Source organism: Streptomyces sp. NPDC008079, from assembly GCF_042957385.1.
Lineage (GTDB): Bacteria > Actinomycetota > Actinomycetes > Streptomycetales > Streptomycetaceae > Actinacidiphila.
In genome coordinates this window covers 459,175-920,547 of record NZ_JBIBIC010000001.1, presented here as the reverse complement: position 1 = coordinate 920,547, position 461,373 = coordinate 459,175, and the positions used below count along the sequence as shown (strand labels likewise).

At 70.7% G+C, this 461,373-nt stretch carries 395 protein-coding genes, 6 tRNA genes, 17 pseudogenes, 4 CRISPR repeat arrays and 1 riboswitch (2 of these 423 cut by a window edge); of the genes and pseudogenes, 218 read left to right on the top strand and 200 right to left on the bottom strand.

The genetic code is table 11. From position 1 onward, the window contains the following. The 3 genes from ACFZAM_RS03990 to ACFZAM_RS03980 all read left to right on the top strand — a co-directional run. A protein-coding gene (locus ACFZAM_RS03990) for a deaminase (protein ID WP_391042476.1) crosses the window boundary here: on the top strand, window positions 1–216 show its final stretch. Its footprint begins 291 nt before the window's first position; only the last 216 of its 507 coding nucleotides appear in the window; its start codon lies beyond the left edge, outside the window; its stop codon occupies window positions 214–216. Window positions 217–1,358: 1,142 nt separating this feature from the next. Beyond that, the gene (locus ACFZAM_RS03985; protein ID WP_391042474.1) at window positions 1,359–4,739 is read left to right on the top strand and encodes a HEAT repeat domain-containing protein; all 3,381 of its coding nucleotides are present in this window, start codon (window positions 1,359–1,361) and stop codon (window positions 4,737–4,739) included. Between the two features lie 214 nt (window positions 4,740–4,953). Further along, on the top strand, window positions 4,954–5,400 hold the full coding sequence (locus tag ACFZAM_RS03980) for a hypothetical protein (protein ID WP_391042473.1): 447 nt from the start codon (window positions 4,954–4,956) through the stop codon (window positions 5,398–5,400). Window positions 5,401–5,450: 50 nt separating this feature from the next. Beyond that, window positions 5,451–5,838: direct repeats of the CRISPR family, unit length 29 nt; unit sequence GGGTCCATCCCCGCGGGTGCGGGGAGCAG. A gap of 85 nt (window positions 5,839–5,923) precedes the next feature. Here ACFZAM_RS03980 and ACFZAM_RS03975 read toward each other — a convergent pair. The 4 genes from ACFZAM_RS03975 to ACFZAM_RS03960 form a co-directional block, all read right to left on the bottom strand. Then, a complete protein-coding gene (locus tag ACFZAM_RS03975) occupies window positions 5,924–6,388 on the bottom strand; it encodes a hypothetical protein (RefSeq protein ID WP_391043537.1) in 465 nt (154 codons plus the stop codon). Window positions 6,389–6,457: 69 nt separating this feature from the next. Then, a complete protein-coding gene (locus ACFZAM_RS03970) occupies window positions 6,458–7,216 on the bottom strand; it encodes an HAD-IA family hydrolase (protein ID WP_391042471.1) in 759 nt (252 codons plus the stop codon). A 125-nt stretch (window positions 7,217–7,341) separates the two neighbouring features. Next, window positions 7,342–8,298 (bottom strand): transcriptional regulator, encoded by a 957-nt coding sequence (locus tag ACFZAM_RS03965; RefSeq protein WP_391042469.1) that lies wholly within the window; start codon window positions 8,296–8,298, stop codon window positions 7,342–7,344. An 85-nt stretch (window positions 8,299–8,383) separates the two neighbouring features. Further along, entirely contained in the window at window positions 8,384–8,620 is a 237-nt protein-coding gene (locus tag ACFZAM_RS03960; RefSeq protein ID WP_391042467.1) for a hypothetical protein, read from the bottom strand. 200 nt (window positions 8,621–8,820) lie between these two features. On the opposite strand from ACFZAM_RS03960, the gene ACFZAM_RS03955 reads away from it, so the two are divergent. The 9 genes and pseudogenes from ACFZAM_RS03955 to ACFZAM_RS03915 all read left to right on the top strand — a co-directional run bounded on the left by ACFZAM_RS03955 (window position 8,821) and on the right by ACFZAM_RS03915 (window position 19,791). Further along, window positions 8,821–9,360, top strand: a complete 540-nt coding sequence (locus ACFZAM_RS03955; RefSeq protein WP_391042465.1) for an ATP-binding protein — start codon at window positions 8,821–8,823, stop codon at window positions 9,358–9,360. 65 nt (window positions 9,361–9,425) lie between these two features. Further along, window positions 9,426–9,785 carry a hypothetical protein gene (locus ACFZAM_RS03950; protein ID WP_391042463.1) on the top strand — a complete coding sequence of 120 codons (360 nt, stop codon included), beginning with the start codon at window positions 9,426–9,428 and terminating at the stop codon, window positions 9,783–9,785. Between the two features lie 82 nt (window positions 9,786–9,867). Then, window positions 9,868–10,488 carry a DUF6907 domain-containing protein gene (locus ACFZAM_RS03945; protein ID WP_391042461.1) on the top strand — a complete coding sequence of 207 codons (621 nt, stop codon included), beginning with the start codon at window positions 9,868–9,870 and terminating at the stop codon, window positions 10,486–10,488. A gap of 78 nt (window positions 10,489–10,566) precedes the next feature. After that, the gene (locus ACFZAM_RS03940; protein ID WP_355335922.1) at window positions 10,567–10,746 is read left to right on the top strand and encodes an FxLD family lanthipeptide; all 180 of its coding nucleotides are present in this window, start codon (window positions 10,567–10,569) and stop codon (window positions 10,744–10,746) included. 212 nt (window positions 10,747–10,958) lie between these two features. After that, a pseudogene (locus tag ACFZAM_RS03935) lies at window positions 10,959–13,897 on the top strand (lantibiotic dehydratase). Continuing rightward, window positions 13,894–15,168, top strand: a complete 1,275-nt coding sequence (locus ACFZAM_RS03930) for a lanthionine synthetase LanC family protein (protein WP_391042459.1) — start codon at window positions 13,894–13,896, stop codon at window positions 15,166–15,168. The pseudogene ACFZAM_RS03935 and the gene ACFZAM_RS03930 overlap by 4 nt, the downstream one beginning before the upstream one ends. 30 nt (window positions 15,169–15,198) lie before the next feature. Next, a complete protein-coding gene (fxlM, locus tag ACFZAM_RS03925; protein ID WP_391042458.1) occupies window positions 15,199–17,277 on the top strand; it encodes a methyltransferase, FxLD system in 2,079 nt (692 codons plus the stop codon). 85 nt (window positions 17,278–17,362) lie between these two features. After that, window positions 17,363–18,445, top strand: a complete 1,083-nt coding sequence (locus tag ACFZAM_RS03920; RefSeq protein WP_391042456.1) for a hypothetical protein — start codon at window positions 17,363–17,365, stop codon at window positions 18,443–18,445. A 191-nt stretch (window positions 18,446–18,636) separates the two neighbouring features. Beyond that, window positions 18,637–19,791 (top strand): hypothetical protein, encoded by a 1,155-nt coding sequence (locus ACFZAM_RS03915; protein WP_391043535.1) that lies wholly within the window; start codon window positions 18,637–18,639, stop codon window positions 19,789–19,791. A gap of 48 nt (window positions 19,792–19,839) precedes the next feature. Here the strand turns inward: ACFZAM_RS03915 and ACFZAM_RS03910 are convergent, their stop codons facing one another. Both ACFZAM_RS03910 and ACFZAM_RS03905 read right to left on the bottom strand, forming a co-directional pair. Then, a complete protein-coding gene (locus ACFZAM_RS03910; RefSeq protein ID WP_391042454.1) occupies window positions 19,840–21,015 on the bottom strand; it encodes an ImmA/IrrE family metallo-endopeptidase in 1,176 nt (391 codons plus the stop codon). Next, window positions 20,984–21,613 (bottom strand): hypothetical protein, encoded by a 630-nt coding sequence (locus ACFZAM_RS03905; RefSeq protein ID WP_391042453.1) that lies wholly within the window; start codon window positions 21,611–21,613, stop codon window positions 20,984–20,986. Before ACFZAM_RS03905 ends, ACFZAM_RS03910 begins: the two co-directional genes overlap by 32 nt. A gap of 362 nt (window positions 21,614–21,975) precedes the next feature. On the opposite strand from ACFZAM_RS03905, the gene ACFZAM_RS03900 reads away from it, so the two are divergent. After that, a complete protein-coding gene (locus tag ACFZAM_RS03900) occupies window positions 21,976–23,544 on the top strand; it encodes a restriction endonuclease (protein WP_391042452.1) in 1,569 nt (522 codons plus the stop codon). A gap of 672 nt (window positions 23,545–24,216) precedes the next feature. On the opposite strand, the gene ACFZAM_RS03895 is transcribed toward ACFZAM_RS03900, so the two are convergent. Continuing rightward, a complete protein-coding gene (locus tag ACFZAM_RS03895) occupies window positions 24,217–24,468 on the bottom strand; it encodes a hypothetical protein (RefSeq protein WP_391042450.1) in 252 nt (83 codons plus the stop codon). 257 nt (window positions 24,469–24,725) lie between these two features. Continuing rightward, window positions 24,726–26,207 carry a P-loop ATPase, Sll1717 family gene (locus tag ACFZAM_RS03890; protein ID WP_391042449.1) on the bottom strand — a complete coding sequence of 494 codons (1,482 nt, stop codon included), beginning with the start codon at window positions 26,205–26,207 and terminating at the stop codon, window positions 24,726–24,728. A 204-nt stretch (window positions 26,208–26,411) separates the two neighbouring features. Here ACFZAM_RS03890 and ACFZAM_RS03885 point away from each other — a divergent pair, with 204 nt between their 5' ends. Beyond that, window positions 26,412–26,696 (top strand): helix-turn-helix domain-containing protein, encoded by a 285-nt coding sequence (locus tag ACFZAM_RS03885; RefSeq protein ID WP_391042448.1) that lies wholly within the window; start codon window positions 26,412–26,414, stop codon window positions 26,694–26,696. A 210-nt stretch (window positions 26,697–26,906) separates the two neighbouring features. Here the strand turns inward: ACFZAM_RS03885 and ACFZAM_RS03880 are convergent. Then, window positions 26,907–27,167 (bottom strand): annotated as a pseudogene (locus tag ACFZAM_RS03880) (hypothetical protein); the annotation flags it as partial. Window positions 27,168–27,526: 359 nt separating this feature from the next. On the opposite strand from ACFZAM_RS03880, the gene ACFZAM_RS03875 reads away from it, so the two are divergent. After that, a complete protein-coding gene (locus ACFZAM_RS03875; protein WP_391042446.1) occupies window positions 27,527–28,036 on the top strand; it encodes an HAD domain-containing protein in 510 nt (169 codons plus the stop codon). 144 nt (window positions 28,037–28,180) lie between these two features. Then, window positions 28,181–29,536, top strand: a complete 1,356-nt coding sequence (locus ACFZAM_RS03870) for a hypothetical protein (protein ID WP_391042445.1) — start codon at window positions 28,181–28,183, stop codon at window positions 29,534–29,536. A 246-nt stretch (window positions 29,537–29,782) separates the two neighbouring features. On the opposite strand, the gene ACFZAM_RS03865 is transcribed toward ACFZAM_RS03870, so the two are convergent. Both ACFZAM_RS03865 and ACFZAM_RS03860 read right to left on the bottom strand, forming a co-directional pair. Further along, window positions 29,783–29,989, bottom strand: coding sequence for a hypothetical protein (locus ACFZAM_RS03865; RefSeq protein WP_391042443.1), 207 nt, complete (start codon window positions 29,987–29,989; stop codon window positions 29,783–29,785). Window positions 29,990–30,138: 149 nt separating this feature from the next. Next, window positions 30,139–30,786, bottom strand: a complete 648-nt coding sequence (locus ACFZAM_RS03860; RefSeq protein WP_355335901.1) for a response regulator transcription factor — start codon at window positions 30,784–30,786, stop codon at window positions 30,139–30,141. Between the two features lie 447 nt (window positions 30,787–31,233). Between ACFZAM_RS03860 and ACFZAM_RS03855 the strand changes: the two genes are divergently transcribed. Then, on the top strand, window positions 31,234–31,536 hold the full coding sequence (locus ACFZAM_RS03855; protein ID WP_355335899.1) for a trypco2 family protein: 303 nt from the start codon (window positions 31,234–31,236) through the stop codon (window positions 31,534–31,536). Window positions 31,537–32,081: 545 nt separating this feature from the next. Then, window positions 32,082–34,667, top strand: a complete 2,586-nt coding sequence (locus ACFZAM_RS03850; RefSeq protein WP_391042441.1) for a hypothetical protein — start codon at window positions 32,082–32,084, stop codon at window positions 34,665–34,667. A gap of 45 nt (window positions 34,668–34,712) precedes the next feature. Here the strand turns inward: ACFZAM_RS03850 and ACFZAM_RS03845 are convergent, their stop codons facing one another. From ACFZAM_RS03845 to ACFZAM_RS03835, 3 genes and pseudogenes are all read right to left on the bottom strand, one after another. Continuing rightward, window positions 34,713–36,410, bottom strand: coding sequence for a protein kinase (locus ACFZAM_RS03845; protein WP_391042439.1), 1,698 nt, complete (start codon window positions 36,408–36,410; stop codon window positions 34,713–34,715). Between the two features lie 367 nt (window positions 36,411–36,777). After that, on the bottom strand, window positions 36,778–37,527 hold the full coding sequence (locus ACFZAM_RS03840) for an NPP1 family protein (RefSeq protein ID WP_391042437.1): 750 nt from the start codon (window positions 37,525–37,527) through the stop codon (window positions 36,778–36,780). A 252-nt stretch (window positions 37,528–37,779) separates the two neighbouring features. Continuing rightward, a pseudogene (locus ACFZAM_RS03835) lies at window positions 37,780–37,893 on the bottom strand (IS5/IS1182 family transposase); the annotation flags it as partial. 33 nt (window positions 37,894–37,926) lie between these two features. On the opposite strand from ACFZAM_RS03835, the gene ACFZAM_RS03830 reads away from it, so the two are divergent. Further along, window positions 37,927–38,265, top strand: a complete 339-nt coding sequence (locus tag ACFZAM_RS03830) for a hypothetical protein (RefSeq protein WP_391043599.1) — start codon at window positions 37,927–37,929, stop codon at window positions 38,263–38,265. Between the two features lie 52 nt (window positions 38,266–38,317). Here ACFZAM_RS03830 and ACFZAM_RS03825 read toward each other — a convergent pair whose 3' ends face one another. Together ACFZAM_RS03825 and ACFZAM_RS03820 are read right to left on the bottom strand one after the other, a co-directional pair. After that, complete coding sequence (locus ACFZAM_RS03825; protein WP_391042436.1) at window positions 38,318–38,809, bottom strand: hypothetical protein; 492 nt, start codon at window positions 38,807–38,809, stop codon at window positions 38,318–38,320. Between the two features lie 11 nt (window positions 38,810–38,820). Continuing rightward, the gene (locus ACFZAM_RS03820; protein WP_391042434.1) at window positions 38,821–39,285 is read right to left on the bottom strand and encodes a hypothetical protein; all 465 of its coding nucleotides are present in this window, start codon (window positions 39,283–39,285) and stop codon (window positions 38,821–38,823) included. An 18-nt stretch (window positions 39,286–39,303) separates the two neighbouring features. Here ACFZAM_RS03820 and ACFZAM_RS03815 point away from each other — a divergent pair, with 18 nt between their 5' ends. From ACFZAM_RS03815 to ACFZAM_RS03805, 3 genes are all read left to right on the top strand, one after another. Continuing rightward, window positions 39,304–39,510 (top strand): hypothetical protein, encoded by a 207-nt coding sequence (locus tag ACFZAM_RS03815; RefSeq protein WP_391042433.1) that lies wholly within the window; start codon window positions 39,304–39,306, stop codon window positions 39,508–39,510. Beyond that, window positions 39,489–39,887, top strand: coding sequence for a hypothetical protein (locus ACFZAM_RS03810; RefSeq protein WP_391042431.1), 399 nt, complete (start codon window positions 39,489–39,491; stop codon window positions 39,885–39,887). The genes ACFZAM_RS03815 and ACFZAM_RS03810 overlap by 22 nt, the downstream gene beginning before the upstream one ends. 679 nt (window positions 39,888–40,566) lie before the next feature. Next, on the top strand, window positions 40,567–41,049 hold the full coding sequence (locus ACFZAM_RS03805) for a DUF4440 domain-containing protein (RefSeq protein WP_391042429.1): 483 nt from the start codon (window positions 40,567–40,569) through the stop codon (window positions 41,047–41,049). A gap of 302 nt (window positions 41,050–41,351) precedes the next feature. On the opposite strand, the gene ACFZAM_RS03800 is transcribed toward ACFZAM_RS03805, so the two are convergent. After that, window positions 41,352–41,780, bottom strand: coding sequence for a MarR family transcriptional regulator (locus ACFZAM_RS03800; RefSeq protein WP_391042427.1), 429 nt, complete (start codon window positions 41,778–41,780; stop codon window positions 41,352–41,354). A gap of 119 nt (window positions 41,781–41,899) precedes the next feature. On the opposite strand from ACFZAM_RS03800, the gene ACFZAM_RS03795 reads away from it, so the two are divergent. The 4 genes and pseudogenes from ACFZAM_RS03795 to ACFZAM_RS03780 all read left to right on the top strand — a co-directional run bounded on the left by ACFZAM_RS03795 (window position 41,900) and on the right by ACFZAM_RS03780 (window position 45,469). Continuing rightward, a complete protein-coding gene (locus ACFZAM_RS03795; RefSeq protein WP_391042425.1) occupies window positions 41,900–42,031 on the top strand; it encodes a hypothetical protein in 132 nt (43 codons plus the stop codon). Window positions 42,032–42,193: 162 nt separating this feature from the next. Next, window positions 42,194–42,877: pseudogene (locus ACFZAM_RS03790) on the top strand (nuclear transport factor 2 family protein); the annotation flags it as partial. Between the two features lie 173 nt (window positions 42,878–43,050). Then, the gene (locus ACFZAM_RS03785) at window positions 43,051–44,115 is read left to right on the top strand and encodes a hypothetical protein (protein WP_391042423.1); all 1,065 of its coding nucleotides are present in this window, start codon (window positions 43,051–43,053) and stop codon (window positions 44,113–44,115) included. A 169-nt stretch (window positions 44,116–44,284) separates the two neighbouring features. Then, window positions 44,285–45,469 carry an FG-GAP-like repeat-containing protein gene (locus tag ACFZAM_RS03780; RefSeq protein WP_391042422.1) on the top strand — a complete coding sequence of 395 codons (1,185 nt, stop codon included), beginning with the start codon at window positions 44,285–44,287 and terminating at the stop codon, window positions 45,467–45,469. A gap of 420 nt (window positions 45,470–45,889) precedes the next feature. Here ACFZAM_RS03780 and ACFZAM_RS03775 read toward each other — a convergent pair whose 3' ends face one another. From ACFZAM_RS03775 to ACFZAM_RS03765, 3 genes and pseudogenes are all read right to left on the bottom strand, one after another. After that, window positions 45,890–46,273 (bottom strand): Rid family hydrolase, encoded by a 384-nt coding sequence (locus tag ACFZAM_RS03775; RefSeq protein ID WP_391042420.1) that lies wholly within the window; start codon window positions 46,271–46,273, stop codon window positions 45,890–45,892. Further along, window positions 46,270–47,397, bottom strand: a complete 1,128-nt coding sequence (locus ACFZAM_RS03770; RefSeq protein ID WP_355335835.1) for an enolase C-terminal domain-like protein — start codon at window positions 47,395–47,397, stop codon at window positions 46,270–46,272. Before ACFZAM_RS03770 ends, ACFZAM_RS03775 begins: the two co-directional genes overlap by 4 nt. 139 nt (window positions 47,398–47,536) lie before the next feature. Next, window positions 47,537–48,295: pseudogene (locus ACFZAM_RS03765) on the bottom strand (creatininase family protein); the annotation flags it as partial. Between the two features lie 41 nt (window positions 48,296–48,336). Between ACFZAM_RS03765 and ACFZAM_RS03760 the strand changes: the two are divergent. Beyond that, window positions 48,337–49,308, top strand: coding sequence for an ROK family protein (locus tag ACFZAM_RS03760; protein WP_355335832.1), 972 nt, complete (start codon window positions 48,337–48,339; stop codon window positions 49,306–49,308). Window positions 49,309–49,382: 74 nt separating this feature from the next. On the opposite strand, the gene ACFZAM_RS03755 is transcribed toward ACFZAM_RS03760, so the two are convergent. The 5 genes from ACFZAM_RS03755 to ACFZAM_RS03735 are packed head-to-tail and all read right to left on the bottom strand — an operon-like array spanning window position 49,383 to window position 54,595. Then, window positions 49,383–50,207, bottom strand: a complete 825-nt coding sequence (locus tag ACFZAM_RS03755) for an ATP-binding cassette domain-containing protein (protein WP_391042418.1) — start codon at window positions 50,205–50,207, stop codon at window positions 49,383–49,385. After that, window positions 50,204–51,118, bottom strand: a complete 915-nt coding sequence (locus ACFZAM_RS03750; RefSeq protein ID WP_391042416.1) for an ATP-binding cassette domain-containing protein — start codon at window positions 51,116–51,118, stop codon at window positions 50,204–50,206. Before ACFZAM_RS03750 ends, ACFZAM_RS03755 begins: the two co-directional genes overlap by 4 nt. After that, the gene (locus tag ACFZAM_RS03745) at window positions 51,115–52,023 is read right to left on the bottom strand and encodes an ABC transporter permease subunit (protein WP_391042415.1); all 909 of its coding nucleotides are present in this window, start codon (window positions 52,021–52,023) and stop codon (window positions 51,115–51,117) included. Before ACFZAM_RS03745 ends, ACFZAM_RS03750 begins: the two co-directional genes overlap by 4 nt. Continuing rightward, the gene (locus ACFZAM_RS03740; RefSeq protein ID WP_391042414.1) at window positions 52,020–53,024 is read right to left on the bottom strand and encodes an ABC transporter permease subunit; all 1,005 of its coding nucleotides are present in this window, start codon (window positions 53,022–53,024) and stop codon (window positions 52,020–52,022) included. The genes ACFZAM_RS03745 and ACFZAM_RS03740 overlap by 4 nt, the downstream gene beginning before the upstream one ends. Beyond that, entirely contained in the window at window positions 53,021–54,595 is a 1,575-nt protein-coding gene (locus ACFZAM_RS03735) for an ABC transporter substrate-binding protein (protein WP_355335818.1), read from the bottom strand. The genes ACFZAM_RS03740 and ACFZAM_RS03735 overlap by 4 nt, the downstream gene beginning before the upstream one ends. Window positions 54,596–54,649: 54 nt before the next feature. On the opposite strand from ACFZAM_RS03735, the gene ACFZAM_RS03730 reads away from it, so the two are divergent. The 13 genes from ACFZAM_RS03730 (at window position 54,650) to ACFZAM_RS03670 (ending at window position 69,228) form a co-directional block, all read left to right on the top strand. Next, entirely contained in the window at window positions 54,650–55,570 is a 921-nt protein-coding gene (locus ACFZAM_RS03730; protein ID WP_355335815.1) for an IclR family transcriptional regulator, read from the top strand. A gap of 104 nt (window positions 55,571–55,674) precedes the next feature. Beyond that, window positions 55,675–56,685 (top strand): serine hydrolase, encoded by a 1,011-nt coding sequence (locus tag ACFZAM_RS03725; protein ID WP_391043532.1) that lies wholly within the window; start codon window positions 55,675–55,677, stop codon window positions 56,683–56,685. Window positions 56,686–56,806: 121 nt separating this feature from the next. Further along, window positions 56,807–57,322, top strand: a complete 516-nt coding sequence (locus ACFZAM_RS03720; protein ID WP_391042411.1) for a hypothetical protein — start codon at window positions 56,807–56,809, stop codon at window positions 57,320–57,322. A gap of 99 nt (window positions 57,323–57,421) precedes the next feature. After that, window positions 57,422–57,991, top strand: a complete 570-nt coding sequence (locus ACFZAM_RS03715) for a SigE family RNA polymerase sigma factor (protein ID WP_391043530.1) — start codon at window positions 57,422–57,424, stop codon at window positions 57,989–57,991. After that, window positions 57,988–58,491 carry a PASTA domain-containing protein gene (locus tag ACFZAM_RS03710; protein ID WP_355335804.1) on the top strand — a complete coding sequence of 168 codons (504 nt, stop codon included), beginning with the start codon at window positions 57,988–57,990 and terminating at the stop codon, window positions 58,489–58,491. The genes ACFZAM_RS03715 and ACFZAM_RS03710 overlap by 4 nt, the downstream gene beginning before the upstream one ends. A 236-nt stretch (window positions 58,492–58,727) precedes the next feature. After that, a complete protein-coding gene (locus ACFZAM_RS03705; protein ID WP_391042408.1) occupies window positions 58,728–63,317 on the top strand; it encodes a DUF6531 domain-containing protein in 4,590 nt (1,529 codons plus the stop codon). 13 nt (window positions 63,318–63,330) lie between these two features. Continuing rightward, a complete protein-coding gene (locus ACFZAM_RS03700; protein ID WP_355336448.1) occupies window positions 63,331–63,678 on the top strand; it encodes a hypothetical protein in 348 nt (115 codons plus the stop codon). Window positions 63,679–64,140: 462 nt separating this feature from the next. Beyond that, the gene (locus tag ACFZAM_RS03695) at window positions 64,141–65,940 is read left to right on the top strand and encodes a choice-of-anchor P family protein (protein ID WP_391042406.1); all 1,800 of its coding nucleotides are present in this window, start codon (window positions 64,141–64,143) and stop codon (window positions 65,938–65,940) included. A 193-nt stretch (window positions 65,941–66,133) separates the two neighbouring features. Further along, complete coding sequence (locus tag ACFZAM_RS03690) at window positions 66,134–66,778, top strand: dihydrofolate reductase family protein (RefSeq protein WP_391042404.1); 645 nt, start codon at window positions 66,134–66,136, stop codon at window positions 66,776–66,778. A 123-nt stretch (window positions 66,779–66,901) separates the two neighbouring features. Further along, complete coding sequence (locus tag ACFZAM_RS03685; protein ID WP_355336451.1) at window positions 66,902–67,273, top strand: sortase-dependent protein; 372 nt, start codon at window positions 66,902–66,904, stop codon at window positions 67,271–67,273. A 56-nt stretch (window positions 67,274–67,329) separates the two neighbouring features. Further along, window positions 67,330–68,016: a class F sortase gene (locus tag ACFZAM_RS03680; RefSeq protein ID WP_391042402.1), complete on the top strand. Its 687-nt coding sequence runs from the start codon at window positions 67,330–67,332 to the stop codon at window positions 68,014–68,016. Between the two features lie 245 nt (window positions 68,017–68,261). Next, window positions 68,262–68,753, top strand: coding sequence for a sigma-70 family RNA polymerase sigma factor (locus ACFZAM_RS03675; protein WP_391042400.1), 492 nt, complete (start codon window positions 68,262–68,264; stop codon window positions 68,751–68,753). Further along, window positions 68,737–69,228: a hypothetical protein gene (locus ACFZAM_RS03670; RefSeq protein WP_391042398.1), complete on the top strand. Its 492-nt coding sequence runs from the start codon at window positions 68,737–68,739 to the stop codon at window positions 69,226–69,228. Before ACFZAM_RS03675 ends, ACFZAM_RS03670 begins: the two co-directional genes overlap by 17 nt. Before the next feature lie 98 nt (window positions 69,229–69,326). On the opposite strand, the gene ACFZAM_RS03665 is transcribed toward ACFZAM_RS03670, so the two are convergent. Further along, window positions 69,327–76,304 carry a glycoside hydrolase domain-containing protein gene (locus ACFZAM_RS03665; protein ID WP_391042396.1) on the bottom strand — a complete coding sequence of 2,326 codons (6,978 nt, stop codon included), beginning with the start codon at window positions 76,302–76,304 and terminating at the stop codon, window positions 69,327–69,329. 464 nt (window positions 76,305–76,768) lie between these two features. On the opposite strand from ACFZAM_RS03665, the gene ACFZAM_RS03660 reads away from it, so the two are divergent. Next, window positions 76,769–77,659, top strand: a complete 891-nt coding sequence (locus tag ACFZAM_RS03660; RefSeq protein WP_355336455.1) for a serine hydrolase — start codon at window positions 76,769–76,771, stop codon at window positions 77,657–77,659. A gap of 138 nt (window positions 77,660–77,797) precedes the next feature. Here the strand turns inward: ACFZAM_RS03660 and ACFZAM_RS03655 are convergent, their stop codons facing one another. Further along, window positions 77,798–80,062: a YncE family protein gene (locus ACFZAM_RS03655; RefSeq protein ID WP_391042394.1), complete on the bottom strand. Its 2,265-nt coding sequence runs from the start codon at window positions 80,060–80,062 to the stop codon at window positions 77,798–77,800. A 342-nt stretch (window positions 80,063–80,404) separates the two neighbouring features. Next, entirely contained in the window at window positions 80,405–80,998 is a 594-nt protein-coding gene (locus tag ACFZAM_RS03650; protein WP_355336457.1) for a snapalysin family zinc-dependent metalloprotease, read from the bottom strand. 444 nt (window positions 80,999–81,442) lie between these two features. Here ACFZAM_RS03650 and ACFZAM_RS03645 point away from each other — a divergent pair, with 444 nt between their 5' ends. Beyond that, complete coding sequence (locus tag ACFZAM_RS03645) at window positions 81,443–82,045, top strand: nitroreductase family protein (protein ID WP_355336458.1); 603 nt, start codon at window positions 81,443–81,445, stop codon at window positions 82,043–82,045. Window positions 82,046–82,139: 94 nt separating this feature from the next. Here the strand turns inward: ACFZAM_RS03645 and ACFZAM_RS03640 are convergent, their stop codons facing one another. From ACFZAM_RS03640 to ACFZAM_RS03620, 5 genes are all read right to left on the bottom strand, one after another. Then, window positions 82,140–84,842, bottom strand: a complete 2,703-nt coding sequence (locus tag ACFZAM_RS03640) for a PA14 domain-containing protein (protein ID WP_391042391.1) — start codon at window positions 84,840–84,842, stop codon at window positions 82,140–82,142. Between the two features lie 433 nt (window positions 84,843–85,275). Then, window positions 85,276–87,855 (bottom strand): aminopeptidase N, encoded by a 2,580-nt coding sequence (gene pepN, locus ACFZAM_RS03635; RefSeq protein WP_391042389.1) that lies wholly within the window; start codon window positions 87,853–87,855, stop codon window positions 85,276–85,278. 184 nt (window positions 87,856–88,039) lie between these two features. Next, window positions 88,040–88,609, bottom strand: a complete 570-nt coding sequence (locus ACFZAM_RS03630) for a DUF664 domain-containing protein (protein ID WP_391043528.1) — start codon at window positions 88,607–88,609, stop codon at window positions 88,040–88,042. Window positions 88,610–88,752: 143 nt separating this feature from the next. After that, on the bottom strand, window positions 88,753–92,772 hold the full coding sequence (locus tag ACFZAM_RS03625) for a hypothetical protein (protein ID WP_391042387.1): 4,020 nt from the start codon (window positions 92,770–92,772) through the stop codon (window positions 88,753–88,755). After that, window positions 92,769–93,350, bottom strand: coding sequence for a hypothetical protein (locus ACFZAM_RS03620; protein WP_391042385.1), 582 nt, complete (start codon window positions 93,348–93,350; stop codon window positions 92,769–92,771). Before ACFZAM_RS03620 ends, ACFZAM_RS03625 begins: the two co-directional genes overlap by 4 nt. Window positions 93,351–93,452: 102 nt before the next feature. Here ACFZAM_RS03620 and ACFZAM_RS03615 point away from each other — a divergent pair, with 102 nt between their 5' ends. After that, window positions 93,453–94,034 carry a tetratricopeptide repeat protein gene (locus ACFZAM_RS03615; RefSeq protein ID WP_391042383.1) on the top strand — a complete coding sequence of 194 codons (582 nt, stop codon included), beginning with the start codon at window positions 93,453–93,455 and terminating at the stop codon, window positions 94,032–94,034. Between the two features lie 83 nt (window positions 94,035–94,117). On the opposite strand, the gene ACFZAM_RS03610 is transcribed toward ACFZAM_RS03615, so the two are convergent. Then, window positions 94,118–95,245 carry a M20/M25/M40 family metallo-hydrolase gene (locus ACFZAM_RS03610; protein WP_391042381.1) on the bottom strand — a complete coding sequence of 376 codons (1,128 nt, stop codon included), beginning with the start codon at window positions 95,243–95,245 and terminating at the stop codon, window positions 94,118–94,120. Window positions 95,246–95,362: 117 nt separating this feature from the next. On the opposite strand from ACFZAM_RS03610, the pseudogene ACFZAM_RS03605 reads away from it, so the two are divergent. Further along, window positions 95,363–96,304 (top strand): annotated as a pseudogene (locus ACFZAM_RS03605) (LysR family transcriptional regulator); the annotation flags it as partial. Between the two features lie 159 nt (window positions 96,305–96,463). Here ACFZAM_RS03605 and ACFZAM_RS03600 read toward each other — a convergent pair. Further along, window positions 96,464–96,832 (bottom strand): annotated as a pseudogene (locus tag ACFZAM_RS03600) (isocitrate lyase/phosphoenolpyruvate mutase family protein); the annotation flags it as partial. Window positions 96,833–96,922: 90 nt separating this feature from the next. Here ACFZAM_RS03600 and ACFZAM_RS03595 point away from each other — a divergent pair. From ACFZAM_RS03595 to ACFZAM_RS03585, 3 genes are read left to right on the top strand one after another with little or no spacing between them, the layout of a single operon-like run. Further along, window positions 96,923–97,342: a hypothetical protein gene (locus ACFZAM_RS03595; protein ID WP_391042380.1), complete on the top strand. Its 420-nt coding sequence runs from the start codon at window positions 96,923–96,925 to the stop codon at window positions 97,340–97,342. A gap of 6 nt (window positions 97,343–97,348) precedes the next feature. Next, entirely contained in the window at window positions 97,349–98,968 is a 1,620-nt protein-coding gene (locus ACFZAM_RS03590) for a hypothetical protein (RefSeq protein WP_391042379.1), read from the top strand. A 5-nt stretch (window positions 98,969–98,973) separates the two neighbouring features. Next, the gene (locus tag ACFZAM_RS03585; RefSeq protein WP_355336466.1) at window positions 98,974–99,675 is read left to right on the top strand and encodes a nucleotide-binding protein; all 702 of its coding nucleotides are present in this window, start codon (window positions 98,974–98,976) and stop codon (window positions 99,673–99,675) included. A 104-nt stretch (window positions 99,676–99,779) separates the two neighbouring features. Here the strand turns inward: ACFZAM_RS03585 and ACFZAM_RS03580 are convergent, their stop codons facing one another. Then, window positions 99,780–100,610, bottom strand: a complete 831-nt coding sequence (locus ACFZAM_RS03580; protein ID WP_391042378.1) for a macro domain-containing protein — start codon at window positions 100,608–100,610, stop codon at window positions 99,780–99,782. 322 nt (window positions 100,611–100,932) lie between these two features. Here ACFZAM_RS03580 and ACFZAM_RS03575 point away from each other — a divergent pair, with 322 nt between their 5' ends. Then, window positions 100,933–102,399 (top strand): macro domain-containing protein, encoded by a 1,467-nt coding sequence (locus tag ACFZAM_RS03575; RefSeq protein WP_391042377.1) that lies wholly within the window; start codon window positions 100,933–100,935, stop codon window positions 102,397–102,399. A 347-nt stretch (window positions 102,400–102,746) separates the two neighbouring features. Here the strand turns inward: ACFZAM_RS03575 and ACFZAM_RS03570 are convergent, their stop codons facing one another. From ACFZAM_RS03570 to ACFZAM_RS03560, 3 genes are read right to left on the bottom strand one after another with little or no spacing between them, the layout of a single operon-like run. Further along, the gene (locus ACFZAM_RS03570) at window positions 102,747–103,127 is read right to left on the bottom strand and encodes a roadblock/LC7 domain-containing protein (RefSeq protein WP_355336469.1); all 381 of its coding nucleotides are present in this window, start codon (window positions 103,125–103,127) and stop codon (window positions 102,747–102,749) included. 37 nt (window positions 103,128–103,164) lie between these two features. Continuing rightward, a complete protein-coding gene (locus ACFZAM_RS03565; RefSeq protein ID WP_391042375.1) occupies window positions 103,165–104,256 on the bottom strand; it encodes a hypothetical protein in 1,092 nt (363 codons plus the stop codon). Next, window positions 104,253–104,672 (bottom strand): hypothetical protein, encoded by a 420-nt coding sequence (locus ACFZAM_RS03560; protein WP_391042374.1) that lies wholly within the window; start codon window positions 104,670–104,672, stop codon window positions 104,253–104,255. Before ACFZAM_RS03560 ends, ACFZAM_RS03565 begins: the two co-directional genes overlap by 4 nt. A gap of 124 nt (window positions 104,673–104,796) precedes the next feature. Here ACFZAM_RS03560 and ACFZAM_RS03555 point away from each other — a divergent pair, with 124 nt between their 5' ends. Continuing rightward, window positions 104,797–105,162 carry a hypothetical protein gene (locus tag ACFZAM_RS03555; protein ID WP_355336472.1) on the top strand — a complete coding sequence of 122 codons (366 nt, stop codon included), beginning with the start codon at window positions 104,797–104,799 and terminating at the stop codon, window positions 105,160–105,162. Between the two features lie 512 nt (window positions 105,163–105,674). Here the strand turns inward: ACFZAM_RS03555 and ACFZAM_RS03550 are convergent. After that, complete coding sequence (locus ACFZAM_RS03550) at window positions 105,675–108,902, bottom strand: family 78 glycoside hydrolase catalytic domain (RefSeq protein ID WP_391042372.1); 3,228 nt, start codon at window positions 108,900–108,902, stop codon at window positions 105,675–105,677. A gap of 223 nt (window positions 108,903–109,125) precedes the next feature. Between ACFZAM_RS03550 and ACFZAM_RS03545 the strand changes: the two are divergent. Further along, window positions 109,126–109,564: pseudogene (locus ACFZAM_RS03545) on the top strand (hypothetical protein). 39 nt (window positions 109,565–109,603) lie between these two features. On the opposite strand, the gene ACFZAM_RS03540 reads toward ACFZAM_RS03545, so the two are convergent. From ACFZAM_RS03540 to ACFZAM_RS03505, 8 genes are all read right to left on the bottom strand, one after another. Next, the gene (locus tag ACFZAM_RS03540; protein WP_391042370.1) at window positions 109,604–110,536 is read right to left on the bottom strand and encodes a hypothetical protein; all 933 of its coding nucleotides are present in this window, start codon (window positions 110,534–110,536) and stop codon (window positions 109,604–109,606) included. Next, complete coding sequence (locus ACFZAM_RS03535) at window positions 110,533–112,674, bottom strand: hypothetical protein (protein WP_391042368.1); 2,142 nt, start codon at window positions 112,672–112,674, stop codon at window positions 110,533–110,535. The genes ACFZAM_RS03540 and ACFZAM_RS03535 overlap by 4 nt, the downstream gene beginning before the upstream one ends. Next, window positions 112,671–113,609 carry a hypothetical protein gene (locus ACFZAM_RS03530; protein WP_391042366.1) on the bottom strand — a complete coding sequence of 313 codons (939 nt, stop codon included), beginning with the start codon at window positions 113,607–113,609 and terminating at the stop codon, window positions 112,671–112,673. Before ACFZAM_RS03530 ends, ACFZAM_RS03535 begins: the two co-directional genes overlap by 4 nt. 180 nt (window positions 113,610–113,789) lie before the next feature. After that, window positions 113,790–114,464 carry a cyclic nucleotide-binding domain-containing protein gene (locus ACFZAM_RS03525; RefSeq protein WP_391042365.1) on the bottom strand — a complete coding sequence of 225 codons (675 nt, stop codon included), beginning with the start codon at window positions 114,462–114,464 and terminating at the stop codon, window positions 113,790–113,792. A gap of 130 nt (window positions 114,465–114,594) precedes the next feature. Then, on the bottom strand, window positions 114,595–116,043 hold the full coding sequence (locus ACFZAM_RS03520; protein ID WP_391043525.1) for an oxygenase MpaB family protein: 1,449 nt from the start codon (window positions 116,041–116,043) through the stop codon (window positions 114,595–114,597). Between the two features lie 404 nt (window positions 116,044–116,447). Further along, the gene (gene uppS, locus ACFZAM_RS03515; protein ID WP_391043522.1) at window positions 116,448–117,170 is read right to left on the bottom strand and encodes a polyprenyl diphosphate synthase; all 723 of its coding nucleotides are present in this window, start codon (window positions 117,168–117,170) and stop codon (window positions 116,448–116,450) included. Window positions 117,171–117,613: 443 nt separating this feature from the next. Then, on the bottom strand, window positions 117,614–118,123 hold the full coding sequence (locus ACFZAM_RS03510; protein WP_355336475.1) for a signal peptidase II: 510 nt from the start codon (window positions 118,121–118,123) through the stop codon (window positions 117,614–117,616). A 167-nt stretch (window positions 118,124–118,290) separates the two neighbouring features. After that, the gene (locus tag ACFZAM_RS03505; protein ID WP_391042364.1) at window positions 118,291–119,091 is read right to left on the bottom strand and encodes a VOC family protein; all 801 of its coding nucleotides are present in this window, start codon (window positions 119,089–119,091) and stop codon (window positions 118,291–118,293) included. A gap of 235 nt (window positions 119,092–119,326) precedes the next feature. Between ACFZAM_RS03505 and ACFZAM_RS03500 the strand changes: the two genes are divergently transcribed. Beyond that, window positions 119,327–119,773 carry a universal stress protein gene (locus ACFZAM_RS03500; protein WP_355336477.1) on the top strand — a complete coding sequence of 149 codons (447 nt, stop codon included), beginning with the start codon at window positions 119,327–119,329 and terminating at the stop codon, window positions 119,771–119,773. Window positions 119,774–120,486: 713 nt separating this feature from the next. Here ACFZAM_RS03500 and ACFZAM_RS03495 read toward each other — a convergent pair. Continuing rightward, window positions 120,487–120,759: a helix-turn-helix transcriptional regulator gene (locus tag ACFZAM_RS03495; RefSeq protein WP_355336478.1), complete on the bottom strand. Its 273-nt coding sequence runs from the start codon at window positions 120,757–120,759 to the stop codon at window positions 120,487–120,489. A 165-nt stretch (window positions 120,760–120,924) separates the two neighbouring features. On the opposite strand from ACFZAM_RS03495, the gene ACFZAM_RS03490 reads away from it, so the two are divergent. Next, on the top strand, window positions 120,925–121,407 hold the full coding sequence (locus tag ACFZAM_RS03490) for a helix-turn-helix transcriptional regulator (protein ID WP_355336479.1): 483 nt from the start codon (window positions 120,925–120,927) through the stop codon (window positions 121,405–121,407). A gap of 23 nt (window positions 121,408–121,430) precedes the next feature. On the opposite strand, the gene ACFZAM_RS03485 is transcribed toward ACFZAM_RS03490, so the two are convergent. Continuing rightward, on the bottom strand, window positions 121,431–121,994 hold the full coding sequence (locus ACFZAM_RS03485; RefSeq protein ID WP_391043520.1) for a TetR family transcriptional regulator: 564 nt from the start codon (window positions 121,992–121,994) through the stop codon (window positions 121,431–121,433). A 117-nt stretch (window positions 121,995–122,111) separates the two neighbouring features. Between ACFZAM_RS03485 and ACFZAM_RS03480 the strand changes: the two genes are divergently transcribed. From ACFZAM_RS03480 to ACFZAM_RS03470, 3 genes are all read left to right on the top strand, one after another. Then, window positions 122,112–123,329 (top strand): zinc-binding dehydrogenase, encoded by a 1,218-nt coding sequence (locus ACFZAM_RS03480; RefSeq protein WP_391042362.1) that lies wholly within the window; start codon window positions 122,112–122,114, stop codon window positions 123,327–123,329. 108 nt (window positions 123,330–123,437) lie between these two features. Beyond that, window positions 123,438–123,827, top strand: coding sequence for an MmcQ/YjbR family DNA-binding protein (locus ACFZAM_RS03475; RefSeq protein ID WP_355336481.1), 390 nt, complete (start codon window positions 123,438–123,440; stop codon window positions 123,825–123,827). 313 nt (window positions 123,828–124,140) lie between these two features. Then, the gene (locus tag ACFZAM_RS03470; RefSeq protein WP_391042360.1) at window positions 124,141–124,962 is read left to right on the top strand and encodes a helix-turn-helix domain-containing protein; all 822 of its coding nucleotides are present in this window, start codon (window positions 124,141–124,143) and stop codon (window positions 124,960–124,962) included. Between the two features lie 339 nt (window positions 124,963–125,301). On the opposite strand, the gene ACFZAM_RS03465 is transcribed toward ACFZAM_RS03470, so the two are convergent. Then, window positions 125,302–129,936, bottom strand: coding sequence for a hypothetical protein (locus ACFZAM_RS03465; protein WP_391042358.1), 4,635 nt, complete (start codon window positions 129,934–129,936; stop codon window positions 125,302–125,304). A gap of 249 nt (window positions 129,937–130,185) precedes the next feature. Between ACFZAM_RS03465 and ACFZAM_RS03460 the strand changes: the two genes are divergently transcribed. After that, window positions 130,186–132,063, top strand: a complete 1,878-nt coding sequence (locus ACFZAM_RS03460; protein WP_391042357.1) for a discoidin domain-containing protein — start codon at window positions 130,186–130,188, stop codon at window positions 132,061–132,063. Between the two features lie 151 nt (window positions 132,064–132,214). Here the strand turns inward: ACFZAM_RS03460 and ACFZAM_RS03455 are convergent, their stop codons facing one another. The 4 genes from ACFZAM_RS03455 to ACFZAM_RS03440 all read right to left on the bottom strand — a co-directional run bounded on the left by ACFZAM_RS03455 (window position 132,215) and on the right by ACFZAM_RS03440 (window position 137,774). Further along, window positions 132,215–133,405 carry a glycosyl hydrolase gene (locus ACFZAM_RS03455; protein WP_391042355.1) on the bottom strand — a complete coding sequence of 397 codons (1,191 nt, stop codon included), beginning with the start codon at window positions 133,403–133,405 and terminating at the stop codon, window positions 132,215–132,217. A 148-nt stretch (window positions 133,406–133,553) separates the two neighbouring features. Continuing rightward, entirely contained in the window at window positions 133,554–135,188 is a 1,635-nt protein-coding gene (locus tag ACFZAM_RS03450; RefSeq protein WP_391042353.1) for a glycosyltransferase family 39 protein, read from the bottom strand. Then, entirely contained in the window at window positions 135,185–136,462 is a 1,278-nt protein-coding gene (locus tag ACFZAM_RS03445) for a glycosyl hydrolase (RefSeq protein WP_391042351.1), read from the bottom strand. Before ACFZAM_RS03445 ends, ACFZAM_RS03450 begins: the two co-directional genes overlap by 4 nt. Beyond that, a complete protein-coding gene (locus ACFZAM_RS03440; protein ID WP_391042350.1) occupies window positions 136,455–137,774 on the bottom strand; it encodes a glycosyltransferase in 1,320 nt (439 codons plus the stop codon). Before ACFZAM_RS03440 ends, ACFZAM_RS03445 begins: the two co-directional genes overlap by 8 nt. Before the next feature lie 543 nt (window positions 137,775–138,317). Here ACFZAM_RS03440 and ACFZAM_RS03435 point away from each other — a divergent pair. Together ACFZAM_RS03435 and ACFZAM_RS03430 are read left to right on the top strand one after the other, a co-directional pair. Next, window positions 138,318–139,415, top strand: a complete 1,098-nt coding sequence (locus ACFZAM_RS03435) for a glycosyl hydrolase (protein WP_391042348.1) — start codon at window positions 138,318–138,320, stop codon at window positions 139,413–139,415. Between the two features lie 79 nt (window positions 139,416–139,494). Beyond that, on the top strand, window positions 139,495–140,529 hold the full coding sequence (locus ACFZAM_RS03430) for a hypothetical protein (RefSeq protein ID WP_391042347.1): 1,035 nt from the start codon (window positions 139,495–139,497) through the stop codon (window positions 140,527–140,529). 68 nt (window positions 140,530–140,597) lie between these two features. On the opposite strand, the gene ACFZAM_RS03425 is transcribed toward ACFZAM_RS03430, so the two are convergent. Next, on the bottom strand, window positions 140,598–141,014 hold the full coding sequence (locus ACFZAM_RS03425; protein WP_355336490.1) for a MarR family winged helix-turn-helix transcriptional regulator: 417 nt from the start codon (window positions 141,012–141,014) through the stop codon (window positions 140,598–140,600). A 63-nt stretch (window positions 141,015–141,077) separates the two neighbouring features. Between ACFZAM_RS03425 and ACFZAM_RS03420 the strand changes: the two genes are divergently transcribed. Beyond that, window positions 141,078–141,851, top strand: a complete 774-nt coding sequence (locus ACFZAM_RS03420; protein WP_391042345.1) for an alpha/beta fold hydrolase — start codon at window positions 141,078–141,080, stop codon at window positions 141,849–141,851. A 98-nt stretch (window positions 141,852–141,949) separates the two neighbouring features. Here the strand turns inward: ACFZAM_RS03420 and ACFZAM_RS03415 are convergent, their stop codons facing one another. Next, window positions 141,950–142,834 (bottom strand): sigma-70 family RNA polymerase sigma factor, encoded by an 885-nt coding sequence (locus tag ACFZAM_RS03415; RefSeq protein WP_391042343.1) that lies wholly within the window; start codon window positions 142,832–142,834, stop codon window positions 141,950–141,952. 246 nt (window positions 142,835–143,080) lie between these two features. On the opposite strand from ACFZAM_RS03415, the gene ACFZAM_RS03410 reads away from it, so the two are divergent. The 4 genes from ACFZAM_RS03410 to ACFZAM_RS03395 all read left to right on the top strand — a co-directional run bounded on the left by ACFZAM_RS03410 (window position 143,081) and on the right by ACFZAM_RS03395 (window position 145,835). Further along, complete coding sequence (locus ACFZAM_RS03410) at window positions 143,081–143,878, top strand: ferritin-like domain-containing protein (RefSeq protein ID WP_355336493.1); 798 nt, start codon at window positions 143,081–143,083, stop codon at window positions 143,876–143,878. Then, complete coding sequence (locus ACFZAM_RS03405) at window positions 143,875–144,717, top strand: ferritin-like domain-containing protein (RefSeq protein ID WP_355336494.1); 843 nt, start codon at window positions 143,875–143,877, stop codon at window positions 144,715–144,717. The genes ACFZAM_RS03410 and ACFZAM_RS03405 overlap by 4 nt, the downstream gene beginning before the upstream one ends. Window positions 144,718–144,844: 127 nt before the next feature. Next, window positions 144,845–145,294, top strand: coding sequence for a cupredoxin domain-containing protein (locus tag ACFZAM_RS03400; protein ID WP_355336495.1), 450 nt, complete (start codon window positions 144,845–144,847; stop codon window positions 145,292–145,294). Window positions 145,295–145,379: 85 nt separating this feature from the next. Next, window positions 145,380–145,835: a hypothetical protein gene (locus ACFZAM_RS03395; RefSeq protein WP_391042341.1), complete on the top strand. Its 456-nt coding sequence runs from the start codon at window positions 145,380–145,382 to the stop codon at window positions 145,833–145,835. Between the two features lie 99 nt (window positions 145,836–145,934). Here the strand turns inward: ACFZAM_RS03395 and ACFZAM_RS03390 are convergent, their stop codons facing one another. The 5 genes from ACFZAM_RS03390 to ACFZAM_RS03370 all read right to left on the bottom strand — a co-directional run bounded on the left by ACFZAM_RS03390 (window position 145,935) and on the right by ACFZAM_RS03370 (window position 148,857). Then, a complete protein-coding gene (locus ACFZAM_RS03390) occupies window positions 145,935–146,345 on the bottom strand; it encodes a rodlin (RefSeq protein ID WP_355336497.1) in 411 nt (136 codons plus the stop codon). Between the two features lie 155 nt (window positions 146,346–146,500). Then, window positions 146,501–146,866: a hypothetical protein gene (locus ACFZAM_RS03385; RefSeq protein WP_355336498.1), complete on the bottom strand. Its 366-nt coding sequence runs from the start codon at window positions 146,864–146,866 to the stop codon at window positions 146,501–146,503. Window positions 146,867–147,010: 144 nt separating this feature from the next. Beyond that, on the bottom strand, window positions 147,011–147,778 hold the full coding sequence (locus ACFZAM_RS03380; RefSeq protein WP_391042339.1) for a chaplin family protein: 768 nt from the start codon (window positions 147,776–147,778) through the stop codon (window positions 147,011–147,013). A 163-nt stretch (window positions 147,779–147,941) separates the two neighbouring features. Continuing rightward, complete coding sequence (locus ACFZAM_RS03375; protein WP_355336751.1) at window positions 147,942–148,175, bottom strand: chaplin; 234 nt, start codon at window positions 148,173–148,175, stop codon at window positions 147,942–147,944. A 271-nt stretch (window positions 148,176–148,446) separates the two neighbouring features. Beyond that, on the bottom strand, window positions 148,447–148,857 hold the full coding sequence (locus ACFZAM_RS03370; protein ID WP_355336500.1) for a rodlin: 411 nt from the start codon (window positions 148,855–148,857) through the stop codon (window positions 148,447–148,449). Between the two features lie 440 nt (window positions 148,858–149,297). On the opposite strand from ACFZAM_RS03370, the gene ACFZAM_RS03365 reads away from it, so the two are divergent. The 8 genes and pseudogenes from ACFZAM_RS03365 (at window position 149,298) to ACFZAM_RS03330 (ending at window position 160,540) form a co-directional block, all read left to right on the top strand. Continuing rightward, complete coding sequence (locus ACFZAM_RS03365) at window positions 149,298–150,473, top strand: glycosyltransferase (RefSeq protein WP_391042336.1); 1,176 nt, start codon at window positions 149,298–149,300, stop codon at window positions 150,471–150,473. 332 nt (window positions 150,474–150,805) lie between these two features. Next, window positions 150,806–152,722 (top strand): exopolysaccharide biosynthesis polyprenyl glycosylphosphotransferase, encoded by a 1,917-nt coding sequence (locus tag ACFZAM_RS03360; protein WP_391042335.1) that lies wholly within the window; start codon window positions 150,806–150,808, stop codon window positions 152,720–152,722. A gap of 3 nt (window positions 152,723–152,725) precedes the next feature. Continuing rightward, complete coding sequence (locus ACFZAM_RS03355; protein ID WP_391042333.1) at window positions 152,726–154,165, top strand: O-antigen ligase family protein; 1,440 nt, start codon at window positions 152,726–152,728, stop codon at window positions 154,163–154,165. Further along, window positions 154,162–156,096 carry a lipid II flippase MurJ gene (murJ, locus tag ACFZAM_RS03350; protein WP_391042331.1) on the top strand — a complete coding sequence of 645 codons (1,935 nt, stop codon included), beginning with the start codon at window positions 154,162–154,164 and terminating at the stop codon, window positions 156,094–156,096. Before ACFZAM_RS03355 ends, murJ (ACFZAM_RS03350) begins: the two co-directional genes overlap by 4 nt. Before the next feature lie 286 nt (window positions 156,097–156,382). Then, window positions 156,383–157,066: pseudogene (locus ACFZAM_RS03345) on the top strand (polysaccharide deacetylase family protein); the annotation flags it as partial. A 176-nt stretch (window positions 157,067–157,242) separates the two neighbouring features. Continuing rightward, complete coding sequence (locus ACFZAM_RS03340) at window positions 157,243–158,397, top strand: glycosyltransferase (RefSeq protein WP_391042329.1); 1,155 nt, start codon at window positions 157,243–157,245, stop codon at window positions 158,395–158,397. Between the two features lie 8 nt (window positions 158,398–158,405). Continuing rightward, a complete protein-coding gene (locus ACFZAM_RS03335; RefSeq protein ID WP_355336506.1) occupies window positions 158,406–159,107 on the top strand; it encodes a lipopolysaccharide biosynthesis protein in 702 nt (233 codons plus the stop codon). A gap of 335 nt (window positions 159,108–159,442) precedes the next feature. Next, window positions 159,443–160,540, top strand: a complete 1,098-nt coding sequence (locus ACFZAM_RS03330; protein ID WP_391042328.1) for a GNAT family N-acetyltransferase — start codon at window positions 159,443–159,445, stop codon at window positions 160,538–160,540. 12 nt (window positions 160,541–160,552) lie between these two features. On the opposite strand, the gene ACFZAM_RS03325 is transcribed toward ACFZAM_RS03330, so the two are convergent. Next, a complete protein-coding gene (locus tag ACFZAM_RS03325) occupies window positions 160,553–162,601 on the bottom strand; it encodes a glycosyl hydrolase (protein WP_391042326.1) in 2,049 nt (682 codons plus the stop codon). Between the two features lie 330 nt (window positions 162,602–162,931). Between ACFZAM_RS03325 and ACFZAM_RS03320 the strand changes: the two genes are divergently transcribed. Together ACFZAM_RS03320 and ACFZAM_RS03315 are read left to right on the top strand one after the other, a co-directional pair. Continuing rightward, on the top strand, window positions 162,932–163,405 hold the full coding sequence (locus tag ACFZAM_RS03320; RefSeq protein WP_391042324.1) for a tyrosinase family oxidase copper chaperone: 474 nt from the start codon (window positions 162,932–162,934) through the stop codon (window positions 163,403–163,405). Window positions 163,406–163,507: 102 nt separating this feature from the next. Continuing rightward, window positions 163,508–164,377 (top strand): tyrosinase family protein, encoded by an 870-nt coding sequence (locus tag ACFZAM_RS03315; RefSeq protein WP_355336509.1) that lies wholly within the window; start codon window positions 163,508–163,510, stop codon window positions 164,375–164,377. 99 nt (window positions 164,378–164,476) lie between these two features. Here ACFZAM_RS03315 and ACFZAM_RS03310 read toward each other — a convergent pair whose 3' ends face one another. Continuing rightward, the gene (locus ACFZAM_RS03310; RefSeq protein ID WP_188284466.1) at window positions 164,477–164,740 is read right to left on the bottom strand and encodes a chaplin; all 264 of its coding nucleotides are present in this window, start codon (window positions 164,738–164,740) and stop codon (window positions 164,477–164,479) included. 242 nt (window positions 164,741–164,982) lie between these two features. Further along, a complete protein-coding gene (locus ACFZAM_RS03305) occupies window positions 164,983–165,735 on the bottom strand; it encodes a hypothetical protein (RefSeq protein ID WP_391042323.1) in 753 nt (250 codons plus the stop codon). A gap of 288 nt (window positions 165,736–166,023) precedes the next feature. Between ACFZAM_RS03305 and ACFZAM_RS03300 the strand changes: the two genes are divergently transcribed. After that, entirely contained in the window at window positions 166,024–166,527 is a 504-nt protein-coding gene (locus ACFZAM_RS03300) for a DUF5949 family protein (RefSeq protein WP_355336511.1), read from the top strand. A 124-nt stretch (window positions 166,528–166,651) separates the two neighbouring features. On the opposite strand, the gene ACFZAM_RS03295 is transcribed toward ACFZAM_RS03300, so the two are convergent. Beyond that, window positions 166,652–166,924 (bottom strand): hypothetical protein, encoded by a 273-nt coding sequence (locus ACFZAM_RS03295; protein WP_188284469.1) that lies wholly within the window; start codon window positions 166,922–166,924, stop codon window positions 166,652–166,654. A 254-nt stretch (window positions 166,925–167,178) separates the two neighbouring features. On the opposite strand from ACFZAM_RS03295, the gene ACFZAM_RS03290 reads away from it, so the two are divergent. After that, window positions 167,179–168,261, top strand: a complete 1,083-nt coding sequence (locus ACFZAM_RS03290; protein WP_391042321.1) for a hypothetical protein — start codon at window positions 167,179–167,181, stop codon at window positions 168,259–168,261. Here ACFZAM_RS03290 and ACFZAM_RS03285 read toward each other — a convergent pair. The 3 genes and pseudogenes from ACFZAM_RS03285 to ACFZAM_RS03275 form a co-directional block, all read right to left on the bottom strand. Further along, window positions 168,249–168,830 (bottom strand): hypothetical protein, encoded by a 582-nt coding sequence (locus tag ACFZAM_RS03285; RefSeq protein WP_391042319.1) that lies wholly within the window; start codon window positions 168,828–168,830, stop codon window positions 168,249–168,251. The two genes, ACFZAM_RS03290 and ACFZAM_RS03285, sit on opposite strands and share 13 nt — an antisense overlap. A 168-nt stretch (window positions 168,831–168,998) precedes the next feature. Then, window positions 168,999–169,391, bottom strand: a pseudogene (locus tag ACFZAM_RS03280) (DUF1992 domain-containing protein); the annotation flags it as partial. A gap of 48 nt (window positions 169,392–169,439) precedes the next feature. Further along, a complete protein-coding gene (locus tag ACFZAM_RS03275; RefSeq protein ID WP_355336514.1) occupies window positions 169,440–171,110 on the bottom strand; it encodes a SpoIIE family protein phosphatase in 1,671 nt (556 codons plus the stop codon). Window positions 171,111–171,333: 223 nt separating this feature from the next. Here ACFZAM_RS03275 and pip point away from each other — a divergent pair, with 223 nt between their 5' ends. Then, on the top strand, window positions 171,334–172,359 hold the full coding sequence (gene pip, locus ACFZAM_RS03270; RefSeq protein ID WP_391042318.1) for a prolyl aminopeptidase: 1,026 nt from the start codon (window positions 171,334–171,336) through the stop codon (window positions 172,357–172,359). 12 nt (window positions 172,360–172,371) lie between these two features. Here the strand turns inward: pip and ACFZAM_RS03265 are convergent, their stop codons facing one another. The 3 genes from ACFZAM_RS03265 to ACFZAM_RS03255 are packed head-to-tail and all read right to left on the bottom strand — an operon-like array spanning window position 172,372 to window position 174,085. Continuing rightward, a complete protein-coding gene (locus ACFZAM_RS03265; RefSeq protein WP_355336516.1) occupies window positions 172,372–172,806 on the bottom strand; it encodes a DUF5994 family protein in 435 nt (144 codons plus the stop codon). Continuing rightward, window positions 172,803–173,510, bottom strand: coding sequence for a hypothetical protein (locus ACFZAM_RS03260; protein ID WP_391042317.1), 708 nt, complete (start codon window positions 173,508–173,510; stop codon window positions 172,803–172,805). Before ACFZAM_RS03260 ends, ACFZAM_RS03265 begins: the two co-directional genes overlap by 4 nt. Further along, on the bottom strand, window positions 173,510–174,085 hold the full coding sequence (locus ACFZAM_RS03255; protein WP_355336518.1) for a DUF5994 family protein: 576 nt from the start codon (window positions 174,083–174,085) through the stop codon (window positions 173,510–173,512). The genes ACFZAM_RS03260 and ACFZAM_RS03255 overlap by 1 nt, the downstream gene beginning before the upstream one ends. A 216-nt stretch (window positions 174,086–174,301) precedes the next feature. Between ACFZAM_RS03255 and ACFZAM_RS03250 the strand changes: the two genes are divergently transcribed. Beyond that, window positions 174,302–174,823, top strand: coding sequence for a GNAT family N-acetyltransferase (locus tag ACFZAM_RS03250; protein ID WP_355336519.1), 522 nt, complete (start codon window positions 174,302–174,304; stop codon window positions 174,821–174,823). A 30-nt stretch (window positions 174,824–174,853) separates the two neighbouring features. On the opposite strand, the gene ACFZAM_RS03245 is transcribed toward ACFZAM_RS03250, so the two are convergent. Continuing rightward, window positions 174,854–176,581 (bottom strand): helicase HerA-like domain-containing protein, encoded by a 1,728-nt coding sequence (locus ACFZAM_RS03245; RefSeq protein ID WP_391042314.1) that lies wholly within the window; start codon window positions 176,579–176,581, stop codon window positions 174,854–174,856. Window positions 176,582–176,678: 97 nt separating this feature from the next. On the opposite strand from ACFZAM_RS03245, the gene ACFZAM_RS03240 reads away from it, so the two are divergent. Together ACFZAM_RS03240 and ACFZAM_RS03235 are read left to right on the top strand one after the other, a co-directional pair. Beyond that, window positions 176,679–176,975 (top strand): type II toxin-antitoxin system VapB family antitoxin, encoded by a 297-nt coding sequence (locus ACFZAM_RS03240; protein WP_188284476.1) that lies wholly within the window; start codon window positions 176,679–176,681, stop codon window positions 176,973–176,975. Between the two features lie 21 nt (window positions 176,976–176,996). Next, a complete protein-coding gene (locus ACFZAM_RS03235) occupies window positions 176,997–177,716 on the top strand; it encodes a LytR C-terminal domain-containing protein (RefSeq protein WP_391042312.1) in 720 nt (239 codons plus the stop codon). A gap of 232 nt (window positions 177,717–177,948) precedes the next feature. Here the strand turns inward: ACFZAM_RS03235 and upp are convergent, their stop codons facing one another. After that, entirely contained in the window at window positions 177,949–178,584 is a 636-nt protein-coding gene (gene upp / locus ACFZAM_RS03230) for a uracil phosphoribosyltransferase (protein WP_355336522.1), read from the bottom strand. Between the two features lie 169 nt (window positions 178,585–178,753). Here upp and ACFZAM_RS03225 point away from each other — a divergent pair, with 169 nt between their 5' ends. The 4 genes from ACFZAM_RS03225 to ACFZAM_RS03210 all read left to right on the top strand — a co-directional run bounded on the left by ACFZAM_RS03225 (window position 178,754) and on the right by ACFZAM_RS03210 (window position 180,482). Then, window positions 178,754–179,083 (top strand): hypothetical protein, encoded by a 330-nt coding sequence (locus ACFZAM_RS03225; protein WP_391042310.1) that lies wholly within the window; start codon window positions 178,754–178,756, stop codon window positions 179,081–179,083. Window positions 179,084–179,354: 271 nt separating this feature from the next. Next, window positions 179,355–179,894 carry a hypothetical protein gene (locus tag ACFZAM_RS03220; RefSeq protein WP_355336524.1) on the top strand — a complete coding sequence of 180 codons (540 nt, stop codon included), beginning with the start codon at window positions 179,355–179,357 and terminating at the stop codon, window positions 179,892–179,894. A gap of 32 nt (window positions 179,895–179,926) precedes the next feature. After that, window positions 179,927–180,361 (top strand): nucleoside deaminase, encoded by a 435-nt coding sequence (locus ACFZAM_RS03215; protein ID WP_355336525.1) that lies wholly within the window; start codon window positions 179,927–179,929, stop codon window positions 180,359–180,361. Window positions 180,362–180,392: 31 nt separating this feature from the next. Beyond that, window positions 180,393–180,482: transfer RNA gene (locus tag ACFZAM_RS03210), tRNA-Ser, on the top strand. Between the two features lie 93 nt (window positions 180,483–180,575). On the opposite strand, the gene ACFZAM_RS03205 is transcribed toward ACFZAM_RS03210, so the two are convergent. Next, on the bottom strand, window positions 180,576–181,181 hold the full coding sequence (locus ACFZAM_RS03205; protein WP_391042308.1) for a Uma2 family endonuclease: 606 nt from the start codon (window positions 181,179–181,181) through the stop codon (window positions 180,576–180,578). A gap of 267 nt (window positions 181,182–181,448) precedes the next feature. On the opposite strand from ACFZAM_RS03205, the pseudogene ACFZAM_RS03200 reads away from it, so the two are divergent. The 4 genes and pseudogenes from ACFZAM_RS03200 to ACFZAM_RS03185 form a co-directional block, all read left to right on the top strand. Next, window positions 181,449–181,859, top strand: a pseudogene (locus ACFZAM_RS03200) (transposase); the annotation flags it as partial. A gap of 29 nt (window positions 181,860–181,888) precedes the next feature. Beyond that, window positions 181,889–182,218 (top strand): hypothetical protein, encoded by a 330-nt coding sequence (locus tag ACFZAM_RS03195; RefSeq protein ID WP_391042306.1) that lies wholly within the window; start codon window positions 181,889–181,891, stop codon window positions 182,216–182,218. Between the two features lie 158 nt (window positions 182,219–182,376). Continuing rightward, window positions 182,377–182,619 (top strand): hypothetical protein, encoded by a 243-nt coding sequence (locus ACFZAM_RS03190; RefSeq protein WP_391042304.1) that lies wholly within the window; start codon window positions 182,377–182,379, stop codon window positions 182,617–182,619. Window positions 182,620–182,622: 3 nt separating this feature from the next. After that, window positions 182,623–183,231, top strand: coding sequence for a histone deacetylase (locus ACFZAM_RS03185; protein ID WP_391042303.1), 609 nt, complete (start codon window positions 182,623–182,625; stop codon window positions 183,229–183,231). Here ACFZAM_RS03185 and ACFZAM_RS03180 read toward each other — a convergent pair. Then, on the bottom strand, window positions 183,206–184,345 hold the full coding sequence (locus ACFZAM_RS03180) for a Fic family protein (protein WP_355336530.1): 1,140 nt from the start codon (window positions 184,343–184,345) through the stop codon (window positions 183,206–183,208). The two genes, ACFZAM_RS03185 and ACFZAM_RS03180, sit on opposite strands and share 26 nt — an antisense overlap. Before the next feature lie 267 nt (window positions 184,346–184,612). Between ACFZAM_RS03180 and ACFZAM_RS03175 the strand changes: the two genes are divergently transcribed. From ACFZAM_RS03175 to ACFZAM_RS03150, 6 genes are all read left to right on the top strand, one after another. Further along, on the top strand, window positions 184,613–186,610 hold the full coding sequence (locus ACFZAM_RS03175; RefSeq protein ID WP_391042302.1) for an alkaline phosphatase family protein: 1,998 nt from the start codon (window positions 184,613–184,615) through the stop codon (window positions 186,608–186,610). Window positions 186,611–186,862: 252 nt separating this feature from the next. Beyond that, window positions 186,863–187,027 (top strand): hypothetical protein, encoded by a 165-nt coding sequence (locus tag ACFZAM_RS03170; RefSeq protein ID WP_188284483.1) that lies wholly within the window; start codon window positions 186,863–186,865, stop codon window positions 187,025–187,027. Window positions 187,028–187,110: 83 nt separating this feature from the next. Next, window positions 187,111–187,404, top strand: a complete 294-nt coding sequence (locus ACFZAM_RS03165; protein WP_355336532.1) for a Dabb family protein — start codon at window positions 187,111–187,113, stop codon at window positions 187,402–187,404. A 256-nt stretch (window positions 187,405–187,660) separates the two neighbouring features. Beyond that, a complete protein-coding gene (locus ACFZAM_RS03160) occupies window positions 187,661–188,482 on the top strand; it encodes a SigB/SigF/SigG family RNA polymerase sigma factor (protein WP_391042301.1) in 822 nt (273 codons plus the stop codon). Between the two features lie 167 nt (window positions 188,483–188,649). Continuing rightward, window positions 188,650–189,492 carry an RNA polymerase sigma factor SigF gene (locus ACFZAM_RS03155; protein ID WP_093712083.1) on the top strand — a complete coding sequence of 281 codons (843 nt, stop codon included), beginning with the start codon at window positions 188,650–188,652 and terminating at the stop codon, window positions 189,490–189,492. A 53-nt stretch (window positions 189,493–189,545) separates the two neighbouring features. Next, the gene (locus tag ACFZAM_RS03150; RefSeq protein WP_391042299.1) at window positions 189,546–190,346 is read left to right on the top strand and encodes a hypothetical protein; all 801 of its coding nucleotides are present in this window, start codon (window positions 189,546–189,548) and stop codon (window positions 190,344–190,346) included. Between the two features lie 200 nt (window positions 190,347–190,546). Here ACFZAM_RS03150 and ACFZAM_RS03145 read toward each other — a convergent pair whose 3' ends face one another. Continuing rightward, window positions 190,547–190,732, bottom strand: a complete 186-nt coding sequence (locus ACFZAM_RS03145; RefSeq protein ID WP_355336534.1) for a hypothetical protein — start codon at window positions 190,730–190,732, stop codon at window positions 190,547–190,549. A 263-nt stretch (window positions 190,733–190,995) separates the two neighbouring features. Between ACFZAM_RS03145 and ACFZAM_RS03140 the strand changes: the two genes are divergently transcribed. From ACFZAM_RS03140 to ACFZAM_RS03130, 3 genes and pseudogenes are all read left to right on the top strand, one after another. Continuing rightward, entirely contained in the window at window positions 190,996–191,478 is a 483-nt protein-coding gene (locus tag ACFZAM_RS03140; RefSeq protein WP_355336535.1) for a MarR family winged helix-turn-helix transcriptional regulator, read from the top strand. 12 nt (window positions 191,479–191,490) lie between these two features. Next, window positions 191,491–193,176: pseudogene (locus tag ACFZAM_RS03135) on the top strand (MDR family MFS transporter); the annotation flags it as partial. 303 nt (window positions 193,177–193,479) lie between these two features. Further along, window positions 193,480–193,941, top strand: coding sequence for a TIGR03618 family F420-dependent PPOX class oxidoreductase (locus ACFZAM_RS03130; protein WP_391042297.1), 462 nt, complete (start codon window positions 193,480–193,482; stop codon window positions 193,939–193,941). 58 nt (window positions 193,942–193,999) lie between these two features. Here ACFZAM_RS03130 and ACFZAM_RS03125 read toward each other — a convergent pair whose 3' ends face one another. From ACFZAM_RS03125 to ACFZAM_RS03080, 10 genes and pseudogenes are all read right to left on the bottom strand, one after another. Beyond that, window positions 194,000–195,229, bottom strand: coding sequence for an FtsX-like permease family protein (locus tag ACFZAM_RS03125; RefSeq protein WP_391042295.1), 1,230 nt, complete (start codon window positions 195,227–195,229; stop codon window positions 194,000–194,002). A gap of 164 nt (window positions 195,230–195,393) precedes the next feature. Further along, window positions 195,394–196,068 (bottom strand): annotated as a pseudogene (locus ACFZAM_RS03120) (ABC transporter ATP-binding protein); the annotation flags it as partial. 95 nt (window positions 196,069–196,163) lie between these two features. Then, the gene (locus tag ACFZAM_RS03115) at window positions 196,164–197,234 is read right to left on the bottom strand and encodes a peptidoglycan-binding protein (RefSeq protein ID WP_391042293.1); all 1,071 of its coding nucleotides are present in this window, start codon (window positions 197,232–197,234) and stop codon (window positions 196,164–196,166) included. Further along, window positions 197,227–197,751, bottom strand: coding sequence for a hypothetical protein (locus tag ACFZAM_RS03110; protein WP_355336538.1), 525 nt, complete (start codon window positions 197,749–197,751; stop codon window positions 197,227–197,229). The genes ACFZAM_RS03115 and ACFZAM_RS03110 overlap by 8 nt, the downstream gene beginning before the upstream one ends. A gap of 90 nt (window positions 197,752–197,841) precedes the next feature. Beyond that, a complete protein-coding gene (locus ACFZAM_RS03105; protein ID WP_391042291.1) occupies window positions 197,842–199,089 on the bottom strand; it encodes an ATP-binding protein in 1,248 nt (415 codons plus the stop codon). Then, a complete protein-coding gene (locus ACFZAM_RS03100) occupies window positions 199,086–199,778 on the bottom strand; it encodes a response regulator transcription factor (protein WP_355336540.1) in 693 nt (230 codons plus the stop codon). Before ACFZAM_RS03100 ends, ACFZAM_RS03105 begins: the two co-directional genes overlap by 4 nt. 269 nt (window positions 199,779–200,047) lie before the next feature. After that, the gene (locus tag ACFZAM_RS03095; protein ID WP_391042288.1) at window positions 200,048–202,258 is read right to left on the bottom strand and encodes a glycosyltransferase family 39 protein; all 2,211 of its coding nucleotides are present in this window, start codon (window positions 202,256–202,258) and stop codon (window positions 200,048–200,050) included. Continuing rightward, complete coding sequence (locus ACFZAM_RS03090) at window positions 202,255–203,742, bottom strand: glycosyltransferase (protein WP_391042287.1); 1,488 nt, start codon at window positions 203,740–203,742, stop codon at window positions 202,255–202,257. The genes ACFZAM_RS03095 and ACFZAM_RS03090 overlap by 4 nt, the downstream gene beginning before the upstream one ends. Window positions 203,743–203,767: 25 nt before the next feature. After that, window positions 203,768–205,384: an ATP-binding protein gene (locus tag ACFZAM_RS03085; RefSeq protein ID WP_391042285.1), complete on the bottom strand. Its 1,617-nt coding sequence runs from the start codon at window positions 205,382–205,384 to the stop codon at window positions 203,768–203,770. 20 nt (window positions 205,385–205,404) lie between these two features. Then, window positions 205,405–206,181: a response regulator transcription factor gene (locus ACFZAM_RS03080; RefSeq protein WP_355336754.1), complete on the bottom strand. Its 777-nt coding sequence runs from the start codon at window positions 206,179–206,181 to the stop codon at window positions 205,405–205,407. A 379-nt stretch (window positions 206,182–206,560) separates the two neighbouring features. Between ACFZAM_RS03080 and ACFZAM_RS03075 the strand changes: the two genes are divergently transcribed. After that, a complete protein-coding gene (locus tag ACFZAM_RS03075; protein ID WP_391042283.1) occupies window positions 206,561–207,547 on the top strand; it encodes an MEDS domain-containing protein in 987 nt (328 codons plus the stop codon). Here the strand turns inward: ACFZAM_RS03075 and ACFZAM_RS03070 are convergent. The 3 genes from ACFZAM_RS03070 to ACFZAM_RS03060 all read right to left on the bottom strand — a co-directional run bounded on the left by ACFZAM_RS03070 (window position 207,507) and on the right by ACFZAM_RS03060 (window position 209,766). After that, window positions 207,507–207,992: a cytidine deaminase gene (locus tag ACFZAM_RS03070; RefSeq protein ID WP_391042281.1), complete on the bottom strand. Its 486-nt coding sequence runs from the start codon at window positions 207,990–207,992 to the stop codon at window positions 207,507–207,509. The two genes, ACFZAM_RS03075 and ACFZAM_RS03070, sit on opposite strands and share 41 nt — an antisense overlap. Window positions 207,993–208,399: 407 nt before the next feature. Continuing rightward, entirely contained in the window at window positions 208,400–209,140 is a 741-nt protein-coding gene (locus ACFZAM_RS03065; RefSeq protein WP_391042279.1) for a class F sortase, read from the bottom strand. A gap of 212 nt (window positions 209,141–209,352) precedes the next feature. Continuing rightward, window positions 209,353–209,766 carry a hypothetical protein gene (locus ACFZAM_RS03060; RefSeq protein ID WP_355336547.1) on the bottom strand — a complete coding sequence of 138 codons (414 nt, stop codon included), beginning with the start codon at window positions 209,764–209,766 and terminating at the stop codon, window positions 209,353–209,355. A 305-nt stretch (window positions 209,767–210,071) separates the two neighbouring features. Here ACFZAM_RS03060 and ACFZAM_RS03055 point away from each other — a divergent pair, with 305 nt between their 5' ends. Beyond that, window positions 210,072–210,359: a hypothetical protein gene (locus ACFZAM_RS03055; protein WP_391042277.1), complete on the top strand. Its 288-nt coding sequence runs from the start codon at window positions 210,072–210,074 to the stop codon at window positions 210,357–210,359. After that, a complete protein-coding gene (locus ACFZAM_RS03050; RefSeq protein WP_391042276.1) occupies window positions 210,356–210,547 on the top strand; it encodes a hypothetical protein in 192 nt (63 codons plus the stop codon). The genes ACFZAM_RS03055 and ACFZAM_RS03050 overlap by 4 nt, the downstream gene beginning before the upstream one ends. Here the strand turns inward: ACFZAM_RS03050 and ACFZAM_RS03045 are convergent. Further along, window positions 210,516–210,797: a hypothetical protein gene (locus ACFZAM_RS03045; protein WP_355336548.1), complete on the bottom strand. Its 282-nt coding sequence runs from the start codon at window positions 210,795–210,797 to the stop codon at window positions 210,516–210,518. The genes ACFZAM_RS03050 and ACFZAM_RS03045 overlap by 32 nt on opposite strands. A 385-nt stretch (window positions 210,798–211,182) precedes the next feature. Between ACFZAM_RS03045 and ACFZAM_RS03040 the strand changes: the two genes are divergently transcribed. Further along, entirely contained in the window at window positions 211,183–211,386 is a 204-nt protein-coding gene (locus ACFZAM_RS03040; protein WP_391042274.1) for a hypothetical protein, read from the top strand. A gap of 80 nt (window positions 211,387–211,466) precedes the next feature. On the opposite strand, the gene ACFZAM_RS03035 is transcribed toward ACFZAM_RS03040, so the two are convergent. Together ACFZAM_RS03035 and ACFZAM_RS03030 are read right to left on the bottom strand one after the other, a co-directional pair. Then, window positions 211,467–211,539, bottom strand: a tRNA-Arg gene (locus ACFZAM_RS03035). A 416-nt stretch (window positions 211,540–211,955) separates the two neighbouring features. After that, window positions 211,956–212,165, bottom strand: a complete 210-nt coding sequence (locus ACFZAM_RS03030; RefSeq protein ID WP_391042272.1) for a helix-turn-helix domain-containing protein — start codon at window positions 212,163–212,165, stop codon at window positions 211,956–211,958. Window positions 212,166–212,727: 562 nt separating this feature from the next. On the opposite strand from ACFZAM_RS03030, the gene ACFZAM_RS03025 reads away from it, so the two are divergent. The 11 genes from ACFZAM_RS03025 to ACFZAM_RS02975 all read left to right on the top strand — a co-directional run bounded on the left by ACFZAM_RS03025 (window position 212,728) and on the right by ACFZAM_RS02975 (window position 220,371). After that, window positions 212,728–213,105: a hypothetical protein gene (locus ACFZAM_RS03025; protein ID WP_391042270.1), complete on the top strand. Its 378-nt coding sequence runs from the start codon at window positions 212,728–212,730 to the stop codon at window positions 213,103–213,105. Between the two features lie 103 nt (window positions 213,106–213,208). Beyond that, on the top strand, window positions 213,209–214,429 hold the full coding sequence (locus ACFZAM_RS03020; protein ID WP_391042268.1) for a hypothetical protein: 1,221 nt from the start codon (window positions 213,209–213,211) through the stop codon (window positions 214,427–214,429). Continuing rightward, on the top strand, window positions 214,426–214,884 hold the full coding sequence (locus ACFZAM_RS03015; RefSeq protein ID WP_391042266.1) for a hypothetical protein: 459 nt from the start codon (window positions 214,426–214,428) through the stop codon (window positions 214,882–214,884). Before ACFZAM_RS03020 ends, ACFZAM_RS03015 begins: the two co-directional genes overlap by 4 nt. Further along, a complete protein-coding gene (locus tag ACFZAM_RS03010; protein WP_391042264.1) occupies window positions 214,881–215,273 on the top strand; it encodes a DUF6907 domain-containing protein in 393 nt (130 codons plus the stop codon). The genes ACFZAM_RS03015 and ACFZAM_RS03010 overlap by 4 nt, the downstream gene beginning before the upstream one ends. Continuing rightward, a complete protein-coding gene (locus tag ACFZAM_RS03005) occupies window positions 215,270–215,458 on the top strand; it encodes a hypothetical protein (protein ID WP_391042262.1) in 189 nt (62 codons plus the stop codon). The genes ACFZAM_RS03010 and ACFZAM_RS03005 overlap by 4 nt, the downstream gene beginning before the upstream one ends. Further along, window positions 215,455–216,717 carry a hypothetical protein gene (locus tag ACFZAM_RS03000; protein ID WP_391042260.1) on the top strand — a complete coding sequence of 421 codons (1,263 nt, stop codon included), beginning with the start codon at window positions 215,455–215,457 and terminating at the stop codon, window positions 216,715–216,717. The genes ACFZAM_RS03005 and ACFZAM_RS03000 overlap by 4 nt, the downstream gene beginning before the upstream one ends. Next, window positions 216,714–217,025: a hypothetical protein gene (locus ACFZAM_RS02995; RefSeq protein WP_391042258.1), complete on the top strand. Its 312-nt coding sequence runs from the start codon at window positions 216,714–216,716 to the stop codon at window positions 217,023–217,025. Before ACFZAM_RS03000 ends, ACFZAM_RS02995 begins: the two co-directional genes overlap by 4 nt. Continuing rightward, window positions 217,022–217,192, top strand: coding sequence for a hypothetical protein (locus tag ACFZAM_RS02990; RefSeq protein WP_391042257.1), 171 nt, complete (start codon window positions 217,022–217,024; stop codon window positions 217,190–217,192). The genes ACFZAM_RS02995 and ACFZAM_RS02990 overlap by 4 nt, the downstream gene beginning before the upstream one ends. A gap of 85 nt (window positions 217,193–217,277) precedes the next feature. Then, window positions 217,278–219,383: a cell division protein FtsK gene (locus ACFZAM_RS02985; protein WP_391042255.1), complete on the top strand. Its 2,106-nt coding sequence runs from the start codon at window positions 217,278–217,280 to the stop codon at window positions 219,381–219,383. 138 nt (window positions 219,384–219,521) lie between these two features. After that, window positions 219,522–219,677, top strand: coding sequence for a hypothetical protein (locus ACFZAM_RS02980; protein WP_391042253.1), 156 nt, complete (start codon window positions 219,522–219,524; stop codon window positions 219,675–219,677). A 331-nt stretch (window positions 219,678–220,008) separates the two neighbouring features. Further along, window positions 220,009–220,371, top strand: a complete 363-nt coding sequence (locus ACFZAM_RS02975; RefSeq protein ID WP_391042251.1) for a hypothetical protein — start codon at window positions 220,009–220,011, stop codon at window positions 220,369–220,371. Window positions 220,372–220,812: 441 nt separating this feature from the next. Here ACFZAM_RS02975 and ACFZAM_RS02970 read toward each other — a convergent pair whose 3' ends face one another. The 7 genes from ACFZAM_RS02970 to ACFZAM_RS02940 all read right to left on the bottom strand — a co-directional run bounded on the left by ACFZAM_RS02970 (window position 220,813) and on the right by ACFZAM_RS02940 (window position 224,009). Beyond that, window positions 220,813–220,983 carry a hypothetical protein gene (locus ACFZAM_RS02970; protein WP_391042250.1) on the bottom strand — a complete coding sequence of 57 codons (171 nt, stop codon included), beginning with the start codon at window positions 220,981–220,983 and terminating at the stop codon, window positions 220,813–220,815. Beyond that, the gene (locus ACFZAM_RS02965) at window positions 220,980–221,210 is read right to left on the bottom strand and encodes a hypothetical protein (protein ID WP_391042248.1); all 231 of its coding nucleotides are present in this window, start codon (window positions 221,208–221,210) and stop codon (window positions 220,980–220,982) included. The genes ACFZAM_RS02970 and ACFZAM_RS02965 overlap by 4 nt, the downstream gene beginning before the upstream one ends. Window positions 221,211–221,316: 106 nt before the next feature. Next, window positions 221,317–222,159 carry a Scr1 family TA system antitoxin-like transcriptional regulator gene (locus ACFZAM_RS02960; protein ID WP_391042247.1) on the bottom strand — a complete coding sequence of 281 codons (843 nt, stop codon included), beginning with the start codon at window positions 222,157–222,159 and terminating at the stop codon, window positions 221,317–221,319. Next, entirely contained in the window at window positions 222,156–222,692 is a 537-nt protein-coding gene (locus ACFZAM_RS02955; RefSeq protein WP_391042245.1) for a DUF6879 family protein, read from the bottom strand. The genes ACFZAM_RS02960 and ACFZAM_RS02955 overlap by 4 nt, the downstream gene beginning before the upstream one ends. A 5-nt stretch (window positions 222,693–222,697) precedes the next feature. Then, a complete protein-coding gene (locus ACFZAM_RS02950) occupies window positions 222,698–222,907 on the bottom strand; it encodes a hypothetical protein (RefSeq protein WP_391042243.1) in 210 nt (69 codons plus the stop codon). A gap of 155 nt (window positions 222,908–223,062) precedes the next feature. Continuing rightward, on the bottom strand, window positions 223,063–223,476 hold the full coding sequence (locus tag ACFZAM_RS02945; RefSeq protein ID WP_391042241.1) for a hypothetical protein: 414 nt from the start codon (window positions 223,474–223,476) through the stop codon (window positions 223,063–223,065). After that, a complete protein-coding gene (locus ACFZAM_RS02940; RefSeq protein ID WP_391042239.1) occupies window positions 223,473–224,009 on the bottom strand; it encodes a hypothetical protein in 537 nt (178 codons plus the stop codon). The genes ACFZAM_RS02945 and ACFZAM_RS02940 overlap by 4 nt, the downstream gene beginning before the upstream one ends. A 204-nt stretch (window positions 224,010–224,213) precedes the next feature. Between ACFZAM_RS02940 and ACFZAM_RS02935 the strand changes: the two genes are divergently transcribed. Continuing rightward, entirely contained in the window at window positions 224,214–224,798 is a 585-nt protein-coding gene (locus tag ACFZAM_RS02935; protein WP_391042238.1) for a hypothetical protein, read from the top strand. A gap of 234 nt (window positions 224,799–225,032) precedes the next feature. Here ACFZAM_RS02935 and ACFZAM_RS02930 read toward each other — a convergent pair whose 3' ends face one another. After that, window positions 225,033–225,191, bottom strand: coding sequence for a hypothetical protein (locus ACFZAM_RS02930; protein WP_391042236.1), 159 nt, complete (start codon window positions 225,189–225,191; stop codon window positions 225,033–225,035). Continuing rightward, on the bottom strand, window positions 225,188–225,640 hold the full coding sequence (locus tag ACFZAM_RS02925) for a hypothetical protein (protein ID WP_391042234.1): 453 nt from the start codon (window positions 225,638–225,640) through the stop codon (window positions 225,188–225,190). The genes ACFZAM_RS02930 and ACFZAM_RS02925 overlap by 4 nt, the downstream gene beginning before the upstream one ends. A gap of 191 nt (window positions 225,641–225,831) precedes the next feature. Between ACFZAM_RS02925 and ACFZAM_RS02920 the strand changes: the two genes are divergently transcribed. From ACFZAM_RS02920 to ACFZAM_RS02910, 3 genes are all read left to right on the top strand, one after another. Then, complete coding sequence (locus ACFZAM_RS02920; protein ID WP_391042232.1) at window positions 225,832–226,191, top strand: DNA-binding protein; 360 nt, start codon at window positions 225,832–225,834, stop codon at window positions 226,189–226,191. 176 nt (window positions 226,192–226,367) lie between these two features. After that, on the top strand, window positions 226,368–227,447 hold the full coding sequence (locus ACFZAM_RS02915; protein ID WP_391042230.1) for a hypothetical protein: 1,080 nt from the start codon (window positions 226,368–226,370) through the stop codon (window positions 227,445–227,447). After that, entirely contained in the window at window positions 227,444–227,890 is a 447-nt protein-coding gene (locus ACFZAM_RS02910) for a hypothetical protein (protein WP_391042229.1), read from the top strand. The genes ACFZAM_RS02915 and ACFZAM_RS02910 overlap by 4 nt, the downstream gene beginning before the upstream one ends. Before the next feature lie 130 nt (window positions 227,891–228,020). Here ACFZAM_RS02910 and ACFZAM_RS02905 read toward each other — a convergent pair whose 3' ends face one another. The 11 genes from ACFZAM_RS02905 to ACFZAM_RS02855 form a co-directional block, all read right to left on the bottom strand. Beyond that, window positions 228,021–228,713, bottom strand: a complete 693-nt coding sequence (locus tag ACFZAM_RS02905; protein ID WP_391042227.1) for a hypothetical protein — start codon at window positions 228,711–228,713, stop codon at window positions 228,021–228,023. Between the two features lie 77 nt (window positions 228,714–228,790). Beyond that, window positions 228,791–229,114: a hypothetical protein gene (locus tag ACFZAM_RS02900; protein ID WP_391042225.1), complete on the bottom strand. Its 324-nt coding sequence runs from the start codon at window positions 229,112–229,114 to the stop codon at window positions 228,791–228,793. Next, on the bottom strand, window positions 229,099–229,368 hold the full coding sequence (locus tag ACFZAM_RS02895; protein ID WP_391042224.1) for a hypothetical protein: 270 nt from the start codon (window positions 229,366–229,368) through the stop codon (window positions 229,099–229,101). Before ACFZAM_RS02895 ends, ACFZAM_RS02900 begins: the two co-directional genes overlap by 16 nt. A 77-nt stretch (window positions 229,369–229,445) precedes the next feature. Beyond that, on the bottom strand, window positions 229,446–229,772 hold the full coding sequence (locus tag ACFZAM_RS02890) for a LysR family transcriptional regulator (protein WP_391042222.1): 327 nt from the start codon (window positions 229,770–229,772) through the stop codon (window positions 229,446–229,448). A 208-nt stretch (window positions 229,773–229,980) separates the two neighbouring features. Then, the gene (locus ACFZAM_RS02885; protein ID WP_391042220.1) at window positions 229,981–230,232 is read right to left on the bottom strand and encodes a hypothetical protein; all 252 of its coding nucleotides are present in this window, start codon (window positions 230,230–230,232) and stop codon (window positions 229,981–229,983) included. 34 nt (window positions 230,233–230,266) lie between these two features. Next, window positions 230,267–233,152, bottom strand: coding sequence for a DUF3987 domain-containing protein (locus ACFZAM_RS02880; protein ID WP_391042218.1), 2,886 nt, complete (start codon window positions 233,150–233,152; stop codon window positions 230,267–230,269). Continuing rightward, on the bottom strand, window positions 233,149–233,457 hold the full coding sequence (locus ACFZAM_RS02875; protein ID WP_391042217.1) for a hypothetical protein: 309 nt from the start codon (window positions 233,455–233,457) through the stop codon (window positions 233,149–233,151). Before ACFZAM_RS02875 ends, ACFZAM_RS02880 begins: the two co-directional genes overlap by 4 nt. Window positions 233,458–233,537: 80 nt before the next feature. Beyond that, window positions 233,538–233,867: a hypothetical protein gene (locus ACFZAM_RS02870; protein WP_391042215.1), complete on the bottom strand. Its 330-nt coding sequence runs from the start codon at window positions 233,865–233,867 to the stop codon at window positions 233,538–233,540. After that, window positions 233,864–234,304: a hypothetical protein gene (locus ACFZAM_RS02865; RefSeq protein ID WP_391042213.1), complete on the bottom strand. Its 441-nt coding sequence runs from the start codon at window positions 234,302–234,304 to the stop codon at window positions 233,864–233,866. The genes ACFZAM_RS02870 and ACFZAM_RS02865 overlap by 4 nt, the downstream gene beginning before the upstream one ends. A gap of 191 nt (window positions 234,305–234,495) precedes the next feature. Then, window positions 234,496–234,846 (bottom strand): DNA-binding protein, encoded by a 351-nt coding sequence (locus ACFZAM_RS02860; protein ID WP_391042212.1) that lies wholly within the window; start codon window positions 234,844–234,846, stop codon window positions 234,496–234,498. After that, a complete protein-coding gene (locus tag ACFZAM_RS02855; RefSeq protein ID WP_391042211.1) occupies window positions 234,846–235,073 on the bottom strand; it encodes a helix-turn-helix domain-containing protein in 228 nt (75 codons plus the stop codon). The genes ACFZAM_RS02860 and ACFZAM_RS02855 overlap by 1 nt, the downstream gene beginning before the upstream one ends. 91 nt (window positions 235,074–235,164) lie before the next feature. Between ACFZAM_RS02855 and ACFZAM_RS02850 the strand changes: the two genes are divergently transcribed. Both ACFZAM_RS02850 and ACFZAM_RS02845 read left to right on the top strand, forming a co-directional pair. After that, window positions 235,165–235,995 (top strand): helix-turn-helix domain-containing protein, encoded by an 831-nt coding sequence (locus ACFZAM_RS02850; RefSeq protein WP_391042209.1) that lies wholly within the window; start codon window positions 235,165–235,167, stop codon window positions 235,993–235,995. Further along, on the top strand, window positions 235,992–237,506 hold the full coding sequence (locus ACFZAM_RS02845; RefSeq protein ID WP_391042207.1) for a tyrosine-type recombinase/integrase: 1,515 nt from the start codon (window positions 235,992–235,994) through the stop codon (window positions 237,504–237,506). The genes ACFZAM_RS02850 and ACFZAM_RS02845 overlap by 4 nt, the downstream gene beginning before the upstream one ends. A 57-nt stretch (window positions 237,507–237,563) precedes the next feature. Here ACFZAM_RS02845 and ACFZAM_RS02840 read toward each other — a convergent pair. After that, window positions 237,564–237,657 (bottom strand) — tRNA-Ser (locus ACFZAM_RS02840). A gap of 180 nt (window positions 237,658–237,837) precedes the next feature. On the opposite strand from ACFZAM_RS02840, the gene ACFZAM_RS02835 reads away from it, so the two are divergent. Beyond that, a complete protein-coding gene (locus ACFZAM_RS02835) occupies window positions 237,838–238,437 on the top strand; it encodes an SSI family serine proteinase inhibitor (RefSeq protein WP_391042205.1) in 600 nt (199 codons plus the stop codon). Window positions 238,438–238,723: 286 nt separating this feature from the next. Further along, on the top strand, window positions 238,724–242,746 hold the full coding sequence (locus ACFZAM_RS02830) for a PAS domain-containing protein (RefSeq protein WP_391042203.1): 4,023 nt from the start codon (window positions 238,724–238,726) through the stop codon (window positions 242,744–242,746). A gap of 502 nt (window positions 242,747–243,248) precedes the next feature. Here the strand turns inward: ACFZAM_RS02830 and ACFZAM_RS02825 are convergent. From ACFZAM_RS02825 to ACFZAM_RS02810, 4 genes are all read right to left on the bottom strand, one after another. Then, window positions 243,249–245,162, bottom strand: coding sequence for a hypothetical protein (locus ACFZAM_RS02825; protein ID WP_391042201.1), 1,914 nt, complete (start codon window positions 245,160–245,162; stop codon window positions 243,249–243,251). Window positions 245,163–245,412: 250 nt separating this feature from the next. Then, on the bottom strand, window positions 245,413–247,062 hold the full coding sequence (locus ACFZAM_RS02820) for a long-chain fatty acid--CoA ligase (RefSeq protein ID WP_355336553.1): 1,650 nt from the start codon (window positions 247,060–247,062) through the stop codon (window positions 245,413–245,415). Window positions 247,063–247,265: 203 nt separating this feature from the next. Further along, complete coding sequence (locus ACFZAM_RS02815) at window positions 247,266–247,790, bottom strand: SigE family RNA polymerase sigma factor (RefSeq protein WP_391042198.1); 525 nt, start codon at window positions 247,788–247,790, stop codon at window positions 247,266–247,268. Window positions 247,791–248,348: 558 nt separating this feature from the next. Next, on the bottom strand, window positions 248,349–249,494 hold the full coding sequence (locus ACFZAM_RS02810; RefSeq protein WP_391042196.1) for a glycoside hydrolase domain-containing protein: 1,146 nt from the start codon (window positions 249,492–249,494) through the stop codon (window positions 248,349–248,351). Between the two features lie 376 nt (window positions 249,495–249,870). On the opposite strand from ACFZAM_RS02810, the gene ACFZAM_RS02805 reads away from it, so the two are divergent. Further along, window positions 249,871–250,170 (top strand): hypothetical protein, encoded by a 300-nt coding sequence (locus ACFZAM_RS02805; protein WP_355336556.1) that lies wholly within the window; start codon window positions 249,871–249,873, stop codon window positions 250,168–250,170. Between the two features lie 145 nt (window positions 250,171–250,315). Here the strand turns inward: ACFZAM_RS02805 and ACFZAM_RS02800 are convergent, their stop codons facing one another. From ACFZAM_RS02800 to ACFZAM_RS02770, 7 genes and pseudogenes are all read right to left on the bottom strand, one after another. Then, window positions 250,316–251,509, bottom strand: coding sequence for a lipid-transfer protein (locus ACFZAM_RS02800; RefSeq protein ID WP_391042191.1), 1,194 nt, complete (start codon window positions 251,507–251,509; stop codon window positions 250,316–250,318). Beyond that, window positions 251,506–251,907, bottom strand: coding sequence for a MaoC/PaaZ C-terminal domain-containing protein (locus tag ACFZAM_RS02795; protein ID WP_391042189.1), 402 nt, complete (start codon window positions 251,905–251,907; stop codon window positions 251,506–251,508). The genes ACFZAM_RS02800 and ACFZAM_RS02795 overlap by 4 nt, the downstream gene beginning before the upstream one ends. Beyond that, on the bottom strand, window positions 251,904–252,956 hold the full coding sequence (locus tag ACFZAM_RS02790; RefSeq protein ID WP_391042187.1) for an OB-fold domain-containing protein: 1,053 nt from the start codon (window positions 252,954–252,956) through the stop codon (window positions 251,904–251,906). Before ACFZAM_RS02790 ends, ACFZAM_RS02795 begins: the two co-directional genes overlap by 4 nt. 90 nt (window positions 252,957–253,046) lie before the next feature. After that, complete coding sequence (locus ACFZAM_RS02785) at window positions 253,047–254,210, bottom strand: PfkB family carbohydrate kinase (RefSeq protein WP_391042185.1); 1,164 nt, start codon at window positions 254,208–254,210, stop codon at window positions 253,047–253,049. A 148-nt stretch (window positions 254,211–254,358) separates the two neighbouring features. Continuing rightward, window positions 254,359–254,664 carry a hypothetical protein gene (locus tag ACFZAM_RS02780; RefSeq protein WP_188281503.1) on the bottom strand — a complete coding sequence of 102 codons (306 nt, stop codon included), beginning with the start codon at window positions 254,662–254,664 and terminating at the stop codon, window positions 254,359–254,361. Window positions 254,665–255,209: 545 nt separating this feature from the next. Beyond that, window positions 255,210–255,789: a CRISPR direct-repeat array (repeat unit 29 nt; unit sequence GGGAACAGCCCCGCGGGCGCGGGGAGCAG). 363 nt (window positions 255,790–256,152) lie between these two features. Next, window positions 256,153–256,431, bottom strand: a pseudogene (locus ACFZAM_RS02775) (hypothetical protein); the annotation flags it as partial. 186 nt (window positions 256,432–256,617) lie between these two features. Further along, the gene (locus ACFZAM_RS02770) at window positions 256,618–257,406 is read right to left on the bottom strand and encodes a UTRA domain-containing protein (RefSeq protein ID WP_391042182.1); all 789 of its coding nucleotides are present in this window, start codon (window positions 257,404–257,406) and stop codon (window positions 256,618–256,620) included. 106 nt (window positions 257,407–257,512) lie between these two features. Here ACFZAM_RS02770 and ACFZAM_RS02765 point away from each other — a divergent pair, with 106 nt between their 5' ends. The 3 genes from ACFZAM_RS02765 to ACFZAM_RS02755 are packed head-to-tail and all read left to right on the top strand — an operon-like array spanning window position 257,513 to window position 258,625. Continuing rightward, complete coding sequence (locus tag ACFZAM_RS02765) at window positions 257,513–257,920, top strand: NUDIX domain-containing protein (RefSeq protein ID WP_391043515.1); 408 nt, start codon at window positions 257,513–257,515, stop codon at window positions 257,918–257,920. 46 nt (window positions 257,921–257,966) lie between these two features. Then, the gene (locus ACFZAM_RS02760; protein ID WP_391042180.1) at window positions 257,967–258,380 is read left to right on the top strand and encodes an ATP-binding protein; all 414 of its coding nucleotides are present in this window, start codon (window positions 257,967–257,969) and stop codon (window positions 258,378–258,380) included. Then, window positions 258,377–258,625, top strand: coding sequence for a hypothetical protein (locus ACFZAM_RS02755; protein WP_391042178.1), 249 nt, complete (start codon window positions 258,377–258,379; stop codon window positions 258,623–258,625). Before ACFZAM_RS02760 ends, ACFZAM_RS02755 begins: the two co-directional genes overlap by 4 nt. A 249-nt stretch (window positions 258,626–258,874) precedes the next feature. Then, a CRISPR array of direct repeats spans window positions 258,875–260,001; the repeat unit is 29 nt; unit sequence GGGAACAGCCCCGCGGGCGCGGGGAGCAC. A 142-nt stretch (window positions 260,002–260,143) separates the two neighbouring features. Here ACFZAM_RS02755 and cas2e read toward each other — a convergent pair. From cas2e to casA, 7 genes are all read right to left on the bottom strand, one after another. Then, window positions 260,144–260,512 carry a type I-E CRISPR-associated endoribonuclease Cas2e gene (cas2e, locus tag ACFZAM_RS02750; protein WP_391042176.1) on the bottom strand — a complete coding sequence of 123 codons (369 nt, stop codon included), beginning with the start codon at window positions 260,510–260,512 and terminating at the stop codon, window positions 260,144–260,146. A gap of 10 nt (window positions 260,513–260,522) precedes the next feature. Beyond that, window positions 260,523–261,476: a type I-E CRISPR-associated endonuclease Cas1e gene (gene cas1e / locus ACFZAM_RS02745; RefSeq protein WP_391042174.1), complete on the bottom strand. Its 954-nt coding sequence runs from the start codon at window positions 261,474–261,476 to the stop codon at window positions 260,523–260,525. Window positions 261,477–261,479: 3 nt separating this feature from the next. Next, complete coding sequence (cas6e, locus tag ACFZAM_RS02740) at window positions 261,480–262,181, bottom strand: type I-E CRISPR-associated protein Cas6/Cse3/CasE (RefSeq protein WP_355336563.1); 702 nt, start codon at window positions 262,179–262,181, stop codon at window positions 261,480–261,482. Continuing rightward, the gene (cas5e, locus tag ACFZAM_RS02735; protein WP_391042172.1) at window positions 262,181–262,876 is read right to left on the bottom strand and encodes a type I-E CRISPR-associated protein Cas5/CasD; all 696 of its coding nucleotides are present in this window, start codon (window positions 262,874–262,876) and stop codon (window positions 262,181–262,183) included. The genes cas6e and cas5e overlap by 1 nt, the downstream gene beginning before the upstream one ends. Next, window positions 262,873–264,105, bottom strand: coding sequence for a type I-E CRISPR-associated protein Cas7/Cse4/CasC (gene cas7e / locus ACFZAM_RS02730; RefSeq protein ID WP_391042170.1), 1,233 nt, complete (start codon window positions 264,103–264,105; stop codon window positions 262,873–262,875). Before cas7e ends, cas5e begins: the two co-directional genes overlap by 4 nt. 93 nt (window positions 264,106–264,198) lie before the next feature. Further along, window positions 264,199–264,900, bottom strand: coding sequence for a type I-E CRISPR-associated protein Cse2/CasB (gene casB / locus ACFZAM_RS02725; RefSeq protein WP_391042168.1), 702 nt, complete (start codon window positions 264,898–264,900; stop codon window positions 264,199–264,201). Continuing rightward, window positions 264,900–269,588 carry a type I-E CRISPR-associated protein Cse1/CasA gene (gene casA / locus ACFZAM_RS02720; RefSeq protein WP_391043513.1) on the bottom strand — a complete coding sequence of 1,563 codons (4,689 nt, stop codon included), beginning with the start codon at window positions 269,586–269,588 and terminating at the stop codon, window positions 264,900–264,902. Before casA ends, casB begins: the two co-directional genes overlap by 1 nt. 663 nt (window positions 269,589–270,251) lie before the next feature. Continuing rightward, window positions 270,252–272,904: a CRISPR direct-repeat array (repeat unit 29 nt; unit sequence GGGAACAGCCCCGCGCGGGCGGGGAGCAG). A gap of 306 nt (window positions 272,905–273,210) precedes the next feature. Here casA and ACFZAM_RS02715 point away from each other — a divergent pair. Then, entirely contained in the window at window positions 273,211–274,080 is an 870-nt protein-coding gene (locus ACFZAM_RS02715) for a hypothetical protein (RefSeq protein ID WP_391042166.1), read from the top strand. Between the two features lie 511 nt (window positions 274,081–274,591). Here the strand turns inward: ACFZAM_RS02715 and ACFZAM_RS02710 are convergent. After that, window positions 274,592–278,386 (bottom strand): NACHT domain-containing protein, encoded by a 3,795-nt coding sequence (locus ACFZAM_RS02710; RefSeq protein ID WP_391042164.1) that lies wholly within the window; start codon window positions 278,384–278,386, stop codon window positions 274,592–274,594. A 609-nt stretch (window positions 278,387–278,995) separates the two neighbouring features. Next, window positions 278,996–279,562 carry a hypothetical protein gene (locus ACFZAM_RS02705; protein ID WP_391042162.1) on the bottom strand — a complete coding sequence of 189 codons (567 nt, stop codon included), beginning with the start codon at window positions 279,560–279,562 and terminating at the stop codon, window positions 278,996–278,998. A gap of 189 nt (window positions 279,563–279,751) precedes the next feature. Here ACFZAM_RS02705 and ACFZAM_RS02700 point away from each other — a divergent pair, with 189 nt between their 5' ends. Next, window positions 279,752–280,987, top strand: a complete 1,236-nt coding sequence (locus ACFZAM_RS02700; RefSeq protein WP_391042160.1) for an amidohydrolase family protein — start codon at window positions 279,752–279,754, stop codon at window positions 280,985–280,987. An 85-nt stretch (window positions 280,988–281,072) separates the two neighbouring features. After that, on the top strand, window positions 281,073–281,996 hold the full coding sequence (locus tag ACFZAM_RS02695; protein ID WP_355336571.1) for an FkbM family methyltransferase: 924 nt from the start codon (window positions 281,073–281,075) through the stop codon (window positions 281,994–281,996). A gap of 63 nt (window positions 281,997–282,059) precedes the next feature. On the opposite strand, the gene ACFZAM_RS02690 is transcribed toward ACFZAM_RS02695, so the two are convergent. From ACFZAM_RS02690 to ACFZAM_RS02675, 4 genes are all read right to left on the bottom strand, one after another. Beyond that, window positions 282,060–282,584 (bottom strand): DUF6907 domain-containing protein, encoded by a 525-nt coding sequence (locus ACFZAM_RS02690; protein WP_355336572.1) that lies wholly within the window; start codon window positions 282,582–282,584, stop codon window positions 282,060–282,062. Between the two features lie 13 nt (window positions 282,585–282,597). Next, window positions 282,598–283,029, bottom strand: coding sequence for an ATP-binding protein (locus ACFZAM_RS02685; RefSeq protein WP_391042157.1), 432 nt, complete (start codon window positions 283,027–283,029; stop codon window positions 282,598–282,600). Next, window positions 283,026–283,778 carry a GntR family transcriptional regulator gene (locus ACFZAM_RS02680; protein WP_391042156.1) on the bottom strand — a complete coding sequence of 251 codons (753 nt, stop codon included), beginning with the start codon at window positions 283,776–283,778 and terminating at the stop codon, window positions 283,026–283,028. The genes ACFZAM_RS02685 and ACFZAM_RS02680 overlap by 4 nt, the downstream gene beginning before the upstream one ends. Window positions 283,779–284,090: 312 nt before the next feature. Further along, complete coding sequence (locus ACFZAM_RS02675) at window positions 284,091–284,351, bottom strand: hypothetical protein (protein WP_391042154.1); 261 nt, start codon at window positions 284,349–284,351, stop codon at window positions 284,091–284,093. A gap of 78 nt (window positions 284,352–284,429) precedes the next feature. On the opposite strand from ACFZAM_RS02675, the gene ACFZAM_RS02670 reads away from it, so the two are divergent. Together ACFZAM_RS02670 and ACFZAM_RS02665 are read left to right on the top strand one after the other, a co-directional pair. Continuing rightward, entirely contained in the window at window positions 284,430–285,185 is a 756-nt protein-coding gene (locus ACFZAM_RS02670) for a UTRA domain-containing protein (RefSeq protein WP_391042152.1), read from the top strand. A 383-nt stretch (window positions 285,186–285,568) separates the two neighbouring features. After that, complete coding sequence (locus tag ACFZAM_RS02665) at window positions 285,569–286,981, top strand: hypothetical protein (RefSeq protein ID WP_391042150.1); 1,413 nt, start codon at window positions 285,569–285,571, stop codon at window positions 286,979–286,981. Between the two features lie 26 nt (window positions 286,982–287,007). On the opposite strand, the gene ACFZAM_RS02660 is transcribed toward ACFZAM_RS02665, so the two are convergent. Continuing rightward, on the bottom strand, window positions 287,008–287,766 hold the full coding sequence (locus ACFZAM_RS02660; RefSeq protein ID WP_391042149.1) for a glycosyltransferase: 759 nt from the start codon (window positions 287,764–287,766) through the stop codon (window positions 287,008–287,010). After that, window positions 287,763–288,551 (bottom strand): GntR family transcriptional regulator, encoded by a 789-nt coding sequence (locus ACFZAM_RS02655; RefSeq protein ID WP_355336579.1) that lies wholly within the window; start codon window positions 288,549–288,551, stop codon window positions 287,763–287,765. The genes ACFZAM_RS02660 and ACFZAM_RS02655 overlap by 4 nt, the downstream gene beginning before the upstream one ends. Window positions 288,552–288,920: 369 nt before the next feature. Here ACFZAM_RS02655 and ACFZAM_RS02650 point away from each other — a divergent pair, with 369 nt between their 5' ends. The 10 genes and pseudogenes from ACFZAM_RS02650 to ACFZAM_RS02605 all read left to right on the top strand — a co-directional run bounded on the left by ACFZAM_RS02650 (window position 288,921) and on the right by ACFZAM_RS02605 (window position 296,315). Continuing rightward, on the top strand, window positions 288,921–289,208 hold the full coding sequence (locus ACFZAM_RS02650; RefSeq protein ID WP_391042146.1) for a hypothetical protein: 288 nt from the start codon (window positions 288,921–288,923) through the stop codon (window positions 289,206–289,208). Beyond that, a complete protein-coding gene (locus ACFZAM_RS02645) occupies window positions 289,205–290,383 on the top strand; it encodes a hypothetical protein (RefSeq protein ID WP_391042145.1) in 1,179 nt (392 codons plus the stop codon). The genes ACFZAM_RS02650 and ACFZAM_RS02645 overlap by 4 nt, the downstream gene beginning before the upstream one ends. Window positions 290,384–290,481: 98 nt before the next feature. After that, the gene (locus ACFZAM_RS02640) at window positions 290,482–292,578 is read left to right on the top strand and encodes a cell division protein FtsK (RefSeq protein ID WP_391042143.1); all 2,097 of its coding nucleotides are present in this window, start codon (window positions 290,482–290,484) and stop codon (window positions 292,576–292,578) included. Between the two features lie 131 nt (window positions 292,579–292,709). Further along, window positions 292,710–292,961, top strand: a complete 252-nt coding sequence (locus ACFZAM_RS02635; RefSeq protein WP_391042142.1) for a hypothetical protein — start codon at window positions 292,710–292,712, stop codon at window positions 292,959–292,961. Next, window positions 292,961–293,155: a hypothetical protein gene (locus ACFZAM_RS02630; protein ID WP_391042140.1), complete on the top strand. Its 195-nt coding sequence runs from the start codon at window positions 292,961–292,963 to the stop codon at window positions 293,153–293,155. Before ACFZAM_RS02635 ends, ACFZAM_RS02630 begins: the two co-directional genes overlap by 1 nt. Before the next feature lie 31 nt (window positions 293,156–293,186). Next, entirely contained in the window at window positions 293,187–293,429 is a 243-nt protein-coding gene (locus ACFZAM_RS02625) for a hypothetical protein (RefSeq protein WP_391042138.1), read from the top strand. Between the two features lie 106 nt (window positions 293,430–293,535). Then, window positions 293,536–294,153 (top strand): hypothetical protein, encoded by a 618-nt coding sequence (locus ACFZAM_RS02620; protein WP_391042136.1) that lies wholly within the window; start codon window positions 293,536–293,538, stop codon window positions 294,151–294,153. A gap of 2 nt (window positions 294,154–294,155) precedes the next feature. Beyond that, window positions 294,156–294,464, top strand: a complete 309-nt coding sequence (locus tag ACFZAM_RS02615) for a DUF6303 family protein (protein ID WP_355336585.1) — start codon at window positions 294,156–294,158, stop codon at window positions 294,462–294,464. 165 nt (window positions 294,465–294,629) lie between these two features. Beyond that, window positions 294,630–294,800 (top strand): annotated as a pseudogene (locus ACFZAM_RS02610) (helix-turn-helix transcriptional regulator); the annotation flags it as partial. 63 nt (window positions 294,801–294,863) lie between these two features. After that, on the top strand, window positions 294,864–296,315 hold the full coding sequence (locus ACFZAM_RS02605; protein ID WP_391042135.1) for a site-specific integrase: 1,452 nt from the start codon (window positions 294,864–294,866) through the stop codon (window positions 296,313–296,315). Between the two features lie 141 nt (window positions 296,316–296,456). Here ACFZAM_RS02605 and ACFZAM_RS02600 read toward each other — a convergent pair. Together ACFZAM_RS02600 and ACFZAM_RS02595 are read right to left on the bottom strand one after the other, a co-directional pair. Beyond that, window positions 296,457–296,543: transfer RNA gene (locus ACFZAM_RS02600), tRNA-Ser, on the bottom strand. A gap of 36 nt (window positions 296,544–296,579) precedes the next feature. Next, entirely contained in the window at window positions 296,580–298,391 is a 1,812-nt protein-coding gene (locus ACFZAM_RS02595; RefSeq protein WP_391042133.1) for a trypsin-like peptidase domain-containing protein, read from the bottom strand. A gap of 189 nt (window positions 298,392–298,580) precedes the next feature. On the opposite strand from ACFZAM_RS02595, the gene ACFZAM_RS02590 reads away from it, so the two are divergent. From ACFZAM_RS02590 to ACFZAM_RS02580, 3 genes are all read left to right on the top strand, one after another. Continuing rightward, window positions 298,581–299,498 carry a glycerophosphodiester phosphodiesterase family protein gene (locus ACFZAM_RS02590; protein ID WP_391042132.1) on the top strand — a complete coding sequence of 306 codons (918 nt, stop codon included), beginning with the start codon at window positions 298,581–298,583 and terminating at the stop codon, window positions 299,496–299,498. A gap of 228 nt (window positions 299,499–299,726) precedes the next feature. Beyond that, window positions 299,727–300,581: an ATP-binding protein gene (locus tag ACFZAM_RS02585; protein WP_391042130.1), complete on the top strand. Its 855-nt coding sequence runs from the start codon at window positions 299,727–299,729 to the stop codon at window positions 300,579–300,581. Window positions 300,582–300,770: 189 nt separating this feature from the next. Next, a complete protein-coding gene (locus ACFZAM_RS02580; protein WP_188281531.1) occupies window positions 300,771–301,733 on the top strand; it encodes a DUF5926 family protein in 963 nt (320 codons plus the stop codon). A gap of 948 nt (window positions 301,734–302,681) precedes the next feature. Here ACFZAM_RS02580 and ACFZAM_RS02575 read toward each other — a convergent pair. Next, window positions 302,682–302,951: a hypothetical protein gene (locus tag ACFZAM_RS02575; protein ID WP_391042128.1), complete on the bottom strand. Its 270-nt coding sequence runs from the start codon at window positions 302,949–302,951 to the stop codon at window positions 302,682–302,684. A gap of 209 nt (window positions 302,952–303,160) precedes the next feature. Further along, window positions 303,161–303,874, bottom strand: a complete 714-nt coding sequence (locus tag ACFZAM_RS02570; protein WP_355336591.1) for a bifunctional DNA primase/polymerase — start codon at window positions 303,872–303,874, stop codon at window positions 303,161–303,163. A 603-nt stretch (window positions 303,875–304,477) separates the two neighbouring features. Here ACFZAM_RS02570 and ACFZAM_RS02565 point away from each other — a divergent pair. Beyond that, window positions 304,478–306,256 (top strand): SpoIIE family protein phosphatase, encoded by a 1,779-nt coding sequence (locus tag ACFZAM_RS02565; protein WP_391042126.1) that lies wholly within the window; start codon window positions 304,478–304,480, stop codon window positions 306,254–306,256. 452 nt (window positions 306,257–306,708) lie between these two features. Continuing rightward, complete coding sequence (locus ACFZAM_RS02560) at window positions 306,709–308,121, top strand: aminopeptidase P family protein (protein ID WP_355336757.1); 1,413 nt, start codon at window positions 306,709–306,711, stop codon at window positions 308,119–308,121. A 142-nt stretch (window positions 308,122–308,263) separates the two neighbouring features. Here the strand turns inward: ACFZAM_RS02560 and ACFZAM_RS02555 are convergent, their stop codons facing one another. Continuing rightward, window positions 308,264–308,707, bottom strand: a complete 444-nt coding sequence (locus ACFZAM_RS02555) for an ATP-binding protein (RefSeq protein WP_391042124.1) — start codon at window positions 308,705–308,707, stop codon at window positions 308,264–308,266. 205 nt (window positions 308,708–308,912) lie between these two features. Between ACFZAM_RS02555 and ACFZAM_RS02550 the strand changes: the two genes are divergently transcribed. The 9 genes from ACFZAM_RS02550 (at window position 308,913) to ACFZAM_RS02510 (ending at window position 319,834) form a co-directional block, all read left to right on the top strand. After that, window positions 308,913–309,779 carry a hypothetical protein gene (locus tag ACFZAM_RS02550; RefSeq protein ID WP_391042123.1) on the top strand — a complete coding sequence of 289 codons (867 nt, stop codon included), beginning with the start codon at window positions 308,913–308,915 and terminating at the stop codon, window positions 309,777–309,779. Window positions 309,780–310,076: 297 nt separating this feature from the next. Continuing rightward, entirely contained in the window at window positions 310,077–310,826 is a 750-nt protein-coding gene (locus ACFZAM_RS02545; RefSeq protein ID WP_391042121.1) for a DUF1775 domain-containing protein, read from the top strand. 310 nt (window positions 310,827–311,136) lie between these two features. Beyond that, the gene (locus ACFZAM_RS02540; RefSeq protein ID WP_391042120.1) at window positions 311,137–311,901 is read left to right on the top strand and encodes an SCO family protein; all 765 of its coding nucleotides are present in this window, start codon (window positions 311,137–311,139) and stop codon (window positions 311,899–311,901) included. Next, on the top strand, window positions 311,898–312,446 hold the full coding sequence (locus ACFZAM_RS02535; protein ID WP_391042118.1) for a copper chaperone PCu(A)C: 549 nt from the start codon (window positions 311,898–311,900) through the stop codon (window positions 312,444–312,446). Before ACFZAM_RS02540 ends, ACFZAM_RS02535 begins: the two co-directional genes overlap by 4 nt. Before the next feature lie 68 nt (window positions 312,447–312,514). Continuing rightward, a complete protein-coding gene (locus tag ACFZAM_RS02530) occupies window positions 312,515–314,557 on the top strand; it encodes a copper resistance protein CopC (RefSeq protein WP_391042116.1) in 2,043 nt (680 codons plus the stop codon). Between the two features lie 41 nt (window positions 314,558–314,598). Further along, complete coding sequence (gene efeB, locus ACFZAM_RS02525; protein WP_391043509.1) at window positions 314,599–315,918, top strand: iron uptake transporter deferrochelatase/peroxidase subunit; 1,320 nt, start codon at window positions 314,599–314,601, stop codon at window positions 315,916–315,918. 79 nt (window positions 315,919–315,997) lie between these two features. Then, complete coding sequence (gene pheA / locus ACFZAM_RS02520) at window positions 315,998–316,927, top strand: prephenate dehydratase (RefSeq protein WP_355336599.1); 930 nt, start codon at window positions 315,998–316,000, stop codon at window positions 316,925–316,927. Between the two features lie 658 nt (window positions 316,928–317,585). Continuing rightward, window positions 317,586–318,872 (top strand): serine--tRNA ligase, encoded by a 1,287-nt coding sequence (serS, locus tag ACFZAM_RS02515; protein ID WP_355336600.1) that lies wholly within the window; start codon window positions 317,586–317,588, stop codon window positions 318,870–318,872. Between the two features lie 176 nt (window positions 318,873–319,048). Next, a complete protein-coding gene (locus ACFZAM_RS02510; RefSeq protein WP_391043506.1) occupies window positions 319,049–319,834 on the top strand; it encodes an HAD-IIB family hydrolase in 786 nt (261 codons plus the stop codon). Between the two features lie 99 nt (window positions 319,835–319,933). Here ACFZAM_RS02510 and ACFZAM_RS02505 read toward each other — a convergent pair whose 3' ends face one another. From ACFZAM_RS02505 to ACFZAM_RS02485, 5 genes are all read right to left on the bottom strand, one after another. Continuing rightward, complete coding sequence (locus tag ACFZAM_RS02505; RefSeq protein ID WP_355336601.1) at window positions 319,934–320,614, bottom strand: rhomboid-like protein; 681 nt, start codon at window positions 320,612–320,614, stop codon at window positions 319,934–319,936. 198 nt (window positions 320,615–320,812) lie between these two features. Then, window positions 320,813–321,532: an ABC transporter permease subunit gene (locus tag ACFZAM_RS02500; protein ID WP_355336760.1), complete on the bottom strand. Its 720-nt coding sequence runs from the start codon at window positions 321,530–321,532 to the stop codon at window positions 320,813–320,815. Between the two features lie 82 nt (window positions 321,533–321,614). Then, window positions 321,615–322,532: an ATP-binding cassette domain-containing protein gene (locus ACFZAM_RS02495; RefSeq protein WP_391042114.1), complete on the bottom strand. Its 918-nt coding sequence runs from the start codon at window positions 322,530–322,532 to the stop codon at window positions 321,615–321,617. Then, window positions 322,529–323,452: an ABC-2 transporter permease gene (locus ACFZAM_RS02490; RefSeq protein ID WP_355336761.1), complete on the bottom strand. Its 924-nt coding sequence runs from the start codon at window positions 323,450–323,452 to the stop codon at window positions 322,529–322,531. The genes ACFZAM_RS02495 and ACFZAM_RS02490 overlap by 4 nt, the downstream gene beginning before the upstream one ends. Window positions 323,453–323,456: 4 nt before the next feature. Continuing rightward, window positions 323,457–324,521 carry an ATP-binding cassette domain-containing protein gene (locus tag ACFZAM_RS02485; RefSeq protein ID WP_391043502.1) on the bottom strand — a complete coding sequence of 355 codons (1,065 nt, stop codon included), beginning with the start codon at window positions 324,519–324,521 and terminating at the stop codon, window positions 323,457–323,459. A gap of 322 nt (window positions 324,522–324,843) precedes the next feature. Between ACFZAM_RS02485 and ACFZAM_RS02480 the strand changes: the two genes are divergently transcribed. From ACFZAM_RS02480 to ACFZAM_RS02465, 4 genes are all read left to right on the top strand, one after another. Then, window positions 324,844–325,776 carry a M24 family metallopeptidase gene (locus tag ACFZAM_RS02480; protein ID WP_391043501.1) on the top strand — a complete coding sequence of 311 codons (933 nt, stop codon included), beginning with the start codon at window positions 324,844–324,846 and terminating at the stop codon, window positions 325,774–325,776. Then, entirely contained in the window at window positions 325,773–327,689 is a 1,917-nt protein-coding gene (locus tag ACFZAM_RS02475; RefSeq protein WP_391042113.1) for an SDR family oxidoreductase, read from the top strand. Before ACFZAM_RS02480 ends, ACFZAM_RS02475 begins: the two co-directional genes overlap by 4 nt. A 90-nt stretch (window positions 327,690–327,779) precedes the next feature. Next, entirely contained in the window at window positions 327,780–328,673 is an 894-nt protein-coding gene (locus ACFZAM_RS02470; RefSeq protein ID WP_391042111.1) for a metal-dependent hydrolase, read from the top strand. A gap of 28 nt (window positions 328,674–328,701) precedes the next feature. Continuing rightward, window positions 328,702–329,652 carry a MerR family transcriptional regulator gene (locus ACFZAM_RS02465; protein WP_391042109.1) on the top strand — a complete coding sequence of 317 codons (951 nt, stop codon included), beginning with the start codon at window positions 328,702–328,704 and terminating at the stop codon, window positions 329,650–329,652. A 16-nt stretch (window positions 329,653–329,668) separates the two neighbouring features. Here the strand turns inward: ACFZAM_RS02465 and ACFZAM_RS02460 are convergent, their stop codons facing one another. After that, window positions 329,669–330,565 (bottom strand): LLM class flavin-dependent oxidoreductase, encoded by an 897-nt coding sequence (locus tag ACFZAM_RS02460; protein WP_391042107.1) that lies wholly within the window; start codon window positions 330,563–330,565, stop codon window positions 329,669–329,671. A gap of 488 nt (window positions 330,566–331,053) precedes the next feature. On the opposite strand from ACFZAM_RS02460, the gene ACFZAM_RS02455 reads away from it, so the two are divergent. The 3 genes from ACFZAM_RS02455 to ACFZAM_RS02445 all read left to right on the top strand — a co-directional run bounded on the left by ACFZAM_RS02455 (window position 331,054) and on the right by ACFZAM_RS02445 (window position 332,834). After that, window positions 331,054–332,010, top strand: coding sequence for a hypothetical protein (locus tag ACFZAM_RS02455; protein WP_391042105.1), 957 nt, complete (start codon window positions 331,054–331,056; stop codon window positions 332,008–332,010). Between the two features lie 177 nt (window positions 332,011–332,187). Further along, a complete protein-coding gene (locus tag ACFZAM_RS02450; RefSeq protein ID WP_355336610.1) occupies window positions 332,188–332,436 on the top strand; it encodes a hypothetical protein in 249 nt (82 codons plus the stop codon). Continuing rightward, on the top strand, window positions 332,433–332,834 hold the full coding sequence (locus ACFZAM_RS02445; protein WP_355336611.1) for a PIN domain-containing protein: 402 nt from the start codon (window positions 332,433–332,435) through the stop codon (window positions 332,832–332,834). The genes ACFZAM_RS02450 and ACFZAM_RS02445 overlap by 4 nt, the downstream gene beginning before the upstream one ends. 46 nt (window positions 332,835–332,880) lie before the next feature. Here ACFZAM_RS02445 and ACFZAM_RS02440 read toward each other — a convergent pair. Then, window positions 332,881–333,030 (bottom strand): annotated as a pseudogene (locus ACFZAM_RS02440) (LLM class flavin-dependent oxidoreductase); the annotation flags it as partial. 392 nt (window positions 333,031–333,422) lie between these two features. Here ACFZAM_RS02440 and ACFZAM_RS02435 point away from each other — a divergent pair. From ACFZAM_RS02435 to ACFZAM_RS02410, 6 genes are all read left to right on the top strand, one after another. Further along, entirely contained in the window at window positions 333,423–334,283 is an 861-nt protein-coding gene (locus tag ACFZAM_RS02435; protein ID WP_391043499.1) for an ABC transporter permease subunit, read from the top strand. Window positions 334,284–334,491: 208 nt separating this feature from the next. Beyond that, complete coding sequence (locus ACFZAM_RS02430) at window positions 334,492–335,571, top strand: ABC transporter substrate-binding protein (protein WP_391042102.1); 1,080 nt, start codon at window positions 334,492–334,494, stop codon at window positions 335,569–335,571. A 121-nt stretch (window positions 335,572–335,692) separates the two neighbouring features. After that, the gene (locus tag ACFZAM_RS02425) at window positions 335,693–336,448 is read left to right on the top strand and encodes an ATP-binding cassette domain-containing protein (RefSeq protein WP_391043497.1); all 756 of its coding nucleotides are present in this window, start codon (window positions 335,693–335,695) and stop codon (window positions 336,446–336,448) included. Between the two features lie 293 nt (window positions 336,449–336,741). Then, on the top strand, window positions 336,742–337,632 hold the full coding sequence (locus ACFZAM_RS02420) for a TauD/TfdA family dioxygenase (RefSeq protein WP_391043494.1): 891 nt from the start codon (window positions 336,742–336,744) through the stop codon (window positions 337,630–337,632). A 224-nt stretch (window positions 337,633–337,856) separates the two neighbouring features. After that, entirely contained in the window at window positions 337,857–339,371 is a 1,515-nt protein-coding gene (locus tag ACFZAM_RS02415; protein ID WP_391042100.1) for an MFS transporter, read from the top strand. Next, the gene (locus ACFZAM_RS02410) at window positions 339,368–340,036 is read left to right on the top strand and encodes a TetR family transcriptional regulator (protein ID WP_391042099.1); all 669 of its coding nucleotides are present in this window, start codon (window positions 339,368–339,370) and stop codon (window positions 340,034–340,036) included. Before ACFZAM_RS02415 ends, ACFZAM_RS02410 begins: the two co-directional genes overlap by 4 nt. Here the strand turns inward: ACFZAM_RS02410 and ACFZAM_RS02405 are convergent. Continuing rightward, complete coding sequence (locus ACFZAM_RS02405; protein WP_391042097.1) at window positions 340,033–340,944, bottom strand: amidohydrolase family protein; 912 nt, start codon at window positions 340,942–340,944, stop codon at window positions 340,033–340,035. The genes ACFZAM_RS02410 and ACFZAM_RS02405 overlap by 4 nt on opposite strands. A gap of 190 nt (window positions 340,945–341,134) precedes the next feature. Here ACFZAM_RS02405 and ACFZAM_RS02400 point away from each other — a divergent pair, with 190 nt between their 5' ends. Together ACFZAM_RS02400 and ACFZAM_RS02395 are read left to right on the top strand one after the other, a co-directional pair. Continuing rightward, entirely contained in the window at window positions 341,135–341,578 is a 444-nt protein-coding gene (locus ACFZAM_RS02400; RefSeq protein WP_391042096.1) for a DUF6344 domain-containing protein, read from the top strand. A 400-nt stretch (window positions 341,579–341,978) separates the two neighbouring features. Next, complete coding sequence (locus ACFZAM_RS02395) at window positions 341,979–342,890, top strand: Cof-type HAD-IIB family hydrolase (RefSeq protein WP_391042094.1); 912 nt, start codon at window positions 341,979–341,981, stop codon at window positions 342,888–342,890. 37 nt (window positions 342,891–342,927) lie between these two features. On the opposite strand, the gene ACFZAM_RS02390 is transcribed toward ACFZAM_RS02395, so the two are convergent. From ACFZAM_RS02390 to hisC, 5 genes are all read right to left on the bottom strand, one after another. Then, complete coding sequence (locus tag ACFZAM_RS02390) at window positions 342,928–344,787, bottom strand: GAF domain-containing protein (RefSeq protein WP_391042093.1); 1,860 nt, start codon at window positions 344,785–344,787, stop codon at window positions 342,928–342,930. 36 nt (window positions 344,788–344,823) lie between these two features. Next, entirely contained in the window at window positions 344,824–348,450 is a 3,627-nt protein-coding gene (cydD, locus tag ACFZAM_RS02385; RefSeq protein WP_391042091.1) for a thiol reductant ABC exporter subunit CydD, read from the bottom strand. A gap of 79 nt (window positions 348,451–348,529) precedes the next feature. Next, window positions 348,530–349,540 carry a cytochrome d ubiquinol oxidase subunit II gene (cydB, locus tag ACFZAM_RS02380; RefSeq protein WP_391042090.1) on the bottom strand — a complete coding sequence of 337 codons (1,011 nt, stop codon included), beginning with the start codon at window positions 349,538–349,540 and terminating at the stop codon, window positions 348,530–348,532. Window positions 349,541–349,625: 85 nt separating this feature from the next. After that, window positions 349,626–351,128 (bottom strand): cytochrome ubiquinol oxidase subunit I, encoded by a 1,503-nt coding sequence (locus ACFZAM_RS02375; RefSeq protein WP_391043491.1) that lies wholly within the window; start codon window positions 351,126–351,128, stop codon window positions 349,626–349,628. A 180-nt stretch (window positions 351,129–351,308) separates the two neighbouring features. Continuing rightward, window positions 351,309–352,394 (bottom strand): histidinol-phosphate transaminase, encoded by a 1,086-nt coding sequence (hisC, locus tag ACFZAM_RS02370; RefSeq protein WP_391042088.1) that lies wholly within the window; start codon window positions 352,392–352,394, stop codon window positions 351,309–351,311. Window positions 352,395–352,719: 325 nt separating this feature from the next. Here hisC and ACFZAM_RS02365 point away from each other — a divergent pair, with 325 nt between their 5' ends. From ACFZAM_RS02365 to ACFZAM_RS02355, 3 genes are all read left to right on the top strand, one after another. Then, entirely contained in the window at window positions 352,720–353,820 is a 1,101-nt protein-coding gene (locus ACFZAM_RS02365; protein ID WP_355336624.1) for a LacI family DNA-binding transcriptional regulator, read from the top strand. 228 nt (window positions 353,821–354,048) lie between these two features. Then, complete coding sequence (locus ACFZAM_RS02360) at window positions 354,049–355,395, top strand: metallophosphoesterase (RefSeq protein ID WP_391042086.1); 1,347 nt, start codon at window positions 354,049–354,051, stop codon at window positions 355,393–355,395. A 332-nt stretch (window positions 355,396–355,727) separates the two neighbouring features. Next, complete coding sequence (locus tag ACFZAM_RS02355; protein WP_391042085.1) at window positions 355,728–356,708, top strand: hypothetical protein; 981 nt, start codon at window positions 355,728–355,730, stop codon at window positions 356,706–356,708. Here the strand turns inward: ACFZAM_RS02355 and ACFZAM_RS02350 are convergent. The 4 genes from ACFZAM_RS02350 to ACFZAM_RS02335 form a co-directional block, all read right to left on the bottom strand. Next, complete coding sequence (locus tag ACFZAM_RS02350) at window positions 356,648–357,640, bottom strand: helix-turn-helix domain-containing protein (protein WP_391042082.1); 993 nt, start codon at window positions 357,638–357,640, stop codon at window positions 356,648–356,650. The two genes, ACFZAM_RS02355 and ACFZAM_RS02350, sit on opposite strands and share 61 nt — an antisense overlap. Before the next feature lie 366 nt (window positions 357,641–358,006). Then, window positions 358,007–359,044: a LuxR C-terminal-related transcriptional regulator gene (locus tag ACFZAM_RS02345; protein ID WP_355336628.1), complete on the bottom strand. Its 1,038-nt coding sequence runs from the start codon at window positions 359,042–359,044 to the stop codon at window positions 358,007–358,009. A 297-nt stretch (window positions 359,045–359,341) separates the two neighbouring features. After that, a complete protein-coding gene (locus ACFZAM_RS02340) occupies window positions 359,342–359,842 on the bottom strand; it encodes a hypothetical protein (RefSeq protein WP_391042080.1) in 501 nt (166 codons plus the stop codon). Beyond that, window positions 359,839–360,210, bottom strand: a complete 372-nt coding sequence (locus ACFZAM_RS02335; RefSeq protein ID WP_391042078.1) for an ATP-binding protein — start codon at window positions 360,208–360,210, stop codon at window positions 359,839–359,841. The genes ACFZAM_RS02340 and ACFZAM_RS02335 overlap by 4 nt, the downstream gene beginning before the upstream one ends. A 252-nt stretch (window positions 360,211–360,462) precedes the next feature. On the opposite strand from ACFZAM_RS02335, the gene ACFZAM_RS02330 reads away from it, so the two are divergent. Further along, window positions 360,463–361,716, top strand: a complete 1,254-nt coding sequence (locus ACFZAM_RS02330; protein ID WP_391042076.1) for a helix-turn-helix domain-containing protein — start codon at window positions 360,463–360,465, stop codon at window positions 361,714–361,716. 58 nt (window positions 361,717–361,774) lie between these two features. Here the strand turns inward: ACFZAM_RS02330 and thiC are convergent, their stop codons facing one another. Continuing rightward, complete coding sequence (gene thiC, locus ACFZAM_RS02325) at window positions 361,775–363,718, bottom strand: phosphomethylpyrimidine synthase ThiC (RefSeq protein WP_391042075.1); 1,944 nt, start codon at window positions 363,716–363,718, stop codon at window positions 361,775–361,777. After that, window positions 363,711–363,856, bottom strand: a riboswitch (TPP riboswitch). (Overlaps the previous gene by 8 nt.) Window positions 363,857–363,916: 60 nt before the next feature. Between thiC and ACFZAM_RS02320 the strand changes: the two genes are divergently transcribed. Next, the gene (locus ACFZAM_RS02320) at window positions 363,917–365,314 is read left to right on the top strand and encodes a YibE/F family protein (RefSeq protein WP_391042073.1); all 1,398 of its coding nucleotides are present in this window, start codon (window positions 363,917–363,919) and stop codon (window positions 365,312–365,314) included. Here the strand turns inward: ACFZAM_RS02320 and ACFZAM_RS02315 are convergent. Both ACFZAM_RS02315 and ACFZAM_RS02310 read right to left on the bottom strand, forming a co-directional pair. After that, entirely contained in the window at window positions 365,271–365,492 is a 222-nt protein-coding gene (locus ACFZAM_RS02315; protein WP_355336634.1) for a DUF5326 family protein, read from the bottom strand. The genes ACFZAM_RS02320 and ACFZAM_RS02315 overlap by 44 nt on opposite strands. 121 nt (window positions 365,493–365,613) lie before the next feature. Further along, window positions 365,614–365,931, bottom strand: coding sequence for a cupin domain-containing protein (locus ACFZAM_RS02310; RefSeq protein ID WP_355336635.1), 318 nt, complete (start codon window positions 365,929–365,931; stop codon window positions 365,614–365,616). Between the two features lie 80 nt (window positions 365,932–366,011). Here ACFZAM_RS02310 and ACFZAM_RS02305 point away from each other — a divergent pair, with 80 nt between their 5' ends. The 3 genes from ACFZAM_RS02305 (at window position 366,012) to ACFZAM_RS02295 (ending at window position 368,488) form a co-directional block, all read left to right on the top strand. After that, entirely contained in the window at window positions 366,012–366,389 is a 378-nt protein-coding gene (locus ACFZAM_RS02305) for a phage holin family protein (protein WP_355336636.1), read from the top strand. A gap of 227 nt (window positions 366,390–366,616) precedes the next feature. Next, window positions 366,617–367,717 carry a cystathionine gamma-lyase gene (locus ACFZAM_RS02300; protein WP_391043488.1) on the top strand — a complete coding sequence of 367 codons (1,101 nt, stop codon included), beginning with the start codon at window positions 366,617–366,619 and terminating at the stop codon, window positions 367,715–367,717. A gap of 267 nt (window positions 367,718–367,984) precedes the next feature. Further along, a complete protein-coding gene (locus tag ACFZAM_RS02295) occupies window positions 367,985–368,488 on the top strand; it encodes an NUDIX hydrolase (protein ID WP_355336765.1) in 504 nt (167 codons plus the stop codon). A 30-nt stretch (window positions 368,489–368,518) separates the two neighbouring features. On the opposite strand, the gene ACFZAM_RS02290 is transcribed toward ACFZAM_RS02295, so the two are convergent. Further along, window positions 368,519–370,024 carry a globin domain-containing protein gene (locus tag ACFZAM_RS02290; protein ID WP_391043485.1) on the bottom strand — a complete coding sequence of 502 codons (1,506 nt, stop codon included), beginning with the start codon at window positions 370,022–370,024 and terminating at the stop codon, window positions 368,519–368,521. A gap of 343 nt (window positions 370,025–370,367) precedes the next feature. Here ACFZAM_RS02290 and ACFZAM_RS02285 point away from each other — a divergent pair, with 343 nt between their 5' ends. Further along, window positions 370,368–370,829 carry a MarR family winged helix-turn-helix transcriptional regulator gene (locus tag ACFZAM_RS02285; RefSeq protein ID WP_355336767.1) on the top strand — a complete coding sequence of 154 codons (462 nt, stop codon included), beginning with the start codon at window positions 370,368–370,370 and terminating at the stop codon, window positions 370,827–370,829. A 173-nt stretch (window positions 370,830–371,002) separates the two neighbouring features. Then, window positions 371,003–372,712 (top strand): MFS transporter, encoded by a 1,710-nt coding sequence (locus ACFZAM_RS02280; RefSeq protein WP_391042069.1) that lies wholly within the window; start codon window positions 371,003–371,005, stop codon window positions 372,710–372,712. Here the strand turns inward: ACFZAM_RS02280 and ACFZAM_RS02275 are convergent. Beyond that, a complete protein-coding gene (locus ACFZAM_RS02275; RefSeq protein WP_391043482.1) occupies window positions 372,597–374,009 on the bottom strand; it encodes a serine hydrolase in 1,413 nt (470 codons plus the stop codon). The two genes, ACFZAM_RS02280 and ACFZAM_RS02275, sit on opposite strands and share 116 nt — an antisense overlap. Window positions 374,010–374,206: 197 nt before the next feature. Continuing rightward, window positions 374,207–375,310, bottom strand: a complete 1,104-nt coding sequence (locus ACFZAM_RS02270; RefSeq protein ID WP_391042067.1) for a class I SAM-dependent methyltransferase — start codon at window positions 375,308–375,310, stop codon at window positions 374,207–374,209. 707 nt (window positions 375,311–376,017) lie between these two features. Between ACFZAM_RS02270 and ACFZAM_RS02265 the strand changes: the two genes are divergently transcribed. Beyond that, the gene (locus tag ACFZAM_RS02265; protein ID WP_391042065.1) at window positions 376,018–379,230 is read left to right on the top strand and encodes a discoidin domain-containing protein; all 3,213 of its coding nucleotides are present in this window, start codon (window positions 376,018–376,020) and stop codon (window positions 379,228–379,230) included. Between the two features lie 139 nt (window positions 379,231–379,369). On the opposite strand, the gene ACFZAM_RS02260 is transcribed toward ACFZAM_RS02265, so the two are convergent. Continuing rightward, complete coding sequence (locus ACFZAM_RS02260) at window positions 379,370–380,050, bottom strand: TetR/AcrR family transcriptional regulator C-terminal domain-containing protein (protein WP_391042063.1); 681 nt, start codon at window positions 380,048–380,050, stop codon at window positions 379,370–379,372. Between the two features lie 79 nt (window positions 380,051–380,129). On the opposite strand from ACFZAM_RS02260, the gene ACFZAM_RS02255 reads away from it, so the two are divergent. Then, a complete protein-coding gene (locus ACFZAM_RS02255) occupies window positions 380,130–381,281 on the top strand; it encodes an FAD-dependent monooxygenase (protein WP_391042061.1) in 1,152 nt (383 codons plus the stop codon). Between the two features lie 14 nt (window positions 381,282–381,295). Here the strand turns inward: ACFZAM_RS02255 and ACFZAM_RS02250 are convergent, their stop codons facing one another. Continuing rightward, window positions 381,296–382,237: a S41 family peptidase gene (locus ACFZAM_RS02250; protein WP_391042059.1), complete on the bottom strand. Its 942-nt coding sequence runs from the start codon at window positions 382,235–382,237 to the stop codon at window positions 381,296–381,298. A 57-nt stretch (window positions 382,238–382,294) separates the two neighbouring features. On the opposite strand from ACFZAM_RS02250, the gene ACFZAM_RS02245 reads away from it, so the two are divergent. Further along, window positions 382,295–382,822 (top strand): ArsR family transcriptional regulator, encoded by a 528-nt coding sequence (locus tag ACFZAM_RS02245; RefSeq protein WP_391042058.1) that lies wholly within the window; start codon window positions 382,295–382,297, stop codon window positions 382,820–382,822. Between the two features lie 441 nt (window positions 382,823–383,263). Here the strand turns inward: ACFZAM_RS02245 and ACFZAM_RS02240 are convergent, their stop codons facing one another. Beyond that, entirely contained in the window at window positions 383,264–384,133 is an 870-nt protein-coding gene (locus tag ACFZAM_RS02240) for a MazG nucleotide pyrophosphohydrolase domain-containing protein (protein ID WP_391042056.1), read from the bottom strand. A gap of 108 nt (window positions 384,134–384,241) precedes the next feature. On the opposite strand from ACFZAM_RS02240, the gene ACFZAM_RS02235 reads away from it, so the two are divergent. From ACFZAM_RS02235 to ACFZAM_RS02220, 4 genes are read left to right on the top strand one after another with little or no spacing between them, the layout of a single operon-like run. Continuing rightward, entirely contained in the window at window positions 384,242–384,520 is a 279-nt protein-coding gene (locus ACFZAM_RS02235; RefSeq protein WP_391042055.1) for an acyl carrier protein, read from the top strand. Continuing rightward, on the top strand, window positions 384,517–384,921 hold the full coding sequence (locus ACFZAM_RS02230; protein WP_391042053.1) for a helix-turn-helix domain-containing protein: 405 nt from the start codon (window positions 384,517–384,519) through the stop codon (window positions 384,919–384,921). The genes ACFZAM_RS02235 and ACFZAM_RS02230 overlap by 4 nt, the downstream gene beginning before the upstream one ends. Beyond that, window positions 384,918–385,820: an ImmA/IrrE family metallo-endopeptidase gene (locus tag ACFZAM_RS02225; protein ID WP_391042051.1), complete on the top strand. Its 903-nt coding sequence runs from the start codon at window positions 384,918–384,920 to the stop codon at window positions 385,818–385,820. Before ACFZAM_RS02230 ends, ACFZAM_RS02225 begins: the two co-directional genes overlap by 4 nt. Beyond that, the gene (locus tag ACFZAM_RS02220; protein ID WP_391042049.1) at window positions 385,817–386,644 is read left to right on the top strand and encodes a hypothetical protein; all 828 of its coding nucleotides are present in this window, start codon (window positions 385,817–385,819) and stop codon (window positions 386,642–386,644) included. The genes ACFZAM_RS02225 and ACFZAM_RS02220 overlap by 4 nt, the downstream gene beginning before the upstream one ends. A gap of 19 nt (window positions 386,645–386,663) precedes the next feature. Here the strand turns inward: ACFZAM_RS02220 and ACFZAM_RS02215 are convergent, their stop codons facing one another. Continuing rightward, window positions 386,664–386,894 (bottom strand): hypothetical protein, encoded by a 231-nt coding sequence (locus tag ACFZAM_RS02215; protein WP_391042047.1) that lies wholly within the window; start codon window positions 386,892–386,894, stop codon window positions 386,664–386,666. Window positions 386,895–386,958: 64 nt separating this feature from the next. Next, complete coding sequence (locus tag ACFZAM_RS02210; protein ID WP_391042045.1) at window positions 386,959–388,131, bottom strand: nucleotide kinase domain-containing protein; 1,173 nt, start codon at window positions 388,129–388,131, stop codon at window positions 386,959–386,961. A gap of 533 nt (window positions 388,132–388,664) precedes the next feature. On the opposite strand from ACFZAM_RS02210, the pseudogene ACFZAM_RS02205 reads away from it, so the two are divergent. Beyond that, window positions 388,665–388,829 (top strand): annotated as a pseudogene (locus tag ACFZAM_RS02205) (IS701 family transposase); the annotation flags it as partial. A gap of 2 nt (window positions 388,830–388,831) precedes the next feature. Here the strand turns inward: ACFZAM_RS02205 and ACFZAM_RS02200 are convergent. The 6 genes from ACFZAM_RS02200 to dnaB all read right to left on the bottom strand — a co-directional run bounded on the left by ACFZAM_RS02200 (window position 388,832) and on the right by dnaB (window position 399,282). Next, on the bottom strand, window positions 388,832–389,788 hold the full coding sequence (locus tag ACFZAM_RS02200; RefSeq protein ID WP_391042044.1) for a hypothetical protein: 957 nt from the start codon (window positions 389,786–389,788) through the stop codon (window positions 388,832–388,834). Window positions 389,789–390,046: 258 nt separating this feature from the next. Next, window positions 390,047–392,725, bottom strand: coding sequence for a TniQ family protein (locus ACFZAM_RS02195; protein WP_391042042.1), 2,679 nt, complete (start codon window positions 392,723–392,725; stop codon window positions 390,047–390,049). Continuing rightward, the gene (locus ACFZAM_RS02190) at window positions 392,722–393,843 is read right to left on the bottom strand and encodes an AAA family ATPase (RefSeq protein ID WP_391042041.1); all 1,122 of its coding nucleotides are present in this window, start codon (window positions 393,841–393,843) and stop codon (window positions 392,722–392,724) included. The genes ACFZAM_RS02195 and ACFZAM_RS02190 overlap by 4 nt, the downstream gene beginning before the upstream one ends. Next, entirely contained in the window at window positions 393,840–395,966 is a 2,127-nt protein-coding gene (locus ACFZAM_RS02185) for a transposase (protein ID WP_391042040.1), read from the bottom strand. Before ACFZAM_RS02185 ends, ACFZAM_RS02190 begins: the two co-directional genes overlap by 4 nt. Continuing rightward, window positions 395,963–396,682: a TnsA-like heteromeric transposase endonuclease subunit gene (locus tag ACFZAM_RS02180; RefSeq protein WP_391042039.1), complete on the bottom strand. Its 720-nt coding sequence runs from the start codon at window positions 396,680–396,682 to the stop codon at window positions 395,963–395,965. The genes ACFZAM_RS02185 and ACFZAM_RS02180 overlap by 4 nt, the downstream gene beginning before the upstream one ends. Window positions 396,683–396,885: 203 nt before the next feature. Beyond that, window positions 396,886–399,282, bottom strand: a complete 2,397-nt coding sequence (gene dnaB / locus ACFZAM_RS02175) for a replicative DNA helicase (protein WP_391043479.1) — start codon at window positions 399,280–399,282, stop codon at window positions 396,886–396,888. Window positions 399,283–399,971: 689 nt separating this feature from the next. On the opposite strand from dnaB, the gene ACFZAM_RS02170 reads away from it, so the two are divergent. After that, the gene (locus ACFZAM_RS02170; protein WP_391043478.1) at window positions 399,972–401,402 is read left to right on the top strand and encodes an MATE family efflux transporter; all 1,431 of its coding nucleotides are present in this window, start codon (window positions 399,972–399,974) and stop codon (window positions 401,400–401,402) included. Between the two features lie 251 nt (window positions 401,403–401,653). On the opposite strand, the gene rplI is transcribed toward ACFZAM_RS02170, so the two are convergent. The 4 genes from rplI to rpsF all read right to left on the bottom strand — a co-directional run bounded on the left by rplI (window position 401,654) and on the right by rpsF (window position 403,407). Next, entirely contained in the window at window positions 401,654–402,103 is a 450-nt protein-coding gene (gene rplI / locus ACFZAM_RS02165) for a 50S ribosomal protein L9 (RefSeq protein WP_355336647.1), read from the bottom strand. A gap of 19 nt (window positions 402,104–402,122) precedes the next feature. Continuing rightward, entirely contained in the window at window positions 402,123–402,359 is a 237-nt protein-coding gene (gene rpsR / locus ACFZAM_RS02160) for a 30S ribosomal protein S18 (RefSeq protein ID WP_031512678.1), read from the bottom strand. 49 nt (window positions 402,360–402,408) lie between these two features. Further along, the gene (locus tag ACFZAM_RS02155; protein WP_355336648.1) at window positions 402,409–403,017 is read right to left on the bottom strand and encodes a single-stranded DNA-binding protein; all 609 of its coding nucleotides are present in this window, start codon (window positions 403,015–403,017) and stop codon (window positions 402,409–402,411) included. 99 nt (window positions 403,018–403,116) lie between these two features. After that, window positions 403,117–403,407, bottom strand: a complete 291-nt coding sequence (gene rpsF, locus ACFZAM_RS02150) for a 30S ribosomal protein S6 (RefSeq protein ID WP_093711983.1) — start codon at window positions 403,405–403,407, stop codon at window positions 403,117–403,119. Window positions 403,408–403,686: 279 nt separating this feature from the next. Between rpsF and ACFZAM_RS02145 the strand changes: the two genes are divergently transcribed. The 3 genes from ACFZAM_RS02145 to ACFZAM_RS02135 all read left to right on the top strand — a co-directional run bounded on the left by ACFZAM_RS02145 (window position 403,687) and on the right by ACFZAM_RS02135 (window position 406,404). Continuing rightward, window positions 403,687–403,995 carry a hypothetical protein gene (locus tag ACFZAM_RS02145; protein WP_355336649.1) on the top strand — a complete coding sequence of 103 codons (309 nt, stop codon included), beginning with the start codon at window positions 403,687–403,689 and terminating at the stop codon, window positions 403,993–403,995. A 165-nt stretch (window positions 403,996–404,160) separates the two neighbouring features. Further along, window positions 404,161–405,282, top strand: coding sequence for a peptidoglycan bridge formation glycyltransferase FemA/FemB family protein (locus tag ACFZAM_RS02140; RefSeq protein WP_355336650.1), 1,122 nt, complete (start codon window positions 404,161–404,163; stop codon window positions 405,280–405,282). An 81-nt stretch (window positions 405,283–405,363) separates the two neighbouring features. Beyond that, on the top strand, window positions 405,364–406,404 hold the full coding sequence (locus tag ACFZAM_RS02135; protein WP_355336651.1) for an alanine racemase: 1,041 nt from the start codon (window positions 405,364–405,366) through the stop codon (window positions 406,402–406,404). Window positions 406,405–406,443: 39 nt separating this feature from the next. Here ACFZAM_RS02135 and ACFZAM_RS02130 read toward each other — a convergent pair whose 3' ends face one another. Together ACFZAM_RS02130 and ACFZAM_RS02125 are read right to left on the bottom strand one after the other, a co-directional pair. Then, window positions 406,444–408,018, bottom strand: coding sequence for a glycosyltransferase 87 family protein (locus ACFZAM_RS02130; protein ID WP_391042035.1), 1,575 nt, complete (start codon window positions 408,016–408,018; stop codon window positions 406,444–406,446). A gap of 107 nt (window positions 408,019–408,125) precedes the next feature. Then, window positions 408,126–410,900 (bottom strand): transglycosylase domain-containing protein, encoded by a 2,775-nt coding sequence (locus tag ACFZAM_RS02125; RefSeq protein WP_391042033.1) that lies wholly within the window; start codon window positions 410,898–410,900, stop codon window positions 408,126–408,128. Between the two features lie 413 nt (window positions 410,901–411,313). Here ACFZAM_RS02125 and ACFZAM_RS02120 point away from each other — a divergent pair, with 413 nt between their 5' ends. The 4 genes from ACFZAM_RS02120 to ACFZAM_RS02105 all read left to right on the top strand — a co-directional run bounded on the left by ACFZAM_RS02120 (window position 411,314) and on the right by ACFZAM_RS02105 (window position 415,383). Then, window positions 411,314–411,958, top strand: a complete 645-nt coding sequence (locus ACFZAM_RS02120; protein WP_355336653.1) for a PadR family transcriptional regulator — start codon at window positions 411,314–411,316, stop codon at window positions 411,956–411,958. Window positions 411,959–411,981: 23 nt separating this feature from the next. Next, entirely contained in the window at window positions 411,982–413,064 is a 1,083-nt protein-coding gene (locus ACFZAM_RS02115; protein ID WP_391042031.1) for an inositol-3-phosphate synthase, read from the top strand. 149 nt (window positions 413,065–413,213) lie between these two features. Continuing rightward, window positions 413,214–414,482 carry an MFS transporter gene (locus tag ACFZAM_RS02110; RefSeq protein WP_391042029.1) on the top strand — a complete coding sequence of 423 codons (1,269 nt, stop codon included), beginning with the start codon at window positions 413,214–413,216 and terminating at the stop codon, window positions 414,480–414,482. A gap of 43 nt (window positions 414,483–414,525) precedes the next feature. After that, on the top strand, window positions 414,526–415,383 hold the full coding sequence (locus ACFZAM_RS02105; protein WP_391042028.1) for a hypothetical protein: 858 nt from the start codon (window positions 414,526–414,528) through the stop codon (window positions 415,381–415,383). Window positions 415,384–415,536: 153 nt separating this feature from the next. On the opposite strand, the gene ACFZAM_RS02100 is transcribed toward ACFZAM_RS02105, so the two are convergent. After that, window positions 415,537–416,952, bottom strand: a complete 1,416-nt coding sequence (locus ACFZAM_RS02100; RefSeq protein ID WP_391042025.1) for a CCA tRNA nucleotidyltransferase — start codon at window positions 416,950–416,952, stop codon at window positions 415,537–415,539. A 307-nt stretch (window positions 416,953–417,259) separates the two neighbouring features. On the opposite strand from ACFZAM_RS02100, the gene ACFZAM_RS02095 reads away from it, so the two are divergent. The 7 genes from ACFZAM_RS02095 to trxA all read left to right on the top strand — a co-directional run bounded on the left by ACFZAM_RS02095 (window position 417,260) and on the right by trxA (window position 427,940). Further along, window positions 417,260–419,617 (top strand): DUF6049 family protein, encoded by a 2,358-nt coding sequence (locus ACFZAM_RS02095; protein WP_391042023.1) that lies wholly within the window; start codon window positions 417,260–417,262, stop codon window positions 419,615–419,617. Window positions 419,618–419,643: 26 nt separating this feature from the next. Then, window positions 419,644–422,223 (top strand): murein biosynthesis integral membrane protein MurJ, encoded by a 2,580-nt coding sequence (murJ, locus tag ACFZAM_RS02090; protein WP_391042022.1) that lies wholly within the window; start codon window positions 419,644–419,646, stop codon window positions 422,221–422,223. Window positions 422,224–423,075: 852 nt separating this feature from the next. After that, window positions 423,076–424,803, top strand: coding sequence for a protein kinase family protein (locus ACFZAM_RS02085; RefSeq protein ID WP_391043475.1), 1,728 nt, complete (start codon window positions 423,076–423,078; stop codon window positions 424,801–424,803). Between the two features lie 86 nt (window positions 424,804–424,889). After that, entirely contained in the window at window positions 424,890–425,561 is a 672-nt protein-coding gene (sigM, locus tag ACFZAM_RS02080; RefSeq protein WP_355336660.1) for an RNA polymerase sigma factor SigM, read from the top strand. Further along, on the top strand, window positions 425,558–426,436 hold the full coding sequence (locus ACFZAM_RS02075; protein ID WP_391042020.1) for a hypothetical protein: 879 nt from the start codon (window positions 425,558–425,560) through the stop codon (window positions 426,434–426,436). Before sigM ends, ACFZAM_RS02075 begins: the two co-directional genes overlap by 4 nt. A 135-nt stretch (window positions 426,437–426,571) precedes the next feature. After that, window positions 426,572–427,555 (top strand): thioredoxin-disulfide reductase, encoded by a 984-nt coding sequence (gene trxB, locus ACFZAM_RS02070; protein WP_355336662.1) that lies wholly within the window; start codon window positions 426,572–426,574, stop codon window positions 427,553–427,555. Between the two features lie 55 nt (window positions 427,556–427,610). Then, on the top strand, window positions 427,611–427,940 hold the full coding sequence (gene trxA, locus ACFZAM_RS02065) for a thioredoxin (protein ID WP_355336663.1): 330 nt from the start codon (window positions 427,611–427,613) through the stop codon (window positions 427,938–427,940). 150 nt (window positions 427,941–428,090) lie between these two features. Here the strand turns inward: trxA and ACFZAM_RS02060 are convergent, their stop codons facing one another. The 9 genes from ACFZAM_RS02060 to rpmH form a co-directional block, all read right to left on the bottom strand. After that, complete coding sequence (locus ACFZAM_RS02060) at window positions 428,091–428,708, bottom strand: GNAT family N-acetyltransferase (RefSeq protein ID WP_355336664.1); 618 nt, start codon at window positions 428,706–428,708, stop codon at window positions 428,091–428,093. A gap of 76 nt (window positions 428,709–428,784) precedes the next feature. After that, window positions 428,785–429,885, bottom strand: coding sequence for a ParB/RepB/Spo0J family partition protein (locus ACFZAM_RS02055; RefSeq protein ID WP_355336665.1), 1,101 nt, complete (start codon window positions 429,883–429,885; stop codon window positions 428,785–428,787). After that, complete coding sequence (locus ACFZAM_RS02050) at window positions 429,882–431,006, bottom strand: ParA family protein (protein WP_355336666.1); 1,125 nt, start codon at window positions 431,004–431,006, stop codon at window positions 429,882–429,884. The genes ACFZAM_RS02055 and ACFZAM_RS02050 overlap by 4 nt, the downstream gene beginning before the upstream one ends. A gap of 276 nt (window positions 431,007–431,282) precedes the next feature. Further along, window positions 431,283–432,020, bottom strand: coding sequence for a 16S rRNA (guanine(527)-N(7))-methyltransferase RsmG (gene rsmG, locus ACFZAM_RS02045; protein ID WP_355336667.1), 738 nt, complete (start codon window positions 432,018–432,020; stop codon window positions 431,283–431,285). 88 nt (window positions 432,021–432,108) lie between these two features. After that, window positions 432,109–432,627: a R3H domain-containing nucleic acid-binding protein gene (locus ACFZAM_RS02040; protein ID WP_355336668.1), complete on the bottom strand. Its 519-nt coding sequence runs from the start codon at window positions 432,625–432,627 to the stop codon at window positions 432,109–432,111. Window positions 432,628–432,640: 13 nt separating this feature from the next. Continuing rightward, the gene (gene yidC / locus ACFZAM_RS02035) at window positions 432,641–433,822 is read right to left on the bottom strand and encodes a membrane protein insertase YidC (protein ID WP_355336772.1); all 1,182 of its coding nucleotides are present in this window, start codon (window positions 433,820–433,822) and stop codon (window positions 432,641–432,643) included. Then, a complete protein-coding gene (gene yidD, locus ACFZAM_RS02030) occupies window positions 433,822–434,139 on the bottom strand; it encodes a membrane protein insertion efficiency factor YidD (protein ID WP_188282916.1) in 318 nt (105 codons plus the stop codon). Before yidD ends, yidC begins: the two co-directional genes overlap by 1 nt. Continuing rightward, window positions 434,136–434,534 carry a ribonuclease P protein component gene (gene rnpA / locus ACFZAM_RS02025; RefSeq protein ID WP_391042018.1) on the bottom strand — a complete coding sequence of 133 codons (399 nt, stop codon included), beginning with the start codon at window positions 434,532–434,534 and terminating at the stop codon, window positions 434,136–434,138. The genes yidD and rnpA overlap by 4 nt, the downstream gene beginning before the upstream one ends. Window positions 434,535–434,553: 19 nt before the next feature. Next, window positions 434,554–434,691 carry a 50S ribosomal protein L34 gene (rpmH, locus tag ACFZAM_RS02020; protein WP_003975051.1) on the bottom strand — a complete coding sequence of 46 codons (138 nt, stop codon included), beginning with the start codon at window positions 434,689–434,691 and terminating at the stop codon, window positions 434,554–434,556. 380 nt (window positions 434,692–435,071) lie between these two features. Here rpmH and dnaA point away from each other — a divergent pair, with 380 nt between their 5' ends. From dnaA to ACFZAM_RS01960, 12 genes are all read left to right on the top strand, one after another. Further along, the gene (dnaA, locus tag ACFZAM_RS02015) at window positions 435,072–437,024 is read left to right on the top strand and encodes a chromosomal replication initiator protein DnaA (RefSeq protein ID WP_391042015.1); all 1,953 of its coding nucleotides are present in this window, start codon (window positions 435,072–435,074) and stop codon (window positions 437,022–437,024) included. Window positions 437,025–437,835: 811 nt separating this feature from the next. After that, window positions 437,836–438,966 carry a DNA polymerase III subunit beta gene (gene dnaN, locus ACFZAM_RS02010; protein WP_355336671.1) on the top strand — a complete coding sequence of 377 codons (1,131 nt, stop codon included), beginning with the start codon at window positions 437,836–437,838 and terminating at the stop codon, window positions 438,964–438,966. A gap of 63 nt (window positions 438,967–439,029) precedes the next feature. After that, on the top strand, window positions 439,030–439,977 hold the full coding sequence (gene gnd / locus ACFZAM_RS02005) for a phosphogluconate dehydrogenase (NAD(+)-dependent, decarboxylating) (protein WP_355336773.1): 948 nt from the start codon (window positions 439,030–439,032) through the stop codon (window positions 439,975–439,977). A gap of 52 nt (window positions 439,978–440,029) precedes the next feature. Then, window positions 440,030–441,160 carry a DNA replication/repair protein RecF gene (recF, locus tag ACFZAM_RS02000; protein WP_391042013.1) on the top strand — a complete coding sequence of 377 codons (1,131 nt, stop codon included), beginning with the start codon at window positions 440,030–440,032 and terminating at the stop codon, window positions 441,158–441,160. Continuing rightward, the gene (locus ACFZAM_RS01995) at window positions 441,157–441,771 is read left to right on the top strand and encodes a DciA family protein (RefSeq protein WP_391042011.1); all 615 of its coding nucleotides are present in this window, start codon (window positions 441,157–441,159) and stop codon (window positions 441,769–441,771) included. The genes recF and ACFZAM_RS01995 overlap by 4 nt, the downstream gene beginning before the upstream one ends. A gap of 325 nt (window positions 441,772–442,096) precedes the next feature. Then, on the top strand, window positions 442,097–444,097 hold the full coding sequence (gene gyrB, locus ACFZAM_RS01990; protein WP_355336774.1) for a DNA topoisomerase (ATP-hydrolyzing) subunit B: 2,001 nt from the start codon (window positions 442,097–442,099) through the stop codon (window positions 444,095–444,097). 41 nt (window positions 444,098–444,138) lie between these two features. Further along, window positions 444,139–446,790 carry a DNA gyrase subunit A gene (gene gyrA / locus ACFZAM_RS01985; RefSeq protein ID WP_391042009.1) on the top strand — a complete coding sequence of 884 codons (2,652 nt, stop codon included), beginning with the start codon at window positions 444,139–444,141 and terminating at the stop codon, window positions 446,788–446,790. A 3-nt stretch (window positions 446,791–446,793) separates the two neighbouring features. Further along, window positions 446,794–447,408 (top strand): DUF3566 domain-containing protein, encoded by a 615-nt coding sequence (locus ACFZAM_RS01980; RefSeq protein WP_391042007.1) that lies wholly within the window; start codon window positions 446,794–446,796, stop codon window positions 447,406–447,408. 83 nt (window positions 447,409–447,491) lie between these two features. Then, window positions 447,492–447,565, top strand: a tRNA-Ile gene (locus tag ACFZAM_RS01975). 178 nt (window positions 447,566–447,743) lie between these two features. Further along, entirely contained in the window at window positions 447,744–447,884 is a 141-nt protein-coding gene (locus ACFZAM_RS01970; protein ID WP_223187219.1) for a DLW-39 family protein, read from the top strand. 229 nt (window positions 447,885–448,113) lie between these two features. Further along, on the top strand, window positions 448,114–450,189 hold the full coding sequence (locus ACFZAM_RS01965) for a VWA domain-containing protein (RefSeq protein ID WP_391042005.1): 2,076 nt from the start codon (window positions 448,114–448,116) through the stop codon (window positions 450,187–450,189). Continuing rightward, window positions 450,186–451,577: a hypothetical protein gene (locus ACFZAM_RS01960; protein WP_391042004.1), complete on the top strand. Its 1,392-nt coding sequence runs from the start codon at window positions 450,186–450,188 to the stop codon at window positions 451,575–451,577. The genes ACFZAM_RS01965 and ACFZAM_RS01960 overlap by 4 nt, the downstream gene beginning before the upstream one ends. A gap of 105 nt (window positions 451,578–451,682) precedes the next feature. Here the strand turns inward: ACFZAM_RS01960 and ACFZAM_RS01955 are convergent, their stop codons facing one another. Then, entirely contained in the window at window positions 451,683–453,038 is a 1,356-nt protein-coding gene (locus ACFZAM_RS01955; protein ID WP_391042002.1) for a protein kinase, read from the bottom strand. A gap of 17 nt (window positions 453,039–453,055) precedes the next feature. After that, window positions 453,056–453,619: a DNA-binding protein gene (locus ACFZAM_RS01950; protein ID WP_355336678.1), complete on the bottom strand. Its 564-nt coding sequence runs from the start codon at window positions 453,617–453,619 to the stop codon at window positions 453,056–453,058. A 106-nt stretch (window positions 453,620–453,725) separates the two neighbouring features. On the opposite strand from ACFZAM_RS01950, the gene ACFZAM_RS01945 reads away from it, so the two are divergent. The 5 genes from ACFZAM_RS01945 to ACFZAM_RS01925 all read left to right on the top strand — a co-directional run bounded on the left by ACFZAM_RS01945 (window position 453,726) and on the right by ACFZAM_RS01925 (window position 457,542). Beyond that, window positions 453,726–453,798, top strand: a tRNA-Ala gene (locus ACFZAM_RS01945). 203 nt (window positions 453,799–454,001) lie between these two features. After that, window positions 454,002–455,213 (top strand): helix-turn-helix domain-containing protein, encoded by a 1,212-nt coding sequence (locus ACFZAM_RS01940; protein WP_391041999.1) that lies wholly within the window; start codon window positions 454,002–454,004, stop codon window positions 455,211–455,213. Between the two features lie 217 nt (window positions 455,214–455,430). Further along, on the top strand, window positions 455,431–455,661 hold the full coding sequence (locus ACFZAM_RS01935) for a hypothetical protein (protein WP_391041998.1): 231 nt from the start codon (window positions 455,431–455,433) through the stop codon (window positions 455,659–455,661). After that, window positions 455,658–455,801: a hypothetical protein gene (locus ACFZAM_RS01930; protein ID WP_391041996.1), complete on the top strand. Its 144-nt coding sequence runs from the start codon at window positions 455,658–455,660 to the stop codon at window positions 455,799–455,801. The genes ACFZAM_RS01935 and ACFZAM_RS01930 overlap by 4 nt, the downstream gene beginning before the upstream one ends. Window positions 455,802–456,894: 1,093 nt before the next feature. Beyond that, a complete protein-coding gene (locus ACFZAM_RS01925; protein ID WP_391041995.1) occupies window positions 456,895–457,542 on the top strand; it encodes a hypothetical protein in 648 nt (215 codons plus the stop codon). Between the two features lie 21 nt (window positions 457,543–457,563). Here ACFZAM_RS01925 and ACFZAM_RS01920 read toward each other — a convergent pair whose 3' ends face one another. Beyond that, complete coding sequence (locus ACFZAM_RS01920) at window positions 457,564–458,478, bottom strand: serine hydrolase (RefSeq protein ID WP_391041994.1); 915 nt, start codon at window positions 458,476–458,478, stop codon at window positions 457,564–457,566. Further along, on the bottom strand, window positions 458,475–459,449 hold the full coding sequence (locus tag ACFZAM_RS01915; protein WP_391041993.1) for a LysR family transcriptional regulator: 975 nt from the start codon (window positions 459,447–459,449) through the stop codon (window positions 458,475–458,477). The genes ACFZAM_RS01920 and ACFZAM_RS01915 overlap by 4 nt, the downstream gene beginning before the upstream one ends. 279 nt (window positions 459,450–459,728) lie before the next feature. On the opposite strand from ACFZAM_RS01915, the gene bla reads away from it, so the two are divergent. Continuing rightward, entirely contained in the window at window positions 459,729–460,718 is a 990-nt protein-coding gene (gene bla / locus ACFZAM_RS01910) for a class A beta-lactamase (RefSeq protein ID WP_391041992.1), read from the top strand. Window positions 460,719–460,774: 56 nt separating this feature from the next. Here bla and ACFZAM_RS01905 read toward each other — a convergent pair whose 3' ends face one another. Continuing rightward, window positions 460,775–461,373 carry the final stretch of a helix-turn-helix domain-containing protein gene (locus ACFZAM_RS01905; protein WP_391041990.1) on the bottom strand. Its footprint extends 814 nt past the window's final position, so only the last 599 of its 1,413 coding nucleotides appear in the window; its start codon lies beyond the right edge, outside the window; it ends in the stop codon at window positions 460,775–460,777.

The following is a 461,373-nucleotide window of genomic DNA, read 5'->3' as shown; positions in this document are numbered from 1 at the left end:
TGGGCCCGGTTGCCTCGCATCGTCTTCGGTGCCACAAGCCATGATGTTGCCGTGAACGGTTTCGAAGACTTGCAGCTCTACCGCGAGATGACCTACCCGACGGAACGCCGTTCACTACGGGAGGACGTGGCTAGCGGCCCCCTCGGTGAGCAGGCAGCCGAAGTACTCCGGTCGTGGTCCGCCGCCCTGCCCGAACCCGTGGTACCCAAGCTCTGACCTACGCCTCTGCGCAGCCCCTGTTGTCCTGGTTTTTGTCCAGTGCGCCGCCGTACATCGGTGTTCAGCCCCGTACGCGTTGACCCTCTGACCTGCACCGCGAACGCCCACGAACGTCCTCGTACAACCGTGCGGACAGTTGGAAAGCGTGTTGGGGGCAACCCCTCACGAGTTCGAATCTCGTATCCTCCGCACCGGCTCACCAGCCGCAACGTCGGCCCCGACTGCCCCGCAGTCGGGGCCGACGTCGTACGCGGTCTCAGTTCTGGTCTCAGTCACACCGCATTGTGGCGATATCGCCACAGCGCACAGTTGGCAGGGGCTACGGTTTCGCTCTGTCTGTCCGGCCCTTGGGCCGACAACGGAAGGGGAGCCGTGACGGGATTACGTCGGATAGTGATGTGGTCGACCGCCGTACTGTGCGCTGCCGCATGCGCAGGTCTGATGGCTGTGGCTATAGCCGTGAACCTAGACACAGCCGACCGTGCTGCAAGCGTCGTGGGGGCGGTGGTAGCTCTTGTCGGCACGGTTGCGACGACTTACCAAGTCCTTGGGGCAGGCAGTGCCAACGGTGTGCGCGCCGACGGAGCACGTGCGATTGCTGCGGGCGGCAGCATCACGGGCAATGCCGTAGGGGCACGCAGCCGAGTAGCCAATGCTCTCACCCACCCTGCGTCTGCCACAGGCGCAATCGGCAGGAACGTCGAGGCGACCGGCGACCAGGCTCTGGCCGCCGGCCAGGACGTAACCGGTAACGCGATTGGCGACGAGAGCGAACTGGGATGACCGACCCCGTGCGGCAGAACAAGGGACAGAAGGATGGCGCGGACAACGCCCTTCCGCTGCCAGGACCGCGCGTTGAGGCACGCGGTCGTGGGGCGCTCGCTGCAAGCGGTGATATGCAGGGAAACGCAATCGGACAGCACAGCACCGTCATCAACATCACTTCGCCTGCGCACCCACTTCCGCCGAGCGTTGAAGAGGTAGAGCGGGCCCTTACTGCCTACGGAGCACGAGTACGGGAAGCCTACGGACGTCTCGACTTGGAAGTCCTCACTCCGCTCTCGGAGCAGAGCGAGCATCCTGTGGTGGAGCTGCGTGAGGTGTTCGTCCCACCTCACGTGCGTTCGGATCCTCCTCCGGTGGATCTGCCCCGTGAACTGCTGAAAAGGTTGATCGAGCACGGTGAACTGCCTAGTGGCCACCAAGAGCTACCGCCTGGAGTGGGGCCCGACGCGCTGAAGCGAGGCAGCGCCTATCGAGAACGCCCCGCTGTCCCCGTTCTTGATGTCGTGGCCGGTACGTCGGGACGGCGATTGGTCGTCTTGGGAGACCCAGGTGGCGGCAAGTCGACGCTCGCACGCTATCTCGCCCTGACGTTGACCCAGCCAGGTGCGGCGGGCCCCCTGGCCACGCTGGGGGATATCGTCCCCGTGGTGGTGGAGGTGCGCAGCTACGCCGAGGAGCGGTGGCGGGAGCGCACCTTCGAGGACTTCTTGGAGCATCTGCACCAGACCGAAGGAATGGCCCCGCCTCGTGCAGTAATGGAGAGCCTGCTGGCGGCGGGACGAGCGTTCGTCGTCTTCGACGGGCTGGACGAGTTGTTCGATCCCGCGGTGCGAGCGGAAACCGCCCGCAGGATTGCTGGCTTCGCCTCCCGATACCAGGCAGCGCGCGTGATGGTCACCTCACGGGTGATCGGATATCAACGAGGCCCTCTGGACGGCGCAGACTTCACCCACTACATGCTCCAAGATCTCACTGAGCGCGAGATCGGCGAGTTCGCACGCCGCTGGTACACCGTCGCTTGTCCGGGCGATCCGGTATTGGCCGGGCAGTTGGTCCAGCGGATCACCTCCGCAGTCGACCATTCCCGCCCAGTGCGGGAACTGGCCGGGAATCCGCTTCTGCTCACCATCTTGGCCATCATTGGCAGGCGTCAGACCCTTCCCCGTGACCGTCAGGGCGTCTATCGGCACGCCGTCACCGTCCTGATTGCCCACTGGGACCAAGACGCCAAACACCTTGTCAACCACGGCGCTCCCGAAGCACTACAGATTCTCGACGACGACGACCGCCACGAACTTCTGCGTCTCCTCGCCCGCCGCATGCAAGACGGCCAGAGCGGTATCGCCGGCAACCACATCCACGCCACCGAACTCGAAGCAGTCTTCCGTGAATACTTCCAGCAGTACGAGTTGCCGCCTGTCCAGATCGCCGCAGCCACCCGGGCAATGATCAACCAACTACGGGAGCGCAATTTCATCCTCAGCCTCTATGGAGGCGAGGTCTATGGCTTCGTCCACCGCACCTTCCTCGAGTACCTCGCCGCAGCCGACATCGTGCATCGCTACACGTGGGATCGCGAATGGACCCCGGAGGAGCTCGTCGAGGACATATTCGCCCGCCGCGCGCACGACCCCGCCTGGCACGAAGTTCTACTGCTGACTTTGGGACAGCTCAGCGAATCTGATGCTGCTCGAGTCATCGACCGCCTCCTTGATCTCCACGCACACCGTATCGGCGATCTCGACCATCGGATGCTGGACCTCGCTGTCCAGGCACTCACAGAAGTAAAGAAGATCGCAAAACTCCAACCGCAGAGCAACGCGGTCGTCGACGCCATCATTGAAATGGTTGGCTATGATAGCGAAGAGTTTGCTATCGAACCGGACTGGCCCGAGATTACGCCCGCGCTGGAATCATTCACCGAATATTGGACTGGCCGCCAGCGTTATCTGCGCTGGTTTCACGCGCACGGCCAACACCTGCCGAATTCGGCGATGGCATGTGCTGTCGCTGGCGCCCTTTACCCCGCGCCAGCTATTCCTCTCTTCTTCGCCCATGAATCGCCAGACCCTGTGCTGAGATCATCGGCGGTGGCCGCCCTTGGGTCTCGATGGCCGGATTCCAACGGCGTCCATTCCCTCATCGCTGTGTGTGCAATGGAAGACACTCATGAGGATCCTCGCCAAACGGCCCTGAAGCTGCTGATTGAACATTGGCCGGACGAGGCCACTCGGACGCTGCTGACCGACCGCGCCGTCAACGATCCTGACGAGTGGCCCCGTCATACAGCCCTGCTTGGGTTGGCCGAACACTGGCCCGACGAGCTCACTCGCGCGCTGCTGACCGACCGCGCCGTCAACGACCCACACGAGTGGCCCCGCCATGTAGCCGTGGGTGCGTTGGCCGAACACTGGCCCGACGAGCTCACTCGCGCGCTGCTGACCGACCGCGCCGTCAACGACCCACACGAGTGGCCCCGAAGGACGGCTGTGGGTGACTTGGCCAGACACTGGCCTGATGAGAGTCGGGCACTGTTGGCCGACCGCGCTCTCCACGACCCCCACGAGAACCCTCGCCGCACGGTTCTACGTGCGCTCGCTAGGCTCTGGGCGGACGGGGAGAGTCAGGCGCTGCTGACCGACCGCGCCCTCCATGACCTCGACGAGCGAACCCGCGGAATCGCCTTGGGTGCACTGGCCGCACATTGGCCCGACGAGGACACTCGCGCGCTGCTGACCGACCGCGCCGTCAACGACCCACATGAGTGGCCCCGCCAGATAGCCCTGCGTGTACTGGCCGCAAACGTGGATGAGGATAGCCGCGCGCTGCTGACCGACCGCGCCACGCAAGACCCCCACGAGCGACCCCGCCAGATAGCCGTGGGTGCGCTGGCTGAACACTGGCCCGACGAGGACACTCGCGCGCTGCTGACCGACCGCGCCGTCAACGACCCACATGAGTGGCCCCGCCAGACGGCCCTGGGTGCGCTGGTTGAACACTGGCCCGACGAGGACACTCGCGCGCTGCTGACCGACCGCGCCGTCAACGACCCGCATGAGTGGCCCCGCCAGACGGCCCTGGGTGCGCTGGTTGAACACTGGCCCGACGAGGCCAGCCGCGCGCTGCTGACCGACCGCGCCACGCAAGACCCCCACGAGTGGCCCCGCCAGATAGCCCTGCGTGTACTGGCCGCAAACGTGGACGAGGATAGCCGCGCGCTGCTGACCGACCGCGCCACGCAAGACCCCCACGAGCGACCCCGCCAGATAGCCGTGGGTGCGCTGGCTGAACACTGGCCCGACGAGGACACTCGCGCGCTGCTGACCGACCGCGCCGTCAACGACCCACATGAGTGGCCCCGCCAGACGGCCCTGGGTGCGCTGGTTGAACACTGGCCCGACGAGGACACTCGCGCGCTGCTGACCGACCGCGCCACGCAAGACGACGCGGCTGAAGCCAGAATCGCTGCGGTCTACACGTGGGGCAGACTGTCCCTGCACGAGCCGGGTCCCTGCCTGGCCGCCATCACCGACGCTAGCGCTGAGGTACGGATCAAGGCCGTTCAGGTCCTGGCTTTCATGTGGCCCACCCACTCGGCGGTCGTTCCCATTCTCCGAGACCACGCTGACCACGCTGAAGACGAACAGGTTCGAAACACCGCTGACTATGCATTGCGCGTGGCCGCATTCCTGGCCTCGCAAACTGGACCCGGTAGCTTCGGCTCAACCGCCTAACGAGCTGTCAGCGCTCTGGTTGGCATCTCAGGCACGACGAAGGCGGGGCGTCCTGCTTGCGGAGTAAGTCAGGACGCCCTGCCTCTGATTCGGGGGGATGGTGCCTACGTGGAGCCTCGATCTCGCTCAGGATTCTGCCAAAGGAGCGAGTCGACCTTCTCGGCCGTCTCCCGCAGCAGGGGATCTGTCACTTCCCGAGCCGTACCGCACCTTCGTGGCCGAGATCGCGAACGGCACCGATGACGGTCCACCCGTCGAAGGTGGTCTGCTGCGCCTGGGAGAGAACCCGGACACCTGGTCCGAGTGGGAGTCCGACTACTGGAGGAGCCCGGAACCCTTCGACGGCACCGCCGCACGCGTGCCCGGTATCGCCTTCCCCCTCTCCAAAGAGTGGCAGTGGGAGTACGACTACTCCGACGACACCCTCCACTCGTCTCTACTCCACGAGACCTACCTGCACGGCTCGGTGCTACTGGGCAAAGGAAGACCAGGCGCGTTCTGGACCTTGGTAGTGGCCGGGCCGCAACGCGGCCAGGTGTGGTCGCTCAGAGACGGATGCGCCGCACCCTACGCCGATGCACAACCTGATCAGCAAGCAGGCGACTTCCTGACCTGGGCGACCGACTGGCACACTGGACGAGGCTGGTGGCAGGCCGAGTAGCACCTCCACTCGCAGCGCGCGCTGGGACGCGTTCTTGATCCGGTCCTCGGGTGTCCACCCCCGCAGGCGCGGGGAGCAGCGCGGCGTCGGCACCCGTCGCGTCGACGCCTCGGGTCCATCCCCGCGGGAGCAGGGGGCGAGCATCTCCAGAGCTTGGGTGACACGGGGTCCATCCCCGCGGGTGCGGGGAGCAGTTCGGGCCGTTCGACGTGAGCGACCACGGGCTGGGTCCATCCCCGCGGGTGCGGGGAGCAGCTGACGGTCCCGGCCGTCCCGGCGTAACTGGAGGGTCCATCCCTGCGGGTGCGGGGAGCAGTCTGCGCGGGCGTCGTTCTCCAGGCCCACGAAGGGTCCATCCCCGCGGGTGCGGGGAGCAGGTGGCCGCCGACCGCGTCTTGTTGGCCGCGTTGGGTCCATCCCCGCGGGTGCGGGGAGCAGTCTGACGACTGACCTGCGTGTTCTCTTGGGGGCGAAGCCGGATCGAACCAACTCCAGAGAAAGCGACAAAAAGGATGCGTTGAGGTCACTCGATACGCCGTGCGGCACCCGTCGGCCAGACGACGGTGACCGGGAGGCCAAGGGTGCGAGCTTCCACGACGACGTCGGCGGTGCCGCCACCCTTGGTGCCGGGCGGCATGCCGTTCCAGATGGCGACGAGACGGTCGGCCCGGCGCAGCAATTCGCTGTTGGCGGCTTCGTACGCTTCGCGACCGGCGGTGGCATGGTCCATCACGACAACTTCGCCGGCAGCCGCCAGCAACCGGTCGAATCGGGCGGCATGCGCATCTTTGACCTTCGTCTCGCGGTAGTCGCGGGAAGGGATCACGGCGACAAGGGTCCCACCGACGTCGAGGACAGCTTCGGCGAACAAGGAATCCGCCCCGACTGCGATGCAGGAGACGCCGACCAGTTCCCCGTCCGCCACGCCACGCATCAACTCGCCGAGGGCTGCGCGAACCAGGGGGACAGAAGAAGAAGTGAGGTCCATGTGGCCGGTCACGGCGATGGAGTCACAACAAACCTTGTCAGTAGGCGAGTTACTCGCAGAGCCTAGCGTTCAGGCTTCGTGCGACTTCCGACAATGCGCGCCCCGGAGACGCGTCGAGCGTGCATCTGGCGAGATCAGCGGAGAGCCGTACGATTCGCCGCACTCCAGTCGTTGGCGAGTCAAGGCTGGACGGCTCATCACGTCATTCCGCTGCCACCGCGTAATCCAGGAGTGCATCCAACCGCGCCACCGTCTCGGCAGCGTCCGTGTGGTGGATCGTACGGATCCCCAAGGCAGCGGCCGGCGGCGGTTGACCGCGTGGTCGTCCACGAAGACACATTCCTCACCCGCTAGTTGGAGCTGTTCCAGGGTGTGGAGGTAGATGCCGGGATCGGGTTTGCGTACGCCGAGCTGTTCGGACAGGACGATCGCGTCCCACTGGCCGTCCCACATACCCAGGGCTTCGTAGGGGTTGAAGGGGGTCAGGCCGAAGCTGTTGGAGAGCATGGCGACTTTGATGCCGGCGGCGCGGGCGCGGCGGGCGGCGTCGACCATGCGGGGTTCGAGGTGGAGGTTGGCCAGGGCGCGGCGCATGAGGTCGGTGGGGTCGATGCCGAGGATGCCGCCGATGACCCGGTTCCACTGTTCCTGGGTGGCCTCGCCGACTTCCAGCGCCTTGTAGATCGCCACGCCGTCGGGGTGCGCGTTCAGGGCGCGGGTGTAGGTGCCGGGGGCGAGCCCTTCGCTGCGTTCGAAGGCTTCGCCGTTGAGCCGCATCCGGATGGTGAGGACGCCGCCGAATTCGAGGATGAGGCCGCGGTAGGTCATTGTTGGCTCCATCGATGTCGCTTGCCCCCAAGGACGCGGGCACGTTGTGGCTCGGACAGTCATCATCGGACGATCCCGGCATCAGGAAAGGCAGCTGCCTTACCGAGCCGCCCGCCGCACCGGAGTCAGCTCGCGAGAGCCTCGCCGAGCCTGGCGTGGGCAGCTCCCGGAAGCACTTGGTGCAAGGTCTCCGCCCGAGCTCGTACGAGTCCGTCGCGGTACGCCTCCGGCAGCCGCTCCCAGACGGCGACCGCCTTGTCGGCGGCCGCGGTCGGGTCGCCGTCGGTGTGGAGGCAGATCGCGGCGTCCATCTCCAGCAGGGCGCGGGTCATGACGGACGGCGAGCCGGTCAGGGCGAGGGCGGCCTCCTGCTCGGCGTACGCCTCCCGTGTGCGGCCGAGGAGGGTGAACGCCTGGGAGAGGTGGACGTGGTGCTTCTGGAACGGGTAGCCGAACCAGGTGTCGGCGGCCTGGGTGCCGTCCAGGTGTTCCGCGATGAGGCGGGCGTCGGCGACCGAGCGGAGTGCTCCCTGCTGGTCTCCGACGGCGGCGAGGGCGCGGGCGTTGACGGCCGCCGCCAAGGCCGCAGCGGCGGACGGGTTCGGCCCGGCCTCGACTCGGGCCCGGCCGGCGAGATCGGCGGCGGCCTTTGGGGCACCGTAGTTGAGGGGGACCATCGCGTGACGGGCCAGCGCCCAGGCGAGCATCTGCCGGTCGCCGGACTCGCGGGCGGCCTGCTCGGCGGTGGTGAACCAGCCGTGGGAGTCCCGCTGGTCGCTGCGGTCGTGCTGGATGATCGCCACAAGCCCGGTGATGCCAGCGGCTGTTCGGGCAAGGCCGGCTCGCGCGGCAGCCGCGTGCGGACGGCTGAGGACGTCGCGCAGCAGGTCGAGGTCGTCGCGCATCTGCGTCAGGACGACGGTGGGAGGACGGCCGCGATAGCCGCCGCGATGCCGCTCGAAGGCGCCGTCGAGGTACGCGAGGTCGCCGGCATCAGAGCCGGTCAGCGCCGCGTTGATGCCCTGGCGTGCTTCCGCGATGCCGGGCAGAGCCACTGTTCCCGTTGCCGCCGCTGCTGCCACGCCAAGAAACCGTCGTCGGTCCACCTCCGTGCCCTCCTCTCCCCCCTCACCACTATCCGGGCGATTCTGGAGTCTGCGCCACTGCTTACTCGCCGACCGCCCGGACGATCTTCTCCACCGGCAGCCCGTACGCCTCGGCCAGAAGCGGGTGGCAGGCGGGGACCGGTAAGCGACGTTCGGCTTCCCAGCGTTTGAGGTTCTCCCGGTCGAACCAACGGCCGCCCTGCGCCTCTTGCAGGACCAGCGCCTGTTCCTCGCGGGTGCGCCCTGCGGACTCGCGCGCCGTCCGCAGCATGGCGCCGATGCCATCTGGTGCCATCATGCCCGCCTCCCCAGTGTCTCAAAGTCCGGCAACGGATCCTGGCCCCCCAAAGCGGCCCCCCGGTGAAAAACGCACCCCCCGCCGGCACCCGCAATCATGCACAGCCAGCAGTTGACTGAGGGCTCGAACGACAGCAACGGTACGCAATCGGACGACTACGTCTTCCCCTTCGCGCACCGATCCCACTCCTCCATCACGGCTTGCCCCCGGTCGAAGGGTCCCTCGTCATGCGCGCCCACTCCAGCAACTTCTCCATGGTCAGCGATCCCTCGTCCGTGCCTGCCGCTCGGCGACGAATCGAAGAGCTGACCACCGAGTGGGGCCTGCGCCTGGACGAGGACAGCACCCTCGCGCTGGCCACGGTCGTCTCCGAGATGGTCACCAACGCACTCCAGCACAGTGGGGGACGGCAATTCACCGTCAAGGTGAGGGCCAGCCCTGACAACCGTCGCATCCTCATCGAGGTCCACGACGACTCCTCCGCCTTGCCGCGAACGCTCTCGGCCGCGGACGACGCGGAGGACGGCCGGGGAATGTGGCTCATCAATCAACTGGCAACCGCGAGCGGCGCGGAGCCCACGAAGCGCGGCAAACGCGTCTGGGCCGCGATCGCAATCCCCGAGCAGCCGCTCACCCGGCGCCGACTCGTGCTGCGCTCCGGACAGGCCACGCGAGCCGTCGTCAGCCGCCTGGCCTGTACTCGCCACCGACCGATATCGGCCAGCGCCCGTGCCAGTTGATATGGCGGCCCGCTTCGGAATCGACGCACAACGGCAGCCCGCACCCGCAAGGAAACCCACCCGCCATGACGCTCTTCCCCATCTGCGGCGAGACCACCCGGCTCCCGGTGTCCCTCGTCCGGCAGGCCCTCCGCCTCGCCGGGCCGCACCGGACACCGGAGGACGCCGATCTTGAGCAGGACTTACGGTGCCATCTCCAAGTTCACGGCGCCGACGATCACTTCGCGCTCGTACTGAGCTTTCCCGGTGTAACCAGCGGAGCGCTGTGGGCTCGCTGGACGGAGGGCACTCGTCCCATCGACCTCAAAGTGCTCCCGGACTGCCCGTCGATCGATCCGGATTCACGCGAGCCCTGCTGCGAGTTCGCCGACCATCCAGGTGGGCACAGCTACCACCTCGACTCCGCGTCAATCGAGTCGTTCTGACGGCGGCCTCGATCACCCTCTCCAGAGGCGAGCGCCAAGGAGCCGTCACCCAACCGCCGCCCGTAGAAACGGAGCAGAAGCCATGACCATTGCCTCAACGGTCGCAAGGCCCGTCGCCGCCGCGTCGCCCACCCGGCAGCCGTCCATGGCCGGAGCCCTCATACGGAGCAGCACCTGGTCGATCAGCACCAGGAATGGCATCACCGTCGCCGGCTACCTGCCCTCCTGGGCCGCCGAAGATCCCAGCAAAGCGGATGTCCTCCCCCAAAGACTTCTCACCGAACTGATCGATGTGGCGCACTGGAGCCCTTTCGACGGGCAGCCGGTACGCATCCACAACCCCGCCCACGCGGACGACGACAACCGGGCCGGCGAGGCCGAGGACAGCGTCTTCAGCGGCAACATCACCTGTTACCCCCACAGCGAAGATATACGGGAACGCACCCCGTACGCCGACGTCCGCGTGGTCGGTGACCTCTGGATCAACCACCTCACGCCCGCCGACGTCGTCACCCTCGCCGCCAAACTCCGCTCCCAAGCCGACTACTTCGAGAAGGACGTAGCTCCGGCTCTCGAACGCGCCCGCAGCGACTGGGCCGCTCACCGTCCGGATCACGAGGTTTCCGGCTCGGGGGATACCGCTGAGCCCCGCTCACTGGACGACATGACCCCGACCGGTAGCTGGCAAGCGGCAGACGCGTAGTCGCCCTCACGCCCTCCGCAAACCAGCGGTTACCCGAAGCACCACCCCGTAATTCCCATCCCCAAAAGGAGAGTTGGCATGAGTCCCAACATCGTGCACACCACGAGCGCGAACCCCGTGGTCACAGACGCTGCCACCACCGACGGCTTCGACCTGGACGTCACCTTGGTCGAGGTCGGCGACGTCGCTGGCCTGATCAGCCTGACGGATGACGGCTGCGGCGAGACCTGCGGCGCCTGCACCACCAACGTGGCCTGACCGTAGGCACACGCAAGTCCAGGCTGGTGTCTTCGTCACCCCGTAGGGCGAAGGCACCGGCCGCCCGCCTTGACCAGGAGGTAGTGATGGCTTCGAGCAGCGCGTTCCGCGCCGGTAGGACCGCGCTCATCCGTGCGGTCGCTCGGCCGAAACTCCCTGTCCCCCCGGTTCCTGACCTCAACGACGCTTCCCCCCACGGTGCGGCTCTCCGGCTGGCGTGGCTACGGGAGGTCTGGTCCGAGGAGGACGTTGCCGAGGCGCTGGAGCACGCCAGCCCGGTCCTCGCCTCCCAGGTACGGGCCCTGTGTTCGTCCGGCGATCCCTCCGACCGTGATGTGCGGCGCGCCGCCGCCTCGATGGCCCGCTACGTGTTGCGTGCCGAGCAGCGGGCAACTCCCTTCGGCTTGTTCGCCGGCGTAACCGCAGCCACCATCGGGACAGGAGCAGGGGCGACGTGGGGTGCGGACCATACGGTCATCGCGCGGGCGAGCGCGGAGTGGCTGACGGCCGTCGTCGAACGGCTTGAGTCATGTCCCGAGCTGCTGGAGCGACTTCCGGTGATCCTCAACAACACCGCCCAGGTGCGCGGTGAACTGCTGGTCGTGCCGTACGAGTCCGACATCCACAGCGACCGGCGGCGTGCGGTTGAGGCATCCATTGCATTGACCGAACCGGTGCGAGTGATCCTGGATGCAGCAGCCCGCGAACCCATCTGCGCGGGCGTCCTGGCCGACAAGCTGGCCGAGGGCTTCGCCGAGGCAGGTCCGGGACGGGCACAGCGACTCGTGCAAGGACTGATCCACAACCACGTGTTGATCACCAGCCTGCACGCACCGAGCACCGAGACCGACGCCTTGGACTACCTGCTGGGCCAGCTCGACGCCGTCAACGCCGACACGGTCGCTCCGGTCGCCGACACCATCCGCGAACTGCGTTCCCTACGGGCCGACCTGCGCAACTGCAACTCCCCCAGTAGCCGAGCCCGTGCCGCAGCACGGATGCGGGCTGTTGTCCCGAGTCTGCGCCGCCGCCCCCTCGCACTCGACGTGCACCTGAATGCCGAGGTGGAGCTGCCCGAGGAGGTCGCCCGCGAGATCGAACGGGCCGCCTTCGTCCTGACCCGGATCAGCGCCGCGCCGTACGGGACCGAGGCGTGGAAGGCGTACCAGCGCCGGTTCTACGAGAAGTACGGCATCGGCACGATGGTGCCGCTCGCCGAGGTCGTCGCCGACAGCGGCACCGGCTTCCCTGACGGGTACCCGGGGGCCCTTGCCGACGGGCGGCGCTCCCGTCTCTCCGTTCGCGACGACACGTTGGTACGGCTGCCGCCCTCGACGGCCTCGACGAAGTGGTCCTCACCGACGAGCTGATCGCCGCGATGGAGCTGGGGCCTGAGCACCCCAGGGTGCCGCCGCATCTGGAAGTCGGCGTTCGGGTGCACGCTGGCAGCGCCGAGGAACTGCAAAGCGGCCGGTTCCGGCTGGAAGTGGCGAGCGTGTCCCGCGGCGTCGGCGTCACCATAGGCCGGTTCCTCAGCGTGCTGGCTCCCGAGGACCGCGAGCGGCTGGCAGCAGAGCTGGCCGACCTCCCGGCCGCCTACGCCGGCACCGTCGCCGCCCAGTTGTCCTTCCCGCCGCTGCACCCCGCCAGCGCACACGTCACCCGCGCTCCGCAGGTCCTGCCCACCGTGATCAGTGTCCAGGAGCACCGTGTTCCGACCGGCGACGTACTCACCCCGGCCGACTTGGCGGTGGCCTGCGACGGTCGCCGTATGTACCTGGCCGCGCCCGCACGCGGGCAGCGGATCGAGGCCGTGGGCATGCACGCGCTGAACCTCAAGGAGCACACACCGCCACTGGTCCGGTTCCTCACCGAGCTGGCCCGCGCCCAGTGCGCCCAGGTCACCCTGCTCGACTGGGGCGCCGCGAACGCGATGCCGTTCCTGCCTCGGCTGCGCTACGGCCGTACGGTGCTCGCCCCGGCCCGATGGCGCCTGGAAGCCGCCGAGCTGCCCGGCCGCGACCGCCCGCAAGCCCAGTGGGACACCGCACTTGAGGACTGGCGGACCCGGCGGCGGATGCCGCAGCGAGTCCACCTGACCGAAGGCGATCGGCGCCTGCTTCTCGACCTTGGCCATGCCGCGCACCGAACTCTGCTGCACCAGCATCTGAACCGCACCCCGTCGGCGGTCCTCGTGGAAGCCCCGGACGCCGATGCCTACGGCTGGTGTGACGGCCGCGCGCACGAGGTCGTCTTACCGCTCAAGGCGACCCGGCCCCCGGCCTGGCCCGCGCTGCCGACCCCCACCCCGGCCCGGACCTTCTCTCCGGCACAGATCCAGACGCCCGGCCTCTCCTCGCTGCTGCTGGCCACCCTCTACGGCGACCTGCGCCGCCAGGACGTTCTCCTCGCCGAGCACATCCCTGACCTGCTGGGCCGGCTCGGCGGCCGGCCCTGGTGGTTCATCCGCTTCCGCGACCCCGACCACCACCTGCGGCTGCGCATCGCGCTGCCTGATCCCGACGCCTTCGCCGAGACCGCACGTACCGTCGCCACCTGGGCCAACGAACTGCGCGCAGCCGGACTGCTGTCGGACCTGCGCTTCCCCACCTCCTACCGAGAGATGGGCCGTTGGGGCTCCGGCAGGGCCTGGGACGCCGCCGAGGAGGTGTTCCGTGCCGACTCGCGGGCCGTCGTCACCCAACTCGCCCAGCGCCAACGTCCGTCGCAGCGTGCACTGGTGGCCGCGCACACCATCGCCGTTGCCACCGCGTTTCTCGGCGGCACCGAGGCCGCGATGCGCTGGCTGATCACCCATATCCCCTCCACCGCGCCCGCCCCCGTGCCACGTCCGCAGTTCACCGATACCGTACGGCTGGCCGACCCGTCCAACGACTGGGCGGCGCTGCGCGACGTAACCGGTGGGCCCGCCATCGTGGAAGCGTGGGCCGACCGGGACGCCGCGCTTGCCGCCTACCGAACCCACCTCCCCGGCCCTGACACCCAAGGCATCCGCCTGGACGACGTCCTGTCCTCACTGCTGCACGTCCACTTCGTGCGCCACGTCGCGGTCGCCTTCCCGGAGGAAGAGGTCTGCCTCTACCTCACCCGCGCCGCCGCCCTCGCCTGGCTCTCCCGGAGGGCACGGTGACCGATCCTCTCGCGCTGAAGGTGGCGGACGCCGTCGCCGACCTCCTGGCCGACCCCGACACCGCCCCGGTGCGTCCGCGCACCACAACCACCGACCGGCAGCAACTCGCGTACGGGCCCCTGGGGATCGCGCTGCTGCACATCGAACGCGCCGCGGCCGGTATGGGCCCATGGCAGCGCGCCCACACCTGGCTCGCCGCCGCCACCCACCAGCCGTTCACCAGCGGACCCGACAGCCATCCTTTCTACGGCGCCCCGGCCCTCGCCCACACCGTGGCCTGCGCAACCGAGCACCAGCCCGGCCCTTACCAGCGCGCCCTTCTCCACCTCGACGCGCAGATCGACCGCGATGTCCATCGGCGGCTCGACGCCGCACACTGCCGCATCGACGCCGGCGGCCTGCCTGAGCTGGCCGAGTTCGACACGATCCGAGGACTCGCCGGCTACGGCGCCTACCTACTGCACCGCGACCCGCTCAGCTCCACCCTAAGCAGGGTCCTCGACTACTGCGTCCGCCTCACCGAACCGATCAGCGACGACGGCGAGACCCTGCCCGGCTGGTGGACAACCTCCGGGCCCTCCGGCCGCCCGGACGAGCGGTTCCCCGGCGGGCACGCCAACAGCGGCATGGCGCACGGCATCGGCGGAGTGCTCGCGCTGCTGGCCCTCGCTGTCCGGCACGGCAACACCGTCGTGGGCCACCTTGACGCGATCCGAACGATCCTGGCGTGGCTGGACCGCTGGCAGCAAGAAACCGGCACCGGCGTTGCCTGGCCCTACTGGGTCACCCGTGCCGACCTCCGCGAAGGGTGTCCCTCCCCTTCCGCACCGCGCCGCCCCTCATGGTGCTATGGCACAGCCGGCCTCGCTCGCGCCCAGCAACTCGCCGCCCTCACCCTCGGCGACGCACGCCGCCAAGTCGAGGCGGAGGCTGCCCTCGTGGTCGCCCTCACCGATCCCGCACAGCTCAAGGCCACCACGGACGACGGCCTGTGCCACGGTTACGCCGGGCTCGCCCACGTCGCGGCCCGCATCGCCGCCGACGCCCGCCCTTCGACTGCCGGGCAGCTCCGCGCCGCAATCCCAGCGCTTCTGAGCACGGTGTGCTCACCGGGCATTGATCCCGCCACCGCCGCCGCGGCCCTGGTACAGGACGAGAAGGCCGGGCCCGGGTTCCTCGACGGCGCCGCCGGTATAGCCCTGGCGCTCCTTTCCTCCGCCACCACCAGCCCGCCCCTATCCGCCTGGGACTCCTGCCTGCTCCTCGCCTGACTGATCCCGCCGATCGAAGGACCCCTGCCCATGGACCCGGACCGCTGGTACCAGCACAACGTCGTCTTCACCGACCGCAAGAGCGGCCAGCGCGCCATCGCCGAACGCCTCGGCCCCACCCTCCTCGCGGCCGAGGAAGCCGGGCAGCTCGACGGCTGGTGGTTCATGAACAAGCAGCCCTGGCCACTTCGGTACCGCGCCGCGCGGCCGTCGTCGCTGGTCCAGTCGGTCCTGAGCGAACTCGTCGACAGCGGATCGGCGAAGTCCTGGCTGCCCGGCATCTACGAACCGGAATCCACCGCCTTCGGCGGAGCCCTTGCGATGGACGCCGCCCACAACCTCTTCCACGAGGACAGCCGGCACCTGCTCACCTACCGCCCCGGGCCCGGACAGCTGGGCCGCCGGGAGACCGCTGTCCTGTTGATCAGCACCCTGATGCGCGCCGCCAATCTGGATTGGTTCGAGCAGGGCGACGTGTGGACGAAGGCCGCCGCACTGCGACCGGCCACCGACTTCACCTCGGAACGGGCCGCCGCCCTGATACCGGCGATGCGCACGCTGATGACCGTTGACGCCCGCAGCCTGTGCCGTCCGGACCACCCGCTCGACGGGCGCGCCGAGTGGGTGGCCGCCTTCGAGCAGGCCGGAACGACGCTGGCCTACCTCGCCACCGGGAGCGGCCTCTCGCGTGGCCTGCGCGCCGTCATCGCCCACCACGTGATCTTCCACGCCAACCGCGCCGGCCTCCTCCCGGAGGACCAAAGCGCCCTGTTCACCACCGCACGAGAGGCAGTCATGGGATCGAGTGACACCACCGCGTCATCCGCCGAGGCCACGCCCGAGACCACTAGCGTCAAGGCAGTGACCACCGACACGATCGCCCCCAACGGGGCCGAGGCCGCTCGGCTCCGCAACGCCCTGGTCGACCAGATCCGCGCCTCCGGATATGCCCGCACGCCCGCCGTCGAGGCCGCGCTGCGCACTGTGCCCCGCCACCTGTTCGTACCTGACGCTCCACTCGAAGACGCCTACGCCAACAGCCCGGTCAACATCAAGTACGACACCGACGGCACCTCGATCTCCTGCGCCTCTCAGCCCGGCGTTGTCGCCCTCATGCTCGACCAGCTCGACGCCCGCCCCGGCGAACGCATCCTCGAACTGGGCGCCGGTACCGGCTACAACGCCGCACTCCTCGCCCACCTCGTCGGCGAGAAGGGCCACGTCACCACGATCGACGTCGACGACGACCTCGTGGAAGGCGCCCGCGCCCACCTTGTCACCGCCGGGTTCAGCAACGTGGAGGCCCTGACCCGCGACGGCGCCGTCGGCAACGCTGCAGGCGCACCATACGACCGGATCATCGCCACTGTCGGCGCACACGGCGTCCCGCACGCCTGGCTCGACCAGCTCGCACCGGGCGGACGCCTCGTCGTCCCCCAGCGACTCAAGGGCAGCGTGTCCCGCTCCATCGCCTACGGGCAGCACGACGGGCGCTGGACCAGCGTCAGCAGCAAGATGAACACCTTCATGCCCCTGCGCCGCGGCATCGCCGACGACGACCGCCGCGTCATCCCCCTCAGCGCCGACGGCACCGTGCGGCTCCAGGCCCCCGCCGGCCAGCCCATCGACGCCGAGGCCCTGACTGGCGTGCTGGACCAGCCGCGCGCCGAGGAGTGGACCGGCATGATGATTCGCGCGATGGAGTCGCCGGAGTGGATGGAGCTATTCGTCTCCTGCTCCCTGCCCTCCGGCCTGATCCGGATGCTGTTCCCGGCCGGCGCCAAGGGCACGCTGCTCACCGAGGACCCCTATCCGTCCTCCACCGCAGCCGTCGACGGCGGCGCCGTCACCTACCTCGCCCGCCGCCTGTCAGATGAGAAGACCTCCGGGGGCGGCAAACTCTGGGAGTTCGGCGTCATCGGCCACGGCCCCGGCAGCGCCGAACTGGCCGCTAAGGTCGCCGACGCGATCCGCACCTGGGACCGCGATTACCGGGGCCGCGAGGCGTCCTTCGAGATCCAGCGCCTCGACGCCCCGCCGATCGAACAACGGCCGGGCCTGTTCGCCATCGACACCCCGCTGAACCGCATCATCATCGACTGGCGATAACGCCAGCTCACGTTTGGGGGAGCCCGCACGCGCAGCTGGCGGGCTCCTCCGGTCCCTACCCACACCGTCACCGACAGGCGGCCCCATGGACCCGCACGGCCCGATAGCAAAACGCTTCCCCCTCGTCGCCCGCTTCCGCCCCGCCTGTCTGCCCCTGCCCGACCGCGTGCAGGCGCTGGCGGACCTGGCCAGCCGGGCCGCGGAGCAGAACGACCAGGGCCTGGCCTCCACCGTCTTCAACCAGGCCGCCCTCCTCGCCTCCGACATCGGCCTCCCCGACCTCGCCCGCCAGATGTGCCACCGCCACGCCCAGGCATACCTGACCGCAGGCCCGCTGCCCGCCATGAGCACCATCCGCGGCCTGGAACCCCTGATCAACCTCGCCCGCTTACAGATCCGCGCCGGCCACCCCGACAACGCCCGCCAACGCCTCCTCGACCTCTACGAAGCCGTCGGCACCGGCACCCCCGTCACCTTCGAGGGCATCACCGTCCCGGCCAACCTCACCCACACCGACGAGGACCGACGCGAAGTCCACGCGTGGCTCTGGCGCGTCCTCCTCGCCGACGGCACCCGCACCCTCACCACCACCGGCCGCTGGCAGGAAGCCCTCGCCCACATCGAGCAACACCACGGCATCGGCACCCGCATGCTCGACGGCCGCCAAGTCGCCGTCATCGCCGCGCTCACCACCGGCGACACGGGCCGCGCCACAGAACTACTCACCACCACAACACCGGGCGAGCCATGGGAGCAGGCCGTCACCACCTGCCTGACGGTGATCTGCCGCCGTGACGCCGACCAAGCAGCCGACAGCCATATCGCAGACCTACTCAACCTCTATCTGAGCCACGTAGCCAGACCGGGCCTGACCGTCTTCGACATCCGCCTCGGCCTCACCGCCCTCGACGCCATAAGCACCCCCGAGCACCCCGAAGCGCACAATCTCGTCGAGAACATCATCCGCCGCACCACAGATGACCGCGATGGATACGCTGCCCGCGAACTCCTGGCGCACCCCTGTACAGCCAGGCTCACCAGGGACAGCCAAGTCCAGGGCTGCCGAAATCTGGTCCGATCCTGTGCCCTCGGAACGGGCTCTCTCCCGGATGGCCTCTACGCCGACCTTGCAGCCACCATGGATACCGCCGAAGCGGCGCTTATGTGAACAGTCAGCGCTGCCAGGGGCAGCACGTAGAACGACCCTGCCAGTTCGAGACAAGAGGGACGTTACGGAGCGGCTGTGGCAACTCGCTGTGCGTGTTCAGCCTCAGAGGTATCGTCACGACAGTGGTGACTGGCGTGACGCTTGGTCGCCCTGCCCCTGGCAACTCTGTCACCAGCAGCCGTGGGAGGTCCCTGGTGATCGATCTCAGCAACTACGAACTGACCTGGCCCGTAACGCTGTTCGTTGCCGAAGCCAGCCACATATCTATGTCCGGCAAGCGTGACTGGGCATCAAGGGCCGAGTGGCTGCTCACCGAGGCATTTCATGGAGGCAGCGCCTGCTCTGATTTCGAGAGTGTGCCAGCCTCAGCCCCGAAAGCCGACGATCCCTGGAGTACGGAAGTCGTGGCCTCCTGGGACCTACCCCCCGTGCTCACACAGCGGATCTGGTTCCAGGAGTTGATAAAGCGCGCCCAGGAGCTACGGCAGTTCACGGAGCCCCGTCCCTACTGGCCGCACCGCAAAGGGAATGCTGGCATCAAAGGGCCGACAGACCCTGAGTCATTGCGGCTCGGCTTCGCACGGCTCATCCGGGAAATGCAGAGTTGCGGCTATCTTGCTGAACACTTCGGCGAGGAATGCGTCGATGTCGATGAGGAGCTGCCGAACGCCGCCGAGATCCTGGAGCTGCGACTAGGCTCTGAGGACCTCTGGCCCCTCAAACCGCAACGATGGGACGAAGACACCTTTTTCGGTCTGATAGAGGTCTTTCACGACTTGGTATCACGCCCGCGAAACCGAACCTTTCACTCATGGGACCAATGTGGTTGGCATCACCGTGAGTTCCACTCCGGCCCGGCACGAGTCCTGTATCGATGGAGGGTGAACCGATTGCTCATGGGTGCCGGCGTCCGCTATCGGTTGGCCGATGAGGGCGAGGACCAGGGACGGCTGGTGGCGATCACGGATGAGGCACGGACGGTCCTCGTACATCGCGCCTTGGCAGTTACCGATCCCGACATCAAACAGCGGACGGAGCACGCCATTGCCCTCTACCGCAGTCGCGGGGCCGCTACCGAAGAAAAGCGATCTGCGATCATCGTCCTGGCAGGAATTCTTGAGGAACGACGCGAACTGATCCGGACAGAGCTTGGAAAACCTGATGACGGCGCGCTCTTCATGATCGCCAACAAGTTCGAGATCCGCCATCGAGACGCATCACAGCAGGATGATTACGATCCCGCCTTCCTCGACTGGATCTTCTGGTGGTATCTGGCTACGGTCGAACTAACAACGACTCTCAGTCAGCGCAAAGAAACGACTAATGGAGCAGAGCCGCCCTTCTGAAAATCGTAAGCCCCTGCCTCTTCGGGTGGCCCGAGCTTGGGGTGAGCTTCAACGCGCCTGAGCGTCGGAGCCGTCATCGAAGGAGGGAGCTGGGCGAGGGCGGAATGCGACAACCCGTCCCGCCGGGGGTTGGTCGGCGGACGAGGGTCGCGAATCTGGTTGGGGTGCGATGGAGCGAAGCACCGCCGGCTGGATTGCCAGCGCTTCCGCTGCTGGAAGATACGGCTTGTCGCCGAACTGCTTGGACAGCAGCTTCCAGAGCAGCAGAGGTGACTCGTGGCCCACTGTCACGGGCTCGTTCTTGCGCCATCCTCGCTGGGTTACCTGCACGTAGAGAGACCGCTTGCGACTCTCGTCGATGGTGCCTACCGCAGCCCCTCGCATGATCAGAGCCTGGATCGAGACTCCCCAAGTAGCCTTCAACCGGGCGTAGCCTTCAAGCGTCAGTCGATCGGTGATCTCTTGCTCAGCACGGCCCTCCGGGACCAAGAGACTGCCAGCGAACCAGTTGGCCTCGGTCTCAGGGTCAGCTGCCTTGGGCCGGAATGAGTGCAGGACCATGTGTCCAAGTTCGTGGGCCAGAGTGAAGCGATCACGATCACCCTGCTGACCTGGGAAGTAGGCGATGAGGGCAGTTTCGCCGATACCCGCCCAATAGGACACCCCAAAGTGCTTGTTCGTCGTGCTTGATGTCTCCCCGTTGGGGTCTGGGAGGACGATGGGTGCGACAGCTACACCAGCCCGTTCCAGAGCACGGGTCAGGTGGGGAATCGGCTTGTCCGGCGCCAAACGTAGGGCAACCCGCGTCTGGGCGGCCAGCTCTTCGATGTCGCTACGGCTCACTTCCGCATTGGTGGCGAAAGGCAGTGGCGGAGCTGGATAGCCTGATCGGGTCGTGACCTCTTCCGTGACACGAAAACTTTCACCGTAAAACGCACTGATGCGCCGGGTGAGTGTGCGGCTCGCTGACGCCATCTTCCGGAACCGGAGAGAGTCCAGCGGGACCGAAGAGGGCTGAGCGAGGAAAAACGACATCGGGGTGTCCGTGGCTTCAGCGATCAAGCGCAGACGATCCTCAGAAGGCTCTCGTGCCCCCGTCTCTACTTGAGAGATCCAGCTCTGGCTGACTCCGGACATCGCAGTCAGGCTGGCACCTGTCAGTCCGAGGAGGTCTCGAAGGGTACGGAGCCGCTCACCGGGGGAAGCCTCCAGCGCGGTCGGCATCGAGTGTCTCCTCGTTGGGAAGTTGGAGTTCCAGACCTTCGTCCTGCGGCTCGAACCGCAGCCCACGGAGGTCCTCAGCAGTGGCAAGCAGGGGGAAGTCTAGATCGACTTCCGCCATCTTCCCGAAGGCCCACGGCCTTGTCGTTCGAACGACCCGGAAGAGTGGGGCGCCCTTGTGATCAATGCGCCAGAGGATGAGCAGCTTGTCGTGCGTCGGCCCCGACAGGGGTTCCTGCTGCACCGCAGGCAGCCGCGGGTTGTAGTAGTAGGCCCTTCGCTCGTGGTTCAGGCCCGGGGCGGGGACGTGATCGTCCCGGAAGCCGTGAAGAAGGCGCACTCGGTAGTCTCCGCCAGTCAGCCATAGCTCACCGTTACGAGCGTGGTTCCCGCTCAGCGTCCACGCTCCGAGACCGAGCTTGCACAGTCGGCTGTGGGCAAGTCCTCGGATCAGGTGGGTCCTCAACCAGCCGTACTGCGGGCTGAGAAGTTCCGGCAGTTGCTTGCGCTGGCGCTGGTGCGCCCAAGCGAAGGCGTCGTGAAACGGCTCACAGAGCTCTGCTGTGGCGTCGCGGATGAGCGCGACTTCGGGCTTAATCACAGGCGTAAAAATATCACAGGAAAAATTAAGGGTGGAGGGATATCTCGAAGTCACGCAGCGAGGCCAGCGCAGTCGCTGTCCGGCTTCAGACGCTGTCGAGACCCCAGAAGCCAGCCTCTCAGGCAGTCAGGAGCTAGCAACGGTGGACGCTGACGGGGCAGTTGAACGACTGCCCCACCACTGGTCAAGCGGGCCGCCGACCCGCCCCCGAGGAAGACAGCTCGGCGTCCAGTTGCCTCTCCATCAGGGCTGTTCGTGACTAGCGAGCTCCTCGACGAGGGCCTACTGACGCGATCGACTTGCTGCGGGATACTACGGAATGGCTCCGATTTAAGGATCGAGCACAGAGCTGAGGGGAAGCGGTGGCGGGGGCGAACGACCCATACGCACGGGAACTCGCACGGCAGGCCAGGGAGCAGGAGAAGGCCCGGAAGGCGGCCGAGGCCGAGGCCAAACGGAAGGCACGTGAGGAGAAGCTAGCGTACGAGACAGTCCGCGCGCAGGAAGCGGTCGACCGCACCAGCGTGACCGAGCACGACATCGAACTGTTATCGACGCTGTTGCGCACGGCGGTGATAGACGGACGTCCGCTGACCTTCGACGGATTGCGGCAGGAGTTCGTCCCCGCTCCGTTCATCCCGCCCGTCGGACGTACCAAAGCCGCAGCAACGCCTCGTTGGGAAGAATACGAACCGGAGCCGCCACGCGGTCTGCGTGGGGCACTCGGCTTCGGGCGGCGTGGGTATGAGGCGGAGGTCGAAGCGGCACACGAGCGCTTCGACAATGCGCTGCGGGATCACGCGCGCGATGAGAAGAAGCGCGGTGAGAAGCTACAGAGGGCCCGCGCTCAGCACGCGGAGCAGAACCAGGACGAGGCCGCTCGGATCAAGGCGTGGAATGACGCGCTTGAGCAGCGTCGCAGCGCCTATCGTGACCGGGATGTCGAAGCGGTCGAGTGGTTCATCGACCAAGTCCTTGCCGCTTCCACGTACCCCCACGGTTTCCCGAAGGCTCATCAGGTCTCATTTCAGGCCGATACGGGCGACCTCCTCGTTGAGATCGACCTCCCGTTGGAAGACGTGGTCCCGGCCGCTCGCGCCTACCGCTACGTAAAGGCGCGCGACGAGGTGGTGTCTGTCCCACGCCCCGAGAAAGAGCGGAAGGAGCTGTACGCATCGGTCCTGGCGCAGACGGCCCTGCGCACGGTGCATGAACTCTTCGTAGCCGACACCGACAGCGTGATCCAATCGATCGCACTGAACGGACACGTGGCCACCATCGACCGGGCCACAGGACGAAAAGTACATCCGTGCTTGATCACACTTCAGGCGGAACGCACCGAGTTCAACCAACTGGTACTGACCCATGTCGACCCACGGGCCTGCTTGAAGCGGCTGCGTTCGCTCATCTCACCGAACCCGTACGAGCTCGAACCGGTACGCCCGCTCGTCACCTTCGACCTCTCCAAGTACCGGCTCATGGACAGCTTGGATGTCGTGGCCGGCCTCGACAGCCGCCCCGTGCTGATGGACCTGAAGCCCACGGAGTTCGAACACCTCATCCGACAACTGTTCGAAGCCATCGGCCTCGACAGCGTGAACACCCAGCCCTCGAAAGACGAGGGCGTCGACGCAGTCGCGATGAACACCGACCCAGTCATGAAGGGCCTGTGCATCATCCAGGCAAAGCGCACGAAGAACGTGGTCCCCTTCGAGACCGTCTCCGCACTCGCTGGCGTCGTCGAACACAAGCGAGCGGCCAAGGGCATCCTGGTGACCACATCCTGGTTCGGCCGGGCCAGCGAGGCGTTCGCCAACGAGCATGGACGGCTCGAACTCCTCGACGGAGCGAACTTGGTGCACCTATTCAAGGAGCACATGAACCTCGACGTCATTCCCGGGCCGATACCACCGAAACGGCGCCCTCGGTAACCGCGGAGCCCCACCCGACATCCTCGCGAAACACGGGCCTGGTCCCGGCCCCGGTCTCATTGGCTCCCATCCGGCCCCGTTCGAACGGAACCGCCGCAGTCCAAGCGTTACCACCAGCCGTTACGGGAACGCCAAATCGGCGTGTGCCGACCCGCCACCTTTCGATGCACCAGTACCCCAGCGATATAGATGGGTTTGACGGCCCACCAACACAGCCACAGTTCGCATAGCAGTAGGTATCCAAACAACTTGAACCCGCCTGCGATGCAGCCCTGCCCCCCGCTGTTGCTTGTCCCGCGGCGGCGTGACCTACCGCCGACGTGGCCGCTGATCGAGAACGGGCCAGGGAGCGGGACACGCCAGTTCATGCGCACTGAGCCTCCCCCCTCGCACGAACGGCAGCTAACGCAGACAGGGCGGTGCAACAACGCATGAATCCCCCAGAGATGGCCGTAACAGCCGGATATACCCGACCGAGGCGTCGCATTTTGCCATACTGTGCAACCCAGAGTGTGCGGGTTCGAGGTACTCGATACCTCTTCGTCGATCGTGCCAGAGCGCACCCCTGCTATATCTGCGGCGACCAGATCCTCCAGGCCCCCAGGTCCATCGAGAACCTGCGCTTCGGAGCGATCGACGAGTTCGCCGACGAGGCCATGACCGTATGCCGTATCAGCTGATTCCGAACGATGCTTTGCCCTCATCGTCGCAGGGCTCATCATCCAAGTCGGCAACCTTCGTGAGGTTTGGGGGCAGTACAAGGTCGTAGTTCTCTGCAAGGAAAATCGTCTGTGCGTAGAGGCGCGCCTGCTTCGCAAAATCCCCGATCACGTAGGCGTTGGTGCCAGTCGACACCACGACGGCAATGATCGGGAGACCCTTGGCGGCTTTGCCCACAAACACGCGGAACGAGCGGTTGACCATCCGGCGAACGATGTGTTGGAGTTCGGGGTCCTTGGCATCGAACGTAGAGAGCGCCGACGAACCAGGGCGCGGGATTCCATGGTGGCCATGGCGGTGAACAGCCCCTGCCGCCCGCCCTGATCGAAGAGCCAGAGTTTGAGTTCGATCCAGGATCCCTCGTTCTCTGCGCCTGGAAGATGACCCCGCTCGCGCACCAGTCGAACAAGACCGGTCGCTTAACGTGTGCGGTGCTCCAGTCGCATCACTTCGTCGAATACTCAAGCAATACTGAATGCTTTCCAAAGCCCAGGATGCACGACCAGTTTGTCCTCGACTGCGAGGGCCGCATGCGGATTGCGGAACTTAAACCTGTAGTACTGATCGTAGGCGCTCACCGGCCCTCCCTCTGTTAGATTGCCAATGAAGCTGTTGTCAAACAGTGCGGCGATAGCCTTGTGGAGATCAAATCGCTCCCTGAAGCGCGGATCGGACTCCATCTTAGCCTCGAGCTCTCCATAGGAAACCTGCCGACGCCGCAAGGTGCCCAGGAGCGTAGCGATAGCCGTGATTTGATCTTGGTCAAAATATGCACTAAGCGCATCACGCATTTCACCAATGAAATACGTCTGCGAATACTCCGCAATTCCAGCCTTGGTCGAGTCGTTCGGAATCACTCCTGAGGCTCCCACGTGTTTCTGGATGATCTTCAAAAGCTGCAAAAGATCTCGGGGAGTGTGTCGGGTTTGCTTGAGAATAAAATCGATTGCCGCATCTGAGTCAATTCGAGGTTCGAAGTACTCATCAAAGACATTTGATGAGCTGCGGTCCGCCAGCCGAGCTCGCATATTCGCAAGCTTCACCAGATGACTGACGCGAAAGTCGCGCGGATTTTGGTACCAATTGAGGTCTAGACCATAGTCACTCTGGATCTTTCCGCCCCGCGTGAGTTCTAGCCGGGCGTAGAGATCTGTCCGGCAGCAGATGACAACCTTGATGGGTGCACCCGCTTCACGGTACATCTTATTAAGATCGACGACAGCCTGGATCAGCCCCCCTAGCATCTCTTTACGTCCCTCCTGGATCAATGAAAGATCATCCAGGCCATCAACGAAGAAGTAGTGACGTCTTTGACTCTTAAACCCGGCAGTCTCCGTCTGAAGGTAGTCGACCCAGTCGCTAATGCGACTCGCATCGGTATTGCGCTGGAACTCTGCCTTAATATTGGCTGGAAGCCCGATTGCACCCTCCGGAAGGCCAGCAGTGGCAGTCACCTTCTCGGCACGGAATTTCTTCATAGTCGCAGGATTCTGGGCCGTCACACCGTGCTTAGCAAGTTGCCTGCACGCGGCCGCGATCCGCTTTCTAGACTTGGCATCGGCCTGACCATCATCATTGATCCCAGAAGTGATCTGGACCATCAACTGAAGCATCCACGCAAAACGGTGCCTCAAGTGAGCATCGATTGAATCTGGTACGATTCCCTTGAATTCTTTGAGCGGGAGACTGTCTACCAAGATTGGGTCATGTGCAGCAAACTGGCTGGGCGCCCCTTCCGCCCGAACCTGCAGCCGTGCACCAATGGCCGATTTACCGGATCCCTTATATCCAAGAAGAAGGAATTCATGTGAATCTACAACCTTCTCCTCAATTCCATCGAGGTCGTAATATCCATCGCGAAGCAGCCTTGGGGCGATGCTGAACTCACTTCCTGAGTCCGCATACCCAAAATCGAACTGCTTGAAGGTCGATGACACAGCCATGGCGAGATGCTAGCAGTACAGATGAATCCAGTGAGCCTTTTCAGCGTGTCACCGATCGGGTGACCGGAGCGGCGTGAGGGCGGGGCCGCAACGGTCAGGGCTCCCGTGCCGTTGAGTGAGGTGTTCGACGTCTCAACCCGATGGTGCAGGAGCGCTGTTGGTTCCCTATTCTGCCGCACTTGGCCTGCCTCATACCCTGGTCGAGTGGGTCACGAGCCTCCCGAGGTGGCAGCGATGCGCACCGAGATTCAGATGGCCTTCGACCTCGGACAAGCGGTGTACGACCGCCGGACCGAACTGGGGATCTCCCAGACCGAACTCGCCAAGCGAGCCCGCATGACACAGCCCCAGGTGTCGAAACTCGAACTCGGCGGCACCGTCCCCACCCTTCCGCTCCTCGCCCGGCTCGCCGAAGCCCTCGACGCCTCACTCAACATCGCTCTCGACGGCGATACCTCCACCGTCGCCTTCATCGCGCACGCCGCCTGATGGCTACTGGTCTCAGTTCTGGTCTCATTCGCCGGCGTCCAGCGGCGTCCGGCCGCCCGTCTGCCGACCAGTCCACCGCAGGTCGGTATGCACCCGTCCATCGGCGGTCGACAACGTGACCCGTTGGAAAGCGTGTTGGGGGCAACCCCTCACGAGTTCGAATCTCGTATCCTCCGCCATTGCTCTCACCGGGCAATATGCCGATGGCCCTCACCGTTCGCGGTGGGGGCCATCGGAGTCTTCCCAGCCCCCGTTGTCCGGGTCTTTGCCCACAGCGGGCGTTCCCGGGTGGCCCCAGATGGCACCGGCGATCTTCCGCGCCACGTCCTTGAGCATGGCTCCGGCACATGCAGGTACCGCGCCCGCATGCTGGCAGACGTGCCCGGCTCCCACCAAGGGCCGTTTCCAGTCGTGGTAGTCCGTGTTCGGACTCAGCGGACCGCCCGGCGGTTTGATGAACACGTAAGTTGACCCTCACCCTGGCCAGGTCAGAGTGTCGGCCCCAGTTGATATGGTCCATCCCCGCGGGCGCGGGGAGCAGACGACCACGCCGTGGACATCGCCGATGTGGGAGGGTCCATCCCCGCGGGCGCGGGGAGCAGTCTGCTTGACCTGCGGTCGTTCCGTGGATGTCGGCCGCGCAGAACCAACTTCAATGAAAGCCGCAAAAAGAATATTTTTCCCATGGGCCGACACCTAGTCGTCCAGCAAACAGAATACGGACGGCAAGCGAGGCACCTGGCGGGCGCATCACGCGAACGGCGCGCACACCACGTGGCACAGTCGGCGATCCGCTTCCGGGACAACCTGTCTGCCCGTACGGTGCAGGTGTGCTCGCTCCCCCGCCCCGGCCCCTCCTCTTTCTCGACGTCGACGGACCACTCATTCCCTTCGGGGCGACACGGGAGGAGTACCCGGACGGATATCCGACGTACGTGCCGCAGGAAGCCGGTGCGAATCCGCTGCTTGCCAGGGTCGATCCGGCTCTCGGGCGCAAGTTGCTGGCGCTGCCCTGCAATCTGGTGTGGGCGACCACGTGGGAAGCCGAGGCCAACGAGTGCCTCGCGCCGCTCCTGGGGCTGGCGCAACTCCCCGTGGTCACCTGGCCGGAACCCTCAGAGGAACGCAATCCGTCCGGGCTGCACTGGAAAACGCGCACTCTTCTCGACTGGGCTGCCGAGCGCCCCTTCGCCTGGCTCGACGACGAGATCTCCGACGCCGACCGCACGTGGGCGCAGGCGCACCACCCCGCACGAACCCTTCTCCACCGCGTCGACCACCGCCACGGCCTCACCGACACGGACCTCGCCGCTGTTGCGATGTGGTTGCACGGCAGTTAGCGGTCCCCGCCCGGCGGTCACTGACAGAGCCACAGTCTGGCCGAATACCAACCTGCGCCGACCTATGCGCACTTGCTTGCGCTCCCCCGCCTCCTCCTACCGCCCTCCGGCTCACGTCATATGACATCAACGGAAGGGCTGTCGGTGAACGAGGACGAGTCCAAAGCCATCGCCGAGATCCTCGAAGAGCTGAGCACCACCTCCCATGTCCAGGTCCGCTCATCCGCCGAACTCGCCGACCAGGTCAGCAAGGCAGCAGCGGAGGAGGACAAGAAACGGTTGGAGGACGGGCGGGGTCCGCTGCGCCGCCGCACCGACTACCGAGCCGTTCGGACAGCTCCGCAATCGTTGGCACTCACGCCGTGGCAGGTCATCCACGCCATCGGCCTCGGTGCCGCCGCGGCCCGCCAGGGCGCGGGGCGAGGGCTCGCCGAGCGCTGGGGCAGCCTCCGCTACAGCCAGGCCATGGAAGCCAACCGGGGCCGTTACCTGCAGCTATCGTCCGAGGGACGCGATCTCCTGCGCTTCTACAAGGCCACGCAATCCGGGGAAATCGGCACCGGCTTCGCTTCGCTGCTGGCCGAGAACATCGTCAGGTCCCGGTACCCCGACCACTCGGTCTCTGTGATCCCGGCGGATGTCGCCCTCAAGGCCGGCTGGACTCTGCGCAGTTCCGGTACCGACGGCCGCCCGGAGGCGCTACAGCGACGGCCCCACTTCTTCGTCGAAGCCTGGCAACCGGGGCAGCCGTCCCACGTCCTCCTGCTCGCATCCAAGGGCAGACACAGCAGCGTTCGTCAGGTGCACAAGCAGCTCAGCACGGCCAGCGCCCACGTGGAGTCCGTGCACATCGGACCGTACGGCACAGTCCCGTACCTGCTCATCGGCACCGAGATCCCCACAAAGGAAAGCCTCGCCGTGCACGTTTTGGAGGTGCCGGGCGCCACCGCTCTCCGCCCGCCCGGGAAGCCATCGGCGCCCGATCTCGACCTCTACCTGGAACAGGAGAACCGCGCGGCCGACACCGTACGGCCCGCGGGTCATGGAGAGACGACCGTCCCCGGATTCCAGATAATGCCCGACTCCTTCGCCTGGTTCAGCTCCGTGCTGGCACGGACGGAAGCAGCCGTCCTCATGGCCTTCACTGGAGGCGGCAAGCCCACTGTCCAGTATCTGACCAAGGAACAAGGCAAACGCCACTTCCAGCACGACGCCTACGCCAACACGGCCAGGCTGCGCGACGCAGAGCACACCATCCACGGCATCGACTTCGTCGGCACCGATCACATCTATCGCCTCAACGGCACCCGAGTAGAGGCGTTCTCCGGCCTCCGGAGGAGCCTGTACCTGCACCTCCACCATGGGCGCGTCAACGAATACCGACGCGAGGTACACGACTTGCGCGGGCAGTGGCCGGACCACAGCACGTCGAAGCAGTGGAACGCAGTGTCCGTCCGCGCCGATGGAACCGTCATGGCCATCCGGCTCCGGGGCGAGTGAACTGGAGGGCAGACACAGCTACTGACCGGTCATCCCCGCTCGCGCGGGGAGCAGCCGACCATGTGCCCGCTCTTCGACTTCGCGCGGGGTCCATCCCCGCTCGCGCGGGGAGCAGGGCGGTCGCAGCTTCCTGCGCGGCGCGGGCTTTGGTTCATCCCCGCTCGCGCGGGGAGCAGTCTGACTGACCTGCAGTGATTGCGTGGACGCGAGCCGCACAGAACCAACTTCAGAGAAGTGGCGGCGTCCCTATCCCAGCATCGCCCGTGTCATCACGGGCGGTGATGCGGTGAGATCCAGCGCCGCCTCCTGCTCGGCGTAGGCCTCGCGCCTACGCCCCATGAGGGTGAACGCCTGCGAGAAGTGGACGTGGTGTTTCTGGAGCGGGTGGCCGAACCACGTGTCGGCGGCCTGACTCCCGTCGATGCGCTCCGCGATCAGGCGGGCGTCGGCCACAGAACGAAGCGCGCCTTGGTGGTCCCCGGCGGACGCGAGTGGCCGAGCGGGTCGCGCTGGTCACCGGGTGGTGCTGGATGATCGCCACCAGTCCGGCGATCTCGGCGGCCGTGGCTCTGCGGCCACTCCCTGTGGGACACCGACCGTGTTCAGTTCCCCTCCAGGCGCCGGTAACTCTCCTGAGTGATGAGGCGGTATCCGACGTTGCGCACCGTCGCGATGAGGCCGGGGACGGCCAGTTTCGACCGCAGTTCGTGGATATGCACTTCGAGCGCCCGTTCCGGGTCCTTCGCACCGTTGCGTGACAGGCAGTTGACGAGATGGTCCCGGCTCAGCGCCTGGCCGGCCCGACGGGCCAGCGTCACGAGCAACTCGTATTCTGTCGGCCGCAGTTCCACTTCGGTCCCGCGCACGGTCACCCTCCTGGACTCCTGGGAGATCCGGAGCGGTCCGTAGGCGATGTGGGAGCTGCTGTTTCCCGTCGTGACGGCGGGGGCCGGGTGTCCCGCGATGCGCAGCCGTGCGACCAGTTCATCCAGGCTGAACGGCTCCACGAGGAATTCGTCGATCCCCGCCTCGCGCCCGGCTTTCCAGGCATCCGTGTCGGCGTGCCGGGTGATGGCGACGATCGGGGCGCCGCAGGCGGCACGCAGCCGTCCGCACTTTCCCAGAACCGGATTGTTGATCGTGTCGCACTCCAGCAGAACGACGTCCGGCCAGTGGCCCGCCAGCGCCAGCTGGTCGATCCGCGGCACCGTGAGAAGGGCGAACCCCATTGGCTGCAGGAGGATCACCATCTCCCTGTGCCGACGGACGGGACCTGTGAGCAACACCTTCATGACGGTCAGTCAACACCACGCCGAAGCTCATCGTCAGCTCAACGCGGGAGGTGCCCCGCGGTCATGTCGTGGTGAGCTGGGAACGCAACACTGCCACGTCGGGGGCTGCTCGAAGTGGCCGGTTCCGGCGCGGCCAGCACCGCAGGAAACCACGGGGGGACACGCACTGATCGGGCCCCCTCGCCGAAGAGAGAGCTGCCGAGGACATGAACAAGAAGAAAAGCCGCGGACCGGGGAACACCAGGCGCAGGGGCGCTCTGGGCTGCGCGATCTTCCTGCTGGGAGTCGCGTCACTGTGCGCCTGCAACGACTCGAACATCTCGAAGTTCGATGCGGCTCCGGCCCTCCCCCGCGGTGTGGCCGCACCGCTCCATGGACATGGCTTCCCTGCCTGGGAGCACATTCGTGGACACTGACGCGAGCGTGGGCCTCGCGGCGGCGGTGCTCGGGGTGCGCGCCGAACTCCAGGCGGCGATGGCTGAGGGCGCGGGGCAGGACCTGCGGTTCAGGGTCGGGCCGGTGGAACTCGAATTCGACGTGTCCGTGGTCCGGTCGGGCGGGGCCGGGGCCAAGGTCTACGTGCTCAGCGGGAAGGTGGACCGGACCTCGACCGTGACGCACCGCCTGAAGCTGACGCTCTCCCCGCTGGACGATCGCGGCCACGACATCCTGGTGAACGGCACCCTCCCCGCGATCCCGGAGTTCTAGGCCGAGCCGACGGAAGGGACGCCATGAAAAGCAGTGGAACAAGTCGCGTGATGGAGGTCTTCGCGGAGCCCCTGCCGCGCGGCGAGGTGCGGATCGGGACCGGGACGTGGATCGGGGGAAACCTGATCCTCACTGCCCGGCACGTACTGCTGGACGAGGAGCGACATCTGGAAACCGTCGCGGTGCGTTTCCTGAACCGCCCCGGCCTCGTCCGCGCCGCCGTCGCCTGGCTGGGGGACGGCGACCTTGACGCCGCTGTGCTGCGGGTCGTGGAATCCGCCGACAGCGCTTGGCGGCCGCCCGATGTCACCGCCGAGCTGAGGTGGGGTGTGCTGAGCGGGAGTTCACCCGTACGTGTCAGCGCGGTTGGGCTGCCCGCGAGTGTGCGCCGTCATCCCGACAGCGGCGGTGATTCCGATCAGGTCGAGGGGTCCATCGGCCCCCTCGCCGGGCAACGCGCGGAGCGATATCAGTTGGGTTTGGTCATCGCCCCGGACCGGGACCCGTCCGGCGGCTCGGGATGGGCCGGCATGTCAGGGGCCGCGGTGACCTGCGGCCGCCTGGTGTGCGGCATCGTCATCGAGGATCGGAAGAACTTCGGAAGCAGACGGCTGAGTGTGCTGCCGGTGTACGTCATGGCCCGCAGTGCGGAATTCCGCGCGCTCGTGGAGGAGGCGACCGGGCGCCCCCTCATGCTGGAATCCGCCGAGCTCCAGGGATACCTCGCCCCCTGGCACCTCGACATCCGCCCGAGGACCCCGGCCTGCCTGCTCCGACCGGAATACGAGACGGTGCCTTTCCGGTCGCGCGCGGAACTCGTCGAGCTGAGGGAGTGGTGCGCGGCCGACGGAGCCCTCTCGGGACGCCTGGTGATCGGGAAAGGCGGCCAGGGGAAAACCCGGCTGGCCCGCGAGCTGGCGGCGGAACTTCTGAGCGAGGGCTGGACCGTCGGCCGTCTCCGCACCCCGGAGCACGCGGCCGCCTGCGCCGCACCCGCTGAGGCAGGGTCGCGTGACGTCGCGGAGGCAGTCGCCCGCACCACCTCCAAGGTATTGCTGGTCGTGGACTACGCCGAGAAGAACGTCACCGCGATGCGGGCGCTGATCAACACCCTCGCCCTCGACACACCGCTGAGCCAGGTCCGTGTCCTCATGCTGGCTCGCAGCGACGGGGAATGGTGGCAGAAACTTCAGCAAGAGGACAAATACCAGGTCCTCTCGCACCCGCCCCTCGAACTGGGCCCGCTCGCGGAAGCGGACCGCGCCGAGACCTACGCCGAGGCCGTGAAGTGCTTCGCGGCGGCACTGCGGAGCGTCGAGGGCTACGCACACACCGACCTCGATCCCCTGCCGCTCGACGCCCCCTCCCCGGATGTGCTGCGTGACGGTCATCCGCTGACGCTCCACAACGCCGCGCTGGCCGCCGTGCTTGAAGCGGCGTCGGTCGACGGGAGAACCACTGGCGGGAAAGCGCCCATGGACGTCATCCTGGCCCACGAGACTCGTTACTGGGCGTCTATGGCCGAGTCCCGGGGTCTCGGTCACGAGCCGCCCGTGACCGCGCTGACCGCCGCCCTCCTGGTGGGGGCCGCAGACAGGGACGAGGCCGAACGCACCCTTGCCGCCTTGGAGGACACCGGACCGAGCCCCGCCGCCACAGCCGATCGCCGCCGCCTCGCCGCCACGATCAGCGACCTGTACCCGTCCTCCGGAGGGCAGGGGTACTGGGGCAGCCTGCAACCGGACAGCCTCGCGGAACACTGGTTGAAAAAGGCGCTCACCGAGGAGCTCGACGGGCGCGCCCTGCTGTCCAGAGTCCTTCCCGCCGTCAGCGACCGGCAGGCAAGGCGCGCCCTGGGAATCCTCGGCCCGCTGGCCGACGAGACTCCGCTCCTCGAAGGCCCTGTCCGGGAGCTGATCGCCGAGCACGCGGAGCGGCTCGCCCGACCGGCTGTCCAGGTGGCGCTCCGTTCCCGGACGAGCCGCGTCCTGTCCGAGGCCCTCCGGGAGGTGCGGATGGAATCCTTCACCGACGCCCGGGCCGTGACGGCTCTTCTTGAGGCAATTCCCCAGAGCACGCAAATGCTCGCCGAACTGGCCCTGTCCGCGGCGCTCCGCCAGGTGTCCGACCGCCGCCGATCGTACAGTCGCCACGGCTCGATCCGTTCGCTTCAGCGCCGCACACGTCTCGCGGACCTGGCACGGGCTGAGAGCGAGGTCGCGTTCAGGCTGTTCGACGCGGGTCGGTATTGTGACGGTCTCGCGTACGCCGACCGGGCCGAGAAAAGGCTCGAACGACTGACGCGGGCCAGGGCCACAGATGAGGAGAGGTCCCTGTACGCCTCGGTGCTCAGGACCCGCGCGACGCTGTTGAACTGCGTGCGCCGACGGCGGAAAGCACTCCGTGTCATCGATCACGCTATCGCGATCCACAGGAAGCTGGCCGACTCTAGCCCTGACGGGCAGGCAGAGTTGGCGTCCGCCCTCCGCAACCGGGCAGCGTACCTCCACGGGCTCAAACGGCACCCGGAGGCCCTTGCCTCGATCGGCAGCGCAATCGGCATCCAGGAGCAGTTCCGCGACGTCCTCCCCGACACCCGGGCCAGCCTGGCGAAGATGCTCAGTATTCAGGGGCGGTGCCTGACCGCACTGTCGAGATCCGAGGAGGCTCTGGAGGCGTTCGACAGAGCCGTCCGGCTCCGCGAGGACCTCGCCGCACGGTTCCCCGACACCTACCGCACCAGCTTCGCCGACATCCTGGTGGCCCGATGCGGGACGCTGACCCACCTTGACCGGTACGGCCCCGCTCTGCGGGACCTCGACCGCGCGGCGGGAATCCACGGGATGCTCGCCTTCCGCAACACCGATGACCGGATCGAGATCCTCCAGTCCCTCCTCCGGCTCCAAAAGAACGTCAGGGGGCGATGGCCGAAGGGGGCCGACCGGATCGGCGAGCACCTCGCGGCGCTCACCCCCGACGACCGAGAGACGGAGCACCGGTTCGGGAGCGCCCTGCGTCGGTGGACGAGCCCCGTGTGCGAGCGTCCGCGCGTCACCTGCCGCTGGACCTGCTCCGCACGCCGTCCGCCTCGCACCGCAGCCCCGGCCCGTCGGTCCGCACCGGCGCCGTGACGCCCGTCGGCGTCCCGGCCTCGCTGGAGATGCCCCCATGCCGGGCTACGCCCCGGGACGCTCCTCGCACTTGCCGTATCCCGCGGCCCCTTGGACGTCGTGACAGGCGAAGGCGTGGTAGGTGCCGGTCACCCATTCGGTGTGCAGACCTCGCGTCCCGTCCGACATCAGGGGTTCCCATTCACGGTTCGCGTCGGTGCCGCAGCCGATGTGCATCGTGTAGTACTCGCTCTTGGGAAGCGTGCGCCGCCACGTCGTCACACCGCCCGAGACGACCTTGGTGGCCTCCCCCCTCCCCGTGTCCGCCTGCACGTAGAGGCCGTCGTCCACCGGCTTTCCCGAGTCGCAGGTGACAGAAGCGGTGATGGAATACGGGCCGCCCGCCGGAGTGGTCGGGGCCCGGGTGGGCACCGTCGACGGCGTGGTGGGGTCGGTCGTGGCAGGGTCGGTCGTGGCAGGGCCCCCCGTGGGAGGGCCGCCCGTGGCCTCCGTACCGGGTCCGACGGCGGGGCCGCCCGCCGCGCCGTGGTGCGTCGGGCGCGGCGAACGGGACGGATGGGGCGCGGTGGACAGCGGGCCCCCGGCCGTGGGGGCCGAGTTCGCAGAAGCGGGGAGCGAGGGCGGGCCGGACGCACTCGGACGCGCTCGGTGGTGCTGGGGCGTCGTCAGGACTGCCGTCACGCCGACGCAGAGCACCACCGCGGCCGCCGTGAGCACAATCGCGCGCACGCTGCGGCGACCCGGCTCCGCGCCCAAGGACACCGACGGGGTGGGCCAGGGGCGCTGTTTGGGCACCGACGTGCCGCCCCGGCCGGCCTGGGCCCTGTTCCGCAGTACGGCGGCGAGGCGACCGGGCGCGGTGCGGGAGGCCCGGTCCGCAGTGCCATCCCCCTTTCGCCACCGCGATACGCCATCGGCGCCGAGGCCGACCAGAGCGGCCTGAACGGCGTCCGCCATCTCCGCCGCGTCGGCGAACCGGTCCTCCGGAGCCTTGGACAGCGCGCGCAGCACCAGCTTCCGCACGGCGTCCGGGATCCCCTCGGGCATGTCCGGTACCGGGGCCGAGGCGTGCAGGGCGACGTAGGACTCCGGGTCCTCCGCGTAGAAGGGCGGCTGACCGCACAGACACTCGTACGCGATGACCCCGACCGCGTACAAGTCGGCTGACGCCGTGACCTCGCCCGGCCCGGCCTGTTCCGGGGCGCTGTACTGAGGGGTGCCCATGACCATGCCGTGGGAGGTCAGCCGGGCCGCTCCCACCGCCCGGGCCACGCCGAAGTCGGTGACAATCACCTTGTCACCGTCACCGAGCATCAGGTTCGCCGGCTTCAGGTCCCGGTGCGTGATCCCGCGCTCGTGCACTGCCCGAAGGGCGTCGAGGACCTGCACGACGATCGTCAGCGTGCGGACGACGCCCAGCGGCTCGGCCAAGTCCGTGAGTTCGCTCAGGGGACGCCCGTCGAGCAGGTCCATCACGAGGAAGGCGGCACGCGGGTCGTCGCTCTCGCCGAAGTCGTGGACGGTCACGACGCCGTGATGCTTCAGGCTCGCCAGAATGCGCGCCTCGTCCCGGAAACGCTCGGAGAACCGGGGACTGTTCATTAGGCCTGAGTGAAGAAGTTTGACGGCGACCTCGCGTCCCAGCACAAGATCCCGTGCGCGCCACACCTCACCCATCGCCCCCGAACCGACGTACCGCACTAACCGATACCGATTCCGCAGAACGACGTCTTGTCCGCCCATGCCTATCCCCCGCGCTCCGATGTCCCGCCCTGTCCCGTGGTCTGGCAGGATAGGTCACCTCGTATGGCTGACCGCACATATGCGCCACCTCTGCGGCTGCCTAAGTCCGGCCTCCGAGTTCGGCGTTGGGCTGGTCGGGGGAGCCTCGCCGTGAGTCGTATCGGATGCGCCGTGGGAGCGGATCGAGCCGCTGTTGCCCAAGTGGGAGCGGCGGTTCCGGTATCCGCGCCGCCAGCGGGTTCGACAACGGACCGACACGCACGACGCCCCCGCGTCGGCGGGGGCGTCGTGGTAGTCAGGGCTGGCCGGGGTGACCACTCTGGAGCGCACCGTGGTTAACGGGGCGCTTCCGCGTGGGCGGCAGGCGTCATGCGCCCTGGAGGTCGAGGGGGATGTACCGGTTTCCCCTGGCCTGGTTGAGCTGGTCGCCGAATGTGCCGGTACCGAGCTTGATCGTGGCGCTGCCGAAACTCGTGTGATAGATGAACTTGTTCCGGAAAGCGACGCTGGGATAGCCGTTCCAGCCGACCAGGCGCGGGAAGAACCAGTTGCCCGTGACGTTCTCGACCGCGTCGTCACCGCTGTTGGCGAATCGGAAGCAGTGCGTTGAGCCGCCGTCCTTGTGGTAGACGACTTTCGGGTGACCGCCGGGGTCGAAGCGAACCTGACTGCGGTCGTGGGTCTCCCAGCCCTTGTGCTGCGAGACCGAGACGTACTGGATCTGGTTGTTCTGGACCCAGACGATGACGTGCTCGAAGTCATGACGGTGGCCAGCGCAGGCGCCGGAAACGCATGCCGAGACCTGGTCCTTCTCGAAGTAGCTGGCGTACATGATCGCGCACCATCCGTGGTTGCACCACTTGCGCGAATAGGTGTTGGACTGGTCGAGTTGACCGTAGTCGTGGCAGTGCCCATTTGTGGCGCCGCCCGGCTTCAGTCCCGGATTGACGTATCCGTCAGAGCTGATCGCCGCTGTCGCGTAGCAGCCGTCCCCGTCGTAGTCATAGGCGGGAGAGAATGCCTGCTCCGTGCCGTCTGCGTTCTGCGGCATTTTGTTGATCACATTGGCCTGCGCGGGCGCCGAAAGGGCCAGGATGAAGGCGATTGCGGCGAACACGCTTACCGCCGCTGCTCCCCACCGCCCACGTGGCGCGCGCCGCGTTCGAGGTCTGGGAGCCGACCCCTCGGTCCGTTCGACTGCGCTAGAACCTTCCACTGAATTCCTCCCTGGGCTCGGAGTCGTTGCCTCACGCGAATCTGCTGGATCCGCGGGATTTCTCCCAAGGCGCCTTGGGACAAGCACATTTCACCACCCGCGGATCTGCGGGCTTAACAGCGTTGAGGTAACGCTGAGCTTTATAGCGGAAGGGGACTTTAGCCGTGCGATGCCGCGTTCGACGGGGGTACGTGCCTGGGCGAGGGCTCGGTTGACGGTGCGCCGGGTGGGGGTAAGTGCCCCGCAGGCTGGTCGTCTGAGACCGGTGGCAGCTGGTTCGTCTGGGAGGCGGACGGCTGGATGAGCCCCGAGCCGTTCGACGGCACCGCCGCACGGGTGCCCGGCATCGCCTTCCCCCTCACCAAGGAGTGGCAATGGGAGTACGACTACTCCGACGACACCCTCCACTCGTCACTGCTCCACGAGACCTACCTGCACGGCTCGGCGCTGCTGGGCAAAGGCAGACCAGGCGCGTACTGGACCCTGGTGGTGGCCGGGCCGCAACGCGGCCAGGTGTGGTGGCTCAGAGACGGATGCGCCGCGCCCTACGCCGATGCACCACATGATCAGCAAGCAGGCGACTTCCTGACCTGGGCGACTGACTGGCACACGGGACACAGCTGGTGGCGAACCGAGTAGCCCCGCCACTCGCAACTCGCGTGCTGGGAGCGACAGTAGGGACGCGTTGAGGTCACGCGATACGCCGTGCGGCTCCCGTCGGCCAGATGACGGTGACGGGGATGCCGAGGGCGCGGGCCTCTTCGACGACGTCGGCGGTGCCGCCGCCTTCGGTGCCGGGCGGCATGCCGTTCCAGACGGCGACAAGACGGTCGGCCCGGCGGAGCAGTTCGCTGTTAGCGGCTTCGTATGCTTCGCGACCCGCGGTGGCGTGGTCCATCACCACCGCCTCGGTGGCTGCGGCCAGCAGCCGGTCGAATTGGGCGGCGTGCGCATTCTTGACCTTCGTCTCGCGGTAGTCGCGGGAAGGGATCACGGCGACGAGGCTTCCGCCGGCGTCGAGGACGGCTTCGGCGAACAAGGAGTCCGCCCCGGCGGCGATACAGGAGACGCCGACCAGTTCACCGTCCGCCACGTCACTCATCAACTCGCCGAGGGCTGCGCGAACCAGGGGGACAGAAGCATCGGTGAGGTCCATGTGGCCGGTCACGGCGAGGATGGTCACAGCGTTCCTTGTCAGTCGGCGAGTTGCTCGCGGAGCCTAGCGCGCGCTTCTCGTACGGGTGCCGACGTTCCGTGACCCACCGTGTAGGCGTACAGCTCGGCCATGCCCTCTCGCACGCGTCCGGAGTGGACGCACTCGGCGACATCGCAGGCTGCGTGGGTCTCGGCAACGGCTGCAATGAGGTCGCCGGAGAGGAAATAGACCTCGGCCAGGCCGAGGCGGTCCAACGCGTGTGATCTCCCGGCCTCCGGACCCCGACGGGTGAGCGCGGTGCGGCTCTGTTCCTCGGCATGCCCGACGTGGAGCCGAGGGTCGCGCCGGGCGAGTTCCAGCAAGCGACCGCCGGTGACACCGGCGAGTTCCGCTTGATCGAAGTAGCCGATCCAGTACGGCTCGTCGAGACCGGCGGCTGCAAGCACGTGCCGAGCTTGCTCCGTAGCCCGGTTGAACGCCGCTGTCCTGCCCAGCGCGGCCAATGCCCATTCCTCTCGCGTGTGGAGCATCGCGCGGAGCCGGGGTCCGGCTTCGTCACGGACACCCTCTGTGCGGAGGGGTGGATCACCACTCCCGAGGTCGAGGCCGTGATGCGCGCCGTCTCCCGGAACGCGTTCACCCCCGAGGTGAGCGTGAGGAAGGCGTACGAGCCGTACGCGGCGGTGCCGACGGCCAGGTCACCACGGTGGACATCGATCCCGTCGTGACCGACCGGGCCCGCCTGCCGCTGGACGTACACGGCTCCGGGCGGGTCACCGTCGTCACGGCCGACGCCGCCCAGCTCATCCCCGGCCTGGGGAAGGTCGACGTCCTGATGGTGACCGTCGACGCCTGGGACGTCCCGCCGACGTGGATCGACCAACTCATGCCCGGCGGTCGCCTGGTGGTGCCGCTGCGGATGCGGGGCCTGACCCGTTCCATTGCCTTCACCCGCGTCGGCGACCACCTGGAGAGCGAGTCCGCGAAGATCTGCGGTTTCGTGCCGATGCAGGGCTCCACCGCGCACAACGAGGAGTTGCTGCTGGTCAACGGCACGCCGGAGATCGGGCTGCTCTTCCCCGCGGGCGCGGGGAGCGGTATTTGATCACCGTGCTGTGCAGGGAGGTGGCGGGCCCATCCCCGCGGGCGCGGGAGCAGCGTCGCCGTTGCCTGGCGGAAACTCCAGATCGGGGTCCATCCCCGCTCGCGCGGGGAGCAGGCTGCCTGACCTGCAGTCATTGCGTGGACGCAGGCCGCACAGGACCAACTTCAGAGAAAGCCGCAAAACATGTATTTCCACCCTCGCGCCGACATGCAGTCGCCCAGTCTACGGCCACCGAGAGGGGCCCGGCTACGCGAACCTGGCCGCCCTGGCCGCACCAACTTCCAGACGGCTAACCCACGAGCGCAGCCGGCAGAAGCAGCAGGGATGAGACCCACGCCTCGCCCAGACCCAGATTGCTGAACCCAGCGCACCACCCGACACACCGGCTTGACAGGGCCAGCGCCCGCACCCCCGAAGGTTGCAGGTCGGGGGCGTTCGCCCCCGTCCACGAGCGTCCAGCAAGCCCTGGAGCCACCACCCCGGCCCAGCTCAGACCATCCACGTCCCGGCGCACACCAAAGCAGAACGTCGGAGAGCGTGTTGAAGGCAACCCCTCACCGGTTCGAAACCCATATCCTCCAGAAGGCTCGCCGGCCACGACGCGAATCGACCGGGATCAGGCTGGGGCGGATCTCGTACGGCGGCGGTGACCGTTCCAGCAGTCTCCGCCAGCCCCTCGATGCTGGGACCGCTGAATCCGGCGAGGTGGGTACCGTCGCGATCGGCCGAGGATTCACAGGTCGGCAGGGCGAGGAGGATGGGGATGGGGATGGGGATGGATCAGGTGGCTCTTGAAGCCGCTCTTCACGATGCCGAGCAGAGGTTGCAGGCCGCGGTTCGATCAGGTGATGCGCGGGCATTGGACGTGCTCCTGGACGACCGTGTCGTCTACACGGGGCCGGACGGCAGCACCGTGACGAAGGAGGAGGACCTGGGGGCGCACAGGTCCGGGACCTTGGCCGTCGAGGTCTTCGAGCAGCAGGACCTGGACGTGACCGTGGTGGACTCCACCGGGATCACCCGCGTACTGGCCGGGCTTGAAGGCACCGCCGGCGGACATCCGTTCAAGGCGCGCCTTCGCTACACCCGCACCTGGATCCACGTTGACGGCACCTGGCGCGTCCTGGCCGCCCACGCCAGCGCCGTACCGGATCTCGGGTAGAGGCTTACGGATCGGCCACGCACTCGCAGGCGACGCGCCCTCGTCGGACCCCGATGCCCCGTTCGCCGTTGTCGCGGGCGGCCGTCCGCTCGGCAGGTAACGTCTGCTCGGCCGTCGCTCCACCCAGCACCCGCCGCAGGTCGGAACCCCCGTGCTTCCTCGTGAACGACGCCGTGGCCCGTGGGAAAGCGTGCGGGGGCAGCACTCCACGAGTTCGGATCTCGTGTCCTCAGCAACTCACCGGGCAATACGGCGTCGGCCCGTCATGGCCGCGGAGGGCAGCGGAACCGCGCGGCGGGTGGTCAGTCGGTGACGTTCGAGGCGAGGCGGTCGAGGGCCGCGGAGACGGCGGCGAGTTCGGCGGGGGTGAAGCCGAGTCGGAGGCGGCGGTCGAAGTCGACGGCGGCGTCGCGGAGTTTGAGGAAGAGCGCGTGGCCGGTCTCGGTGAGTTCGACGACGTGGACGCGGCGGTTGTCGTCGGCACGTCGACGGGTGAGGAGGCCGTCGCGTTCCATCGCGTTGAGGTGGTGGGTCAGGGTCGCGCCGTGGATGCCGATGGCGGCGGCGAGACCGCGCTGGTTGCCGAACCGTGTCGTCTCCAGCGACATCAGGATCAGCCACACCGGCAGCGACCCACCGGCAGCGGTGAGCGCCGCGTCGAACTGTCCTGAGACGACCTTCGCCACCCGGGTGAGATGCGTCCCGAACGGCGGGCCCTGCGGCGCTGGCATGGCCGCGAGTCTACAACGGATCCTTGCTGACCTAATCGTTTGATATCCAACGCTTAGAGATCCTCATCCCGCCCGGCGGCGTCCGCGGCTTCCGCAACGACTCCGGCGAGGCCGCCTCGATGCTGCTGCTGTTCTCACCGGGCGCTCCGCGCGAGGAGTACTTCGAGCGGCTGGCCACCCTGGCCGAGGACCCGATGGGCGACGCGGAGCGCGACGAGTTCATGCGCAGTCACGACACGTACTGGCTCTGACGGCGTCCGTCACCGACCCGTCGACGCCGCGCCCGCGCCCGTACCCGTACCCGTACCCGTACCCGTACGAAGGAGAGTGTCATGACGACCGCAACGGGCGACCCCGCCGCGTCGCTCACCGAACTCACCGACCGCTGAGCCGACGTCGAACGTACCGGCGACGCCGACGCCCTGGCCGCGCTCGTCACCGATGACCTCACGATGGTCGGACCGTTCGGCTTCGTCCTCGACCGCGGGCAGTGGCTCGATCGCTACGGCGGCGGCGACCTCGTGACGTACGCGTTCGGCTGGACGCTCGACTCCATCCGCGTACACGGGGACACCGTGATCGGAATCGGCCACGCCCGCCACGACTGCGCGCACCGCGGCCAACGCGCCGGGGGCGACTTCCGCGTCACCGTCGTCGCCGTCCTCGCCGACCGTGACGCAAGCGGTAACGGCGGGGACAGCCAACTGCGTCTGGCGGCAGTGCAGTTCAGCCCGATCGCCGACCCGCGCGGCAGCGGTGACGGCAAGCGCACGAACCCCCACCGGCACGCGCGGCAACACGATCGGTTCGGTCGACCGCGCCTGTCGGCGGCTGGACGCGGCTTTCCGGTGGGTCAACTTCGAGATCCCGGGTACCAAGGGCCAGTCCATGCGCATCTGTGGCGGCGGTTCGACCGGGAGTCGGCCGATGCCGTGGGTGCTCCGGTGCGGCTGTGTCCGAAAGATCGGTGGAGTGAGGGGCAGTTCAGGCTCGGTCCGCAGCATGACGTGCTGCGAGAAGCGATCGACAGCGCGTGGGACCAGTTGCGCTCGGTGACTGACGGCGGCGCCGAGTCCGGCGGACCGGGTGATGATTAGCCTCAGCCCGTGGTTTTCTGTCATCCGTTCGCGAGGATACGAGTGCGGGGGCGGAGCCGGTGTCGTTGACATCCCAACTACAGGGCGGGGAAATCGGCCGCTGGTGCGCACACCGGTTGACCGGTACGGCGGAGGTCGCCGCATCGTTACCGAAGGCGGTGCGCGGGCGGCGGGTGCTGTTTCCCCGCGGTCAGGTCGACGGCCGCCACTGGGCGGCGGTCGGCGGGGCGTTCGGCGCACGCCTGGCCACTCTGGTGCAGCCCGCTCCGCCGTACTACGCGCTGCACGGACTCGTGGCGGCCGGACTGGTCCGCCGGGAGTGGGCAGACCAGCAGGCGGCCCGCTATCCGACGCACGCCGGGCTCGGCGCCTCGCAGCGGGCGAAGGCGCTGGACATACGTCCGACCACCACGGGCTGGCTGGACCTGGCGCCCGGTGCGCGGCCCTCGACGCGGCGCAGCGAGCTGGACGCGATCATCAGCGGCCACATGGGCATCCGGCTCGGGACGGACGTCCCTCTGCCCGCCGAACCGGTCCTGGCCGACTTCCTGGAGCGGACCCGGGCCTATGCCGAGCGGTACGCCCCGCCCGGTCAGCTCGGCACCCCCGGCGCCGAGGCCGGACTCGCCCGGAGCTACTGGCTGTTGGAGATATTCGAGAGCGTCTACCGCTCCGGGGCGGTGGAGGAGTCGATGCACCGGGTCTTCCGGCCCGGCGTCCCCACGATCGAGGTGATGCGGGCAGCCGCGAGTGAGCAGGTGGTCGAGGAGTTGGCGCGGCTGGCAGAGCAGACGCAGAGTTACGGCGCTCTGGCCGAGTTACGTCGACTCGCCGGAAATCCAGCCCCTGGACGGCCGTTGGGCATAGCGGGTCCGGTTCTCGTCAACCACTGGGCCGATGGCGACCTGCTGATATCCGGCCCTGACGGTGCCACCCTGATCGACGTCAAGACCGTGGTCAAGACCGACCGGCCGGACCGTTCCTCCCGCTGGCTGTGGCAACTCCTCTGCTACGCCTGGCTCGACACCGCCGACCGCTATCGCATCCGCAGCGTCGCCTTCTACTTCGCCCGCCACGGCGTCCTCGTCACCTGGCCCCTCGCCGAATTCACCGACTTGCTCCTCGGCGGCGCCGACCCCCGCCAGGCCCGCGCCGAATTCCTCACAGCGGCGAGGAAAGCCATGACGGGCGAAGGAGCCCGACTGCCGACGGGCCACGCCGAGCTGCCGCCGGCGTAAGCCTCGTAGGAGCCGAAGCTCAGCCGTCCGGCCCCCTCGGTCAGCGACAACGGCCGCCTTCGACCGCGACCGGCTCCATCATTTGGCGCGGTGAGGCAGGGCGCGGATACGGTCATCTTCGCGGCTTGCCGGGAAGAACCTGTGCGGGCCGCGACAGGGGAGGGAACGAATGCGCACCACACTGCTTCGCCGGGCGGCTTCTGCGGCCGTTGCGCTGGGGCTTTCCACACTCGGCCTGGTGACGGCGGGCGCCGCGCCCGCACAAGCCGCGGTCGGCGACTGCCCCTCGGGGTACTTCTGTGCCTGGAAGGACGACAGGGGCACAGGGCCGATGTTCAAGACGAACACGAGCAAAGCGACGCTGGGCACCTGGAACAACAGTTTCGCCCTGGTCATCAACCGCTCGGCCCTGATCGCCTGCACGTTCGACGACCCGAACTACGGTGTCGCGCACGGCTACGGATTCTGGGCGCCCCGACAGAGCTACCCCACGGGCATGCGCCCCTACATCAGCTCGTTGAAGCTCGTCCGCACGCTGCGGGAGTGCGAGGGCCCCGCCTATCCGTACTGGGACGCGGCGACGGCGCCGAAGCTGTCCGGATTCGGGGACATGAATGCCGACCGGAAGTCGGACCTCCTGGTCCGTGATCCCGTCGGACGCCTGTGGTTTCTGCCTGGTGACGACACTGGGCGCCTGGTCGGCTCCGGTGGCTGGAACAGCATGAACGCCCTGACCCGGCACGGTGACTTCAGCCGGGACGGGCGCGAGGACGTGATCGCCCGTGAGGCGTCCACCGGCAAGCTGTGGCTCTACCCCGGCACCGGCACCGGCGGGCTCGGCACGCGCAAACTGATCGGCACCGGCGGCTGGAACAGCATGACCAAGATCACCGCCTTCGGTGATCTCTCCGGGGACGGCCGGGCCGACCTTGTCGCCGTGGAGAAGTCCACCGGCAAGTTGTGGCTCTACCCCGGCACCAGCGCCGGCGGGCTCGGCACGCGCAAGCTCATCGGCACCGGCGGCTGGAACAGCGTGAACGCCCTGGTCGGTGCCGGTGACATGAACGGTGACGGCCGCCCCGACCTGATCGCCCGTGAGGCGTCCACCGGCAAGTTGTGGCTCTACCCCGGCAGGACCGGGTCTGTCGGGTCGCGTGTGCTGATCGGCACCGGCGGCTGGAACGCGATGAGTTCTCTCATCGCTGTCGGCGACTGGTCGGCTGATGGTCGTGCCGACCTTCTCGCGACGAGCGGCGACTGGCTGGTCCAATACCGAGGGCTGGGCACGGGCGGTCTGCGCGCCGCCGAGCGGTACAACGCCAGTTGGTGGGGCTTGGACAGCGGCGCCTTCTGACCGACCGCGAGGGTCTTCGCCTCGGGGCGAAGGCCCTCCCGAGAGGTTGGGGCGGGTCCGACGGTGGGCGTGGCGGGCCGGGGGGGCGACGAGTCCGGATGGCGTTCCCGGGAGGACGGCGCCGGTGAGTTGGGCAGCGGGGCCCCTGGTGAGGTGAGGGGGAAAGCCCCGAACCCGCCCTCGCGGTCTCGGATCTGCACGGTGGTGATGTGCTGGGCGACGTACGCCGGTACCTGTACGCGGTGCTGAGCTGCGCTGTCCGGTGGGGAGTCGAACCCCGCGTCGCTCTTCACGCGGACCACCGCTCAGCGCGACGCGTACGGCTTCGGCCGCCGGCGCCCCGGACGGTTCCGCCGCGGCCGGGGGAGGGATCCCCGTACAGGCCGCGACGGACCGCGGAGAACCGTCGGAGCGGGCGGCTCAGGCGGTCGGGAGGAGGGCGACGACGTCGATTTCCACGAGGATGTTCATGAGGTCGGAGCCGACGGTGGTGCGGACGGGGTAGGGGGCGGTGAAGAAGGGGCGGTAGGCGGCGTCGAAGGCGGCAAAGTCGCGGTGGAGGTGCTGGAGGTGGACCGTGACCTTGACGACGTCGTCGAGGGTGAGGCCGCGCTCGGCGAGGACGGCGGTGAGGTTGCGGAGGACCTGGCGGGTCTGGTCGCCGACGAGTTCGGGGACCTCGCCGGTGAGGGGGTCCTTGGGGCCGAAGCCGGCCGTGTAGAGGAAGCCGCCGGCGACGACGCCCTGGCTGTAGGCGCCCGCGGGCTGGGGCGCGTGGGCGGTGTGTACCGCTTCCTTGGTCATCCGGTCAGATCCCCGTCCCGCTCGTTGGCCTCGGCGAAGTGGCGCAGCTTGTCCTCGTCCACGCTGACTCCCAGGCCGGGCCCTGTGGGTACTCGCAGACGGCCGTCCGCGAGGTGCAGCGGCTCGATGATGTCATCGGCGTGCAGGTAGTACATGCTGTCGATCGCGCGGGAGAGCACGGGGGTGCTGGAGACGACCGCGAGATGCGCGGCCGTCGCGATGCCCAGCTCACCGCCGCTGTGCAGGTTCATGCCGAGCCCGAACGTCTCGCAGTGGGCGGCGAGCGCCTTGGTGGCGGCGATACCGCCCCACTTGTAGACATCGCCGTGGATGACGTCGACCGCGTTGAGCCGCATCGCGGGGGCGAAGTCCTCGAACCGTACGACACACATGTTGGTGCACAGCGGTATCCGGACCTTCGCCTTCACCTGGCTCATGCCCTCGATGCCGACGCAGGGGTCCTCCAGGTATTCGAGGTCCAGCTCCTCGAGGGCGATCCCGGCGCGTACCGAGTCCGGGACGGACCAGGCCGCGTTCGGGTCCACCCGCAGATTGATGCCGGGCAGGGCGGTGCGCAGCGCCCGCAGGATGGCCACGTCGCCCGCGACATCGGTGGTGCCCTTGAGTTTGACGGCGCTGAAGCCGCCCTCCTCGACCACCCGCGTCGCGTGCTCGGCGAGCTGTCCCGGCAGGGCGGCGGCGCTCGCGCCGGGCGCGTCGGCGCGGGTCACCAGGGCGGTGATCGGCACCTCGTCGCGTACGGGACCGCCCAGCAGGTCGGTGAGCGACTGGCCGGTGGCCTGGCCCATGGCGTCCCAGCAGGCCACGTCGAGGGCGGCGATCGCCGCGTACCCGAGGTAGCCGTGGAAGAAGGGCACCATGTGCTGCTTGCGGTGGAAGCTCTCCAGGGCGAACGGGCTGGTGCCGATCAGATCGTCGGCCATCGCCCGGACGATCGCCGCGACGGGCCGGCCCCACATCGTCTCGCCCCAGCCCTCGACACCGTCGTCGGTGCGAATCCGCACGACCGTCCTGGTCTCCCCGGTCTTGGTCTCGAAGGAGCTGGTGAACGGGTTGAGCAGGGGCAGATTGACCACCCATACGTCGACGTCAGTGATCTTCATTCTTCTCCTCAGCTCGGATGGTGGCCGCGTCGGGGACAGCGGTGGCCGCGTCGGCCGCGGGGACAGTGGTCACGTCGTCGGCCGCGGGTACGGTGACCGCGTCAAAAGGCCCCGCGGTCGCCTCGTCAAAAACCCCCGCCGTCGCCTCGTCAAAAGCCCTGATCGCCCGCGCGAGCCCCACCGCCCGGTCGGCCAGCAGCCGGCGCCCGGCCCCCGCGTCCGCGCCGGAGGCGTCGTCGGTCGATCCGCCGACCCGCGCCCACTCGCCGTGGCGCTCCACGGTCAGGCCCGGATACGGCGGGTTGTCGAAGAGCGGCGGCGGATCGACCGGGGCGCGGGCGGCGACCGGGGTACGGACGAGCTCCGGGTGGGCGGCGAGCATCAGGGAGGTCTCGAACCAGCCCGCGTGCCCCGGAGTCACCTCGGGCCTGCCCCCGTCGGGCTCGCCGTCACCGGACGTGACCGTCCAGTACGAGCAGGCCGCGACGGTGACGTCGGCGCGCAGCGCGAAGCGCTTCACGGCCAGCCGCATGATCTCGTCGTTGCCGCCGTGCCCGTTGACGACCATGATCCGCCGGTAACCGCTGGTCACCAGGGAGTCCAGGACGTCGTCGAGTACGGCGCCGAGCGTGGCGGCGGACAGCGAGACGGCGGCGGCGAACAGGTGGTGCGGGCTGTGGCCGAACGGGAGGGCGGGCAGCCGTACGAGCTCCGAGGGCGTCGGGTCCCGGTCGAGCAGCGCGGCGGCGGCGTCGAGGACGGCCTCGGCGAGGAGCGTGTCGGTGCCCATCGGCAGGTGGGCGGCGTGCTGCTCCTGCGATCCGATGGGCAGCAGGGCGATTCCGGTCGCCCCGGCCCCGCGGACTTCGCGCCAGGTCAGCCGGGTCAGATCTCTCACAGCGCTACCTCCCGGAAACCGTGTCGTGGCAGAGTCGGCGCATGGTCCATGAAGGTTCTCCGTTGCGGCTGGTGCCCGAGCCCGCGCCGGGGACGGTCGCGCCCCGGCCGCCGCGGACGCTCGGAGCTGTCGAACTGGTGCCCGGACGGGTCCGGGCGGCGGTGCTGACGATGTCCGGCGCGGTGCTGCGCCGGGCCGAGGCGTCGTACGACGCCGCCACGGCCCTGCCCGCCGACATCGACGCGGCGCTCGCGCTGGCCGCCGAGGTCTTCGCCGGGTACGAACCGGTCGGGGTCGGCGTGGCGGCGGCCGGGATCGTCGATCCCGGCGCCGGTCTGATCACCGAGGTCAACGACGTACCGGCGCTGCACGGCTATCCGGTGACCGCCCGGCTCGCGGCGCTGACCGGCGCCCCGGTACGGGTCGAGCACCGGGCCAGGCTCCAGGTGCTCGGCGACCGGTGGTTCGGCGCCGGGCGTGGCCGCCGTACGTTCGCGTCGGTGTCCACCGGTGAGGTGCTGGGCGTCGGCATCCTGTACGACGGCCAGGTGCTGGCCCCGGCCGGCGGGCGCAGCGGCGCCCATATGACGGTGTCGGCCAGCGGCGAGGCGTGCACCTGCGGCGGGCGCGGCTGCTGGAAGACGGTGGCCACCACGCGCTGGCTGCGCGAGCGCGCGCGGGCGGCCGGGCTCGGCGACGGCGCCACCCTCGCCGCGCTGGTGGAGCGCGACGACGAGGCGGCCCGCCGGACGGTCGAGGAGTACGCGGAGAACGTCGCCCTGGGGCTGATCAACGTCCAGCACTTGTTCGCGCCCGGGCTGTTCGTCCTGCACGGCGAGGCGCGCGAGGGCGGTGAACGGTTCCGGACGCTGATCGAGGAACGGCTGCGCTCCGACGTCGCCTCGGCCGGAGCCTCCGCGGGGGCCGAGCTGCCGCAGGTGCTGGTGAGCGGCGCGGCCGTGGACGATGTGGCGCTGCTGGGCGGCGCGGGGCTGGTGCTCTCCCACCTCTAGGCCCGGCCCCGTCGCCGAACCCGCCTCCGGACGCACCACACGCCGCACCTCAGGTCCCGCTTCGGACCCCACCTCTAGACCGCCTCCGTACGGGGGCGGGACCGCGTACGGCGGGCGCGGCGCGGGTCGGGTACGGGCACGGCGTCCAGCAGCTGCCGGGTGTACGGGTGCCGCGGATCGCCGAAGACATCGGCCGCGGCGCCGACCTCCACCAGCTTGCCGTGCCGCATGACGGCGACCCGGTCGGCCACCTGCCGGACGACGGCGAGGTTGTGCGAGACGAAGACATAGGTGAGGCCGAGGCGCTGTTGCAGCTCCGCCAGGAGGTCAAGCACCTGCGCCTGCACGGAGACGTCGAGCGCGCTGGTGGGTTCGTCGAGCACCACGAGCCTCGGTTCGAGGGCGAGCGCGCGGGCGATCGACACGCGCTGGCGCTGGCCGCCGGAGAACTCGTGCGGGTAGCGGTCCTGGATCGTCGCGGGCAGGCCCACCGACTCCAGCAGCTCGCCCACGCGTTCGCGGGTACGTGCCCGGCCGCGTCTGCCGCGGGCGTCCGGATCGTGGGTGATCAGCGGTTCGGCGACGATGTCGGAGATCCGCATGCGCGGGTTCATGCTGGAGTACGGGTCCTGGAGGACGACCTGCATCTGGCGCCGTACGGACCGCAGTTGGGCCGGGGAGAGGGCGGCGAGATCCTGGCCGTCGAACCGGACGCTTCCGGCGGTCGGCTCCATCAGCCGGAGCAGCAGCCGGGTCAGGGTGGTCTTGCCGCAGCCCGACTCGCCCACCAGGGCGAGGGTTTCGCCCTCGGTCACGGTCAAGGACACGTCGTCGACCGCCACATGGACCGGCCTGCCGCCGAACTCCTTGCGCAGTCCGTCGAGTTCGAGCAGCGTCATGCCGACTCCAATCGTGGGGTGGCGTCCAGCAGCCGCCGTGTGTAGTCCTCGGCGGGGTGGTCGAAGACGTCCATGACGTCCCCGCTCTCCACGACCCGGCCCGCGTTCATGACCACGACCCGGTCGGCCGTCTCCGCGACGACTCCGAGGTCGTGGGTGATCAGCACGACGGCCATGCCGTGCTGTTCCTGGAGTGCGACGAGCAGGTCGAGGATCTGCCGCTGCACGGTCACGTCGAGCGCGGTGGTCGGCTCGTCGGCGATGAGCACGCGCGGCCGTCCGACCAGCGCCGTCGCGATCATCACGCGCTGGCGCAGGCCGCCGGACATCTCGTGCGGATACTGCCGGTAGCGCCGCTCGGGGTCGGGGATGCCGACCTCGTCCAGCGCGGCGACGGCCGCCTCCTTGGCCTCGGCGCGGGAGACGCCCCTGTGGTGCCTGAGCACTTCGGCGACCTGGGCGCCGACCCGCTGGAGCGGGTCGAGGCTGGTCATCGGGTCCTGGAAGATCATGGCGATGTCGTGGCCGCGGACCGCGCGGAGTTCCTTCTCGCTCACGGCGAGCAGGTCGCGTCCCCCGAAGCGGATCTCGCCGCCCGCGTACACGCACGGCGGCTCGGGGTTGAGGCGGAGCACCGACAGCGCGGTGGCCGTCTTGCCGCTGCCCGACTCCCCCACCACGGCGAGGGTTTCGCCCGCGCCGACCTGGAGGCTGACGCCCTGGACGGCGTGCACGGTGGAGCTGTCGAGCCTGAAGTCGACGCTGAGATCGGTGATGTCGAGTACGGGTTCGGGGCGGGCGGGTGCGGCCCCGGCCCGTGTCGTACGGTCGGTCGGCCTCGTAGGGTCGGTCGGCTTCCTGCGGTCGGTCGGCTTCGTAGGGTCGCTCGGCCTCGTGCGGTCGGTTGTCATCGGCGGTACGCCTTCGGGTCCGCGACGTCGCGCAGGGCGTCGCCGGTGATGTTGACGGCGAGCGAGGTGACCATCAGGCCGATGCCCGGGAACACCGCGACCCACCAGGAGGTGCCGAGGTAGAGCTGGCCGTCGGCGAGCATCGAGCCCCAGGTGACGGTCTCCTTGGGCACGCCGAGTCCGAGATAGCTCAGCGACGCCTCGGCGACGATGGCCGCCGCGATGTGCAGCGTGCCGATGGTGGCCAGCGGCGCCATCACGTTGGGCAGCAGGTGGCGGCGCATGATCGCGCCGTCGGTGACACCGATCGCGCGGGCCTCGGTGATGAAGTCGCGCGAGCGCAGCGACATCACCTCGGAGCGCACGACGCGGGCGTACGAGACCCAGCCGGTGAAGCCGAGCACGAGGATCACGTACCAGAGCCCGGAGCCGAGGAAACCGACGACGGCCAGGGCCAGCAGGATGGAGGGGAAGGCCAGTTGGACGTCGGCGAGCCGCATGAGCACCCGGTCGAGCCAGCCGCCGAAGTAGCCGGAGGCGAGTCCGACGGCGGTGCCGATCACTCCGGCGAGCAGCGCCGCGCCCGCGCCGACCAGCAGCGAGATCCGGGTGCCGTAGATGACGCGGGAGAGCATGTCGCGGCCGAGCTGGTCGGTGCCGAGCAGATGGGCGCCGCTGCCCCCGGACTGCCAGGCGGGCGGCTTCAGCCGGAGCAGCAGGTCCTGGGCGTTGGGGTCGTGCGGGGCGATCAGCGGTGCGAAGACCGCGAAGACCAGCATGACCGTGAGTACGGCGAGCGCGACGACGGCGAGCTTGTTGCGCAGCAGGGTCCGCAGGGCGGCGGCGCGCGGGCCGGGCCCCGCCGCCGTCGCCGGTGCGGCGACGGCCGGTGATGTGACGGTCATCGGGACGTCCTCACCCTCGGGTCGAGGAAGCTGTAGGAGAGGTCGACGAGCAGGTTCACCACGACGAAGGTGGCGGCGAAGAACAGCACGGTGGCCTGGACGAGCGGGAAGTCGCGGTGCGAGATGGCCTCGATCGTCAGCTGTCCGACGCCGGGCCAGGAGAAGACCTGTTCGGTGAGGATCGCGCCGCCCAGCAGGCTGCCGACCTCCAGGCCGACCACGGTCACCACCGGCAGCGACGCGTTGCGCAAGCCGTGGGTGAGCACCACCTTGACCGGGCCGAAGCCCTTGGCGCGGGCGGTGCGGATGTGGTCGGAGGACAGGACGTCGATCAGCGAGGAGCGCAGCAGCCGCGCGACGACGGCGACGGAGTACACGGCGAGGGTGACCGCGGGCAGCACGAGGTTGGCGAACGTGCCGTAGCCGGAGGCGGGCAGCGCGTGCAGTCCGACGGCGAAGACCAGGATCAGCAGGATGCCGACCCAGAACGGCGGGGTCGACTGGCCGAGCAGCACGCCGGTCATCACGGTGCGGTCGGAGGCCCGGCCGCGGCGCATCGCCGCGAAGATGCCCGCGGGGACCGCGACGACGAGCGTCACCACCAGTGCGGCGGCGGCCAGTTGGAGCGTGGCGGGCAGCCGGTCGGCGAGCACGGTGCGTACCGGCTCGTTGTAGAAGAGGGAGTTGCCGAAGTCCAGGCGCGGCAGCCCCCACAGGAAGTCGAGGTACTGGGTGAACAGCGGCCGGTCCAGGCCCAACGACCCGCGCAGTACGGCTTCTTGCTGGGCCGTCGCGTCGGGCGGCAGCAGCAGCTTGACGGGGTCGCCGGAGAGCCGGACGAGGAAGAACGAGACGGTCGCCGTGCAGAGCAGGACCAGCAGCGCGGTGCCGAGCCTGAGCAGGACGGTGCGCAGCAGCCGCAGTCCCGCGCGGTCGCGGGTGCGTTCCCGCGGCTCGCCGTCGGCGGCGGACGGCCCCCGCTGGAGGGAGATGTCGGTCATCGGGAGACCTCCGCGCTCGACATGTCGAGGACGCCTGCGGGGCCCGGCTTCCAACGCGGCCGTCGGTTGCGGGCGTAGATGTTGTCGAGCTGGTAGAGGAAGACGAACGGCGCTTCTTGCTGCATCAGCCGTTGCAGGTCGGCGAACGCCTGGGTGCGCTTGGCGGGATCGACGGAGAGTTCCTCGATGTCGACGAGGCGGTCCGCCTCCTTCGAGTGCCAGCGGCTCTGCCTGCGGTCGCTGCGGACGTTCGACTGGATCATGCTCTCGCCGTCCAGCGTCCAGATGGTGCTGGCGGCCAGGTACATCGGGCCGAGCGCCGAGTGGTTGGTGGAGGTGAGCCGGCTGGCGTACGTGCCGGGGTCGAGAAGGCTGACCTTGGCGCGTACACCGGCCTTGGAGAGGAGTCCGGACAGCGCCTCGGCGACGTTGGAGTCGTTGTTGGAGGCGGTGAGCGTGGTGCTGAAGCCGTGCGGGTATCCGGCGTCGGCGAGCAGCGCGCGGGCGGTCTCCACCGAGCGGGTGAACGGCTTGACCGAGGGGTCGAAGCCGAAGGCGCCGTGCGGGATCATCGCGGGCACCTCGCGCGCCTTGCCGCCGAGCACCGCCTTGATCAACAGGGGTACGTCGATGGCGTGGTTGAGGGCCTGGCGCACCCGCCGGTCGCTGAGCGGCCCCTTCTCCAGGGTGTTCAGGGACAGGTACGAGGTGCGGATGCCGGTGTAGGCGTCCAGGGTGACGCCGGGGTAGCCGTCGAGCTGCTGCGCGGCGTCGGGGGTGAGTCCGGCGACGAGGTCGACGCCGCCGCTCTGGAGGGCGGCGAGCGAGGACGAGGCGTTGGGCGCCGGGCGGAAGACCAGTTCGTCCACGTGCGGGCGGCCTGACCAGTGCTTCGGGTAGGCCCGCATGCGCAGTTCGTGGTCGCGCTGCCAACTGACGAACGTGAAGGGCCCGGTGCCGACGGGGTGGGCCGCGAAGCCCCGGTCGCCGACCTCCGCGAGGTAGCGCGGCGGCACGACGACGCCGCCGAACAGGGAGAGTTTGTCGGGCAGGATCGGGTCGTGCAGCGTGGTGTGGACGTCGATGGTGAGCGGGTCGACCACCGAGACGCTCTTCACGTACCGCAGTTCGACGATCGGTGACTTGGTCTTGGGGTCGAGCAGCCGCTCGATGGAGAACTTGACCGCCGCCGCGTCGCACACCTCGCCGTTGTGGAACGTCACGCCGGGGCGGAGCGTGAACCGCCAGGTGCGCTCGTCGCGCGCCGTCCACGTCAGCGCGAGCCGCGGGTGGAGGGTGTTGTCCTGCCCGCGGGTGGTGAGGGTGTCGAACATGTTGATCAGGGCGTTCATCGAGACCATGTCGCCCTGCTTCTGCGGGTCCATGGTCACCGGGTCCCCCGGCTGCGAGACCCGCAGGACGTTGCCCGCGCCGCTCGCCGGGTTGGCGCCGCATCCCGTCAGCAGCCCGGGCGCGGCGATGGCCGGCACGAGCAGGCCGCCGAGGCGCAGGACGTCGCGGCGGCGCGGACGGCTGCGGTCCACGGCCCGCCCTTGACGTATTCGTTCCATTGAACAACACATCCGTTCCGGCAGATGGAATGCGGTTGGGTTAAGCTAAGCGACATGTCGAAAGCGGTCAACACCCGAGCCAGCGAGCAAGAGCCCGCGAAGGGTCCCGTCGACAAGGCGATGGAGGTGCTCGAAGCGCTCGTACAGACCGGTGGCCCGCACCGGTTGGGCGATCTCGCACGACGCACAGGACTGACCAAACCGACCGTCCACCGCCATCTGAGAACGCTGGCCGAGTACGGCTTCGCCCAGCCCGCCGAGGGCGGCAGCTACCGCGCCGGACCCCGGCTGCTCGGGCTCGCCGCCGCCGCGCTGCACGACAGCCGCGACCTCGCGCTCGCCCGCCCGGTCCTGGCCGACCTGCGGCGGCGCACCGGACTGCTCGCGCAGTACGCCGTACGCCACGGCGACGAGGCCGTCCTGCTGGCGGAGTCCGAGCCCGCCAGCGAGTACCGGATGAGCGGGCGGCCGGGCGGCCGGGTCCCGCTGCACAGCAGCGGGGTGGGGCTCGCGATGCTCTCCGCGCTGCCGCCGCACGAGACGGCGGCGCTGCTGGACGCCGGACCGCTGGCCGCGCGCACCCCGCGCACCCTCACCGAGGCCGCGGAGCTGCGCGCGCTGCTGCGGGACGCGGCGAGCACCGGTTACGCCGTGGACGACGAGTACGACGAGCCGGACGTACGGTCGGTGGCCGCGCCGGTCCTCGACGGCGAGGGGCGGGTGGTGGGCGCGATCGGCGTGCGCGGCCTGACCTTCACGCTGGACGAGCGGAGTGTGGAGATGTTCGGTCCGATGGTGCGGGCGGCGGCGCGGACGGTGTCGGGGGGGCTGGGCGGTGTGGGCGGCCCGGGTCGCGTGGGCGGCTCGGGCGGTGTGTCGGGCAGGGGCCCGGTCGGCGCGGCGGGAGGCATCTTGGGCAGCGTGCCCGCGACGCCGTTTCTTGTGGTGGACACCGAGGCGGGTGAGCTGGCGTGAGCGGGGTCGGGGACGAGTTCGGGGGCGGGGCTGACGCCGGAGTCGGGAGCGGGGCTGGGGTCGGGAGCGCGCTCGGGGCTGGCGTCGGGAGCGCGCTCGGGGAGATCGTCGCCGCCGGGCGTACGCGCCGCGCGTACTCGGGCGCCGCCTGGTCCGTCGGTACGGCGGCGGGTCCGCTGGACCGCGGCTGGACCGGCACCCGCGCCTGGGACGGACCCGCCCTCAACGGCGACGAATTGTGGGACCTGGCGTCGGTGACGAAACCCGTCGTCGGCCTCGCCGTGATGGCCCTGGTCGACCGCGGCGCGCTGGACCTCGCGGGCACCGTCGGACGGTATCTTCCGGCCTACCGGGGCGGCGACAAGGCGGATCTCACCGTACGGCAACTGCTCACGCACACCTCGGGGTTGCCGGGCCAGGTCCAGCTCTTCCGCGAACACCCCACGGGCGAGGCCCTGTTGGAGGCGCTGCGCCTCCTGCCGCCGCGCTCGGCGCCCGACACCCGGGTCGAGTACTCCTCCCAGGGCTTCATCCTGCTCGGCCTCATCGCCGAGAGCGCGGCGGGCGAACCGCTGGACGCACTCGTGGACCAACTGGTCTGCGCGCCGCTCGGGTTGAAGGACACCGGCTTCAACCCGGACGAGGCGGGCCGCGCGCGGGCCGTCGCCACCGAGGACTGCCCCTGGCGCGGACGCGTGGTGGCGGGCGAGGTGCACGACGAGAACGCCGTGGTCATGGGCGGAGTCGGCGGCCACGCCGGGCTGTTCGCCCCTCTCGCGGACGTGGAACGGCTCGGCCGGTCGCTCGCGGGCGGCGCGCGCGAACTGCTGCGCCCCGAGACCTTCGCCGAGATGACGGCCCCCCACACCGACCACCTCGCCCTGCGCCGCGGCCTCGCCTGGCAGGGCCAGGACCCGGTCGGCTCCCCCGTAGGCCCCTCCCCCGGCCCCGACTCCTTCGGCCACACCGGCTTCACCGGCACCAGCCTCTGGATCGACCCCGCCACCGCCCGCTACGCCGTCCTCCTCACCAACCGCGTCCACCCCTCCCGCACCGCCGACGGCATCACCGCCGTCCGCCACGCCTTCCACACGGCGGCGGCCACTGTGGAGTGACGGGCCGTCAACTCCCCGTACGACAGGCGCGATACGGACGGCGGCGCGTTACGGACGGCCAACGAGTCCGGTCCCGGCGTCCTCTGGCGCCGCCGTCACGCGATGGCCCAAGGTGGCCCGCATGGACTGGTTGCCACTGCTCTCCACCCTGGCCGGCGCCGCGATCGGCATCGTCGCCACCCTCATAGCCGACCGGAACCGCTGGAGGCGCGAGGACGACAAAGAAGCCCTCCGGCTGCGGCTGGACATCTACACGCAGTACACCAGCACCGTGAAAGTGCTCGGCGAGACCCTGCGGGCCCTGGCCGGACGGGACCACTCCTCCGACGACGCACGGGCGTTCGCGCTGCGCGAAGCCTTCCGGGAGTCAGGCATCGCCACCGCCTCGGAACGCATGTGGCTCATCGCACCCGAACCCGTCGTCAAAGCCTCCAACAACGTCTTCCACTGCCTGCGCCGCATCTGCGACGGCTACGCCGCCGGCACCGCCCTCGGCAGCACCGAAGACCGCGCCCGCTGGGAAGCACGCGGCAAAGCCGCCGCCGACATGCGCAAACTCATGCGCGAGGACCTCCGCGTCGGCCCCCTCACCGAACGCCACACGAGCACCCTCGACGCCGGCACCCCCACCACGTAGGACCCACACGCCTGTGATCCAGGTCACACCGGGGCCGTGCAGCAGACGGGGCCGCTTCCACGTCAAGGAGGGGTGACAGGAAGGGAGGAGCGTGTGGATCTGGAACTGGCAACCGAGCGGATACCGCGTACGGAACTGAGCGGGCCCGAGCCGGTGGAGAACGACTTCCACGCCTTCGTCGTCGCCCGGTCGGCCGTACTGTTCCACGGCGCGCTCGTCTTGACGGGAGACCGGCAGACGGCGGAGGACCTGGTCCAGGAGACTCTGGAACGGGCGTGCCGCAAGTGGCGCACCATCGCCGCCAAGGACTCCCCGGACGCGTACGTACGGCGGATCATGGTGAATCTGGCCAACGACAGATGGCGCAGATTCCGCCGTACGGTCCCGTATCAGGACGGCGTCGACAGGGCCGCTCCGGGGGACCAGTACGGACAGGTGGACACCCGGGACCAGTTGGTCCGCGCTCTTCAGGGTCTGCCGATGCGCATGCGGACGGTCGTGGTGCTGCGGTATTTCCACGACCTGTCGGACGCCCAGATCGCGGCCGATCTGGGGATCTCGGTGAGCACCGTACGGTCCCAGCTCACTCGCGGAATCGACAAGCTCAGAGGCCGGTTCCCCGCGCCCTCCGCCCCTTCGCCGCCGCAGCCCACGGAAGGAACACGATGACGTCACACGGTTCGCGGCCTTCCGGCTGCACGGGTTACACACCCTTCGAGCAGGAACTGGTGAACTCCATGAACGACTTCGTCAACGGCGCAGAGGCGCCGCACTTCGACACCGCGGCCATCGCGCGCGGGGCCCGTCGCAAGCGGGCCACGGCCATCGCCGGTATCGCCACCGCCCTCGTCGTGGCCGGCACCGGCACCGCCCTGGCCATCGGCACCACCGGCGGCTCGCACGACTCGCGGCCCGCCGCCCACACGTCCGCCACGACCGACAAGAACCGCACCACCGTGCAGTACGGCGAGATCCCCATCCAACTGGCGGGCTTCACGCTCGACTTGGCCAGGCCCGTCCTGGTGGACAAGGCCCAGCTCAAGATCGGCCGGGTCATCAAGACGGCCTCCCCCGGCTGCAAGCCGGGCACCGTCATCGCCGTCTCCCCGCACGCCCCGACCGTCGTCCACAAGGGCGACACCGTCAATCTGACCCTCTGCGCGGGGTGACCTGACAGATCGTCACAGGGGTGGTGGCCCCGCCGATACCGGGGCCACCACCCCTGCCCCATGCTACGGAGCGACCGGCTCGGGCCGGGGCGCCGGGAACTATGAGTTGCCCGTGGGACGTCGGAGTGAGCAGGGGCGTCTTTCGAGGGCTGTGGGCCGTTGGAAGGATGGGGGCGTTCGCCGAAGCCGACGATGGGGGTGCTGGCGGGGTGACGGGGCGTCCGACGGATTGGGATGTGCTGGATCTGGACCGGGATCCGGTGCCGGGTGATCCGTTCGAGGTGAAGGAACTCGCGCGGAAGCTGGGGGATTTCGCTGATGATGTCGCCTCGGCGCTGCGGTCGGTGCGGGGTCTGAGCGGTGACTCCGTGGTGCAGGAGTGGGCGGGGCTGTCGGGTGACGCGTACCGGCAGCAGTTCGGGGACCTTCCCGGTGAGCTGGACAAGCTGGAGCGGTCCTACCGCCTCGCGTCCGGGGCCCTGGACGACTACTGGCCGAAGCTGGAGACCGCGCAGGGTGACGCGGACCGGGCGCTGGCCCAGGGGCGCACCGCCCGCCAGGAACTGGACACCGCGCAAAGCCAGTTGACGAACGCCGATGCGTGGGTGAAGCGGGCGCAGGACAAGTCGAAGTCCTACCAGGAGGACCCGAAGCCGGACGTGCCGCCGCCGTCAGCGGAGGAGGTCCGGGCGGCGGCCCGTAATGCCACGGACGCTAACAGCGCCCACACCACCGCCTCCACCGCCGTCCACAGCGCGCAGGCGAAGCTGGACGCGGCCAAGCAGCTCGCGGCCGACGCGGCCCAGCTCAGGGACGACGCCGCCTCCACCGCCCAGCACGCGCTGCATGAGGCGTCGGATGCGGGGATCAGGAACAAGCACTGGTGGGAGAAGGCGGTCGACTGGGTCGCGGACCACTGGGACGACATCATCGCGGTCTGCAAGGTCATCGTCGCGGTCCTGGGCATCGTCGTCCTGATCATCGGCGGCCCCCTGGCCTGGCTGGTCCTGGCCGCCGCCGTCCTGGTCCTGGCCGACACCGTCATGAAATACCTCAAAGGCAAAGCCAGCCTCTGGGACGTCCTGTTCGCGGCCCTGGACTGCATCCCGATGTTCAAGGGCCTCACCACCGCCGGCGGCCTGTTGAAGATGGCCCGCGAACTCCCCGCCCTCCTCAAATCAGGCAAGGCCCTGGAGAACATCGCCAACAGCATCCGCAAAGGCGCGGAAGCGATACGGGACGCCGGCCGCACCATCAAGGGCCTGTTCACCTCGGGCGACCCCATCGACATGGCCACCGGTGAGATGGTCATGTCCGCCACCGACGTGCATCTGCCCGGCATCCTCCCGCTGTTGCTGGAGCGCGCCCATCGCACCGGGTTCCGCGGCGGCCGGTGGTTCGGGCCGACCTGGGCGTCCACGCTGGACCAGCGGCTGGTCCTGGACGACCAGGGCGTGCGGTTCACCACCGCCGACGGCATGGTCCTGCACTACCCGGTACCTGAGCCCGGCCACCCACTGCTCCCCGTCGAGGGCCCGCGCTGGCCCCTGACCTGGGACGGCACCCCCGGCAGCACCATGACCGTCGCCCAGCCCGACACCGGTCGAACCCTGCGCTTCCGCGCGCAGCCGCGCGGGGGGCTGGCCCTGGCGGAGATCACCGACCGCAATGCCAACAGGATCGTGATCACGTACGACGACCTCGGCGCCCCCGTCGACGTCACCCACAGCGGCGGCTACCGCGTCGCCGTCAGCACCGCGGACGGCCGGATCACCGCCCTCCACCTGGCTTCCGCCGATGACCGGCCCGCCCTGTGCGCGTTCGGCTACACCGACGGCCACCTCACCGCCGTCACCGACTCCTCCGGCGTACCCCTGACCTTCGGCTACGACGACCGGGGCCGCATCACCCGCTGGCAGGACCGCAACGACACCTGGTACACGTACGCCTACGACGACCGGGGCCGCTGCGTCCGCACCGGGGGAACCGACGGCGTCCTCGCCTACAGCTATGTCTACGACAGCGCGCCGGGGACGACGGTGGCCACCGATTCGGTCGGCGCCACGACGACCTACGAGTTCAACGTCGCTCGCCAACTGATCCGGCAGACCGATCACTTCGGGCACAGCACGACATCGGCGTGGGACCGCTACGACCGGCTGCTGAGCCGTACGGATCCGCTGGGACGCACGACGCGCTACACGTACGACGGCCTGGGCCACTGCACCGGCATCACCTATCCGGACGGCGCCGTCGCACGGATCGAGTACGACGGCCTCGGATTTCCCGTACGGGCCGTCGATCCGGACGGGGCGCGGGTCGGCCAGCGGTTCGACGCGCACGGGAATCTGCTGGACACCACGGACGCGGCCGGTGCGACGACCGCGTACACGTACGACGACCGCGGCGCGCTCACGTCGGTCACCGACGCTCTCGGCGCGACCCGGCGCATACGGACCGACGCGACCGGGCTGCCCGTGGCGGTCGTGGACCCCGACGGCGGGGAATCCGCGTACGTCCGTGACGCCTTCGGCCGTGTCGCGGAGGTCACCGATCACACGGGACAGTCCGTCAGGACCGGCTGGTCGTCCGAGGGCCGGCCGCTGTGGCGGAGGCGGCCGGACGGTTCGGCGGAGGAGTGGGAGTACGACGCCGAGGGCGACCTTGTCGCCTACCGCGATCCGGCGGGCGGTGTGCACCGCTTCACGATGACGCACTTCGGTCTCCCGGCCGAGCGGACCGCACCCGACGGATCACGTCTGCGCTACACCTACGACACCGAGCTGCGGCTGACCGAGGTGCGCGACGAGGACGGCCTGACCTGGTCGTACACCTACGACGCCGTGGGCAACCTGGTCAGTGAGACCGACTTCAACGGGCGTACGCGCACGCACCGTTACGACGCCGCGCGGCAGCTCATCGGCAGTGTCGACGCCTACGGGGGGACGACCGGCTACGAGCGGGACTCGGGCGGACGAGTGACCAGGATGGTCACGCCCGACGGCGACGCGGTCTTCGCCTACTCGGCCACCGGTCGCATGCTGCGCGCCGAAAACGCCTCCGCCGTCGTGGAGTTCACCTACGACGAGGGCGGTCGGCTCGTCGCCGAGAGCTGCGACGGGCTGGTCATGACCAGCCGCTACGACGCGATGGGACGCCGGATCGGCCGCCGGACTCCCTCGGGTGTCGAGAGTGCGTGGACCTACGACGAGGGCAACCGACCGGTGGGCCTGCGGATGGGTGACCAGTCGCTCCAGTTCACCTACGACCGCGACGGCCGGGAGACCGAGCGGCGGTTGGGGCAGGCGGCCCGGCTGCGGCAGAGCTGGGACCCGGTCGGCCGTCTGACGGTCCAGTCCCTTGTGGACGAGGCGAGCGGGCGCCCGGTCCAGGAGCGCAGGTACCGCTACCGGCCCGACGGATATCCGACGGAGATCGCCGAACTCGTCGGCGGCACGCACCGGTTCACGCTCGATGCCGCCGGGCGGATCACTGACGTCGACACCGGTGATCCCCGCGGTGCCGGGCCGGACGACCGGCGTCCGCCGCTTCCTGAGGTGTCGGGATCGCGGGTGCTGCGTTCCGGCCGCGTCCGCTACACGTACGACGAGCGGGGCCGCGTCGCCGTCAAGACCCGGATGCTGCTGTCCGGCGGTCGGCTGCGCTGGACCTTCGGGTGGGACGCGGAGGACCGGCTCCGGTCGGTCACCAACCCGGACGGCAGTGTCGCCGCGTACGCCTACGACGCGCTGGGACGCCGTACGTCCAAGAAGCTGGTGACGGCGGACGGCAGTGCGGCCGGGGAAGTCCGGTTCGCCTGGGACGGAGAGGTCCTCGCGGAGCAGGTGCGCGTCCCGGCCGCGGCGGCGGACACCGTGGTCACCGGGTCCCAGGAAGCGGTCACCACCTGGGAGTGCCTGCTGGGAGAGGGCCCGCGCGCGGTCGCGCAGGTGCACAGCAGGCGTACGGCCGAGGCGGTGGCGGACCTGCCGCAGGAAGAGATCGACCGCCGGTTCCTCGCCGTCATCACGGACCTGGCCGGTGCTCCCACCGAACTCGTCGGTCCTGAAGGCGCCGTCGCCTGGCGGCGACGCGGTCATCCGTGGCTGCCGGAGACCACGCGGACGGCGGAAGAGGAAACCGCGGCTGCCGCGTCGGAGACGGCCGCCGGGGACCCGGTCGACTGCCCGCTGCGCAGTCCGGGCCGCTACCACGACCCCGAGACCGGCCTCGACTACAACTACCACCGCTACTTCGACCCCGAGACCGGACGCTACCTGAGCCCCGATCCGCTCGGTCTGGCTCCGGGGCCCGACGACTACGCCGATGTCATCAACCCCACGGTCCTGGCCGATCCGCTCGGCCTCTCACCCTGTTCCTCGTTGATCAACGTGTTCCGGGGCCCGTCGCAGGGCCTTCCCGGCGGCCAGCTCGGTACGCCCATCAGCATCCGGCAGTTGCGCATGGCGCTGGGCAAGGCGGACATGTCCGTGAGCCACTACGACATCGTGCACGTTCCCGAGATCCACACGCCGACCGGACTCGGTTTCGGCAACAGCCCGCACCTGGTGTCCGGCACGCCCCAACTCGGGCCCCGGGGGCTGCCGTTGATCCAGATCTCCGACCTGGGTCTGCGCAGCATGGACGAGGGCGTCGCCACCGTCTTCCACGAGATCTACCACCATCAGCAGTTCCGGCTGTCGCTCAATTCGAAGCCGCTGTGGGGCGAGACCGTCGCGCCCAGTCATATCTGGGGCGGCACGGAGGACGCGGCGGAGGAATACGGCCAACGTATGCTGTCGCTGTTCAAGTCCAGGACAGGCTGACGAGGGGCGAGCGGTGCGGGAATTCGATGCGGAGCAGGTCCAGCAGCTACTGGCCGGCCCGAGATTCGTCGATGAACCCGGTGAGCGCGCCTGCCCGGCATGCGGAGCCGTCGCGGTGCGGACGTACGTCTACCGGCGGGTGGGACCCCACCGCACCGTACGCATCACCTACATGTGGTGCGCGTCCTGTCGGCGCCACAAGGGATGGACGGGCCCCGACGCCGGGCCGAGCTTCGATGACCCGCTCCTCCAACTCCCCGAAGCGGCGCGCGACATCCTCCTGAAGGACTTGGAATCGCTCTTCGCCAAGCTCGACGCGCTCTGGGATGCCGGAGACCTGCCCCAGCACTTCGGCGACTGACCGCTCGCGGAACACGGGGCCGGGCGTTGGAGAGGCCGATCCACGGGGCGACCGGCGTCGGCCGGTGCCGGGCGGCGGCCCGGTCCCGCCGCGTTGGTCCGCGCTGACCGAACGTGTCGCGCGGTCGGCCGGGTGGTATCCGGGACGCGCGGTGCCGGTCGGGCGGATTGGCGGAGGTGCCGCCCCCGCCTGTGCCGTCCGGCGGACCGCGTGATCGCCGGGAAACGGCTCGGCAAACCTCCCGAATCGGTCGGCCGGGCACAGACCGGGGGCTTGCGGCAGTACGCACCGGCTTGTGCGGCGTACGGGACCTCGTGTGCATCAAGCGGGGCGGCGCGCGCCGATGTGCGCAGGGGCGGGGGGCGGGGAGGGTGACCGCAGACGCGCAACGCGTCGGCACGGCGGGCCTGTTGACGAGCGATCGGACGGCGCACCGGCGTGCCCGTACGAAGGAGATTGTCGATGAGAGGCTTCGGCCTGGCAGATACCGGTATCGACGGAAGACGGCGCGGCGAAGGGAGCGGCGGGGCCAGTGGCCGGGCGGACCGGCGGTGGCGCAGGCGGGTGGCCACGGCGCTGTTAGGGGTGACCGTGCTGGCCACGGGATCGCTGGTCGCGGGCGGCCCGGCGCAGGCGAACACGCCCGGTCAGCCCGGTACGCCGAGCGCGCCGACGAGCGTGTTCACGGAGGACTTCGAGAACGGTCAGGGCCCGGCGGTGACGACGCTGCCGGACTACACGGGCGCGGCGCCGCTGGCGGAGACGTACACCGCCGATCCGGCGTGGCTGACCTCCTGCAACGGTCTGCTCGTCTCGCAGCAGGGCCCCGCGAGTCCCCCGCCGGGCGTCAACTGCGGCGGCTTCTGGAACGCGAACAAGCAGATGGCCGTCGCGCTGGGCACGTGGGCGGGCGGCAACGCGTCCACCAACCACTCGCTCACCGCCTACACCTCGGGCGATCCGGGCGCCGGGCGCACCGAGTTGGAGACCGTACGGCCTATCCCGCTGAGCGCGAACCACCGGTTCCTGACCTTCTCGGTGGACGCGGCGGCCCAGAACTGCTTCGCCAGCCACCCCCTGCTCGCCTTCTACCTGCTCGACGGCGGCACCGCGCGCGCCGCGTTCACCTCCCCCATCGACCCGTGCCAGAACCCCGGTTCGGTGATCGGCGGCACCTCGGTGGGTACGTACGCCAGCAACGGCTCGGTGCTGTTCAGCGGCGACTCGGCCGGTATCCGGCTGGTCAACGAGCAGGCCAGCGGCAACGGCAACGACGGCGCGATCGACAACGTCCGTCTGCTGGACGCCACTCCGCAGCTCGACCAGGGCTTCGCACCGGCGCACCTGCCCGTGGGCGCGCCCACCACCCTGACCTTCACCGTCACCAACACCAGTGAGCTGGCCGCCAAGAGCGGCTGGTCCTTCGGCGCCCAACTCCCCGACGGGCTGCGGCTGGACGGCAGCAGCGCGACCACCGACTGCGGTACGGGAACGGCCACCGCGAACGCGGCGGACGGCACGGTGACCGTGAGCGGTGACCTCGCCGCCGGTCAGCAGTCCTGCACCGCCACCGTCAAGCTCACCTCCAACGACGGTGGCACGTACCAGATCTGCGGCTCGTCGATCACCGCCCCGGTCGGCGTCGACCTGCCGGGCTGCGCCTCGGTGACCTTCACCGCGCCCGTCTTCGACGCCCGCGCGCACGGCGTACGGCTCACCTCGCCGCTGCTCGACATCGGCCCGCTGGCACCGTCCGCCCACTCCTGCACGCCGCTGCCCGGCAGCGACAGCCACTCCGTGGTGAGCGCCGGGCTCGGCACCGTCGGCAACCTCGGTGTCCTGACCACCGACGCCTCGGGGACCGTCGACACCGACGGGACCCGTACGGCCGCGGCCCACGCCCAGACCACCGGCGTCAATCTCCTCGGCGGCCTGATCACCGCCGACCTCGTCGGCACCTCGGCCCGGGCACGGCAGTCCCTCACCGACACCGGGCCGGGACCGGTCTCCTCGACCGGCTCGACCGTCCTGACCAACCTCCGCGTCGCCGGTGTCACCGTCGCCGCCAACGCCGCGCCCAACACCACCATCGCCCTGCCGCTCGTCGGCTCCCTCGTCATCAACCAGCAGACGACCGTCGCCGGAGGCAAGGGCATCACCGTCACCGCCCTCTCCCTGACCCTCCTCACCGGCGTCCACGTCACGATCGCCCAGAGCACCGCCGCCCTCCTCACCTCCACCGACCCCTGCCCCGCCACCTGACCCAACCCGACCCGACCCACCCGCCCTGCCCGGGGCCGCGCGGACACCCCCGGGCAGGGCGGCTCCACGCCGAGAGAAGGCCCCCGGACCGGACCCGGTCAGCCGGCAGCGGCCCGAATCCGGGCGATGAGTTCGGGGGGGTGGTGGGGGTCTACCTCTTGGACGGGGAAAAGACACCGATCGGGAGTACGTCATGGGTCTCATTCACATCGAGCTGTTCACGACGCTGGACCTGGTGGGGCAGGCGCCCGGGGGGCCGGAGGAGGATCCGGAGGGGTTCTCGTACGGGGGGTGGCAGGTGCCGATGCTGGACGAGGTGGCCGGGGCGCAGGTGGACGCGGCGTACGAGGGGACGGACGCGCTGCTGCTCGGGCGGCGGACGTACGACATCTTCGCCGGGTACTGGCCGCATCAGAAGGACGGGGACAACGGGGGGTTCGCCACGCTCTTCAACAGCGTGCCGAAGTACGTGGCCTCGCGGGGTACGCCCGATCTGTCGTGGGCGGGGTCGACGCACCTGGGGCCGGGTCTGGTGGCGGCGGTGCGCGAGGTGCGGGAGCGGCACGAGCACATCAAGGTGGTCGGGAGCCTGAACCTGGTGCAGACGCTGCTGCGCGAGAAGCTGTTCGACCGGCTGGACCTCTGGGTGCACCCGATCATGCTGGGCGTCGGGAAGAAGGTGTTCGACGGCGGCGCGGTCCCCACGAACGTCACCCTGCTCGCACCGCCCGTGGCCAGCCCGAAGGGCACCGTGCACCTGCGGTACGCGCGCGCCGACGGCGTCCCCGGTACCGGCGACATGAGCGCGGTCGACCGCGACGCCGGGCAGGGCGCCTGAAGCACCGTTCGGCGGCTTTGCCAGCTCTTTACAATCCGTTCCGCCCGCGTCTCGTCTTTTCAGTCGATCCGCACCTCAGCCCGCGCGTGACCGCGCGGGCGGGCCGACGAAAGAGAGCGATTCATGCGCCGAACTGTTCTGAGCGCCGTGGCACTCGCGTGCACTGCCGTGCTGGCGAGCGGTGTGCCCGCGTTCGCCGACGGGGCGTCCCCGACCCCCACCCCGACCAGCGTGAAGACGCAGTCGGCCGCGCCGTCGACCGGGCCTTCGGACGCCACCTCGTCCGCGCGGCCCTCCGCGTCCCCCGCGCCGACCAAGGCGACGTCGGGCCAGGTCCCCGCGGTGCCGAAGGGAGCGCCGAACACCGGTGAGGCGCCGGTGGCCTCGCACGGCGGAAACGACGGCGGCCTGATCGGCGGAGGCGCGGCCGCGGTGCTCGCGCTCGGCGGCGGGGCGGTCCTCCTCGTACGCCGCCGGCGGGCGACCGGGGCGTGACCTCCGGCCGCACGGGCGACCGGAGCGCGGGCGACCACGGTGAGGGATTCCGAGACGTGAGCGACCGCGGCGCGGGCGACCGGACCGCGGGCTTCCGACTCACCGGCCCCCGGCGCGCCTTCGTCACCGCGGTGACGGCCGCCCTCCTGCTCACCGGCTGCGGCGGCCATCAAGCCGCGGGCCACGCAGCGGGTGACGCCTCGGGTGACACCTCGCGCCGTACCGCCGTGACCGAACGTCCCACCGGCGCACCGCCCTCTTCGCGGCCCGCCGCGAAGTCGGTACGCGCGCTGGCGCGTTCGGTCCCGGTGCGGCTGGAGGTCCCGGCCATCGGGGTCAACACCCCGGTCATGGAACTGGGGTTGGCCCCGGACGGCACCGTGGAGGTCCCGCCGATCACGGCGCACGACCGCGCGGGCTGGTACCGGGGCTCACCGACACCGGGTCAGACCGGCCCCTCGGTGATCCTCGCCCACGTCACGGTCGGCGCGTACGGGGACGGGGTCTTCCGTCACCTCGCGCGGCTGCGCGCGGGCGACCGGATCGTGGCACGCCTGAAGAACGGCGAGGCGGCGCGATTCGCCGTCACCGACGTCCGTACGGTCGCCAAGTCGGACTTCCCGACGGACGCGGTCTACGGCGACGTGAACCGTCCCGAGCTGCGGCTCATCACGTGCGGCGGCCCGCGCGAAGGCACCGGCTACCGCGACAACGTCATCGTCTTCGCCTCGCTGATCCCGTAGCGGGCGCGTCACGACGAACCACAGCCAAGGCGGTCTCCTGACGCCTTCCCCGAGTCCCGGGCCGCCGCCGATCCCCGTACGTCGGCGGCCCGGGACCCTCCCCGAGCGACCGCACAGGACCGCGAGGAACCATAAGAAAACATAAGGAACCGTAAGAAACCAAAAAGACCGCGAGAGTCGGCGACGACCCGCACGACCCGCACGAAGTCCGCGACAGCACCACCCTGCCCCCGACATGGAGAGCGTTGAAACGGTCCCGCGAGAAGGCAGCGTCCGAGCTGTTCGCCGCCTTCTACCCGCGCCTCGCCGGCTGGTGCCGCCGCCTGGTCGACGACGACGAGACGGCCCACGAGATCGCCTCGGAGGCGTTCACCCGGCTCTGGGCGCGCTGGACGGCGGTGGCCGAGCCGCGCGGCTTCCTGTACGTCACCGCGACCAATCTCGTACGGGATCATTGGCGCAAGCTGGAGCGCGAGCGCAGGGCCGTACGCCGGGCCACCGTGGAAGCCGCGGTACGGCCGCCGGCCGAGCAGACCGACCCGTCGCTGCGCATGCTGGTGCAGTCGCTGCCGGAACGCCTGCGCGTGCCGATCCTGCTGCACTACTACGCCGACCTCCCGATCCGGGAGATAGCCCTGCTCACCGGCCGCAAGGAGGGGACGGTCATGTCCGACCTCCACACCGCCAGGGAACTGCTGCGCGCCCACTTGAGGAGAAGCCTTGATCACACAGTCTGACGACGGTCAGGACTTTGACCCCGAGGACCCGCTGACGGTCATCCTGCGGCCCGCCCCCGACCATCTCGGGCTGCCGCCCGGCCGGTACGAGAAGATCCGCCGGGGCGCGGCCCGCCGCCGCCTGCTCCGGATCGCCGTCGGGGCCGGCCTGTCCGGTGCCGTCGCCGTCCTCGTCGCGCTGCCGCTGCGCATGGCGGGACCGCAGTCGCCCGCCGCGCCCGCGATCCCGCTCGGCACGCCGCCCGCGAGCGGCCCCGCGGCCAGGCCCGCCGCCACCACCCCGACGCCGCGCCCCGCGCCGACCGACGCCCCCGCCACAGCGAAGACCCGGCCCACGGCCCAGGCCCCGTCCCCGAGCGCCGCCACGCGGACCGGACCGCCCTCCAAATCCGCCTCCCCCTCGCCCACTCCGACCCCCACCACGGCCCGCCCGACGGACCGTTCCTCGGACGGTCCCGCCACCTCGAACCGGTAGGCCGCGCAGGGGTGTTGCGCCCGCGAGCCGCGCAACACACCGCGGGGCCCGGCCAGGATGCGGTCGGGCCCCGCGGGGCTAGGCGGATCGGGACGCGGTCAGTGCCCGTTGCCCCGCGCGGACCGGTGGAAGGCGACGGTGTAGGTACGGGTCACCGAGCCGTTGGGTGAGGTCAGGGTGACGGTGCGGGTGGTGGAGCGCGGCGCGGTCGAGGAGACGACCGCGCTTCCGTCGGTGACCTTGACCCGGGTGCCGGGCTGGGCCGGGACGGCGGTGACGGCCGGGACCTTGCCGTTGGCGGGGAGGTCGACGACATACGTGGAGACCTCGGGGTCGAAGCCGTCGACGGCGACTCCCCCGACCTTGAGGGCACTCGCGTCGGCGACGCTCGCCTTCGTGGCGTCGGCGTGGTTGGTGACGGTGACCGAGCCGTCGTGGTTGACCACGACGCGCGCGGCCATCGCGGCGGCCAGATTGATCCGCTCCCAGCTCGGTGCGCCGTCCGCCGTGAGGTCGAGCGGGTAGCCCGAGTCGGTGGCGGTCTGCTGGAGGATCTGGGTGCGCTGCCCGGCGGTGAGGTCGGGGAACGCGGTGACCAGCAGGGCCGCCGCGTCGGCCGGCGCCGTGAGGGGCTGACCGGCCTTGCCCGTACGGGAGAAGCCGTAGGTCAGGCGCTGCGTGTAGACGTCGATGTCCTGCGCCGTGGTGAGGCCGCCGTAGGAGTCGCCCGCGCAGGCGGCGAGCGTGTCGCCGTATCCCCGCTTCTCGCACTGTGCGAGCAGCACGTTCTCGATCTCGGTGTGGGCCTGTGTGAGCAGTTGCGCGAAGTCGGGGTCGGCCCACCGGTGGGCCACGGTGGCCTGTCCGGTGATGCGCCCGCCCATGACGTCGAGCGGGTAGTGGAAGCCGAGGATGACCCGGTTGTCGCCGTACTCCGAGGTGCGGGCGAGGATCGACGGCGCCAACTCCGGCAGGAGCGTGGCCAGTACGGTCCCGGCCTCGTATCCGCCGTACGTGTGACCGCTCGGGTACGAGCCGCTGGTGGCGAGGCCGCTGTACGAGCCGTCCTGCGACTCGTAGACGTCCCCGCCGTCGCCGACGAAGCCGAGCCGGACGTACGGGCGCAGGTAGCCGTAGTGGTCCTTGGCCGCGTCGTGGGTGTCGAGACCCTGGGTGACCCGGCCGAACAGGGCGTTGGTCTTGGGCAGTTGGCCGCCGCTCAGCGCGTCGCTGTAGATCGCGCCGAGCCGGGACCCGAGGCCGTCCGCCAGGGTGACGGTGGCGCTGTGCGTCGCGTCGACCTCGGCCCTGTCCACCTCCTTCTGCGTGGCCGCGTTGTTGACGCGCACCGCGATCTCGTCGTTCTCCGCGGTGAGCGACGCGCCCTTCGCGACCTTGGAGTTGGCGCCGAGGACGCTGGAGGGGAGGTGGTCGAAACCGCTGAGGAGATTGGTGAAGTAGTCGGAACCGTCGCCGGTCGCGGGCCACTTGTCCGACGCGTAGCTCGCCTTCAGCGTCTCGTCGGGGAACGGGGACGGGGTGTACGCCGGGGCCGCCGCGTCCTGAGCGGCGGCCGGGTCGTCCGAGGTCCCGGCCAGCGTCACCGCGGTGACGGTCGCCGAGTGGGCCTTGGCCTTGGCCGCCGAATTGCCCGCCGAAATGCCCTCCTCCTTGCCCTCGGACTTGCCCGCCGTCGTGCCCGCCGTCGTGCCCGCCGCCTTGCCCTCGGACTTGCCCGCCGCCCTGCCCTCCGTGTTGCCCTCGGACTTGGCCGCCGAATTGCCCGAGACCGTGAGCAGCGCCGTGCCGGTCGTGGCGGGAAGGTGCGCGGTGGAACCGTCGTCGAGGGTCACGGTGTAGCCGATGACCGGGAATCCGCCGTCTCCGGCCGCCCGCCAGGTCACCCGGACGTGGCTGCCGTCCGTGGTCACCCCCGTCACGTGGGGCTTCTGCGGCTTGCCGCCGCCGGTCACCACGGGCGCGGTGGCGGCGCTCTGCCGCGAGGCGCCGACGGCGTTCAGCGCCTGGACGCGCGCGGTGTACGAGCGGCCCGCGGGCAGCGAGGTGAACACCGTGCCGCGGCTGTTCGGGTCGCGGATCTCGACCTGGTGGCCGTCGCCGAGGCTGATCCGGTAGCCGGTGACGGGCGAGCCGCCGGTGTCCTGCGGCGCGGCCCAGGCGACGGTCACACTCACGCCGGACGAGGTCGCCGACACCGCGCCGGGCGCGGCCGGAACGGTCTTGGGCTTCGTCCTGAGCGCGGACATCGCGCGGTCGAGGGCCTGGTAGCGCGCGGTGAGCGTCGTGTCCGTCGCCTTGTCGTCCGCGACGGCCGCCTTGGCCGCGGCGAGCGCGGTGGTGAACGCCTTCCACGACGCGTCCGTGTAGCGCGCGTTGTCGAGGGCCGACGCCGTGCCGACCAGGTTCTCAAGTCGCAGCCGGGGCAGCGGAATCAGCTGGTCGGCGGCGAGGGTGAGACTGCGGGTCTGCGTGTCGACTTCGAGCTGGGCCACGTCGTCGGCGGCCAACAGAGCTTGCGTGGAGGCGAGTTCACGCCGGAACACGCCGAAGTCGATCGTGTCGTAGCGCGCCGCGTCACCGGACAGTCCCGCGTACCGGTCGATCGCCTCGCGCAGCGCGGTCTTGTCCGTCGCGGTGGGCGTGTCGACATGACTGAAGGTGATCCGGCCCAGATTCGCGACGTACGGGTGCGAGGAGTCCGGCGTCGTCAGCAGCCGCAGGTGGACGGTGTGGGTGCCCGTGACCGGCGTGGGCAGCGTCAGGCTCGTCGTGCCTCCCGACGACCACGCGCTTCCGGTGACCGGCAGCGGGACGGTCGCGTACGGCGTCCCCGGATCGGCCGCGTCGAAGGAGTCCAGGTAGAGCTGGACGGCGGAACCGGTGCCGCAGCGCGCGGAGTTGTTGACGTAGGTGAAGGTGACGGTGTTCTTCGGGGCGGACCCGAAGTCGACGGCGCCGTAGCCGGCCCAGGCACCGTTGTACGTACCGCCGAGGTCGGTGGTGGAGCCGGAACCGGTCCAGCCGACCGGCTCGCTCTTGAGGCCGCCGCCGCTGTTGGAGTCGAACGCGGTCGCGTCGAAGCCCACCGGGGCGTCGGCGGTGCGCGTCAGGGTCAGCGAGTAGACGTTGGCCACGTACGGCTGCGAGGACGACTGGGTGCTGGAGACGAAGTCGGCGTACACGTCCTGGACGCCGGTGAAGACCGCCGGGTCGAGCTGGACGGTCGCGGTGGCGAGGGTTCCCCAGCCGGAGCCGGTGTAGTCGAGCGGGATGTCGACGGCCTTCTCGCCGTCCTTCGAGCCGAGGTGCAGTTCGAGGTGCGAGTCGGACGCGGCGCGCGACTGCGGCTTGTCGTAGCTGACGGTGACGGTGTCGGCGCCGTCCTTGAGGTCGGTGGCCTTCCACTGGGCCCACGCGCCGTTCGTGGTGTTCTCGAAGATGCCGTTGCCGAGACTGAGCGGCAGCGAACCGCCGCCGGTCGTCGTGCTGTTGGCCGCCGTCAGCGTGGCGAGCGTGGTCGAGGGCGACGAGGAGACCGCATCGGGCGAGAACTGGTACCAGTCGAAGTTCGACACCCACTGCTGGCCGGACGGCGCGTGGAAGACGAACGTCGCACCGGACGCGGCCAGCAGCGCGTCCGGGTCGGTGACGGCCGCCCGCACGGTGGTGTAGGTCTGCCAACTGCCCGTGCCGGGCAGGGAGACGGTGGCGACGACGGGACCGTCCGCGGCGCCCGCGTGCACGTCCACGCTGCTCGGCTTCGCGCTCGTGGCCTGCGAGTTGGCGTAGCGGACCGCGACGCTGCGCGGGGCGACCCCGCCGAAGTCCAGCTTGTTGTACCGCTCCCAGGCGCCCTCGGTGACCCCGCCGAGGTCGCCGTCGGAGTAGTACGCCTCCTTCACGAGGCTGGGGCCCTCCATCTGGTCGGGGGCCTCGGCCTGGAGTACGGCGTAGCCGCCCTCGTCGATGGTGAGCGCGTCGGCGGCCGAACGCAGCGCGTCCTGCGCCGCCATGAGCGTGCCCGTCCTGGCGGCGGTGTCCGCGAGGACGGTCCGCGCGCGCTCCAGCGCCGAACGGAACAGCGTCCAGGAGCCGTCGGAGTAGTTGCCGCCGCGCACCAGGGACGCCTGGTCGACGAGCGCGCTGAGCGAGGCGCGGTACACCGCGGCGGCGGAGACGGTCAGCGGGTCGGTCGCCGAGATGCCCGTGCCGCTCACCGTGGAGGCGCGCACGCCGTGGGCGAAGGCCGCGTCGCGGAAGGTGATGCCGTAGCGCGCGTCGACCTTCGTGGCGCCGGTGAGCGACAGCGTCGCCGTACGCGAGCCGGTCACGCGGAGGTCGGCCGTGACACCGCCGGGCAGGCCGGTCACGCTCGCCGCGCCGGACTTGGTGAGGCTGGTGCCGCTGCGGGCGGCGAAGGACGCGGGTCCCGACAGGGTGAGCTTCACGCTGCCGTGGACGGTGCCGTCGGCGGCGGTGGCGACGGTGTCCGGGCGGGCGGACATGACGGTGCCTGTGCTGCCCGTTCCTGTGCCGCCGTGGCCGGTGTCGGTGTCCAGCGAATACGCGGGCTTGGTGTCGACGCCCCACCGGGAGGGCTTGGCGCCCATGGTGAAGTCGAGGGTCCCGCCGGCGATGATCCGCGAGTAGTCCAGCCAAGTGTCGCCGAAACGCTTGCCGTTGAGGGTCGCGCTCTGCACGTAGTAGTTGGTCGGCGAGACGCCGCCGGCCTTCACCGTGAAGCGCGAGCCGTTGGCGTACGTGATCGTCGTGGAGTCGAAGAACGGGCTGCCGATCTGGAACTGGCTGGAGCCCGCGGTCACCGGGAACAGGCCGAGGGCCGCCGCGACGAACATGGTCGACATGGTGCCCGCGTCGTTGTCCATGGTCGGCAGGAAGCCGTTCGGGGCGAGCTTGTAGACCTGCGTCTTGACCGGCGGGGTGAACTCGCCGCCGCCGCTGGGGGCTTCGTTGGTGGAGCCCGTCGCGATGTACCGGTTCCAGGTCGAGCCGGTGTAGATGGCGCGCACCCACTTCTGCGTCAGGCTGGGCTCGCCGACGTAGTTGAAGAGGTACGGGGCCTGGAGGTCGATCTCGTTCGCGTTGGAGTGCAGCATGGTCGAGCCGTTGTCGAGGGCGGAGTCCTCGCCGAACATGTGGTCGACGGCGGCCTTTCCGGCCTTGGCGCCGCCCATGGCCTTGATGAGGCCGCCCATGTCGTAGGCGTCGTACCAGTGGTACTGCCAGAGCGTGCCCTGGTAGAGACCGGCCGCCTCGAACTTCTCGTAGTCGGCGCTCTGCCAGTCGCCGCCGGACGCGCGCGGCGTCAGCAGACCGACCTTGGTGCCGTCACCGGCCGTCCAGGCACCGGACTTCACCAGGTTGTCGATCGCCATCGTCGACTGCGTGCGCAGCTTGGCGGCGTCCGCGTCCTTGCCGAGCGCGCCCGCGATGACGGACAACGCCCACTGGTCGTAACCGCGTTGGACCGTCGTACCGGGATCACCGGTGACGTATCCCTGGCGCAACTGCGCGCCCGTGTAGAACCCCGAGTACGACAGCAGCGCCGGATACGCCTCGTCCAGCCGGTCGAAGTTCTTGTAGCCCTTCGACAGCGCGTCGGCGATCACCACCGCCGAGCGCTCCCACCGCACGGTCGGCACCGAGTGGGTGAGGCTGCCGAGGCTCTTGCCCGAGGCGTGCGCGTCGGCGAAGAGCACGATGAGCGACTGCACCAGGTCCCGGTACGTGGCCGGGTCGATGTACGCCTCGACCGAGTACTTCCTGAAGTCGTCCCAGGTGGACCAGCCGTCGTAGTACGTGAAGCCGTTCGCGGTGTGCACCGCGCCGTCCGCGCCGCGGTAGGTCCCGCTGGTGCTGGTGGCGTTCACCGGCAGCCCGTACATCCGGTACAGGTGCGTGTAGAACTCCTTGGTGAGCGTCGACCCGGGGTCGGACGTCGCGGAGGCGCTGACGGCGACCGCGCCGAGCGTGCTGTTCCACTCCGCCTTCGTCCGTGCGCGCGCCTGGTCGAAGGTGAGGCCGCCGACCTCGTTGCGCTGGTCGGTCACGGCCTGGTCCGCGCTGATCGGCGAGAGCGTGACGCGCAGTTCGACGTCGCGCCCGTCCGCCGTGTCGAATCCGAGGACCGCTCCGGCGTCGGAGCCGTCCCGCGTGGTCGCGTCGCCCAGCGTGCCGTCGTTGCCCCAGCTCTTCAGCGAGGTCACCGGGACATTGGTCGTGGCGGCGTAATAGAGCTGGTACGAGGCGCCGTTGAACGAACCCGCGATGAGGCCGGTGATCGAGGTCGTCCCGTTCGGGAGCGTCGTCGCCTTCATCGTCGTGCGGGTGCGGCTGGTGAAGTTGTTCGCGAGGTCGAGGACGAGTTGGGGCTCGGCGCCGTCCGGGAAGCTGTAGCGCTCCAGGGCCGTACGCGTCGTCGCCGTCATCTCGGCCTTGACGGTCCCGGCGTCCCGCGTCACCGCCGAGGCGGTCCCGGAGACCGACCCGAGCCCCACCTGGTAGTAACCGGGCGTCGCCGTCTCGTCGTTGTGGCTGTACGGGTGCGCGTACGTGCTGGGCGCCGGGCGCTTGTCGTAGCGCACGGACGTCGGGACGACCAGCAGGTCACCGCCGCCGCCCGAGCCGCCGACGCCGTCGAGATTCGTCGCGGTGAACCCGGCGATGCGGCTCTCGTTGTAGTCGTACCCGGTGTGGTTGCGGCCCGGTGTGGTCAGCGGGTTGACCTTGGCGAGGCTGTGCGGCGCCTCGGCGCCCGGCAGGTCGTTGCCGTCGTCACCCGCGGTGGAGACGAAGGGGTCGACGAGCTTGGTGTAGTCGGTGCCGCTCGACGCACCGGACGTGCCGGACGTGTGGGACGTGTTGGACGCTTTGGCCGAGGGTGCCGCCGTGGCCGTACCGGCGCCCGCCAGCGCGGCGAAGGCGAGCGACCCGGTGAGCAGCGCCGCGACCGTGGCGCGCAGGCGGCCGTGGTGCCCGCGGGCGGCTCCCGGTGGCGTCACGCGCGGCGTCGGGGCGTGGGATCTGATGGGCATGTGGCCTCTCCGGAGTCGCGGAACGCACGCACGACCCCGGGACGACAACGTTGTCAACCCAACACTGGAGCGTGCAGAGTGAGATGGCGGTGGACACGCCGGAGTATTCCCGCAAGCGCCCACGGACGTCCACCATCAGACACGGGAAAGGCGTACGGGGGACGAACGGAATCCGCACAGAAGGTGCGCTCCGGGCGCACGGGCCGGGGCGTGGGCGCGACTCATGCGGCCGGTGGCCCGTCGGCCGGAGCGGACCGGCCCCATGACCGGCCGACACCAAGGGGTGTGGGACGGGAGTTGGAGGGGAGCCGTGAGGGGAGTCGGACCGGGCGCCACATCTCCGGTGGATAACGACTCGGTGAGAACCGGCCGGGCACCACATCCATCCGGCCGGGTGGCGCGTCTCACCTTCGAGCCGCACACTCTCGTGTGACCGCGCCGCAGGGGCATTTGGAGCAATCAACGTGATAACCGGCAGCAAGGCCATTCGTCGTACGTCCGTGGTGGCCGTCACCGCGGGCGCCGTACTGACCGTCGGAGCGCTCGGCTCCACGGCCCAGGCGGCGACGCCCGCGCCGCCCCCGATCGTGGCCAAGGGCGGCTACGTGATGAACAACTCGACGGGCACGACCTACTACACCAAGACCGCCGACACCAAGCGGTCCACCGGCTCCACCACGAAGATCATGACCTTCGAGGTGGTGCTGCGGCAGAAGAAGCTCAACCTGAACGCCAAGGTCACCGTCCAGAAGGCGTACAGCGACTACATCGTCAGCAAGAACGCCTCCTCGGCGCGCCTGATCGTCGGCGACAAGGTCACCGTGCGGCAGCTCCTGTACGGGATGATGCTGCCGTCCGGCTGCGACGCGGCGTACGCGCTGGCCGACAAGTACGGCGTGGGCTCCACGCGCGCCGCGCGGGTCAAGCAGTTCGTCGGCCAGATGAACTCCACCGCCAAGGCGCTGGGCCTGAAGAACACCCACTTCGACTCCTTCGACGGAATCGGCAACGGGAACAACTACTCGACGCCGCGCGACCTGACGAAGCTCGCGAGCACCGCCATGAAGAGCGCCGACTTCCGCTCGGTGGTGAAGACCCGCTCCATCAAGACCAAGGCCACCACCAAGAGCAACGGCTACCGCTACTACACCTGGACCAACACCAATACGCTGCTGGGCAGTTACAGCGGCGCGATCGGCCTCAAGACGGGCTCGGGCCCGCAGGCCGGCTACTGCCTCGTCTTCGCCGCCACCCGCGGCAACCGCACCGTGATCGGGACCGTCCTGTCGTCCAGCTCGGTGAACCAGCGGGCGACGGACGCCAAGAAGCTGATGGACTACGCCTTCAAGCGCTGACGCGCCAGTTCGACGAGAGCCCTTGACGAAAGGGCCCGCTGATCAAGAGGCCCCCTGACGAAGGGGCGCTGACGAAAAGGCCCCGCTCGCCGTCTCCGGTGAGCGGGGCCTTCGTCCGTACGGCGCGGGCGGGCGCCGTCAGTTGGTGTAGTACAGGTACTTCCACCCCGTGGACGTCGTGGTGTTCAGGCGGTCGCCCGAGGAGCCCTTGACGTACACCGCGCGGACGCGGGCCCGGATGCCGGACTCGCCGGGTCCCGCGAGCCCCACCCGCGAGGTGCCGGTGATCGCCAGCCGGAAGTACTCGCTGCCGGAGGAGTACCAGCGGCCCTTGTAGTAGACCTGGAGGTCCAGGCGCTGCGAGCGGCCGTTGGCGTACGTCATGTGCGTGGTGAACAGCGCGGACTTCTTCTTGTGGAACCAGTAGTACGAGGTCGAACCGACCTTGCCCTTGCCGTAGTTGCCGGACACGGCCAGCGAGACACTGACCTGCGTGCCGACCGAGCGGGCCACCGACTTCGGCGCGGAGACGGCGTCACCGGCGAACGAGGCCCAGAAGGTGGTGTTGCGGCTGAGCCGGTAGGTCACCTTCAGGTCGCCCGCCGCGTTGACCTTCGCGGACTTCACCAACTTCTTCTGCCCGCCCGCCGGTTGGGCCCAGATCGAGAGCACGCGGCTCTTGCCGGTCTTGCCCAGGTGCCCGGTGACGGTGGCGGTGGACCCGTAGGCGTACGTGGCGCGGTTGGTCTTCACGCTCGCCGCGGTGGCCAGGCGCGAGACCTGGACGACGCGCTTGCCGGAGCCGGCGGTGTGCGTGGCGTCGCCCGCGTACGTGGCGGTGTACGTGACGCCGCCGCCGGTGGTCGGGGTGTCGGTGAAGCTGAACGTGCCGTTGGCCGCGACCGACTTGGCGCCGAGGGACGTGCCCTTGGGGGAGGTGAGGTCGGTACGCGTCACCGTGACCTTGGCGCCCGCGGGGAACGCCGTGGTGGCGGTCAGCTTGCCGCTGACCGTGATCTTCGTGGCGCGCTTGGCGGTCGACGGGGCGCTGACCGTGACGGCGGTGACCGACTTGGTGGGGTCGGTCAGCACGCGCAGGGTCGGGTGCTGGCCGTAGACGTCGGCCGTGACCGCGAACAGGCGGCTGCTGTCGGGCGCCCACGCGAGGCCGCCCGCCACCAGGGCGGAGGCGGTGCCGGGGTTTCCGACGACGCCGAAGTCGTAGGTGCGGACGCGGTGGTCGGAGCGCGGGCGGAAGATGTAGACGTCCGGCTCGTAGGCGCCGTCGATGCCCGCCGCGATCGTCCCGTCGGGGGCGACCGCCACCGCGTTCGGGTACGCCTCGGTGGTGTAGCGGCCGTCGTCGGCCAAGTCGGATGTCCGGTACGCCTGTTGGAAGTACGGGGCGCCGCTGGCGACCAGCACCTGCTTGCCGTCCGCGGACAGCGCGATGTCCTGCATGTTCCCCGCGTTGTTGGCGTTCCACCGGTACGCCTGGGGCTCGGCGTGCCCCGACGACACGTTGTAGACCTGGAGCTCCATCGGGCTCTGGACGGGTGTCCCGGCCGCCACCACGTCCGGGTTACCGGGCGAGGAGGCGAGCATCGGGGCGGTGCTCCAGGTGTGGGGGCCGCCCTGGCCGAGGGTGACGACGGCGCCGTTGGTGGTCCGGGTGGGGGTGTCGGCGGCGAAGGGGGCGGGGGGCGCCGGGGTGGTGGCGTCCGGGGTCGGGGAGGTGGTGACCGGCGGGTCCGAGGGCGAGTCCGTTGGCGTGTCGGACGGGGTGTCGGTCGGGGTATCGGTCGGCGTGTCCGACGGTGTGTCCGACGGGCTGGGGCTCGGGGCCGTGGTGTCCGTCGGGGTCGGAGTCGGGGCGTCCGTCGGAGGAGTCGTGGGCGGGGTCGTCGGCGGTGGAGTCGTCGGCGGGGTCGTCGGGTCGGTCTCCGGGTCGAGGTCCAGGGAGCCGAGGTCGGCGGACCCGTCCGCCGCGTATCCGAACCAGATCGTGTGCCTGGTCATCGCCAGGTGGCGCGGGGCGACACCGAGCGGGTAGCGGGCCGTCTCGCGCAGGGTGGCCGTGTCGATCGCCGAGATCGCGTCGGCCTTCGGGAGCGCCACGTACACCGTCGAGGAGTCCGCGGACAGCACGAGCCCGGCAGCGCCCGGCTCTGAGGTGATCTGGGCGACCGTCTTGCCGTTGTAGTCGGCGACGACGACCTTGTTGTCGGTCGTGCTGATGAAGACGCGCCGGTGCGCGCCGTCGACCACCATGTCGGAGTACGAGGTGATCGGCAGGGTGGCCGCGCTGTCGGCGGCGGCCGGTTCGGCCGCGACCCCGAGCAGGGACGCGGTCGCGAGCAGGACGGACAGAGCCGTCCCGCCCGCCACATGACGGGTGAGCAAAGTGGGTTCCCCCCAGGAACACGTGCGGGGCCGGACGTCCTCCGGCACGATGCGGGCGCGCCGCCGAGCGCGGGTTCCGATGCGGACCCGGCCTGCTCGCGGCGCTGACCATGAGCACGATAGGGCACGGCTGTGACAGCGGGCCATCGTATTGGGGCGGCCCGCCGATCCGTCACGGCGCCTTGTCCCCGCGGTGGCCGTACCGTGCCCGATTCGGTCCCTGGGCTCCTACAACCTTCCGGCCGCGCGTGCCTTGGGGCCGGACGCGCGGTACGGAGCCCGTGCCCGTACCGCGCGTCCGGTGGCAGGTCAGCGCTGAACGCCGGTAGCGCTGCACGTCGGTCAGCGCTGAGCGGTGGACGCCGAGGGGGACCAGATGTCGATCACGATCTGCTGCCGCTCGGGGCGGACCGCCGCCGCGCGGCCCGCGTAGTTGCGGTCGACCTGGGCCGCCTCCGCCGCGTTCGGCTTGGCGTTGAGGCACGCCGTGCCGGGGCCGTGCCCCGACATCAACTCCGAGCACGGGCCGCTGTAGTGGTCGAGGAGCCCGAGGATGTGTCCCGTCTCGTGCGCGGCGATCCGGGTCACGTCGTACCCCTCGTTGACCGCCTCCTGCCCCAACTGCACCTGTCCCCTGCTGCCTCCCGGCACGATCGGCCCCAACGTCGTCTGCGGCCACCCGCTGGTCGCCTTGTACACGAAGTTCGCCGAGCCCGCTGAACTGGCCGCTTGCAGCCGCACGTTGTGCACCGCGCTGTTCCAGTTCTGCACCCCCTGCGTGATCGCCGCCGCCCACTGCCCCGCCTGGCTGGCGTCATAGGTCAAGGTGACGACCGCCGTCGCCGCCTTCGGTTCGGCCTGCGCCGAAGCGACCCCGGACGCGGTGCCCACCATGGCCGGAATCAGCGCCGCCACAGCGACTATTCGCGTGATCATGAGACTCACCCACCTCCTCAGAACCAGTTGCCCCGCAGTCCCCCAGGGCACCACGCCCCCATCCCCCACCACAAGTACCCGTTTCCCGCCCTTTCCCCGCCATCCCACCCCAAGCCCCGGACGTGACCGCGTGGCTCCGCCCTCGGCCGCGGTGCGCGCCCGGGCGTCGGGGCGGGCTCATCCCCACCAATTACGACAAGGTCACAATGCCGGGACTTTTCCGGTCACCCCCGCCGAGGTGCGGGACGCCCTCCAACGCTACGCGGGACAGCACCTGGTGGAGTTCACCGAGGAGCCCGAGGCGCTGGAATGGCGGGCCAGCTCCTCCCGGTGACCACGGCCGGGGGCGGACGGGTGCCGCGGGTGCCGCGGGGCGGGGGCGGACGGGCGCCGCGGGTGCCGCGGGTGCCGCGGGGCGGGGGCGGCGTGGCAGCATCTGGGGGTATGGAATTCTCCGAGGTCGTCCGCCGTCGACGCATGATCCGGCACTACTCCGACAAGCCGTTGGCCCCCGAGGTGACCGAGCGGATTCTGGCGTCGGCGCTACGGGCGCCCTCGGCCGGTTTCTCGCAGGGGTGGGCGTTCCTCGCGCTGACCGACGCGGCCGACCGTGCGCGGTTCTGGCCCTTCGTGCCCACGCGGGTCGAGAACACGCCGACCATGCAGGACGCGCCCCTGGTCGTGGTGCCCCTGGCCCACAAGGCGACGTACCTCGAACGGTACGCGGAGCCGGACAAGGGCTGGGAGGACCGCGCCGAGGCGCGCTGGCCCGCGCCGTACTGGTACATCGACACGGGGATGGCCTCGCTGCTCATGCTGCTGAGCGCCGTGGACGAGGGCCTGGGCGCCTGCTTCTTCGGCATCATGCCCGAGCATCTCCAGCCGTTCCGGGACGAGTTCGGCGTCCCCGACGCGTACGCGCCGCTCGGCGGCATCACCATCGGCTACCGCGCCGACGACCTTCCCCCGCAGAGCCCCCGCACCCGCGACCGCCGCCGCGACCCCCGAGAGGTCGTCCACCGCGGCCAGTGGGGCCGCCACGCCTGAGGTCGCTCGCGGAAGCGGCCCGCCGCCTGTGAAAGAGCCCTCGCGGGCGACCCGGGGTGCGGGCCGCCAGCGAGGGCTCGGGGAGGGAGCGGGGTCAGCCGGTGGTGCCTGCCGCGGCGCCGGCGGCGATGAGCCTGCGGTTGATGTCCCGGACGGGGCCCGGTTGGACCTTGAGGACTTCGCGGTCGTACGTGATGAGGCCGTTCAACTCGCCCTCGACGTCGCTGATCTGGGTGTAGACCGAGCCGGAGAGGTCGGTGGAGGCGTCGGGGACGAGAAGAGCGGTGTTGGCGACGTACGCCTTGGTGAGCTCCTCGATGGTGGGGACGTCACCGTAGTTCTGGCCGCCGGAGACGCCGAGGATGTGGCCGGGCACGGTGAGGGAGTAGCCGCCGTGCTCGCCGTCGACGGCGGCGCGGGTGGCGTCGGGGGCCGGGGAGGCGGGACCGTGGTAGAGGTGGTAGTCGATCAGGTCACCTCGGCCCGAATCGCCCTTTGAGGCGCAGCAGTTGACGCCGGAGGCGGGGTCGACCAGGCGGCTCGGGTCCTGTTGCTTGACCGAGTCGGCGAGGGTGCCGGTGGCTTCCTTGGTCTTCTCGCCCCAACCCTCGTTCGTCATGGTCCAGATGACGATGGACGGGCTGCTGATGTGCTGGTCGACGATCTCGTGGACCTGGCTGGTGAAGGCCGCGTCGCTGGCCGGGGTGGAGTCCGGGCCGGTGTTGCGGCTCGGCATGTCCTGCCAGACCATCAGGCCGAGCTTGTCCGCCCAGTAGTACCAGCGGGCGGGTTCGACCTTGATGTGCTTGCGCACCGCGTTGAAGCCGAGCTGCTTGTGCAGTTCGAGGTCGGACTTGAGGGCCGCGTCGGTCGGCGCGGTGTAGATGCCGTCGGGCCAGAACCCCTGGTCGAGGGTGGCCAGGACGAACGTCGGCTTCCCGTTGAGCTCGATCTTGTTCACGCCGCCGACCTTGCCGACCGAGATCGACCGCATGCCGAAGTAGGAGCCGACGGTGTCGATCGAGCGGCCGTTGGTGAGCGTGACCTGGAGGTTGTACAGGTACGGGTGGTCGGGGCTCCACAGCTCCGGGTGCGGTATGCGCAGCCGCAGTTCGGCGCCCGCGCGGCCGACGGCCGCGCCGACGGGCTTGTGGCCCGCGTACGCGACGGCGGCCACCAGCGAGGAGGACGACGTACCGGCCGCGGGACGCACCGTGACGGACAGCGTGCCGTCCTTCACGTTCGGCGTCAGGACGAGGGAGTCGATGCTCGCGGCGGCCACCGGCTCCAGCCACACCGTCTGCCAGATTCCGGAGGTCGGGGTGTACCAGATGCCGCTGGGGCTGCGCGACTGCTTGCCGACGGGCGTGCCGTCGTCGGTGGTGTCCTTCACCTTCAGCAGGACGGTCTGCGGCCCGCCGCGGGTGAGCGCGTCGGTGACGTCGGCAGTGAACGCCTCGTATCCGCCCACGTGGTGGGCGACCTGGCGGCCGTTGACGTACACCCACGTCTCGTAGTCGACGGCGCCGAAGTTCAGGTGCAGGCGCTGGCCCGAGCCGATCCGCCAGTTGGCGGGTACGGAGAAGGTGCGCTGGTACAGCGACCAGTCGTGGTGCTCGGCGACGCCGGACAGCGGCGCCTCCATCGGGTACGGCACCAGGATCTTGCCGCTCAGTTTCGACGTGGGCAGCGGCGCGCTCTCCGAGGTGCCCTGGAACTGCCACGTCCCGTTGAGGTTCTGCCACTTGTCCCGCGTCAACTGCGGCCGGGGGTAGTCCGGGAGCACGTGGGACGGGTCGACGTCCTTGGCGTACTTGCTGGCGAAGTACCAGGTGGAGTTGTTGGTCGCCAGACCCGAGAAGAGCGGTACGGGACCGGCGGACGTCGTCAGGCCGCCGAGGCCGTCGTAGCTGATCCGCACATCGGAGTGCAGGGAGACCGGCGTGTCCGACTCCCCCGCCGTGAGCAGGAGTTGGGAGCTGTTCGCCGGGTTCACGGAGACGCCCGGCGTCCACCGGCCCGCGCCCGCGATCACCGCGAGGTGCTTGGTGATGTCGGACGGCACCGCGGTGACCGGGCCCGCCAACTGCACCGTGGCGGTCTTCCCCGAGGGGGCGACCACGGCGTTCACGTCGGACGGCGTGTAGCCGACCGGCAGATGCAGCGCCGCGTCCGGGATCGCCTGGCGGGCGATGCCGGGACCCGACCACTCCGTCTTGATGTACGCGCCGCCGTTGCCCTGGTTGTAGTCGAACGCCAACTGATGGGCGCCGGCGGTCAAGGTGACCGGCTCGGACGTCGTCTGCACGTCCCAGTCGGTCGTCCAGTGGTCGATCACGCTCGACCCGTCGAGCGACATCCGGAAGCCGTTGTCACCCTTGATGTAGAAGGTGTACGTGCCGTCGGCCGGGACGTCGAGCTGGCCCGTCCAGTGCACGGCGACGTTCTCCGTCGAGCCCGCGTAGCCGCGCAGCGTGGGGATCAGGTCGGGCACGTTCAAGGACGGCTCGACCGCGGTGCTGCTGTACTGCGCGAAGTCGAGCGAGGTGGCGTCGGTACTCAGGTAGTAGTCGCCGCGCAGACCTTGAGCGGTGTCGGCCGGAGCGGCGGACGCCCCGGCGGTGGACGAGGCCGGTGCGGCGGCCGGGGCCGCGCCCGCCGCGGCCGGGGTCAGCAGCGCCGCGCCCAGTATCAGCGGCACCAGTGCGGTCAGCCGGGCCGTCCGGGACAGCCGGGACGACCCGGTCGTGCCCGCCGCTCGGCGGCTGTTCGTTGTGCGGGATATGCCTGATCTCACTGCGGATACACCTCTCCGTAAGAGAACTCGGCGTCCAGGAAGCGGGTGAGGACGTGCGGCTCCACGACAGCGCCTTGGGGGCCCTGCCGACTTTCCAACGTTAGAAATCTGGACCGGGAGCATGAAACCAGCAGGCTTCAGCGCCGTCCACCCTCCGCGCAAAGTTTGTGAAAAATCGAGCGGCCCGATCACACCAGGCATGACTCACCACATGGGGCACAGGGGAGGCACGGGGGGTGCGGACTGCGAAGGCGCGCGGGCACACGAGGGCCGCACCGGGGTCCTCCGGCCCGGCACCTTCCCCGCCGGAGGCCGTCTCCGTGCACCTCGCGGCTCTTTGCATCGTTAGAAAAAATGAGAAAAGGCGCCGTTAAAGGGGGAAGCGGAACGCCGCCCTCAGGTCAGGGGCGGGCCGCGCTCGGCAGGGCCGCGCTCAGACCCGGTGCGCGAGGGCGCGGCGGAGGTCGTCCAGGCCGTCGGCGAGCTGGCGGCGCATGGACGGGACCAGATCGGTACGGGCGAGGCATTCCTCGGCCGCGCGTACGGTGTCGGCGTCGGCCGCACCGGCCGGGAACAGCGCCCGGCTCAGCGCCTGGACCACCGCGCCGCCGCGCTCACCGGCCGCCGGAAGCCGCTCGAAGTACGCCTGTACATAAGCCCGTTGGACCTCCGGCGTGCCCGAGCGCCAGAAGCCCTCGGCGGTCGCGACGAGCTGATGAATGGTCAGCTCGCCCGGGGCGAAGAGCAGGTGCCAGGCGCGTTCCTTGGCGGCGTCGTCCGGGAGCGCGGCGCGGGCCCGGGCCGCGCCCACCTCGCTGACGTTGCCGGGGTCGGCCGCCAGCTCGGCCGCGATCCGCTCCTCGTCGGCCGCCCCTGCCACCGCCAGCCGGGCCAGCGCCGACCAGCGCAGATCGGCGTCGAAGGCGATGCCGTCCGGCACGTCGTCACCCGCCAACCAGCCCTCAAGCTCGCTGAGTTGCGCGTCGCCGGACGCGGTGGCGACGGCGGTGCGCAGGGCGGCCAGCCGCAGACCCCTGCCCGTGGCCGCGGCCGGGCGGGCCAGGACGGTACGGGCGGTGTCGCCGAGCCGGGCGAGCGCGGCGGGCCGGTCGGCGGGGGCGAGATAGCGGCCGATGACGTGGTCGGCGGCGAAGGCCAGCACCGCCTCGACGACGCAGTCCGAGGTCTCGCCCGGCAGGTGCGCGGCGACCAGGTCCAGATACGCGGCGGCCGATGTCTCGGCGCCGCGCGTCAGGTCGCGGAGGTGTTCCCACAGGACCGCGCGGGCCAGTTCGTCCGTGACGGCCGACAGCGAGGCGGCGACGGTGGCCGCGGAGTGCGCGTCCAGGCGCAGCCGCGCCCAGGTGAAGTCGCCGTCGTTGGGCAGCAGCAGGGCGGGGCGCGGGGCGCCTGCCAGTTCGGACAGCGGCGTACGGCCGCCCGGCGCGACCTCGACGTCCAACTGTCGGCGCGGGACGACCGCCGCGCCGTCCCGGTCGTACACGCCGACGCGTACGCGGTGCGGGCGGGTTCCGTCGTTGACGAGGACGGCGGAGGTCAGGACGCCGGGCACCGCGCCGGGCACCGTATCCACGTCGGCCTCAGCCTCAGGCTCGACGTCGGCCTCGGCCTTGACATCGGCCTCGGCCTCGACCTCGATGCGCAGCGTGTCCACGCCGGTCGTCCGCAGCCAGTCGTCGGCCCAGCCGGACACGTCCGGTCCCTGTGCGCCCGCCGGGCCGGCGGGGAGGGCGAGCGCGGCGAGGAAGTCCCGGAGATCCGCGTTGCCCCAACGGTGCGCGGCGAAGTACCTGTTGAGCCCGGCGAAGAACGCCTCGTCGCCCATCCAGTGCACGAGTTGGTGCAGTGCGGACGCGCCCTTGGCGTACGAGATGCCGTCGAAGGCGGACAGCGCCTCGGCCGCGGACTCCGCTCCGGTGGCGGCGACCGGGTGGGTGGTGGGGCGCTCGTCGGCGTCGTAACCCCAGCTCTTGCGGCGGGAGAAGAGCGTCCAGGCGCTGTCGTAGCGGGTGGACTCCGCGGCGATGCGGTAGCCGAGCACCTCGGCGAAGGACTCGTTGAGCCATACGTCCTCCCACCAGGCCAGGGTGACGAGGTTGCCGAACCACATGTGGGACATCTCGTGGCACACCACGACGGCCCGCAGCGCGCGCTGCGTGTCGGTCGGCGCGGACCGGAACAGCATCTCGTCCTGGAAGAGGACACAGGCCGGATTCTCCATCGCGGCCCAGTTGAGCTCGGGCATGAACACCTGGTCGTAGCCGCCGAAGGGGTAGCGCTCCTCGAAGAACCCGTGCAGCCGGTCGAAGCTCGCTCGGGTCACCGCGAACAAGTCCGCCGCCTCGCGGTCGAGTTCGGCGGCGAGCGAGCGGCGCGCGTACAAGCCGAGCGGGATGCCGTCGTGTTCGGCGCGGACCGCGTACAGCGGCCCGGCGGCCACGGCGACCAGGTAGCAGGAGATCGGGCCGACCGGCGCGATCTCCCAGCGGCCGTCCTTGAGTTGGGACGACGCGCCGTTGCCGACCACCGTCCAGCCCTCGGGCGCGGTCACGGTGAAGGTGAACGGCGCCTTCAGGTCCGGCTGGTCGAAGCAGGCGAAGAGCTTCGAGGCCAGGTCGGGCGCGCACGCCGAGTACACGTAGACGGCACCGTCCGCCGGGTCGGTGAAGCGGTGCAGCCCTTCCGCCGTACGCGAGTACGCCATGTCGGCCTCGACCAGCAGCTCGTTGTCCGCCGCCAGGTCCGCCAACTCCAGCCGGTTGTCGACGTGTCGCGCGAGGTCGAGCGGCCTGCCGTTCAACTCGGCGCGCAGCAGCGTCTCCGGCTGGATCTCCACGAAGGTCGACGCGCCCGGCTCCGCGCAGCCGAACCGGATCGTGGTCGTACTGCGGAAGAGACGGTCGCCGCGCGTGACGTCCAGGGCCACGGCGTACGACCGGACGTCGAGCAGGGCGGCGCGGGCTGCGGCTTCGGTGCGGAGGAGGGATCCCATCTACGGCATGCTGTCCCAGGTCCGCACGGCGGACAACAGATTTGGGGGCGGTGCGGTTGCGCCGAGCGCGAAGCCGGGGCGGCCGGCCCCGAGGCAGACCCCCACGGCCCGAACCCCCGTACCGCGCACGGCCCCGTACTCCCGTTGTCCGCGTACTCCCGTGTCCCCGTACCGCGTACGCCACTCAGCCCATGGTCTTGGCGCCGTCCAACGACTCGCGGATGATGTCCGCGTGACCGGCGTGCTGCGCGGTCTCGGCGATGAGGTGCAGCAGCACCCGCCGCGCCGACCAGAGAGCGCCCGGCTCGAACCAGGGTGCCTTCGGGAGCGGTTGGGAGGCGTCCAAGTCGGGCAGTGCCGCGACCAGTTCGTCGGTCATGCGGGCCTGCTCCTCGTACTCCTCCAGCACCCCGGCCAGTGTCTCGCCGGGCAGCAGACGGAATTCGTCGGTCCGCCGCTGCCAGTCGGCCTCGGTCATGGCCGTCGCGTCCCCGATCGCCGACGGGCCCGCCACGATGAAGTCCGTCCAGGCCCGTTCGCCTCCGGTCAGGTGCTTGATCAGGCCGCCCAGACACAGCTCGCTGACGGTCGTCCGCTGCCGCGCCTGCTCGTCCGTGAGGCCCCGCGTGGTGACGCGCAGGAAGTACCGGTGCTGGGCGAGCATCGCCAGCAGGTCCGCCCGCTCATCGGTGACGGCCCCGGCGGCCTCCTCCGCAGCCTTCGCCGCCGTGCTCTCCGCCGCGTTCACCGTCATGGTCTCGCTCATGATCCACGCCCTTCGCAGTGCTCCTCGGTCCCCCGTTGATCACCACCCTAGGAGCCGTTGCGGTCAGCTTCTGTCCGCGATGACGCGTCTCCGTCCGTTCGGTGTTCGCGCTGGTCAGAGCCCATTCGGCGCTAGATGATTCCGGGGCGGGGCCGGGCGCCGAGGGTGTGGGCGAGGCGGAGGAGGTCGCGGTGGCGGGGGTCGGCGGCGGTCGCGCGGGCGAGGACGTCGAGCTGCGGGGCGTCGAGGGCGGCGAGGGGGCGCTGGAGGAGCGCGCCGGGGTGCTGGAGGTCGTGGACTCTGCTGATCCAGTCGAAGGAGCGGCGGCGCGCCAGGGCCGTGACATCGAGCTGGCCGTAGTAGACGACGTGGCGCCCGCCGGGTGAGGTGATCACGGCCTTGAGGTGGCCGGGGTCGCCGACGAAGGCGGCCGGGGCGGCGACCGGTGCGAGACCGTCGGCCGGGTCGAAGAAGTGCACGCGGTCCTCGGAGCCCGCCTGGCCGCCGGCCACGCCCCACTGCGGCACGGCGAAGAGTCCGGACAGCCGTACGGTGTCGCGGTGGGCGACCGGCGTCAGCTCGGTGCCGTCCAACTGCCAGAGCATCAGGCCGCCTTGGTGACCCGCCGTCATGAGCAGGTCGTCGTCGGCGAAGACCAGCTCCGACACCGGCGCGTGGTACCGGGGCACGGCGCCCACGGCCAGCACCCTGCTGAGCGTGGCGTCGGTGGCGATGATCCGGCCGCCGTCGGACAGGACGAGGCGGTCGCCGCGGGGCGTCACCGCCATCCGGTTGTCGTAACCGAGGCCCCACGCCTCCAGGTTGACCTGTTCGAGCCGCCCGTTGGGGCCGAGCGTGAGCGCCGCGGGATGGAGCGCGAGGGTGGCCACGCAGCCGCGGGCGGTGGAAGCCAGCCGCGTTCCCAGGAGTTGGGCGCCCTGCGCGAGGACCGTCGTGCCGTCCGGGCCGTGGCGGACGAGTTCCGTGCCCGCGTCGCGTCCGGCCCGCCGCCGGACCGCGATCACCTCGGTGGCGCTCAGGCAGGCCAGGGTGCTGTGGCAGGCGGGGCCTTCGTACAGGACGGTCCGCCGGGCGGGGTCGAGTCCCGCCTCCGGGCCGGACTCCGGTCCCGAGCCGAGGTGCTTCCGTCCCGAGCCGAGGTGCTCCGGCCCTGAGGCGAGGTGCTCCGGCCCCGAGCCGAGGTGCTTCCGTCCCGAGCCGAGGTCGAGGGTCTCGATCCGCTCGGTCGCCTCCGCGTCCCCCCGCTCCGGCACGTAGTCGATCGGGACCAGGGCCAGCACGTCGCCGCCGTGGGAGAAGGCGGAGAACGAGGGCGAGAAGAAGATCAGGTCGTCGGGCAGCGGGCGGGTGGCGGCCTTCGCGGCCTCGGCGATCAGCGCCTCGGCCTTGCGGGGCGAGGTCTCGCGCAGCCAGGCCAGCAGTTCCTGGTCCGAGCGGGACGCGGGCAGCCAGCCGCGCCGGGGAACGCGGCGCGCGAGCCGTACCGCCTCGGCCAGGGGCGCGGCGCAGATCCGTTCCCAGTACGCGGGCCAGTCCCGCGCGTCCGCGAGCCGCGCCGCCTCCGCGCCGAATGCGGCGGCTGGCGGGGACGGCCGGGGCAGGAACTCCGGCTGCCAGCCGTGGACGGTGACGGTGGCGGCCGGGACCGTGTACGTATCCCTCAGCTCGACGCGCCGGGAGCGGGCGTCGGCCTCCGGGTCCTGCGCCAGGCCCGCCGACCGCCGCGCGTCGTTCTGCGCGTGCAACGCGCCCACGAGCTCCATCTCGTACGTGGCGGGCGCCTTTTCGACGAGCCGCCGCAGGATCGCGATCGCCTCCTCGCCCACCTCCATGGCCTCGCGGGGGCGGCGCGCGTCGAGGAGGGCGGAGTGCAGCAGCCTCAGCGCGGTGACACAAGCCTCCTCGTAGTGCCGGGAGTTGGCCCGGGCGAGGCGGCGGTTGATCGCGGCCACCTCCTCCGCCACCTCGACGGCCTCGTCGTGCCGTCCCTCGGCGGTCAGTTGCCGTCCCAGCAGGGACAGCGACCTGCCGAGCGGCGTGTCCTCGACCTGCTCGCCCTCGGCCACCAACTCCCGGCTCAGGGCGACCCCTTCGCGCAGCGCGTCGGCGCCTGCCGGGGGACGGAAGGTCAGCGTCGCGCCGTTGACCAGGGCGATGGCCAGCCCCCTGCGGTACGACGGATCGCGCGCGGCGACGGTCCGATACGTGCGCGTGGCCCGCTCGTTGGCGCGGTACGCGTCCTCCCAGCGACCGGCCGCCTCCAGCCGCGTACTGAGATTGGCCAGCGCGGTGGCCAGGTGGGGGGTGTACGCGGACACGTAGTCCGTCACCGGACCGGACGACGCGTCGTCGGGCCGGTCCTCGGCGACCAGCCGCTCGAAGAGGTCCACGACCCGCTGCTGGGTGCTCAGCGACTCCTCCAACCGGCCCAGCGAGACGAGGTGGTTGGCGACATTGGTCAGGGCGCGGCCGACGTGCTCCTCGTACCGCCGGGGGTCGGTCGCGGCCAGCTCGGCGAAGAGGTCCGCGCCGCGCCGCGTGGCCCGCAGCGCCTCCTCCGTACGGCCCAGGTCGTCCAGGTTGTTGCCGTGGTTGACGTGCAGCCCGGCTCGCGCGTCCACGTCGTCCGCCGCCGCCAGCCGGTGCTCGAAAAGCCGTACCAGCAGCGCCGCCCGACCCACCGTCAGGTCCGCGGGCACCGGTTCCGGCAGCTCGGCGGCGACGTCTTCGAGGAGGTCGGGCCCGATGTCCGGCAGACCTGCCAGGGCGGTGAGCGCGGCGCCCCCGGCCGCGACGCCGAGCGCGGGCTCGGCGGCCAACAGCGGGTAGAGGCACGTGCGTCCGACGTGCGGCCAGCGGCCCGCGGCCGTGGCGAGCGCTGTGACCGGCCGGGCGGGACCGCCGCAGCGGCGCAGTACGGTCGCCGCCGTTTCCGGGGCCCAGGGCTGCGCGGGGTAGTCGGCCGGGTGGCCCGGCAGGGTGAGGGCGACGAAGTCCTCTGCCAGGCGGTCGGGATAGAGCGGTTCGAGTACGGTGTCGGCCGCTTCCTCGGGCGGCGGGTAGCACACCGCGTGATCGGCGAGGACGGTCGGCGGCGGGTGGCCGAGGCGTAACTCGTCCACCAGGAGCGTGCCGCGGGCGGTGGGCTGCGCGCCGCCCAGCGAGGCGGCGAAGACCACCTGGTTCATCACGGCGGGCGGGACGGTGACGCGGCCCGGTGTCCCGTGCAGCAGCGTCCAGCCCAACTGCTCGCGGTCGAGGAGGTAGACGGTCAGTCCGGCCAGGTCCTCCGGGGCGCGGCGGCCGGTGGCCTCGGCGTCCACCGCCACGAGCGCGGCCATGTGGACGGCGAGTGTGAGGCCGAAGTCGGGCGGCCGTAAGTCGGGTTGGCGGTCCGGCGGGGGGATGCCGTATCGGGCGGCGAAGCCGTCGCGCGCCGCGCGGAACATCGGGCCGCGGTCGTCGCGGCGCGGGTCACCGGCCCGTCGCCGGAAGCCCTCCTCCATGTCCAGCGGGCCCAACGCCTGCGTGGAGACGTCGACTTGCTCATTGCTCAGAGCGGCGCGCAGCGCGGGCCAGGGGTCGGTGCTCCGCGCCAGGAGCAGGACGCGGGTCGGGACGTCCGGCCGGTGCAGCAGCGCGTTGCTGAACAGCCACGTCAGGCTGGTCAGCGCCCAGCGGTCGGCGTAGTCGACCAGGAGCAGCAGTCCCGCCGCGTCGTCCAGCCGCAGATCCTGGCTGCCCTGCGGCGGCAGTACGGTGCCCGGTCCCTCGACCGCGGTGACCACTTTCCAGCCCTGATCGGCGAGTTGCCCCGCGAGCTGCTGGGCGAGGCGGGTCTTGCCCTGGCCGCCGGGCGCGTGCAGCCAGCGGGCCGCGCGCCGCGGGCCGTCCGCGCACCAGGCGTGCAGGGAGGCCAGTTCGGTGTCGCGGCCGGTGAAGGGGGCCACGGCGTAACGGGCGTTGAGCATCCGGCTGGGCTGCTGGGCCAGCCACTCAGCCGCGGGCTCCGGGGCCGGGGACCACTGCCTGAGGAGGTAGAGGGGGGTGCCGTCGCCGAAGACGTGGATGTCCGCGCCGATGGCGCCGTAGGCGAAGCCGCCGACCGCGGTGACATTCTGGCTGGTCACGTCATGGGTCCGCCGTCGCGGCGGGCACCGGGTGCCTGGCCGTCGGGCGCTGGGGCGTCGGGCGCGTCGGCATGGGGCGTCGGGGTGACGGGGTCGGTGCTCGGGGTGACGGGGCTCGGGGCCACGCCTCCGGCGCTCGGGGTGACGGGGCCTGCCGCCGGGGCCTCGTGGATGATCACGTTGCCGTTCTGGACGCCGAAGGCGCGGGCGTTGTCGTGTGCCTCGACGTTCTGGTGGTACCGCACCCACTGCTGCTCGGAACCCGGCAGCTCGGCCTCCAGCCGTACCGTCAACTCCCGGATGGCCTCGGCCGCCTCGGGGTTGTCCCGCAGGAACTGCTCCAGGCGCAGCCGCCAGCCCGGCTGCAAGCTCTCCCTGGCCGCCCCCGCGTCGTCCGCCGCCACCACCAGCGCGGCCTCGCTGTCCAACTGCGCCGCCAGCGCGGCCGGTTCGTGCTCACCGCCGCGACGCAGCACCCGCAGGATTCCCGTACGCGCCGTCTGCCACGCGTCCGTGGCCATCGCGGCGACCAGCGTCGTGGACGCGGCTGCGGCAAGCGTCGCCAGGGATTCGATCATCGGCTTCCTTCCGCGGCGTGGCCAGGTGCTTCCATCGTGCCACCGAACCGCCCGGCGGTTAGGCTTGTTGGTCACGCCCGCGCGGCGAGGGAGGGGGCAGCCATGGGGAACGGCTCGACCCGCAGGCGGCTGCACCGGCAGGTCCGTACGGCCCGCGCCCTGTTCGACGAGGGCGCCCTCGAAGAGGCCGAAGCCCTGCTCCGCAGCCTCATGCCCGACTGCGACGACGCCTTCGGCGGCGACCACCGCGAGTCGATCGGCCTCCGCAATCTGCTGGGCTCCGTCCTCTACCAGCAGGGCAAGCTCGGCGCCTCCGCCGCCCTGCACGGCGAGGCCATGGCCCGCGCCGCCCGCGTCCTCGGGTCCGACGACCCCGCCACGCTCGGTTACGCCCACAACTACGGTGCGGCCCTGGCCGTCCAGGGCCGCACCTCCGACGCCGTATCCGTCCTCGACGACACCCTCCAGCGCCGCGTCCGCCGCCTCGGCGACGCCCACGAGGACACCCTGACCACCGCCAACACCCTCGGCGCCACGCTCTTCACCGCCGGTGCCCGCTCCGACGGCCTCACCCTCCTCCGCCGAGCCCACGCCTCCGCCCAACGCCTCCCCCCGAGCCATCCGCTCCGCGAGGACGTCGCCCGCAATCTGGCGATCGCCCAACGCAACGCGGGCAGTTGGTAGCAGCCTCCCCGCGCGAACCGAGAGCAGCCGGGCGGGGGGCGGTGGGCCGTCCGTGGAGGCCGCGCGGGACGGCGGCGCCGGGGTCAGGGGTGGAGGGTGCGGGTGACGAGGGCGGCGAGGAGGCGGGTGCGGGGGATGATTTCGCAGGTGAGGACGTGTTCGGTGGAGGCGTGGGCGCCGGTGCCGACGGCGCCCAGACCGTCGAGCGTGGGGCAGCCGACGGCGGCCGTGTAGTTGCCGTCTGAGGCGCCGCCGACGGGGAGGCCGCGCAATGGGGGGCGGCCCGAGGCGGCGGTGAGGGCGGCGGCGAGCGCGAAGAGGTCGGCGGAGGAGGCGGGTTCCATCGGGGGGCGGCGGGGGCCGCCGCGAAGGGAGAGCCGGGCGCCGGGGGTACGGGCGGTGAGGCCGCGCATGAGGACGTCGATACGGTCCTGCGCGGCACGCGTCGGCGCGCGGACGTCGACGGAGACGACGGCCTGGGCCGGAACGGTGTTACGGGTGCTGCCCGCCGACAGCAGGGTGGGGGTGACGGTCGATGTGCCCAACTCCGATTCCCGCGACGCCAATTCGGCCAGCTCCAGCACCTGGTGAGCGGCCTCGACCGCCGCGTTGACCCCCTTCTCCGGCTCCAGTCCCGCGTGCGCGGCGCGGCCGTGCACCACCACCTCGTAGCGTGACGTCCCTTTGCGCGCCGTCTTGAGCGCGCCGGTCCCGTCCGCCGACGCCTCGAGGACGAAGGCCGCCGCGCACCCCCGCGCGGTCTCCTCGATCAGCGCGCGGGAGGTCGGGGAGCCGACCTCCTCGTCACCGTTGACCAGCACGCAGACGCCGTCGAGGGACGGCAGCGAGGCGAGCGCGTGGAACATCTGCACCAGCCCGGCCTTCATGTCCAGGACGCCGGGGCCGCGCGCGATCCCGTCCGTCACCGACCAGGGGTGGGTGGCGAGCGTGCCGGCCGGCCAGACGGTGTCGTGGTGCCCGACGAGCAGGACGCGCGGAGTGCCGAAGGCCCACCGCAGGTGCGGTACGCCGTCGCTCACGACGGTCTCCGGCGCGGCGCCGAGCAGGCGGGCGCCCAGCGCGCCGACCACGTCGGCGCTGCGCGCGAGTGCGACGTGGTCGGCGGAGAAGGACTCGCAGACGACCAGCTCCTCAACGTCGGACAGCATCTCCCGCAAGGAGATAGGGGGTTCGGACTTCGGCTGCGCCATGGCGACTCCCGCGTCAGAGGGAACGGGCTCAGGTCCGGTCGGACCAGGCCCCGTTCGGTCCCTTCGACGGTAGGAACCCCCACCCCATTCCACCAGCGACTACATTTCATGTGACCCATGCAGAGAGGGAATGGCGTGCGCGACACCTTCGGTACGGACGCGCTGCGGCTGCTGCTCGCCGTCGCGGACACCGGCTCCTTCACCGCCGCCGCGCAGCGGCTCGCCTACACACAGTCCGCCGTCTCCCGCCGCGCCGCCGCGCTCGAACGGCAGGCGGGCGGACCGCTGTTCGTCCGTCTGCCGCGAGGCGTACGGCTGACGCCCGCAGGAGCGGCCCTGCACCGGCACGCCACCGAGGTGCTGGACCGACTGGCCCGCGCGGAAGCCGAGTTGGCCGCCATTCACGCGGGCCGGGGCGGCACCCTGCGCGTCGGCGCCTTCGCCACCGCGAACATCGCCCTCGTACCGGCCGCGCTGCGTGCCTTCACCCGCACGCGTCCCGACGTCGAGATCGTCGCGGTCGAGGGCCGCAGCGACGCGCTGGTCCAGCGCCTCGCGGACGGCGCGCTCGACATCGCCGTGGTCAGCGACTACCCGTCGGGCCTGCCGTCGGCCGAGGGCGTCACGACGGACGCGCTGCTGGCGGACGAGCTGTACGTGGGTCTGCCGCGCGACCACCGGCTGGCCGCGAGCGCGGATGCGGTCCGCCTCGGCGACCTGCGCGACGAGTCCTGGATTCAGGACGCGCCCGCCGGAGGGCACCCGGCCCTCCTGCTCGACGCCTGCGCGCAGGCGGGCTTCGCGCCGCGCAAGCTGATCCGCGTCGCGGAGTGGAGCGGGAAATTCGGCTACGTCGCCGCCGGGCTCGGCGTCGCCCTCGTGCCCTCCCTCGCGCTGTGGGCCGTCCCGCCCGACCTCGCCCTCCGCCCCCTGGCGCCCCCGTTCCCCCGCCGCACCGTCCACACCGCGCTTCCCCCGTCCCCCCTCCCCTCGGCCCGGCTCCTTGCGGACCTCCTCCGGGCGGCGGCCCGCCCCGCGACCCGGACGGGCGGACCGGGCCGAGTACGAACGCCCGCTCCCGGCAGCCCTGTTGACGACGGCGTTGAGCGCGCCGAAGTCCGCGCCGTGCGCCATCCCGAAGTGCCTTTCCTCGCCGAGGAGTTCCGCGGCAGCCCGCTGAGCTGCACCGCAGGCGGCCTGGACCAGGGCGGTGCCGACGCTGATCCGACGGACGCCGACGGCGGAGAAGTCGGCCCCTGACGGCGAGCCGGGACCGGCCATGACGTCGACGGGCAGCGGGCTGTCGCGGACGAGGGCCACCACGGCGGGCAGGTCGACGAGGCCGGGGACGAAGATCCTGTCGGCGCCGGGCTTCGGCGTACGCCGCCCGGCGCGAGGGAGTCCTCCAGGTTGACGCCGACGGCTCCGGCCACATCCGGACACGCTGCCACGCGCCCCGGAACGGGCCGCGTCCGGGCGGAATGGCTGACGTCCAGCCGGAGCGGGCGGCGTCCAGCCGGAACGGGCGGCGGAAGCAGATCGGAAGCGGTCCGGTTCTGGCCGGGGAAGCGGCGGCACTGGTCGCATCTGAGGTGTCAACAGCCCTTCCGCGCAGGCGCGTACGCCAGCGTGCCGAGCGGGATCGGGCGCACACCGCACCGACCGTTGGAGTGGTCCATGAGCGACCCCGGCCTCCCGTCCCCCGACCCGAATCCGTACCCGTATCCCAGATCCGCCGACCTGCCGGTGCCGCCATCGGCGCCGCCGTCCACACCGCCGTCCACACCCGTACCCGTACCCGTACGGGCCTCCGAACCGGCCTCCGTACCGGCGCAGTTCCCCATGCACGTGACCGCGCCCGGTCCGACGCCGTACCGGCACGTGGGCCTGATTCCGAGCGCCGGGCCCGCGCGCGGGTGGGGGCTGGTCGTCGCCGCCGCGCCCCTGCTGCTGATCGCGCTGATCGCCCTCGTCGCCGGCTCGGCGCTGCAACCGACGAGCGGCCTCACCTCCGGTGCGCGCACCGGCGTCAGCTCCGCCCACGGCGCGCCCGCACACCGCCCCGCCGCCGACGACCTGTTGAGAGCGGAGCGCTGAGCCGCCATGACCGTCACCCGGACCGTGCTCCCGCACACCGCCGAGCCCCCGCAGGCGCCGCCGGTGTCCCGCGCGTACGCCCGTACGAAGGCGACCCGTCTGCTGTCGGCGGGCACGTACCTCGACCCCGTCTACCGCGGCACCGTCATCAGGGAGTTGCTGCGCAACCGCTTCCGCGTGGTCGCGCCGTCCTACGGCTACGACAACGTGTCCGTCCTCGCGCACGCCCTCGCCGCCCGCCGACTGCGGCGTCTGCAACGGTGGTTGGGCGCCGGTTCGGTCGTCGCCGCGCTGATCCTGACCGCGAGCGGTGCGGTCAATCCCGTCATCGCCGTCCTGCTGGTGTTCTGGGCGCTGTGGGCGCTGGCGTACCTGCGCCGGATCGTGACCCTGAACATCCTGATGACGCGGCTGAAGGAGACCGGCACCGACGGCGGTTTCGACGGGGCGTACCCGGCGAACGCGCGCCTGACCGAGACCCTGATCCGCAAGATCGACCGGGAGCAGTCCGCCAGCGACAGCCTGGTCTTCTACGGCGGCTTCCGGCCGTTCGTCGGCGCGGGCGAACCGCTGCGCGACTGGGCGAACGCCCAACTCCTCATCGGAGCGCGGAAGCTGCGCCTGAAGTCGAGGGACCACGAGGGGAAGCGGGACGTCGAGGGGACGGCGCCGGGGCTCGACACCGACGAGCGCAAGCCGCTCCTGCCGTTCACCGTGGACAAGATCACCGCATACGTCGGCGAGCGGATGGCCGCCGAACTGCGCGACGGCGCGAAGCCGGGCGAGCGCATCGAGGGCCTGGCCGTCGAGCGGCGCCGCTTCACCACGGCGATCCGGACCAACGACCGCACCAGCGGCGAGGGTTGGTCCCGGCTGCCGGGCATCGGCGATCTGCCGGACCTGCACTGGCGCGAGGACTACGACTCGGCGCGCGAGTACCTGTGCGTGCGGATCGGCTCGTGGAACGAGGAGTTGGTGACCTCGATCTTCGTCGGCTTCGACCTCAAGGGGAACACTCTCCACACCGAGTTCTACCCGTACGTCCTCGGGCCGCTCGTGGAGGACTTCCACCTGGTCGACCGGCTGCCGGACGCCTTCGACGGGCGGCTGGCGGTGCGGGTGGCCTGGGACATGGTCAAGGCGACGCCGCGCTGGGGGTTCAGCCTGCTGCTCTCGCCGCTGCGGCTGCTGCCCGAGCGCTTCCTGCCGTCACCGCTGCGCTCCCTGGTCCGGCCCGGCCGCCGCGGCCCCAGTTCCATCCGGATCGGCACGAGCGTGACCTCGGTCGACAGCAGCGAATTCCGCCTGGGGCGTTACGTGACCAAGTCGGTCAACTGCGGCGCGCTGACCAGCGTGCGCGAGTTGGCGACGAACGACTACTACCACGCCTTCTTCCAGAAGTCCGACGCCGTGAAGTACACGCAGATCGTCGAGCGCCGTCTGCTGGAAATCATCCGGACGTTCCTGAACGACCACAATGTGGATCTCACCGACCACGACAGGGCGCAGAACAACATCCTCAACTACGAGGACAAGAGCATGCACGTCTCCGGCGACAACAACAGGAATTTCGGCTACGAGTACGCGCCGGGCAACGGCGGAACCGCGAACGGCCAAGGGGATTGAGCGGCATGGGCGACGAAATGGATCACCAGGACAAGCGCATGACCGTTTCCGGTTCCGGAAATGAGCACTTCGGGTACGAATACCGTCCTGTTCTGGCCGCCGCGCAGGAGCCGGCCGCCACCGGGACCGCGCGGCCGGACTCCCCGGCGCCGACGCCGTACGACGGCCTCCGCAGCCGCAACGTCTTCGTCGTGCACGGCCGGGACGAACAGGCGCGGCTCGCGATGTTCGGGCTGCTGCGGCGGCTCGACCTGCGCCCGTTGGAGTGGGAGGAGTTGGTGCGGGCGACCGGCAAGACCTCGCCCTACATCGGTGAGGTGATCGCGAACGCGCCGTCGCTCGCGCAGGCCGCGCTCGTGCTGCTCACCCCGGACGACACCGCCAAGCTGCACCCCGAACTCCTCGGTGACTACGAGCGGGTGGACGAGGTGCAGTACACCGGGCAGCCCCGGCAGAACGTGCTGATCGAGCTGGGGATGGTGCTGATGGCGTACCGCGCGCGCACGGTCATCGTCGAGGTGGGCCGGCTGCGGCACGCCACCGACATCGAGGGCCTCAACGTCATCCGCTTCGACGGTTCGCAGTCGTCGCTGGAGAAGGTCGTCGCCCGGCTGAAGGTGGCCGAGTGCCCGGTGGACGACAGCCGTTCCGACTGGCGCGACACGTCGTACTTCGAGAATCTGTCGGCCTATCGGCGGCTCGCCTGACACGCGGCCCGCCGGACACGCACCGCACGCAGGACGAAGCAGGGGGCGGCCGGAGACCGGCCGCCCCTTGTCGTACGGTCCGCACGCGCCATCCGGCGTCCGCCTTACGCGCGGTCGACGCCCGACGCCAACGTCCGCAGGAAAGCGGCCACTTCCGGCATGTTGACGCGCTCCAGGTCCGCGGACCGGACCACCACCCGCAGCTCACGGCAGACCGCGCCCTCGCGGGACCTGGCGATGAACGACATCAGGATCAGCCGCAACAGGCTGTCCTGGTCGAGGTAGTCGAGACGGGACAGCCCCGAACCGACCAGCGGCATCGCCACCGCCTCCAGGCGCACGTACCGACTCACCGTGTCCCAGAGCCGGTTGAGGCTGAACCAGAGGTCCTCCACGCTGGACGCGGCCACGTAGTCGTTGCCGATACGGCTGTACGCCGCCGCGAACGTCAGCCGCGGGCGGGTGCCGAGGACCGCCACCGTGCCGATCGGGTAGCGGTCCAGCTTGCCCAGCGGCTTGCGCACCCGGTCCTCGCGCGCGACGGGCGTCACCGCGCCGAGGGCCGCGTCCAACTCGGCGTCCAGGCGCGGGAGGTCGTCGTCGTAGCAGCGGGCGAGCAACTGCCCCTGGACGCTCGCCTCGTTGATGACCAGGCCGCCCTCGGGGGCGGTGTCGAAGGTGTCGGTGAAGCCGATCACGAGGTGCGCGGCCTGCTCGAACAGGTCGCCCTCCTCGACCACCACCGTCATGTCGGGGCGCCGGAACTCCTGCCGCACGCGCGTGACCGGCCGGGCCCTGCCGATGCCCCACAGCACGCAGGCCGCCACCGATGCCGCGGTCACCGGGGCCGGATCGGGAAAGCTCTGGGGAAAGAGCTGCCCCACGAACTGGAGGACCGCGGATATTCCGCCGAATGCCGCAATGGCATTGCGCACGAAGATCTGCCGGGCGCGCCGCGCCACACGCAACCGTAAGCGAGCGCGGAGCCGAGTCCGTAACACGGAACGCGACGGAGAACGCGACGGAGAACGCGGCGGGGGAAGCGACGGGGAACGCGGCCCGGTAGGCGATCCGCGCCGTAACCGCACGCGTAACCGCGCGCGCACGCGCATCCTGCGCCGCACCCCTGTCGGCGGGAGGGCCGGAACCGGGCCTGTGGGATCAGCGGAACTCATGGTTTTTCCAAGGCGGCTTGATAATCTGGCATTCGCCTCCGGGGGTTTGCGTCGAGGGAGGCGGAAACGGGTGGGGAAAGCAATGACGCACGTTCGGATAAATGTGCTGGGGCCCGTACTGCTCGAAGTCGACGGTCTTCCGGTACGGCTGACACCGCTCACGACCCGGCTGCTGGTCCGGCTGGTGGCCGCCGAGGGCGAGGCCGTTCCCGTACGTCAACTGCGCCGCGACGTCTGGGGGCTGGCCGACGAGCCGCGGCATCAGGCACAGCGCAATCGCAACGAGGTGCAAAAGCGTGTCCTGGAGTTGCGGCGCGCCCTCGACCCGGGTCAGGACGGCACGGCCGCCCGGCTGCTGCGGACCGAGCAGCAGGTCACCGTGGGCGGCGCGGAGACCGCGTACCGACTGGTGCCGCGCGCCGAGGAGTTGGACAGCGCGCGGTTCACGGCGGTCGTCGGCGAGGCGCTGCTCGCGCCGCCCGCGACCGCGGCCCACCGGCTGGCCGAGGCGTTGGGCATGGTGCGCGGACGGCCGCTTGCCGAGGTCAACGGGGAGGCGTTCGCCGTCGACTTCGTCCGGCGGCTCACCGCGCTCCAGGACTCCGCCCGGCGCGGCCTGGTCCGCTCCCGCACCGAACTCGGCCGCCCCGATCTCGCTCTGCCGGTGGCCGAGTTGATCGCCCGCGAGCATCCCGGCGACCCGGACGCGGTCCGCACGCTCGAAGCCCTGCGGACCGCCCTGCGCGCGCGGCACGGCGCCGAACTGCTGCGCCACGCGGTGCCGTTGCCCGGCCGACAAGTGGACGTCGTGCTCGTGCAGGGCGACCTGTTCGACCAGACGGACGCCAATCTGGTGGTCGGCTTCACCGACACCTTCGACACCGCGACCGACGAGGACGTCGTCATCAGCCGCGGCAGCGTCCAGGGCCAGCTCGTGGACCGGCTCTTCGCCGGCCAGCGCCGCCTGCTGGACGAGAAGCTGCGGGCCGGGCTGCGCGCGGTGCCCGCCGTCGGGACGGAGAGCAGCCGCGCCAAACCGCGCGGCCGGCGCGTGCGGTACCCGGTGGGCACGACCGTCGCCGTACCGGTGGACGGACGGCGGGTCTTCGCGACGGCGTATTCGCGGATCGGCAACGACCTCGTCGCGCACTCCGGCCATGACGACCTGCGGGCCAGCCTGGACAGCCTCTGGGCGTCGGTGGCCGTGCACGGCCTGTTCAAGCCGCTGGCCGTCCCGCTCATCGGCTCCGGACTCGCGCGCGTCACCGACCTCGACCGCGGTCAGCTCGCGGCCCTGATCGTCGACTCGTTCATCGGCGCGTGCCGTCGATACGCGGCGCTGACACCGGAGTTGCGGATCGTCATCAGGCCCGAGGACCTGGGCAGGACGGATCTGTCGCCGGTGGAGCGGCGGTTCGAGGAGCGGTACGGGGAGGCGGTGGCGGAGCCGGGTGGGCGGCCGGTGGTGGAGAGGGTCACGGAGGGGGCTGTTGCGGGGCGCGCGGAGAAGATCGCGGAGCCCTTCGCGGGGGCGGACCTGGCCGAGTGACGGCGGGTGCGTGGTCGTCGCCGCGACCGTGGCCGTGGCCGTAGCCGTAGCCGTACGCGTCCCCGAGCCCGTACCGTACGACCGGCTGTACCCGCCCATCTGCCCGTCCCCGTCCCGCCCGAGGCGTCGGCCCGGCCGGCCGCGCACACCTCAGTCGACCGCGGCGGGCGCTTCCGCGGGTACCCGCCGGGCGCTTCCGCCCCGCTTCCGATGCGGGGCGATGTCGGAGCCGCGTCCGTGTCGGTGTCGGGGCCGGTGTCAGGACCGTGTCGGTGTCCGGACCGTGTCGGGCGGTGTCGGACCGTGTCGGGCGGTGTCGGGCCTGGATGTCGGCCGGGCCGAAGGCGTCAGGCGGCGCTGAGGAGGGAGACGAGGTGGTCGACCGTCGCCGGGGACTCGCGGTGGAGGCCCGGCAGATCGAGTCCCTCGTCGGCGAGGATCACCAACAGGGCGTGCTCGCCTACGGACAGGACGACGATGTAGCCGCCGTTGCAGCGGACGACGACGTCGCGCAGCCCGCCGAGACCGACCTCCGCCGCCGTGCGGCGGCCGACGCCGAGGCTCGCGGCGGCGAGCGCCGCCACCGACTCGGGCTGCACGGTCGCGGTGTCGGCGGCCACGAGCAGCCCGTCCGAGGTGGAGATCACCGTTTCGTTGACGCCCATCACGCGTTCACGCAGGGACTTGAGCGAAGCGACGAGCGCTTCGTAAGGGGCGGCACTGGTCATGGTGCACTCTCCTCGGGCAGGCCGGTCGCTGTCCCGCTCACGGCAACAGGTTGTTCTGTGACGGGTGGTTCGGTGACGAGTGATGGGGGTGACCGGGCGGCTTGCGCTCCGACGGCGGTCGTGTGGACGGCAGTTGGCCGCCGGGCTGGCGGCGCGGAAGCGGCCTGTCGTCGGCGCCCGGCGGCGGCGGTGACTGCCGGTCGGCGGCCCGCGCGGTCAGCAGCGGGCGCGGCGCGAGCGGGTCGTCGTCGCGCGCGGCGGCCCTGCGGGTCGCGATCCTGGCCAGGTCGAGCATCACCGGGTACACCCCGCGCCCCAGCGCGAACGCGAGATCACGCGGTGTGCGGCGGCCGTTGGCGGCGAGCAGCAGCGTACGGCCGCGCTCGCCGATACGGTCCGCGTCGGACCTGGCCTCCGCGCGGACCGCGCCGCGCGCGAACTCCCCTACGGACGGCACTATTTCGCGCAGCGTCCGCAGCCGCAGCGCCGTCTCCTCGGTCAGGCGGGCGGGCTCCTGGCCGGGCCAGGCGGCCAGTTCGGGGCCGCGTGCGGGACCGTGTCCCGGGCCGCGTTCCGGGTCGGTGCGCCAGCCGGTCACCGGTTGCAGGGCCATCGCGAAGGCGCCGTCGAAGAGCGCGGCGGTGCAGACGACGAACAGCTCCGCCGCCGTAACCGATCCGCGTGCGGTCAACACCGCGCCCAGTTCGCCGTTTTCGGGGAGCGCGGCCAGCGCGGCCTCCCACTCCCGCTCGTCGATCCGCCCGGACTTCAGCAGCAGCGACCGGGCGGAGGGGGCGGCGGGTGTCTCGACGGCGCCGACCAGTCCTTCGCGGAGGAAGAGGGTGCCGCCGGGGCCGCCTTCGACGGTGACGGCTCCGGTGAAGCGCTCCTGGCGGAGCTGGGCGAGGAGGGCGGGGACGTTCCGGGGCACGCGCAGCTCGGGGTCGGAGTCGGAGTCGGGCGAGGGATCGGGCTCGGCGTCGGGGTGGTCGAGGACCGGGGCGTCGGAGCGCGCGGGGGCGGGGGACGGAATCTCCCGCTCGGACCCTGCCCAGGGCTCGGACTTGGGCTCGGACACGGACACGGACACGGACACGTCGTCGGGCTCGGTCCCGCTGTCAGCCGTCATGCGAACAGGCCCTCGGCGGCCGTGGCGATGTGCCGGGCGGCCAGCGCCAGATTGGTGTCGGCGCGGTCGAGCACCGTGGAGATCAGCACCGGGTCGCCCTGCCGGGCCACGACCCGCACGACGTGGTACGTCCGCCGCCCGGTCACCACCACGCTCTCCAACTCGCCCTCCGCTCCCGCCTCGTGCAGCCCGTCCTCGATGAGGCTCAGCAGACGGCAGACCTCAGGTCCGTTTCCGGCCACCGCGCAGTCCCCGCTCTCGGCGTATGTGAGACCGGTCACCGCGTCGACCAGGGCCGCACCGGACGTCCCGGACGCACCCGAGGTCCCAGCAGTCCCTGACGTCCCGGCAGCGGAAAGGACTTCGCCGAGCACCGACTCCAGCGCGTCCACAGGCACCCCTTCACTTTCGAACACCTGGCAGAGTACTTTAACGCCGAACTCTTTCACCTGTGATCGCGCATAGCTGTTTTCCGCTCACGCCGATCCTCGCCCGTACGGTCCGCGACACCCATGGACCTGCACAACCAAGGGAATTCCCGTGAACATTGAGTCGGCACTCAAAGAAGCGATGTCCGTCGAAGGCGCCATCGGGGTCGCGCTCGTCGACTACGAGAGCGGCATGGCGCTCGGCACGCTCGGCGGCGGCCGGGGCCTGGACCTGGAGGTGGCGGCGGCGGGCAACACCGAGGTCGTACGCGCCAAGGTCCGCACGCTGTCGATGCTCGCCATCGACGACACGATCGAGGACATCCTCATCACGCTGGGCACCCAGTACCACCTGATCCGCCTGCTCGGCAGCAGCACCGGCTCGCTCTTCCTCTACCTCGCGCTCGACCGGAGCCGGGCCAACCTCGCCCTGGCGCGGCACGTGCTCAAGCAGGTCGAGAACGGCCTGGAGGTCTGAGCCCCACCGGCTCCATCCGCTCCACCTGCTCTACCTGCTCCACCTGCTCCATCCGCCGCGTCGGGTCCACCGGCTCCCCGGGGTCCACCGGCACCCCCGGCACCCCCGGCACCCCAGGCCCTGCCGGACGGAATATGCGGACGGAATTTGCCCGTCGGTGAATTTCCGCCCGCCGAATTCCCTTTTCCCTCAGCCCGGCCCCAACGGGCCCCAACCGGCCTCAGCCAAAACATCCACCCCGCCCGTCACACGGTCGACAGATTCCGCGGGACGGTGTTTTGGCATGCGCCATGCCGCATACACATGTAGGGCGGCGCCCCGCCACGCACGGGAAATCCATTTCTCCCGCCCCCGGCCCTGGCCCCACTTTCCCCACGGGAACCACCTCGCGCGGCCCCCTCACCGGCCCCTGCCGCCGTGGCCGGATATCGCCGCCTCGGCGGCAAGCCGGTGCCGCCGGGCCGCTCCGCCGTCGCGCCGCCCCGCAGTCGCGCCGCCCCGCCGCTCCGCCGTCAGCCGGCGACGCGGAAGACGTAGTCGCCGGACCCGACCTCGTAGGCGGCGTAGCCGTCCTTCAGGCCGGTGAACCGGGCGTCGGAGGGGGCGTGGACGGCGGCGCGGGTGCGGGCGGGGACCAGGATCTGGGCCGTGGCGCCCACGGGGACGGTCGCGCGGAGCGTGAAGCGGCCGTGGCCGAAGGTCCAGGAGGAGGCCACGCGGCCGAGCGGGGACTCGACGTGAGCGGAGGCTTCGGTGAGGTCGCCGACCGGGTGGGGCCGGATCGTGACCCGGGTGTAGCCGGGCGCGGCGGGCTCGATGCCCGCGACGCGCTGGTAGAGCCAGTCGTCGACCGTGCCGAGGAAGGCGTGGTCGTGGGAGCGTGACGTGTCCTGCCACTCCTCCCACATGGTCGTGGCGCCGAGGCCCTGGAACCAGTAACCCCAGCCGGGGTAGGTGGGGTTGGTGGCGACATCGTAGGCGAGGTCGCCGTTGCCGGTGTCGGTGAGGACGGGGAGGATCAACTTGGTGCCGAGCGCACCGGTGTTGAGGTGGCGGCCACGGGTCCTGATGTCGTTCGTGAGGTTGGCGACGACGGCCGCGCGCTCGGACGCGGGGACGATGCCGAGGCTGAGCGGCAGCAGGTTGGACGTCTGCCGGTAGCCCGCGTCCTTGTTGTCGTAGTACGCCTTCGCCTTGGCGTCGTAGAAGTTCGCGTTGATGGCGTTCGCCGTCGTCGTCGCGAAGGCGTCGAAGTGCGCGGCGTCGGCGCCGTGTCCGAGGACGCGGGCGATCCTGGCCATCATGGTGGCCGTCTGGTGGATGTACGCGGTGCCCGAGAGCCGGGTGCCCTCCGGCGGGAACGCGGCGCCGGGCGCGACCCAGTCGCCGTAGCTGAAACCGGTGTAGACGTTGCCCGTCTTCGCGACGGTCTGCTCGTAGTGGTCGAGCCACAGCTTCATCGCGGCGTAGTTGTCCGCCAGCGGGCGGATGTCGCCGTAGTACCAGTACAGATCCCAGTTGATCAGCACGAAACTCGCCGACCAGACCGGGTCGTTCACGCCCTTGGCGCCGACGGTGCCGGGCACGGTGTGGCCGAGCGTGCCGTCCGCGTTCTGGTCGTCGCGGTGGGCGCGCATCCAGTTCTCGTAGAAGTTCTCCATGTCGAAGTTGGCGATGGCGGAGTCGGCGGTGAGGTGCGCGTCCGCGTCGTACGGCCGCTTCTCGTACATCGGGGTGTCGGTCGGGATCGAGTGCAGGTTGTTCAGCGTCGTGTTCGCCTGGGCGTCCTGGAAGCGGTTGAGCAGGTCGCTCGAACTGCTGAAGTCGCCGGTGGCGGTGACCGCCGTGTGCACCCGCTCGCCCTTGACGGAGGTGACGGTGACGCCCGCGGGCGCGGCGACCTGTACGTAGCGGAAGCCGTCGTAGCTGTAGCTGGGGCGGTAACTCTCGCCGCTCGCCGCGCCCTTGAGCGTGTACGTGTACGTCTGGAGCCCGGCGTTGTCGACCGTGCCGTCGGCGAGCAGCTTCTCGCCGTACGTGATCGTGACGACGGATCCGGCGGGGCCGCGGAGCGCGGTGTCCGCCCAACCCGCCGTGGGCGAGGCGAAGTCGTACACTTTGACGGTGCTCGTCGCGTCGCTCCTGGGCGTGGTGACCTGCTTGACCGGGAGGGTGCCGGTCACCTTGATCGGCGGGAACGCCTGCGCGCGGAGGGTGCCGCCCGGGGCGGTGACGGGGAGCGCGGGCTTCCAGGCGGTGGCGTCGAACCCCGGCTTGTTCCAGCCGGGTTGTTCGAGCCGCGCGTCGTACGTCTCGCCGTACAGGACGGATTCGGTGCGCGTCGGGCCGTCGGCGGCCTGCCAACTGCCGTCGCTGGTCACCTGTTGGGTGCTGCCGTCGGTGTAGGTGATGTCGAGTTCGAGCTTCAGCTTCGGCTCGCTGTGCCAGGGCGAGGCGTTCCACTCGTCGGGGTTCGTCATCGCGTAGTACCCGCGGCCGAGGCTCACGCCGAGCGTGTTGCCGCCGCCGCGCAGGGACTTGGTGACGTCATACGTCGCGTACAGCACCGTCTTGTCGTAGACGGTGAAGGCCGGGTCGAGTTCGTGGTCGCCGACGCGCTGTCCGTTGAGGTAGAGCTTGTAGTAGCCGAGCCCGGCGACGTAGGCGCGGGCGGACGCGACCTTCTTGGGGCGCTGGGCCTTGCCCTTCGCGCCGCCGGTGGTGAAGTCCTTGCGCAGCAGCGGCTCGGGCGGGCTCGGGACGCTGACCGAGCTGTACCAGGGCGCGTCGCCGTAATGCGCGGCCTCCAGGGCCGCGGGCCAGGCCGCGTCGTCGAAGTCCGGCTGCTGCCAGCCGGTCGGCGCGGTGTCGCTCGCCTTCCAGGCGGCGTCGGTGACGAGGTCGGGCGGGACGCCCGCCGAGCCGTCGATGTGCAGCGTGCCGATCACCCCGGCCGGGCCGGGGAAGGTGTTGACGGCCTGGACCGCGATGACGTTACGGCCGGGCCGCAGGTCGGCCGCGATGTCCGTGACGGTGGCCGTGCTCCAGGAGTTGCTGACCTGCGGCGAGCGCGCGATCTCCTTGCCGTTGACGTAGAGGACGAAGCTGTCGTCGGCCGTCAGCTCGAACGGGGCCGCCGTGACGGCGGCGTTGGCGGGGAGGTCGACGGTGCGGCGGAAGTACCGCGTGGCCGCGGGCGCCGAGTCGGCCGGTTTGCCCTCCGGGTACCAGATCCAGTCCGCGCCGGTGAGCGTCGTGGTCGCCGGTTTCGTCGGCGAGCCGATCCAACCGCCCTTGAACTGGCCCGGATTGAGGAACGCCGTCTCGAACGAGGCCGGTTGGCTCCACCGCGACACCTTGTGCGCCCCGTCCCAGACCCGCACGCGCCAGAAGTACCGCGTCTGCGACCGCAGTTGCCGTCCCGCGTACTCGACATCGAAGGACTGCGCCGAGCGCACCTCGCCGCTGTCCCACACATCCACGCGGCCGTCGCGCGTGCTCGACACCGCGATCTCGTACGCCGTCTGCCTGGCGCCGTGCGCGCCGCCGTTCGCGCTCAGCGTCCACCCGAGCCGCGGCTTGGCCTCGTCCACCCCGAGCGGCTCGGTCTGATGCTCCACCGTCAACCCCCCGGCCCGCACCCCGCCGCCCCCGCCGCCGTGCCCGGCCCCACCGGCCTGCGCGGGCGCCACCCCCACGACCACCAAGCTCAGCACCGCCGTCACCACACGCACGATCACCGGGGTCTCCTCTGCATCTCTGCTTCGGCACGATCTCCCCATGCGTCGACCCTACGCGTCGCCCACGAAAAAATCGTTTCAAGTCCGTGGCCGCGAACCTAAGCGGCCACCCACCGAAGGGTCAAGAGCCCCAACACAAAGCATCAACCCCACCCAATTGAAACGTATTTGAAACCCTGACACCCCCACCCATCCCCCCACCTCCACCGCCTACCGTGCAGCCATGACCGCCGCCGCCCCGCACCCCCGCCCGCTGCTCTTCCTCGACGTCGACGGACCGCTCATCCCCTTCGGCGCGACGCGTAAGCAGCTCCCGGACGGCTACCCGACCTACACGAGCCAGCTCGGGCCCGACGCCAACCCCCTGCCGGCACGGGTCAACCCCGCCCTGGGCGCCCGCCTGAGCGCCCTGCCGTGCGAGCTGGTGTGGGCCACCACCTGGGAATCCGAGGCCAACATCTCCCTCTCCCCGCTCCTCGGCCTCCCCCAGCTCCCCTTCGTCTCCTGGCCCGACCCCTCCGAAAGCCACGACATCCCCGGCCTCCACGGGAAGACCCGCCCCCACCCTGCTCCACCGCGTCGACCCCCACCACGGCCTCACGGCCACGGACTTCGCGGCGCTCGACGAGTGGCTGAGCCGACTGCCCGACAGGGGCGAGTGATGGGGCCGTGCCCAGAGTGCCAAGTCCGCCTGACGGGTCCTACGACCTCCACGCCGAGTCTCCTGGAGCGTCCACGGGCGCCGCGGCCTGCGCGCGGCGAACTCGGTCCAACGTCTCCTCGCCGTGCGGCACACCAGTCGCACTGAGGATCTCCGCGAACTTGACGCCGATGAAGGCTCGATGAGTTCCCGTCAGTTCTCGGAGCATCGACGCCAAGGAGTGCTCCCAACTGTCCGAGGCATCGAGCAACCCCTGGTGATCCACAGTCCATTGCAGGACGTCCTTGGCTTGGTCCGGGTGGTAAAGCAGCCACAGAGCCGCCAGGCCGTGGGGACCCCCGCCCACAACGTCGCGATAGAACCGGTACGCCTCGTGCTGGTCCGCCCCCCACAGCGACGGCAGCGCGGGCGGGGCCGGTGGCGGCGACAGGGCCGGGCGCCCCGGCCGGAAGCGGAAGGAGACGCCCAATGGATCCAGGCGGTAGGGCTTACCGGGATCATGGCGCCCCGAACTGAAGGGGGAAGGGCTCGCGTCGGACAGGCCGGGCCAGACGCCACTGAGCGAGGCGCTTTCGACGATCCGCCGGACCATCTCGTCCTCGGTGAGGGCGAGTCGGGCGACCACGGCGGGATCGCTCACCCACCATGCCAGGCCCTGGGGATACGTTCGGCCGGACTCGCCGCCCGAATCCCGACCGCGAGTCCGCGGTTCCACCTGGCACTCGCGTACTCGCAGCGACACCCATCGCGCGTCGCTCGCAGGCGCTCGCCAGGCGCTCATCAGGCCGAGCCGAGGGTGCCAGCCCACCGGCGCGCGGTCCTTCGGGTAGGCGACGAGGTCCTCCCCGTTCGGGTCCAACAGCACGAGTGCGCGGGCCTGGACGGCGCGACTCCACCGGAGTGCGATCAGGCACGACAGCGCTGAGGAGGTGGGCATTTCGACCAGCGGCTCGTAGACCTGCGACTCGTTCATGTGCGACTCCATTCGGCAGGACCGACGGCAGAGTGGGCGTGGTACCAAGTGAGGAGAAAGGCGACAACACCCGGCCGCCCGGTGGATTCGGCGGCGAGAGTTTCGAGCAAGGCGGCCAGCGCGACGCGGTGGCGACTGTCGGGCGATTCACCGACGGCCGTCAGCGCCGCTGACATCACTGTGTCCGTGCCCGGACTCTCCAACGCCGCCATCACCAGGGGAACCAATGCCTCCGGCTGCTCCACGACCAGTTCGGAGAGCCGCAGCTTGAGAGCGCCGGTGCGCTGACCACCGTCGACGGCGCTGCGGCCGAGTTGTTCCATTACGTACACGGCGTAGGCATGGTGGCCGGTGCCGACCTGCGCGGTGGACCATTCGGCCAGTCGACGCAGTACCGGATCCCGGTTTGCCGACTCCGTCAGCAGGGCCCTCAGCGCGAAGGACACGGCCGCGTAGAGTCTCCTGACGGTCTCCTGCTCGACGGGGCCGTCGAGCACCTTGTGCAGCAGTTGCAGGGCGGTACCCGGGCGACCCAGGCCAAAGCTGCCCGCGCAGGTCTCCGCCACTGTGCAGCGGAGATTGACATCGACGACCCGACTCCAGTCCCGCACCTGTGACGTCACCCTGCCGACCATCTGTTCGTTCTGCGCCGCCTCGCCGAGGGCGTATGCCGCCAGCCGGCGGTGCCAGCGCAGGCCCGACTTCGCGAACGCCTGGAGCGGCTGGAGCGGCCTGGTACCGGTGGCATGGCAGAGAACCCGCCCGATCGACCGCCCGGCGGTCAGGTCGTATCCGGGCTGGTACTCCCGGCTGAGAAGGACCGCGCAAAGGTGGGTTTCCATGCCCGCCCGATCCCACCAGAGTTGCCGCAGCACCTGGTCCGCACGGTGCCTGGCCGGGAAGTCGACAGCTTGGGACCAGTAGTTGGAACTGTCGCCGGGGACCAGTCGGCGTGGCAGGAGTCGCGCCTCCACACACGCCAGCCGACTTTCGAAGCTTGGTCCCAGCACGTTCGGCGGCCGGGCGCCGTGGACATCGGGCACAAGCACATCGCGGACACGCGTACGGTCGCCGTCGAGGTCGACGGCTCGGTCATGCGTGGTGTCCCACCTACCGAGGCGCTCGCGCAGCGCCGCCGCGTACGTCTGTACCGACTGGCGGTCCTCCCCGTGCAGAAGGGCGACCGCCGCGAGCAGTGCCAGTTCGTCCGGCTTACCGGCCACCTGGTCCAGAGATTGGCACACCTCGTCCGCGCCGCCCTGACTCAGGTTGGTGACAGCCTCCTCCACTGATTGGGCGCCGGCCGCCACGGCTCGCAGTTCCTCGGCGACATCCACCCCGGACTGCGGAAGTTGGTCCGCGTCGAGGTATCCGGCGAACACCGGGTCATCGAGGTACGACCAGGCGGAGGAGAGGTGATCCGGCGACAACTCACCCGATTCCACGGCGGACTTCAGGTGTCCTGCGGCGACGTCGTACGCCCGCGGACGCACATGGTCCACCAGCCGATTTCGCGCTTTCACCGACTGGGCGAGATCGTCGTCCACCACGATCACCAAAGCGGCTCCGGCGTGGACCAGATGACCGGCCATCGCGCTCAGCACGACATCGTTGAGCGCGTCGACGGTCTGCGGTGTGGCGCCCGCGAGGATGTAGCCACGCGGTGCGGACGGACGCCAGCGGGCCAGGTCCTGTCCGGCATCGAGGCCGGTGATGCCGTCGGCGCCGAACCGCTCACGGAGCAGGGCGAACGCCGCGGTGGCCGCACCAGCGCCGCGGGCGCCCCGCAACAGGAGAACGCGGTCCTCCAGCACCGCACGGCATCGGGGATACGACGGGGGCTCGACAAAACCGCGCAGCCGGTCCTCGATCTCCGCTGCGGAGTATGCGCCTTCGCGTAGCCGTGGGGTGAGGATGTTCTCGGCTGCTTCTTCGCCGTCGCGGAAGATGAGAAGATTCAGGTCTCGTCCCACATTGCCCATGTGAGCTGCGGCACCGGCGCCCACCTGCTGCCGATTGCCCTGGTACGAAGCCGACCCGGCGGGCTGGGGCGCCGGGTCGGAGCCGTCCTCGGCCCGAGGGTGCGGTATGTCCCACTCGCCGCGCACTTCGTGCGCGTCTGCGGTTTCCGCGGTCACCGGTCGTCCTCGGCACCGCCGCCGACGTGCTTGGAGCCGGAGACGTTGTCGCCGCTGCCCCAGTGCTGGTTGGCTGCGCGATGGGTTGTGGACCGACCCGTGAAGTTGAAGTCCCCGCCCACACCCCCCATGAGCGCGGCGCTGCCGTCTCCCACTTCCTGGCTGTTGCGGTGATACGTGGCCGCCGGTGGCACACCCGGCGTTGCCGAAGCGGCCGGGGCACCAACCGCTGCGTCAGCGCTGTCGGCAGAGGGGGCCTCTTTGAGCTCCTCCCTCGCCGGAACTCCCGCACTGAGCAGGTTCCCGGATGGCGAAGGGACATAGAGCCAAGCCCGCTGGGCGAAGTTCTTGCCGTCCACTGTCGCGGGCACCTCCGTGCAGCGGTCCGGGTGCAACTGTGTGTATCCCCCGATTACGGCATCCTCATAGACACGGTTGGAGAGGATCGCGACAACGTGCGTGGTCTGCTCGCTGGCATTGGCGAGCATCGCCTTGACCTGCCGGGAGTCCAGCAACCTGTGTGTGTCGTTGCGAGGGGTGCCGTTGCCGTCGCCCGGGGCGTCCGCGTCCGGCACCGGACCGACGTGCACGCTGGCCCGCAGCCTGATCCGCGGCCCCACCTCGGAGCTGTTGTACTGACCGAGAATCTCGTCGAGTACGGGCAGGAACGGCCAGAGAACATAGGGCAGATGTATCGGGTCGAAGCCGAAGACGATGCCGTCGCCCGTACTCGCCGGGAATCGCTTCGCGTCCCTCAAGTCCTTGAGCTCCGCCTTTTCCAGTGCGCGATCGACGAGTTCGGGAATCAGCTCACTCACCGGGGCGTGCAGAACGGACGGAAGTCCGGTGAAGTCCTTCGCGTCGACCGCGAGGAGGGCGCGGTAGGGAGGCAACGGTCGGCTCTGCGACCAGGGGGCGGGAACGGTCACGCTCACAGGTGTGCTCCTGACGTCGGACGGATGCTCTGGACGGTGCAACTGCCGGTTGGCGGCCGACTCCCAGCATTCGCGTACGTCTTGAGCCGTTCTGCACAGCGCAGGGCACTCCGCGAGTGACCGCGGTCACAGCGGACACGTCTCCTTCAAGGGCTGACCGCAGAGCGGGCCGACGGGACGTCAGGCCGTATCGGCCCACGTCCGTAACCCGTCCAGGTCCTTGATCACGATCGACCGTCGCGCCGTCTCCACTGCGCCGGCGTCACGTAAGGTGCGCAGCGCCACGCCCACGGCGTTCCTGGTCACTCCGATGGACTGGGCGAGTTCTTCCTGCGTGAGGCCGGTCAACCGGACCGGCAAGTCCGGCTGTGCCGTGGCCGGTACTGATATCGGTCGACCGTGGCCCGAGCCCGCCAGTTCGACCAGTCGCACCAACGTGCGCGCGAGGCGGGTCACCAGGGGAAGGGTGAGCAACTCGGCGCGCAGCAGATCCGATTCACGCAGCCGGTGCATGGCTTGGCGCATCAGGTCGATCACCAGCCCATGCCGCTCGACGTAGGCACGGAAGCGCTCGGCCTCCAGGACCACCGCCGTGCACGGGCTGAGCGCGATCACATCGGCGATCCGCGTCCTGCCGTCAAAGACCGACACCTCGCCCAGCAGGTCACCCGGTCCGCGGAAGGCGAGCAGTGTCGTGACCCCCTGATGGTCCCGGCTCACAACCTTCGCGATTCCGGTGGTGAGAGCCAGAAGATGTGTCCCGGGATCGCCCTGCCGCAGCATCACGCTGCGCGGGCGAAACCGCCGTGTCGTCCCTTGGCTCATGACGTCGCGCCACGGCTCCGCTGGCAGCACGGGGACCTTCCCTCGAACCGACGAACCTGTACATGCGATCACGGACCGGGGCCGTGGCGTCACAGAAGGTTCTACTCCCGGAACGCGACAGATGTAAGCGGGCGTCGAACGGTTCCCCGCGTGGGGGATGTCAGGCGTCGGCGAGGAGGGGGTCGTAGGGGGTGGAGCGGTGGCGGGCGGACATGAAGGTGAGGAAGTCGGTGATGAAGGCGGAGCGGGTGTAGGTGGAGGCGGTGGCCGGGACGGTGCGGGTGAAGGCGGTGCGGAAGAGGGCGCGGTATTCGGTGGCGTCGATGGTCTGGTTGCCGTCCTTGTCGGTGACGTCGAAGAGGACTTCGGCGACGCGGATGAGGGCGGGGCCCGCGAGGGTGGGGGCGGCGGCGGTGTATTCGGCTCTGCTGACGCGGCCGTCGCCGTCGGTGTCGAGGGCGGACTGGAGTTCGCGCCACCAGTCGGCGTAGGCGTTGTAGAGCTTGGTCTCCTGGGGCTCGTCGAGGTCGAGGCGGGAGGACAACTCGCGGGCCATGGCGGCGAGATCGGGCCAGTCGAGGAAGCCGTCGCCGGTCTGGTCGAGGACTTCGGTGAAGAACTCGTCGGCGCTGCGCCGCGATCCGCCCGTGGCGGAGGCGCCGGTGGCGGTGGGGCCGTCGTCGGCGGACTCGCGCTGGGCGGGGAAGGGCGTGACGAGGCGGATGAAGGCGCCCGCCTGCTTCATACGGTCGCGCACGGCGGTGACCGTGGCGTAGGCGGGGTCGTCGCTGTCGGAGGTGAGGGCCATCAGGTTGGTGAGGGTCTCGGTCCTGATCCAGCCCTCGGGGAGGAAGCGGGCCAGGCCGGCGGCCATGTAGGCGCCCTGCATCAGCGTCTGGGCGCCGGGGATCTCGGGCAGACCGGCGCGGCGGCGGAAGGGCTCGGGGAGGGACGCGACGGTGATCTGCCCGATGACGGGCCCGGCGAGCGCGCGGCCCGCCGCCCAGACGGTGGGCAGGCCGTCCAGCAGGGGCGGCGCGGGGAGGTGGTCGAAGAGCTTGTAGAGGATGATGCGCAGCGCCTCGGTGTTCTCCAGCTTCTCCTCGACCATGCGGTCGAAGTACTGCCAGAACTCCGGAAGTGTGGCGGGCAGTTGACCCGTCGGGTCCCCCAAGGCACCGAGGAACGCCTGGAATTCGGCGTAGAGCTGCTCCATCGTCGTCTGGTCGAGCGGCTGCCCGCTCAGCCGGCACATCGTGACCGAACTCTCGAAGAGCGTCGCGACCACCCACGCGCGGACCTCGGGGTCCATCGCGTCGTACGGACGGTGCCGGGCGTCGGCGCCGTTGAGCCGCGCGTGCAGGCGGTTGAGGCGCGCCGCCTCCCGCTGCCGTACCGCGTCGTCCGCGCCGAACATCCGCTGGAGGCTCACGAGGGTGTTGCGCAGCCGCCGCCACGGGTGCGCGACGAAGGTGGAGTTGTCGGCCAGGGCCGCGCCGATCTGCGGGTGCGCCGCCTCCAGGACCGTCGCCCTGATCACCGCCAGGCCCCAGCGGGGGTCGTTGAAGAAGCGGTGGAACTGGGAGTCGGGGCCGAAGAGGGATTCGATCCGCGGGGCGGGCGCCGCCGGAGGTGGCCCTGCGGGCGGCTTGACCGGGTCCGGTGCTACGGGGTCGGGTGCTACGGCGGCGGGCGCTACGGGGTCGGGTCCTACGGCGTCCGGTGCTACGGCGTCCGGCTTCGACGCTCTCGGCTTCACCGGCTTCACCTGCTTCACCGGTTGCACCGGCTTCGGCTTCACGGCCCTCGGTTTGACGGCCCGCGGTTCGACGACGTCCGGCTTCGCGGCCCGCGTCTTCACCGCTTTCCGCTTCGCCGCGTCCGGCTTCACGGTGCCGACCGCCTCGGCCGCCCCGGTCGCCCCGGCCGCCCCAGTCACGCCGGTCGCCCCGGCCGCCCGCGAACGCACGCGCTTGGAAGGCCGGTTGATGCTGCTGCTACTGCCTGTCTCCGTCACGTGCGGGACTCTCCGTTCGCGTGCGGCGGCACGCCGCCGAAGCGGCGCTTGCGTTGCTGGTACGTGTGCAGGCACTCCAGGAAGTGCGGCGCGCGGAAGTCGGGCCAGAGCACCGAGGGGAAGGTCCATTCCGCGTAAGCGACTTGCCAGAGCATGAAGTTGGAGATGCGCTGTTCACCGGAGGTCCGGATCACGAGGTCGACGTCGGGTGTGTCGGGGAAGGGCAGGTGTGCGGCGAAGTGGCTCTCGTCCACGGCGTCGGCGGACACCCCGCTGCGGATCAGGGAGCGGGCCGCCTCGACGATGTCGCCGCGTCCGCCGTGGTCGAACGCGACGGTCAGGGTCATGCGGCGGTTCGTGCGGGTGAGTGTCATCAGGTCGGCGAAGTCGCGGGCCAGCGGGGCCGGGATTCTCGGGTCGGCGACGCCGAGGAAGCGGCAGCGGATGCCGCGCGCGTGCAGCAGTGCCGCGTGTTTGCGTACGACGCGGCGCACCAGGCGCATCAGGTAGTCGACCTCGTTGCTCGGGCGGCTCCAGTTCTCGGTGGAGAACGCGTACAGGCTCAGCCACTCCACCCCGGCTCCGCGCGCCGCCTCGATGACGTCGATCACCGTCGTCTCCGCCGCGCGGTGGCCCGCCGTCCGCGGCAGCGAACGGCTCTCCGCCCAGCGGCCGTTCCCGTCCATCACACACGCGACGTGCCGCGGGGCCGGGGTCAGTGACGTGGCCCGTCGCGGCTGTCTGCCCACGCGGACTCCGGTGTCCCATACGACCGAAGTGCCGCTGTCTCGCTCCACCGTCACAGGTGCCCCCGGCCGTCACCGTCACCGCAATTGGATCAACACCTCACAGAGTCCTGGCACTTGGCCTCCGGCACATCCCGATCCGCGCATATTCACCCATGGCACGCCAGTCCGATTCCCCGCCTCCGCGACACGCGGGCGGAGGCACACCGGGGCGCGCGGAGACAGCGCCGTCTGACTCCCTGACCCCCTGCTCCCTGGTCCCTGACCAGGACATACGTGGCACGTAAAGGAGAGGCCGCGCCAAGAGGCCGCAAAAGGACGGGGCCGCGTCAAGGCGAGGCCGCGCCAAGAGGCCGCAAAAGGACGGCCCCGCGTCCAGACCGGGACGCGCGTCAAGACGGCGACCCGCCAGGGGGCTACGCGCTGCCCACCGCGTCCGGCTCTCCGGCAGGAGATTTGGCGGCGCGCATCGGAACGCCGCGGAAGGCCTGGACGAGGACGAAGAGGGCGCCGGCCGTGACGCACTGGTCGGCGAGGTTGAAGATGCCGCCGTTGCCGACCTGGATGAAGTCGAGGACGGCGCCGCGGCCGAAGGCGGGGGTGCGGAAGAGCCGGTCGGCGAGGTTGCCGCCCGCGCCCGCGAAGAGGAAGCCGAGGCCGAGGGCCCAGCCGGTGGAGCGGACGGCGGGGGCGACGCGGGCGATGAAGACGAGGACGCAGAGGGCGAGGAAGGTGAAGACGAGGGTGGCGCGGGGTGCGAAGGAACCGGCCGCGCCGGAGTTGCGGATGGCGGTGAAGGTCACAGCGCCGCCGAACGCGTGGCTGGCCTCGTGCCCCTCGACCACGACCGCCGCGACGGCCTTCGTGGTCTGGTCCACCACGAGCCCGACGGCCGCGGTCGCCCACAGCAGGTACGTACGCCGCACCGCACACCTCCCGATCCCAGCCCCGTCCCCCATCGAGCGTACGTGGCCGCCCGCCGAAACCCCGGCCCCGCGCCCGCGCCGACCTGCCGCCCGTACGCCCCCGGGACCGGTCCGGCCCCGCCCCGCCCGTGCCACCCTGGCCCGGCGGGCAAGCGGCGACGAAACCCCTACGCCTGCGCCGGCGCCGGCATCTCCCCCACCGTCCGCGCGGTGTCGATGACCGAGAAGTTCGCGCCCTGCGGATCGGTGACGGCGGCGAACCGGCCGTAGGGGCTGTCCATCGGGCCGAAGCGGAGGGTGGCGCCGAGGTCGACGGCCTTCTGTACGGCGGCGTCGCAGTCGCCGACCGCGAAGTAGACGTTCACGTACGCCGGTACCTCCGGCGGGAATTCGTCACCCATGGTCATGCGGCCGAGCACCGGATTCGGGCTGCCGCCGACCTTGAAGACCTTGAAGTCCACCCCGGCGTCGGTCATTTGCTGCGCGGAGTATGTGAACGCCTTCGTCAGGAAGGCGTCCGTGACGTCGGGCTCGCGCGTGAAGAACTCGGCCCAGCAGAAGGCGCCCGGCTCGCCCACCTTCGCGAAGCCCTTGTGCTGATCCGGCTGCCAGAGCCCGAAGGCCGCGCCGGTCGGCTCCTTGGCCAGCGCCATCGTGCCGAGCCGGCCCACCTGCATGGGCTCCATGAGCAGTTCGCCGCCCGCCGCCTTCACCTTCTCCGCGGTCGCCGCCGCGTCCGGGGTGGCGAAGTACAGGTTCCAGGCCGACTTCCCCTCTTCTCCCGGCATCGGCGGGACCACGCCCGCGACGGCCTCCCCGTCCGAGAACGCCTGCGCGTAATCGCCGAATTCGCTCGCGCTCTCCCCGAACGTCCAGCCCAGCACGTCGGCGTAGAAACGCTTGGCCCCTTCCAGGTCCACGAACATGGCGTCCACCCAGCACGGTGCGCCTTCCGGGAAATCAGTCATGACCCGCGACTCCGTCCCAACGAATGTGACGTACGTCACTTACGTACGTCTCCACGCTAGTCAGTCCTCGCGCTCCCCGCACGGCGAGGGAACGGTGACGGGCGACGGAGAGCGGAAACGTACGAAGTGGCCATGGTCACCACCGATCCGGGAATGCGCGCCCGGCGGCCGGAGGCTGAGGGAGTACGGAGGCCGCACCTCCCGTGAGACCCCTTCGGACAAGGAAGTTGACCCCATGTACAAGAAGATCCTCGCCGCTGTCGACGGTTCGGCCCACGGCAGTGCCGTCCTCGACGCGGTGTCGGCGCTCGCCAAGCTGACCGGCGGGACGGTGCAGGTCATCCACATCCGGCCGTCGCAGGTGATCTCCGGGGGGATCACCAGCACAGTGGTGCCGGTGGAGGAGAGCGCCGAGAGCCGCAAGGTCGTGGACGACGCGCTCGCGCGGCTGCGCGCGGACGGCATCACCGCCGACGGCGAGGTGGACGAGGGCCTGACCGAGGACCTGGCCGCGATACTCGTCGAGCGCGCCGAAGCCCTCGGCAGCGACCTCATCGCCGTCGGCCCCGGCCACTACAGCGGCATCTCCGCGCTTCTGCACCCGAGCGTCAGCCGCGCCGTCGCGAAGTCGTCTCCCGTGTCGGTCCTGCTGGTCCACAGCGAGGCCGGGGCCACCGCCTGACCTGCCCCTTCCCCTTTCCGGATCGCCCCACTGCCCGCCACCCCCGGTTCCGCACCCGGCCGGGGACGGCGGGCAGCGTCGTACCGGGAGCCTTACGCGGAGCCGCGCCCGAAGCCGTACGCGGACGGGGGCGGCGCCACCGAGGACAAGTGGCACCACCGGAGGTCAAGCGGCAGCACCGGAGGACAGGCGGCGCCACCGGAGGACAACAAGCGGCGGCACCGGAAGACAAGCGACGACACCGGCAGAAACGGTCAAGCGGGGCAATTCACCGACCGCCGGACACGGAGAGTACGGCCGCGTAACCTGACCGTCAGCCGGGCGCCTGGACTCTGGTGCCCTCTCCGTACATCGCATTCGGCGGTGTACGGAGAGAGGAGCAGTGCAGTGGCGCGTCACCGCAGGCCGAAGAGGCTGCGGACTACCGATCGATTACGCATGGGCTGGTGGCTCGTCCAGATTGCCGTCTGGATCCATCAGCACGTCAACGACCGGTAATCCGGCTGGGCGGGGGCCGTCTTCGTGGGATGCGGCGGCGGCCTCCGCGTACTCATCTCATGATGTGCCGCCCCGGCCCCGCGGGCCGCGAGTCGCACGACTTTGGCATATGCCAATCCACGCGTCGAGCGTTCCTTCGCGTGCGCGCCCCGGCCTCATCCGGCCACGGCGTGCGCGCCCCGGCCTCATCCGGCCACGGCGTGCGCCCCCCGGCCTCATTCGGCCGCGCCTTCAGGAGCGGCGGTACGGACCGCGCCCGCGTGGCGCTTGCGCTCCAGGACGACGAGCGGGCAGTTCAGCGCATCGGCGATCTTGATGAGATTGGCGGGGGTGGCGCTGCGCCAGCCCGACTCGATCTCACCCATGAGCTGCTCCGAAATGCCGACCTGGTCGGCGAGCGCCCGCTTGGTCAGCCCGGACTTCTCCCGCGCCCAGGTGACGGCCTCGGGCTCCTGATGGAGCCTGCTCGGCCGGGTGCGGTGCGACATGGGCAAAAACTAGCGCGTAGTAGCGCGTAGCACAAGTATTTATCGGGAACTACGCACACCTGCGCACGTTGCCGCCGCGCATATGCGCAGGCCAGACCGGCCGATACCCGCCCCTCTTCGCCGTATCACTGGACGCATAATGCGTAGTTGTGCGAAGCTCGCCGCATGACTGAGCGCCCGGACGCGCCGCCCGAGGGGGAGCTGATCAAGGTCGCGCTCGCGGCGTCCGGCCTTTCCCAGCGGGAGGCCTCGCGGCGAGCCGGCATGAGCGACACGCGGTGGCGGCAGATCGTCAGCGGTTACCAGTCGGTCGACGGGACACCGGTCCCCGTCCGCGGCCGTGACGAGACGCTGGCCCGGATGGCGCATGTCGTCGGCGTACGCCCGGAGCAGTTCGAGGACGTCGGCCGCCCCGACGCCGCCGAGGAGCTGCGCGACCTCACGGCCCGCAAGCGCGACATCGACGCCGCCTCGGCCATCCCCTCCGGCGCGTACGACCGCCTGGAGGAGCGCTGGCACCTGGTGGAAGCCGTGCTCCGCACCGCGCGCGAGGGACTGAGCCCGTCCGAGGACAGCAGCCTCGTCGGCCGGGTGCACGGGCTGCTGGCGCAGGACCCGGACGGTTTCACGCCCAAGGCCCCTGGCTAGCAGCCGACTTCACCCGTCGGCGCTCAGGCCGCGCCGGAGGACGGCGCGCTCGCCCGTACCAACTCCCGTGCCAGAGCGACGCTTTCCGCGAGCGTGTCGAGCGGCAGCGGCTGGGTGGCGAGCGCGCCCTCGTGCAGCAGGAGGAGCCGGGTGGCCAGGGCGGCGGGGGACGCGCAGGCCGCCGCGGTGGCGAGGCACTCGAAGAGCCCGAGCAGCCAGAGCTTCTGGTCCGCGGCGACGCGGTGCGCGGGGTGCGCGGGGTCGGGGAGTTCGGCCAGGGCGTTGATGAACGCGCATCCGCGGGTGTTGGTCGCGCTCCAGGTCCGCAGCGCCTCGAAGGGCGCGGTGACGGCCTCGACGGGGTCGCCGCAGGCGTCGACGGCGGCGCGGACGAGGGCCCGCCAGCGCCGGTCGCGCTCGCCGAGGTAGACCGCCACGAGCCGGTCCTTCGAGCCGAACTGGTTGTACAGCGTCCGCTTGGTCACGCCCGAGTGCTCGGCGATCAGGTCCACGCCCACCGCCGTGATCCCGCGCCCGTAGAACAGCTCCTCGGCAGCCGCCGCGATACGGCGGCCCGCGGCGGTCATGGGCCGTACGTCGCCCGCTTCCGTCTCCTGGAGCTCCGGCATCGGGCCCCCCTTCACTGATCGGTGTACCGTGGGTTGATGTTCACAGATCAGTGTACTCAGGAGGACGGTGGAGCGATGAGCGTGCCCGGGACCATGCGTGCGGTACGGATCGCCGGTCACGGCGGGCCGGAGGTGCTGGAGGCGGTGGAGGTGGCCGTGCCCGCCCCGGGGGCGGGCGAGGTGCTGGTCGAGGTCGCCGCCGTCGCGCTCAACAACACCGACCTGTGGACCCGCGAGGGCGCGTACGGGAGCCCGCAGGACGCGACGGCGCTGTCGGGCTGGCGCGGGCCGATCGACTTTCCGCGGATCCAGGGGGCCGACGTGGCCGGGCGGGTCGTGGCGGTCGGGCCACGGGAGGACGTCTCCGCCGACGGGGGCGCTGGCTTCGAAGGGGGCACTGGCCTCGACGGGAGCGCTGTGCTTGACCGGGATACGGCGCGGGCGGTCGCCGGGGATACGGCCCGGGCGGTCGCCGGGAAGGCCGTCGAGGCGGCGGCCCGGGGCGCGGCCGCGGAGCCGAACCCGTACGCGGGCCTCCTCGGCCGCCGCGTCGTCATCGACCCGGCCGTCTACGACTCCGACCGCCAGGACGCGAATCCCATCGGCCTCATGGGCAGCGAACGCGACGGCGGCTACGCCGAATACGTGACCGCGCCGGTCGGCCGCGTGCACGACATGACCGAATCCCCGCTCACGGACGACCAGTTGGCGTCGCTGCCGACCGCGTACGGCACGGCGCTCGGCATGATCGAGCGCGGCGGGCTGCGGGACGGCGAAACCGCCCTGGTCTCCGGCGCGTCCGGCGGCGTCGGCCTCGCCCTGACCCAACTCGCCCGCGCGCGCGGCGCGAAGGTGCTCGCCGTCAGCAGCGGTTCCAAGGCCGACGCGGTCCGCGCGGCGGGCGCGCACGTCGTCATCGACCGCGCGCGGGACGTCGCCGGGCAGATCCGCGCCGCCGCCCCGGACGGCATCGACATCGGACTCGACGTCGTCGCAGGGGAGTTGGTGAGCGCGTGCCTGCCGCTGCTGCGCGAGGGCGGCCGGTGGGTGGTCGCGGGGGCGCTCGGCGGTTACGGCGTCACCTTGGACGTACGCCGTCTGTATCTGCACAACGCGCGGGTGATCGGCTCCTCGATGCACACGCCCGCGCACTTCGGGCTCCTCATGGACCTGGCGCGCGAGGGCGCTGTCCGGCCGGTCGTCGCGGCGACGTTCCCGCTCGTGCGGGCCGCGCGGGCGCAGGAGGAGCTGGCCCGCAGGGGGCACGTGGGGAAGATCGTGCTGCACCCGTAGGCCCGCCCGCGGCGCCGGGCGGCGGCCTCCCCCGCACGCGCGCCCCGCCGTGGTGGAATTGGGTGCGTTCAAGCGAGGCGGGCGCGCGGGCACGCGGACGGAGCCGGGATGGGAAGAGTCGTGGGGCGGCGGGCAGTGCTGGGGAGCGGGGATGTGCGGCGCGTGGCGCTCGGGCTGCCCGGGACCGTCGAGAAGGAGTTGTGGGGACATCCCACGTTCCATGTCGGCCGCCGGATGTATGTGACGGTGCCCGACGACGGGACGTCGTTCGCGGTGCGCTGTCCGCGGCACGAGCGCGCGGAGCTGATCGCCTCGGAGCCGGAGAAGTTCTGGGTGCCCGCGCACGAGGCCCACTCGTCGTGGGTACGGGCGCGGCTGGCGGCGCTCGAGGACGAGGGCGAGCTGTACGACATCCTGCTCGACTCGTGGCAGCAGGCGGCGCCGCAAGAGCTGGTCGAGACGTTCCCGGCGAACGGCCGCCGCCCCGAACGGAATTGATTCACCCGGCGGCCGGGGGCTGCCCATCAATCCGCGCTGCCGTGGAATCAATCTCACGGGCGTCGCATACGGGGTCCGCGGGAATCGTCGCGGAAGGGCAGCACCGCCGATGGACGAAGCACGTCCGTACGCATGGGAGTTGGGGCAGGTCTGGCTGACGGTGGTGCGCCCGCCGGGACCGCTGACCGTACGGCCGGGGCCGGGGCGGGGATCGGGGCCGGGGCTTGGGCTTGGGCAGGGGCCTGGACGTGGACCGGGGCCTGGGCATGGGCCTGGGCATGGGCCGGGGGTCGACCACTGGCGGCTGGCGCTGGTGTCGGAGGGGCCGCTGACGCTGCGCCGGGCGGACGGGGTGGACCGGGGGGACCTGAGCGCTGCCGGGAACGGTGCCGCGAACGTCGGCCGGACCGGTGGCGGAGACCTCGGCGGGGACGCGGAGCGCGACCGGGCCGGTACGCGGCTGGAGGCCGGCGAGCTGGGGCTGTGGGAGCCCTCACGGCCGTTGCTCGTCAGGGCGGTTGAGTCCGCCGCGCCGCGAGGGCGGGCGATCGTGCTGCACCTGCCGCGCGAGGCGGTGCCGGTGCCCGCCAGGTCGCTGAGGCACCTGGTCGCGCGCCCGCTCTCCTCCGACACCGGACCCGCCGCGCTGCTGGCGCACTACGTCGAAGGGCTCGCCGACCAGGCGGCCGGTTCGGTGCTCGCCCCGCAAGGCGCGCGCCTCGGCTCGGCGGCGCTGAGCCTGGCCACGGCCTTCCTGGCCCAGCTCGCGGAACCCGCGCCCGTACCCGCGTCCCGCACCCTCGAACTCCGTTGCGCCATAGGCGAGTACATTGACCGCCACCTCGCCGCGCCCTGGCTGTCGCCCGCCGCCATCGCCTCCGCGCACCACATCTCGGTGCGCTACCTGCACCACCTCTTCCGCCAGGACGGCGGCCGTACCGTCGGCGGACACGTCCGCGCCGAACGGCTCGACCGCTGCCGGGCCGATCTGGCCGACCCTCGGATGGCGCACCGCAGCGTCAGCCGGATCTGCGCGCGGTGGGGCTTCCCGGACGCGGCGGTCTTCGGCCGTGCCTTCAAGAAGGAGTATGGCGTCGCGCCCGGCGCCTACCGCAGGCGGCTGTTGAGCGCGTGAGCGTCCACACCGCCCCCGCACACGCCCGCCGAGCGGGCGACCGTACGCCCGAACTCCCCGCCCCACACGACCGGTCGGCCGAGGCGCGACCCCTGCCCCCATCGCGGCTCACTGCGGTCGTCCTCCCCGATCGTCGTCGCCACTGACGAACCGCACCGCGCGCCGCGCTCTCGGCCCACCGGCCCCGGGCACCCTCCCCCGTGCGCCGGGCCACCGAGTCTGCCGGGGGCCGAGCCGCCCGTCATCGGCCCTGTGCGCAAGGGAGTTGACCGAGAGCGCAATGCCGGGCCCGCGCGGCGCGGGCCTCAGCGGGCGGTGGTGCGGCAGACCGGGCGGGCCTCAGCGGTCCGTGGTGGTGCCGCAGACCGGGCGGGCCGGTTCGTCGGGGAGATACGTGCCGCGCTCCTGCCGGGTGAGGTCGCGGCCGACCGCGCGGCAGACGGCGGTGACGGCAGCCGCGGGGTCCGGCAGGTCAACGGCCCACAGTCGCACGGTCTGTTGCGGGTCGAGAACGAGGAGCGTGTGCGCGTCGGGGCCGAAGGCGAGGTCGGTTGCGGAGCGGGGCGCCGCCGTGAGGGTGGCCCGCACGTGTCCGGTGGCCACGTCCAGGAGGTGCACGGGCCCGTCCCAGTCGCCCGCCGCGACGGTCCGGCGGTCGGGGGTGAAGGCCACCGACGTCACGGGCGCGGTACGGCCGGTGGCCAGCGCGCGGGTGCGGCCGGTCGTCAGGTCGGCGAGCAGGACGTGGCCGTCCCAGGTGCCGACGGCGGCCGTGCGCCCGTCCGAGCTGAGCGCGACGCCCGAGTCCACCATGGGCATGCTGCCCGAACTGCCGTGCACAGGAGCGCCGTTGAGGATGGACCGGGTCTCCCCCGTGCCCAGGTCTACGAGCGCGACCGCGCCGTCCACGGTCTGCGCGGCCACGATCCGGCCGTCCGGGCCGAAGACGGGTCCCGTGCCGGGTGCGATCCACACCCGGAAGGTCGTACGGAAGCGGTGCGCGCGCACGTCCCACGGCCGCAACCGGCCGTCGTAGTCGGCGATGACGAGCGTACGGCCGTCGGGGCTGAACGCCAGGCCGCCCGCGTTCCCGGCCGCCGCAAGGGTGGCGGTGACCTGCCCCGACACGGTGTCCCACAGCCGCACCGAGCCGTCGCCGTCCCAACTGGCCACCACGCGACCGTCCTTGGTGACGGCGACCGCGACCGGCGGCGGTCCCGAGGACGGACCGGCCAGGACGCGCACATGTCCGGTGGCCGTGTCGCGCAGCCGGAGTCCGCCGTCCGTTCCGGCCAGTACGACGCCACCGCCGCCGAAGGCCGCCGCCGCGACGCCGGGCAGGACGGCGGGGCCGTTCGTCACGTCCCACAGCCGTACGGTGCGGTCCGCGCCCGCCGTCGCGAGGGTGCGGCCGTCGGGGCTGAAGGCGAGCGCGCGGACGGTGCCCGTGTGACCGGACAGCACCGCACGGGCCCTGCCCGTGGCCACGTCCCAGATCCGTACCGTCCGGTCGTCGCCGCCGGTCGCGAGGGTGCGGCCGTCCGGGCTGAACGCCAGCGCGCCGACCTGGCCCGCGTGCCCGGACAGCACCGCGCGTACGCGGCCGGTCGCCGCGTCCCGGATCCGCACCTTGCCGTCGGCGAAGTCCCCCGTGGCCACGCTGCGGCCGTCCGGGCCGCACGCGAGGTCGAGGAAGTCCCCTCCGTCGTCCGGGACTTCGTGAGCCTGCGACCTGGCAGCGAAGTCGGCCAGCGGGCGGCCGGTCCGGGTGTCCCACTCGCGGATCCGCCCGGCGTCGGACATCGCCACGACGCGCCCGCCCGCGCAGAACGCCATCGGTCCCGGGATCTTCTCGCGGCTGGTGACGATCCGCCGGTCGCGGCCGGTCGCCACGTCCCACAGCCTGATCGCGCCGCCGCGGTCCGCGGTGACGGCGGTGCGGGCGTCGGGGCCGAGTTCCCAGTCCAGCGGCGGCTCAGGGCCGAGGGCCACGGTCCTGGCCGCCCGACCGCCCTCGGCGGACACCGGGCGCAGGTCCAACTCCCCCTTCCAGCCGGTGATCGCGAGGGTGCGGCCGTCCGCGCCGTACGCCAGCGCGGTCGCGCCCGCGCTCGGGTGGCCGACCGTCGAGCGGACCCGGCCGCCCGCCGCGTCCCACTGGATCACCGTGCCCGCGCTGTCGCCGGTCGCGAGGGTGCGGCCGTCCGGACTGAACGCCAGGGATTCCACGTCGTGTTCGCGGTCCGGCGGACGCAGGACGGCTTTGAGGGGCAGCGCGGCGGCGGCTTCGAGGCTGACCACCGCCTCGGTGGTGGGGCTCTCGCGGTACGCCTGGACGGCCAGCAGCGAGGCGAGTTCGGGGTCGGAGCCGACGAGCGCGTCCGAGGTGGTGGCGAGCTGCCGCGACAGCGCGACCTGCCGGGCGGCGTCGGCGGCCCTGCGCTGCCGCTCGTTGCTGCGGCTCTGCGTCCACGCCGTCGCCCCGGCCGCCACGGCCAGGACGAGGAGTACGGACAGGGTCGCCGTCAACGCCCGCAGTCTGCGGGTGGTTCGGGCGGCGGCCTGCTCCTCGCGGCGGCGGGCGGCGGTGCTCGCGTCGAGGAACGCCCTTTCGGTGGGCGTCAGTTCGTCGGGTCCGCCGTCCGCCGCCGCCGGGAACGCCTCCTCGGCCGGGAACGCCTCCTCGGCCGCCGCGAGCCGCGAGCCCCGGTACAACGCGCCCGGCTCGCGGTCGAGTTCGTGCCACATCACCGCCGCGTCGGTGAGCCGACGGTGCACGCGCAGCCGGGTCCGCTCGGCGTCGATCCAGGACCGCAGGCGTGGCCACGCCTGGATGAGGGCTTCATGGGCGAGGTCGACGGTCCCGTCGTCCACGGTGATCAGCCGGGCCCCGGCCAGCTCGTCCAGGACGACGGCGGTGTCGTCCGCGCCCAGGGCGAGTTCGGCGCGGGCCACCGGTCTGCGGGTGTCGGGGGTGCCGTCGCCCGGCATGACCAGGCGGAGCAGCACGCGGCGCGCGAGGGCCGCCTGCTCGGCGGTGAGCCGGTGGTAAAGGTCCTCCGCCGTACGGGAGATGGCGCCGTGCAGACCACCGGCCTCGTCGTACGCCCGCTCGGTCAGCGCCCGGCCGGAACGCCGCCGCCACGTCTCCAGCAGCGCGTGCGACATCAACGGCAGCCCGCCCGGCTCCCCCACGACCTCCGCGACCACCCGGGCGGACAGCGCCCGCTCCACGATCAGCCCCGCGGCCTGCGCCGGCCGCACCACCGCCTCCCGCAACTCGTCCCGGTCCATCGGCCCCGCCAGCAGCGTCGCGTCCTGCAACGCCCCGATCAGCCGCGGATGCTCCGCACACCGCCCCAGAAAGTCCGCCCGCACCGCGATCACCACCCGCGTCCGCCCCGCCGGATGCGCCGCGGCCAACAGCCGCTCGATGAACCCCTCCCGCTCCGCCGCGTCGGCACACAGCGTGAACAGCTCCTCGAACTGATCCACAATCAGCCACGTATCCCCCCCGCCACCCTCCGCACCGGACCCCGCACCAACCCCCCGACCACCCACCGGCCCGAGTCCCGGACCAGCCCCCCGACCGCCGGTCGCGCCGATCGCCGTACCAGCCGTGAAGCCAGCCGCGCCAGCGCCCTCCGGGCCGGACTCGGAGCCGGACTCGGAGCCGGTCACGTGCCCAGCCGCCGGACCGCCGGTCGAGCCGGACTCCGCGTCAGCCGCGTACCCAGCCGCCGGACCAGCGGTGCCCGTCGCACGACCGCCCGCCACGCCAGGCTCCGGGCCGGACGCGTGCCCAGCCGCCCAACCGTCGGTCGAATCCGTCGCCGCACTCGCGGCCGAGGCCGTCGCGGGACCACCCTCCGGCTCGGCCGTCATACCCGTCGCACGACCGCCCTCCAAGCCGGACGCCGGACCGGCCGCGTGCCCGGCAGGGCGATCGCCCTCCGGGCTGGGCTCGGAGCCGATCACGTGCCCAGTCGCCGGACCACCCGCCACGCCAGGCTCCGGGCCGGACGCGTGCCCAGCCGCCCGACCGTCGGTCGAATCCGTCGCCGCACTCGCGGCCGAGGCCGTCGCGGGACCACCCTCCGGGCCTCGCTCCGGACCGGCAGACGTGCCCGTCGCACGACCGCCCGCCGGGCCGCGATCCGAACCGCTCACGGACTCAGCCGCCCGACCGCCCTTCGAATCCGTCACACCCCTGGGAGCCGGGCCGGGTCCCAGGGCAGCCGCCCGACCGTCGGTCGAATCCGTCGCCGCACTCGCGGCCGAGGCCGTCGCGGGACCACCCTCCGGATCGGCCGTCGTACCCGTCGCACGACCGCCCGCCGGGCCGGGGGCCGGACCGCCCGCGGTGCTGGCCGCAGGGTCGTACGTGGAGCTCGCCGCAGGCGTCAGGTGGGGGGCGTGGTCGCGGAGCGGATGGGCGCCGGGGGTGAGGATGCGGAGGGCGGCGGGGCGGGTGGCGGGGTCGGCGACTTGCTGGAGGCGGGGGATGAGGCCGGCGCGCAGGAGGGAGGACTTGCCGCTGCCGGAGGGGCCGAAGACGGCGGTGAAGCGGCGGCGGGCGGTGAGTTCCAGCAGGCGGTCGGTGAGGCGGTCGCGGCCGAAGAAGATGTCGGCGTCGCCCGCTTCGAACCGGGCCAGACCTCGGTAGGGCGCCGGATCGTCGCCGTCCTCGGCGTCCCGCGGCCCCGCGGCCCGCGTGGCCGCCGCCCGCCAGCGCCGCTCCCAGTCGGCCGGATCGCCGCCGCACGCGCGGACGTACGCCAGGACCACCGGCAGCGTCGCCAGCGTCTCGCCGGAGGCGGCCCGCGACAGCGTGCTCGCGCCGAAACCCGCGCCCCTGGCCATCGTCCGGTACGTCGGCTTGCCCGCCGCCTCCCGCAAGTCGCGCAGTTCGCGCGCCAGTTGGCGTACCGGGTCGTCGCCCGGCGCCATCTCCTTCTCCGGACGTCCCGACACCGCGCACTCCCCTCGACGGACAGAGCTGCCACGCTACGCAGACCCGCGCCCCACGGGGACGGCCACGGCCCGGAATTGCACTGGGTGCACACCGCTGCCGCATACCTCCCTGGCGGGGCACCGTCCTCTTCCCGTACGGCGCGCGGACGGCTCCGTAAACGTTGCCGGAAGCCTTGACAGGGGCTGGGGCAAGGCCGACTCTCGCGTGGAGAGAGCGCTCTCACGCAACCCCCCACACAAGGAGCAGGCATGTCGATGAGAGACAAGCGCTTGCGGAAACGGCTGGGCGTCGGATTAGTCGCCGTCAGCGCGATGGCCGCGGTGGCGCTGGCCGGTTCGCCGCAGGCGTCGGCGTCCGCGTCGGCGTCGGCCGCGGGAAAGGGCACCGTCTCCCCACAGACGGCGACCCGGACCGCGGCGGCACAAACGGCCGCACAACCGGCGGCGCAACAGGCCGCACAACCGGCCGCCGTACAGCCGAACGCCGTCCCCGCCGCCCCGAGCGGCTTCACCACCACCTGGAGCGACGACTTCAACGGCGCCGCCAACACCGGCTTGGACACCGGGACATGGCGCTACGACGCCGGTGAGGGCTGGACCTTCGGGACCGGCGAGATCGAGACGATGACGAACAGCACGGCCAACGTCTACCAGGACGGCAACGGCCATCTGGTGCTCAAGGCACTGCACTCGGGCACGGACCCGAACACCGGCTGGACGTCGGGACGGGTCGAGACCCAGGCGGACGGCTTCGGCGCGCAGCCGGGCGGCGTGGTCCGGATGCAGGCGTCGATCCAGCAGCCGAACGTGACCACGGCCAACGGCGCGGGCTACTGGCCCGCGTTCTGGATGCTGGGGTCGCCGCTGCGCGTGGGCGTGCCGTGGCCGGGTTCCGGCGAGGTCGACATCCTGGAGGACATCAACGGCCGCAGCTCGGTGTTCGGCACCCTGCACTGCGGGACGAATCCGGGCGGCGCGTGCAACGAGTCCAGCGGCGTCGGCAGCGGTGAACGGGCCTGCTCCGGCTGCCAGACGGGCTATCACACGTACGCGGTGGAGATCGACCGCTCGACGTCACCCGAGCAGATCCGCTGGTACCTGGACGGCGCGAACTACTTCACGCTCAGCTCCAACCAGGTGGACGCCACGGCGTGGGCCAACGCCGTCGACCACAGCTTCTACATCATCTTCGACCTGGCGATCGGCGGCGGCTTCCCCGCCGCCTTCGGTGGCGGCCCCAACGCGGCCACGGTCAGCGGCGGTTCGCTGAACGTCGACTACGTGGCGGTCTACAACAAGGCCGCGCCCGGCAGCACCGGCACCAACATCGCCAAGGGCAAGCCGACCACGGCCTCCTCGACCGAGAGCGCGCAGTTCCCCGCGTCGAACGCGACCGACGGCGATGTCACCACCCGCTGGTCGAGCGGCTTCAGCGACCCGCAGTGGGTCCAGGTCGACCTCGGCCAGTCCTACAACCTCACGCACGCGAGTCTGGTCTGGGAGGCGGCGGCCGCATCCGCCTACCAGCTACAGACGTCGGCCAACGGCACGACCTGGACGACGGTCTACTCCAACAACAACAGTCCGGCCGACATCCAGGACACCGCACTGTCGGCCACGGCCCGCTACGTGCGGGTCTACGCGACCGCCAGAACATCCCAATACGGCGATTCGCTGTACGAGTTGGCGCTGTACGGCACACCGACGTCCGGCGGCGGCGACCCCGGCGGACCCGGCACACCCACCCTGCTGTCGCAGGGGAAGACGGCCACGGCCTCGTCCAGTGAGAACGGCAGCTTCACGGCGGCGAGCGCGGTGGACGGCGACCCCGGCACCCGCTGGTCCAGCACCTTCAGCGACCCGCAGTGGCTCCAGGTCGACCTCGGCGCCAGCCACACCGTCAGCCAGGTCAAGCTCAACTGGGAGGCCGCGTACGCGACGGCGTACCGGATCCAGACCTCCGCGAACGGCACCACCTGGACGGACGTCTACTCCACGACCACCGGCACCGGCGGCAATCAGACGCTGAACGTCACCGGCACCGGACGGTACGTGCGGATGTACGGGACGGCGCGCGCCACGCAGTACGGCTACTCGCTCTGGGAGTTCCAGGTGCTCGGCACCTGACCCTCAGGACCTCAGGACCACGTGAGCACGTGAGCACGTGAGCACGTGAGCACGTAAGCACGTAAGCACGTAAGCACGTAAGCACGTAAGCATCAAAGGCCGCCCCCGGTGCACGCGCCGGGGGCGGCCCGCGTACCAACAGCCGTACCCGTTACGGCACTTGTGCCAGCCGCAACGTCCTCGCTCCCGCCTTGAAGGACTCCTGCGCCGCGGCGCTGGACATGAACGTCCAGTCGGAGCCGCCGCCTTCGGCGTGGGTGTACTGGAACCAGATGAAGCCGATGACGTCATGGCGGCTCGCCAGCCACGGGAAGAGGCTGGCGATCCAGGGGGCCTTGCGCCCGCCCGGCTGGGCGCCGGTCTCGGTGATGAGCAGCGGCTTCGCGGTGAACGCGCGCAGGGCGTTCACCGACGGGTTGAGGAGTTCGCCCGCCGTGCGCTCGGCGACCCCGTAGGCGTCCAGGCCGACCCAGTCGACGTAACCGTCTCCCGGATAAAGGGACTTCAGGCTGATGTCGTCCGCGCCGCGCAGCGTGTTCGGGGCCCAGACCCAGATCACATTGGTGGCACCGGCCTGCTGGAAGATGTCGTGGACGTGCTTCCACGCGGCGACGTACTCACCGGGTCTGTTGCCGCCGTTGGGCTCGGCCCACGGGTACCAGTGGCCGTTCATCTCGTGGGCGAAGCGCAGCGCGATCGGGAAGCGGTTGGCTTTGACGGCCTCGGCGAAGGACCTGATGTACGGGTCGTGCGCACCGTCGATGATGGTGCGCAGCGCGTACGAGGGCTGCTCGGTGCCCTTCGCGGAGCCCGCCCACGGTTCCCAGGAGACGACGGGCACGGCGTGCTGGGCGTAGGCGGCGCGGACCGGGCCCGGGTCGAAGCCGCGGGTCCAATTGACGTAGTACTCCACCATGTTGGGCGTGACGCCGCCCGCGTCGCGGCCGACTCCGGCCAGGACGGCCGAATTCCAGGGCGCGTCGGGCTTGGCGACGCCGAAGTACGTGGTCCCGGCGAGCGGTCGGCGGATGGCGTCCTTGCCGGGCACGGCGGTCCGCGGCGGTCCCGGCGCGATGGTCGACACCCCGTCGTCGTCGCCCACGCCGCTGTCGCCCGCGCCGCTGTCGGCCGCCCGGTCGGCTCCCGCGCTACGGTCGCCACCCCCGTCCCCGCCGTCACCCCAGGCGAGCGCGGCGACCCCGATCAGCAGCGCGAGGACCGCGGCGGGCACGACGTACTTCGCCCGGCTCCAGACCTGGCCGTAGAAGGGGCTGGACAGCCGCCCCGGCCAGTTGACGAGCGGACCTCCGCGCGTCCACCGGTCGCGTCTTCCCCCGAGCATGCTCCCCCGCCTCCGTCACCCGTTCCCCCGACGATTCCCTGAACGCCCCGCGCACCCTGCCCCCGCGCGCCCCGCCCCCTTCGGGCCCGGCCACGCCAGCGACCGGCCCCGCCCGCGACCGGCCCGGTCGGCGCGCCCAACGCGCCCGCTACCGCGCCGACTTCCGCGGCAGCCGGTCGAACAGCGTAATCCGCAGGCCGCCCGCGAAGTCCTTCGCGGTGCCCGCCTTGTACTCGGTCTGGAGGAATCTCCCCTCGTCGGCCGTCATCCCCGCGTACGGCGTGCGCGGCGCGGTGGCCACCAGCCAGATCCGCTGGACGTCCTTGGTGCACACCACGGGCGCGGAGCACGGCTGTCCGGTGTACGTACCGTCCCGCTGCGGCGACACCGTCACGTACACCGCGTCCGGCGGGTCGGCCACGGCGCGCAGTTGGTACGCGGTGCCCCGCATCGCCTTGTCCAGCTCACCGCTGTAGACGACCCCGTCGCCGCCGCGCGTCTGCGTCCGCAGCCAGGCCGACGCCGCCTGGTAGTCGGGGAGTCCGGGCCGCGGGTCGGTGCGCAGGCCGTTGAAGGCCGGCAGCGAGACCGCGGCCACGGCGACGGCGGCGACCGCGCCGAGCACGATCTGCCGGGTCGCCGCCCCGCCCTCCCTGCCCGGCAGCAGCTTGGCCAGACCGCACACCCCGGCGCCCGCGAGCAGCGCGACGGCGGGCACGGTGAAGACGAAGTACGACGGCGTGAACAGGTTGCCGTAAGAGCGCAGTCCGAACAGCGCGACCGGCGGCAGCACCGCCCACACCAGCAGCGGTACGCCGTTCCTGCGGCCGAGCAGCACCCCGAGCAGCGCGAGGCCGCCCACCGCGAGGGCGGCGTGCTGCGAGCCGATCAGCTCCTGCGGCAGCCGCAGCAGCGCGTGCACATCGGTGCCGCCCTGCGGGTCCTGGTGGTTCTGGCCGCGCGCCAGCATCAGCACCGCGAAGAGCGGCGCGACCGGCACTAGCGTCACCGCCAACCACGCCCCGGTGCGCTGGCGTTCGGTGGCCAGCGTGATCAGCAGATACGCCACCACGACCGTGGCCGCTACCGGGTGGAACAGCCCCGTGCACAGCATCCCGAACGCGTATCCGCCCCACCGGTCCGCGCCCACGTGGTCCAGCGCCCGGTACAGCAGCAGCGCCCCCGCCACCACCGACAGCGCCGCCAGCGCGAACGGCCGTGCCTCCTGAGCGAATCGCGTCGTCACCGGCAGCACCGCGAACACCAGCCCCGCGACCAGCCCGGTCGGCGCGTCGAACATCCGGCGGCCGAGCAGCGCCAGCAGTCCCGCCGTCACCGCCATCGCCACCACCGACGGCACCCGCAGCATCGCGGGCGAACTCCCGGCGACCGAGACCCAGATGTGCATCAGCACGTAGTACGGCGCCAGCACCACATCGGTGTTGTCCAGCAGCCGCCCCAGGTCCGACCACGACAGATGCGCCGCCCACCACGTCGCCGCCTCGTCCTCCCTGACCTGCGCCGCACCCACCCGGTACCCGCCCGCGACGAGCGTCACCAGCATCGGCGGCAGCATGATCGCGGCGCGGCCCATCCCGCGCCGCTTCTCCTCCTGGCGCCGCCGCGAGGCGCGCCCCCCCGAGGCGGGGCGTTCCCCGGTGCTGTCGTCCTGGATCTCCCACTCGCCCTGGCCGTGATGGGAGTTCCGCGGCTGCGGAATGATCGAGATGGGAATGGTGTCGGGGTGATCGGGGTGGGGATTCAGCACTTCCCGCTCGTTCATGGGGTGCTCCCGGAAGACGGGGAGGTGCCGGGTGAACCGCTCGGCGGCGCGCCCGGTGAAGGACCGGACGACGTCTTCGTCTGCCCGGTCGCCAGCCGCAGTGTGGCCAGACCGGCCTGGAACGCCTGCTGTTCGGCCTTGCTTGAGGTGAAGCGCCAGTTGGCGCGGGCGCCGGTGTCCCGGTCCTTCTGCATCCAGATGAAGCCGACGATGTCCGGATGGGCCTGGAGCCAGGGGAAGAAGGCCCGGACCCAGTTCAGTTGCTGCTTGTCGATCTGCGCGCCGGTCTCCATGATGATCAGCGGCTTGTCGGCGAAGGTCCGCACCTGTTTGATCGTCGCGCCGAAGGTGATCGCGGGGGTCTTCTCGCGCACGCCGTAGCCGGTCATGCCGATCCAGTCGACGTAGTCGTCGCCCGGGTAGTACGGCTGGAGTTTCACCTTCGGCTTCGGACGGATGATGTTCGGCGACCAGGTCCAGATCACATTGGTGGCCCCGGCCTTGTCGAACAGGTCGTGCACGTGCCGCCACGCCTGCACGTACTCGCCGGGCTTGTTGCCGTTCACCGCCTCCGACCAGGGGTACCAGCCGCCGTTCATCTCGTGCGCGAGGCGCAGCACCAGGGGCCACTTGGCGTCGGCGATGGCCGTGGCCGTACGGGTGATGTAGGCGTCGAACTTGCCGCTGATGATGTTGCCGAGCCGGAACTTGGGCTGATCGGTGTTCGTGTCGAGGATGACGCCGCCCGCCGGATTCTGCACCCCGCCCGCCCAGGGCTCCCAGGTCAGCACGGGGAGCGTGCCGTGCTCGTAGGCCGCCGTCATCGAGTACGGGTTGAACTCGTGCTCCCAGTCGAGGAAGAACGAGGCCATGGTCGGCCGGATGCCGCCGTCGTCGGTGGTGAACTCGTCCAGTTCCTTGGCGTCGTAGGGGGCCTTGACGGTGGCCGCGCCGAAGTAGATGCCGTCCGGCTTCATGAACTGCTGCTTGGTCGGCACGCTCGGGTCGCTCTTGCCCTTGAGCCGGTCCAGCAGCCCCGGGTTGCTCTTGCTGCCCCCGCCGAGACCGGAGTAGCCGGTGCCCTCCGCGTTGGAGACGACTGCCATGTAGACGCCGTAGGACAGCGCGGAGAGCAGGACCGCGTTGACGGCCATCCAGATCCGCAGCCGGATGCCCGTGCCGCGGCTCCACCAGTGCGACGGCTTCTTGCGCCGTCGCTTGGCCTCCGCCCGGCTGCCGGACCGGTTGGCGGCCGGCCCGTTGTGGCTAGACACTCATCATCACCGACCCCCCGAGCATGAGGCCGCCGATCACGTACGGCACCAGGACCAGGGCGCTGTGCGACTTCTCGCCCGCGAAGCTGTCGGCGCGGGTGCCCCAACTCGCGTTGTGCGCGCAGCGGAAGAAGCCGAGCAGGCGCACGGGGAGCAGCAGCAGGGTGTTGATCACCATGAAGGTGGGCAGGAAGAGCAGGTCCTGCGGCCGGTAGGCGAAGTGCCGCCCGAAGCGGAACATCAGCGAGAACAGCGACATCACGGCGGCCAGCGCGAGGAGCAGCACCAGGGCCTTGGTGGGGTCGCCGGGCAGCGGCAGGTCCTGGTAGATGGTGGGCCGGCCCCGGTGGAAGGCGGCGATCAGCCAGGAGGCGAAGGTGCCGAGCAGCACGAAGGGGACCGCGACGTCGGCGAAGTAGAACAGCGCGAGCATCTTCGCGTTGCGCAGCATCCACGGCATCATCCGCAGCGTGTTGTACTGCGAGCCGCGCGCCCAGCGGTACTGCTGCTTGGCCAGCTTCTTCAACTGGAGTGGGGCGTCGGTGTAGACGAGCGACGTGGACTGGTAGACGGTCTTGTACCCGGCCTTGAGCGTGTAGTTGGTGAGCGTGCGGTCGTCGCTCACCTCCAGGAAGACGCCGAGGAACTTCTCGCCGAGGAAGGCGTCCATGCAGTCGAAGAGGATGTGGCTGCGGAAGGCGATGGTGCGGCCGGGCAGGCAGCCGACGGTGCCGAGCACGCTCATCGCGGGCATCGCGTACTGGCAGCGCACGCTCTCCAGCCAGTCCGCCCAGCGGGTGAGCACGGTGCGGCTCGGCTGGAGGATGCGCTGACGGGTCGTCACCCCGCCGACCTGGGGGTCGCGGAAGGGCTTGACCAGTTCGCTGAGGGTGTTGGAGGTCCAGATGGTGTCGGAGTCGACGAGTACGGCGATCTCGCCGCTGGACTCGGCCAGGCCGACCTTGAGCGCGTTGCGCTTGCCGGGGACGGGGGTCCACCGCCAGAACACGCCGAGGTCGTCGCAGATGTGCTCAAGTGCCTCGTTGCGGCGGCCGTTGATGACCACGATGATCTCGGTCGGCCGCTGGTCGATGATCCGGCCGACGACCTCGCGGAAGAGGTCCTCGGGCTCGTCCACCACCGGAATGATCACGGACGTGGTGGTCTGGAACGGGCGCTTCCACGGCTTGTAGCGACGCGCGAGGACGACCTTGATCAGCCACAGCAACCAGATCAGCGCCATGAAGGCGGCGAAGGGGTACACCACCCCCTGGAGCCGCAACTCACGGATCTCCAGCAAGAACGCCAGCATGTCTTCCTTATCGCGCCGATTCCCCCGAGCCACATACAAGGCGGCGTGCCGCAGAGAGCGTAAGTGGTGACACGATTTTTATCATATGAACCTTAGCGTCCCTCACAGGATCACCTTGAGTAACGCCTCTGCCACGTACACAACGGCCCTGTCGCGTGAGCTGTGTTACACCCCGATGACAAGTCCGTTCCGCCCGGCGGCGAATTACCTGGACAAACGACCGGAGCGGTGAAATCCCGGTCACAGTCGTGTAGGTCCTGTGTCCATCGGACTGCTGTCACTGCCGTCCCGCCCGTGACTCACCCCGTCCCGACGCCGTTTCGCGCCTCCGCGTTTCCCCGTTTCGCGCCTCCCCGCCTCCCCGCCTCCGCGCCCGTGCGGTCATCCGGCCGTCGCACCGGTTCGGTGCGCGACTGCCCGGCGGACCCGGAGGCCCGGCTCGTGGAACCGGCCACGGCCGCACCGCCCGCACACCTAGAGACGACCATAGGTTCGTCTGATGAGATGCTTCCCGTGACGGTTCGCCGAGCAGAATGGCCGGGAATGAATGTGCTCACACGAGGGACGCGGCGGCGGCCCTTCCTGGTGAACGCCCTGGCAGGCGCGCTCGTGGGCGCCCTGCTGCTGCCGCTGGCCGCGTGCTCCTCCGGAGGCCAGGAGCGCATCGACGACTCCGGCAATCCCTCACAGTCCACGCCTTCCGGAACATCCGCCGCAGACCCCGTGACGCGCACCAAAACCCTGAGCAAGGCGGAGTATCTGCATCCGAAAGGCGTCTATTTCGGCGTCGCGACATTCCACGCGCCGGCATGGGCGACCACCGCGGCCGTGACCGTGGCGTCGGGGCGTCACCCGCGAATGCTGGAGTACTACCAGGGCTGGAACGAGGATTTCTCCGCCGCCGACGCCGAACTCAGTTACAAACAGGGCGCGGTGCCCTTGCTCACCTGGGAGCCGTTCGCCAAGTCACGGGCCGCCGACCAGCCGGAGTACTCGCTGAAGAAGATCGCGTCGGGGTCGTTCGACCCCTATGTGATCCGATTCGCGCGCCAGGTCAAAGCGGCGGGACAGCCGATCGCCCTGCGCTTCGCGCACGAGATGAACGGCGACTGGTACCCCTGGTCCGAGAAGAACAGCGGCAACTCGCGGGGCGACTACGTGAAGGCGTGGCGGCACATCCACGACCTCTTCCAGGCCGTGGGCGCGACCGAGGTGATCTGGGTCTGGAGCCCGAACGCGCTCCGCGGCGCCCGCGGCGTCCCGCTCAAGCCGCTCTACCCCGGCGACAGTTACGTCGACTGGATCGGTGTCGACGGCTACGGCTTCGGCGAGAAGACGGCCACCGAGGTGATCCAGCCCACGGTGGACGAGATCACGAAGTTCTCGCACAAGCCGATCCTGCTGAGCGAGACCGGCAGTTCACCGGGACCGCAGCAACCCGGCTGGACCGCCGACCTCTTCCGCTGGATCAAGCGGACGCCCAATGTGATCGGCTTCGTGTGGTTCCAGCACAGCGTGGACGAAGGCGGCCAGTACGACTACCGCTTCGACGTCAATCCGCAGACCAAGGCCGCATTCCGGAAGGGACTTGATTCCCTCACCCTGAGCCCGTGGCCGGTCACTCCCGATGCACCCCAATAAGGGGAGAAGACACCCCGCGTACATGTCTGACGCTATGATTCACCGAAATGAGTGACGGGAAAGGCGAACTCCTCCGGCCATGAGTACTCCCACGGGGCCCCCGGAAGATCCTCGCATACCGCACCAGAACGGTGCCGTACCGCAGGTCGACCAGCAGCAGACGCCACCTGCGCGGCAGACACCGCCCGTACAACCGGCGCAGCGGACGCAACCGGCGCGACCGGCACAACCGGGCTACGGCTTCCCCCCGACCCAGTTCTCGCAGCCGGTCCACCAGGGCTCTCCGTACGAGATCAGGCCCGGGGTTCCGCAGATCCCGCATCCGCAGCCGTATGTGCCCAACCCCAACGAGCCCGACTGGTCGGCGCTCGCGGACCAGCACGTGGCCGAGCAGCGGGCGCGCAAGAAGCGGATGCTGATCATCGCTGTCTCCGCCGTCGTGGTCCTCGCGCTGGCGGGCGGCGCCGCGCTGTTCCTGATGGGCGGGTCCAAGAAGGACGGCGACACCGTCGCCAAGGGCGACAAGGACAAGCAGACGACCGCGCCGGCCGTCCAGCCGAGCGATGTCGCCAGCGATTCGCCGAGCACGGAACCGACCGGATCGCCGAGCGGATCACCGACCGGATCACCGAGCGCCACCTCGACGCCCACGATGCAGGGCAAGGACCTCTTCTCCGACACGTCCACGCGGGTCAACGGCCAGACCTTCACGCGCAAGACCACCAGCCACGAAGCGCCGTGCTGGAAGGCCACCCGCAGCGGTCTCGGGCCGACGCTCGGGCCGAACAAGTGCGCCCAGGTCGTGCTCGCCACCTACACCTCGGCGAAGTCGTCGGTGACCGTCGGCGTGATGGTCTTCCCCAGCGCCAAGGAGGCGAACGCGGTGAACAGCGCCTTCAAGGGCGAACTGATCCCGCTCACCAACAAGTCGGGTATCCCGAACTTCTGCGAGAAGGTCGCGTGCGCGGTGACCCACGCCGTCCACGACCGCTACCTCTACACGACGATCGCCGGTCCCAACAACGGCACCGCGGGCGTCAAGGACGACGACGCTATCGCCGCCGGCCAGGGCATCGCCGGCTACACCCTGACCCGGCTGACCGAACTGGACTGACCCGCAGGGGTCGTTGACGCCACGCGACCGCGCCTTGTGAGCCCGTGACCCGTAACAGGGTCACGGGCTCACGTCGGTTCTTCGCCGATGCGGCGCAACAGGGCGAGGAGAGTGGCGCGTTCGGTGTCGTCGAGGGCGGAGAAGGCGGAGGAGAGGACGTCGTCGGCGATGCGGTGGCCGGCGGAGAGGAGGGCTTCGCCGGCGGGGGTGAGGTGGTGTTCGATGCGGCGGCCACGGCCGGGGCGGCGGTCGATGAGGTGGCGGTCGGCGAGGCGGGTGGCGAGGGTGCCGAAGGACTGCTCGGTCTGGAAGGTCGCGGCGGCGAGGTCGCGGGCCGAGGCGCCGGGGGTGCGGGCGACGGCGCGCAGGGCGTCCCACTGGGCGAGGGTGGTGCCGACGGTGGCCAGGCGACTGTCGAGGGCGCGGTGCTGGCGGTACTGCGCCTGCTTGACGGCTCGTCCGAGGAGTTGGAGTTCAACGGGCATGGGCACAGCCTAACACTCCGACTAAACTTGCTTATATAAATATCCTTAGTTACAGTCGACGGTATGACGACCCCATCGCAGCTCACCGTTGCCGAGACCGGCCCCACCGACGCGGGGACCGTTGCCGCCGCCCGCCCCGTACTGCTGCTGCACGGCGGCGGAGGCCCCTTCACCGTCGCGGGCCTCGGCGCCCACCTCGCCCGTACCGCGCGTGTCCTCACCCCGACCCTCCCCGGCTGGGACGGCACGCCCCGGCCCGAGGCGTACGACGGCGTGGACGACCTCGCCGTGGCGTACCTGGAGCTGCTTCGGGAGCGCGGGCTGCGTGACGTCCTGGTGATCGGCTCCTCGCTCGGCGGCTGGATCGCGGCCGAGATGGCGGTACGGGACGGCGCGGGCCTGATCACCGGGCTCGTCCTGATCGACGCGGCCGGAGTGCTGGTCGAGGGCGAGCCGATGACGGACTTCTTCGCGCTCGACGCGCGGGGCGTGGCCGAGCACTCCTTCCACGACCCCGACCGCTTCTTCGTGGACCCCGCCGCCCTCCCGGCCGGTCAACTGGCCGCGCGCCAGGCGAACATGGCCACCATGCGGATCATCGCGGGCGACCCGTACATGCACACCCCCGGCCTGCGCGAACGGCTCGCCGACGTCCGCGTCCCGACCCTCGTCCTCTGGGGCGAGAGCGACCGCGTCTTCACCCCGGGGTACGGGGCCGCGTACGCCGCCGCCTTCGCCGACGCGCGCTTCGAGGTCGTCCCGAAGGCGGGCCACCTCCCGCAGATCGAGCAGCCGGAGGCGACCTTCGCGGCGATCGACGCCTACCGCGCCCGCTAGGCCCCGGCACCCGGCAGAAGAACCGCCCAGGGGCCGCGCCCCAAGAACCACCGGCGCCCCCCCCGGCAGAGGAACCGTCCTCGCGGCGCGGGGGAGGGTCACTCGTCCACGACGACGACCCGCAGAAGCGAGAGGCGGGCCTCGTCCGCGAGGACGTGAATTTCGGCGACGCGCCCGGATGGGCTGACGGTGAGGGCGAAGACGGCGCGGGCCCGGCCGTCGTGGATCCAGGCGAGCTGGGGGACCCCGTCGACGAGGACGCGGCGAGCCCCCTTGGCCCGGGTGAGGAAGGTGGTGGCGACGGCGGCGGCGCCGCGGACGGAGGTGGCGCCGGACAGGGCGGCGGCGGGATCGGCCCGGAGCACGACATCGGGGTCGAGGAGTTCGAGGAGCGCCTCGAAGTCCCCGCCGCGGGAGGCCGCGAGGAAGGCGTCGACCACGGCGCGGCGCCGTACCGCGGAGCGCTCCTCGTCGACGACGGCGACCCCCTGCACCCGGCGCCGGGCGCGACTGGCGAGCTGACGGGTGGCGGCGGGCGAGCGCTCCACGATCGGCGCGATCTCGTCGAAGGGAACGGCGAACATGTCGTGCAGGACGAAGGCGAGCCGTTCCGCGGGACCGAGCGTGTCGAGGACGACGAGCAGGGCGAGCCCGACCGAATCGGCGAGCAGCGCCTGCTGCTCGGGGTCGGTGTCCTCGGCCGCGGCGGCGCGCGTGACCGGGCCTCCCGAGGGCGTCTCCAGCGGCTCCTCGCGGCGGCTGCCGCGCGAGCGCAGCATGCTCAGCGACACCCGGGCCACCACCGTGGTCAGCCACCCGGCGAGGTTGTCGACCTCGTCGGCGTCGATCCGGCTCAGCCGCAGCCAGGTCTCCTGCACCGCGTCGTCCGCCTCGCCGGTGGAGCCGAGCACCCGGTACGCCACCGCGCGCAACCGGCCGCGCTGCTCCTCGAAACGCGCCGCCAGGAACTCGTACTCGTCCATCGGGCCACCCACCTCCGTCACCTCGTCGTCGTGGCAGTGACCCGCCGGACGGGCCCGATGTGACACCTGGCGGTACCGCCACGCACCGTACAGACGCTTTTACTGGGCGGAACGGCCCCCTGCCGTCACCCGGAAGAGTGGTCTCGGTGCCCGTACGGAGGACGGGACCAATCCGGATGAGCCGCCGCCACGAACCTGTCGCAGGAGTGCCCTCACAAGAGCGGGCACCGTGAGAGATGGGGCGTGATGGGCGTAGAGCGCATCGACACCCGGCTGCTCGAAGAACTGACGGAGCAGTCACAAGACCTGAACAGTGACGCCTTGCGGATCACCGCGAGCGCGCTGGACGACTTCCGCGCGGCGGCACAGCCCGCGCCGGCGTCCTCGCGCCGCTGGTGGCACCGCGGCGGAGCGGTCGCCGGAGTGGCGGGCGCCGCCGCTCTGCTGCACACCTCGCGGGTCGCCGCGGCCTCCTCCAGCGACGACATCATGGCGCTGCAGACGGCGGCGTCGATCGAGAACCTGGCGATCAGCGTCTACCAGACGGCCGCGGGACTGCCGTTCATCAAGGACGGCAACAAGACGATCGCGGCGTTCATCGCCAAGACGACCACGCAGCACCAGGCGCACGCGAAGGCGTTCAACTCCGCCGCCACCCAGGCGGGCGGCAAGGCGCAGGACCAGCCGGACCCGAAGTACGCGGCCGTGGTCAAGCAGGCGCTGCCGTCGATCAAGACCCCCGCGGACGTCGTGAAGCTGGCGATCACGCTGGAGGACGTCGCGGCCCAGACGTACACGAAGAACGTCAGCCAGGTCAGCAACGGCGACCTGCGCAAGCTCTTCGCCTCCGTCGCGCCCGTCGAGGCCCAGCACCGCGCGACGCTGCTGGCCGTACAGGCGCTGCTCGCCGGGAACATGGGCGACCTGATCGCCATCCCGACGGACGTCGCCAAGCTGCCCGCCGCGGCAGGCAGCGTCGGCTTCCCCAACGCCTTCTACCCGACCAAGAACGCTTCACCGATCTCTGAGGGGGCCGTGAAGTGACCACCGCACGCGACGGCTGGGAGCTGCAGATCAGCGAGCGCGAGCTCGCCCGTCTCACCCAGGACATGGAAGAGGCCCACCGCGACACGCTGCCCGCGATGCGTGCGGCGGCCGCGGACCTCGCAGCGGAACAGCGCGACAAGGCACAAAGCGACCGGCGCGGCGGGGTGGCCGACGCCTCCCGGCGGCGTTTCCTGCTCGGCGCCGGCGGGGTGGCGGCGGCGTTCGCGCTCGCGGCGTGCTCCAGCAGCGACAAGAAGACCTCCGCGGACTCCGCGACCGGTGCGCCCGGCGGCTCGCCGACCGCCTCGGCGTCGGCGTCCGGGAGCAGCCAGTACACCGGTGACCTGAAGGTCGTCGCGCTGGCGACGGCGCTGGAGAACCAGGCCGTCGGCGCCTACAAGGCGACGCTGGAGGCGGCCAAGGCGGGCAAGCTCGGTACGGTGCCGCCGGCCGTCGCCACCTTCGTGACGACCGCGATGGCTCAGCACGCGGACCACGCGAAGGCGTGGAACGCGGTACTCACGGGTGCGGGCAAGCCCGCCATCACCAATGTGCCGCTGTCCAACCAGGCCGCCACCCTCAAGGCGCTCGGCGAGGCGAAGACCTACGGCGCCGTCGCCAAGCTGGCCCTGCAACTGGAGGACCAGGCCGCGCAGACGTATCTCTTCGCGACCTACAACGTCACCAGCCCCGCCGGGATCGCGACCGCCGCCACCATCGCGCCGGTCGAGGCGCAGCACGCCGCGATCCTCAACTTCGTCCTGGGCCAGTACCCGGTCCCCGACGACTTCCTGCCCGTGGACAAGGCGGCCAGCCCGACCCTGCTCACCGTCTGACCCCACCTGTACGGGACGGCCCGCACCCCCACACGGGCCGTCCCGTGCCTCGCCCGAATTCCGAAGGGAAAAGCCCGAGTTGATCGTCACCCGGCTCCACGCACGCACCGCTCCCGTCCCCGTACGCGTGCCTTCGCGCGTCCCCGTACGCGTACGCCGTGCGCCGTTGCTGGCCGCCGCCTGCGCCGCGCTGGCCCTGACCGGTTGCTCCAGCTCGGGTTCGAGCGGCGGTAGCGGTACGAGTACGTCGGCGGCTGCCACGTCGGCGTCCTCGTCCGCGTCGAGTTCCGCGTCGAGTTCCGCGTCGGCCTCCAGCGGCGGTGGCGCGGACACCATCGTCATCCAGAACTTCGCCTTCACGCCCGCGTCGCTGACGGTCGCGGCCGGCGCCACCGTGACGGTCACCAACAAGGACTCGACGGCGCACACGGTCACCTCGGTCAAGAGCGGCCAGTTCAACACCAACGACATCGCGCCGGGCAAGACGGTGACCTTCAAGGCCCCCTCGGCCAAGGGCACGTACGACTACATCTGCACGATCCACCAGTTCATGAAGGGCACGCTCACCGTGAACTGACGCGCCGTCGGATCACCGCGCGTTCCGCTCCCCCCACCGTGGCCGTACGACCGGTACGCGCCGTACGAGGAAACGAGGATCCGTCATGCCGTCAGCCGGGGTCAGCTCCACCGGCCGAGCGCTCGACCTGGCGGCACGCCTCGTCGCCGCCGCCGGGCTCGCCGTGGACGCCTATGTGCACGCCAAGCTCGCCGACCAGTACGACGCGGTGTCCGCCGACATCAGCCAGGGCACCCTCTTCCGGATCGAGGCGGGCATGGCGTCGTTCGCGGCCCTGCTCATCCTGGTCTGGCGCCGCCCGCTCAGCGCCGCCCTGGCCTGGCTGGTCGCCGCGGGCGGCCTCTTCGCCCTGATGCTCTACCGCTATGTGAACGTCGGCGCGCACGGCCCGTTCCCCAACATGTACGAGCCGGTCTGGTTCTACGACAAGAAGCTCGCCGTGTGGTCCCAGATCGTCACGATCGTCATGGCGACCGGCCTGCTCGTCCACTGGTACGTCACCCGCGTCACCCGCCGCCGTGACGCGTCCACGCTGCGCTAGGAACACCTCTCAACGACGAACTGCCCGATCCGGCCGGTGCGGCCGGGTCGGGCAGTTCGCTGTGCGGTGCGGTGGAGCAGATCAGCCGTGGGGGGCGGATCAGCCGTTGTGCACGCCGTTGCCGGACAGGACCGGGATCTGGTCCAGGATGTGCGAGGCGGGCTCGTCACCCTTGATCTGGCTGCTGTTCTCGGCGCACTGCTGGTTCTGCGGGGAGGCCAGGACGTTGATGTCCTGGACCGTGACCGGCACGAGGCCCACGAGGGAGCCGACGTTGGCCTTGACCGGGACGCCGAGGCAGGGCTTGTTCAGGGTGCCCTGGACGAGGCCGATCTGCGGGCTCTGGGTGCCGCCGGTGTGGGTGTTGCCGTAGCTCTGCTCGGCGCCGTTGCCGTTCACCGTGGTCGTGCCCTGGTCGTCGCCGAGGGCCATGGCCTGCGGGGCGGCGGTGACGCCGACAGCAACAACCGAGGCGGCGAGCGCAGCGCCGGCCAGCATCTTCTTGATCATCTGAAATCCCTTTTTGGTGCTCGATTGCACGGTTCTGGAGCGATCTGATCAACCGCTCACGTGGGGTTTGGTTCCGGCGATTCACTCCGATGGCGGAGTGCTGCCGCGAGGATGGCCGAAGCCGACGCGCGGCAGGTGGGGGAGCCGGGGCCGGGTCAGCGGCCGAGCGGGAGTCCGCCCAGCAGCGAGGCACCGGGCACCGCACCGGTCACGGTGGAGGTGGCGGCATCCTTGGTGGCGGAGGTGGCCTGGCCGAGGAGCGCGTCGGTCGAGGTCTCACCGCGCAGGCGGTCGGCGGCGGCGCTGACCGTCCGGAGCGCGGAGTCGACCTTGAGGCCGTCACTGAGCTGCTGCAGCGGCTGCTCGTTCAGGGCCTGCTCGACACCGCCGTTGATGCTGGTGGGCATCGTGGCCGCGGTGGGCATCTCGGGCGCCGTCATACCGTCGGCGAAGGCAGGCGCGGCGACGCCGACCGCCATCATCGATCCGGCCACGACTGCTGCGACCTTCGAGTACTTCATTGCCACCCTTTCAGTGCCGGTGTCTGTCGGCATGGTCAACGACCGCGGATAGCAACGGAAACGAGGAGTAAACCGGCCTCTCGACAATCACCCGAACGTGAGAGCCGCCTCGCCCAATTCTCGTATTAATTCCGTTGCCCAGGGTTACGAATACGTGCGGCGAATACGGGCCATGGAGGCCGCGTGGGCGCCCGACGCGGCGTGCGCGCCGTGGGCGGCGGCGTGCGCGACCCGCGGTCCGCGCCCGCGGCGGTAGAGCATGGCGCCGCCGAGCAGCAGCGCGGCGCTGGTCGCCCCGGCCGCCCCGAACTCGCCGCCGGCGACGCCGGTCTCGGCGAGCGACCGCTGGTCAACCCCGTCCAGGACGGCGGGGACCGCGTGGTTCGGCTCGGGAGCCGGCGGAAGCCTCCGGACGTCGACCGTCGGATCGGTGTGCACCGAACTGGTGTCGGTGCCGGTGACCGCGTGCGCGCCCGTGCCGTCGTTGTCGCAGGAATTCCCGGACACCGCATTCAGCAGCGCCAAGGGGTCCACGGTGTTTCCGCACACATTGAGCGGAACGTCGACCGGAATTTGCACCGAGTTCCCTGAGGCCACGCCCGCGGAGCCCTGGGTGCCCGACGAATGGGCGGAGGAGGGGGCGCCGGAAGCGGTGTGGTGGTGGGAATGCGATTCGTTGGAGCAGTGGTTGCCCAGCGCGGCGTTGTCGGCTCCCACGACGTTCACGCTGTTCCCGCACGCGTTCAGCGGGACGTCGACCGGTGCCTCGACGCTGTTGCCCGACAGCAGGCCGGGTGAGTTGGACGCACCGCCCTGCGCGTCGGAATCCGCGTTCGCGTACCCCCCGGTGGCCGCGAGGATGCTGCTGGCGGCGGCGACGGTGAGCAGGCTCCGGCTCAAGATGTGTCGCATCGACTTCTTTTCTCCGCTCGGTTCTTCGGCTGCGCCGAATACGTCCCGCGGCCGTCCCGTGCCCATCCCGTAAGACGGACCGCCCCGGAGCGCGACGCACACGCTCCGGGGCGGTCCGGGATCAGAACCTGACGGCCTGACAGGACGACGTCACTTCACTTCGTCACTTGTTGACGCAGGTGTTGCCGAACGCGGGGTTCAGCAGACCGATGACGTTGACGGTGTTGCCGCACACGTTCACGGGGATGTGAATCGGCACCTGGATGCTGTTGCCGGACAGGACGCCCGGGGAGTGCGAGGTGATGCCACTGGCGTCGGAGTCGGCGAACGCGGGGGCCGCGACACCCACAGCCATGAGCGTTCCGGCAGCGACCGCCGCGACCTTCGAGTACTTCACGTTGAGCTCCCTTTCCGGAGCGGTGTCTGGCACCAGCACGTCCTTCGTACGGGCCGGACACAGGAAATCCGCGTCCGTGAACACCACTACCGACCGGGCTAACGACGGGTGCCGACCGTAAGCAACTCCCCAGCGTGCGGCGCCTTCCATCATCCACTCGAATGGCTCGGCTTTTTCCGCCCGGAGCAGAATCCCGGCGCGGAAAACGCGTACGGCCCCGGCCGTCGACGGAAAGTCGACGGCCGGGGCCGTACGGAGCCAGGAGAATGGCTCAGTGGTTGGCGGCACCGTTGCCGGACAGCACCGGGATGTTGTCCAGGATGTGCGACAGCGGCTCGTCGCCCTTGGCCTGGGTGGAGTTCTCGGTGCACTGCTGGTTCTGCGGCGACGACAGGACGTTGATGTCCTGGACGGTGACCGGCACGACGCCGACCAGCGAGCCGACGTTGCCCTTGAGCGGCAGCGCGAGGCAGGGCTTGTTGAGCGAGCCCTGGACCAGCGCGAACGACGGGCTCATGTAACCGCTGGTGTACGTGTTGCCGTAGCTCTGCTCGGAACCGTTGCCGTTGGCGGTGGTGGTTCCGTGGTCGTCACCGATGGCCATCGCGGAGGGGGCCACCGACGCCGAGACGCCCGCGATGGAGACGGCGACGGCGGCCGTGGCGAGGAACTTCTTGATCACGGTTGGTCCTTCTTGGGTGAGATTGCCCTGTACATGGGTCTACATGGGTCGCACTGACCAACCGGCTCCCAGGCGATTAGTAATGATGTTTCACCCGAATGGATAGAACCCCCGGAGGCCGGGCGCCAGGGCGTATCGGAAGGGTGACGGCGGTGACGTGGGTTGACGTCTCGTCAACACCGGTCATGTGATCGTCATAAGACATTCGTCCTGCTCGGCGGGCCGCGCGCCTTACGTGAATCGTGCGCCGAGGTCTGCGACCGTGCATTCCTGTTTCACGAGGATTACCTGACAGGCACGGGATTCGTTGACTCCACGCAGCCCGCTCGAACGCGCGGGCGCGCACATGACACGCAGCAAACCCATCGGCTTCTCCTCGGCCCCGGTCGGTCCACCGGAGACGGTCACGGAGATGGTCACGGACAGAGAGACGGCGCGCGATGCCGCAACACCAGTACGAACTCGCCGGGCTGACGGTGCTCCATGTGACCCAGCCCGTCGAGGGCGGAGTCGCCCGCGTCGTCACGGACCTGGTCCGGGCCCAGCTCGACGGCGGTACGCGCGCGGTGGTGGCCTGTCCGCCGCACGGCGCGCTCCCCGAAGCCGTCACGGCGGCCGGCGGCCACGTCGTACGGTGGCCGGCCGGCCGCTCGCCGGGGCCCGGCCTGCCGCGCGAGGTCCGTACCGTCGCCCGGCTGATCCGTGCCGTCCGCCCCGACCTGCTGCACGTCCACAGCGCCAAGGCCGGGCTCGCGGTACGGCTGGCCGTACGCGGCGGCCTGCCGACCGTCTTCCAGCCGCACGCCTGGTCGTTCGACGCCGTCACGGGACCGACCGCGCGGGCCGCGCTGCGCTGGGAGCGGTACGCCGCCCGCTGGGCCGACCGGGTGCTGTGCGTCAGCGACGCGGAGCGGCGCGCGGGACAGGACGCGGGGGTACGGGGTACGTGGGCGGTCGTGCCGAACGGCGTGGATCTCACGCACTTCACGCCCACCGCGGACGTCGGTTCGGCGCGGGCCGCGCTGCCCGCGCTGTCGGACCTCGGGCCCGACACCCCGCTGGTCGTGTGCGTCGGCAGGCTCTGCACGCAGAAGGGCCAGGACGTGCTGCTCAGGGCGTGGCCCCGGGTCAGCGAGCGGCTGCCGGAAGCCCGTCTCGTGCTCGTCGGCGAAGGCCCGGCGCTGCGGCCGCTGCTGCGGGACGCGCCGCCCGGTGTGCTGTTCGCCGGGAGCACCGTGGACACCGCGCCCTGGTACCGCGCGGCCGACGTCGTCGTCCTGCCGTCCCGCTGGGAGGGGATGGCGCTCGCGCCCCTGGAGGCGATGGCCTGCGGACGGCCGGTCGTCCAGACCGACGTCAGCGGCGCCCGCGAGAGCGTGCCGCCCGCCGACGCCGCCGGTTCCGTCGTCCCGGTCGAGGACGAACGCGCCCTCGCCGACGCCTTGCTGAGGCTCCTCACCGATCCGGTACGGCGCGCCGACGCCGGTCGCCGCGCGCTCGCGCACGTCCGCGAACGGCACGACGTACGAAGAACCGCTGCCGCCGTCGCCGACCTCTACCGCGACGTCCTCGCGCTGCCCCAGCCGGGCCGCCCCACCGAGAGGGTCACCCGATGACGTGGGAGAGCGCGCGCGTGCCGCCGCCCACCCCCACCGGCCGCCCCCTCCCCTCAGGAGGCCGCCCCGCCGACCGCGCACCCGCGCCAGGGGGCCGTACGCCCGACCGCGAACCCACGTCGGGAAGCCGCGCACCCGCACCCGGGGCCCGTACGGCCGACCGCGAACCCGCTTCCGGAGGCGGTACGGCCGACCGCGCGCCCGCGTCGGGAAGCCGCCCCGCCGACCGCGCACCCGCACCCACACCCGGGGCCCGTACGGCCGACCGTGCACCCGCACCCGCGGCCCGTACGGCCGACCGTGCGCCCGCGAGCGGGGGCCGTGGCGAGCGCGTGCTGGGCGTCGTCGGCCAGGCTGCGGAGAACACCACGGCGACGCCCGGCCAGGGCGGTGACCGCGCCCAAGGGGGCGGCCCCGAACCGGCGCCCGCGCGCGCCGCCGACCGCAGGCTCAGCTTCGCGCTCGCCCCGGCCTCCGACACCGCGTCCAGCACGCCCCCGAGGTGGGGCGGCGACCGCAGCCTCCGCTTCACCCTCGGCCCACGCCCCGAGTCCACGACCCCCGCGACTGCCACCCGCACCCCGGAACGCCCCCGCGCCGTCACGCGCGGCCAGGAGCCGGAAGCCGCTGCGGGCCCGGCGCCCGGGCGGGCCGTCGACCGGGGGGTCGGTGTCGCGCTGGACACGGGGCCCGGGACCGGCTCAGCCGGGCGGGGCAACGGGCAGGCGGCTGAGGCGTCCTCGGCCGGGCGGGTGCTCGGGGTGGTCGTGGGGCAGGGCGGTGACGGCGGAGGGCGGGCTCCCGTGTTGGCGTCGCGGCAGACGCCCGCGTCGGCACCGCGGCAGACGCCCGCGACGGTGTCCCGACCGCGGCACCGGGCGTTTCGGCAGCGGGTGGCGGGGCCGCTGGTGGCCGCGGACTGCGCGGCGGCGCTGATGGGCGCGTTCGCGGTGCGGGCGGATGTGGGGCCGCTGCTGCTGGCGCCGCTGCTCGGGTGCCTGGTCCCGGCGCTGCGCAGGGCGCGGCTGTACCGGCCGGGGTTCGCGCCGACGGCGTCGGACGAGGTGCCGGCGCTGGCGCTGTGCGCGACGCTGGCGTGGGGCCTGGTGGCCGTGACGGCCGCGGCGACCGCGCCCGAAAGCGCCCTCGGATGGAGCGAGTTGCTGACGGCGCTCGTGCTGACCGTGCTCGGCCAATGGGTGCTGCGCGGGGTCGTGCACGGCGCGCGGCGCCGGTACGCGCGGCTGCACCCCGGATCGACGCTGATCGTGGGCGGCGACGGGTCCGTACGCGAGGTCGCCGCCGTGCTGCACGCGCATCCCGAGTACGGGATGCACCCGGTGGGCATCGCGGCCACCGGCCAGGTGCCGGGGCAGGAGCAGGGCCCGGGGCCCGGACACGGCACCGCGCCCGACGACTTCCCCCTGCCGGTGCTGACCGGCCACGGCGACATCACGCGCGCGGTGATCCAGAACTCGGTGCGGTACGCGGTCGTCGCGGGACCGCAGCCGCTCGACGCGCGTACGACCGCGACGGTACGGCTGCTGGCCGCGCAGGGCGCCTGCGTCTGGCAGGTCACCGCGGGTCCCGGCCCCGGCGACGGCCAGGCGGCCCCCGGCCACCTGTGGGGCTTCGCGTGCCGCCGCCTCGACCCGTATCCGCCCGCGCCGCCCGGCCGTTGGGGCAAGCGCGCCCTCGACATCGTGCTCGCCTCGGCCGCCCTGCTGGCGCTCGCGCCGGTCCTCGCGGGCTGCGGCCTCGCGGTACGGCTGACCGACGGCCCCGGTGTGCTGTTCCGGCAGGAGCGCATCGGCCTGGGCGGACGCCCGTTCACGCTCCTGAAGTTCCGTACGCTGCGGCCGGCCGACCCCGGCGAGTCCGCGACACGCTGGAGCATCGCGCACGACCGCCGGGTGAGCCCGGTCGGCCGACTGCTGCGGCGCACCTCGCTCGACGAGCTGCCGCAGTTCTGGAACGTGCTGCGCGGCGACATGAGCCTGGTCGGACCGCGCCCCGAACGCCCGTACTTCGTCGAGCAGTTCAGCCAGACCCACCCCGGCTACCAGGACCGGCACCGGATGCCGGTCGGCATCACCGGGCTCGCCCAGGTGCACGGGCTGCGCGGCGACACCTCGATCGCCGACCGCGCGCGGTTCGACAACCACTACATCGACAGCTGGTCGCTCTGGCAGGACGTCAGAATCCTCGCCCGCACGGCGACTTCGCTCTTCCGGTTCGGTGGGAGCTGAATCATGGCCACGATCGCCACGCCCGTGCCCGCGCGAAACACGGCGCCCGCGCACAGAGCCGAACGCGCCCCTCGTATCCCCCCGGGCCTCGCCCGATACCGCTGGCTGGCACCGCTGTTGCCCGCCCTGGCGACCGTGCTGCTGCTCGCGGCGCCGGTCAGCACGGGCGACGTCAGCACCTCGGGCAAGGTCACCCCTGCCGACGCCGCCTCCGCCGTACTCATCCTGACCGTCGCCGTACGGCTGCTGCGCGACCGGGCACGGCCGCTGACCGCGACCGCCGCGGTGGTGCTGGGCGCGCCCGTCGTCGGCTTCGCGCTGTCCGCGATGACCTCGGTCGACCCGGCGGCCGGGCTCGCCGGATTCCTGCGCTACGCCCAGGTGTTCGTGCTGGTGCCGGCCTCGCTGGTGCTGCTGCTGCGCGACCGGCGGGACTTCGCGGTGGTGGCGGGAGCCGTCGTCGCGGTCGCCCTCGTCCAGGGCGCGATCGGCGTGTGGCAGTACGCGACCGCGACCGGCGCCTCCTACATGGGCGAGGACATCAGGGCGGTCGGCACCTTCGGCCCCTCGGACATCATGGGGATGGCGACGGTCGTCGCGTACGGCCTGGTCATCGCCACCGGCTGCGCGCTCGTACCGGCCGCGGCGGGCGCGCCCCGCTGGCTGCGCCCCGCCGCGCTGGCCTGCGCGGCGGCGCTGCTCGTACCGCTGGCGGTGTCCTTCAGCCGCGGTACGTGGATCGCCACGGCCGTCACGTGCGCGGCGATGATCGTGCTGTCGGGGCGGCGTCAGGCGCTGCGCGTCTTCGGCGTACTGACCGCCTCCGCCGTGCTGTTGGTCGGCGGGCTCGGCGTGGGCTCGCAGATGATCGGGCAGCGGGTCAGCAGCATCACGCAGGTCACCGCGGACCCGGACCCCTCGGTCACCGACCGGTACACGCTGTGGGCCGCCGCCGTCAGCATGTGGCGCCAGCACCCGGCGACCGGCGTCGGCCTCAAGCGCTTCCCCGACGAGCGCGACGGGCACGCCTCGCTCGCGCTGTCGTCGGGCAGCGACACGGCGGGGGCCGGGCAGCGCTTCACCCGTGAACCGCTGCTGTCGCCGCACAACATGTATCTGCTCGCGCTCAGCGAGCAGGGTCTGATCGGCTTCGCTCTCCTCGTCGGCGGCTGGGCCGCCTTCCTCACCCGCGGCACCGACCGTCTGCTGCGCGCCCGCCGCGCGGGCAACCGCGCACCGGGCGCCGCCGCGAGCGGGCTCGCCGCCGTCGGGCTGCTGATCTGGCAGTGCGTCGACTTCCTCTACGCGGACATCGGCGGGCCCTCCACCGTGCTGACCGCGGTGCTGCTCGGCCTGACGGCCTGGTGGGCGCTGTCGCCCGCGGCGGACGCCGCTGCCGGTGCTGACCTCGGCGCCGACGCCACGGACGGCCGCCGCCGATGACCGCGAGTGCGGCGACCGCCGCCCACGAGGACGACGCGCCGACCGGCCGTACGCTCCGAGCCCCGGACCCGGCTCCTGGCGACGGCAACGGCAACGGCAACGGCAACGGAAGCGGCACCGGCACCGGAAGCGGCACCAGAAGCGGCGTCGACACCGGCGTCGAATCCGGCCCGAGCTCCGGCTCCGGGGACGACCGGGGGTCGAAGGGCCTCGCGCGGGCCGCCCTGGTCACCGCCGTGCTGTCGGTGGCCGGTTCCGTGCTGGGGCTGGTGCGCGACCAGGCCATCGCCCACCTCTTCGGAGCCGGGGCGGCCAGCGACGCGTTCCTCGTGTCGTGGACGGTCCCGGAGCTGGCGGCGACCGTCCTGATCGAGGACGCGATGGCGCTGCTGCTCGTACCGGCCTTCGCCGCCGCCCTCAGCAGGCGGGCGGACGGAAGGGCGGCCGACGGGCGGGCGGGGCGGACGGGCGATCCCGTACGGGCCCTGCTGGCCGCCACTCTGCCGCGGCTGACGCTGCTGCTGGCCGCCGTCGGAGCCGCCATCGCGGTGGCCGCGCCCCTCGTGGTCGACGTGCTCGCGCCCGGACTGACCGACCACAGCCTCGCGGTGGACTGCACGCGGCTGACCGCCGTGACGGTCTTCACCTTCGGCCTCGCCGGGTACCTGAGCGCCGCGCTGCGCGCGCACCGCCGCTTCCTGCCGCCCGCCGCGATCTACGTGGCGTACAACGTCGGCATCATCGGCACGCTGTTCGCGCTGCACGCCCGCTGGGGCGCGCGGGCCGCAGCGGCCGGTGTCGCGGTCGGCGGCCTGCTGATGGTGCTCATCCAACTGCCCGCGTTTCTGGCCGAGTTGCGCACCGGGCGGCAGACCGTACCGGCGAAGACCGCGGCCATTCCCGAACAGCCGCAGCGCGAGGGACAGTTGAGGAACGCGGGCCGGTCCGGGCCCGAAGCGCCGTCCCTGGCACGCGAATCCGCCCCGGCAGGCGGCCGAGCGAACGCCGGAGCCCGCTCCCACCGGGCCCCCCGCGTCCGGACCGGCCCCCAACTCCCCACGCGGCCCAAGGCGTCCCGGCTCGGCCTCGCCCTGGTCGCGCCCGTCATCTTCTTCACCGTCAGCCGCCAGGCCCAGGTGCTGATCGAGCGGTTCTTCGCCGCGCCCCTGCCGTCGGGCGCGATCTCGCACCTCAACTACGCGCAGAAAGTGGCGCAGATGCCGATGGTGCTGTCGGTGATGATCTGCACGGTCACCTTCCCCGTCGTCTCGCAGGCGCTCGCCCGCGGCGACCGGGAGCGGGCCAGACGGCAGGTGCAGCGCGACCTGACGGTGGTGTGCGTCGTGGTGCTGCTCGGCACCGCCTTCATCATCGGCTGCGCCCCGCAGATCATCCAGGTGCTCTTCCAGCGCGGCGCGTTCGACGCCTCCGACACCGCGGCGACGGCCGCCGTGATGCGGGTGTACGCGCTCGGGCTGCTCGGCCAGAGCCTGGTGGGCGCGCTCATCAGGCCGTACTTCTCGGCCGCCCGGCCGACCTGGTACCCGGCCGCCGCCATGTCCGCGGGCCTGCTCGTCACGATCGGCGCCGACGCGGCGACGGTCGGCGCGTGGGGCGCGTACGGCATCGCGGCGGGCAACGCCGCCGGGATCACCGTGACCGCCGGACTGCTGGTCCGCGGCCTCGCGGCGCACACCATCGCGATCGGCGCACGCCAACTCCTCACCGGCGTAGGCCGGATCACGCTTGCCGCGGCGGTGGCCACCGTCGCCGGCTGGGGCCTCGGATCCCTGATCCCCGATCCGCTGGCCGCGACGGCGGTGTGCTGCATCGCCGTGCCCGTCACCTTCGCCGCGGCGGCCGCCGCGGTGCGGGTGCCGGAGGTTCCGCACCTGCTCGCCACAGCGAAACGAAGGCTGTCCCATGCCTAGTTCGAACGCCATGCCCGGCTCCGCGCCGGAATCCGTCCTCCGATCCGTACGCAGGCCGTCCCCCGGCCCGGCCCCCGAATCCGCGCCCGTGTCCCCCAGCGGACCGGCCTCGGTACGCACCACCGCGCGGACGACCGCGTTCCGCCCGTCGCCCGTGCGCGTCTCCGGCGCCCGCTCCGGCTCAGGACCCGTCCCAGGTCCCCGGCCCGACAGCGCCGCCGACCGCGCCCGCGCGCACAGCGCCGCGCGCAGCCGCAGGCGGCAGGCCGCGCTGCCGTGGACGCTGATGTACCACTCGGTGGGCGACTGCCGGGACGACCCGTATCTGGTGACCGTCTCGCCCGAAAGGCTCGGCCGCCAACTGGAGTGGCTGCGCCGCAGGGGCCTGACCGGCGTCGGCGTCGGCGAGTTGATGCGCGCCCACGCGGCCGGACGCGCGAGCCGCATGGTCGGGCTGACCTTCGACGACGGCTACGCCGACTTCCTGGAGTACGCCGTCCCGCTGCTGCTCCGGTACGGCCACACCGCGACGGTCTTCGTGCTGCCCGGCAGGCTCGGCGGCGTCAACGCCTGGGACGAACAGGGCCCGCGCAAGCCGCTGTTGACCGCCGACGGCATCCGCGCGGCGGCGGCGGCCGGGATGGAGGTCGGCTCGCACGGCCTGCTGCACCTGGACCTCACCGCGGTCGACGAGGACGAGCTGACCGTCGAACTCACCGAGAGCCGCGAGCTGTTGCGGGAGATCACCGGCCACGAGCCCGACGGCTTCTGCTACCCGTACGGCGCGACCGACGCCCGCACGGTGGCCGCCGCCCGCAGCGCCGGTTACCGCTACGCGTGCTCGGTCGACCCCGGCCCGCTCGCCGGGACGTTCGCGCTGCCGCGCGCGTACGTCGGCCAACGGGACGCGGCGGGACGGCTGAACGCCAAGCGGCTGCTGCACAAGCTGCGGACGGCGACGGCCGCCGGAGGGCCGCCCGCCGCACCCGCGCCGACGCCCGTGCCGGGAGACGGGATCAGCGTCCTGCCCGGCGTGCGGGACGGCGGGCAGTCAGGCGGGCGGGACGGCGGGCAGGCCAGCGTTCGGGACGGCGGGCAGGCCAGCGGGCGGTCCGGCCGGGGGACGGCCGCTCCGGAGGAGCCCAGGTGAGGGTCCTGCACGTCATCACCGGTCTGGGCATCGGCGGAGCGGAGCAGCAACTGCGGCTGCTCGTACGCCACCTGCCCGCCTCCTGCGAGAGCGAGGTGATCACCCTCACCAACCCCGGCCCGGTCGCGGACGCGCTGCGCGCCGACGGCGTACGCGTCACGCACCTGGGCATGACCGGCAACCGCGACCTGTCCGCGCTGCCCCGGCTCACCCGGCAGATCAGGGCGGGCCGGTACGACGTCGTGCACACCCACCTCTACCGCGCCTGCGTCTACGGCCGCCTCGCCGCGCGGCTGGCCGGGGTGCGTACGGTCGTGGCCACCGAGCACTCGCTCGGCGACTCCCAGATCGAGGGCCGCCCGCTCACCCGTGGCACCCGCGCGCTGTACCGGGCCACCGAACGGCTGGGCGTGGCCACCGTCGCCGTCTCCGCGACGGTCGCGCGCAGGCTGCGCGAGTGGGGCGTGCCCGACCCGCGTATCCACCTGGTGCCCAACGGCATCGACCCGGCCCGCTTCCGTTTCGACCCGGCGGTGCGCGCCGCCGCGCGGGCCCAACTCGGTCTGCCCGAGCGGGCGTTCGTCGTCGGCGGGGTCGGCAGGCTCGTACCTGGCAAGAACTTCGACACCGTCATCCGCGCGCTGGCCGGTGTCCCGGACGCCCATCTCCTCGTCGCGGGCACCGGGCCCGAGCACGACGCCCTGCTGCGGCTGGCCCGTTCGACCGGCGTCGCGCCGCGCGTGCATCTGGTGGGCGCGGCGGGCGGGGAGGACGGCAGCGGTGTCATGCCCGACATGCCCGCGCTGCTGGCCGCGATGGACGTCTTCGTGTCCGCGTCGCGCGAGGAGTCCTTCGGGCTCGCCATGGTCGAGGCGCTGGCGGCCGGGCTGCCGGTGCTGCACACCGCGTGCCCCGCGATCGAGGACCTGCCGCCGGACAGCGCGCCCGGCGCCCGCCGGATCGGCACCGGCCCGCGGGACCTCGTCTCCGCGCTCCACGCCCAACAGGGCGCGGGCGTACGGCGGTTGCCGGTGCCCGCCGCCGTCGACAGCTACCACATCGCCCACACCGCCGACCGCGTGATGCGGCTGTACGCAACGGCAACCACATCCGCATCCGCATCCGGCGTGGGGCCGGGACAGAAGAAATGAGACCGCTCATGCAGGACACCGCAGTGCAGGAGAAGGCCGCGATCCGCGACGAGGGCCGCGCCCCCGCGGGCAGGCAGGGGCGCGGGCGCCGCGCTTCGTGGCGGACGCCGCCGCGCTGGCTGCCGCTGCCCCTGTGCCTGGGCATCGGCCTCGCGGGCGGCCTCGGTTACGGCCTGACGGCGGCCCCGCAGTACGCCGCCACCAGCTACGTCATCGTGGTGCCGCAGCACGGCGATGCGACGACCACCACCGGTTTCGCGCAGGCGTACGGGCGGGTCGTCACCGGTTCCGCGGTGCTCGCGGGAGCGCAGGCCGCGTCCGGGATGGCGGTGGACGACCTCAAGGGCAGCGTGCAGGCCGCGACCTCGCCCGACGCGCCGATGATCTCGATCACGGGGACGGCCCGGCGCGGGGCGACCGCCGCGAAGGTCGCCAACGCCGTGGCCGATTCGCTTGCCGCGACCGGCAACCGCAACGCCGGCAGCACCGGCGTCCGCCTGCTGGTCTTCTCCCCCGCCACCGCCCCCACCTCTCCCTCCTCGCCCTCCACCGCCCTGTCCGCGGCGGTCGGCGCGAGCGCGGGCGGCCTCCTCGGCGCCCTCTTCCTCCTGGTCCGCCCCCGCTCCCGCCGCGAGCCCGCCTACGGCGCCTCCCTCCCGGCCCCCACCCCGGGCCACGCCCCGACAGCGATCCCCAGGGAATCCGTATGACCACCCCCGCCGCCCACCCCCGACCCACGCCCGAGACACCCCCGAAGCCCCCGCCCGCCCCCGGGCCTGCGACGACCCCGATGGCTGCGCCCACGCCAGCGCAGGCACCGCGAGCGACCACCGGCAGCACGGGCGGCAACGCGGCCGGACGCGTATCCGAGCCACGCACTGCCCCCGGCGCCGACATCGGCGCACCGGACGGGCGCGAGACCCCGCCCGCGTCGGCGCGGGCACGGCGGGCAGTCGCCGATCGCGCGGACCGGGGCGGGGCTCCGGACGGGGACGGGGGCGGGCTCAGGGTGGAGGTGTGCCGGGACGGCGAGGCGTTCGGGGGGATGGCCGCGCAGTGGGGGCGGTTGTACGGGCGGTGCGGGGCGGCGACGCCGTTCCAGAGTCACGCGTGGCTGTATTCGTGGTGGCTGTCGTACGGCAGGCGCGGGCGGCTGCGGGTCGTGGTGGTGCGGCGGGGCGAGGAGCTGGTCGCGGCGGCGCCGTTGATGGTGACGTACCGGCCGGTGCCGGTGCTGGTGGCGCTCGGCGGGGCGATCACGGACTACGCGGACGTGCTGGTGGACGACGCGGATCCGGCGTACGCGGCGGCGTTGACCGGGGCGCTGCGGCGGTTGGCGCGGACGGCGGTGATCGACCTGCGCGAGGTACGGCCGGGCGCGGCGGCCGAGCGGGTGTACGGCGCGTGGCGCGGCCCGCGCAAGGACCTGGAGGACTCGGTCTGCCTGGAGCTGCCTGGCCTGCCGATGGACGGCCTGATCGCGAGGGTCGGCAGCTCGCGCGGCCAGCGCATCCGCTCGCAGTTGCGCAAGCTGGACGCGGCGGGCGTCGAGGAACGCGCGGTGCCCGCGCACGAGGTGGCGCCCGCCGTCGAGACGATGCTGCGGCTGCACCTGCTCCAGTGGCAGGGCCGAGGGGTCACCCCCGAGCACGTACGCCCGCGCTTCGCCGAGCACCTGACCCGCGCCGCGCGGCTGATGGTGGCGAACGGCGACGCGGCGGTCACCGAGTTCAGCCTCGGCGGCGAGGTGGTGGCCGCGAATCTCACCGTGCTCTGCCCGAGCCTGGCGGGCGGCTATCTCTACGGCGCCCACCCGGACCTGCGCACCACCAAGGTCGACGTCACGACGCTGCTGATGCGGCACGGCGTCCGGCAGACCCAGGACGGCGGCCGGGCCGCCCTCAGCCTGCTGCGCGGTGCGGAGCCGCACAAATTCCACTGGCGCCCCGACCACCTCGCCAACCGCCGCCTGCTGCTGACCACCCGCCCGCTGGCCGTCGTCCTCCACAGCCGCGTCGCCCTGGCCGCCGCGCGCACGCGCCTGGCCGCGACCGCCAAGCGCCGCCTGCCGGTGCTGCGCGCCTGGCGGGCCGGGCTGAACGACCGGCTCGCCAGGCGCGGCGGAAAGGCTCACGGCGCCTGAGCCGCCCTGCGGCTACCCGGCCGGCGGCGTCGGGCTCGTCGCGGGCGCGGCCTCCTGCACCGACTCCGGCTTCACGGCGGACGTGGCCGTCGGCGGCAACGTGGGTGTCGGTGTCGTCGGCACGGCCGGAGTCGGCGCCTCAGGCGTCGGCGACTCGGACGTCGGCGCGGTCGGCGTCGGCGTCGGCGAACCGAGTGTCGACGCGGTCGGCGTCGCCGTCTGCTCCCCCGGCGCCTTCGGTTGCAGCTTGATGCAGACCTGACCGCTGGCGTACTGCTTCTGCATCTCCTCGCTGAGCTGGAGCGGCAGGCACGCCTCCACCACGGGCGGCAGCGGCGAGGGCCCGGCCTGCGGCACCGGCGTCGGGCCCGGCGTGACGGCCGGAAGCAGAGTCGGTACGGCCACGGGTGTGAGCGCCGGGGTCGGCGTCACGGGCGGCAGCACGCTGGGCGTCGGGCTCGCGCTCGGGCTGACCGCCGGGCTCGGCGACAGGTCGGGGGACGGCGACACCGAGGGCGTCGTCGGCGCGGTCGGAGTCGGGCTCGGCGACAGCGACGGCTCCGGGGTGAGCGTGCCGCTCGGCGTCGGCGTCACCGTGGGCGTGTCCGTAGGCGTCGGGGTCTCGGTCGGCGTCGCGGACGGGCTGACCGAGGGGGTCGGCGTATCCGTAGGCGTGCCCGTGGGCGTATCCGTGGGCGTCGGCGTCACCGTAGGCGTATCCGTGGGCGTCACCGTGGGCGTCGGCGTGACGGTCGGCGTGTCCGTGGGAGTCGGAGTGCCGGTCGGCGTCGGGGTCTCCGTCGGCGTCGGCGTATCCGAAGGCGTGGGCGTCTCCGTCGGCGTCGGCGTCTCTGAAGGAGCAGGCGCCGGCTTCAGGTCGAACAGCGCGTTGCGATACACCTTCGAGGACTTCGGGTTCTCCGTGCACTGCCACACGCCGTGCGGGCAGTAGTCGGTGATGGTCTGGTACACCGGCTGGTGGTCGTTGATCCACTGGAGCATCTGCCGCATGTAGTCGGGGTTGTCGCCGTTCCTGAACAGACCCCACTCCGGGTACGAGATCTCCTTGCCGTGCAGGTCGGCGAAGTCGACCTGCGCCTGGAGCCCGTACGCCTCGTTGACCTGGTCGTAGAAGGTCTCGCCGGGCGGCTGGTCGTAGGAGTCCATGCCGACGATGTCGACGGTCGCGTCACCGGGGTAGCACTCGGTCCAGCCGATGGCGTCCTGGCCGCGGTTGGGGGTGAAGTCGAAGCGGAAGCGCTGGCCGGGGACGGCGCGCATGGCCTTGACGATCCGGTTCCAGTACGTCTTCCAGCCGGACGGGTCGGGCCCGCAGCGGTGGGTGTACGTGGTGCCGTTCATCTCCCAGCCGAGGACGATCACGGTGTCGGGCACGCCGAGGTCGACCAGCCGGTGGGCGAGCCGGGTGAAGTGGCCGTCGAAGTCGCCGCGCGCGCCCTCCTGGATCAGTTCGCGTACGTCGCGGTCGGGGACGCGGTCCTCGTTGTGCTCCTGCATCGGCACGTTGAGGACGAAGAGCCGGTCGGGCTTCGCGCGTTTCCAGGCGGCCCACGGCTGGAGCAGCCCGCCGCTGCCCTCGATGCCGGACCAGTCGTCACCGGGCAGATACGTATGGCCGACCGTCGCCTCCGTACCGCCGAGCCAGGATTCCAGGGCGCCGATCCGTGCTACGCCCTCGGCGCCGGAGTCGGTGAAGGCACCCATGGGGGCGTACGAGGCGCGCGGCGGGGGCGTGGGCGTGGACCCGGAAGCACCGGCGGGACCGTTCGAGCCGTCAGGGCCGTCAGGGCCGTCAGGGCCGTCAGGGCCGTCAGGGCCGTCAGGGCCGTTCGATCCGCTGGCGCCGCTCGACCCGTTGACGCCGTCCGGGCCGCCCGGTCCCGTGGCGCCCTCCGCGCCGACGGCACCGGCGAGCGCGGTGACCAGGCGGCGGCCCGCGCCCGGCGGGTCACCCGCGATGCCGGACAGTCCTGACACGATCAAGGCGGCCGACACGAACCCGACGCCCGCACCCGTCAGCCACTGGCGTCGGTTGGCCATGGTCACTCCTCGTTCGCTGTCCGCTGTGCGCTGTGCGTGGTGCGTGGTGCGGTGACCGCCGTGCGACCGCACGGAAATCGGACTCCTAACGATCAGTCATAACGTATGAGTAATAAGCGCGCCCCCTGACGTAGACCAAAAGCGGTTCCCACGACAGTTCCTACCCGGCCTCAAACAACCTGGCGGTCCGTCAATACCGGCACCGGGCCGATCGCGATATCACTCGGGCGGATGAAATTCCTTGCATCGCCCACCGATTATCCGGGTGACTCACCCCTACGGCGGCATGATGAGCCGCGGAAACGGCCGGAGGAGAGGAGTGTGTCGGACATGAGCGAAGCCATCGAGAACGGCAGCGGAAAACACTCACGACCCCGGGTGGCGACGCGACGGCGGTTGATCAGGCGCGGCATCACGACCGTGGCCGCCGTATCGGGGACCACCGCGGCGCTGCGTCCGATGCTGGCCGCGAGGCAGTCGGACACCGCGGTCGCCGAGCCCGCCGCCGGGTACGACACCGCCGCCGCCGGGTACGAGCCCGCTCCGGTGCCGGGCGCGGGGGCCGCCCTCTTCGACGAGGTCTACCGCGGGCGCCGCATCCAGGGGTTCAGCTCCGCGCGGGACAGCGGCGTCGACATCCGGATCGACGGGCGCCCGCTGCACGTGATGCGGCGTGTGGACGGCAGCTTCATCAGCATGGCCAACCACTACCAGCCCTTCCCCACCGCCCTCGGCACGGCCCGCGGCGCGGTCGACGTGCTCGGCCGCGCCCAGCTGTCCACGACCGCGGAGCACCACCACTGAGCGCCGTCCACGGGCGCCCGCACTGAGCGCCACCACTGAGCGCGGCACCACGCGCCACCACTGACGGCTGAGCGCCGTACGACCGCCGAGGGGTCAGTTCCTGTGTACACGCGAATGAATCAGCGGCATCTGACCAGCAGCCAACGCTCCCGGTTCGTCGAGGCCGTGCTGGAGCTCAAGCGTGTGGGCGGCTACGACAAGTACGTCATCACGCACGGCAAGTACTTCGCCGCCGACGGCGAGAGCGGGCTGCGGGTCGCCCACATGGCGCCGACTTTCTTCCCCTGGCACCGCCGGTTCCTGCTCCAGTTCGAGGCCGATCTCCAGATGTTCGACCCGGGCGTCACCATCCCGTACTGGGACTGGACGTACGACAACGCGCAGAGCTCTTCTCTGTGGGGCCCGGACTTCATGGGCGGCAACGGCCGCGACAGCGACGGCCAGGTGATGACGGGCCCGTTCGCGTACCAGACCGGCGACTGGCCGATCAATTACGGGGTCACGCAGGAGAAGTACCTGACCCGCAACATGGGGCGGCCCGACCGGCCGATCGTGCTGCCGACGAAGGCGGAGCTGGACAACGCGCTCGCGATGCCGGTCTACGACGTCGCGCCGTGGAACTCCGCCCCGTCCACCAAGGGCTTCAGGAACAAGATCGAGGGCTGGACGGTCAGCGACACCAAGGGCGGCTACCTGCACAACCGGGTCCACCAGTGGGTCGGCGGCCACATGATCGGCGGCACCTCGCCGAACGACCCGGTGTTCTGGATGCACCACGCCTTCCTCGACCTGGTGTGGATCCGCTGGCAGCGGCTGCACCCGAAGTCGGCGTACCTGCCGTCCATGCCGCTGTCGGCCAAGGACCCCGAGCACGGCCGCGTGATCAGCAGCAACGAGCTGATGCCGCCGTGGAACGAGAAGCCGTCGGACTACTTCGACCACCGCTCGTTCTACCGCTACGAGGAGAGCTGACGCGCTCGCGCCGAGGGTGACGGGCCGAGGGTGACGGGCCGAGGGAAAAGAAAACGGCCTCCCGCACACAAGGTGACGGGAGGCCGCGGTGGCGCGGAATTACCACTCGCCGCCGTCGTGCCCGGAGACGTTGGCGCACTGGTTGCCGAACGCCGGGTTCAGCAGGCCGATGACGTCGACGGTGTTACCGCAGACGTTGACCGGGACGTGCACGGGCACCTGGATGAGGTTGCCGGACAGCACACCCGGCGAACCGACAGCGGCACCCTGCGCGCCGGAGTCGGCAACAGCCATACCGGCGCCGGCGGCCAGAACGGCACCCGCCGCGGCGGTGACGGCCGCCGCCTTTGCGATACGCGACATCAAGATCTCCCTGAGACGAAACCCAACCGCAAATACCTGCGGCGTTGACGCTGTGCGCAACGGGGGGAGATCACGAATAGTCACGCATGTTGGGCTGAATCGGTGACGGCGTATCAAAATAGGCCGAAGGGGTGAGCGCGGTTCGCGCTCACCCCTTCGGGTGTCACCTCCGGCCGGAGCACGGCTCGAAGCGCCGCTCAGGAACCCTGTGAACCACGGCTCCGGCTACGCCCGGCGCTCGGTCAGAGCGGCAGGCCGGGGGCCGAAGGGAGGCCGGGGGCCGAAGGGAGGCCGCCGGGCAGCGACGGGAGGGCGGGCAGACCGGGCAGGTTCGGCGCCGGCAGGCCACCGCCGAGGACGGTGGCGACGACGACGTTGACCAGGCCGGTGACGACGGCCGTGGCGGCGGTCAGCAGCCCCGCCGGGTCACCGGCCGTGGACGCCTTGACCAGGTTGTCGACGGCCGTCTGGAGCGCGGTGAGGGCGTCGGCCTTCAGGTCCCGCGTGGCGGACGGCTTGGCCGACGGCTGCGTGGCGACCTTGCCCGAGGGGCTGCCGAGGCTCGGCACCGCGGGGGCGGCGGGAGCGGCGGGAAGAGCCGGCGCGGCAGGAGCCGCGGGAGCCGCCGGGGCAGCGGGAGCCGCAGGGGCGGCGGGAGCGGCGGGGACGGCCGGCGCGGCGGCCTTCGCCGCGTCGATCGCCGACTTGGCCCCGGCGGCGTCGGCGGTGATGGTCTCGGGCTTGACGGTGCCGGGCTTGGCGAGCACGTCCTGGACCAGTTTCGTGACCGGGGTGAGCACGCCTGCCACGTCTCCCAGTGACTTGGCCTGCGCGAGCAGCGCGGTCGCGTCCGGCGCGGCCGGTGCCGTCACGGTGCCCGCGGGCTTGGTGTCTGCGGGAGTGGCGGCAGCGGCGGTCGTCGTGAGCGCGCCGCCGGCGATGGTGGCGACGAGCGCGGAGGCGACGACCACGCCGGTGATCCGGTGGGTACGCATGGAAAACAGTTCCCTTCGGTGGTGAACAGCTACGCCACCACCGTGAAAAGCAGACGGTATTACCGCAACTTCTGAGAATGGCCGCCGCCCACGAGGGTGGCGGCGCGAACTGTGTGAACTGCGGATTTCCTGTTTTCAACCGCTGCCGATCCACATCACCCTGATGGGCCGTTAGGGTGCGTACGCGCGGCCGACTTCTCCCCTAACGGAGGAATCCGGGAGCCTCGGGTCGCCCGCGGAGGTGATATCCGCCCCGGCCGGGCTCTCCCGGCGGTTAGGGTCCGGCGCATGAGCCAGACCAATACCGCCCTGAATTCCGCCCTCCAGCGCCGACTCGGCACCCTCGTGGTGATTCCGTGGGCCGGTGAACACCACGAGGACGGCCGCGACATGCCGTTCCTGATGGCCTATTCGCTCGGTGACGGGCCGGACGGCCCGGAGTCGGGGCAGGAGGCGGCGCTGGCCGTCGCGGAGGAGGTCGGGCTGCCGGTCGGCGGCGCGATCCTCGACGTCAAGCAGGCGCCGAACGTCCCGGTGAAGGTGCTGGTCGAGGGCGGCAAGGCCGTGCTGACGATGCCGTACCTGCACGCCGCGTGCCCGGTGCCCGAGCAGTGGGTGGCCGCGGCGCAGGACCGGGGCGCGGTGTACTTCATCCTCGCCACCCGCCCGTGGCCCGAGGCCAAGCCGGGCACCCCGGTGACCGAGGAGACCCTCCAGGGCTTCGCCGGGGACACCGACGTCCTGGGCACCGCCGCGCACTGCCTGGTGCCGGTGGGCACCCTCAAGGGTTAGAGCCCGACACTCGCGCGCAGGGGCGCCCCGCCGGACCGGAGAAGTCCCGCGGGGCGCCCCTGCGTGTGGTGGGTCTGTGCCTACGCGCCCGCACGCGTCCCGTGCGTACGGCGTCCGGCTCGGGTCAGTGGACCAGGTCGTTGGCGGCGGTGACCGCGTCGGTGCCCGCCTGGGCGACGTTCTTCACGTCCTGGACCTTCTGGTCGACCTTGTAGTCGCCGAGCACGCTGGCGGTGGCGCCCTTGGCCTGCTCGCCCGCGGCGCTCGCGGTGATCGCGGTGCTGCTCAGGGTGGAGCCCAGGTCGGCGGACTGCTCGGCGGCCATGGCGGCGGGGGCGCCCGCCGCGATCAGGAAGGAACCGGCGGCGGCGGTGGTGAGGATTCGGCTTACGTTCATGATCGATACAACGCGCGAACCGCCCGCAGGGCACGCGGACCGTACCGGTCCTGGTCGGCGCGGGACCGCGGGCCCTCCCGCCGCGCGCGCCCCCGCTGTTGCACTGGCGTGACAACGGCAGCACAGGAGACGGACGTTGCGGGAGCACTCTTTGTGTCACCGGCACGAACAGCCGGAGCCGGCCGGAACAGCGGGACACCGCCGCGAGCGGCCGGAGAACGCCGCACCGCATCCGTTCCTGGGGGGAACCCGATATGTCCGTTCGTGCCAGTGGCCGTCGCAGCACCGCCGCCGCCATCGCGCTCACCGCCGGGATCACGGCGGGTGCCGCCCTGCTCCTGTCGGCCTGCGGCCCCGCGGACGGCACCGCCTCCGACCCGGCGCCCTCGGCGACGAGCGGCGCGAGCGGTCAGCCCACCCCCAGCGGGAAGGGCGGCAGCGGCGGCACCGGGGGGAACGCGGGGGACGACGGCGCCAACGGCTCGGGGGCCAGCCCGGTGGGCAGCAGCACCAAGCTCAACGGCACCGCGCACTCCGGTCTGACCATCAGCGACGGCACCCGCTATGTCGTCATGAACGGCACCCGGGTGGACTTCGGCACCGAGGTCCGCGACCTGGCCTGGTCGCCGAACGGCGCGAAGGCCGCCTTCATCGACGGCGACGGCGACCTGGCGGTCAGCGACCCCGACGGCAGCGGGCGCGTGATCGTCGCCAGGAACCCGGGCGACCAGAACTGGTGGCACCCGACCTGGCAGGTGCGCGCGAAGGACCCGCAGAACGGCCTTCCCGCCCTCGACAACATCCTCTTCGCCGGCCGCCGGGGCGGCACCGCCCGGCTGTACGGCGTCCCGGCCACCGCGCACGGCGGCACGCCCAAGGTGCTGAGCCTGAACCACGAGTCGGACGAGAACGTGAAGCCGCTGCCCCAGACCGGCAACGTATGGCCCAGCTCGGCGGGGAAGTACGGCACCGCCGTCTACGCCAACACCGGCGACGGCAACGTCTACATCCGCGACGACTACCTGCGGCAGCAGGGCTACGCGCTCACCCCGGGGTCCGAGCCCGCCATCGGGCCGACCGAGGACGACGGCATCGTCTTCGTCCGGTCCGTCGGGGGCCACGACCACCTGTTCCTGGAGACGCCCCACGACGGCGCGCCCGTGTACAAGGACCTGACCCCGCGGGCGACCACCGACTACACCGAGCCCGCCTTCGAGCCGAACGGCAGGACGGTCGTGGCCCGTACGCCCAACGGCATCGTGCGGCTGCCCGTGGACGGCTCGCAGGCGCCGGTCAAGGTCTCCGACTACGTCGGGCTCCCGGCCTACCGCGCCTGAGCCAACTCGGCCCGCAGCGCGTCCAGATGGGCGTCGGCGGTGTCGTGCGGCAGGAATTCCACCACGTCGACGAAGCGGAACAGCACCTGTGACGAGGTGACCGCGAACTCGTAGTCGGCGAAACCGACGACGGCGCCCAGCGTGCCGCGCACCGCGCCCCGGACGACATGAGCGGTCATGTCGTCCGGGTTCCGCGCGTCCAGGCCGCGCCGCGCGTTGGGCCGCGCCAGGTACGGGCAGACCATCGAGGCGTAGAGCATGCAGGCGCGGTGGCCGGGCCCTTCGAGGGTCGGCGCGAGATTGCGGTACGGGCGCCCGGCCGCCAGCGCCTCGCCGATCGCGGCGCTCTCGGAACCGCCCACCACCCGCCACACCGGGCCGCGCGGCATCAGCGTGTCGCACACCGAACACAGCCGCTGCCGGGCGCAGTTGGCGCTGCGGTCGTAGTCGGTCAGCGCGAACTGCGGCTGGTCGTCCTGCCACGGGGTGATCGCGGGCACCGGGTAGCCGCGCGGGTCGCGGGGCCTGATCTCGACGGTCGGCGGCATCGGCACGGAGTCAAAGCGCACGGCCCATCCCTATCAGGCGGAACGGTCCCTGCGGAACAGCCGTCCGAACCCCGTCCGCCGCCCGCCCCTGCCGGAATCGGTATCGGTTTCGGTATCGCTATCGCTATCGGCGGCCGTACCCGTACCCGTATCCGTATCCGCGCTGTCGTCCGTGCCCGTACCGACGGCCCGCGCCGCGTGCCAGTCCGCCACGACCTTCTCGACGTCGAACAGGCCGAGGTTGAGGGGCGGTCCCTCCGGGGGACGGCGCAGGGCCTCGCGGAGACGGTCGTTGATCTCGGTGAGGATCTGCCGCACCTGCCGCTCGGAGCGCGCCCGCGCTATCGCGGCCGTCGCGTCCTCCGCCGCCTTGCGCAGCACGAGCGTCGGCGGCAGCGCGGACAGGCCCTCGCGGTGCATCTTGCCCTTGATCCACCACAAGTCGTCGTACGGGGTGTCCAGCGAGGCCAACGGCTTTCCCGCGCCCGGCAGTTCGGCGAAGTCGCCGCGCTGCTCCGCCTCGCGGATCTGCTTGTCCACCCACGTCTCGAAGGAGACACCGGCGGGTTTGCGGTCGGTCATACCTCGCTCCTCACGTGGGCGCACGCAGCGGGTGGCGTACGTACCAGGTTACGGCCGCGCCCGCGCGGCCAGCAGGGCGACGTCGTCCTCGGCGGCGGAGGGCGCCAGGCGGTGCACGATCCGGGCGAGGAGCGCGTCCAGCGGTTCACCGTCGGGCGGGAGGACGAGCGAGGCCAGCCGGGCGAGCGAGGCGTCGATGTCCTCGGTACGGCGTTCCACCAGCCCGTCGGTGTAGAGCAGCAGCGTCTCCCCCGCGCGCCACGGCACGTACACCGTCTCGTACGTGCCCCGCAGGTCCGCGCCGAGCGGCGGTCCCGGCGGTACGGCGAGCAGCCGGACACGGCCGTCGGGGGTGACGACGGCGGGCGGGAGGTGGCCCGCGCTGGCGAAGAAGCAGCCGCCGCGCGCCGGGTCGGCGAGGCCCAGCAGGCAGGTGCCCGGCCGCTGGGCGCCCGCGGCGGCCAGCAGCGCGTCCATCCGGCGCAGGACGCGGTCCGGCGCGTCGCCCTCGCCCGCGACCACGCGCAGCATCGAGCGGTAGTGGCTCATCTCGACGGCCGCCTCGACGCCGTGCCCCATCACGTCGCCCATGGCCAGCAGCGTCACGCCGCCGGGCAGCGCCAGGGTGTCGAACCAGTCGCCGCCGACCAGGTCGGTTGCGCCCGCCGGGAGATAGCGGGTGGCCACCTCGACCCCGGGGTGCGGGGCGCCGGGCGTGGCCAGCAGGGCGCGCTGCAACTCCACCGCGATGCCGTGCTCGCGGGTGTAGCGGCGGGCGTTGTCGAGGCTGATCGCGGCCCGGTCGGCCAGCGCGCGGGCGATGGCGGTGTCCTCGTCGTCGAAGCCGGGCGAGGTCCCGGCCCTGATCAGCGTGACCGTGCCGATCCGGTCGCCGCGGGCGCTCAGCGGCACGACCAGCACGGAGTGGATGCCCGCGGCGCGGTAGGCGGCGACCCGCTCGGCGTTCGGCGCGGAGTGGGCGATCTCCTCGTCGCGCGGCAGATTCTGCACCACGGGACGCCCGGTCTCCAGGCAGGTCGGGATCGCCGAGCCGCGCTGGTAGACCACGTACTCCCCCGGCGTCCCGAAGATCCGCACCCGCTCGCGCAGCGCGGGCCGCGCGGCCATCGCGGCCCTGCGCAGCCGCAGCGCGCCGTCCGGCGGGGGGCGGCGGCGGGCGCGCGGGCCGCTGTCCAGCACCTCGACGGTGGCGGTGTCCGCGATCACCTCGACCAGCAGGTCGGCCAGTTCCTGGCAGGTCGGGTCCATCTCCAGCGTGGAGCCGATCCGGACGGCCGCCGCGTCGAGCAGCAGCAGCCGCTCCTTGGCCCGTTCCAGCTCGCGCTGCGCCTCGTGGTCCTCGCTGACCTCGATGATCACCGCGCCGATCCCGCCCACCCCGCCGTCCCGGCCCTGGAGCCGGTGGTACGTGCACTGCCAGTAGCGCGTGGTGTGCGGCGAATCGGCCCGGGTCTGGCCGCTGGAGAGCAGCTCGCGCGGTGTGCCGTCGGCGAGCACCATCCGCAGGACGCCCTCGCCCACGTCCACGCCCGGCACCGTCTCGGCGATGGTCCTGCCGATGTGCGCGGCCGCTTCGACGCCGTTCATCCGGGCGAGCGCCGGATTGACGTACCGGTAGCGCAGGTCGGGGCCGAGTACGGCGACACCCGCCGCCGTCCCCTCCAGCAGCGCGCGCCACAGCGACTCATCCGCGTTCACCTGTTCCACAGTGCACGCAGGGTCGCGGGGCCGCGAATCGGGACGGCGGAGGGGCCGCGCGGCGGCCGGTCCTACGGGGTCCGGGGGTCCGGGGATTCGGGGTCCGGAGAGGCTCGGCGGGGCCGGGGGCGCGGGGCGTGGGCTGATATAACAGCGCTGTTAGATTAGCCGCCCGGCGCTTCGACGGTTGAGGCGTCGCGCCCGTCGAGAGGAACGGACCGCCATGACCGAGGCGCAGCGGAGCCACCCGCCGATCGAGCCGTACGACCGGGGCATGCTCGATGTCGGCGACGGGAACCTCGTGTACTGGGAGACCTGCGGCAACCCCGAGGGCAAGCCGGCGCTCGTCGTGCACGGCGGCCCCGGCTCGGGGTGCAGGCCGTCGCACCGGCAGGACTTCGACCCGGAGCGGTACCGGGCGGTGCTGTTCGACCAGCGCGGCTGCGGGCGCAGTACGCCGCACGCGAGCGACCCGGCGACCGACCTCACCCACAACACCACCGACCACCTGATCGCCGACATGGAACGCCTGCGCGTCCACCTCGGCATCGACCGCTGGCTGCTGACGGGCGGCTCCTGGGGCTCGACGCTGATCCTGGCGTACGCGCAGCGGCACCCCGAGCGGGTCTCGGAGATCGTCATCAACGGCGTCACGACCACCCGCAGGGCGGAGATCGACTGGCTCTACCGGGGCGTCGGCCGCTTCTTCCCCGAACAGTGGGCGGCCTTCCGCGCGGCGGCCGGCCCGGCGTCCGACGGCACGGGGTCACGCACGGCGCCCGGCATAGCGTCCGATACGGCGGGCGGCATCGCGGGCGGGCTCGTCGCCGCGTACGCGCGCCTCACCGAGGACCCCGATCCGGCCGTACGGGCCAGGGCCACCGCCGACTGGTGCGCGTGGGAGGACGCGGTGCTCTCCCTGGAGCCCAGCGGCTCCGCCCGCCCGTACAGCGACCGCCCCTCCGCCGCCCGGCTCGCCATGGTCCGGATCTGCGCCCGCTACTTCTCGCACGGCGCCTGGCTCGAAGAGGGCGCCCTCCTGCGCGACGCGCCCCTGCTGCGGGGCATCCCCGCCACCCTGCTCCACGGCCGCCTCGACCTCAGCTCGCCGCTCGACACCGCCTGGCACCTCGCCGCCGCCTGGCCGCAGGCCACCCTCACCGTCGTGGACGACGCGGGCCACAAGGGCAGCGCCACGATGTCCCGCCATGTACGGGAGGCGCTGGACGGGTACGCGCGAGCGGTCTAGGGGCGGGCCCGGTCAGCCGCGTACGGGGACCGTCGAGGTGGTGAGGAGCTGACGGGCCTGGCGCTCCGGGGTCTCGGGCGGGACGACGAGCAGGTCGCAGCGGCCGACGCCCCGGCAGAGCAGGCACACCGAGTCGCGGTGGCCGGTGGTGGTGGAGCGGTGGATACGGAGGGTGTGGCCGCCGAGCAGCAGGGCGGAGGGCCCGTCGAGCCAGTTCGCCGCGTCGAGGGTGATGTCGGTGATCCGGCCCCAGCGGCCGTTCAACGCGGCGAGCAGCGGCGGCAGTTCCTTGGTCACGTCACGGGTCCGCGGCCACCAGGCGCCGTCGATCCGTACGGGGCTGCCGCCCGGGTGGATCAGGGACAGCCGGGCGGGCGGCCCGTCCCAGACCGGCAGGGCGCAGGCGGGCAGCGGCGGCGGTGTCTCGGTCGCGGTGGTGATCGTCATGGTGTCGGCCTGTCTCCGGACGGTTCGTCCGGGGTGGTGGGTGGTGCCAAGCGCGTGTTCGGGGCGGGCCGCGGCGGGCGGGGCGGCGACGGCGGACGTACGGGCGGCGGTACGTCGGCGGCGGCGGTCCCCTCGGTGACGTCCGTGCCTCGGCTGACGTCCGGGTCCTGGGTGGCGTCCGCGTCCTGGGCGGCGTCCGGGTCCTGGGCGGCGTCCGCGTCCTGGGCGGCCTCGGTGACGCCGGTCACGCCGGTGACCTCGGCCGTCCCGGTGCCGTCCCGTACGCGCTCCTCGCCGCCGACCAGGCGGAGCTGGAAGGGGCCCGCGTCGGGGAAGTGGACGGTGTCCACGGTCAGCCGCAGCCGGGTGCCGCCGTCCTCGTCCACCACCGGGCGGCCCGGGGGCGGCTGCTCGGTCGCGGCGAAGCGGAAGCGCAGCACCTGCGCGATCCTGCGGGCCGCCTCGGGGGTCGCGGCCACGATGCTGACCTCGGCGAAGCCGGGCGCGGGCAGCGCCCGCTCCGCGCCGCCGGAGCCGGAGCCGGAGCCCGAGCCGGTGGCCGCCGCCGCGTCCCGCCCCGCGTCGTCGCGCCCTGCCCCGGCGCGGCCCCGCGGCGGCCCGGCCGTACCCGCCATGCGCGGATCGGCCCCCGTCCCCGCACCGGCCGCGCGCGGCTCACCCGACTCGTTCTCGCGCGGGGACATCAGGCCGCCCGCTCCGGCCGGGCCAGCCCCGCGGGACCGCCCTCGGCCTCCCAGGCGGCGTCCGCGCCGCGGTCGGGGTCGGCCTGGGCCATCAATTCGCTCGCGGTACGGACATTGGCCGGATCCGCCGCCGCGGCCATCAGCCGGGCCGCCGTCGCCGCCGGAGTCTGCGGCGGGACGATCAGCAGATCCCAGCGGCCCGTACGGTACGAGAGCACCAGCAACTTGTGCGGGTCCTGCTCCTCGACGAACCAGCCGACATGCACCACGTGCCCGGCGACCGGCACCTTCTTCGGCACGGTCGGCCAGTACAGGGGGTTGACGGTGACCCGGGTGATCCGTCCCCACAACAGGTCCAACGCGCCGACCAGGGACGGCAGTTCGAGGGAGAGGTCACGGGACTTGGGCCACCAGGCGCCGTCCAGCGGCCCCGGTCCGTGGCCCAGCTCGGCCGAACCGATCCGCAGGGCGCTGACGCCGGGCGACAGCGAGAGCCGCGGCGCGGGGGGCGCGGGAGGGGGCCGCGGGACCGTACGGACCGCCGAGGGGTGTGCGGAATCCTGAGAGGAGAGCATGGAACAAATCCGTCCACGGGCCCGCTGGAACGGGTCCGGCACCGTCGCTCACCGCGAACGACGCCGACTTGAGTGCCGGTGTACGGAATGCCCTCGGTCCGTTCACCCTACTCCGTCCGGGGTGTCTGGGACGATGATGGAAGGTCACCGTTCCGGACCGCCGGGACACGGGGCCGATGGGGGAGGGAACACGTGGCCGAGGTCTTCACGCGCCGCATGTCCAGATGGCAGGCGGAGCAGCAGCGCGAGGCCGTCGCGGATGTCTACGTCGAGGCGTACCGAGGCGTGCCGGGCCAGGAATTCCACGACCGGGAGGATTTCCTGGGGCGCTTCGCCGAGGCCACGCAGCGGCCCGGCTTCGACATGATCGTGGCCAGCGAGCGGCGGCTGACCGGGGTCGCGTACGGCTACGTCCTCGACCGCGCCGACGGCTGGTGGCGGGACTTCACGGTCGCGGGCACCGACGGCGCGGGGCCCGACGGCACGGACATCGAGGAGCTCACCGCCTCGGGCCAGGTCTTCGCGCTCGCCGAGCTGATGGTCGTGCCCGCGTACCGCAGGCAGGGCATCGCGACCGGTCTGCTCGACCAGCTCCTGCTGCGCAGCGACGCGGCCCTCGTCACCGTCCTCACCGCGCCCGACGCCGACGCCGTCCACGCCCTGCGCGCCTGGGAGTGGACCTACCTCGGCGACACCCACGGCCCCCGCCAGGCATGGAGCCGCCCGCTGCGCCCGTGAGCGTCGCCGCCGCCATGTCCGCTGGCGTCGCTACCGCTTGCGGACGCCGAACAGCGAGCGGCTGATCTCGCGGCCGAGCTGCGTACCCATGGAGCGGGCGAGAGACTTGAACGCGCCGCTGTGGACGACCTGTTCGACGATTCCGGCGTCGGCGGCGGCGCCCTTGGCGGAGGAACGGCCGCTCTTCGGCGCGGCCTTGGGCGCGCTCTCGGCGGCTTCGGCCCGCGCGGCGGAAGCCGCTTCGGCGGCGGCCAGCTTCTCGTAGGCGGACTCGCGGTCGACCGCCTCGGCGTACCGCCCGTACAGCGGCGAGGACTTGACGGCGGAGTCGAGCACGGCCGCGTCCACGGGACCCATCAGCGACTCGGGGGCGCGCAGCCGGGTGGCGGCCACCGGCGTCGGCGCGCCGTTCTCGCTGAGGACGGTGACGACGGCCTCGCCGGTGCCGAGCGAGGTGAGCGACTCGCCCAGGTCGTAAGCGGAGTTGGGGAAGGTGGAGACGGTGGCGCGCAGCGCCTTGGCGTCATCGGGCGTGAAGGCGCGCAGGGCGTGCTGGACACGGTTGCCGAGCTGGGCGAGCACGTCGCCGGGGACGTCCTTGGGCGTCTGCGTGACGAAGAAGACGCCGACGCCCTTGGAGCGGATCAGCCGTACGGTCTGGGTGATCGCGTCGAGGAACGCCTTCGAGGCGCCGTTGAAGAGCAGGTGCGCCTCGTCGAAGAAGAAGACCAGTTTCGGCCGGTCGAGGTCGCCGACCTCGGGCAGGTCCTGGAAGAGGTCGGCGAGCAGCCACATCAGGAAGGTCGAGAAGAGCTGCGGCTTGTCCTGCACGGCGGGCAGCTCCAGCACGGAGACCAGCCCGCGCCCGTCGGACGCCGTACGCAGCAGCTCGCTCGTGTCGAATTCCGGCTCGCCGAAGAACGCGGCGGCGCCCTGCGCCTCGAAGGCCGTCAGCGTCCGCATCAGCACCCCGGCCGTCGCCGACGAGATCCCGCCGATCTCCTTCAGCTCCGGCTTGCCCGCGTCGGAGGTCAGAAAGGCGATGACGGCCCGCAGGTCCTTGAGGTCGTACAGCTCGAGGCCCTTGGTGTCGGCGTAGTGGAAGATCAGGCCGAGCGACTGCTCCTGCGTGGTGTTCAGGCCGAGCACCTTGGACATCAGGACGGGGCCGAAGGCGGTGACGGTCGCCCGTACCGGGATGCCGGGGCCGAGGCCGCCCAGCGCGTAGAACTCGGCCGGAAAACCGGTGGCCGTCCAGTTCTGGCCGACTTCCGCCGCCCGCCGCTGGACCTTCTCACCCGGTTGGCCCGGCGCCGACACGCCGGAGATGTCGCCTTTCACGTCCGCGAGGAAGACCGGGACGCCCTGCGCGGAGAGCTGTTCCGCGATGAGCTGGAGCGTCTTGGTCTTGCCGGTGCCGGTGGCGCCCGCCACCAGGCCGTGCCGGTTGAGCATGCCGAGCGGGATGCGGACCGGCGCGTCGGGGTGGCACTCGCCCTCCCAGAGCAGCGCGCCGAGGTCCAGCGCGGGGCCGGTGAAGGCGTAGCCGCGGGCGATGTCGGCGGCGGGGGACGGCAGTGTCGGCCCGGATGGTGGGGCTGATGGCCCGGACGGCGCGGCTGATGGCCCGGACGGCGCGGGAGTCGGCCAGGACGGTGGGGCTGTCGGCCCGGACGGTGCGGGAGTCGACCCCGGTGTCACGGCCGCCTCACCCGTGACGGCCTCACCGGCGGAACTATTCGGCTGGGGATCGGTCATCACATGCTCCCGATTCATACGACGATGAGGCTTTTGCCACCATCGCACCCCGGCAGCGGTGCTGCGCCCGGACAAGCCGGGCCGGTAGGCTTTCCGTGTGATCTTCAAGCGCATCGGAAACGGGCGGCCGTACCCGGACCACGGCCGGGTGAGTACGCGCGAGTGGGCCGACGTCGCCCCACGTCCCGTGCGGCTGGACCAGTTGGTGACCACCAAGGGACAGCTCGACCTGGAGACACTTCTTGCCGAGGATTCCACCTTTTACGGCGACCTCTTCGCCCATGTCGTGAAATGGCGGGGCGACCTCTATCTCGAGGACGGACTCCACCGGGCGGTACGCGCCGCGCTCCAGCAGCGCCAGGTGCTCCACGCCCGGGTCCTGGAGATGGACTGACAATCCGCTTACGCTGCGCTCATGAGCATGCTGACCCCCTCCGGTATGGGCGGGAAGTACCGGGTCACCGGCAAGCAGTACCCGAGGATGCGCCGCCCGCGCCGCCGCGGCCGTGTCGTCACCGCCGTGCTCGCCTCGGTCGTCGTGCTCGGCCTCTTCGGTTACGGGGCGCTGCAACTCGTCCATGTCTTCCGCGGGGACGACAACGGCGACACGAAGGCGAACGCGGCACCGCAGAACCGCCCCTGCGTCACCGTGGCCCCCACCGCCCCCACGGGTAAACCGGCCCCGCTGCCCCAGCCCGCGGGCGTCACGCTGAACGTCTTCAACGCCACCGCCAAGGGCGGTCTGGCCAAGACCACGGCCGACGAGCTGGCCAAGCGCGGCTTCAAGGTCAACAAATTCGGCAACGCGCCCGACCCGTACGACAAGAAGGTCGGCGAGTCCGCGCTGATCGTCGCCGGGCCCGCGGGCGAGGCGGCGGCCCGCACGGCGGGCACCCAGGTGGCGGGCTCGACCGTGAAGATCGACCCCAAGCGGACCGACAAGACCGTCGATGTGATGATCGGCACGGCCTTCACGGCGCTTTCCGGTCCGACCGACGTGGCGAAGGCCCGGATCGTGGCGGCGAACCCGCCGCCGCCGAAGCCGGTGTGCGTGACGCCGAGCCCGAGCGCGTCGGGAGGCGCCCCCGGCAAGACGGGGGCCACGACGAAGGCGGGCGCGCCGGCGAAGCACTAGCCGCCGTGGCGGGCGCTTGCGCGGGTGGCTTGGCGCGGGTGACTGCCTTCGTGGCGGCCGACAGCGTACGTGCGAGAGGGGCGGGACCTGAGCCAGGTCCCGCCCCTCCGCTTGTCGGATCAGCGGCCGGACAGCGTTCAGGGTGTCCGGACCGTTCAGCCCGCCCTGCCCGTCCTGACCGTTCAGCCCTTCCGGGGCGTCCGCGACACGCCGGGTCGGGCCGGGCCGATTGTCAGCTCACCGTGCCGTACATCCGGTCGCCCGCGTCGCCGAGGCCGGGCACGATGTAGCCGCGCTCGTTCAGCCGCTCGTCGACCGCGGCCGTGACCACGGTGACCGGCTTGCCCGCCAGGGCGCGCTCCATCGACTCGACGCCCTCGGGCGCGGCCAGCAGGCACAGCGCGGTGACGTCGTCGGCGCCGCGGTCGATCAGCAGGTCGATCGCCGCCACCAGGGTGCCGCCTGTCGCCAGCATCGGGTCGACCACGTACACCTGCCGTCCCGACAGGTCCTCCGGCATACGGGTGGCGTACGTCGCCGCCTCCAGCGTCTCCTCGTCGCGGACCATGCCGAGGAAGCCGACCTCGGCGGTGGGCAGCAGCCGCACCATGCCGTCGAGCATGCCGAGCCCGGCGCGCAGGATCGGCACTACGAGGGGGCGCGGGTAGGAGAGCCTGACCCCGGTGGTCGGGCCGACCGGGGTGCGGATGTCGACCTGCTCGGTCCGCACGTCGCGGGTGGCCTCGTAGGCGAGCAGGGTGACCAGCTCGTCGGCGAGCCGCCGGAACGTCGGCGAGTCGGTGCGCTCGTCGCGCAGGGTGGTGAGCTTGTGCGCGACCAGCGGGTGGTCGACAACATGGAGACGCATGAATATGACTGTATCCGCCGGGTGGGGGGCGCGTCGCCAGTGCGATGAGCAGCCCGGCTCCGCGCACCTTCTGCGCCTGGCGTGGGGTAAACGGCGCGAACGAGGGAAACTGGCCAGATACGCCCGGTGTGCCTTCCGGGTGAAGCGAGCCCCAGGGATGGTGCCCGAGATGCCGGAGCCCGACCGAGCAGCCGAGCGAGCAACCGACCGAGCCATCGACCGTGACGCGGATCGCACCGATCGCACCCCGGATCGCGCCACCGACGGCGCCCCCGCCGGCGCTGCGGACCGTACTGCCGACCGATCCGCTGACCGGTCCGCGGACCGGTCTCCCGGCCGTTCCCCCGCCCGCGACACGGACATCGAGCGGCGCCGCAAGCGCGCGCTGTTCCTGCGGGAGCTGAACGAAGCAAAGGAGCTGCGCGAGCGGGTCCAGCCGCGACGCGCCCGGGTCGCCCGGCTCCGTCAGCAAATGCGGATGCGCACCTTCCGTTGGTGACCGAGCCGCGCGCGTGACCGGGTACGGATCACGTATACGCCGCGTACGCGCCGCGTACACAGCGTGACGGATCAGTACCGTACGGGTGACCGTTCCGGGCCCCCGATGGCCGGACTTTCCAGAGAAGTGACGAAGACCTGGCACGTCGCGGTGCAGAAGACCCTTCGCAACGCCCCGGTTTCTGCCACGATGCCGAGTGGGTGGGGCCAACGGAAGTCGAAAGCGGCCCCCATCCGGTCCGGACGGCCTGAGACCCTGTGGGAGAGTCACGGTGTACTTCGCCGCACTGCTCGCGCGCACCGAGGACGGTTGGCAAGCGAGCGAACCCGATCTCGACGATGTGGAAACCCTCGCCGATCTGAGCGATCTGGCCCGCGCGGCCGGCGACGAGGAGGAAACGGTTCTGGTCTTCATCGAACAGGAGGACGCCTGGTTCGGCGTCATCCGTGTGGACGGTGAAGAGGATCCCAGGATCTACGTGTCCGACGCGGCTGCCGCCGCCCGCAGTTCGTACGGGGAGATCCTGCTCACCGACGAAGTGCTGGGCCGCGACCCCGAGGACCTGGACGAACTCGTGGACCTCGACGGCACCGAGGACGGCGAGGACGACGAGACCGAGGACGCCGTGGCGGGCCCCTCGGAAGACCATGTGCCGACCGGTCCGCTCGGCGAAACCGACATCCTCACGGATCTCGGCATGAGCACCAGGGAACTGCTGGCGCTCAGCGGTGACGGCGCGCTGACCGGTGAGGCGCTCGGCGAGATCGCCGACGCGCTGGGGTGCGGGGACGTGCTGGAGGCGGTCCGCTGACAGACCCTCTGAAGGACCCCTGGGTCGCCGCGATGCGGCTGGCCCTGGAAGAGGCGGCACAGGCCCCGCTCACCGGTGACGTACCGGTGGGCGCGGTCGTGCTGGCCCCCGACGGCACGGTGCTGTCCCGTGCCCGCAACGAGCGCGAGGCCACCGGCGATCCGACCGCCCACGCCGAGGTCCTCGCCATCCGCCGCGCCGCCGCCTCCGTCGGCGGCTGGCGCCTGACCGGCTGCACCCTCGCGGTCACCCTCGAACCGTGCACCATGTGCGCGGGCGCGATCGTCCTCTCCCGGCTCGACCGCGTCGTCTACGGCGCCGCCGACGACAAGGCGGGCGCCGCCGGTTCCCTCTGGGACGTGGTCCGCGACCGCCGCCTCAACCACCGCCCCGAAGTCATCCCCGATGTCCTCCCCACCCCCTCCGCCGCCCTCCTCACCCGCTTCTTCCGTACAACCGATTTCTGACCACCCCCCCGCGTGGGCTAGGATCTCTCTCGGTAGCGTGTCCGAGCGGCCTAAGGAGCACGCCTCGAAAGCGTGTGAGGGGGCAACTCCTCCGTGGGTTCAAATCCCACCGCTACCGCCATGAACAGCGAAGTTGAGGGGCCCGACCGCACTGCGGTCGGGCCCCTCAACGTGTTCGTCGGAGGGCCGTTCGCCGGGGAACCCTTCGTGGCCGTTACTCGTCGTCGTAGCGCTTGAAGTCGCTGGTGTCGATGGTCCAGGGGCCGAAGGGGACCTGGTCGCCGAAGACGTAGGGGAGCACGGTGGAGTAGTGCGGGCCGCTGGAGCCGGGGGCGGGGTCGGCGTAGGTGAAGACGAGACCCTTGCGAGGGTCGATGAGCAGGTAGAGCGGGATGCCCATCGCGGGGTAGTCGGCGGCCTTCTCGACGTAGTCGTTGTCCGGGTTGGACTCGGAGACCACCTCGACCACCGCGAGCAGGTCAGCGGGGTCGACTGTCGGTTTCGGCTCTTCCAGGATGTCGAGCGGGAGGACGACGGCGTCCGGTCGGCGCATCCGCCCCACCGCCGGGTGCTCCACTTCGGCACCTGACTGGGCGACGATGTCACGGTCCGGATGCGTGGCCGGGAGCTGAGCGTTCAACTGGCGGACGACGCGGGTGGCGATGGCCTCGTGGCGGTTGACCGGGCTCATCATCACGACGACCCCGGCAGCTCCGATCTCGATCGCCCAGGCACCTTGCATGCGGTCCGCCAGCGGCCAGAGCTCCTCCGCGATCTTCCGCATACGTGCGTAGACCTGCGGGTCCGCTGCTTCGGTCACGACTCCTCCGTACGGTGGGTTCAACCGGCACCCGAGCCAGTGAAGCGCCTGCAACCGACTGACGCGGTTGCTCCTGCGAGTCTGCATGCCACCGCGGCCATCGCCAAGGCGGACTTGCCCCGGCCTGCGGCGTTCCGGGACCGGCCGAAGAACGACGATCCATGAGCGCATGGCTCCCAAGCCGCGCCGCGCGCCTGTCGCCCCCCAAACGGCTCTACCTTCTTGATCGGGTTGATCGAGCCATTCGTAGGGTTGGGTCGCCCAGGGGTGACCGGCGGTGAGCCCGCGCTGCTGCTGGCGCTGCTGGTCAGCCACGGCCAGGAGGTCCTCACCCGCGTGGTCAACCGCCTGCGCGGCACTCCGCTGTCCATGTTCCCGGCCCTGGAGAGGGCCCTGGACATGGCCAACACCGGCCCACTCAGGCTGCTGACGGGCTGCCAGACTCCGCATGCGATCCGCCGTGCCGGGGTCACTCGGCTGGCGATGGCTCTCAACGAGCATGTTGTCGAGCTGGACAAGCTCATCGAGGACCGGTTTCGCGAGCACGAGCTCGCTGACATCGTGCTGAGCGTCCCGGGCATCGGCACGACTCTCGGAGCCGAGTTCCTCGCCGCCGTCGGTGGCAGCCTGGACAGGTTCGACTTCCCAGACGCCTTGGCGGCCTTCGCCGACGTCGCCGCGGTGAAGGCGCATGGAAGAATCGACGTATGCAGTCTTTTTCCGCCAGCCCCGACAGTCTGAGCGGACCCCTGACCCTCCTTGACGACGAAGGGACGAGCTGGATTCTTCATCGCAATCGGCTTGACCTGCGCATCGTCCGTCGGCTGGTCAAGGACGCCACCACACTTGTCTTCTGGGGAGACATGGGCGGTATGAGCCCCCGGCTCACGACGGCGGCCGAACGTCCCCTGCTCTGGGACCGGATCAAAGACGAGTACATGGGCCCCGGCGGAACATGGTCGACCGGCCGCTACCTGGCTCACGAGTTCCGCGCCGAGCCGGGACGCCGCATGCTCTACGTCGAGGACCACTGCTGAGCTCCGCGCGCGGCGATTGAGTCGGAACCCGTTTCCGCGAACGGAGTCATCGACAACAGCAGTAGGAAGCTGGGACATCACTGCTCCCAAGCCTCACCTCTTCAGTGACCAGCGGTTACTCAATAAACCCGGCCCGCTCCCCCGGTAGAATCGGAGCCATGCCCTCCCCCGTGAACGCCACGACCGGCGAAGGCGCGGCGCCGGGCGCGCCGCGGTGGCCGGGGTGGTCGACGCACGACGAATTCCTCGCGGTGCCGGGTGACGCGGCCCGCGCCTCGCGCCCGCACCGGCGCAATCCCCAGGCCCTCGAACCCGGCGACGGCGTACCGCGGTTCGGCCTCTTCCCCGACGTCCTCCCGCGCGGCCTGCCCGCGACGGAACCGACGACCCCAGGCCCGTAACCGATGCCCGCCACGTCGGAACGCCTGGTCTGGTACGTGTCGTACGGCTCCAACATGTCGCTGGCGCGCCTGCGTTGCTACCTGACGGGCGGCACGGCCCAGGACACCGCGGACGGCGGCGGGCGTACGTATCCCGGTTGCCGCGACCCGCGGATGCCGGAGCGCTCGGTGGGGATCGAGCTGCCGGGGACGGTGTACTTCGCCACCTGGTCGCCGGTCTGGCACGGCGGACGCGCCTTCTACGACCCGCTGGCCCCCGGCCGCGCCTGGGCCCGCGCCCACCTCCTGACCCTCGGTCAGTTCTCGGACATCGCCGCCCAGGAGATGTACGCCGCCCCCGGCCACGACCTCGACCTCACCCGGGTCCTCGCCGAGGGCCGCGACCGCCTCGGCCCCGGCCGCTACGAAACCCTCCTCCACCTCGGCGACCTCGAAACCCACCCCCTCCTCACCTTCACCGCCCCCTGGCACGCCCCCGACGCCCGGCCGGTCGCCCCGTCCCCCGCCTACCTCGCCCACCTCGCCGCGGGCCTCCGCGAAGCCCACACCTGGCCCCCCGAAGCGATCACGACCTACCTCGCGGGCCTCACGTCGCGGAGTACGGCTCGATGAGCGGTCGCGGATCACGTACTCCGCGAACGATCTCCTCCGGCACCCCGGGGCCCTGTGCGTAGTAGCGCCCCTGCGCTTCACCGTGGGCCGACAGCCATCCCGCCCTGACGAGTTCACGGATGTCACGTTGGGCCTGCTGCTCGCTCAACTCCGCGTCCGCCTGGTACGTCGCCCGCCGGACCCGGTTTCCCATCAGGGCCGGGTACAGGGCGTACAGCGTGCGCTCGGGCAGCCCTTGTCGCTCGACGGCCTCCTCAAGCGCGGACCACACCGTGCGGGTGGTCTCGACCTGCCGCTGTACGGCCTGGGCCTGTTGATGGTGGGCGCGCAGGCAGAACCGGACCCAGGCGCGGGTGTCCCGGTCCGGCGTCCAGACCGGGCCGCCGACCTCCGCCAGTACGTCGTAGTAGCGATAGGTGTTGCGGGCCCGGCCCAGCCACTCCTCAATACTGGAGAACTCCGGCGCGACGATCCCTTCCCGCGCCAGGACCAAGGTCTGGAGCGCGCGGGACATCCGGCCGTTTCCGTCCGCCCAGGGGTGGATCGCGACGAGATTGAGGTGCGCCATCGCGGCTCGCACCAGAGCGGGCGCTTCCAGGTCGCCCTCGTTGAGCCAGACGACCAGTTCCGCGATGAGATCCGGCACCGAGTCGGCGTCAGGCGCGGTGTAGGCCGCGATGGTCGGGTCCTCGGGTGAGGTCACGTACACCGCACCGGACCTCCACCAGCCCGGACGTTTGAGCAGGTGGTGGCCTTGCATCATGAAGTGCAGACCGTTGAGCAGACCCTTGCCGTAGGCGAAGTCCGGCCCGGCGTCCGTCAGTCGCTGGATGTACGTCATGGCCTGCCGGTAGCCCTCGATCTCGGCGGAGACCGTCTGGTCGGCCTCGATCGGCGCCTCGCCGAGCATGATGTCTTCGACATCGGCGACGCTCGCCGCGTATCCCTCGATCGTGTTCGAGCCGGCGATCGCCCGCGCTGTCAGATTGCGGCGGAGCTGCCCCTCCCAACGGCGCGGCGTCCGCAGGTGGAGCCGGAGCCGGTCGCGCATCCCCTCGATCTCACCGAGGACCCGCTCATCCACGTCGTCCAGGCCAGGCGTTTCATACAACATGACGCAATGACACCATCATCTCGTCAATACGTCAAACCGTCCCTCAACGCGACCTACCTCGCGGGGCTGGCCAGCGTGGCCTGATCTCGTCGCGCGGGGGGCGTCCGGGGCGGGCGGGGGCGTTCCCCTTGGGGGGCGGACTCCGTACGTTCGTACGGAGTCGGGGTCGCGTTCACCGAAGGGCGGATCGGCGAAGGCGGCGCGACGGTCGGTGTGTCCTGATATGTCTGGTGCGGGCGGCACGAGAGCGAAGGTGGGATCGGGAGCATGGACCTGGCTGAGCGAACGAGGAGCCGAGGGCGGGTCCGGCGCGGACACGTACACCAGGGACACGCGCACCGGGGACACGCGCACCGCGGGCGGATCGCGCTGGCCGCGACGGCCCTGACCGCCGCCGCCGTGCTGGCCGTGGCGCCAGGGGCGTCCGGGGCGTCCGGGGCGTCCGGCGCTCCGGGACCCGAGGCCGCGACGGCCACGCCGGTCAAACACGTCGTGGTCATCTTCGACGAGAACGTCTCCTTCGACCACTACTTCGGTACGTATCCGCAGGCCGCGAACACCGACGGCACGCGCTTCACGGCCGCCCCCGGCACCCCGGCCCCGGTGAATCTGCTCAGCGACGGCTCCCGGCTGCTGACGCACAACCCGAACCAGTACCAGCCGCGCCGCCTGAGCCCGTCGCAGGCGCTCACCTGCGACCAGAACCACAGCTACACGCCCGAGCAGCAGGCGTACGACGACGGCGCGATGGACCAATTCGTGCAGCACACGAGCAGCGACAAGTGCTCGGGGCTGTACGGGAGTCCGGGCCTGACGATGGACTACTTCGACGGGAACACCGTCACCGCGCTGTGGAACTACGCCCAGAACTACACGCTGGGCGACAACAGCTTCGGCGACGTCTTCGGCCCCTCCACGCCCGGCGCGCTCGGCCTGGTCTCCGGGCAGACGCACGGCGGCGTCTCGATCGACCCGAAGACCGGTGAGCAGGTCCCGGTGGAGCGGTCCACGACCGTACGCAGCCCCGACCCCACGACCGGGGTCGGCACGGTCGTCACCGACCCGGACCCGGCGTACGACGACTGCTCGGACAACAACCACACCGCGACCGGCCAGCTCACCGCGATGCGCGGCCGCAACGTCGGGGACCTGCTCAACGACAAGGGCGTGACCTGGGGCTGGTTCCAGGGCGGCTTCGCGCCGACGTCCTCGCCGGGCGGCACGGCGGTCTGCGGCGCGACCCACGCCAATGTCGGCGGCAACGCGTCGGTGGACTACTCGCCGCACCACGAGCCGTTCCAGTACTACGAGTCGACGGCGAACCCGCACCACCTGCCGCCGACGTCCGCCGCGATGATCGGCCGCCAGGACCGGGCCAACCACCAGTACGACCTGACCGACTTCGACACGGCGCTCGCGGCCGGGAATCTGCCCGCGGTGTCGTTCCTGAAGGCGGCCGAGTACCAGGACGGGCACGCGGGCTACTCCGACCCGCTGGACGAGCAGCACTTCCTGGTCCGCGAGATCAACGCGGTCCAGCGGTCGCCGCAGTGGGCGAGCACGGCGGTGATCGTGGCGTACGACGACTCCGACGGCTGGTACGACCAGGTCGCCGCCGCGATCACCAACGGCTCCACCGACGCGGGCGCGGACACCGCGATGTGCGCCGACGGCCCGCCCGCCGCGGGCGGCTACCTCGACCGCTGCGGTCCGGGACCGCGGCTGCCGCTGCTGGTCGTGTCCCCTTACACCCGGCGCGATCACGTCGAGCACGCGCTGACCACCCAGTCGTCCGTCCTGCGCTTCATCGAGGACAACTGGGGGACGGGCCGGATCGGCGACGGCTCCTTCGACGCGACCGCGCACCCGCTCGACCCGATGTTCGACTTCGCCCGGCCCCAGCAGCGCGCGGTGCTGCTGAACGCGGACGGCTCGGTCGCGAAGACCGTGCCGGTACGGGTGGCGCCCGGCCGCAGGACCCCGCTCCCGGAAGGCGCGTCGGGCGGTACGGCGAGCGGTACGACCACGGGTACCAGCAGCGGTACGAGCAGGGGTACGACCACGGGTACGAGCAGCGGTACGAGCAGGGGCGCGGCGTCGGCCGCGGACGCCACGACGGCGGGACCGGGTACGGGCGCGCCCGCCGCCTCGGGGCCGGGCGCCCGGCTGACCGGCACGGAGATCGCCAGCGGGTCCGCCCTGGTGGTGCTGCCGGCGGCGGCGGGCGGCACATGGCTGCTGCTGCTCCGGCGCCGCAGGACGTGACAGCGGGCGGGCGGAAACAAAGCGACGGCAAAGCGAGGTCAAGGGGCGGTAAGCCGCGGCAAGCGGCGGCAAGCGGTGCCGACAGGCCGATCCCACGCTCCGGACCTGCCACGAACCCGAGCCCGACCTTCATCTTCTAAGAGGATGATTGGGACAACAGGCCGTCTGATTACGCCATCTGATGGATAGACTTCCGTGATTGCACACTTGTGACCGTCGGTGCGGGCTGCGGGCTGGGGAGGGCAAAGGCGCATGGCGCAGGCGAAGAAGATCACCATGTACGTACTGGTGATCTTCATCCTCTACACGATCATCAATCAGCCGGCCCGAGCCGCTGATCTCGTCCAGGTAGGCTTCCAGGGCATATCGAACGCCGCGAAGAGCATCGGGAAGTTCATGCACGACCTGGCCAACTGACCGGCGGGCCGTCCCGGCCGCTCCGGCGGCGCACCACCAGTACCCAGCGGCACGCGGCGGCATGCCGGCGGCGAGGGAGTCCCATGATCCGGCATCTGGTCCTGTTCAGGCTCAACGAGGGCGTGCGGCAGGACGAACCGCGTGTCCAGGCGGGCGCGCGGGCCTTCGCCGAGCTCGGCGAGAAGGTGCCCGAAACGCTCTCCTGGGAGTGCGGCTGGAACATCACGGACCGCCCGATCGCCTACGACTTCGCCATCAATTCCACCGTCGCGGACGCGGCGGCGCTGACGGCGTATCTCGAACACCCGGAGCACCGGGCGGCCGTCGCGCTCTGGTCGGAGTTCGCCACCTGGGTGATCGCGGACCTGGAGATCTGACCTCCCGGCCGAGCGCACGACGAGCCTTCGCGCGCCCCCCGCCGACCGGTGGGGGGCGTTTTCGCGCCCTTTGAGCCCCCTCGCGCGCCACCTCCGCGCACCCTTCGCTCCGGATTCACACCGCCGGACGGGGGACTTCCGGGCCGCCGGTTCGTACAACACGGCAATATGCGGTGCTTGCACAAAGCGGACATGAATTGTGATGCTATGACCGCTTTTGCCGGATGAGTGGACCGATAAGGGGTGTGGTGTGCCGGTGTCGGCCCATACGGCGTCAACAACGTATCCCCGAGGCAGAACCCGTACGCCCAGTGCCAACGCGGCGGACGCGAGAGCGCTCACCCAGGTGCTCTTCGAGCAGATCACCAAGCTGGAGCCCGGCACCCCCGAGCACGCACGGGTGCGGGCCGCGCTGATCGAGGTGAATCTGCCGCTGGTGCGCTACGCGGCGGCCCGCTTCAGGAGCCGCAACGAACCGATGGAGGACGTGGTCCAGGTCGGCACGATCGGCCTGATCAACGCGATCGACCGGTTCGACCCGGAGCGCGGCGTGCAGTTCCCGACCTTCGCGATGCCGACCGTCGTCGGCGAGATCAAACGTTACTTCAGGGACAACGTGCGGACCGTGCACGTGCCGCGCCGCCTGCACGAGCTGTGGGTCCAGGTGAGCGGCGCGATCGAGGACCTGACCGTGCTGCACGGCAGGTCGCCGACGACGGCCGAGATCGCCGAGCGGCTCAAGCTCGCCGAGGAGGAGGTGCTGGCGTGCCTGGAGGCGGGCCGCGCCTACCACGCGACCTCACTGGAGGCGGCGCAGGAGGGCGACGGGGCGCCGGGGCTGCTCGACCGGCTCGGCTACGAGGACCCGGCGCTGTCCGGGGTCGAGCACCGCGACCTCGTCCGCCATCTTCTGGTCCAGCTTCCCGAGCGGGAGCGGCGAATCCTGTTGCTCCGCTACTTCGGCAACCTGACGCAGTCCCAGATCAGTGCGGAACTGGGGGTTTCGCAGATGCACGTGTCCCGTCTGCTGTCCCGGAGCTTCGCGCGGCTGAGGTCCGCAAACCAGCTCGAAGCGTAGCTGAAGAGGATTAAGTCACCTGCACAGATATGTCGACATGGCGCTACAGCGTGTTGCCGACATGTGACATTCTGCGGGTACCGCGTTTGTCGCGAGCCGGCCTCCGGTATTCCAGTGGAGGAACAACCGTCGCTCGCGACACCCGTCCGCGACCTCAAGGGGGTGGCATGTCCGTACAGGTGGGCAGTCCCAAGGTGCTCAAGCCCGACACGGCGACCGCACCGCACGATGCTCTTCACGGCGAGGCCATCGACACCCGCACGCTGTCCCGATCGCTGTTCCTGCGCCTCGCGGAACTGCCGGTGGACAGCCCGGAACGCACCTATGTACGTGACACGCTCATCGAGCTGAATCTGCCACTCGTGCGGTACGCAGCCGCTCGCTTCCGCAGTCGGAACGAGCCGATGGAGGACATCGTCCAGGTCGGCACGATCGGCCTGATCAAGGCGATCGACCGCTTCGACTGCGAGCGCGGGGTGGAGTTCCCGACCTTCGCGATGCCGACGATCGTCGGTGAGGTGAAGCGATTCTTCCGCGACACCTCCTGGTCGGTCCGGGTCCCGCGCCGCCTCCAGGAACTGCGGCTGGCGCTCACCAAGGCCAGCGACGACCTCTCCCAGAAGCTGGACAGGTCGCCGACGGTCGCCGAACTGGCGGTCTGCCTCGGGGTGTCGGAGGAGGATGTCGTCGACGGCCTCGCGGTGGGCAACGCGTACACCGCCAGCTCGCTGGACTCCCCGCCGCCCGAGGACGACGGCGGCGAGGGCACCCTCGCGGACCGCCTCGGCTACGAGGACACCGCGCTCGAAGGCGTCGAGTACCGCGAGTCGCTCAAGCCGCTGCTGGCCCAACTGCCGCCGCGCGAACGGCAGATCATCATGCTGCGGTTCTTCGCGAACATGACGCAGTCGCAGATCGGCGAGGAGGTCGGCATCTCCCAGATGCACGTCTCCCGGCTGCTGACCCGCACCCTCGCACAGCTCCGTGACGGCCTCACCGCAGAGGCATGAGGTGGCACTGACGGGGTGGTGACGACCTGACACCCCGTCAGTAAACTGACGTGATGGTCGCGTTGGTCTCGTACGTCGCGTTGAGGAAGACCCAAGCCCTGCTGCGCACCACGGCTCCGGCGCTCGCCGCGCTGGGCCTGCTCGTCATGGCCACCGGCTGCGCGGGCGGCGGCACCACCGGCCATGTCGCGATCGGCGGCGTCGGCCCCTCCCCGAGCGCTCCCGACATCCCCCCGGACGGCGACGTGGTCCTGGTCCCGCTCGACGGCCCGGCCCCCGGCGCCGCGAAGCCGTCCCGTACGCCCTCGGGCACGGACACGGGGCCGCGTACACCCTCCTCCGGAGCGCCCCGGACACCCTCCTCGCCCCACGGGACCCCCACGACCCCCGGCGGACCGGCCAGCGGCTCGACGGCCCAAGCGGGCGGCGGCACGGACTCCGGTACGGACTCCGGTACGGGACCGGGCTCGGCTACGGGCGGCGGCACGGGATCAGGGGGTACGGGACCGGGCGGTACGGGCTCGGGCGGCGGGGCCACGACGGTGCCGCCGACGGCCGCGCGGCTGACCGTGAGCGCGCCCACGCGTACGGCGGACGCGGACCGCTGGTGCGAGAAGGTCGCCGTCACCTTCACCAACGCCGGGGGTCTGCCGGTCACGGCGGGCACGGTCACCTTCGGCACCCACATCATCGGCGGGCTCGGCATCGACTGGGCGACCGTGGAGACGGCGAAGCCCGTGCCGGTGCCGCTGGCGGGCGGGGCGTCGCGCACCGCCTCCTGGGACCTGTGCGTGGACGCCTGGCGGGTGCCGCTGGGCATGCACATCGAGACCAGGGACGTCACGCTGTCCTGACCGGCGCCGTCCTGGCGCCGACCCGGTCCCGGTCTGTCCCCCGATCCGCCCGTGGACCCCATGACAGCCCCGACAACGGACCCGTCAAGACCTGTCCACGGACCTGCCCACCGACCTGTCTACCGACCTGTCCACGGACATCCGTGGCGATATGCCCCCGTTGGCACATCCTGCTGCGTAGGGACGGGCAGGCCGGGCGGTCAGCGCATCGCGAGCGCGACCACTCCGATGACCACGGCCACCGCCACGATCACACCGATCACGAGGCCGACCTTGCTGCGGCCCTGCGCCCGCTGCACCTCGGCGGCGGGCGGCTGCTCGTCGACGAAGGCACGGAACATCTGGGTGTTGCCGGCCGGGTCGTAGTTGTTCTCAGGGTTCGACATGCCGCCTGACCCTAGCGTCTCGACGGAAGGGCCCGCACCCCCGGCCCGCCCGGCGGCCACACGGCCTCCGGCCCGAGCCGTTCAGGCAACCCGGACACGTACCTCTTGGGCGGATACAGGCGTTTCCTTTGCTGAATCTTTGCCGCGATTCCGGGCAAAGAATTTGTCTGGCACAACCAACTACTTTACAGTTGCTTCAGGCAACCAAAGATCACAGCGGACTCACAGGCAGCTCCCGCAGCGGAAGGACAGGTGACCGTCGCATGGCGGACCGCGAGCAGTGCGTGGAACTCGCACACCAGCTCCGCACCACCTTCGTCGTCAGCCGCGAGATCGCCCGGGGGCTGCCGCCCGAGACCCCGCTCACGGCGGTCATGGTGCTCGGCGCCCTCGACCGCCACGGCGAGCTGCGGATGAGCAGGCTCGCCGAACTCCTCGACGTCGACATGTCCGTGACGAGCCGTCATGTCGCCTTCGGCGTCGAGCGCGGCTGGATCGACCGGGCCCCCGACCCGCTGGACCGCCGCTCACGGCTGCTGCGGCTCACCGAACACGGCACGCGGACACTGCGGTCCTCGTCCGACCGGGCCGCCGCCGTGGTCGCCGACCATCTGGCCGACTGGCCGGACGCCGACGTGGCCCGGCTCTCCGAACTGCTCGCCCGGCTGCGTGACAGCTTCGGCGACTGCCGCTCCGCCGCCTCGCGCGGCGGCGCCCACCACATATCGCGCGCCCAGACGGGCTGAAGAGGACTGAAGATGGCAACAACAACCCAGGCCGGCAAGCGGGACGGGCAGGCACCGGAACCGGGCCACGGCGGCCAGGAATCCGCGCCCATGTCGCACCGGCAGATCATGGAGGCGCTGTCCGGGCTGCTGCTCGGTCTGTTCGTGGCGATCCTGTCGTCCACGATCGTCTCCAACGCCCTGCCCCGCATACTCGCCGACATCGGCGGCGGGCAGAGCGCGTACACCTGGGTGGTCACCGCCTCGCTTCTCGCGGTCACCGCGACCACCCCGATCTGGGGCAAGCTCTCCGACCTGTTCAGCAAGAAGCTGCTGATCCAGCTCTCGCTGGTGATCTACGTGGTCGGCTCGATCGTGGCCGGCTTCTCCACCAACCCCGGCATGCTGATCGCCTGCCGCCTGGTCCAGGGCGTCGGCGCGGGCGGTCTGTCCGCGCTGTCGCAGGTGATCATGGCCGCGATGATCTCGCCCCGGGAGCGCGGCCGTTACAGCGGCTACCTCGGCGCGACCTTCGCCATCGCGACCGTCGGCGGCCCGCTGATCGGCGGTGTCATCGTCGACTCCACGCTCGGCTGGCGCTGGTGCTTCTACGTCGGTGTGCCGTTCGCCGTCGCCGCGCTGGTCGTGCTCCAGAAGACGCTGCACCTGCCGGTGGTCAAGCGGAAGGTGCGGATCGACTGGACCGGCGCCTTCCTGATCACCGCGGCCGTCTCGCTGCTCATGGTGTGGATCTCGCTCGCCGGCGAGAGCTACGCGTGGGTGTCCTGGCAGAGCTACGTGATGGTGCCGCTGTCCCTCGTGCTCGGCGCGCTGTTCGTCTACACCGAGACCCGCGCGGCCGAACCGATCGTCCCGCTGCGGCTGTTCCGCAACAAGACGATCACCCTCACCTCGATCGCGAGCCTCTTCGTCGGTATCGCGATGTTCGCCGGCACGGTCTTCCTGAGCCAGTACTTCCAGCTCGCCCGCGGCAAGACCCCGACGATGTCCGGCATCATGACGATCCCGCTGATCGGCGGCCTGTTCATCGCCTCGACCGTCTCCGGCCAGATCATCACCCGCACCGGCCGCTGGAAGGCGTTCCTGGTCTCCGGCGCGGTCCTGCTCACCGCGGGCTCCGCGACCCTCGGCCTGATCCGCAACGACACCCCGTACTGGGAAGTCGCCGTCTACATGGCCCTGTTGGGCCTCGGCGTCGGCATGATGATGCAGAATCTGGTGCTCGCCGTGCAGAACCAGGTCTCCGTCGCGGACCTCGGCTCGGCCAGTTCCCTGGTCACCTTCTTCCGCTCGCTGGGCGGCGCGGTCGGCGTCACCGCGCTCGGCGCGGTGCTCGGCAACCGCGTCACGCACTTCGTCACCACGGGCCTCGCCGACCACCACATCACCGGCGCCGGGACCGGCGGCGGCATCCCGGACGTCGAGCAACTGCCCGCCCCCGTCAGGGGGATCGTGGAGAGCGCGTACGGCCACGGCATCGGCGACGTCTTCCTGTACGCCGCGCCCTTCGCCCTGCTCTCCTTCCTGCTGGTGATCTTCGTCAAGGAGACCGCCCTGCGCACCCGCAGCGGTTTGCAGCAGGCTGAGGCGGGTACAGGCCGGGCGGCGGAAGTCGCCGTCGCGGAGCTGGCGGCGGCCGAGACCGGCGCGGCGGACATCGCCGCCACCCAGACGGGTACGCCCGAGGCGGAAGCCGTCCGGGACCGGTCGGGCGACCAGACCCGGTAACCGGGAGGGCCGGTCACCCGGCCCGCAGGAACTCCCGGCCGACTGTCCTGTTCCCACAGCGGAGAGGTCCAGGGCGGCGGACGGGACCGGGTCCCGGAGGACGGCCGGAGCAGGGGACGGCCGAGGCCGTCCACCGGGACCCAGCACGAAGGGCGTGCCGCCGGAGCCGATGTCACGGCACGGCGGCCCGCCCCCTCTCGTCGGACGCCGTTTCGGCGTAAGGCCGCAGGCGCCTGCGGCCGCATCCGCGGGTGCCCGACGTAGGGTGCTGGCATGGCTCCCAACATCGCCACGAATACGTCCGTCACGCTGGATGAGCTGCTGGAGTTCGTGCGCCCGCGGCACCGCGCGATCCTGCTCACCACCCGTTCCGACGGCCGCCCGCAGGCGTCCCCGCTCACCTGCGGGGTCGACGACTCCGGCCGGATCGTCGTGTCGACCTACCCCGAGCGGGCCAAGACGCGCAACGCCCGCCGCGATCCGCGCGCCTCGGTCGTGATCCTCTCCGACGAGTGGAACGGCCCCTGGGTGCAGGTCGACGGCACCGCCGAGGTCATCGACAGCCCCGAGTCCGTCGAGCCGCTGGTCGAGTACTTCCGCAACATCTCGGGCGAGCACCCCGACTGGGACGAGTACCGCTCCGCGATGGTGCGGCAGGGCAAGTCCCTGATCCGCGTCACCCCGGAGCGGTGGGGCCCCATCGCCACCGGCGGCTTCCCGGCCCGGCTGGCGTAGCGCGCACTCCCCGTCCCGTCGGGGGTTCCGACTCCCGCGCCCCGAGCGGTCGTTGCCCTCAGCCGCTCAGGGCGGCGGTCGGGTGGGTGCGGGCGGCGCGGATCGCCGGGTAGAGCCCGGCCACCGCGCCGATGAACAAGGTCGCGCCGACCGCGATCAGCAGGGTCACCGGCGGCACCGACAGCGGCCAGCCCTTGATGACGGCGAAGCCCGCCGTCACCGCGACGCCGAGGGCCGAGCCGAGGACGCCGCCGAGCGCCGAGAGCAGCAGGGCCTCCGCGAGGAACTGCGCCCGGATATGGCGGCGGGTGGCGCCCAGCGCGCGGCGCAGCCCGATCTCGCGGCGGCGTTCCAGCACGGAGATGATCATCGTGTTGGCCACGCCGATGCCGCCGACGAGGAGGGCCACGGAGCCGAGCCCGACGAGCAGCCCGGTGAACGCCTGGTCGGCGGCGTTCTTCGCGGCGAGCGCGTCGGAGGGCCTGGACACGGTGACCTCGTCGGGCGCCTGCGGGTTGACCGTACGGCCGAGGCGGGAGCGTACGGAGTCCACGGCCGCGTCCGCCGAGCGCTCGTACACCACGGTCGGGCTGCCGTCGTAGCCGAACTGCGAGCGCGCGACGGGGGTGCCGACCAGTGCGGAGGTGTCCAGCTCCGGGGCGAGCGGCACCGCTTCGAGGATGCCGACCACGGTGAAGTACCGGTCGCCCAGCCACACTTGGGAGCCGGGGGAGACAACTCCCAGCCGCTCGGCGGTCTTCGAGCCGAGGACGACGGCGGGGAACTTCGCGGTGGCGGCGTTGAGCCACGATCCGGCCGCGAGTCTGGCGCCCACGGTGCCGATCAGGCGGAGGTCGGCCGCGCGGGCGGTGATGCCGCCGGTGGCGTCCTTGTCGGACAAGTGGCTGCGGTACACCGGGACGCTGAGGTCGCCGTAGCCGCTGGTGCTCTCGACGCCGTCCAGGAGGCCGACCTTCGCGATCGTGTCCTGCGGCAGCTTCGTGTCCTGCCCGAAGAGGCTCTTGCCCGCCTGCGCGGTCAGCAGATTCGTACCGAGCTTGGCGAGTTGGGCGTTGAGCTTCGCCTGGCTCGACGCGGAGATGCCGACGACGGCGATCATGGCGGCGATGCCGATCGCGATGCCCAGCGCCGAGAGGAGCGCGCGGGCGGGACGGGTGCGCAGCCCGACCGTGCCGAGTCGCAGCAGGTCGCGGCCGAGCAGGCGCGAGCGGGGCGGCCTCCGGCCCGGACGCGGTGGAGAGGCCGCCGCCGTGGCCTGGGCGCTCACGCCGACGCCCTTTCGCCGGAGGCGACAGAGGACGCCCCTCGCGCCACTCCCCCGGAGGGCCCGCTGTCCCCAACGGCTCCCGCACCACCGGCCGCTCCGGCCGCTTTGGCAGCTCCGGCAGACACGGCCGCTTCGGCCGCTCCGGCAGGCCGGGGCGCTGTGGACGCCCCGGCCGGGCCCGAGTCCGACAGGACTCGTCCGTCGCGGATGGCGATCCGGCGGGGCAGGCGGGCGGCCAGCTCGGCGTCGTGGGTGATGACCAGGACGGTGGTGCCCCGGGCGTTGATCTCGTGCAGGAGCTCGACGACCCCCGCGCCGGAGGCCGAGTCGAGGTTGCCGGTCGGCTCGTCCGCGAGGAGCAGCGGCGGGTCGCCGACCACGGCGCGTGCGATGGCGACGCGCTGCCGCTCGCCGCCGGAGAGCTGGTTCGACTTGTGGTCGTGGCGGTGGGCGAGCCCGACGCGGTCGAGGACGGCCCGCGCGCGCTCGCGCCGCTCGGAGCGGGGGACGCCCGAATAGAGCAGCCCGTCGGCCACGTTGTCGAGCGCGGTGACGCCGTCGGCCAGGTGGAACTGCTGGAACACGAAGCCGATCCGGTGCGCGCGCAAGGCGGACAGGGCACGGTCGGAGAGGTCGTTCACATCCACCCCTTCGATGGCGACCGAGCCCGCGGTGGGCCGGTCGAGGGTCCCGATCAGGTTGAGGAGGGTCGATTTGCCGGAGCCGCTGGGGCCGACGAGCGCGACCAGTTCGCCCTTCCGCACGGTCAGGCTCACTCCCGCGCACGCGAGTACCGGAGGCTCGCCGTAACCGCGCTCGACATCGCGCAGTACGACGATGTCACCGCTGTCGCCGCTGTCGCCGCTGTCGCCGCTGTCGCCGCTGTCGCCGCCGCCGAACTCGTCGCGGCCGCCGCTGAGTTCCCTGGTGTCGCTCACAGTCCCGGCACCACGACCCTCTGACCCTCGGCGACGCCGTCGCCGGAGATCTCCACCCGGCCGCCCGCGAACAGGCCGGTCCTCACGGGGACGCGCGTGGTCCTGCCGTCGGGTCCGACGACCTCGACCCCGAACCGGTCGCCGTCGAGGGCCTGGAGGGCGCCGACGGGTACGGACAGCACGTGCTCGCGCTTCGCCGAGGGGAAGTTGACGGTCACCGTCGCCTGCTGGAGCGCGCCCACCGCGGCGGGGTCGACCAGCGAGACGACGACGGGGATCACCACGGCCTTGCCGGTGCCGCCCTCCTTCTCCGTGGGCACCCCGACACCGGTGATCGTGCCCTTCGTGGACGTGCCCGAGGGCAGGTCGATGGTCACCTTGCCGCCCACGACGGCCAGTTGCTGATCGGCGAGCTTGAGGTCGACGTCCACCTTCTTGTCGAGTCCCGTGATGCCGAGAACCGGCGCGCCCGCGCCGAGCCGGTCGCCGACGGACACCTTCACGGCGGCGACGCGTACGTCCCCCGGCACGAAGACGACGCGGCCGAGTTCGACGGTGCCGGTACGGCGCTGGCCCGTGGCCTTCTGCCAGGCGCGGACCGCCTCCGCGGTGCGCGCGGTGAACTTCTCGTCGGGTGCGAGGCCGAAGTACCCGAGCTTGGCGAGGCCGCGCTCCAACTGCCTGACGTCGGGCCCGTCGTCCATCCCGGCGCGGAAGGCGCGCCAGGCGGGAAGCGGCCCGCGGAAGAGGAACACCGGCACGTTGTCGACCGCGAAGAGCCGCTGGCCGAGCCTGATCCGCGTGCCGGTGGCGGGCAGTTGGGTGACCACGCCGTCCAGGCCGCCCGCGATGTCGCGCGCGACGGCGAAGGCGAGGGTGCCGGAGTTCTTGGTCGTACCGGTGAGCGTGCCGCGCTCGACCGGCGCGGTCTCGACGTGCGGGGTCTCCTTGGCGGTCGCGGGCGAGCGGTCACTGCCGTACGCGTAGATCCCGGCGGCGCCGCCGCCCCCGAGCAGGAGGACGACCGCGAGGGCGGCGCCGGTCACGGCGAAGCGTTTCCTAGCCATTGGGGCGCACGCCCCCCATGTCCGCGTTGCCGCCGCTCGCGCACTTGGCGACCACGTCCTTGGGCGCGTCCTGCGGGACGGTCAGGCCGATGACGCCCTTGCCGGGGTCGGGGACGTCCACGCCGTTGTCGCGGAAGCACTTGGCGCTCTTGAGCGCGTCCTCCTGCAACTGCTCGTCCGTCTTGTTCTCCATGCCGGGTACGGGCGGCGGGTCGCCGAGCGTCCCGCGGCACTTCGTACTGGCCTTCTCCAGCGCGGCCATCTCCGAGGCGTCCTGCGACTCGGTGACGGCGAGGCCGCCCTTGCCCGGGTCGGGGAAGTCGATGCCCTCGTCGCGCATGCACGTGGAGAAGGCGAGCTGCCAGTCCTCGAAGCTCTTCGCCTTGGCGGTGGGCTTGCCGGTGTCAGCCGTGCCGCCGCCGTCGGTGCCGCCGCCGCAGGCCCCGAGGAGCACGATCGTCAGCGGTACCGCGGCCACGGACCCGAGCAGGCGCCGGCGCTGCTTAGTAAGGAACATGGTGTCGTCCTTTCGGCGCGGCACCCCGTGGTGCCGCTCGTCCCGGACAGTCCATCGATCGCGCGGTTGCGAGGGAGTCAAGGGATTCTTTTAGCTTTTGATGACACCGCGCGCGGGCAGCGCGAAGGTCACGGTGAGCCCGCCGCCGGGGTTCGCGGCGATGCCGAGCGCCGCGTCGTGCACGTCGGCGACGGCGGCGACGATCGCCAGCCCGAGGCCGTGATGCCGCTGCCCGCCGGCGCGCCCCTCAGACCGCCCGGCCGTACGTCCCGTGCCGCGCACGAAGGGCTCGGTGAGGGAGGCGACGGTGCCTTCCGGCACCACGGGTCCGGTGTTGACCACGCGCACCTCGGCGCCGCCTTCCGGGGCCAGTCCCGTACGCACCTGGAGCGAGCCGCCCGCCACGTTGTGCCGCACCGCGTTCTGGAGGAGATTGGCGACCGCCCGGTGCAGGAGCACGGGATCGCCGACGGCCGCGGCGGGGCGGAGGTCGAGGCCGGCCCGGACGCCCGAGGCGTCGAGTTCGTCGTGCAGGTCGCGCAGCGCGTCCGCCGCGATCCGGGCGAGGTCGAGGCCGTCCCGGCGGACGCCGCGCGCGCCGATCTCGGCGAGGGTCAGCAGCGAGTCGACGGTCTCGATGTTGCGCCGGTTGGTCCGGTAGACGCGCTCGGCGACCTCGCGCAGTTCGGGGTAGCCGACCTCGGGGTCGGGCTCGCGGTCGGCCAGCGCGACCTCCAGCATCGTCTGGTTGGCCGCCAGGGGCGTCCGCAGCTCGTGGGAGGCGTTGGCCGCGAACCTGCGGTGCGCCTGGAAGGAGCTGTCGAGCTTTTCGAGCATGTCGTCGAAGGTGTCCGCGAGGTCGTGCACCTCGTCCCCGGGGCCGCGCATGCCGATGCGGTGGTCGAGCGCGCCCGTCGCGGCGAGCTTCGCGGCCGAGTTGATCGCCGCCAGCGGGCGCAGCACCCGGCCCGCGACGACCCAGCCGATCACCGCGCCGATCACCGCGAGGACGACGAGCACGACGGCCGAGACGATCAGCAGCGTGTTGAGGATGTCGGAGGCGCTGCTCAGGTGCAGGGCCGAGGCCGTGTCGGCGTCACCGTTGGTGGGGCTGACCGGCGACGGGACGACCTTCACCCCCGGCACGGACATGCCCTCCTCCAGTTTCGACGGCAGGATCGCGTACGTCGGCACGTACCGCATGAAGACGTACACGGTGCCCAGCATCAGCGCGCCGGTGGCCGTCAGAAGGGTCGCGTAGGTGAGGGTCAGGCGGGCGCGCATCGTCATCCGCGGGCGCCAGGACAGCATGCCGAGGGGGGACGTCCTGTCGGTCACGGCCGGTCCCGGTCGGTCGCGTCGGGTACGGGGGCGCCGAAGCGGTAGCCGCTGCCGGGGACGGTCTGGATCACCCACGGCTTGCCGAGCTTCTTGCGGAGGTTGGAGATGGTCACGCGGATGGTGTTCGTGAACGGGTCGGCGTTCATGTCCCACGCCTTCTCCAGCAGCCGCTCGGCGCTGAGCACACCGCCGCCGGCCCGCATGAGCAGTTCGAGGACGGCGAATTCCTTGCGGCTGAGCCGTACCTGCCGTCCGTTCCTGCTCACCTCGCGGCGGTACGGGTCGAGGCCGACCCCGGCCGCCTCCAGGGACGGGGGCGCGGCGGGCTGATTGCGCCGCTCCAGGGCGCGCAGCCGCAGGACCAGCTCGGGGAAGTCGAACGGCTTCGCGACGTAGTCGTCCGCCCCCCGCTCGAAGCCGGTGACCTTGTCGTCGAGGGTCCGCGCCGCGGTGAGCATCAGCACGCGGGTACGGGGGTGGTCGGCGACGATCCGCGCGCAGACGTCGTCCCCGTGCGTGCCGGGGACGTCGCGGTCGAGGACGACCACGTCGTAGTCGTTGACCGCGACGTGTTCGAGGGCGGTGTCGCCGTCGTGCACCACGTCGGCCGCGATGCTCTCCCGGCGCAGGCCGGTCTGGATCGCTTCGGCCAGGAACACCTCGTCCTCGACGATGAGCACCCGCATGGCTTCCTCGCTTCCGCCTGTTCCGCTGTTCCGTACGTCCTGGCGCGCTCACGCGTGTCGTGCACGGCACGCGTGCCGCGTACGGCGTGCGTGGGGCGTACGGCGTGCGTGCCGCGTACGGCGTGCGTGGGGGTACGTCGTGGCCGTCGCACCCGTCGCGCCGGATTCAGCTAAACATGGGGGGGATTGCGAAGCCGTAAAGGAATGCGCCGCGGCGGCGCCCCCGGGTGTGCGGGGCGCCGCCGCGGCGCGGTCGGGGGACGAGAGCGTCAGGACGTGGGCGCGGTCAGGTCGTAGACCGTCGTGCCGCCCACGGTCTTGGCCGTGTAGTGGGCCTCGACCCAGGTGGTGATGGCGGACGCGGTACCGCTGCCGCCCATGCCACCGCCGCCGCCCTGGCCGCCGCCGAGGAAGTAGTGGATCTTCCCCTCGGTCACGTACTTCTGGAACTGGGCGAGGGTGGGCGAGGGGTCGCTGCCGTTGAAGCCGCCGATGGACATCACCGGCTTTCCGGTGGCGAGCTGGTAGCTGGCCTGGTTCTGGGAGCCGATCGCGGCGGCGACCCAGGTGTAGTCGCCGGAATCGGCGAGGAGCAGCTTCTTCATGGCGGAGCCGACCTGGGTGCCGTTGAGCAGGCCGCCCATGCCGCCGCCGTTGCCGCCGTTGCCGCCGGGGGCGCCGTCCTGGCCGGTGCGGCCGGTGCCGGGCATGGTCTGGCCGTTCTGGCCGGCCTGACCGTTCTGGCCGCCGCCGAAGGGGCCGCCCTGGCCGGTCTGACCGTTCTGGCCGCCGGGCATGCCCTGACCTTGGCCCTGACCGTTGGTGGGGCCGCCGCCCATGCCGGGCGGCATGCCGCCGCGGCCACCGCCACCGCCGCCGGGACGTCCGCCGCCGCCGAAGCCGCCCATGCCGCCCTGGACGGCGGGCCCCGCGGTCACGATGGAGCCGGAGTGACCGGTGTTCACGGTGTTGAGGGTGTACGCGACGGGCCCGCCGAGCGCCGCGGCGACGCCGACGAACGCGGCGATCACGCCGAGCCGGGCGGCGACCCGTACCCCGGGCATCGCACCCGCGAGCAGCCCCGCGGCGGCGACGAAACCGCCGATCAGGACCGCGCCGCGCAGCCACGGGAGCCAGTCGGAGGAACGGTCGAGGAGTACGTACGACCACACGCCGGTGCCCGCGACGGTCACGGCGAGCACGGCCGCGGCGGCGATGTGGGTGCGCCGGGCCCACAGCAGTGCCGTGCCCATGCCGATGACGGCGGCGATGTAGGGGGCGAGGGCGATGTTGTAGTACTGGTGGAAGATCCCGGACATGAAGCTGAAGGTCGCGAAGGTGATCAGCAGCGCGCCGCCCCACACCAGGAACGCCGCGCGGACGGTGTCGGTGCGCTTGGCGCGCCAGGTCAGCCACAGTCCCGCGGCGAGCAGGACGAAGGCCGCGGGCAGCAGCCAGGCGATCTGGCCGCCCATCTCGGAGTTGAAGAGCCGCCCGATGCCTGTCTCGCCCCACATCCCGCCACCGCCACCGCCACCACCGCGGCCCCCGCCGCCTCCGCCGACGCTGCCGGTCTCGTTGCCGGTGATGCGGCCGAAGCCGTTGTAGCCGAAGGTCAGCGACAGGAAGCTGTTGTCCTGCGAGCCGCCGATGTACGGGCGGGACGACGTCGGCCACAACTCGACGATCGTCACCCACCAGCCGCCGGACACCACCATCGCACCGCCCGCGGCGAGGAGTTGGCCGATACGGCGGCGCGGCGTCGTCGGCGCGCAGACCGCGTAGACCAACGCGAGCGGCGGCACGATCAGCCACGCCTGGAGGGTCTTGGTGAGGAAGGCGAAGCCGAGCGCGACGCCCGCGATCAGCAGCCACTTCGTCCGGGCGTCCTCCAGCGCGCGCAGCACGCCGTAGACGGCGACGACCATCAGCAACGCCAGCAGCGCGTCGGGGTTGTTGAAGCGGAACATCAGCGCCGCGACGGGGGTGAGCGCCAGGACGGCGCCCGCGATCAGGCCCGCGCCCGCGCTGAACCGGCGGCGTACGGCCGCGTACAGCACGCCGACCGTGGCGACGCCCATCAGCGCCTCCGGCACGAGGATCTGCCAGGAGCCGAGGCCGAACAGCCGCACCGACAGGGCCATCGGCCACAGCGCGGCGGGCGGCTTGTCGACGGTGATGGAATTCGCGGCGTCGGAGGAGCCGAAGAAGAACGCCTTCCAGCTCTGGCTCCCGGCCTGGACGGCCGCGGAGTAGAAGGAGTTGGCGTATCCGGCGGCGCTCAGATTCCACAGGTAGAGGACCAGGGTGCCGAGCAGCAGCGCGAAGAACGCGGGGCGCACCCAGGCGGCGTCCTCCGCCCGGCCCCGCCAGGTCCGCCGCGCGAGCCCTCCCCGGTGCCCCGCTGGTCGCGGCGCCGGTTCCGCGACCGGATGCCCGAACACGTCCGTGTCCACTGTGGTGTTGCCCGGCGCGCTCATCGCGCCCTCCTCAAGTCGTCGCGGGGGGAAGGGGTTTCGTGGGCCGGGAGGTCGGCGGACCGGGCCTCGTACGAGACGGGGCCGGCCCCGGTGACCGTCTCACCGTCGCGGAAGGCCGCCGTGACCGTCTCACCGTCGCGGAAGGCCGCGCCGCCGGTCGCGCCCTCGCGGAAGGCCGCACCGCCGGTCGCGCCCTCGCGGAAGGCCGCGCCGCCGGTCGCGCCCTCGGGGAAGACCCACGCCCGGAAGAGCAGGAATCTGAGCACCGTCGCCGCGAGGTTCGCCGCGATCAGGACGGCCAGCTCCGTGCCGTGGTCCGGGTGGGCGGTCGCCGCGTGCAGGGCGGCCAGTGAACCGCTGGTCAGGGCGAGGCCGATGGCGAAGACGACGAGGCCCTGCGCCTGGTGGCGTACGGCCTGGTCGCGCCCGCGTACGCCGAAGGTGAGCCGCCGGTTGGCGGCGGTGTTGCCGAAGGCGGAGAGCAACAGCGCAAGTGCGTTGGCCACTTGGGAGCCGGTGCCGAGCCGGAAGAGCGAGAAGAGCGCCAGGTAGACCAGCGTGCTGAGCGCCCCGACGACGCAGAAGCCGACGAGCTGCCGCGCCAACCCGGCGGGCACGCCGGTGAGTTCGCGGTCGCGCGGGTCGTCCCCGAAGGGCCGCCGCAGCCGGTCGAGCGCCAACTGCCCGGTGGCCAGGGCCCGGCCGACCCGCCACACGCCGCGCAGGTCGTCGGTGGCGGTGCGGACGAGGTCGACGCTGCTGTCCGGGTCGTCGACCCAGTCGACCGGCACCTCGTGGATGCGCAGGCCCGCGCGTTCGGCGAGCACCAGCATCTCGGTGTCGAAGAACCAGCCGGTGTCCTCGACCATCGGCAGCAGCCGCTGGGCGACATCGCCCCTGATGGCCTTGAATCCGCACTGCGCGTCGGAGAAGCGCGCGGCCAGCGAACCGCGCAGTATCAGGTTGTAGGCGCGGGAGATGAACTCCCGCTTCGCGCCGCGCACCACCCGCGAGGAGCGGGCGAGCCGCGAGCCGATCGCCAGGTCGGAGTGGCCGGAGATCAGCGGCGCGACCAGCGGGAGCAGCGCGTTGAGGTCGGTGGACAGATCCACGTCCATGTACGCCAGCACGGGCGCGTCGGAGGCGGACCACACCGTCCTCAACGCCCTTCCGCGGCCCTTCTGTTCGAGCCTGAAGGACTCGACCTCGGGGAGTTCCGCGGCCAGCGCCTTCGCCACCGCGGACGTCAGGTCCGTACTGGCGTTGTCGGCGACGGTGATCCGGAACGGGTAGGGGAAGGTGCCCGACAGATGCGCGTGCAGGCGGCGGACGCAGGGCTCCAGGTCGTTCTCCTCGTTGTACACGGGGATGACGACATCGAGGACCGGGGCCGCCTGGGCACCGGGCCCGGCCGGGTGTTCCGGAGCTGTGCCCGCGGCCGGCAGGTGCTGCCGGGCGGGCAGATTGCCGAGTTGGGTTCGCATGATCCGACCCTCGGCGGGCGCGCTGTCACGACGTTGTGGCGAGCCTGAGCGGCGGCTGTGAGTGTGCGGCGCGCAGCCGGACGGTGAAGACCGTACGCCCGGGCACGCTGTCCACGGACACCTCGCCGCCGTGCGCGGTGACCACCGAGCGCACGATCGCCAGGCCGAGCCCCGTACTGCCGGACCGCGCGGCGGCGGCCGTCCGGGTACGGGAGGCGTCGCCGCGCGCGAACCGCTCGAAGACATGGCGTCGCAGGTCGGCGGGGATGCCGGGGCCGTCGTCCTGGACCTGGAGCAGGACGCCGGGCCCGTCGCGTACGACGCGGGCGGTGACCGTCGTACCGGCCGGGGTGTGGGTGCGGGCGTTGGCCAGCAGATTGGTCAGCACCTGGTGGAGGCGCTGCGCGTCGCCGTGCACGGTCGCCGGGTCGTCGGGCAGGTCGAGCCGCCAGACGTGGTCGCGGCCCGCCGCGCGGGCGTCGCTGACCGCGTCCACGACCAGCGGGGACAGGTCGGTCTCGGCGAAGCTGAGCGGGCGGCCCGCGTCCAGTCTGGCCAGCAGCAGCAGATCCTCGACGAGGGTCGTCATCCGTCCGGCCTCGGACTCGATCCGGCCGAGCGCGTGCCGGGTGTCGGGGCCGACGGGTTCCCTTCCCCGGCGGGTGAGTTCGGCGTAGCCGCGGATCGAGGCCAGTGGCGTCCGCAGCTCGTGGCTGGCGTCCGCGACGAACTGCCTGACCCGTGTCTCGCTCTCCTGCCGCGCGTGCAGGGCCGAACCCACGTGCCCCAGCATGCGGTTGAGCGCCGCGCCGACCTGGCCGACCTCGGTCCGCGGGTCGGTGTCGGAGTCGGGGACGCGTTCGTGCAGCGCCACCTCGCCGCTGTGCAGCGGGAGTTCGGACACGCGGGTGGCGGTCGCGGCGACCCGGCGCAGTGGTTGCAGGGCGATCCGCATCAGCGCCGCGCCCGCGAGGCCCGCCGCGACGAGACCGGCGGCGGCGACCGAGAACTCCACCCAGATCAGGGTGTTGAGGGTGTCCTCGATCCCGCTGGTGGACAGGCCGACCAGTACGGTGCTGCCGTCCGAGGACTGCTGCGCCGACGCGACGCGGTACGTGCCGAGGCCGGGGACGCTGAGGGTGTGGGCCTGGCCGTCCCTCGGTACGGAGGCGAAGGCGGCGGTCTGCCGCGCGGTGAGCGGATCCGCTTCGAGCAGGCCGCCGCCGGACGGTGTCGCGCTGACCGCGGCCCGCGTGACCGTGCCGTTCGCGCCGACGATCGCCCCGACGGTCTCGCCGGGCTGGCCGCCGCCCGCCAGGAATCCGAACGGCCGCTCGGTGAGCGGACTCTGCGGGAGCCGTGCCGCCCGGTTGGCCTCCGGGCCGTCCCCGGGGCCGCCGTGCGGCCCCGCCGCCCGTACCGCCACGTCCTGCACCTTGCCGTCGAGCTGCCCGTACAGGAAGTCGTGCAGCGCGAATATGGTGACCGCGCCGATGACCGCGCACACGACGGCGACGAGCGCCACGCAGGACGCGACGAGCCTGCGGCGCAGGGACCAGGGGCGGGACCAGGGGCGCTTGCGGGTACGGGAGTTGGGCTTCGGGTCGGCGCGCGGAGTGGGGGGCGGGGAGGCGTGGGGCATCGTCTCGGCTTCCGGGGTCGTCAGGCGGCGGGCTCGCCGGGCTTGATCAGGTAGCCCGCGCCGCGCCGGGTGTGGATCATCGGCGCGCGGCCGGCGTCGAGCTTGCGGCGCAGGTAACTGATGTACAGCTCCACGACGTTGGCCTGACCGCCGAAGTCGTACGACCACACGCGGTCGAGGATCTGCGCCTTGCTCAGCACCCGGCGCGGATTGCGCATCAGGTACCGCAGCAGCTCGAACTCGGTCGCGGTGAGGTGGACGTTGTCGCCGCCGCGGCTGACCTCGTGGCTGTCCTCGTTCAGTACGAGGTCGCCGACGACCAGCAGCGACTCGTTGCGTACGGCGGCGGCGCCCGAGCGGCGCAGCAGGCCGCGGAGCCTGGCCACCACCTCCTCCAGGCTGAACGGCTTGGTGACGTAGTCGTCGCCGCCCGCGGTGAGCCCGGCGATCCGGTCCTCGACCGCGTCCTTCGCGGTCAGGAACAGCACAGGGACGTCCGGGGTGTCGCGGCGCAGCTTCGCCAGCACCTCCAGGCCGTCCATGTCCGGCAGCATCACGTCGAGCACGACCGCGTCGGGCCGGGTCTCGCGGGCCGCCCGCAGCGCGCCCGCGCCGTCGGCCTCGGTGCGTACCTGCCAGCCCTCGTAGCGCAGCGCCATCGACAGCAGGTCGGCGAGCGGCGCCTCGTCGTCGACGACGAGGACGCGCACCGGCGAGCCGTCGGGGCGCGCGAGGTCGGTGGCGGTGGCGGTGGTGGCCGCGTGCGCGGTCGCGGGGGCTGCGGTGGCGGTGCTCATCGATGTGGAAGGCATGGTGTTCACCCTGTGCGCGCGCTATGAGAGGAGCCTTGGCCGATTCTGTGAATCGTCTGAGAATCGCGGTGAGGGTTGTTTGCGGCGGTGCGCACGGCGGTGCGTACGCAGTTGCGCACGGCGGGCCGTACGGCGGTGTGTACGGAGTTGCGCACGGCGGTGTGTACGGCGGCGGGTGCCGCGCGGGACCGGGTGCCGACTCCGGCGCGGAGAACGATCAAGGGGTGAACGATCAGGGGGTGAACGGTCGGAGGTGGACGGTTCGGCGGTCGTTCTGGGCATCTTCCTGGGCACTTTTCGTCATCGGCGGCCGATATGCGATGCGCGGGCCGAAAGGTTGGTGCGGGCGGCGTACGTTCGGTCCATGGGAGGTGGCATGGCGGGCGGCGGGGGTGGCCGCGGTGACCCCGTGGGCGCGGAGCGCGACCGGTCGGTCGCGGCAGGCGGCCATGACGGGAGCGGGGCCGGGTGTACGTCGGTGGCCGAGGCGATACCGCGGGCGGTCGCGGTCGACCGTATGGGCCCCGGTGACCACGCCTGCCTCGGAATCCACGGCGACGACGACCGGTGGGCGGTGCGCGCCGCCTTCACCGTCGCGGGCCTCGCCCTCGGTGAGCGCGTCATGATCTTCACCGGCGGGGACACCGCCGGTCCTGACGCCCTCGCCCATCTCTCCGCGCACGGCGTCCCCGCCGAACGCTGCGCGCGCACCGGGCAGTTGGCGCTCTCCTCCGAAGCCCCCGGCTACGACCCCGCGTCCGGCGCCTTCGACCCGGCGGCCCGTACGGCCTTCTGGGCGGCGGGCACCAGCACCGCGCGGCGGCGCGGCTTCACCGGCATGCGGGTGGTCGGCGACATGACGTGGGCCGCCGCCGCGCACTCCGGCCTCCCCGAGTCCGAACTCTCTTCCTACGAAGCGGAGTTGACGCCCTTCTCGGCCAGGACCGGCTTCACCGCGATCTGCGAGTACGACCACGGCGCCGTCCCGGCGCCCCTGCTCTCACGTATCGCCGCCCTGCACCCGCTCGCCGTCCTGCCCTCCCTCGACACCCTCCACGCCGACCGCACCGGCTCCTGCCTCCGCCTCACCGGCACCGCCGACCTCGCCACCCGCCTCCACTTCGACCTCGCCCTCCGCGCCGCCTTCACCAGCGACCCCCCGCCCGCCCTCCTCGACCTCACCCCGCTCTCCTTCCTCGACGCCCACTGCGCAGGCACCACCCTCCGCCTCCCCCGGGGCACGACGGTGCGCTGCACCCCGTCGCAACACCGCATGCTCCGCGTCTGCGGCGCGGCCGAGGCAGAAGGGGTCACCTTCCAGGTGGAGGATCCTCCGGCGCGGGGTCGGTGAAGAGCGCCGGGTCGTAGGGCTGGGTGCCCTCGTCCGGGGTCCAGAGGGCGGCGAGGGGCATCAGGTCGGTGATGCGGGCGCTCCGGACGCCGTCCGGGGTGGGCAGGAGGACGCGGATGGACGGGTGGTAGTCGAAGAGGATCTGGCGGTCGCGGCCGCACGGGCCGACGGGGCCGCGGCCGAGGTTCCCGACGGCCACGACGGTGGTCAACTGCCGCGCCCCGCAGGCTCGGGCGCAGCCGAGGGCGACGAGTTCGGCGCAGGGCCCGCCGGTGAAGTGGTAGAGGTTGATGCCGCCGTGCATGCGTCCGTCCGCGTCACGGACGGCGGCGCCCATGGTGTGGACGCCGCCGTCGCCGTCGGTGTTCTCGTCGACGATGGCGCGGGCGTACGCGATGAGTTCGTGGTCGGCGGGGGTCAGTTCCCGACTGGGGATCGTCAGCACGGGCCGGATGCTACGGACCCGGGCGGGCGGGGCGCGAGGGCTTTACGGGTGGTGCGCGGCGCGCCGGGGCCGGGCGCCGAGGCGGTGGGCGATCGTCCGGGCGGCGTCCGGGGCGAGGCCGGGGAGGCAGGAGAGGCCGGGGGGCAGGAGAGGCGGGTCAACGAGGCCACGAGGGCGCCGGGTTCGACTCCGCCACTGAGGATCCCCTCGCCCGCCGCGACGGCCCGCGCCCGCGCCGTAACGGTTCGGGCGGGAGGCCGAGTTGGGCGTGGAAGCGGGTCCACAGGCGCTCGCGGCTCCAGCCGACCCCGGCGGCGAGGTGGTCGACACGGACGAGGCCGAGGCTGCGGCTGCGTCTGCGGCTGCGGCTGCGTCGCCGCCGCAGACCGCGGCTCAGCTCCTCCCGTTCACCACGGCGCGGTCCACGTAGCGGCGGGAGAGGCCGGAGGCGCCGAGGCCGCCGTGGCCACGGGAGACGCCACCGGGGCGGGAGCGGGCGGGCCGACCTTCGTGAGGTGGGCGTAGACGACGATGTTGGCGCTGTAGCTGGTGGCCCGGGAGTAGGTGCCGGCGCAGGTGATCAGGCGGAGTTCGGGGCGGGTGGCCTGCCGGTAGACCTTCTCGCTGGGGAAGTCGCTCTTCTCGTACTGCTCGACGGCGTCGACGGTGAAGACGGCGGTGCGGCCGTCCTGGCGCCGCACGGTGAGGGTGTTCTGCTTGTGGAGCTGGCCGATGCGGTAGAAGACGGCGGGGCCGCTGTGGGTGTCGAGGTGTCCGACGACGACCGCGGTGCCGGTGCTGCCGGGCGTGGGGCCGTTCCGGTACCACCCGGCGAGGTTCTTGTCGTCCGGCGGCGGGGGTTGCAGGGTGTGGTCCTTGTCCGTGGTGAGACCGGTCATCGGCGCGTCGACGCCGATCTCGGGGATCGTGATGCGGGTGGGCGGCGACGGCGGCAGCGGATCCACCGCGGGGGCCGGAACGGCCGGTGCGACGGGGCCGGAGAAGGCGTCGGCGGCCGAGGGCCTGGGCGGGGTGAGTCCGGTGCCGGAGGCGCTGTCGACCACGAGGAAGCCGCCCACGGCCATGCCTGCCAGGAGCAGTGCGAGGCCCGCCTGGCGGCGGCGGTCGACGGCGCGGGGGTGCTGCATGCGGGGCGGGCCTTTCTCGAAGTCTGCGTCCGTCCGCCTCTGGCCGGGGCCCAGCGATCAGCGCCTGACGCCTGGCGCTTAGCACCTGACGCCTGGTGCCTGGTGCCTGGTGCCTGGTGCCGAACGAGCTGCGGACGTATGACGCCCCCTGCGGTCGCGCGCTCCGCTTCGAGCGGGGTGCGCGGCCACAAGGGGCGGAGGTGGAACCGAGGTCAGCCCTCGACGGAACGGCGGCGCATCATCACGACGCCACCGGCGGCCGCGACGGCGAGCACAGCCGCGCCCGCGGTCATCTCGGTGCCGCTGATCCCGCCCGCCAGGCCGCCGGAACCGGCGTGCACCGGACCGGTGACGCTCGCGCACGCGTCCCGCTCGCCGACCTGCGCCTGCTCCAGGATCTCCTCGGCCGTGGCGATCTGCTTACGGATCTCCGGCGTCTTGTTCGGCAGCTTCTCCAGCCGGTCGAGCTCCTTCTGCGCTTCATGGGTCTTGACCTGGGCCTGCTCACAGATCTCCGAGTGGGGACCCGTCTCGGCGGACGCCATCGGGGCGGAGAGCGCCAGAGCGCCGCCGCTGAGGGCAATGCTGGAGATGGCGAGAGCGGCGAGAGCACGAGCGGAACGCATGGGACTCCTTCGCGAGGGCACGCCCTCGGACCCTGATGGCCCGAGAAGGGGGACGTACGTGCCCAACGAAGTCATAGATACGAATAATGTGACTTATTCACACACCTTCACACCATTTTTGCCCCGTTCAGACCACATCCCCCGGCGCGTCGCTCACCCCCCGCCGCCCCCGACTGTGCTTACCCCTCTTCACATCTGCCGGACCGTCACCTCACACCGCCACGCGAACGCCACGGCCGACACGAGACCAGACCGTCGACCAGCACCGCATCCCCGGCTGCGACGGCGTGTGGCACCAGGAAGGGGTGTGTGAGGCGACCTTCGCCGACATCACCACGCCGGGCGCGACGCTCGTCGTCAACGTCAGTTCCGAGGAGGACCGGACCACGCACCTGGTGATCTGGGAGGGCAACGACGGCCGCGACCTGCTGCGGACCACCAACCGCGCCGACGCCGTCGCGTTCGCCACCAACCTGCGGGAGCTGGCCGACGCGGTCGAGCGCGGTGCCGCGCTCCTCGCCTTGGACGCCGCCCGGCGCATCGTCCCGGCCGGCCGCCGCCTCGACGCCGTCCGGGCGGGTGAGCCGTCATGAGACACATCGTCCTCGGTGCCCTGCTCGGCCTGGCGCCGGCGTTCCCGCACCTGGCCGCCGGGCAAGGCGCCGACCCCGCCGCCACGGCCGCCCGCTGGGTGGCCTGCCAGCCCGTCCTGTGGGCGTTGGTCGCCGGGCTGCTGGCCCGGCCGCGAATCACTGGTCATTCGATCCGGAGGACGAAGTGAACGCAGCCCGATCCGCCGCCCGATCCGCCGCCCGCCGCGCCGCCCGCCGCTCGCGCCAGGGCAGCACCAGCCTGACGACAAGCACCGCCACCACCGGCACCGGCACGGTGACCCAGAGCGCGTGCCGCGACTGCGGCCAGGTGGCGTTGCCCCACAGCATCGGCACCAGCGCCCCCGCGGCCAGCACCACCCCGGTGACCAACGCCCACTTGATCGCGCTCAGCGGCGACCCGTCCCCCCGCTTTTCCATGGCTGTCACCGTAGCGGGCCTTTCCGACCCCCCTCGGAGCACCCCATGAGCGTCCGGTACGGAGCGGGGGGTGATGTTCGCCGCCGCCGAGGTGGCGCTGTTCTCCATGGCGCTGATGGCCCGGCAAAACCTGGGCGCCCTCGGGGTGCCGGGTACGCCAGGGGTGCTGGTGTGGGTGGTGACCGGGGGGAGCTGCGGGAGCGGCTGCTGTCCCAGTTCGGCCTGGCCCAGCGGGGGCGGGACGCGGCGCAGATCACCCGTGACCGGTGGACGCGGATTGCCACCCGCAGGGCCGCGCGGCGTCGATCCGCGTACTCAAGGACCGCTACGGCGTCGGCCAGCTCCGAGCCACCCGAATCCAGAGCGACCTGCAAGCGAGGATGTCGTGAGCCTCGATCCGAAGCACCATCAGTACGCCAACCCGGTGCCCAGCTTCGAGGTCCGCCCGCTGGCCGCCCGGTGCCCGGAAACCTCCGTGTCGGCGTGGGCGGGCCACTCGGATCTGTCGTTCACGAAGCGGACTTACGTGCACCCTGACCCTCAGTCACTGCGGGCCGGTTCGGAGAAGCCTGCCGAGCTGTTGCGCTGACGCAAGATCATTCGGCGATTGTGAGAAATTACGACAGAAGCCCCGCACCCCCGAAGGGGCACAGGGCCTCTGATCTGCTGTGCACTCGGCAGGATTCGAACCTGCAACCTTCTGATCCGTAGTCAGATGCTCTATCCGTTGAGCTACGAGTGCGAGCGCTTCGCGGGGTTTTGGGCCGGTCGGCGTTGCGGGAACAACATTACATGAGGTGTGGCGGGAGGTGAAATCCATAACCGGGAGGCGGGGTGACCTGCGGGAATGGGGTGGGGCCGGGGGGTGGAACGGAAGGAGCCCCGCCGTCGGTGGAGGACGGGCGGGGCTCCGGGGTGGTGGCGGAGGCGGAGGGATTTGAACCCTCGATGGACGGTAAAGCCCAAACCGCATTAGCAGTGTGTTATCCCTCGCCCAGCGCAGACGACCGCCGACCGCCGCAGACGCTTAGGTCCAGGTCAGAGCAGGTTCGCCATCCGGTCCCGACCCTCGCCGACCAAGCGCGGCCGTGCCTCTTGGTGCCATCGGCGTGCCATCGGCGAGGGCAGAAACCGCAGGTCACCGCCAGGGCCGCGAGGCTATTCCAAGTCGCTGCGGTGTCCCTGCCCGAGGCGGTCGAAGCGGGTGATGGTGGCCGGCTTCCAGGCCGGGGAACGGCCGAACATCTTGTCCTCGGGCGGCAGCTCGCCGCGCTTACGGGAGCGGTACGTACGGACTGTCTCGGGGGTGACTCCGAGGTAGTCGGCGACCTCGGTCACCGTCCAGTAATCGGCTTCGGGGTCTGGCATGGCTCACCTCGTTGTCGGTGCGCACCTGGACCTGCCTGCGTGCGGGCCGCGCTCGGACGCCCTGGAACTTTGCCCCTTCGACATGGACAAGGTAGGGGGCACTCCGGGGGATCGAGAGCCAGGCCGTGCGGGTCAGTCGGTGGGATTGTCTGCCGCCGGGGCCGACCACGGGCCTGCCGCCGGCCGATCGGGGAGCTTGGCGCCGGGGCGGCGCATGTACCAGCGCATGAACTCGCGGATGACGCGGGCTCGGGGACTACGTCCTACCGGGTGGACGGCCCGCGTCGCAGCTTCGAACGGCTCCCATTCGTCGTCGGGAGCACGGAAGCGGCGAGGGGTGTCGTAGTCGGTATCTGGCTCGGGCGTCATGCCGCGAGGGTAACCGCTTGTAGCCACAGCGAGCAAGACGCCAGTCTCACTCTTGTGGCTACGAAAAAGTTCGCCGAACCTCTTGTTTTGTGGCTACAAGAGCCGTAGTTTGTAGCCACAAGCAAGGCGGCCCCGCCCGGTGTCTCACCACCGAACAGGGCCTTCGGACCACCTGAGTAAGCAGGAGACCCGCATGAAGAAGCTTCTCACCCGCCGGGACCGCAGGGCCAGCGCCCGCACCCGCCGCTCGATCCTCCGGACCCGCGCCGCCGGCAACCGCCTGGCCGCCTCGGTCCGCCGCCAGCCCCGTTCGCTGGCCACCCACCTGATCGCGTCCGGCGTCGACCGGACCACCGCCTCCGGCGTGGCGACCGCCCTCCGCACGGTGGCGAAGCGGATCGGCATCGAGCCGACCGAGGTCGCCCGCACCCGCCGCACCCTCGCCGGCGGCCGGTCCCACCAGACGCGCACCGTGCACCACTTCACCCGCGGGCAGGTCGTCCAGCTCGCCGCCGCGTACAAGCCGCGCAAGGCCGAGTACCGCGCCGCCGCCGCGCTACTGGCCGCGTAGCCCTCGCCTCACCCGACCCTCAGCAGCAAGACGGCCCGCGGCCGGAGTTCGCACCTCCGGCCGGGGCCTGTGATCCACCACCTGAAACCACCAGGAGCGAACCGTGTCCGACACCGTACAGACCCTGCGCCCCCTGCCCGCCAACAGCCTCACCTTCTCGGCCACCGGCCACACCAACCCCGAGCAGCTGCTCGGCCTCCTCACCGACGCCGACGCCCGGCGCGGCAGCACCGGCCTGGCCTACCTCGCCGAGCACACTCGCGCCGCCGACCTCATCCCCACCTCCGCCGGACCGAACCACGGCAAGCTGCCGTACGCCGTCCGTACCGCCCCGGCCACGCCTTCGGAGCTGGTCGCCAGCGCCACCTCGGTGGTCACGCAGGCTGTGACGGCCTCGCTCGCCAGGCTCAAGACCAACCCGAACGACGTGTCCAAGCAGCTGCACCGGTCCATCGACAACGCCCAGGGCTGGCACCTGGCCGAGGTCGGCGGTCAGGAGGAGACGGAGGCGTACGCAAGTTCCCGGTTCTCCAGCGCGGTCGACGCCATGGCGGACGCCTTGGGTGCAACCGAGAACCAGGACGTTATGGCCCGCGGGTTGCGGACCGCCCTGGACATGGTCATCAGCGAGAAGGACCAGCCCATCACCCGCGCCGAGGTCGAGATCGCGGACCTCAGCGAAGGGACCGCCGCGCTCTACAAGCAGTACGGCGACACCCTGAAGGTCGCGCTCCCGCCCGTGCACGACCTCGACCAGGTCAAGACGGCGATCTCCCTCTTCGTCAGCCCGGAAGCTGCGGCGCTGATCACCCCGCCGTGCTTCGCCGGAGACGCGCCCCTCGGCTCCGACCACCCGGACGCGAAGGCCGAGGCCATCGAGATGGCCATCCTCGCGGCCGATGCCAAGGGCCCGGTCCTCAGCTTCCTCGCCACGGCGTGGGCGGAGGCCCGCCGGTCCCGCCCGGCCGACGTCCGAGACCTCGCGGACGCCATCGACCACAACCTCAAGGCCACGGCCGCACTCCCCACCCGGCAGCAGCTCGCGTACGTCCCCCCGACCGACGCCGAGCAGGCCGCGGCCATCACCCTCGGAGGTGAGCGCGGTGCGCGCGGCGCGATCCTCGAGGCGTACCTGTTCGCCCCGGAGTGGGAGGGCAACCCGGACGGCCCGATGTGCCTGTCCGTGTACTCCGAGCCGTCCGCCGACGACGACCTCGACCTCGACGGCGCGAACAAGCTCATCGCGGATCTGGAGGCGCTGCTCCCCAAGCTCCGCGTCATGCGCGACGTCCTCGCCGAGCAGGACAAGCAGGCGCAGGCATGAGCGACCGTCCCGACCCTCTGGAGTCCGCGCTGCGGTCCGCCTGGGACCAGGGCGAGCCCGTTGACGACGCCCCGTTGACCCTCGCGGTCAACGTGACCGACCCCGACGCACCCGCGCCCTACGCGCTCACCTCCGACGACAACGCCGGGAAGGACACCCGAGACGGCAACCAGCCGCCGACGGGCGCGTCCACCTTGTCCAGCGACGTCCTCGACCTGCTCGCCGCGATCCGCGACGCCCTCGACGTGCCCTACCCCAGGGGCGACGACGCCCACGACGGCCTGTTCCTCGTCATGCGCCGGGCCGCGGTCATCTGCGGCGCCCTGGACGTCGTCCTCGACGGCACCGCAACGCCCGGGTGCGCGGTCGCCCCGATCCGCTCCGGCATCGCCCGCACCCCGGTCACCTACACCCCGGTTCCCGAAGAGTCCGACACGGACGGCGGCGACCAGTGACCGCGCCCCGCACCGTCACGGTTCCCACCAGCGACCACGGCGACGTCACCATCCCCGAGCCCGCATGGTGCATCGGCATCGGCCACGACGTCCCGAACCTCCGGGCGGAGATCGCCCACCAGGGCGAACCGTTCGACATCACCGTCAACACCGCCCGCGGCCCCCGTCGCCTGCTCGAACTCATGCTGTGGCAGGACCCGTTCCCGAGCCCGGCCAGCCCGCACGGCGCGACGGTCTACCAGGTCGCCCGCCTCCTGGACGGCGACCACTTCGGGTACGACTTCGCTGGGCTGGAGGGCCTGGTGACGGACCTCTTGGAGGCCGCCGGCACCGTACGGCGGATCGCCGCCTGCCTCCGCATCGAGTACGCCCTCGGCGGTGGCCGGTGAAGCACATCGTTCTCGGTGTCCTGCTGGGCCTGTGCGGGGCGTTCCCTCACCTGGCGCAGCAGGGCGCCGCCCCGCTCGGCACGGCCGCCCTGTGGGCCACGGCGCAGCCCGTCGTGTGGCTGCTGCTGGCCGCCGCGGTTGCCCGTCCCCGGCATGTCCGCCGACTCTTCCGGAGCCTCCGATGAACGTCACCCTGATCTCCGACTGGCTGCGCGCTCCGGTGCACGCAGTGCCCGTACTCGCCGTACTCGCGGGTGTACTCGCGTTCGCCGCGACCCGGGTACGGCGTACCCGGGGCCGTACCCCGGCCGCCGTTGTCGTGGCCGCCCTCGGGGCGCTGCTGTGCACCGCGTACAGCGGTGACACGTCGTGGAACTTCGCCCGCGATCACCTCGGGATGAACAGCGCCGGGGAACGCTCCATCATGTTCGCCGCGGCCGAGCTGGGCCTGTTCTCGATGGCGCTGATGGCCCGGCAGAACCTCCGCGCCACCGGCGCCCCGGGTACGCCCGGTGTGCTGGTGTGGGTGATCACCGGGGTACAGGTCGTCCCCGCGTTCTCCGAGTCGGGCATCGTCGGCGGGTTCGTCCGCGCGTTCGTCGGCCCGGTGCTGGCCGCCCTGCTGTGGCACCTGGCCATGGGCATCGAGCTGCGGCACGCCAAGCCGGACGCGGCCTCGCAGTCGCTGCCTGCTGTGCTGGTCAGGGAGCTGCGGGAGCGGCTGCTGTCCCGCTTCGGCCTGGCGCAGCGCGGGAGGGACGCCGCGCAGATCACCCGCGACCGGTGGACGCGCATTGCCACCCGCCGGGCGGCGCACCTGGCCGACCTGGAGGCGGCAACGGGTACGCGGGTGGGACGGTTGGCCCGTGCCCGGCGGCGCCTGGCGTTGGCCGTGGACCGCACGGACGCGGGTGTACTCGAAGCGCAGCGGGCCGTACTCCTGGACCGCATCGCCGCGTACCGGGGTGCCGCGCAGCTGGCCTCGATGGCGCTTCCCGCCCCGTGGGCCAGTCGTGGGGATGCGCCCACGACTGCCGCCGAGCCGGAGCCTGCGGCGGCGCCGCTGGAGCGGGTACCCGAGCCGGTCGTACCCGTACCCGAAGCCCCGCCGGCCATCGAGCCGCCTGCACCCGAGGCTGTACCCGAAGGCGTACCCGAGCCTGCCGACGACGGAGCCCTGACGACCGAGCAGCAGTTCCGGCAGCGGTTCGGCGACGACGTCTTCGAGTCGCTGTTCGCCGGAGAGAAGGCCGCAGCCGAGCCGGACGACGACTCCCCGCCCCCGCCCGGCGAGGACACCCTCACCGCGCAGGCCCGCCGCGACTTCCTCGCCGACCTGATGGAGGGCACCACCCCGTCCATCCGCTCGCTGCGCACCCGCTACGGCATCGGCCAGGACCGCGCCACCCGCATCCAGACCGAACTGAAGAAGGCCCTGGTATGACCGACATCCGCAAGGCGTCCGAGGACGCTGTTGAGGCGGCGAAGCAGGGTGAGCAGTTCGCCCTGATGCTGGCCGCCATACAGGCCGCGCAGGTAATCCAGGCGCAGCAGCAGCCCGCGCCGGCTCCGGTGGTGCAGCAGCGGCAGAGCGACGTCGGGAAGTGGCTGGCGATCGGCGCGGGCGCGTCGGTGTTCATGCTGACCGTCGCCCTGGCCGCTGTCGCTATCGCCATCGCCGCGGCGTCCCTGGCGCTGGTCGCCCTGGTCATCTACGCCATCTGGCGCGACATCCGGAAGGGGCCGAAGTGATCCAGATCCGACCCGACGACCCGGCGCTCACGGCCGGGGAGGCCGCGGACATCGCGCGGATCGTCGCCCTGGCCGCCCTCCGCGGTGGTGTCCTCACCGACCGCCAGAAGGACCGCATCGACCGCATCGCCGCCAAGGTCCGCGCACGCCGCGACCAGGCCAAATAGCTGAACTCCCGGGGCGGCCGTCCACCGCCAAGCAGACCGGCCGCCCCGGGCCCCAGGCCACTCCGAAGAGAGCAGGACGAACAGCATGACTGACACGATCGCCTCGGCGGTAGAAGCCCCGCCCGTACCCGACCAGTTGGTGACCGAGCCTGCCGCGCCGCCGGCCGACGAGCCCGACGAGCAGACCGCGCCCGTACCCGCCGACAACCCGAAGCTTCCCGGGACCGGGGTGTTCCGGGAGAAGCGGAAGCCGATCCTGCCCGGGTGGCTCAGCAGTACCAAGGACTTCCGTGCGAACACCGTCCTGGTCAGCTCCCGCGCCTGGTACGCCACTCGTTACCACGGGCTGCGCACCCCCTGGTACACCGTGCGCCTCACCACCATGGCGCCGCGCGGTGCCGCCCGGCTGCTCGCCGAGGGCCGCCGCTGGGTGTGGGACGCCGAGGCCGCTCCGCTGCGGTCCGCCGCGGTACGCGACGAGGACCACGACGAGTACATGCGCCTGGCCAAGCTCCGCGGCGACCGGGTACGGCTCCGCGGCCTGCTCGCCGTCGTCGCCCTGACCTGCGGTATCGGCCTGGCCATCACCCTGTACGTCCTCGGCGACACCTGGCTGTACCTCGCCGGCGCGGTTGCCGTGCTCGCCCTCGGGTACGCCGGCCAGGCCGTCGACTCGCCCGTCATCGGCCCGGCCGTGATGCGCACCGAGGTCCAGAAGCTCACCGGTCCGCTCGTGCTCCGCGCCCTGGACGCCATCGGCAACGCCAAGATCAGCGCGGCCATCAAGCGCGGCGGGGACATGAACGGGCTGCGCTTCACCTCCGAGATCACCCGGGACGGCCCCGGCTACCGCGCCGACCTCGACCTGCCGTGGGGTGTCGTCGCCGACGACATCATGGAGGAGCGCAAGGCCCTCGCGTCCGGACTGCGGCGCAAGCTCGGGTGCGTGTGGCCCGGCCCTGGCGATGAGCACGAGGGCAGCCTGGTCTTGTGGGTCGGCGACAAGCCGATGAACGAGACGACCAAGCCCGCCTGGCCGCTGCTGAAGGAGGGACAGGTCGATCTGTTCCGCCCGATCGTGTTCGGCAACGACCAGCGCATGCGGGACATGACCGTGACGCTGATGTTCGCGTCCGTCGTGATCGGCAGCATCCCCCGCATGGGCAAGACCTTCCTGCTGCGCCTGCTGCTGCTCATCGCCGCCCTCGACCCCCGGGCCGAGGTGTGGGGATTCGACCTCAAGGGCACCGGCGACCTCGGCGCCCTCGAACCCGTCGCGCACCGGTACCGGGCCGGGGAAGACGCTGAGGACATCGAGTACATCGTGCAGTCCCTGCGCGAGCTGAAGGCCGAGCTGCGCCGCCGGGCGAAGGTCATCAAGTCCCTGCCGAGGTCGGTGTGCCCGGAGTCCAAGGTGACCCCGGCCCTGGCAGGCGACAAGGCGCTCGGCCTGCACCCGATCGTGCTCGGGGTCGATGAGTGCCAGGTGCTGTTCGAGGACCCGGAGCACGGCGCGGAGATCGAGTCCATCTGTGTCGACGTCACCAAGCGCGGGCCGGCGCTGGGCATCGCCGGGATCTTCGCCACCCAGCGCCCCGACGCCAAGTCCCTGCCGCCCGGCATCTCCGCGAACGCCGTTCTGCGGTTCTGCCTGAAGGTGATGAACCACCAGGCCAACGACATGGTGCTGGGTACCGGCGCCTACAAGTCGGGCATCAAGGCCACCATGTTCTCCCGCTCCGACCGCGGCATCTGCTGGATGTCCGGCGAGGGTGACGACCCGGTCATCGCGTCGTCGGCATTCGTAGACGCCGTGGGCGCGGAGAGCGTCGTGGAGCGGGCCCGCGTCATGCGGGAGGAGTACGGCAACATCACTGGCCACGCCGCCGGCCTCGGCCCGTCCGCAGCCCCGGGGATGGACCTCCTGGGCGACATCCTCAAGGTGGTGGCGGCCGACGAGGAGAAGGTGTGGAACGAGCGGGTCGCGACCCGCCTCGCGCAGCTGCGCCCGGACGTCTACGCCGGGTGGGAGGCGGCGAACGTGACGACCGCGCTGAAGCCGTGGGGCGTCACCGCCGCCGACGTGTGGGGCACCACCGACGACGGCAAGGGCACCACCCGCCGGGGTATCCAGCGGGCCGATGTGGTGGCCGCGATCTCCCGCCGGGACGCCGACCGCAAGGCCGCGTGAGCCCCGCTAGACCTAGCACCCGTCCCCGCTAGGTCTAGCACCTCCGCTAGCAGCACATGGGGCCGCTGACCTGGTACCTAGCGTCTAGCAGCGGCCCCGCCCCAACCCCCGAATCAGCCCGAACCCGGGAGATCCCCTGTGCTCGTCCTCGCTAGCCTCGCCGCCGTGCTGCTGGCCGCCGCGGTGTACGCCGTCGTCTGCGCCGCAGCCCCGTTCCGTCCCTCCGGCCGGCTCCGCCTGGGCCGCCGCGCCCTCAACGCCTGGCGCCACACCAACGACCGCGGCACACGCTGACGCACGTACGAACAGCGCCCCGTCTGACCGTGCCGGGCAGGGCGCACCCGCACATGGGCACGGCGCGCGAAGCACGGCAAGCAGTTCACGACCAAGAACTCTCCGACGATCCTGTAGGCGCCCTCCGGACGGGGATAGCCCGTCCGGCCGACCTGTGGCTGCGCAGCAGCGCCAGGCCGCCCACTCTGGAGCTATGGGCGTTCAAACCGTCGTCGTGGCATTCGGAACGGCGAATGTAATTGTGACTGGCGCGGCGACCGCCCTCACAGCGTGGTGGGTCCAAAGACGCCAGGACGGGCGTTGGCTGCGTGAACAGCGACAGGAGGCGTATGTGTCGCTGCTAGCCGCCATGGATGCTCACGACATGGCTAGTGAGGCTTGGCGGCGTGGCCGCGACGACGATCCCGAACGCGGTCTGCTTGACGCTGTCACTGCGACCCGGGCAGATGTTCGTCGCGCGCGGCGGCACATTGCCATCCTCGGGCCGGAGGCCGTGCAGGCAAGCGTGCTGGAGATCACCGAACAGCTGAACCAGCTGAGTCTTGGCTCGCAACCCGCTTGGTCGAGTGGCCACCCAGCTGCCGAGGCCCTGGCTACCGCTGAGGACGGCTTCTTGAAGAAGGCCGAAGTCGTGATTGTCGGCGACCCGAAGGTCAAGCGCTGCTGGCGGCTACCGGGCCATAAGAAGGACTAATTTCAACTGCGGCCGTGGTCTGCGTCCTAGCAGGCTCAGCAGCAGGGCGCGAAACGACCCTGTGTCCCCTGCCATACGTCGTCTGTACAGAGTGGGGAGGCCCGCACCGGGGAAGCCTGGGGGGCTTATCCGGTGCGGGCCCGTCTACTGCCGTACGGCTGGTGAGGGGGTGCCGTACCGCACGGCAGCGGGCCGCGAGCGGCAGTTGCCGTCCCGCCCACGGCCCGGTCTAGTGGCCTGGCTCCCGGGCGTCCACGTAATCCCGCCACAGGGCTCCGGCGCGGTCACACCGGAAGGTGGTCCGCCGGCACTGCGGGCACCTGGGCTTGTGGTCGAGGTACGCCTGGTAGGCGGTCCGCGCTCGGCCCTCGGCCATGACGGCGGCCACGGAGATCGGCTTCGGCCCCGTCCCGGTGTCGAGCCACACCCCGCCGGGCCCGCTCACCCGTTGCTCCGGCGGACGGGCGCCGGCTGGCAGTACCGCTTGTGGATCAGCACATCGGGTGCCGCAGCGGTGCCCTGGTCAACCTGGACGAGCACGCCCTGCCCGGCCGGTACGGGTTCCTGGCAGCGCACGCACGTGCCCGCTGGAGTCCGGGTGGCGGTGCTCATGAGGTCCGCTCCATGGCCCGCTCGATGGCATCGGCCACCTTCTCGGCGCCGTCCACGGTGAGCGTCCCCAGGCGCACATACGCCCGGCGCTGCATGTCGGTGACGGGGAGGATCTGCCGCACTTGGTCGTCGGCCAGGCCGAGCTCGGCGAACAGGTGACGGAGTCGGGTAACGGTGTCGTGGGCGCGGCGCTGCTCGGCCGTGGTGGCGTACGCGGGTTCCTGCACGGGCACCCCCTGGTGTCGTTACCAGGACCGTAGGACGCAACATTGCTGCACTATCGAGAGGTTGCTCCGAATTGCTCGCAGGGCTGCGGCAGGTGCACGGGGTTGCTCACGCGGTGTCGAGGGCAGCACGTGCACGGGCGATCAGGAAGTGTGCGGTTCGCCCGTATGCCGCGGCGGCGTCGAGGCGTTCCCAGGCTTTCCCGTACAGGGCGATGTCCGCCGGATCATCGAGCCACATCTCCGCGTTCAGCGTCTCCACGATGACCAGGCGCTCGTCATAGATCCAGAACCCGTGGCGCGGGGTGATCGTCAGGGCGGCCTCGAAGGGCACGACGCCGAGCTGCACGGTGTCCAGGCCGATCAGCCCGGCCATGCGGTCCAGTTGCGCCGCGAGGACGTCAGGCGGGCACACGCGGGCCCGCAGCGCCCCCTCCCACACCAGGGCCCGGAACTCCCGGCCGGGCTCGTACAAGCTGGCCTGGCGCTTCATGCGCGCCCGCACCGCTTCCTCGGTGTCGCGCGGAGTCTGCCGCAGGTCCGCATTGTGGGTGAGGACGTGCCGGGCGTAGTCCGCGGTCTGGAAGATCCCCGGGATCACGGTGGCCTCATAGGCGCGGATCACCCGGCTGTTCAGGTGCTCAGCGGCTGCGATCTCCTGGCGGGCCCGGTGCCCGGTGGCCAGTTGGCGGCGCCACGACCGGTAGGTGACCTCCAGCCCGGTCAGCCGGCCTTTCAGTTCGGCGAGCTTCGCGGGCCGGCCGACCGCCTGCGCCCACGCGGCGAGGTCATCGGGCTTCGGGGTCTGCTTGCCGTTCTCCAGCTTCGAGACCTTCGAGGGCAGCCACCCGCACCGCCCGGCCAGCTCCCGGCCGGACAGCCCGGCGTCGACGCGCAGCTCCCGCAGCCGCACGCCGAGCGCCACCCGGGCCTGCTGGAAATCGGTGCTCACATGCTGGAAGGTACCCGCGCCGCGAACTCCGCCGAGTTGATTGCGCCAGACCAGGCCGCGGCCCAGATGCGCCGTGCTGCGGCAACAGTGGCGTGGTCGTCGCGGACCTCGACGCCGAGGGTGTTGTCGTCGCCGTCGAAGACGATACGGACGACGATCAGGTTGTCGAACAGCCAGAAGTCCTCAGCGGGCAGGCCCATGCGATCGGCCGCCGCGCGCGGCAGGTGGCGGATCTCCTCCCCCGCCTCGACGTTCCCGCGCCCGCTGGCCATGAGGAAGCGCTGTCCTTCGGTGGGTGGTGAGTCCACGGTCCGTACGCGCTCGAACCGTTTGCCCTGCCCGGTCTGCGCGCGGACGTTGGCGTGCCAGGGGTGGCCCGGGTTGTAGCCGAGGTCGCCGCCGACCTTCCACAGCTCCCACTTCGGGGTGCCGATGTCGACGGCGTACCCGCGGCGGGACTCCAACCGCCGGGCGGTCTGCTCGAAGTCGGTGAACAGGTGGGCGATGTCCGAGAACGGCACCAGGTCGGGCACGCCGGCTACTCCTTCGGGGCGAAGCGCGTCAGCAGCTCGCGCGGAACGATGACGAAGCCCTCGTGCGGGGCGACGTCCCGGAGCTGGGCCACGTCCTCGGGATCGGTGACGGTGTCACCCTGGACAAGAATCTCTCCGGTATCGAGGTCTTCGTACAGGGTCGGGCAGTTGCCGTCGTCGGACGTGGTGCCGATCATGCGCAGCCGGCGGGCCATAGCGGTCCCCTCTCGGTTCGGTCGTGCCGATGCCCGCACGGTATTTGCGCAACCGCAGGACGCGACAGAGTGCCTTTAATCCTGCCCGCGTTACGGCTACCCGTGACAGGACGCATAGATCTTCATCGCAAGCTGCGGCAGAGGCGCAAGCGCCCTCAATAGGTTGGGCAGATGTCCTTGCGCGCTGCGGCAATGAGCCGGTCAGCCTGTTCCGGTGTTGCGGTCCAGTCGGCGGTGGTGAGCCTGGTGGTCACGACCTCCGTCTGAGCTTGGGCCGGGGTCTTGAGTGCTACGGCTTGGCAGGCGTCGAGGCCGCCGAGGATGAGGCTGCCGTCGCTGTACATCTCGGTATCGGCGAGCTCTGGATCGATGCTCCTCACGGCCGAGAGGTAAGCGGCGGCGTGGGCGCCGGTCGGCGTGGGCGGGATGCTGGCGCTGGGTCCGACGCTAGCGAGGATGTCTTCGGAGAGCGCGGTGTCGATCGGGTCCGGCTGGTCGTCATTGCTGGACGAGCAGGCGGTCAGAGCAAGGAGCGCAGCGGCGATCAGGGGTGCGACGTAGCGGCTCACAGCTTGCCCCCGGCCTGGTCGTATTCCTTGGCCTGGGTGAGCGTGAGGATGTGCGAGATCCGCAGGACGGTGCTGCCGTGGACGAAGTCGTACTCCGACAGGGCGGGCAGTCCCTGGGTGACCTTCTGGATGTAGTCGGCGCGGGCCTGGGCATCCTTGTGGTTGACGAAGACCTCGATGCCGCCGCCGCGGGTGACGTCGTCCTTCTCCAGGCCGTCGACGTCGGCTGCCTTGATGCGGCTGTCCGCGAATTTCAGGGCGGACGTGTACTGGTGGGGCCGGCCCATGAGGTGGTTGCCGTCGTTGGTTTCAGTGACGACGGCGGTCAGGCTGGTGGTGGTGACCGCGGCGTGGATGGTGCGGTACACGGCGTTGGCGTCAGTGTCCTGCTGAGCCTTGACGGTCGCGACCGTGCTGCCGGTGCTGCTGGCGGCGCTGGCCTTGTCGCTGCTGCTTTCATCCCCTCCGCAGGCTGCGAGCGTGAGGGCGAGCGTTGTAGCGGCGAGCAGGCCAGCGGTGGTGCGGTGATTCATGGTCCCCCCTGGTGCGGTGTTGGGGGGATCGTGGCAGGTGAGGCGGATGGCCCGGGAGGGCGTGACAGAGTTGTGACAGATGATCGTTTCTGACCGTTTGCGATCACCTCGATCGTCTTTGTCACGGCACTGCAACGGCTCCTCGCGCCCGCCGCCCGGCCTGCGATGCTCCCCGTCTCACCGAGCACCGTTCCAGGGGGCGACATGTCGTATCAGCAGCCGGGCCAGTCGGAGCCCGGTCTACGCCGGCGGATGTCGAGGGGCAAGGGGATTGCCCTCTGGTCGATGGGCGGCGTCGTCGGGATCCTGGTGCTGATGTTCATCATCGGCGCGGTGGCCGGCCCGGCGAAGAAGGACAAGCCTTCCAACGCGGCAGCCTCACCGTCGGCCAGTCCGACCGTTGCAGCGCCGGTCACGCCGGCAGCTACCGAGACAACGGCCGCTACGGCGACGACCACCCGGCCCGCGCCAAAGGCGACCGCCCCGGCCGTGACAGCGTCCGCCAAGCCGAAGGCCAGGGTGAAGCCGACCCAGACGGGGTGCGGGCCGATCCGAGATGTGATCATCTGGATGAAGGTCCCAGGCATCCCAGACAGCGCACAGGTCGTGGGCAACTGGAACCAGGCGACATGCAAGGACACCTTCGACACGCTCCCCGACGAGTCGCCGATCGGCCCCGGATTCTGTACGGAGGCAGCGTGGGTGAGCGACAACCCGGGCTACGACGCGGACGCCACCCCTGCGAAGCGCCCGAAGAAGGTACAGGCGGCCGTCGGCCCGGCCTGCTGACCGCGCCAACGCAGCAAGCAGCCCTCAGCTATCTCGATGGCTGGGGGCTTTGTCGTGCACGGGTCCGGCGGTCAGCACTTCCGCCACGGCTGGTCGGAGGCGGCGCAGACCGGGTCGGCTCAGCAGAGACAGACAGGCGCCCCGGCCATCCGCGGCCAGGGCGCCTGCTCGACGCGGTGCAAGTTAACCTGGTAGATAGTCAGCCGCCCGCCAGACGTCACCGCCCCACGCGCGCTACCTCCGGTCGGAGACGGGCCGGCCCGCGGGGTTCGTGAGGATCCGGCGAAGCTCTTCGATCAGCTCCGGCGTCGGGTCCGGCGCGGCGTCAGCGCAGTCGTTGATGTACGCGATGACGTCGTCGCCGAGGACCGCGCGGCGCTCCTCGCGGGTCACGCGATGGCCTCGGCGGCGTCGGCCTGCGGGCCGTAGATCGCGGCGCAGCCGGCGCAGTGCTTCACGCGGCGGCGGATGATCACGGCTTCGATCGCTTCGACCGTCCCGAGGCGGTGGCCCGGGTACCAGGCGGCTTCCGCAGCCTCGCGGGGCGTCTGGGTGGCCTGGACGCGGGCGGCGGCGACAAGGGCGCGCCGGGCGTCTGCGAGGGCTTCTTCACGCGTCGGGATACGGTCCGCGACTCGGGAGTGCTCCGCGTGCCACGCCTTCACGACACTCAGGTCGAACTTCCGGCCGCGGCCCTCGTAGGGCTCCTCCGGCATCCCCATGTCGAGCCACTTCAGGACCTGAGTCGCGGAGACCCCGTAGTAGGTCTCCAGCTGCTTCTGGCTGAGGAGGGGGAACAGGCCGGCGGGGAGGGGGGCGATGCGCTCAGTCTTCTTAGGCATCGGATTCCCGTTCTTCGGCATAAGCACAGCGCCCGCACGGCGTGCTGTAACCATGCCCATGTGTCCGCTGCGGATCTCCACGCGTACGGGTGGATTGAAATGCCCCTGCTTACCTCAGACGCTTCATCGCCAGTTGCAGGGGGGGACGGTTCTCTCATCACGACCATCTACCGCCGGGGAGAACCTTGAGCATGACAAGGCGTCGATTGGGCTACTCAGACACCGCTGTCGAACTGGGCGTGACCGTCACCTGGCTCCAGCGGCACATCAAGGAACTGCCGCACAAGAAGCTCGGCAACCGCCGCGTGTACTTCACCGACGCGGACATCGAGCGGATCGACGAGCTGGCTCATCGCGAGCCGGAGTCCGGCCCGCTTGCGCGGCCGGTGGTGGTCCCGGAGACGCTGGGCGGTCATCCGCTGGCGCATTTGAAGCCGCTGCCGTCGCGCGGCGACCGGGCCACTTCCTCATCTGTCCCTGACGTGGCGCGGGGCCGCACAGCTGCACAGTCAGCGAAGGATGGGATCCCCTCGGGCTACGACCACCGCTGACACCGGACGGGACGAAGCCCTGGCAGCATCGATGCAGGCAGCCTTGATCAGCGGCACCCGGTCATCTACGGCAATCGCGGGCGGGTGACAGTGGCGGCCCCTAAGCTGCGTCAGCAGTACTTGCATGGGAGCATGCATGCGCACGAGCGACTAAATTCGAGCAGAGAAGGGCGACCATGACAGGCACCGAACCCTTCGTTGAGCTGCATCTATACGGTGACCGGTTTCGCCACCATCAGATGCCGCTTGCGGCACTGTCCGAGCTCGTCGCCTACCAGGACCTGCTGGTAGAGGTTGCCAAGGGGCTGTTCAAGGCTTCCCACCCGGACCGCGAGCGTGTGCCCGCCAGATTCTCAGACAAACTCCAGTTGTCCCTGGGGGCGGTACGCGACGGATGCGTCACCGCGGTGCTGGAGAGGCCTGCGGCGGACTTCCAACAGGGTGATTTCCTGACCCAAGCCCAAGCGGCAGTCGAACGTGCGGTCGAAGCAGCATTCATGGGGCGCAGCACTCCCGCGGACTTCCCGTCGACCGCGCTGCCGTACTTCGGCCGGTTCGGTCGGACGTTGCACGATGGTGATTCGATCCAACTGCGAGCGCCTGGCGCTGACACCGGAGTCGAGTACACGCCGACGGTGCGGCGGCGCCTCATGCCGCTGCGCTCGGATCGGTTTCTCGCTGAGACCGAACTGGTTGGGCGAGTGACGAAGATCGACATCAATGCTTTAGTGGCTGCTCTGCGCCTCGATGATGGCAGTCAAGTTGAATGCCCCTTCGAGGAAGATCAATTCGACTTCTTCCGGTCTGCTCTCGCGCTGAACGAAGGGCCCAAGATCCGGGTCACCGGTCTGGCGGAAGTTGACGAGAACCAGCATCCCGTTCGCATGGTTGCCATCACGTCGGTTGAGCGCAACTCCCGCATCGACGAGCGACTGGGCGAACTGGCATCCCTTGACGACGGATGGCTGGGACCGCATACCGAATCCCCCAAGCCGCAGACCGGGGCTGTGGCGACCGCTCGGCTCCTAGCCCATCGCCTCGAAGAGACAGGTATAAACCTGCGCATCTACCCGCGCACCGAGGGCGGGATCTCTCTTCAGTCGAAGATCGGCAATCGGTCAGCGACGGTGGAGATCGAGAACACCCTTGGGGTCTACGTTCTCATCGTCGACACCGAGACCGGAGAAGACCACGAGCTGGAACTGCGGGAAATGGACGAAGACCGGATTGTGCAATTCGTCAGGGGTGGGGCGTGACCTTACAGAACAGCCGGAGTGCTCCTGCCCTCGTCGAAGGCGAGCGGCTCATCGACGACCCCGAGGAGATACTGCTGCGCCAGGCCGCCCCCAAGCAACTCGTCGACGAGGGGGCGCCCTCGTGGGAAGTGTTCCGCCCTACCAGTAGAGACGAGGACCGCTTGTCCACTCGTCAGGGCAGCCTCATGACGGCACAGCAGGCGTTCGAGGCACATGTCAAGGACGGATATCAGTCGGCTGGCACGTGGGCTGTTTCAGTGGCCGAGACCGAAGCCGTCGATGCTCGTAGCATCGATGACGCGGAACTTCCGGATAGCCCACCGGCGCATGCGTCGATCGACTTCCGCGGCATGGCGTCAAAGAGGGTCAAGATGAGCGCTGCCATACGACTGGCGGACTTCGCCCATACGCGAGGGCGCTTGCATCCCGCAGAGGACTTCTGAGTCCACTAGCCATTCACCTCCGCCCCGGCACCAAGGTGCCGGGGCGGTCGCGCGCGCGGATGTTGGCCGTCCGGATGTTGGTAGCCCACTTGGGGAACCGGGTGCGCTCAGCCGGACGCTTCGGTTCCCGTCACGATGCCGCCGCCGCAATCCCCGGAAGCGGCACGTGGGCCACCACCCTCGGCTTCGACAGGCTGGCGGCGATCCCGTCCGCCCGGTCCTCGAAGGTCACGCACGTCGCCCACAGCCTCGGGAGCAGCCAGTGCATATCCGACAGACGAGCCTCGCCTACCCGGCGTAGCACGTACGCCGAGACCTGCCCCGGATCGACGGACAAGTACGACCGGCCCTTCACCCGGACCTCCCACCCCTCGTAGCTCTCCCGCGCGCCCGCCTGACCGGCGCCGAGGTCGAGCCCCTGCGCGAGCAGCGCGCCTCCGTGCGCCTCCGTCAGGTCGCTGTACGCGGTCGCCGCGGCCATCAGCTCGGCGAGAGCCTGCTGCGCGGCCTCCGCGCGCCTGACGACCTCCTTGTGCCCCGCCTCCAGCTCCCGGCCGGCGGCCGTGATCTGCTTCCCAGCCGCCTTCTCCCGTTCCTCTCGCGTCGCCGCGAGCTGCACGGCCGCGGCCTGCTCGGTGAGGGCCTCCCGCAGTTCCCGGGCGTTGGCCGACTTCCGCGCCGCGTCCTGCGCCGCCGTGGCGAAGTGACCCGCCGCGACATCCGAGTACGGGGCGGCATCAAGCGCCGCCTTCGCCGCCTCCAGTGCCCGTTCCGCGGTCGCAGCTTCCGCTTCGGCCGCGGTGATTTGATCCTCAGTGAACATCGTTGGTTCCTCGTCTCTCGATCCGGTCTCCGCTGGCCAGGACGACCCGCGGCGTACGACGTTGCTGCGCCGGGCTGTCACGGCGGTCTGGTCGGCGACTGCTCGCCCGGCCGGGCCACCCCGGCGAACAGCCCGTCCGGGCGCTCGTCCACGAACCGCTGACCCGCGAAGTACCGCAGGTGCCCCACCAGCCGGTGCCCCGGCCCGTACCGGGCCACCGCCACCCGGTAAGCCAGCCACGCGAGGAGCACCCCGCCATCGACCTCCCACCCGCCCTCCGCGTCCGCCGTGCGCAGCGCGTCGAACTCCGCAGCGGCATCCACGACCTCCACCAGTGCCGCCTGCGCCTCGCGCACAGCCACTTGAAGCCGCAGCCGCGCGGCCGTCACAACGAGTCCCACGGGCCTGCCTCCCCCCGGACGTGGTACCGCGCGGTGATCCGCGCCCGCTGCTCCGGGCACGGATTGGAAGGCACAGACCGGGGCCTCGGTGGCTTCACCGGAGGCGGGTTCTCCACCCGGTTCATCGACTCCGTGACGGCGGCGAGCAACGCCTCGGGGTCGAGGGGGCGCACGCGTACCGCCACCTTCAGCCGGTCCACCTCCGCGGCGAACGCGGGGTCCTTCTTCCAGGCCGAGACTGTCGCCGGGCTCACCCCGACCTCCCGGGCGGTCGCCGCGTCAGACCGGCCGCCAGCCACGGACAGCAGCGCGCGGGCCTTCGCTTCCCGCTTCACCGCGGCCCCCCGAGCGGTCCGCCCGGCCCGTCGAGCGTCGGGAGGTACGGGCGCCCCCTCGGGCACGCCTTCGTACCGCGCTGCGGCGGCAACGGGCCGTCCTTCGCACCCCAGCGGGCGGGCAGGTCGTAGTCGTTCAACCACCAGTAGCGCCGCCAAGCGGTCGTGGCCGACATGCCCAGGTGCGCAGCCGCCTGGCGGAACGACTGCCCGGCGGCAACGCACTGGAGGACGGCCATGCCCTCGGTGGCCTTGATGTGGAAGGGCACGCGGACGTAGGGGGTGGGTCCTCCGCGTCGGTAGCCGCGACTGGCTTTGGTCACTGTGTTTCACCTTCAACGTTCTGGCGGTGGTTGGTGTTTGTGCTGGTGAGGGCTGGTTTTTGGTGGACGGGGTTCGGTCGGGTCTGTTGGTGTGGAGGTCTGCCTGGGGGGCCGGCGCGAGTTCTCATTGCGCGCGTGGTGGGGGTGGGAACCGGGTGCACGTGCTGGTCTCCATCACTTCGCCACTTGGCGGAGTGATGGGGGTTGGTCAGGGTCGGAAGGTGTCGGGGATCGCGGCGGCGGCGCGGACGAGGTCGGGTTCTTGGGGGAGGACGCCGGTGAGGACGGGGCAGCTGTCGCTGTGCCGGATCGTGGCGTGGAGCTGGCCGGTCGTGGTGTTGGTCGAGAGCTGTTCGATGCGTCCGGGGCAGTGTCCGCAGCGGTATTCGGTGATCATGCGGGCGAGAACTTCGGGGTCACCGAAGGCGTAGGTGCTGTGTGCGATAGGTGTTTCTGTCATTTCTGTCAGGCACTCCTTAAAGGGGTTCTGATACCTACTTCTTCTTCCATGTCTCATCCCAGACCAGGGGGTGGGCCAGGTAGCGGGGGCTGGGGGCGCGTCCTCGCTGCCCATCTAGGCGAGGCGGAGTGGGCAGCGCCACGACCCACCCGCGGTCCGCCAGTACGTGGATCGCGTCCTGTACGGCCTCGGACGTGACGCCGTCTGGGCCCCACGCGTTGCCGTCGACACCGCGCTGCGCGTCCCGGACGGTGAACGACTCCTGCCGCTTGTCCTCCTTGCGCCTGCACAGCCAGTCGAGGACGTCGCGGGCCGGCATGAGCTTGGCGTCGCGGTTGGCGCCCATCAGGTCCAAGCACAGTCGGGCGTGGGTGATGAAATACGGGGCCATCGCGAGGGCGTCAGCCAGCCGTTCCGCAGTGACGTACTTCGCGGCCGGGTCTTCGTAGAGGGTGATGAGCGCGGCGATCCGCGCGAGCTTCCCGGGGAGCTTGCTGGCCCACGAGGCCATCTGGTGCAGGTCTCCGCCGCGGCGCAGCCGGTCTTGCATCTGCTCCTGGAAGACGTACATGGCCTCGCTCGCTTCGTCGGTGAACGAGATCACGTTGACCATCGAGCTGCTCCACAGACCGTGGACAAGCGCGCGGAGCCGGTCCCGGAGGCGTTCGATGAGTTCCCCGGGGATCGCGACGGAGCCACGCGGGTTCTGGTAGCCGAGGCGGGAGGACGGGAAGCCGTAGAGGAACCGCTGGACGAAGCCGTTGTGGAGCATTTCGTCGTCCTTCTTGCGGCCGAGCTGCTCCAAGATGATCGGCTGCACGAGCAGGCCGATCGACAGGTACGCGCTGTCCATCTGGATGGAGTCGCGGCCGATCCGATCGACCGGCATCGCTTTGCCGTCGTACGCGTCGAGGGCGAATCCGGTGTCGGACGCGCCGCTGTTGTACAGGCCGCCCATCTGCTTGATAAGCGTGCCCTCGGAGTGGATGACCGCCATTCGCCCGCCTTGCAGCGCGGCCTTGAGGGGCATGGCGGCCGGGGTGATGTCGCCGAACAGCAGTCGGGGCGGCGCGGGGACAGGGGGAAGCGAGTCCAGCTCGCGCTTGGCCAGCCGGGCCTCGTCCATCTTGAGCGCGCGCTGATCGGACCGGGCCTTGATGGCGGCTTTCTCCGCGTCCTCCAGGCGGGCTTGGGCGATCTTCGCTTCCTGCTCCGCCTCCTCGATCTCGGGGATGGCCTTCGCCTGCAACTCCCTCTCGATGCCGCGCAGGGTGTCGCTGAACGGCCCCTCTGCCGCGCTCTTCCGCTCTCCGGCACCGGCCACGGTCGCCGTCCACAGCGACGGGGCCTCGGACCAGCCGGGGCGGATGCGGATCTGCACACGGCCGCCAACCGCCGTCGAGACGGCGACCAGGGCGATCATCCCGGGGATGTCCGGGGCGACCTGCACCTGCGCCGTGACCGCTTCTACGATCTCCGCCAAGTCGCCGCCGAGCAGCTTCACCGGGAACGGGGTGAGCTGAGGGCGGTCGATCGAGATGGGCTCTTCCCAGTTATCTTCACCCCCCTGGGGGTGCCTGACAGAAATGACAGAAGTCGCCCCGGACGAGTGGTCGATGTCGCTCCAGTCGACGGCCGGAGCATCGTCCGGGGCGATCAGCGCCCGGAGTTCGGCCGCGTCGTCGCGAGCAGTGAGGCAGCGCCTCTTGACCTCATCCAGCACTGGCCGCGGGAGGTGCGCTGCCGGGCCAGCCTGGTGGCCGCCGGCCGCGCGCATGATGTCGCGGGCTGCCTCGCTGGTGTTCCCGCCGTAGCTGAGGTGGGCGTAGAGACGCCCGACCGTCAGTTTGCCGCCGGGCGGCTGTGCCCCGCAGGGGAGGTCGGAGCGCTCCGACCAGTTGACAGCGACGTGGTCGTCACACAGGAGGCTGTAGTCGCTGCTCGGCTTGTCGCCGCCCGTCATCGGGCGCATCCACGCCTCGCGGCCGTCGCGGTGCTGGCCCTGGTAGGTCCACCCGGCGGGCAGCAGGACGTCCCGGAACTCCATGGTGTCGGCGAGGACGTCGAGAGGACCGTCGCCGGAGCGCACTTGGGCCCTTGCGTCCCGGGGCGGTCGGGGCGGGGGCACCTTCTGGCCGCTGCGGGTGTTCTTGCGCTGCTGCTTCTCCAGGCTCGCTTGCGCCAGGGTTTCGTATGCTCCAGGGGCGAGCTGCGCGGCGACGGCGGCCAGGTCCTCGAACCGGTACATGATGCCGCCGGGGGGACCGACAGCCGTAGGCCGCTCCAGTCCCTCCTTCCGGTTGACGCTGCCGGGCAGCTTCATCAGCCGGTCGAGGTTGCCGACCTCGCTGTCCCACGACCAGCCGCAGCGGTATGCCTGCGCGGCGAGGATGGCCTGCCACGCCATGGTTACTTCCTTGACGCGGCCACGGTCCTCTTCGTCTCCGATCACGCGCGGCTCGGCGAGCTTCCAGACCGGGTTGTAGCCCCCGCCGGACTCGGCCCAGTCGCTCGGCTTCGGCAGGCCCGACTCGGCGACGACCTTCGCCACCGCGTCCTTGTCCGGAGGTGCCGGCAGGTCATCGAGGCCGGGCTTGTGGCCGATGGTCCCGAAGTCCCCGTCTGCCCACAGGTGCGTGAGGGCGTGCGCGAGGTCTTCGCCGCCGCGCCCCTCGGTCGGCCGCTGCCGCAAAGGGGTGACCTGGACGTAGATGCCCTTCGGTCGGCGCTTGTCGAGCTGCACGGCGTAGGCCACTGCGGCCTTGATGCCGTCTTCGTCCGTGGCAAAGCGGCGGCCACCGAACCCATCGGCGTCGGAGCACATGCTCAGGTAGCCGGGCCGGTCCGCATAAAGGTGCGTCAGCCACATGTGCATGACCAACGGGTCGGCGGTGAGGCGCTGTTGTGAGGCGGTCGTCACCGCGGCACCCCCTGTGGGAATGGGAAGTAGTAGGCGCCGCCGGGGCGGCCGATGCAGCGGGAGCGTCGCGGGCAGACCCGCGGCGCGCCGACGTAACCGCCGGGGTGCATGTGCTGGTGGTCGCAGAACGGGCAGTCCACGACGAGGAACAGCAGGCTTCGCCCCTCGGGGTCGAGCCGGTCGGGGCTGCGGCTCGCAACGAGCCGGGCCGCCGCCGGCCGCAGGCCACCAGTCGGAACTTCGCGGGGAGCCACGACGGGAGCATCGTGCGAGGGGAACAGGCTGGGCTGTTCGGTGGTGCTCATGGGCACGCGCGTTTCTCCAGAAGGGAGCGCCGGGGCCCCCGCCCTGGTCGGGCGGGAGCAGCGGCGAGCGGAGTTGGCGGTCACGCGAGGCAGCTCCCTGCGTTGGCGACCTTGGTCAGTTCGCGGCGGACGGCCTCGATCCCCTCGGGCTCGGTTCCGACGACCTCGACGGACGCGCAGTGCTGCACGAGGTCGGGAAGCTCGTTCCAGAGCGAGAGGTAGTAGCGGGCGGACCCGACGTCGATGCGGCAGTTCGTGCCCGCCGGTAGGGGGTACGCCCCGAGCCAGCGGCGCGGGAGCCGCGCCGTACGGTGGCTGTCCACGTTGAGGCGGATCACCAGGACGGCGCGCACCGCGGGGCCCGGCCGTGCCGAGGCGACGTACAGGCGGCCCCGGTCCCGGCCGTTCACCGTGGTCCCTTGGTCGCCATCGCCAAGCGGTGCCGGACGAGGTCCAGTTCGGACAGGACGTTCGACAGGGCCGAGGCGAGGACGCCGTCGACCTGGGCGTCGGGGTCGGAGAAATCGACGTCCAGCAGGGACTCGGCGAGGAGGTGTTCGTCGTCGGGCTCGATGTACGACCGGCCTTCGTCCACGGCCGCCCCGAGCTGGGCGGCCCGTTCCTCGTCGTAGACCCGCAGGACGTAGGCGTGGAACAGGGGGTCGAGAGCGTGCGCCCGCTGGATCGGCGTGATCTTCTGCCATGCGCGGTGCCCGATCTGGATGTGGCCGACGCCTTCGGGGTGCTCGCGGAGAAGTTCGGCGCGTGCCTCTTGGACGGCGCCTAGCCAGGCCGAGGACGGCGAAGCCAGATCGGCGGCGATCTCGTCAAAGTCGGGGTCGGTCACGGCCGCACCGCCTGCCGTGCGGTGGTCTTCGCCCGGGTGACCGTGAAATGATGAGCCACGGTGATGGTCCGTTCTTGAATGCGTAGCCCTGGGTCGCTGGCGAGCGATGAGCCCGGGGCTTCGCTGTTGGGTGGGCTGTCATTCCTGGCCCCGTCTCGTCGGCGCTCGAATCGCCGACGCGGCGGGGTGTCCTACGTGACCTCGCGAAGGGGTCGAACCGCCCCGACCAGGGTCACCCTGCAACCGCATTGAGACTGCGGTTCAGTGCCTTTGAGCTGCACACTCTCGACGTGCTGACACGGAGATGGCACGGCCGGAATGGGTGCGGCGACCCCGGCTTCGGGTGCGTAAAGCAGTCGGACGACATCGAGGGTCGGCAGCTTGATCACTCGCCCGAGGCGAAGAACACGGGTGGTCGTCCACTCGCCGCGGCGGATCGCGGCGTAGACCGTCTCCGGGTTCACCCCGAGGATCGCTGCCACGGTCGGCACGTTGATGGTCGGCCCGAGGGCTTCGACCGCCTCGCGCGTCCAGGCGGACATCAGGCCGGCTCCTGGCTCTCGCCATCGCGGAGATAGGCCAGCACCTCGGTGCGGCTATACCGCACCAGGCGGGGGCCGATCTTGCGTGGCCTGGGCCCGATGCCCTGCCGCGCCCAGCGCTTCACTGTGTCTCGGTGCACCCGGGCGAGAGCGGCGTACTCCCCCCGCGTCAGGTCACAGTCTGATTGTTTGCTCAGATGCCGCCTTGCGGCAGGATCGTTTGTCACGCTGCCAAGGGTGCATGAGGGGGTTGTAGGTGTCAAGGTGGGGCCGTATTGTCATCTGTGCAAACGGTCACGCGGGTGTAGAAGGGGATCCATGGACGAGGCAGAGCAGAAGGCGCGGCTCGCGCAGACCGAGGCATGGAAGGCCCGGATCGCTTCAACTGCGGCTCGGGAGGTTCGCCGCTACCGCCTAGCCCGAGGTATGAGCGTTCAACGACTCGCCGACATTTGCACCGAGGAGTACGGGCTGCCCATGAAGCGCTCGGTCCTGGCGAACTTCGAGGGGGGGCGCCGGCCAGCCTTGAGCGTTGCCGAGTTGCTGATCCTCGCCAGGATTCTCCAGGCGCCCCCGCTGCTATTCATCTTCCCTGTCGGCCAAGAAGAGACCGTGGAAGTGCTCCCCGGCGAAGCAGTCGACACATGGGACGCGCTGCAATGGTTCACCGGTGAGGGGCGCTTCCCGTCGGAGCGCATCCCCCGAGGCGAGACCGAACCCAACACCGGTCTGCCCGAGTGGTACGACGACCCGGAGGAGGGTTGGCAGGAGGGGGCCGCGCCCATCGTCCTCACCCGGGAGCATGCACGGCTGGTCGCTGAGTGGGCGCAGGAGCAGACGTCGCTTCGGCGCATCGTGCTCAGCATGTCCAGCGGCGAGAGCGAAGCAGTCCGACCCTTCCGGGTCGAAGCCGACCCGGACGCCGCCGACCTGATGAGGTTCAAGCTGCACGAGCAGCGTCTGCGACGCATCGAGGAAGACCTCGATCTCGTGCGGGCACAGATGCGAAGTCTCGGGATGACGCCTCCAGACGACGAGTTCATCACCCGGTGGACAGCCGACAACCTCCTGTTGGCGCTCACCACTCAAACAGCCCTAGCCAACATCCCCAGCGAGCCGCTGCAACCTGAGTCGGATGAGGACGAGTGAAGCCCTACCGAGCCTGTTCGTGCCGCGATCCGGAGACGAAGAGGTTGCTCGGCAAGAAGTGCCCGGACCTCTCCAAAAAGGGGCACGGCGCCTGGTACGCCCGCTACGAGGCACCCCCCTCCGCCAACGGGAAGCGCCGGCAGCCGCGGGTCGGCCCGTTCGACACAGAGCGGGAGTGCAAGGTCGAACTCGGCAAGGTGCTCGGCACCGCCGCCAGCCCGAAGGCGCACGACGAGCGGAAGACGACGTTCGGCCAGTACCTCGAACGGCGGTACACCTGGCGGAAGTCCGAGGCCGAGACCGGCGAGGGCCTGGCGAAGTCCACCCTGGACGCCGAGCGCGAGACGATCGACCTGTACGGCGCGCCGGGCCTCGGGCACATCAAGGTCGTGGACCTGACCGACGAGCACTTCCGTGAGCTGTACGCGGCCATGCGAAAGCTCAACCGGCCCGAGGAGCAGGGCGACCGCTCCGAGGTGCTGCGTCGGCTGAAGGAGGCGCGGGCCACCAGGGACGGGAAGCGGCTGCACTCCCGCCCGATCTCCGAGAGCCGCATCCGTCGCGTGCACGCCGTTCTCCACGGCGCCTTGGTGGACGCGGTGAAGCTGTCCAAGATCCGGCCGGACAACCCCGCAGACGGCGTGTGGCGGACCAAGGGCGGCAAGCGGAAGCAGGGCCGCGCCAAGCCGCTGCTGTGGACGGCCGAGCGGGTCGAGCAGTGGGAGAAGACCGGGGTCATCCCGGCGAAGGTTATGGTGTGGTCATCGGACCAGTGCGGCGCGTTCCTCGACTTCGCCGAGGCGGCCGACGAGCGGCTGTACCCGGCGTTCCATCTCGATGCGTACTACGGTCCGCGGCGCGGCGAGCTGGTGGGCGCGGCCGAGCAGGATCTCAGCCTGTCCCGGCGGCGCCTGCACATCCTCCAGTCGCAGTCCGATGATGAGCTGGACGACACCAAGACCGAGGCCGGCTACCGGCAGATCCCGCTCGATGACGAAACGCTCCGGGTGCTGAAGGTCTGGCACAGGCGGAAGCTCGAAGAGCGGATGCAGTGGGGCGAGGCGTACAAGGACGCCGGCCGGGTGTTCTGCTACGAGGACGGGACCGCGCTGAAGCCGGAGTACCTGTCGAGCCGCCTGCGCATCCTGATCGAGCGGTACGCGGCCCTGCGGGCGCGGGTGCTCAAGGACGGCTGGTCGATCGAGCGGACCGCCCGGAAGCACCGCACGACGGAGGCGGCCGTCGAGGTGGCGCTGACGCTGGCGCTTCCGCCGATCCGCTTCCACGATCTGCGTCACGGCGCCGCCACGATGCTGATCGCGGCCGGGGTGGACGACAAATTCGTCAGCGAAGTCCTCGGACATGCGTCCAGTTCCTTCACGAAAGACGTGTACGCGGTTGTGGCCGAGGAGATGGCCGCGGACGCCACGAAGCGCATCGCCGCGTTCATCCCGCGCCAGAACCGCCTCAAGGCCGTTGGTGCCAGCACTGTGCCATCCGGGGGCAAATGATGACCCCGGAGACGACTCAGGGAGCCCGTGCCGATTGGCACGAACTCCCTGGTCATGTGGCGGAGGCGGAGGGATTTGAACCCTCGATGGACGGTAAAGCCCAAACCGCATTAGCAGTGCGGCGCCATAGACCGGACTAGGCGACGCCTCCTGGTACGTGCCCGGGTGAGCGGGCGCGTGTGCAGATGATGACACAGCCGTGCGGGCCGCGACCAATCGCAGACTACGGTACAAGGCCGCCGGTGGGCAGGGCAAAGGGGTAGTGCGGGGACGCGCCCACGAAGGAGTGGGTTGCGGGGGCGGGCGGGCCCGCACGGGTAGGGAGGGGCGCATGCGAAACCCCCGAGCCACCGCACCCCGTACGACGCGGAACCGCGCCCCGAAGGGCACCCGCGCGCCCCAGGGCACCCGTACCGTCCTCGCGTTCCTCACCCTGGCCGCGCCCCTCGCCGCGCCCCTCGTGGCCGCCGGCGGCGCCGCGGCGGTCGGCGTCCCGCGCCCCACCCCCGTCGAGCGGCTGATGGAGAGCCGCCTGACCGTGACGTACGCGGCGGCGCCCGACGCCCAGCCGCGGACGTACACCCTCGACTGCGGCCCCGCCGGGGCGAAGGAGGAGACCGACCCGGCGTGTGAGCATCTCGTGGAGATCGGGGGACCGGAGCGTGCGGTGCCCGCGGGGCAGATGTGCTCGATGATCTACGGGGGACCGCAGACGGCCCACGTGACGGGCGTGTGGCGGGGCCGGACGGTCGACGAGGAGTACAGCAGGACGAACGGCTGCGAGGTGTCGCGCTGGCAGCGGATGGTGCCCGCGCTCCCGGCCGCGAACGGCGCGAACGGCCTGAACGGCGCGAATACCGCGAGCGACGCGGTGAACAGCGCCGACGCGAGCGCCGGAGGTACGCGGACGGACACGACCGTACGTTCGTGACGTACGCCACACCCGCGCGCCCCCGGCCGAACGCGGCGCCCGAACACCCCGCTCCCAAGGGGCACATGGACATCCGGGGCCGCGCGAGGGGGCCCGACCCGTACACTCGGTCTAGTGACATGTCCCGGGGGTGGCGGCAAGATGGGCCGCCCGTGACAAGCCGCCCGCCCGTGAGAGCTGGCAGCACAAGAGCGGAAACGAAAGCGCAAGCAAGAGCGGACATCAGCGCGGGAAAACGGCGGCGCAGGACAGTGCGGCACGTGCGGTAACAGGGAGGACGCGTCTCGTGAGCAGCAGGCCATCCAGAGGCGCTGCTCGCCTCGCCTCGATACTCGATGCCCTGCCCGACGCGCTGCTGCTGGTCGACGTCAACGGCACGGTGGTCAACGCCAACGCGATAGCGATCGAGACGTTCGAGTCGCCGGGTACGGCGCTGGTGGGGCGGGGCCTGCTCGACCTGCTGCCCTCCTTCGACTCCAAGCGGATTCCCGGCTCGATGCGCAGCCCGCGCGAGGCCGCGGAGGACACCCGCACGAAGCCGACCCGGATGGTGGCGCGGCGGACCGACGGCACGGAGTTCCCGGTCGAGGTCACCAGCGCCAATCTGGAGGACCCGCGCACCCCGTACGCCGACTTCGGTGAGCCCCAGCCGCCCCACTACACCGGCGACGAGCTGCTGATGCTGGTGGTCCGCGACCTCACCGGCACGCTCGACACCGAGGCCGAACTGGCCCGCCAGCAGCGCCAGACGGAGATGATCCTGCGCGCGGCGGCCGAGGGCGTGGTCGGTGTGGACACCGCGGGCAAGGTCGTCCTCGTCAACCCGTCGGCCGCGCAGATCCTCGGCCACCGGGCGACCGACCTGGGCGGCAAGGAGCTGCACCCGCTGGTGCACCACTCGCGCAGGGACGGTTCTCCGCTGCCGTACGAGGAGACCCCGCTCGCCGACACGCTGCGCTCCGGGCGCAAGCACCGCGTCCGCGGCCAGGTGCTGTGGCGCAAGGACGGCCGCGCGGTGCCGGTGGACCTGACGACGGCGCCGGTACGGGACGGCGACCAGCTCGTCGGCGCGGTGATGACGTTCACCGACCGTACGGCGTACGACGCGCTCGCCGCCCGCGCGCTGCAACTCGGCGCGCTGCTCGACACCTCGCTGCGCGGGCCGCTGGCCGAACTGCGCGGCGAGCTGACGGGGCTGGCCGCCGACCCGGCCGGGCAGCTCTGGCCCGAGGCCAACCAGATCCTGCACCACCTGTCCGCCGGCTACTCCCGCATCACCACCCTCATCGACAACGTGCTGGCCTTCCAGCGGCTCGACCGCGGCGAGGACAAGCTGCGGCGCGAGACGGTCGGGCTCGACAAGGTGGTGGCCGCGGCCGTGGAGGGCGCGGTCGAGCTGATCGGGCCGGGACGCGCGCAGTACGCGGTGCACGCGCCGCCGATCGAGGCGTCCCTGGACGCCGAGCGGATGGCGCAGGCCCTCGCCCACCTCGTCGCCGACGTCGCGGGCGTCGACTCGGCGGGCAACGCCATCGCGTACGCCGGTGACTCGACGATCGTGGTCGCGGCGGCCCAGCGCGGCGACGTCATAAGGATCGACGTCCGCGGCCCGCACGCGGGCGGCGACCCCGTCCATCTCCCGCTCGCCCGCGGCATCGTGGAACGGCACGGCGGCGTGCTCCAGACCCACGAGGTGCCCGGCGGCAGCGCGTACGTCCTGGAGGTCCCGGTCGGCCGCGCCCGTCAGAAGAACGGCTCGGCCGCCGCTTCCGACGCCTCGGGTACGGGTACGGAATCGGCCACGGGTGGCCGTACGGAAAGCGGTACGGAATCAGGTACGGATACGGCCGCGGGTACGGGCTCGGGTACGTCGGGGTCGGGCGACGCGTCGGAGCAGCCGCGTGAGTCCGAGACCACCGTGATGCCCTTGCCGACCGAGCCGATGCGCGGGACCACCGGGCAGGGGTCGAACGCGGCGCCGGGCGCGGGCAATGGCACCGGGCCGGACTCCGGGAGCGGCGTACGGCGGGCACCGCACCAGCGGCAGGCGCCGCAGGACAGCGGGGCGGCGGTCGCGCCCTGGTCGATCCCGGCCGCGCCCGACCAGGACTCCGCCCCGACCGGGCGGCGCCGCGCGCTGCGTCGGCCCGGCGACGAGTCGGACGGCGGGAGCGCGGGCGGCAACGGCGGCGCGGGGCGCGAGATCGCGCCCGCCGACGGGGCGCAGCCCACCGGCCGCAGGGCGCGGCGGGCCAGGACCGACGACCAGGAGCAGGAACGAGGCGGGGGCGCGGCGGGTCAACCCGCCGGGGGCGCGGCGGGTCAACCCGCCCTCCCGCAGGGGCAGTCCGCGCTTCCGCAGGGGCAGTTCGCGCTTCCGCAGGCGCGGGCGGGGCTACCGCAGAGCCCGCTCCCCCAGACCCACCTTCCGCAGCCGCAGATTCCGCAGGCCCAGGTCCCGCACGCCCTGCCGCCCGTCCAACCGCCCGTCCAGCCGCCTGTTCAGCAGAGCCCCGGCCAGGACCCGCGCGGGCTTTCCGCTCCCGAGGCGGGCACCGGCCGTCGCGCGCGCCGCGCCATCGAGACCGCCGCGCCGGACAGCGGCGCCGCCGTCGTACCGCAGCAGCAGGGCCACGTGCCCGAGCCGCCGCGGCAGCCGCAGCCGCAGACCTGGCCGAGCCCCGGACAGAGCGCGGGTCAGGCGGCGGACGAGGAGCCGGAAGGACCCGTACCGCCGCGGTCGTGGCCCGCGCCGTCGCAGCAGCCGCCGCAGCCGCAGCCGACCGCGTGGCCCGCGGCGCCGCAGAATCCGCAGCCGTCGACCTCGCTGCCGTCGCAGCAGCAGGCGCCGTCCTCGCAGCCGCCGTCGCCCGGCCAGGGTCAGCCGCCGCAGGCTCCGGCCGCGTCGGCGGCCGGACCGGGTACGGCGGGACCGTCCCCGCAGCGCGGCGGCCCGGCGCCGCAGCAGGACCCGTCGCAGAGCAGCCACGGCCGTGCCATAAGCGTGCGTACGCTCGGGCAGGGCATGCCGTTCGGGCAGCAGGCGGGCGATCCGCAGACCCAGACGCAGGCGGTGCAGGCCCAGTCGGGGCTGCCCGCGCAGGTGACGGCGAGCGGTTCCGGCCGCCGCCGCAGGCTGAACCCGCCGCAGCAGCCGCAGCCCGTACAACCGGGTCAGCCCGAGCAGAACGGCCAGCCCGTCCAGAACGGCCAGCCCGAGCAGAACGGCCGGACCGAGCAACAGCAACAGCACGGTCCCGGCGGCGAGACGCAGGCCCGTCAGCACCCGCAGGCCGACCCGGACAGCGGTCAACTCCCCATCCGCCGCCCCGAACCCCAGCCGCAGCGCGGCGCGGGCCGGTCCGCGATCCCCGGCCAGGCCCCGGCGCCGGACGACGACCGCGAGACGGCGCTGCTGCGGCCGGTCCCGGCTGCCGATCCCGTTCCGAAGTCCCAGCCGCCGGTGCCGCGTGAGGCGGGCGGCCGGGCGTACGCCATAGGCGCGCCCGCGGAGGGCGCCGCCGAGGGCCCCGAACCGCTGGACGGCCCCAATGGCGCGGTCGACGTCACCGACATCGCCGACGACCGCATGGAGGAGTCCTTCGACGAGCCGCGCCGCCTGCTGGTGTGGCCCGAGCCGGACACCTCCACCCGCCAGGCCCTGACCGACCGCGGCTACCGGCCGGTGATCGTGCGCTCCCGCGAGGAGGTCGACGCGCAGATCGCCGAGCCGCCCGCCGCGCTCTTCGTGGACCCGCTCACCGGGCCCATCACGCGTACGGCCCTCCAGTCGCTACGGCAGGCCGCCGCGGCGGCCGACGTGCCCGTCCTGGTCACGGCCGGTCTCGGGCAGGCCACCCGCGAGGCCGCGTACGGCGCCGACCCGGCCGTACTCCTCAAGGCGCTCGCCCCGCGCGACAGCGAGCAGCACCCCCCGCGGGTTCTGCTCGTGGAGAGCCACGAGCCGATCGCCCAGGCGTTCGCGGCCACGCTCGAACGGCGCGGCATGCAGGTCTCGCACGCCGATTCCGAGACCGACGCCATGTCCAAGGCCGCCCAGATGCATCCCAACCTGGTCGTCATGGACCTCATGCTCATCCGGCGCCGCCGCCAGGGCATCGTCGACTGGCTGCGCGGCAACGCCCGCCTCAACAACACCCCCCTGGTCGTCTACACCTCCGCCGACATCGACCCCGCCGAGCTCCCCCGCCTCGCCTCCGGCGAGACCGTCCTCTTCCTCGCCGAGCGCTCCACCAGCCCGGACGTCCAGGCCCGAATCGTCGACTTGCTCGCCAAAATCGGAGCCTGACCCCTCCGGGGAGGTCCCCCGTCGTTGGGGGCGCGGCCCCAGCGCGGTTCCCTCCCCCGGGCGGCGAGCCGATCCTTCAAGGGGCACCGGACTGTGCTTGATCTGCGGCCGCCGCCGCGCGCGGGCGGCGCGCTCAGCCACGGCGCTCCCGCACGTCACCACCCGCCCCAGCGGGGCAGATCGGCTGTTCCCGGACCACCGGCCGGTGGTGGGTTGCCCGCGCAGTTCCCCGCGCCCCTGACGGGGCGCACCGTCTTTCGTCCGGGGCCAGGCACGGGCTTTTAGGGGCGCGGGGAACTGCGCGCTCAACCACGACGTGCGCGCACGTCACCACCCGCCCCAGCGGGGCAGCCCGGTGGCGGCTGGCCGCGCCCCTGACGGGCCCGCACCGTCTCTCGGCCGGGGGCCAGGCACGGGCATTTAGGGGCGCGGGGAACTGCGCGCTCAACCACGACGTGCGCGCACGTCACGACCCGCCCCGGCAGGGCAGACGCGGCGTGGGTCAGGGAAGGTGTTCGGGAGGGCCGGGCCGGAGGCCAGGCTGGCGGATCATGGCGGTGATCTCGGCGGCGGCGACGGCGGCACGGCCGGGCCGCTTGAGGAGGCGTTCGGCGAAGGGCCAGCCGACCACGCCGAGAGAGATCTCCTCGGAACCGCCGAGGCCACGGTGACGGCCGGGGCCACCCGGGGCACCGGAACCCCCGTCCCAGCCACCCGGGGCACCGGAACCCTCGGGGTCGGCCTCGACGCACGTGATGGTCAGGGCGCCGCCGCGACCGTAGCGGGCATGGCCGACCGCGTCCCAGGGGATGTGGCGGGCGCGGGAGGACAGGAGGCCGCGGACGCGCAGGCCGCCGCTGTCCGCGGTGATCTGCCAGGTCATGAGGCGCCAGCCGCCGTAGAACCAGGTGAGGGCCACGAAGGAGAACCAGAGCACGCGCGACCAGGGCCAGTCGCCGACGGCGGCGGACGTCACCGCTCCGGCTCCGGTCACGAGCATGACCGCACCGACGCAGCGCGCGACAGGCCCCGCGTGCCAGCGCACCGGCCCGGCGGCGGCCACCACGGTGCCGAGGGCCCGCTGGACGTCGATCTCGGCGGCCTGACGGTGTCCGGCATCCCGTCGCCCGGCCGTCGAGCCCGCGTCGCCGTGGTCGACGGCCGGCCCGCCGCGTATCGGGGACAGGGACACCTCGACGGACGGCTTCGCGGCAGGGCCGCTCTCGGCGGACGTCAGGACGAGGGCGCCGTCCTCGCTGAGCGCGCCGTAGAGGATGACGTCGTGTACGCCGGAACGGGCGTGCGGAAACGGCTCGTAGTGCAACACGGGCTCGAGCCCGAGGCCATCGGCGCCGTATATCTCGGTGAAACCGTCCGCCCTCGTCCGGGCGCGCGCCCGGAGGACCGGTACGGGGCCGCGCCGGAGGGCGACCACGCGGCGGCGGGCGAGCTGCCCCGAGAGCGCCGAGGCGAGGCCGAGCCCTACGAGGGCCATGCCGCCGGCCTGGCGGAGGAAGTGGGACAGGTCGTCGAGGTACGGCTCGCCCGCCAGCCGTACCCAGTCGCCGTGGAGCAGTACGGTCACGGTGCCGACGTCCCGGTAGTCGCCGTCCACGTCGAAGCGGTGACGGGAGCCGTCCGGCATGCGCACCGTGAGCAGGTAGTCGTCCGGGTTGTAGGCGACGACGGGAACGTCCCGGGCCACGGCTACCCGCGCGGTACGGTCATCGGCCCGGTCCTGTACGACGACGGTCACGATCAGGGCGGCGCCCACCGCGCACATGAGCAGCCCGGCGACCCGACGGAACAGGCCCCGCTGCCCCGGCTCGATGCCGTCCGGCATGGGAGCGGACGCGGTGACGCCCCCGGCGGCCTCCGCGATGAGGGCGCGCTGGCGGCGGCGGGCCCGCAGCCGTTGCGCCACGGCCAGCCAGCCCCAGCACAGCGCGGCGACGACCACCGCGGCCGCGACCTTCTCGCCGGCCCCGCCCTCCCACTGGCCGGGCCGGGCCAGGTAGAGCAGGAGCAGCGGGGCGGTCAGGACGGCCAGTTCCGGCAGGAAGAACAGGCACACGAGGTGGGGCAGGAAGAGCATCGTGCCGGTCTTGTCCACCCATTCCTCGCCGCAGGGCGCCTGCGGAGTGCAGGTGGGGTCGGGACTCATCAGGACCGCGGCGAACACGGCGACCACCAAGACCACGGCGGGCAGCGTCGGCCGCACCCACGCCGCCCTGGGCCCGGCCGCCCGCCACCTGCGGGCGTCGGCGGCGAGCCACGGGCGCGCGGCGCCCCCGGCGTACGACGTGCCATCGGACCCGCCGTCGTATACGTCGTCGGAGACGTCTCCGGATACGTCTCCGCGCACACCGCCGGACCCGCCGTCAGGCACACCCTCGGACCCGCCGTCGCTGATCATCGGTGCGTCATGGGAGTACCCGTGTCCGTCCTGGCCGAGGGCGCGTCGAAAGCGGCGTCCGCCGAGCCGACCAGGCTCTTCCCGCCGCACCAGCAGATCGTTTTACCTGATCATTGCGCAACCGGGAAAGTTTGCGAAGCGGCACGGCCCGCCGTGGCGACAGGCGTACGAAGGACGGTCACTTCGTAGGAGCCGCCCGTCGCCAAGCGGTCGCACTCCGGGGGCTCACCACCCCCCGGCCGGGACACCGTCAGAGCTGCGTGACGTCCAACTCGCCCTCGGCGAACGCCTTGCGGATGACCTTCTTGTCGAATTTACCGACGCTCGTCTTCGGCACCGCCGGAACGATCGCCCAGCGCTCGGGGATCTGCCAGCGCGCGACGCGCCCGGCGAGGAAGTCGTGCAGGGCGGCGTAGTCGGCGGTGGCGCCCTCGCGCAGGACGACGGTGGCGAGCGGGCGCTCGCCCCAACGCTCGTCGGGGACGGCGACGACGGCGGCCTCGGCGACGTCCGGGTGGGCCATGAGGTGGTTCTCCAGGTCGACGGAGGAGATCCACTCACCACCGGACTTGATGACGTCCTTGGACCGGTCGGTGAGCGTGAGGAAACCGTCGTCCGAGATGACGCCGACGTCACCGGTGCGCAGCCACCCGTCGGGGCTGAACTTGTCCTCGGGCCGCACCGGTTCCTCGCCGACGCCGCCGTAGTACGCGGCGGCGATCCAGGGCCCGCGCACCTCCAGCTCACCGGCGGACTCGCCGTCCCACGGCTGGACGGAGCCGTCCGGGCCGATGAGCCGGGCCTCGACGGAGGCGGGGAAGCGGCCCTGGGTGATCCGGTAGGCCCACTCCTCCTCGGGGGTGACCCCGGCGGGCGGCTGCGCGACCGTGCCGAGCGGCGACGTCTCCGTCATGCCCCACGCGTGGCACAGGCGTACGCCGAGCTGCTCGTCGAACGCCTTCATCAGGGCGGGCGGGCAGGCCGAGCCGCCGATGGTGACCTGCTTGAGCGAGGTGATGTCGCGCGGCTTGGCGGTCAGCTCGGCGAGCAGCCCCTGCCAGATGGTGGGGACGGCGGCGGCGTGCGTGGGGCGCTCGCTCTCGATCATCTCGGCCAGCGGGCCGGGCTGGAGGAAACGGTCCGGCATCAGCAGGTTGATGCCGGACATGAAGGCGGCGTGCGGCAGCCCCCACGCGTTGACGTGGAACATCGGCACCACGGGCAGCGAGGTGTCGTGCGAGCTGAGCCCCATCGATTCGGTGGAGTTGACCTGCATCGAGTGCAGGTAGATCGACCGGTGCGAGAAGACGACGCCCTTGGGGTCGCCGGTGGTGCCGGAGGTGTAGCACATGGCCGCGGCGCTGCGTTCGTCCAGCTCGGGCCAGGCGTACGTGGTCGGCCGCCCGTCCAGCAGCTCCTCGTAGTCGTGCACGGAGGGACGTACGCCGTCCAGCACCGAGCGGTCGCCGGGGCCGACCACGACGACGTGCTCGACCGAGTCGAGCCGCGGCAGCAGGGGCGCGAGCAGCGGGAGCAGCGAGCCGTTGACGAGGATCACGCGGTCGGCGGCGTGGTTGATGATCCAGGTGAGCTGCTCGACGGGCAGCCGGAGGTTCAGGGTGTGCAGGATCGAGCCCATGGCGGGGATCGCGAAGTACGCCTCAAGGTGCTCGGCGTTGTTCCACATGAGGGTCCCGACCCGGTCGCCCTCGGCGACCCCGAGCCCGTCACGCAGCGCGTTGGCGAGCCGGACGGCGCGCAGACCGACCTCGCGGAAGGAGCGGCGCTGCGGCTCACCCTCCCCGGTCCAGGTCGTGACCTGCGATTTTCCGTGGACCAGCGTCCCATGGACCAGGATGCGGGTGACGGTCAGCGGTACGTCCTGCATCGTGCTCAGCACAGGGGGCCTCCGGCGGCTACGCGAGGGTAATGTCCTCGCGATTCTGCGTGCATACCGATCGGTACGTCACTACCCCGCGCGGTATTGCCGCCGGTTCGTTCCGGGCGGCGCGGCGGTCGGGGGGACCGGGGCGCGGCCCGCCGGACGGCGTGGCACGTGTCGTGGGGATGTGTGCGACGCCCGCCTCAGGGCCCGGGCAGGCCCTAGGCGACGCACAGCTCCAGCTCCGGATCGTCGCGCAGCTTGCATAGGGCGCGCGAGACCGCGCTCTTCACCGTGCCGACCGAGACGCCCAGCGCCTCCGCCGTCTGCACCTCGCTCATGTCCTCGTAGTACCGCAGGACGACCATGGCCCGCTGGCGCGGCGGCAGCCGTCCGACCGCGCGGAGCAGCGCGTCCCGCTGGGCCTGCTGCTCGGTGATGTCGGGGGCGCCGGTCGCGGCGGGCTCCGGCACCTCGTCGGTGCTGAACTCGTCGACCTTGCGCTTGCGCCACTGCGAGGTGCGCGTGTTGACGAGCGTACGGCGGACGTATCCGTCGACGGCCCGGTGGTCGTCGATCCGGTCCCAGGCGAGATAGGTCTTGGTCAGGGCGGTCTGGAGCAGGTCCTCGGCGTCGGAAGGGTTGGGGGTCAGGGAGCGCGCGGTGCGCAGCAGCGTCGGGCCCTTGGTCCGGACGTAGGCCGTGAACTGCGTCGTATTGGCGCTGGTGCACACAGGCGTGGTCATGGCTTCACGTTAGGAGCCGACATGCCCGTGGCGGATCGGCCGCAGGTGCCGAAGCGGGATCACTCTCAGGTCGTAGGACGGGGGTTGTCCCCACCCCCCGAGGGGGGAGCCGGGGGTCGGGGTCCCGCAGGGGTTCCTCCGGAGAAGAGCGGGGTCCGGTGGGGCGGACACGGTCCCTGAGCGGGCCCGTGGCCGCCGTACGGGCGCTGCCCCGGTGGCCGTGCGGGCGGACCGCCGCTTTACGTGTGCGGGCTGCCGCCGTACGCGGGGGCCGTCACCGTACGCGGGGGGGGCATCGCCGTACGCGTGCGGCCGTCGCCGCCACGGGCCGCGCCGGGGTCGGCCCTGACGTCCGCCCCGGGGCGGTCCCGGTGTCATCCCCGGGTCAGCCCCGTACGACCTCGGCGTCAGCCCGTGGTCGTACATCAGCGCGGTCCGAGCGTCCTGGAAGCTCGGACCGGCCTCGGACCGGCCCCGGACCGGTGCTCAGGAGTGGGCGCTCAGCAGGGGGCGCTCACGACTGGGGCGCTCAGGAGGTGGGCGCTCAGGAGCGGGCGCTCAGAGCTTGGCGACCGGCGCGTCGATCAGGTCGCGGTCGATCGACAGCTTGTGACCGCCGTGCGTCTCGGTGACGGCGCCCGTGTACTGGTGGATACGGCTGTGCGAGGCCCAGGCGGAGGGGCGCAGGACCGGTTCGGCGGTGAGGGTGGGGGCGACGCCCCAGCGGGCGTACCAAATGGCGCCCGGGAGGTCGGACGTACCCGCCCTGCGGGCCTTCTCCATGTGCGCGATGCCGGAGTCGGCGCTGCTGTAGAAGCCGGGCACATAACCGCGCGCCCGCACCTGGCGGTCCCAGGCGCGCACGAAGGACAGCGTCGCGTTCGCGCAGCTCGCCTTCCTGAGGTCGTACGCCTCCATGTCGAGGTAGAGCGCGCTGCCGCGCTTCATGCCGAGCGCGCCCGCGGCCTTCGCCGCGTCCGCGCCCTCGCTCGTGCCCTGGGCCGTCGCCCGCTGGGGGTCGATGCGGAACGGGTTCTTGTTAGACCCTCTTACGCAGGGGCTCTGCGAACCGACGTAGATCGGCAGCAGGCTCCAGCCCGCCGCGGTGGTCTGCTGTACCCAGTTGTTCGTCAGATTGCGCTGCGTCTTGCAGGCGCGGGCCCGGCCGCCGAAGTAGATGCCGACGGCGCGGTACGGGGAGGAGGCGCGCCAGGCGCGCATCGTGGCGAGGTCGGGGGCCTGGCAGGTGTCGAAGCCGCGACCCTTGAAGACGCGCGGGGCGACGGCGGCGTCCTCGGGGAAGGTGGCGGCGTCGTCGGACGCGTCGTCGGTGCCGGGGAATCCGGTCTCGTCGGGGGCCTGGGCGTCGTCGGGAGCCTGGGCGCCGTCCGGAACCTGGCCGTCGTCCGAGGCTTGGCCGTCGTCCGACGCCTGGGCTTCGGCGGCCGCGGCTTGGGCTTCGGCGTCCGCGATCCAGCCGGCGGGGTCCGTCCTGTTGTCGACGGGGTCGATGTGCCCGTCGGCCGCCGCTGCCCCCGCGCTCGCGGGGCCCGCGCTGGCCGCCGGGACATCGCTGTCGGCGACGGCCGACACGGCGGGAAACAGCAGACCGGTCAGCGTCAGCGCGGCGGCGAGGACGTAACGAGTGCGGCGCGTACGGCGCACGCGGTGCGCGTAACGGATAAACCTACTTGTTTCGGTCATTCGCCGAGTCAACGTGGCGGGCGGCCCGCACGGGCGGAGACACGCCGCCGGGTCGGGCCGTACGGGCCCCGAACCGCTCGGGCGGCGGGCACTGCCGCCGCGTCGGCTCCGCCGGGCCTGGCGCCGGACCCGAGGTCGGGGCCGTCCCTCCCCCCCTCCCGGACCTGCTGACCCGCTACCGCGCTCGGCTGCGCGTGCGCGCTTCCCGGCACTCGGATACGCCGACGACACGCGGCCCCGATACGCAAATTACCGTAGTACGTGGGTTATTTGCATGATGGCGTCGGATTGCTACGGTCACCCCGTCGCTATTTGCACCCACGCGAGCGGGGCCGCTTCGGCGTCGACCGCGTGGCCCAGTAGGGAGGACCTTCTCGTGCTCCGTGCTCGTATCGCCGCCGCGGGCGCCGCCGTGGCGCTGGCCGCCGCAGGGCTTGTCGCAGGCACCGCCCCGTCCGCTCAGGCGTCGACGCCGCCCACCCCGTACATGTGCCCCTACTTCCTCAACGACGGCGCGCACGGTCTGTACGTGTGGACGTACGGGCAGGGCTGGCTGGTGTGCAGCTACAGCCCGCACGCCGAGCTGTCCTGTCGGTACAACGCGTTCAGCGGCGACGCCTGGTTCAACGCGCCGAATCCCGACTACTGCCCGACGCGCGCGATTCCGACGGCCTGACACGATTCCGGCGGCTGCCGACGGCCTGGGCCGGTCGGCCGCCGCCCTTCCCTCCGGGGGTCCGGGACCCCGATCCCACCGGGCCCCGGGACCGTCGGACCTTCGGGCCTTCGGGCCTTCGGGCCTTCGGAACCCCGCGCCCGCCTCAGGCCCCGTCCGCCGACAGGATCAGGCCCGAGGTGGGGACGCCGGTGCCGGCCGTGACGAGGGTGTGGCCGACGGAGGCGACCTGGTTGACGCTGCTGCCGCGTACCTGGCGGACGGCTTCCGCGATGCCGTTCATGCCGTGCAGATACGCTTCCCCGAGCTGGCCGCCGTGGGTGTTGACCGGGAGGCGGCCGTCGATCTCCAGGCCGCCGTCCGCGGCGAAGTCCGCCGCCTCGCCGGGACCGCAGAAGCCGAACTCCTCCAACTGCATGAGCACGAACGGCGTGAAGTGGTCGTAGAGCACCGCCACGTCGACGACGGCCGGACCGAGGCCGCTCGTGCGCCACAACTGCCGTGCCACCACGCCCATTTCGGGCAGCCGGGCGAGGTCGTCGGCGTCCCGGTAGTAGCTGGTCATCTGCTCCTGCGCGCGCCCCGCGCCCTGCGCGGCGGCCGTGACGACGGCGGGTGCGTGCCGCAGGTCGCGGGCGCGCTCCGCGGAGGTGACGACGATCGCCTGGCCGCCGTCGGTCTCCTGGCAGCAGTCGAGCAGCCGCAGCGGCTCGACGATCCAGCGCGAGGCCGCGTGGTCGGCGAGGGTGATCGGGCGGCCGTGGAAGTACGCGGCCGGGTTGTTCGCCGCGTGCCTGCGGTCGGCGACCGCGACATGGCCGAAAACCGACGGTTCCAGTCCGTAGACGGACAAATATCGGTTTGCCGACATTGCCACCCATGAGGCGGGGGTGAGCAGACCGGGGGGCAGGTTGACGCCGAGCGCCGCCCCTTCCGCCGACGGCTCGCGCCCGAGGACGCCGGAGCCGAACCGGCGGCCGGAGCGTTCGTTGAAGGCCCGGTAGCAGACCACCACCTCCGCGATCCCGGTCGCCACCGCCATCGCGGCCTGCTGCACCGTCGCGCACGCCGCGCCGCCGCCGTAGTGCACGCGCGAGAAGAAGGACAGCTCGCCGATTCCGGCCGCCTGCGCCACCGTGATCTCGGGGCTGGTGTCCATGGTGAACGTCACCATGCCGTCGACGTCCCCGGGCGTCAGCCCCGCGTCGTCCAGCGCCGCCCGCACCGCCTCGACGGCCAGCGTCAACTCACTGCGCCCGGAGTCCTTCGAGAACTCCGTCGCCCCGATCCCGACGACGGCCGCCCGCCCGCCGAGCGCGTCCCGCCGCCGAACACTCATGACGCCTCCGGGAGTTGCGGGATCTGCACGGTGACCGTGCCGGTGACGTGCCGGCCGAGCGCGTTCACGCCCACCACCTCGACGGTCGCCGTCCGGTCCGCGACTGCCGTGACCGTACCCGTCAACTCCATCGTGTCTCCGGGGTAGTTGGGCGCGCCGAGCCGGATGCGTACCGCCGTCGTCACCGCGTCCGGGCCGAAGTGCGCGGCCACGTAACCGCCGACCAGGCCGTTGGTGGTGAGGATGTTCATGAAGATGTCGGGAGAGCCTTTGGCGCGGGCGAGTTCGGGGTCGTGGTGCACGTCCTGGAAGTCGCGCGTGGCCAGCGCCCCGGCGACGACGAGGGTGTGGGTGACGTCGATACGGCGGGGCGGGAGGGTGTCGCCGACGGCGGTCATGCGGGGGCCTCCGCTTCAGGGGTGGTGACCGTACTGGAGGGTTCCGTGTCGGCGGGTCCCGCGTCGAGAGGTCCCGTATCGGCAGGTCCCCTATCGGCGGGTTCCGTGTCGACGGGGCGGAAGGCCGGCACGGTGAGGTCGTCGTCCGCGTCCAGGAAGTCGAGCAGGACGGGCGCGCCGATCCGGACCTTGTCGTACGGGACGCCGATGACGTTCCCCAACAGCCTTACGCCCTCGGCCAGTTCGACGAGCGCGACCGCGTACGGCGGATCGAAGGCCGGGAACGGCGGGTGGTGCATCACCACGTACGAGAAGACGGTGCCGGTGCCGGAGGCGGGAACGGTGTCCCAGTCGGGGGAGCCGCAGGCGTTGCAGCCGGGGAGCCACGGCAGGCGCAGGGTGCCGCAGGCGGTACAGCGCTGGATGAGGAGTCGGCGGTCCTCGCGGATGGCCTGCCAGTAAGCGGCGTTGTCGCGGTTGACGACCGGGCGGGGGCGGGTCGCGGACTTCGTACGTGCGGGGGCGGGAGCGGGGGCCGGCTCCCGCGCCGAAGTTGCCTGCACGGGTGCGTACTTGAGGATGCGGAAGCGGTGGGTGCCCGCGAGGGCGCCGTCGGCGCGGACCTCGGTGCGGGTGGTGACGAAGTAACCGGCCCCGAGCTTGGTGGACTTGCGCGGCGAGACGGATTCGACGACCGCGTCGAAGGTGACCCGCTGACCCGGCCGCAGCGGTGCCACGTACTCCTGCTCGCAGTCGGTCGCCACGACGGCCGCGTAACCGGCCTCGTCCAGCCGTCCGAGCAGGTCGTCGTAGCCGGGAGTGCGTCCTTCGTGGCCGGACAGCCCGCCCATCGTCCACACCTGGAGCATGGTGGCGGGCGCGGTGCCGTCGGGGGGTACGGGGTGGCCGAGGGCTTCGCACCAGTGGCGGATCATCGGGGCGTTGACGGGGTCCTTGCCGATGCCGCCAGTGGCGGCCGGGGTGCCTTCGTAGCGGCGCAACTCGGCGTGGAGCGGGTCGTTTTCTGCCGTTCCGTCCGATCCGTCCATGGCGGCGCCGCCCTCCCTCGACAATCTGACTGTCCGTCAGATTCGGTCGGGAGGGCGGCTGTTGTCAATGGGCGTGCGGGGGTGGCGGGTTCAGGCCGGGGGCTCTTCCGTGCCGGGATCGGGGGCGGGCCCGGAGGCGGGGTCGGGGTCGAAGGCGGGTCCGGGGACAGCGGCGGGGGCGGAGACTTGTGCGGGTTTTCCGCCCGGCCCGCGACCTCCCTCACTCTCGGCCAGAAGTTTTCCACAGGCTGTGGACGAAAGTTGGGCGCCGGATTCGCCGACCGCCGCCGCCCCGACGCGTACCGCCCAGCCCGCCGCCTCGACCAGCCCGTCCCCCTCCGCCAGCCGCCAGGCCAGCGCCCCGGTGAAGGCGTCACCCGCACCGGTCGTGTCGACCACCTCGACCGGGACGGCGGGCAGCCGCGTCGTACGCCCCCGGGGCGGCTCCGCGTCCGCGCGTACGTTTTCGCGTACGCCCGCACGCACGTCCCCGCTCACGTCTTCGCGTACGCCCCCGCTTACGTCCTCGCTTACGTCCTGGCGCTCGACGACGGTCACGCCCGCGCCGCCCAAGGTCACGACGGCGGACCGGACACCGAGCCGGAGCAGGTCATGCGGGTCGGCCTCTGCGGCGGAAGCCGCGCCGAGCAGGACGCGCATCTCGTGCTCGTTGACCACCAACGGGTCTGCGCAGGACAGGAGTTGACCCGACTCGGCATCGTCCCTGACGGCTTCGGGCGGTGAGGGGTTGAGCACCAGGCGGGCGCCGTGCCGCTCGGCCGCGCGGGCGGCGGCCCGTACCGCGTCCATCGGGACCTCGCACTGCGCGGACACCACGCGCACGGCCGGCCCGACCGCGGCGGTCACTTCGGCCGCCGTGAGCGCGGTGTTGGCGCCCGGTACGACCACGATCGCGTTCTCGCCGTCGGCCGCGACCGTGATGAGCGCGATGCCGGTGGGCACCGTCTTCTCGGTGCCGAGCGCGGTCGTGTCCACGGCGGCGGACCGCAGTTCGGCGGTGAGCCGTTCCCCGTACGCGTCCGCCCCGACCCGCCCGCAGAAACCCACCCGCGCGCCCAACCGGCCCGCTGCGACGGCCTGGTTGGCCCCCTTGCCGCCCGCGTGCACGGCCACGCCCGACGTACCGAGCACCGTCTCGCCGGGCGCGGGATGGCGGTCGACCCTGACCACCAGGTCCGCGTTGGCCGACCCCACCACCAGCAGCGTCACGCCGTCCGCCGTACTCCTGCCCACCGTTCACCGTCCTCGCCGTTCCCCGCTTCGATCATCCTGCCGTGGAACGCGTGCGCGCGGCGGCACATGGCGTGCCGCCGCGCGTACGCGTCACCGGTCAGGAGTGGCGGGGCGCCCCCTCACGCCGCCGCCGAACCCGCGGCGCGGGTCACCAGAGCTGTGAGAAGTGGATGCTGACGTTGTCCTGGTGGATGGCGGTGAAGCCGGAACCGGCCACGCTCGCCGTGTTGTTCTGGTTCGACGCCCCGGCCCCGGTGGCCGCCTGCTGCGTCGTCGTCACATTGCCGAAGTTGCCACCCCCCACGTTGCCGCCGGAGTTGCTCACCACCGTCGCGTTCGAGTGGCCACCCGCGAACGCGCCGTCGTCTGCCGAGGCCGTGCCGGCGAACAGCACGGCCGCCAGCGGCAGTGCGGCAACGGCGGCCAGGGCACGGACGGTACGGATGCTTGCCATGGTGTTCCCTCCAAGGGGACATGTTGCGGGACTAGTTGAACTGTCCGGACTTGTGGAAGCCCGGTCCGATCCGGAGCACCGCGGTTGGCCGACCGCGGTGCCGTCTTGCTTCTTCGAGCGGCGTCGCCGAGACCAGAGTTGCCCACCCCACCCCTCCCGAACCCGCCCCTCCCCCTCTTTTCCCCCGCAAGCGTGACGATCTGTCGACAAACCCCCCATCCCCCACCTTTCCACCACCCGCACCCCCCACCCCCTCCACCCCCCAGTCCCCCCAAGCGCCAAAACGTTCCTGCCCCTTTTCAGCCATTTTCCGGTCACCACCGGAAACCGACGACACAGGGAGCGCGACGGACACACAAAAAGTGGGGCCGGCTCCCGATCGCATCGAGACCCGACCCCACCTGCATGTTCACTACCTACCGCGGAGGCTGTGGGATTTGAACCCACGGTGACATCGCTGCCACGACGGCCTTCAAAACCGCTCGGCCATACAGACTCGCCCCGCTTCCTTCCTACGAAGTGCCTGGGTTGATCCGCTGGAGGGCGGGAACAGCCCCGCGGGCGCGGGGAGCAGGACGGCATCGCGCGCGCGGTGGCGTTCGGCGAGGGAACAGCCCCGCGGGCGCGGGGAGCAGGACGGCATCGCGCGCGCGGTGGCGTTCGGCGAGGGAACAGCCCCGCGGGCGCGGGGAGCAGCAGGGAGCTGGAGAACCTGTAGCCACGCGGCGGGGAACAGCCCCGCGGGCGCGGGGAGCAGGGGGCGGGGGCGCCGTGGATGACGATGGTGATGGGAACAGCCCCGCGGGCGCGGGGAGCAGCGGCGGAGGAGGGCGAGTTGCTGCGGGCCGGGGGGGAACAGCCCCGCGGGCGCGGGGAGCAGGATCAGCAGTGCGGCATACGCTCACCCTGACGGGGAACAGCCCCGCGGGCGCGGGGAGCAGCCCGACCCACCACGTGCCGTCGTCGTCCAGGACGGGAACAGCCCCGCGGGCGCGGGGAGCAGTCACCAGCTCGGGCGCGCTGCGTAGTGATGTCGGGAACAGCCCCGCGGGCGCGGGGAGCAGCTCGCGCCGGTCCCGCAGGGCTTGGTCCTGCCGGGAACAGCCCCGCGGGCGCGGGGAGCAGGTAAATGACCTGAGGCTTTACCGGGTTCGGCGGCCGATTTTACTCACTTGATGAGATTCGGACATACCTTCCTTATCGCAATAGTCTGCCGATGTGCAGGCTGGAGGTACGGCTCCACAACATCCTGAGCATCCATCGCCGCCCCTGGGGCCACGAACGGCCAAGGGGATGCAAGGACGGAAGGCCGCGCACCACGCTCAGGTGCTGACGTTGTTGTCACGGCGGGCTGGCGGAAGCAGGAGGTGGACCAGTACGCGGCCGGTTGCTCAACCCGCAGGTAGGCGGTGCCCCCGCCAACAGCCGTGACGGCACCACCCACCTCCACCAGCGTCATCAGGCCCCACATCGGACTCAGACCCCCACCTGGGGGTTGAACGTGCTCTCCCACGGCCGGGCCACCAGTCCCGGCAGCGCGACCGGCGCGCCGAGGGCCAGCCCCTCGCCCACACCGCTCTGCGGGATGGTCACCATGAGCAGCGAGGACTCACCGTCCTCGATGTAGACCACGCCGACCGTCATCAGCGGCTTACCGCTGTTCGCGTCGGTGGCGATCTCCCCGGTCTGCCGGTCCTTGATCCTCGCCTCCGGAGCTTCGGTCAGCAGGATCGTTGCCGCCGATGTCTCCACACGGATGGAACGCAACGCTTTCCCCTTCACTCATGACAGCTAGTCGTCTAGACAAGTGTCGTCTAGTGCACCCGAAGAACCGGGCACGAGAACCACTGTGCCGCACGACCTGACTACTCGTCTATATGAGTTTGCCGAGAAGGCGTACGAGTCACGGGAGTTGGGCCGGCCCGGCCCGTGTCGCGAGACCATCCGCCCAGGTCACGTGGCCGGAAGTTGATACGCCAGCACGTACGCGTCCGCCGCCATCACCGTGTCGCAGACCTCCACGGCACGCCCTTCGGTGTCGAACGCCGTGCGGACCAGATGGATCACCGGCACGCCGGACGCGAGCTGGAGCGTCTTCACCTCAGTCGGCGCGGGCATGCGGGCGCGGATCTCCTCCTCGAAGTGGTCGAGGCGGTGGCCGAGTTCTTCGAGTCGGGCGTAGATGCCACCAGGACCGGGGTTCGGCTCGGCGATGGGAGTCCCACGGGCCAGGTCCAACGGGAGGTACGACGTCGCGAACTCGACCGGGCGGCCGTCGAGGAGATAACGGCGGCGCCGGGCCAGTACGCGACGGGGGCCACCGAGCCGGGTGGCGATGTCCTGGCTCGGCCGTTCTTCCTTGATCTCCAGGCTATCCACGGTGGGGTGACTGCCCGCACCGTCAGCCTCCACGATGAACGCCGACTTGCCCTGCTCGCGGTGCCGGCGGGCGAAGCGGTCCGAGGCGAGGCGCCGCACGGGCGGGCGGGGCCGTACGAAGACGCCCTTGCCGTGCTCGGACACCACCAGGCCCTCGCCCTGGAGGACGGACAGCGAGTTCCGTACGGTCATCCGCGAGACGCCGTAGTGCTCGACCAACTCCGTCTCGGAGGGCAGCTTGTCGCCCTCGCCGAACTTGCCCCTGTCGATCGCTTCTCGCAACTGGTCGGCGATCTGGCGGAACACCGCGCGGTCGCTCGTCGGGTCCAGCGCCCCCAGGACGCCGGAGGGAAGAACGGGCATGCGTACTCCTTTGGATATCTAGACGAGTGGCCGACCTTTGTTGCTACGGTGGGCAGCCTAGCCACCCGAGAGGATGAGGCACGTGGCGATCGAGCGCCCCCACTCCGTGAGCGTCGCCGGGGTCATCGTCGATGACGCCGGTCGCGCCTTGCTGATCAGGCGGCGCGACAACGGTCACTGGGAACCGCCCGGCGGAGTCCTGGAGGCGGGGGAGACCATCCCCGACGCGCTCCAGCGCGAAGTCCTGGAGGAGACCGGCGTCAAAATCGCTGTGCCCGCGACCCTCACGGGTGTCTACAAGAACATGACCGGCCTGATCGTCTCGCTCGTCTTCCGCTGCGAGGCGATCGACGGCGAGCCCTCCACCGGCACCGAGACCAGCGCCCTGCGCTGGGTCACCCGGGAAGAAGTCTCCGAACTCGCGGACGAGGCGTACGCGATCCGCGTGCTCGACGCCCTGGACGCGAAGTCCCCGCCTGCCGTGCGCGCACACGACGGCGTGCAACTCGTCTAGCTCACACCATCTACACATGGCCGCCCACCAGCAGAAAGTAACTTGTATGCACGAGTATATGAGTAGGCCGCGAGTCTGGGGACTGACGTGCCCAGGTTCACCCGAAGAAGTTGGCCGCGTACGCCGCTGGACCCGCGATGTCCTGCGCGATTCTCCTTACGCGGACGACGCGGCGCTCATCGTCACGGAGCTGAGTGCGAACGCCGTGCTCCACACCGCCAGCGGGAGCACGGGAGCGTTCCACGTCAGCCTCGCCGTCTCCCCCGCCGTCGTCTCCATCTCGGTGACCGACTCCGGAGGGACGAAAAGCGCACCGACCGTCGAACACCCCGACGCCGAGGACACCCACGGCCGCGGCCTGGCCATGGTCACCGCCCTCGCCCACCACGTCGAAACCCGCGGCGACCAGCACGGCCACACCGTGACCGCCCACCTCACCCACACCAAGGACGGCTCATGACCCCCGGCCGGCCGTCGACAGCGGCACCCGCTGCCCACAGCCTGTGGACGATCGCCCGCATCCAGAACACCTTGAGCAACGAAGTCCTGATCCGCCGCTTCCTCCTGGACCTCACCCACGCCCCCGAGCACGAAGTGATGAACGTCTTCACGGCCTGGCAGAAGGTCGCCGCGGCGATCGAGCAGCACTCGCCCGAAGCGCCGGCCTTACCCGCATCCGGCCGACCGGCCGGGGAAGGACGGTGACCCATGAACGGAGCAACGACGGAACGCACGAGCGCGGGGTCCGGCGCAACGAGCCGGGGCGACGGACAGCCGACGTGGACCATCACCACGACCATCGGCTACACCGCGACCGGCTACCTGCCCGCATGGGCCGAAGACGACCCGAGCGCCACCGACGTACCGCCCCAGCGGTTCGCCACCGAACTGGCCGACATCACCCACCACCAGGCGTTCTCGGGCCAGCTCATGACGGTCTCCGTCACCGACGCCCCCGGCACAGAGACCGGCGCGGGGAGCACGGACCAGTCACCGGCCCCCGCGCGGTCGCGTCGGGAACAGCCCCGCGGGCGCGGGGAGCACCCCGGCAGGTCGACGACCGACTTAGACCGGGAGGGAACAGCCCCGCGGGCGCGGGGAGCACGCGCACCGTAGTGGCTCCGGCGCGGGGGTGCAGGGAACAGCCCCGCGGGCGCGGGGAGCACCAGGCGGCGCACCAGCGGTTCTCCAAGGTCCCGGGAACAGCCCCGCAGGCGCGGGGAGCACCACGTACACGACGATGTCCTTCAGCAGATCGCGGGAACAGCCCTGCGGGCGCGGGGAGCACCGTTTCCCTGTCCATCATCTGGTGGTCGGGCAGGGAACAGCCCCGCGGGCGCGGGGAGCACTCACGGTCGCTGGTGCAGTGCATCCCGCAGACGGGAACAGCCCCGCGGGCGCGGGGAGCACTACTTCCCCAACAGCCCCGCGAAGGCCGGGCCGGGAACAGCCCCGCGGGCGCGGGGAGCACCCAGGCGCAACGTACACGCTGTGCATGTGGGCGGGAACAGCCCCGCGGGCGCGGGGAGCACGGGCTCAGCAGCTCAGGCGCGGCGTCCATGACGGGAACAGCCCCGCGGGCGCGGGGAGCACTGGAGTCCCTGGACCTTGCGGATCCGGCCACCGGGAACAGCCCCGCGGGCGCGGGGAGCACACAGGAAGCGCCCCCGACCGGATTCGGTCGGGGGGAACAGCCCCGCGGGCGCGGGGAGCACTCCCAGAGCCGGACGGCGACCGCCGTACGCCGGGGAACAGCCCCGCGGGCGCGGGGAGCACAGCGACGGCCAGCGCCCCTGCGGATGCCGCGAGGGAACAGCCCCGCGGGCGCGGGGAGCACTCGACACCGCGGAACTGGTAGCTCCCCTGTGCGGGAACAGCCCCGCGGGCGCGGGGAGCACGTGCAGTACACGGGTCAGGCCCCGGCGCTCTCGGGAACAGCCCCGCGGGCGCGGGGAGCACCCGCCACCGGTCTGATGCGCCGGTTCGAGGATGGGAACAGCCCCGCGGGCGCGGGGAGCACGCGCGGTTGGCGCCGAGGCCGAGCTGGGCGCGGGGAACAGCCCCGCGGGCGCGGGGAGCACAGTGTTTGGCCTGGTGTTTTGGAACGGCCAGCACCGGATTTTACTTAAGTTGAGAGATTCGGACATATCGCCTCGATGTCCCCGTCGCTCCCGCGCCGCGCACGGCGCGGCGCGGGTTCCGCGCCACCGCATCGCGCACCCCTCAGCTTCCGCCGCCGAAGCGGCGGCGCTTCGCTGCCTTGCTCCAACCGGTGGTGGGTGGGGAGGTGGAGGAGCGGGAGGAGTCGGAGCGGCGGCCGGGGTGGGGGCGGTGGATGAGAGTGAGGCCCTCGTGGTCGACCGGGTGCCAGGCGTGGTCGTGGGTCTTGAAGGTGTAGCCCTGCTCGGTGTCGGTTTGGTAGGCGAGGAGGGCACGGCCCTGGTTGGCGTATTGGCGGACCTCGGCCCAGAGGACGTCGCGAAGACGGGCGGACGGGGTGCCGAGGAAGACGCCCGGGGAGATCTCCAGGAGCCAGCGGGTCAGGAAGCCACGGAGACCGGCCGGGCAGTTGGTGAGGATGATGACGGTCACGGGGATGCCCTCACCAAACGATCTCGGAGTCGTAGTTGCGGCCGCTCTCGACTTCGACGCCGTGGTCGGACTGGAGACTTACGCGGTCGCCTGCCGCGGTGTCCGAATCCTCCCGCACGGCGTCGTAGCCCAGCAGGTCTTTGATGTCCTGTACGCAACGCTCCAGCAGCCGCGTTCTGTTGACCCGGTCCCGGACGGCCCGCCGCGTTCGGGACGCCACGTCTTCCGGTCCTTCCGCCGCCGCGTCGAAGGCCGCGGGAATGCCCACCGAGGTCTTGTAGAGGTCGGCGATATCGAGGACGAAGGAGCGTTCGTGACCCGGGTGCACGAACCCGAGGCCCGGCGAGCAGCCGAGGGCGGCGACGACGGCGTGCGCGATGCCGTACATGCACTGAGCGGCAGCGGTGACACCCTGGTTGGGCGGGTCACCAGCCGCGAAGTCGTCCCGGTTGTACTCACGGCGGCGCCACGGAACGCCGGTGCGTTCGGATTCGGCGCGGTAGCACTGGCGCAGGCGGCGCCCCTCCATGCCGAGGAGTTCCTGGCGCGTCTTGCCCGCCGGGTCTTCGTCGGGGAACCGCAGACGGTACATCGCGCGGGCGACGTCCAGCCGTCGCCGCGGATTCGCCCACGCGAGAGCCTGGGCCTCGACCAGTCCGGAGGAGCGGGTCAGAGCGCGCCCGCCCGCGTAAAAGCGGACGCCGTGCTCCCCGACCCAGACGACGCCCGCCCCGCAGTCGCCGAGGACGCTCATCGCCTGGTGGGTGATACGCGTGCCGGGACCGAGCAGCAGCGTGCCGATCGTGGCGGACGGTATGTGTGTCACGCCGTCGGCGCTCTCGGCCGTGATGGCGTTGTCGTCACGGTGGACGACGCACCGCTCCAGGTAGATGAAGGACAACCGGTCCCCGATACGGGTGAGTTCGCGCGGCGTGGCGGCACCGCGCCTGCCGACCGTGCTCATCGGTCAGCCCACCGGAGCAAGGGTCATCAACCCGCACCCGTACGCCTTCGCCTTGCCCAGACCCTGGGTGAGGGTGCGGCGCAGCGCGTCCGGGTCGGTCACCGTGAGCCGGCCGTCGTACGTGATCGAGGTGAGGGAGACGGTGCGGCGCTCGGCTGCTTTTGCGAACCGCAGGTCCCGCTTGTCCCGGAGGACGAGCTGGAGTTCGTCGCCGTACTCCAACAGCCTTGTCTCGGGCGGCTTTTCGACGACGGCGAAGCCCGATGAGGCCTGCCGCTCCAGCAGCCACGCCTTCTGATGGCGGGCGGTGAGGTGCGCGGTGCGCTTGCGTTGCTCGTCGTCCGTGCGACGGATGGAGTGCACGGGGTTGGCGGTGAGCCGGAAGGTCCACGCACTCCCGACGGACAGCCGGGCGAGGAAGGCCCCGTAGTCGTACGTCTGCCAGCCCGGTGTGTCCGAGGCGGCGGGCCAGCCGGCCTGTTCCACCAGATGTGTCAGGTCAGGACGGGTGGGGCTGACGACGAACAGCACCACTTCGGCGGCCGAGTTGCGGTCGACGCGCCAGAGCACACGCGGCCCTGAGCCGTCTCGGACGGGCAGTTCGGGGAACGCCATCGCGACGGCGGCGTGCATCCGGTGCGGCGAACCGAGCAATGCGCGGCCGTCACGGCGGGCGGTGTTGAGGCGAAACCGGGTCATAAACATCACACGGCTCCCAGGGCCGACGTCGGATCGTGAACAGAGGCGCGCTCGACAGACGGGTTCGGAACCCAGTCCGCCACCACACCGCGCAGCCCGTAACGCCGGTGCCGCGGGTCGAAGCTGATCGGCGCGTCACGGAAGCTCTGGTCGGGGGACGTGCCGGGCGGGCAGTCGAGCAGCAGCGCAAGCTCGCGCGGCGTGCCGTGACGATGCCGGTACCAGCCCGATGCCTGCCAGGGCACCTCTCCCAGCGCCGTCACAATGTCCGCGTCGTCGCACACACCCAGGTCGAGCGGCTGGGACGGTGGGCACGAGCGGCGTCCCAGATACGGCAGCCACACCGGTGCCCGTACGGCCGCGTTCAAGCGCCCGATCAGCGCGGGTTCCCCCTCGACCGCCGCCACGAATACGGCGTCGGCCAGGTAGAAGCGCTCCGACAACGGCATCGCCTTGTCCGTGTCGAAGTGGTGGGCGGTCTGGAAGTCCCTGATACGCGTGCCGGGTTGATCGATGCGGACGCCGTAGCGCAGCTCCGTCAGATCGCTGAGGTCGGCATCGCGTTCCCTGCCCTCGGCAGCGGCCAGCAAGCCGAGTACGCCGCTCTTGGTGGGGGCGTTCTCGGTGGTGCGGCGGGTGAATCGCGCGGCTGAGCCCCATGCCTGCAATGGACCGGCCAGGCGCAGCAGGAGCACGCTCACGCGCCGGACTCCCGCCCTGCGGAATCCGCCGTGCCATGGATCAACCGCTCAGCCACCGACTCGCCGATCGACGAAACCAGTTCGGGAATGCTGATGCTCTCGCCAAGGGCGGCGAGCGGCCCGGTTCCCTCGCCCACCCGCACAAGCCAGGTTCCTTCGTCGCCCGCGATGCCGTACGCCGCTTCCAACTCCGGTACGTGAGCGGCCAGTCGGCGGCACGCCTCCTCGACGAAGCCGTCCTCGCGGCGCTTCGGGGCGACGGCTCGCTCGAAGGCCGCCACAAAGCTGACGGGCCGTTTCGAACGGAGTTTGACGAGGACGACGCTCGGCAGCGTGTGATTGCCGAAGGTGTTGACCTTGCCGCTGGGCAGAGACGTGATGAAGCCCTCCAGAAACGCCTCGACGGCGCGACGGGTCGGAGCCGCCGCGTGCTCTTCCTCGCGCAGTCCCGCGCCGAGGTTGGCATGCAGGCGGTCGACATCCAGAGCCGCATAACGGTAGAGCGTCGCGGAGTTGAAGTCGATGACGCCGATCATGCCCGCGCCGGGTTCCGCGCCGGTGTTCCGGTCGTCCACGGCCGTGTAGTAGTCCGATTCGTTGTCGACGGCATGCACGCTCAGGGCGTGGGCGACCTGGGTGGCCGCCTCGACGTTGAGTCCGGCATCGTCGGCGACCATTCGGCCGAAGAGTGCGATGTCGACCGAGTGGCGGGTGTCCACCAGGTGCTTGGCGAGCGCCTTGTTGTCCTTGTTCTTGAAGAAGCCCTTGAGGACGGCGACATCGCCCTTGCCTTCGCTGCCCTTGAGGGCGAGTTCCGCGAGCGCGTCGAGCTGGCGGGCGCTGAGGAACATCAAGTACGACGCTTCCGGCGCTGGTTCGGGCTCGCCCTCCTTGGCCTTGCGCTTGGGCGGATCGATCTTCGAACCGGTGGCGGTACGCAGCGTCTCGGCGGCCAGCGCGAGCGCGGCCGTACGGTCGAGGGCCGGCTCGTGCGCGAGGATCCGCTCCGCGACCGCTTCAGCGACCTTCTTGGTTCGCACGCCCAATTCTGCAGGGTCAACGAGGTCGTCGAACGCCTTTCGTGTGGCCCGCTTCCAGGCCTGGCTGGAGACCCGGGCCCGACGGACACCTCCGTAGACCGCGGTCTTGGGCGATCCGGTGTCGTCGCGGTTGATGTTGCTCGGCGGAACGGTCTGAAGAATGTGCACGTCGATGATGGTTCGGGTCACGGTCCTGAGTCCTGTCGCATGGAAGTGCGGATAAGTGTCTGAGGGAACGTCAGAAGCCAGCAGCGCGTTCGGCGTTGCCCGGCGTGCGCGCTTTCAGTCCTTTGGCGTTCGGCGGCCGGGCACCACACCCGCCGCGTGGAAGTCCCGGCCCCATGTCCTGCGGACGTCGGCTTGGGCCGAGGGCCGCTGCCAGCGGTAGAGCTGATCGGCCAGGAGCGCGTAGTCGAGCGGAATGGAGTTCTTCCGAAGCAGCAGGACGATCTCCCGCAGGCGCTGGGCGAGGACATCGAGGGTGGTGGCGGTGCCGACCCGCACGAACCGTCGGCGGATCACCTCGTCGATCTCCGGTTCGGAAGGCACAGGGACCGGTGATGCCGGGGCCGGACCGCCCACTGTCCTGACGGCCGCGGGCACCATCAGCAGGCGCACGGACCGGCCGAGCCCGTAACCGGGGACGTGTGTGTCGGTGTCGCGGTGGGACTGCTGGTGCAGGGCCCACAAGGTGACCGCCATGTTCAGCGCCTCGTCCGCTCGCTCCTCGTCCGGCCGTTGTCCGGTGCCGGTCGCGGATTCGGCGATGACGAGAGCGAGTTCCTCCGTGCCGGTCAGTCCCCATAGGTCCTGTACGTCGTAGGCGGGACGGCCGACGCCGCGCCGCAGCCTGGCCACGGTCGCGACCGCGGCCGGCCGGTCGTTTCGGTAGCCGCCTTGGAGCCTGCGGATGCAGCGGTCGGTCGCTGTGCCAATGAGGTCGTATCCGCGGGCGCCGGACGGGTTGGGGACGGTTGTGGTCATCACGCGGGCTCCGTTGCTGCGTCTGCTGCGTCTTGTGTGCCGGCCGCGTAGTGAGCGACGAGCACTGTTTCCTCACCGGACTCCGCACCGCCCGAGCCGATCGCGGCGCCGGTGGGCGCGACAGACGGACTCGGCGCCAACGGCAGGACTTTCCTCAGGTTCACCAGGAACCACAGTTCGGCCTGTGCGTCATTCAGCCAGCGTCGGCCATTGCCGTCCGGCAGGTCCACGTACCGTCCCTCGGCCGCCGCCGGCCCCGCGTCGTTGAGGAGTTCTCGCCCCAGGGCGCGGATCGTCGTACCGACCGTCCGCTGCCACTGACCGCGGTACTCCTCAGGGTCGGAGATGTTCCGCAGGCCGCTGAGCCACGCCCGGTACGGGCTGTCCAGCGCGGCGAAGCCGAGGTCACGGGCTGTGGCCGTGGCCGGTCCCAGGTCGGAACCGGCTGCCTGGGCGAGGTTGCCCGCGAGGTGGCCCAGCGCCCTCACCGCGTCATCGGCGTCGGCGACGGCAGCGACTGCGACTTTCCCGTAGAGGGGTCGCTCCGCGTGAAGCGCGACGACCGGGAGCAGGATCTCGTCGTCCGTGATCTCGTCGATGACCGACTGCTGTGTGCCGTACTTGGCCCCGACGATCCGGGTGCGCAGCAGGCCGAGTCGCGGCAGATACTCCTCGTACGTGAGCCGGGCAAGCCACTGGACGACTCCGGGCGGCAGAGTGCGCTCTGCTCTCTGCCGCTGCTCGGCGCCTTCCCTCCCCCGGCCCTTGTCACCGAGAAGAGCGGCGAGACCGCGCCACGCCGCGCGGCTCGGGTCGTGCTGGCTCGGCATGAAGACTTGAGGCTCGCCCCACTTCTTCGCCTGAGTCGGACTGTCGCGCCAGGCGGTCATGGGTTCGCGCCGATGCCGGTTGCGCACGGCGAAGGGGTCGCCGTAGCAGAGGACGACACCCGTCACCTCGCCGTCGCCGTGGTGCAGACGGATGCGTCGGCTCTGCCAGGTGTAGAGGTCACGAGGGCCGGACGGGCGGGGGTCGTCGGGGTCCGCCGCGATCGGCTGCGGGCCGAGGGGAGGTCGGCGCCATACGGGCCTGTCGTCCGTGTGGACCTGGAGGAAGTCGTTGTCCGCAGAGATCAGATTGAGCAGCAGGGTTTCCTTGAGGGTGTCGCCTTCGGCGAAGACGCCGCCGAGGTTCCCGGCCCAACCGACGCCCAGAGCGCCTGACGGGTAGCCCTTGCCGCCTTTCACCCTCGGATCGTCAACGGCTCCCGACTTGATCCCAGACGTGTCGAAAGCGTGAGTGTGCACGAGCCAGCGCGCCGCCTCGGCGAATCCGAGCCGATCGGGACCGGGTTGACGCATGCTGAAGAAGAGATCGCCGTTGGGAACGTCGGCGACGATTCTGCTCAGTGGACCGATGTCGTTCTTCTCCGTGTGCAGACCGGCGACTTGGAGGAACGGCTGCTGAGGATGGAGCAGATCGAATCGGTCGCGATACCGGTCCAGATACTCCGGTACCGCGGTGAAGGGCTCGGCGGACTCCCACAGTTCACCCCAGTCCTCGATCTCTCGCGGGCCGTCCACGGCGTCGTGCAGGACGGCGAGCAGTAGTCGAATCAGGGCGAACTCCTGCGTCGGTACGTCGCCGACGATCCGCCGCAGCCCGGCAGCCTCTGCGAAGACGTCGCGCAGGGACATCTCGTCCGTCGTCCCGTCCAGTCGCTGCACGGGAATCCAGGGCCGGGACACCAGGTCGAATGAGGGCACTCCGTCTACCACCCTTACGTCGTGGGCACCTTCCGGCACCACGAGAAGCCCGTCGGACGGGCTGTAGCGGACCTCGGCACCGACCAGCCGGGCTCGGCGGTCCTCGTCGAGGACCAGGAACAACTCCCCTGCCAACCAAGGGCTTTCCTTCACCTGCCAGGCCGCAGGACAGAATTTCTCCAACTCGCGGATCGTCCGGTCGATCACCCAGGATTTGGAGAAGTGCCAGGGGAGGTTCAGCGCACTCGCGGCGGCGGCGCGGGCCGCTCTCCCCTGCGGTACGGCGTGCTCGGGCAGGTCGAGTCCGCCCCTTGCCTTGTCCAGCCACGGCAATGTGGTCAGCGTTCCGTCGCTTCGCCTCTGGATCACGAGGACTTCGAGCGTGTCGTCGGTGTCGCGTACCTGGGCGCGTCCTGCCGCGGTGTCGTCGGCGTCGCCGACTCCGGCGTCGATCCAGCCGATGATCGGTCGACCCGCGCGGCGTACGGGACCGAGCCGGAATGCCTCGGCCCGGTCGGACTTCTCGGCCAGGAGCGCGCGGTAGGCGACTCTGGCCTGCGCCATCTTTGCGGCCCAACTGTCCGGGCCGAGCGGATCATCGCCATACGCCGCCTGTACGAGTGGGCTGATGTCCTCGGGCAGACGTAAGCGGCGCCCTTCCACGTGCGGCCGGAGGACGGCAAGCGAGCGCAGCAGCAGGTGTTCTCCGTCGTAGACCTTGACCGAGCCGCGGGCGATCTCCGGCGGATCCTGTGCCCAGTCGGCTATGCCGGTGATCAGGCAGCGCGCGTCCCGGAGGCGAGGGGGGCGCGGTCGGTCGTGCCGGTGGAGCCGACCCATCCGCTGCAATATCAGGTCGACCGGGGCAAGGTCGGTGACCAAGAGATCGAAGTCGAGGTCGAGGGACTGCTCGACAACCTGGGTCGCCACGACGATGTGCGCGCCTTCGGGGCGTCTGCTCCTGGGGCCGAAGCGGTCGAGCAGCTCAACATCTTTGCGGGCCCGGTCGGCAGCGACGAAGCGCGAGTGGGCGACCGTGACCCGCTCCTCACCGAAGCGCTCCCGCAGCCGCCCCGCCGCTTCCTGCGCGCGGTCGACGGTGTTACGTACCACCAGTGCGCAACCGCCTTGGCTGAGTTCGTCCTCCAAGCGGTCGACCAGGATGGTCACGTCGTCGTCGAGCGGCTGAACATGGACGTCGGTGCGGCGGCCGGACGCGGCGGGAGGCTGCCGGACCACGGTGGGGCCGCCGGGCGAGACTGCGGTCAGCAGTGGATACGTCCCGGCGGACGCTGCGGCGGACGTGTCGCCGGACCGGTCGGCCTCGGACACAGGGTGACCTGCGTACGCTTCGGCGAGCGCCCGGCGGCGGCCGGCGGGCAGGGTCGCCGACAGCAGCACGACCGGAACCCGGTATGCGGCCAGCCATTCCAGCACACGTTCCAGGTACGTGCTCATGTAGGCGTCATAGGCGTGGACTTCGTCGATCACGACGACCTTGCCCGCCAATGCGAGGTGGCGCAGGGCCAAGTGGCGACTCTTCAACGAGCCGAACAACACCTGGTCGATCGTCCCCACCGCGAAGGACGCGAGCAGCCCCTTCTTCCGTCCACGTAGCCACTGGTGGGCCTGGAGTCCGGAAGGACGACGTCGTTGCCGGGCGTTGGGGCCGTCGAACTCGTCCCCGCCGTCGAGATCGACCGCCGCGACCGTGCGGGCACTGCGGCTGGCGAGGCCCGCCCAGGTGTCGTTGAGCGCGGACTTGGCATGGGCGAGAAAGACGGACTGCGGCCCGTCGGACGGCAGTCGGCCGATCCAGTCGATCAGCCGGGCGAACATCGCGTCGCCGGTCGCCCGCGTGGGCAATGCGATCATGCAACCGCCCGCCCCGGTGCGCGCGGCCAAAATTTCTGCCGCCGCGAGAGCCGCCTCCGTCTTGCCCTCACCCATGGGTGCTTCGATGATCAACAGGCCGTGCGGTTCCATTTCCCGCGCGATGCCGACCGCCTGTTCCTGCACGGGGCGGACGGACGCGCCCTGCGGTAGGTCGAAGCGCGCGGCGAACAAGTCGGCTGCTGTACCCGCCGGTTCGTCCGGCTCCCAGGGGCCGGGAAGGTCGAGGCCCAGCCAGGCCGCCTCCAACCGTTCCGACTGCGACCGCCGCGTCCCCTCCGCCGTGATGTACGGAAACAGGTCTGCCGAACTGGCGATCCAGTCCGCGAGAATCACGATCGCGGTCAGCGTGACCTGGACCGGCTGGGAGAGCTTCACCGACTTCCACGCGCTGAAGTCGTCCTCACGGATGCCCGCCACCTCCGCGCAGGCGGCCATCAGCTCGAACTGCACGGCCTTCCAGCGCGATTCGTTCTTCCCCCGCGTACGTATCAGCTCAGGATGCAGCGCGAGATCGTGAATGCGCTGGTGCCCTGGCGGCACACCATGGTGGCCGCCGATCACCACGGCGAACTGTCCGCTGACCCGGTTGGACCACCCGTGCCTCTCATTGAGCCACTCACTCAACAAGAGCTGACCGGCCAGCCCGTGGGGGCCCAACTTGCGGTCCTCCCTGAGCCGTTCGAACGACGGCATGTCGAGACCGTGGTCCCGCATGACCTGCGCGAGCGGATCGACCTGGCACGCGAAGGCCGGCGTGGCCTTCCCGATGTCATGCACCCCGGCCAGCCACCCCACCAACCGCCGCCCGTCCTCCACCCCTCCGGGCAGCGCCTCCCCCACCAGCGCCTTCACATTCCCCGGCAGCCACGCATCCCACAACCGGCAGGCCACAGCCCCGCTGTCCGCCATGTGCCGCCACAACGGCAGCCACCCATCGGTGTCCCGATCATGCTTCCCCCACGCGCTCCGCGCCGCAACAGAGAGGGAGAAGGCAGACCTCAGGAGCGATATTCGAGGCTGAGCCATTGGCATATTCGACACCGTCGATCCCCGTCCGACAACACCATTGCGCAAGTTGACCAATAGTGATCACCGGTGCCAACGATTCTTCACCCACGGCTGTCCGATGGTAGATGTTTGATCGAACCCGTTACTTGCCGTGTTCGCGGTGAGTCGAAGCTACTCACCGCACACACAAGGTGTCCTTAGAACCGCACCGGCGACCAGGATGATCGGTATGCTCGCGGCATTACCAGGATGACCTGGATCACGAACACGAACACGAACACGAGCACCGCGACGCGAAGCCACGCCCGTGCCGCCTGCACGCCTCCCAGGGCACGGATCCCGGCACGGACCCAGGTAGGGGCCAACGCCGAGGGTCTAATCAACAGGGACGCGAGTCTTGACCCGACCTCCTGTCGCACGCTGCCGGTGCGCGAGATGCAGACCTACGGAGCAACCCTCATAAGACCGACGCCGAGTAGAGCGTCGACAGGCTGAGGCGCCGCCCAGTTGCCGCCATCAAGTCCGACAAGCCAAGTTTGCGCCACACAGCGGAAGTTCTCGATGCAGACCGACCCGGCTGAATAACCCCACGTGTGTGGGGAGCACTACAAGAGGTTCGCCGTGATCGGCCTGCACCTGGGGTTCAGCCCCGCGCGCGGGGAGCACACGTCCATCGTAAGCGGGAACAGCCCCGCGCGGGCGGGGAGCAGACCTGGTCGCGCACTCAGTGGTCGTACATGGTGGGAACAGCCCCGCGCGGGCGGGGAGCAGACCACGGTCCGGCTGCCGTCGACCCCGGCACGGGGAACAGCCCCGCGCGGGCGGGGAGCAGGCGGTGCCGTCCTCGACGTCGACCTGCACCGCGGGAACAGCCCCGCGCGGGCGGGGAGCAGGTGTTGACCGTCGCCATATAGACGAGATAGTCGGGAACAGCCCCGCGCGGGCGGGGAGCAGTCCTGCACCGCGCGCGGCGTCGCGAAGCTGAGGGGAACAGCCCCGCGCGGGCGGGGAGCAGGTCGGCAACCTCACCGTGCACACCGCGTACGAGGGAACAGCCCCGCGCGGGCGGGGAGCAGGCCAAGGTCGACCGGCCGCTACAGCGCGGCATGGGAACAGCCCCGCGCGGGCGGGGAGCAGCCAGGCGGTCAGGAAGCTGATCCACTCCAGCAGGGAACAGCCCCGCGCGGGCGGGGAGCAGGAGCCGTCGGGGAGCAACATCCGCAGCTCGTTGGGAACAGCCCCGCGCGGGCGGGGAGCAGCCTCCACGATCGTGACGTCAGCGGCGTGCGTCGGGAACAGCCCCGCGCGGGCGGGGAGCAGGAGGTCGAGCGGCTGCGAGCGGAGCGCGACCAGGGAACAGCCCCGCGCGGGCGGGGAGTAGGTGCGCTCCATCGTGCTCCACACCATCGGCGCGGGAACAGCCCTGCGCGGGCGGGGAGCAGGCGTAGCCGGTAGCGGCGGCCCAGCGCTCGTAGGGAACAGCCCCGCGCGGGCGGGGAGCAGGTGCCGTACTCCACGTCGGCCGCGTAGCTGACGGGAACAGCCCCGCGCGGGCGGGGAGCAGGTCTACCTCCACGCGTGTGTCAGCGCCTGCCCGGGAACAGCCCCGCGCGGGCGGGGAGCAGATCGCCCGCACGCTCGGCATCCCGATCGCCGAGGGAACAGCCCCGCGCGGGCGGGGAGCAGGCGCTGGCTGCGTTTCCGGCCGCCCGCACCTTGGGAACAGCCCCGCGCGGGCGGGGAGCAGCGTCGTCCCCGCCTGAACGACAGCGCTGCCGAGGGAACAGCCCCGCGCGGGCGGGGAGCAGGTCGACCGCAAGTACACCGCCCGCGACATGCAGGGAACAGCCCCGCGCGGGCGGGGAGCAGGATCCCGAAAACCGGCCGCGTCCGGCTGCTCGGGGAACAGCCCCGCGCGGGCGGGGAGCAGGGGCGCTCCACTCCCGTATAGGCGGAGATGTCGGGAACAGCCCCGCGCGGGCGGGGAGCAGGCGAGGGCGTTGCCGCTCGCGGGGTTGATGTAGGGAACAGCCCCGCGCGGGCGGGGAGCAGTTGTCGCCGCCGGCGTTGTTGCCGTGCTGCCAGGGAACAGCCCCGCGCGGGCGGGGAGCAGGTGATCTCTCCAGCCGGTGCCGACGCACCGTCCGGGAACAGCCCCGCGCGGGCGGGGAGCAGCTTGTACTTCTTCGGGACCAGCCCGAACGGGTCGGGAACAGCCCCGCGCGGGCGGGGAGCAGAAGATGTCGCGCGCCGTCGACTGAACCGCGTAGGGAACAGCCCCGCGCGGGCGGGGAGCAGTGCCACAGTCCCCGGTCGATGCTGCCGTCACCGGGAACAGCCCCGCGCGGGCGGGGAGCAGCGGTACAACCAGGTGCTGGATCACGCTCACGAGGGAACAGCCCCGCGCGGGCGGGGAGCAGCCGGAAATTCCGCTGTCCTCGCTGGCGGCGTCGGGAACAGCCCCGCGCGGGCGGGGAGCAGTGCCCGAAAGCATTCTGCGCCTGGTCCAGCAGGGGAACAGCCCCGCGCGGGCGGGGAGCAGGCCAGGGCGCCAGCCCCCGTGTCGAATCCGGCGGGAACAGCCCCGCGCGGGCGGGGAGCAGACGGACAGGGTCCCGGCCGCGGTGAAGGTGCCGGGAACAGCCCCGCGCGGGCGGGGAGCAGAACATGCGCGTACTGGGCATCGACGCTCCCGCGGGAACAGCCCCGCGCGGGCGGGGAGCAGGGCACGCCGAGGTCGGCGAGTTCGATCCGCCGGGGAACAGCCCCGCGCGGGCGGGGAGCAGTCGGTCATGACGCGGGTCGCTGCGGTGCGCTTGGGAACAGCCCCGCGCGGGCGGGGAGCAGCACGATGCGGCGGCCCCTGGCGACAACTTGAAGGGAACAGCCCCGCGCGGGCGGGGAGCAGTCGCGGGCAGGGGTCTTCCACCACTGCCACCCGGGAACAGCCCCGCGCGGGCGGGGAGCAGGACTACCGCGAATCGGAGGACCGTCTCGCGGAGGGAACAGCCCCGCGCGGGCGGGGAGCAGATGGCCTGGTGCCTGAGCCGTGTTCGGCGGTCGGGAACAGCCCCGCGCGGGCGGGGAGCAGGTGGCACAGGAGCCGGAGGCGGAGTGGCCCGAGGGAACAGCCCCGCGCGGGCGGGGAGCAGGGGCTCGGCCGAGATGATGGCGACCGCGACCGGGGAACAGCCCCGCGCGGGCGGGGAGCAGGAACGTCACACCCTCGTGGGGCCTCCTGTCCGGGAACAGCCCCGCGCGGGCGGGGAGCAGTCGTCGGCCCCGTTGTCTCCGGCCTGTTCGTCGGGAACAGCCCCGCGCGGGCGGGGAGCAGAGTAAATGACCTGGGGCTTTATTCGGTTCGACGGCCAATTTTACTCACCTGCCGAGATTCGGACATATATTCCTTATTGCAATAATCCGCCAACACTCAGGCACTTCGCCACCAGGGCAAGACTTGCCCACTCTTCGACACAGCAACGTGCAGGCGGGGAGCGAGCCCCACGACATCCTTAGCATCCATTGGCCACCCAGGGACCATGGACGGCCGAGAGGACGCAAGGAAGGAGAGCCCCGCATCGCCCTCAGGTGCCGGCGTTGTTGTCGCGGCGGGCCGGGGGAGGAGGAGATCACGGGCGGGGTGGGCTTCGCCGGTGACATTGCCCGAGACTCCGAGGTCCACGCGGGCGGCCTCGTGGAACGCGTTGATGGCGCGGAAGGTGGCGCGGTTGCGGTCGCGCCAGGCTTCCAGGGTGTCCGGGGTCTTGCCGGTGGCCTGCCAGTCGACGGCGAGGGCAGCGGCGTTGAGGTCGTGGGCTGCCTCGACCACGTCGTCACCGCCGAGGAGCATGATGCGCTCGAAGGCGCGGCCCCGGGAACGGGAAGCGGCGGCCACGTCGGCGAGCATCTCGAAGCGTTCTTCGGCTGCCTCCACTACGCCTCGACACGACCCTCCGAAGCCGCAGCACTCGGCGAAACAGGGTGCCTCCTCCCCGACGAGGAGGACGAGGATGCCTGGGGCGAACTCGTCCTCTCCGAGTCACGGCCCGAAGCCGGATCGGGCTGGACCGACGACGGGCAGCCGTACGAGAAGCGCGGACTCAAGCGCCGTGCACGCAAGGCGACCAGATCGGTGCCGATTCCGCCGGTCCTCGTCCGCATGTTCCGCGAGCACATTAGGACGTACGGCACCGCTCCGGACGGTCGGCTCTTCCGCGCTGTCGGCGGGGGACGCGTTCGCTCCACCGAGTACACCGAGATGCGGCAGGCGGCGCGGGGAAAGGTGCTCTCCGCCGAGGAGTTGGAGACGCCGCTCGCCGAGCTGCCGTACTGCCTGCGGCAGGCCGGCATCTCCTTGTGGATCAAGGCGGGCGTCGACCCGGTGGAGGCCGCACGGCGGGCCGGGCACAGCGTCGCCGTGCTCTTCCGCTTCTACGCGAAGATCCTTCGCGGCGTGCAGGACCGGGCCAACGAGCTGATCATCCAAGCACTCGCTGACCAGACGGGATAGCGGAGCGTAGTCCGCAGAAGGGGTCGCGAAACCTGACCACAGGTTGACCACACGCACTGGTCATCGGTGGGATTCGGTGGCACGCGAGCGGGACACACAAAAGGTGGGGCCGGCTCCCGATCGCATCGAGACCCGACCCCACCTGCATGTTCACTACCTACCGCGGAGGCTGTGGGATTTGAACCCACGGTGACATCGCTGCCACGACGGTTTCCAAGAGGGTCGCCCTCAAACGTGATGCGGTTGGCTCACCTGCACGGTTCCTACGCTTGGCCGTGAACTTGCCTGATGTGGCCCGTGTATGGCCCGTGAAGACCTGGACGGGGCAACGTGCGCCCGACACGAGGTCCTACCGGTGAGGCACTGCACCGTCCCGTACTTCCGCTGTGGGCGATTAGTCAGGCCATCACAGGTGGACTAAGCGTGCAGACTTGGTCAGCTACCCGCGATGCGCTGGCACCACTTCCGGAGGCGTACGCGCAGGAGCGGCACTACTGGAGAACCAGCGGCTCTATTCATCGAACCAATTTTGACTGTCCGCAATCTCCATAACTGGAACGAAACGACGACGAGTATCCAGAATGGCGTGAGCTGCCGCAACGATACTGGATGGCAGCTCCCATGACTGCTTGTAGATCTGGCGACTGTCTTTCAAGAATACCTTAGACCTACCCCTCCCATGATTCATTTCTTGCCTTGACCTAATGCCACGTCGGATAGCAGAGGAGAATACGCGAATATTTTCATCCAGATCAAATCTCCCGGTCAAGGCTTGGGAAGTTAGGTAGTCCATAAATACGGAGCCAGCCAACTCATCCTTCGACTTCGATCGCAGAAAGGAAAGCGCTGTGTCTCGACGCTCAGTCGTTGTAAATCGACCATGCAGAACCGCAATAGTACGCCAATGCAATTCCGACATCGAGACTCCTTGAAGAGCCAGAGAACTGCGAGAATATTTCGCATAGAATCCGGAAAGTGAGCATGCATCCAGGACAGCGGCGAACGTCACATCATCGAGCTCCTGAACAGCCCGGTTGAATGTTTGGGCGACATTAACCAAAGAATCAGGATGCATCCATGAGTACGCTGCGAGGATCCACAATCCGCGGTCGATAGGGTCGCTCGCACGGCTGTACTGGTCTTCCCACCAAGCTACCTGCCGAGGTCGTCGCCTTGCATTCCTCAGCCTATCCAGAATCGACCGGCTTTCATCAAATAGAGAATTGGCACCGGCGCCTCTTTCGGCGGGATCCTTAGTCGTTATGGCGATATTTGCAAGCGCGCTCTCGCGCCAAGTTTTTCCGAAATCTGCGCGCAATTTCTCGAAAAGGCCTCGCCAGTAGTCGAACGAAAGCGAGAATTCTGGTCCAGTCAAGGATGAGATATGTCCCAACAAATCGGAGTAAGCGTCATTATCGTTATTTGAGCTTCCTTCCTCAAACCCTAGATTAGCCATCCAGTATCTAGCGTATTCCGGAGTGCGCAGCAAATTGGCGAAGATTACTGGCTCTGTCGCTCCAACTACCGAGATCTCACTACTGACACCTAGCCGTACGAACTTCCTGTCTCCAGCACCATTTAGCACCGCGGTAATACCTCGATGCCGTTCAGCGGCTGAAAGTTTTGCGGGGCTTCCCCCTCCGTGCAAATATCCAGCGATCGCCCAGTCGCTATCAGCGAGATCCATGGACTGCAGAATTTGCCTGAAGTGGGTTACGTCAAGGTGTTTGAATACAGCTAGCCAGTTTCCTACGGTAACCCACTGGCGAAGCTCTTGTTGGCTCTTCGCAATTGCTTCCCTATACCAGAAATCGGCGACGAGAGAATTCTCAGGTTGTTGGCGCAGAAGGTAACATACTGCCGTCAACGATTCTGCTGGATCTTTTTGTGCGACAACAATGGGCCAGAGATGGTCTACCAAACCTTCATAACCCGCAGACGGTGACAATTCAACGGAAACGCCAGCGCCGTAGGCACCGTTCGGCATACTCACGTTCTTAGCTGCTGCCCAGCGGATCCCTGGCTTGTCAAAGACGGCCTCTAGGATCCTTTTCATAGAAGCACTCGACTGAGTGAATACCCAGTCCTGCAGCAAGCATAGAGCCAATGTTCTGGGGTATTCTGATTCACTGATTTCCGATTCTTCGATGAGCCGCGCTGTTCGGTCTGCTAGGTCGAGTAGTTCGCCCTTAGAGAAGCATCCGGCGAAGAATCTGGTTACGTTCATCCAATAGGGATTATGGGCGATTCCATCGAAGCGGTCCGGCTTGGTACCGGTCTGTTTTCTTGTAGCGGGTGCATAAGGAGCAGTCTCGTACAAATATTTGGCGGCGAAATACTCGCGGAGAGGTTGTACCTCGAACTCGTAGGTTCCTTCTACTCGTGACACAAGAGCGACGACTCTCTCGACCACTCCTGTAAGAAGCGAGTCGATTAGTTCAGTCACTTTACGTTGCATGGAGGGGCTACTCGCAGTCTCGCGTTCCATAAAGTCAGTGAGAACGCTACGCAGCTCTTCAGTACTGATCCGGCCTGTGGCACCATCAACCTCAGCCCGAGCGTGCAAATAGTAGCCCAAGTAACGATGAATGTTAATCAGCAATTCTCGATTTTCACGAACCGTCCTGTCTTTTTCTGCTTCTCGATTCAGGAAGACGTCAATATATGCATCGTAGAGCTCAGTGCGTTTGTCCGGGAGAGTTGACCCACGCAGGTGAGTAAGGCTCAGTAGGATTGAGAGCTGCATCGTATTCTTCGCAAGCTCTGCCATATGTGGGGCTGCAAGCTTCTGCTCCAATGTAGCTAGAAGCATCGCCAAGTCCGTCTCATCCAAGTTACGAGCCTTAGCCCATTTTCTGGTGTATTGCATAGCAAGCTGAGGGTGAATCGCAGCGAGCGTCAAGTAGAAAAACTTCGAACTATCGAATGTTGGTGAACCAGCCACTGCTGTTGGGCGGCTAGTGATAACTAGCTTCACATCTGGGTTTTGGCTTTCCAGGCGGATGGCAGCCGCAGTCACTTCGTCTACAACTCGCTGTCGATCGTCCAAGTCGGCCACTTCGTCCAGAGCGTCAAGGATAATCAATACTGCCGTTCCTCGCAAAACAAAAAGCAGGTCCGCAACATCGAATTGCACCCCGCCGGAGTACCGCTCAATATGCGCAGCCAAAGCGCTTTCGAGAGAACACGGACGCCCATGCTCAGTGCTCTCACCTGGAGCCCACGGGTCTATCCCTTTGAGCCAAGTCGCGAGGTCTCGAAGTTCCATCTTGAAGGGCATCATGAGAGGGCTACTGGCATCATGTGAAGGCAAACTAGAAACCGTGTCTGAACTGAGAATGCGCGCTCGGTGGACCTGAGCGATGTACTGGGCGAGGGTTGATTTGCCTTGGCCAGGAGCGCCCTCAAGTACGATTCTCGAGACTGAGGCGCTGAAGGCGTGGCTCAACAACAAGCTCGCAGCACCGACAGAATGCTGCGCAGATAGACCATGGCCGACATCTAGAGCCGCCAGTTGATGACTACTTTCATCATTAAAAGCGCCTTCCATTTCGAATAGGAAATTTTCTTCCTCATTCCCGTTATCACGAGTTTTTAGCACAGAAATTACCGAGCGTCGGTAGTCCACATTTTCGCGTTTAGCCGATTTTTCATTGACTCGGCGCGGCATTGCTGGAACGTCAATGAATAGATCGAAGAGGGGACTTGGAGATAGATCGGCCTGCTTGAAGCGGACTTTAGAGTCCCGGTCACTTTGATCTGCAAAGTAGGATCCCAAAGCATTGGACCTCCTCTGCCGATCCTGGCCGCTGCCTGTCGTTTCCCACAGAATGCGAATCATATCCGTGCCTGACAACAAGCTGGGGTACTTCAGTTTAAGGTCAAAGCTAACGTCTAGCCGCCGATCGAGGTCGTCTCTCCACCAGCAAACTGCGCCGACTGGCATAACCTTTTCCAAATGAGCCTGGACTTTGTCCATACGCCCTACGTCTAGGTGAGAAGTTCCTGAAACGTTGGTCATCAAGACAAATGAAGTTGCGCCTCGATCGGCAAGTCGCTTTACCTTCTCAACTTCTCCGTCAATGGCACTAACGATCCACTTGAATGGGTCTTCGATGCTAACTGGATTACGTGCATACTTGACCTGGAAGATGATTCTCCCGCCAGATTCTGGAGCGGTGGCATCTCGCCCGCCGTCCGGCATTCCTACAGGGAAGCATTGAACGCCGGGGTACTCCTGAACCAAGAGCGACTGGCATAACATTTGGAAGCGTTCGTCTAGCAGAGACTCGTAGTTGTAGTCCATGGGGACCTCCAATGGCGTAAATTAATGTTCCTGTATGTCGTGCGGCCAAGCTCACATCATCTACTCTCCGCCCGATCATGTCGGCCCCGACTCACCCGAACAACAACAACTCAAGCACATCTGTTGGTCTCTGGCCCTACCTCCTGTGGAGTGCACGTGGTCCTGGCGTCTAGATGGACTACATCAAAATACGAAGGTTTCCTCCCCAGCGTCTGTGTCTGCTCAGCTTGCCTCGTCAACAGGAGGTTGGCGGGAATGAAAAGCCAGCATCCCCGGCCTCTGGCTAGTAAGGCGCGGCAGGGACAGTCGGCGAGCGTCCGAGGTTGTCCCTCGCAGTACGGAGGTGTCGTGACTCAGTTAGGCGCTCACCTAACCCCTGGCCCTCGCAGAAGCGGCTGCCCCCGACTCTTCGAGGACCGCCGCTTCTGCGAGGGCGAACTCCACTGGCAAAAGACCCGGCTTCGCCCGTCCGAGGGCGTGTAAACGCGTGAGGTAGTCCTGCGCCGCAGGCTCCGTGGCGTAGCGGTCCTTCGTATCGTCATAGCATCGATTTACCCATAGGTGATGAAACAGCCAAGAGAGCAAGACCAGGAGAGCGCTTCACCACTCTCAAACACCAGCGTCATCGTCACGCCTGGCCGGAGGGAGCAAGAGGTCGCGGTCCGGGTGGGTGTCGCCCGTGACGGTGCCGCTGACGCCGAGGTCGACGCGGGCGGTTTCGTGGAACGCGTTGATGGCGCGGAAGGTGGCGCGGTTGCGGTCGCGCCAGGCTTCCAGGGTGTCCGGGGTCTTGCCGGTGGCCTGCCAGTCGACGGCGAGGGCAGCGGCGTTGAGGTCGTGGGCGGCCTCAACGACGTCGTCACCGCCCAGAAGCATGATGCGTTCGAAGGCGCGGCCCCGGGAACGGGAAGCGGCGGCCACGTCGGCGAGCATCTGGGACTCGGGGTCATCGCTGCGGCGGATGCCCTCCCGGTGTTCGTACAGCTCGACGGCAAGGAAGACGCTGGCACGGACCGCGTCGACATAGTTCTCGTATGCGTCGAGCTTCTTGCTGTCCCAGCGGGTGAGCTGTTCACGGCGGATACGCTGCCGCTCGGTCCAGTAGTTGGTGACGTACGTGGTCATCGCGCCCAGGAGGACGGCCGCGATCGTCAACAGTTGCTCGGAGGTCCCCAAGCTGTCCCCATCCCCCACCCGCAAGTCGTAAAGACGTCTTGAGGATTTTAGGAGGGGATCGCACCGCTTGGGGGGCGTACGGCGTGACCACCCGCTGACAGAGCACGCTGCGGCTCTTGCCGCTGGCTCCGTGTGCACCTACCGTGAATCTGACGGATCGTCAGATAAAGAGCGCGGGAGGCAGCCGAGATGACCACCGATGGCGCCGGAGTCACGGATCTGCCCAGGATCATCAGCGTGGACGATCACGTGATCGAGCCCGCGCATCTCTTCTCGACCTGGCTGCCGGAGAAGTACCGCGAGCGGGGGCCGCAGCCGCTGACCGCGGGGATCGGCGGGTTGGCGTACGTCGGGGGAAAGTACCGGTTCACCACTGATCCTGAGGGCCAGCTCACGGACTGGTGGCAGTACGAGGGCGAGTTCTTCCCGTACAAGCGGATCATCGCGGCGGTGGGGTTCTCGCGTGACGAGATGACGCTCGACGGGATCACGCGGGAGCAGATGCGGCGGGGGTGCTGGGATCCGGTCGAGCGGCTGAAGGACATGGATCTCAACCATGTGGAGGGGTCGCTGTGCTTCCCGACGTTCCCGCGCTTTTGCGGGCAGACGTTCGCGGAGGCGCACGACAAGGAGGTGGCCCTGGCGTGTGTGCGGGCCTACAACGACTGGATGGTGGAGGAGTGGTGCGGTGACAGCGGCGGGCGGCTGATCCCGCTGTGCCTGATCCCCTTGTGGGACGTCGACCTCGCGGTGGCGGAGATCAAGCGAAACGCTGCCCGGGGGGTGCGCGCCGTCACCTTCAGCGAGATCCCCACCTACCTGGGGCTGCCGTCGATCCACTCCGGCTACTGGGACCCGTTCTTCGCTGCCTGCGAGGACACCGGCACGGTGGTGAACATGCACATCGGGTCGTCGTCACAGATGCCCGCCGCGTCCCCCGACGCGCCTCCGGCGGTGCAGGCCAGCCTGAGCTTCAACAACGCCATGGCCTCGATGATGGACTTCCTCTTCTCCGGGGTGCTGGTGAAGTTCCCGCGGCTGACCCTGGCGTACAGCGAGGGGCAGATGGGCTGGGTGCCCTACGCGCTGGAGCGGGCCGACGACGTGTGGCGCGAGCACCGGGCCTGGGGCGGGGTCAAGGACCTGATACCGGAGCCGCCGTCCACGTACTACCGCAGGCAGATCTACTGCTGCTTCTTCCGCGACAAGCACGGCGTCGCGTCCCTGGACACCATCGGCGTCGACAACGCGACCTTCGAGACCGACTACCCCCACGTCGACTCCACCTGGCCCGACACCAAGCAGGTCGCCGCCGACCACATGGCGGGGCTGTCGGACGAGGTCACATACAAACTGCTGCGCGGCAACGCCATCCGGATGCTGGACCTGCCGTTCGACCGAGACCGTAAAGCCGCCGACGCCTGAGACCGCACCTCCCACGGCGAAGCTCTGAGAGACGGCGGACCCGCAGTGCTACGGTTCCCGTTGGCCCCTGCGGAGAGGTGATCCGATGAGCAACCCCACGTCAGAGACGCTGGTCACCCTCGGGCGCTGGTACGTACGCAACGCGCCCGGAACCTTCGGAAAGGCGCCGCTGGCGGGTCGCTACCTCAATCCGCGGCTACGGGACGAGCCGCGGCGGCGCGTCATCGAATCCACGACCGGAGCCCGTTTCGCTGTCGATACCCAAGACCTCATCCAGCGATATCTCTACCTGTTCGGGGTATGGGAGCCGCGGATGACGCAGTGGCTCCAGCGGCGGCTCCGGCCCGGGGACACGTACGTCGATGTCGGCGCCAATGTGGGGTATTTCAGCGTGCTCGCCGCGCAACTCGTCGGCGCCGAGGGGCGGGTCGTGGCGATCGAAGCGTCTCAGGCCTTCAACGACCGGTTGGAGCAGAACGCCCGGCTCAACGACCTCACCAACATCCGCGCCGTCCACACCGCCGTCTCCGACAAGCAGCAGACGCTCACCTTCATACTGGCCAGCTCCGCCAACATGGGCGCGAACAGCATCGTGCCGTGGGACGGTCCGGCGGAGTCGACGTTCGACATCGAGGCGTTCCCGCTGCCCGAGGTGCTTGAGGCGGAGGAGATCACCAAGGCGCGCGTCATCAAGATCGACGTCGAGGGCGCGGAGGGCAGCGTCGTACGCGGCATGGTGCCGCTGCTCGACCAGCTCCGGCCGGACGCGGAGATCACGGTCGAGGTGACCCCGGAGCGCATGACCCAACTCGGCGACTCCGTAGAGGAGTTGCTGGACTCAATGCGCGAGCACGGCTTCCACGTCTACCGGCTCGCCAACGAATACGCCGCAGCGACGTATCCGTCCGCACTACGCGGCCCGTCGGCCGTACCCGTCCGCTGGCGGGGGCCCGTCACGGACGAGAGCGACCTTATTTTCTCCAAGGTGGACGCCGAGACGCTGCCGTAGCGCCAACAAGGCCCGGCGCTCCGGGAATTGGAGCACCGGACCTGTGCCCGTCAGGTTGCGGGATCATGTCGCGTGACGGGCGAGCCAGTCCTCGCGGGCGGCGACGAGCCGTGGCCGTACCTCGTCGTCCAACAGCGCCGCGTGAGCCCGTAACTTGGCTGCGACCTCGGCAAGAGCGGGCGGGGAGAGGGCGTGCATCCAGTAGTTGCCGACGATCTTGATGTTGACCACTGGCATCCTCGGCAGCGGGCCGCCGACGTACGGGTTGCAATCGATACTCGTCCGGAAGACCTCAGTCTCCTGCCCCTCTTCGCCATCGCAGGCGACCGGTAGACGCTGGCCGAGGAAGCGAGCCCAGTGGTTCATGTCGGCGAGCAGCGTGGGTAGTTCCTCAAGGAGTACACCCGTCTCGCTCGGGTCGGCCTCGGCCCAGTCGGGCAAGTAGCCCGAGGCGGTGCAGCCACAGGTGGTGGTGATGCGCCAGGTACGGCCTCCCGTTTCGGCGGCCTCGCCCGGCCTCTTCTCCGGCCCGAGCGCGGGCACCGACCCATCACGCGTACGGGAATCCGCTGCGTTGCTACTACTCACGGCGTGACCCCCTCTACTCGGCGTTGCCGTCGACACTGACAACCGCCCACACGAGCTTGCCGACTCCTTCGCGCTTGCTCACTCCCCACTGCGCGCCCGTGATCGCTTCGACCAGTGCCAGGCCACGCCCTTCCTCCGCGTCCGTCGGTACCTTCCGCAGCACCGGCCGCTTCTCGCTGGCGTCATGCACCTCGATCCGCACTCCGCCACCCTCGCGCTCGCATCGCGTCTCGATCTCACGACCGTACGGAGGGCGCGCGTGGCAAACCGCGTTGGTGAGGAGTTCGGACAGGACGAGTTCGGCTGATTCAGCCAACTCGCCCAGCCCCCAGGCATTCAGCACATCTCGCAGTTCGCGCCGCGCCTGTTGGACGCGCCGGGGGCTGCGAGACCACCGACGCACCCAGACCAGCGTGGCGCTCTCGGGACAGGGCAGTGCGCTCATCGCGTCTCCGCTTTCTTGTCGATCTTCTTGTCGGTCTTCTTGTCGATCGGAGTGACGAAGGCGACCTCCGCACGATCGCCGGGGAGTACGAGAAGGACGTACGCCAACACCTGGCCGTCGTCGGCGGTGATGGTGCGCTCGATCGAGAGGACGGGTGTACGGGTGGCGATCCGCAGCGACTGTGCTTCCGCCCCCGTGGGGAATCGGGCGGTGACCAGGTCGGTGCTGTTCGCCACGGGCTCGCCCGTCGCAGTGGTGAGGCTGCGGACGATGTCGTCAGCCCAAGGAGACGCGCTGACAGGGGGGTTCCTGACATCGCTGGTCGCACGGGTGACGGCGTGGGGAATGTAGAGGTGCGCGAGCCCCTGCGGGGAGTCGTCGCGATGGCTCAGGCAGACGTATTGGGTGATCGGCGCGTCCGACGGTGTGCGGAGCCGGGCGGCCAGGTCTCCAGTCGCGGTGATGTCCGCTGAGCTGACGATCACTTGGAGACCATCATCGCCATCGACGGCCGCACCCGGGTAAGCGAGGCGTTGGGGCGGTCGGCGGACGAAGTTGCCGCGCCCCTGGAACTTCTCGATCAGCCCTTCCGTGCGCAGGAGTTCGAGGGCATCACGGAGAGTCGGCGTACTGACGTGATAGCGGGCGGCGAGCCGGGTCTCCGGCGCCAGCCGCTCTCCGACCGCCAGCGCACCGGAAGTGATGAGGCGGCGGAGGTCGTCGGCGACATGCTGATGGCGGGAAGTCATGGGGAGGCAAGCACCTCCCCGGCCAGCGATGGGTTACGCCGCCAGGCCCGTTCCTCAGGGCTCAGAACGTACGGGCGGACGAGCGGGGTGTCGTCGGCGAGCCAGATCACAGCGGCTTGTGAGCGCTGCGGGCGACGTAAGACAGGCCATGTCTGCGGGCTCACGTGCGTCGCGAACGGGCCCTGTACGGACGGGCGTTGTCGGTGACGCCCGGGAGCGGAGGCGAACTGTCGCGCTATCCAAGTAGTAACGCGGCGGATGTGGTTGAACACGCTGGTCAGCTCCTACGGCTGATGGTGGTGCCCCTCGGCGTCAGGTGGCGTCGGGAGACGTGGGGGTGTTCTTGGTGACGGCGGCCCATAACGAACGGCCGCGTGCGCCACTGTCGGCGAGGCCGAACCAGTCCGCCGTGGCGAGCAGCGCCAGCACCTCGCCCCACGCTTCGGTGGGGAACGCGGCGGGCAGTGCCGCCTCAATCCGCGTGTGGTCCCGGTACTCCTTCACGGCCGGGGTGAGTCCTACAGCGGCGAGGCCCGCGCGGATGTCTTCGGTGCGGGCTTCGGGTTCGGGCACAACGCATCTCCGTCACCTCGGAAGCACTCTCAGTGAAGCTAGTTAACTAGATTAGAGCTAGTGGACTAGATTGTCCACATGCCTGAGCAGCCGCCCTATCTCCGCATCGCCGACGTGCTCCGCGAGCGCATCGAAAGCCAGGAGTGGACACCCGGAGACCGCCTGCCGTCCCGCGGCGAGCTGGCCCAGGAGCACGGCGTCGGCGAGAACGTCATCCGGCGCGCTCAGGAGCTGCTGATCTCGCGCGGCATCCTCGAAGGGCGCGCGGGATCAGGGACGTACGTGGCCGCGCCGCGCGAACGCGTCCGCATCGTGCGCGCGACCTACCGCGAGCAGGCTGGCGGATCGCCGTTCCGCGCGGACATGTCCGCGCTCGGCAAGCGTGGGACGTGGGAGAGCCGGACCGAGGCCAAGGTGCCGGTACCGGCTGACATCGCGGCCCGTCTCGGCATCGCCGAGGGGGACCTGGCCGTGCGCACCGCCTACGAATTCCTGGCGGACAGCAAACCCGTCCAGCTCTCGACCAGTTGGGAGCCCTACGCCCTGACGGCCGGCACGCTGGTCGTACTCCCGGAGGGCGGCCCGCACGCCGGCGCCGGAGTCGTGACCCGCATGGCAGAAATCGACATCACGGTCAGCCACGCGGTGGAAAGGCCCGAGCCCCGCGTCGCCACCACCGAAGAGGCCACCCTCCTCGGCATCCAACGCGGCTCCCTGGTGACCCACATCCGCCGCACGTACTACAGCGACGAGGGCCAGCCGGTAGAGACGGCGGACATCGTGGTGCCCGCCGCTTTGTGCGAGATCGTCTACGAGGTCCCTGTGAATTCATAATTGGGCCGCTGGCATGATCGTCATATCGCCTTCGAGTGTGCCGCCCCAGAACACAGGCGAGGGATCGGTGCGGTGACCGCACGCGCCTGGATTCAGATTTCGCGGCGGATCGTTGGACTCACGCTGTGCAGGCGGGAGTGGTCCCCCCACGTCAGGGCGTAACTGAGCCGACCCCGATCCTGTAGCTCGTCGAACAACTGGCGCACCACGAGAACTGGGACTTCGGCCGTCGATCCGGCGTCCTAGCCGTGACCTTCGGCGGGCTACGTCGAAGCCTGGCCGAGATCATCGGGGGAACTTCGATAAGCGAGGCGCATGTCCGGCATGGCACATTTTCGAAACTCTGTCCTGTCGCAGTGCGGAGTAGACTTACAATACACACCTTGGAGGATTCGATGCCAATTAAATCACTCAAGTTCGGCGATTCGCTTGCCGGTCTACTCGTAGACGGTATCGACGAGACGCCGTTTGTCGTAGCTACACTAACTTACACTGAGAATCAAGGCGTTCGCATTGAGGTTCCTTATGCACACCACGCAAATTCGGAGCAATTCGCGATTGCGGAAAGATGGTTTGACACCGAGACGCCCCCCAGGAACCTTATCTTTATGACCCAAGACGGCCAATTGTCACTATTCAACTGCCGCTATTCTGGGCATTCAATGAACATTGGGCAGGGCTTCGCGACAGGGTATATTTCTCCAGGCGAGGTAATCCTGAATGCTAGAGATGGCGATCTTAACGATGAACTTCTCGTGTCGCGACTATCATCTGAGATTGACGGCCTCTCAGAGTGGACTCACTTTCGCGCTATTCGCCATGAGCGGGAGACTGATGAGGACAGTCGCATACGTAGGATAACAGTGACCGCAGAGAGCGTCGAACGACTGTCGTGGAATCAAGGTGCCGCTACCATGACTCTTGAAACGAGCTGGTCGACCTCTGACTCTGCACTAGGATTCCAAATAATCGAGTGGGTAGCACTCGAAAGTAGATTTGCCACCCCGACACCCGTAAGTCATCACTTGGCCGAACAGAAGAAGTTGATAACACTTCTGACGTTGATGTTCGGCAAACCGATCTATTTTCGTCGACACAAAATAAAAGACGCTCGATTTACAGATAAGACACTCGCTGGAAAAATCGTGGGCGAGGCGTTCTACGAGCTAGTCAGTCACCGAACGACTCGCGACGCCGCCCATCCAAAGCCCACCGCCAGGGACCTCGGACGACCGATCGTCCACATGGCGCAAATCGGAGAAGATGGACTGCGGCGATGGAATAACAGCTACGAAGAGTGGAAGCGCTTCATCCAACCCTCTGTGAGCGTCTTGAGTCGACCCGGAGCATTTATTGAGAATATCGTAGTGAACAACTCTATGAGTCTCGAAGCGGCTGGAAATTTGCTCGGGCATGCCGACGGAGAAGAATCGACACACACGACCAGAAGAAGGCCCACTACAGCTACTTTTAATTTCCGAGCCCTAGCCGCTCTGGGTCTAGACTGGGAAGGAGTCTCCGCATCCATTACCGGCCTAGCGAAAGCCATCGCTAACAACTACAATACCATTAAACATTACGATCGTGGAGAGTTTCCGGATCCAGCTCAAACTCTTATTGTCAGCAAAATCGTGCTGGTAATCGCACAACTTTTGGCTGTCAAGTTGGTCGACCCAAGTGGCCAGCTCATTGAGGACTACGAGAAGAGCTTCTCTTTCAAAGAATTGAGAAAAATCTGCAAGCGACAGGACTTGTATATTGAGGATTCCGGTGAATTTACGAACTACCCAAGTTGAGCTAAATGGTCTGCCATAGCTATCTGCTATACGCTCCATTGTTGATGCGACAGCGCATTGGTCCTAGCGTCTACGACGGCCATGCGGGCTTCGCGCTCTGCCTCGTCGGTGTGGGTGGGCTGGGCCGTTGCTTGGCCTTCCCACTTGCGGTAGAGCAGGCCGTATTCACGGGTGAAGTAGCCGCGGCTCACGACGTTCAGGGCCAGGAGGAGGCCGGTGTCTTCCGAGGCGGGGAGGGCCATCCAGCCGCCCAGGGCCAGTAGGAGGTCGCGGCGGACGAAGAGGGTTGCGGGGTGGACCTGGGCGCGGAAGTTGTGGGCTTTCCAGTGGTCGAAGACGGCGCCGCGTTCGATGGGGCCGCCGTCGGGGTCCTGGTCGAAGCCCGCGGTGGAGCCGTCGGGGAGGAGGTCCAGGACGCGGGAGGTGGTCCAGCCGAGGGTGGGGTCGGCTTCCAGGAGGGCCAGGTCGCGGGCCAGGGCGCCCGGCGTCAACTGGTCATCGGCGTCGAGGACTTTGACGTAGTCGCCGCCCGCGTGGGCCATCGCCATCATGCGCGCGACGCCGGGGCCGCCAGGGCGCCCCTGGCCGAAAGTCACACGCGGATCGTCAGGTACGAACGGGGCGACCGCGTCGCCCTTACCGTCCTCCTGGATGATCCAGTGCCAGTCCCAGCCGTCCGGAAGTTCCTGGCTGACCAGCGACTTGTACGCGTCCGCGAGATACGGCGCGGCCGGTTCGTGGACGGCGGTGATGACGTCGATGGTGCGCCGGGTCACGGCGTTCACCACCTTTCCAGGTCGGTGGTGAAGAGCAGTTCCGTGCGGTCACCGGGCAACGTGACGTCGGAGATGTCGACCGGGCGGCCCTCGATGTCGTACGAGGTCTTGCGGAGGACGAGGACGGAAGTCCCCGGTGGCAGCCCCAGCTCCTCCGCTTCCTCAGCGGTCGGCGGGCGGGCGGTGATGCGCTCCTCGATCCGGCCCAGCTCGATCCCCACGGTGAAGAGCTGGCTCTGCGTGCCCCCTGGCCAGGGCTCCTTGGTCTCGTCCAGGAGATCAGGGTTCTCCGCGACCACGTCCCGGACGAGGTAGGACCGTACGAGATTGAACGGCGCGCTCTCCGCCCGATACCGAGTGCGGTAGGTCCGCTCCAGAAGCGCGGTCCCGACCGGGACACCGAACGCCTCGGCGATCTCCTCCTCCGCCTTGATCTCGCGGTACGCGGCGTAGAAGACGAGGTCGTTCAGTTCGAGACCGGTGTCGCGCTCGGTCGAACCAGTCTGGGCCCGCTGGGGCTCGGGCTCGCGAGCGCGGTCTTTCTCCCACTGGTGACGGCCATTGGTGCGCTGGACGAGGGTCCGGGGGCGGCGGACGAAGTTGCCGCGGCCGTGCACCTTCTCGATCAGGCCCTCGGCCTGAAGCAGGCTGAGCGCTTGCCGGAGGGTCGGAAGGCTCTTCCCGTACTGCTCAACGAGCTTGGTCTCGGAGGGCAGTTGGTCACCAGGATGCAGTTCACCTGCACGGATGAGCTGGCGGAGATCGTCAGCGATCCGCTCGTATGCCTTGGCCATGGGGCCTCACCGTCCTGATCCGTTAGCAGCCCCAGGATACAAGTCATCAAGAGGTCTTGACGAGTGAGTGACCCATGCCTCATAGTCGTTTCCACTCCTAAAGAGGACTTGAGGACAGGTTCTCTTGAGGAGAGACGTGAGAAGGACGCCCGGAGGACCTCGTGACACGGGTCCGAAGGCAGCGCCGGTCCCTTGAGAACTCCATAGAGCGCCTGAACGAACGAGTGCTTTTGATCCCGGCACGGCGGCCCTGAGCTGCGGTGCCGGAGGTCATGACCACTCGCTCCCAGAGCCGGTGGCAGCAACAGCCGTCGTCAGATCGCAGACACCGCCGTCGGCTCTCCCACCCCTCAGCCTCAGGAGAGAGCCATGTGTACGTATGGAGGCCGCTGCGACGTCGTCGACGACGAATGTGAGTTAGCGGACGCCCCTGACCACTTCCGGGAACTGTTCCTCGGTCCCCCGGACGAGTCGGACGAACAACGCGCCGCCCGTGTGGAGGCGGCCCGCGAAGTGCTCGCGGAGCTGCTGGAAGAGGGCGCGTCCGACCACATCACCAGGGAAGACGCGCTCTGCGCACTGTGGCTCGGCGGCGTCGCGCTGCTGAGGAGCAGTCGCCACACCATGCGGCCGAGTCGGGCGGGGGAGGCGGCGTGATCGCGGCCCCGCCTCGACCCGTTGCCAGCACGCTCGACGCGGCGTACGTCTCCGTCGCCCTGGTCGCCGTCGCCCTCGTCTGGCTCATCGGACAAAAACGCAGCCGGGGTACTCCCGCCGTCCGGGTCGCCGCCCTCGCGGCGATCGGCTGCACCGCCTACAGCGCGGATACGTCCTGGCGCTTCGCCGCCGACTACCTCGACATGGCGGGTACGGTCGAGCGCGCCGCGATGTTCGGCGCCGCTGAACTCGCCCTGTTCGCAACCGCGTTGATGGCCCGGCAGAACCTCAACGGGCCTAACGCGGCGCCGGGCGTCCCCGGAGTCCTGGTGTGGGTCATCACCGGGGTGCAGATCATCCCGGCGTACGCCGAGTCCGGCCTGGTCGGCGGAACCGTACGCGCCTTCGTCGGTCCGGTGATGGCCGCGATGCTGTGGCACCTCGCCATGGGAATCGAGCTACGGCACCACAAGCCCGAGGCATCGTCCAACGGCTTCGGCGCCCTGGTCGCAAGGGAGTTGCGTGAACGACTCCTCTCTCGCCTCGGCATCGCCGAGCGGCAGCGGGACGCGGCGCAGATCACCCGCGACCGGGCCACCGTACGAGCGGTCGCTCTCGCGTCCCGCCTCGCCGAGATGAGTCCCACCGACCGTGGGAAGCGGCGCGGGCGCGGGATCGCGCGGCGCCTGTCCGTCGCGGTCGCCAAGTCCTCGGTCGGCAACGACCGCGAGCAGCGCCGCGTACTGCTCGACCAACTCGCCGCGCGGCGGAACGCAACCGCGCTGGCGACCGTTGAATTGATGTCGCCGTGGGATGAACGTTCACCGGACCCCACCGCGTTCGCCCTCGCCGCGCACACACGCGACGAGATGGCACGGGCCACCGCGAACATCCGCCGTTACCCGCGCACGCTGTTCACCGACCTTCCGCCGATGGATGACCCGGACGACGGCGGCCGATCACCTGAACGCACGCCCGCCAAGCTCGGTACCGCCGAGGCCATGGCGGCCATCGAGCGCGGTTGGGCCGACGGTCTCAGCGTCCGCGAAACGGCGCGGCGGGCGACACGCGCGCCGAGCTACGTACACGGCGTGTTCGTACGGCTCGACGCAGAACGCGGTCCCCGTCCAGTGAACGGACCGGCCGGATCAGCGCGTACGGCGAAGCAGCCTTGACGGCTCGCCGCTCACTTCTCAACACCGGGGCCCGGCCGCTGCTTTGGCGGGTAGGGCCAGGCCCCGACATTCCCTCCCAACCAGGAAAGGAATCGCCAGTGAACCACGACAGGCAAGACCCGGGGCGGGCGCCGTTAGCGCTCGCCCCGGAAGAGACGGCAGACCCTGACGGGTCGATCGAAGTCGACAAGCCCCGCAGCCCGACTGGCCCTGGGCTGATCGATCGCGTACGCGGCGCCAAGCGACGGCCGGTCGTCCCGGCGTGGGCGCGGTCGCGACGTGAGTTCGAGTCGGCGGCGCACGGCGTCGCCGTGTACGCCGGACACGTCAGTGCGTATCACGTGGTGCGAGCGCCCTGGTACGTGCTGCGGCTTACGCTTCGGGCGCCACGCGGTGCTGCCCGTTTCGTCGGCGGATCGCTGCGGTGGCTGGTCGACGCCGAGGGCGAGCCGCTGCGGCAGGCAGCGGCCACGCGCGGCGACATCGAGGAGTACCTGAAGCTCTCGCGGCAGCGTGACCGGCGAGTGCGGTGGCGTGCGGTTGTCGGCATCGTCTCCTCGGTCGTCGGGCCGGTCGTCGCCCTCGGGTCGTACGTCCTGGCGCCGGGCTGGCTGGTCGCGATGTCAGGTGTGGTGGCCACCGCGGCTCTGGGACGGCTCGGCCAACCGGCAGATGATCCGGTTATCCACAGGGCTGTGGAGATCCCCAAGGCCACGAAGCTGACGAGTGACATCGTGCTGCGGGCCCTCGGAGCGCTCGGCATCCCCGCGATCAACCAGGCTCAGGCCAAGGGCGGTCCCGGTTTCGCCTTCACCGCGCCCATCACCCGCGACGGCCCCGGCTGGCTCGCCGAGGGCGACCTCCCGTACGGCGTCACCGTCACGGACGTGATCGACCGCCGCGAACGGCTGGCGTCCGGACTGCGGCGTCCGCTCGGCTGCGTATGGCCGGAGGCGGTGCCGGACGAGCACACCGGGCGGTTGCGGCTGTGGGTCGGCGATCAGGACATGTCGCAGACGAGGCAACCGAAGTGGCCGCTTCTGGACGTCAAACCGCTCGACCTCTTCAAAGCGCAGCCGTTCGCTACCGATCAGCGCGGGCGGTGGGTGCTGACGTCGTTGATGTACGTCTCCGGGATCGTCGGCGCCGTGCCCAGAATGGGCAAGACCTTCCTACTACGGCTCTTGCTCCTGATCGCGTGCATGGACCTGCGCGCGGAGATCCACGCGTACGACCTCAAGGGGACGGGCGACCTGTCGACGGTCGGCCGCGTCGCCCACCGCTACCGGGCGGGCGAGGAGGACGAGGACATCGCCTACGCCCTCGCCGATCTCCGTGAACTGCGGGCCGAGTTGAGGCGGCGGGCGAAGGTCCTTCGCGAACTGCCCAAGGATCTCTGTCCCGAGTCCAAGGTCACGTCCACGCTGGCGGACATGAGGAAGCTCGGCCTGCATCCGATCATCGTCGGCGTGGACGAGTGCCAGAAGTGGTTCGAACACCCCACGTATGGCGCTGAGTTCGAGGAGCACTGCACCGACCTCGTCAAGCGCGGCCCCGCACTCGGGATGACGTTGCTGCTCGCCACACAGCGGCCCGACTCCAAGTCACTGCCGACCGGCATCTCAGCGAATGCCACGCTGCGTTGGTGCCTGAAGGTCATGGGTCAGATCGAGAACGACATGGTGCTCGGCACTGGCTCGTACAAGCGCGGCATCCGCGCGAATCTGCTGGCCTGGGCCGACAAGGGCATCGCGTGGTTCGTCGGCGAAGGCTCGGACGCACGGATCGTGCGCTCCGTCTATCTCGACGCGCCCACGGCTGACGCGCTCGCGCTGCGCCTGTACGAGCTGCGCAAGGCGGCGGGTCGCCTCACCGGGCACGCCCTCGGCGAGGAACCCGAGGGCGGAGCTTCCCCCTCGTACGACCTGCTCGCCGATCTGCTCACCGCCATCCCGTCCGGGACGTCGAAGACCTGGAGCGAGGACATCATCGCCCGCCTCGCCGAACTCCGGCCGGACGTCTACAGCGAGTGGAGCCCTGAGCAACTGGCCTCCGCCGTAAAGCCGTACGGCATCCGCACCGTGCAGGTGTGGGGCACGACGGAGGACGGCAAGGGCGCGAATCGGCGTGGGGTTCGGCGCGCCGACGTGCTCGCCGCCATAGCGCAGCGTGACGGCGACAGCGCCGCCGCTTAGCGACTCCGGCTAGCACCGCACCCCGCTAGGTCTAGCACCCCCGCTAGCGCCCCAATGGTCCTCTGACCTGGCGTCTAGCCGCTAGCGGCCCACTTCACGCATGCCCTGATTCCGCCCTGGAAGGGGTTCTCATGCCTTCGCTCGTCAGCGCTATAGCGCTCATCGTCATCGCGGGACTCTGTTACGCCGCATTGTGCGCCGCGAGTCCGCTCGGCAGTTGCCGCAGGTGCCGCGGATTCGGCTTCAAGGTCAAGCAGAACCGGCGCGGCCGGATCGTGCGCGGCCGGGAGTGCCGTCGCTGCCGTGGATACGGCCAACGGATCCGCGTGGGACGTCACCTCTACAACGTGGCCGCCCGGCTGCACCGCGAGGGGGTCCGCTGATGGCCTTCAGCATTTCCGCCCTCGCGCTGTTCGGCGTCCTGCTGGCCCTGCTCATGCGCTACCGCGCGGTCGGCGCCGGGGCCGCCGTCGTCGCCCTGCTCTTCGGCTTCTACCTCGCACGCAGCAACGCCGCGCCCTCGATCGACCAGATCATGTCCGCGCTCAGGGACGCGATCCCCAACTCCGGCAAGTAGCCGTCAAGTGTCCTCGTAAGGAGGCAACTTCATGTGCACGCCTGCACTCGCGGCATCCCAGCCGCGCATCTCCCTGATGGCCATCAGCGAACTCCGCGACGTCCTCACCGCCCTCGAACTCGGCCAGGGCCCCACCGCCGTCGCCGGTCTCATGGCCATCGACCCCGAGTCCTGGCAGGCCATCGAGCAGCGGCTCGCGGCCGTCGGCGGCGACCTGCGCACGGTCCTCCAGGCCGCCTCCGTCGGCGCCCCCGTCCTCCCGCACCTCGCCTGAAGGCCTGACGATCCCCTGTGCGTGCCCAACCCCTCATCCATAGACGGGGGTTGGGCACGCGCGGAGGACCGGACAGCCCGCCCGGCCCGCCTAACGGAGGAACCCCATGCCCGACATCGCCCCGGACTGGCACCTCAGCCTGACCGACAGCGTGTACGCCCTCGGCGCAGCCGCCCGTGAACTGCGCACCGCCCACAGCCACGCCCGCCACACCGCGTGGACCGCCGACCCCGCACGCATCGTCCCCGTCGTCGGTGTCCTCACCGTCCCCGACGCCGAACCCGTCCGCCCGCACGACGAAGCGCTCTGGCAGCTCAGCGACCTCTACATGGTCCTGGAGCACCAGACGAAGGAGTTGTACGAGAACGCCGCGCTCGGCTACGCGCACGGCACCGCCGCAGCCATCGCCGCCGTCCTGCGCAGCGAGCGCCCCCGACACGTCGAACTCCCCCGCGACCGCCACGGCAACTACACCGTGACCGCGGACGGCATCCCCGACGTCAGTCAGTCCGTCACCAGCGACGCCGGAAGCCACGAACTCGCCGACCTCCGCGCCCTGCTCATCGAGAGCGAGCAGGCGCAGAACGCCGCCGAAGCCCACGGGGAAGCGGAGTTCTCCACCACCGTCGCCGACCTGGCGTACGCCTACGGCGAGCGCGCCGGGCGCACCCTCCAGCACCTCATCCGCTTCGCGGACGCCCACGGCTTCCTCCAGGCGGGTTGACCGTGGCCTACACCCGCCCCCTGAACGCCCACATGATCCACTCCTGGGACGGCGCCGCCTGGGAGGTCTTCGTCGCCGAGCCCGACGAATCCCGCTGGGCGCACGTCCCGTTCCCGGTCGGCGACGGTGTCCCCACCGTCAGCGCCCGTACCGCCGCTCTGCGTGCCCTCGGCTACGCACCGCTCACCGCCGACACCGCCTGGGAGTGGATGGAGACCTTCTTCGAGGGCGACCCCGAAGGCACTGTCTCCCTGATCGCCAGCGTCAAGGTCGCCCCGGCCACGCCGACCGACGACCCCACCGACACCTGACTCCGCCCGGGGCAGCGGCCAATCCGCCAAGAACACCCGCTGCCCCGGCCCTCCCATCCCGAACACGACACAGGAGGAGCCCCCAGCATGCCCCACAACTCGCCGCCCTCGCAGCGCGGCAGCCGCGCGCCGGGCCGCCCGCGTCCGCCGACGCGGCACCCGAGCCTCAAACTCCCCGAAGTCCTGGACGAGATCGGCATGTCCCGGTCCGCCTTCTACCGCATGCGGGCGCGCGGCAAGGCGCCGAAGTGCATCAAGTTGCCGAACGGCCAGATCCGCGTGCGCCGCGGCGACCTCGACACGTGGCTGAGTGCCTGCGAGCAGTCCATCGACTGACCACCCCCTAGGGAGCCGCCCCGGCGCGTTCATGGCCGGGGCGGCTTCGGTTTGGAGAACCCAATGAGCCTCACGTACGAGGTGGAGTTTTGGGCGATCCGCCAGCGCAAGAATCGGCGGAAGCCGTTTGAACTGCGCTGGCGCGTAGGGGATCGCCCGCACTCGCAAAGTTTCCGACTCAAGACGCAGGCGGAAGGCCGACAGTCTCAGCTCCTCGAAGCCCTGCGGCGACGTAAACAGTTCGACATCGACACTGGGCTGCCCACGTCTGAGTTGCACGAACTGAAGTCGCCGACCTGGTACGAGCACGCATGCACGTACGCCCTGATGAAGTGGCCGACCGCCGCCGCCAAGCACCGGGCGAGCATTGCCGAAGCGCTGGCCACCGTAACCCCGGTGCTGGTTGATGAAGAGAAGAGCAAACGGCCGGAGACCGCAGTATTGCGGCGGGCGCTCCAGTCGTATGCCTTCCAGGCAGGAAAGGGTGCGACCGGCAAGGCGGTCCGCGATGACGACGGTCGACCTGTGGCTCGTAAGGACACCGATCAACTCCCCCCGGATATCGCGGATGTCCTCACGTGGGTGGCCAAGCACTCGATGAAGGTCGCGGACCTTAAAAACTCGGACGCCTTGCGCGCAGCGTTGTTCGCCCTGTCGCACCGGCTGGACGGGGCCACTGCGGCGGAGAACACTACCCGCCGCAAGTACACGGTGTTCAACAACGCACTTCGGTACGCCGTGGAGCGTGACGTCCTCGATGTGAATCCGTTGACGCGAGTCGACTGGAGCCCACCACAGACGGACGACGAAATCGACTTCCGGTACGTGCCGGATCCACGGCTCTCTGCCGCCCTCATCGGCGGCGTGGCCGCACAGGGACCTCGCGGCGAGCACCTCGAAGCGTTTTTCGGCTGCATGTACTACGCCTATACGCGCCCGTCCGAAGCGGCGGCGCTGGCCGAGGACGCCATCGTTCTGCCGGAGGAGGACGAGCCGGATGCGTGGGGCGCACTGCTGCTGTCCGAGAGTCGTCCTGAGGTCGGCGCAGGGTGGACCAACGATGGGTTGTCCTACGAGAAGCGGGGCCTCAAAAGGCGAGCACGGAAGACCACGCGCTCCGTTCCCATCCCACCGGTGTTCGTTCGCATGCTGCGTGCGCACCTCAAGCAGTACGGCACCGCGCCTGACGGTCGCCTGTTCCGAGCGGTCAACGGCGGTCGCGTGCGCTCCACCGAATACGCCGAGTTGTGGCAAGCGGCACGTGTAACAGTGCTGTCGCCCGAAGAAGTCGAGACGCCGCTCGCCGAAGTGCCGTACTCGCTTCGGCAAGCGGGCCTGTCGCTCGTGATCAGGTCCGGTGTCGATCCGGTGGAGGCGGCCAGGAGAGCGGGCCACAGCGTGGCCGTGCTCTTTCGCTTCTACGCCAAGGTCATCAAGAACCGCCAGGACGAGAACAACGCTCTCATCGCAAGCGCTCTGACCGGCGCGAATGTCCGAACAGACGACGGAGCGTAACCGCCGGATCTGGCCCGTGCATGGCCCGCACGTACCGAACTACGCCGGGATATGAGCGACGCAGAGTGAGACAGTCAACGTCAGATGGGGTGCCCCGAATCTCGGGGCACCCCATCTGACGTGCTACTTCGCTGACCTCGGCGGAGGCTGTGGGATTTGAACCCACGGTGGCATCGCTGTCACGACGGTTTTCAAGACCGTTCCCTTAGGCCGCTCGGGCAAGCCTCCTGGCGCGGGGCGCGGGGACAGCTTAGTGGGTGGGGGCTAGTTGCTGTCGCCGGTGCGCTGGCCGAGGGTGACGGTGGTGGTGTGGGAGGTGCCGTTGCGGGTGTAGGTGATGGTGGCCTTGTCGCCGGGGGAGTGCTGCCAGATCTCGCCGATGAGGGTCTGGCCGCTGTCGATGAGGGTGTCGTCGAAGCGGGTGATGACGTCACCGGGCTTGAGGCCGGCGTTGGCGCCGGGGCCGCCGGAGGTGATGGCGGTGTTGGAGTCGGTGGAGATCTTGGCGCCGTCGCCCTGGTACTGGGTGTCGAGGCTGACGCCGATCACCGGGTAGACGGGCTGGCCGGTCTTGATGAGCTGGTCGGCGACGCGCTTGGCCTGGTTGATGGGGATGGCGAAGCCGAGGCCGACGCTGCCGCCCTGGGTGCCGGGGTCGCTGTTGCCCGCGGGCTGGATGGCGGAGTTGATGCCGATGACGGCGCCGTTGGCGTTGAGGAGGGGGCCGCCGGAGTTGCCGGGGTTGATCGAGGCGTCGGTCTGGATCGCGCTCATGTAGGAGGCGCTGCTGCCCTGGCCGTCGCTGGAGGCGACGGGGCGGTGGACGGCGCTGACGATGCCGGTGGTGACCGTGCCGGAGAGGCCGAAGGGGGCGCCGATGGCGATGGTGGCGTCACCGACCTGCGCCTGGTCGGAGTTGCCGAGCGGCAGCGGGGTGAGCTTGACGCCGCTCGCGTTCTTCAGCTTGATGACGGCCACGTCGTACCCCTGGGCGCGGCCGATGACGGCCGCGTCGTACGTCTTGCCGTTGGAGAAGGTGACGGTGAGCTTGCCGCCGCTGGCCGCCGGGGCGACCACGTGGTTGTTGGTGAGGATGTGGCCCTCGGTGTCGTAGACGAAACCGGTGCCGGTGCCGCTCTCCTGGCTGCCGCTGGCCTTGATGGTGACGACGCTCGGCAGCGCCTTGTTGGCGATGCCCGCCACCGAGGTGGGGGCGCGGTTGAACGCCTTCTGGCTGCCGGAGTCGGAGACGGTGGTCGAGGAGGTGGAGCTCGACTTGTCGTTGTGGTCGGCGATCGCGTAGCCGACGCCTCCGCCGACGCCGCCCGCGACCAGCGCGGCCACCAGGACGGCGGCGACCATGCCGCCGATGCCGCCGCGGCGCTTGCGGCCGTCGTTCGGCGGCGGGGGAACGTGCGTGCCCCAGGCCGGCGGCAGACCGCCGGGGCCGCCGGGCTGGCCGGTACCGGGCGCGTTCGCCGCGCCGTAGGGGGACGACGGCGCGGCGAACGGGTCGTGCGGCCCGCCACCGTGGCCGGACCCGCCATGACCCGACCCGCCATGACCCGACCCGCCGTGGCCCGACCCCGCGCCCTGCTCCGTACCCGACGTACCCGACGCGCCCGACGCACCGAACGCGCCCGGCCCCGCGGGCGGCTGCTCCGCCGCGAACACCGCGGCAGGCGGCGTCCCGTACGGCGAAGGCGGCCCACTCGGCGGACCGTAAGGCGAGGGCGAAGGCGCGGGCGAAGGCGCGGGCGCGGGCGAAGAGGAAGAAGAAGAGGAGGAGGACGGCGACGAGTACGGGTCGGCCGGGGCCCGGTACGGATCCGCGGGCGGCACCGGAGCCGCGTCCCGTACCTCCGGCAGGATCTCCGTACGCGACTCGCCGTCCGCGGACGCCGGGGGAGCGGCGGGCGCGGGCGGGGCGGCCGGAGGGGCCGTCGGAGGAGCGGGCGGCGGGGCGAGCGGCGGAGCGGCAGGAGGTACGGGGGCCTGGGCCGCCGAGGCACCGTCGGGCGCGGGCGCTGCCGACTCCGCAGCCGAGCCGGAGCCGGCTTCGTTCTCGGTGCTCACAGCGATTCTCCTCAGGGTCGAGACAGGTTCTGAACAGGATTCCGAACCGGGTGCGGAACAAGGTGGTGGGCCGAACACAGCATTTCCCACGGCGTGTCGGACCGCCGTAAGCGGTAGCTGTGCATCTTCGCGTACCCGTCGTACGGCCGTGTTACCGGGCCGCCGGGGAGACGGTGGCACCATGACACGGTGACTTACGCGCGCGCGGTCCCGGAGGCGTTTCCGGACGGGCGACCTGTCCAGGTCGTCGCCCATAGAGGCGCCTCCGCGGACGTACCAGAACATACGCTCGCCGCGTACCGGAAAGCCATCGAGGACGGGGCCGACGCCCTGGACTGCGACGTCCGGCTGACCGCGGACGGCGAGCTGGTGTGTGTCCACGACCGGCGGGTGGACCGTACGTCGAACGGCCGGGGCGCCGTCTCCTCCCTCGCCCTGGCCGACCTCGCCGCGCTGGACTTCGGCTCGTGGAAGGACGGCCGCGGCGGACCCGGCGGCGCCGGAAGCCGCGACCGTCACCCAGGAGACGCCCGTGCGAAAGACGCGCATATAAGAGGTGCCCGCGCGGGACGCGTAAAAGAAGAGGACGAAAACGCCGTACGCGAACGCAGCGGCGTCCTCACGCTGCGCCGCCTGCTGGAACTGGTCGCGGACACCGACCGCCGCCTGGAGGTGGCGATCGAGACGAAGCACCCGACGCGGTGGTCGGGCCAGGTCGAGCGGCGGCTGCTCGACCTGTTGCGGCACTTCGGTATGGACCGCCCGGCGCGCGGGGAGCCCGCCCAGGTGCGGGTGATGAGCTTCTCGCCGGGGGCGCTGCGCCGGGTACGGCTGGCCGCGCCGGCGGTCCCCACCGTCTTCCTGGTGCGCCACGCGCTCCCCCGGCGCTGGAGCGGGTGGCTGCCGGCGGGCGTCGGGATCGCGGGGCCGAGCATGCGGATCGTGCGCGCCGATCCGGGATACGTGGCGCGTTTGCGCCAGGCGGGGCACCGCGTCCACGTCTGGACGGTGGACGAACCCGCCGATGTCGAGTTGTGCGTACGGCTCGGGGTGGATTCCATCATCACCAACCGCCCGAGTGCGGTTCTGTCCCAACTGGGTCGTTGAAGTTCACAGATGTCCGCAAGCCACAGCAGGAGTCAACACAGAGCAGCCGACATCACCAGGCGACAGCCGTCACAGGGCGCACCCCGGCGCGTTCGTATCGTGTTCGGGCTGCAATTGTGCGTCGTGAATGTGTACGGAGTACGTCAATAGATCGCGGTTGGCTTGTTTCCGGCCGAGTCGCAGAGGGCATCCATCCCGTGGCGCAAGGGCGTGAAGGAGGTCTCGGGGGTGTCGTTGATGGTGGCGCAGGAGGTGCCTACGTCCTCGACCATGGCCCTGCCCCATGGTCCGACCGGCGTCGCGGTGGCGCGCCGGAAACTGCGGAACGAATTGTGCGCGCAGGACGTGCCGGAGCCGGTGATCGACGACGCCGTCCTCATCCTGTCGGAGCTGCTGAGCAACTCCTTCCGGCACGCGCGTCCTTTGGAGACGCACGAGGCCGGGGGCGGCGGTGACGCCAATGGCGCACGGTCCGCCCGGGACACTCCCCGTACGGTGAACGACGACTGGACGGCCGGTGGCCGTCACGACAGCCCACGGACGGACGGCGGCCGTACGGGCAGCGGCCGTACGGACGGCGGCCGTACCGACAGCGGCCGTACCGACAGCGACCGCGCCGACTGCGGCGAGTGCGGGATACGCGCCGCGTGGGCGATAGGCACGGACGGACTCCTCGCGGTCGAGGTGACCGACGGCGGCGGCCCCACCAGGCCACGCCCCTCCACCCCCTCCCTGAGCGCGCACGGCGGCCGGGGCCTCGGCATCGTCGGGAGCCTGTCGCTGCGCTGGGGCGTGCGCGACGACGCGCCCGGCGAGGTGACGGTCTGGGCGGTCCTTCCGGTACGCGCCCGGCACGCGCGCCGCGACGACCCGGTGATCGCGGGCGGTACGGGCGGCACGCGCGGCCAGCGGGCCGGACTCGGCGGAATCGGCGGAATCGGCGGTACGGGCATCAGTCCGATCGTCGGTGCGGGCGGCGGCCTGCCGATGGGCATGTCGATGGACCTGGCCGAATCGATCGAAGCGTTCGACGCGCTCGGGTCGCTGAACACGGCTTTCGACGCGGTCGACGAACGCGGCTGAGGTCGCGGGTCCAGGCGTAGGGCCGCGCGCCGGGCCGCACAGAGCCGCACCGGGCCGCGCGGGGCACAGCACTACAGCACGCAGGACACCCCGGTAGCCCCCTCCGCACGCCTCGCCGTGGTCCGGCGGCGACCGCGCCGGGCGCTAGGCTCACGGCCGGAACACCGCCGTTACGGGAGAGACCGAGCCATGGCCAAGAAGCGCGCGACCGCGACGAAGACGAAGGTCCCGACGAGCGGAGAGGTCCCGGTGGTCGGCGCGCGCGAGCCCTGCCCCTGCGGCTCGGGCCGCCGGTACAAGGCGTGTCACGGCCGCGAGGCGTCGCACGCGGTGACCGAGCTGGTGCGCCGCCCGTTCGAGGGGCTGCCCGGCGAGTGCGACTGGGTCGCGCTGCGCGAGCTGGTCCCGGCGGCGACCGCCCCGCTCACCCTCAAGGACGCGCTGCCCGACGGCGTTCCTTCGGTGACGCTCGGCACCGTGCTGCCGATGGCGTGGCCCGGACTGCGCCGCGACACCGGGGCCGTCCTGCTCGGCCTCCAGAACGAGGCGGCGTCCGGTGACGTCAGCCGCGACCTCGCCGACACGCTGCTGCGCGCGCTCACCGCGGCGCCCGGCAATCCGGTGGACGGCCGCCGCCCGCCGCAGGACGGGCCGCGCCTCCAGGACGTGCTGGACCTCGACGCGCCCTTCACGCCCGAGGTGCACAGCGGCTTCGAGTTCTGGCTGGAGGACGCCGACGCGGCGACCGGCGAGGTGGCCGCTTCGCTGGAGCGGGCCAACCAGGCGGCGATCCCGACCGTACGGCTGACCGGCGTGGACGCCGCGTACTGGTGCGAGACGCCGGAGAAGAACCACCTGCGGTGGGTCATGCCGCACCCCGAGGAGGAGTTGCTCGACGCATTGGCCCGGCTGCACGCCGCCGGGGTGTCGTCGCTGGGTGACGGTACGCGGCTGGTCGGCTCCTTCCGCGCGCACGGGCTCGTGGTGCCGGTGTGGGACCTGCCGGTCGGCATGGGCGCCGACGAGGTGGAGAAGCCCGCCGCCGCCTTCAACGAGCGTCTGGCCGAGACGCTTGCCAAGTCCGGCCCTCTCACCGCCGACGAGCGGCGCGCCCGCAGCGGCTTCACCAACCGCCAGATCACCCTGAGCTGACGCCAGCCGCCTTACGCCTCGCGGCGAGCCATTCCACGGCCTCCAGCCGTACGGGGGGCCGTCACCCCGGCCGAAGCGCTCCCGCACGTCACCACCCGCCCCAGCGGGGCAATCCGGTCGCCCCCGGACCACCCGCCGGTGGGGGCGGGCCGCGCAGTTCCTCCCCCAACCTTCGGCCGGGAGGTGCCCCCAGCGCCCCTGACGGGGCACACCCACCTTCGCCCAGGCGGACGGACGGCCCGCTTTTCAGGGGCGCGCGGAACTGCGCCACCAGCCACGACACTCCCGCACCTCACCACCCGCCCCAACGGGGCAATCCCGTCGCCCCCGGACCACCCGCCGGTGGAGGGTTACCCGCGCAGTTCCCCGCGCCCCTCACGGGGCGCACCCACCTTCGCCCAGGCGGCGAGCCGATCCTTTAAGGGGCGCGGGGAACTGCGCGCTCAGCCGAAGCGCTCCCGCACCTCACCACCCGCCCCAGCGGGGGCAATCCCGTCGCCCCCGGACCACCCGCCGGTAGGGGCGGGCCGCGCAGTTCCCCGCGCCCCTCACGGGGCGCACCGTCTTTCGTCCGGGCGGGGGGCCGGTCTTTTCAGGGGCGCGGGGAACTGCGCCACCAGCCACGGCGCTCCCGGACGTCACCGCCCGCCCCGGCGGGGCAGATCGGGAGGTCCGCGGAACACCGGCCGGCGGGGGCGGGGGCGGCACGGAGGGGGAGGCCGTGATTCCGGTCACAACTCCCGTTGAATCGCGGCTAATCGGCGCCCCGTCGGCGTCGGGGAATTTGCTAACGGACGAAGTCTTGTTACCGTTTGGTCAGCCCGGTCGCTGGTGCATCCCCCGTCGCCAGCGACCGGGCGTTTCCATGCCCGCGGGGCGCCGGACGGCGCTTTTCGCCATGCGAGGGAGACGACGGCGACGCTTTTCGTCGTACCGGTCGGTAGCGGTTCAGGTGCCTTCGGCAGGCGGCGGAAGCATTCCGTAACCGTCCACGGACGTGGTCCTGGCGTGCGGGGCGCCGAGGCCCGCGTGGCCGGAGTGGCCGCCGTGGCCCGGGTGTTCCGAGGGGCCGTCCGTGGCGGCGGCCAGCGGCAGGACGACGGCCAGGGCGGCGACGCTCGCGAGGGCCACCATGCGCAGCCCCGACACATGGTCCTGCGCGACCTGCTGAACGGCCTGCGAATGCGGCTGCGGCTGCGGCTGTGACTTCGGCTCCACGGGCACGACCCCACCTGCGCTCGACGGTTGCGGTCCGCCGAACGTAGCGGGCGGACCGGGGACTTCGGAACGATCAGGCGCCGTTCAGCGCAGGGCCGGGGCCCTCGGCTACCCGAACGAGTGACAGAGCGCGCGGCGAACGACACCGCGCCCGCCCTGAACAGCGTTCAGAACAGGCGCGGTGTCAACGCGGCGCATCAATACGCGGATCAATAGGTGAGCCGGTCGCCGTCCGGCGCGGTCCGGCCCGCCCGGACGAGGGCGTCCACGAGGTCGCCGATCCGCGGCAGCCACGGCGCGGCGCCGCCGAGCCCGACCGGCGCGTCGGGTCCCGTCGCCTCGGGCACCGGGGGCCGCACCCAGCGGAGCTGCCCCGCGCTGCTGCTCGACGGCGGCAGCGCCACGTATCCGCCGTCGCCGTGGTAGCGCAGCGATGTCGGCACCCAGTCCTGGCTGTCGAGGAGTTCGCCCAGCTCGGCGAGCGAGTAGGGCGCGACGAGGATCACGTACCGGGTGGGGGTGGCGACCACCGGGCCGAGCCGTACGCCGAGGCGTTCGATCGCGTCGAGCGCCCGCGTGCCGGCCACCGCGGGCAGGCTCGCCGCGGACACCCGGTCGCCGGTCGCGAGGACCACCGGCGCGTCCGGCCTGCGCGTCCACCACCAGCGCACCATGCGCGGGTCACGGGTGGCGGCCAGGAGTCCCGGCTCGTGCGGATGGGCGCCGGGCACCGGGCAGTTGGGGCGGGCGCAGGCGCACGGCTGCGCACCGGTCGCCCGCCATGTGCCGCGTTTGTCGTATCCGACACCGGGCACCACACGCCATTGCCACTGCTCGGCATAGGTGAGCGCCGCGTCACGCAACGCGGTCCGCCCCTTTCGCGGCAGTGAGAGCTTGCGTCGCCTTCCGAGGATCTCGCGCATCAGCGCTCGTTCCTTTCCGTTAACGCCCAGGGATCTGCCCTTGCACACGTATCTGTCGAGCACGCCGTTCACGAGGCAGCGCATCACGCCGCCGGCCGAGCGTGGAACGTGGCGGTGGGTGGCGTGCGCATGGCGCTTGCTCACTTGCCCCGATCGCGAGCCACTAGTCGTGGATCCCGTTGGGCGCAGCTCCCGCTCGCCACTCGGGGTGGGGTCGGCTGTCAATTGCTTACGTACTACGACGCTTGAGCCGGACTCCGGGTTCCTACCCATCACCCGCAAATATGACGCGCTGTTGGCCGGGATCAGTCGACAGCGCGCATGAGACGGGGGTAGCTCTTTCTGGCCAACCTGCGGCGCTCCGACCGCTACTCCAGGCCACCAGCGCACCACGGCACGTGACGCCGGTCACGTCCCGACGCCACTCCGTCTACCAGGACAATCCTGGACATGCCCGCGATTGTGCGTGTACAAGTGGGTTCCTTGGTAGCGACGCGCCACGACATGGGGGTTTGCGATGCTATTGATGCAGATGCGCCGCGCTTTGCGGACGAAAAGCGCGGAATGCCCCATCCATTGGCGACTGGCCGGAAGCCCCCGGCCATGAGCGCCGCTCACATGAAAAAAGTGGCCGGAACAGAGCCACCTCCTTCCGCGGCGGCGCAAAATGCGTCCCCCGCGGGAGGCCCCGCGCAGGTCACGGCCGCCTCCGCGGTCCCCGCCGTCTCCCCCGCCGCTCCGCCCGCACCCGCGACGGAACCGGCGGGACCGAGGACGGAACCGGCGACGGTACCGGCGACGGAACCGGCGGCCGATTCCACGATCGATTCCACGATCGGTTCCGCACCCGATTCCACGACCAGTTCCGCGACCGTGCCCGTGACCGACCAGGCCGCCGAACCCGCGGCCAAGCCCGTGACCGTACCCGGTGCGGGCCGTCCCCGGGCGCCGGAGGAAGCGGCCGGTGACCGGTACGGCTCCCCCGCCGTGCAGGACCGGCTGGCCTCCTGGGTGTGCGACCTGTCCCTGGTGCACGAGCTGACCGAGCGGCTGGCCCGGACGACCGCGCTGGACGACACGCTGCACGAGGTGCTGCGCGCCGGGGCCACCCTGGTCGGCGCCCGCCGCGGCATGGTCGCGCTGGAGCCGGCCGACGGCCTCGGCCCCGAACGCACCGTCGGCCTCGGCCTCGGCCACGCCGACCTCGGCACGATCGAGACCGTGCCCGTACCCCGTACGTCCGCCTCCGACACCGGCGTGCCGAGTGACGCGAGCGGATCAGGAGCGCGGGAGGGGTCAGGAGCGCGGGACGGATCGGGGGCAGAGGACGGATCAGCGGCGAAGGACGGATCAGCGGCGCGGGACGCGGACGGCGAACGCGTCCACGCCGACCTGCTGCACGAACCCGGCCTCGACCGGCGGCACCGCGAGGTCGCCGTCCAGCTCGGCCTCGGCGCGAGCTACGCGCTGCGGCTGACGGCGCAGTCGGCCGGCAGGCTGGGCACGGCCGTGTGGTTCTACGACGAACCCGCGGAACCCGACGACCGGCAGCGCCGCCTGATGGGCCTGTATCTGCGCTTCGCCGCCGAGCACACCGCACGCGTGCTCGACCTGCGGCGCGCACGGGACACCACGGCGGCGCTGGCCGCGGAACTGCTGCCGGAACGGCTGCCGCGCGTCCCCGGCGTACGGCTGGCGGTCAGGCACCGGACGAATCCGCGCGGCGGCGGCGACTGGTACGACGCGCTGCCGCTGCCCGAGGGCGCGCTCGGCCTGGCCGTCGGCGGGGTGACGGGGCGCGGCCCCGGCGCGGTGGCCGCGATGGGACGGCTGCGCGCGAGCCTGCGCGCGTACGCGGTGATGGAGGGCGAGGACCCGGTCGCGGTCCTGTCCGACCTGGAACTGCTGATGCGGCTCACCGAGCCCGCCAGGTCCGCGACGGCGCTGTTCGCGTACGTGGAGGCGGAGGCGGCGAACGGCGGCCCGCGCCCGGCGGGCGGCCCAGGCGGCCGCAAGCTGATCCTGGCGGGCGCGGGACACTGCCCGCCGCTGGTGATCGGCGACCGCCGCTGCGAGTACGTCGAGACGTCGCTGTCCGCGCCGCTGAACATGCTCAGCTGCTGGGAGGCGCCCAGCGTCGAGCTGTACGCGCGTCCCGGCGAGACCCTGGTGCTGTTCACGGACGGGCTGCTGCACCGTACGGGGGAGTCCGCCGACCGGGCGCTCGCCCGGCTGCACGCCGCCGCGCAGAGCGCCCCGCGCCCGGCCCGCGACGACCCCGACCGTCTCGTCGACCACATCCTGCACGCCGTCCTGCCCGACGGCCTCGACCGGTCAGAGGGCGTGGAGGACGTCGTCCTGCTCGCCGTCCGTTTCGACTGAGGCGGACAGAGACGGGCCCCTGAGAGACGGGCGACTGCGGAAGACGGGCGGCTGAGAGACGGGCCCCTGCGAGAGACGGGCCGCGGTCACCCGCGTCCGCTTCGGTCCGCCCGGTCCTGATTCGTGAGCGATTCAGGACCTATGCCCCCCGCACGCCCTCTTCCGCGCGCACATACGATGCGTAGAGGTCCATAGCGGGTCCCGGCGGGACCTCCAGGCAGCTATGGCGACGACAGCGAGGAGGACAGGACGTGGCCGAGGCCCAGGCACAGCCGGACGAGCAGGTCGAGCGGGTCGGACAGGAGACGCCCGAGACTCCTGAGACGACGGGGACGGCCGTGAAGGCGGCCGAGGCGGCCACGGACGCGGCAGTCGAAGCGGCCACCGACGCGGCGGCCGCGGCGGACGGCGACGCGGCGGCCACGGACGCGGCGGACGGCGACGACAAGCCGATCAAGCAGCGCAAGAACCGCCTCTACCCGGCTGTCTCCGACGAGCTGGCGGCCGTGATGAAGGCCGACTGGGCCGACACGGAGCTGCACGGCCTGGCCCCGCTGCCGCAGGCCGCGTACGCCGCCGCGCGCCGCGCCGCGCTGTCCGAGCGCTTCCCCGGCGAGCGGATCGTCGTACCGGCGGGCAATCTCCGTACCCGTTCCAACGACACCGAGTACCCCTTCCGGGCGGCCACCGAGTACGCCTATCTGACCGGTGACCAGACGCAGGACGCCGTCCTCGTGCTGGAGCCGCGCAAGGGCGGCGGGCACGCGGCGACCGCGTATCTGCTGCCGCGCTCCAACCGGGAGAACGGCGAATTCTGGCTGGACGGCCAGGGCGAGCTGTGGGTCGGGCGGCGGCACAGCCTCACCGAGGCGGAGCAGTTGCTCGGGATGCCGTGCCGGGACGTCCGCAAGGCCGCGGAGACGCTGCGCGAGGCGGCCGGTCCGGTCCGCGTGGTGCGCGGGCACGACGCGGGCATCGAGGCGGCGCTCACCGACAAGGTGACGGCCGAGCGCGACGCCGAGCTGACCGAATTCCTGTCCGCGCTGCGTGCGGTGAAGGACGAGTTCGAGATCGCCGAGTTGCAGCGGGCGTGCGACTCGACGGCGCGCGGCTTCGAGGACGTCGTCAAGGTCCTGGACAAGGCGGAGGCCACCTCGGAGCGGTACATCGAGGGAACGTTCTTCCTGCGCGCCCGTGTCGAGGGCAACGACGTCGGCTACGGCTCGATCTGCGCCGCGGGCCCGCACGCCACCACCCTGCACTGGGTGCGCAACGACGGCCCAGTCCGCTCCGGCGACCTGCTGCTGCTCGACGCGGGCGTGGAGACCCACCACCTGTACACCGCGGACGTCACCCGCACCCTCCCGATCAGCGGCAGCTTCTCGCCGGTCCAGCGCAAGGTCTACGACGCGGTCTACGAGTCCCAGCAGGCCGGTATCGACGCGGTGAAGCCGGGCGCGGCCTTCCGTGACTTCCACGAGGCGTCGCAGCGCGTGCTGGCCGAGAAGCTGGTCGAGTGGGGGCTGCTCGAAGGCCCGGTCGACCGGGTGCTCGAACTGGCCCTCCAGCGCCGCTGGACGCTGCACGGCACCGGCCACATGCTCGGCATGGACGTCCACGACTGCGCGCACGCGCGGACCGAGGCGTACGTGGACTCCACCCTGGAGCCCGGCATGGTGCTGACGGTCGAGCCCGGCCTGTACTTCCAGGCGGACGACCTGTCGGTGCCCGAGGAGTACCGGGGCATCGGCGTCCGGATCGAGGACGACATCCTGGTGACGGACGACGGCAACCGCAATCTGTCGGACGCGCTGCCGCGGCGCTCGGACGAGGTCGAGGCGTGGATGGCGGGGCTGCGCGGCTGAACACCGGTCCCGGCCGGGCCCCACCAGGTCTCGCCGGGCCCAGCCGGTCCGCCGATCCCACCAGGTCTCGCCGACCCAAGCCGGTCCGCCGGTCCCGGCCGGTCTCCCCGGCCGGTCCCACCGGAACCGGAGTCGAGTGGCGTTACGACGCCTTCAGCAGGGCGTCGTCACGCCACTTGAGCACCTTGTCGAAGGAGACGACCGTGCCGTGACCCGGCCGGTTCTGGAAGTGGACGTGGTCCACCAGCGCCTCGATGAGGAAGAGTCCGCGTCCGTGCTCGGCCTGCTGGCCCCTGGGGCTCAGCGGCCGGGCCGGGTGGCGGAAGCGGTCGCGGGGGAATCCGGGACCGGAGTCGGCGACCTCGATACGGCACTGGTCGCCGTCGATCCGCGCGGTGACGCTGTACTCCGTGCCGGATCCGGCGTGTTCGACGGCGTTGGCACACGCTTCCGAGAGGGCCACCGCCAGGTCGAAGGAGATGTCCGGATCGACTCCGGCCGTCTCCATGGTCCCGATCAGCAGCCTTCTGGCCAGCGGAACGCTCGCAGCCTCGCGCCGCAAATGGAGTGACCACCAGATGCTCATGCTCCAGCCTCCTGGCTGCGGCTCGACATAAGGTTACGTATTGCCGCGAAGAGCGTCCCGTAAGCGCGATGTTGACGTGATATCGCTCATTCGGCGGATGCCCATGCCCGGCGTACGGGTGTAAGGGGACTTCACGCGCACACCCCCGCGAGCCGGACACCCGCCGTATCCGCCCGGAGCGCGCGGTGAGAAGATGACCGCCGTCATGACTGCCACGCGGGGCTCCGTCCCCTCCGTGCGCGCCGGCGCCGGAATGCGACTGCTGCGGGCCGCGGTGTTCACCGCGGTCTGCGTCGTGCTGGCCGCGGTCGGGCACGCGATGGCGTCCGGCCGTACGGTGCCGGTGTGGGCGCTGGTCGTCGGCTGGCTCTCGGTCTTCGCGGTCGTGGCGCCGCTCGCGGGGCGCGAACGCACCCTGCCCGGCATCGCCGCCGCCCTCGCTGTCGGACAGCTCGCGCTGCACAGCGTCTTCAACGCCGGGCAGATGTGCGCAAGTACGACGGCCGCCGGGCACGGCGGCGGCGCGGGGTCCGGCTCCGGCGGTCTGCTGGCCGTCGCGGCCCGGCTGGTCTGCGGGAGCACGGCCGCGGCGCCGCTCACCCCGCGGAAGGCGCAGTGGGTCGTCCAGCAGGCGGGGCTCGACCCGTCCGCGATGGGCGCGCCCGTGCACACCCCGGGCATGGACATGAGCGGCGGTACGGCCGCGGGCGGTACGGGAAGCGTCGCGCACGCCGTGATGTCGCTGCCCTTCTGCTCCCTGCCGATGTTCCTCGGCCACCTGCTCGCCGCCGTGGTGGCGGGCTGGGTGCTGCGGCGCGGCGAGGCGGCGCTCTGGCGGCTGATACGGCTGTCGGTGCGCGGCGCCGCCGAGTTGGCCGCGCTCTCGCCCGCCGTACTGCGCCGCGCCCACGCGCTGCTGTCCGCGCTCGCGGCGCAGGCGGCCGGGACCGCGGGCGTACGGCCCCGGCGGCGCTGCGCCGCGGACGCGACGGCGGCCAGGCACCGCACGGTGTGGCTGCTGCGGCACTCGCTGGCCAGGCGCGGGCCGCCGTTCGGCCTCGCGGCGGTCTGACGCGACGCACCCCCGCCGACTCCCCCTTGGCGTAGGCCCCCGGGGACTCGCAGGTCCTTGCGGACCTGAGAGGCCCTCACTGGGCTGATGAGTCCATCGGTCCTACGTAGGTCCATAGGACTTATACGGCATAGGTCCATAGGACTTACGCCGCCTTCCAGGGAGCACGGCGACGGTGGCGCGCGGGTCCGCCCACGCCTCCGCCGACCGCGGGCGCCTGACGCGCCGTGGTCCGCGGTTCCATGCCACCGTCAGCCCACTTCCCACAGACCTGTGGAGAACTGGAGCACCCTCGTAATGAGCAGCTCACGTATGCGCGGCCGTGCCGCGACCATCGCCGCCCTCGCCGGTGCCACCGTCCTGCTGGCCGCCGTGCCCGCCTTCGCGCATGTCACGGTGACGCCGAACAGCGCGGCCCAGGGCAGTTACAGCACGGTCGCCTTCAAGGTGCCGAACGAGGAGGACAGCGCGTCCACGACGAAGGTCGAGGTCAATCTGCCCACCGACCACCCGGTCGCCTCGGTCTCGATCCAGCCGGTGCCCGGCTGGACGGCGCAGGTGACGAAGTCGAAGCTGGCGACCCCGCTGAAGTCGGACGACGGCACCATCGACGAGGCGGTCACGAAGATCACCTGGAGCGGCGGGAAGATCGCGCCGGGCCAGTTCCAGCAGTTCCCCGTGTCGTTCGGGCCGCTGCCCGCCACCACCGACGCGCTGGTCTTCAAGACGCTCCAGACGTACGACAACGGTGACATCGTGCGCTGGATCGACGTGCCGAAGGAGGGCCAGGCCGAGCCGCAGCACCCGGCGCCGACCCTGAAGCTGACGGCGGCGGCGGCCTCCGACGGCTCATCGGCCACGCCGAGCGTGACGGCGACCCCGGCCGCCGACGCCAAGTCCGGCGGCTCGTCCGCCGGTACGCAGGCGGCCTCGTCCGACACGAGCGACGGGACCGCCCGTGCGCTGGGCGTCGCCGGAATCGTGGTCGGCGCGATCGGGATCGGCTACGGCGTCTTCGCCGGTCGCCGCCGGAACCCGTCGGCCTGACGCCGGACGCCTGACGGCCGGTCCGGCCGACGGCTCCGGCCGACGGCTCCGGCCGACGGCTGGTCCGACCGACGGCTGGTCCGACCTACTGCTGGTCCGGCTGACGGCCGGCGCCGGTTCTCGCTCGACCGGTGTCGGCCGGATCGCCGGATTCACCTGTAGCACCTGAAGCACCTGAAGCACCTGCTCCACCGGATCCACCGGATCCACCGGACCGCTCGCGGTCCCGTTCGACCCGAACAGCCCGCTGGGCGGCCACGCGAACCGTGGCCGCCCGGCACCACCCGTCCACTGAAGGGGCATCACCTTCATGCGCACCACCCGCTCCACCCGCACGACCGCTTCCCCGCGCACGTCCGGCACGTCCGGCACGTCCGGCACGTCCGGCACGACCCGTACGCGCACCCGCACCCGTGCCCGTACCACCGCCGTGACCGGGGCCGCCGCGCTCGCCGTCGCGGGGGCGCTGCTGCTGTCCGGCTGCGGCGGCTCCGGCGACTCGTCGGCGAACGCCAATGTGGCGGCGGTGTCCGCCGAAGCGCCGCAGAAGGCGGGCACGCTGCTCGACACGCCGTTCACGAAGCCCGCGCTCGTGCTGACCGACAACCAGGGCAAGCCGTACGACCTGGTGAAGGAGACCGCGGGCCACCCGATGCTGCTCTTCTTCGGCTACACGCACTGCCCCGACGTCTGCCCGACGACCATGAGCGACCTGGCGCTGGCCAAGGCGAAGCTGCCGAAGGCCGACCAGGACGCGCTGCGGGTCGTCTTCGTCAGCACCGACCCGGAGCGCGACACCCCTGCGCGGCTGACGGCGTGGCTCGGCGCGATGGACAAGTCCTTCATCGGACTGACCGGTAAGTTCGACGCCATCCAGGCCGCGGCCCGCTCGGTCGGCGTCGGCATCGACCCGCCGGTCAAGGAGAAGGACGGCAGCGTCACCGTCACGCACGGCGCCGAGGTGCTGGCCTTCTGGCCCAAGGACGACAAGGCGCACGTCCTCTACATGTCGGGGACGACGGCCGGGCAGTTCGCGGCCGACCTGCCGAAGATCGTCAGGAGCGAGGCGCCGTGAGGCGGCGCGCGCTGCTGGGCGCCGTCGCCGGTGTCGCGGCGGTGGCGCTGGCGACCGGCGCGGGCGTCGCGCTGAGCGACGGATCGTCCGGGTCCGGCGCCGGGTCCGGCGCGGGGTCAGACAAGGCGTCCGGCAGCGCGTCCGGCAAAGGATCCGGCAGCGGGCCCGGCAAAGTGTCGGTGAGCGGCGGGTACATACCGCAGCCGCTGCTGACCGACGAGGCCGCCGCGTACGTCACCGTCGCCAACGCCGGGGGCGGGGACGCCGAACTCACCTCGGTCAGCACGCCGCTGGCCGCGCACGTCACCCTGCACAGCACGACCGGCACCACCATGCGCCAGGTGACGGCCCTGACCGTACCGGCGGGCGGCACCCTCACCCTCGGCACCGGGGGCGACCACATGATGCTGGAGAACCTCACCCACAAGCCGCGGGTCGGTGAAACAGTCACCCTGCGACTCCACTTCGCCCACGCCACGCCCGCCACGGTCACGGTCACCGTGCCCGTCGAGGCGACGACGTACCGCCCGGACCCGAAGGGCTGACCGCAGTGAACCCAGCGACGCCAGCGCGCACAGCGCCCGCAGCGAAGAAGAACGCCCGGTTGCCACGTTTGAGGCCACCGCGTCGCCAGACCGGCGGGCGGCGGCTGGCGGCGCTCGCGGCCTGCCTCGGCGGGCTGCTCGCGCTGCTGCTCGGCGTCGCTGCGCCCGCGTCCGCGCACGCGGCGCTGCTCCGTACCGACCCGGCCGACGGCTCGGTCGTGCAGAGCGCGCCGCAGCGCGTGGTGCTCACCTTCTCGGAGGGCGTGCTGCTGTCGGCGGACTCGCTGCGCGTGCTCGACCCGCAGGGCAAGGACGTGGCGGTCGGCAGGCCGCAGCACGACAGCGGCAAGGACTCCGGGTCCACGGCCACCGTCGGGCTGCGGCCGGGCATCGGCAACGGCACGTACACCGTGGCGTGGAAGGCGGTGTCGCAGGACAGCCACCCGGTGGCCGGGGCGTTCACCTTCTCGGTCGGCGCGGCCTCCAAGACCAGCGTCGACCTGTCGGGCGCGGCGGCGGCGGGCGGCGGCGCGGCGTCCACGCTCTACGGGATCGCCCGCTACTTCGCCTACGCCGGTTTCGCGCTGCTGGTCGGCAGCGCGGTGTTCCTGTCCGTGTGCTGGCCGCGCGGCGCCCTGCTGCGTCCCATGCGGCGGATCGCGGCGGGCGGCTGGGCGACGCTGGTCGCGGCCACCATCGCGCTGCTGATGCTGCGCGGCCCGTACGCCAACGGCACCGGGCTCGGCGACGCGGTCGACCCCGATGTGATGCGCGCGGTGCTGGAGACCCGGCCGGGCGCGGCGCTCGTCTCCCGGCTGCTGCTGCTCGCGGCGGCGGCCGTCTTCCTCGCCGTGCTCTTCGGCAGCTACGCCAAGCGCGAGGACCCGGAGGAACGCGCCGACCTGGCCTGGGGTCTGGGCATCGGCGGCACGGTCGTCGCGATCGGCATCGCCGCCACCTGGGCGATGGCCGAGCACGCCTCCGTCGGCATCCAGCGGCAGGTCGCGATGCCGGTCGACATCGTCCACCTGCTGTCCATGGCGGTCTGGCTGGGCGGGCTCATCACCCTGCTGACCGCGCTGTTCGCCCGCTCCACCGCCGGTACGGTCGAGCCGTACGCCGTGCGCCGCTTCTCCCTCATCGCGCTCACCGCCGTGACGACCCTGATCGGCACCGGCACGTACCAGGCGTGGCGGCAGATGGGCAGTTGGGCGGCCTTCTTCGACACCCACTACGGGCAGCTGCTCTTCATCAAGATCTGGCTGGTGTGCGCGCTGGTCGGCGTGGCCTGGTTCTCGCGGCGCTGGACGCGGGAGCTGGGGGTGACGGCGGTGGCGCGGACGGAGGCGGTGGCGTCCACGGTGGTGGCTCCGGCCGCCGCGTCCGCCGGTACGGCGTCGGGTACGAGGTCCGGTACCGGGTCCGGTACGGGTTCCGCCAGGGGCAAGGGCTCCGGTACGGGTTCGGGTTCGGGTTCGGATTCCGCCGGGGCGGGCACGGGGTCCGGCTCCGAGGACCCGGCGCGGGCCGCGCAGTTGCGGCGGCAGCAGGACGCGCGGGACTCGGCGAAGGCGAAGAAGGTGCGCGACGCGGATCCCGCGCGCAACCGGCTCCGGCGTTCGGTCCTGATAGAGGTCGGCATCGCCGTCGTCCTGCTGACCGTCACCACGATGCTGACCGGCTCGCAGCCGGGCCGGGCCGCGGAGGAGCAGAAGGACCTCAAGGCGCCGCCCGCGGCGACCGGCGGCGGGAACGCGACGGCCCCGACCGAGGTCGTCCTGTCCATCCCGTACGACACCGGCGGTCCCCACGGCAAGGGCACGGCGGGCCTGACGGTCTCCCCCGCCCGGTCGGGCGCCAACGAGGTCCACCTCTTCCTCAGCACGCCCGCCGGAAGCTCGGTGGACGTGCCGGAGGTGCGCCTCCAGTTCACGCTGCCGGCCAAGAAGATCGGCCCCATCGACGTCCCCTTGCAGCACCTGACGGTGGGCCACTGGACCGCGGCGGGCGTCCAACTGCCGCTGCCGGGCGCCTGGCAGGTGGCCGTCACCGTCCGCACCTCGGACATCGACGAAGTGACGGAGACGAGGAACATGCAGGTCAACCCGTGAAGTCATCCGATTCGGCGGAAGACGTGAAGCCCGCGGAGTCCGTGCGGACCGAGGACGCGGCCCCCGCCGGGCTCAGCAGGCGGCGGCTGCTCGGTACGGCCGGGGCCGCGGGCGCGGCCGGACTGGTCGTCGGCGGCGGTGCCGGTGCGGGCGTCGCGCGGGCCGTGCGGGACGAACCGGTCGCGCTGAACACGGTCGGTTCCGCGTACGTCCCCTTCGAGGGCGCGCGGCAGGCCGGAATCGTCGGGCCCGCGCAGGCCGTCGGCCACCTCGTCGCCTTCGACCTGGTACCGGGCGCGGACCGCAAGGCCGCCGCCGCGCTGCTGCGCCGCTGGTCGGACGCGGTACGGACGATGACGCGACCGGGAACACAGCCGGGGACGCGGCCGGGGACGCGGAGCGGCACCTCGCCTGGGGGCCGGGACGCGCTGCCCTCGTCGTACGACGATCAGATTGCGTACGACGCCGGGCCGTCCTCGCTGACGGTCACCTTCGGTTTCGGCCGGAGCTTCTTCGGCCGTACGGGGCTGACCGGGCGGTTGCCCGGGGCGCTGGCGCCGCTGCCGGACTTCGCGGGCGACGCCCTCGACCCGAAGCGGAGCAACGGCGATCTGTGGGTGCAGATCGGCGCGGACGACGCGCTGGTCGCCTTCCACGCGCTGCGCGTGCTCCAGAAGGCGGCGCGGGACACCGCCGGGGTGCGCTGGCAGATGAACGGGTTCAACCGGACGCCGGGCGCGACCGCGCACCCGATGACCGGGCGCAATCTGATGGGCCAGATCGACGGGACCAACAATCCGAAGCCGACCGACGCCGATTTCGATCAGCGGATCTTCGTACCGGCGGGCGGCTCGGCCGACTCCGGCTCCCCGGCCTGGATGGCGGGCGGTTCGTACGCCGTCGTCCGCCGCATCCGGATGCTGCTGGACTCCTGGGACCATCTGTCGGTGGCCCGGCAGGAGAAGGTGATCGGGCGCCGCAAGTCGGACGGGGCGCCGCTGTCGGGCGGCACCGAGACCACACCGGTCGACCTGGCGAAGGTCGGCGCGGACGGCGCCCTGGCCATCGCGGGCGACGCGCACGTCCGGGTCGCGGCCCCGGCCTCCAACGGCGGCGCCGCCATGCTGCGGCGGGCGTTCTCGTACCACGACGGCATCGGGACGGACGGGACTCCGGACGCCGGGCTGCTCTTCGTGGCCTGGCAGGCCGACCCGCTCAAGGGTTTCGTGCCGGTGCAGCGCAAGCTGGACGGCGGCGACGGCCTGTCGCGCTTCCTGCGGCACGAGGCGAGCGGACTCTTCGCGGTGCCGGGCGGCTGCGGACCCGGAGAATACGTGGGTCAGCGGCTACTCGAAGGGTGATCGCACGATCTGGTGGCGGCGTTCCGGGCTGATGAACAGACCGGCAATCCGGGTCGGTGCGGGCCATTAGGCTGAACGCATGTCGCCAGCGAGCCGTTATACCTATCTGGGTCCCGAAGGCACGTTCACCGAGGCCGCGCTGCGGCTGCTGCCCGAGGCCGCCACGCGCGAGCTGGTACCGATGGTGTCGGTGCCCGCGGCGCTCGACGCGGTGCGCAACGGCGAGGCGGGCGGTGCGCTGGTCCCGATCGAGAACTCCGTCGAGGGCGGCATCACCGCCACGCTCGACGAGCTGGCGTTCGGCGACCCGCTGATGATCTACCGCGAGGTGCTGCTGCCGATCGCCTTCGCGCTGCTGGTCAGGCCGGGCACCGCGCTGTCCGACGTGAAGACGGTGACCGGGCACCCGGCCGCGCAGTCTCAGGTGCGCAACTGGCTGTCGGGCAATCTGCCCGACGCGGTGTGGGAGTCGGCCGCGTCGAACGCGGACGGCGCGCGGCTGGTGCAGGAGGGCCGCTTCGACGGCGCCTTCGCGGGCGAGTTCGCGGCGCCGACGTACGGTCTCGAACCGCTGGCCACCGACATCCGCGACGCGCAGAACGCGACGACGCGCTTCGTGCTCGTCGGGCGTCCGGCGCGGCTGGCGGCGCCGACCGGCGCGGACAAGACGTCGGCGGTGTTCTGGCTGCGCGACGACCACCCCGGCGCGCTGCTCGAACTCCTCCAGGAGTTCGCGATCCGCGGGGTGAACCTGATGCGGATCGAGTCCCGGCCGACCGGTCGCGGCCTCGGTCAGTACTGCTTCTCGGTGGACGCCGAGGGTCACCTCACGGACCGCCGGGTCGGCGAGACGCTGATGGGGCTGCGCCGCCGCTGCCTGAACGTCCGCTTCCTCGGTTCGTACCCCCGGGCCGACGAGGTCGAGGTGCGGGTGGCGCGGGGAACGACGGACTCGGAGTTCACGGACGCGGCGGACTGGCTGAACCGGGCGCTGGACGGGCGGGCCTGAGGCGGGTGCTGGACGGGCGGCCCTGAGGCGGGCGGGCCTGAACCGGGCGGCACTGAACCGGGCAGGTCTGAACCGGGCACGGCGTGTTCTTCCACCGTGGGGAAAAGTTATCCACAGGCTTCGAGCGCAGCCTGTGGGTAACTGGGGACATGTCGACACAGCAACCCGACCTAGTCGACAAATCTGTACACAGACACCATCGCTGTCCACAGCGGGGCAGGTCACCCCTCGTCACCCCAATTCCCCCGGCCAACTCTCCCGAGGGAACACTTCTCACTCGAAAGTGAGTGTGGAACGGGTTTGAAGGGGGAATCCATAGCCGAGCATCGAGCCCGGTCGAAAGATCTCCCTCCTTCTCCACAGATCTTCCCCACACCCTGTGGACAAAGAATGGAAATCCCCAGCAGCCTGTGGATAACTTTCGGCCGGACGGCCCCCGAGAGGCCCGCGAAGGCCCCGCCGGAGCCCCGGCGGCGATGATCAACTCCGGTTCTCCACAGGCGCGATGACCCGGGGGAGGGACGCGGCGAATTTGGTTGACCGTCCCCCCTTTCTCCCCTTTACGGAATTTCCTCGCTTTACCCCCGAAGCGGACAAAGCACACCATAAAGTCCGTAAGTTGTCGCGGCCGATGCCCGCTCCCCGGTAACCTGGTCGCGTGATTGACCTTCGTCTGCTTCGTGAGGACCCCGACCGTGTGCGCGCCTCGCAGCGCGCCCGTGGAGAGGACGTCGCGCTCGTCGACTCCCTCCTCTCCGCCGACGAGCGGCGCAGGTCGTCCAGTACCCGCTTCGACGAGCTGCGCGCCGAGCAGAAGCAGCTCGGCAAGCTGATCCCGAAGGCGCAGGGCGAGGAGAAGGCCGAGCTGCTCAAGCGGACCGGCGAGCTGTCGGCCGCCGTCAAGGCCGCCGACGCCGAGCAGCACGAGGCGGCGGAAGAGGCCCAGCGGCTCCTGCTCCAGCTCGGCAACCTCGTCCACCCGGACGCGCCGATCGGCGGCGAGGAGGACTTCGTCGTCCTCGAACAGCACGGCGCGCCGCGCGACTTCGCAGCCGAGGGCTTCACCCCCAAGGACCACCTGGAGCTGGGCGAACTGCTCGGCGCCATCGACGTCGACCGCGGTGCCAAGGTGTCCGGCTCGCGCTTCTACTACCTGACCGGTGTCGGCGCCCTGCTCGAACTGGCCCTGGTCAACGCGGCCGTCGCGCAGGCCACCGCCGCCGGTTTCACGCCCGTCCTGACCCCGACCCTGGTCAAGCCGTCCGCGATGGCGGGCACCGGCTACCTCGGCCAGGTCGAGGACGACGTCTACTACCTGGAGAAGGACGACCTGTACCTGGTCGGCACCTCCGAGGTCCCGCTCGCCGCGTACCACATGGACGAGATCATCGACGCGGGCAAGCTGCCGCTGCGCTACGCCGGTTTCTCGCCCTGCTACCGGCGCGAGGCGGGCTCGTACGGCAAGGACACCCGCGGCATCATCCGCGTCCACCAGTTCGACAAGGTGGAGATGTTCGTCTACACCACGCCGGAGGACGCGGAGGCCGAGCACCAGCGGCTGCTGGCCTGGGAGAAGCAGTGGCTGTCCGCGCTCGAGCTGCCGTTCCAGGTGATCGAGCTGGCCTCGGGCGACCTGGGCTCCTCGGCGTCGCGGAAGTTCGACTGCGAGGCGTGGATCCCGACGCAGGGCAAGTACCGCGAGCTGACCTCGACGTCGAACACGACCGAGTACCAGTCCCGCCGCCTGTCGATCCGGCTGCGTGACGAGAAGGGCACCCGGCCGCTGGCCACGCTGAACGGCACGCTGTGCGCGGTGCCGCGGACGATCGTGGCGATCCTGGAGAACCACCAGCTCGCGGACGGTTCCGTACGGGTGCCGGAAGTGCTGCGGCCGTACCTGGGCGGCCGGGAGCTGTTGGAGCCCGTCACGTCCAGCGCCAAGTGAGCGAGTCGGAGGCCGGGGCCCTCGCCGGTACGGGACCGGGTGCGGGGGCCGCGGACAGAGCCGAAGCCGTGACCGGCGCCGGAACCGTCACCGGAGCCGCGGACAGAGCCACGAACAGAGCCGCGCACAGGGCTCCGGCCGCCGACGCGACCGACGCGGCGCGGCTTCCGTACCGGATGGTCGCCACCGACCTGGACGGGACGCTGCTGCGCGGCGACAACACCGTCTCGCGGGTGACGAGGGACGCGCTCGCCGCGACGGTGGCGGCGGGCGCGGTGCACATCATCGTCACCGGCCGCTCGGTGCCGTGGACCCGGCACGTACTGGACGACCTCGGGTACGAGGGCCTGGCGGTCTGCGGCCAGGGCGCGCAGCTCTACGACGCGGGCGCGCACCGGCTGCTGACCTCGGTCACCCTCGACCGGCAGCTCGCCGGGCTCGCACTGGCCAAGATCGAGGCCGAGGTGGGCCCGCTGTTCCTCGCGGCCAGCCGCGACGGCCTGGCCGGCGACGTCCTGATCGGCGAGGGGTACCGGTACAACCCCGAGCTGCCGGTCATCCTCATGTCGGACCCGGCCGAGCTGTGGTCCGCGCCCATCAACAAGCTGTACATACAGCACCCGGAGCTGGGGGACGACGGTCTGGCGCGGGCCGCCCGCGAGGTGGCCGGTGACCTGGTGGGCGTGACGATGGCGGGCGAGGGCATCGTGGAGCTGCTGCCGCTCGGCCTCACCAAGGCGACCGGGCTCTCGCTGGCCGCGCGGCGGCTCGGCGTGACGGCCGCCGAGACGATCGCCTTCGGTGACATGCCCAACGACCTGCCGATGTTCGCCTGGGCGGGGTACGGCGTGGCGATGGCCAACGCCCATCCGGAGCTGCGGCGGGTCGCCGACGAGGTGACGCTGTCGAACGATGAGGACGGCATCGCGGTGGTGCTGGAACGGCTCTTCGGGCCGTTCTGAACGGCCCGGCCGGGTGTGCCGGGGGTGCGCAGGAGGCCGGGGCGGGGCTGAAACGTGTCGGGGCGGGGTGGGGGCTGGGTCGCGGCTGGGTCGCGGCGCTCAGGCGGTCTTCTCGCGGGCGCGCCCCGGCGGCGTGATCGCGTAACAGCTCAGGCCGATCAGCGCGGCCGTGAAGTGGCCGAGGTCGGTGTAGGTCGCGTCGCCGAGCAGCGGATAGCCGAAGAAGCCCAGCACGCCGAGGAGATATCCCCAGCGCCAGGGGCGCGGCACCAGATACGTGAGGACGCCGACGATGCCCGCGAGGCCGTAGCTGACCCCGATGTCCACGGTGTGCGCGAGGGAGCGCGGCAGCCGCTGGTCCCTGATGCCGAACATGACGGCCTTCTCGCTGACGAGCGTCGCGCCGATGTGCGCGGTCGCGACGACGACCAGCCAGCGCCAGGTGCCGAGCCAGCGTTCGGCCGGGGCGTGGATCAGCTCGAAGAGGAAGAAGTAGAGGACGAGGCCCGAGGGCGTCTCTATCCACAGGGCGCTGGCGAACAGCACCCGCAGCGGGTGCTGCCGCAGCTGGACCAGGTTGGTGCTGACGTGGTGCAGCAGATACGAGCGGACGTGCGGCGACACGACGGCGACGATGCCGCTGGTGATGATCAGGATCAGCAGCCAGATGTGGGTGCCGGGCGAGGCACGTATCCATTGCGCGGCGAAGCGCCGCGCGTCACGCGGGGTGACGCGGCGGCGCTCGCGGGCGGCGGTGGAGGACTCGTGAGCCGGGGCCATCGCGACCAGTCTTCACCGATCACAGCCGGGCTGCGACTCGCTCCCTTCCATTGACACCGCATTCACAGCTTGCGCCGCCGTCACACCGTGTTCCCGTTCCTGCGGGTGGTCTTTTCCCTGCCGGTGCCTCGGCCCCGGTCCCTTCCCTGCCGGTGCCTCGGCCCCGGTCCCTTCCCTGCGGGTGACGTACCCCGGTCCCTACTCCTCACCCGCGAGCTTGAGGGTGCGCAGCTTGTGTCCGGCGAACCAGGTGGTGCCGACGGTGACCACCGCGAGCAGCACGATCGCCGTCGGCAGACCGACGTCGGAGCTGACGATGCCGCCGTGGCCCAGCTTCTGCGCGACCGCGAGCGACCACTGCTGGACGCTGAGGGTCCTGGCGCCCGGCACCACATTGCCGATGACGGACTCCCAGACCAGGGCGTAGACCAGGCCGACGATCACCGCGTGCCGGGTGAGGACGCCGAGCATCAGGAAGATCGCCGCGTAGGCGACGGACGCGACGGCGGCGGCGACCCCGAAGGCGACCGCGACGTTCTGCCCGTTGCCGTTGAGGATGAATCCGGCGAGCAGGGTGGGGATGGCGGAGAAGGCGGCGACCACGCCTATCGCCACGATGAGCTTGGTGGACACGATCGTGGACCGTCTGATCGGCTTGGCCAGCAGGTAGACGATCGCGCCGTCGTCGATCTCCGGGCCGATGGCGCCGGTGCCGGCGATGACGCCGACCAGCGGGACCATCGCGCTGAGCGCGAAGCCCTGGAGGATGTCGTTGGCGGTGGAGTCGTCCGCGCCGGTCAGCGCGCGGACCGCGACGGAGATGATCAGCAGCAGCATCGGCAGCGCGAAGAGCAGCAGGGCGCGGCGGCGGCCGAGCAGCGCGCGGTAGGTGAGCCGGGCCACGGTGGGGTGGAACACGGCGGGCCCTGAGCGGGCGGGGGCCGCGGCCCTGCCGCTCGGCGGCGCGGGGGTCTGTGTGGCGGACATCTGTGTCGGCTCCTTATGCCGTGACCAGGTAGGAGAAGACGCTCTCCAGGGACTCGTCGGACGGCGAGACGGTGAAGAGCCGGATGCCGTGGTCGCGGGCGATCCGGGGCAGGAATTCGGTGAATCCGGCGAAGTCGATGGCCTGGACGCGCAGCGCCTTCTCCGACCAGTCCAGCTCGATCGCGGCGGTGGACGCGTGCGCGATCAGCACGGACGCGAGCAGCCGGTCGTCGCTCGACCGTACGAGATAGCGGTGCGGGCGGTCGGTCATCAGGCGGCGGATCTTGCGGAAGTCGCCGGAGGCCGCGTGGCGCCCCGCCACCACGACCTCGATGTGGTGGGCGAGCTGCTCGACCTCCTCCAGGATGTGCGAGGAGAACAGGACGGTCCTGCCCTCGGCGCCCATCCGCCGCAGCAGCTCCATCAGGTGCAGCCGCTGCCGGGGGTCCATGCCGTTGAACGGCTCGTCGAGCAGCAGCACCGACGGGTCGTGGACCAGCGCGGACGCCATCTTGGCGCGCTGCCGCATGCCCTTGCTGTACGTGTCGATCTGCCGGTCCTGGGCGTACTCCATCTCGACCGTGGCCAGCGCCCGGCGGGCGGCGGCGTCCGGGTCGGGCAGGCCGTGCAGCTCCGCGTTGGCGACCACGAATTCGCGGGCGGTGAGGAAGTCGTACATCGCCTCGCGCTCGGGCACGATGCCGATCTCGCGGTACGACTGCTCATTGCGCCAGATGGGCGTCCCGTCGAGGGTGACGGTGCCGGTGGAGGGGGCCAGGAAGCCCGCCATCATGTTGATGAGGGTGGATTTTCCGGCGCCGTTGGGGCCGAGCAGGCCGGTGACGCCGGGGCCGATCGTCATGGTGATGTCGTTGACCGCCACCACGTTGCCGAACCAGCGCGAGACGTTGTCGATGCTGATCGTCGTCACGAGAGACCGACCTTCTGGTAGCGGCGCATCAGGAGGCCGAAGCTGCCGGTGATGATGGTGAGGACGGCCAGCAGGTAGACGATGCCGGCCAGCGCGTCCGGCGGTCCCGAGGCGTGCGGGAAGGCCGAGCTCGCGCCGAGGAACCAGGTCTGGAAGCCGTCGATCAGCGTGATCGGCGAGAAGAGGCCGAGCCACCCGATCACCTCGTAGTTCTCCTGCACGGAGGCGACGCCCTGGACGCTGGAGACCGCGCCGTAGGTGATGACGAACACCGCGATGATCGCGGCGACGCCGAAACCGCGGCGCGGGGTGATCGCGGCGATGACGAGCGCGATGCCCGCGAAGAGCAGCGACAGCAGGAGTACGGACACCAGACCCTTCGCGAACCCGGCGGTCTGGGTGCCGAAGCTGAGCTTCGCCAGCAGCGCGCCGATGTAGAGGATGAGCAGGGGCAGCGCGGTCAGCAGGAACAGCGCCGTGGCGAGCGCCGCGTATTTGGCGGCCACGTAGTCGACGCGTTCGATGGGCCGCGAGAAGTACAGCGGCGTGGTCTTGAACCGCAGGTCGCGGGAGACCGACTGCGGGGCCTGCGAGGCGACGAAGAGGGTGATGACCGCCTGGAGGATCACCGCGTAACGGGTGTAGTCGACCGGCAGCTTCGTCATGTTGGTGAAGATCGCGACCGCCACCATGATCAGCGCGGGCGCGCACATCGCGGCGAGCAGGATCATCGGCAGCACCTTGGACTTCGCGCTGCGGCCGAGGCCGTACGCGCCGCGCAGGCTCTGGCTGAAGAGGGAGCGCCGGGCGTAGGCGCGGCCGAGGCGCGGGCCGGTGTACTTGCGGTAACCGATGTTGTGGATGACGTCGGGGGCGGTGCCGGTACCCGGGGGGCCGGGGTTCGGCGTGCCGGGCGTCACCGTGTCAGGCTGCGTCACGGCCTTCTCCTTCCTTGGTCAGGGTCGCGGTGTCCGGGGTGTTCGGGGTGCTCTTGCCGGGCGGGGTGCCGGGGTCGTGCCGGGTGCTCGTGCCGCCGGGGTCGTGCGGGGGGTCGGGGTCCGGGCGGTCGGGGTCGTCCGGGTCGTCGTACGTCAGGTCCTCGTCGTCCGTGAACAGCTCGGCGATGCGGTGGCGGCGCTGCTCCATGCGCACCAGGCCGACCCCGAGAGCGGCGACGGCGTCGCGGACGGTGTCGTACGTCGCGTCGTCCGCTATGTCGACGTGCAGCAGGTGACCCTTGGTCTGGGCGGTGAGCCCGGCGCCGGTCAGCGCGGCCAGCAGCTCCTTCTCACGGTCGGTGACCTCGACCGCGAGCGACGCCGTGGCCTGCGTGAAGTCGCTGGTGGAGGAGGCGCGCAGCAGTGTGCCGCCGTCGATGACGACGATGTGGTCGCTGGTGCGCTCCAGCTCGCCGAGCAGGTGCGAGGTGACCAGCACCGAGATGCCGAAGTCGGTGTGCACGCGGCGGATCAGGCCCAGCATCTCGTCGCGGCCCGCCGGGTCGAGGCCGTTGGTCGGCTCGTCGAGCAGGACGAGCTGCGGGTCGTGGACCAGCGCCTGCGCGAGTTTGACGCGCTGCTTCATGCCCGTCGAGTAGCCGCCCATCGGGCGGTACCGCTCCTCGTAGAGGCCGACGTGGCGCAGCGTGTCGGCGGTCCGCTCGCGCGCGGCGGTCGGCGGCAGCCCCGACATCCGGGCCATGTGGACGACGAATTCGGTCGCCGAGACGTCGGGCGGCAGGCAGTCGTGCTCGGGCATGTAGCCGACGAGGCCGCGGATCTCGGCGCCGTTGGTGGCCACGTCGAGTCCGAGCACGGCGGCACGACCCTCGGTCGCCGGGGACAGTCCCAGCAGGATCTTGATCAGGGTCGATTTCCCGGCGCCATTGGCACCCACCAGCCCGGTCACACCGGGGGTGATGTCGACGGTCAGCCGGTCAAGAGCGGTCACCCTCGGGTACCGCTTGCTCAGGCTTTCGGTAGCGATCACAGTCACGTGTCCGACCGTAGTGGCGGGCGAGACAGTCCCGCGTCCGTCCCGAGGATCGGATCCGCCGCGATCGGGGTACTCCTGCGGGCTGACCACCCGTAGGGGTCGGGGGGTTTCGGGGAGTTATCCACAGGGGGTCGCGGGGCTCTTGACCTTGCCACGAGCCGATGTCACATTGATTGCTGTCAGCTTTCGAATGTCGGCGCGGGGTCTGGGGTGAGCGGCCATGGGCGAGGGGTGGGACGGCGGGCGCGACGGGTGTGACGTGCGCGGTCGACGCGACGGGGTCGGTGGACACGACGGGATCGACGGGCTCGGTGGGATCGGTGGACACGATCGGCTCAACGGACTCGACGGGCGCGGTGAGGTCGACGGGCTCGACGGGTTCCGTGAGGTGCAGCGGCTGGCGTACGCGTGCGCGGAGGCGGTCGCGGCGGAGCTGCGGCCGGGGATGACCGAGCGGGACGCGGCGCACGCGATGCGGGTGTGGGCGCGGGAGCGCGGGGTCCGCGACTGGTTCCATCTGCCCTTCGCCTGGTTCGGCGACCGTACGGCCTTCACCGGCTTCAAGGTGCCGCTCCAGTTCTTCCCGACCGGGCGGCGGCTCGAACCCGGCATGCCGTTCATCCTCGACCTGGCCCCTGTATACGCGGGCTGTACCGCCGACGTCGGCTACTCCGGTTCGCTCGGCCCCAATCCGGTGCAGGAACGGCTGATGGCGGATCTGCGCGAGCACCGCGAGCTGATCCTGCGCGGGGTGCGCGAGCGGCGCCCGCTGCGCACCGTCTACCAGGACGTCGACCGGCTGATGGTCAGGCAGGGGTACGCCAACCGGCATCGCGCGTATCCCTTCGGCGTGATCGCCCACAAGGTCGACCGGGTGCGCGAGCGCCGCTGGTCGCCGCGGATCGCCGGATTCGGCACGCGGAGCCTGAAGGGCCTGGCCTCCGACGCGCTGCACGGACACCGCGAGGGCTGGTCACCGCTGTGGAGTCCGCACCGCATGTCCGACCACCCCCCATACCCCGGTCTGTGGGCGGTGGAGCCACATGTGGGATTCCGCGGCACCGGCGCGAAGTTCGAGGAGATCCTCGTGGTCACGGAGACCGGCGCCTACTGGCTGGACGACGACCTCCCGCACGTCAGGCGCTGGCGGGAGACGGACGCGGACACGAGGACGGGATCGATGTCGAGGTCACGGATGGGGACGGGCACGGAATCGAGTTCGGGGACGGGGACGGGGGTGGCGGCATGACGCGGGACCAGTGGGAAGAGCGGGACGACCGGGACGAGGGCGCGGGTCCGGGCGAGGGCGGCGAGAGCCCGGGCGAAGCGGTACGGGACGGGGAGGTGCGGGACGGGGCGGCCGACGCGGCGGCGCGGGAGCGGTTCGTGACCGGGGGCGGCGGCGTACGGCTGTGCGTCGCCGAGTACGGGGACGCGGCGCTGCCGACGGTGGTGCTGGTGCATGGCTACCCGGACAGCAAAGAGGTGTGGTCGGAGGTGGCCGGGCTGCTCGCCGACCGCTTCCACGTGGTGCTCTACGACGTGCGCGGGCACGGCAGGTCGAGCGCCCCGGCGCGGCTCAAGGGCGGCTTCACGCTGGAGAAGCTCACCGAGGACTTCCTGGCGGTGGCGGACGCGGTCAGCCCGGACCGCCCGGTGCACCTGGTCGGGCACGACTGGGGTTCGGTGCAGGGCTGGGAATTCGTCACGGTCGGCGGGACCGAGGGCCGGATCTCCTCCTTCACCTCGATCTCGGGCCCGTCGCTCGACCACTTCGGCCACTGGATCAAGCGCCGGGTGCGCCGCCCCACCCCGCGCCGGGTCGCCCAAGTGCTCGGCCAGGGGGCCAAGTCCTGGTACGTGTACGCGCTGCACACCCCGGTGCTGCCGGAGCTGGCCTGGCGCGGAGCGCTCGGCAAGCAGTGGCCCAAGCTGCTCTCCCGCGCCGAGAAGCTGCCGTCCGACGGCTACCCGACCGCCTCGCTCCCCGAGGACGCGGCGCACGGCGCCTGGCTGTACCGGGACAACGTCCGCCGCAGGCTGGGCAGTCCGCGCACCGACGCGTACGCCCACGTCCCCGTGCAGCTCATCACGCCGACCGGCGACGCCTTCTTGTCGCAGCGGCTCTACGACGACCTGGAGCAGTGGGTGCCCCGGCTGACCCGGCGCACCGTGGCCGCCAAGCACTGGGTGCCGCGCTCCCGGCCCGAGCAACTGTCGCGCTGGATCGGCGAGTTCGTCACGGCGCACGAGTACGGCGGCCCCGCCGTCCCGGCCGCGACCTCGACCGTCACCGGGGCGGGCGGGACGGTGCTCGGGAAGGCGGAGACCGGCGCCAAGGAGCGGTTCGGCGGCCAACTGGTGCTGGTCACCGGCGCGGCCAGCGGCATCGGCCGGGCCACCGCCTTCGCCTTCGCGGAGGCGGGTGCCCGGATCGTCGCGGTGGACCGGGACGCGGAAGGCGCCGCCAGAACCGCCGAGTTGGCCCGGCTGATCGGCGCGCCCGACGCGTGGCCCGAGACCGTCGACGTGTCGGACGCCGAGGCGATGGAGGAACTGGCCGAGCGCACGGCCGGCCTCCACGGCGTCCCCGACGTGGTGGTGAACAACGCGGGGATCGGTCTGGCGGGCGCCTTCCTCGACACCACCCCCGAGGACTGGAAGCAGGTGCTCGACGTCAATCTGTGGGGCGTCATCCACGGCTGCCGCCTATTCGGCCGGCAGATGGTGGAGCGCGGCCAGGGCGGTCACATCGTCAACACCGCGTCGGCCGCCGCCTTCCAGCCGTCCCGCTCCCTGCCCGCGTACAGCACGTCGAAGGCGGCGGTGCTGATGCTCAGCGAGTGCCTGCGGGCTGAGTTGGCGCCGCACGGCATCGGGGTGAGCGCGATCTGCCCGGGGCTGGTCAACACGCCCATCACCCGCAGCGCGCGGTTCGCGGGGGTCGGCGAGGAGGAGCAGGAGCGGCGCAGGGCGCGGTCCGCCCGGCTCTACGGGCTGCGCAACTACCCGCCGGAGAAGGTCGCCCGCGCGATCGTCCGGGCGGTGGAGCGCGACTCCGCGGTCGTCCCGGTCACGCCGGAGGCCCGCGGGGCGCGGCTGCTGTCCCGGCTCTCCCCCAAGACGCTGCGGGCGCTGGCCCGCGTGGACCCGCCGCTGTAGGCCCGCCGCCGGCTCACCACCGGCACCGGGCCGGCAGCACCGATCCCCACGCCGACACCGCCGATCTTCTCCGAAGGAGGACGCACCGCCATGAGTTACGCGATCAAGCCGCGCCGGGTCACGTTCGACTGGAAGCAGACCCCTCTGCACTGGATTCCGGGCGAGCCGACCGCGACGCACGTCATCAATGTGCTGCATCTGCTGCTGCCCGCGGGGGAGCGGTGGTTCGTGAAGGTGTTCAAGGAGGCGCTCCCCTACGTCAGCGACGAGCAACTGCTCAAGGACGTCAAGGGGTTCATGGGCCAGGAGGCCACCCACAGCGTGCAGCACGCGTATGTGCTGGAGCACCTGGCCGAGCAGAATCTCGACACCAGCGGCTACACCAAGCACGTGGAGTGGATGTTCGACGTGCTGCTCGGCGAGAAGCCGCCATGGGGCGCGCCGGTCACCCGGCGCGAGTGGCTGCGGTTCCGGCTGTCGCTGATCGCGGCGATCGAGCACTTCACCGCCGTCCTCGGCGACTGGATCCTGGACGCCGACGCGCTGGACGAGGTGGACACCGACGAGGTGATGCTGGACCTGCTGCGCTGGCACGGCGCGGAGGAGGTCGAGCACCGGGCGGTCGCGTTCGACATGTACCAGCACGTCGGCGGGGGCGGCGCGGGGCGGTATCTGCGGCGCGCGGAGGGCATGGCGTTCGCGTGGCCGACGCTGTTCTATCTGTGGGTGGTCGGGGCCCGCTACCTGATGCGGCACGACCCGGGGCTGGTCAAGGGCAAGTACCTGTTCAGGAACCACCGCGCCGCCGCCCGCCGCGGCCTGCTGCCGTCCTGGGCCGCGCTCAACGGGGCGATGCCCAGGTACCTGCGCCGGTCGTACCATCCGTCACAGGAGGGGTCGCTGAGCAAGGCCGTCGAGTATCTGGCCATGTCCCCCGCGGCCAGGGCCAGCGAAAGACCGGCGGGCCGCACCGCGGCCTCCTGACCACCGAGGAGTACGGAGGAGTGTGGGCGTGACCACCGCCGCCGAGCAGCGCGCGTACCGGATCGAGGACCTGTCCCATCTGAGCGGGACGACGGTCCGTACGATCCGCGCCTACACCGATCGCGGGCTGCTCCCGAAGCCGGAGCGCCGCGGCCGGGCCAATGTGTACGACGACACGCATCTGGCCCGGCTGCGGCAGATCGCCGATCTCCTGGAACGCGGCTACACGCTGGCCAGCATCAAGGAGCTGCTGGCGGCGTGGGACGCGGGCACCGGCCTCGGCGGAGTGCTCGGCCTGGTCGGTGAGGTGGACCGGCCGTGGTCGGACGAGACGCCCGCGCGCATCAGCCTGGCCGAGCTGATCGAGGCGTTCGGCGGGACGGCGGATCTGACGGCCGTCGAGGAGGGCCTGCAACTGGGCATCCTGGAGCCGGTGCCGGGCAGCGACGAGGAATTCCTCGTACCGAGCCCCCAGGAGCTGGCGGTCGCCGCGGAGCTGCACGCCGCCGGTGTGCCGCTGCCCGCGATCACCGGCCATCTGCGGGAGCTGCGGGTCCAGGTCGAGCACATCTCGGAGCGGTTCCTGGAGTTCACCACGGAGTACGTCTTCGAGCGGTTCCTGCGCCACCCGCCGACCGACGAGGAGGCCGAGGAGGCGGCGGCCCTGGTCCGGCGGCTGCGCCCGCTGGCCCAGCAGACCGTGGACGCGGAGCTGGCACGCGCCATGCGGATGCTCGCCACCGAGCACGTACGCCGTCACCTCGGCGACGCCGTGCTCCCCGCGCCGCCGCCGCGCCCGGCCGCCGAGCCGCCCTCGCACGTCCCGGTGCCCCTCCCGGCGCCCACGGTCGCCGCGGTCCGGGAGCTGGTCGGGCCCGACCACGTACAGGAGTTCGTGACGGCCGCCGCCGACCGGGAGATCGCGGCCCGCCGCATGGACGCCCTGACCGACCGGCGCCCCGCCGACCCGACGCACTGACCACCCGGCGCGCGGATCAGGCCAGTTGGGCGGGGGCCTCCAGGGCGATCCGCTCGAAGGCGGCGGGGTCGGTGTCGAAGTCGCTGTCGGGGATGGGCCAGTGGATGACCATCTCGTCGATCCCGGCCTCCGCGTGGCGGCCCGCGAAGTCCACGAAGGCGTCCACTGACTCCAGCGGGCGCCCCTGGTCAGGCGTGAAGCCGGTGAGCATCACCTTCGGCACTTTCAGCACGTCCCGCCCGGCCTGCGCGCACGCCGCGCCCAGCCGTTCCACCTGCCCGCGTACCGCCGCCAGCGACTCCTCCGGCGTCCCCGTCTCGTACAGCGCCGGGTCCCCCGTCGTCACCCACGCCTGCCCGTACCGCGCGGCCAGCCGCATCCCCCGCGGTCCCGTCGCCGCCAACGCGAACGGAATCCTCGGCCGCTGCACACACCCCGGAATCGTCCGCGCCTCGTGCGCCGAGTAGAACTCCCCCTCGTACGACACCTGGCCGTTCGTCAACAGCCGGTCCAGCAGCCGTACGAACTCCCCGAACCGATCCGCCCGCTCCCGCGGCGACCACGGCTCCTGCCCCAGCGCCGTCGCGTCGAACCCGCTCCCCCCGGCGCCAATCCCCAGCGTCACCCGCCCCTCGCTCACGTCGTCGAGCGTCATCAAGTCCTTGGCGAGCGTGACCGGGTGCCGGAAATTCGGCGACGTCACCAGGGTGCCCAGGCGCATCCGGCCGGTGACCGCGGCGGCGGCGGTCAGGGTCGGCACCGCGCCGTACCACGGCTTGTCCCGGAAGCTCCGCCAGGACAGATGGTCATACGTATAGGCGGTCCCGAACCCCAGGTCCTCGGCCCGCCGCCACACCTCCCGCCCCTCGGCGGCCCAACGATAGATCGGCAGAATCACAACACTCAGACGCATATGAGCGACCCTATGTCGAACTGTGTCCGCGAGCTGGCAGGGTTGACGGCATGGAACCCCCCGCTGGAGCCGCCGACTCGAAAATCCAGATCGCGGACAGTTTCGACGTTCCGTTGTTCGTACGGCACAGTTCACCGCTGGCCCCGGCTCCTCGCCCCAATCCCGTTCAAGTCAGCCATGTACACAGTGCCTGGCCCACCCCTGGAGGGATTGCACTCGACGGCGCCTATCTCGTCCGTACGACCTGGAGGGATCTCCTGGACGCCGCCACGACAGTGGGCAGGGACATCGCCCCGTGGCTGACCGCCGTGCCACACCTGGCGCGTCACGAGATCACCTCTCGAAGGCATCCTCTAGCGGCCTACTTGATCCGCCAGCGGACCATCGGTTCTCCGGGTCAGGGTTCCGGGCAGGAGATCGTACCCAGCGTTGTCTATACGCACGGAACCGAAGACTCAACGCGTTCGGCGTTCGGTTACCACATCGGCATGACGATGGCCGAATGGGCCTGCCGCGGTCTCATGGGTCTGGGGCCGACGACTCACGCGGAGAGTGCTGTGCCACCGGGGGCCACCGAGGAGTGGAAGAAACGGAAGAGTCTCCCGGATCTCTTTGGAGCGCATCCGGTGACGTCGGAACTCTGGCTGGTGGAGGCGAAGGGCGGCCGTCGCCTCCCGGTGAGCGCACGAAAGAAGGGCGCGCGGCAGTTGGCCGTTGAGGCGGTACTGCCGAGTCCGTACCGCAAGATCCTGTGCGGAACCAGCCTTGAGCGCCGGCTCTTCATGATGATCGACATCGAAAAAGATCTCCGGGCCGATGCCGCAGCCGCAGCCGCAGCCGCCGTGCCATCGAGCAGCGTGGACGAGGCCGATGAGGAGGCCTTGCGGAGGGATGACGACGTGTTGCTCGACCTGGCCAGGTCCAGACTGCTCACTTACCTCGCACTCAGCTCTCTACCCCGCGCCGCGCTGCGGCTGGCTCCGGTCGGAGCGGGAAGCGGTCGACGAAGTACGGCGGCAGCTGGGCTCGTACGACTGCTGGAGCGCGACAGCGGGACCGCGGAGCTTCGGCGGCAACTCGGACCCGACGCCATGACCGAAGCGGGCATTCGCAGGCACGAAGGCGTGGACATGTTGATCGCGAGGCTTCCCGGCTCGGATCTCATGCTCGGTCTGTCGCGACGACTGTACGGTGCCTGCCGCGCAATCGCCGAGGAAGAACGGGCCTTGGTCCGCCGCACCCAGGAGAAATTTCCCGAACTCCGCACGATCGAGGGCCTCCGGCCGGGGCGCAGTGAGATCGCTCTGAGCGACAGTCTCTACGAGCGACGAGTACGCGATCGCTCCGAATACCTGACCATGGCACGCAACCGGGAGCGGAGCAGGCTCGGTCAAGCGGCGCGCCGTGGCTTCGCCGATGGGAGGAAACGTCGTGGCTGCAACTGACGGACGTGTCACCCCGACTCGTACTCCCGGACGCAAATGGCTACCTCGAGGCCGCCACGCCGGACACCTATCTGGCGGTGGAGCGCGAATCCATTGACAAGCAGACGGCCTGACCGCGTCGGCGGACGGACGCTGTCGCAGAGCCCCACCATGCGCATACCGTAGTATGCTCGGACCATGGCTGATACGACGCGCATCACCGTGACTCTGCCCACTGAACAGGTGACAGAGCTGAAGAAGCTCACTGACAACGTCTCCGGTTACGTCGCCGAGGCAGTGGCCCGACAGATCCGGCATCAGCTGCTCGGCGCGGATCTGCGCAACCACGAAGAAGAGCACGGGGCCTTCAGTGAAGAAGAAGTGATGGAGGCCCGCGAACGGATTTTCGGCGCGGCGGAGTCCGCGGGTGGCGCGAGCGCCGCGTGAACCAGCACATCGAGACTGTCGTTCTGGACAGTGAAGGGCTGTCCGCATGGATCGCCCAGGACCGGAAGATCCTGACCCTGTTCAAGGTGTTCCACGAGATGGGCGCGGATCTGGTCATCAGTGCGAACACCATCGTGGAGGTCAGTCACTCGCGCGTGAACATGCCCCGCCTGCAGTGGGCCCTGTCCAGGGTCAAGGTGGAGCCGGTCACCGAGCAGACGGCCAAGGCGGCGGCGAAGCTGCTCAAGGCCGCCGGGCTTCACGGGCACAAATACGCGATCGACGCGACCGTCGCGGAAACGGCCCTACGGCAGACCGGCCCGGTCGCCATTCTCACCTCCGACGTCGACGACATGACCCGGCTCTGCGGTGAGCACGTCAGGCTCATCAGCCTCTGACCGTCGTTTCCGCAGGTCAGCTCGTGATGCATGAAGGCGGCTTGGCCGACGTCACCAGGGTGCCCAGGCGCATCCGGGCGGTGACCGCGGCGGCGGCGGTCAGGGTCGGCACCGCGCCGTACCACGGCTTGTCCCGGAAGCTCCGCCAGGACAGATGGTCATACGTATAGGCGGTCCCGAACCCGAGGCCGGGCGCGTCAGGGGGGCGGGGGCGGAGGGGTTTGTACCAGAGGGTGGACGGACTCTTGGTGCGGGGACGGGTCTGCTGTACAAATATGACCCATGAATCACGATCTTTTGGTGCGACGCCTGGTCATCGACCTGTGCCGACGCCCGGTTTCGTGTTGTCGCTGATCACGCGTCTCTGACGCCGCCCGCCGTTCGGTCCTCGACCCGGCGCGGCCCCTTTCCCGAACTTCGTTGAGCCCACCCCGTCGTGGGGCGTTCGGCTCTGCCCTTTTCCCCTTCTGCTCTCGCTCGGGGACAGTCGCCGCTGTCGCTTGACGTCGACCGCGCCTGCCCTGGCACCCCCATGGAGGCAGTCCGTTGTCCGCCACCTCACGCCTGCCAGAAGCCGGTCCCGCCGCGATATCCGACGAGCCGACCGAGCCGACCGATCCGGCCGATCCGCCGGGGCGCGGCCGTCCTCGCGCGAAGGGCGTCTGGGCGCGCGTACGCCGTCTCGCGCTGCCGCTCGGCTCGCTCCTGCTCTTCCTCGTGCTGTGGCAACTGCTGGCGGCGAGCGGGAAGTGGAGCGAGACGCTGGTGCCGCCCCCCGCCAAGGTGTGGGACGCGTTCATCGACGTGTCCACGACGCACGACGGGGTGCGGGGCTACAACGGCACCACTCTCATCGACCACTTGGCCATCAGCCTGCGCCGCATCGCGATCGGCGGCGGTATCGGCATCGCCCTCGGAGTGCTGTTCGGCCTGCTCATGGGCACGGTCGGCTGGGTGCGCTCGCTGTTCGAGCCCTGGATCACCTTCCTGCGGACGCTGCCGCCGCTGGCGTACTTCTCCCTGCTGATCATCTGGCTGGGCATCAACGAGGAACCGAAGATCACCCTGCTGGCCATCGCCGCCTTCCCGCCCGTGGCGGTGTCGACCACCGCGGCCGTCGCCGCCGCGCCGCGCGGCCTTGTCGAAGCGGCCCACGCGCTCGGCGGGTCGCGGTGGGACGTCATGCGGGACGTCATCGCCCCGTCGGCGCTGCCGGAGATCCTCACCGGCGTCCGGCTGGCGGTCGGGGTCACGTACTCCTCCCTCGTCGCCGCCGAGCTGGTCAACGGGCTGCCCGGCATCGGCGGCATGGTCAAGGACGCCGCCAACTACAACAACACGCCGGTGGTGCTCGTCGGCATCTTCACCATCGGCGTCTCGGGACTCGTCATCGACGGTCTGCTGCTGTGGCTGGAGCGCAGCGTCGTGCCGTGGCGCGGCCGTTCCTAGTTCCCGGCCGACCGCCCGCCCCCCCCGTCCGTGGCCCGGTCCCTCGCAGCCCGCAGCGAGCAGCCCGCGGCTCCGGACCCCCGTAACCCGCAACCCGCGACCCGCGACCCGCAACCCGCAGCCCGCAGCCCGCAGCCCGCAGCCCACAACCGGTACCCCGTACGCCCTTCGCCCCGCCCGTCCCCTCCTCGCACAGAAACGGCTCCCCATGTCTGCCTGGAAGCACCGAGTTCCCGTCGGCACCGCCGCCCAAGGACCCTCGCGCCGCCTGCTGCTCGGCGGTGCGCTGGCCGCCGCGGCCTCCGTCGCCCTCACCGCCTGCGGCTCGGACGGCGGCAGCTCGTCCGGCGGTTCCAAGCGGCTGCGCATCGGCTACTTCGCCTTCCCCAGCGGCGACTTGCTCGTGAAGAACCACAAGCTGCTGGAGAAGGCGCTGCCGGACTACAAGATCACCTGGATCAAGTTCGACTCGGGCGCCAGCGTCAACCAGGCGTTCCTGGGCAAGTCCCTCGACATCGGCGCCCTCGGCTCCAGCCCCTTCGCGCGCGGGATCTCCGGCTCCTCGCCGATCCCGTACAAGGCCGCGTTCATCCTCGATGTCGCGGGCGAGAACGAGGCGTTGGTGGCCCGCAAGAGCACCGGCATATCCGATGTGGCCGGTCTCAAGGGGAAGACGGTCGCGACGCCGTTCGCCTCCACCTCGCACTACAGCCTGCTGGCGGCGCTGGACGCGGCGGGCCTCAAGGCGTCGGACGTCAAGCTCGTCGACCTCCAGCCGCAGGCGATCCTCGCCGCGTGGCAGCGGGGGGACATCGACGCCGCGTATGTGTGGCTGCCGACCCTGGACGAACTGCGCAAGACCGGAACGCAGTTGATCAGCAGCAAGGAGATCAGCGCGGGCGGCAAGCCGACGCTGGACCTGGCCGTGGTCTCGGACGCGCTGATCGCCAAGGACCCGCACGCGATCGACGTGTGGCGCAAGGCGCAGGCGCAGGCGCTCGGGCTGCTCAAGTCCGACCCCGAGGGCACGGTCAAGGCCGTCTCCGCCGAGCTGGACATCAGCGCGGACGACGCCAGGAAGCAGCTCGCGCAGGGCGTGTTCCTCACCCCCGACGAGGTCGCCTCCGCCGCGTGGCTGGGTACGGAGGGGCAGCCGGGCAAGCTCGCGACGTATCTCACCGGCACCGCCCGGTTCCTGGCCGACCAGAAGCAGATCGACGCCGCGCCGTCCGAGGACGTCGTCGGCAAGGCGCTGTATCTGAAGGGGCTGCCCGATGTCCTCAAGTGAGACGGCGAGCGGGACCGTTGGCCGGACGGCCGACAAGACCACCGGGCCCGAGGCTGCCGCGGCTGCCGACACCCCCCGCTCCGACACCAACCGTGCCGACGCCACACCCGCCGCCGGGGTCATCGCGCTCGACCGCGTCACCCACCGGTACGGCAAGGGCGAGGAGGCGGTCACCGCCGTGGGACCGGTCGATCTGACCGTGCCCGCGGGCGAGTTCCTGGTGCTCGTCGGCGCGTCCGGCTGCGGCAAGAGCACGCTGCTGCGGCTGATCGCCGGATTCGAGCGGCCCGCCCACGGCTCGGTACGGGTGTCGGGCGTCGAGCCGCTGCCCGGCAAGGCGGCCGGCGTGGTGTTCCAGCAGCCCCGGCTCTTCCCGTGGCGCACGGTGAAGGGCAACATCGACCTGGCCCTGCGCTACGCCGGGGTCGACCGGGACCAGTGGCCCCGGCGCCGTGCGGAACTCCTCGCACGCGTCGGCCTGGAGGGCACCGAGAAGCGGCGGATCTGGGAGATCTCCGGCGGCCAGCAGCAGCGTGTCGCCATCGCCCGCGCCCTGGCCGCCGACCACCCGCTGTTCCTGCTGGACGAGCCGTTCGCGGCGCTCGACGCGCTGACCCGCGAACGGCTCCAGGAGGACGTACGCCTGGTGACCGCGCAGACCGGGCGGACCACCGTCTTCGTCACGCACTCGGCGGACGAGGCGGTCTTCCTCGGCACCCGCATCGTGGTGCTGACCAAGGGGCCGGGCACCGTGGCCCTCGACCTGCCGATCCCGCTGCCGCGCGGCGACATCGACGCCGACGCGCTGCGCGACAGCGAGGAATTCGCCGAGCTGCGCGCCCGGGTCGCGCACACCGTGAAGGCCGCGGCGGCCTGATCCCTGGTCCCCGGTCCTCACGACCTCTCCGTCCACGACACCCGCGCTCCGTATCGACGACATCCGCGACATCCGCGATACCCGCGGCACCCGCGGCACCCGCGACACCCGCGACACCCGCGACACCCACACCATCCGCGACAGAGGAGGAACCACAGGTGAGCATCACCAGCGAGCAGCCCGCCGTAACCGACGCCGACCGTCCGACGACGTCGTCAAGGCCGTCCCCTTCGTCAACGCCGTCAACGCCGTCCCCGTCGCCGAGGGCGACCCCGTCCTCAACGGCGTCCCGTCTGCCGATCACCCCGCTCGGCCCGCGCTTCGGCGCGGAGATCCACGGCATCGACCTCGGCCGGCTGGACGACGACCAGGTCACCGCGATCAGGGCGGCCCTCGTGGAGCACAAGGTGCTCTTCGTCCGGGGCCAGGACATCGACGACGCGGCGCAGATCGAGTTCGGCCGCCGCCTGGGCGAGGTCACCACCGGGCACCCGATCCACGACTCCGGCGACGTGGCCCCCGAGGTGTACGCCGTCGACAGCCAGGACAACGGCTTCGCGGACGTCTGGCACACGGACGTGACGTTCGTACGGCGCCCGCCGGCGATCTCCGTACTGCGCGCGGTGCTGCTGCCGCCCAACGGCGGCGACACGACATGGGCCGACAGCCAGCTCGCCTACGAGTCGCTGTCGCCGGGGCTGCGGGCGTGGGCCGACTCGCTGACGGCGGTGCACGACGGCACCCGCGAGTTCGGGTACTACCTGGCCCAGCGCAGGAAGGGCCGCGGGAACGTGTGGGAGGGAGAGGAGTACACCGAGCTGAAGCCGGTGGAGCACCCCGTGGTGCGGGTGCACCCCGAGAGCGGGCGCAAGGGGCTCTTCGTCAACCCGGGCTTCACCTCGCACGTTCTCGGGGTGTCGGACCACGAGAGCCGGGGGCTGCTCGACATCCTCTACGCCCACCTCACCAAGCCCGAGCACCTCGTACGCCACCGGTGGAGCGCCGGTGACGTGGCCCTGTGGGACAACCGCAGCACCGCCCACTACGCCAACCGCGACTACGGCGACCAGCACCGCGTCATGCACCGCATCACGTTGAGCGGGGACACGCCGGTCGGCCCCGTCGCAGGAGCAGGAACCGGAGCCGGAGCAGGAGCCGGAGCAGGAGCAGGAGCCGTGGGCTGACGGGCGGCACCGGGAAGTCCGCTCCGGCCCGCGCCGCCCGCGCCTCACCCGCCCCGCCCCCCGCCCCCGGGCCCCGAACCCCGGGGGCGGGGCTGACCGCGCCGATCACCTTTGCTTATCATCAGGTGTAGACATCACATGTAGACATCGGCTGTAGGCATCGGTCCGCCCCTGTCGGGCGCACGCAACACACGGTGCCTCAGGACCCGGGCGCGAGGAGCACGATGGAGTCGGCACGGTCGCGGGCACTGGTGCCCTGTCTGGCGTTCATATGCCTGGTCACCGCCGTGATCGGCAGCCTCGGGGCACCGCTCATCCCGTCCATCGCCTCGATGGACCACGTGTCCGTGACCGACGCGCAGTGGTCGCTGACGATCACCCAGCTGGTGGCGGCGGTGGCCACGCCCGTGATGGGGCGGCTCGGTGACGGGCCGCACCGCAGGACCGTCGTCGTCGGCACCCTCGCGCTGGTCGTCGTCGGCTGCGTGCTGGCGGCGCTCCCCCTGGGCTTCGCCGCGCTGCTCGTCGGCCGCGCCCTCCAGGGCATCGGTCTCGGGCTCACGCCGCTGACCATCGCCGTGGCCAGGGACGTACTGCCCGCCGCCCGCGCCGTTCCGGTGATCGCCCTGCTGTCGATCACGGCCGTGACGGGGGTGGGCCTGGGCTATCCGCTCACCGGTCTGATCGCGCAGGGCGGCGGCGTCCGCGCGGCGTACTGGTTCGGCGTGGCCGTCAGCGTGCTCGGCCTGGCCGCCGCCGCGTGGGTCGTCCCGGCCGCGCGGCATCGCGCCCGCGTCCGGCTGGACGGGGTCGGCGCGGTGCTGCTGGCCGTGGCCACCGCGTCGCTGCTGGTCGCGATCAGCGAGGGCGAGAGCTGGGGCTGGGCCTCGGCGCGCGTGGACGGCATGATCGCCGCGTCCGTCCTGCTCTTCGCGGGCTGGGTGTGGTGGGAGCTGCGTACGGATCATCCGCTGGTCACACTGCGGCTGGTACGTGACCGGGCGGTGCTGACCGCGAGCGTCGCGGCGGTGCTCGCGGGCGTCGGCATGTACCTGCTGCTGTCCACCGTCACCAGGCTGGTGCAGACGCCCGCCACCACGGGGTACGGGCTGGGCCGGACGGTGGTCGTGGCCGGTCTCGCCCTGACGCCGTTCTCCCTGGGCAGCTTCCTGGCCAACCGGCTCACCCCGGTGCTGGTCCGCCGGATCTCGCCCCAGCGGGTCCTGCCGATGAGCTGCCTGGTGCTGCTCGCCGCGATGGCCCTGTTCACCGCATGGCGCGGGAACATGGCGCAGATCATGGCGGTCATGTTCGTCGCGGGCCTCGGCGTCGGGGTCATCTTCGCGGTCGTGCCGGGCTTCCTCGTCCGCGCGGTGCCCGCGCACGAGACGGGCAGCGCCATGAGCTTCAACCAGGTGCTGCGCTACATCGGTTACGCGGTCGGCAGCGCGCTGAGCGCGGCCGTGCTCGAAGCGCACACCGCGGAAGGCGCGGCGTTCCCCACGTCCGGTGGGTACAGTGCGGTGGGGCTGCTGAGCTGCGGCGTCTGGCTCGCCGCCGCCGTGGTGGCGGTGGCCGTGCCGTGGCGCCGACGCGGTTCGTCGGCACGGCCCGGTCCGTCGGCACGGCCCGGTTCGTCGGCACGGCCCGCGGTGGCGGCCCAGGCGCGCCCCCGGGTGCGGGCGCGGCCCGGCGAACACGACGACCTCCACGAACTGGACGGAACGGCCGCGGAATGAGTGGAACGACACCGGCCGACGAACGGCCCGCCGGGGCGGCCCAGCACCGGCGCGACGCGGCGGGCAGCCGCGATCGCCTGCTGAAGGCCGCGGGCGAGCTGTTCGCCGAGCACGGGTACGACCGCACCACCGCGCGGGCCATCGGCAGCCGCGCCGGGGTCGATCCGGCGATGATCGCCCGCTACTTCGGCGGCAAGGCCCAGCTCTACATCGCCACGCTGCGCACCAACGACGGCCCGGACGACATCGTCGACCTCCTCGACCCCGACCGTCTGGCGACCATCCTCGACCGCACCCGGCGCCACGGCCCCAACCCCGTCTACCAGGTCGCCGTCCGCCCCCACGAGGACCCGGCCGGTCAGCAGGCCACCCGCGCGGAGCTGCACCGCCGTGTCGTGGACCCCCTCCACCGGCGCCTGCTCGCAGAGGGCACCCCCGACCCCGCCCTGCGCGCCGAACTCATCGCCGCCGCCTTCATCGGCGTCGTCCTGGCCCGCGGCTCCGGCGCCTTCACCCGCCTCCCCGCCCTCCCCGACGCCGAGCTCCGCACCCTCCTCCTCCAGATGCTGACCCCCCAAGACCCGAGCCCGGACCCCGACCCGGACTCCGCCCCGGACCCCGACTCCGCCCCGGACCCGGCCCCTGACCCCGACTCCGCCCGCTAGGGGAGGGCCGGGAGGGCGAAGAGGCGGGCGGCGTTGTCGTGGCAGACGGCGCGGAGCCAGGCGGCGCCGAGGCCGGTGGATTCCAGGGCGTGGAGGGCGTGGGCGTAGGAATAGGGGATGTTGGGGAAGTCCGTGCCGAGCAGGACGCGGTCGGCGAGGGCGGACAGGCGGGGCAGGGCCGCGGGCGGGAAGGGGGCGGCCGACTCGCTGAAGTCGGTGAAGGCCATGGTGGTGTCGAGCAGGACCCGCTCGTGCCGCTCGGCGAGGCCGAGGAAGTCCTCGTACTCCGGCATTCCCAGGTGGGCGACGACGAGCCGCAGCCGCGGATGCCTGGCGAGCAGGGCGGCGACGGGGGCGGGGCCGGTGAAGGGGCCGGGGACCGGGCCGGAGCCGCAGTGGGTGACGACGGGAACGCCGGTGTCGGCGAGCAGGCCCCAGACGTCGTCGAGCAGCGGGTCGTTGGGGTCGTAGCCGCCGACCTGGAGGTGGCACTTGAAGACGCGCGCACCCTGGGCGAGGGCGCGGCGTACGTCGTCGGGGGCGCCGGGCTCGGCGAAGAACGTCGCGGTGTGCAGGCAGTCCGGGGTGCGGGCGGCGAAGTCGGCGGCCCAGTCGTTCAGCCAACGCGCCATGCCGGGCTTGTGCGGATAGAGCATCGAGGTGAAGGCCCGTACGCCGAAGCCGCGCAGGGTCTCGACACGCCGCCGCTCCTCCTCGCGGTACGCGATCGGCCAGGCGCGGCCGACGAGCGGACCGGCCGCGTCGAAGTACGCCCACACCTTGGCCATGACGCGCTCGGGCATGAAGTGGGTGTGCACGTCGATGAGGGCGTCGAGGCCCAGGGCCTGGCGGAACGCGGCGACCTCGGCCTGTTCGCCGCGCCGGGGCGGCTCCTCGGGAGGGGACACGCCGCCACCTTATCCAGCGCCTCAGGACCGGCCGCGGCCCCGTCGGTGCGGGGCGGCACAGGACCCCCTTGGTCCGAATGAGTGGCGTTTATGTGTATATCCGCGAATCCGGGGTGCGGCTCCCACGATTCCGTGCCGTCTTCCTCATGATCGGAGAAGTCAGATTTCCGCACCAAGGAATCGAGAGGTCATGAACGTCTTCAAGAACGTCACCGCCTTCTGGAGCGCCTTCGTCGGCGTGCTCCTCAAGCTCGTCGCCGGGCTCGGCTTCGCCACTCCGGCCCGCACCGCCCGCGTCCACACCGCCGCCGCCCAGGCCGCCGCCGCCCAGGCCGCCGCCGTCCCGGCCGCCACCGTCCCGGCCGCGGCCGTCGCCGCGGCGAACGGTACGCGCGCCACGCCGACCCCCACCAGGACACCGTCCTGCGCCGCACTGCTGCCGGCCCCGCGCCCCAGCAGCCGCTCGCTGCCGCCCACGATGAAGCAGCGCATCAGGGCCGAGGCGCACGGCTCCTCCCCCTCCGCCCGCAGCATCGCTCCGGACACCGGCGAGGCCCTGCCGTACCCCGCCAGTCCGGCCCTCGCGGACCACGCCCTGACCAGCACCGCGGACGAAGCGGTGCTCGTCCGCTGAGCCGGACCGCGTACCTAGATCCCGTACGTGGTCCCCGCACGGAGATCCCGCACGGAGATCCCGCAGGAACTTCCCGGGACGCAGTCCCCGCACGAACTCCCCTTCCGTACAAGCTTCTTGTACGACCAGCACCGCACCAACCCCACAGATTTCTGCGCCCCACAAGCGCAGCGCTCACCCTCGTCGCACCAGCAGCCGCACCAGCAGCCGCGCCGGCGGCCGCACCAGCCAGTCGTACCGTCAGCCGTATCCGCTGCCAGTCCGTCAGCCCGTACCCCTGCCGTGATCGCGTGACCCGCGCCCCTGTGACGCCCCCGGGAGCGATGGGATCAAGCCGGAATCGCGGCCGAAACGGGCTCGGCTGAGCGGGTATCCGCACCTTTGTGCGGGCGGGGCAAGGATGCGCAAGGATGGGCCCGTGACCTCAGCCAATGAGCCCAGCGGGCAGCATCGATCAGCGGACGTGTCGTCCGCCGCCTCCTACACCGCCCCTCCGCCGCGGCTGATCGCCACCGACCTGGACGGCACGCTGCTGCGCGACGACAAGACGGTGTCCCCGCGTACGGTCGCGGCGCTCGCCGACGCCGAGGCCGCGGGCATCGAGGTCTTCTTCGTCACCGGACGCCCCGCACGCTGGATGGACACCGTCGCGGCCCACCTCGCGGGGCACGGCATGGCCATCCTGGCCAACGGCGCCTCCGTCTGGGACCTGCACAAAGGCGAGTTGATCGAGGCGTTCCCGCTGCCGGAGGACGACGCCCTCGCCGTCGCGCACGCGCTGCGCGCCGCCGTGCCCGGCACGACCTTCGCCGTCGAACGCGCCGACACCTTCTACCGCGAGCCGGACTACCCCCGCGTCATCGAGCCGGACTTCGGCCCCACGGCCCCGATCGAGGAACTGCTCGCCGTGCGCGACCCGCGCCAGCCGCTGCTGAAGCTGCTCGCCAAGCACCCGTCCATCGACCCGGACGAATTCCTCGCCATCGGGCTGAGCGTGGCGGGGCAGCACGGCGAGATCACCCGGTCCAGCGACAGCGCGCTGCTGGAGATCAGCGGCGAGGGCGTCAGCAAGGCCACGACGCTGGCGCGATGTTGCGCCGAGCGCGGGGTGTCCGCCGCCGAGGTCGTCGCCTTCGGCGACATGCCGAACGACCTCGCGATGCTCGGATGGGCCGGTACGTCGTACGCCGTCGCGAACGCCCATCCCCGCGTCCTGGCCACGACCACGCACCGTACCGAGTCCAACAACGACGACGGGGTCGCCCGCGTCATCGAGCGGATCATCGCCGCCCGGCACGCGGACAGGCCCTAGCCCGTACGGGGACGGCCAGTCGCACCGCTCCGCCCAGTCAGTCCGTACGCAGCGGCGCCTCCCACCGCACCGTCGTGCCCGCGCCCTCGGGGCCCGGCCCGAACTGGCTCGATCCGCCCAGCGATTGGGCGCGGCGGGAGAGATTGCGCAGGCCGCTGCGGCGGCCGGCCGGGGGGATGCCGACGCCGTCGTCGGTGGCGGTCAGGCGGACCGCGTCGCCGCCGTCGGGAAGGGTGGCGGTGGCGTCGAGGGTGATGTCGATGCGCGAGGCGCGGGCGTGCCGGAAGGCGTTGGAGAGGACTTCGCGCAGCGCCGCGACGAGGTTCTTGGCGGTGGGCTCGCCCACCAGCGCGTCGACCGGTCCGATGAAACGTACGGACGGCTGGAAGCCGAGCGGGACGGCGGCGGTGCCGACCTCGCGCAGGACGCGGGCGCGCAGTCCTGAGGGGGCGTCGTCGGGCGCCTGCTGGAGGGCGTAGACGGCGGTGCGCACCTCCTGGATGGTGGCGTCGAGTTCGTCGACGGCGTGGCCGATGCCCTCGCGCACCTCGGGCGTACGGGCCCTGCGCCCCGCGCCCTCCAGCATCATGCCGGTGGCGAAGAGCCGCTGGATGACGAGGTCGTGCAGGTCGCGGGCGATACGGTCGCGGTCCTTGTAGACGGCGAGGCGTTCGCGGTCGCGCTGCACGTCGGCCAGGACGAGGGCGAGCGCGGCCTGGGCGGCGAACTGGGTGGCCAGTACGCGTTCGGCCTCGGTGAACGGACGGCCGCCGGGCTCGCGCGGCAGCGCGAGGATGCCGATGACACAGTCGTTGCTCCGCAACGGGAGCATCATGGTCGGCCCGAAGCGTTCCGCCAGCCGCGTGGTGGTGCGCGGGTCGGAGGCGGCGTCCGCCACGAAGACGGCCTCGCCGTTGAGGAGTTGGGCCGCGATCGGATTCTGCGGCGGGATGACGGTGCCGACCATGCCGGCCGGCTCGGCGGCGGAGGCCGCGACGACCTCGAGGCCGCCGTCCCCGGCCCCGTTCTCGTCGAGGCTCGGCAGCATGACCAGCGCGGCGGCGGACTCGGCGAGCTTGCGGGCCCACACCGCGACGACGTCGAGCGCGTCGCTGGTGCCGTCCCCGGTGAGCAGGGCCGTGGTGACGGCGGCGGCGCCGCTGATCCAGTGCTCGCGCTGCCGGGTGGCCTCGTACTGCCGGGCGTTGCCGATCGCGATCCCGGCCTCCATGGCGAGGATGCGCAGCATGGCGGTGTCCTCGTCGGTGAACGGACGGCCGCCGCGCTTCTCGGTGAGGTAGAGATTGCCGAAGATCTCGGTGTGGACGCGGATCGGGACGCCCAGGAAGCTGCTCATCGGCGGATGGCCGGGCGGCAGGCCCACCGCGCGGGCGTCGTCCGACAGGTGGGCCAGCCGCAGCGGCACCGGGTGCCGGATCAGCTCGCCGAGCAGCCCGGTGTGGCCGTCGGGCAGCGCGCCCATCCGCTCGGCGTCGGCCTCGTTGATCCCGTACGTGATGAAGTCCGCGAGTCCCGAGCCGTCCGCGTCGAGGACGCCGAGCGCGGCGTAACGCGCCCCGGCCAGCTCGGCCGCCGTCTCCACGATGCGGCGCAGCGTGGTGTGCAGCTCGATGCCGGTGCCGACCGAGACGACCGCTTCCAGCAGTTCCGGCAGCCGGACGGTGATCTGGGAGGCGATGCCCTGGAAGCTGAGGGTGGTCGGCTCGGGGGTCTCCCCGTCGCCCGGAGCGTCTCCGGAGGAGGTCGGTCCCGCGGGGGGTGCCGCGCCGTAGGCCGGGGCGTATGCCGGGGCGTCCTCGTCGTTCGGGGCCGCCCCGGCCGTCTCCTGGCGCGCTTCCGCGGGCGTCCCGCCGGGCGTCTCACTGTCTGAGGCCATGAGCCGAGGTTATTTGGTGGCGTATGTCCGGGAAAGTCAGGCGGTGCCCGTGCCCACGAGCGAACGCGGTCCCGAGGCGGCGGCCGTGGCCCCCGCCAGAGCCGTGTCCGCGAGCCGTTCCCGCTCCAGGGTGCGGCGGAACGGCCCCTCGGCCGCCGCCAGTTCCTCGTAGCCGCCGCGCTGCACGACCCGTCCCCGCTCCAGCACCACGATCTCGTCGACCGCGCCGCCCGCGAGACCGGCCAGCCGGTGGGTGATCAGCAGCGTCGTACGGCCGCGCGTGGCAGCCAGCAGATCGGCGGTCAGGGCGTCGGCGGTGGCCAGGTCGAGGTGTTCCGCGGGCTCGTCCAGGACGAGGACGGGGAAACGGGCGAGCAGCGCGCGGGCCAGGGCCAGGCGCTGGCGCATGCCGCCGGACAGCCGGGCGCCGTGTTCGCCGACGAGGGTGTCCAGGTCGATGTCCAGCCGGGCGGCGGCCAGCGCCTCCCGGAGTTCGCCGTCGTCCGCGCCGGGGCGGGCGAGCCGCAGATTCTCCCGGACGGTGCTGTCGAAGACGTGCGCGTCCTGGGCGCACAGGCCGACGAGGCGGCGTACGTCGTCGCCGTCCAGGCCCGCCGCGTCCTGCCCCGCCAGCGTGTACGTGCCCGACTCGGTGTCCAGGAACCGCAGCAGTACGTGGGCGAGGGTCGTCTTGCCCGCGCCCGAGGCGCCGACGACCGCGATCCTGCGGCCCTCGGTGAGGGTGAGGCCGACGCCGTCCAGCGCCGGTGCGTCCTGGCCCGGGTGGCGGGCCGTCACCTCCCGTACGACCAGCGGGAACGGTGACGAGGGCGGGGTCGCGGGCCGCTCCGGCTCGCGTACGGGCAGCGGCGCGTCCAGCACCTCGCTCACCCGCGCCGCCGAGCGCCGGCTCCGCTGCCGTTGCTGGGCCGCGAGCGGCATCCCGGCGACGGCCTCGAAGGCGGCCAGCGGCGTCAGCACGAGCACGGCCAGCGCGACGCCCTGGAGGTGGTGGCCGCTGACGGCCCGGACGCCGACGTACGCGCACGCCGTCACCGTCACCCCGCTGACCAGCGCGGTCAGTCCGGCGCCGAGCGCGGTCGCGGCGGCCGAACGGGCCGCGATCCGGGTGAGCGTACGGTCGGCGCGCGCCGCGTCGGCGCGGCGGCGCGGGAGGGCGCCCGCCACGGTCAGTTCGGCGGTGCCGGTGAACAGGCCGAGGACGCGGGCGGACAGTTCGCCCCTGGCGGGCGCGAGGCGCGCCTCGGTGCGGCGGGCGACGGCGGCCGACAGCGCGGGGACGGCCACGCCCGCGGCGAGCAGCCCGCAGGCCAGGATCAGCCCGGCGGCGGGCAGCAGCCAGCCGGTGAAGGCCGCGGTCGCCACGGACACGAGGCCGCCGGTCAGCGCGGGCAGCAGCCACCGCAGGTAGTGGTCCTGGACGGCGTCCACGTCCGCGACCAGGCGCGAGAGCAGGTCACCGCGGCGCGTCCCGCCGAGTCCCGCGGGCGCCAGCCGCTCCAGCCGCCGGAACACCGCCACCCGCACCCCGGCCAGCGCCCGGAACACCGCGTCGTGCGCCACCAGCCGCTCGCCGTAACGAAACACGGCCCGCCCGATCCCGAACGCCCGCGTCGCCGTCACGGCCACCATCAGATACAGCACCGGCGGCTGCTGCGACGCCCGGCTGATCAGCCACCCCGACGTCGCCATGAGCCCCACGGCCGACAGCAACGCCGCCGCCCCCAGCCCGACGGCCCCCACGAACCGCCCCCGCGCGCCGCCACCACGAACGCGAAGCGCCTCCGGCCCGGACCGCCCCACCACCCCCACAGCCGCCCGCCGCACCCGCAGCCCCACCCGCCAGAGAACCCCGCCATCCGCCGTCGCGGCCGCACGAGCCGCCGCCGCGACAGGCGTGGGCTCGGACGGGGTGACGTCCCCCACGGAGACCACCGTGCCGCCAGGCACCCGGCCCGTCGCCGCAGACGCCCCGTCCCCCGCCGCGGTCGGATCGCCGTCGACGGCGGAGATGCGGGGCGGCCGGAGGGAGAGGACTTTCGTGGCGAGGGGGAGGAGGGCGGGGCGGTGGGCGATGAGGAGGACGGTGCGGGTGGCGGCGAGGCGGTGGAGGGTCGTGACGATCTCGGCCTCGGTGGCGCCGTCGAGGTTGGCGGTGGGCTCGTCGAGGAGAAGCAGGGGGCGGTCGGCGAGGAAGGCGCGGGCCAGGGCGATGCGCTGGCGCTGACCCGCGGAGAGGTTCGCGCCGTCCTCGGTGAGGACGGTGGCGGGGGAGACGAAGGAGAGCGCGTCGGCGTCGGCGAGCGCGGTACGTACGGCGGCGTCGTCGGCGTCGGGCCGGGCGAGCCGTACGTTGTCGGCGACGGTCCCGGCGAACAGGTGCGGGTGCTGGGGGACCCAGGCGATCCAGCGGTGCCAGTCGGCCGGGTCGATCGCGGCGAGGTCGGTGTCGCCGACCAGAATCCGCCCCTCGGCAGCGGGAACGAAGCCGAGCAGCGCGTTGAGCAGGGTCGTCTTCCCGGCCCCGCTGGGCCCGGTGACGGCCACCGTCTCACCCGGCGCGAGGGTGAACGTCGTCGCGGCCAGCGACCCGCCCTCCCGTACGACCAGCCCCTCGACCGTGATCGCAGCATCCCGCGGATCCGGCGCGGCGGCCAGCTCCCGTACCGCACCCGCCCCGGTCCGCGGCGAGGTCTCCAGCACCTCGAAGACCTGCTCCGCCGCCGCCAGCCCCTCGGCCGCCGCGTGGTACTGCGCGCCCACCTGCCGCAGCGGCAGATACGCCTCGGGCGCGAGAATCAGCACCAGCAGGCCCGTCCGCAGGGACAGCTCGCCGTGGACGAGCCGCATGCCGATCCCGACCGCGACCAGCGCGACGGAGATGGTGGCGAGCAGTTCGAGGACGAAGGAGGACAGGAACGCGATCCGCAGCGTCTTGAGCGTGGCCCGCCGGTACTCGCCGGTGATGGCGCGGATGTTGTCGGCCTGCGCCTTGGCCCGGCCGAAGACCTTGAGCGTGGGCAGCCCCGCGACGACGTCGAGGAAGTGCCCGGACAGCCGGGCCAGCAGCTTCCACTGCCGGTCCATCCGCTCGCGGGTCGCCCAGCCGACCAGCACCATGAACAGCGGGATCAGCGGCAGCGTCACCGCGATGGTGGCGGCCGAGATCCAGTCGGCGGTGACGATCCGGGCCAGCACGACCGCGGGCACGACCACCGCGAGACCGAGCTGCGGCAGATACCGCGAGAAGTAGTCGTCCAGCGCGTCGATCCCGCGGGTGGCGAGCGTGGTCAGCTCACCGCTGCGCCGCCCGGTCAGCCAGCCGGGGCCCAGCGCGGTGGCCCGCTCCAGCAGCTGCCCGCGCAGCTGCGACTTCACCGCCGCCCCCGCCCGGTGCGCGCACAGCTCGGTGAGCCAGCCGACCAGCGCCCGCCCGACGGCGACCGCCACCAGCCACGCGAGCGTCCCGCGCAGCTCCCCGACACCCTCCCCGTCCCGGAACCCGCCGACCACCACATCGGCGATCAGCACCGCCTGGGCGATGATCAGCCCCGCCCCGGCCAGCCCGAGCAGCACCGCCCCGGCGAGGAAGACCCGGGTCGTACGCGCGTACCGCAGCAGTCGCGGATCGACAGGTTTCACGTGGAACATCTCCCTTCGGTCAGTGACCGGCTGTCAGTGATCGGCCCTCAGTGATCGGTCGCGTCAGTGATCGGTCGCGTCAGTGACCGGTCGCCGCGCCCGCGATGTGCTGGGTGCCGATGCGCTTGCGGAAGACCCAGTACGTCCAGCCCTGGTAGAGCAGGACGAGGGGCGTGGCGATGCCCGCGCACCACGTCATGATCCGCAGCGTGTACGGCGTGGAGGAGGCGTTGGTGACGGTCAGGCTCCAGGCGTCGTTCAGCGAGGACGGCATGACGTCGGGGAAGAGCGTCAGGAAGAACATGGCGATGGTCGCCGCGACCGTGACGCCGGACAGCGCGAACGACCAGCCCTCGCGTCCCGCGAGATTGGCGCCGAGGGCCCCGGCCAGGGCGACGACGGCGACGATCAACGCGGGCAGGCTGCGGCCGTCGCCGTGCGCGGCCTGGGTCCAGATCAGGAAGGCCAGCGCGAGGAGCGCGGTGAGCACGCCGACGCGGGTGGCCAGCGCGCGGGCCCGGTCGCGGATGTCGCCGAGGGTCTTGAGCGAGGCGAAGACGGCGCCGTGGAAGGTGAAGAGGCTCAGGGTGACGAGTCCGCCGAGGATCGAGTACCCGTTGAGCAGGTCCCAGAAGTTGCCGACGTACTCCTTGTTCGCGTCGATCTTCACGCCCCGCACGATGTTCGCGAAAGCGACGCCCCAGAGCAGCGCCGGGACCAGGGAGGTCCAGAAGATCGCGTTCTCCCAGTTGCGCTGCCAGCGCTCGTCGTCGCGCTTGGCGCGGTACTCGAAGGCGACGCCGCGCACGATCAGGCAGACCAGGATGATCAGCAGCGGCAGGTAGAAGCCGGAGAAGAGGGTGGCGTACCAATCGGGGAAGGCCGCGAAGGTCGCGCCGCCCGCCGTGAGCAGCCACACCTCGTTGCCGTCCCAGACCGGGCCGATGGTGTTGATCAGGACCCGCTTCTCGGTACGGTCGCGGGCCAGCAGCTTGGTCAGGACGCCGATCCCGAAGTCGAAGCCCTCAAGGAAGAAGTAGCCGGTCCACAGGACCGCGATGAGGACGAACCAGACGTCGTGCAGATGCATGTCGCACTCCTCTCAGTCGGTACGGAACAGTCGGTACGGATCAGTCGGTACGGAACAGTCGGTACGGAACAGTCGGTACGGACGCTCAGTACGAGAAGGCCATCGGGCGGTCGGCGTCCGCGCCGTCGTCGTCGCCGCCGATCCGGGTGGGGGAGCGGCGGTCGTCGTCGGTGAGCTCCGGCGGCCCCGCCTTGGCGTACTTCAGGAGCAGCCGCACCTCGACGACGGCGAGAGCCGCGTAGAGGAGGGTGAAGACGATCAGGGAGGTGAAGACCTCGCCGGTGGAGACCGTGGGGGAGACCGCGTCGCGGGTGCGCAGCACGCCGTAGACCACCCAGGGCTGGCGGCCGGTCTCGGTGAAGATCCAGCCCCAGGAGTTGGCGATCAGCGGGAAGGCCATGGTCCACAGGGCGATCCACCAGTACCAGCGCGTGAGCCGGGGGCCGATCTGCCCGTTCCTGGTGAGCATCAGGTGCGGGACCTCGTCGTCGCCGGTGCGGTGCGCGGGCGCGAGCCAGAACTTGCGGCGGGTGAGCCACAGGCCGGCCGCGCCGACGCCGATCGAGACGACGCCGAAGCCGATCATCCAGCGGAAGCCCCAGTAGGCGACGGGGATGTTGGGCCGGTAGTCGCCGGGGCCGTACTTCGCCTGCTCTTCCTTGTTGACGTCGTTGATGCCGCCCACGTAGGCGTTGAAGTTGTCGGTGGCCAGGAAGGACAGCAGGTTCGGAATGTCTATGGCCACCTTGTTGTGGCCCTTGTTGACGTCGCCGACCGCGAAGATCGAGAAGGGCGCGCCCTTCTGGCCGTCCCACAGCGCCTCGGCGGCGGCCATCTTCATCGGCTGCTGCTTGAACATGACCTTGCCGAGGGTGTCGCCGCTGATCGCGGTGAGCGCGCCCGCGACGACGGCGACGACCAGGGCGAGGCGCAGCGAGGAGCGCATCACGGAGATGTGCTGCTTACGGGCCAGGTGGTAGGCGGCGATCCCGATCATGAACGCGGCGCCGGTGAGGAAGGCGGCGGACATGGTGTGGAAGAACTGCGCCAGCGCGGTGTCCTGGGTGAGCACCGCCCAGAAGTCGGTGAGTTCCGCGCGCTTGGTCGTCGGGTTGTAGCGGTAGCCGACCGGGTGCTGCATCCAGGAGTTGGCGGCCAGGATGAAGTACGCGGACAGGATCGTCCCGATCGAGACCATCCAGATGCAGGCGAGGTGGATCTTCTTCGGCAGCTTGTCCCAGCCGAAGATCCACAGGCCGATGAAGGTGGACTCGAAGAAGAAGGCGATCAGTGCCTCGAAGGCGAGCGGGGCGCCGAAGATGTCGCCGACGAAGCGCGAGTAGTCCGACCAGTTCATGCCGAACTGGAACTCCTGGACGATGCCCGTCACCACGCCCATGGCGATGTTGATCAGGAAGAGCTTGCCCCAGAACTTGGTGGCCCTCAGGTACTTCTCGTTGCCGCTGCGCACCCACGCGGTCTGGAGTCCGGCCGTGAGCGCGGACAGCGAGATCGTCAGCGGCACGAAGAGGAAGTGGTAGACGGTCGTGATGCCGAACTGCCATCGGGCGACGTCCAGTGGACCCATTGCGAGTTGCACGATCCGTCTCCTTTTCTCCTACAACCCGATCAGCTTGTGAACGTGAATACATTCACAAGCTCAGTATTACGCACAGCAGTTCGCCCCCTGCAACCGGGGGGTCGCAAGGGGCGAAAGCGCAGGTGGGAGTGGGTTTCGGGGGATCGCGCCGACGGGCGCGCCGCCGCGTCACAGCTCCTTGCGGAAGCTTTCGGCGGTCCGCAGCAGCAGATCGTTGGCCTCGGTCTCGCCGATGGTGATCCGTACGCCCTCGCCCGCGAAGGGTCGGACGGTGGTGCCGGCCCGCTCGGCCGCCGCCGCGAAGTCCGTGGTGCGCTCCCCCAGCCGCAGCCAGACGAAGTTGGCCTGCGTCTCGGGCACCGTCCAGCCCTGCGCGGTCAGCGCCTCGACCACCCGGGTCCGCTCGGTGACCAGGCCCGCGACCCGCTCCAGCAGCGCCGGCTCCGCGCGCAGGCTGGCGACCGCCGCGTCCTGCGCGAGCTGGCTCACGCCGAAGGGCACCGCCGTCTTGCGCAGCGCCGACGCCACCGGCTCGTGCGCCACCGCGAAGCCGATCCGCAGGCCCGCCAGGCCGTACGCCTTGGAGAAGGTCCGCAGCACCGCCACATTCGGACGGTCCCGGTACAGATCGATTCCATCGGGAACATCGGGGTCGGTGATGAATTCGCGGTACGCCTCGTCCAGCACCACCAGGATGTCGGACGGCACCCGGTCGAGGAATCGTTCCAGCTCGGCCCGGCGCACCACCGTGCCGGTCGGATTGTTGGGATTGCAGACGAAGATCAGCCGCGTGCGGTCGGTGACCGCCGCCGCCATCGCGTCCAGGTCGTGCACCTCGTCCGCGTCCAGCGGCACCTGCACCGGCAGCGCGCCGCTGATCCGGGTGATGATCGGATACGCCTCGAAGGACCGCCAGGCGTAGATCACCTCGTCGCCGGGGCCCGAGGTCGACTGAAGCAACTGCTGGGCCACGCCGACCGAGCCGGTGCCGGTCGCCACGTGTGCCTCGGGCACGCCGAAACGTCCCGCCAGCTCGGCGGTCAGCGCCGAGCAGGCCAGGTCGGGATAGCGGTTGAACGTGGCCGCGGCGGCGGTGGCCGCCTCCAGCACACCGGGCAGCGGAGGGTACGGGTTCTCGTTGGAGGACAGCTTGAAGGCGGGCCCGGCCTGGGCACCGCTCTCGTCCACGGCCGGGGGTCGCCCGGGCTTGTACGTGGGGATGCCGTCCAGTTCCGCGCGCAGCTTGGGGGTCATGGCCACACCCTACGAGTGCCCGCGCCCCCTGTGGAGGTGCGGTACCCGCGATCGACTGTCGATACCGGGTCTAAGCCGCCGGAGGGGAGAAGGCGGCCAAAAAAAGGCACCCCGCGTCCCTCGTAGGAGTGAGTTGACGTCACTCCTATCGGTGGACCAATGGACGGGCATCGGCCGCACCCGCGCCGGTATCACCCACAAGGCACGCCCTGCCGCCTGCATATTCCACCTTGCATACGGGGTTCGATCTTGCAGAAACCTATCTTCTGGGGGGTAGAAACGGCAGGCGCCGACCGGACCAGCGCCGTCCTAATATCGGCAGGCCATGACAGCAGCAGGGAACCACCAGGCGAGCCGGCCCATCGGACGCCGGCTTGAGCGGGCGGGCATCAGGGACGTCGCCGCCGCCGCCGGAGTCTCGATCACGACTGTCTCCGACGCACTCAACGGCAAGGGCCGACTGCCCGACGCCACCCGCCGCCATGTGCGCGAGGTCGCCGACCGGCTGGGCTACCGCCCGTCCGCCGCCGCCCGCACACTGCGCACCGGCAGATCGGGCCTGATCGGCCTGACCGTGACGACCTACGGCGAAGAACCGTTCACCTTCACCGAATTCGCGTACTTCGCGGAGATGGCCAGGGCCGCCACCTCCGCCGCCCTGGCCCGCGGCTACGCCCTGGTCATCCTGCCCGCCTCCTCCCGGCACGACGTGTGGGGGAACGTGGCGCTGGACGGCACCGTCGTCATCGATCCCTCCGACCACGACCCGCTGGTCGCCGAACTGGTCCGGCAGGGCGTCCCGGTGGTCAGCGACGGCCGCCCGGCGGGCAGCGTGCCCGTGCACGCCTGGGTCGACAACGACCACGAGGCCGCCGTCCTCGGCATCCTCGACCACCTCGCCGCCGCGGGCGCCCGCCGGATCGGCCTGCTCACCGGCACCACCACCGACACGTACACCCGGCTGTCCACCACCGCGTATCTGGAGTGGTGCGAGCGGGTCGGCCAGGAGCCGGTCTACGAGTCGTATCCCGCGCACGACCCGCGGGCGGGCGCGGTCGCCGCCGACCGCTTACTGGCGCGGCCCGACCGCCCCGACGCCGTCTACGGGCTCTTCGACCCCAACGGCACCGATCTGCTGGCCGCCGCCCGCCGTTACGGCCTGCGCGTGCCCGACGACCTGCTGCTGGTCTGCTGTAGCGAGAGCACCGTCTACGCCAGCACCGAACCGCCGATCACCACGCTGTCGCTGAAACCGCGGCGGATCGGTACGGCGGTCGTGCAGTTGCTCATCGACGCCATCGAGGGCGTCGGCGGCGCGCATCCCGTACAGCAGGTGATGCCGACCGAGTTGATCGTCCGCACCTCTTCGCAACGGCGCGCGCACCGCACGACGGTCAGTCATCCGCGGGGGCCCGCGGGCGGCTGAGGAAGAGCGGCCGTCCGGCCGGAGGGCTCCGCCGGGCACCCCCGCGAGTGATCGGCCGAACGGGTGACCGAGCCCCCGCCGACGGCCGGAAGACGAATCGTGCGGGCGTACGAGGGAGCTAAGGGATGGTTTGTCTGCGCCCTGCGAAAACCAGGTGCCTGGGTATGTCACAACGCGACAGCGTCATTCCTATGATGGGCGGATGGCGGCGCGATCGTGGAGGGGTCGATGACTCAGGGGGCAGGTCAGGGACCCGAGCCCGGGACTTCGGAAGGCTGGCGTCCCGAGGCGTCCGCGTACGTGTCCGGGCACGAGCCGACGGCCGGTTTCGGCACGGCTCCGGCGTTTGAGCCGACGGTCGGATTCGAGCCGCGCGGCGGCTACGGGGAGACGTCCGGCGGGTACGGCGGGGCCGCGGCTCCGGCTCCGGCTCCGGCTCCGACGGAACCGGCTCCCATGCTGATCGATTCGGCTCCGGCTCCGGCCGGCACGGCATCGGCGGTCCCGGCCGCCGCGCCCGTACCGCCCGTGCCGTCGGCGACCACCGGCGGGGCGGGTGTGGCACCGGCGTACGAACCGGCCCGCGCCGCCGTACCACCGGTGCCGCCCGCGTACGACAGCGCGCCGCCCGCACAGCGGCCCGCCGCGTACGAGCCGACGCGACCCGACGCGCCCCCGGTCCCCGCGGAGTACACGCCGACCGCCCACGACCTGCCGGTGATCACCGCGGACGGCGCGGCGGGCGACCGGCCGGGACCGCTGTACGTGGTCGGCGATGTGCACGGCTATCTGGACGAGTTGCTGGCGGCGCTCGGCGAGTGCGGCCTGGTCGATGAGGAGGGCCACTGGGCGGCGGGCAGCGCCCGGCTGTGGTTCCTCGGCGACTTCACCGACCGCGGCCCCGACGGCATCGGCGTCATCGAACTGGTCATGCAGCTCTCGGCGGAGGCCGCGGCGGCGGGCGGCTACTGCCGTGCCCTGATGGGCAATCACGAACTGCTGCTGCTCGGCGCGCACCGGTTCGGCGACACCCCCGTCAACTCCACGGGCGGCACCGCCTCCTTCCTCGCCGCCTGGCGGCTCAACGGCGGCCAGCCGACCGACATGGACCGTCTCGAGGACCGCCATCTGACCTGGATGTCCCGGCTGGACGCGGCCCACGTCACCGACGGCCACCTGCTGGTGCACTCCGACACCACCGCGTATCTGGACTACGGCAGCAGCGTCGAGGAGATGAACGACACGGTCACCGGCGTGCTCCAGCGCGGCGACGCCGACGAGTGCTGGGACCTGTTCCGCAAGCTCACCAAGCGGTTCGCCTTCCGCGGCGACGGCGGGCCGCGGGCCGCCCGCGAACTGCTCGGCACCTACGGGGGCAACCGCGTCGTGCACGGGCACAGCCCGATCCCGTACCTGCTCGGCGAGGTCGGCGGCGAATATCCGGCCGACGGCGAGGAACGGGTGCACACCGTCAACGGACCGATGGTCTACGCGGAGAATCTGGCGGTGGCGATGGACGGCGGCGTCACGATGGACGGACGGCTGCTGGTCGCCCAACTGCCGCTGGTGGGTTAGCGGGTCCGTCGCGCTCCGCGCGGCGGGCCGGGCATGTCGCCCGGCGGGTCAGGCACGTCGCCGTGCCGGCCCGGCGTTTCACGGACCGGCCCGCTCCGGAAGGCACGGGCGGGGAGCGCGCCGGGGCTTCCCGCGCGGCGTCTTTGGGGTGGCGTGTCGGTGTCCGGCACATTTCGCGCCGTCAGATTTCCTGGTTGCACCCTGTCACGGTCTCGCCTCCCCGCTCTACCATCGCTGTATCCGTAGGCACGCCGCTCTCCGCGTACTCGGCCGACCGGGCCGGTTCCCCTCGGGGAACACCGGCCGCGCTCGGGGAGTCGGAGCATCGGGGGATGCACATGACCAGCGCTCCACACCTGCTCACCGAAGACCGCCCGGACTTTGAACGCGCGCTGGACGAGGCGCTGCGCACGGTCCTGCGGGATCACGGACCCGACCGTGAGCGGGCCCTCGGGCCGGACGGCGGGGACGTGGCGGAGAGCCGCCCCGCCCCGCGGCGGACGAACCACTCCAACGGTCACTCCGCCCTGAACAGCGAGCAGTTGCGCACCCTGGCGCTCGGCGCGGCCGAACTCATCGCCGACGCGGCGGCCGCCGAGTACGAGACGTACCGCGGCGTCCGGGAGGCGTCGCGGGAGGCCGCCCGCGAGTCGGCGCGCGCCCGCGACAACCGGTCCTTCGGCTACGCGGCGATGGGCGTCGCGGAGGGCGCGGGCTCCGGCGCGGGCCTGATCGCCGTCCTCGCCGTCCTGACGCCGCTGCTCGCGGGCGCCGCCGCCGTGATCTTCCTGCTGATCGGTTACGCGCTGCGGGCGATGGCCCCCGAGCCCGCCATCGCGTCGCCGCTGCGCACCGCGGGCTGGCTGTTCGCCGCCGTCACCGCCGCGTCGATACTGCTCGGCGCGGTCGGACTGCTGCTCACGGCGCTGCGCGACGGCTCCTCCGCCATACACGACTCGCCCGACGCGCTGCCGCCCGAGGTCGCCGACGCGCGCGACGCCTGGTACCGGGCGCTGCTGGAGCGCGGGATGCTGCCCTTCCTGGAGGACGCGGCAGCCGGCGCGGCGCTCGCCCCGACCAGCGCCCACGAGCCGCCGCACGGCCCGGCGGTGAGCCCGGTGCCCGGCCCCGCCACCGGGCAGGACCTCAGCCGGATGCCGCGACTGGGCTACTCCCGCCCGGACTTCAGCAGTCCGGCGCCCGACCCGGCCGCGCCGCTGCCGCCCGCCGCGCCGCGCTTCTCCGGTCCGCGCTACAGCAGTCCCGACTTCACCAGCCCGGACTTCGGCGGCCCCGACAACACGCCCGAGTAGGGGCCGGTCCTGCGCAGCGTCGGGACGGCGGGGCCCGCCGTGCCGGGCGCCGTCGTCGCGGACGCCGCCGTACCGGGTGCTGTCCCGGCGGGCCCCGCCAGGCCGGGCGCCGTCACGGCGGGCATGAACATCAGCACTCGGCGCCGGGGATCGTGTGCCGGGGACGACACGAGCATGCGCACCCGCTGGACATAACCGCCTGCCGGTGGCCGCAGCAGCCGTACCTGGCCGTCATGGTGCAGCGCGACTCGGGTGGACTCGCTCTCCGCCTGCCACAGCCGGGCCAGTTCGGGGTCCTCGCGCAGTTCGGCGATGACGCGGAGCAGTTCCTGGTCGGGCCCGGTCTGCGGCTGGTGGTGCGCGGTCTGCGCCTGGAGCCGGAGCTGGCGCAGGAACGCCGTCGCCCAGCCGGTCCGCCACTCGGCGCACAACTGCCGCGCGTACGGCGCGAAGAGCACGAAGCGCAGCAGATTCGCGGGCGGCGGCTGGCCCGCGGGCTCGAAGAGCTGGCGCCACGCCTGATTGGTCTCCAGAATCCGCCAGGCGCCGTCCACGGTGAGGGCGGGGACCTGGAGCGCGTGGAGGTACGACGTCCAGCCGGTGACGGCCTCGGGGTCGGGTTCCGCCGGGCCGCGCGGCGGGTAGCCGCCGGTGACGATGAACCACAGCTCGTCGCGCTTGCGCGAGTCCAGCCGCAGCGCGTTGGCGAGGCTGTCGAGGCGGTGGGCGGGGATGGGGCGTCCGCAGCCCTCCCAGTCCTGGTAGAGGCGCGGTGATATGCCCAGGCGCTGGGCGACCGCGTGCTGGCTCAGGCCCGGCGGGCGGTAACCGTTGTGGCCCGTGATGGGCTCGGGTTCGCCCACGAAATTTCTGCGGGCCTCGCGCAGGAACTCCTGGATCAGCGGTGGGTCCTCGTCGGAACGACGGTCCATGGCTTGTCCCCCGGATCTTCTCGGCTGCCGCGTCCTTGGGGGTGAGGGGTCACCCGGCGTCCGCGGCCTGCGATTTCGCGCCCCCGCTCATGCTAAGCGGGGATGCTCGCGAGCCGCCGGAATCGCCTTGTCCACATCGGGCACTGTCGCAAGTGCGACACACTTCGGTGGTGGGGTGGTGGGGTGGTTCACCAGTACGGTGGGGTGGTCGCGCAGGGTGGTCGCGCGGATGCGGTGGTCGTCCCGGGTGCGGTGGTCGCGCGGATGCGGTGGGTGTCCCGGGTGCGGTGGTCGTCGCGGTGCGGTGGATGGACGGTGGCGGCGCACGGCCGTACGGTGCTGCCCGCGGGGGGACGGTGCGGCCGGTCAGAGGTCGTCCGGGTCGAGCAGCCGGGCCAGCTTCAGGCCGACCTCGAAGCGGCTGGAGACCTGGAGCCGTTCCATCAGCTTGGTCATCACGCGCTGCACGGTGCGCCGGGCGACGCCCAGCGTCCTGGCGATGCGGTCGTCACTGTAGCCGTTGGCCATCAGCCGGATGATGGTCCGCTCCTGGTCGGTGAAGTCCGTGGCGGCGCCGGGGTCGTCGTCGCTGTCGGGGGCCGGGGTGGCTTGGCCGCCGCGCGCCATGTGCGGCATCGGCTTCGCCCGCAGCCAGTAGTCCTCGTAGACCGAGACGTACGAGCGGGCCAGCACCGCGCCGCGCACCAGCGTCATCGACGACCGTACGTGCGGGACGCCCGGCAGGACGACGGTGTGCCGGTCCACCACCAGCAGGTCGTGCGGGCCGTGGTCGATCAGCCGGACGCCGACACCCACGTCGGTCAGGTCGTTCAGATACTTGCTGTACTTCGGGATCTGGAGCAGCGAGCGCGGGTACAGGGCGCGGACCCGCACCCCGCGCCGTACCATCGCCGCGTCCCCGGCCAGGGAGTGCTCCAGCACCGCCATGTCCTGCGGCATCGGGCCCGGGTGCAGCGAGTCCACGGACTCCCGCGCGGTGGCGTCGATGTCGGCCAGCGCGCTCAGCCGGGTTTCCAGGTCCTCGAAGTTCTGGACGACCACCTGCTCCTGGAGCCGCGCCGCCGCGGGCCGGAACACCGTCAGCAGCGCCTGCGTCGTCTCGCTGAGCTCCGCCGCGTTCCGCAACTGCGCCGCGGCCGTGCCCAGATACGTGTCCATCGCCACCGCCAGCGCGGCGTCCGGGTCGACGGTCTCGACCCGCCCCTCCACCAGCCGGACCAGCCCCATGCCCTTCAAGGTCCGCAGCCCCGACTCCAGCCGCCCCTCGTCCAGCCCCACCAGCCCCGCCAGCCCCGCGTACGGAGCCCCACCGCCGTTCGCCACCGCCGTATAGATCACGACGGCGGACTCGATATCCCGCCCCTCACCCCTCGCCTGCCCCATCCCCTGCCCTCTTCCCCACCCACCACCCGACCCGCCCGATTCTCCCCCACCCCCCTTTTCCCCCAACAGCCCGTCCACCAGGTCTTCACCGAGGTGCCCCTCGTGCTGTTCGCCGAGCAGCGCCAGCCAGCCCGCCGCAAGCTGCGCCGCAAGGCCGGAGCCGCCTCCGCCGGCCTCCCGTACGCACGCGGAAGCGGCCGTACACAAGCCGAGGGCCCCGACATATCGCGCCGGGGCCTTCGGCTTCAGGCTAGTGCGTGGCCGGTGCCCGAAGCGGCCGTCAGGATCGGGGCGGGCTCAGGCAGCCGCGACACCGAGGGACACCAGGACGATCTGGACCGCCACCGCCCCGGCTCCGGTCCACGACCAGCGGTCGTACGGCGCTGTCGTGCGGTTGATCCGGCAGGTGGGAGCCTCCCCGGCAAGCGGCAACCCACCCGCCGTCGCGCCCATGGCGAGAAAGGCACCGCACGCGACGGCCCCTGCCAGAGCGCCCCCGGTGCGCAGCAGGCCGGGTGCGACGAACGTCATACCGACCCAGCCGAGCATGGCGGGCGGCGAACAGGCCAGCGCCCCGGCCAGCAGTCCCGCCTCGGGACGGTCCCGCACCAGCCGAACCGTGGCGCGCAGGGCCTCGTCCCCTGCCGAGGGCCGTTCGTACGGAACGCAGTTCGGACAGCGCACGTCCTCACCGCACTGAACGCACAGCACGAGGGCGTTGCCGCAGTCCTCGCACGGGTCGCCCGCCTCGTACGACGGTTCCCGTGCCCGTAGCCGCAGTGCTTCCCGCAGGCTCACCGGGGCACCTCGTCAGCGGTGTCGTCGGCGCACACGGCCCAGACGAGTTTCCCGACGCCTAAGCGTTCACTCACTCCCCAGCGTCCGGCGGTCAGTACGTCGACCAGGGCCAGGCCGCGCCCGGATTCGGCGTCCACGGACGGCTCCCGGGCTTCGGGCCGGACGCTGTTGGCGTCGTGCACCTCGATCCGCAGCGCGCCGTCCGTCAGCCGCTCGTACCGGGTCTCGACCAGCCGGTCCTCCGGCCCCCGCGCGTGCCGCACGGCATTGGTGAACAACTCCGACAGGACAAGTACGGCGGTGTCCGCCAGTCCGGTCATGCCCCACTCGCCCATGTGACCCAGCAGCGCATGCCGCGCCTTGGCCACGTTGCGGGGGTCGCGGCGCCACCGATGCACCGCGACCGAAGGGCGCCCCTCCAGCACTCCCGTCCTCACCGCACAGCCCCCGTACGTCCGCAATGGCGGTGGATGAACTCGCGCATGTCAGCCCGCTCTCGTCAGGTCGGCCACACCACCGGATCGTTCACCCGGTCGCGCGGATCTCACCCTCAAAACCCTTGCGGCGAGAGCCTGCTGAACCCATCCCATGTCCCTATGGGGTCGTCCTATATTTGAGGTATGGGGGATACTCCCGGGATCTTGTGGTCCCACCCGCAATTAGCGGCGGCGGTCACCAGTGAGGACTGGGGCGCCGTCTTCCGTACGTACCGAAAGCTCACCGGCCTGAGCCAGACCAAGCTCGGCGAACGCGTCGGACTCGTCCAACCCGATGTCTCCGACATCGAGCGCGGAAATCGCCGCGTGACCTCGGCCGAAGTACGCCAGCGCATCGTGGACGGCTTGGGTATCCCCGCTTCCCTCAACTCCCCTACGAAACACCGGCATTCGCCCGAGGCGCCCGTATCGGGCCTGGCCCTGCCCGGGATCGCACCGGACGAGGACCTGTTGGTACGGGTCACCAGTGTTGTCGAGACCTCGCGCCGGGTGGACGCGCCCACCCTCGACTGGCTCGACCGGCTGCTGGCCGAACACCGCAGGGCCGAGGACGAGATCGGATCACGCCCGCTCGTCGATGTCATGCGTCACCAACTGCGCACAGTCGTCGACTTGTACGCGGGCGCCCGTGGCCCGCTGGCCGACCGTGTCGTACGGCTCGCTGCCGAACACGCCCAGTTCCTCGCGTGGATGGCGCAGGACCAGGACGATGCGGCCACGGCGTTGGCCTGGTACGACCGCTCCCACGAATGGGCGTTGGAAGCCGGGGACGCCAACATGGCGGCCACGACCCTCAACATGAAGGCCCACATGGCCTGGTCGAGGGGCCGTGGCACGCGATGCGTCAAACTCGCCGAAGCCTCGCGCTGGTCGGCTCCTGGCACCTCGCTCGGCGTACAGGGGATGGCCACGCAGATGGCGGCGCGAGGGCACGCCCTCAACGGCGAAGCCGACGACGCTCATCGCCTGCTGGACGAAGCCCAGGACATCATCACCCGAGCCTCCGCCCACCCGGAGGACGAGCCGGTCTGGATGTACTTCTACGGCGAGACCTGGTTCACCCTGCAACGCGGCATGGCGGCCATGCACCTGCACGACTGGCAATCGGCCGTTGACCACCTGACAGCCGGACTCGACGCCCTACCGGACGAGTACCGGCGCGACAAGACCTGGTATCGCACGTGCCTCGCCCACGCCCTCGCCGCATCGGGCGAATCAGCGCGCGCCGCCACTGTGGCCCTGGCGAGCGTCCCGGACGCCTCCGACATCGGCCGCCCGCACTCATGGAACGAACTCCACACCACCGCCGCCGTCCTCATGCGGCGAGGAGCGAAGGAGGGCCGTCAGCTGGCGACCGTTCTCAAAGACAACGACTGATCAACACCACATCCACCCGGTGAGGGCCCCGGCACCGGGGTGCCGGGGCCCTCGGGTGTCAGTCCGTCAGCGGCAGGTACACGCGGTTGCCGGCGGCGGCGAATTCGCGGGACTTCTGGGCCATGCCCAGCTCGGCCTCGGAGGCGGAGGCGGAGGCGGAGGCGGGGGCGACGGGGCCGCCGTGGTCGCGGCGGATGTCGTGGGAGATCTTCATCGAGCAGAATTTCGGGCCGCACATGGAGCAGAAGTGGGCGGTCTTGGCGGGCTCGGCGGGGAGCGTCTCGTCGTGGAAGGCGCGGGCGGTGGCGGGGTCGAGGGCGAGGTTGAACTGGTCTTCCCAGCGGAATTCGAAGCGCGCGTCGGAGAGAGCGTCGTCCCACGCCTGGGCGCCCTCGTGCCCCTTGGCGAGGTCGGCGGCGTGGGCGGCGATCTTATAGGTGATCACACCGGTCTTGACGTCGTCGCGGTCGGGCAGCCCGAGGTGTTCCTTGGGGGTGACGTAGCAGAGCATCGCGGTGCCCCACCAGGCGATCATCGCGGCGCCGATGCCGGAGGTGATGTGGTCGTAAGCGGGGGCGATGTCGGTGGTGAGCGGGCCGAGCGTGTAGAACGGGGCCTCTTCGCAGATCTCCTGCTGGAGGTCGATGTTCTCCTTGATCTTGTGCATGGGCACGTGCCCGGGGCCCTCGATCATCGTCTGCACCTGGTGCCGCTTGGCGATGGTGTTCAGCTCGCCGAGGGTGCGCAGTTCGGCGAACTGCGCCTCGTCGTTGGCGTCCGCGATGGAGCCGGGGCGCAGGCCGTCGCCGAGCGAGTACGTGACGTCGTACGCGGCCAGGATCTCGCACAGCTCCTCGAAGTGCGTGTAGAGGAAGCTCTCCTGGTGGTGCGCCAGGCACCACGCGGCCATGATCGAGCCGCCGCGCGAGACGATGCCGGTCTTGCGGCGGGCGGTCAGCGGGACGTAGCGGAGCAGCACGCCCGCGTGCACCGTCATGTAGTCGACGCCCTGCTCGGCCTGTTCGATGACGGTGTCGCGGTAGACGTCCCAACTCAGCTCCTCCGCGCGGCCGTCGACCTTCTCCAGCGCCTGGTAGAGCGGGACGGTGCCGATGGGGACGGGGGAGTTGCGCAGCACCCACTCGCGGGTGGTGTGGATGTTGCGGCCGGTGGACAGGTCCATGACCGTGTCGGCGCCCCAGCGGGTGGCCCAGGTCATCTTGTCGACCTCCTCCTCGATGGAGGAAGTGACCGCCGAATTGCCGATGTTGGCGTTGACCTTCACCAGGAACCGCTTGCCGATGATCATCGGCTCGATCTCCGGGTGGTTGATGTTGGCGGGCAGTACGGCCCGCCCCGCGGCGATCTCGTCCCGGACGATCTCGGACGGGACGTTCTCGCGCAGCGCGACGTACTCCATCTCCGGCGTGATCTCGCCCCGCCTGGCGTAGGCGAGTTGGGTGACCGGCGTCCCGGTACGGCCCCGGCGGGGGAGCCGGGGGCGGCCGGGGAAGACCGCGTCGAGATTGCGGAGCCCGCCGCGCGGCGAGGTGTGCTTGAGGCCGTCGTCCTCGGGGCGGACCGGCCGTCCCGGGTACTCCTCGGTGTCGCCGCGCGCGATGATCCAGTGCTCCCGGAGCGGGGCGAGCCCGCGCCGGACGTCCGTCTCCACGGAGGGATCGGTGTACGGGCCCGACGTGTCGTACAGCGTCACGTCGTTCCCATTGGTGAGGTGCACCTGCCGGACCGGCACCCGCAGGTCCGGCCGCGATCCGACGACGTACGACTTGTGCCAGCCGATGTCCCGTACGGGACCGTCCACTTCGGTCCGGTTCGAGCCGTCCGCTTCCGTACCGTTCGAGCCGTCCGCTTCCGTACGATTCGAGCCGACCGACTCCGTACGGATCGAGCCGTCCGCTTCCGTACGATTCGAGCCGACTGACTCCGTACGGGCGGATTCGTCCCCGTCGGATCCAGGCGTGTGCGCGTCCTGCATGGTCATGAGACCCACTCCCTACGCCGGCATTACCCGGTAACAGGTTCAGCGGTCGGCGCAGCGTTCGTCCCGGCGGTCATGCCGTGCCGGCAACAGGTTCAGCGCCCTCTCAGCCCGGTGCTCCGAGCTCCCGCGTTTGCAAAGGTGCCCCCACGGTAGCGGTTCGGCGAGGACAGGCACCAGGGATCTTGCGATGATCAGCCCGTGGAAGAGCCCCCGCAGAGCCCAAGTCCCGGCCCCGGACCCGGCCACGGCCCCGGCCACGGCCCTGGCCCTGGCCCCGGCGCGAGCCACGGGCACAGTCACGGACACAGCCACAGTCATGGCCACGGCCACGGCCCCGTGCCGCCGGTCTCCCAGCACCTGCGCAAGGTCATCGCCGCGATCCTGGTCCCCTTCGCCGCCGCCGTCGTCGTCGGCCTGATCGTGCTGTGGCCGGGCGGCGCGCCCCAACACGCCCGCAGCGGCGTCGGCTTCGACCAGCAGACCCGGCAGGGCAAGGTGGTGCGACTGGTCGACGTGTCCTGCAAGGCGGAGAACCCGGGCCAGTCGTCGTCGGCCGCGAGCGACACCTGCCAGAAGGCCACCATCGAGGTCGAGTCGGGGCCCGACAAGGGGACGACCTTCACCGAGATCGTGCACCCCGACCAATCCCGCCGCTACTCCAAGGGCGAGGGCGTGGTCCTCGCGTACGCGCCCAACGCCCCCGCCGGACTGCGCTATTCGGTCACCGACGTGGACCGCGGCTTCCCGCTCGCGCTGCTCGCCGGGATCTTCGCGGTCGCGGTGATCGTCGTCGGACGGCTGCGCGGTCTGATGGCCCTGATCGCACTGATCGTCTCGTTCGGGATCTTGACCCTCTTCATCCTTCCGGCCATCCTCCGCGGCGACAATCCACTGCTGGTGGCGGTGGTCGGCGGCAGCGCCATCATGCTCATCGCGCTGTACATGTGCCACGGCGTCAACGCCCGCACCTCGGTGGCCGTCCTCGGCACGCTCTGCTCACTGCTGCTGATCGGCGTCCTGGGCTCGGTCTTCATCGACTGGGCGCGGCTGACCGGCAACACCTCGGACGAGACGGGCGTGATCCACAGCCTCTATCCCGGCATCGAGATCAAGGGCGTCCTGCTCGCGGGCGTCATCATCGGCTCGCTCGGCGTGCTCGACGACGTCACCGTCACCCAGACCTCGGCGGTGTGGGAGCTGAAGGACGCCGATCCCGGCGCGAATTGGCGCAAACTCTACGGCGCCGGTATGCGGATCGGCCGCGACCACATCGCCTCGGTGGTCAACACCTTGGTGATGGCGTACGCGGGCGCCGCGCTGCCGCTGCTGCTGCTCTTCTCGATCGCGCGCAGCGGCGTCCTGCGGGTGGCCAGCAGCGAACTGGTGGCGGAGGAGATCGTCCGCACCCTGGTGGGCAGCATCGGCCTGGTCGCCTCGGTGCCGCTGACCACGGCCCTGGCGGCGCTGGTGGTCAGCGCCGACCGGCACGAGAGGAGCGGCGGCAAGAACGGTGACGACAACGGCGGCAAGGGCGCGACCGGCCCCGCCGGACCTACCAGTCCCGCCCCGACCCGGAGGAGCCACCGCCGCCGGTGACCCGCTTGACGACCAGCACCAGCGCCCCGACCAGGACCACGAACACGATCACCTTGAAGAGCAGTCCGAAGACGATGCTCACCAGGCTGGCGATCAGCGAGCCGAAGACGATCAGCGCGATGACCGGAATGGCCACCCACTTCACCCACCACGGCAGGCCCTTCAGCAGCTTCTCCATGATGTCCTCGGTCTCCTTCTCCTTCTCGGGTCCTGGCGGTGTTCCGCCGATACTTCGACTGTAGGGCCACCGATGCCTCCGGCGGAGGGCCAGGAGGCCGGATACGACCCTGAACGCACCCTTAGGGCTCCGGGGGTGAGAAGACCACCATGACCCTGAGGTCCTCGGTGATGTGGTGGAAGCGGTGCGGGGTCCCGGCCGGTACGTAGACGACGCTGCCGCGACCCACGGTGGTCGTCTCCTCCCCCACGGTGATCGCCGCCCGGCCGCTGACCACCAGGTAGATCTCGTCCTGGGCGTGCGGCTGCTGGGGGTCGTTCTCACCGGCCTTGAGCGCGTAGAGCCCGGCCGACATGGTGCGTTCGCGCAGGAAACGGAGATACGCCCCCTCGTTGGCGGCCCGCTCCGCGTCCAGGTCGTCCAGCCGGAACACCTTCATCGCGTACTCCCCTTGTCCGGACTCCGTCCGGTACTTGTCCGGTCTCTTGCTTGCGTGATCAGGTCTGCGACGATCACACCATGAAGAATTTCATCGTCAAGACCTTGGCGAACGCCGGTGCCCTCGCGGTCGCCGTCTGGCTGCTCAAGGACATCACGCTCACCGGGGACAGCACCTGGCACAAGGTCCTCACCCTCATCCTCGTCGCCCTGGTCTTCGGCGTCGTCAACTGGCTCGTGAAGCCGGTCGTGAAGGTTCTGTCCTTCCCGCTGTTCATCCTCACCCTCGGGCTGATCACCCTGGTGGTGAACGCCCTGATGCTGCTCCTGACCTCCTGGCTGGCCGACAAACTCAGCCTCGACTTCCACGTCCACGGCTTCTGGACCGCGGTGCTCGGCGGTCTGATCATCAGCATCGTCTCCTGGGCGCTGGCCGTCGTCCTTCCGGACGACGAGTGACCAGTCACCACCCTGAGAAGGGGACCGAGCAGGGGGCGGCACAAGGGGCCGGGCGGGAGACCGAGCTGGGGACCGACCAGGAGACCGGGCGGGAGATCGAGCTGGGGACCAACCAGGAGACCGGGCGGGGGACCGACCAGGGGTCCGCGGGACACGAAGCGGCACAGCGGGCGGCCGAACGGCATCAGGCCGCCCGGCCGGAGGCCGCTGGCGACAGCACCCGCAGCGTGCACGCGGGACGGCCCCCGGCGACCGCGTACGAACCCTCGCTCCCCGGCCCGGTCTTCGTCTCGCACTACCACCTGCCGGGCGAGGCCAGCGGCCCGTACACGTACGGCCGGGACGAGAATCCGACCTGGGAGCGGCTGGAGGCGGCCGTCTCGGAGCTGGAGTGCCCCGGCGACCCGGCCGCCGCGACGCTCGCCTTCGCCTCCGGCATGGGCGCGGTCGCCGCCGTGCTGTTCTCCCAGGTGCGGGCGGGCGACACCGTGGTGCTGCCGTCCGACAGCTACCAGGCGACGCGCTCGCTGCGGGAGCGCCTGGAGTCGTACGGCGTGACGGTACGGCTCGCGCCGACCGTCGGCGACGGGCAGCTCGCGGCGCTGGAGGGCGCGCGGCTGCTGTGGCTGGAGACGCCGTCGAATCCGGGCCTGGACGTGTGCGACATCCGCCGGCTGTCGGACGCCGCGCACGCGGCGGGCGCGCTGGTCGCCGTCGACAACACCCTCGCGGGGCCGCTCGGGCAGCGCCCGCTCGCCCTGGGCGCGGACTTCTCCGTGGCCAGCGGCACGAAGGCGCTCAACGGGCACGGTGACCTGCTGATGGGCTACGTCACCACGCGCGACGCCGGGCTGAACGCGAGCGTGAGGCAGTGGCGCAAGACGGTCGGCGCCATTCCGGGGCCGATGGAGGCGTGGCTCGCCCACCGTTCGCTGGCGACGCTCGCCCTGCGCGTGGACCGGCAGTCCGCGAACGCGCTCACCCTCACGAGTGAGCTGCTGAACCGCGCCGAGGTGACGGACGTACGTCACCCGGGCCTGCCGTCCGACCCCGCGCACGCGGTGGCCGCCACCCAGATGCGGCGCTTCGGCGGCGTCGTCTCCTTCACCCTCCCCGACCGCGCCCACGCCGAACGCTTCCTGGCCGCGCTGCGCCTCACCTCAGAGGCGACCAGCTTCGGCAGCGTCCAGAGCACCGCGGAGCGCCGCGGACGGTGGGGCGGCGACGCCGTGCCGCCCGGCTTCGTCCGCTTCTCGGTGGGCGTCGAGGACCCCGAGGACATCGTGGCCGATGTGCTGCGCGCACTGGACGAAGCGGCGTCTTCATAAGGGTGAGCGCGCGGGCGCCGGGGGGCGAGGCGCGTCTTCGTCAGGGTGAAGGCGTGGGCGCCGGGGGCGGAAGCGTGTCTTCGTACGGGTGAGCGCGTGGTCATCCGCGCGCTCAGGCGCGTCTTCGTACGGGTGAGGGCGCGCGGGCGCACGGCGGCACGGCGGTGGCACGGCGGCGGAGGGGTGCGCTCCGATTCGCCGGGGCGGCGCCGGGAATTGTGCGGTGCGGCAAGTTTGCCGCCGCGCGCACTGCGGCAGATGTCCACCATGCCCCCGGACACGCATGACGGCCCCACCACCCGGCCGGTGGTGAAGCGTACGGCCCGCGCCATCGTTCTCGACGGCGACCGGCTCGTACTGATCAAGCGCACCAAGCCCGGCCTCGCCCCGTACTGGCTCACGCCGGGCGGCGGGGTCGAGGACGACGACGCGAGCGTGGTCGCGGCCATGCACCGCGAGGTCGACGAGGAGCTGGGCGCCAAGGTCACCGATGTGGTGCCCGCCTTCGTCGACACCGTCGAGCACATCGCGGACGACGGCTCGCACGGCGTGAAGGTGCAGTACTTCTTCGCCTGCCGCCTGGAGTCGATGGACCTCGACCAGCGGCACGGCCCGGAGATCGACGAGCCCTGCGGGGAGTACGAGATCGTGCGCGTGCCCTTCAGCCGCATGGGCCTGGCCTCGGTCGACATCGTGCCGCTGACCCTGCGGCACTACCTGGACGCGAACATCGAAGGGGTGCTGGGCCTGCTCGGCCCCGACCTCGGCTGACATCCGTGAGGGGACCGGCGGCCGGTCGCGTCAGTCCCCCGCGGCGACCAGTTCCTGCACGAGGTCGTGCCGTATCCGGTGCGACGGCATCCCGATCCGCACCAGCGTGTCCACACTGCTGCGGATCATCCCCGGCGGCCCCGACAGATACGCGTCGTACGCCTCCCACGGCCCGTGCGCGCGTACGGCGTCCGGCAGCGGCCCGGACAGCGCGTCGCTGGGGGTGTCGGCGACGACGGTGCGGACCGACAGCCAGGAGTGCTCGCGCTGCATGCGCAGCATCGTGTCGAGGTCGTAGAGGTCACTGGTGCGGCGGGCGCCGTAGAAGACCTCGACCGGGCGCCGCCGCCCGTGCCGGGCGACGTCCTCCACCAGCGCCTTGATCGGCGCTATGCCGGTGCCGCCGCCGAGGCAGAGCATGCCGTCGTCCGAGGCGTGGTCGGCCACCATCGAACCGGAGGGCGGCCCGAGCCGTACGACGTCACCGGGGCGGGCCCTGCCGACCAGCGCGTTGCTGACCCAGCCCGCCGGGACCGCGCGGATGTGGAAGGTCAGCAGGCCGTCGTCGCGGGGCGCGGCGGCGAAGGAGTAGTTCCGCCAGATCCGCGGCCACCACGGGGTCTCCACCATCGTGTACTGCCCGGCGAGGAAGGCGTACGGCTGGTCGGGCCGTACGGTGACCACCGCGACGTCGGGGGTCCGCAGCTCGTGGCTGACGATCTCGGCCTGCCACCAGGGCGGCGCGTGCCGTTCGTCCTCGGCCGCCGCGTCGATCATCGTCTGCGAGATCGCGGCGTACGCGCGGACCCACGCCGCCTCGGTCTCCGGGCCCCACACCGCCGACGCGTACCGGGCGAGCGCGCCGAGCAGCGCCTCGCCGACCGCCGGGTAGTGCTCGGCGCGGGTGCCGTACTTGCGGTGCCCCCGGCCCAGGTGCGACAGGTAGTCGCCGAGCGCCGCCGGGTCGTCGATGTGCTCGGCCGCCGTCAGCAGCGCCTTGACCAGCCGGTCGCGCTGCGCGTCCATCGCGGCGGGGAACAGGTCGCGCAGCTCGGGGTGGTGGATGAAGAGCAGCGCGTAGAAGTACGAGACCGTCCGGTCCGCGACCGGCCCGATCTCCGCCATGGTGCGGCGGATGAGGAGCGCGTCGGGCGACGGGGACCCGGCCGGGGAGGCCATCGGGGAGGCGGGCGTCTCGGGTCCGGGCATCCGCGGTACGGGAGGCGGTACGAACGCGGGTGCCGGTGCGGGTGTTGGTACCGGTGCGGGTGCCGGTGCCGGTGCCGGTGCGGATGCGGATGCGGCCGTGAACGCCGACGCCGGTATCGACGCCGGTGTGTACGCGGACGGCTCGGTCGGCGCCGAAGCGCGCGGCTCCGGCTCGGGTTCCGGCGCTGGTCCCGGCTCCTGCCGCTGCGCGGCGGCGGGCCGCGTCACGGGTGCGGCGGGCTCCTGCCGGGGCTGGGCGATCTTGCGGCGCCGCCCCCTGGGCTGCGGAGACGCCGGTGAGGCCGGGTCGGTGGTCTTGGCATCCATGATCACGTGGCCCCGAACTCCCGGTGGTCGATCCTTCGCTCAGCTCGCCTGCGGTGCCGTGTGAGCGTGCCACGCTGCGTGAGGGCACCGGACGAATAGCGCGAAGCGTCACCACTGGAGAAACGGTTTCGCGTACTATCCGCCGCGCCGTCCCCGGAGTCCGTGTCTCCAGGTCTCCAGGTCTCCACGGGGTCCCGTCCCGCCGTCCCCGATAGGTCCGCTACGAGATCGTCCCGTAGCGGACCTATTTTGCTAGTCTCGACGCATGACCGCAGAGACAGCAGCGACCGCAGAGGCCGTGACCACCGCAGCGCACGTCCCCCTGTCGGCGCGGACCGCCGACATGTCGTACCTGCTCCAGCACACCGCCCACGTACTGGCCACCCAGATGTCGGCGGCGCTCGCGGAGATCGGCATGTCGCCGCGCGCCCACTGCGTGCTGGCGCACGCGCTGGAGGCCGAGCGGACCCAGGCGCAGCTCGCCGAGCTGTCCGACCTGGACAAGACCACGATGGTCGTCACCGTCGACCAGTTGGAGCGGGCGGGGCTGGCCGAGCGAGTGCCGTCGGCGACCGACCGGCGCGCGCGGATCATCAAGGTGACCCCGGCGGGCGAGAAGGTCGTGGCCGAGGGCCAGGAGATCGTCGACCACGTGCACGAGGACGTGCTCGGCGCGCTGCCGGAGAGCGAGCGCACCGCCTTTGTCTCCGCGCTGAACCGGCTGGTCAACGGCCACCTCGCGACCCCCGCGGGCGCACCGGACGGCGGCCAGGGAGTGCGCCGCCCGCGCCAGTCCCGCAAGTAGCCCGCCCCGCCGCGGTCCGCCCCCGACCCCGCACCGCACCGCACCGCACCGCACCGCACCGCACCGCTCCACCGCCGGGCACGCACCCGCAAGGTAAGCCCGTAAGAGATAGTCTTCAACAAAACCATCTGCTACGGTCACTCCTGGTATCCCTTTCGCCAGGAGGCGACCTCATGCCACTCCGTCCCCATGCCGCCGGATCGTCGCGCGGCGCGGCTCTCGCGGTGCTCAGCGCGGGCACCCTGATGATCATCCTCGACGGCACGATCGTGAATGTGGCGCTGCCGTCCATCCGCCGTGACCTGGGCTTTTCGCAGTCGAGCCTCGCCTGGGTGGTCAACGCCTACCTCATCGCCTTCGCCGGGCTGCTGCTGATCGCCGGCCGCCTCGGCGACCTGTTCGGCCGCCGCAGAATCCTGGTCACCGGCCTGGCGGCGTTCACCGTCGCCTCGCTGCTGTGCGGGTTCGCGGACTCCGCGGGGCTGCTGATCGCGGCCCGCTTCGTCCAGGGCGCGGCCGGTGCGATGGTCTCGGCCGTCAGCCTCGGCATGGTCATCGCGCTCTACCCCGACGCCCGCGGCCGGGCCCGCGCCATGGGCGTCTACAGCTTCGTGCAGTCCGCGGGCGGCGTCCTCGGCCTGCTCGTGGGCGGCATCCTCACCCAGGCCATCAACTGGCACTGGATCTTCTTCGTCAACCTCCCCATCGGCTCGGCCGCCGCCCTGCTCAGCCTGCGCCTGCTGCCCGACGACCGCCCGGCCGCCGTACGCGAGCCCCGCACGCCCCACGAGCCCAATGGTGAGCCCCGCGAGCCCCGCGAGCCCCGCGCCGGGAGCGCGCGTCCCGGGGTCGACGCGCCGGGTGCCGTCCTGGTGACCGCCGCGCTGATGCTGGGCGTCTACACCATTGTCGGGACCACCGACCGGGGCTGGACGTCCCCCGCCACCGCAGGACTGGCGGCGCTGTCCGCCCTGTTGCTGGCCGGGTTCCTGATCCGTCAGACCAAGGCGGCCGAGCCGTTGATGCCGTTGCGGATCTTCCGCTCCCGGATCGTCTCGGGCGCGAACGTGGTGCTGGCGCTGATGGTCGCGGGCGGCTTCGGCTTCCAGTTCATGACCAGCCTCTACCTCCAGCAGGTGCTCGGCTACGGCCCGGTGCGGATCGGGCTCGCGCTGGCGCCGACCGGCGCGATGATCGGCGTGATGTCCCTGCTGCTGTCCGCCCGGCTCGGCGCCCGCTTCGGCCAGCGCGCCGTCCTGCTGCCCAGCCTGCTGCTCTTCGCGGGCGGCTTCCTCATCCTGGCGAGGGCCCCCTCCGCGCACGCCTCGTACCCCGCCGACATCCTCCCGGCGATCCTGGTCTTCGGCGTCGGCTTCGGCCTGGCCATGCCCTCCCTGATGACGCTGGGCATGTCGGAGGCGACCCCCGCAGACTCCGGGCTGCTGTCCGGCGTCTTCAACACCGCCCAGCAGATCGGCGGCGCGCTCGGCCTCTCCGTACTCGCCGCCCTGGCCGCCGCCCGCACCGACCGGAAGCTCGCCGCGGGCCACTCCGTACCGGCCGCCCTGACCAGCGGCTACCACCTGGCCTTCGTGGTCGCCGCCGGACTGCTGGCCCTCGGCGCCGCGGTCGCCGCCGTCCTACTCAGGCCCCCGTCCTCGCACGGCTCGAAGGACAGCACGCGGAACGGCGCTCAGGACAGCGCTCAGGACAGCGCTCAGGACAGCGCTCAGGACGGCGCCGACCGCACTCCCGAGGCCAACGGCCTCAGCGCACCGGCCAGTTCCCCTGCCCGGAACCGGAACCGGAACCGGAGCCAGGACCAGGACCAGGGCCAGGTCCGCCCGGCAGCGGCGCCGAAGGGTCGTACGGCACGCGTGTGAACACGAAGGACCCCAGGTCGAGATGGCCGACCGAGCCGTCGGCGCGCCGCACCGGCCGCAGCGTCTCGCCCGCGTAGTACCCCTCCAGGCCGGTCCAGGTGCCGTCGGATTCCGCGCGGAAGCGCGCGCCGCGGCCCTGGCCGGTCAGCGGCGCGAGCGCGAGGTCGCCGGAGGCGTGGACGCGCAGGCTGTAGCCGGACGTGCCCCAGTACCAGGGGCCCGCCAGGTCGAGCAGCGCCGGGTCGAGCGCGTCGGCGGGCCGCCAGGGCGCGGGCAGGCCGGGCTCGGCGTCGGCGGTGATCGCCAGCAGGTCGGCGGCGATGGTGCCGATCGCGGGCCCCGAGGTGGAGTTGGCCATCGCGAGCGCGCCCACGCCGTCCGCGACGCTCACCCACACGGTGGCCAGGAAGCCCGGCATCGAGCCCGTATGACCGGCGAGCGGGCGGTCGCCGCGACGGGTGAGCTGGAGCCCGAGGCCGTAACCCGAGTCGGGGTCGGCCGCGTCCGGCGGCGCGGCGGGCGCGCGCATCTCGGCCAGTGTCGCCGCGGCCAGCACGTCCGGGTGCCCGGCCGCGAGGAAGCCCGCCCAGCGCGCCAGGTCCTCGGCCGTCGACCACAGTTGGCCCGCGGGCGCCATCAGTCCGGTGTCCTGTACGACCTCGGGCCGCATCACGTCCGCCCACGGGTGGACGGCGAAGCCCCCGGCGGCCGGGGCCTGCGGCAGCGCCGTCGTACGCGGCATGCCCAGCGGGTCGAGCACCTCGGCCTTCAGGGCCTCGGCCCACGGCACGCCGCGTTTGGCCTCCACCAGGGCGCCGAGCAGCGCGAATCCGGGGTTGGAGTAGTGGTAGCGCCGTCCGGCCGGGTGTTTGACGGGGGCCGGGCCGAGGATGTCGGCCAGTTCCGGCCGCAGGTCGCCGGGGGTCCGCTCCCACCAGGGGCCCGGCGTCTCGGAGGCCAGGCCGGAGGTGTGGGTGACGAGTTGGCCGATCGTCAGACCGGCCACGTCCTCCGCGTCGTCCGGCAGGTCCGGCAGGTGCCGCGCCAGCGGATCGGTCAGCTCCAGCAGCCCCTCGTCACGCAGCCGCATCACCAGCACCGCCGTGAACGTCTTCGTGATCGAGCCGATCCGGTACTGCGTGTCGGCGTCCGGCGCGTGCCCCTCGATCATGCTGCGCGAGCCGAACCAGACCATCCGCCCGTCCCGTACGACCGCGCCGACGATCGACGGCGTACGGCCCTCGGCCTGGCCGACCGCGATCCGGCGCAGCAGGGCGCGGCGGGTGGCGGGCAGCAGTTCGCCGTCCGGCGCGGCGGGCGCGGGGCCGGGCGTCGGCAGCGCGTACGGGGCGGGGGCCGCGGGCCGGGGCCGGTCGGGGGACTGCGGTGGGTGCTGGGAATCGGTCGTCACTCGGCGCGCGCCTCTTGTCTCGGTACGGGGTCCGGGGCGGCCCTGGTGGCCGGATCCGTGCGCCCGGCCGACCTGGACTCCCCCTACGGACGGTCGCCGTTACGGTAATCGGCGGTGCCGAAGCGGAGCGACACAATTGACATCCGCATCCCGCGCAGCAGCGGGATCAGATGCGAGACGGGCGCGATGGCGTACGGGCCGCGACCGCGCGGCAGGCGCAGGCTGCGGACCTCGGCGATGCGCGGCGAGGCGGTCGCGACCTTGCGGTACTCCTTGCCGTCCATGCCCCACAGCCAGCGCGGCGCGCGATAGCCGGGGCGCGCCGCGCTCCCGCCCGCCTCCGTACCCACGTCCGGCCCCGCCTCCGTACCCACGTCCGGCCCCGCGTCCGGGCTCACCTCCGTCCCCGCCTCCGGCCCTGTCCCGCCCGCGTCCGCGTCCCTGCGCGCCTCGGCCCGCGCCTGGGCGTCCGCCCGGGCCCGGTCGTCGGCCTGGGCCTGGCTGCGGGCGACCATCCCCCGGGGGAGGGCGTCGAAGAGCATCCAGCCGCCGGGGAAACGTTCCGCGCATGCGGCGATCAGGCGTTTCACGTCGGACGGCGGCAGATACATCAACAGGCCCTGGGCGGTGACCAGTACGCCCTCGGAGTCGTCGACCTCGTCCATCCAGCCCAGGTCCAGCGCCGAGCGGGCCAGCGAACGGCGCCGTGGCGGATCGTCCGGAAGCAGAACGTCTCGGACCTCGACCGTCTCCGGCAGATCCACCGTCAGCCAGCGCACCCGGCCGTTGTCCACCCGCCAGAACTGCGTTTCGAGGCCCTCGCCGAGCGCCACCACCGTGCCGTCGGGGTGTTCGGCGACGAACCGCCGTACCTCCTCGTCCAGGCACCGCACCCGCAGCGCGTGCCACTGCGCCATGCCCGAGCCGCCGAACCGCTCGAAGGGGTAGTCGATACGGTCCACCAGCTCCACCGCGAGCGGGTCGTCCAGCAGCCGCGCCCCCGGCCGCCGGGCCTCGGCGGCCCGGTTGTACAGATTCCACAGCAGCGTTTCCGGTACGCCCTCCAGCTCGACCTTGAACCGGCCGACGCCGCCGGTCCCGCCCTCGTCGCCGCCGGCCGCCCCGCTCCCGTCGCCGTCCCGGCCGTCTCCGCTCACGCCACCACCGACGTCGTCGTTGTCGTCCATCCCCTTACGATCCCACTCGCCGCCGCGCCCGGCCGTGCCCGCCACGGCGGTACTTCGCAACCCCCTTGCCCCCGGCCCGCGTTGGGCCCGCTTGAAGAAAGCGGCGCCGTCCGGTCACGGCTGCGCGGAACCTTGACAGCGGTTTTCGCCAGGCGTAGACATCACGTCGGCCAGAGAGCGCTCTCACAGCCGTCCGGCGAGGCGGCGGGACAGCGCCCTCAGGCCGCCGCACAGCCGCACGCGTACGACCGCACCGCCGTACCAACCGCACGCGCACGACCGCACCGCCGTACGACCGCACGCGCACGACCGCACCTCCGCACAGCCGCACCGCGCACGAACGCCGATCGTGGCCGCGAGACCGGGGTCGGTGCCGCACACCGCAGCAGGGCACCACCGACGTCCACCCCCCAACCGGAGGCTCGCGCGTACGCGGCGCACCTCGCCGCACGCCGGCCGCGTGCTTGTCACGTGCTTGTCACGTGCGTGGCCGCGCGCTCGCCACGCGCGGATCTCCGCAAGGACGGCGGTACGTGCCCTCGTTGTCGGTTTCTCACCTCTCGCGCCCGTGCTCGCGGGCTTCCGCGAGCCGTCATCCGACACGTAGACACGTAGGAGCACACATGAGGGTCACCCCACGAGGGCTCTCCGCGCACCGTAAACGTTTCCGGTTCCCTCTCGCACGGTCACCGCAGGGCGTCCTGCTGATGGCGCTGGTGCTGATCGCCTCGGCGTATCTGTCCCTGGCGCCCACCTCCTCGCACGCGGCGACGCCGACCCTGCTCTCGCAGGGCAAGCCGGCGACCGCGTCATCCGTCCAGGACGCGTTCGCCGCGAGCGCCGCCGTGGACGGTGACACCGGTACCCGCTGGTCCAGCGCCGCGTCCGATCCGCAGTGGCTCCAGGTCGACCTGGGCTCGTCGCAGCCGATCACGCAGGTCGTCCTCAACTGGGAGACGGCGTACGGCAAAGCCTTCAAGATCCAGGTCTCGGACAACGCGACCGCCTGGACCGACGTCTACTCCACCACCACCGGCACCGGCGGCATCCAGACGCTCAGCGTCACCGGCACCGGCCGCTACGTGCGGATGTACGGCACCCAGCGCGCCACCCAATGGGGTTACTCGCTCTGGGAGTTCCAGGTCTACGGCGGTTCCGGCGGCGGTACGCCCCCGGCGACCTGCGGCACCACGACCGCCGCGCTCGGCAGGCCCGCCACCGCGTCCTCGACCGAGAACGCCGGGACCCCCGCCTCCGCCGCCTTCGACGGCAACGCGGGCACCCGCTGGTCCAGCGCGGCCTCCGACCCGCAGTGGGTCCAGGTCGACCTCGGCTCGTCGCAGACGCTGTGCGGCGCGCAGTTGACGTGGGAGACGGCGTACGCGAAGGCGTATCAGATCCAGGTCTCGACCGATGGTTCCACGTGGAACAACGCGTATTCCACGACGACCGGGGCCGGTGGCACCGAGAATCTGTCGTTCAACGCGACCGGCCGCTATGTGCGGATGTACGGCACGCAGCGGGCGACGCAGTACGGCTACTCGCTGTGGGAGTTCACGATCCTGACGCCCGGTGGCAGTACGACCTCCCCGCCGCCGAGCGGGGGCAACGGCAACTGCCCGTGGGTCGGTTCCACGGCTCCGGTGGCCACCCGCGTCCAACAGGTCATGGCGCAGATGACCAACGCGCAGAAGGTCTCGATCCTGCACGGCAACAACAACGCGACGCCGTACATCGGCAACATCACCGGCGTACCGTCGCTGTGCATCCCGAACATCGGCCTCCAGGACGGGCCGCACGGTGTCGGTGACGGCCTCGGCGGCGTCACGCAGATGCCGTCGGCGAACGCGTCCGCGGCGACGTGGGACGACGCGCTGGAGCAGCAGTACGGCGCGGCGATCGGCGCGGAGTTCGCGGGCAAGGGTGTGCAGGTGGCGCTCGGCCCGACGCTGAACATCGTGCGCGACCCGCGCTGGGGCCGGGCCTTCGAGACGTTCAGCGAGGACCCGTACCTCAACGGGCGGCTGGCGGCGGCCGACATCCGGGGCATCCAGAGCCAGGGTGTGATGGCCGAGATGAAGCACGTGGCCGTCTACAACATCGAGAATCCGGCGGGGACGGTCGTCGTCGACAACCGGACCATGCAGGAGCTGTATCTGCCCGCGTTCCAGGCGGCGGTGCAGCAGGGCTCGCCGGCGGCGGCGATGTGCGCGTACAGCGTCGTCAACTCCGTACCGGCCTGCCAGAATCCGGCGCTGATGAACGTCGGGCTCTACCAGCAGGCGGGCTTCGGCGGCTTCATCACCAGCGACTGGGGCGGCGCGCACTCCACCGTCGAGTCCGCCAACGCCGGTCTGACGGTGGAGATGCCGAACGGCTACTTCTACGCGGACTTCCTCGCGCAGGCGGTCGCCAACGGGACGGTCAGCCAGGCCACGCTGGACACGATGGTGAGCAGGCTGCTGACGCAGTTCTTCGCCTTCGGTCTCTTCGACAAGGCGCCCAGCGGTTCGCGGGACGCCGTCGTCACCACCCCGGCGCATGTGGCGACCGCGCTCCAGGGCGCGGAGGAGGGCACCGTACTGCTCAAGAACAACGGCATCCTGCCGCTGTCCACCGCCACCACCCACTCGATCGCGGTGATCGGCTGGGACGGCGGCGCGGGCGTGCAGTCCATCGGCGGCGGCAGCGCGACGGTGACCAGTTCCGGCACGGTCTGGCCGATCACCGGCATCCAGAACCGGGTCGCGGGCACCGGCACCACCGTGCAGTACAACGACGCGTCGAATCTCGCGTCGGCGGTCACGCTGGCCCGCTCCTCCGATGTCGCGATCGTCTTCGCCAGCGACAACTACGGCAACGAGGAGCACGACACCACCACGCTCGACCTGCCGCCGGTCGGCAACGCCCAGACCAACCAGAACGACATGATCGCCCAGGTGGCGGCGGCCAATCCGCACACCATCGTGGTGCTCAACAACAGCTCGGCGATCAACATGCCGTGGCTGAACCAGGTCGCGGGCGTCTTCGAGGGCTTCTATCCGGGCCAGCAGATCGGCACGGCGATGGCGGCGCTGATCTTCGGTGACGTCAACCCGTCGGGCAAGCTGCCCGTCACCTTCCCGAAGTCGCTCGCGGACGTGCCCGCGCACACCCCGGCGCAGTGGCCGGGGACCAACGGCACGGTGCAGTACAGCGAGGGGCTGAAGGTCGGCTACAAGTGGTACGACGCGCAGAACATCGAGCCGCTGTATCCGTTCGGCTTCGGCCTGTCGTACACCACCTTCTCCTTCTCCGGGCTCCAGGTCGGCGCGCTGTCCGGCGGGAACGCCACCGTGCGCGCGACGGTGACCAACACCGGGACGCGGGCGGGTACCGAGGTCGCGCAGCTCTACGTGGGCGACCCGGCCTCCACCGGCGAGCCGGTCCACCAGCTCCGCGGCTATCAGCGGGTCACGCTCAATCCGGGCCAGTCGCAGACGCTGACCTTCACGGTGTCCACGCACGACCTGGCGTACTGGAACACCGGCACCAACGGGTGGACGACGGCGGCGGGCAGCTACCAGATCCTGGTGGGGGACTCGTCGCGGAATCTCCCGCTGAGCGGCACGCTCAGCGTGCCGACGCAGGTGAACGCCGCGGCGGCGCGGGTGGGGGGCGGCGACGCCTCGTACGCCGTGCCCAATCCGCACGGCATGAGCAGCCCGCTGCACACGGCGGTGGACTGGGCGCTGGACCAGAAGGCCCCGAGCGGCACGGCCTTCTCGGCGACCGGTCTCCCGCCGGGGATCTCGCTCAGCTCGGCGGGGCGGTTCACGGGCGCGGCCACTGAGCGGGGTACGTACACGGTGACGGTCACCGCCCGTACGTCCTCGGCTGCGGCGTCCGCACCGGTGACGTTCGTCTGGACGGCCACCTAGCCGGTTCCGTTCCGGCTCCGGTGCCCTCCCGCGGGGGCGCCGGGGCCGGGGCCTCCCCGGTGAGCATCGCGGTCGGGGGCGACCACGCCTGCGTCCGCAGCTTCGAGACCGCGCTCAAGACGCGGCGCCCGCGCCGGCCCTACCGCGAGATGTGGGCCTCGATGCCGTCGAGGAGGAAGTCGAGGCCGAGGCGGAAGGTGTGGTCGGCGTCGAGGTGGGCGGCGTCGTGGATCACGGTGGACAGGGCGGGGAAGCGGCCGGTGGCGAAGGTGCGTTCCAGGTAGGGGCCCAGTGCGGCCTGCCAGCGCTTCTCGTCCAGGCCGGTGGTCCGCTCCGCGCGGCGGGCGGCGATCTCGCGGCGGACGGCGCCGGTCACGTAGGCGTCGACCGCGGTGACCACGGGCATGACGGCGTCCACGTGGACCCCGTCCAGCGCGGCGACGACGGCCTCGCCCCTGGCCAGCGCATGCGGGCCGAGCTGCGGCCGGCCGCCGAGCAGGTCGGCGAGCCACTCGTGGTCGTGGGCGGCCTGCCGGGTGGTCTCGGCGAGCGAGCGCAGGACCTCCCGCCAGGTGTCCCCGACCGGCCGGATCTCGGCGTGGATCGCGTCGACCATCAGGTCGAGCAGTTCGTCCTTGCTCTCGATGTAGCCGTACAGCCGCATCGGTCCGACGCCCAGCGCGGTGGCGACCTTGCGCAGCGACACCGCGTCCAGGCCGTCCGCGTCGGCCAGCTCGATCGCGGCGCGGACGATCCGCTCCCGGTCCAGGGGGGCCGGTACGGGTCGATTCGGCGGCTCCGGCCGCTCCCACACCAACATGCCGCATACGGTACATCGCATTGTCACGATACAGTGTATCGGCTTGTACGGTGTATCGAAGGAACCGAAGGGGACACCCATGCCAACGACCACCACCCCGAGCCCGACCCCGACTGCGACCGCGACCGTCGCCATCGTCGGGGCCGGCCTCGGCGGCCTGGCCCTCGCCCGCGTGCTGCACGTCAACGGCATCGACGCCGTCGTGTACGAACGCGAGGCGTCACGCGCCGCGCGCGGTCAGGGCGGCATGCTCGACATCCACTCCGGGCAGCGGGCGCTGCGCGAGGCCGGGCTCATCGACCGATTCCACGCGATAGCCCGCGGCGAAGGCCAGGACATGTGCCTGCTCGAACCGGACGGCACCCTGCTGCTCCAGGAGGACACCCCCGAGGACGCCCCGCTCGACCGCCCCGAGGTCGACCGCGCCGACCTGCGCGACCTGCTGCTGGACTCCCTCCCCGAGGACACGGTGCGCTGGGGCCACGCGTTCACCTCTGCCGCCGACGGCCAGCTGCGCTTCGCCGACGGCGGCAGTACGACGTACGACCTGCTGGTCGGCGCGGACGGCGCGCAGTCCCGGGTCCGCCCCCTGCTCACCGACGCCCGCCCGGCGCACATCGGCCAGAACATCGTCGAGCTCGGCATCCCCGACATCGACCGCACGCACCCCGACCTCGCGGCCATGGTCGGGCGCGGCAACTACTGGGTGCTCGGCGGCGGACTGTCGCTGGCCGCACAGCGCAACGGCGACGGCCGCGTCCGTATCGGCCTCAGCTTCTACAACACCGACGAGGACTGGTTCGCCACCAGCAAGATCCCCTTCGACGACCCCGCCGCCGCCCGGGCGCGTCTGATCGACCTGCTCCCCGGCTGGCACCCACGGTTCACCGCCCTGATCGCGGCTTGCGACGACACCGTCGTGCCACGGGCGATCACCACCCTCCCGGTCGGCCTGACCTGGCCGTCGACACCGGACGTCACGCTCATCGGCGACGCCGCCCACCTGATGCCACCGGTCGGCGAGGGCGCCAACATGGCCCTCCTGGACGGCGCCCTCCTCGGCCTCGCCCTGGCCGCGCACCCGGAGGACATCCCCCGCGCCGTCGCGGAGTACGAACGCGAGATGTTCGCCCGTACCGGCGCCGCCGCCCGCGAGTCGGCCCGCGTCCACGACATCCTGACGTCGCCCGACGCCGGCCGGAGAATGCTCGCGTTCTTCCAACCGGCCTGACCGCCCGGCAGGGCTCAGCCCGCCAGTCGCGCGAGGGCCAGCGCGTGCGCGCGGTCCAGGGCGTCGGCGGCGGCGCAGGGGACGTCCGGCCGCACACCGGTGCCCTCCCAATTCGTGCCGGAGACGGGGTTGACCGCGCGGCCCACGGGGATGGTGGCCTCCAGGTGCGGGTGTACGGTCCAGCCGTTGCACGGGTGCGCGCCGCCGCGGGTGCGCTCGCCGACGACGACGGCGCGGCCGAGCTGTTGCAGGTCGTAGGCCAGCTCCTCGGCCGCGGAGAAGGTGCTCTCGCTGGACAGCACGTACACCGGCCCGCTGCCGCCGAAGCGGGCGCCGGGGACGTGGGGCAGGCTCCAGGACTGCTCGCCGCGCTCGCCGTTGCGCTCGCCGCCGCGCTCATCGCCACCCCCATCGCCGCGCCAGTACATGGTGTTGAGGTGGGTGCGCTCGTCCAGCAGGTAGCTGCACACGAAGGCGACCGTGTCCGGGTCGCCGCCCCGGTTGGCGCGAAGGTCCACGATCAGCGCCTGGGCGCGGGAGGCCAGGGTGAGCGCGGCGCCCAGCGGCTCCGCGGCCCACTCCAGCGGGAACAGCATCGGCCCAAGCGTCAGTACGGCGACGCCGCCGTCGAGCAGCTCCAGCCGGGGCACACCGCCCAGCGAGGTGTCGAAGTCCCGGCGCATGGCGGCCAGGCCGGCCGCCCCCTGCTCCGGGGAGACCGGGGCGGCGTGGTGCTTCAGCCTCAAGTGCCGGTCGCCGTTGACGGACTGGAGGTCCGCGGTGACCAGCCGGGCCAGCTCCTCGGCGTCGTCGACGCCGTACGCGCCCTCGGCGAGACGCCGTCGCAGCAGGGCGGCGAGCTGCTCGGCCGTCTCGGGGAAGACGTAGTGCTCGGTGAGCAGCCGGGCCGTCTCGTCGATGACAGGGGCCGGGTGAAGGTTCGTCGGAATCGTCATGGCAGGGAGTAGAGCACCGTCCTTGCGAAAGCGTCAAAGACTTTAGACACTTTCGGTATGTCCGATCAGCCGACCTACCCGCCGCCTCCCGAGGACGTCCTGGAGATCAGCGCGCCCGAGCAGTTCGCGGCGCTCTCCCACCCCTTGCGCCAGCGGCTGCTCTTCGCCCTGGGCCAGCGGCCCGCCACCGTCAGCGGGCTCGCGGCCCAACTCGACGCGAAGAAGGGCAACGTGGCCCACCACCTCAAAGTGCTCCGCGAGGCCGGGCTCGTCCACATCGCCGAGACCCGCCAGGTCCGCGGCGGCACCGAGCACTCCTACCAGCGCACGGCCCGCCGCATGCTCGTCGCCGAACCCCAAGCGGCAGGCACCGCCGCGATGTTCGCCGCCGTCGCCCACGAACTGGACCGCTCACCCGTCGCCCCCCACCTGACCCTCCGCCACCTCCGCCTCAGCCCCGCCCAGGCGAAACACCTCGGCGACACCCTCACCCAACTCGTCGACGAGACCCCCGAAAACACCGAATCCCAGCCCGTCCACGGCGTCCTGGTAGCCCTCTACCACCACACCCCGCCCACCCCATAATCAACCCCGCCCCCGGCGTCCGCCGGCGGTGCGTCTGCCCCGGGGCAGTGGGTCCGTCAGCAGGTGAACCATCGGTTCAGTAGCGCCGCCGGAACACGGGAATGGTCGTACTGGCTCGACACGTTCAACATCGCCTATGGGCCGGTCGATCCGAAGGTGTTCCTGTCGGAGCCGACCGTCTGTAGGGTCTCGCCGCCGATGACATGTCGATCTTCTGTGACCTGCTGGTTCACTGTTGTCTCACCGCGATGTCACCCAAGATCAGTCTCAGATCGAGGCCATATCCTCGGCGGAACGATGAGTCTGCAGCTGAGCCACCGAGCACGAGGACTACATGCGAGGCTCAGATCGCGCACCGATGAGTTTCCCGCGCCGCGCCGGTCTGGTCTGCAAAGGTCGAGCGGTCAGAGGGCCCAGACCTGGCAGTCTGGGCCCTCGGCTTCAGCGGACGGTGAGCGACTGCCGGTCCCTGTCGAACTCGACGGTTCCGCCACCGTCTGCGACGAGGCGCCGCCAGACGTCGAAACCGGTGATGATGGCCTTCTGCCAATCGGCTGCTCGCCGAACACTGACCTCCAAGAGGCCGACCATGCCAGTGACGGTCGTGAGGAGCCCCTGGTCCAGCGCTCGGATTCCCTCCAGATTGGAGTGGTCGCTGGCGTAGGCGAAGACCATGGCCGAGATGCCCTCCTCGATGGCAATCGCCCGACCGCCGTCCTCGGCCTCATCAATCGCCGGGTTGCTGCGCCGCTTGCGCTTCATCAGCGACCGCACCACCGGTGACCAGCCCAGGACGGCGGCGTACGCCAGATGGAACACATCATGGAACCGGTACCAGTCGTCGATGAAGGACGCATCAGTCAGCGGGTCACCGAACGGAGCACCGTCGAAGGATGTACGACTCACCTGGCGGCCGGCGGCATCGGTCTCCAAGCGGAATGTGATCGTCCCCGTCCGCGGGAGTTGTTCGTCGGGCGGGAAGTCGCCGTCGAAGTCCACGAACTCGCCGGCCGGTGTTGGGCGCCACCGGTCGGCGACCTTGGTGAGGTTGGCCGCAGCGATGTTGTCCAGATCCAGTCCAAACCGGTCAGCGAGCACCGCCAGGTACCACAGGACATCGCCGAGCTCCTCTCGGATCAGGGCCTTCGACGCCTGGTGCGCGGGGCCGTCGCGCAACTGCTTCTTGTAGGCGGTGGCCACCCCGCCCGCCTCGCCCGTCAGACCAAGGATCGCGACCATCGTCGCCTCCTCCGTCTCCAGCGACGCCTGCACGGTCTTGAGGGCTGCCTGTTGGTACGTGTTGAAGTCCACGACGCACTCCTGCCGGTTTTTCAGACACGGGTGCCCGAAAACCGGGCGATGCCCTATAGTAGGACACGTTGAAGGTTTTTCGGGCAGAGATCTGAGGAGTCGGTGACTTTGAGCGGCAATGATCTTACTGTCGGCGACGTTGTGGAGGTCATCGTCGAACTTCTCGCCGCAGAGCGGGACATCTCCGCGGAAGCGATGATGGCCGAGCTCTCGACTGGCGGGGACATGCTGCCGATCGACTCCCTTCTGCTGCAGGAGATCCTCGTCCGCGTCGAGGAGCGGTTCGATGTCCAGCTGCCCGACACCATCGAGACGGCGCGGTCGATGGCGAGCGTACGCACCTTCGCTGAGGCCATCGTCGACGCCTGCAGGAAGGAACAGCAATGAATGCTGAGGCTGACCCCGACCGTGACACCGAGGCCAAGGAGTTGGGTGAGCGGCTCAAGACGGCACGGGAGTATCTGAACTTCTCCCAGCAGTACGTCGCAGAGCACACGGGCATCCCGCGCACCGCGATCAGCGATATGGAGCGGGGAGTACGCAGGGTCGACAGTCTGGCTCTGCGCAAGATCGCACGACTCTTCCAGATGCCGCCCGGCTACTTCCTGGACCCCGAGGCCGGGGCTGATGTCGGGGAGCACTCGGTGGCCCTGTTGGCCCGACGGATCATGTCCTTGCAGCCAGAGGACGTCGAGGCGGTTGAGGAGTTCGTGACGTTTATGGCATTGCGCAGGTCTGCCCGCGCGGATGCCAGCGGCACCGAGTCCGTGCCGAAGGGGGACCTGTGAACTGGAAGCAGGCCCACATGGTCGCGTTCACGGCTGCGGCCCGCGCCCTCGCCAAGTACGGCGTCGACGACCGGGAGCGGGTAGACGTCTTCGCCGCGATGGACAGGGCCGGATTCGACATCATGGGGAGGCCGATGCCGGGCCTATTCGGCCTCTATCTCGCCGGCGCGGGTGCCACGGGACCGGCAGCCCTGCTGAACTCGCGGATGTCTGAGGCCACCATCCGGCATACCGCCGCACACGAGCTGGGACACCATGTCCTCGGCCATGCCTCCCAGGTCGACTACGACCTCAACGACCTGCACACCGGGAAGCGGTCCTGGACCAAGGAGGAACAGGAAGCCGAGGCGTTCGCCGCCTGGTTCCTTATGCCGCGCAAAGCCATGAACAGGGTGCTCTTCCGGATCGGATGCACGACATTGTCCGCGCCGCGGGACGTGTACCAGATGGCGCTGTGGCTAGGCGTGTCGTACGCCGGGGTCCTGCGCCAGGCGCAGAACATCAAGATGCTCAGTAGGGCCCAGGCCACAGCTTGGTCGCAGGCCGCATCCGGGCGGCCGGCGCCGGGGGCGTGGCAGCCCGTACCTCAGCGAGTGTGGGAACTGGGCCCCTCCGCCGATGGCACGACAATCCACGTCCAGACCGGCGACCGCTTGCGGATCGGTGGCGGAGACAGCGACGCCGTGCCGGAGCTCCCCAAAGGTTTGGACCCCCAGGGTCCCACTGGGACGGCCCTGGACGTCGACGTCACTTCGGTGTTCAACGCCCCAGGCAACATCCGGACCGGGCGGTGGAGTATCGGCATTATCCCCACCCCGTGTCGCCGGGGCTGCGTTCAATCCTGGCCCACGTGGGCCGGGGGAAGTCAGGACGACGATGGCAGGACGGAGGTTCGATGACGAACGCGAGTATGGCGCCGCACGTCACGGCTGTGACGGTGACGGAGGCGTGGCTGGAGGCAGCCAGGACGCTGTTGAGCATCCCGGACCACCGGGCCACGCACATGATGGTGCACATCGCTGAACCGACCCGGGAGGATCCTGGTACTCGCCGCGACGTTGACCATTTGATGGATGATCAGAATTACCAGAGTGTAGAGACCATCGCGAACACCATCTTTCCCCGTGCGTTGGCTGCGTCCAGCCGGGACCACACTCACCTGGCTCAGCGCTATGCCGCGATGTACCCGGTGCTGCAGAAGCGGTGGCGCCGCAACAAGTTCGGCACGTACTTCGGGCGGATCACTGCCTATCCCACCGCAGACGGCCCCGTCGATCAACTGGCTGCGGTCATCAACCATCTGGTGATCGAGAATAGGACGTCAAACCCGAAGACAGCGCGCTTCGAGACGACGTTCGCCGTCCCGGGTCGCGACGACCCAACCGAGGACGTCGCCGGCTTTACGGACGTGGACGGCAAGGCGGTTGCGATCTTCGAGCCTGGTCAGGACAGGAACCGCGCCATGGCGTTCCCTTGCCTGAGCCACTGCTCGTTCCAACTCGGCAGGGACGGACGCGTGCATGCCCTGGCGCACTACCGCAGCCAGTACTTGTTGCAGCGCGCTTACGGCAACTACCTGGGACTGGGGCGGCTGTTGGACTACGTGGCTACAACCGCAGGGCTGCGGACCGGTGAACTGACCGTCGTGGCGGGGTACGTCCAGTTGGAGGCCGCTGTCACCGCGGTGCGGCGACTCGCTGCTCAGCCGAGTCCTCAGGCCTGACCGAGCTTGCCGCGTCGAGCTATTGATGTACAGATGCGTCGAGCACTTTGACGACGTGGGGATCGGTGACGACGCGCCCGCACTCTTCGGAGAAGGCAACCAAGTCGTCCAGTACGCCGGACCAGTACGGATCGGTGATCGCCGGTGATTCGGCGGCGTCACAGTCCAGGTCTCGGCGGATCCTTGCCACCAGACGCTCCAACGAGTCAGCGACGACCGAGGCAGTTTGGAGGGCTGCCTGTGTGCTCACGGGGGCCTGAGCCGTCATTATTTCACGCACCTATCTTCATGTACTAAGACCCGCGATCTGGCTGCTAGAACAACGGGATCGCGCCGGCGGGAACACGCGGCGCAGAGCGCCGCCCGCCCTTCCTACCACCTACCGGAGCCACGGAGGCGCGAGTCGTCCCGGCGACCGAAAGTGCTTCGCTCGAAGGAAGTGGCGTCGGTGGATGCTGTTGGTCCGGCGCGTTCAATCCCCACTTCGGAGGGAACCAGGCAGTGATCTTTCCTGGGTCCGATCGGTAGGACTGCTTGATCTGGGTGCGACCGCTGATTCCCTCAATCTCCGGGTGGGCTCGGCGAGCATATTTGTCGACCTCGCAGAACAGGTTCTGGCAATCGATGAGCTGGAGCGGTCGGCCTCGAAGGCCGGAGAACTCTAGTCCGAGTCGCGAGAAGTGCTCGTCCTGGTGGTCGGCCATGTAGCGGATGATCTCGGCCTCGATGCCGCGGGAGGCAGCGCCGAAGCACTTACGGATGCCGTCACGGGCACCGGGGCCGGGTACGACGAAGTCCATCTCACTGAACGTCAGCACGGCCGAGTAGTTCAGGTCGATCAGATGCTGGTAGGCTAGGAAGTTCCCCATTGAGGGGAAGTCCAGCAAGACTTCGAAGGCTGAGCGCATCGACGCAGCCTCCGCGAGTTGCTCAGGCACTCTAGCGGCCATCATCGTCTCGATCAGCCGCAGGTGGTTGCTGTGTTTGCGGGCCTCGCCCAGTGCGGGCGGCGGGACGACATAGGCAGCGGAATACAGCCGCTCCCCAGCCTGGAAGGCTTCGCTGAGCACCTTGTTGTAAACCGCGAAGCTGAACTCGGACCAGCTCACCTCTCCCAGCTGTGAGCACAACAGTTCCCAGGTCGAAATCCGGTTGAACGTCTTGAACAAGACAGTCCGGAAGAAGACTTCGGTCCAGTCCTGGTCGCCGGTGTAGATGACCTGGCCGATGGCGTACTGGCTGACCCGATCGGCTGCCCGGAAGCAATTAGTGAACCTGTGCTCCGACAGGATCGGATCCGTCGTCCACGGGCCCTGCTGGCCTTGCAATCGGGCCTCGTAGATCGCCTGCCGGGCAGCGGCGAACCGCCAGTAGGTGTCAAACACCGGAGTCGGCAGTAGGTCTCGCCCCGCAATGGTCACCACAGACTTCGACACTACGCGCTCTCCGGATCCGAGCTGCACTCCAGCCTTCATGGATTGCACCATATATCTATTATATATTGTCGCCAAGGGAGGATCGAGATGGATCTCGTTTGGAAGTCCGCGCGGCGGGCGACGCTCGTCTCATGGCCGACGTCGGTCGATGATCGACTCGACGTCCTCGTTCGTGCTGCGACCGCCGCCGGCGAGTCGGTCACACGCTCGCAACTACTCGCAGCCCTGGTGTCAGAGGCTTCACAGGAGCCCGATCAGTTGTCGTCGGTGATTCGTCGGTATCGAACAACGGAGTCAGAACAGTTCATTGAGTCCCATAGCGGGGCAGATCTCCCTGTTGTCCGCAGACCCGGCCGTCGACGCCAGCCGCAGACGGAATCTGCCGATCGCCCCGACACCGAGTGACCGTCCGCAGGACTGCAAGAATTCTGCCCCTTTTCCGTCAAGAGGATCGTGTCGGGCCAGGAGGTCATCGTCGGACCTTGCCTGCTGATGACGATCTTTCTGACGGTGGGGGCACGGCAGATTAAGTGCTGCAACGGTGTCTGTTCTGAGTGCTGGGCAGTTCGGTGATTAGTCTGGTTATAGGTGGGGACCTTGTTGATATCAGGTTGTGGGAGCGTGGACCAAACGTGATGCATGAGCGATTCGTGCCTCGGCTCAACCGTTCGCAACCCCGCGAGTCCGCTCTCGCGCGTATGAGCGGGCTAATCGCTCCGCTTCAGCGCAAGAACTGCTGGACCTTAAGCCCCTAGCTCCTACCGCCCCTGTTCCAGAACAGCTCCTCGAATCGCTGATACTCGTGGCCTAGGCTCGCCTTTCCTGTGTAATTGGCGAGCGTTGCAAGGAAGAGACGTGGTCCCGCCCATGCGCCGGTCGACCACAATTGGATCAACCACGCCGGAGCCGTGCCGAGGTCTTGGGACAGCTCAACCCACGATGCCGTGTCAGCGGCATGCTCACCGTGCGCCATCGACGACCCGCTCGTCCAGGCATACGTTTCGATGCCGATTCGGCGCTCAAGGTTCTCGCTGAGCCAGTCAATCGAAAGGGGCGTGATCTCGTACGCGCGGTGGCGCTTCTTCACTGGCCAGCCGCGGCCCTTGGCGTAGATCACGATGTCGTCGATGTCCTTCGCGGGATCACGATTGGCCCCATGCTTGTCGTCGGCGTGACCGTCGTTCTCGACGACATGCTCGGCGACGCCATCGCCGAGCATGTCGTTGAGACGGATACCTGCCGAGAGCCGTGCGAGGCGACGCGTCAGGCCACGTTGCAGACGCTCGTCAGTGGTGATGGTCGGGTCGATCACCGCTGTGGCCCAAAGGCACGCCTCGAAGATGCCGCGCGCGACCGAGACCGCGCCCATCAGTGACGCCTCTGCGCGAAGCAGGACGGCGAAACCTCGGAGCTGATCGGCGGCGCTAAGGATGTTGACCGCTGATTCATACCTGAGAATCGCTGCGGCTGGTTCGGTGCGGTCACCGAGCAGGACGTCGGGGGCCATCATGTCCTCTCGCGCCGGGCTCTTCCGCCCCATTTTCCAAGGCTTGAGGCCCAACTGCATGAATCCGTAAGCTATTTTGTCGACCGCTACTGCGAGCGCGTCGCGACGCGCATGCGCCTCTTGTGTGCCTTGGTTCAGCCGGTCGATGATTTCCATCGCCCACGCCTCGTCGTACTTGCTGGCTTCGCCTTCGCCTGTCACGCGCCACACCCTGCCAGAAGGCTCCGGCCGGGGAAGAGCGTTTTCCGTCATTGGGAGTCGCGCTGGGTTACGGTGCAGGTACTGGTGCGCCCACAACCGTGCAGCAGCCCCCTCCAAGACTCAAGACCATGCAGCCAAGGCTAGAGCGATGGAAAGGGCGTTCCACTCACCCCGAGCAGCACGATGATGGCGTGTCTCAAGCCCTACCAATGGTTGTACCGAGAGCAAAAGGCTACCCCTGGCGGCCTTCCAGTGTCATCATGCCTGTTCTCCCGTCTCGGACCGTAGAGCCTCCGCGCGTCCCCGGACATCGCTCACAGCAGCGGCGACCTTCTTCCCAAAGGCAGTCAGCTTCATGGCTCTGCCGCGTTGGGCACGCTCAAACAGAGGCTGTCCCAGATCTCTTTCCAGCCGGTTGATCTGGACTGCCAATGTCGGCTGGTTGATACCGAGGGCTCGCGCGGCTTCACAAATCGTGGGATAGGCGGAGGCAGCGAGGAAACGTTCGACACGCTGCCAGGCATAGGGGCTAGTAAGGGCCTTCTGCAGGAGGGCTGGCGTTTCTGTTGTCATCTCGGTCACGCGGAGTGCGGCATCGTGGCTTCCTCCGCCGCGAGGCCGCAGTGGGACATCGTAAGTGTGGGCCCAGCGGGCCATGTTCCCGGTGCTCATGCCTGCCTCGCGGGCAAGGTCCGGCAAGGTTCGGCACCGGACCACGTACTGCTCAGTCAGCCATTCGCGGTCGACGGTGCCTCGGCGCCTGTAGTCCTGGGGGCCGGCACGCAGTGGGATGGCGTACTCCCGCGCGAGTTCGGCCAGGACTCGACGTGAGAACCCGGTGAGCTTCCCGATCTGCTGAAGGGAGCGGTGTTCGTCCAGGTAGAGGCGGGTAAATTCCTCCTTCGGCACTGCCTGACGGGCCTTGAAGCGGATGTGTCCTGTCGCTTTGGCCGTTGATGGAGACGGGGGAAGCGCAGGGGCTGGTTGTTCGTCCAAAACGAGGCGGATCGCCTCGATACTCGTGTCCAAGGTGTCTGCCGCGTGCTGAACCGGGTTCTTGCGCTGGCGGATGAGTCGATGCAGGTGGGCGGTATCGATCTGGGCCGGATCGGCGCCCGGAAGGTCGAGCCCGGTCAGCAGGGTGAGCGGTGGCTGCCAGGTCACGGGTTCTCGGTGGATGCGCTGGCTGGCAAGGAAGTTCCGGGCTTCTTCCTCCAGTGCCTGGGCGAGCTCGGGGGTTTGGAGGGCCGCATAGCGGGCGCTGACAGCGCGGAACTGTGCCTCGTTGACGCGGGGGTAGCCCGGGGCGGCTTCGGCAGGGAGACCGCTGATGCGTTGGAAGAGCTGGCAGCGGGCGACCATCTCCCGCCGGCCGGTGCCGGGCGAAGTGCCGGTGCTGCGGCAGATCTCCCGCCAACGTTCCTGCCGCAGCAACTCGGTGTAGTCCAGCCGGCGGCGCCGCTGGTAGTCGATCGGCACGTCGACGCTGTCGAGGTACTCGGCCAGTCGGACGAGAGCGGTGGTCATCGTTGGCCAGCATGGCTGGTCGTCGAGCGCCTGGAAGACGCGGGAGATCTCGGTTCCGTCGATGATCGTGCCGAGGCGGTCGGCAGCGTCGTCAAGGAGGATGTTGCTGCCGACGATCAGCAGCGCGGAGGCCAGCACAGGGGCGAGGACACGGGCATAGATGCCGTCAGGCGGAGTGAGCGGGACGCCCCAGGCAGGCCAGAACGTGCTGGGAATCTTCCGGGCTCGTTGCGCCGTGGCACGGCTTGTCATCCCCGAACGGCTTGGCAGGGCCGTGACCGTGCGATACCGGAGCTGTTCGCTGGGACGAAGCCTGGGCGCGAGGGCTGCCAGGTGCACTCCTTCCAGGACAGGAGTCAGACCTCGTCCCCAGCTGTCGATACTCGTGGCGCTGATCTGCCAGAGCTCCTCACGCATGGCCTCCAGCAGGACCCTCATCTTCTCGCCGGAGCGGAGGACATCGGGCTGGTCGAGGACGTGGCAGGCGATGGTCACTGCGACGGCGGTGCTCACGGCTCTCGGTGGGGCCATGAAGCCAGGCCGTTCCGCGGCCCGGTCCGTGAGTCGGGAGACGGGATCGGGGGTGAGATGACCGGTGATGAGGTCGGATGGGACGAGTTCGGCGAGGAAGAGCGTCGGAAGATCTGCCAGCACCCGGCCGCCGATGGCGCGGATGTCCGTCAATGCCATCCGCGTCTGCTGAGGGCTGACCGCATAGGCGCCGAAGTCGGCGGTCCCGGACTCGATGATCTCCAGCAGCCTGCCTTGAGCTTTCAGCGCCGGGTGTCCTTGGGACAGCTGAAGCGTACGGGCTTGGGTCAGATCGAATCCGCAGCCGCCTGACCGGGGTCCGCCCGGGGCGACGGGTGGGTTTCCGCAGATCCCCGGAAAGGGGATGACCCGGCCCGAGCAGGGTCGTTGCCGCTGAACACGTCCGCAGTCCGGGCAGCAGTCCGCTAAGAGTTGGCCATGGAGGAGGCAGGCGTATGACCAGCCCAGCCGCCAGGCCAACTGCCATCGGCCGTCACTGTCGCGCAGGCAATCGGGGCAGAACCGGGATCCGCTGCCGCGGCCCCAGAGCACTCGGCGGTTGACGTGCCTGCGGTCAAGGTCGAGGCGAAGCGCGCGCTGGTCGTAGTGGACCAGGGTCATGGCCGTGATCGAGGAAGGCGTCAGTCCACTGGCGTGAGCAACCGCGTCCGTCTCCTGATCGCGCAACGCGATCGTCCAGTCCGGAGGGATGTCACGTAGGTGATTACCCGATCGGCCTCTCACCGGGAATCCCAGATGCCAGAGGACCTCACCCAGGGTGGTGTTCAGGCGCTGTGCCAGGGCCTCCAGCCAGGAGTCGAGGGCCTCTCCTGGAAGGGGATCCAGCCGGATCGGGAGCGTCCGCGGGGCAGCCGTCACGCGGCCTTCTTGCGGGCAGTTCGAGGCTTGCTGGTCAGCTTCCTCCTCTCCAGGGCAGCTTCGAGTTCCCGGCGGGCTTCCTCGGACGCCTCGTCGTTCTTCACGCCGTCCAGCAGATCGCGGCTGAGCACCTCCTCACCGCTTCGGACCGCCCGCTGGCAGCCGCGGTTGATCAGTGTCATCAGGGAGCCGATATGGCCGGTACTGCGGGCGAACAGGTAGTCGGACAGGTCGTCGGCGAGCATGCCCGGATACTTGTCGGCCAGGACCACGCGCTGTTCGAGGGCCAGCAGCATCTGCCGCCATTCCTGTCGGCCTTTTTCCTTCTCGATCGTGAACGGCCGCATGCCCAGCCGGGTCGTGCGGCGCCCAGTCTGGGCCAGGACCGCGTCCCCCTTGCTGCCGCCTTCGCTGAACAGTCCCTTGCCAGCGAGTCCCACGCCGATCATCAGCAGCGTCACCGGGAACTCGTTGGCGATCCACTTCAGGTGGTTGCTGACCTCGACGCCGTTCTTGTTGCGCCACCGGAGAAAGTGCAGATCATCCAGGGCTAGCAGGCGGACCTCGCAGGACAAGACGCAGTCCAAGGCACGCTGGCCGAGCTGGGCGGTGGTTCCGCGGTGGCGTCCCGGGTGGCCGAAGAACTCCAAGATGGCCCGGTTGAGGTCCTTCATGCCGGTGTTGCCGGTCAGTCCCACCCGGCAGACAGGGAGCCGCTCGTGGCCCTGGGCGGTGGATTCTCCCTGCTCGGCGATCTCTCTGTGGTGGAACTCGCGGGCGAAGGCAAGAACCGACGTGGTCTTCCCCAGGCCGGGGAAGGCGTCGACGGCGATGGCGCCCTTGGCTTTGTCGCCGTCCTGCAGATTGCTGTCGATGATGTCCCATAAATCCTGGTGAAGCTCAGACAGTTGCGGGGTCTTGATCGGTCCCAGGTTGGCGTGCCATTCACGCCGCAACCGGTCGTACTCGGCTTTCGCTTGTGGGCCGAGGGCGGCCAACTGTGCCCAGGTGAGGGGCTCGGGCCGGGTCCGGCGTGGGCCTTCGGCGAACGCCTTGAAGTCCTCCTTCCGGGACAGGGCCAGGTTCGAAGGCCGGAGCGGGCTGGTCTCGGTGCTCACACGTCCTCCAGAGCCTCTGCATAGAAGTCGTCCTCACCGGCCAGATCGTCCACGTCGGCCTCGTCGTCATCGCCGCCCTCCACCAACTGCGGCTGCTCGGGTCCCGGCGCATCTGGCTCTGTCCCGAGGGCTTTGCGAACGGACGGAAGCGAGACAACCACCTCCGTCTCGCTCTCCGGCAGTTCGATAGCTGTCTGTTCTCGCGAGAGCCGCAAAGCCATGCGCCGCTCAGCCAGCGTCGTGCCCAAACCGAGGTTCCAGCGCTCCAGCAGATCAGCGACCGCGATCCGGTCGTCGGGGTACTGGTATTTCGAAGCAGCCAGCTTCCTGGCGAAGACCAAGGCCTCCTCGCTCAGCGGCATATGTGCCGAAGGCGCGTACTCCCAGGTGAGGGGGTGCCAGTGGCGCTCCTGGTCCCGGAAGTAGATGCGGGTGATGTCATCGGGGTCCACCTGGAACGGCCACCCGTTGTCGACAGGCCCGTCGTACGGACTCCTGACCTTACTCAGATCCTTCAGTCCAGGCCCGCTGTAGCGGCGACGATCGATCTCGACTCCGTAGTGCTGGATCGTCCGCCACTTCGTCTCAAGGAACTCATACGCAAGGTAGGGATCTCGTGGCACCTCGATGTAGCCCGCCCGAGCCATACCGTGCTCGAACATCTTCGCCGGCGACATGCGCAGACCCGGCAGCCCCGGGTCGACCAAGCTGGAATGCGGCCGACAGTGATATACCGTCGCGACCCACTCCCTGATGATCGCCTCAAGCTCGTCCAGGTAAAAGAACGCGTCGCCCTCAGGGTTCTCGCCACGGGAGTGGATGTCGGGGCCCTTGTATCCGGGAAGCGCCTGCAGGAGATCCTCACGCACCGTGCGGAAGAACCGCTCGACGGGGCCCTTGTCCCGCCCCGTCCGCAGCCGTGCCGGCTGGATCGAGATACCCATCCGTCGGCAGACGCTGGTCAGGTGCTCCGAGACGTAGACCTTGCCATGGTCGACCACCAGCGTCTCTGGCACCACGGCTGGTGTCGCGAGCCCCGGCCCTTCGGCCGCATCGACGTCGACCATGACCGTCCTGGGAATGCCGTGCTCGGGCCAGACCGCGTGCCGGGGCCAGTCCCGCGCCGCCGGCCGGGGCCGGAACGACTGATAAAGCACAGCGCTGACGTCCACCGCCTTCGTAGACACCGGCGTGAGCCGTATCCCGGTGATGCACCGTGTGTACCAATCCATCCCGACCGAAAGCTCGGCCTGCACCCAGCGCAGCGTCAGCGGATCGAACGCGAACACGTCCAGCCGCGTGGAGTCCATCAGCAGGTACTCACCCGGCCGCGTCGGCCGCAGCTTCCCGTAGACACCATCCGGACGATCGGCGATGTCCCGGTTCCGCTTCGTACTCAGCCTGAACAGCGGATGCCGGTTCTCCAACTCCACCAGCAGCCGAAAAGCCGTTGCCCGACTCGGCTGCGGCACCACGTCTGGACCGAACCGAGCAATCACCCGGGCCCGAGTTCGGTCGATCACCATCGTGCGCGACGGCTTGGACTCCCCCGTGTGCTCGACCATCACCTCCAGTGCGATCTCCGCCCAGCGGTCATCGACCGAGATCTTCGAATTGCCGGACACGCGGCTCTTCGAGGCGAGCCCAGCCTCCCCGTCCCTGCGGAAGTCCGCGACCCACTGCTTCACACTCCGAAGCGAGACGCCAAGCTCGTTCGCCTTCGCCGTATAGCGCGCCTCCCAAGGGCGCTCCGGCACGTAGTCCGGACGAGGTTCATCGTCGCGAGCAAGATCTGAACTGCCTGAGCGATAGCCAGTCAGCACTTCACGCACATGCTCGGCCCGTTCCAGGACCTTCGCTCTCTCCTTGGCGTCGAGCTGTCCCAGAATTACGGAAGCAATCTCTTTGTCGTCATCCGCAGATGGCCCGGCCTTGTCAGGGATGATGACCGCACGGTCAGAGAACAGGAGCTGTGCGAGGGACAGACGCAGTATCGACCCCCGACCATCCTTCAAGACCACTTCGTTGCCTGCTGAGGTCGCGGCCATCTCCACCACCTCGACGGTCTCGCCGTCGTAGCGGAAGCGTGTGCCCACTCCGAGGCGAGTGCCCGCACCACTCATGCCGCCCTCCTCAGCACCAGGTGTGAACTCAGGGGCTGGCCCAGGTCAGCGACGAGGTCACCGGTCCACAGCAGGTGATGGAGCGCGGCCCGCACATGTAGTGCTGGCCAGTCCGGCAGCAAGTGGACTGCTTCGCCCAATGCGACTCCATTGAGGTCACTACTTCGGAGTTCATCCAAGAGTTCGGGGCTGAACAGCCACTTCCTCCGGTAACCCGCCAGAAAGCGGACATTCTCCAGGGCCGCTTCTGGAGGCTCACTCCAGACCTCGTACTGCCAGCCTCTGGACTCCACCGCCTGCCGGGTCCACTCAAAGGTGAAGGCCACATCGGAATGGGAAAGCCGTCGACGGGGCTTGACGTCCACCACCACCGACCCCTGCTTAGTGATGAGCAGGTAATCCGGAATGTGCTTACGGATCTTCCCGTTCACTGAACTCTTCAGCAGGAACGGCTGGGCCTTGATGTTCTGAACCAGAGGATCGAAGTCAGCAAAGAGCAGCCGCGTCAGTTCCAGGCGCGACTCGTAGATCACATGGTCATTCGTCGTAGCAGACCAGTACGTGCCTGAGTAGTGCCTCTGGCCCTTGTACCAACGGAAAGTACGCCATGGCGCGGCGGACTCGAACAACCCGAGCGTCGCCGTAGCCCATTCGCGGTCCTCGATGGCCTCGCCGCTACGACGACGAAGACTCACACTCACTGTCGTGCTGTCCACTGAGCGCCCCCAGCCTGCGGGCGTCTTCTGCCCGCGAGGCCAAGGTGCCAGTTCCGAAACTCGGGCGTTGCGGAACCTCCGCCCATCACCCGAAAGAGTGAACGCTCTGAGCTGCGAGTCTCACGATGACTGCACAAGTGCAACCCGTATGCAGTCGGCGCTGAGATTATGCAGCGGAATCTGAGACCCTACACCGTCCCCGGTCAGGTCTGGGCCATGTCCACGAAGCGGGAGTAGTGGCCCTGGAAGGCGACCGTGATGGTGGCGGTGGGGCCGTTGCGGTGCTTGGCGACGATCAGGTCGGCCTCGCCCGCGCGGGGGGACTCCTTTTCGTAGGCGTCTTCGCGGTGGAGGAGGATCACCATGTCGGCGTCCTGTTCGATGGAGCCGGATTCGCGCAGGTCGGAGACCATGGGCTTCTTGTCGGTGCGCTGTTCGGGGCCACGGTTGAGCTGGGAGAGCGCGATGACCGGGACTTCGAGCTCCTTGGCGAGGAGCTTGAGGTTACGGGACATGTCCGAGACCTCCTGCTGACGGCTCTCGGGGCGGCGCGAGCCGCCCGACTGCATGAGCTGGAGGTAGTCGATCACGACCAGGCGCAGGTCGTTGCGCTGCTTGAGGCGACGGCACTTGGCGCGGATCTCCATCATCGACAGGTTCGGCGAATCGTCGATGTAGAGCGGCGCCTCGGTGACGTCCGACATCCGCCGGGCCACCTTCGTCCAGTCGTCGTCCGTCATGGTCCCCGACCGCATGTGATGCAGCGCCACCCGCGCCTCGGCGGACAGCAGCCGCATCGCGATCTCGTTGCGCCCCATTTCGAGCGAGAAGATGACGCTGGGCATCTTGTTGGCGATGGAACACGTCCGCGCGAAATCCAGCGCGAGCGTGCTGTTGTGGGTGGGCACCATGGAGCGGGTGGCCAGGTACAGGTGGTCCGGGTTGTCCACCTGTACGCAGCGGACCGGGACGCTCGTGACCGGGGTGACGGAAGTGATGTACCGCGTGACCTGCTCGCGTTTCCACTGCCCTCGAGCGGAACTCGCCTTACGCGGAATCCGGGCAAGAGGAAGATTCGTCGGAACGATGACGTCCCAGGAGTCCGCGCTGATCACGCCGGCCCTGGTACGCCCGGTGCGGTGGTGAACCCGCGGGACGCAACCGAGGGAGACGACAAGCTCACAGAATCCGTCGACCAGGTCGCGATGGGTGTTCGTGAACCGATAGGCCCCGTCGCCATCGACGGTCCCGTCCGAATCCACCATGCCCTGCGCCAGCGCCAGACGCTGGTCGAAGGACGCGCGCAGGTACCCGGCCGGGATGTGCTTGCCAGCGGACACACCGAGCTGGCTCCACGCGTCCCTCAGCCCACGCACACCGAAGTGGCCGGTGCTGCTGTGCCGACGAGCGTCATACCCGGCCGCGTCAAACTCCTTGATCAGCCAGTCGCGGTCCTGTGGATCGCAGGCGACACGCCCGCTTCCGGCGGTATCGCCGTCCCCGAGGAGGTAGCCGAGCACGTACGGATCGACGGGCAGATCGACTTCAGGGCCGACGAGAGCCCTCGTGGCCGGGATCGCGTGATTGTTCTCGTGCAGCGCACGGACCGTTGCGGCGATCTCCCTGGTGCTGCGCGGCCTGACGGCCTTGCTCTCGGGTTCGGGACGATTCCACTGCTGCTGGACGGCGCCCGCGGTCCTGCCGGGTTCGGTGCCGGCGGATGACCGTGAGGGAGACCAGGACGGCCAGTTGTCCGGGTAGGAGGTGGCCTCTGGCCTCGCGTGGTCGAATGCCTCGCGAGTGTTCCGGTCCCAGGTGAGCCACTGATGGTCCGCGTCAGCCAGGACCTTCGTACCGTCGGAGAACGTGACCTCGTAGCACGGACGCCCGACCATGACGTCGGTGGCGGCGACCACTCGGGTCGGTGTGCCGTCGGCGGCGAGGAGGTGGTCGCCGACCTGGACCGCGCCCATCGTCGTCCAGCCGGTCGGGGTGGGCAGGGGGGTGTCGAGCGCCAGGGCCTTGCCCATCGCCGGGCGGGCGGCGATGACGATCATCTGGCCGGGGTGGAGGCCGTTGGTGAGGGAGTCGAGGTCGGTGAAGCCGGTGGGGACGCCGGACATCTGGCCGCTGCGGGAGCCGATGGCCTCGATCTCGTCGAGGGCGCCCTCCATGATGTCGCCGAGGGGGAGGTAGTCCTCGGAGGTGCGCTGTTCGGTGACGGCGTAGATCTCGGCCTGGGCGTTGTTGACGATCTCGTCGACGTCGCCGTCGGCGGCGTATCCCATCTGGGTGATGCGGGTGCCGGCTTCGACGAGGCGGCGCAGGACGGCGCGTTCGTGGACGATCTCGGCGTAGTACTCGGCGTTGGCCGCGGTGGGGACGGCGTTGACGAGGGTGTGGAGGTAGGGGGCGCCGCCGACGCGGGCGATCTCGCCGCGCTTGGTGAGTTCGGCTGCGGTGGTGATGGGGTCGGCGGGCTCGCCGCGGGCGTAGAGGTCGAGGATCGCCGCGTAGATCGTCTCGTGGGCGGGGCGGTAGAAGTCGGCGCCCTTGAGGACTTCGACGACGTCGGCGATGGCGTCCTTGGAGAGCAGCATGCCGCCGAGGACGGACTGTTCGGCGTCGAGGTCCTGCGGGGGGACGCGCTCGAAGCCGCCGCCGCCCTCGGACCAGCGGTTGCTGTCGCTGTCGTCGTTGCCGTTCTTCTTGCGGAAGCGGGTGACGGGGGGCCGGTCGCTCGGACCGGCTTCCGGGGGTGCTTCCCCCCAGTGCTCGTCCGCGGGTTCGGGCTGGCTCATCCGCGCCACCTCCTCCCGTCCCTGCGGACCGTTCGACCGCGTTCGACCGCACCCCGTTACGTGCCACGCGTTCGTGGGGCACGGCTCTTTCTTACGGCACGGCGCCGACATTTGAGTCACCCGGGGCCGCTCGCGGCGCGTCGGGGGACGGTCCACGGTAGGGCTCTCGGCGGCCCTGACCAACCCGGTTATCCACAGGGGGTGTGGACGGCGGCGGCATACCTGTGGAGAAGTGGCCCCAACCTGTGTACAGCCCTTGGGACGACGCTGTGGACAAGCTGACAATCTACTCAAGGGAACGGCTCTGACCTGGCCTTTCTCCATCCATAGCCTGTGCAGGAGAAAAAAATTCACGGTCGGCCCAAGATCGCCACAAACAACGCGGAGGAGATCACTCTACGCAGTCACCCGTAATAGTCGAGGGTGGCCTTTACCTCTTACTTGTGGACGATTACCCTGTGCATGTGAATCCGCTCGCCAAGCCCGCAGTGGAGAAGGATCCGGCCTCGTCCCCCCGCACGCCCGCCCGGGGCCGCCACGACCGGGAGATCCTCGCCCTCGCGGTCCCCGCCTTCGGCGCGCTGGTCGCCGAACCCCTCTTCGTCATGGCCGACAGCGCGGTTGTCGGCCATCTCGGCACCGCCCAGCTCGCGGGCCTCGGCGTCGCCGCCGCGCTCCTCACCACCGCCGTCAACATCTTCGTCTTCCTGGCGTACGCGACCACCGCCGCCGTCGCCCGCCGGGTCGGCGCGGGCGACCTGCCCGCCGCGATCCGCCAGGGCGTGGACGGCATCTGGCTCGCGCTGCTGCTGGGCGCGCTGGTGATCGCCGTCGTCCTCCCGGCGGCCCCGGCCGTGGTCGACCTGTTCGGCGCGTCGCCGACCGCCGCACCGTACGCGACCACGTATCTGCGGATCAGCTCGCTCGGCATCCCCGCGATGCTGATGGTGCTGGCGGCGACCGGCGTCCTGCGCGGCCTCCAGGACACCCGCACCCCGCTGTACGTGGCGGTCGGCGGATTCGCCGCCAACGCGGGGCTCAACGCGGGCCTGGTATACGGCGCGGGACTCGGCATCGCGGGCTCCGCGTGGGGCACGGTCATCGCCCAGAACGGCATGGCGGCCGTCTATGTGTGGGTGGTGATCCGCGGCGCCAAGCGGCACCTCGCCAAGCCGCACCTCCCGACGCGGGACGACCCCGCGCCACACGACCCCGCGACGGACGCCCGTACGGGTGCACGCTCCGCCCTGTGGACCCTGTTGCGCCCCGACCCCGCAGGCATACGCGCCTGCGCCCGAGCCGGCGTCCCCCTCCTCGTCCGCACCCTCAGCCTGCGGGCCGTCCTGCTCATCGCCACCGCCGTCGCCGCGGGGCTCGGCGACGCCGCGATCGCCGCCCACCAGATCACCCTCACCGTCTGGTCCCTGCTCGCCTTCGCCCTGGACGCCATCGCCATCGCGGGACAGGCGATCATCGGCCGCTACCTGGGCGCGGACGACCCCGAGGGCGCCCGCGCCGCCTGCCGCCGCATGATCGAGTGGGGAGTGGCCTGCGGGGTCGTCCTGGGGCTGCTGGTGACGCTGGCCCGGCCGCTGATCGGGCCGATGTTCACCTCGGACCCGGCCGTACGGGACGCGCTGACGTCCGCGCTGCTGGTAGTCGCGCTGGCGCAGCCGGTCTGCGGCATCGTCTTCGTCCTGGACGGCGTGCTGATGGGCGCGGGCGACGGGCCGTATCTCGCCTGGTCGATGCTGGGGACGCTGGCCGTCTTCGCGCCCGCCGCGCTGGCCGTGCCCGCCCTGGGCTGGGGGCTGACCGCGCTCTGGTGGGCGATGACCCTGATGATGCTGACCCGGCTCGCCGCCCTGTGGCTCCGGGCCCGCTCCGGCCGCTGGATCGTCACGGGCGCCGCCCGCTGAGACCGCGAGCCGCCCCCCGAGCCGCCCGCTGAGGAGCCCGACGCACTCGCCGAGAGCCCGACCCGCCCGCCGAGGAGCCCAAGGCACTCGCCGAGAGCGCGAGCCGCCCGCCGAGCCGCCCGCCGACACAGCGAGCGGCCAGATCTCACAGCGCCCGCCGCCCCCGGAACCCCGGAACGACGAAGGGCCGGGCACCCCCGCAATCGGGGTGCCCGGCCCTCCCTGTTCCACGTGGAACACAGCGGTCGCGATTACGCGGCCACGACCTCCAGGTCGAGGACGGCCTCGACCTCGGGGTGCAGCCGCACCGTCACCTTGTGCGCGCCCAGCGTCTTGATCGGCGAACCGACCTCGAGACGACGCTTGTCGACAGCCGGACCACCGGCGGTCTTGATCGCCGCGGCGATGTCGGCCGGGGTGATCGAGCCGAACAGCCGGCCGGTGTCACCGGCGCGGGTGCTGAGCTGGACCTTGACGCCCTGGAGCTGCGCCTTGACCGCGTTCGCGTCGTCCAGCGAGTGGATCTCGCGGATGCGGCGGGCGCGGCGGATCTGCTCGACGTCCTTCTCGCCACCCTTGGTCCACGCGATGGCGAAGCCACGCGGGATCAGGTAGTTGCGGGCGTAGCCCGGCTTGACATCGACGATGTCGCCCGCGGCACCCAGGCCGCTGACCTCGTTGGTAAGGATGATCTTCGACATGCTTCAGGTCACCCTTTCCTTATCGAGCGGTCGACGTGTAGGGCAGCAGCGCCATCTCACGGCTGTTCTTCACGGCCGTGGCGACGTCACGCTGGTGCTGCGTGCAGTTGCCGGTGACGCGGCGGGCACGGATCTTGCCGCGGTCGGAAATGAACTTCCGCAGCATGTTCGTGTCCTTGTAGTCCACGTACACGGTCTTGTCCTTGCAGAACGCGCAGACCTTCTTCTTCGGCTTGCGCGGGGGCGGCTTCGCCATGGTGATTCTCCTAATGCGATCTTGCGATCAAGAAGTGAGGATGCCCGCCCTAGAAGGGCGGCTCGTCCGAGTAGCCGCCGCCGGAAGAAGCGGCACCGGAGCCGCCGCCCCAGTTACCGCCACCGCCGCCCTGGCCGCCGCCGGCCGGCGCGCTGGTCGCCCACGGGTCGTCGGCGGGAGCACCGCCGCCGCCCTGGGGCTGGCCGCCACCGGAGCTTCCGCCCCAGTTGCCGCCGCCGCCCTGGCCGCCGCCTCCGCCGAACCCGCCGCCCTGCTGACCGCCACGACCGCCACCGCTGGTCTTGGTGACCTTGGCCGTCGCGCTCTTCAGGCTGGCGCCGACTTCTTCGACGTCCAGTTCGTAGACCGTCCGCTTGACGCCCTCACGGTCCTCGTACGACCGCTGCTTCAGCCGGCCCTGCACGATGACGCGCATGCCTCGCTGGAGCGACTCGGCGACGTTCTCGGCCGCCTGCCGCCAGACCGAGCAGGTGAGGAACAGGCTCTCGCCGTCCTTCCACTCGTTGGTCTGCCGGTCGAAGGTGCGCGGAGTGGACGCGACTCGGAACTTCGCGACCGCCGCACCCGACGGGGTGAAGCGCAGCTCGGGGTCGTCGACAAGATTGCCGACAACCGTGATGACGGTCTCGCCTGCCATGGGATGACCTCTCGGCGGTGTGCTGACTGCTTCTGGCTGCTGCTACTGACTACTGCTGGCTACTACTCGGTTACTGCCCCGGTGCGCTGAGCGGAGAGCTCAGTGCAGTTCGGGGCGGAGGACCTTGGTCCGCAGAACCGACTCGTTCAGGTTGAGCTGACGGTCGAGCTCCTTGACGACCTCAGGCGTGGCCTTGAGGTCGACGACCGAGTAGATGCCCTCGGGCTTCTTGTTGATCTCGTAGGAGAGGCGACGACGGCCCCAGGTGTCGACCTTCTCCACGCTGCCGCCACCATTGCGGACGACGGCGAGGAAGGACTCGATCAGCGGGGAGACAGCGCGCTCCTCAAGATCGGGGTCGAGAATGAGCATGAGCTCGTAGTGACGCATAGGGGAACCCACCTCCTTTGGACTCAGGCGGCCACGGCGTTTCCGTGGCAGGAGGGTTTGTATCTGCGTCGCAACGGTAGCGCGGGGCACTGACAGTCGAGTGACAGACAGTCGAGCGGCGGATCGGTCCGAGGAGCGTTCCGCCGAGTCGGGCGAGGCCCGGCCCACGCACAGACACCGGTGCAGACCGTACAGACTACCCGCACAGGTCCCCCGGGTTGAAATCCGCCCCCTTTTGCCCCCAATCTGGACACATCTACTCCGTCACGGAGGTGCCCCATGGCACAGCACGCGGAACGGACCCACCACCTCACCTTCAACACCGACGGCCGACCGCACCCGCTGGAGAACACGCTGGTCGCGGTGACCGTCGTCCTCGGCGCGATCGCGATCATCTCCTCGGCCTTCAACAGCCTGCATCTGCTCAGTTCCTGGACCGGTCTGGTCGGCATCCTCACCGGCGGCTACGGCCAGTTCATCTCGGCGACCACGGCGGAGCGGTTCGCTCTCGTCATCGGCCTCGGCATGGCGGCGGTCGGCTTCTACATCGGTGTCGCGCACGGCGGCCTGTTCGGCGGGCTCTGGTAGCGGCGGCCGGCAGTCGCCGACAGCACCGGCGAGCAGTAGCGAGGGCGCTTCCCCCGCGCAGTAGGCTTCGGGCCAGAAAACAGCACCGGAAACCCACCACAAGCAAGTAGTGAGCATTCCAGCCCGCAGTCGTGAAGTTCGTCGTGAGTTTGGGGAGCGCCCCGCATGAGCCTGACCCTGAGGACCATCAGCCGCGAGCAGCATCTGGCGTACATCCAGAGCCTGCCCTCGGCAAGCCACTGCCAGGTCCCGGCATGGGCTGATGTGAAGTCGGAGTGGCGGTCGGAGAATCTCGGCTGGATCGACGACAGGACCGGCCAGATCGTCGGCGCCGGTCTGGTGCTCTACCGGCAGATCCCGAAGGTCAAGCGGTACCTGGCGTATCTGCCCGAGGGCCCGGTCATCAACTGGTACGCGCCCAACCTGGACGAGTGGCTGAAGCCGATGCTCGCCCACCTCAAGCAGCAGGGCGCCTTCACCGTGAAGATGGGCCCGCCGGTGATCATCCGCCGGTGGGAGGCGAACACCATCAAGACCGGCATCGCCGACCAGGACGTCAAGCGGCTGCGCGACGTGGAGGCCGACTTCATCGAACCGCGCGCCTTCGAGGTCGCGGACAAGCTGCGCCGGATGGGCTGGCAGCAGGGCGAGGACGGCGGCGCGGGCTTCGGCGACGTACAGCCGCGCTACGTGTACCAGGTCCCGCTGGAGAACCGTTCGCTGGACGACATCCTCAAGGGCTTCAACCAGCTCTGGCGGCGCAACATCAAGAAGGCCGAGAAGGCCGGTGTCGAGGTGGTCCAGGCCGGCTACGACGACCTGCCGACCTGGCAGAAGCTCTACGAGGTGACGGCCGAGCGCGACCACTTCAGGCCGCGCCCGCTGTCGTACTTCCAGCGGATGTGGACCTCGCTGAACGCCGAGGACCCCAACCGCATGCGGCTCTACCTGGCGGTGCACGAGGGCGAGGCGGTCGCCGCGGCGACGATGCTGACCGTCGGCCGGCACGTCTGGTACTCCTACGGCGCCTCGGCGAACCACAAGCGTGAGGTGCGGCCGTCCAACGCGATGCAGTGGCGGATGCTGCGGGACGCGTACGCGATGGGCGCCAGCGTCTACGATCTGCGCGGAATCAGCGATTCCCTGGACGAGAACGACCATTTGTTCGGTCTGATTCAGTTCAAGGTGGGCACGGGCGGGCAGGCTGCCGAATACTTGGGCGAGTGGGATTTCCCGCTCAACAAGCTGCTCCACAAGGCGCTCGACATCTACATGTCGCGTCGCTGACCCCGGGCCCGCGCATGGGCCACGACAAGGCCCGCGCGCGGCCCGCCGAAGGCTCGCTCAAGGAAAGGTCCCGACCAGGCCATGGCCCTCACCCTGTACGTCGACACCGCACGCTGGCGTGCACACCACCAGTCCGTGGTGGACCAGTTCCCCGGCATCGTGCCGGTATGCAAGGGGAACGGGTACGGCTTCGGCCATGAGCGCCTCGCCGACGAGGCGACCCGGCTGCGCGCCGACATGCTCGCCGTCGGCACGACGTACGAGGCCGCCCGGATCAAGGACTACTTCAGCGGCGACCTGCTGGTGCTGACCCCGTACCGGCTGGGCGAGGAGCCGGTGCCGCTGCCGGACCGGGCGATCCGCTCGGTGTCCTCGGTGGAGGGTGTGCGCGGTCTGGTCGGCGCGCGGGTGGTCATCGAGGTGATGAGCAGCATGCGCCGGCACGGCGTGGCCGAGGACGACCTGGTCAAGCTGCACACGGCGATAGACGACGTACGCCTGGAGGGTTTCGCGATCCACCTGCCGCTGGACCGCACCGACGGTACGGACGCGGTCGAGGAGGTCTTCGCCTGGATGGAGCGGCTGCGGGCGGCCCGGCTGCCGCTGCACACGATGTTCGTCAGCCACCTCAAGGCGACCGAACTGGCGCAGCTCAGGCAGCAGTTCCCGCAGACCAGGTTCCGGGCGCGGATCGGCACCCTGATGTGGCTCGGCGACCACGACGCGACGGAGTACCGCGGCGCGGTGCTCGACGTCACGCGGATCGTCAAGGGCGACCGGTACGGCTACCGGCAGGAGAAGTCGGCCGCCGACGGCCATCTGGTGGTCGTGGCGGGCGGCACCTCGCACGGTGTGGGCCTGGAGGCGCCGAAGGCGCTGCACGGTCTGATGCCGCGGGCCAAGGGGGTCGCGCGGGCGGGCCTGGCGACCGTCAACCGCAATCTGTCGCCGTTCGTGTGGGCGGGCAAGCAGCGCTGGTTCGCGGAGCCGCCGCACATGCAGGTGTCGATCCTGTTCCTGCCGGGTGACGTGGCGCCGCCCGCGGTGGGCGACGAGCTGGTGGCGCACCTGCGGCACACCACGACCCAGTTCGACCGGGTCGTGGACCGCCACCCGTCGTAGGACGCCTGTCGCGCCCTTCTCTGCTTCTTCTCCAGTCGTCTAATCCTTCTCGTCCACCGCGGGCGAAGGCGTCGTGGGCGAAGTTGTCGTGGGCGAAGGTGTCGTGGGCGCGGAGTCCGTCGGCATCGTGGTGCCCCACTCGACCCGCTGTCCGGCGAAGGGCGCCGCGTGCCGCGGCTCGTGGTGGACGGCGCCGAGCACGAACACGTCCTCCGCGCCGTCCAGGATTCCGCCCGAGGGGTCGTCGTCGCCGTCCTGCCGCAGTACGTCGTGCTGCGGCAGGAGGATGTCGCGGATGACCATGCCGCACAGGTAGAGCGTGCCGAGCAGGTGCACGGCGATGGCGAGGTGGTAGCCGTCGGCGGACAGACCGTGGTGCTTGGTGCCGCCGGTGACGTACGCGAGCTGCATCCAGATGCCGATGAAGTACAGCACCTCGGCGCCCTGCCAGATCAGCAGGTCGCGCCAGCGCGGGCGGGCGAGCACGGCGAGCGGGAGCAGCCACAGCACGTACTGCGGCGAGTAGACCTTGTTGCTGATCACCAGCGCGGCCACCAGCAGGAAGGCGAGCTGTGCGAAGCGCGGGCGGCGCGGGGCGTACAGCGCGAGGGCGGCGATCCCGGCGCACAGCAGCAGCATCAGGGCGGCCACGTACGCGCTCACGCCGGTCAGCGGGTTGCCGGTGCGCTGCATGACGATCAGCCACAGCGAGCCGTAGTCGACGCCGCGGGTGCGGCTGAAGTTGTAGAACTCCGACCAGCCGTGCCGGGCGAGCAGGATCACCGGGCCGTTGACCACCAGCCAGGACAGGACGGCGCCGCCGAGCGCCGTGCCGAAGGCCCGTAGCCGCCCGGCGCGCAGGCACAGCAGGAACAGCGCGAGCAGCAGCAGGACGGGGTAGAGCTTGGCCGCGGTGGCCAGGCCGATCAGGATGCCCGCGGCCAGCGGTCGGCTGCGGGCCCACAGCAGCATGCCGACGGCGGTCAGGGCGACGGCGAACAGGTCCCAGTTGATGGTCGCGGTGAGCGCGAGCGCGGGGGACAGGGCGATGAGCAGGCCGTCCCAGGGGCGCCGCCGCTGGGTGCGCGCCACGCACGTGACGAGGACGACCGCGCAGATCATCAGCATCGCGGAGTTCACGATCCAGTAGATCTGCGCGCGGTGCTGGAGGTCGCCGCCGTGCGGGGTCAGCCAGGAGGCGACCTCCATGAACAGGCCGGTGAGCACCGGGTACTCGAGGTAGTGGAAGCCGCTGCCGGAGACCGAGTCCGGGATGCGGTCGAAGTACGGGACCAGGTCGGTGGCGAAGCCGCGCTGCGAGTACAGGTGCGGGATGTCGGAGTAGCAGGCGTGGATGTACTGCGGGGAGCCGCCCTGGAACCAGCCGCCGGAGTAGCAGGACGCTTTCTGCGCCATGCCGAGGGCGAACATTCCGATGACGACGAGCACCATCACGCGGACCGGGTTCCACCAGCGGTAACCGCCGGAGCGGGCCCACCGTCCGGTGGGCCCGCCCAGGAACTCACTGCCGGCCGCGGCGACCGGGTCCTCGTCGGAGGGTCGCACGGGGAGCTCTCGCCGGTCGGCCTCTTCGCGGTCGCGCACGCTCGTCATGGCGAACATCCTGCCGTACCGGTCTGTGTGAGCGAGAGTCCCCGGGGACACCAACCGTCGCTGTCTGCTGTCAGCGACGGTCGCCGTCCCCCGTCAGCCGCCGTCCGTCATCCTCCGTCGCCGGGTTTGCGGGTGGATGTTCCGCCGCTGTTGCCTCCGCCGCCGCCCGGTCCTCCGGTGCTGCCCGACGTGGTCGGGGTGTCGCTCGGCGTCGGCGTGTTGCAGGTCTGGTCCCACGGCAGGCACGGGCCGCTCGGCGTGGTGGGCGGCGTGGTGGGCGGCGTCGTCGGCGGGGTGGTCGGCGGCGTCGTCGTGGTGGGCGGCGGGGTGGTCGCGGTGTCGGTCGGGCTCGGCGGCGGCGTCGTCATGGACGGCGTCGGCGACGGGGCGCCGGGCTCGTTCTGCGGTTCGCCGATCTTGCTGGCGTCCGGGAAGCCGGGGTCCTCGGAGTTGCCGAGGGCGGCCTTCATGTAGTCGGTCCAGATGGTGGCCGGCAGGTCACCACCGTGGATGGAGGAGTTGCCGCCGGTGCCGGACATCGGCAGCAGCTTCTTGGCCTTGGTGTCCTGGCGGAACATCACCACGGACGTGGAGAGCTGCTGGGTGTAGCCGACGAACCACGCGGACCGGGTGCCGCCGGGGCTGTCGGTGGTACCGGTCTTGCCCGCCGCGGTACGGCCCAGGGCCTTGGCCTTGGTGCCGGTGCCGTTCTCGACCACGTTCTGGAGAACCTTGGTGACGTTGTTGGCGATGTTGTCCGGCAGCGCCTGCTTGGGCTTGGGCCGCGAGAAGCCGTTGATCTGGTCACCGTTGTGGATCACCTTGGTGACCGAGTACGGGTCCACCTGCACGCCGGATTTGGCGAAGGTGGCGTACGCGTCGGCCATCCGGATCGCGCTGGGCGTGGACGTACCGATCGAGAACGACGGCACCATGGTGGCCATGCTCTCGTCGAGCAGGCCCACGCTCTCCGCCGTCGCCTTGACCTTGGGCAGGCCGACGTCCTCGCCGAGCTGGACGAACGGGGTGTTGATCGAGTTCTGCATGGCCTTGGTCAGCGTGACGTAGCCGTGCTTGATCGAGTCCTCGTTCTTCTGCCGGAACGGCTTGTTCTCCTTGTCGAGGACCACATTGCCGTCGTGGTCCTTGATCACCAGCAGGTCGTTGGCGTTGTACTTGCTGTCCGGCGTGATGGGCTTGCCGTCGCTGTGGTTGGTGCCGTACATCATGGCCGCCGAGAGCACGAACGGCTTGAAGGTCGAGCCGACCGGCACACCGGCGGTGTTGGCGTTGTTGTTGAACTCGTTGTGCTCGTAGCCCTCGCCGCCGTAGATGGCCACGATCTTGCCGTCGCCCGGCACCACGGAGGCGGCGCCGAACTGCACGTTGCTGTCCGCGTCCGTGCCCTTGTAGTCGGGGTCGTCGCCCAGGTACTTGTGCGAGCCGCCGGGCTTGATGTTCGCCTTGCGGACCGCCTCGACGGACTTCTTCAGGGCGTTGACCTTGGCCTTGTCGAAGGTCGTGTAGATCTGGTATCCGCCCAGGTCAAGGTCCTTCTGGGTGATCTTCGGCGAGGAGTGCGTGGTGACGTAGTTGTTCACCGTGTCGACCAGGTAGCTGATCTGACCGCTCATGCCCGCCTGCACCTTCAGCCCCTGGGGCATCGGGTACTTGGTGTACTTGGCGCGCTCGGTCGCCGTCATGTGGCCGTACTTGACCTCCTGGTCGAGGATCCAGGCCCAGCGCTGCGTGGAGCGCTTGGTGTTGGCCTCGGCGGTGGCCGACGTGTCGATGTTGGTGGCGCCTATCGGGTCGTAGTACGTCGGGCCCTTGAGCAACGCCGCCAGGAAGGCGCACTGGCTGGGGTCGAGCTTGACCGCGTCCACGCCGTAGTACGTCTGCGCGGCGGCCTGGAGACCGTAGGCGCCGCGGCCGAAGTACGAGGTGTTCAGGTAGCCGGTGATGATGTCGTTCTTGCCGACCTTCGCGCCGACCTTTATGGAGATGAACAGCTCTTTGAACTTCCGGCTGACCGTCTGCGACTGGTCGAGCATCGAGTTCTTCACGTACTGCTGGGTGATGGTCGAGCCGCCCTGCGTCTCGCCGCCCTTGGCCATGTTGAACAGCGCGCGGGTGATGCCCATCGGGTCTACACCGGAGTCGGTCTCGAAGGTCTTGTTCTCGGCCGAGATCACCGCGTAGCGCATGGCCTTGGGGATCTGGTCGTACGTGATGTTCTGCCGGTTGAAGTCACCGCCGGTGGCGACCATGCGGGTGCCGTCGGCCCAGTAGTAGACGTTGTTCTGGGCGACGGCCGCCTTGTTCTCGTCGGGGATGTCGACCATGGCGTACGCGATGCCCGCGATGCCGACCAGGGTGCCGACGAAGCCGATGCACAGCGCGGTGACCTGGCGCCAGGAGGGCACCCAGTGCCGCCAGCCCTGCTTGCCGAAGCGCGGGTAGTCGATGAAGCGCTTCTTGGCGGGCCTGCGGCCTCCCCGGCCCGCGGGGCCGCCGGGTTCACCGGGGCCGCCGGTGCCTCTGCGGCGACCGCCGCCGTTGCCGTTGCCGCCACCGCCGCGTCCCTGGGCGGCGCGGCGGGCCGCGGCGCGTCCTTCATAGGGGACACCGGGGCCGCCGGTGCCGGAAGGGGAACCGCTGGGCACGCCGCCGGGAGGGCCGGGGGGACGGCCGGGTACGGCGCCCGGGGTACCGCCGGGCGGCGTACCGCCACTGGGCATACCGCTAGGGGAACCGGCGGGGGGGCCGCCGGCCGCGCGTCGGCCGCCTGACGCAGGGGGCGTCGGCTGCTGTCCCCCGCGCCTGGCGGCAGCACGGCCGCCGGAGGGCGACTGCGGCGGCTTGCGACGGTGCTCGCTCATGAACAGCTACTCCTCGACAGGCGGGATCGCCTGCAGGCATCGATGACATTCCGGTCTGTCCCCCTGAGTGCGGCTGTGTCAGGCCGCACTGCACCCAGGACCAAGACGCACGCCGACGTCCCAGGGTTCCCGGTGCTCTGCATGGCGAACAGAGTACGCACGGTCAAAAGACGCACGATGCGAGCGTTCATCACATAACGGACGGTTGACGCCTCACAGGTTTCATGTTGTGACACCCGCTGTGACGGCGGTCACCGCGGACCGCCTTGCATGATGTGTCGAACCGTTCTATCGTCCCGATGTATCGACTCGATACATCGCACCGACACATCGCTCCGATGCATCGTGCGGAGGCATCGGGTCGGCACACAGTACGGGACAGCGGCGACCGGCCGGAACGAGGGGACGAGGGATTGAGCAAGCGCTCCGGAATCCTCGAATTCGCGGTTCTCGGTCTGCTGCGCGAGTCCCCTATGCACGGCTACGAGCTGCGCAAGCGGCTCAACACCTCGCTCGGGGTGTTCCGCGCCTTCAGCTACGGCAGTCTTTATCCCTGCCTGAAGACGCTGGTCACTCAGGGGTGGCTGATCGAGGAGTCGGTGGTGGACAGCGATCCGCCCGCGACACCCCTCGCCGGCCGCCGGGCGAAGATCGTCTACCGGCTGACGGCCGCGGGCAAGGAGCACTTCGAGGAGCTGCTCGCCCACTCCGGCCCGGACGCCTGGGAGGACGAGCACTTCGCCGCTCGCTTCGCCTTCTTCGGGCAGACGTCGAAGGACGTCAGGATGCGGGTCCTCGAGGGGCGGCGCAGCCGCCTCGAGGAACGGCTGGAGAAGATGCGCGCCTCACTCGTGCGCACCCGCGAACGGCTCGACGACTACACGCTCGAGCTGCAGCGGCACGGCATGGAATCGGTGGAGCGCGAGGTCCGCTGGCTCAATGAGCTGATCGAGACCGAGCGGGCCGGACGCAGCACCACGCGCCCGGACTCCGAGCAGGACACACACGACAACAACCAAGAGAACGGCGGCCGACCCGAAAACCGGGGAACCGCGTGACGATTACACAGGGAGCAACCGGTATGGGTTCGGTTCGCGTAGCCATCGTTGGCGTAGGCAACTGCGCCGCGTCGCTGGTGCAGGGTGTCGAGTACTACAAGGACGCCGACCCGGACAGCAAGGTGCCTGGTCTCATGCACGTGCAGTTCGGCGACTACCACGTACGTGACGTCGAGTTCGTGGCCGCCTTCGATGTCGACGCGAAGAAGGTCGGCCTCGACCTCGCGGACGCCATCGGGGCCAGCGAGAACAACACGATCAAGATCTGCGACGTCCCGCAGAGCGGTGTGACCGTCCAGCGCGGCCACACCAACGACGGTCTCGGCAAGTACTACCGGGAGACGATCGAGGAGTCCACCGAGGCCCCGGTCGACATCGTCCAGGTCCTCAAGGACCGCCAGGTCGACGTCCTCGTCTGCTACCTGCCCGTCGGCTCCGAGGTCGCGGCCAAGTACTACGCGCAGTGCGCCATCGACGCGAAGGTCGCCTTCGTCAACGCCCTCCCGGTCTTCATCGCCGGCACCAAGGAGTGGGCGGACAAGTTCACCGAGGCCGGTGTGCCGATCGTCGGTGACGACATCAAGTCCCAGGTGGGCGCCACCATCACGCACCGCGTGATGGCGAAGCTCTTCGAGGACCGCGGTGTCCTGCTGGAGCGCACCATGCAGCTCAACGTGGGCGGCAACATGGACTTCAAGAACATGCTCGAGCGCGAGCGCCTGGAGTCCAAGAAGATCTCCAAGACGCAGGCCGTCACCTCGCAGATCGTGGACCGTGAGCTGGGCGCCAAGAACGTCCACATCGGCCCGTCGGACTACGTGCAGTGGCTGGACGACCGCAAGTGGGCGTACGTCCGCCTCGAGGGCCGCGCCTTCGGCGACGTCCCGCTGAACCTGGAGTACAAGCTGGAGGTCTGGGACTCCCCGAACTCCGCCGGTGTCATCATCGACGCGCTGCGCGCGGCGAAGATCGCCAAGGACCGCGGTATCGGCGGCCCGATCCTGTCGGCGTCCTCGTACTTCATGAAGTCCCCGCCGGTGCAGTACTTCGACGACGAGGCCCGCGACAACGTGGAGAAGTTCATCCGCGGCGAGGTCGAGCGCTGACCGGCTGAGCCGGACAACGCCGCGTCCGGTGGCACGGTGCCACAGCGTCACCGCAGGACCGCACCGCCGCAGGACGGCACCACCGCAGTACCAAGGAAAGGCCCCGGGTCGCGTGCCCGGGGCCTTCCGCGTCATGTGAGGCTGTGACCATGGCTGTTGTGCGCGATCTTCGCGTGCTGCTGCGGCTGTCGGGCTTCCGGCGGCTGCTCGCGGTGCGCCTGCTGTCCCAATTCTCCGACGGCGTCTTCCAGGTCGCGCTGGCCGCCTATGTCGTCTTCTCGCCCGAGAAACAGACCTCGCCCGGCGCCATCGCCTCCGCCATGGCCGTACTGCTGCTGCCGTACTCGCTGCTCGGCCCGTTCACCGGCGTGCTGCTCGACCGCTGGCGGCGCAGGCAGGTGCTGCTCTCCTGCAATCTGCTGCGGGCGGTGCTGTCCTGCGGGACGGCCGCGCTGATCCTGCTGCACGTGCCGGACTGGCTGTTCTATCTCTCCGCCCTGTCGGTCACCGCCGTCAACCGCTTCGTGCTCGCGGGGCTGTCCGCCGCGCTGCCGCGGGTCGTGGACGCCGAGCGGCTGGTGATCGCCAACTCCCTGTCCCCGACGGCCGGGACGCTCGCGGCGACCGCGGGCGGCGGCGTCGCCTTCGTCGTGCACCTCTTCCTGCCCGAGGGCGCCGGGGCCAACGCGGCGACCGTGCTGCTCGGCGCGGGCGTCTATCTGGTGGCGGGGCTGTCCGCGCTGACGCTGGGCCGCGACCGGCTCGGGCCCGATCCCTCCGAGGTACGGCAGCGGCTGCGCACGGCGCTCGCGGGCACCGCGCAGGGCCTGGCCGACGGGTGGCGGCATCTGCGCCAACGGCCCGCGGCGCGACGGGCGATGGGCGCGGTGACGGCGATGCGCTTCTGCTACGGCGCCCTGACCGTCACCTTGCTGATGCTCAGCCGCTACACCTGGTCCGACCCCTCGGACACCGACGCCGGTCTCGCCCTGCTCGGCCTGGCGGTCGGCCTGTCCGCGGCCGGATTCTTCACCGCGGCGGTCTTCACCCCGTGGGCCACCGGCCGCTTCGGCACCGGCGGCTGGATCACCGTGTGCGCCGCCGCGTCCGCCGTGCTGCTGCTCCCGCTGGCGCTCCCGTTCGCCGTCGGACCGATGATGGTCGCGGCCTTCGTGCTGGGCTTCACCATGCAGGGCGCGAAGATCGCCACCGACACCGTGGTGCAGACCGACGTCCAGGACTCCTACCGCGGGCGCGTCTTCTCCCTCTACGATGTCGCCTTCAACGTCGCCTTCGTAGGCGCCGCGGCGGTCTCCGCCCTGATGCTGCCGCCCGACGGCCGTTCCCCAGCGCTGATCACCGTCCTCGCCCTGCTCTACGCCGGGGTGGCCGCCACGATGACCCGACTCCGCTCCTGACCCCGGCGTCGCGCCGGGACGCACACCACACATGGGGGAAACCGTGGCTACTCCGCCACCTCCTGGCCGCAATCCCTACGGCCAGCCGTACGCACAGCAGACAGCACCGCCTCCGCCCGCGCCTCCGCAGCAGGGACAGAACCCGTACGGCCAGAACCCCTACGGCCAGAATCCGTACGGGCAGAATCCGTACGGGCAGGGCCAGCCGGGCCAGAACCCGTACGGGCCGCCGCAGGGCCAGGGGCAGCAGCCGTTCGGCTACCCGCAGACCGGGCCGCAGACGGCGCCGGACGGCGGCCCGGCGTGCACCTTCTGCGGGGGCTTCCCGGCCGTGCAGGCCACCGTCCGCGGCCACCAGGGCTTCCTGATCATCATGCGCTTCCTGAAGCGACGGGCGAACTACTGCCGCACCTGCGGGATAGCCACGCACCGGGAGATGACCACCAAGACGCTGTGGCAGGGCTGGTGGAGCATCGCCTCGTTCGTCATCACGCCGATCACGGTGCTCATCAACCTCGGGCCGCGCGGCAAGTTCAACAAGCTGCCCGCGCCCAGCGGCGGCTTCGGACCGCCCATGAACCCGGGCAAGCCGATCTTCCTGCGCGGCGGCGCGTACGTCATGCTGGCGCCGCTGCTGGTGCTCGCCCTCATCGTCGCGGGAGTCGCGATGGGCGGCAACGACGCGAATTCGGCGTCCGCCGGTGACTGCGTCAGCAAGAGCGGCTCCGACTCGGACCCGACCCTGAAGGTCGTCGACTGCACGTCGGGCTCGGCCGCGTACCGCGTCGTGGAGCGGCACGGCGGCAAGCACTACAGAGACGCCTGCTCCAACGGCGACGCCGAGTACGACCACTCGGGGCGCGGCGGCGACTACGCGCTCTGCCTGACGCGCGTGGGCTGACGTCCTTGAGCTGACGTCCTTGAGCTGATGGCGCCATGCCGATGCCTTTGAGCTGACGCCGATGTTCCACGTGGAACATCGCGTTCGGCGAGACGGCGGAGGGGCGATGTTCCACGTGGAACATCGCCCCTCCGCCGTTTCACGCCGCCGTTCTCACTGCTGCTCGGACCACCACGTCTTGAGCGCGGCGATCGCCTCGTCCTCGGTCATCGGGCCGTTCTCCAGCCGGAGTTCCAGCATGTGCTGGTACGCCTTGCCGACCAGGGGGCCGGGGGGGACGCCCAGGATCGACATGATCTGGTTGCCGTCGAGGTCGGGCCGGATCGCGTCCAGCTCCTCGCGCTCCTGGAGTTCGGCGATGCGCGCTTCCAGGGCGTCGTAGGTGCGGGACAGGGCGGCTGCCTTGCGCTTGTTGCGGGTCGTGCAGTCCGAACGGGTCAGCTTGTGCAGCCGGGAGAGCTGCGGGCCCGCGTCGCGGACGTAGCGGCGTACGGCCGAGTCGGTCCACTCGCCGCTGCCGTATCCGTGGAAGCGCAGGTGCAGCTCGACCAGCCGGGAGACGTCCTTCACCAGATCGTTGGGGTACTTGAGCTGGGTCAGCCGGGCCTTGGTCAGCTTCGCGCCCACCATCTCGTGGTGGTGGAAGGAGACCCGGCCGTCGGTCTCGAAGCGGCGCGTCTTCGGCTTGCCGATGTCGTGCAGCAGCGCGGCCAGCCGCAGGACGAGGTCCGGCCCGTCGGTCTCCAGGTCGATCGCCTGCTCCAGCACGGTCAGCGAGTGCTCGTAGACGTCCTTGTGCCGGAAGTGCTCGTCGCGCTCCAGGCGCAGCGCGGACAGCTCGGGCAGCACCAGATCGGCCAGCCCGGTGTCGACCAGCAGCCGCAGCCCCTTGCGCGGGTGGTCGGACAGGATCAGCTTGTTCAGCTCGTCCCTGATCCGCTCGGCGGAGACGATGCCGATCCGGTCGGCCATCGCCGACATCGCGGCGACCACCTTGGGCGCGACCTCGAAGTCGAGCTGCGCGGCGAAGCGGGCGGCCCGCAGCATCCGCAGCGGGTCGTCGGAGAACGACGACTCCGGGGTGCCGGGCGTACGCAGCCGCCGCGCCGCCAGATCGTCCAGGCCGCCGTACGGATCGACGAAGTCGCCCTCGGGGAGCGCGACCGCCATCGCGTTCACGGTGAAGTCCCGGCGGACCAGGTCGTCCTCGATGGTGTCGCCGTAGGACACCTCCGGCTTGCGCGAGGTCCGGTCGTACGCCTCGGAGCGGTACGTCGTCACCTCGATCTGGAAGCTGTCCTTCATCGCGCCGACCGTGCCGAAGGCGATGCCGACCTCCCACACCGAGTCCGCCCACGACCGCAGGATCTTCAGCACCTGCTCGGGGCGGGCGTCGGTGGTGAAGTCGAGGTCGTTGCCGAGCCTGCCCAGCAGGGTGTCCCGGACGGAGCCGCCGACGAGGGCGAGCCGGAATCCGGCGTCGCGGAATCGGTGGCCGAGTTCCTCGGCGACGGGCGCGACCTGGTGGCGGGCCCGCGGGGTCTGAGCGGCATTGTTGGCATTCGGCACAACGTAAAAGGGTACGGGTCCGCGGAGCCCACGGCTGCCGGGTTTCCCCGCGGGACCGCGTCGCGGGCGCATATGGCGCGCGTCCCGAGGGCATACCGCCCGGTTCCGGACCTCGGCGGACCCCGGCGGGGCATCGGCCGGACCCCGGCCAGATCTCGACTGGGCCGCATCGGGCCTCTTCCCCGGACTCCGCAGCACTTTGGCACAGCGCCGATCGTTAACATGCCAGCACGCACATCAGATGGGCGCGGACCGACGACCACCGTCGCCCGCCCGTCGACATCCGACACGAGGGACGGGCGAACGCGTGGGCGAGGCGGCACAGGCACCCGGAAGACCCCCGTCGGCGCGCTCGCCGCGTCTGCTGCGGGCGGTCGCCCTGATCGCCGCGGGCACGCTGCTCACCGGGCTGCTCCAGGTCGTCCAGACGCTCCAGGCGCCCGGCGCGCAGGCCGCCGTCGGCAGCGGCTCGCGCACCGCCGCGGTGGCGCTGAACAAGGTAGACCCCCGCGTCCCCGCCAAGGACGGCTCCGTCACCGTGTCCGGCACGGTGACCAACAACGGCAAGACGACGATCACCGGCGCCCGGATGGGCGTCAGGGTCGCCCCGGACGGCCCCCTGACGTCCCTCAGCGCGATGAAGAGCGCCCAGGACCGTACCGGTTACACCAGCTACCTGGACGGCTCGGAGATCGACGGCCACACGGTCGACCTCCCGAAGATCCCGGCCGGGCAGAGCCAGCCCTTCTCCCTCAAGGTCCCGGTGAAGTCCCTGGGCTTCGACGCCTCGGGCGTCTACCAGCTCGGCGTGGCGCTGGACGGCGAGACGTCCGCGGAGCCCGGCGAGCACGTCCTGGGCATCAAGCGCACCTTCCTGCCCTGGTACGACACCAACACCACCACCGCGAAGGCCACGCAGATCACCTACCTGTGGCCGCTCACCGACCGACCGCACGTGGCCGCCCGCGGCGACACCGACTCCCAGCAGAGCCCGATCTTCCTCGACGACGACCTCGCCAAGGAGCTGTCCCCCGGCGGGCGGCTCCAGGTGATGGTCGACCTGGCCAAGTCGCTGCCGGTGACCTGGATCATCGACCCCGACCTGCTCGCCTCGATCGACTTCATGACCAAGCCGTACCGGGTCGCCGGCCCCGGCGGCGACGTCACCCACACCACCGAGGGCACGGGCGGCGCGGTCGCCAAGGCGTGGCTGAACTCGCTCAAGAGCGCTGTCGCGGGCGACCAGGTGATCGCGCTGCCGTTCGCCGACACCGACCTGGCCTCCGTCGCGCACAACGGCCTGCGCGTGCCCGGCACCCTCAACCACCTCAAGACCGCGTCCGAACTGGGCGTGAGCACCCTCGACACCGTCCTCGGCGTCCAGGCCACCTCCGACGTGGCCTGGCCGGTGGACGGGGCCGTCGACCCCGCCATCGTCTCGGTGGCCCGTACCGGCGGCGCGAAGCGGATCGTGGCCCGCAGCGACAGCGTCGGCGAGAGCGATGCGCTCAGCTACACGCCCAACGCGGCCCGACCGATCGGCCACGGGGTGACCGCGGTGGTCGCCGACGCCTCGCTGTCCACCGCGTTCGAGGGCGACATGCTGCGCGCGGAGCCCGCCGATCTCGCCGTGCAGGACTTCGTCGCGCAGACCCTGATGATCACCATGCAGGCGCCGGAGAGGCAGCGCACCATCCTGGTCGCCCCGCAGCGCATGCCCACGGTCTCGCAGGCACAGGCGATGGCCGAGGCGATCGGCACGGTCGGCACGAGCCCGTGGGCCGCCACGGTCGGCTTCGACACCGCCGCCAAGGCCAAGGCCGACCCGGACGCGAACCGCAAGGTGCCGTCGGCGAAGAAGTACCCCAAGGCGCTGCGCAGGCACGAGCTGTCCGTGGGCGCCTTCCAGCAGCTCAGCGAGACGCAGACCCATCTCAACGACTTCGTCACCATCCTCACCCGCAAGGACAAGGTGACGGTGCCCTTCGGCAACTCGGTGCTGCGCGCCATGTCGGCCGGCTGGCGCGGCGACCCCGCCGACGCGACCGAGTTCCGCAGTTCGATCGGCGGCTACCTCCAGGACCTGATCAACGCGGTCCGCATCCTGCCCAAGACCACCCTCACCCTCTCCGGCCGCAGCGGGACCATTCCGGTGACGGTGAAGAACGAGCTGAACCAGCCGATCACCAACCTTGTGCTGCGTCTCACGTCGAACACCGACATCCGGCTGGAGATCAAGGACCCGCAGCAGCCGATCGCGATCGACGGCGGCCACACCCGTACCCTGAAGTTCCAGACGTCGGCGAGCGCGAACGGCAAGGTCAGGGTCACCGCGGCGCTCTTCACCGCGCAGGGCGTGCTCTACCGCAACAGCAACGCCGTCGAGTTCGACGTCAAGATCACCAAGGTCACCGATCTGGTGATGCTGATCATCGCCGCCGGTCTGCTCCTTCTGGTGCTCGCGGGCGTTCGCATCTACCGTCAGCGGAAGCGGCAGGCAGCCGCGGACAGCGGCGGAGACGGCGGGGACGGTGAGGACGGGGACAACGGCGGCGGGCAGGAGGACGGTGATCCGGGGCAGCCGGGTGACCCTGGCACTGACACCGAGGACACCGGTCGGGAAAGCGTTGAGCTGTCCCCGACGGGTGAGAAGGTGGAGGGATAGCCGGCGGACAATAAGGTGGGGCACTGATGAACGCGCCGTATGACGGTGATCGCGACTCTGCGGGCCAGATGCCTCCATCGCCCGAGCAGCGTCCCTCACCCCCTGACCCGTATCTGCAGAACACCTACGCCTACGACCCGTACCAGCAGCAGGACCCCACCGCGCAGGACCCGGTGGGCGAGGCGCTGTACGACCGCGCCGCGCACCCGCCGCCGCCGTACGGGCAGGAGTATCCGCAGCAGCAGCCTTCGGCGTACCCCCAGATGCCGTACGGCGACAACTCCGCGACCCAGTACGTCGGCGTGGACGACCTGGTCGGCGGGTCGCCCCAGGGGCAGCAGGGCGGTCAGGGCCGGCAGGACCCGGGGTACGACGCGTTCGATCACCTCTTCCGCGACCAGCGCGGCGGCGGCGCGCCTGCGCAACAGCCACAGGCCCCGCAGGCACCCCAGGCCCAGCACCCCCAGCAGCAGGCCCCGCAGCCGCAGCAGGGGTACGCGCCGCCGCAGGACCCCAGGCAACAGCAGCAGCCGTACCAGCAGCCGGGTCCCGCCCCGTACCAGCAGCCGCAGCACCCCCAGCAGGGGTACGCGTACCCGCAGCAGCAGCCGCAGCAGGGCTACGGCTATCCGCCGCAGCACCAGCAGCAGCCGCCCGGCTACCCGGCGGCGTACGGGCAGGCGCCCGCGCCCGCGGACAACGCCGAGACGGGGTACGCCGAGCCCGCGTACGAGAATCCGGCGTACGGGCAGGCCGCCTACCAGGACCAGCGGTACGCCGACCCGCGGTACGGCTACGCGAATCTGCCGTACCCGAACCAGCAACAGCAGCCCGTGCAGTACGCGTACACGCCCTCGTACATCGGCGAGCCGGTGTCCGCGCTGGACGCCACCGGGCAGATCCCGATCATCCCGGCCGCGCCGCCGATGGCCGCCAGGCCGCCGCGCGCGGCGGAGGCCACCTCCAACACGCGCGCGGGCAACATCCTCAAGTCCAGCGCGCTGATGGCCGCGGGCACCCTGGTGTCCCGCCTCACCGGCTTCGTCCGCACCCTGGTGATCGCCGCCGCGATCGGCGTGGCGACCCTCGGCGACTCGTACGCCGTCGCCAACACGCTGCCGACGATGATCTACATCCTCACCATCGGCGGCGGTCTGAACTCCGTCTTCGTCCCGCAGCTCGTCCGCGCGATGAAGGACGACGACGACGGCGGTACGGCGTACGCGAACCGGCTGCTGACGGTCGTGATGGTGGTGCTCGGCGGCATCGTGGCCGTCACCGTGATCGCGGCCCCGCTGCTGATCCGGCTGATGTCCGCGAAGATCGCCGACAACCCCGACACGTACGACATCGCCATCACCTTCGCCCGCTACTGCCTGCCGACCATCTTCTTCATGGGCGTGCACGTGGTGATGGGCCAGGTGCTCAACGCGCGCGGCAAATTCGGCGCGATGATGTGGACGCCGGTCCTCAACAACATCGTGGTGATCTTCAGCTTCGGCATGTTCATCTGGGTGTACGGCGCCTACAGCACCACCCGGATGGACGCGACGACCATCACTCCCGAGGGCGCGCGGCTGCTCGGCATCGGCACGCTGCTCGGTCTGACCGTGCAGTCGCTGGCGATGCTGCCGTACCTGCGGGACGCGGGCTTCAAGTTCCGGCCGCGCTTCGACTGGCGCGGCCACGGCCTCGGCAAGGCCGCCAAGCTCGCCAAGTGGACGTTCTTCTTCGTGCTGGCGAACCAGGCGGGCCTGATCGTCGTCACCCAGCTCGCCACCTGGGCGGGCGCCAACGCCGACAAGAGCGGCAACCAGGGCACCGGCATCACGGCGTACAACAACGCGCTGCTGATCTGGCAGATGCCCCAGGCGATCATCACCGTCTCGGTGATGGCCGCGGTGCTGCCGCGGATCTCGCGGGCCGCGGCGGACAACGACGTCTCCGCGGTGCGCGACGACATCTCCTACGGTCTGCGCACCTCGGCGGTGGCCATCGTGCCCGCCGCCTTCGCCTTCCTGGCCCTGGGCGTCCCGATGTGCAGCCTGCTCTACGCGAGCACCGGCACCGGTTCCGCGCGCAACATCGGATTCATCCTGATGGCCTTCGGCGCCGGACTGATCCCCTTCTCCGTGCAGTACGTGATCCTCCGCGGGTTCTACGCCTTCGAGGACACGCGCACGCCCTTCTACAACACGGTCATCGTGGCCGCGGTCAACGCGGCGGCGGCGGCCATCTGCTTCGTGGTGCTGCCCGCCCGCTGGGCCGTGGTCGGCATGGCCGCCGCGTACGGCCTCGCGTACGCCGTGGGCGTCGGGGTGGCCGCCAAGCGGCTGCGCTCGCGGCTCGACGGCGACCTGGACGGCAAGCGGGTGGTACGCACCTACGCCCGGCTGACCGGCGCCTGCGTGCCCGCCGCGCTGATCGCGGGGCTGGCCGTCTACGCCGTGCTCGGGGCGCTGGGCAGCGGCGCCGTGGGCTCGCTCGCCGCACTCGTGGTGGGCGGCGGCCTGCTGCTCGGAATCTTCCTCTTCGCGGCCAAGCGGATGAGGATCGAGGAGATGACCGCCATGATCGGCATGGTGCGAGGACGGCTCGGGCGCTGAACGAACCCGTCGCGAAGCGGCGGGCAACCATCACGGTTCGCTGTGTGTCGTGCATAGAGCCGGACTGTGGGCACAATTGTCATCGGCTCGATGTGGGATCGCGCAATGGATGGGGAGGCAGGAACGACGGTGGCGGATCGGAGCACGGCCGCCGTCGGAGTGGCCAATGAGGGTGGCGAGCCCCCGCTCGCCGCCCAGCAGGACGGCGCCACATCCGACGGGACGACGACGGACGACCAGACCAGCAGCAGCGCCGACTCCGGCACACGATCCCAGGACGGGTCGGACGGCACGCAGACCACCGCCGAAACCTCGATGTCGGCCGCGGTCGACGGCGACAGCGCGACCAGCGAGACCGTGGTGGTCGACACCGCGGTGGCCGCGACCGCCGAACTGACCGCGCCCGTTCCCGTGACGGCCCCCGCGTCCTCGCCGACGGCGACGACGAAACTGACGACTGCCGTGCTGCCCGCGGTGCCCCCGTCACCGGAGGAGACCCCCACCGCCGCCCGAGCCTCCACCACGACCTCTCCCGCGCCCTCGGGCACCTCCTCGGGCACCTCCTCCGCCAACGCCGCCGCACCGACCGCGGCCAAGCCCGCGACGGCGTCGGCGACGACGTCGGCGGCCAAGGCCCCGGCCAAGAGGGCCGCCAAGCAGACCGTCAAGGACGGCCGAAGCCCCAAGGCGTCCGCTTCGACGAACGGCGCCAAGGCGGCCTCCGCGACCGCGCCCGTCGGGACGGGCACTCCTGCCAAGGGCACCCCGGCGAAGGGGACACCGGCCAAGGGCACGTCGGCGAAGGGCACCCCGGCCAAGGGGACGCCCGCCAAGGGCACGCCGGTCGCCTCCGTGAAGGCCCCGTCCGCACCGTCCCCCGCACCCTCGTCGTCCGGCTCCGGGGGCACCGCCACGCTCGCCCCCGACGAGAAGACCGGGGACGGGGACCGCCCGGCGACCGAGGCCGCCCCAGGAAGCCCCACAGCCGCCTCCACAGCGCCCGCCGACGGCCGGCGGCCCGCCGGCCCCGCCAAGGGCGGCGGCAGCGCCACCACGGCGCCCAGGCCCGTCCGCAGCGCGCAGCCCGAGCTGCACAGCGGTCACAAGCTCGCCCGGCGCTACCAGCTCGCCGAGTGCGTCACCCGGATCGACGGCTTCAGCAGTTGGCGCGCGGTCGACGAGAAGCTGCGCAGGGCGGTCGGCATCCACATCCTGCCCGCCGACCACCGGCGGGCCCGCCAGGTGCTGGCCGCCGCCCGGTCCGCCGCGCTCCTCGGCGACCCGCGCTTCGTCCAGGTCCTCGACGCCGTCGAGGAGAACGACCTGGTGTACGTCATCCACGAGTGGCTGCCCGACGCCTCCTCGCTGGCCGAGCTGCTCGCCGCGGGCGCGATGGAGCCGCACGAGGCGTACCAGATGGTCAGCCAGGTCTCCCAGGGCATGGCCGCCGCCCACCGCGAGGGCCTGGCACACCTGCGTCTCGACCCCGGCGCCGTGCTGCGTACGGTCTCCGGGCAGTACCGCATCCGCGGCCTCGCGGTCGCCGCCGCACTGCGCGGGCTCAACTCCGAGCGTCCCCAGCGGCAGGACACCGAGGCGATCGGCGCGCTGCTCTACGCCTCGCTCACGCAGCGCTGGCCGTACGAGGAGGACGCGCACGGTCTGGCGGGGCTGCCCAAGGGCGTCGGCCTGGTCGCACCCGACCAGGTCCGCGCGGGCGTCCACCGCGGGCTGTCCGAGCTGGCCATGCGCGCGCTCGTCAACGACGGCGCGACCGCCTCCCGGCAGGACCCGCCCTGCACCACTCCCGAGGAGCTGGCCAAGGCCGTCGCGGGCATCCCGCGCATCCGGCCGCCGGAGCAGGCACCGCCGGTCTACCCGGTCGCCGCCTTCCGCCAACCGCCCGCGCCACCGGGTACGCCGCAGCCGCCCGCGGTCGCGGCCCCCGCTCCGCCGCCCGCTCTGCCCGGCCGTACCGGCCGGGCACTGAAATGGGCGGTCTCGGCACTGGTGATCGTGGCGATCGGCCTGGGGAGCTGGCAGCTCGCGGACACCCTCAAGTCGCGTGAGGACCGGCCGACCAGTCACCCGACGACCGGCCAGAAGGCGAGCCAGGACCCGACGCGCAAGGCCCCGGTCCCGATCAAGATCGCCGGGCTGAAGGACTTCGACCCGCTCGGCGACGGCAGCGAGAATCCGAAGGATCTCCCCAAGGCGTTCGACGGCGACCCCTCCACGTACTGGGAGACGAACTACTACCTGGGCGCCGATCTGGGCAATCTCAAGCCGGGTGTCGGCGTCATCGTCGACCTGGGCAGCGCCAAGCACGTGAGCACGGTGAAGGTCGACTTCGTGGGCGACGTCACCGCGCAGCTCCTGGCCGCGCCCAAGGGCACCTCCGCGATGCCGACCACCTTCGACGCCTTCACCAAGGTGGCCCAGGGCTCGGGCAGTTCGGTGACGTTCAAGCCGAGCGCCGATCTCACCTCGCGCTACGTGCTGGTGTGGATGACGCGTCTGGCGCCTGCCGAGACCGGTCACTTCCGTGGCAGGATCTCCGAGATCAGCGTGACGGGCTGATCCCGGAGACGGGCTGACCCCGCGGCGACGGCCGCGGGGACACCCACGGCGAGACCCACAGGGGCAGGGGACGGGGGAGAACGGCCTTGGAGGCAAACCCGCTCGGCGATGTCGCCGACGCCGATCTCCTGGCCCGTCATGTCGCGGGCGATCCCGACACCTTCGGCGAGCTGGTGCGCCGCCACCGGGACCGGCTGTGGGCGGTGGCCCTGCGCACCTTGGGGGACCGCGAGGAAGCCGCTGACGCCGTCCAGGACGCGCTGGTGTCCGCCTTCCGGGCCGCCCATACCTTCCGCGGCCAGTCGGCCGTCACCACCTGGCTGCACCGCATCACGGTCAACGCCTGCCTCGACCGGGCCCGTAAGGCCGCCTCCCGCAGGACGGCCCCGGTGGCCGACGAGGAGAACTTCGAGGCGTTGCTCGAACCCCACGAGTCGGCCGAGGTCCCGGCCGAGCGCGGGGAACTCCACCGCGAGCTGATAGCCGCCCTCACCACGCTGCCGCCCGACCAGCGCGCCGCACTGGTCCTGGTCGACATGCAGGGCTACTCGGTCGCCGAAGCCGCCGCGGTGCTCGATGTGCCCACCGGTACGGTCAAGAGCCGGTGCGCCAGAGGCCGGGCGAAACTGCTTCCCCTCGTCACCCATCTGCGCGCGCAGGGCGTGGATAGCGCCGATCGCGGCGGGGGAAGGAACCGGGCGGAGGGGACATCCGTCCCAGAGACGGGACCGGAACAGGGCGGAGGTGAACAGCGGTGACATCGACAGCGGACCACGACGCGCATCCCGAGGTCGCCGAGATCTCCGACCTGGCCGAGGGGCTGCTCCGCCCCGAGCGCGCCACGGAGGTCACCGAGCACATCGCGGGCTGTTCGCTGTGCGCCGACGTCCGGGACTCCCTGGAGGAGATCAGGGGACTGCTCGGCACCCTGCCGGGACCGCAGCGGATGCCCGCCGACATCGCCGGACGGATCGACGCGGCGCTCGCCGCCGAAGCGCTCCTCGACGCCACCACGCCCGATGTTCCACGTGGAACATCGCGGCCGTCACCGAAACCGGCACCGACACCGACGCATGTTCCACGTGGAACATCGACCGGTCCCGACGGACATGCCTCCGGGTCCGCCGGTCCCGGCCGCACCGGTCGGCGGTGGCGGCGCGGACTGCTCGTCGCCGCCTCCGCCGTGGTCGTCGTCGGCCTGGGCGTCACGATCTATCACGTCGGCGACGACACCACCTCGCAGAGCGACGCGACCGCCAGCAGCAAGAAGGCGGACACCGCCGCCGACCCGATCGCGGTCCAGGTGCGGGAGCTGCTCGATGAGGCGGCGCCGAACCACGCGGCCGGGGAGTCCGACTCCCCGATGCTCAGCGGTCCGGGCGTCAGCAGCGAGGGCGCCACCATGAGCCCGGACAGGGCGGTGCCCACCGTCCCCCCGTGTGTGCTCAAGGCCACCCAGCGCACCGGCCCGGCGCTGGCCGCCGAGCGCGAATCCTTCCACGGGACGGACTCCTACCTTGTGGTGCTGCCGCACCCGAGTGACGCCTCGGCGGTCGACGCGTTCGTGGTCAGCGCCGCCTGTACGGCGACCAGTCCCGGCGCGGTCCTCTTCCGGAGCACCTACCCGCGCTGAGCCGTTCGTCCGGGGGGCGTGGCGTACGGCGTGCGCCGCGCCGTCCGGGGAATGCTGGACCCGTAGGATCCGTTAGGCAGGACGAGAGTCCAGCCAGGGCCCCCGCAGTTGTCCGCAGAGACGAGGAAGACACCCGTGAGCGACGTCCGTAACGTGATCATCATCGGCTCGGGGCCCGCGGGGTACACCGCGGCGCTCTACACGGCGCGCGCATCCCTCAACCCGCTGGTCTTCGAGGGGTCGGTCACCGCCGGCGGCGCGTTGATGAACACCACCGAGGTGGAGAACTTCCCCGGCTTCCGCGACGGCATCGTGGGCCCGGACCTCATGGACAACATGCGCGCCCAGGCCGAGCGCTTCGGCGCCGAGCTGGTCCCGGACGACGTGGTCGCGGTCGACCTCGGCGGCGACATCAAGACCGTCACGGACTCGGCGGGCACCGTGCACCGCGCCAAGACCGTCATCGTCACCACCGGCTCGCAGCACCGCAAGCTGAACCTCCCCAACGAGGACCAGCTCTCCGGCCGCGGCGTCTCCTGGTGTGCCACCTGTGACGGCTTCTTCTTCCGCGAGCAGGACATCGCCGTGATCGGCGGCGGCGACACCGCGATGGAGGAGGCGACCTTCCTCTCCCGCTTCGCCAAGTCCGTGAAGATCGTGCACCGCCGGGACAGCCTGCGGGCGTCCAAGGCGATGCAGGACCGCGCCTTCGCCGACCCGAAGATCTCCTTCGTCTGGGACAGCGAGGTCGCCGAGATCCACGGCGACGGCAAGCTCTCCGGTCTGACCCTGCGCAACACGAAGACCGGCGAGACCTCGGAGCTGCCCGTCACCGGGCTGTTCATCGCGATCGGCCACGACCCGCGCAGCGAGCTGTTCAAGGGCGTCCTCGACGTCGACGGCGAGGGCTACCTCACCGTCCAGGCGCCGAGCACCCGGACCAACGTCCCCGGTGTCTTCGCCGCGGGAGACGTCGTGGACCACACCTACCGTCAGGCGATCACCGCGGCCGGCACCGGCTGTTCCGCCGCGCTGGACGCCGAGCGCTACCTGGCCGCCCTCGCCGACGCCGAGAAGGCCGAGACGGCCGACGCGTCGGCCGACAAGGCCGCCGTCTGACCCGCTTCCATCCCTCACCCCCGACACGCACACATCACGACCTGAGGAGACCGCCGTGGCCGGCAACACCAAGCACGTGACCGACGAGACGTTCGCCGAGGAGGTGCTCGCCAGCGACAAGCCCGTGCTGGTGGACTTCTGGGCGGAGTGGTGCGGCCCGTGCCGCCAGATCGCCCCCTCGCTGGAGGCCATCGCGGAGGAGCACGCGGAGAACATCACCATCGTCAAGCTGAACATCGACGAGAACCCGGTCACCGCGGCGAAGTACGGCGTGATGTCCATCCCGACGCTCAACGTCTACAAGGGCGGCGAGGTCGTGAAGACCATCGTCGGCGCCAAGCCGAAGGCCGCCATCGTGCGCGACCTGTCCGACTTCATCGGCTGACGCTCACCGGCTGACGCTTTCACCGGCGGACGTCTTCACCGGCGGACGCTGTTCCACGTGGAACACGAGAGGGCCGACCCCCGATCCGGGGTCGGCCCTCTCGCATGTCCGGTCCGGGTGCCCGGCGCGGCCGTGAGGAGTGACAGCGGCTCACAGGGGCCGGAGGGCAGGCTCCTTCTGGACGGCGCCCAGGAGGCGGTCGATGGCCATCTCGACGTCCTCCTTCCAGGAGATCGTGGAACGCAGCTCCAGCCGCAGCCGGGGATAGCGCGGGTGGGGGCGGACCGTCTTGAAGCCGACCGCGAGCAGATGGTCCGCGGGCAGGACGCACGAGGGGGCGGTCCACTTCGCGTCGCCGAACGCCTCGATCGCCTTGAAGCCACGCCGGATGACGTCCTTGGCGACGGTCTGCACCAGGACCCGGCCGAGGCCCTGCCCCTGGAAGCCGGGCAGGATGCGCGCGGTCATGAGCTGGACGGCGTCCGCCGACACCGGGCTGGTCGGGAAGGCCAGGGAGCGCGGCACATACGCGGCGGGCGCGTAGAGCACGAAGCCCGCGGGCACCTCGTCGACGTAGACGACCCGGCCGCAGGAACCCCACTCCAGCAGAACGGCGGAGATCCACGCCTCCTTCTCCAGCTCGGGCTTGCCCGCCTGGACGGCCGCTTCGCCGCTGACCGGGTCCAGTTCCCAGAAGACGCAACTGCGGCAGGGCTTGGGGAGGTCCGGGAGATTGTCGAGTGTCAGTGGTGCCAGCCGACGTCCCATGTGGCCTGAACCCCATCTCTGCCGTGAACCGAACTGCCCACGTACACCCCGGCGCGAACGCCGGGGTGCGCCCGCGTCACTCGCCGTCTTCGTCCTCGGTTTCCTCTTCGAGCCGGTTCTCCAGCACATTGCCCTCGCCCGGGGCCATCGCCCCGAGGATGCGCTCCAGATCCTCTATCGACGCGAATTCCACGACGATCTTTCCGCGCTTCTGCCCCAGGTCGACCTTCACCCGGGTGTCGAAGCGGTCGGAGAGCCGGGAGGCGAGGTGGGTGAGCGCCGGGGAGACCCGACGCCCGGCCCGGGGCGCCGCGCTCTTCCTGGTGGGCTTCGGGTCGCTGTTCATCAGCGTCACGATCTCTTCGATCGCGCGCACCGACAGCCCTTCGGCGACGATGCGGTGGGCCAGCTTGTCCTGCTCCTCGGGGTCGTCCAGCGAGAGCAGCGCCCGCGCGTGGCCGAAGGAGATCACCCCGGCCGCGACCCGGCGCTGCACCGGGGCGGATAGCTTCAGCAGCCGGAGTGTGTTGGAGACCTGCGAGCGGGAGCGCCCGATCCGGTCCGCCAACTGCTCGTGGGTGCAGGAGAAGTCGCGGAGCAACTGGTCGTACGCCGCCGCCTCCTCCAGGGGGTTGAGCTGGGCCCGGTGCAGGTTCTCCAGGAGGGCGTCCAGGAGGAGCTTCTCGTCGTCGGTCGCCCGGACGATCGCCGGAATCCGCTCCAGGCCGGCCTCGCGGCACGCCCGCCAGCGGCGCTCGCCCATGATCAGCTCGAAGCGGTCCTTGCCGATCTCACGCACGACGACCGGCTGGAGCAGACCGACCTCCTTGATGGAGGTGATCAGTTCGTTGAGGGCGTCCTCGTCGAAGACCTCACGCGGCTGGCGCGGGTTCGGCGTGATGAAGTCCAGGTCCAGCTCCGCGAAGTAGGCACCCGGTACGGGGTTCTTCGCGTCGGAGAGGTCCGGCTCTGTTTCACGTGAAACAGGGATGTCCACCACGGGCGGCGGCGCGGCCTCGGGGACTCTGCGGTCCACCAGTCCGGCCACCTTGGCCGCGGCGACGCCACGTTCCTGCGTCAGTACCGGTGCGGCGCCCTGGGCGCCGCCCGTCGACTGCGGCGCGGCCGGGATCAGCGCGCCGAGACCACGGCCGAGCCCTCTGCGTCGATCACTCACTGGATCCCCTCCGACATGCTGTGCGGGTTCTGCTCATCGTGCTGGGTGTAGTCACCCTGCGGGTCGTACTCGACGGCGACGGACGCCTCGACTCCGCGCAGGGCCATCTCCCGGGCGGCTTCCAGATACGACAGCGCGCCGCTGGAGCCCGGGTCATAGGTCAGTACGGTCTGCCCGTAGCTGGGCGCCTCGGAGATCCGGACGGACCGCGGGATGCTGGTCCGCAGCACCTCCTTGCCGAAGTGCGTGCGCACCTCCTCCGCGACCTGGGAGGCGAGGCGGGTCCGTCCGTCGTACATGGTCAGCAGGATCGTCGACACATGCAGCTTCGGGTTGAGGTGCGCGCGGACCAGTTCCACGTTCTTCAGGAGCTGGCCCAGCCCTTCCAGCGCGTAGTACTCGCACTGGATCGGGATGACGACCTCGGCCCCGGCCACCAACGCGTTGACGGTCAGCAGGCCGAGCGAGGGCGGGCAGTCGATCAGGACGTAGTCCAGCGGCTGCTCATACGCCTCGATCGCCCGCTGGAGCCGGCTCTCGCGGGCGACCAGGGAGACCAGTTCGATCTCGGCGCCCGCCAGGTCGATGGTGGCGGGCGCGCAGAACAGGCCCTCCACATCGGGGACCGGCATCACGACGTCGGACAGGGGCTTGCTCTCCACCAGGACGTCGTAGATCGAGGGGACCTCGGCGTGGTGGTCGATGCCCAGCGCCGTGGAGGCGTTGCCCTGCGGGTCCAGGTCGACCACGAGCACCCGGGCGCCGTGCAGCGCCAGGGACGCCGCCAGATTCACCGTGGTCGTGGTCTTGCCGACCCCGCCCTTCTGATTGGCGACCACCATCACCCGGGTCTGGGCCGGCCGGGGAAGTCCTTCCCCGGCGCGTCCCAGTGCCTCGACGGCCAACTGCGCGGCGCGGCCGATCGGGGTGTCATCCATGGGAGGCAATGTTTCACGTGAAACACCGTCTCCGAACCCCGGGGGCACGGCAATCGGGCCCCCGGCAAACTCTGCTGTGCGGGGACCGGGGACCGGATCGGCCATCGGTCCCGCGATGTTGGCGTCGGACCGCAAGGACTCACACTCCTCGACTTCAGGCTCGCTATGAGAAGAGCCTGCCATGCCGGAGGGGTGATGAACCAGCGAGACTTGGCTGCCTGTGGATGAAGCCGTAGATCTATCCACCGACTGGGGCGTCTTGGAGGGCTTGTTGGCGTGTGCCTCGGCCGCGGCTCGGCCGCGGCTGAGGACTCCTGGTAGCAGCGAGCGACGTTTCACGTGGAACACGATGCACAGCGCCGGACCGCTAACTCCGCAGACACTCCGGGTTATGTCTGTTTGGCCGTTTGTATGGCGTAGAGGGAGGGTTCGGCGCGGGACCGTTCGAGGAACGACGGTTCAGCGGCGACGGCGGGGAGCTCCGCCCCGCGGGTTACGGCTCGCGCGCGCGGCCTTCGCCCGCCGGGTCGCGGCGCGTACCCCGCCGGGGCTCTCGCCGACCAGGACGCGTACGACGGTGGAGAGCGGGTCCACGATGCCCTCGCCGACCTGGACCACGGAGGTGTCGACCGCGCCCAGCCGGTCGAGCGCGGCCCTGGCCGCCTTCAGCTCGTCCAGCGCGGTGTCGCCCTTGAGGACCGCCATCTCACCGTGCGGGCGCAGCAGCGGCAGGCCCCAGCCCGCGAGCCGTTCCAGCGGCGCCACGGCGCGCGCGGTCACCACGTCCACCGGGGGCAGCTTGCCCATCATCTCCTCGGCCCGGCCACGCACCACGGTGACATTGCTCAGCCCCAGCACCTTGACGACCTCTTCGAGGAAGGTGGTCCTGCGCAGCAGCGGCTCCAGCAGCGTGATCCGCAGATCGGGCCGGGTCAGCGCCAGCGGGATACCCGGCAGGCCGGCGCCCGAGCCGACGTCGCACACGGACACGTCCTCGTCGATGACCTCGGAGAGCACCGCGCAGTTCAGCAGGTGCCGCTCCCACAGGCGGGGCACCTCGCGCGGGCCGATCAGGCCGCGGCGCACCCCGGCGTCCGCGAGCAGCTCGGCATAGCGCAGGGCGTCGGCGAACCGGTCACCGAAGACCGTCCTGGCCTGCTCGGGCGGCGCGGGAAGCTCCGCTGCTGCCTCCGTCACGGGGGCTGTCCTTTCCTAGGTCACTCACAAGGTTCGGCCCCGCCTGCGAACAGACGGGGCCGACAGAGCAGTACCACACAGCGTCCGGTCAGACCGGGAGTACGACCACCCGGCGCTGGGGCTCCTCGCCCTCGGACTCGCTGCGCAGGCCCGCGGCGGCCACGGCGTCGTGCACGACCTTGCGCTCGAACGGCGTCATCGGGTCCAGCTTCACCGGCTCACCGCTGGCCTTGGCCTCCGCCGCCGCCTTCGCGCCGAGCTGCGCCAGCTCGGCCCGCTTGCGCGCCCGGAACCCGGCGATGTCCAGCATCAGCCTGCTGCGCTCACCGGTCTCCCGGTGCACCGCGAGCCGGGTCAGCTCCTGGAGGGCTTCCAGCACCTCGCCGTCCCGGCCGACCAGCTTGTTCAGATCACGGGTGCCGGTGTCACCGATGATCGACACCGACGCGCGCTCGCCCTCGACATCCATGTCGATGTCACCGTCGAGGTCCGCGATGTCCAGCAGACCTTCCAGGTAGTCGGCGGCGATATCACCCTCCTGCTCCAGCCGGTTCAGGGTCGCGGCCGAGCCGTTGTCGGGTGCGGTGGTGGTGTTGACGTCGCTCACGCCTGGGCTCCTCTTACTTCTTCTTCGACAGGTTGGTCGGCTTGGACTTGCCACCGGACTGCTTGCCGGGCGAACCGCCCTGCTTGCCCGGAGCGCCGCCCTGCTTCGTACCGCCGCCTGTCCTGCCTGTGCCTGCCGAGCCGCCGCTCGCCTTCGGGGCACCGGCCTTGGGAGCGCCCGCCCGCGGGGCTCCACCGCCCGCCCTGGGAGCGCCGCCGCCACCGGTGCCGCCCGCCGCGCCGCCGCCGGCGCCCGTGCCCGTGGGGGTCGTCTGGCGCTTGGACTTCGGCTGCCGCTTGGGCTGGGTGCGGTTGGCGCGCGCGACCTCCACGGCCTCCTTGGCGGCCACTTCCTCCGGGGGCTCGACGAGCTTGCCCTTGGCGCGCAGCCGCTCCTGGCGCTGCTGGAACGCGAGGCTGCCGGGGGTGGGGTTACGCCGGATCACGAACATCTGCTGGCCCATGGTCCACACGTTGGTGGTCAGCCAGTAGACGAGGACACCGACGGGGAAGTTGATACCCATGACGGCGAAGATGACCGGGAAGACGTACATCAGCATCTTCTGCTGCTGCATGAACGGGGTCTTCACCGTCATGTCGACGTTCTTCGTCATGAGCTGGCGCTGCGTGTAGAACTGCGACGCCGACATCATCAGGATCATGATCACCGTGACGATGCGCACATTGGTCTGCGTGGCGCCCAGCGACTCGACCTTGGCCGCGCTGTCCAGGAACTTCGCCGCCAGCGGGGCACCGAAGATGTGCGCGTTCTTGGCGCTGTCGACCAGGTTGGCGTGGATCACGCCGACCTCGTGGCCCTTGGCGATGTTGCTCAGCACGTGGTACAGCGCGAAGAAGAACGGGGACTGCGCCAGGATCGGCAGGCACGAGGAGAGCGGGTTGGTGCCCGTCTCCTTGTACAGCTTCATCATCTCTTCGGACTGGCGCTGCTTGTCGTTCTTGTAGCGCTCCTGGATCGCCTTCATCTTGGGCTGGAGCGCCTGCATGTTCCGGGTCGACTTGATCTGCTTGACGAACAGCGGGATCAGGCAGATCCGGATCAGGACCACCAGCGAGACGATGGACAGACCCCACGCCCAGCCGCTGTCCTTGTCGAAGATCAGGCTGTAGAACGAGTGGAACTGGACGATGATCCACGAGACAGCGTCGTAGAGGGGGTTCAGAATCCCCACGATCAGGCTCCTTGGGCGTGAGAGGGTCCGGTGGGCTCGGGCGTGACGGGCCCGTCGGAGCCGCCCCGCAGTGCGCGGCGCAGCCGATCGTGCCATGGCGGCCGCTTGCGCGGCGGGACATGGTCCACGCCGCCCGGCGACCAGGGATTGCAGCGCAGGATGCGCCACGCGGTCAGGGCGGTGCCCTTGATCGCGCCGTGCCGGTCGATGGCCGTGAACCCGTAGTGGGAGCACGAGGGGTAGTACCGGCAGACCGGGCCGAGCAGCGGACTGATCGTCCACTGGTACAGCTTGATCAGTGCCAGCAGCGGGTACTTCATCGAGACACCCTCCCCTCGGCTTCGCCTCGGGTGTCGCGACCCAGCAGCCGATTGAGGGCGGCGTCCAGGTCGTGGGCCAGCTCCGCATGGTCAGCGCCACCGGCTCCGGGTAGCGCTCGTACGACTACCAGGCTACCGGGGGGCAGCTGCGACAGGCGTTCGCGGACCAGATGACGCAGTCGGCGCTTGACCAGATTGCGCTGCACCGAGCCACCCACCGCCTTGCTCACGACGAAACCCGCACGCACCGGGGGAGTGCTCCCCCCCGGCACATGCGGGTCCGTGATGTCGCTGCGCAGATGGACCACCAGCAGCGGTCGACCCGCTCGGCGTCCTCGGCGAACCGCTTCTCCGAAGTCCTGGCGCCGCCTCAGCCGATTCTCGGTGGGCAGCACGGCATGAGACCTGTGACGATCAGGCGGACAGGCGGGCGCGGCCCTTGCTGCGGCGGGTCGCGAGAATCGCGCGGCCGGCGCGGGTGCGCATACGCAGACGGAAGCCGTGGGTCTTCGCACGACGGCGGTTGTTCGGCTGGAAGGTGCGCTTGCTCACTCGGGGGCTCCAGGGAAAATCGTGTCCGGCGGGGCGTCGCCTGGCTGTCACCGTGCGCCCACGAAGAATCTCGCGGAACAGATCAGGTGCACCGCTTGACGATCATCCGGGGACTTCCGGAAGACCCTCGCCCATCGGTAGGCAGGCGGCAGCAGCCATCGACAACTCGACCTCGATACGGTACGCGCGGCTAGGCCATCCGGTCAAACCCGGCGGTCGCGGGCCCGGCATTTGTACACACCCTGTGGACAACGACTTGAACCGCGCCTACCCCCTGACTACCGTGGCTGAACTCCCAACTCTTCCCGCCTGTCTTCAGGACCACACTTTCGCGGGAGTTGCCCGCACTTGCACCATTAAGCGACGAGAGAGCGTGCCCTGTGGCTGACGTAACCGCCGATCTTGCCGCAGTGTGGCCGCGCGTACTCCAGAAACTGCTGGTGGACAGCGAGGACCTGAAGCCCAAGGACGCGGAGTGGCTCAAGCGCACCCAGCCGCTGGCCCTGGTCGCGGGCACCGCCGTCCTCTCCGCGCCCAACGAATTCGCCAAGAGCGTCCTGGAGGGGCGGCTGCTGCCGCTGATCACCGAGGTGCTGAGCCGTGAGTTCGGTCACCCTGTCGGGATCGCCATCGCCGTCGCGTCCGGCGGCGACCAGGAGCCGGCCCCGGCCGACCACGACCAGGACCCGTACGAGCAGCAGCACGAGCGGCACGACCGCCGCGACGGGCACCGCGCGGACCACAGGGACGAGCTGCGCGACGACCACCGCGACGGCATGCGGGACGGCCCGCGGGACGACCGGCACGGCGGCGACCTCGGGGACGACGGCATGCGGATGCGCCGCGCCTACCCCGAGCAGCAGAGCCAGGGCAGGCACGCGGGCCCCGACGAGTGGCCGCCGCGGCAGAGCGACGACGGCTGGCGGCAGCCGCGTACCGACAGTTGGACCCTGCCCGCGCAGAACAGCGGCGGCTTCCAGGACCGCGAGCCGTACCCGGAGCAGCAGAGCCACCGGTACCGACAGGACACGCACGACGGCTACCCGGTCGTACCGCACCAGGCGTACCCGCAGTCCCCGCAGGGCGGTTACGCGCCGCAGTCCGGCGGCTACCAGCAGCAGGACCGGCAGCAGGGCCAGGGCCGGCCGGACCAGCAGCAGCAGTCGACCGGGCGGCACGCGTCGCCGAATCTGTCGGGCGGCCGGCTCGACGGGCCCTCGGGGCCTTCCGGGCACTCCGATCCCTCGGGCCGCCAGAACCACTCGGGCCATTCGGGCTCCTCCTCCGGCGGCGCCGTCGAGCCGACGGCCCGGCTGAATCCCAAGTACCTCTTCGACACCTTCGTGATCGGCGCGTCCAACCGCTTCGCGCACGCGGCCGCGGTCGCCGTCGCCGAGGCCCCGGCCAAGGCGTACAACCCGCTCTTCATCTACGGGGAGTCGGGGCTCGGCAAGACGCACCTGCTGCACGCGATCGGGCACTACGCGCGGAGCCTGTACCCGGGGACGCGGGTGCGGTACGTCAGCTCCGAGGAGTTCACCAACGAGTTCATCAACTCGATCCGGGACGGCAAAGCGGACGCGTTCCGCAAGCGGTACCGGGACATGGACATCCTGCTCGTCGACGACATCCAGTTCCTGGCGAGCAAGGAGTCGACGCAGGAGGAGTTCTTCCACACGTTCAACACCCTGCACAACGCCAACAAGCAGATCGTGCTCTCCTCCGACCGGCCGCCCAAGCAGCTCGTCACCCTGGAGGACCGGCTCCGCAACCGCTTCGAGTGGGGCCTGATCACCGACGTCCAGCCGCCCGAGCTGGAGACCCGGATCGCGATCCTGCGCAAGAAGGCGGTGCAGGAGCAGCTCAACGCCCCGCCCGAGGTGCTGGAGTTCATCGCGTCCCGGATCTCGCGGAACATCCGCGAGCTGGAGGGCGCGCTCATCCGGGTCACCGCCTTCGCCAGCCTCAACCGGCAGCCGGTCGACCTCCAGCTCACCGAGATCGTGCTGAAGGACCTGATCCCCGGCGGCGAGGACTCGGTGCCCGAGATCAGCGGGACGGCCATCATGGCCGAGACCGCCGCGTACTTCGGGCTGGCCGTGGACGACCTGTCGGGCTCCTCGCGCAGCCGCGTCCTGGTCACCGCCCGGCAGATCGCCATGTACCTGTGCCGCGAGCTGACGGACCTGTCGCTGCCGAAGATCGGCGCGCTCTTCGGCGGCCGCGACCACACCACGGTCATGCACGCCGACCGGAAGATCCGCTCCCTGATGGCCGAGCGGCGCTCCATCTACAACCAGGTGACGGAGCTGACCAACCGCATCAAGAGCTGAGCCGCGCGCGGAGAAGCGCCGCGCACAGCCCCTCCGAGCGCCCCGGGAGACCTCTCCCGGGGCGCTTCGCGTTGTCCGCCGCGCCGCGCCCTGTTCGATTCCCGTGCGCCGAGGGGCAGTTCTCCACAGGACTGTGGCAAATGGACCGTCCACACCCTGGGGACACCGGAGTTGTCCAGAAAGTCTCCACAGGCCGGGCGCCGCAACGGCGGTACGCCCAGCTCAGCCGGGTGTGGATATGTGGGCAACTCGAATCCACAGACTGTGGACAGAAAGGACACCTCTTGGGGGTCACTTCGCGTTGTCCACCGCTCGCCCACAGGTTGGGGCTCGTTGTGCACAGCATGGGATCGTTTCTCCACATCTCTGTCCACTGTTCGGCAACGAAACGCGCCTGGTCCCACGGAAGAGTGAAAGGCGTCACACCAAGGTGGTGGGTTGGCCTGGGGAGAACCTGGGTATTTCTGGGGACAGCGCTGGGGAGAACCCGGGGTCACCTGTGAATCGGGTGTGCACAACTTCCGGCCGTCCACAGGACCCCCTGGTTGTCCCCATGCCCCACCCACAGGCCCGGTGGATAAAAAACAGGGTCTGACCTGCACCGGAACCACTTATCCACGGTATCCACAACCCCTATTACTACGACTACGTAGAGATAGATGGGAACCTGCTTCGAAGCGGGGGGTGTGCACAACTCGGCCCGGACCCGCCCTGCGGCTCGTGTCGCGGCTTGACGCCAACCCGCACCGACTGTCGGTGCTGTGCGTCAGACTGTTCCCCGACAGCCAGCAACAAGCAGGAGGCGGTTCCGGTGAAGATCCGGGTGGAGCGCGACGTACTCGCCGAGGCAGTGGCTTGGGCAGCCCGTAGCCTCCCGGCCCGTCCCCCGGTGCCCGTCCTCGCCGGGCTCCTGCTGAAGGCGGAGGAGGGCAAGCTCAGCCTCTCCGGCTTCGACTACGAGGTCTCGGCACGGGTGTCGGTGGAGGCCGAGGTCGAGGAGGAGGGCACGGTCCTGGTCTCGGGGCGGCTGCTCGCCGACATCTCGCGGGCCCTGCCCAACCGCCCGGTGGAGATCTCCACCGACGGAATCCGCGTGACCGTGGTCTGCGGCAGCTCGCGGTTCACACTCCACACCCTGCCTGTGGAGGAGTACCCGGCGCTGCCCGCGATGCCCGACGCCTCGGGGACGGTGCCCGGCGAGATCTTCGCCGCCGCCGCCTCCCAGGTCGCCATCGCCGCGGGCCGCGACGACACGCTCCCGGTGCTCACCGGTGTGCGGATCGAGATCGAGGGCGACACCGTCACGCTCGCCGCCACCGACCGCTACCGCTTCGCGGTCCGCGAGTTCCTGTGGAAGCCCGAGCAGGCCGACATCTCCGCCGTCGCCCTGGTGCCCGCCAAGACGCTGCTGGACACCGCCAAGTCGCTCACCAGCGGAGACACCGTCTCCATCGCGCTCGCCGGATCCGGCGCCGGTGAGGGCCTGATCGGCTTCGAGGGCGCCGGCCGCCGTACGACGACCCGGCTGCTCGAAGGCGACCTGCCGAAGTACCGCACGCTCTTCCCGACCGAGTTCGCCTCGGTCGCGGTGATCGAGACCGCGCCGTTCGTCGAGGCCGTCAAGCGCGTGGCCCTGGTCGCCGAGCGCAACACCCCGGTGCGGCTCAGCTTCGAGCAGGGCGTGCTCACCCTGGAGGCCGGTTCCAGCGACGACGCACAGGCTGTGGAGCGCGTCGACGCCAAGCTGGAGGGCGACGACATCTCGATCGCCTTCAACCCGACCTTCCTGCTCGACGGCCTCAGCGCGATCGACTCCGCCGTCGCCCAGCTCTCCTTCACGACCTCGACCAAGCCCGCGCTGCTCAGCGGCCGTCCCGCGCTCGACGCCGAGGCGGACGACGCGTACAAGTACCTGATCATGCCGGTCCGGCTGTCCGGCTGACGGCTGTCGGCGGCCGGCTGACGGCCGCCGGGGCCGCCCCCGCCCGCCGGACACACCGTCCGGCTGAGCCGGTCACAGCGGGCCGTCGTAGGCTCGGCTCAGGTCAGACACGCTTCGAACGAAGGATCTGCGATGGAGCTCGGTCTCATCGGTCTCGGCAAGATGGGCGGCAACATGCGCGAGCGCATCCGCCGCGGCGGGCACACCGTCATCGGGTACGACCGGAACCCGGATCTCGCCGACGTCCACAGCCTCCAGGAGCTTGTGGACTCCCTCAAGGGACCGCGCGTGGTGTGGGTCATGGTCCCCGCGGGCGCGGCCACCCAGTCGACCATCGACGAGCTGGGCGAACTGCTCTCCCCCGGCGACCTCGTCGTGGACGGCGGCAACTCCCGCTGGACGGACGACGAGCGGCACGCCGACGAGCTGGCGGCCAAGGGCATCGGCTTCGTCGACTGCGGCGTCTCCGGCGGTGTCTGGGGCCTGGCCAACGGCTACGCGCTGATGTACGGCGGCAAGGACGAGGACGTCGCCAAGGCGCAGCCCATCTTCGACGCGCTCAAGCCCGAGGGCGACGCCGGTGCCGTGCACGCGGGCAAGGTCGGCGCGGGCCACTTCGCCAAGATGGTCCACAACGGCATCGAGTACGCGATGATGCAGGCCTACGCCGAAGGCTGGGAGCTGCTGGAGGCGGTGGACTCGGTCACCGACGTCCGCGAGGTCTTCCGCTCCTGGAAGTCCGGTACGGTCATCCGCTCCTGGCTGCTCGACCTGGCCGTGGACGCGCTCGACAAGGACGAGCACCTGGGCGCCCTGCGCGGCCACGCGGACGACTCCGGCGAGGGCCGGTGGACGGTCGAGGCCGCCATCGACAACGCCGTGCCGCTGCCCGCCATCACCGCGTCGCTGTTCGCCCGGTTCTCGTCCCGCCAGGACGACTCGCCGCAGATGAAGATGATCGCCGCGCTCCGCAACGAATTCGGCGGGCACGCGGTCACCGCCGCCGAGTAGTACGAAAGCCAGACAGCAGGGAGGTCGGCGCGGTCCCGCGCCACAGCACGCGATGCACGTAGCGCACCTTTCGCTCGCCGACTTCCGTTCCTACGCCCGGGCCGAGGTCCCCCTCGACCCGGGCGTCACCGCTTTCGTGGGGCCCAACGGGCAGGGCAAGACCAATCTGGTCGAGGCCGTCGGCTATCTGGCGGCGCTGTCCAGCCACCGGGTCTCCACCGACGCGCCGCTGGTCCGGATGGGCGCCGAGCGCGCGGTCGTCCGGGCCCAGGTCGTGCAGGGCGACCGGCAGCAGCTCGTGGAGCTGGAGATCAATCCGGGGCGGGCCAACCGCGCCCGGATCAACCGCTCGGCGCCCGGCCGCCCGCGCGACCTGCTGGGCATCGTCCGCAGCGTGCTCTTCGCGCCGGAGGACCTGGCGCTGGTCAAGGGCGACCCGACCGAGCGCCGCCGCTTCCTCGACGAGCTGATCACCGCCCGCACCCCGCGCCTGGCCGGGGTCCGCAGCGACTACGACCGGGTGCTCAAGCAGCGCAACACCCTGCTGAAGTCCGCCGCGATGGCCCGCAGGCACGGCGGCAAGGGCGGCGATCTGTCCACCCTCGACGTGTGGGACCAGCATCTGGCGCGGGTCGGCGCGGAACTGCTCGCGCAGCGCCTGGACCTGGTGGCCGCGCTCCAGCCGCTGGCCGACAAGGCGTACGAACAGCTCGCCCCCGGCGGCGGCCCGGTCGGCTTCGAGTACCGGGGCTCGATGGGCGAGAGGATGGCCGGGGCCGAGGGCCGCGAGGACCTGTACGGGCGGCTGCTGGAGGCGCTGGGCGAGGCGCGCAGGCAGGAGATCGAGCGCGGGGTGACGCTGGTCGGGCCGCACCGCGACGACCTGCTGCTCAAGCTCGGCCCGATGCCCGCCAAGGGCTACGCCAGCCACGGCGAGTCCTGGTCGTACGCGCTCGCGCTGCGCCTGGCGTCGTACGAACTGCTGTGCTCCGACGGCGGCGAGCCGGTGCTGGTGCTGGACGACGTCTTCGCGGAGCTGGACACCAAGCGGCGCGAGCGGCTGGCGGAGCTGGTCGCGCCCGGCGAGCAGGTGCTGGTGACGGCGGCGGTGGACGACGATGTGCCGGGTGTCCTGGTGGGGGCCCGGTTCGCGGTGGAGCACGGGACGGTGGAGCGGGTATGAGCGAGCGCGGCGCGAAGCGGGCCAGGGGCGCGGGCGGCACGGCACTCCCGGCGGACGGCGCGGCCGACACCGCTCCGGCAGCGCCCGCGGGTACACCGTCCGGCACGCTCCCCGAGCAGACCGGCGTCGACCTCGCGCGGGTCGCGCTGCGCGCCGCGAAGGAGCAGGCCAGGGCCCGTGGCGCGGCGGCCGTGCAGAAGAAGCAGGCCAGGCGCGGCGGGCTGCGCAGCGGCGCGCGCGCCGACGGCCGCGACCCGCTGCCGCTGGGCGCCGCGATCAACCGGCTGATCACCGAGCGCGGCTGGGAGGCCCCGGCCGCGGTGGGCGGGGTGATGGGCCGCTGGCCGCAGCTCGTCGGCCCCGAGGTGGCGCTGCACTGCGCGCCCGCGCGGTACGACGAGGAGGACTCGGTCCTGACCGTCCAGTGCGACTCGACCGCCTGGGCGACCCAGCTCCGGCTGCTGGCGCCGACCCTGGTGGCCCGGCTCAACGCGGATCTCGGCCACGGCACGGTGAAGCTGATCAAGGTGCTCGGCCCCGCGGGCCCGGCCCGCTCGTACGGACGGCTGCGCGCCCCCGGCAGCGTCGGCCCCGGCGACACGTACGGCTGAGAACGCGCCGCCGCGCGTACGGCGGGGAGCGCGTTCGTACGGCGCCCGTAGCGACTTCGCGCCGACCCTGCTCAGCGTAGCCGGGGGTTGACAGCCGGAAGCCCTGGACGCCCGTGTGAGCGGTTTTGGCACCAGGGCCGCGTGTAGGGAGTCGGGCGGCGGCGGTTCGGGACGGCACATGGGAACTCAGGTACCGCCAAAGCCCCATTCATGTCGGCGCTACCGGTAGACTGATAGGCAGACCGCCCTCCCCTGGCAGCAGACAGGGGGACACCAGCGGAACATGTCGAAGACGCAGCCGATCCCGCCCCGCGGGAGACGGCTCGTGCTGTGCCAGAAAGGGCGCTTCGTGGCCGATTCCGGCAACCCCAACGAGAATTCCAGCAAGTCCTACGACGCCAGCGCGATCACCGTGCTCGAGGGTCTCGAAGCGGTGCGCAAGCGCCCCGGTATGTACATCGGTTCGACCGGTGAGCGGGGCCTGCACCACCTCGTCCAGGAGGTCGTCGACAACTCGGTCGACGAGGCGATGGCCGGTCACGCGGACACCATCGACGTCACCATCCTCGAAGACGGCGGCGTGCGCGTCGTGGACAACGGCCGCGGCATCCCGGTGGGCATCGTCCCCTCCGAGGGCAAGCCGGCCGTCGAGGTCGTGCTGACGGTGCTGCACGCGGGCGGCAAGTTCGGCGGCGGCGGTTACGCGGTCTCCGGCGGTCTGCACGGCGTCGGCGTCTCCGTGGTCAACGCGCTGTCCTCCCGGGTCGCGGTCGAGGTGCGCACCGAGGGCCACCGCTGGACGCAGGACTACAAGCTGGGTGTGCCGACGGCGCCGCTGCTGAAGAACGAGGCGGTCGACGAGACCGGCACCACGGTCACCTTCTGGGCAGACGCGGACATCTTCGAGACCACCGACTACTCCTTCGAGACGCTGTCGCGGCGCTTCCAGGAGATGGCGTTCCTCAACAAGGGCCTGCGGATCTCGCTGACCGACGAGCGCGCCGACCACGTGGACGAGGAGGGCAAGCCGCTCACCGTCACGTACCACTACGAGGGCGGCCTCGTGGACTACGTGAAGTACCTGAACTCGCGCAAGGGCGAGCTGATCCACCCCACCGTCATCGACATCGAGGCGGAGGACAAGGAGCGGCTGCTGTCGGTCGAGGTCGCCATGCAGTGGAACACCCAGTACAGCGAGGGTGTGTACAGCTTCGCGAACACGATCCACACGCACGAGGGCGGCACGCACGAGGAGGGCTTCCGCGCGGCGATGACCGGCCTGGTCAACCGCTACGCGCGCGAGAAGAAGTTCCTCCGGGAGAAGGACGACAACCTGGCGGGCGAGGACATCCGCGAGGGTCTGACCGCGATCATCTCCGTCAAGCTCGGCGAGCCGCAGTTCGAGGGCCAGACGAAGACGAAGCTGGGCAACACCGAGGCGAAGACGTTCGTCCAGAAGGTCGTGCACGAGCACCTGACCGACTGGCTGGACCGCAACCCCAACGAGGCCGCGGACATCATCCGCAAGTCGATCCAGGCGGCCACCGCCCGGGTCGCGGCCCGCAAGGCGCGGGACCTGACCCGCCGCAAGGGGCTGCTGGAGTCCGCGTCGCTGCCCGGCAAGCTGAGCGACTGCCAGTCCAACGACCCGACGAAGTGCGAGATCTTCATCGTCGAGGGCGACTCGGCCGGCGGCTCCGCGAAGTCCGGCCGCAACCCGCAGTACCAGGCGATCCTCCCGATCCGCGGCAAGATCCTCAACGTGGAGAAGGCGAGGATCGACAAGATCCTCCAGAACACCGAGATCCAGGCCCTGATCTCGGCCTTCGGCACCGGTGTGCACGAGGACTTCGACATCTCCAAGCTCCGCTATCACAAGATCATCCTGATGGCGGACGCCGACGTCGACGGCCAGCACATCAACACCCTGCTGCTGACCTTCCTGTTCCGCTTCATGCGGCCGCTGGTCGAGGCCGGGCACGTCTACCTCTCCCGCCCGCCGCTGTACAAGATCAAGTGGGGCCGGGACGACTTCGAGTACGCGTACTCCGACCGTGAGCGGGACGCGCTGGTGGAGATCGGCAAGCAGGCCGGCAAGCGCATCCGCGAGGACTCGATCCAGCGCTTCAAGGGTCTGGGCGAGATGAACGCCGAGGAGCTGCGGGTCACCACGATGGACATCGACCACCGGGTGCTCGGCAAGGTCACGCTCGACGACGCGGCCCAGGCCGACGACCTGTTCTCGGTGCTGATGGGCGAGGACGTGGAAGCCCGCCGCTCCTTCATCCAGCGCAACGCCAAGGACGTCCGGTTCCTGGACATCTGAGTCGGCCCCCACTGGCCGTGTGAAAGGACTAATCGACAGCGATGGCCGACGACACCTCCAACGTTCCCCCCGTGCCCGACGTACCCCCGTCCGAGATGGACGAGCGCAACGAGTCGGGTGGCCTGCGCATCGAGCCCGTCGGGCTCGAGACCGAGATGCAGCGCAGCTATCTCGACTACGCGATGTCCGTCATCGTCTCGCGCGCGCTGCCGGACGTGCGGGACGGCCTCAAGCCGGTGCACCGCCGCGTGCTGTACGCGATGTACGACGGCGGCTACCGGCCCGAGAAGGGCTTCTACAAGTGCGCGCGCGTCGTCGGCGACGTGATGGGCACCTACCACCCGCACGGTGACTCCTCGATCTACGACGCGCTGGTCCGTCTCGCGCAGCCGTGGTCGATGCGGATGCCGCTGGTGGACTCCAACGGCAACTTCGGTTCCCCGGGCAACGACCCGGCCGCCGCGATGCGGTACACCGAGTGCAAGATGATGCCGCTGTCCATGGAGATGGTCCGGGACATCGACGAGGAGACCGTCGACCTCCAGGACAACTACGACGGCCGCAACCAGGAGCCGACGGTCCTCCCGGCGCGCTTCCCGAACCTGCTGATCAACGGTTCCGCGGGCATCGCGGTCGGCATGGCGACGAACATCCCGCCGCACAATCTGCGCGAGGTCGCCGACGGCGCCCAGTGGTGCCTGGCCAACCCGGACGCCACGCCCGAGGAGCTGCTCGACGCCCTCATGGAGCGGATCAAGGGCCCGGACTTCCCGACCGGCGCCCTGGTCGTCGGCCGCAAGGGCATCGAGGACGCCTACCGTACGGGCCGCGGCTCGATCACGATGCGCGCGATCGTCGAGGTCGAGGAGATCCAGAACCGGCAGTGCCTGGTCGTCACCGAGCTGCCGTACCAGACCAACCCGGACAATCTGGCGCAGAAGATCGCCGACCTGGTGAAGGACGGCAAGATCGGCGGCATCGCCGACGTCCGTGACGAGACCTCGTCGCGCACCGGCCAGCGGCTGGTCATCGTCCTCAAGCGGGACGCGGTCGCCAAGGTCGTGCTGAACAACCTGTACAAGCACACCGACCTGCAGTCCAACTTCGGCGCCAACATGCTGGCGCTGGTCGACGGCGTGCCGCGCACCCTGTCGCTGGACGCGTTCATCCGCAACTGGGTGAACCACCAGGTCGAGGTCATCGTGCGGCGGACCCGCTTCCGGCTGCGCAAGGCAGAGGAGCGCGCCCACATCCTGCGCGGTCTGCTCAAGGCGCTGGACGCGATCGACGAGGTCATCGCGCTGATCCGGCGCAGCGACACCGTCGAGGTCGCGCGCGAGGGCCTGATGGGCCTGCTCCAGATCGACGAGATCCAGGCCAACGCGATCCTGGAGATGCAGCTCCGCCGGCTGGCCGCCCTGGAGCGGCAGAAGATCATCGCCGAGCACGACGAGTTGCAGCAGAAGATCAACGAGTACAACGCGATCCTCGCCTCGCCGGAGAAGCAGCGGCAGATCATCAGCGAGGAGCTCCAGGCCATCGTCGACAAGTTCGGCGACGACCGGCGCAGCAAGCTGGTGCCCTTCGACGGCGACATGTCCATGGAGGACCTGATCGCCGAGGAGGACATCGTCGTCACGATCACCCGTGGCGGCTACGTCAAGCGCACCAAGACCGAGGACTACCGGTCGCAGAAGCGCGGCGGCAAGGGCGTACGCGGCGCGAAGCTGAAGCAGGACGACATCGTCGACCACTTCTTCGTGACCACCACCCACCAGTGGCTGCTGTTCTTCACCAACAAGGGCCGGGTCTACCGGGCCAAGGCGTACGAGCTGCCGGACGCCGGGCGGGACGCGCGCGGCCAGCACGTGGCGAATCTGCTGGCCTTCCAGCCGGACGAGCGGATCGCCCAGATCCTGGCGATCAAGGACTACAACGCGGCGCCGTACCTGGTGCTGGCCACCAAGGCCGGACTGGTGAAGAAGACCGCGCTGAAGGACTACGACTCGCCGCGCGCGGGCGGTGTCATCGCGATCAATCTGCGCGAGTCCGGCGCGGTGGACGGCGACGCGGACGGCGAGGGCGCGGTGCTCGGCACCTCCGACGAGCTGATCGGCGCCGAGCTGGTCTCCGCGGAGGACGATCTGCTGCTCGTCAGCCGTAAGGCGCAGTGCATCCGCTTCACCGCCACCGACGACGCGCTGCGCCCGATGGGCCGCGCCACCTCAGGCGTGAAGGGCATGAGTTTCCGTCCAGGTGACGAACTCCTCTCGATGAATGTCGTCCGGCCCGGTACGTTCGTGTTCACCGCCACGGACGGCGGGTACGCGAAGCGCACATCGGTGGACGAGTACCGGGTCCAGGGGCGCGGCGGACTCGGTATCAAGGCGGCGAAGATCGTGGAGGACCGCGGTTCTCTGGTCGGCGCTTTGGTTGTCGAGGAGACCGATGAGATCCTGGCCATCACGCTCAGCGGTGGGGTGATCCGTACGCGGGTCAACGGGGTCAGGGAGACGGGCCGTGACACCATGGGCGTCCAACTGATCAACCTCGGTAAGCGGGACGCCGTCGTCGGCATCGCGCGGAACGCCGAAGCGGACGACGACCCGGAGTCGGCCATCGTGGCCGAAGCCGGTGAGGACGACGGAGCGGTCGCGGGCCTGGAGCCCGAGACCGGTGAAGCGGAGGAGTAAGCCGTGAGTGGAGCCACGGGCGCCGCAGGTGGGGCGGGCAGGACCGGGGGTGCCCATGGCTCGGCCAACCTCAACGGCCCGCAAGAGGGGGGATACACCGTGACTGACACGCGTCAGCCGCCGCCGCACCAGCCGGCGCAGGCGTACGCGCCGCCGGCACCCGCCACACCTCCGCCGACGCCGGGTTCGCCCGCCGCCGCGGGGGTGCGCAGGCCGCGTCCCGCGGCCCGGTCGGTGCCGCGCACCCGCAAGGCGCGGCTGCGGATCGCCAAGGCCGATCCCTGGTCGGTGATGAAGGTGAGTTTCCTGCTCTCCATCGCACTGGGCATCTGCACGATCATCGCCGTGGCGGTGCTGTGGATGGTGCTGGACGCGATCGGCGTCTTCAGCACCGTCGGCGACACCATCAGCGAGGCCACCACGTCCGAGCAGGGCGGCAGCGGCGGCTTCGACCTGGTGTCGTTCCTGTCGCTCTCCCGGGTGATGGTCATCACCTGTGTGATCGCCGTGATCGACGTCATCCTGGCCACCGCGCTGGCCACGCTCGGCGCCTTCGTCTACAACCTCTCGGCGGGCTTCGTCGGCGGTGTCGAGCTGACGCTGGCGGAGGACGAGTAGCCGTCCGTCAGGGCGGCAGGTCGGGGCGGCGGATACCGATTTTGGGACATGGCCCAGGGTGCGCTAATCTTTCGGTGCAGCGCGGGGCTATAGCTCAGACGGTTAGAGCGCTTCCCTGATAAGGAAGAGGCCCCAGGTTCAAGTCCTGGTAGCCCCACCGCGTGAAGGCCCCCAACCGCAAGTCGGTTGGGGGCCTTCGGTGTGTACGGGGGGTGTGAGGCCGCGCTGTTGAGGGTAGAACGAAAGGCCGCACAGGTCACCGTTCGGTATCGGCCGCTGTGTATAGTCGGGCGCGTCAGAAGCTCTCCCCACGGAATCAAGGAGGAGGTCACGCGATGAAGAAGTTTCTCCTGGTCGCCCTGGCCGCCGTCGCCGGACTGTTCGTATACCGACAGATTCAGGCGGACCGCGCCGAGCAGGACCTGTGGACCGAAGCCACCGACACGGTTCCGGCGGGATCCAGCACGACCGTGTGAACCGTACGTACTGTCTTCGGGCCCCGGCCGCACTCATGGGTGAGTGCCGCCGGGGCTTCGCTGTTTCCGGGGGCCGTGGGGGCGGGTCAGGGGACTTGGCCGCTGCCGGGGCGTGTGGGCGAGCCCGGCTCGGCTGTTGCGGGACCGTGACAGGAACCGCTTGAGTTTGCCTGAGCAAATCCTTAGGTTTGCTCTTGCAAATGAAGTGGAGCGAGGGGGATGTGACGGCATGGAACGACGACCACCACCGGGGCGGGCAGCCGCCACCGCCGCGCTGCTCGGGGCGCTGCTCCTGGCCTGCGCGGCCGTGCTGACCGGCGCGGGAACCGCCGCCGCGGCCCCGGCCGCACCCGCCGCCCCGGCCGCCGGCCAGGACGGCAGCCTGATCATGGTGCTGGACTCCTCCGGCTCGATGGCGGGCCCCGACGGCTCGGGCAGCACCCGGATCGCCTCGGCCCGCAAGGCCGTCGGCTCCGTCGTGGATTCGCTGCCGGACGGCTACCCGACCGGACTGCGGGTCTACGGCGCGGGCAAGCCGCACGGCTGCGAGGACACCTCGCTCGCCAAGCCGGTCACCCCGCTCGACCGGGACGCCGTCAAGCGCGCGGTGGACGCCGTACAGCCCAAGGGGGACACCCCGACGGCGCTCGCGCTCACCAAGGCGGCCGACGACCTGCCCGCCGACGGGCGGCGCACGATCCTGCTGATCTCGGACGGCGAGTCCAACTGCGGGGCGCCCAAGCCGTGCGACGTGGCCGCGCGGCTCGCGGGCGACGGCAAGGACGGCATCGACCTGCGGATCAACACGGTCGGCTTCCAGGTCAAGGGCGCGGCCCGCGACGAGCTGGAGTGCGTCGCCCGCGCCGGGCACGGCTCGTACTACGACGCGCCGGACGCCGCCTCGCTCGCCCGCCAGCTCGTGCGCGCCTCCCAACTGAGCGCGGACGCGTACCGCTTCGAGGGCACCCGGATCACCGGCGGCGACTCGGCGGAGCACGCCGCCTCGATCAGCACCGGCCAGTACCTCGACACCATCGGCCCCGGCGAGACGCGCTGGTACGCCGCCACGCTGGACGGCGTCTCGACCGCCGACGCGTCGGTCACCGCGGCCCCGCAGCCGGGCGTGCCGGTCACCTACGGCGACGGCCTGGAGCTGAAGCTCACGGGGACGGGCAAGTACGCCTACTCCTGCGACACGCAGTCCGCGCACTTCGGGCAGAACGAGGGCGCGATGACGCTGACCGGCGCGGTCAGCCGGGTGCCGTCCGCCGACCACAAGGACGACTGCGACAAGGCGGGCCGCTACCTGCTGTCGGTGCACCGGACGAGCGCGCCCGCCTCCGACCGGAGCCGCTGGCCGGTCGAACTGCGGCTGGACGCCGAGGCGCCGCTGCCCGCGGGCACCACACCGGCCGCCGCGCGGACCGACTACGGGACCGCGCCCGCGCCCGTCACCGGCACGCCCAAGGACCTCGTCGGCGGCACCGGCTTCAACGACGCCGCACGGGTCGGCACCGGCGTCTGGCGGGACCACCTGCTGCCCGGCCAGACCCGCTACTACAAGGTCCACCTCGGCTGGGGCCAGCAGCTCACCTACGCGGCGGAATTCGCCAACGAGCCGGTCCTGGACGACTCCTCGTCCCACGCGTCCACCTTCGTCACCACCTCGGCCTTCGCGCCCGGCAGGCTCCCGATCGAGAGCGCCTCCGACGCCCGCGGCGAGCGCTCGTACTTCGGCAAGCCGCTGTCGGTCGGCCTCGGTACGGTCCCGGTGACCTGGACCAACCGCTGGACGGTCGGCGACCCGGCCGACACCGTGCACAGCGCGGGCGACTACTGGATCGCGGTCGGACTCGGCCCGAACGCGGCGCAGTTGGCCAAGAACGCCGCTGTCGGCGTCATCCTGCGGGTCGCGGTCACCGGTGACGAGCTGGCGGGCCCCGAGTACCAGGCGCCGAAGCTGGCCCGGCAGGGCGGCGACCGGAACGGCGCGAGCGGCGCCGACGGCGGTACGAAGGGCCGGGCCGCGGGTGACGGTGACGGTACGGGCTCCGCCGCGGGGTCCGGCATCGGCTCGGTCACGGGCAAGGATCTGCTCGCGGCGGGGACGGGCGGCGCCGTGGCGCTGGCCGGGGTCGGGGTGGCGGCGCTGATCCGCCGCGCCGGGGCCCGTCAGCGGTTCCGTGCGCAGGCGGACACGCTGGTCGGTACTCAGACGGGCACCCAGACGGGCACCCAGACGGGCACTCGGACCGGCACTCAGACGGGCACTCAGTCCGGCGACGACTACAGGGGTGGGGCATGAAGCGCCAACTGACGTTCACCGCGGCGGCGGGCGTGCTCGCGCTCGCCGCGCTCCAGGGGCAGGCGGCGGCCGACACGGCGTCACCGTCCGCGCCCCCGTCCTCCGCGTCGGGGTCGGCCTCGGCCGGTTCCACGGGGGTCCCGACCGAGGCCCCGGCCACCTGGAAGCCGGAGGGCACCGCCGTCTCGGGGGCGCAGACCACGGCGGACGCGCCGCCGTTGAAGGCCGCGACCACGTACCGGGACATGATCAAGCCGAACGAGACCCGGATGTACGGGATCACGCTCGACGCCACGTCCTCGGCGTACGCCTCGGCCTTCGCGCTGCCGCCGACCGGCTCGCGGGTGGCGTACAACGACGGGCTGGAGCTTGAACTCCAGAGCGCGGACGGCACCACCTGCGACAGCCGGGACGCCAACTTCCGTGACGACGACGCGACCCGGCCGATCGGCTCGGCGGTCGCGCGGCTGGCGGGCGTCGGCACGTCCTGCCAGGAGGCCAACCAGTACACGCTGTCGGTGCACCGGACGAGCGCGGGGACGTCCGACCCCGGCGCGTGGCCGCTGGAGCTGCGCTTCGTCCTCGAACCCGCGCTGAAGGCCGGGACGACGGCGCAGCCCGCGCCGAACTTCGGCTCCGCGTCGCCGACCCCGCTGACCGCGGGCACCCCGCGGCAGGCCCGCGGCGGCCCCAGCTTCGAGACGGCGGCGGCCGTCAAGACCGGCATCTGGAAGGACAAGGTGCTGCCGGGCGAGACGCGCTTCTACAAGGTCCCGGTCGACTGGGGCCAGCAGGCCACCGTCTTCTCGGACTTCTCCAGCGCTCCGGCCAACGGCGACAGCGCCACGTACATCGGCCAGGGCGTGCGGCTGACGGCGTACAGCCCGGTCCGTGAGCTGATCGACTCCGTCGACCACTCCTACTCCGGCGCGCCGACCTCGCTGAACGAGCGGCTGGCGCCGGTGTCGTACGCCAACAGGGCGGGCAGCGCCACCGATGTGGTGCGGGTGCGGTACGCGGGCTGGTACTACTTCGCGGTCACCGTGCACCCCGATGTCGCCAAGGCGGTGACGGGCGCGGTGCCGGTCACCCTGCGGGTGGACGTCAAGGGCGAGGCGCTGCCCGCGCCCGCGTACGACGGTGATCCGGGCGCGGCCGGCATCGGCGTCAGCGCGCACGACGTCTCGGCGGCGAACGGCTCGGGTACCGGGTCCTCCGGGTCGTCCGGCAGTTCGGGGCTGCGCTTCCTCGCCTTCGGCGCCATGGGCGCCGGGACGGTGCTGCTGCTCACGCTCGTGGTGTGGTTCGTCGCCGCGCGGCGACGGGCGGCGCGGACGGCGGACGCGGTGCCGCCGCAGCCGGGGTACGGGCCGCCGCCTGCCTGGTAGCGGGTGTCTTCTACGGGCTCTCGTACGGGCTCTTGTACGGGTGCCGGTAACAGTCGCTCTCCTGGAGGGCGGCTGTTACCCGTTTCCGCGCGGAGGCCGGCGGCTCTAGGAGGCCAGCAGGGCCAGGATGCCGACGACGAAGCACAGGACGGCGACGACGAGGACCGGCACGACCACCTTGGCCGAAGGGCCCGGCGTGGGCGCGCGGACCGGGAGGCGGGCCGAGACCGTACCGGCGCTGTGACCGGCCGCGGGGTCCACGGCGGCCGGGACGGTGGCCGCCGGGTCGGGCAGCGGGCGCGTCGGGGCCGTACGGGCGATGGGCGCGGCCGGGGGGAGCGGCTGGGCGGGGGTGTACGGCTCCGCGCGGGTCCTGGTGTGGGTGACCGGTTGTACGGGGGCGGGGGCCGTTGTCTGCGGGCCGACTGTCTGCGGGGTGGCCGTCTGTGGGGTGGCGAGGGGGAAGCCGGTGGTGAGGGCGCGGGCCGGTTCCGGGACGGCCGGGGCGGCGGGCGCGGCGGGTTCCGGTTCCGCGGGCCCCGCGTGCCTCGCGCGTTCCGCGGACTGGGAGGACTTGGCGGGCAGCGGGCCGTCCGGGCCGAAGCCCTCGGGCAGCGGGCCGATCTGGTCGAAGACCTCCACCGGTTCGTCGCCCGCGGCCGGTTCCCCGATCAGCTCCACGGCGGCGGCCAGCGCCTTGCGCGCGCCGTTGGCCGTACGGAATCTGGCCCGCGGGTCGGGTTGCAGCAGCGCGCCGATGACCTGCCACAGCGGCTCCGGCACCCCCACGGGCGCGGGCGGCATGCCCATCGTCAGGAAGCGCTCCGAGATCGCCTGCGCGTCCGGCTTCTGCCCGCCCAGCAGATAGAGCGCGACCAGGCCCACCGCGTAGAGGTCGGCGGGGACGTCGGGCTCGGCGCCGAGCATCTGCTCCGGCGCGAAGTAGCCGGGCGTCCCGACCACGTAGTCCGTCTCGGTCAGCCGCGGCTCGCCCTTGCGCATGGCGATGCCGAAGTCCGACAGGCGCAGGTGCGGGGTGCCGGTGCCGGTCGCCTCCAGCAGGATGTTCGCGGGCTTGATGTCGCGGTGGACGACGCCCTCGGCGTGCACGGCGGTCAGCCCGGACAGCAACTGGTCGAGCAGCACGCACACATAGTGCGGCGGCAGCGGCCCGTAGTCGCCGATCAGGTGCGACAGCGAGCCGCCGTGCACCAGGTCCATGGTGAACAGCACCTTGTCGTCGTCGGCCGCCCAGCTCGCCGGGGCCAGCACATGGGGGTGGTCGATCCGCATCGCCTGTTCGCGGACGAAACGCAGCAGCGCGTGCGCGTCGCTCTGCTGGAGGACCTTGGCGGCCACGTAGCGGCGCCTGCGGCGGTCCCACGAGCGCCAGACCGCGCCCACGCCGCCGCGGCCGATCGGGTCCACCAGTTCGTACCGGCCCGCGAAGACCTCACCCATGGTGCGCGCCCCTCCCCTCAGTCCTGATGCGCCTCGTAGTGCGCGACCGCCTCACCGGTCCGCCCGGCGCCGTACACACGAAGGAACTCTGCCAGTTGCGGGTGGGCGGGCGCGAGGGAGTGCGCCGCCCGCTCGATCTCCTGCGCGGACGCGACCGACCGCAGCACGTCCTGGATGCCCCGCACCACCTGCCGCGCTGGCGCCGCCGGGAGCTCCCCGGCCGCCGAGTGCGTCGTCGTCCCGCCCAGCACCGACGACCCGGCCAGCTCCCGGATCTCGTCCATCCGCGCCGCGGCCTCGATCGCCCCCGTCCGGCCCTCCGCCACCTGCCACGCCAGCTCCTGCAACGCCTGCAACCGCTGCACCACCGCCGGATTCCCGATCTTCGCCCGCTGCCCGCTCATGAGCTGCGACAGCATCGGAGCCGACAGCCCCAGCACCGCCGCCAGCCGCGCCTGGTTCAGCCCCAGGTCCGCCAGCAGCCGCCTGAACAGATCCCCCAACGGCTCCCCGTACCAGCCCCGCTGCAACTCCCTCGCCTCCTGCGCGCGACGTGCCGAGTCCTGCGCCGACGCATCCATACGCGCTCCCAATTTGCTCCCGCGAATCCAGCAAACCCATCCTACGGACCCACCCCCATACCCGTTCGGCCCCCGCCCCCGGAACCGGTACGCTGTCTCCCGTAGCGGGGCCTTAGCTCAGTTGGTAGAGCGCTGCCTTTGCAAGGCAGATGTCAGGAGTTCGAATCTCCTAGGCTCCACAGCGTTCCCGCAGTTCAGCGGCCCCCTTGCCCGGTCCGGGCGAGGGGGCCGCTGGCGTCCGGGACACATTTAGTACACATGCGGCCGCGGCCCGCCCCGGGGCCGCCGACCTCCCGTGCCTTACGTTCGGCCTTCTCCGCTATGGCCCTTGCCATGTTCAGGACGCACAGGTCGAGGACGAGCCAGGGCGTACCGTGATGGCGTGGCGAAGGAAGATCTGGGGCGTACGCTGCGGCGGTTGCGTCGCTCGGCCGATCTCACGCAGGAGGAGCTGGCGGAGCGTTCGAACGTCTCGGTGGACGTGATCCGCCAGCTCGAACAGGGACGCAAGCATTCCGCGCGGCTTCCGACTCTCCACGCGCTGGCGAATGGTCTGGGTGTGGAGTTGACCACCCTCCTCGGTGATCCGCCGGCCGTCGCCTCGGGCGAGACCGACGGACCACGCTTCGTCGCTGTGCGCCGTGCGATCGTGCCTGTTCTCTGGGGGCCGCCGCCGGATCCCACCGGTCCGGACTTCTCCGTGAGCGGCCTGTGGGATCGGATCGCTGACGCGTGGACGCGATATCACGCAGCGGAATTCGACGCCGTGATGGAGGCGCTCCCGGCCCTGATCTCGCAGGCCCGTTCCGCCTCGGTCTCCGGCGGGGACGACGACCGTGCGGCTGGGTTCGCGGCGCTTGGCAAGGCACTGCAACTCGGCGGACACGTCGCCGTCCGGATGGGCAAGACGGACTTGGCGTTGACGAGTCTGGAACGTGCCATAGGGGCTGCCGAGCAGTCCTGCGATCCGCTGCTCGTGCCGATGATCGTCAACTCGATGGCGTGGACCTACCAACGGCAGGGCCGCCTGGAGGACGCACTGGGCATCGCGCTCGGTGCCGCCGACGCCATGAAGAAGGCCGAGCACACCGCCACGGCCGACGGGCTCAAGGTGTGGGGCGGACTCACCATGAGCGCCGCCACGTCCGCCGCGAGGAGCGGCGACTACGACCGGGCGGCGGAGATGATGGAAACGGCCGAGGCGGAGGCCGCGCGGGTCTCCAAGCTGCCCGATGGCAGCGACAATCGCATGATCAGCGTCTTCAGTCCGTCGTCGGTTCGCATCGAACGGGTCCGCCTGGCAGTTCAGTACGGGCACGCCGCCGACGCTCTGACCCTGGCCAAGGGCATGCGCCTGTCCAAGGACACGCCTCCCTCATGGCGGACGTGGCTCCTCCTCGATGTCGCCCGAGCGCACTCGGACATGGGGGACGCGCCCGGGGCCGTCAAGACGCTGGAATCGTTGCGCCGCGTCGCGCCGACCTGGATGCAGCACCACACGTTGGCCGTCGCCATCGTGCGCGACCTGTGGGCGCTCCCCAATCACCCCGCGGGGCTGCGGCCGTTGGCCGAGTTCCTGGGCGTCGCTGATTAGCGTCGCCAAAGTGGGACGCTGCGTCACTGTTGTCGCACTCAGTGCTTCGTAAGTCTGGCTCATGGAACCCCGGCGACCGTGCTCGCGGCCCCGGGGCATGGCCGACGCTGCGAAGGAGCGCTGACGTGCAGAACCCTAGCCGCCACCTGTTCGGTTACCGGAGGAGCGTGTGATGTCTTCTGTCGTGCCGTCAGCTCCGGCCGGATGCCGTCCCCTTGTGGAGAGAGCGTGGCCGCCCGCCCTCCTGTCGGTACGGATCGAGGTGCACGACGCCGGCTCGGGCAAGCCTGAGCGCGTCCGGGCGTCGGCGGACGCGGAGTCTGGGCGCGGCCTCGACCTGGTCGACGCCCTGACCGGCGGGGCCTGGGGAGTGAGCGACCGGGACGGTGTCGGCAAGATGGTGTGGGCCGTGTGCCTGGGCATTCGCCTTAGGGGGGCGGACGAATGACGTTTCCTGACACGACGTCGGTGCCACGTCGGTGGGAGATCGTCGCCACCGACGGTCGGGCGGCCGAGACGCTCCACGACTTCGCCGACCTGCTCACCGACCGGGTCGCGCCCGGTCTGGCCGCCGCTCATCAGCGTTGAAGTGATCTTCAGGTCTGATGAGTACGAGGCCCCCTTGGCGGTCGCAGGAGCGACAGCTTCCTGATCGACCAGCGCACCCACTCCCAACGCGGCATCGAATGCCTCCAGGAAGTCCGTTGCGGCTTCGCACCTCACCGCACCGAGCCTTGGGTCAAGGAAGTGACGAAGCGCATCGCCGGCCTGGCCGCATGACCCTCGTCTCTTCCCCGACGACCGGTCCTCGCTGAGGGGGCGGCTCACTCGCGCATTGCGGGCGAGTCGCAGCCCTGGTGTCCGATGCCCGGCCGGCCCCGGCCGACTCCTCGCACGCGAACCGCCTGAAGTTGCCCGGCCCCCGGAAACGTGGTGCGTCTCCGGGGGCCGGGCTAGTTTCAACGCTGCGAGATCAGGTGCGCCAGCACCAGAAAGATGCAGCACGCCCCGACGTGTGTGACGCCCGCTTTGACGGTTCGTACGGCGCGGCGGGCGGTGCCCCTCGGCACGGTGAGACGGGTCCGGCCGACAGTCAGATCGACGTATGCGCGGCGCTTGTCCTGCTTCTCCCGACGGCGGGAAGTCTTTATGGAGGGCATGCTTTTTCTCCTATCCGTTCGTTGTCGGACAGGACTGTGGGGCATGTGGGGGTAAGCCGCGCAACCCCACTCTGACATGCAGTTTTGTCGAAGGCAGGCGCGCCTGGCACCGACGGGGTTAGCTGCGCAAGTCCCCGTTCACGTCTGCACGGCCTCTCTCCGCAGCAGAGCACCCCCCGCCCCTCAGGCGGCAACGGTTCCTCGTGCTTGGCGTAGTGCAGGAGCTGCCGACTCCGTGCGGAATGACGAAGTTCGCTGATGTCCACGATCTTGGCGGCGGCGTTGGCGGAGAGTGGAAGCTGGCATGGCTGCCACTCATGCGCATCCAGCACACGTGCACACCGAAGACCGCGGACCCGTCCCGTGCCCGGTCCCTCACCGCCCGCGCTCCATCCTCCGTCGTTCACCGTCTCACGCGTGCGGGGTGACGACTCGGGTGGATGAGGGCAAAGCCTGCGCGAACGGGGGGAGTTGACGGTAGCGTGCGGGCCGATATGGTCCCTTTTCCTGATGATTGCGACGTGCCCGACCGCGAGGCGGTCCTCGCCCAGGCGATTCCCTTCGACCGCGACCGCTGGATATCCCGTTTGCCGGATCCGGCATGGTGGCCGGTCGCGCTCGACGCGTGTCCGCGGGACGGACGCTGGCAGCGGGTGGACCGCAGGACCGTCTTCCGCGTCGCCGAAAGCGCCGACAGCGTGGAGGGGCGTCGGCATCTGCTGGTCGCCTCTTTGGTGTGGGGATCGGGCACCAAAGCGTTGACGGTGGACAGACGGGCGAGGATCTTCGCGGATCCCGCGGCCGCCGCGGACATCGACGCCCGGCTGACCGCGGCACTCGGCACGCTCCGCACGCACGGCCCTGTCGAGGCGTACCGGGCCTTGAAGAGCGGCCAGCGGATTCGCTTTCTGGGACCGGCCTTCTTCACCAAGGTTCTTTACTTCGCGGGACACGACGGGGGAGCCGATCCGCGACCGCTCATCCTGGACAGCGTGGTCTCCCGCGCCCTCCGGAAGGCCGGGCTTGTGGACGGCGGGTGGCCGAACAACGGGTGGACCCCGCTCCAGTACGAGCGGTACCTGGAGGGGGTGTGCGCGTACGCCGAGCGACGTGGGGTGCTCCCGGACCAGGTCGAGGCAGCGCTGTTCGCGTGCGGCAAGCGGGCGTGAACGGGCCGGGGCCGGGGGCGGTCAGGTGGTGCGGGTGGCGCGTAGTGCTTCCACCGCCAGTCGCGCCGCCGTGCCGATGACGGCGTCGGCGCGCGGGAGTTTGGTGTCGGAGCGGGCGGCCTGGGTGAAGACGACGGCGGTGTAGGCGGTGCCGTCGGGGAATTCGACGACGCCCGCCTCGTGGCGCAGTGAGCCGAAGGTGCCGGTTTTGCCGTAGACGGTGATGTCGTCGTAGGGGAAGCCGGAGGCGAGGCGGTGGGTCCAGGGCTGTCGGCGCATGACGTCGCGCATGAAGGCGCAACGGGCGGCGGAGGCGGCCTCGTCGGTCCAGATCGCGCGGAGCAGCACGGCGATGTCGGCGGGGGTGCCGGACGCCGTGAAGGCCGGGTCGTACACGCCGGGGGGTGCGACCGAGTCGTTGTCGGCGACGCGGGCGAGGGCCGCGTCCAGGGAGGCGGCGCCCGTCTCGGCGACCAGGCGGCTGAACGTGCCGGCGGCGCCGCCGTGGACGCGGGTGTCGGGCATGCCCAGCTCGCGGCACATGGCGTCGACCACGTCGGGGCCGACCGCGCGGAGGACGGCGTCGGCCGCGGCGTTGTCGGAGATGGTCATCATCAGGACGACCAGGTCGCGCAGGGACATGGTGACGGGGTCGCGGAGTACGGAGACGCCGGTCGCGCCGGGGACGCGCTCGTCGGGCTCCAGCGTCACCGGGAGGCGCGGGTCGAGCAGCCCGGCGTCCGCGAGGCGGCAGAAGGCGGCCATCAGTGGCACCTTGTAGACGGAGGCGATGGGCAGCCGTTCGCCGGGGTCGATCGTCACCTGGTCGGACGGGCGGCGCAGATCCGCCACGTGCAGCCAGCCGCGGACGCCCGCGTCGTCGAACAGGGCGCGGATGGCCCGCTCGACCCCGCTCTTGTGCCGGGTGCCGCTCACGGCGCCACCCGCCGGGCCGGGACGCCGTGCGGAGAGTGCACAGAGGTGTGAGGGGCCGCGACGCCACGGGCCAGGCTCTCCTCGAACCGCCGCGCCGTCCGCGCGGTCTCCCCCGCCCCCGGCCGCCGCGGATTCCAGGCCACCCGCAGTCGCAGCGGAAGCGGCGGATCGGCCGCCGCGCGCCGCTCCACCCCCGAGGCCGTCAGCGTGTCGTCCGCCGTGACCAGCACCGCCTGGCCCGCCGCCACCAGTGCGAGCCCGGCGCGCTCGTCGGAGACCACCACCGTCTCCACCCGGCGGCCACGGCTGGCCAGGGTGTCCACGAACAGGTCGTGGGCCGCGGGCGCCTCGGCCCGCGGTCGTACGGCGACGGGCAGCCGCGGCGGCGCGCCACCGCCACCGGCACCGCCATCGTCACCGTGACCGTCGCCGTGAGAAACGTGCGGACCGGCCGGGGTGAGGAGCCAGGTCGGCAGCAGGATCACCCGGCCCGCCGTGAGACCGTGCAGCACGGACGGGTGCCGGATCACGGCGATGTCCAGCCGCCCGGCGGCGAGGTCGTTGAGCAGTACGGCCGTCGGCGCCGTCGTCACGCCGATGCGCGTCCGTTCACCGGTCCGTACCGGCGCGCCCGCGACCTCGGCCGCCGCGCCGGCCGCGAGGGGCGCGGGCACCTCGGGGGCCAGCCCGAGGCGCAGACGGCGGCCGTCGGCCTGCTCACGGGCACCGGTCTCGCGCAGCTCCGCGAGCGCGGCCAGGGCCCGGCGGGCGTGCGGCAGCAGCAGGGCGCCCTCCTCGGTGAGGGAGACCCCGCGCTCGCGGTCGAAGAGGCGGACGCCGAGCAGCGCCTCCAGCCGCCGCAGGCCCTGCGACAGCGGCGGCTGCGTGATGCCGACCCGCTGCGCGGCGCTCCCGAAGTGTCCCTCTTCCGCCAGCGCGACGAAGATTTCCAGATGCCGTTCCGTCAGCAATCCGTGCCCCCTGGCGTGGGCCGATACGGCCTGTGAATCGATCCGACATCAAGAGCATATTCGACATACGGCCCGGTCGCGGGCTTGACTCCGGGACGAGGGGCCGACCGTACGGTGTGCCCCCGCACCGACGCCGTGGGCCGTCTGCGGCCACCAGGACCGGCTCACCTCCTGAGCCGACCGGCGGCCCCCCGGTGCGAACCCACCCCCCTCAGAACTGCGAACCCACCCACCTCAGAACTGCGAACCCACCCCCCTCAGAACGGAGTCCCGCACCCCATGGACACCCGCGCTCCTGTCTCCCGCCGTTCCGCGCTCGCCACCCTCGCCGGGATCGCGGCCGTGCCGATCACCGGCTGCGGCGGCTCCGGAACGTCCGCCCCGACCCGGTCGGGCGCGCGGCCGACGACGACGTCCCCGCCCGCGACCCGGCCCACCGGGCCCACGCGACCCGCCCCGGGCGCGACGAACGCCGCCGACCCCGCGACACGGCGCGCCTTCGCCGACCTGGAGAAGAAGTTCGACGCCACCCTCGGCGTCCACGCGCTCGACACCGGCAGCGGCCGTACCGTCGCGCACCGCTCCGACGAACGCTTCGCGTACGCCTCCACCTGCAAGGCCCTGCTCGCGGGAGCCGTTCTGGAGAAGAACTCGCTGCGGCGGCTCGACCGCGTCGTGCGCTACGGCCGGGGCGACCTCGTCAGCAACTCACCGATCACCGAGAAGCACGTGGCCACCGGAATGAGCGTGCGCGACCTGTGCGACGCGGCCATCCGGTACAGCGACAACGCCGCCGCGAATCTTCTCTTCCGCGAACTCGGCGGCCCCCGGCGGCTCCAGGACGCCCTGCGCGCGCTCGGCGACCACGTCACCCACTGCGACCGGTACGAACCCGCGCTCAGCGACGCCGTCCCCGGTGACCTCCGCGACACCAGCACGCCCCGCACCCTGGCCACCGACCTGCGCGCGTACGTCCTCGGGACGGCCCTCCCCGCCGACAAGCGCGCCGTGCTGACCGACTGGCTCGTGCGCAACACGACCGGGGACCACACCATCAGGGCCGGTGCGCCGCGCGGGTGGCGGATCGGCGACAAGACCGGCACCGGCGGGTACGGCGCCCGCAATGACATCGCCATCGCGTGGCCGCCCGGCGGGGGTGCGCCGATCGTCCTCGCCGTCCTGTCCCGCCGCGCGGCCGAGGACGCGACCCGCGACGACGCGCTCATCGCCCGGGCGGCCGAAGTCGCCTTCGGAGCACTGACGCGGTAACGGCGTCACCCGCGTTGCCCGTGTCCGTACGTCACCGCGTCGTCCCCCGCCTCGCCTCAGCCGCCCTCCCGCTTGATCCAGTCGGTGTAGCCGGGCGGGTAGTCGTAGCCGGGACGGTTCACGTCGGCGCTGGTACGGAAGGGGACGCCCTTGTTGTCGATGTGGAGGGTGCCGTGGCGGGTGCCGCTCGACCAGTCCAGGAGCAGGTCCCAGCGGACGTCGTACGCCTTGGTGGTGGCGGTGACGCGGAAGACCTCGGGGTCCGACTCACTGACGCTGTACGGGAAGTCGCGCTGGCCGTTCTCCGGGGTGAGGTGCGGGCTGCCCTTGTCGAGGTCGACGCCGAAGTCCGCCGTCCCGACATTGCCGCCGCAGCCGACGGCCATCGCGTAGTCGTTCCAGGCGAGCGGCGCGGCCTTGGAGACGATCCGTACGTGCAGGGCCTCCAGGACGACGGTCTCGGAGCCGGTGCCCTGGACGGTGAGGGACAGGCGCTGTTCGTCGGAGGAGACCGCGCCGTACGCGGCGGCCCAGCGCGGTGAGTCCTGCTCGCTGGCGGGCGGCCCCATGTGCGAGGGCTCGGCGTCGACGAGGAAGTGCTGGCTGCACGGGTTCTCCTCGGCGCGGACGTAGGGGTGGACGTCGACGCTGACCG

Excerpts from the sequence above, each read along its gene's own strand:
- ACFZAM_RS03775 (WP_391042420.1), bottom strand. The coding sequence starts at position 46,273 with ATGACCAAGGAAGCGGTACACACCGCCCACGCGCCCCAGCCCGCGGGC.
- ACFZAM_RS03540 (WP_391042370.1), bottom strand. The coding sequence starts at position 110,536 with ATGAACGAGTCGCAGGTCTACGAGCCGCTGGTCGAAATGCCCACCTCC.
- ACFZAM_RS03505 (WP_391042364.1), bottom strand. The coding sequence starts at position 119,091 with ATGACTGATTTCCCGGAAGGCGCACCGTGCTGGGTGGACGCCATGTTC.
- ACFZAM_RS03090 (WP_391042287.1), bottom strand. The coding sequence starts at position 203,742 with ATGCGAACCCAACTCGGCAATCTGCCCGCCCGGCAGCACCTGCCGGCC.
- ACFZAM_RS02905 (WP_391042227.1), bottom strand. The coding sequence starts at position 228,713 with ATGTTCACTGAGGATCAAATCACCGCGGCCGAAGCGGAAGCTGCGACC.
- ACFZAM_RS03760 (WP_355335832.1), top strand. The coding sequence starts at position 48,337 with ATGGTCCATGAAGGTTCTCCGTTGCGGCTGGTGCCCGAGCCCGCGCCG.
- ACFZAM_RS03490 (WP_355336479.1), top strand. The coding sequence starts at position 120,925 with ATGACTGAGCGCCCGGACGCGCCGCCCGAGGGGGAGCTGATCAAGGTC.
- ACFZAM_RS03215 (WP_355336525.1), top strand. The coding sequence starts at position 179,927 with ATGCGGCTGGCCCTGGAAGAGGCGGCACAGGCCCCGCTCACCGGTGAC.
- ACFZAM_RS03945 (WP_391042461.1), top strand. The coding sequence starts at position 9,868 with ATGACCATTGCCTCAACGGTCGCAAGGCCCGTCGCCGCCGCGTCGCCC.
- ACFZAM_RS02145 (WP_355336649.1), top strand. The coding sequence starts at position 403,687 with ATGGCACAGCACGCGGAACGGACCCACCACCTCACCTTCAACACCGAC.
- ACFZAM_RS03805 (WP_391042429.1), top strand. The coding sequence starts at position 40,567 with ATGCTGGGACCGCTGAATCCGGCGAGGTGGGTACCGTCGCGATCGGCC.
- ACFZAM_RS03385 (WP_355336498.1), bottom strand. The coding sequence starts at position 146,866 with ATGAAGTACTCGAAGGTCGCAGCAGTCGTGGCCGGATCGATGATGGCG.
- cas6e (WP_355336563.1), bottom strand. The coding sequence starts at position 262,181 with ATGTTTATGACCCGGTTTCGCCTCAACACCGCCCGCCGTGACGGCCGC.
- ACFZAM_RS03695 (WP_391042406.1), top strand. The coding sequence starts at position 64,141 with ATGAGAGGCTTCGGCCTGGCAGATACCGGTATCGACGGAAGACGGCGC.
- ACFZAM_RS02940 (WP_391042239.1), bottom strand. The coding sequence starts at position 224,009 with ATGAATCACCGCACCACCGCTGGCCTGCTCGCCGCTACAACGCTCGCC.
- ACFZAM_RS02925 (WP_391042234.1), bottom strand. The coding sequence starts at position 225,640 with ATGCCTAAGAAGACTGAGCGCATCGCCCCCCTCCCCGCCGGCCTGTTC.
- ACFZAM_RS02345 (WP_355336628.1), bottom strand. The coding sequence starts at position 359,044 with ATGGGGCAGGCGAGGGGTGAGGGGCGGGATATCGAGTCCGCCGTCGTG.
- ACFZAM_RS03185 (WP_391042303.1), top strand. The coding sequence starts at position 182,623 with ATGCCCGCCACGTCGGAACGCCTGGTCTGGTACGTGTCGTACGGCTCC.
- ACFZAM_RS03480 (WP_391042362.1), top strand. The coding sequence starts at position 122,112 with ATGAGCGTGCCCGGGACCATGCGTGCGGTACGGATCGCCGGTCACGGC.
- ACFZAM_RS03570 (WP_355336469.1), bottom strand. The coding sequence starts at position 103,127 with ATGACCAGTGCCGCCCCTTACGAAGCGCTCGTCGCTTCGCTCAAGTCC.
- ACFZAM_RS03225 (WP_391042310.1), top strand. The coding sequence starts at position 178,754 with ATGCCGGAGCCCGACCGAGCAGCCGAGCGAGCAACCGACCGAGCCATC.
- ACFZAM_RS03085 (WP_391042285.1), bottom strand. The coding sequence starts at position 205,384 with ATGCCCCACGCCTCCCCGCCCCCCACTCCGCGCGCCGACCCGAAGCCC.
- ACFZAM_RS02255 (WP_391042061.1), top strand. The coding sequence starts at position 380,130 with ATGCCAACGACCACCACCCCGAGCCCGACCCCGACTGCGACCGCGACC.
- dnaB (WP_391043479.1), bottom strand. The coding sequence starts at position 399,282 with ATGCTGCTCTCCAAGGACGCCATCGCCGACGTCGTCGAAGTCCTCAAG.
- ACFZAM_RS02475 (WP_391042113.1), top strand. The coding sequence starts at position 325,773 with ATGACGCGGGACCAGTGGGAAGAGCGGGACGACCGGGACGAGGGCGCG.
- ACFZAM_RS02630 (WP_391042140.1), top strand. The coding sequence starts at position 292,961 with ATGGCCTTCAGCATTTCCGCCCTCGCGCTGTTCGGCGTCCTGCTGGCC.
- ACFZAM_RS03685 (WP_355336451.1), top strand. The coding sequence starts at position 66,902 with ATGCGCCGAACTGTTCTGAGCGCCGTGGCACTCGCGTGCACTGCCGTG.
- ACFZAM_RS02920 (WP_391042232.1), top strand. The coding sequence starts at position 225,832 with ATGACAAGGCGTCGATTGGGCTACTCAGACACCGCTGTCGAACTGGGC.
- ACFZAM_RS03115 (WP_391042293.1), bottom strand. The coding sequence starts at position 197,234 with ATGGCTAGGAAACGCTTCGCCGTGACCGGCGCCGCCCTCGCGGTCGTC.
- ACFZAM_RS03895 (WP_391042450.1), bottom strand. The coding sequence starts at position 24,468 with ATGGTCAACCGCTCGTTCCGCGTGTTTGTGGGCAAAGCCGCCAAGGGT.
- ACFZAM_RS02060 (WP_355336664.1), bottom strand. The coding sequence starts at position 428,708 with ATGGGACGTCGGCTGGCACCACTGACACTCGACAATCTCCCGGACCTC.
- ACFZAM_RS02110 (WP_391042029.1), top strand. The coding sequence starts at position 413,214 with ATGGCTGTTGTGCGCGATCTTCGCGTGCTGCTGCGGCTGTCGGGCTTC.
- ACFZAM_RS02260 (WP_391042063.1), bottom strand. The coding sequence starts at position 380,050 with ATGTTGGTGTGGGAGCGGCCGGAGCCGCCGAATCGACCCGTACCGGCC.
- ACFZAM_RS03720 (WP_391042411.1), top strand. The coding sequence starts at position 56,807 with ATGGACTGGTTGCCACTGCTCTCCACCCTGGCCGGCGCCGCGATCGGC.
- ACFZAM_RS02710 (WP_391042164.1), bottom strand. The coding sequence starts at position 278,386 with ATGGACTACAACTACGAGTCTCTGCTAGACGAACGCTTCCAAATGTTA.
- ACFZAM_RS02050 (WP_355336666.1), bottom strand. The coding sequence starts at position 431,006 with ATGGCAGGCTCTTCTCATAGCGAGCCTGAAGTCGAGGAGTGTGAGTCC.
- ACFZAM_RS03165 (WP_355336532.1), top strand. The coding sequence starts at position 187,111 with ATGATCCGGCATCTGGTCCTGTTCAGGCTCAACGAGGGCGTGCGGCAG.
- ACFZAM_RS02550 (WP_391042123.1), top strand. The coding sequence starts at position 308,913 with ATGACTGCCACGCGGGGCTCCGTCCCCTCCGTGCGCGCCGGCGCCGGA.
- ACFZAM_RS03175 (WP_391042302.1), top strand. The coding sequence starts at position 184,613 with ATGGACCTGGCTGAGCGAACGAGGAGCCGAGGGCGGGTCCGGCGCGGA.
- ACFZAM_RS01970 (WP_223187219.1), top strand. The coding sequence starts at position 447,744 with ATGAAGAAGTTTCTCCTGGTCGCCCTGGCCGCCGTCGCCGGACTGTTC.
- ACFZAM_RS02915 (WP_391042230.1), top strand. The coding sequence starts at position 226,368 with ATGACAGGCACCGAACCCTTCGTTGAGCTGCATCTATACGGTGACCGG.
- ACFZAM_RS03960 (WP_391042467.1), bottom strand. The coding sequence starts at position 8,620 with ATGATGGCACCAGATGGCATCGGCGCCATGCTGCGGACGGCGCGCGAG.
- ACFZAM_RS02430 (WP_391042102.1), top strand. The coding sequence starts at position 334,492 with ATGTCTGCCTGGAAGCACCGAGTTCCCGTCGGCACCGCCGCCCAAGGA.
- ACFZAM_RS03365 (WP_391042336.1), top strand. The coding sequence starts at position 149,298 with ATGCCGCAACACCAGTACGAACTCGCCGGGCTGACGGTGCTCCATGTG.
- ACFZAM_RS03245 (WP_391042314.1), bottom strand. The coding sequence starts at position 176,581 with ATGACCGATCCCCAGCCGAATAGTTCCGCCGGTGAGGCCGTCACGGGT.
- ACFZAM_RS02555 (WP_391042124.1), bottom strand. The coding sequence starts at position 308,707 with ATGAGCATCTGGTGGTCACTCCATTTGCGGCGCGAGGCTGCGAGCGTT.
- ACFZAM_RS03665 (WP_391042396.1), bottom strand. The coding sequence starts at position 76,304 with ATGCCCATCAGATCCCACGCCCCGACGCCGCGCGTGACGCCACCGGGA.
- recF (WP_391042013.1), top strand. The coding sequence starts at position 440,030 with ATGCACGTAGCGCACCTTTCGCTCGCCGACTTCCGTTCCTACGCCCGG.
- ACFZAM_RS02570 (WP_355336591.1), bottom strand. The coding sequence starts at position 303,874 with ATGCGCGAGATCCTCGGAAGGCGACGCAAGCTCTCACTGCCGCGAAAG.
- fxlM (WP_391042458.1), top strand. The coding sequence starts at position 15,199 with ATGGACCCGGACCGCTGGTACCAGCACAACGTCGTCTTCACCGACCGC.
- ACFZAM_RS03140 (WP_355336535.1), top strand. The coding sequence starts at position 190,996 with ATGGCGGACCGCGAGCAGTGCGTGGAACTCGCACACCAGCTCCGCACC.
- ACFZAM_RS03920 (WP_391042456.1), top strand. The coding sequence starts at position 17,363 with ATGGACCCGCACGGCCCGATAGCAAAACGCTTCCCCCTCGTCGCCCGC.
- ACFZAM_RS01955 (WP_391042002.1), bottom strand. The coding sequence starts at position 453,038 with ATGGGTGAGGTCTTCGCGGGCCGGTACGAACTGGTGGACCCGATCGGC.
- ACFZAM_RS03390 (WP_355336497.1), bottom strand. The coding sequence starts at position 146,345 with ATGATCAAGAAGATGCTGGCCGGCGCTGCGCTCGCCGCCTCGGTTGTT.
- ACFZAM_RS02460 (WP_391042107.1), bottom strand. The coding sequence starts at position 330,565 with ATGCGTCTGAGTGTTGTGATTCTGCCGATCTATCGTTGGGCCGCCGAG.
- ACFZAM_RS03435 (WP_391042348.1), top strand. The coding sequence starts at position 138,318 with ATGAATGTGCTCACACGAGGGACGCGGCGGCGGCCCTTCCTGGTGAAC.
- ACFZAM_RS02410 (WP_391042099.1), top strand. The coding sequence starts at position 339,368 with ATGAGTGGAACGACACCGGCCGACGAACGGCCCGCCGGGGCGGCCCAG.
- ACFZAM_RS02680 (WP_391042156.1), bottom strand. The coding sequence starts at position 283,778 with ATGACTTCCCGCCATCAGCATGTCGCCGACGACCTCCGCCGCCTCATC.
- ACFZAM_RS02605 (WP_391042135.1), top strand. The coding sequence starts at position 294,864 with ATGAGCCTCACGTACGAGGTGGAGTTTTGGGCGATCCGCCAGCGCAAG.
- yidD (WP_188282916.1), bottom strand. The coding sequence starts at position 434,139 with ATGAAGTACCCGCTGCTGGCACTGATCAAGCTGTACCAGTGGACGATC.
- ACFZAM_RS03745 (WP_391042415.1), bottom strand. The coding sequence starts at position 52,023 with ATGACCGTCACATCACCGGCCGTCGCCGCACCGGCGACGGCGGCGGGG.
- ACFZAM_RS03335 (WP_355336506.1), top strand. The coding sequence starts at position 158,406 with ATGCAGGACACCGCAGTGCAGGAGAAGGCCGCGATCCGCGACGAGGGC.
- ACFZAM_RS03180 (WP_355336530.1), bottom strand. The coding sequence starts at position 184,345 with ATGTTGTATGAAACGCCTGGCCTGGACGACGTGGATGAGCGGGTCCTC.
- ACFZAM_RS02395 (WP_391042094.1), top strand. The coding sequence starts at position 341,979 with ATGCGCAAGGATGGGCCCGTGACCTCAGCCAATGAGCCCAGCGGGCAG.
- ACFZAM_RS02220 (WP_391042049.1), top strand. The coding sequence starts at position 385,817 with ATGACGAACGCGAGTATGGCGCCGCACGTCACGGCTGTGACGGTGACG.
- ACFZAM_RS02455 (WP_391042105.1), top strand. The coding sequence starts at position 331,054 with ATGACGATGGCCGAATGGGCCTGCCGCGGTCTCATGGGTCTGGGGCCG.
- ACFZAM_RS03395 (WP_391042341.1), top strand. The coding sequence starts at position 145,380 with ATGCCGTCAGCCGGGGTCAGCTCCACCGGCCGAGCGCTCGACCTGGCG.
- ACFZAM_RS02155 (WP_355336648.1), bottom strand. The coding sequence starts at position 403,017 with ATGGCAGGCGAGACCGTCATCACGGTTGTCGGCAATCTTGTCGACGAC.
- pheA (WP_355336599.1), top strand. The coding sequence starts at position 315,998 with ATGTCGCCAGCGAGCCGTTATACCTATCTGGGTCCCGAAGGCACGTTC.
- ACFZAM_RS02650 (WP_391042146.1), top strand. The coding sequence starts at position 288,921 with ATGTGTACGTATGGAGGCCGCTGCGACGTCGTCGACGACGAATGTGAG.
- ACFZAM_RS02790 (WP_391042187.1), bottom strand. The coding sequence starts at position 252,956 with ATGGACGGATCGGACGGAACGGCAGAAAACGACCCGCTCCACGCCGAG.
- ACFZAM_RS02185 (WP_391042040.1), bottom strand. The coding sequence starts at position 395,966 with ATGAGTGGTGCGGGCACTCGCCTCGGAGTGGGCACACGCTTCCGCTAC.
- ACFZAM_RS03500 (WP_355336477.1), top strand. The coding sequence starts at position 119,327 with ATGTACAAGAAGATCCTCGCCGCTGTCGACGGTTCGGCCCACGGCAGT.
- ACFZAM_RS03455 (WP_391042355.1), bottom strand. The coding sequence starts at position 133,405 with ATGCTCGGGGGAAGACGCGACCGGTGGACGCGCGGAGGTCCGCTCGTC.
- ACFZAM_RS02245 (WP_391042058.1), top strand. The coding sequence starts at position 382,295 with ATGTCCGATCAGCCGACCTACCCGCCGCCTCCCGAGGACGTCCTGGAG.
- ACFZAM_RS03475 (WP_355336481.1), top strand. The coding sequence starts at position 123,438 with ATGGGAAGAGTCGTGGGGCGGCGGGCAGTGCTGGGGAGCGGGGATGTG.
- ACFZAM_RS03150 (WP_391042299.1), top strand. The coding sequence starts at position 189,546 with ATGGTCGCGTTGGTCTCGTACGTCGCGTTGAGGAAGACCCAAGCCCTG.
- ACFZAM_RS02755 (WP_391042178.1), top strand. The coding sequence starts at position 258,377 with ATGACCCCCGGCCGGCCGTCGACAGCGGCACCCGCTGCCCACAGCCTG.
- ACFZAM_RS02450 (WP_355336610.1), top strand. The coding sequence starts at position 332,188 with ATGGCTGATACGACGCGCATCACCGTGACTCTGCCCACTGAACAGGTG.
- ACFZAM_RS02825 (WP_391042201.1), bottom strand. The coding sequence starts at position 245,162 with ATGATCAGCGACGGCGGGTCCGAGGGTGTGCCTGACGGCGGGTCCGGC.
- ACFZAM_RS03845 (WP_391042439.1), bottom strand. The coding sequence starts at position 36,410 with ATGGGCGGACAAGACGTCGTTCTGCGGAATCGGTATCGGTTAGTGCGG.
- ACFZAM_RS02565 (WP_391042126.1), top strand. The coding sequence starts at position 304,478 with ATGAGCGCCGCTCACATGAAAAAAGTGGCCGGAACAGAGCCACCTCCT.
- ACFZAM_RS02700 (WP_391042160.1), top strand. The coding sequence starts at position 279,752 with ATGACCACCGATGGCGCCGGAGTCACGGATCTGCCCAGGATCATCAGC.
- rpsR (WP_031512678.1), bottom strand. The coding sequence starts at position 402,359 with ATGGCGAAGCCGCCCCCGCGCAAGCCGAAGAAGAAGGTCTGCGCGTTC.
- ACFZAM_RS02970 (WP_391042250.1), bottom strand. The coding sequence starts at position 220,983 with ATGAGCACCGCCACCCGGACTCCAGCGGGCACGTGCGTGCGCTGCCAG.
- ACFZAM_RS03770 (WP_355335835.1), bottom strand. The coding sequence starts at position 47,397 with ATGAAGATCACTGACGTCGACGTATGGGTGGTCAATCTGCCCCTGCTC.
- ACFZAM_RS03575 (WP_391042377.1), top strand. The coding sequence starts at position 100,933 with ATGACGCACGTTCGGATAAATGTGCTGGGGCCCGTACTGCTCGAAGTC.
- ACFZAM_RS02315 (WP_355336634.1), bottom strand. The coding sequence starts at position 365,492 with ATGGAGAAGCTGCTGAAGGGCCTGCCGTGGTGGGTGAAGTGGGTGGCC.
- ACFZAM_RS03195 (WP_391042306.1), top strand. The coding sequence starts at position 181,889 with ATGCAGTCTTTTTCCGCCAGCCCCGACAGTCTGAGCGGACCCCTGACC.
- upp (WP_355336522.1), bottom strand. The coding sequence starts at position 178,584 with ATGCGTCTCCATGTTGTCGACCACCCGCTGGTCGCGCACAAGCTCACC.
- ACFZAM_RS02270 (WP_391042067.1), bottom strand. The coding sequence starts at position 375,310 with ATGGACGACAACGACGACGTCGGTGGTGGCGTGAGCGGAGACGGCCGG.
- ACFZAM_RS03430 (WP_391042347.1), top strand. The coding sequence starts at position 139,495 with ATGAGTACTCCCACGGGGCCCCCGGAAGATCCTCGCATACCGCACCAG.
- ACFZAM_RS03485 (WP_391043520.1), bottom strand. The coding sequence starts at position 121,994 with ATGACCGCCGCGGGCCGCCGTATCGCGGCGGCTGCCGAGGAGCTGTTC.
- ACFZAM_RS03950 (WP_391042463.1), top strand. The coding sequence starts at position 9,426 with ATGACGCTCTTCCCCATCTGCGGCGAGACCACCCGGCTCCCGGTGTCC.
- ACFZAM_RS02310 (WP_355336635.1), bottom strand. The coding sequence starts at position 365,931 with ATGAAGGTGTTCCGGCTGGACGACCTGGACGCGGAGCGGGCCGCCAAC.
- ACFZAM_RS02210 (WP_391042045.1), bottom strand. The coding sequence starts at position 388,131 with ATGGTGCAATCCATGAAGGCTGGAGTGCAGCTCGGATCCGGAGAGCGC.
- ACFZAM_RS03155 (WP_093712083.1), top strand. The coding sequence starts at position 188,650 with ATGTCCGTACAGGTGGGCAGTCCCAAGGTGCTCAAGCCCGACACGGCG.
- ACFZAM_RS03800 (WP_391042427.1), bottom strand. The coding sequence starts at position 41,780 with ATGCCAGCGCCGCAGGGCCCGCCGTTCGGGACGCATCTCACCCGGGTG.
- casB (WP_391042168.1), bottom strand. The coding sequence starts at position 264,900 with ATGACCACAACCGTCCCCAACCCGTCCGGCGCCCGCGGATACGACCTC.
- ACFZAM_RS03730 (WP_355335815.1), top strand. The coding sequence starts at position 54,650 with ATGTCGAAAGCGGTCAACACCCGAGCCAGCGAGCAAGAGCCCGCGAAG.
- ACFZAM_RS02140 (WP_355336650.1), top strand. The coding sequence starts at position 404,161 with ATGAGCCTGACCCTGAGGACCATCAGCCGCGAGCAGCATCTGGCGTAC.
- ACFZAM_RS02885 (WP_391042220.1), bottom strand. The coding sequence starts at position 230,232 with ATGACAGAAACACCTATCGCACACAGCACCTACGCCTTCGGTGACCCC.
- ACFZAM_RS03305 (WP_391042323.1), bottom strand. The coding sequence starts at position 165,735 with ATGCGTACCCACCGGATCACCGGCGTGGTCGTCGCCTCCGCGCTCGTC.
- ACFZAM_RS03975 (WP_391043537.1), bottom strand. The coding sequence starts at position 6,388 with ATGGACCTCACTTCTTCTTCTGTCCCCCTGGTTCGCGCAGCCCTCGGC.
- murJ (WP_391042022.1), top strand. The coding sequence starts at position 419,644 with ATGAACGCGCCGTATGACGGTGATCGCGACTCTGCGGGCCAGATGCCT.
- ACFZAM_RS02995 (WP_391042258.1), top strand. The coding sequence starts at position 216,714 with ATGACCGACATCCGCAAGGCGTCCGAGGACGCTGTTGAGGCGGCGAAG.
- ACFZAM_RS03830 (WP_391043599.1), top strand. The coding sequence starts at position 37,927 with ATGAGCCCCGAGCCGTTCGACGGCACCGCCGCACGGGTGCCCGGCATC.
- cydB (WP_391042090.1), bottom strand. The coding sequence starts at position 349,540 with ATGCATCTGCACGACGTCTGGTTCGTCCTCATCGCGGTCCTGTGGACC.
- ACFZAM_RS03100 (WP_355336540.1), bottom strand. The coding sequence starts at position 199,778 with ATGCGGGTGCTCATCGTCGAGGACGAGGTGTTCCTGGCCGAAGCGATC.
- ACFZAM_RS01995 (WP_391042011.1), top strand. The coding sequence starts at position 441,157 with ATGAGCGAGCGCGGCGCGAAGCGGGCCAGGGGCGCGGGCGGCACGGCA.
- ACFZAM_RS03060 (WP_355336547.1), bottom strand. The coding sequence starts at position 209,766 with ATGCGTTCCGCTCGTGCTCTCGCCGCTCTCGCCATCTCCAGCATTGCC.
- ACFZAM_RS03585 (WP_355336466.1), top strand. The coding sequence starts at position 98,974 with ATGGGCGACGAAATGGATCACCAGGACAAGCGCATGACCGTTTCCGGT.
- ACFZAM_RS03650 (WP_355336457.1), bottom strand. The coding sequence starts at position 80,998 with ATGATCACGCGAATAGTCGCTGTGGCGGCGCTGATTCCGGCCATGGTG.
- ACFZAM_RS03415 (WP_391042343.1), bottom strand. The coding sequence starts at position 142,834 with ATGGACGAGTACGAGTTCCTGGCGGCGCGTTTCGAGGAGCAGCGCGGC.
- ACFZAM_RS02470 (WP_391042111.1), top strand. The coding sequence starts at position 327,780 with ATGAGTTACGCGATCAAGCCGCGCCGGGTCACGTTCGACTGGAAGCAG.
- ACFZAM_RS03755 (WP_391042418.1), bottom strand. The coding sequence starts at position 50,207 with ATGACGCTGCTCGAACTCGACGGACTGCGCAAGGAGTTCGGCGGCAGG.
- ACFZAM_RS03050 (WP_391042276.1), top strand. The coding sequence starts at position 210,356 with ATGAGACACATCGTCCTCGGTGCCCTGCTCGGCCTGGCGCCGGCGTTC.
- ACFZAM_RS03250 (WP_355336519.1), top strand. The coding sequence starts at position 174,302 with ATGTCCAGATGGCAGGCGGAGCAGCAGCGCGAGGCCGTCGCGGATGTC.
- ACFZAM_RS03255 (WP_355336518.1), bottom strand. The coding sequence starts at position 174,085 with ATGCTCTCCTCTCAGGATTCCGCACACCCCTCGGCGGTCCGTACGGTC.
- ACFZAM_RS02780 (WP_188281503.1), bottom strand. The coding sequence starts at position 254,664 with ATGGCAAGCATCCGTACCGTCCGTGCCCTGGCCGCCGTTGCCGCACTG.
- rpsF (WP_093711983.1), bottom strand. The coding sequence starts at position 403,407 with ATGCGTCACTACGAGCTCATGCTCATTCTCGACCCCGATCTTGAGGAG.
- ACFZAM_RS02330 (WP_391042076.1), top strand. The coding sequence starts at position 360,463 with ATGGGGGATACTCCCGGGATCTTGTGGTCCCACCCGCAATTAGCGGCG.
- murJ (WP_391042331.1), top strand. The coding sequence starts at position 154,162 with ATGACCGCGAGTGCGGCGACCGCCGCCCACGAGGACGACGCGCCGACC.
- ACFZAM_RS03595 (WP_391042380.1), top strand. The coding sequence starts at position 96,923 with ATGAGCGACCCCGGCCTCCCGTCCCCCGACCCGAATCCGTACCCGTAT.
- pip (WP_391042318.1), top strand. The coding sequence starts at position 171,334 with ATGACCGAGGCGCAGCGGAGCCACCCGCCGATCGAGCCGTACGACCGG.
- ACFZAM_RS02695 (WP_355336571.1), top strand. The coding sequence starts at position 281,073 with ATGAGCAACCCCACGTCAGAGACGCTGGTCACCCTCGGGCGCTGGTAC.
- ACFZAM_RS02540 (WP_391042120.1), top strand. The coding sequence starts at position 311,137 with ATGCGCACCACCCGCTCCACCCGCACGACCGCTTCCCCGCGCACGTCC.
- ACFZAM_RS03080 (WP_355336754.1), bottom strand. The coding sequence starts at position 206,181 with ATGAGCACCGCCACCGCAGCCCCCGCGACCGCGCACGCGGCCACCACC.
- ACFZAM_RS03620 (WP_391042385.1), bottom strand. The coding sequence starts at position 93,350 with ATGATCGAATCCCTGGCGACGCTTGCCGCAGCCGCGTCCACGACGCTG.
- ACFZAM_RS03740 (WP_391042414.1), bottom strand. The coding sequence starts at position 53,024 with ATGACCGACATCTCCCTCCAGCGGGGGCCGTCCGCCGCCGACGGCGAG.
- ACFZAM_RS03190 (WP_391042304.1), top strand. The coding sequence starts at position 182,377 with ATGCCCTCCCCCGTGAACGCCACGACCGGCGAAGGCGCGGCGCCGGGC.
- ACFZAM_RS02815 (WP_391042198.1), bottom strand. The coding sequence starts at position 247,790 with ATGACCACGCCTGTGTGCACCAGCGCCAATACGACGCAGTTCACGGCC.
- thiC (WP_391042075.1), bottom strand. The coding sequence starts at position 363,718 with ATGACCATGCAGGACGCGCACACGCCTGGATCCGACGGGGACGAATCC.
- ACFZAM_RS02985 (WP_391042255.1), top strand. The coding sequence starts at position 217,278 with ATGACTGACACGATCGCCTCGGCGGTAGAAGCCCCGCCCGTACCCGAC.
- ACFZAM_RS03295 (WP_188284469.1), bottom strand. The coding sequence starts at position 166,924 with ATGAACGTAAGCCGAATCCTCACCACCGCCGCCGCCGGTTCCTTCCTG.
- ACFZAM_RS02355 (WP_391042085.1), top strand. The coding sequence starts at position 355,728 with ATGCACATGACCAGCGCTCCACACCTGCTCACCGAAGACCGCCCGGAC.
- pepN (WP_391042389.1), bottom strand. The coding sequence starts at position 87,855 with ATGGGATCCCTCCTCCGCACCGAAGCCGCAGCCCGCGCCGCCCTGCTC.
- ACFZAM_RS03565 (WP_391042375.1), bottom strand. The coding sequence starts at position 104,256 with ATGACGGCTGACAGCGGGACCGAGCCCGACGACGTGTCCGTGTCCGTG.
- ACFZAM_RS02860 (WP_391042212.1), bottom strand. The coding sequence starts at position 234,846 with ATGTCCGCCTGGACGCGCGAGGCGGTCGAAGCCCTCGGGCCGACCATC.
- ACFZAM_RS03590 (WP_391042379.1), top strand. The coding sequence starts at position 97,349 with ATGACCGTCACCCGGACCGTGCTCCCGCACACCGCCGAGCCCCCGCAG.
- ACFZAM_RS02390 (WP_391042093.1), bottom strand. The coding sequence starts at position 344,787 with ATGGCCTCAGACAGTGAGACGCCCGGCGGGACGCCCGCGGAAGCGCGC.
- ACFZAM_RS02415 (WP_391042100.1), top strand. The coding sequence starts at position 337,857 with ATGGAGTCGGCACGGTCGCGGGCACTGGTGCCCTGTCTGGCGTTCATA.
- ACFZAM_RS03780 (WP_391042422.1), top strand. The coding sequence starts at position 44,285 with ATGCGCACCACACTGCTTCGCCGGGCGGCTTCTGCGGCCGTTGCGCTG.
- ACFZAM_RS02135 (WP_355336651.1), top strand. The coding sequence starts at position 405,364 with ATGGCCCTCACCCTGTACGTCGACACCGCACGCTGGCGTGCACACCAC.
- ACFZAM_RS02580 (WP_188281531.1), top strand. The coding sequence starts at position 300,771 with ATGGCCAAGAAGCGCGCGACCGCGACGAAGACGAAGGTCCCGACGAGC.
- ACFZAM_RS02115 (WP_391042031.1), top strand. The coding sequence starts at position 411,982 with ATGGGTTCGGTTCGCGTAGCCATCGTTGGCGTAGGCAACTGCGCCGCG.
- gyrA (WP_391042009.1), top strand. The coding sequence starts at position 444,139 with ATGGCCGACGACACCTCCAACGTTCCCCCCGTGCCCGACGTACCCCCG.
- ACFZAM_RS02285 (WP_355336767.1), top strand. The coding sequence starts at position 370,368 with ATGTCGTACCTGCTCCAGCACACCGCCCACGTACTGGCCACCCAGATG.
- ACFZAM_RS02795 (WP_391042189.1), bottom strand. The coding sequence starts at position 251,907 with ATGACCGCCGTCGGCGACACCCTCCCGCCCCGCCGTATCGACGTCACC.
- ACFZAM_RS02230 (WP_391042053.1), top strand. The coding sequence starts at position 384,517 with ATGAATGCTGAGGCTGACCCCGACCGTGACACCGAGGCCAAGGAGTTG.
- ACFZAM_RS02510 (WP_391043506.1), top strand. The coding sequence starts at position 319,049 with ATGGTCGCCACCGACCTGGACGGGACGCTGCTGCGCGGCGACAACACC.
- ACFZAM_RS03110 (WP_355336538.1), bottom strand. The coding sequence starts at position 197,751 with ATGTTCCTTACTAAGCAGCGCCGGCGCCTGCTCGGGTCCGTGGCCGCG.
- ACFZAM_RS03265 (WP_355336516.1), bottom strand. The coding sequence starts at position 172,806 with ATGACGATCACCACCGCGACCGAGACACCGCCGCCGCTGCCCGCCTGC.
- ACFZAM_RS02295 (WP_355336765.1), top strand. The coding sequence starts at position 367,985 with ATGCCCCCGGACACGCATGACGGCCCCACCACCCGGCCGGTGGTGAAG.
- ACFZAM_RS02685 (WP_391042157.1), bottom strand. The coding sequence starts at position 283,029 with ATGAGCGCACTGCCCTGTCCCGAGAGCGCCACGCTGGTCTGGGTGCGT.
- ACFZAM_RS03630 (WP_391043528.1), bottom strand. The coding sequence starts at position 88,609 with ATGACGGTGAACGCGGCGGAGAGCACGGCGGCGAAGGCTGCGGAGGAG.
- ACFZAM_RS03310 (WP_188284466.1), bottom strand. The coding sequence starts at position 164,740 with ATGTCGCGTATCGCAAAGGCGGCGGCCGTCACCGCCGCGGCGGGTGCC.
- ACFZAM_RS03300 (WP_355336511.1), top strand. The coding sequence starts at position 166,024 with ATGAGCCAGACCAATACCGCCCTGAATTCCGCCCTCCAGCGCCGACTC.
- ACFZAM_RS02290 (WP_391043485.1), bottom strand. The coding sequence starts at position 370,024 with ATGGATGCCAAGACCACCGACCCGGCCTCACCGGCGTCTCCGCAGCCC.
- ACFZAM_RS03000 (WP_391042260.1), top strand. The coding sequence starts at position 215,455 with ATGAACGTCACCCTGATCTCCGACTGGCTGCGCGCTCCGGTGCACGCA.
- ACFZAM_RS03380 (WP_391042339.1), bottom strand. The coding sequence starts at position 147,778 with ATGCGACACATCTTGAGCCGGAGCCTGCTCACCGTCGCCGCCGCCAGC.
- ACFZAM_RS02400 (WP_391042096.1), top strand. The coding sequence starts at position 341,135 with ATGAACGTCTTCAAGAACGTCACCGCCTTCTGGAGCGCCTTCGTCGGC.
- ACFZAM_RS03750 (WP_391042416.1), bottom strand. The coding sequence starts at position 51,118 with ATGACAACCGACCGCACGAGGCCGAGCGACCCTACGAAGCCGACCGAC.
- ACFZAM_RS02280 (WP_391042069.1), top strand. The coding sequence starts at position 371,003 with ATGCCACTCCGTCCCCATGCCGCCGGATCGTCGCGCGGCGCGGCTCTC.
- ACFZAM_RS03075 (WP_391042283.1), top strand. The coding sequence starts at position 206,561 with ATGGGAGGTGGCATGGCGGGCGGCGGGGGTGGCCGCGGTGACCCCGTG.
- ACFZAM_RS02625 (WP_391042138.1), top strand. The coding sequence starts at position 293,187 with ATGTGCACGCCTGCACTCGCGGCATCCCAGCCGCGCATCTCCCTGATG.
- ACFZAM_RS03425 (WP_355336490.1), bottom strand. The coding sequence starts at position 141,014 with ATGCCCGTTGAACTCCAACTCCTCGGACGAGCCGTCAAGCAGGCGCAG.
- ACFZAM_RS03025 (WP_391042270.1), top strand. The coding sequence starts at position 212,728 with ATGAAGAAGCTTCTCACCCGCCGGGACCGCAGGGCCAGCGCCCGCACC.
- ACFZAM_RS02655 (WP_355336579.1), bottom strand. The coding sequence starts at position 288,551 with ATGGCCAAGGCATACGAGCGGATCGCTGACGATCTCCGCCAGCTCATC.
- ACFZAM_RS02250 (WP_391042059.1), bottom strand. The coding sequence starts at position 382,237 with ATGACGATTCCGACGAACCTTCACCCGGCCCCTGTCATCGACGAGACG.
- ACFZAM_RS03030 (WP_391042272.1), bottom strand. The coding sequence starts at position 212,165 with ATGCCAGACCCCGAAGCCGATTACTGGACGGTGACCGAGGTCGCCGAC.
- ACFZAM_RS03145 (WP_355336534.1), bottom strand. The coding sequence starts at position 190,732 with ATGTCGAACCCTGAGAACAACTACGACCCGGCCGGCAACACCCAGATG.
- ACFZAM_RS02305 (WP_355336636.1), top strand. The coding sequence starts at position 366,012 with ATGAAGAATTTCATCGTCAAGACCTTGGCGAACGCCGGTGCCCTCGCG.
- ACFZAM_RS02360 (WP_391042086.1), top strand. The coding sequence starts at position 354,049 with ATGACTCAGGGGGCAGGTCAGGGACCCGAGCCCGGGACTTCGGAAGGC.
- ACFZAM_RS02545 (WP_391042121.1), top strand. The coding sequence starts at position 310,077 with ATGAGCAGCTCACGTATGCGCGGCCGTGCCGCGACCATCGCCGCCCTC.
- rplI (WP_355336647.1), bottom strand. The coding sequence starts at position 402,103 with ATGTCGAAGATCATCCTTACCAACGAGGTCAGCGGCCTGGGTGCCGCG.
- ACFZAM_RS02670 (WP_391042152.1), top strand. The coding sequence starts at position 284,430 with ATGCCTGAGCAGCCGCCCTATCTCCGCATCGCCGACGTGCTCCGCGAG.
- ACFZAM_RS03690 (WP_391042404.1), top strand. The coding sequence starts at position 66,134 with ATGGGTCTCATTCACATCGAGCTGTTCACGACGCTGGACCTGGTGGGG.
- ACFZAM_RS02835 (WP_391042205.1), top strand. The coding sequence starts at position 237,838 with ATGCGAAACCCCCGAGCCACCGCACCCCGTACGACGCGGAACCGCGCC.
- ACFZAM_RS03940 (WP_355335922.1), top strand. The coding sequence starts at position 10,567 with ATGAGTCCCAACATCGTGCACACCACGAGCGCGAACCCCGTGGTCACA.
- ACFZAM_RS03910 (WP_391042454.1), bottom strand. The coding sequence starts at position 21,015 with ATGCCGACCGCGCTGGAGGCTTCCCCCGGTGAGCGGCTCCGTACCCTT.
- bla (WP_391041992.1), top strand. The coding sequence starts at position 459,729 with ATGGACACCCGCGCTCCTGTCTCCCGCCGTTCCGCGCTCGCCACCCTC.
- ACFZAM_RS03170 (WP_188284483.1), top strand. The coding sequence starts at position 186,863 with ATGGCGCAGGCGAAGAAGATCACCATGTACGTACTGGTGATCTTCATC.
- ACFZAM_RS02365 (WP_355336624.1), top strand. The coding sequence starts at position 352,720 with ATGACAGCAGCAGGGAACCACCAGGCGAGCCGGCCCATCGGACGCCGG.
- ACFZAM_RS03325 (WP_391042326.1), bottom strand. The coding sequence starts at position 162,601 with ATGGCCAACCGACGCCAGTGGCTGACGGGTGCGGGCGTCGGGTTCGTG.
- ACFZAM_RS02935 (WP_391042238.1), top strand. The coding sequence starts at position 224,214 with ATGTCGTATCAGCAGCCGGGCCAGTCGGAGCCCGGTCTACGCCGGCGG.
- casA (WP_391043513.1), bottom strand. The coding sequence starts at position 269,588 with ATGGCTCAGCCTCGAATATCGCTCCTGAGGTCTGCCTTCTCCCTCTCT.
- ACFZAM_RS03420 (WP_391042345.1), top strand. The coding sequence starts at position 141,078 with ATGACGACCCCATCGCAGCTCACCGTTGCCGAGACCGGCCCCACCGAC.
- ACFZAM_RS03645 (WP_355336458.1), top strand. The coding sequence starts at position 81,443 with ATGGAATTCTCCGAGGTCGTCCGCCGTCGACGCATGATCCGGCACTAC.
- ACFZAM_RS01950 (WP_355336678.1), bottom strand. The coding sequence starts at position 453,619 with ATGGATGCGTCGGCGCAGGACTCGGCACGTCGCGCGCAGGAGGCGAGG.
- ACFZAM_RS03970 (WP_391042471.1), bottom strand. The coding sequence starts at position 7,216 with ATGACCTACCGCGGCCTCATCCTCGAATTCGGCGGCGTCCTCACCATC.
- ACFZAM_RS01930 (WP_391041996.1), top strand. The coding sequence starts at position 455,658 with ATGACGTTTCCTGACACGACGTCGGTGCCACGTCGGTGGGAGATCGTC.
- ACFZAM_RS03610 (WP_391042381.1), bottom strand. The coding sequence starts at position 95,245 with ATGGCGCAGCCGAAGTCCGAACCCCCTATCTCCTTGCGGGAGATGCTG.
- ACFZAM_RS03045 (WP_355336548.1), bottom strand. The coding sequence starts at position 210,797 with ATGGAAAAGCGGGGGGACGGGTCGCCGCTGAGCGCGATCAAGTGGGCG.
- ACFZAM_RS01965 (WP_391042005.1), top strand. The coding sequence starts at position 448,114 with ATGGAACGACGACCACCACCGGGGCGGGCAGCCGCCACCGCCGCGCTG.
- ACFZAM_RS03615 (WP_391042383.1), top strand. The coding sequence starts at position 93,453 with ATGGGGAACGGCTCGACCCGCAGGCGGCTGCACCGGCAGGTCCGTACG.
- ACFZAM_RS03495 (WP_355336478.1), bottom strand. The coding sequence starts at position 120,759 with ATGTCGCACCGCACCCGGCCGAGCAGGCTCCATCAGGAGCCCGAGGCC.
- ACFZAM_RS02620 (WP_391042136.1), top strand. The coding sequence starts at position 293,536 with ATGCCCGACATCGCCCCGGACTGGCACCTCAGCCTGACCGACAGCGTG.
- ACFZAM_RS03795 (WP_391042425.1), top strand. The coding sequence starts at position 41,900 with ATGCTGCTGCTGTTCTCACCGGGCGCTCCGCGCGAGGAGTACTTCGAG.
- hisC (WP_391042088.1), bottom strand. The coding sequence starts at position 352,394 with ATGACCCCCAAGCTGCGCGCGGAACTGGACGGCATCCCCACGTACAAG.
- ACFZAM_RS02875 (WP_391042217.1), bottom strand. The coding sequence starts at position 233,457 with ATGAGCACCACCGAACAGCCCAGCCTGTTCCCCTCGCACGATGCTCCC.
- ACFZAM_RS03095 (WP_391042288.1), bottom strand. The coding sequence starts at position 202,258 with ATGAGCGCGCCGGGCAACACCACAGTGGACACGGACGTGTTCGGGCAT.
- ACFZAM_RS02125 (WP_391042033.1), bottom strand. The coding sequence starts at position 410,900 with ATGAGCGAGCACCGTCGCAAGCCGCCGCAGTCGCCCTCCGGCGGCCGT.
- ACFZAM_RS02635 (WP_391042142.1), top strand. The coding sequence starts at position 292,710 with ATGCCTTCGCTCGTCAGCGCTATAGCGCTCATCGTCATCGCGGGACTC.
- ACFZAM_RS02505 (WP_355336601.1), bottom strand. The coding sequence starts at position 320,614 with ATGGCCCCGGCTCACGAGTCCTCCACCGCCGCCCGCGAGCGCCGCCGC.
- cas1e (WP_391042174.1), bottom strand. The coding sequence starts at position 261,476 with ATGAGCACGGTCGGCAGGCGCGGTGCCGCCACGCCGCGCGAACTCACC.
- ACFZAM_RS03890 (WP_391042449.1), bottom strand. The coding sequence starts at position 26,207 with ATGGCTGTGTCATCGACCTTCAAGCAGTTCGATTTTGGGTATGCGGAC.
- ACFZAM_RS02130 (WP_391042035.1), bottom strand. The coding sequence starts at position 408,018 with ATGACGAGCGTGCGCGACCGCGAAGAGGCCGACCGGCGAGAGCTCCCC.
- ACFZAM_RS03320 (WP_391042324.1), top strand. The coding sequence starts at position 162,932 with ATGAGCGAAGCCATCGAGAACGGCAGCGGAAAACACTCACGACCCCGG.
- ACFZAM_RS03710 (WP_355335804.1), top strand. The coding sequence starts at position 57,988 with ATGACGTCACACGGTTCGCGGCCTTCCGGCTGCACGGGTTACACACCC.
- ACFZAM_RS02950 (WP_391042243.1), bottom strand. The coding sequence starts at position 222,907 with ATGGCCCGCCGGCTGCGCATGATCGGCACCACGTCCGACGACGGCAAC.
- ACFZAM_RS03440 (WP_391042350.1), bottom strand. The coding sequence starts at position 137,774 with ATGCTGGCGTTCTTGCTGGAGATCCGTGAGTTGCGGCTCCAGGGGGTG.
- ACFZAM_RS02810 (WP_391042196.1), bottom strand. The coding sequence starts at position 249,494 with ATGACCGAAACAAGTAGGTTTATCCGTTACGCGCACCGCGTGCGCCGT.
- ACFZAM_RS02760 (WP_391042180.1), top strand. The coding sequence starts at position 257,967 with ATGCACGAGTATATGAGTAGGCCGCGAGTCTGGGGACTGACGTGCCCA.
- ACFZAM_RS02350 (WP_391042082.1), bottom strand. The coding sequence starts at position 357,640 with ATGGACCGTCGTTCCGACGAGGACCCACCGCTGATCCAGGAGTTCCTG.
- ACFZAM_RS03735 (WP_355335818.1), bottom strand. The coding sequence starts at position 54,595 with ATGGAACGAATACGTCAAGGGCGGGCCGTGGACCGCAGCCGTCCGCGC.
- ACFZAM_RS03260 (WP_391042317.1), bottom strand. The coding sequence starts at position 173,510 with ATGTCCCCGCGCGAGAACGAGTCGGGTGAGCCGCGCGCGGCCGGTGCG.
- ACFZAM_RS03290 (WP_391042321.1), top strand. The coding sequence starts at position 167,179 with ATGTCCGTTCGTGCCAGTGGCCGTCGCAGCACCGCCGCCGCCATCGCG.
- ACFZAM_RS03065 (WP_391042279.1), bottom strand. The coding sequence starts at position 209,140 with ATGCAGCACCCCCGCGCCGTCGACCGCCGCCGCCAGGCGGGCCTCGCA.
- ACFZAM_RS02800 (WP_391042191.1), bottom strand. The coding sequence starts at position 251,509 with ATGAGTGTTCGGCGGCGGGACGCGCTCGGCGGGCGGGCGGCCGTCGTC.
- ACFZAM_RS01960 (WP_391042004.1), top strand. The coding sequence starts at position 450,186 with ATGAAGCGCCAACTGACGTTCACCGCGGCGGCGGGCGTGCTCGCGCTC.
- ACFZAM_RS03410 (WP_355336493.1), top strand. The coding sequence starts at position 143,081 with ATGGGCGTAGAGCGCATCGACACCCGGCTGCTCGAAGAACTGACGGAG.
- ACFZAM_RS03235 (WP_391042312.1), top strand. The coding sequence starts at position 176,997 with ATGAGCATGCTGACCCCCTCCGGTATGGGCGGGAAGTACCGGGTCACC.
- ACFZAM_RS03860 (WP_355335901.1), bottom strand. The coding sequence starts at position 30,786 with ATGGTGATCCTCCTGCAGCCAATGGGGTTCGCCCTTCTCACGGTGCCG.
- ACFZAM_RS03460 (WP_391042357.1), top strand. The coding sequence starts at position 130,186 with ATGTCGATGAGAGACAAGCGCTTGCGGAAACGGCTGGGCGTCGGATTA.
- ACFZAM_RS02265 (WP_391042065.1), top strand. The coding sequence starts at position 376,018 with ATGGCGCTGGTGCTGATCGCCTCGGCGTATCTGTCCCTGGCGCCCACC.
- ACFZAM_RS03330 (WP_391042328.1), top strand. The coding sequence starts at position 159,443 with ATGGCCGCGCAGTGGGGGCGGTTGTACGGGCGGTGCGGGGCGGCGACG.
- ACFZAM_RS03450 (WP_391042353.1), bottom strand. The coding sequence starts at position 135,188 with ATGAACGAGCGGGAAGTGCTGAATCCCCACCCCGATCACCCCGACACC.
- ACFZAM_RS03015 (WP_391042266.1), top strand. The coding sequence starts at position 214,426 with ATGAGCGACCGTCCCGACCCTCTGGAGTCCGCGCTGCGGTCCGCCTGG.
- ACFZAM_RS02770 (WP_391042182.1), bottom strand. The coding sequence starts at position 257,406 with ATGCCCGTTCTTCCCTCCGGCGTCCTGGGGGCGCTGGACCCGACGAGC.
- ACFZAM_RS03355 (WP_391042333.1), top strand. The coding sequence starts at position 152,726 with ATGGCCACGATCGCCACGCCCGTGCCCGCGCGAAACACGGCGCCCGCG.
- ACFZAM_RS02375 (WP_391043491.1), bottom strand. The coding sequence starts at position 351,128 with ATGGGTCCACTGGACGTCGCCCGATGGCAGTTCGGCATCACGACCGTC.
- ACFZAM_RS02850 (WP_391042209.1), top strand. The coding sequence starts at position 235,165 with ATGGACGAGGCAGAGCAGAAGGCGCGGCTCGCGCAGACCGAGGCATGG.
- ACFZAM_RS03130 (WP_391042297.1), top strand. The coding sequence starts at position 193,480 with ATGGCTCCCAACATCGCCACGAATACGTCCGTCACGCTGGATGAGCTG.